The organism is Arthrobacter crystallopoietes (assembly GCF_002849715.1).
In the GTDB taxonomy this organism is placed as follows: domain Bacteria; phylum Actinomycetota; class Actinomycetes; order Actinomycetales; family Micrococcaceae; genus Crystallibacter; species Crystallibacter crystallopoietes.
Window position 1 is genome coordinate 1,472,503 of sequence record NZ_CP018863.1, and the last position, 454,692, is coordinate 1,927,194.

At 64.3% G+C, this 454,692-nt stretch carries 412 protein-coding genes, 8 tRNA genes, 1 other RNA gene, 7 pseudogenes and 5 riboswitches (1 of these 433 only partly in view); of the genes and pseudogenes, 254 read left to right on the forward strand and 174 right to left on the reverse strand.

The annotated features are described in order from the left end of the window. Positions 1-198 precede the first annotated feature (198 nt). A complete protein-coding gene (locus AC20117_RS07040; protein ID WP_074700333.1) occupies positions 199-4,425 on the reverse strand; it encodes a Pls/PosA family non-ribosomal peptide synthetase in 4,227 nt (1,408 codons plus the stop codon). Between the two features lie 571 nt (positions 4,426-4,996). Between AC20117_RS07040 and AC20117_RS07045 the strand changes: the two genes are divergently transcribed. The 7 genes from AC20117_RS07045 to AC20117_RS07070 all read left to right on the forward strand — a co-directional run bounded on the left by AC20117_RS07045 (position 4,997) and on the right by AC20117_RS07070 (position 10,665). Further along, positions 4,997-5,500 (forward strand): matrixin family metalloprotease, encoded by a 504-nt coding sequence (locus AC20117_RS07045; protein WP_236777462.1) that lies wholly within the window; start codon positions 4,997-4,999, stop codon positions 5,498-5,500. 263 nt (positions 5,501-5,763) lie between these two features. Continuing rightward, on the forward strand, positions 5,764-5,916 hold the full coding sequence (locus AC20117_RS23245) for a hypothetical protein (RefSeq protein WP_158300440.1): 153 nt from the start codon (positions 5,764-5,766) through the stop codon (positions 5,914-5,916). A gap of 167 nt (positions 5,917-6,083) precedes the next feature. Beyond that, a complete protein-coding gene (locus AC20117_RS07050) occupies positions 6,084-7,304 on the forward strand; it encodes a heparan-alpha-glucosaminide N-acetyltransferase domain-containing protein (RefSeq protein WP_083339686.1) in 1,221 nt (406 codons plus the stop codon). Positions 7,305-7,563: 259 nt separating this feature from the next. Then, positions 7,564-8,802 (forward strand): MFS transporter, encoded by a 1,239-nt coding sequence (locus AC20117_RS07055; protein WP_074700331.1) that lies wholly within the window; start codon positions 7,564-7,566, stop codon positions 8,800-8,802. Next, a complete protein-coding gene (locus tag AC20117_RS07060; RefSeq protein WP_074700330.1) occupies positions 8,799-9,152 on the forward strand; it encodes an ArsR/SmtB family transcription factor in 354 nt (117 codons plus the stop codon). The genes AC20117_RS07055 and AC20117_RS07060 overlap by 4 nt, the downstream gene beginning before the upstream one ends. Positions 9,153-9,296: 144 nt before the next feature. Then, positions 9,297-9,926, forward strand: a complete 630-nt coding sequence (locus tag AC20117_RS07065; protein ID WP_083339685.1) for a hypothetical protein — start codon at positions 9,297-9,299, stop codon at positions 9,924-9,926. Between the two features lie 97 nt (positions 9,927-10,023). Then, the gene (locus AC20117_RS07070; RefSeq protein ID WP_074700329.1) at positions 10,024-10,665 is read left to right on the forward strand and encodes a copper resistance CopC family protein; all 642 of its coding nucleotides are present in this window, start codon (positions 10,024-10,026) and stop codon (positions 10,663-10,665) included. Between the two features lie 128 nt (positions 10,666-10,793). On the opposite strand, the gene AC20117_RS07075 is transcribed toward AC20117_RS07070, so the two are convergent. Then, positions 10,794-11,783, reverse strand: coding sequence for a metal ABC transporter solute-binding protein, Zn/Mn family (locus AC20117_RS07075; RefSeq protein WP_074700328.1), 990 nt, complete (start codon positions 11,781-11,783; stop codon positions 10,794-10,796). A 345-nt stretch (positions 11,784-12,128) separates the two neighbouring features. On the opposite strand from AC20117_RS07075, the gene AC20117_RS07080 reads away from it, so the two are divergent. From AC20117_RS07080 to AC20117_RS07090, 3 genes are all read left to right on the forward strand, one after another. Further along, on the forward strand, positions 12,129-12,581 hold the full coding sequence (locus tag AC20117_RS07080) for a peptidase (protein WP_083339946.1): 453 nt from the start codon (positions 12,129-12,131) through the stop codon (positions 12,579-12,581). 298 nt (positions 12,582-12,879) lie between these two features. Continuing rightward, positions 12,880-13,266 carry a hypothetical protein gene (locus AC20117_RS07085; RefSeq protein ID WP_074700326.1) on the forward strand — a complete coding sequence of 129 codons (387 nt, stop codon included), beginning with the start codon at positions 12,880-12,882 and terminating at the stop codon, positions 13,264-13,266. Then, the gene (locus tag AC20117_RS07090; RefSeq protein ID WP_074700325.1) at positions 13,263-13,985 is read left to right on the forward strand and encodes an RES domain-containing protein; all 723 of its coding nucleotides are present in this window, start codon (positions 13,263-13,265) and stop codon (positions 13,983-13,985) included. The genes AC20117_RS07085 and AC20117_RS07090 overlap by 4 nt, the downstream gene beginning before the upstream one ends. Positions 13,986-14,117: 132 nt before the next feature. Here AC20117_RS07090 and AC20117_RS07095 read toward each other — a convergent pair whose 3' ends face one another. Beyond that, positions 14,118-15,293, reverse strand: a complete 1,176-nt coding sequence (locus tag AC20117_RS07095) for an ATP-binding protein (RefSeq protein WP_074700324.1) — start codon at positions 15,291-15,293, stop codon at positions 14,118-14,120. 278 nt (positions 15,294-15,571) lie between these two features. Here AC20117_RS07095 and AC20117_RS07100 point away from each other — a divergent pair, with 278 nt between their 5' ends. Together AC20117_RS07100 and AC20117_RS07105 are read left to right on the forward strand one after the other, a co-directional pair. Continuing rightward, positions 15,572-15,949 (forward strand): ArsR/SmtB family transcription factor, encoded by a 378-nt coding sequence (locus AC20117_RS07100; RefSeq protein WP_074700323.1) that lies wholly within the window; start codon positions 15,572-15,574, stop codon positions 15,947-15,949. Beyond that, positions 15,946-17,613, forward strand: a complete 1,668-nt coding sequence (locus tag AC20117_RS07105) for a SulP family inorganic anion transporter (RefSeq protein ID WP_074700322.1) — start codon at positions 15,946-15,948, stop codon at positions 17,611-17,613. The genes AC20117_RS07100 and AC20117_RS07105 overlap by 4 nt, the downstream gene beginning before the upstream one ends. 95 nt (positions 17,614-17,708) lie before the next feature. Here the strand turns inward: AC20117_RS07105 and AC20117_RS07110 are convergent, their stop codons facing one another. Then, positions 17,709-20,381, reverse strand: coding sequence for a multicopper oxidase domain-containing protein (locus AC20117_RS07110; protein WP_074700321.1), 2,673 nt, complete (start codon positions 20,379-20,381; stop codon positions 17,709-17,711). Positions 20,382-20,734: 353 nt separating this feature from the next. Here AC20117_RS07110 and AC20117_RS07115 point away from each other — a divergent pair, with 353 nt between their 5' ends. Next, entirely contained in the window at positions 20,735-21,907 is a 1,173-nt protein-coding gene (locus AC20117_RS07115) for a globin domain-containing protein (protein WP_074700320.1), read from the forward strand. Positions 21,908-22,058: 151 nt separating this feature from the next. On the opposite strand, the gene AC20117_RS07120 is transcribed toward AC20117_RS07115, so the two are convergent. From AC20117_RS07120 to AC20117_RS07140, 5 genes are all read right to left on the reverse strand, one after another. Further along, positions 22,059-23,210 (reverse strand): MFS transporter, encoded by a 1,152-nt coding sequence (locus tag AC20117_RS07120; RefSeq protein WP_083339945.1) that lies wholly within the window; start codon positions 23,208-23,210, stop codon positions 22,059-22,061. Between the two features lie 72 nt (positions 23,211-23,282). Continuing rightward, complete coding sequence (gene narI, locus AC20117_RS07125; protein WP_083339684.1) at positions 23,283-24,035, reverse strand: respiratory nitrate reductase subunit gamma; 753 nt, start codon at positions 24,033-24,035, stop codon at positions 23,283-23,285. After that, entirely contained in the window at positions 24,032-24,655 is a 624-nt protein-coding gene (gene narJ, locus AC20117_RS07130; protein WP_074700317.1) for a nitrate reductase molybdenum cofactor assembly chaperone, read from the reverse strand. The genes narI and narJ overlap by 4 nt, the downstream gene beginning before the upstream one ends. Beyond that, complete coding sequence (gene narH, locus AC20117_RS07135) at positions 24,652-26,442, reverse strand: nitrate reductase subunit beta (protein WP_083339683.1); 1,791 nt, start codon at positions 26,440-26,442, stop codon at positions 24,652-24,654. The genes narJ and narH overlap by 4 nt, the downstream gene beginning before the upstream one ends. Continuing rightward, complete coding sequence (locus tag AC20117_RS07140) at positions 26,442-30,161, reverse strand: nitrate reductase subunit alpha (RefSeq protein WP_074700316.1); 3,720 nt, start codon at positions 30,159-30,161, stop codon at positions 26,442-26,444. The genes narH and AC20117_RS07140 overlap by 1 nt, the downstream gene beginning before the upstream one ends. 389 nt (positions 30,162-30,550) lie before the next feature. Here AC20117_RS07140 and AC20117_RS07145 point away from each other — a divergent pair, with 389 nt between their 5' ends. After that, positions 30,551-30,976, forward strand: a complete 426-nt coding sequence (locus AC20117_RS07145) for a pyridoxamine 5'-phosphate oxidase family protein (protein WP_074700315.1) — start codon at positions 30,551-30,553, stop codon at positions 30,974-30,976. Positions 30,977-31,288: 312 nt separating this feature from the next. On the opposite strand, the gene AC20117_RS07150 is transcribed toward AC20117_RS07145, so the two are convergent. Continuing rightward, on the reverse strand, positions 31,289-31,702 hold the full coding sequence (locus tag AC20117_RS07150) for a VOC family protein (RefSeq protein ID WP_074700314.1): 414 nt from the start codon (positions 31,700-31,702) through the stop codon (positions 31,289-31,291). 53 nt (positions 31,703-31,755) lie between these two features. Next, complete coding sequence (locus AC20117_RS07155; RefSeq protein WP_074700313.1) at positions 31,756-31,986, reverse strand: hypothetical protein; 231 nt, start codon at positions 31,984-31,986, stop codon at positions 31,756-31,758. 806 nt (positions 31,987-32,792) lie between these two features. On the opposite strand from AC20117_RS07155, the gene AC20117_RS24110 reads away from it, so the two are divergent. Continuing rightward, positions 32,793-32,927, forward strand: a complete 135-nt coding sequence (locus tag AC20117_RS24110) for a hypothetical protein (protein ID WP_257790784.1) — start codon at positions 32,793-32,795, stop codon at positions 32,925-32,927. Between the two features lie 262 nt (positions 32,928-33,189). Next, positions 33,190-33,498 (forward strand): DUF3040 domain-containing protein, encoded by a 309-nt coding sequence (locus AC20117_RS07165; protein WP_074700311.1) that lies wholly within the window; start codon positions 33,190-33,192, stop codon positions 33,496-33,498. On the opposite strand, the gene AC20117_RS07170 is transcribed toward AC20117_RS07165, so the two are convergent. Further along, positions 33,495-33,689, reverse strand: coding sequence for a hypothetical protein (locus tag AC20117_RS07170; protein WP_074700310.1), 195 nt, complete (start codon positions 33,687-33,689; stop codon positions 33,495-33,497). The genes AC20117_RS07165 and AC20117_RS07170 overlap by 4 nt on opposite strands. A gap of 130 nt (positions 33,690-33,819) precedes the next feature. Between AC20117_RS07170 and AC20117_RS24290 the strand changes: the two are divergent. From AC20117_RS24290 to AC20117_RS07185, 5 genes and pseudogenes are all read left to right on the forward strand, one after another. Further along, a pseudogene (locus tag AC20117_RS24290) lies at positions 33,820-33,912 on the forward strand (hypothetical protein); the annotation flags it as partial. 69 nt (positions 33,913-33,981) lie between these two features. Then, positions 33,982-34,308, forward strand: coding sequence for a helix-turn-helix domain-containing protein (locus tag AC20117_RS23680; protein WP_236777348.1), 327 nt, complete (start codon positions 33,982-33,984; stop codon positions 34,306-34,308). Next, positions 34,305-35,159 (forward strand): IS3 family transposase, encoded by an 855-nt coding sequence (locus tag AC20117_RS07175; protein ID WP_074700308.1) that lies wholly within the window; start codon positions 34,305-34,307, stop codon positions 35,157-35,159. Before AC20117_RS23680 ends, AC20117_RS07175 begins: the two co-directional genes overlap by 4 nt. A gap of 486 nt (positions 35,160-35,645) precedes the next feature. Continuing rightward, positions 35,646-35,855: a hypothetical protein gene (locus AC20117_RS07180; RefSeq protein ID WP_074700307.1), complete on the forward strand. Its 210-nt coding sequence runs from the start codon at positions 35,646-35,648 to the stop codon at positions 35,853-35,855. Between the two features lie 213 nt (positions 35,856-36,068). Continuing rightward, positions 36,069-36,824, forward strand: a complete 756-nt coding sequence (locus AC20117_RS07185; RefSeq protein WP_074703159.1) for a ZIP family metal transporter — start codon at positions 36,069-36,071, stop codon at positions 36,822-36,824. Positions 36,825-36,916: 92 nt separating this feature from the next. Here AC20117_RS07185 and AC20117_RS07190 read toward each other — a convergent pair whose 3' ends face one another. Then, complete coding sequence (locus tag AC20117_RS07190) at positions 36,917-37,213, reverse strand: hypothetical protein (protein WP_074700306.1); 297 nt, start codon at positions 37,211-37,213, stop codon at positions 36,917-36,919. Positions 37,214-37,669: 456 nt separating this feature from the next. Between AC20117_RS07190 and AC20117_RS07195 the strand changes: the two genes are divergently transcribed. From AC20117_RS07195 to AC20117_RS07215, 5 genes are all read left to right on the forward strand, one after another. Then, on the forward strand, positions 37,670-38,209 hold the full coding sequence (locus AC20117_RS07195; protein ID WP_074700305.1) for a hypothetical protein: 540 nt from the start codon (positions 37,670-37,672) through the stop codon (positions 38,207-38,209). A gap of 229 nt (positions 38,210-38,438) precedes the next feature. Further along, entirely contained in the window at positions 38,439-39,902 is a 1,464-nt protein-coding gene (locus AC20117_RS07200) for a multicopper oxidase family protein (protein ID WP_236777463.1), read from the forward strand. Positions 39,903-39,910: 8 nt separating this feature from the next. Beyond that, complete coding sequence (lepB, locus tag AC20117_RS07205; RefSeq protein WP_083339682.1) at positions 39,911-40,432, forward strand: signal peptidase I; 522 nt, start codon at positions 39,911-39,913, stop codon at positions 40,430-40,432. 387 nt (positions 40,433-40,819) lie between these two features. Beyond that, complete coding sequence (locus tag AC20117_RS07210) at positions 40,820-41,122, forward strand: DUF4193 domain-containing protein (RefSeq protein WP_074700303.1); 303 nt, start codon at positions 40,820-40,822, stop codon at positions 41,120-41,122. A 392-nt stretch (positions 41,123-41,514) separates the two neighbouring features. Beyond that, on the forward strand, positions 41,515-42,447 hold the full coding sequence (locus AC20117_RS07215; RefSeq protein WP_074700302.1) for a LysR family transcriptional regulator: 933 nt from the start codon (positions 41,515-41,517) through the stop codon (positions 42,445-42,447). Between the two features lie 109 nt (positions 42,448-42,556). Here AC20117_RS07215 and AC20117_RS07220 read toward each other — a convergent pair whose 3' ends face one another. Continuing rightward, complete coding sequence (locus AC20117_RS07220; RefSeq protein ID WP_074700301.1) at positions 42,557-42,976, reverse strand: CBU_0592 family membrane protein; 420 nt, start codon at positions 42,974-42,976, stop codon at positions 42,557-42,559. A gap of 258 nt (positions 42,977-43,234) precedes the next feature. On the opposite strand from AC20117_RS07220, the gene AC20117_RS07225 reads away from it, so the two are divergent. Genes AC20117_RS07225 through AC20117_RS07235 form a run of 3 tightly spaced genes read left to right on the forward strand, consistent with a single transcriptional unit; the run spans position 43,235 to position 45,285 of the window. After that, positions 43,235-43,927, forward strand: coding sequence for an Rv2135c family putative phosphatase (locus AC20117_RS07225; RefSeq protein ID WP_074700300.1), 693 nt, complete (start codon positions 43,235-43,237; stop codon positions 43,925-43,927). 24 nt (positions 43,928-43,951) lie between these two features. Beyond that, the gene (locus tag AC20117_RS07230; RefSeq protein ID WP_074700299.1) at positions 43,952-44,518 is read left to right on the forward strand and encodes an Rv2134c family protein; all 567 of its coding nucleotides are present in this window, start codon (positions 43,952-43,954) and stop codon (positions 44,516-44,518) included. Then, entirely contained in the window at positions 44,518-45,285 is a 768-nt protein-coding gene (locus tag AC20117_RS07235; protein WP_074700298.1) for an Rv2133c family protein, read from the forward strand. Before AC20117_RS07230 ends, AC20117_RS07235 begins: the two co-directional genes overlap by 1 nt. A 489-nt stretch (positions 45,286-45,774) precedes the next feature. On the opposite strand, the gene AC20117_RS07240 is transcribed toward AC20117_RS07235, so the two are convergent. Both AC20117_RS07240 and AC20117_RS24115 read right to left on the reverse strand, forming a co-directional pair. Next, complete coding sequence (locus AC20117_RS07240) at positions 45,775-46,812, reverse strand: LLM class flavin-dependent oxidoreductase (protein WP_236777464.1); 1,038 nt, start codon at positions 46,810-46,812, stop codon at positions 45,775-45,777. A gap of 321 nt (positions 46,813-47,133) precedes the next feature. Continuing rightward, entirely contained in the window at positions 47,134-47,268 is a 135-nt protein-coding gene (locus AC20117_RS24115; protein WP_257790785.1) for a hypothetical protein, read from the reverse strand. Positions 47,269-47,550: 282 nt separating this feature from the next. On the opposite strand from AC20117_RS24115, the gene AC20117_RS07245 reads away from it, so the two are divergent. Next, a complete protein-coding gene (locus AC20117_RS07245) occupies positions 47,551-47,850 on the forward strand; it encodes a DUF4193 domain-containing protein (RefSeq protein WP_074700297.1) in 300 nt (99 codons plus the stop codon). A gap of 116 nt (positions 47,851-47,966) precedes the next feature. Here the strand turns inward: AC20117_RS07245 and AC20117_RS23250 are convergent, their stop codons facing one another. From AC20117_RS23250 to AC20117_RS07260, 4 genes are all read right to left on the reverse strand, one after another. Further along, complete coding sequence (locus AC20117_RS23250; protein ID WP_158300441.1) at positions 47,967-48,110, reverse strand: hypothetical protein; 144 nt, start codon at positions 48,108-48,110, stop codon at positions 47,967-47,969. 608 nt (positions 48,111-48,718) lie between these two features. Then, positions 48,719-50,128 carry a ferredoxin reductase gene (locus AC20117_RS07250; RefSeq protein WP_074700296.1) on the reverse strand — a complete coding sequence of 470 codons (1,410 nt, stop codon included), beginning with the start codon at positions 50,126-50,128 and terminating at the stop codon, positions 48,719-48,721. Continuing rightward, complete coding sequence (locus AC20117_RS07255; protein WP_074700295.1) at positions 50,125-51,429, reverse strand: aromatic ring-hydroxylating oxygenase subunit alpha; 1,305 nt, start codon at positions 51,427-51,429, stop codon at positions 50,125-50,127. Before AC20117_RS07255 ends, AC20117_RS07250 begins: the two co-directional genes overlap by 4 nt. 978 nt (positions 51,430-52,407) lie before the next feature. After that, entirely contained in the window at positions 52,408-52,836 is a 429-nt protein-coding gene (locus AC20117_RS07260) for a hypothetical protein (RefSeq protein WP_074700294.1), read from the reverse strand. Between the two features lie 665 nt (positions 52,837-53,501). On the opposite strand from AC20117_RS07260, the gene AC20117_RS07265 reads away from it, so the two are divergent. Beyond that, positions 53,502-54,725, forward strand: a complete 1,224-nt coding sequence (locus tag AC20117_RS07265) for a DUF418 domain-containing protein (RefSeq protein WP_074700293.1) — start codon at positions 53,502-53,504, stop codon at positions 54,723-54,725. Here AC20117_RS07265 and AC20117_RS07270 read toward each other — a convergent pair. Together AC20117_RS07270 and AC20117_RS07275 are read right to left on the reverse strand one after the other, a co-directional pair. Continuing rightward, positions 54,706-55,341 (reverse strand): histidine phosphatase family protein, encoded by a 636-nt coding sequence (locus AC20117_RS07270; RefSeq protein ID WP_074700292.1) that lies wholly within the window; start codon positions 55,339-55,341, stop codon positions 54,706-54,708. The two genes, AC20117_RS07265 and AC20117_RS07270, sit on opposite strands and share 20 nt — an antisense overlap. Continuing rightward, the gene (locus AC20117_RS07275) at positions 55,338-56,840 is read right to left on the reverse strand and encodes a CCA tRNA nucleotidyltransferase (protein ID WP_074700291.1); all 1,503 of its coding nucleotides are present in this window, start codon (positions 56,838-56,840) and stop codon (positions 55,338-55,340) included. Before AC20117_RS07275 ends, AC20117_RS07270 begins: the two co-directional genes overlap by 4 nt. Positions 56,841-56,941: 101 nt before the next feature. Between AC20117_RS07275 and AC20117_RS07280 the strand changes: the two genes are divergently transcribed. The 6 genes from AC20117_RS07280 (at position 56,942) to AC20117_RS07305 (ending at position 63,880) form a co-directional block, all read left to right on the forward strand. Then, positions 56,942-57,466: an NUDIX hydrolase gene (locus tag AC20117_RS07280; protein WP_170837947.1), complete on the forward strand. Its 525-nt coding sequence runs from the start codon at positions 56,942-56,944 to the stop codon at positions 57,464-57,466. 301 nt (positions 57,467-57,767) lie between these two features. Continuing rightward, the gene (gene murJ / locus AC20117_RS07285; protein WP_074703155.1) at positions 57,768-59,435 is read left to right on the forward strand and encodes a murein biosynthesis integral membrane protein MurJ; all 1,668 of its coding nucleotides are present in this window, start codon (positions 57,768-57,770) and stop codon (positions 59,433-59,435) included. Positions 59,436-59,525: 90 nt separating this feature from the next. Then, positions 59,526-61,205 carry a hypothetical protein gene (locus AC20117_RS07290; protein ID WP_074700290.1) on the forward strand — a complete coding sequence of 560 codons (1,680 nt, stop codon included), beginning with the start codon at positions 59,526-59,528 and terminating at the stop codon, positions 61,203-61,205. Positions 61,206-61,350: 145 nt separating this feature from the next. After that, positions 61,351-62,334, forward strand: a complete 984-nt coding sequence (gene trxB / locus AC20117_RS07295; RefSeq protein WP_074700289.1) for a thioredoxin-disulfide reductase — start codon at positions 61,351-61,353, stop codon at positions 62,332-62,334. A 26-nt stretch (positions 62,335-62,360) separates the two neighbouring features. Beyond that, entirely contained in the window at positions 62,361-62,687 is a 327-nt protein-coding gene (gene trxA, locus AC20117_RS07300) for a thioredoxin (RefSeq protein WP_074700288.1), read from the forward strand. A 5-nt stretch (positions 62,688-62,692) separates the two neighbouring features. Beyond that, positions 62,693-63,880, forward strand: a complete 1,188-nt coding sequence (locus tag AC20117_RS07305) for an N-acetylmuramoyl-L-alanine amidase (RefSeq protein ID WP_074700287.1) — start codon at positions 62,693-62,695, stop codon at positions 63,878-63,880. Between the two features lie 5,805 nt (positions 63,881-69,685). Here the strand turns inward: AC20117_RS07305 and AC20117_RS07315 are convergent. The 8 genes from AC20117_RS07315 to rpmH all read right to left on the reverse strand — a co-directional run bounded on the left by AC20117_RS07315 (position 69,686) and on the right by rpmH (position 75,531). After that, complete coding sequence (locus AC20117_RS07315; RefSeq protein ID WP_074700285.1) at positions 69,686-71,047, reverse strand: ParB/RepB/Spo0J family partition protein; 1,362 nt, start codon at positions 71,045-71,047, stop codon at positions 69,686-69,688. 77 nt (positions 71,048-71,124) lie between these two features. After that, positions 71,125-72,105, reverse strand: coding sequence for a ParA family protein (locus AC20117_RS07320; protein ID WP_418202240.1), 981 nt, complete (start codon positions 72,103-72,105; stop codon positions 71,125-71,127). Positions 72,106-72,324: 219 nt separating this feature from the next. After that, on the reverse strand, positions 72,325-72,960 hold the full coding sequence (gene rsmG, locus AC20117_RS07325; protein WP_074700284.1) for a 16S rRNA (guanine(527)-N(7))-methyltransferase RsmG: 636 nt from the start codon (positions 72,958-72,960) through the stop codon (positions 72,325-72,327). 42 nt (positions 72,961-73,002) lie between these two features. After that, on the reverse strand, positions 73,003-73,563 hold the full coding sequence (locus tag AC20117_RS07330; protein ID WP_074700283.1) for a Jag family protein: 561 nt from the start codon (positions 73,561-73,563) through the stop codon (positions 73,003-73,005). Further along, positions 73,560-74,525 (reverse strand): membrane protein insertase YidC, encoded by a 966-nt coding sequence (gene yidC, locus AC20117_RS07335; RefSeq protein ID WP_074700282.1) that lies wholly within the window; start codon positions 74,523-74,525, stop codon positions 73,560-73,562. Before yidC ends, AC20117_RS07330 begins: the two co-directional genes overlap by 4 nt. 6 nt (positions 74,526-74,531) lie before the next feature. Continuing rightward, positions 74,532-74,939 (reverse strand): membrane protein insertion efficiency factor YidD, encoded by a 408-nt coding sequence (yidD, locus tag AC20117_RS07340; RefSeq protein WP_074700281.1) that lies wholly within the window; start codon positions 74,937-74,939, stop codon positions 74,532-74,534. Beyond that, a complete protein-coding gene (rnpA, locus tag AC20117_RS07345; RefSeq protein ID WP_074700280.1) occupies positions 74,936-75,319 on the reverse strand; it encodes a ribonuclease P protein component in 384 nt (127 codons plus the stop codon). Before rnpA ends, yidD begins: the two co-directional genes overlap by 4 nt. Positions 75,320-75,393: 74 nt before the next feature. Beyond that, on the reverse strand, positions 75,394-75,531 hold the full coding sequence (rpmH, locus tag AC20117_RS07350) for a 50S ribosomal protein L34 (RefSeq protein ID WP_003800212.1): 138 nt from the start codon (positions 75,529-75,531) through the stop codon (positions 75,394-75,396). 428 nt (positions 75,532-75,959) lie between these two features. On the opposite strand from rpmH, the gene dnaA reads away from it, so the two are divergent. The 12 genes from dnaA (at position 75,960) to AC20117_RS07405 (ending at position 89,011) form a co-directional block, all read left to right on the forward strand. After that, entirely contained in the window at positions 75,960-77,378 is a 1,419-nt protein-coding gene (dnaA, locus tag AC20117_RS07355; protein ID WP_101632705.1) for a chromosomal replication initiator protein DnaA, read from the forward strand. 556 nt (positions 77,379-77,934) lie between these two features. Continuing rightward, positions 77,935-79,059, forward strand: a complete 1,125-nt coding sequence (dnaN, locus tag AC20117_RS07360; protein WP_074700279.1) for a DNA polymerase III subunit beta — start codon at positions 77,935-77,937, stop codon at positions 79,057-79,059. Positions 79,060-79,132: 73 nt separating this feature from the next. Continuing rightward, positions 79,133-80,056 carry a phosphogluconate dehydrogenase (NAD(+)-dependent, decarboxylating) gene (gene gnd / locus AC20117_RS07365; protein ID WP_074700278.1) on the forward strand — a complete coding sequence of 308 codons (924 nt, stop codon included), beginning with the start codon at positions 79,133-79,135 and terminating at the stop codon, positions 80,054-80,056. A 10-nt stretch (positions 80,057-80,066) separates the two neighbouring features. Beyond that, positions 80,067-81,248, forward strand: coding sequence for a DNA replication/repair protein RecF (gene recF / locus AC20117_RS07370; protein WP_074700277.1), 1,182 nt, complete (start codon positions 80,067-80,069; stop codon positions 81,246-81,248). Beyond that, positions 81,248-81,853 carry a DciA family protein gene (locus AC20117_RS07375; protein ID WP_083339680.1) on the forward strand — a complete coding sequence of 202 codons (606 nt, stop codon included), beginning with the start codon at positions 81,248-81,250 and terminating at the stop codon, positions 81,851-81,853. The genes recF and AC20117_RS07375 overlap by 1 nt, the downstream gene beginning before the upstream one ends. A 263-nt stretch (positions 81,854-82,116) precedes the next feature. Further along, entirely contained in the window at positions 82,117-84,165 is a 2,049-nt protein-coding gene (gyrB, locus tag AC20117_RS07380) for a DNA topoisomerase (ATP-hydrolyzing) subunit B (RefSeq protein WP_074703151.1), read from the forward strand. 61 nt (positions 84,166-84,226) lie between these two features. Continuing rightward, positions 84,227-86,908 (forward strand): DNA gyrase subunit A, encoded by a 2,682-nt coding sequence (gene gyrA / locus AC20117_RS07385; protein WP_074700276.1) that lies wholly within the window; start codon positions 84,227-84,229, stop codon positions 86,906-86,908. Continuing rightward, entirely contained in the window at positions 86,905-87,498 is a 594-nt protein-coding gene (locus AC20117_RS07390; RefSeq protein ID WP_074700275.1) for a DUF3566 domain-containing protein, read from the forward strand. Before gyrA ends, AC20117_RS07390 begins: the two co-directional genes overlap by 4 nt. A 156-nt stretch (positions 87,499-87,654) precedes the next feature. Continuing rightward, positions 87,655-87,728: transfer RNA gene (locus tag AC20117_RS07395), tRNA-Ile, on the forward strand. Between the two features lie 31 nt (positions 87,729-87,759). Beyond that, the gene (locus tag AC20117_RS23685) at positions 87,760-87,876 is read left to right on the forward strand and encodes a DLW-39 family protein (RefSeq protein ID WP_211482295.1); all 117 of its coding nucleotides are present in this window, start codon (positions 87,760-87,762) and stop codon (positions 87,874-87,876) included. A gap of 39 nt (positions 87,877-87,915) precedes the next feature. Next, positions 87,916-87,988, forward strand: a tRNA-Ala gene (locus tag AC20117_RS07400). Positions 87,989-88,093: 105 nt separating this feature from the next. Beyond that, positions 88,094-89,011, forward strand: a complete 918-nt coding sequence (locus tag AC20117_RS07405) for a DMT family transporter (protein ID WP_083339679.1) — start codon at positions 88,094-88,096, stop codon at positions 89,009-89,011. Here the strand turns inward: AC20117_RS07405 and AC20117_RS07410 are convergent, their stop codons facing one another. Then, positions 89,012-89,851 carry a glycosyltransferase family 2 protein gene (locus tag AC20117_RS07410; protein WP_074700274.1) on the reverse strand — a complete coding sequence of 280 codons (840 nt, stop codon included), beginning with the start codon at positions 89,849-89,851 and terminating at the stop codon, positions 89,012-89,014. A gap of 99 nt (positions 89,852-89,950) precedes the next feature. Further along, complete coding sequence (locus AC20117_RS07415) at positions 89,951-90,937, reverse strand: hypothetical protein (RefSeq protein WP_074700273.1); 987 nt, start codon at positions 90,935-90,937, stop codon at positions 89,951-89,953. A gap of 153 nt (positions 90,938-91,090) precedes the next feature. On the opposite strand from AC20117_RS07415, the gene AC20117_RS07420 reads away from it, so the two are divergent. The 4 genes from AC20117_RS07420 (at position 91,091) to AC20117_RS07430 (ending at position 95,510) form a co-directional block, all read left to right on the forward strand. Further along, positions 91,091-91,633 (forward strand): peptidylprolyl isomerase, encoded by a 543-nt coding sequence (locus AC20117_RS07420; protein ID WP_074700272.1) that lies wholly within the window; start codon positions 91,091-91,093, stop codon positions 91,631-91,633. 228 nt (positions 91,634-91,861) lie between these two features. Then, positions 91,862-92,584, forward strand: coding sequence for a rhomboid family intramembrane serine protease (locus tag AC20117_RS07425; protein ID WP_418202241.1), 723 nt, complete (start codon positions 91,862-91,864; stop codon positions 92,582-92,584). Positions 92,585-93,788: 1,204 nt separating this feature from the next. Then, a complete protein-coding gene (locus AC20117_RS23255) occupies positions 93,789-93,962 on the forward strand; it encodes an alpha/beta fold hydrolase family protein (protein WP_158300442.1) in 174 nt (57 codons plus the stop codon). 366 nt (positions 93,963-94,328) lie between these two features. Continuing rightward, the gene (locus tag AC20117_RS07430; RefSeq protein WP_074703150.1) at positions 94,329-95,510 is read left to right on the forward strand and encodes an NAD(P)-dependent malic enzyme; all 1,182 of its coding nucleotides are present in this window, start codon (positions 94,329-94,331) and stop codon (positions 95,508-95,510) included. A 73-nt stretch (positions 95,511-95,583) separates the two neighbouring features. Here the strand turns inward: AC20117_RS07430 and AC20117_RS07435 are convergent, their stop codons facing one another. Further along, positions 95,584-95,835, reverse strand: coding sequence for a cell division protein CrgA (locus AC20117_RS07435; RefSeq protein ID WP_074703149.1), 252 nt, complete (start codon positions 95,833-95,835; stop codon positions 95,584-95,586). A 279-nt stretch (positions 95,836-96,114) separates the two neighbouring features. On the opposite strand from AC20117_RS07435, the gene AC20117_RS07440 reads away from it, so the two are divergent. The 3 genes from AC20117_RS07440 to AC20117_RS07445 are packed head-to-tail and all read left to right on the forward strand — an operon-like array spanning position 96,115 to position 97,684. Further along, positions 96,115-96,870: a class E sortase gene (locus tag AC20117_RS07440; protein WP_335644989.1), complete on the forward strand. Its 756-nt coding sequence runs from the start codon at positions 96,115-96,117 to the stop codon at positions 96,868-96,870. A 2-nt stretch (positions 96,871-96,872) separates the two neighbouring features. Then, positions 96,873-97,037, forward strand: coding sequence for a hypothetical protein (locus AC20117_RS23525; RefSeq protein ID WP_169992143.1), 165 nt, complete (start codon positions 96,873-96,875; stop codon positions 97,035-97,037). A 2-nt stretch (positions 97,038-97,039) separates the two neighbouring features. Further along, positions 97,040-97,684, forward strand: coding sequence for an aminodeoxychorismate/anthranilate synthase component II (locus tag AC20117_RS07445; protein WP_074700270.1), 645 nt, complete (start codon positions 97,040-97,042; stop codon positions 97,682-97,684). Between the two features lie 37 nt (positions 97,685-97,721). Here AC20117_RS07445 and pknB read toward each other — a convergent pair whose 3' ends face one another. Genes pknB through AC20117_RS07480 form a run of 7 tightly spaced genes read right to left on the reverse strand, consistent with a single transcriptional unit; the run spans position 97,722 to position 107,324 of the window. Then, complete coding sequence (pknB, locus tag AC20117_RS07450) at positions 97,722-99,764, reverse strand: Stk1 family PASTA domain-containing Ser/Thr kinase (RefSeq protein ID WP_074700269.1); 2,043 nt, start codon at positions 99,762-99,764, stop codon at positions 97,722-97,724. A gap of 27 nt (positions 99,765-99,791) precedes the next feature. Then, positions 99,792-101,585 carry a protein kinase domain-containing protein gene (locus tag AC20117_RS07455; RefSeq protein WP_074700268.1) on the reverse strand — a complete coding sequence of 598 codons (1,794 nt, stop codon included), beginning with the start codon at positions 101,583-101,585 and terminating at the stop codon, positions 99,792-99,794. Then, entirely contained in the window at positions 101,582-103,030 is a 1,449-nt protein-coding gene (locus AC20117_RS07460) for a peptidoglycan D,D-transpeptidase FtsI family protein (protein ID WP_074700267.1), read from the reverse strand. Before AC20117_RS07460 ends, AC20117_RS07455 begins: the two co-directional genes overlap by 4 nt. Continuing rightward, positions 103,027-104,466 carry an FtsW/RodA/SpoVE family cell cycle protein gene (locus tag AC20117_RS07465; RefSeq protein ID WP_074703147.1) on the reverse strand — a complete coding sequence of 480 codons (1,440 nt, stop codon included), beginning with the start codon at positions 104,464-104,466 and terminating at the stop codon, positions 103,027-103,029. Before AC20117_RS07465 ends, AC20117_RS07460 begins: the two co-directional genes overlap by 4 nt. Then, positions 104,459-106,099, reverse strand: coding sequence for a PP2C family protein-serine/threonine phosphatase (locus AC20117_RS07470; RefSeq protein ID WP_074700266.1), 1,641 nt, complete (start codon positions 106,097-106,099; stop codon positions 104,459-104,461). The genes AC20117_RS07465 and AC20117_RS07470 overlap by 8 nt, the downstream gene beginning before the upstream one ends. 2 nt (positions 106,100-106,101) lie before the next feature. Then, positions 106,102-106,584: an FHA domain-containing protein FhaB/FipA gene (locus AC20117_RS07475; RefSeq protein WP_074700265.1), complete on the reverse strand. Its 483-nt coding sequence runs from the start codon at positions 106,582-106,584 to the stop codon at positions 106,102-106,104. After that, on the reverse strand, positions 106,584-107,324 hold the full coding sequence (locus tag AC20117_RS07480) for an FHA domain-containing protein (protein WP_074700264.1): 741 nt from the start codon (positions 107,322-107,324) through the stop codon (positions 106,584-106,586). The genes AC20117_RS07475 and AC20117_RS07480 overlap by 1 nt, the downstream gene beginning before the upstream one ends. Positions 107,325-107,748: 424 nt before the next feature. Between AC20117_RS07480 and AC20117_RS07485 the strand changes: the two genes are divergently transcribed. Next, positions 107,749-107,831 (forward strand) — tRNA-Leu (locus tag AC20117_RS07485). A gap of 131 nt (positions 107,832-107,962) precedes the next feature. After that, positions 107,963-108,343, forward strand: coding sequence for a VOC family protein (locus tag AC20117_RS07490; RefSeq protein ID WP_074700263.1), 381 nt, complete (start codon positions 107,963-107,965; stop codon positions 108,341-108,343). Between the two features lie 64 nt (positions 108,344-108,407). Here the strand turns inward: AC20117_RS07490 and AC20117_RS07495 are convergent, their stop codons facing one another. Further along, entirely contained in the window at positions 108,408-108,803 is a 396-nt protein-coding gene (locus tag AC20117_RS07495) for a DUF5997 family protein (RefSeq protein ID WP_074700262.1), read from the reverse strand. 125 nt (positions 108,804-108,928) lie between these two features. On the opposite strand from AC20117_RS07495, the gene AC20117_RS07500 reads away from it, so the two are divergent. The 6 genes from AC20117_RS07500 to AC20117_RS07525 all read left to right on the forward strand — a co-directional run bounded on the left by AC20117_RS07500 (position 108,929) and on the right by AC20117_RS07525 (position 113,767). Beyond that, the gene (locus AC20117_RS07500) at positions 108,929-109,726 is read left to right on the forward strand and encodes a LysR family substrate-binding domain-containing protein (RefSeq protein ID WP_074700261.1); all 798 of its coding nucleotides are present in this window, start codon (positions 108,929-108,931) and stop codon (positions 109,724-109,726) included. Positions 109,727-109,791: 65 nt separating this feature from the next. Then, complete coding sequence (locus AC20117_RS07505) at positions 109,792-110,580, forward strand: inositol monophosphatase family protein (protein WP_074700260.1); 789 nt, start codon at positions 109,792-109,794, stop codon at positions 110,578-110,580. A gap of 27 nt (positions 110,581-110,607) precedes the next feature. After that, positions 110,608-111,405 carry an enoyl-CoA hydratase/isomerase family protein gene (locus AC20117_RS07510; protein WP_074700259.1) on the forward strand — a complete coding sequence of 266 codons (798 nt, stop codon included), beginning with the start codon at positions 110,608-110,610 and terminating at the stop codon, positions 111,403-111,405. Positions 111,406-111,538: 133 nt separating this feature from the next. Further along, positions 111,539-112,081, forward strand: a complete 543-nt coding sequence (locus AC20117_RS07515; protein ID WP_074700258.1) for a YceI family protein — start codon at positions 111,539-111,541, stop codon at positions 112,079-112,081. A gap of 215 nt (positions 112,082-112,296) precedes the next feature. After that, complete coding sequence (locus tag AC20117_RS24215) at positions 112,297-113,094, forward strand: SRPBCC family protein (protein WP_083339944.1); 798 nt, start codon at positions 112,297-112,299, stop codon at positions 113,092-113,094. A gap of 67 nt (positions 113,095-113,161) precedes the next feature. Next, the gene (locus AC20117_RS07525; RefSeq protein WP_074700257.1) at positions 113,162-113,767 is read left to right on the forward strand and encodes an SRPBCC family protein; all 606 of its coding nucleotides are present in this window, start codon (positions 113,162-113,164) and stop codon (positions 113,765-113,767) included. On the opposite strand, the gene AC20117_RS07530 is transcribed toward AC20117_RS07525, so the two are convergent. Beyond that, positions 113,764-114,870 (reverse strand): phosphate ABC transporter substrate-binding protein PstS, encoded by a 1,107-nt coding sequence (locus AC20117_RS07530; RefSeq protein WP_074700256.1) that lies wholly within the window; start codon positions 114,868-114,870, stop codon positions 113,764-113,766. The genes AC20117_RS07525 and AC20117_RS07530 overlap by 4 nt on opposite strands. A gap of 79 nt (positions 114,871-114,949) precedes the next feature. Beyond that, the gene (locus AC20117_RS07535) at positions 114,950-116,473 is read right to left on the reverse strand and encodes an FAD-dependent oxidoreductase (protein WP_074700255.1); all 1,524 of its coding nucleotides are present in this window, start codon (positions 116,471-116,473) and stop codon (positions 114,950-114,952) included. 117 nt (positions 116,474-116,590) lie between these two features. Here AC20117_RS07535 and AC20117_RS07540 point away from each other — a divergent pair, with 117 nt between their 5' ends. From AC20117_RS07540 to AC20117_RS07550, 3 genes are all read left to right on the forward strand, one after another. Continuing rightward, the gene (locus tag AC20117_RS07540; protein ID WP_074700254.1) at positions 116,591-117,154 is read left to right on the forward strand and encodes a cysteine hydrolase family protein; all 564 of its coding nucleotides are present in this window, start codon (positions 116,591-116,593) and stop codon (positions 117,152-117,154) included. Between the two features lie 80 nt (positions 117,155-117,234). Beyond that, positions 117,235-117,477 carry a DUF2630 family protein gene (locus AC20117_RS07545; RefSeq protein ID WP_074700253.1) on the forward strand — a complete coding sequence of 81 codons (243 nt, stop codon included), beginning with the start codon at positions 117,235-117,237 and terminating at the stop codon, positions 117,475-117,477. 38 nt (positions 117,478-117,515) lie between these two features. Further along, on the forward strand, positions 117,516-118,286 hold the full coding sequence (locus AC20117_RS07550) for an MBL fold metallo-hydrolase (protein ID WP_074700252.1): 771 nt from the start codon (positions 117,516-117,518) through the stop codon (positions 118,284-118,286). A 72-nt stretch (positions 118,287-118,358) separates the two neighbouring features. Here AC20117_RS07550 and ku read toward each other — a convergent pair whose 3' ends face one another. Continuing rightward, a complete protein-coding gene (gene ku, locus AC20117_RS07555) occupies positions 118,359-119,291 on the reverse strand; it encodes a non-homologous end joining protein Ku (RefSeq protein WP_074700251.1) in 933 nt (310 codons plus the stop codon). A gap of 69 nt (positions 119,292-119,360) precedes the next feature. On the opposite strand from ku, the gene AC20117_RS07560 reads away from it, so the two are divergent. The 8 genes from AC20117_RS07560 to AC20117_RS07595 all read left to right on the forward strand — a co-directional run bounded on the left by AC20117_RS07560 (position 119,361) and on the right by AC20117_RS07595 (position 130,057). Continuing rightward, positions 119,361-121,904, forward strand: coding sequence for an ATP-dependent DNA ligase (locus AC20117_RS07560; RefSeq protein ID WP_074700250.1), 2,544 nt, complete (start codon positions 119,361-119,363; stop codon positions 121,902-121,904). A gap of 62 nt (positions 121,905-121,966) precedes the next feature. Beyond that, entirely contained in the window at positions 121,967-124,372 is a 2,406-nt protein-coding gene (locus AC20117_RS07565; RefSeq protein WP_074700249.1) for a phosphoketolase family protein, read from the forward strand. 102 nt (positions 124,373-124,474) lie between these two features. Beyond that, positions 124,475-125,542 (forward strand): LacI family DNA-binding transcriptional regulator, encoded by a 1,068-nt coding sequence (locus AC20117_RS07570; RefSeq protein ID WP_074700248.1) that lies wholly within the window; start codon positions 124,475-124,477, stop codon positions 125,540-125,542. A gap of 10 nt (positions 125,543-125,552) precedes the next feature. After that, positions 125,553-126,314: an alpha/beta hydrolase family protein gene (locus AC20117_RS07575; RefSeq protein ID WP_074700247.1), complete on the forward strand. Its 762-nt coding sequence runs from the start codon at positions 125,553-125,555 to the stop codon at positions 126,312-126,314. A gap of 51 nt (positions 126,315-126,365) precedes the next feature. Then, on the forward strand, positions 126,366-127,283 hold the full coding sequence (locus tag AC20117_RS07580; protein WP_074703146.1) for a carbohydrate kinase family protein: 918 nt from the start codon (positions 126,366-126,368) through the stop codon (positions 127,281-127,283). 29 nt (positions 127,284-127,312) lie between these two features. Beyond that, positions 127,313-128,116, forward strand: coding sequence for a Cof-type HAD-IIB family hydrolase (locus AC20117_RS07585; RefSeq protein ID WP_074700246.1), 804 nt, complete (start codon positions 127,313-127,315; stop codon positions 128,114-128,116). Positions 128,117-128,129: 13 nt separating this feature from the next. Then, on the forward strand, positions 128,130-128,942 hold the full coding sequence (locus tag AC20117_RS07590; RefSeq protein WP_083339676.1) for a glycerophosphodiester phosphodiesterase family protein: 813 nt from the start codon (positions 128,130-128,132) through the stop codon (positions 128,940-128,942). After that, positions 128,939-130,057, forward strand: coding sequence for a glycerate kinase (locus AC20117_RS07595; protein ID WP_074700245.1), 1,119 nt, complete (start codon positions 128,939-128,941; stop codon positions 130,055-130,057). The genes AC20117_RS07590 and AC20117_RS07595 overlap by 4 nt, the downstream gene beginning before the upstream one ends. An 11-nt stretch (positions 130,058-130,068) precedes the next feature. Here the strand turns inward: AC20117_RS07595 and AC20117_RS07600 are convergent, their stop codons facing one another. After that, positions 130,069-130,320 carry a hypothetical protein gene (locus tag AC20117_RS07600; protein ID WP_074700244.1) on the reverse strand — a complete coding sequence of 84 codons (252 nt, stop codon included), beginning with the start codon at positions 130,318-130,320 and terminating at the stop codon, positions 130,069-130,071. Positions 130,321-130,444: 124 nt separating this feature from the next. Here AC20117_RS07600 and AC20117_RS07605 point away from each other — a divergent pair, with 124 nt between their 5' ends. After that, positions 130,445-131,113, forward strand: coding sequence for a dienelactone hydrolase family protein (locus AC20117_RS07605; protein WP_074700243.1), 669 nt, complete (start codon positions 130,445-130,447; stop codon positions 131,111-131,113). 6 nt (positions 131,114-131,119) lie between these two features. On the opposite strand, the gene AC20117_RS07610 is transcribed toward AC20117_RS07605, so the two are convergent. From AC20117_RS07610 to AC20117_RS07620, 3 genes are all read right to left on the reverse strand, one after another. Next, entirely contained in the window at positions 131,120-132,451 is a 1,332-nt protein-coding gene (locus AC20117_RS07610; protein ID WP_074700242.1) for an erythromycin esterase family protein, read from the reverse strand. A 43-nt stretch (positions 132,452-132,494) separates the two neighbouring features. Further along, positions 132,495-132,704, reverse strand: a complete 210-nt coding sequence (locus tag AC20117_RS07615; RefSeq protein WP_074700241.1) for a dodecin — start codon at positions 132,702-132,704, stop codon at positions 132,495-132,497. A 99-nt stretch (positions 132,705-132,803) separates the two neighbouring features. Beyond that, entirely contained in the window at positions 132,804-134,132 is a 1,329-nt protein-coding gene (locus tag AC20117_RS07620) for a uracil-xanthine permease family protein (RefSeq protein ID WP_074700240.1), read from the reverse strand. A gap of 212 nt (positions 134,133-134,344) precedes the next feature. Here AC20117_RS07620 and AC20117_RS07625 point away from each other — a divergent pair, with 212 nt between their 5' ends. Beyond that, positions 134,345-134,974 carry a malonic semialdehyde reductase gene (locus AC20117_RS07625; RefSeq protein ID WP_074700239.1) on the forward strand — a complete coding sequence of 210 codons (630 nt, stop codon included), beginning with the start codon at positions 134,345-134,347 and terminating at the stop codon, positions 134,972-134,974. 192 nt (positions 134,975-135,166) lie between these two features. Here AC20117_RS07625 and pgm read toward each other — a convergent pair whose 3' ends face one another. Then, a complete protein-coding gene (gene pgm / locus AC20117_RS07630) occupies positions 135,167-136,813 on the reverse strand; it encodes a phosphoglucomutase (alpha-D-glucose-1,6-bisphosphate-dependent) (protein ID WP_074700238.1) in 1,647 nt (548 codons plus the stop codon). Between the two features lie 175 nt (positions 136,814-136,988). Here pgm and AC20117_RS07635 point away from each other — a divergent pair, with 175 nt between their 5' ends. Then, complete coding sequence (locus AC20117_RS07635) at positions 136,989-137,453, forward strand: DUF4190 domain-containing protein (RefSeq protein ID WP_074700237.1); 465 nt, start codon at positions 136,989-136,991, stop codon at positions 137,451-137,453. A gap of 79 nt (positions 137,454-137,532) precedes the next feature. Here the strand turns inward: AC20117_RS07635 and AC20117_RS07640 are convergent, their stop codons facing one another. Beyond that, positions 137,533-137,907, reverse strand: coding sequence for an ArsR/SmtB family transcription factor (locus AC20117_RS07640; RefSeq protein ID WP_101632560.1), 375 nt, complete (start codon positions 137,905-137,907; stop codon positions 137,533-137,535). A gap of 125 nt (positions 137,908-138,032) precedes the next feature. Here AC20117_RS07640 and arsB point away from each other — a divergent pair, with 125 nt between their 5' ends. From arsB to AC20117_RS07655, 3 genes are all read left to right on the forward strand, one after another. Continuing rightward, complete coding sequence (arsB, locus tag AC20117_RS07645; protein ID WP_074700236.1) at positions 138,033-139,160, forward strand: ACR3 family arsenite efflux transporter; 1,128 nt, start codon at positions 138,033-138,035, stop codon at positions 139,158-139,160. Continuing rightward, positions 139,160-139,603, forward strand: coding sequence for an arsenate reductase ArsC (locus AC20117_RS07650; protein WP_074700235.1), 444 nt, complete (start codon positions 139,160-139,162; stop codon positions 139,601-139,603). Before arsB ends, AC20117_RS07650 begins: the two co-directional genes overlap by 1 nt. A 71-nt stretch (positions 139,604-139,674) precedes the next feature. Further along, entirely contained in the window at positions 139,675-141,099 is a 1,425-nt protein-coding gene (locus AC20117_RS07655; protein WP_074700234.1) for an FAD-dependent oxidoreductase, read from the forward strand. Positions 141,100-141,116: 17 nt separating this feature from the next. On the opposite strand, the gene AC20117_RS07660 is transcribed toward AC20117_RS07655, so the two are convergent. Continuing rightward, positions 141,117-141,890, reverse strand: a complete 774-nt coding sequence (locus tag AC20117_RS07660; RefSeq protein WP_074700233.1) for an NAD(P)H-dependent oxidoreductase — start codon at positions 141,888-141,890, stop codon at positions 141,117-141,119. 86 nt (positions 141,891-141,976) lie between these two features. Between AC20117_RS07660 and AC20117_RS07665 the strand changes: the two genes are divergently transcribed. Next, positions 141,977-142,342 carry a winged helix-turn-helix transcriptional regulator gene (locus tag AC20117_RS07665; protein ID WP_074700232.1) on the forward strand — a complete coding sequence of 122 codons (366 nt, stop codon included), beginning with the start codon at positions 141,977-141,979 and terminating at the stop codon, positions 142,340-142,342. Positions 142,343-142,489: 147 nt separating this feature from the next. Here AC20117_RS07665 and AC20117_RS07670 read toward each other — a convergent pair whose 3' ends face one another. The 4 genes from AC20117_RS07670 to AC20117_RS07685 all read right to left on the reverse strand — a co-directional run bounded on the left by AC20117_RS07670 (position 142,490) and on the right by AC20117_RS07685 (position 148,386). After that, positions 142,490-143,965: a peptide MFS transporter gene (locus AC20117_RS07670; RefSeq protein WP_074700231.1), complete on the reverse strand. Its 1,476-nt coding sequence runs from the start codon at positions 143,963-143,965 to the stop codon at positions 142,490-142,492. A gap of 105 nt (positions 143,966-144,070) precedes the next feature. Next, a complete protein-coding gene (locus AC20117_RS07675; RefSeq protein WP_074700230.1) occupies positions 144,071-145,453 on the reverse strand; it encodes an amidase in 1,383 nt (460 codons plus the stop codon). A gap of 57 nt (positions 145,454-145,510) precedes the next feature. Continuing rightward, positions 145,511-147,568: an ABC1 kinase family protein gene (locus AC20117_RS07680; RefSeq protein ID WP_083339675.1), complete on the reverse strand. Its 2,058-nt coding sequence runs from the start codon at positions 147,566-147,568 to the stop codon at positions 145,511-145,513. A gap of 74 nt (positions 147,569-147,642) precedes the next feature. Further along, a complete protein-coding gene (locus AC20117_RS07685) occupies positions 147,643-148,386 on the reverse strand; it encodes a Type 1 glutamine amidotransferase-like domain-containing protein (protein WP_074700229.1) in 744 nt (247 codons plus the stop codon). Positions 148,387-148,496: 110 nt separating this feature from the next. Here AC20117_RS07685 and AC20117_RS07690 point away from each other — a divergent pair, with 110 nt between their 5' ends. The 3 genes from AC20117_RS07690 (at position 148,497) to AC20117_RS07700 (ending at position 150,165) form a co-directional block, all read left to right on the forward strand. After that, positions 148,497-148,823, forward strand: a complete 327-nt coding sequence (locus AC20117_RS07690) for a rhodanese-like domain-containing protein (RefSeq protein ID WP_074700228.1) — start codon at positions 148,497-148,499, stop codon at positions 148,821-148,823. Beyond that, on the forward strand, positions 148,823-149,749 hold the full coding sequence (pheA, locus tag AC20117_RS07695) for a prephenate dehydratase (RefSeq protein WP_101632561.1): 927 nt from the start codon (positions 148,823-148,825) through the stop codon (positions 149,747-149,749). The genes AC20117_RS07690 and pheA overlap by 1 nt, the downstream gene beginning before the upstream one ends. Before the next feature lie 86 nt (positions 149,750-149,835). Further along, positions 149,836-150,165, forward strand: a complete 330-nt coding sequence (locus tag AC20117_RS07700) for a hypothetical protein (RefSeq protein WP_139186764.1) — start codon at positions 149,836-149,838, stop codon at positions 150,163-150,165. Positions 150,166-150,206: 41 nt separating this feature from the next. Here AC20117_RS07700 and AC20117_RS07705 read toward each other — a convergent pair whose 3' ends face one another. Beyond that, complete coding sequence (locus tag AC20117_RS07705) at positions 150,207-151,310, reverse strand: diacylglycerol/lipid kinase family protein (RefSeq protein ID WP_074700226.1); 1,104 nt, start codon at positions 151,308-151,310, stop codon at positions 150,207-150,209. A 73-nt stretch (positions 151,311-151,383) separates the two neighbouring features. Here AC20117_RS07705 and serS point away from each other — a divergent pair, with 73 nt between their 5' ends. From serS to AC20117_RS07725, 4 genes are all read left to right on the forward strand, one after another. Next, the gene (gene serS / locus AC20117_RS07710; protein WP_074700225.1) at positions 151,384-152,667 is read left to right on the forward strand and encodes a serine--tRNA ligase; all 1,284 of its coding nucleotides are present in this window, start codon (positions 151,384-151,386) and stop codon (positions 152,665-152,667) included. A gap of 82 nt (positions 152,668-152,749) precedes the next feature. Next, positions 152,750-153,628, forward strand: coding sequence for an HAD family hydrolase (locus tag AC20117_RS07715; RefSeq protein WP_074700224.1), 879 nt, complete (start codon positions 152,750-152,752; stop codon positions 153,626-153,628). 49 nt (positions 153,629-153,677) lie between these two features. Further along, positions 153,678-153,881: a type II toxin -antitoxin system TacA 1-like antitoxin gene (locus AC20117_RS07720; RefSeq protein ID WP_074700223.1), complete on the forward strand. Its 204-nt coding sequence runs from the start codon at positions 153,678-153,680 to the stop codon at positions 153,879-153,881. Between the two features lie 3 nt (positions 153,882-153,884). Beyond that, positions 153,885-154,250 (forward strand): type II toxin-antitoxin system death-on-curing family toxin, encoded by a 366-nt coding sequence (locus tag AC20117_RS07725; RefSeq protein ID WP_074700222.1) that lies wholly within the window; start codon positions 153,885-153,887, stop codon positions 154,248-154,250. Positions 154,251-154,265: 15 nt separating this feature from the next. On the opposite strand, the gene AC20117_RS07730 is transcribed toward AC20117_RS07725, so the two are convergent. The 3 genes from AC20117_RS07730 to AC20117_RS07740 form a co-directional block, all read right to left on the reverse strand. Beyond that, positions 154,266-154,694 (reverse strand): DUF1761 domain-containing protein, encoded by a 429-nt coding sequence (locus tag AC20117_RS07730; RefSeq protein WP_074703142.1) that lies wholly within the window; start codon positions 154,692-154,694, stop codon positions 154,266-154,268. A gap of 56 nt (positions 154,695-154,750) precedes the next feature. Then, complete coding sequence (locus AC20117_RS07735; RefSeq protein WP_074700221.1) at positions 154,751-155,380, reverse strand: hypothetical protein; 630 nt, start codon at positions 155,378-155,380, stop codon at positions 154,751-154,753. A 104-nt stretch (positions 155,381-155,484) separates the two neighbouring features. Beyond that, a complete protein-coding gene (locus AC20117_RS07740) occupies positions 155,485-156,048 on the reverse strand; it encodes an inorganic diphosphatase (RefSeq protein ID WP_074700220.1) in 564 nt (187 codons plus the stop codon). A 186-nt stretch (positions 156,049-156,234) separates the two neighbouring features. Between AC20117_RS07740 and dacB the strand changes: the two genes are divergently transcribed. The 22 genes from dacB (at position 156,235) to AC20117_RS07845 (ending at position 176,934) form a co-directional block, all read left to right on the forward strand. Beyond that, the gene (gene dacB / locus AC20117_RS07745) at positions 156,235-157,659 is read left to right on the forward strand and encodes a D-alanyl-D-alanine carboxypeptidase/D-alanyl-D-alanine endopeptidase (RefSeq protein WP_074700219.1); all 1,425 of its coding nucleotides are present in this window, start codon (positions 156,235-156,237) and stop codon (positions 157,657-157,659) included. Between the two features lie 138 nt (positions 157,660-157,797). Next, positions 157,798-158,976 (forward strand): Rv3626c family coenzyme F420 biosynthesis-associated protein, encoded by a 1,179-nt coding sequence (locus tag AC20117_RS07750; RefSeq protein WP_074703141.1) that lies wholly within the window; start codon positions 157,798-157,800, stop codon positions 158,974-158,976. Continuing rightward, positions 158,973-160,151, forward strand: coding sequence for a tRNA lysidine(34) synthetase TilS (gene tilS, locus AC20117_RS07755; RefSeq protein WP_083339674.1), 1,179 nt, complete (start codon positions 158,973-158,975; stop codon positions 160,149-160,151). The genes AC20117_RS07750 and tilS overlap by 4 nt, the downstream gene beginning before the upstream one ends. 15 nt (positions 160,152-160,166) lie before the next feature. Next, entirely contained in the window at positions 160,167-160,718 is a 552-nt protein-coding gene (gene hpt / locus AC20117_RS07760; RefSeq protein ID WP_074700218.1) for a hypoxanthine phosphoribosyltransferase, read from the forward strand. Between the two features lie 161 nt (positions 160,719-160,879). Beyond that, complete coding sequence (ftsH, locus tag AC20117_RS07765) at positions 160,880-162,949, forward strand: ATP-dependent zinc metalloprotease FtsH (RefSeq protein ID WP_074700217.1); 2,070 nt, start codon at positions 160,880-160,882, stop codon at positions 162,947-162,949. Positions 162,950-162,959: 10 nt separating this feature from the next. Beyond that, positions 162,960-163,568 (forward strand): GTP cyclohydrolase I FolE, encoded by a 609-nt coding sequence (gene folE / locus AC20117_RS07770; RefSeq protein ID WP_236777465.1) that lies wholly within the window; start codon positions 162,960-162,962, stop codon positions 163,566-163,568. A 28-nt stretch (positions 163,569-163,596) separates the two neighbouring features. Next, positions 163,597-164,502 carry a dihydropteroate synthase gene (folP, locus tag AC20117_RS07775; protein ID WP_074700216.1) on the forward strand — a complete coding sequence of 302 codons (906 nt, stop codon included), beginning with the start codon at positions 163,597-163,599 and terminating at the stop codon, positions 164,500-164,502. A 35-nt stretch (positions 164,503-164,537) separates the two neighbouring features. Next, positions 164,538-164,897, forward strand: coding sequence for a dihydroneopterin aldolase (gene folB, locus AC20117_RS07780; protein ID WP_074703138.1), 360 nt, complete (start codon positions 164,538-164,540; stop codon positions 164,895-164,897). Continuing rightward, entirely contained in the window at positions 164,894-165,388 is a 495-nt protein-coding gene (gene folK / locus AC20117_RS07785) for a 2-amino-4-hydroxy-6-hydroxymethyldihydropteridine diphosphokinase (RefSeq protein ID WP_074700215.1), read from the forward strand. The genes folB and folK overlap by 4 nt, the downstream gene beginning before the upstream one ends. Positions 165,389-165,407: 19 nt before the next feature. Continuing rightward, a complete protein-coding gene (locus tag AC20117_RS07790; protein ID WP_074700214.1) occupies positions 165,408-165,905 on the forward strand; it encodes a DUF3180 domain-containing protein in 498 nt (165 codons plus the stop codon). Then, on the forward strand, positions 165,898-166,410 hold the full coding sequence (locus AC20117_RS07795) for a PH domain-containing protein (RefSeq protein ID WP_074700213.1): 513 nt from the start codon (positions 165,898-165,900) through the stop codon (positions 166,408-166,410). Before AC20117_RS07790 ends, AC20117_RS07795 begins: the two co-directional genes overlap by 8 nt. Continuing rightward, positions 166,407-167,975 (forward strand): PH domain-containing protein, encoded by a 1,569-nt coding sequence (locus AC20117_RS07800; protein ID WP_083339673.1) that lies wholly within the window; start codon positions 166,407-166,409, stop codon positions 167,973-167,975. Before AC20117_RS07795 ends, AC20117_RS07800 begins: the two co-directional genes overlap by 4 nt. Further along, positions 167,962-168,879: a Rossmann-like and DUF2520 domain-containing protein gene (locus tag AC20117_RS07805; RefSeq protein WP_074700212.1), complete on the forward strand. Its 918-nt coding sequence runs from the start codon at positions 167,962-167,964 to the stop codon at positions 168,877-168,879. The genes AC20117_RS07800 and AC20117_RS07805 overlap by 14 nt, the downstream gene beginning before the upstream one ends. Then, positions 168,876-169,781, forward strand: coding sequence for a pantoate--beta-alanine ligase (gene panC / locus AC20117_RS07810; protein WP_074700211.1), 906 nt, complete (start codon positions 168,876-168,878; stop codon positions 169,779-169,781). The genes AC20117_RS07805 and panC overlap by 4 nt, the downstream gene beginning before the upstream one ends. Before the next feature lie 117 nt (positions 169,782-169,898). Continuing rightward, a complete protein-coding gene (gene lysS, locus AC20117_RS07815; RefSeq protein ID WP_236777550.1) occupies positions 169,899-171,353 on the forward strand; it encodes a lysine--tRNA ligase in 1,455 nt (484 codons plus the stop codon). A gap of 2 nt (positions 171,354-171,355) precedes the next feature. Further along, entirely contained in the window at positions 171,356-171,508 is a 153-nt protein-coding gene (locus AC20117_RS23260; RefSeq protein WP_158300443.1) for a hypothetical protein, read from the forward strand. Positions 171,509-172,049: 541 nt separating this feature from the next. Next, positions 172,050-172,379: a histone-like nucleoid-structuring protein Lsr2 gene (locus tag AC20117_RS07820; RefSeq protein ID WP_074700209.1), complete on the forward strand. Its 330-nt coding sequence runs from the start codon at positions 172,050-172,052 to the stop codon at positions 172,377-172,379. 214 nt (positions 172,380-172,593) lie between these two features. After that, positions 172,594-175,095, forward strand: a complete 2,502-nt coding sequence (locus tag AC20117_RS07825; protein WP_074700208.1) for an ATP-dependent Clp protease ATP-binding subunit — start codon at positions 172,594-172,596, stop codon at positions 175,093-175,095. 141 nt (positions 175,096-175,236) lie between these two features. Next, the gene (gene nboR, locus AC20117_RS07830) at positions 175,237-175,842 is read left to right on the forward strand and encodes a nicotine blue oxidoreductase (RefSeq protein ID WP_074700207.1); all 606 of its coding nucleotides are present in this window, start codon (positions 175,237-175,239) and stop codon (positions 175,840-175,842) included. Between the two features lie 80 nt (positions 175,843-175,922). Then, positions 175,923-176,432 (forward strand): amino-acid N-acetyltransferase, encoded by a 510-nt coding sequence (locus tag AC20117_RS07835; RefSeq protein WP_074700206.1) that lies wholly within the window; start codon positions 175,923-175,925, stop codon positions 176,430-176,432. Positions 176,433-176,488: 56 nt separating this feature from the next. Then, a complete protein-coding gene (locus tag AC20117_RS07840) occupies positions 176,489-176,746 on the forward strand; it encodes a hypothetical protein (RefSeq protein WP_101632563.1) in 258 nt (85 codons plus the stop codon). A gap of 2 nt (positions 176,747-176,748) precedes the next feature. After that, a complete protein-coding gene (locus tag AC20117_RS07845) occupies positions 176,749-176,934 on the forward strand; it encodes a CsbD family protein (protein ID WP_074700205.1) in 186 nt (61 codons plus the stop codon). Between the two features lie 63 nt (positions 176,935-176,997). On the opposite strand, the gene AC20117_RS07850 is transcribed toward AC20117_RS07845, so the two are convergent. After that, positions 176,998-177,522 (reverse strand): hypothetical protein, encoded by a 525-nt coding sequence (locus AC20117_RS07850; protein WP_074700204.1) that lies wholly within the window; start codon positions 177,520-177,522, stop codon positions 176,998-177,000. Between the two features lie 39 nt (positions 177,523-177,561). After that, positions 177,562-178,530 carry an iron-sulfur binding domain-containing protein gene (locus tag AC20117_RS07855; RefSeq protein WP_074700203.1) on the reverse strand — a complete coding sequence of 323 codons (969 nt, stop codon included), beginning with the start codon at positions 178,528-178,530 and terminating at the stop codon, positions 177,562-177,564. Positions 178,531-178,617: 87 nt separating this feature from the next. Between AC20117_RS07855 and AC20117_RS07860 the strand changes: the two genes are divergently transcribed. Next, positions 178,618-179,280, forward strand: a complete 663-nt coding sequence (locus AC20117_RS07860; RefSeq protein ID WP_074700202.1) for a hypothetical protein — start codon at positions 178,618-178,620, stop codon at positions 179,278-179,280. A 48-nt stretch (positions 179,281-179,328) separates the two neighbouring features. On the opposite strand, the gene disA is transcribed toward AC20117_RS07860, so the two are convergent. The 3 genes from disA to AC20117_RS07875 form a co-directional block, all read right to left on the reverse strand. Continuing rightward, on the reverse strand, positions 179,329-180,402 hold the full coding sequence (gene disA / locus AC20117_RS07865; protein WP_074700201.1) for a DNA integrity scanning diadenylate cyclase DisA: 1,074 nt from the start codon (positions 180,400-180,402) through the stop codon (positions 179,329-179,331). A gap of 179 nt (positions 180,403-180,581) precedes the next feature. Then, the gene (radA, locus tag AC20117_RS07870; RefSeq protein ID WP_074700200.1) at positions 180,582-181,973 is read right to left on the reverse strand and encodes a DNA repair protein RadA; all 1,392 of its coding nucleotides are present in this window, start codon (positions 181,971-181,973) and stop codon (positions 180,582-180,584) included. Positions 181,974-182,012: 39 nt separating this feature from the next. Then, positions 182,013-183,140, reverse strand: a complete 1,128-nt coding sequence (locus tag AC20117_RS07875) for an FUSC family protein (protein WP_074700199.1) — start codon at positions 183,138-183,140, stop codon at positions 182,013-182,015. Between the two features lie 286 nt (positions 183,141-183,426). Here AC20117_RS07875 and pstS point away from each other — a divergent pair, with 286 nt between their 5' ends. The 4 genes from pstS (at position 183,427) to pstB (ending at position 187,544) form a co-directional block, all read left to right on the forward strand. Next, the gene (gene pstS, locus AC20117_RS07880) at positions 183,427-184,542 is read left to right on the forward strand and encodes a phosphate ABC transporter substrate-binding protein PstS (RefSeq protein ID WP_074700198.1); all 1,116 of its coding nucleotides are present in this window, start codon (positions 183,427-183,429) and stop codon (positions 184,540-184,542) included. Positions 184,543-184,688: 146 nt separating this feature from the next. After that, the gene (gene pstC / locus AC20117_RS07885; protein ID WP_074700197.1) at positions 184,689-185,618 is read left to right on the forward strand and encodes a phosphate ABC transporter permease subunit PstC; all 930 of its coding nucleotides are present in this window, start codon (positions 184,689-184,691) and stop codon (positions 185,616-185,618) included. Then, positions 185,618-186,733, forward strand: coding sequence for a phosphate ABC transporter permease PstA (gene pstA, locus AC20117_RS07890; RefSeq protein WP_074700196.1), 1,116 nt, complete (start codon positions 185,618-185,620; stop codon positions 186,731-186,733). The genes pstC and pstA overlap by 1 nt, the downstream gene beginning before the upstream one ends. Before the next feature lie 31 nt (positions 186,734-186,764). Then, entirely contained in the window at positions 186,765-187,544 is a 780-nt protein-coding gene (pstB, locus tag AC20117_RS07895; protein ID WP_074700195.1) for a phosphate ABC transporter ATP-binding protein PstB, read from the forward strand. A gap of 98 nt (positions 187,545-187,642) precedes the next feature. On the opposite strand, the gene AC20117_RS07900 is transcribed toward pstB, so the two are convergent. From AC20117_RS07900 to AC20117_RS07910, 3 genes are all read right to left on the reverse strand, one after another. Then, on the reverse strand, positions 187,643-188,653 hold the full coding sequence (locus AC20117_RS07900; RefSeq protein WP_074700194.1) for an inorganic phosphate transporter: 1,011 nt from the start codon (positions 188,651-188,653) through the stop codon (positions 187,643-187,645). Continuing rightward, positions 188,654-189,271, reverse strand: coding sequence for a DUF47 domain-containing protein (locus tag AC20117_RS07905; RefSeq protein ID WP_074700193.1), 618 nt, complete (start codon positions 189,269-189,271; stop codon positions 188,654-188,656). It abuts the gene before it with no gap. Positions 189,272-189,612: 341 nt separating this feature from the next. Then, positions 189,613-190,260 (reverse strand): hypothetical protein, encoded by a 648-nt coding sequence (locus tag AC20117_RS07910; RefSeq protein ID WP_074700192.1) that lies wholly within the window; start codon positions 190,258-190,260, stop codon positions 189,613-189,615. Between the two features lie 125 nt (positions 190,261-190,385). On the opposite strand from AC20117_RS07910, the gene AC20117_RS07915 reads away from it, so the two are divergent. The 5 genes from AC20117_RS07915 (at position 190,386) to thpD (ending at position 194,148) form a co-directional block, all read left to right on the forward strand. Continuing rightward, positions 190,386-190,458: transfer RNA gene (locus AC20117_RS07915), tRNA-Lys, on the forward strand. Positions 190,459-190,797: 339 nt separating this feature from the next. Further along, positions 190,798-191,307, forward strand: coding sequence for a diaminobutyrate acetyltransferase (ectA, locus tag AC20117_RS07920; protein WP_074700191.1), 510 nt, complete (start codon positions 190,798-190,800; stop codon positions 191,305-191,307). 133 nt (positions 191,308-191,440) lie between these two features. Further along, positions 191,441-192,712, forward strand: a complete 1,272-nt coding sequence (ectB, locus tag AC20117_RS07925; protein ID WP_074700190.1) for a diaminobutyrate--2-oxoglutarate transaminase — start codon at positions 191,441-191,443, stop codon at positions 192,710-192,712. Between the two features lie 46 nt (positions 192,713-192,758). After that, positions 192,759-193,157 carry an ectoine synthase gene (locus AC20117_RS07930; RefSeq protein ID WP_074700189.1) on the forward strand — a complete coding sequence of 133 codons (399 nt, stop codon included), beginning with the start codon at positions 192,759-192,761 and terminating at the stop codon, positions 193,155-193,157. A gap of 91 nt (positions 193,158-193,248) precedes the next feature. Further along, positions 193,249-194,148 (forward strand): ectoine hydroxylase, encoded by a 900-nt coding sequence (thpD, locus tag AC20117_RS07935; protein WP_074700188.1) that lies wholly within the window; start codon positions 193,249-193,251, stop codon positions 194,146-194,148. A gap of 97 nt (positions 194,149-194,245) precedes the next feature. Here the strand turns inward: thpD and AC20117_RS07940 are convergent, their stop codons facing one another. Next, entirely contained in the window at positions 194,246-195,151 is a 906-nt protein-coding gene (locus AC20117_RS07940) for a LysR family transcriptional regulator (protein ID WP_074700187.1), read from the reverse strand. A gap of 128 nt (positions 195,152-195,279) precedes the next feature. Between AC20117_RS07940 and AC20117_RS07945 the strand changes: the two genes are divergently transcribed. The 11 genes and pseudogenes from AC20117_RS07945 (at position 195,280) to AC20117_RS07995 (ending at position 208,398) form a co-directional block, all read left to right on the forward strand. After that, positions 195,280-198,768: a bifunctional proline dehydrogenase/L-glutamate gamma-semialdehyde dehydrogenase gene (locus tag AC20117_RS07945; protein WP_074700186.1), complete on the forward strand. Its 3,489-nt coding sequence runs from the start codon at positions 195,280-195,282 to the stop codon at positions 198,766-198,768. A gap of 239 nt (positions 198,769-199,007) precedes the next feature. Continuing rightward, complete coding sequence (locus AC20117_RS07950) at positions 199,008-199,310, forward strand: urease subunit gamma (protein WP_074700185.1); 303 nt, start codon at positions 199,008-199,010, stop codon at positions 199,308-199,310. Between the two features lie 14 nt (positions 199,311-199,324). Next, positions 199,325-199,753, forward strand: a pseudogene (locus AC20117_RS07955) (urease subunit beta); the annotation flags it as partial. 140 nt (positions 199,754-199,893) lie between these two features. Continuing rightward, positions 199,894-201,606 (forward strand): urease subunit alpha, encoded by a 1,713-nt coding sequence (ureC, locus tag AC20117_RS07960; RefSeq protein ID WP_074700183.1) that lies wholly within the window; start codon positions 199,894-199,896, stop codon positions 201,604-201,606. 48 nt (positions 201,607-201,654) lie between these two features. Beyond that, positions 201,655-202,128 (forward strand): urease accessory protein UreE, encoded by a 474-nt coding sequence (gene ureE / locus AC20117_RS07965; RefSeq protein WP_074700182.1) that lies wholly within the window; start codon positions 201,655-201,657, stop codon positions 202,126-202,128. A gap of 12 nt (positions 202,129-202,140) precedes the next feature. Further along, positions 202,141-202,890, forward strand: a complete 750-nt coding sequence (locus AC20117_RS07970; RefSeq protein WP_083339671.1) for an urease accessory protein UreF — start codon at positions 202,141-202,143, stop codon at positions 202,888-202,890. 83 nt (positions 202,891-202,973) lie between these two features. Then, complete coding sequence (gene ureG / locus AC20117_RS07975) at positions 202,974-203,591, forward strand: urease accessory protein UreG (protein WP_074700181.1); 618 nt, start codon at positions 202,974-202,976, stop codon at positions 203,589-203,591. Further along, positions 203,588-204,466: an urease accessory protein UreD gene (locus AC20117_RS07980; protein ID WP_074700180.1), complete on the forward strand. Its 879-nt coding sequence runs from the start codon at positions 203,588-203,590 to the stop codon at positions 204,464-204,466. The genes ureG and AC20117_RS07980 overlap by 4 nt, the downstream gene beginning before the upstream one ends. A gap of 81 nt (positions 204,467-204,547) precedes the next feature. Then, positions 204,548-205,600 (forward strand): HoxN/HupN/NixA family nickel/cobalt transporter, encoded by a 1,053-nt coding sequence (locus AC20117_RS07985; protein ID WP_170837946.1) that lies wholly within the window; start codon positions 204,548-204,550, stop codon positions 205,598-205,600. 170 nt (positions 205,601-205,770) lie between these two features. Next, on the forward strand, positions 205,771-207,222 hold the full coding sequence (locus AC20117_RS07990; protein ID WP_074700179.1) for an amino acid permease: 1,452 nt from the start codon (positions 205,771-205,773) through the stop codon (positions 207,220-207,222). Between the two features lie 51 nt (positions 207,223-207,273). Beyond that, positions 207,274-208,398, forward strand: coding sequence for an endonuclease/exonuclease/phosphatase family protein (locus AC20117_RS07995; protein ID WP_074700178.1), 1,125 nt, complete (start codon positions 207,274-207,276; stop codon positions 208,396-208,398). Positions 208,399-208,420: 22 nt separating this feature from the next. Here AC20117_RS07995 and AC20117_RS08000 read toward each other — a convergent pair whose 3' ends face one another. After that, positions 208,421-208,963, reverse strand: a complete 543-nt coding sequence (locus AC20117_RS08000) for a hypothetical protein (RefSeq protein ID WP_074700177.1) — start codon at positions 208,961-208,963, stop codon at positions 208,421-208,423. 280 nt (positions 208,964-209,243) lie between these two features. Here AC20117_RS08000 and AC20117_RS08005 point away from each other — a divergent pair, with 280 nt between their 5' ends. Beyond that, positions 209,244-209,471 carry a hypothetical protein gene (locus AC20117_RS08005; protein ID WP_074700176.1) on the forward strand — a complete coding sequence of 76 codons (228 nt, stop codon included), beginning with the start codon at positions 209,244-209,246 and terminating at the stop codon, positions 209,469-209,471. A gap of 123 nt (positions 209,472-209,594) precedes the next feature. Here the strand turns inward: AC20117_RS08005 and AC20117_RS08010 are convergent, their stop codons facing one another. Genes AC20117_RS08010 through AC20117_RS08030 form a run of 5 tightly spaced genes read right to left on the reverse strand, consistent with a single transcriptional unit; the run spans position 209,595 to position 215,546 of the window. Next, positions 209,595-209,873, reverse strand: a complete 279-nt coding sequence (locus AC20117_RS08010; protein ID WP_074700175.1) for an HPr family phosphocarrier protein — start codon at positions 209,871-209,873, stop codon at positions 209,595-209,597. A gap of 26 nt (positions 209,874-209,899) precedes the next feature. Next, positions 209,900-211,585, reverse strand: coding sequence for a phosphoenolpyruvate--protein phosphotransferase (gene ptsP / locus AC20117_RS08015; protein ID WP_074700174.1), 1,686 nt, complete (start codon positions 211,583-211,585; stop codon positions 209,900-209,902). Positions 211,586-211,642: 57 nt separating this feature from the next. After that, positions 211,643-213,736, reverse strand: coding sequence for a PTS fructose transporter subunit IIABC (locus tag AC20117_RS08020; RefSeq protein ID WP_074700173.1), 2,094 nt, complete (start codon positions 213,734-213,736; stop codon positions 211,643-211,645). Positions 213,737-213,795: 59 nt separating this feature from the next. Further along, on the reverse strand, positions 213,796-214,767 hold the full coding sequence (locus AC20117_RS08025) for a 1-phosphofructokinase family hexose kinase (protein ID WP_074700172.1): 972 nt from the start codon (positions 214,765-214,767) through the stop codon (positions 213,796-213,798). Next, positions 214,764-215,546, reverse strand: a complete 783-nt coding sequence (locus tag AC20117_RS08030) for a DeoR/GlpR family DNA-binding transcription regulator (protein ID WP_074700171.1) — start codon at positions 215,544-215,546, stop codon at positions 214,764-214,766. Before AC20117_RS08030 ends, AC20117_RS08025 begins: the two co-directional genes overlap by 4 nt. A gap of 179 nt (positions 215,547-215,725) precedes the next feature. Here AC20117_RS08030 and AC20117_RS08035 point away from each other — a divergent pair, with 179 nt between their 5' ends. After that, a complete protein-coding gene (locus AC20117_RS08035; RefSeq protein ID WP_139186763.1) occupies positions 215,726-216,127 on the forward strand; it encodes a hypothetical protein in 402 nt (133 codons plus the stop codon). 71 nt (positions 216,128-216,198) lie between these two features. Next, positions 216,199-216,819 (forward strand): alpha/beta hydrolase, encoded by a 621-nt coding sequence (locus AC20117_RS08040; protein ID WP_074700169.1) that lies wholly within the window; start codon positions 216,199-216,201, stop codon positions 216,817-216,819. On the opposite strand, the gene AC20117_RS08045 is transcribed toward AC20117_RS08040, so the two are convergent. After that, positions 216,816-217,067: a DUF6458 family protein gene (locus tag AC20117_RS08045; protein ID WP_074700168.1), complete on the reverse strand. Its 252-nt coding sequence runs from the start codon at positions 217,065-217,067 to the stop codon at positions 216,816-216,818. The two genes, AC20117_RS08040 and AC20117_RS08045, sit on opposite strands and share 4 nt — an antisense overlap. Before the next feature lie 193 nt (positions 217,068-217,260). Between AC20117_RS08045 and AC20117_RS08050 the strand changes: the two genes are divergently transcribed. After that, positions 217,261-218,289: a hypothetical protein gene (locus tag AC20117_RS08050; protein WP_236777466.1), complete on the forward strand. Its 1,029-nt coding sequence runs from the start codon at positions 217,261-217,263 to the stop codon at positions 218,287-218,289. 234 nt (positions 218,290-218,523) lie between these two features. Here the strand turns inward: AC20117_RS08050 and AC20117_RS08055 are convergent, their stop codons facing one another. Further along, positions 218,524-219,804: a DUF445 domain-containing protein gene (locus AC20117_RS08055; RefSeq protein WP_074700167.1), complete on the reverse strand. Its 1,281-nt coding sequence runs from the start codon at positions 219,802-219,804 to the stop codon at positions 218,524-218,526. Positions 219,805-219,909: 105 nt separating this feature from the next. On the opposite strand from AC20117_RS08055, the gene AC20117_RS08060 reads away from it, so the two are divergent. From AC20117_RS08060 to AC20117_RS08080, 5 genes are all read left to right on the forward strand, one after another. Further along, on the forward strand, positions 219,910-220,782 hold the full coding sequence (locus AC20117_RS08060; protein WP_074700166.1) for a glycerophosphodiester phosphodiesterase family protein: 873 nt from the start codon (positions 219,910-219,912) through the stop codon (positions 220,780-220,782). 54 nt (positions 220,783-220,836) lie between these two features. Next, positions 220,837-223,062 carry a glycoside hydrolase family 15 protein gene (locus AC20117_RS08065; protein WP_236777467.1) on the forward strand — a complete coding sequence of 742 codons (2,226 nt, stop codon included), beginning with the start codon at positions 220,837-220,839 and terminating at the stop codon, positions 223,060-223,062. Positions 223,063-223,088: 26 nt separating this feature from the next. Next, positions 223,089-223,895, forward strand: a complete 807-nt coding sequence (locus AC20117_RS08070) for an AzlC family ABC transporter permease (protein WP_074700165.1) — start codon at positions 223,089-223,091, stop codon at positions 223,893-223,895. Next, positions 223,892-224,203 carry an AzlD domain-containing protein gene (locus AC20117_RS08075; RefSeq protein WP_074700164.1) on the forward strand — a complete coding sequence of 104 codons (312 nt, stop codon included), beginning with the start codon at positions 223,892-223,894 and terminating at the stop codon, positions 224,201-224,203. The genes AC20117_RS08070 and AC20117_RS08075 overlap by 4 nt, the downstream gene beginning before the upstream one ends. A gap of 88 nt (positions 224,204-224,291) precedes the next feature. Then, entirely contained in the window at positions 224,292-224,558 is a 267-nt protein-coding gene (locus AC20117_RS08080) for a DUF1876 domain-containing protein (protein WP_074700163.1), read from the forward strand. A gap of 78 nt (positions 224,559-224,636) precedes the next feature. Here AC20117_RS08080 and AC20117_RS08085 read toward each other — a convergent pair whose 3' ends face one another. Then, positions 224,637-225,776, reverse strand: a complete 1,140-nt coding sequence (locus AC20117_RS08085; protein WP_074703134.1) for an acetate/propionate family kinase — start codon at positions 225,774-225,776, stop codon at positions 224,637-224,639. 114 nt (positions 225,777-225,890) lie between these two features. Between AC20117_RS08085 and AC20117_RS08090 the strand changes: the two genes are divergently transcribed. The 3 genes and pseudogenes from AC20117_RS08090 to AC20117_RS08100 all read left to right on the forward strand — a co-directional run bounded on the left by AC20117_RS08090 (position 225,891) and on the right by AC20117_RS08100 (position 227,847). Next, positions 225,891-226,220 (forward strand): thiamine-binding protein, encoded by a 330-nt coding sequence (locus AC20117_RS08090; RefSeq protein ID WP_074700162.1) that lies wholly within the window; start codon positions 225,891-225,893, stop codon positions 226,218-226,220. After that, positions 226,217-226,915, forward strand: a pseudogene (locus tag AC20117_RS08095) (O-methyltransferase). The gene AC20117_RS08090 and the pseudogene AC20117_RS08095 overlap by 4 nt, the downstream one beginning before the upstream one ends. Positions 226,916-226,992: 77 nt before the next feature. Next, positions 226,993-227,847, forward strand: coding sequence for a spermidine synthase (locus AC20117_RS08100; RefSeq protein WP_074700161.1), 855 nt, complete (start codon positions 226,993-226,995; stop codon positions 227,845-227,847). Between the two features lie 268 nt (positions 227,848-228,115). Here the strand turns inward: AC20117_RS08100 and AC20117_RS08105 are convergent, their stop codons facing one another. Further along, positions 228,116-229,576: an NCS2 family permease gene (locus AC20117_RS08105; RefSeq protein WP_074700160.1), complete on the reverse strand. Its 1,461-nt coding sequence runs from the start codon at positions 229,574-229,576 to the stop codon at positions 228,116-228,118. Positions 229,577-229,649: 73 nt separating this feature from the next. On the opposite strand from AC20117_RS08105, the gene AC20117_RS08110 reads away from it, so the two are divergent. Then, positions 229,650-230,273: a copper resistance CopC family protein gene (locus AC20117_RS08110; protein ID WP_236777468.1), complete on the forward strand. Its 624-nt coding sequence runs from the start codon at positions 229,650-229,652 to the stop codon at positions 230,271-230,273. A 1-nt stretch (position 230,274) separates the two neighbouring features. Here AC20117_RS08110 and AC20117_RS08115 read toward each other — a convergent pair whose 3' ends face one another. Then, entirely contained in the window at positions 230,275-230,823 is a 549-nt protein-coding gene (locus AC20117_RS08115; protein ID WP_074700159.1) for an FAD-dependent monooxygenase, read from the reverse strand. A gap of 199 nt (positions 230,824-231,022) precedes the next feature. Here AC20117_RS08115 and AC20117_RS08120 point away from each other — a divergent pair, with 199 nt between their 5' ends. Beyond that, a complete protein-coding gene (locus tag AC20117_RS08120; RefSeq protein ID WP_074700158.1) occupies positions 231,023-232,036 on the forward strand; it encodes a universal stress protein in 1,014 nt (337 codons plus the stop codon). 25 nt (positions 232,037-232,061) lie between these two features. Here the strand turns inward: AC20117_RS08120 and AC20117_RS08125 are convergent, their stop codons facing one another. The 3 genes from AC20117_RS08125 to AC20117_RS08135 form a co-directional block, all read right to left on the reverse strand. Beyond that, positions 232,062-233,669 (reverse strand): C40 family peptidase, encoded by a 1,608-nt coding sequence (locus AC20117_RS08125; RefSeq protein WP_139186762.1) that lies wholly within the window; start codon positions 233,667-233,669, stop codon positions 232,062-232,064. Between the two features lie 281 nt (positions 233,670-233,950). Further along, a complete protein-coding gene (locus AC20117_RS08130; RefSeq protein WP_074700157.1) occupies positions 233,951-234,883 on the reverse strand; it encodes a cation diffusion facilitator family transporter in 933 nt (310 codons plus the stop codon). Positions 234,884-234,885: 2 nt separating this feature from the next. Continuing rightward, the gene (locus tag AC20117_RS08135) at positions 234,886-235,251 is read right to left on the reverse strand and encodes a metallopeptidase family protein (protein ID WP_236777554.1); all 366 of its coding nucleotides are present in this window, start codon (positions 235,249-235,251) and stop codon (positions 234,886-234,888) included. Positions 235,252-235,359: 108 nt separating this feature from the next. Here AC20117_RS08135 and AC20117_RS08140 point away from each other — a divergent pair. The 15 genes from AC20117_RS08140 (at position 235,360) to AC20117_RS08210 (ending at position 245,373) form a co-directional block, all read left to right on the forward strand. Further along, positions 235,360-235,432, forward strand: a tRNA-Glu gene (locus AC20117_RS08140). 84 nt (positions 235,433-235,516) lie between these two features. Then, positions 235,517-235,590: transfer RNA gene (locus AC20117_RS08145), tRNA-Asp, on the forward strand. Positions 235,591-235,647: 57 nt separating this feature from the next. After that, positions 235,648-235,723: transfer RNA gene (locus AC20117_RS08150), tRNA-Phe, on the forward strand. 147 nt (positions 235,724-235,870) lie between these two features. Further along, positions 235,871-236,494 carry a hypothetical protein gene (locus AC20117_RS08155; protein ID WP_139186761.1) on the forward strand — a complete coding sequence of 208 codons (624 nt, stop codon included), beginning with the start codon at positions 235,871-235,873 and terminating at the stop codon, positions 236,492-236,494. A 70-nt stretch (positions 236,495-236,564) separates the two neighbouring features. Further along, positions 236,565-237,056, forward strand: coding sequence for an Asp23/Gls24 family envelope stress response protein (locus AC20117_RS08160; protein ID WP_074703131.1), 492 nt, complete (start codon positions 236,565-236,567; stop codon positions 237,054-237,056). Between the two features lie 32 nt (positions 237,057-237,088). Next, the gene (locus AC20117_RS08165; RefSeq protein ID WP_074700154.1) at positions 237,089-237,280 is read left to right on the forward strand and encodes a DUF2273 domain-containing protein; all 192 of its coding nucleotides are present in this window, start codon (positions 237,089-237,091) and stop codon (positions 237,278-237,280) included. Next, entirely contained in the window at positions 237,277-237,669 is a 393-nt protein-coding gene (locus AC20117_RS08170) for a hypothetical protein (protein WP_074700153.1), read from the forward strand. The genes AC20117_RS08165 and AC20117_RS08170 overlap by 4 nt, the downstream gene beginning before the upstream one ends. Next, positions 237,666-238,298 carry an Asp23/Gls24 family envelope stress response protein gene (locus AC20117_RS08175; RefSeq protein WP_083339668.1) on the forward strand — a complete coding sequence of 211 codons (633 nt, stop codon included), beginning with the start codon at positions 237,666-237,668 and terminating at the stop codon, positions 238,296-238,298. The genes AC20117_RS08170 and AC20117_RS08175 overlap by 4 nt, the downstream gene beginning before the upstream one ends. Then, positions 238,295-238,906 (forward strand): hypothetical protein, encoded by a 612-nt coding sequence (locus AC20117_RS08180; RefSeq protein WP_074700152.1) that lies wholly within the window; start codon positions 238,295-238,297, stop codon positions 238,904-238,906. Before AC20117_RS08175 ends, AC20117_RS08180 begins: the two co-directional genes overlap by 4 nt. A 216-nt stretch (positions 238,907-239,122) precedes the next feature. Next, on the forward strand, positions 239,123-240,481 hold the full coding sequence (locus AC20117_RS08185) for an ABC transporter substrate-binding protein (RefSeq protein WP_074700151.1): 1,359 nt from the start codon (positions 239,123-239,125) through the stop codon (positions 240,479-240,481). Positions 240,482-240,569: 88 nt separating this feature from the next. After that, entirely contained in the window at positions 240,570-241,535 is a 966-nt protein-coding gene (locus AC20117_RS08190; protein ID WP_074700150.1) for a carbohydrate ABC transporter permease, read from the forward strand. Beyond that, entirely contained in the window at positions 241,532-242,497 is a 966-nt protein-coding gene (locus tag AC20117_RS08195) for a carbohydrate ABC transporter permease (RefSeq protein ID WP_074700149.1), read from the forward strand. Before AC20117_RS08190 ends, AC20117_RS08195 begins: the two co-directional genes overlap by 4 nt. A gap of 7 nt (positions 242,498-242,504) precedes the next feature. Next, complete coding sequence (locus AC20117_RS08200) at positions 242,505-243,518, forward strand: LacI family DNA-binding transcriptional regulator (protein ID WP_074700148.1); 1,014 nt, start codon at positions 242,505-242,507, stop codon at positions 243,516-243,518. A 140-nt stretch (positions 243,519-243,658) separates the two neighbouring features. Next, positions 243,659-244,102 (forward strand): YciI family protein, encoded by a 444-nt coding sequence (locus tag AC20117_RS08205; protein ID WP_074700147.1) that lies wholly within the window; start codon positions 243,659-243,661, stop codon positions 244,100-244,102. A 26-nt stretch (positions 244,103-244,128) separates the two neighbouring features. Next, positions 244,129-245,373 carry an RNA polymerase sigma factor gene (locus AC20117_RS08210; protein ID WP_074700146.1) on the forward strand — a complete coding sequence of 415 codons (1,245 nt, stop codon included), beginning with the start codon at positions 244,129-244,131 and terminating at the stop codon, positions 245,371-245,373. Positions 245,374-245,395: 22 nt separating this feature from the next. Here the strand turns inward: AC20117_RS08210 and AC20117_RS08215 are convergent, their stop codons facing one another. From AC20117_RS08215 to AC20117_RS08260, 10 genes are all read right to left on the reverse strand, one after another. Then, the gene (locus AC20117_RS08215; RefSeq protein ID WP_074700145.1) at positions 245,396-246,223 is read right to left on the reverse strand and encodes a DUF8083 family protein; all 828 of its coding nucleotides are present in this window, start codon (positions 246,221-246,223) and stop codon (positions 245,396-245,398) included. A 2-nt stretch (positions 246,224-246,225) separates the two neighbouring features. Then, the gene (locus AC20117_RS08220; RefSeq protein ID WP_074703129.1) at positions 246,226-247,029 is read right to left on the reverse strand and encodes an exodeoxyribonuclease III; all 804 of its coding nucleotides are present in this window, start codon (positions 247,027-247,029) and stop codon (positions 246,226-246,228) included. 105 nt (positions 247,030-247,134) lie between these two features. Continuing rightward, complete coding sequence (gene nadE / locus AC20117_RS08225; RefSeq protein WP_074700144.1) at positions 247,135-247,959, reverse strand: NAD(+) synthase; 825 nt, start codon at positions 247,957-247,959, stop codon at positions 247,135-247,137. A gap of 57 nt (positions 247,960-248,016) precedes the next feature. Next, on the reverse strand, positions 248,017-249,012 hold the full coding sequence (locus tag AC20117_RS08230) for a sugar phosphate isomerase/epimerase family protein (protein WP_074700143.1): 996 nt from the start codon (positions 249,010-249,012) through the stop codon (positions 248,017-248,019). Between the two features lie 30 nt (positions 249,013-249,042). Continuing rightward, positions 249,043-250,224, reverse strand: a complete 1,182-nt coding sequence (locus AC20117_RS08235; protein WP_074700142.1) for a Gfo/Idh/MocA family protein — start codon at positions 250,222-250,224, stop codon at positions 249,043-249,045. A gap of 24 nt (positions 250,225-250,248) precedes the next feature. Beyond that, on the reverse strand, positions 250,249-251,100 hold the full coding sequence (locus AC20117_RS08240) for a sugar phosphate isomerase/epimerase family protein (RefSeq protein WP_074700141.1): 852 nt from the start codon (positions 251,098-251,100) through the stop codon (positions 250,249-250,251). A 77-nt stretch (positions 251,101-251,177) separates the two neighbouring features. Continuing rightward, the gene (locus AC20117_RS08245; protein ID WP_074700140.1) at positions 251,178-252,395 is read right to left on the reverse strand and encodes a substrate-binding domain-containing protein; all 1,218 of its coding nucleotides are present in this window, start codon (positions 252,393-252,395) and stop codon (positions 251,178-251,180) included. A gap of 30 nt (positions 252,396-252,425) precedes the next feature. Further along, complete coding sequence (locus tag AC20117_RS08250) at positions 252,426-253,583, reverse strand: ABC transporter permease (RefSeq protein WP_083339667.1); 1,158 nt, start codon at positions 253,581-253,583, stop codon at positions 252,426-252,428. Continuing rightward, a complete protein-coding gene (locus tag AC20117_RS08255) occupies positions 253,580-254,632 on the reverse strand; it encodes an ABC transporter permease (RefSeq protein ID WP_074700139.1) in 1,053 nt (350 codons plus the stop codon). Before AC20117_RS08255 ends, AC20117_RS08250 begins: the two co-directional genes overlap by 4 nt. Continuing rightward, entirely contained in the window at positions 254,629-256,287 is a 1,659-nt protein-coding gene (locus tag AC20117_RS08260; protein ID WP_074700138.1) for a sugar ABC transporter ATP-binding protein, read from the reverse strand. The genes AC20117_RS08255 and AC20117_RS08260 overlap by 4 nt, the downstream gene beginning before the upstream one ends. A 115-nt stretch (positions 256,288-256,402) precedes the next feature. On the opposite strand from AC20117_RS08260, the gene AC20117_RS08265 reads away from it, so the two are divergent. The 3 genes from AC20117_RS08265 (at position 256,403) to AC20117_RS08275 (ending at position 259,438) form a co-directional block, all read left to right on the forward strand. After that, positions 256,403-257,602 carry an ROK family transcriptional regulator gene (locus AC20117_RS08265; protein WP_236777470.1) on the forward strand — a complete coding sequence of 400 codons (1,200 nt, stop codon included), beginning with the start codon at positions 256,403-256,405 and terminating at the stop codon, positions 257,600-257,602. A 220-nt stretch (positions 257,603-257,822) separates the two neighbouring features. Beyond that, positions 257,823-258,389, forward strand: coding sequence for an orotate phosphoribosyltransferase (gene pyrE / locus AC20117_RS08270; protein WP_074700137.1), 567 nt, complete (start codon positions 257,823-257,825; stop codon positions 258,387-258,389). A 38-nt stretch (positions 258,390-258,427) separates the two neighbouring features. Further along, positions 258,428-259,438 (forward strand): alpha/beta hydrolase, encoded by a 1,011-nt coding sequence (locus AC20117_RS08275; RefSeq protein ID WP_074700136.1) that lies wholly within the window; start codon positions 258,428-258,430, stop codon positions 259,436-259,438. A 4-nt stretch (positions 259,439-259,442) separates the two neighbouring features. Here the strand turns inward: AC20117_RS08275 and AC20117_RS08280 are convergent, their stop codons facing one another. Beyond that, positions 259,443-260,237 carry an HAD-IIA family hydrolase gene (locus tag AC20117_RS08280; protein WP_074700135.1) on the reverse strand — a complete coding sequence of 265 codons (795 nt, stop codon included), beginning with the start codon at positions 260,235-260,237 and terminating at the stop codon, positions 259,443-259,445. Between the two features lie 232 nt (positions 260,238-260,469). On the opposite strand from AC20117_RS08280, the gene AC20117_RS08285 reads away from it, so the two are divergent. From AC20117_RS08285 to AC20117_RS08310, 6 genes are all read left to right on the forward strand, one after another. After that, on the forward strand, positions 260,470-261,045 hold the full coding sequence (locus AC20117_RS08285) for a TrmH family RNA methyltransferase (RefSeq protein ID WP_236777556.1): 576 nt from the start codon (positions 260,470-260,472) through the stop codon (positions 261,043-261,045). Between the two features lie 183 nt (positions 261,046-261,228). After that, entirely contained in the window at positions 261,229-262,323 is a 1,095-nt protein-coding gene (locus AC20117_RS08290) for an FUSC family protein (protein WP_074703127.1), read from the forward strand. A 94-nt stretch (positions 262,324-262,417) separates the two neighbouring features. Beyond that, entirely contained in the window at positions 262,418-263,440 is a 1,023-nt protein-coding gene (gene fbaA, locus AC20117_RS08295; RefSeq protein WP_236777472.1) for a class II fructose-bisphosphate aldolase, read from the forward strand. After that, on the forward strand, positions 263,441-263,860 hold the full coding sequence (locus AC20117_RS08300; protein ID WP_074700132.1) for a DUF3151 domain-containing protein: 420 nt from the start codon (positions 263,441-263,443) through the stop codon (positions 263,858-263,860). Positions 263,861-264,248: 388 nt separating this feature from the next. Continuing rightward, on the forward strand, positions 264,249-265,478 hold the full coding sequence (locus AC20117_RS23610; RefSeq protein ID WP_074700130.1) for an LPXTG cell wall anchor domain-containing protein: 1,230 nt from the start codon (positions 264,249-264,251) through the stop codon (positions 265,476-265,478). Positions 265,479-265,549: 71 nt separating this feature from the next. Continuing rightward, the gene (locus AC20117_RS08310) at positions 265,550-266,176 is read left to right on the forward strand and encodes a thymidine kinase (protein ID WP_074700129.1); all 627 of its coding nucleotides are present in this window, start codon (positions 265,550-265,552) and stop codon (positions 266,174-266,176) included. On the opposite strand, the gene AC20117_RS08315 is transcribed toward AC20117_RS08310, so the two are convergent. After that, positions 266,140-267,021 carry a DUF72 domain-containing protein gene (locus tag AC20117_RS08315; RefSeq protein ID WP_236777473.1) on the reverse strand — a complete coding sequence of 294 codons (882 nt, stop codon included), beginning with the start codon at positions 267,019-267,021 and terminating at the stop codon, positions 266,140-266,142. The genes AC20117_RS08310 and AC20117_RS08315 overlap by 37 nt on opposite strands. Before the next feature lie 224 nt (positions 267,022-267,245). Between AC20117_RS08315 and AC20117_RS08320 the strand changes: the two genes are divergently transcribed. The 5 genes from AC20117_RS08320 to AC20117_RS08340 all read left to right on the forward strand — a co-directional run bounded on the left by AC20117_RS08320 (position 267,246) and on the right by AC20117_RS08340 (position 272,615). After that, positions 267,246-268,535 (forward strand): adenylosuccinate synthase, encoded by a 1,290-nt coding sequence (locus tag AC20117_RS08320; protein ID WP_074700128.1) that lies wholly within the window; start codon positions 267,246-267,248, stop codon positions 268,533-268,535. A 43-nt stretch (positions 268,536-268,578) separates the two neighbouring features. Then, entirely contained in the window at positions 268,579-269,991 is a 1,413-nt protein-coding gene (locus AC20117_RS08325) for a pyridoxal phosphate-dependent decarboxylase family protein (RefSeq protein ID WP_074700127.1), read from the forward strand. Positions 269,992-270,068: 77 nt separating this feature from the next. Next, positions 270,069-270,875, forward strand: coding sequence for a carbon-nitrogen hydrolase family protein (locus AC20117_RS08330; protein ID WP_074700126.1), 807 nt, complete (start codon positions 270,069-270,071; stop codon positions 270,873-270,875). A gap of 250 nt (positions 270,876-271,125) precedes the next feature. Next, positions 271,126-271,680, forward strand: coding sequence for an RNA polymerase sigma factor (locus AC20117_RS08335; protein WP_074700125.1), 555 nt, complete (start codon positions 271,126-271,128; stop codon positions 271,678-271,680). Next, on the forward strand, positions 271,677-272,615 hold the full coding sequence (locus AC20117_RS08340; protein ID WP_074700124.1) for a hypothetical protein: 939 nt from the start codon (positions 271,677-271,679) through the stop codon (positions 272,613-272,615). Before AC20117_RS08335 ends, AC20117_RS08340 begins: the two co-directional genes overlap by 4 nt. A gap of 100 nt (positions 272,616-272,715) precedes the next feature. On the opposite strand, the gene AC20117_RS08345 is transcribed toward AC20117_RS08340, so the two are convergent. The 4 genes from AC20117_RS08345 to sfnG all read right to left on the reverse strand — a co-directional run bounded on the left by AC20117_RS08345 (position 272,716) and on the right by sfnG (position 281,960). Continuing rightward, positions 272,716-278,445, reverse strand: coding sequence for a peroxidase family protein (locus tag AC20117_RS08345; RefSeq protein WP_074700123.1), 5,730 nt, complete (start codon positions 278,443-278,445; stop codon positions 272,716-272,718). A gap of 358 nt (positions 278,446-278,803) precedes the next feature. Beyond that, positions 278,804-279,304 carry a CoA-binding protein gene (locus AC20117_RS08350; protein ID WP_074700122.1) on the reverse strand — a complete coding sequence of 167 codons (501 nt, stop codon included), beginning with the start codon at positions 279,302-279,304 and terminating at the stop codon, positions 278,804-278,806. Next, on the reverse strand, positions 279,301-280,776 hold the full coding sequence (locus AC20117_RS08355) for an O-acetylhomoserine aminocarboxypropyltransferase/cysteine synthase family protein (RefSeq protein WP_236777474.1): 1,476 nt from the start codon (positions 280,774-280,776) through the stop codon (positions 279,301-279,303). The genes AC20117_RS08350 and AC20117_RS08355 overlap by 4 nt, the downstream gene beginning before the upstream one ends. Beyond that, positions 280,776-281,960, reverse strand: coding sequence for a dimethylsulfone monooxygenase SfnG (gene sfnG, locus AC20117_RS08360; RefSeq protein ID WP_074700121.1), 1,185 nt, complete (start codon positions 281,958-281,960; stop codon positions 280,776-280,778). Before sfnG ends, AC20117_RS08355 begins: the two co-directional genes overlap by 1 nt. A gap of 119 nt (positions 281,961-282,079) precedes the next feature. Next, positions 282,080-282,174, reverse strand: a riboswitch (SAM riboswitch). A 157-nt stretch (positions 282,175-282,331) separates the two neighbouring features. Here sfnG and AC20117_RS08365 point away from each other — a divergent pair. Continuing rightward, positions 282,332-283,165, forward strand: coding sequence for a hypothetical protein (locus AC20117_RS08365; RefSeq protein ID WP_139186760.1), 834 nt, complete (start codon positions 282,332-282,334; stop codon positions 283,163-283,165). Positions 283,166-283,428: 263 nt separating this feature from the next. On the opposite strand, the gene acs is transcribed toward AC20117_RS08365, so the two are convergent. The 5 genes from acs to AC20117_RS08390 form a co-directional block, all read right to left on the reverse strand. Beyond that, positions 283,429-285,465 carry an acetate--CoA ligase gene (gene acs, locus AC20117_RS08370; RefSeq protein ID WP_074700120.1) on the reverse strand — a complete coding sequence of 679 codons (2,037 nt, stop codon included), beginning with the start codon at positions 285,463-285,465 and terminating at the stop codon, positions 283,429-283,431. After that, complete coding sequence (locus tag AC20117_RS08375) at positions 285,441-286,367, reverse strand: ABC transporter permease (protein WP_236777475.1); 927 nt, start codon at positions 286,365-286,367, stop codon at positions 285,441-285,443. The genes acs and AC20117_RS08375 overlap by 25 nt, the downstream gene beginning before the upstream one ends. Next, positions 286,367-287,413: an aliphatic sulfonate ABC transporter substrate-binding protein gene (locus tag AC20117_RS08380; RefSeq protein WP_074700119.1), complete on the reverse strand. Its 1,047-nt coding sequence runs from the start codon at positions 287,411-287,413 to the stop codon at positions 286,367-286,369. The genes AC20117_RS08375 and AC20117_RS08380 overlap by 1 nt, the downstream gene beginning before the upstream one ends. Before the next feature lie 141 nt (positions 287,414-287,554). Further along, positions 287,555-288,415, reverse strand: a complete 861-nt coding sequence (locus tag AC20117_RS08385) for an ABC transporter ATP-binding protein (protein ID WP_083339661.1) — start codon at positions 288,413-288,415, stop codon at positions 287,555-287,557. Between the two features lie 401 nt (positions 288,416-288,816). Next, positions 288,817-290,028, reverse strand: a complete 1,212-nt coding sequence (locus AC20117_RS08390) for a cobalamin-independent methionine synthase II family protein (protein WP_074700118.1) — start codon at positions 290,026-290,028, stop codon at positions 288,817-288,819. An 11-nt stretch (positions 290,029-290,039) separates the two neighbouring features. Then, a riboswitch (SAM riboswitch) is annotated at positions 290,040-290,154 on the reverse strand. Between the two features lie 92 nt (positions 290,155-290,246). On the opposite strand from AC20117_RS08390, the gene AC20117_RS08395 reads away from it, so the two are divergent. The 6 genes from AC20117_RS08395 (at position 290,247) to AC20117_RS08420 (ending at position 298,250) form a co-directional block, all read left to right on the forward strand. After that, positions 290,247-290,663 (forward strand): CoA-binding protein, encoded by a 417-nt coding sequence (locus tag AC20117_RS08395; protein WP_074700117.1) that lies wholly within the window; start codon positions 290,247-290,249, stop codon positions 290,661-290,663. A gap of 65 nt (positions 290,664-290,728) precedes the next feature. Continuing rightward, a riboswitch (SAM riboswitch) is annotated at positions 290,729-290,842 on the forward strand. Between the two features lie 85 nt (positions 290,843-290,927). After that, positions 290,928-292,142, forward strand: coding sequence for an acyl-CoA dehydrogenase family protein (locus AC20117_RS08400; protein ID WP_074700116.1), 1,215 nt, complete (start codon positions 290,928-290,930; stop codon positions 292,140-292,142). A gap of 79 nt (positions 292,143-292,221) precedes the next feature. Next, positions 292,222-292,388: riboswitch (SAM riboswitch) on the forward strand. Between the two features lie 93 nt (positions 292,389-292,481). After that, complete coding sequence (locus AC20117_RS08405) at positions 292,482-293,828, forward strand: MFS transporter (RefSeq protein WP_074700115.1); 1,347 nt, start codon at positions 292,482-292,484, stop codon at positions 293,826-293,828. 113 nt (positions 293,829-293,941) lie between these two features. Further along, complete coding sequence (locus AC20117_RS08410; protein WP_074703122.1) at positions 293,942-295,327, forward strand: LLM class flavin-dependent oxidoreductase; 1,386 nt, start codon at positions 293,942-293,944, stop codon at positions 295,325-295,327. Then, positions 295,324-296,553, forward strand: a complete 1,230-nt coding sequence (locus tag AC20117_RS08415; RefSeq protein WP_074700114.1) for an acyl-CoA dehydrogenase family protein — start codon at positions 295,324-295,326, stop codon at positions 296,551-296,553. Before AC20117_RS08410 ends, AC20117_RS08415 begins: the two co-directional genes overlap by 4 nt. 111 nt (positions 296,554-296,664) lie before the next feature. Next, a riboswitch (SAM riboswitch) is annotated at positions 296,665-296,754 on the forward strand. 89 nt (positions 296,755-296,843) lie between these two features. After that, positions 296,844-298,250, forward strand: a complete 1,407-nt coding sequence (locus AC20117_RS08420; protein ID WP_074700113.1) for an LLM class flavin-dependent oxidoreductase — start codon at positions 296,844-296,846, stop codon at positions 298,248-298,250. Positions 298,251-298,351: 101 nt separating this feature from the next. Here AC20117_RS08420 and AC20117_RS08425 read toward each other — a convergent pair whose 3' ends face one another. Continuing rightward, the gene (locus AC20117_RS08425; protein WP_074700112.1) at positions 298,352-299,191 is read right to left on the reverse strand and encodes a DUF1206 domain-containing protein; all 840 of its coding nucleotides are present in this window, start codon (positions 299,189-299,191) and stop codon (positions 298,352-298,354) included. A 181-nt stretch (positions 299,192-299,372) separates the two neighbouring features. Here AC20117_RS08425 and AC20117_RS08430 point away from each other — a divergent pair, with 181 nt between their 5' ends. The 4 genes from AC20117_RS08430 (at position 299,373) to AC20117_RS08445 (ending at position 301,245) form a co-directional block, all read left to right on the forward strand. Continuing rightward, entirely contained in the window at positions 299,373-299,765 is a 393-nt protein-coding gene (locus tag AC20117_RS08430) for an MmcQ/YjbR family DNA-binding protein (protein WP_074700111.1), read from the forward strand. Further along, the gene (locus tag AC20117_RS08435; protein WP_074700110.1) at positions 299,762-300,310 is read left to right on the forward strand and encodes a hypothetical protein; all 549 of its coding nucleotides are present in this window, start codon (positions 299,762-299,764) and stop codon (positions 300,308-300,310) included. The genes AC20117_RS08430 and AC20117_RS08435 overlap by 4 nt, the downstream gene beginning before the upstream one ends. Continuing rightward, on the forward strand, positions 300,307-300,858 hold the full coding sequence (locus tag AC20117_RS08440; RefSeq protein ID WP_074700109.1) for a DUF1990 domain-containing protein: 552 nt from the start codon (positions 300,307-300,309) through the stop codon (positions 300,856-300,858). The genes AC20117_RS08435 and AC20117_RS08440 overlap by 4 nt, the downstream gene beginning before the upstream one ends. Before the next feature lie 66 nt (positions 300,859-300,924). Further along, on the forward strand, positions 300,925-301,245 hold the full coding sequence (locus tag AC20117_RS08445; RefSeq protein ID WP_074700108.1) for a putative quinol monooxygenase: 321 nt from the start codon (positions 300,925-300,927) through the stop codon (positions 301,243-301,245). 11 nt (positions 301,246-301,256) lie between these two features. On the opposite strand, the gene AC20117_RS08450 is transcribed toward AC20117_RS08445, so the two are convergent. The 4 genes from AC20117_RS08450 to purS all read right to left on the reverse strand — a co-directional run bounded on the left by AC20117_RS08450 (position 301,257) and on the right by purS (position 306,233). After that, complete coding sequence (locus AC20117_RS08450; RefSeq protein WP_236777476.1) at positions 301,257-302,468, reverse strand: serine hydrolase domain-containing protein; 1,212 nt, start codon at positions 302,466-302,468, stop codon at positions 301,257-301,259. A gap of 329 nt (positions 302,469-302,797) precedes the next feature. Next, the gene (gene purL / locus AC20117_RS08455; protein ID WP_236777477.1) at positions 302,798-305,188 is read right to left on the reverse strand and encodes a phosphoribosylformylglycinamidine synthase subunit PurL; all 2,391 of its coding nucleotides are present in this window, start codon (positions 305,186-305,188) and stop codon (positions 302,798-302,800) included. Next, positions 305,188-305,961: a phosphoribosylformylglycinamidine synthase subunit PurQ gene (gene purQ / locus AC20117_RS08460; RefSeq protein WP_074700106.1), complete on the reverse strand. Its 774-nt coding sequence runs from the start codon at positions 305,959-305,961 to the stop codon at positions 305,188-305,190. Before purQ ends, purL begins: the two co-directional genes overlap by 1 nt. Continuing rightward, on the reverse strand, positions 305,961-306,233 hold the full coding sequence (gene purS / locus AC20117_RS08465; RefSeq protein ID WP_074700105.1) for a phosphoribosylformylglycinamidine synthase subunit PurS: 273 nt from the start codon (positions 306,231-306,233) through the stop codon (positions 305,961-305,963). The genes purQ and purS overlap by 1 nt, the downstream gene beginning before the upstream one ends. Before the next feature lie 192 nt (positions 306,234-306,425). Here purS and AC20117_RS23265 point away from each other — a divergent pair, with 192 nt between their 5' ends. Continuing rightward, the gene (locus tag AC20117_RS23265) at positions 306,426-306,596 is read left to right on the forward strand and encodes a hypothetical protein (protein WP_158300444.1); all 171 of its coding nucleotides are present in this window, start codon (positions 306,426-306,428) and stop codon (positions 306,594-306,596) included. Between the two features lie 75 nt (positions 306,597-306,671). On the opposite strand, the gene AC20117_RS08470 is transcribed toward AC20117_RS23265, so the two are convergent. Both AC20117_RS08470 and AC20117_RS08475 read right to left on the reverse strand, forming a co-directional pair. After that, complete coding sequence (locus tag AC20117_RS08470) at positions 306,672-307,016, reverse strand: hypothetical protein (protein WP_074700104.1); 345 nt, start codon at positions 307,014-307,016, stop codon at positions 306,672-306,674. 226 nt (positions 307,017-307,242) lie between these two features. Then, positions 307,243-308,202 (reverse strand): 3-methyladenine DNA glycosylase, encoded by a 960-nt coding sequence (locus tag AC20117_RS08475; protein ID WP_074700103.1) that lies wholly within the window; start codon positions 308,200-308,202, stop codon positions 307,243-307,245. Positions 308,203-308,537: 335 nt separating this feature from the next. Between AC20117_RS08475 and AC20117_RS08480 the strand changes: the two genes are divergently transcribed. Further along, the gene (locus AC20117_RS08480) at positions 308,538-311,582 is read left to right on the forward strand and encodes a S8 family serine peptidase (protein WP_074700102.1); all 3,045 of its coding nucleotides are present in this window, start codon (positions 308,538-308,540) and stop codon (positions 311,580-311,582) included. Between the two features lie 78 nt (positions 311,583-311,660). On the opposite strand, the gene AC20117_RS08485 is transcribed toward AC20117_RS08480, so the two are convergent. Next, positions 311,661-312,116, reverse strand: coding sequence for a MarR family winged helix-turn-helix transcriptional regulator (locus tag AC20117_RS08485; RefSeq protein WP_074700101.1), 456 nt, complete (start codon positions 312,114-312,116; stop codon positions 311,661-311,663). 98 nt (positions 312,117-312,214) lie between these two features. Here AC20117_RS08485 and AC20117_RS08490 point away from each other — a divergent pair, with 98 nt between their 5' ends. Continuing rightward, on the forward strand, positions 312,215-312,424 hold the full coding sequence (locus tag AC20117_RS08490; RefSeq protein WP_074700100.1) for a hypothetical protein: 210 nt from the start codon (positions 312,215-312,217) through the stop codon (positions 312,422-312,424). 51 nt (positions 312,425-312,475) lie between these two features. Next, positions 312,476-312,694, forward strand: coding sequence for a hypothetical protein (locus AC20117_RS08495; RefSeq protein WP_074700099.1), 219 nt, complete (start codon positions 312,476-312,478; stop codon positions 312,692-312,694). 94 nt (positions 312,695-312,788) lie between these two features. On the opposite strand, the gene AC20117_RS08500 is transcribed toward AC20117_RS08495, so the two are convergent. From AC20117_RS08500 to ehuB, 5 genes are all read right to left on the reverse strand, one after another. Continuing rightward, positions 312,789-314,075 (reverse strand): aspartate kinase, encoded by a 1,287-nt coding sequence (locus AC20117_RS08500; RefSeq protein ID WP_101632565.1) that lies wholly within the window; start codon positions 314,073-314,075, stop codon positions 312,789-312,791. 252 nt (positions 314,076-314,327) lie between these two features. After that, the gene (gene ehuA, locus AC20117_RS08505) at positions 314,328-315,173 is read right to left on the reverse strand and encodes an ectoine/hydroxyectoine ABC transporter ATP-binding protein EhuA (protein ID WP_083339660.1); all 846 of its coding nucleotides are present in this window, start codon (positions 315,171-315,173) and stop codon (positions 314,328-314,330) included. After that, a complete protein-coding gene (gene ehuD / locus AC20117_RS08510) occupies positions 315,157-315,810 on the reverse strand; it encodes an ectoine/hydroxyectoine ABC transporter permease subunit EhuD (protein ID WP_074700097.1) in 654 nt (217 codons plus the stop codon). The genes ehuA and ehuD overlap by 17 nt, the downstream gene beginning before the upstream one ends. After that, on the reverse strand, positions 315,807-316,538 hold the full coding sequence (gene ehuC, locus AC20117_RS08515; protein WP_074700096.1) for an ectoine/hydroxyectoine ABC transporter permease subunit EhuC: 732 nt from the start codon (positions 316,536-316,538) through the stop codon (positions 315,807-315,809). The genes ehuD and ehuC overlap by 4 nt, the downstream gene beginning before the upstream one ends. A 9-nt stretch (positions 316,539-316,547) precedes the next feature. Then, positions 316,548-317,477 (reverse strand): ectoine/hydroxyectoine ABC transporter substrate-binding protein EhuB, encoded by a 930-nt coding sequence (ehuB, locus tag AC20117_RS08520; protein WP_074700095.1) that lies wholly within the window; start codon positions 317,475-317,477, stop codon positions 316,548-316,550. Between the two features lie 330 nt (positions 317,478-317,807). Here ehuB and AC20117_RS08525 point away from each other — a divergent pair, with 330 nt between their 5' ends. Continuing rightward, a complete protein-coding gene (locus tag AC20117_RS08525) occupies positions 317,808-318,587 on the forward strand; it encodes a GntR family transcriptional regulator (protein ID WP_074700094.1) in 780 nt (259 codons plus the stop codon). A gap of 6 nt (positions 318,588-318,593) precedes the next feature. Here the strand turns inward: AC20117_RS08525 and recR are convergent, their stop codons facing one another. The 3 genes from recR to ffs form a co-directional block, all read right to left on the reverse strand. Next, the gene (gene recR / locus AC20117_RS08530) at positions 318,594-319,190 is read right to left on the reverse strand and encodes a recombination mediator RecR (protein WP_074700093.1); all 597 of its coding nucleotides are present in this window, start codon (positions 319,188-319,190) and stop codon (positions 318,594-318,596) included. A 22-nt stretch (positions 319,191-319,212) separates the two neighbouring features. Beyond that, on the reverse strand, positions 319,213-322,752 hold the full coding sequence (locus AC20117_RS08535; protein WP_101632567.1) for a DNA polymerase III subunit gamma and tau: 3,540 nt from the start codon (positions 322,750-322,752) through the stop codon (positions 319,213-319,215). Positions 322,753-322,815: 63 nt separating this feature from the next. Then, positions 322,816-322,911: signal recognition particle sRNA small type (gene ffs / locus AC20117_RS08540), an RNA gene on the reverse strand. 138 nt (positions 322,912-323,049) lie between these two features. On the opposite strand from ffs, the gene AC20117_RS08545 reads away from it, so the two are divergent. Beyond that, positions 323,050-323,134: transfer RNA gene (locus AC20117_RS08545), tRNA-Ser, on the forward strand. 150 nt (positions 323,135-323,284) lie between these two features. Further along, complete coding sequence (locus AC20117_RS08550; protein ID WP_074700091.1) at positions 323,285-324,280, forward strand: GT-D fold domain-containing glycosyltransferase; 996 nt, start codon at positions 323,285-323,287, stop codon at positions 324,278-324,280. On the opposite strand, the gene AC20117_RS08555 is transcribed toward AC20117_RS08550, so the two are convergent. Next, positions 324,268-324,831 carry a TetR/AcrR family transcriptional regulator gene (locus tag AC20117_RS08555; protein WP_074700090.1) on the reverse strand — a complete coding sequence of 188 codons (564 nt, stop codon included), beginning with the start codon at positions 324,829-324,831 and terminating at the stop codon, positions 324,268-324,270. The genes AC20117_RS08550 and AC20117_RS08555 overlap by 13 nt on opposite strands. Before the next feature lie 76 nt (positions 324,832-324,907). Between AC20117_RS08555 and AC20117_RS08560 the strand changes: the two genes are divergently transcribed. Then, positions 324,908-325,402 carry a DUF4188 domain-containing protein gene (locus AC20117_RS08560; protein WP_074700089.1) on the forward strand — a complete coding sequence of 165 codons (495 nt, stop codon included), beginning with the start codon at positions 324,908-324,910 and terminating at the stop codon, positions 325,400-325,402. A 23-nt stretch (positions 325,403-325,425) separates the two neighbouring features. Here the strand turns inward: AC20117_RS08560 and AC20117_RS08565 are convergent, their stop codons facing one another. From AC20117_RS08565 to AC20117_RS08575, 3 genes are all read right to left on the reverse strand, one after another. After that, the gene (locus AC20117_RS08565; protein ID WP_074700088.1) at positions 325,426-326,331 is read right to left on the reverse strand and encodes an oxygenase MpaB family protein; all 906 of its coding nucleotides are present in this window, start codon (positions 326,329-326,331) and stop codon (positions 325,426-325,428) included. Between the two features lie 224 nt (positions 326,332-326,555). After that, the gene (locus AC20117_RS08570) at positions 326,556-327,584 is read right to left on the reverse strand and encodes an isopenicillin N synthase family dioxygenase (RefSeq protein ID WP_074700087.1); all 1,029 of its coding nucleotides are present in this window, start codon (positions 327,582-327,584) and stop codon (positions 326,556-326,558) included. Positions 327,585-327,660: 76 nt separating this feature from the next. Then, a complete protein-coding gene (locus tag AC20117_RS08575; protein ID WP_074700086.1) occupies positions 327,661-328,572 on the reverse strand; it encodes an HAD family hydrolase in 912 nt (303 codons plus the stop codon). Positions 328,573-328,799: 227 nt separating this feature from the next. Here AC20117_RS08575 and AC20117_RS08580 point away from each other — a divergent pair, with 227 nt between their 5' ends. The 5 genes from AC20117_RS08580 (at position 328,800) to AC20117_RS08605 (ending at position 333,670) form a co-directional block, all read left to right on the forward strand. Next, positions 328,800-329,363 (forward strand): hypothetical protein, encoded by a 564-nt coding sequence (locus AC20117_RS08580; protein ID WP_236777478.1) that lies wholly within the window; start codon positions 328,800-328,802, stop codon positions 329,361-329,363. Beyond that, positions 329,356-330,939: a cupredoxin domain-containing protein gene (locus tag AC20117_RS08585; RefSeq protein ID WP_074700084.1), complete on the forward strand. Its 1,584-nt coding sequence runs from the start codon at positions 329,356-329,358 to the stop codon at positions 330,937-330,939. Before AC20117_RS08580 ends, AC20117_RS08585 begins: the two co-directional genes overlap by 8 nt. Further along, positions 330,936-332,630: a multicopper oxidase domain-containing protein gene (locus AC20117_RS23825; protein ID WP_236777479.1), complete on the forward strand. Its 1,695-nt coding sequence runs from the start codon at positions 330,936-330,938 to the stop codon at positions 332,628-332,630. The genes AC20117_RS08585 and AC20117_RS23825 overlap by 4 nt, the downstream gene beginning before the upstream one ends. 73 nt (positions 332,631-332,703) lie before the next feature. Further along, entirely contained in the window at positions 332,704-333,003 is a 300-nt protein-coding gene (locus tag AC20117_RS08600; protein WP_074700083.1) for a type II toxin-antitoxin system VapB family antitoxin, read from the forward strand. Further along, positions 332,996-333,670 carry a LytR C-terminal domain-containing protein gene (locus tag AC20117_RS08605; protein WP_083339659.1) on the forward strand — a complete coding sequence of 225 codons (675 nt, stop codon included), beginning with the start codon at positions 332,996-332,998 and terminating at the stop codon, positions 333,668-333,670. The genes AC20117_RS08600 and AC20117_RS08605 overlap by 8 nt, the downstream gene beginning before the upstream one ends. A 3-nt stretch (positions 333,671-333,673) precedes the next feature. Here the strand turns inward: AC20117_RS08605 and AC20117_RS08610 are convergent, their stop codons facing one another. From AC20117_RS08610 to AC20117_RS08620, 3 genes are all read right to left on the reverse strand, one after another. Further along, entirely contained in the window at positions 333,674-334,885 is a 1,212-nt protein-coding gene (locus tag AC20117_RS08610) for an MFS transporter (protein ID WP_074700082.1), read from the reverse strand. Positions 334,886-334,966: 81 nt separating this feature from the next. Beyond that, positions 334,967-335,668 carry a DsbA family oxidoreductase gene (locus AC20117_RS08615; protein WP_074703117.1) on the reverse strand — a complete coding sequence of 234 codons (702 nt, stop codon included), beginning with the start codon at positions 335,666-335,668 and terminating at the stop codon, positions 334,967-334,969. Positions 335,669-335,684: 16 nt separating this feature from the next. Next, positions 335,685-337,160, reverse strand: coding sequence for an amino acid permease (locus tag AC20117_RS08620; protein ID WP_236777480.1), 1,476 nt, complete (start codon positions 337,158-337,160; stop codon positions 335,685-335,687). A 147-nt stretch (positions 337,161-337,307) separates the two neighbouring features. Between AC20117_RS08620 and AC20117_RS08625 the strand changes: the two genes are divergently transcribed. The 3 genes from AC20117_RS08625 to AC20117_RS08635 all read left to right on the forward strand — a co-directional run bounded on the left by AC20117_RS08625 (position 337,308) and on the right by AC20117_RS08635 (position 338,880). Then, entirely contained in the window at positions 337,308-337,958 is a 651-nt protein-coding gene (locus tag AC20117_RS08625) for a CG0192-related protein (protein ID WP_074700081.1), read from the forward strand. 78 nt (positions 337,959-338,036) lie between these two features. Continuing rightward, positions 338,037-338,369: an ArsR/SmtB family transcription factor gene (locus AC20117_RS08630; protein WP_074700080.1), complete on the forward strand. Its 333-nt coding sequence runs from the start codon at positions 338,037-338,039 to the stop codon at positions 338,367-338,369. A gap of 13 nt (positions 338,370-338,382) precedes the next feature. Then, complete coding sequence (locus tag AC20117_RS08635; protein ID WP_074700079.1) at positions 338,383-338,880, forward strand: SRPBCC family protein; 498 nt, start codon at positions 338,383-338,385, stop codon at positions 338,878-338,880. A 209-nt stretch (positions 338,881-339,089) separates the two neighbouring features. Here AC20117_RS08635 and aceB read toward each other — a convergent pair whose 3' ends face one another. Next, positions 339,090-340,724: a malate synthase A gene (gene aceB, locus AC20117_RS08640; protein ID WP_170837945.1), complete on the reverse strand. Its 1,635-nt coding sequence runs from the start codon at positions 340,722-340,724 to the stop codon at positions 339,090-339,092. Positions 340,725-340,822: 98 nt separating this feature from the next. After that, positions 340,823-342,139, reverse strand: a complete 1,317-nt coding sequence (gene aceA / locus AC20117_RS08645; RefSeq protein WP_074700077.1) for an isocitrate lyase — start codon at positions 342,137-342,139, stop codon at positions 340,823-340,825. 131 nt (positions 342,140-342,270) lie between these two features. Here aceA and AC20117_RS08650 point away from each other — a divergent pair, with 131 nt between their 5' ends. From AC20117_RS08650 to AC20117_RS08690, 9 genes are all read left to right on the forward strand, one after another. Then, the gene (locus AC20117_RS08650) at positions 342,271-343,788 is read left to right on the forward strand and encodes a helix-turn-helix transcriptional regulator (RefSeq protein ID WP_074700076.1); all 1,518 of its coding nucleotides are present in this window, start codon (positions 342,271-342,273) and stop codon (positions 343,786-343,788) included. A 156-nt stretch (positions 343,789-343,944) separates the two neighbouring features. Further along, a complete protein-coding gene (locus AC20117_RS08655; RefSeq protein ID WP_074700075.1) occupies positions 343,945-344,838 on the forward strand; it encodes a universal stress protein in 894 nt (297 codons plus the stop codon). Then, positions 344,804-346,372, forward strand: coding sequence for a MocR-like pyridoxine biosynthesis transcription factor PdxR (gene pdxR / locus AC20117_RS08660; protein ID WP_083339938.1), 1,569 nt, complete (start codon positions 344,804-344,806; stop codon positions 346,370-346,372). The genes AC20117_RS08655 and pdxR overlap by 35 nt, the downstream gene beginning before the upstream one ends. A gap of 242 nt (positions 346,373-346,614) precedes the next feature. Beyond that, positions 346,615-347,832 (forward strand): alanine racemase, encoded by a 1,218-nt coding sequence (gene alr, locus AC20117_RS08665; RefSeq protein ID WP_074700074.1) that lies wholly within the window; start codon positions 346,615-346,617, stop codon positions 347,830-347,832. A 134-nt stretch (positions 347,833-347,966) separates the two neighbouring features. Beyond that, positions 347,967-349,337, forward strand: coding sequence for an aspartate aminotransferase family protein (locus tag AC20117_RS08670; protein WP_074700073.1), 1,371 nt, complete (start codon positions 347,967-347,969; stop codon positions 349,335-349,337). Between the two features lie 47 nt (positions 349,338-349,384). After that, the gene (gene pta / locus AC20117_RS08675; RefSeq protein WP_074703115.1) at positions 349,385-350,437 is read left to right on the forward strand and encodes a phosphate acetyltransferase; all 1,053 of its coding nucleotides are present in this window, start codon (positions 349,385-349,387) and stop codon (positions 350,435-350,437) included. A gap of 43 nt (positions 350,438-350,480) precedes the next feature. Next, positions 350,481-352,058, forward strand: a complete 1,578-nt coding sequence (locus tag AC20117_RS08680) for an APC family permease (RefSeq protein WP_083339658.1) — start codon at positions 350,481-350,483, stop codon at positions 352,056-352,058. A 75-nt stretch (positions 352,059-352,133) separates the two neighbouring features. Then, positions 352,134-353,207 (forward strand): YeiH family protein, encoded by a 1,074-nt coding sequence (locus AC20117_RS08685; protein ID WP_074700072.1) that lies wholly within the window; start codon positions 352,134-352,136, stop codon positions 353,205-353,207. A 35-nt stretch (positions 353,208-353,242) separates the two neighbouring features. Further along, positions 353,243-354,370 carry a PLP-dependent cysteine synthase family protein gene (locus tag AC20117_RS08690; RefSeq protein ID WP_074700071.1) on the forward strand — a complete coding sequence of 376 codons (1,128 nt, stop codon included), beginning with the start codon at positions 353,243-353,245 and terminating at the stop codon, positions 354,368-354,370. Positions 354,371-354,446: 76 nt separating this feature from the next. Here AC20117_RS08690 and AC20117_RS08695 read toward each other — a convergent pair whose 3' ends face one another. Continuing rightward, a complete protein-coding gene (locus AC20117_RS08695) occupies positions 354,447-355,409 on the reverse strand; it encodes an NAD(P)/FAD-dependent oxidoreductase (protein WP_236777481.1) in 963 nt (320 codons plus the stop codon). A gap of 330 nt (positions 355,410-355,739) precedes the next feature. After that, a complete protein-coding gene (locus tag AC20117_RS08700; RefSeq protein ID WP_074700070.1) occupies positions 355,740-356,609 on the reverse strand; it encodes a class I SAM-dependent methyltransferase in 870 nt (289 codons plus the stop codon). Positions 356,610-356,674: 65 nt separating this feature from the next. Here AC20117_RS08700 and AC20117_RS08705 point away from each other — a divergent pair, with 65 nt between their 5' ends. The 4 genes from AC20117_RS08705 (at position 356,675) to AC20117_RS08725 (ending at position 360,942) form a co-directional block, all read left to right on the forward strand. Then, complete coding sequence (locus AC20117_RS08705; protein WP_236777482.1) at positions 356,675-357,241, forward strand: helix-turn-helix domain-containing protein; 567 nt, start codon at positions 356,675-356,677, stop codon at positions 357,239-357,241. A 436-nt stretch (positions 357,242-357,677) separates the two neighbouring features. Beyond that, complete coding sequence (locus tag AC20117_RS08710; protein ID WP_472323096.1) at positions 357,678-358,751, forward strand: DNA polymerase IV; 1,074 nt, start codon at positions 357,678-357,680, stop codon at positions 358,749-358,751. 580 nt (positions 358,752-359,331) lie between these two features. Then, on the forward strand, positions 359,332-360,525 hold the full coding sequence (locus AC20117_RS08720) for an NAD(P)/FAD-dependent oxidoreductase (RefSeq protein ID WP_211482293.1): 1,194 nt from the start codon (positions 359,332-359,334) through the stop codon (positions 360,523-360,525). 33 nt (positions 360,526-360,558) lie between these two features. After that, entirely contained in the window at positions 360,559-360,942 is a 384-nt protein-coding gene (locus tag AC20117_RS08725) for a RidA family protein (protein ID WP_074700066.1), read from the forward strand. A gap of 21 nt (positions 360,943-360,963) precedes the next feature. On the opposite strand, the gene AC20117_RS08730 is transcribed toward AC20117_RS08725, so the two are convergent. After that, entirely contained in the window at positions 360,964-361,944 is a 981-nt protein-coding gene (locus AC20117_RS08730) for an Lrp/AsnC family transcriptional regulator (RefSeq protein WP_074700065.1), read from the reverse strand. Positions 361,945-362,060: 116 nt separating this feature from the next. Between AC20117_RS08730 and AC20117_RS08735 the strand changes: the two genes are divergently transcribed. The 3 genes from AC20117_RS08735 (at position 362,061) to AC20117_RS08745 (ending at position 365,230) form a co-directional block, all read left to right on the forward strand. Next, positions 362,061-363,389, forward strand: a complete 1,329-nt coding sequence (locus tag AC20117_RS08735; protein WP_158300445.1) for an Nramp family divalent metal transporter — start codon at positions 362,061-362,063, stop codon at positions 363,387-363,389. 40 nt (positions 363,390-363,429) lie between these two features. Next, positions 363,430-364,878 (forward strand): amidase, encoded by a 1,449-nt coding sequence (locus AC20117_RS08740; RefSeq protein ID WP_218928483.1) that lies wholly within the window; start codon positions 363,430-363,432, stop codon positions 364,876-364,878. Positions 364,879-365,005: 127 nt separating this feature from the next. After that, positions 365,006-365,230 carry a hypothetical protein gene (locus AC20117_RS08745; RefSeq protein ID WP_074700063.1) on the forward strand — a complete coding sequence of 75 codons (225 nt, stop codon included), beginning with the start codon at positions 365,006-365,008 and terminating at the stop codon, positions 365,228-365,230. A gap of 298 nt (positions 365,231-365,528) precedes the next feature. On the opposite strand, the gene AC20117_RS08750 is transcribed toward AC20117_RS08745, so the two are convergent. From AC20117_RS08750 to AC20117_RS08760, 3 genes are read right to left on the reverse strand one after another with little or no spacing between them, the layout of a single operon-like run. Further along, positions 365,529-367,274: a cobaltochelatase CobT-related protein gene (locus tag AC20117_RS08750; protein ID WP_074700062.1), complete on the reverse strand. Its 1,746-nt coding sequence runs from the start codon at positions 367,272-367,274 to the stop codon at positions 365,529-365,531. Positions 367,275-367,288: 14 nt separating this feature from the next. Beyond that, positions 367,289-368,257, reverse strand: coding sequence for an AAA family ATPase (locus AC20117_RS08755; protein ID WP_083339656.1), 969 nt, complete (start codon positions 368,255-368,257; stop codon positions 367,289-367,291). 2 nt (positions 368,258-368,259) lie between these two features. Beyond that, entirely contained in the window at positions 368,260-369,099 is an 840-nt protein-coding gene (locus AC20117_RS08760; RefSeq protein ID WP_074700060.1) for an IclR family transcriptional regulator, read from the reverse strand. A 194-nt stretch (positions 369,100-369,293) separates the two neighbouring features. Between AC20117_RS08760 and xsc the strand changes: the two genes are divergently transcribed. From xsc to AC20117_RS08785, 5 genes are all read left to right on the forward strand, one after another. Then, entirely contained in the window at positions 369,294-371,102 is a 1,809-nt protein-coding gene (gene xsc / locus AC20117_RS08765; RefSeq protein ID WP_074700059.1) for a sulfoacetaldehyde acetyltransferase, read from the forward strand. Between the two features lie 137 nt (positions 371,103-371,239). Continuing rightward, positions 371,240-372,628 carry an NAD(P)/FAD-dependent oxidoreductase gene (locus AC20117_RS08770; protein WP_074700058.1) on the forward strand — a complete coding sequence of 463 codons (1,389 nt, stop codon included), beginning with the start codon at positions 371,240-371,242 and terminating at the stop codon, positions 372,626-372,628. A 96-nt stretch (positions 372,629-372,724) separates the two neighbouring features. Continuing rightward, complete coding sequence (locus AC20117_RS08775) at positions 372,725-373,117, forward strand: RidA family protein (protein WP_074700057.1); 393 nt, start codon at positions 372,725-372,727, stop codon at positions 373,115-373,117. 137 nt (positions 373,118-373,254) lie between these two features. Next, positions 373,255-373,668 carry an excalibur calcium-binding domain-containing protein gene (locus AC20117_RS23830; RefSeq protein WP_074700056.1) on the forward strand — a complete coding sequence of 138 codons (414 nt, stop codon included), beginning with the start codon at positions 373,255-373,257 and terminating at the stop codon, positions 373,666-373,668. Between the two features lie 27 nt (positions 373,669-373,695). Beyond that, the gene (locus tag AC20117_RS08785; protein ID WP_074700055.1) at positions 373,696-374,415 is read left to right on the forward strand and encodes a class F sortase; all 720 of its coding nucleotides are present in this window, start codon (positions 373,696-373,698) and stop codon (positions 374,413-374,415) included. A 162-nt stretch (positions 374,416-374,577) separates the two neighbouring features. Here the strand turns inward: AC20117_RS08785 and AC20117_RS08790 are convergent, their stop codons facing one another. From AC20117_RS08790 to AC20117_RS08805, 4 genes are all read right to left on the reverse strand, one after another. Continuing rightward, entirely contained in the window at positions 374,578-375,876 is a 1,299-nt protein-coding gene (locus AC20117_RS08790; RefSeq protein WP_074700054.1) for a M20 family metallo-hydrolase, read from the reverse strand. A 131-nt stretch (positions 375,877-376,007) separates the two neighbouring features. After that, positions 376,008-376,985, reverse strand: coding sequence for a CobW family GTP-binding protein (locus AC20117_RS08795; RefSeq protein ID WP_074700053.1), 978 nt, complete (start codon positions 376,983-376,985; stop codon positions 376,008-376,010). Next, entirely contained in the window at positions 376,982-378,661 is a 1,680-nt protein-coding gene (locus tag AC20117_RS08800) for an amidohydrolase (RefSeq protein ID WP_211482292.1), read from the reverse strand. The genes AC20117_RS08795 and AC20117_RS08800 overlap by 4 nt, the downstream gene beginning before the upstream one ends. A gap of 121 nt (positions 378,662-378,782) precedes the next feature. Then, positions 378,783-380,237, reverse strand: coding sequence for a sodium:solute symporter family protein (locus AC20117_RS08805; RefSeq protein WP_211482291.1), 1,455 nt, complete (start codon positions 380,235-380,237; stop codon positions 378,783-378,785). Between the two features lie 273 nt (positions 380,238-380,510). Between AC20117_RS08805 and AC20117_RS08810 the strand changes: the two genes are divergently transcribed. Further along, positions 380,511-380,810, forward strand: coding sequence for a hypothetical protein (locus AC20117_RS08810; protein ID WP_074700051.1), 300 nt, complete (start codon positions 380,511-380,513; stop codon positions 380,808-380,810). A gap of 447 nt (positions 380,811-381,257) precedes the next feature. Continuing rightward, positions 381,258-382,382: a YkvI family membrane protein gene (locus AC20117_RS08815; RefSeq protein ID WP_074700050.1), complete on the forward strand. Its 1,125-nt coding sequence runs from the start codon at positions 381,258-381,260 to the stop codon at positions 382,380-382,382. 276 nt (positions 382,383-382,658) lie between these two features. Here the strand turns inward: AC20117_RS08815 and AC20117_RS08820 are convergent. Both AC20117_RS08820 and AC20117_RS08825 read right to left on the reverse strand, forming a co-directional pair. Next, positions 382,659-383,102 (reverse strand): annotated as a pseudogene (locus AC20117_RS08820) (glycogen debranching N-terminal domain-containing protein); the annotation flags it as partial. 639 nt (positions 383,103-383,741) lie between these two features. Beyond that, positions 383,742-384,359, reverse strand: a complete 618-nt coding sequence (locus AC20117_RS08825; protein ID WP_074700049.1) for a hypothetical protein — start codon at positions 384,357-384,359, stop codon at positions 383,742-383,744. A gap of 239 nt (positions 384,360-384,598) precedes the next feature. Here AC20117_RS08825 and AC20117_RS08830 point away from each other — a divergent pair, with 239 nt between their 5' ends. The 4 genes from AC20117_RS08830 (at position 384,599) to AC20117_RS23270 (ending at position 388,837) form a co-directional block, all read left to right on the forward strand. Beyond that, a complete protein-coding gene (locus AC20117_RS08830; RefSeq protein ID WP_083339654.1) occupies positions 384,599-385,867 on the forward strand; it encodes an ATP-binding protein in 1,269 nt (422 codons plus the stop codon). Then, entirely contained in the window at positions 385,864-386,463 is a 600-nt protein-coding gene (locus tag AC20117_RS08835) for an HNH endonuclease family protein (RefSeq protein WP_139186759.1), read from the forward strand. Before AC20117_RS08830 ends, AC20117_RS08835 begins: the two co-directional genes overlap by 4 nt. A 552-nt stretch (positions 386,464-387,015) precedes the next feature. Further along, positions 387,016-387,663 (forward strand): hypothetical protein, encoded by a 648-nt coding sequence (locus AC20117_RS08840; RefSeq protein ID WP_074700046.1) that lies wholly within the window; start codon positions 387,016-387,018, stop codon positions 387,661-387,663. Between the two features lie 304 nt (positions 387,664-387,967). Further along, on the forward strand, positions 387,968-388,837 hold the full coding sequence (locus tag AC20117_RS23270) for a hypothetical protein (protein ID WP_139186758.1): 870 nt from the start codon (positions 387,968-387,970) through the stop codon (positions 388,835-388,837). 432 nt (positions 388,838-389,269) lie between these two features. On the opposite strand, the gene AC20117_RS08850 is transcribed toward AC20117_RS23270, so the two are convergent. From AC20117_RS08850 to AC20117_RS08905, 12 genes are all read right to left on the reverse strand, one after another. Further along, positions 389,270-389,740: a hypothetical protein gene (locus AC20117_RS08850; RefSeq protein WP_074700044.1), complete on the reverse strand. Its 471-nt coding sequence runs from the start codon at positions 389,738-389,740 to the stop codon at positions 389,270-389,272. 559 nt (positions 389,741-390,299) lie between these two features. Beyond that, positions 390,300-390,719 (reverse strand): hypothetical protein, encoded by a 420-nt coding sequence (locus AC20117_RS08855; RefSeq protein ID WP_074700043.1) that lies wholly within the window; start codon positions 390,717-390,719, stop codon positions 390,300-390,302. 123 nt (positions 390,720-390,842) lie between these two features. Beyond that, complete coding sequence (locus tag AC20117_RS08860) at positions 390,843-391,721, reverse strand: polysaccharide deacetylase family protein (RefSeq protein ID WP_074700042.1); 879 nt, start codon at positions 391,719-391,721, stop codon at positions 390,843-390,845. A gap of 24 nt (positions 391,722-391,745) precedes the next feature. Further along, positions 391,746-392,714: an asparaginase gene (locus tag AC20117_RS08865; RefSeq protein WP_074700041.1), complete on the reverse strand. Its 969-nt coding sequence runs from the start codon at positions 392,712-392,714 to the stop codon at positions 391,746-391,748. A gap of 243 nt (positions 392,715-392,957) precedes the next feature. Continuing rightward, complete coding sequence (locus tag AC20117_RS08870) at positions 392,958-394,157, reverse strand: MFS transporter (RefSeq protein ID WP_074700040.1); 1,200 nt, start codon at positions 394,155-394,157, stop codon at positions 392,958-392,960. A gap of 179 nt (positions 394,158-394,336) precedes the next feature. Beyond that, positions 394,337-395,578, reverse strand: coding sequence for a M20 family metallo-hydrolase (locus AC20117_RS08875; protein WP_074700039.1), 1,242 nt, complete (start codon positions 395,576-395,578; stop codon positions 394,337-394,339). A 28-nt stretch (positions 395,579-395,606) separates the two neighbouring features. Further along, on the reverse strand, positions 395,607-396,371 hold the full coding sequence (locus AC20117_RS08880) for an aspartate/glutamate racemase family protein (RefSeq protein ID WP_074700038.1): 765 nt from the start codon (positions 396,369-396,371) through the stop codon (positions 395,607-395,609). Between the two features lie 95 nt (positions 396,372-396,466). Continuing rightward, a complete protein-coding gene (locus AC20117_RS08885) occupies positions 396,467-397,948 on the reverse strand; it encodes an NCS1 family nucleobase:cation symporter-1 (protein WP_074700037.1) in 1,482 nt (493 codons plus the stop codon). A gap of 75 nt (positions 397,949-398,023) precedes the next feature. Beyond that, the gene (gene hydA, locus AC20117_RS08890; RefSeq protein ID WP_074700036.1) at positions 398,024-399,397 is read right to left on the reverse strand and encodes a dihydropyrimidinase; all 1,374 of its coding nucleotides are present in this window, start codon (positions 399,395-399,397) and stop codon (positions 398,024-398,026) included. A gap of 34 nt (positions 399,398-399,431) precedes the next feature. Further along, positions 399,432-400,379, reverse strand: a complete 948-nt coding sequence (locus tag AC20117_RS08895) for an N-carbamoyl-D-amino-acid hydrolase (protein ID WP_211482290.1) — start codon at positions 400,377-400,379, stop codon at positions 399,432-399,434. A 70-nt stretch (positions 400,380-400,449) separates the two neighbouring features. Continuing rightward, a complete protein-coding gene (locus tag AC20117_RS08900; RefSeq protein ID WP_074700034.1) occupies positions 400,450-401,694 on the reverse strand; it encodes a M20 family metallo-hydrolase in 1,245 nt (414 codons plus the stop codon). Positions 401,695-402,079: 385 nt separating this feature from the next. Continuing rightward, positions 402,080-403,204, reverse strand: a complete 1,125-nt coding sequence (locus tag AC20117_RS08905) for a substrate-binding domain-containing protein (protein WP_158300446.1) — start codon at positions 403,202-403,204, stop codon at positions 402,080-402,082. A gap of 1,026 nt (positions 403,205-404,230) precedes the next feature. On the opposite strand from AC20117_RS08905, the gene AC20117_RS08910 reads away from it, so the two are divergent. The 8 genes from AC20117_RS08910 (at position 404,231) to AC20117_RS08945 (ending at position 413,380) form a co-directional block, all read left to right on the forward strand. Continuing rightward, entirely contained in the window at positions 404,231-404,791 is a 561-nt protein-coding gene (locus AC20117_RS08910; RefSeq protein WP_074700032.1) for a flavin reductase family protein, read from the forward strand. Between the two features lie 156 nt (positions 404,792-404,947). Then, positions 404,948-406,453 (forward strand): 4-hydroxyphenylacetate 3-hydroxylase N-terminal domain-containing protein, encoded by a 1,506-nt coding sequence (locus AC20117_RS08915; protein WP_074700031.1) that lies wholly within the window; start codon positions 404,948-404,950, stop codon positions 406,451-406,453. 83 nt (positions 406,454-406,536) lie between these two features. After that, entirely contained in the window at positions 406,537-407,292 is a 756-nt protein-coding gene (locus AC20117_RS08920) for a cyclase family protein (RefSeq protein WP_074700030.1), read from the forward strand. Positions 407,293-407,447: 155 nt separating this feature from the next. Continuing rightward, complete coding sequence (locus AC20117_RS08925; RefSeq protein ID WP_074700029.1) at positions 407,448-408,959, forward strand: purine-cytosine permease family protein; 1,512 nt, start codon at positions 407,448-407,450, stop codon at positions 408,957-408,959. A 193-nt stretch (positions 408,960-409,152) separates the two neighbouring features. Next, positions 409,153-410,352 (forward strand): amidohydrolase, encoded by a 1,200-nt coding sequence (locus AC20117_RS08930; RefSeq protein ID WP_236777483.1) that lies wholly within the window; start codon positions 409,153-409,155, stop codon positions 410,350-410,352. 45 nt (positions 410,353-410,397) lie between these two features. Next, on the forward strand, positions 410,398-410,829 hold the full coding sequence (locus tag AC20117_RS08935; protein WP_158300447.1) for a RidA family protein: 432 nt from the start codon (positions 410,398-410,400) through the stop codon (positions 410,827-410,829). A 30-nt stretch (positions 410,830-410,859) separates the two neighbouring features. After that, on the forward strand, positions 410,860-411,783 hold the full coding sequence (locus AC20117_RS08940; protein WP_074700027.1) for a polysaccharide deacetylase family protein: 924 nt from the start codon (positions 410,860-410,862) through the stop codon (positions 411,781-411,783). Between the two features lie 592 nt (positions 411,784-412,375). Then, positions 412,376-413,380 (forward strand): MerR family transcriptional regulator, encoded by a 1,005-nt coding sequence (locus AC20117_RS08945; RefSeq protein WP_158300448.1) that lies wholly within the window; start codon positions 412,376-412,378, stop codon positions 413,378-413,380. 770 nt (positions 413,381-414,150) lie between these two features. Here AC20117_RS08945 and AC20117_RS08950 read toward each other — a convergent pair. The 3 genes and pseudogenes from AC20117_RS08950 to AC20117_RS08960 all read right to left on the reverse strand — a co-directional run bounded on the left by AC20117_RS08950 (position 414,151) and on the right by AC20117_RS08960 (position 417,424). Then, entirely contained in the window at positions 414,151-415,104 is a 954-nt protein-coding gene (locus AC20117_RS08950; RefSeq protein WP_139186756.1) for a PDDEXK family nuclease, read from the reverse strand. Positions 415,105-415,852: 748 nt separating this feature from the next. After that, positions 415,853-416,425, reverse strand: a pseudogene (locus AC20117_RS08955) (MOSC domain-containing protein). 111 nt (positions 416,426-416,536) lie between these two features. Further along, positions 416,537-417,424, reverse strand: a complete 888-nt coding sequence (locus tag AC20117_RS08960) for an EamA family transporter (protein ID WP_074700024.1) — start codon at positions 417,422-417,424, stop codon at positions 416,537-416,539. An 84-nt stretch (positions 417,425-417,508) separates the two neighbouring features. On the opposite strand from AC20117_RS08960, the gene AC20117_RS08965 reads away from it, so the two are divergent. Further along, on the forward strand, positions 417,509-418,399 hold the full coding sequence (locus AC20117_RS08965) for a LysR family transcriptional regulator (protein ID WP_074703109.1): 891 nt from the start codon (positions 417,509-417,511) through the stop codon (positions 418,397-418,399). A 163-nt stretch (positions 418,400-418,562) separates the two neighbouring features. Continuing rightward, entirely contained in the window at positions 418,563-420,365 is a 1,803-nt protein-coding gene (locus AC20117_RS08970; protein WP_074700023.1) for an alpha/beta hydrolase family protein, read from the forward strand. A 409-nt stretch (positions 420,366-420,774) separates the two neighbouring features. Here the strand turns inward: AC20117_RS08970 and AC20117_RS08975 are convergent. Next, a pseudogene (locus tag AC20117_RS08975) lies at positions 420,775-420,966 on the reverse strand (GMC oxidoreductase); the annotation flags it as partial. A gap of 144 nt (positions 420,967-421,110) precedes the next feature. Here AC20117_RS08975 and AC20117_RS08980 point away from each other — a divergent pair. After that, positions 421,111-422,655, forward strand: a complete 1,545-nt coding sequence (locus tag AC20117_RS08980) for a M20/M25/M40 family metallo-hydrolase (RefSeq protein WP_074700021.1) — start codon at positions 421,111-421,113, stop codon at positions 422,653-422,655. Positions 422,656-422,747: 92 nt separating this feature from the next. On the opposite strand, the pseudogene AC20117_RS24120 reads toward AC20117_RS08980, so the two are convergent. Further along, a pseudogene (locus AC20117_RS24120) lies at positions 422,748-422,912 on the reverse strand (GMC oxidoreductase); the annotation flags it as partial. A gap of 12 nt (positions 422,913-422,924) precedes the next feature. On the opposite strand from AC20117_RS24120, the gene AC20117_RS08990 reads away from it, so the two are divergent. Both AC20117_RS08990 and AC20117_RS08995 read left to right on the forward strand, forming a co-directional pair. Next, positions 422,925-423,191: a LysR substrate-binding domain-containing protein gene (locus AC20117_RS08990; protein ID WP_418202242.1), complete on the forward strand. Its 267-nt coding sequence runs from the start codon at positions 422,925-422,927 to the stop codon at positions 423,189-423,191. A gap of 152 nt (positions 423,192-423,343) precedes the next feature. Beyond that, entirely contained in the window at positions 423,344-424,120 is a 777-nt protein-coding gene (locus AC20117_RS08995) for a type 1 glutamine amidotransferase domain-containing protein (RefSeq protein ID WP_074700019.1), read from the forward strand. Between the two features lie 76 nt (positions 424,121-424,196). Here AC20117_RS08995 and AC20117_RS09000 read toward each other — a convergent pair whose 3' ends face one another. The 4 genes from AC20117_RS09000 to AC20117_RS09015 form a co-directional block, all read right to left on the reverse strand. After that, on the reverse strand, positions 424,197-425,837 hold the full coding sequence (locus AC20117_RS09000; RefSeq protein WP_074700018.1) for a GMC family oxidoreductase: 1,641 nt from the start codon (positions 425,835-425,837) through the stop codon (positions 424,197-424,199). Further along, positions 425,838-427,334 carry an aldehyde dehydrogenase family protein gene (locus AC20117_RS09005; RefSeq protein ID WP_074700017.1) on the reverse strand — a complete coding sequence of 499 codons (1,497 nt, stop codon included), beginning with the start codon at positions 427,332-427,334 and terminating at the stop codon, positions 425,838-425,840. After that, the gene (gene betT, locus AC20117_RS09010; protein WP_074700016.1) at positions 427,331-429,538 is read right to left on the reverse strand and encodes a choline BCCT transporter BetT; all 2,208 of its coding nucleotides are present in this window, start codon (positions 429,536-429,538) and stop codon (positions 427,331-427,333) included. The genes AC20117_RS09005 and betT overlap by 4 nt, the downstream gene beginning before the upstream one ends. A gap of 468 nt (positions 429,539-430,006) precedes the next feature. After that, positions 430,007-430,591: a TetR/AcrR family transcriptional regulator gene (locus AC20117_RS09015; RefSeq protein ID WP_074700015.1), complete on the reverse strand. Its 585-nt coding sequence runs from the start codon at positions 430,589-430,591 to the stop codon at positions 430,007-430,009. A gap of 138 nt (positions 430,592-430,729) precedes the next feature. Here AC20117_RS09015 and AC20117_RS09020 point away from each other — a divergent pair, with 138 nt between their 5' ends. The 8 genes from AC20117_RS09020 to AC20117_RS09055 all read left to right on the forward strand — a co-directional run bounded on the left by AC20117_RS09020 (position 430,730) and on the right by AC20117_RS09055 (position 439,296). Continuing rightward, positions 430,730-430,918 (forward strand): hypothetical protein, encoded by a 189-nt coding sequence (locus AC20117_RS09020; protein WP_139186755.1) that lies wholly within the window; start codon positions 430,730-430,732, stop codon positions 430,916-430,918. Positions 430,919-431,308: 390 nt separating this feature from the next. Then, positions 431,309-431,950, forward strand: coding sequence for an ABC transporter permease (locus AC20117_RS09025; RefSeq protein WP_074700013.1), 642 nt, complete (start codon positions 431,309-431,311; stop codon positions 431,948-431,950). Between the two features lie 4 nt (positions 431,951-431,954). Then, positions 431,955-433,205 (forward strand): ATP-binding cassette domain-containing protein, encoded by a 1,251-nt coding sequence (locus tag AC20117_RS09030; protein ID WP_074703108.1) that lies wholly within the window; start codon positions 431,955-431,957, stop codon positions 433,203-433,205. Beyond that, positions 433,202-433,972, forward strand: coding sequence for an ABC transporter permease (locus tag AC20117_RS09035; RefSeq protein WP_074700012.1), 771 nt, complete (start codon positions 433,202-433,204; stop codon positions 433,970-433,972). The genes AC20117_RS09030 and AC20117_RS09035 overlap by 4 nt, the downstream gene beginning before the upstream one ends. 3 nt (positions 433,973-433,975) lie before the next feature. Beyond that, complete coding sequence (locus AC20117_RS09040; RefSeq protein WP_074700011.1) at positions 433,976-434,971, forward strand: glycine betaine ABC transporter substrate-binding protein; 996 nt, start codon at positions 433,976-433,978, stop codon at positions 434,969-434,971. A 31-nt stretch (positions 434,972-435,002) separates the two neighbouring features. After that, positions 435,003-437,357, forward strand: coding sequence for an arylsulfatase (locus tag AC20117_RS09045; protein ID WP_101632570.1), 2,355 nt, complete (start codon positions 435,003-435,005; stop codon positions 437,355-437,357). Between the two features lie 149 nt (positions 437,358-437,506). Next, a complete protein-coding gene (locus AC20117_RS09050) occupies positions 437,507-438,442 on the forward strand; it encodes a formylglycine-generating enzyme family protein (protein ID WP_074700010.1) in 936 nt (311 codons plus the stop codon). A 44-nt stretch (positions 438,443-438,486) separates the two neighbouring features. Further along, positions 438,487-439,296 (forward strand): IclR family transcriptional regulator, encoded by an 810-nt coding sequence (locus AC20117_RS09055; RefSeq protein ID WP_074700009.1) that lies wholly within the window; start codon positions 438,487-438,489, stop codon positions 439,294-439,296. 106 nt (positions 439,297-439,402) lie between these two features. On the opposite strand, the gene AC20117_RS09060 is transcribed toward AC20117_RS09055, so the two are convergent. The 8 genes from AC20117_RS09060 to AC20117_RS09095 all read right to left on the reverse strand — a co-directional run bounded on the left by AC20117_RS09060 (position 439,403) and on the right by AC20117_RS09095 (position 447,415). Further along, a complete protein-coding gene (locus AC20117_RS09060) occupies positions 439,403-439,975 on the reverse strand; it encodes an MOSC domain-containing protein (RefSeq protein ID WP_074700008.1) in 573 nt (190 codons plus the stop codon). Positions 439,976-440,113: 138 nt separating this feature from the next. Further along, a complete protein-coding gene (locus AC20117_RS09065; protein ID WP_083339644.1) occupies positions 440,114-440,866 on the reverse strand; it encodes a DUF1801 domain-containing protein in 753 nt (250 codons plus the stop codon). Positions 440,867-440,885: 19 nt separating this feature from the next. After that, complete coding sequence (locus AC20117_RS09070) at positions 440,886-441,866, reverse strand: TIGR03086 family metal-binding protein (RefSeq protein WP_074700007.1); 981 nt, start codon at positions 441,864-441,866, stop codon at positions 440,886-440,888. Then, complete coding sequence (locus tag AC20117_RS09075) at positions 441,863-442,192, reverse strand: ArsR/SmtB family transcription factor (RefSeq protein ID WP_083339937.1); 330 nt, start codon at positions 442,190-442,192, stop codon at positions 441,863-441,865. The genes AC20117_RS09070 and AC20117_RS09075 overlap by 4 nt, the downstream gene beginning before the upstream one ends. A gap of 453 nt (positions 442,193-442,645) precedes the next feature. Continuing rightward, on the reverse strand, positions 442,646-444,109 hold the full coding sequence (locus AC20117_RS09080) for an aldehyde dehydrogenase (NADP(+)) (RefSeq protein ID WP_074700004.1): 1,464 nt from the start codon (positions 444,107-444,109) through the stop codon (positions 442,646-442,648). Between the two features lie 14 nt (positions 444,110-444,123). Continuing rightward, positions 444,124-444,636, reverse strand: a complete 513-nt coding sequence (locus AC20117_RS09085) for a flavin reductase family protein (RefSeq protein ID WP_074700003.1) — start codon at positions 444,634-444,636, stop codon at positions 444,124-444,126. A 9-nt stretch (positions 444,637-444,645) separates the two neighbouring features. Then, positions 444,646-445,965: a flavin monoamine oxidase family protein gene (locus tag AC20117_RS09090; protein WP_074700002.1), complete on the reverse strand. Its 1,320-nt coding sequence runs from the start codon at positions 445,963-445,965 to the stop codon at positions 444,646-444,648. A 43-nt stretch (positions 445,966-446,008) separates the two neighbouring features. Next, a complete protein-coding gene (locus AC20117_RS09095; protein WP_074700001.1) occupies positions 446,009-447,415 on the reverse strand; it encodes an LLM class flavin-dependent oxidoreductase in 1,407 nt (468 codons plus the stop codon). 265 nt (positions 447,416-447,680) lie between these two features. Here AC20117_RS09095 and AC20117_RS09100 point away from each other — a divergent pair, with 265 nt between their 5' ends. Together AC20117_RS09100 and AC20117_RS09105 are read left to right on the forward strand one after the other, a co-directional pair. Then, positions 447,681-449,030, forward strand: a complete 1,350-nt coding sequence (locus AC20117_RS09100) for an MFS transporter (protein WP_236777484.1) — start codon at positions 447,681-447,683, stop codon at positions 449,028-449,030. 187 nt (positions 449,031-449,217) lie between these two features. Continuing rightward, a complete protein-coding gene (locus tag AC20117_RS09105) occupies positions 449,218-450,006 on the forward strand; it encodes an IclR family transcriptional regulator (protein ID WP_074703105.1) in 789 nt (262 codons plus the stop codon). An 80-nt stretch (positions 450,007-450,086) separates the two neighbouring features. Here the strand turns inward: AC20117_RS09105 and AC20117_RS09110 are convergent, their stop codons facing one another. Next, on the reverse strand, positions 450,087-451,067 hold the full coding sequence (locus AC20117_RS09110) for a hypothetical protein (protein ID WP_074700000.1): 981 nt from the start codon (positions 451,065-451,067) through the stop codon (positions 450,087-450,089). Positions 451,068-451,123: 56 nt separating this feature from the next. On the opposite strand from AC20117_RS09110, the gene AC20117_RS09115 reads away from it, so the two are divergent. Next, positions 451,124-451,744 carry a GyrI-like domain-containing protein gene (locus tag AC20117_RS09115; protein WP_074699999.1) on the forward strand — a complete coding sequence of 207 codons (621 nt, stop codon included), beginning with the start codon at positions 451,124-451,126 and terminating at the stop codon, positions 451,742-451,744. A 92-nt stretch (positions 451,745-451,836) separates the two neighbouring features. Here AC20117_RS09115 and AC20117_RS09120 read toward each other — a convergent pair whose 3' ends face one another. The 4 genes from AC20117_RS09120 to AC20117_RS09135 all read right to left on the reverse strand — a co-directional run bounded on the left by AC20117_RS09120 (position 451,837) and on the right by AC20117_RS09135 (position 453,878). After that, positions 451,837-452,109, reverse strand: a complete 273-nt coding sequence (locus AC20117_RS09120; RefSeq protein ID WP_074699998.1) for an antibiotic biosynthesis monooxygenase family protein — start codon at positions 452,107-452,109, stop codon at positions 451,837-451,839. Positions 452,110-452,149: 40 nt separating this feature from the next. Continuing rightward, positions 452,150-452,737 (reverse strand): dihydrofolate reductase family protein, encoded by a 588-nt coding sequence (locus AC20117_RS09125; RefSeq protein ID WP_236777485.1) that lies wholly within the window; start codon positions 452,735-452,737, stop codon positions 452,150-452,152. A 92-nt stretch (positions 452,738-452,829) separates the two neighbouring features. Beyond that, complete coding sequence (locus AC20117_RS09130) at positions 452,830-453,102, reverse strand: hypothetical protein (RefSeq protein WP_074699996.1); 273 nt, start codon at positions 453,100-453,102, stop codon at positions 452,830-452,832. 128 nt (positions 453,103-453,230) lie between these two features. Continuing rightward, positions 453,231-453,878: an NAD(P)-dependent oxidoreductase gene (locus tag AC20117_RS09135; RefSeq protein WP_074699995.1), complete on the reverse strand. Its 648-nt coding sequence runs from the start codon at positions 453,876-453,878 to the stop codon at positions 453,231-453,233. A 434-nt stretch (positions 453,879-454,312) separates the two neighbouring features. On the opposite strand from AC20117_RS09135, the gene AC20117_RS09140 reads away from it, so the two are divergent. Further along, positions 454,313-454,692, forward strand: the 5' end (the start) of a protein-coding gene (locus AC20117_RS09140) for a ribonuclease J (protein ID WP_074699994.1). The gene runs 1,315 nt beyond the window's last position; only the first 380 of its 1,695 coding nucleotides appear in the window; its start codon is at positions 454,313-454,315; the stop codon falls past the right edge of the window.

Genomic DNA, 454,692 nt, shown 5'->3' on the forward strand with positions numbered 1-454,692 from the left:
CGGCCTCCACGACGCCGCCGGAACGGCCATCCGTAGCCAGAACACCCGCCACGCCGCCCCAAGCCCTCGGGCGTCCAGCATTCCATCCTCGTCACGTTGTTGCACATCCTTGGCTGGAACGCTCTCGCGGTTGTTGCAGTTTCCAGCATCCTGCCTGGGTGGTTTGCGGCTGGCCTCCTGGAGTCTCCGGCACTATTTTTAGGCGGGAATGCCCGCATGTTTGCCGGGGTTTGTTCTGTGGTCCCGTGTCGGCCTCATTTGTCCGATCCAGCCGGTGTTGCGGTGGCGTGGGAGGCGCGGAAGTGTGACCGGGGGCGGCAGGTACACGCTGCGGTCCCTTATTTCGCGTGCCGGGTTGCCGCCGTACAGGGTGTTTTCGGGCACTTCTTCGCCCTTCATCAGGAAGGAGTCGGCCAGCAGCGTCGCTCCGTTGTGCATGGTTACTCCGTAGTTGACGAAGGATTCCACGCCTAGTGAGCAGCGGTCATGGAGGGTGATGTAGTCGGATTTGAAGGTGCCGTCTTCCATCGAATGGCTTTGAATGGCGGTACCTTCGTTGAGTGCGCAATCGTCGCCGATCGAGACCAGAGTCTTTTCCGGGATGTCGCAGCCGGCATCGTAGAGCCGCTTCCCGACCCTCACGCCAAGCAGTCTCCAGATCATGGATTTGAACGGCGTGCCGCTGAAAGGTGCCACGGCCAGGAGTTTCCAGAGGCGTTCGTGGTGCCAGAAGTAAGGGTCGTAGATGGAACAGTATTGCGGCTTCAGCCGGCCGAAGCCCAGCACGGAGCGCTCGGCCACCACACTGATCAGGATGCCCACGATCAGGAACGCGATGGTCGCGACTCCCACGGCCAGTGCTCCGAACTCGTCGTAGAAGGTTACTGCGATGGCCGCGAGCAGTGTCGCCTCGAAGAACAGGAACCACCGTACGAACAGGAACAGTCCCATGGTCACAATATTGTGCTTGTTCTTGGCCTTAATGAGCGGCTTTCTGATTGCTTCGTTCTTGAGTTCGTCGAATTGCCTGTCCCGATCGACGATTCGGGGAATTTCAAACGGTGGGGATCCGAGCAGGCCCACGCCTTCCCTGATGGGCCCGTTGATCGGGACCATGACCTTGGTCGCGAGCAGGCAGTTGTCTCCGGTACGCGCAGCGAGTGGGAAGGTGATGTCGTTGCCGAGGAAATTGCGTTCGCCGATGGTGACGCGTGAGACGCGGAAGGATGAGCTGGAAAAGTCGGCGTTCATGATGTTCAGGCCGTCCGAGACCATCGTGCCGGAGCCAACGGAGCTAAGGTAGGGCGTTTCGTGTGCGACTTCGGGGCCGAAATTCGACCCGGTTTGCTCGACTTTGCCCAGGTCGTATCCCAGGGCCTGCAGGAAATACACAATGTATGAGCTGTCGCCGAAGAGGTCTTTATACATTTTGGCGTTCGTCATGCGGGCGATCATCCGCTGGATCGTGAAGTGCACGCCGTAGAGCGGGTAGACGGTGTCGGGTTTCAGTGCCCGGTTCAGGATCCGGGGGACGGTGAGGACGAAGATGAGGCCGGTGATGAGTCCAAGGAAGAACAGCACCACGGTGGTGGCCAGCACGTCGAGGTAGAAGCGGGGGTTGTCCAGCCGCAGGTGTTCGCTCTCCAGGTAGTCCGGCAGCAGCGCGGCCAGGCCGATGAGGCCGGCGGGGACGACCAGGACGAAGCGGTTGAACAGCTGCAGCAGACTGTAGATGACCCTGCGGCGGGTGGTGCAGTTCGCGGGTTCGACCGTCCGGTAGTTCGCATCCGTGGGTACGGCCGGGGAACCGTACCAGGTCTGTCCGTCCGGCACTGACTGCGAGCTCTGCAGCGACGACGCGTGCCCAAGCTGGGCGTTGTCGCCCATGGAGGATCCGATGTCCAGGGTGGTCTTTTCGGATATGAGGACGTTTCGTCCCAGGGTTACCGGGCCGGTCTCGATGGCGCCGGGGCGGGCCCGGTAGCCGAGGAAGAACGAGTTCTTGTGGATGACGGTGTCCGCTCCGATGGTGATCAGGTCGGTGCAGACCGGCACGGTGCGGGAGAAGATCACCACGTTCTTCCCGATCTTCGCCCCCAGCGCGCGAAGGTAGAGGACGTAGAGGGGTGAGCCGACGAACATCACGAGGGGGTTGGCCCGGGTCAGTGTTTTGACGGCCCAGAACCGGATGTAGGCCATGCTCCAGAGCGGAATCTCGGCTGGCTTCCACCGGCCGATGAGTACCCATTTCATGATGATGGGGGCGATGGAGAGCGCCACGAACATCATTGCCCCGAAGCCGACGGACCGAACCCACATGTCGACCAGGTCGGTGCCTTCGGAAACCCAGGTGAATCCGAAGATCAGCAGGAACGCGGCGTACGTCGTGTAGCCCAGGAAAATCAGCAGCTGGATGGCACCGCACAGCACGAAACTGCCGGTACCGGGCAGCGGACGCGCAGGCACCGCTTCACGTACCGTGGACTGTTCCGGTTCAAGGGTTGCTGCGGACTGGGCAGCGTCCAGGACCACGGCCAGCTGCCGCACGGTCGGGGACTGGTAGACGTCCTGCATGGCGATCGGCGGCAGCCCGGTGTGCTTCCTGACCCTGGCGCTGAAATGCGCCAGCAGCAGCGAGTTCGCTCCCAGGTCTTCGAAGAAGTTCGCCTCGGCCGACACCCGCTCCAGGCCCAGGACTGCGCCGAGCTGCGTTGCCAGGGCTTCTTCCGTTTCGGTCGTCGGGGCAGTGTAGCTGTCGGGTCCGGTGAGGCTTCGCCTGTTCGTCGGGGCGGGCAGCTTTTTGCGGTCCGCCTTGTCGCTGGCCATCATGGGGATGGCATCGAGGCGTTCGAAGTACGCCGGCACCATGTACCCGGGCAGGAGCTTCCTCAGCATCTCGTGGATCTTTTGTTCGTCGGCGTCCCTGTCGTGGCGGACGGTGTAGTACGCCACCAGCTCCACGAAACCCGGCGCCGGCTCATAGGTGCCCACGACCGCCTGGGCGACTCCGGGGGCCTTCAGCAGCACGGACTCGATCTCCGTCAGCTCGATCCGGTAGCCGCGGATCTTGACCTGGGTATCGATCCGGCCGAAGTACTCGATCTCGCCGTCCGCGTTGATCCGGCCCAAGTCGCCGGTGCGGTAGATACGCGCCGACGGATTGTTCCCGATCCCCAGGAAATCCGGGATGAACGCCTTTTCGGTCAGGTCATCGCGGTTCACATAGCCTCGTGCCAGCCCTACACCGGCCAAGCCGATTTCGCCTGTTTCGCCCGGGCCCAGCGCCCGGTTCTCCTCCGGGTCCAGGATGACGGCGGAATAGGTCGGCAGCGGCACCCCCAGCGTGACGGGACAGTCCGGATCAACCACATTCCATGTCGCGGTGACGGTGGCTTCGGTCGGACCGTAAACGTTGAGGAAACGCAGACCGGGCCGGTGCCAGCGCACGATCAGGTCCCGGGGGCAGGCTTCCCCGGAGACCAGCAGGAACCGCAGATCCGGCAACTCATCCTCGATGGTGGCCAGCAGCGTCGGCACGCAGCACAACGCGGTGATCTGCTTCTCCATGATGAACGCCGACAGTTCGGCCCCGAGCAGGCTGGAGCCGCCGGGTTTGGGCACCAGGGTGGCCCCGGCCAGCCAGGGAACCCAGATTTCCTCCACCGAGAAGTCGAAGGCCAGGGTCATGCCCTGGTAGACACGGTCCGATGACCGGAATCCGTAAACGTCCGAGGCGACGCGGACGAAGTTGCAGATGCTCGCGTGGTCAATGGCCACACCCTTGGGCCGGCCGGTCGATCCCGACGTGTAGATGATGTACGCCAGCTCATCGGGTGTGCCCCAGTCCGACAGATCGGCCAGGCGGGAGGATTCGCAGCCGGCGATGTGCAGGTGTTCGTGGTCCAGGCACATCACGGGAGCTGCGACTTCGGGCAGCAGATCCTTCAAATGGGTGAGCGAGAGCACCATCGCGGCGTCGGCGTCCTCAACGATGTACTTCAACCGGTCGGCGGGAAACCCGGGATCCATCGGGACATACGCGGCCCCGATCTTCAGCACGGCCAGCATTGCCACGTAGGCGCGCCACGGCTGGTCGAACAACAGGGCAATCCGGTCACCGGGACGCGCTCCCAACACCAGCAGATGGCGCGCGAGCTGGTTGGCGCGCCCGTCGAGCTGCTGATAGGTCATAACGACTCCCCCGGCGTCCACCGCCGGGTGGGTGCCCTGACCCTGGACCAGGAACCGGTCGCAGCGGTCTTCGAAAAGCTGCTCCAGCCGTTCACCCGGCTGCCAGCGGATGGACTGCTCCGCGGCCGCGGAAATCAGGACCGTTCCCGCCGCCGAGCCGTTATTTGTGCTGATCCGTCCGCGAAGCTCCGCGGGCAAGGGTTCGGCCTCGATGGTCTTCGCCTTTTTCCTCATGCTGTCCCTCCCCTGAACACCAAAAGATCTGCTCCAGTCGACCGCACCGTCCGTTATTGACACGTCACGAACCCGTTATCACCGGGCTCATGGCTGACTTTCGACTGTTTGCACAGCGGCCGCTGACCAACCGGGAGTGCGGTGCCCGAAGGTAGCGTGCGAGGGCCGGTCCGCAGACCAGCGGGGAAATCCAGGCTTCTTACGGCCGTTTTCCACCCTGGCCCGGGAGAAGCTGTGGCCTAAGCAGACATAGAAAAACACAACCTCTGTTCATAGGGTTAGTTCAGGCAAGAGCCCGCCCTACGAGGGAGTCATGATGACCGGAAGCGGAAACCGCTGTGTCGGCCGACCGATGCCCCGCCTCTACCGGGACCCCGCACCGGAGCGAAGGAGATGGGTCTGCCTGGCCTTGGGGCTGGGTTTGGTCCTGACAGCCTGCACCCCCTCCCCAACTCCCGGGGACCCGAATAACGGCACTGGACAGGGGACCTCCGTTCCGGACCGCGACGAGAGCTTGCGTGAGAGCCTCAGGGACAGTCCGCCCGCATGTTCCGCTCCTGCAGATGCGGATATGGCGGACGTTGATCCGGAGGACTCCCCTGTCAAACCGTGGCAGAATGCGGCCGGGACGGAGCTGGCGGTGGAGTTTGAAACCGGCCGGCTTTCGGAGCGGTACTCCGGGCTCGTGTCCGAGGCAGCAACCATCTGGTCCAGGAGTCCTTGCCTCAATGCAGTGCCGGTTCAGACATGCTCCGGCGGCGCGAACTGTGTGGCCATGGTCGAAGACGCGAGCCGCTCTGGTGATACGGACGGAGAAATGCGCTGGGAAGGGACCGGCGCCTACTTGGAAAGCGCGACCATCACCCTGTACACGCGGCTTTTGGACCGGGCAACGGCTAACGGGGCTCTGGCCACCATCGTCCATGAAATGGGGCACGCACTCGGTCTGGCCCACCGCACTGAACGCCACGACGTCATGAATTCCGTCACCGGCGACAACACGAACCCGGTTCCGGACGCTGTCGACTTCTCAAATCTTGTCGCGATCTATGGGGCCGGCCGGTCGCGAGCGTAATTGGGTTACGGAATGCCGCCCAAGCTGCGCTGACAGTTTCCGACGCCCTGCCCCGGCTTCGCCTAGTCGAATATTTTTCTACTCTTCAGGCGTGGAACTCCGGGCAGCGGCTGGCGGTCCGTTACGCGAAGCGTATGGACCGGTGTCACTGACGGCCTTTCGGGGACTGAATAAATGTAACGGGGAGGATACCGGCAGGGAAACGGCCCCAAGTAAACTGTGGATTCCCGGCCCGGTAGCAACCGATGGAGGACTGTCCCTGCATGCGCGACAAATGGCGGTCCATGATCAGGGACCGGGAGCTGCGCCCGTGGCTGGTCCTGATTGCGGCGCTGGCCCTTGTCGCCGTCGGATGCGCTGCCCTGATCTGGTTCTCGATCGTGGTTCCTTCCGTTGAGCTGCTGCACCGTCATTGACAGGGCAGAAGTGCCGAGCCGGATGATTGGTCTGTCCCAGCGACCAGGGATCCTCTTATTGCCGCCCGGCCTCAGGCTCCTTCCAAGTTCGGTGCGGCAGGCTGGTGGGGACCGCATCACCGGTTCGGCAGCATTGGCTTTAGGTCTACTTGTCGGTAAGGAGCGTTTTGTCTAAAGCAGCTGATCCCAACCAGGGCGGGGAACCGTCACCGAGTAGGAACATTGGGAAGCTCCGGCTGCCTCGGGTGAAGGGCGTGGATGCGGCGCGCTGCGTGGCGCTGCTGGGAATGCTGGCCGTGAACGTCCTGCCTGCCGAAACGTTTAGAGAAGAACCGACCTTGACTACACTGCTGCTGGCCGGACGCGCCTCGGCCCTGTTCGCGGTCCTGGCCGGAGTTTCACTGGCCTTCATCTCCGGCGGCCGTCACCGTTTCCGTGACCGGCCGTTGCTGGTATCCAAGGCAGGCCTTGCTGTGCGGGCGGTGCTCGTACTGTGCCTGGGTCTCGGAATCGCTTACGCGGATCCGGGCGTGGCGATCATCCTGGCCTATTACGGGGTGATGTTTCTGCTGGCGGTACCGCTGCTGGGCCTGCCGCCGTGGGCGCTGGCGGCACTTGCGGTCGGTTTCGCCACGGTCGCGCCGGCTCTCCTGGTGGGTCTGCAGGGACGTCTGCCTGTCCTGGAGACCGTCAATCCAACGGTCACCGATGTCGTCGCAGATCCGATCGGCACTGCAGGCTTGCTGACCTTCACTGGCTTTTATCCGGCCCTGCCGTGGATGGCGTACCTGTGCGCGGGGCTGGCCATCGGCCGGCTGGACCTGTCGTCCCGGCGGACTGCGGCCTGGCTGCTCGCCGGAGGCATCCTGCTGGCCGCGGCAGCGTGGGCGGTTTCAGCGTTCCTGCTGGGAACGGGGGGAGGTTTCGACCGGCTTGTTGCTTCCTCACCCGGCGACAACCCTAGGGACGTCAAGGACGTCCTTATTTACGGCGCGGGCGAGGGCCTGCCCGGCCGCTCCTGGTGGTGGCTGGCGGTCACGGCCCCGTATTCGTCCATGCCGCCGGAACTGCTGCACACCATCGGTACGTCAGCGGCAGTGTTAGGGCTCATACTGCTGCTGGGCAAGACCTTCGACCCGATCATCGGCGTTCTGGCACCTGCCGGAAGCATGACACTGACCCTGTATTCAGCCCATCTGCTCTTCATGGCCTCCGGGATCCTCGGGGACCGCCCTTTCGCCTCACTCGCCGTCCAGTCCGGTGCAGCGGTCATCTTCGCTGTCATCTGGCACAGCTCCAGAGGCAAGGGGCCCTTGGAAGCGGCGCTGGGCGCCGCGTCCGGAAGAGTCAGGACCAGGGTCGGTACTGCCGGCTCCGGCCCGTCCTGATGCTGCCTGGCCGAAGCTTCAATCCAACCAACCCGGCAGGAAACTGACTTCAAGCGGTTCCTGGATCATCCAAGCGCCGAATAAATGATCCCGCGCTTCCATCCGGCCCGCGCACCCATCCCTCCCCCGGATTCCAAGGCGCGACCGTCGGCCTCACAAGTGAAGGCATTGTTCGTAACCGGCGCGCGGAAGAGCTACAATAATAGGTGCACGCTAGTGCACTTATGCACGTAATGGCGGATGTTCAGGGAGGGCTGCGATGCTGGCAGTTTTGGGAAACCGGATCTACCGGAAGTTGTTCGCGGCCCAGGTCGTGGCGCTGGCCGGGACCGGCCTGCTGACCGTTGCCCTTGGCCTGCTGGCCTACGATCTGGCAGACGGCATGGCCGGGGCCGTGCTGGGTACGGCGCTGACGATCAAGATGCTTGCCTATGTCGGGATCGCCCCGGTCGTCGCGGCACTGGTGGAGCGGCTGCCGAAGAAGGCCGTCCTGGTCGGGGCGGACGCGGTCCGCGCCGCGATGGCCTTGTGCTTGCCGTTTATCACGGAGGTCTGGCAGATTTACGTGCTGGTTTTCCTGCTGCAGGCGGCGTCGGCGACCTTCACCCCGGCGTTCCAGTCCCTGATCCCGGCGGTGCTGCCGCGGGAGCAGGACTACACGAGGGCGCTGTCCCTGTCGCGGCTGGCCTACGACCTGGAATCGTTGCTCAGCCCCGCGCTGGCGGCGCTGCTGCTGACCCTGATTTCCTATCAAAACCTGTTCGTCGGAACCGCTGCCGGCTTCGTGTTCTCGGCGCTGATGGTGGTCGGCTGCCGCCTGCCGGCGCCGGCCGCGGCACCGGTGGAGGGTTCGCTCTGGCACCGCACCACGCTGGGAGCGAGGATTTTCCGGGCGACGCCGACGTTGCGCAGTCTGCTGGCCCTGAACCTGGTCGTGGCGTGCGGCACCGCGATGGTACTGGTCAACTCGGTGGTCTACGTCCGGGACCTGTACGGACGGCCGGATACCGATCTGGCGCTGGCGCTGGCGGCGTACGGTGCCGGATCGATGCTCATAGCGCTGCTGGCCCCTCAGGTCCTGGACCGGGTCGGGGACCGCACTCTGATGCTCACCGGCGCCCTGGTCCTGCCGGCCGGGCTGCTGGTGGCAACGGGAATCACCGCCCTTGGAAATGTTGGGGGCGGCTGGTGGGTTCTGCTCGGGCTGTGGCTGGTCATGGGTGCCGGGAATTCGATGGTCCTGACCCCTTCGGCGCGGCTACTCCGCAGCGCGGCCACGGATTCGACCCGTTCCTATGTTTTTACCGCGCAGTTTTCCCTCTCCCATGCCTGCTTCATCCTCACCTACCCGCTGGCCGGATGGGCAGGCGCCGGGATCGGCTTGACCGCTGCCTGTGCCGCGCTGGCGATCCTTGCGATAATGGCAGCGGTGGCGGCGTGGAAGGCCTGGCCGGCTGACGCGGCTGCCTTTGTCCCGTCGATGAAAGCAGTTTCATGAGCGAACCCGCGCGGATGCCCAGTTTCCGGCACCCGGTCGAACCCGACCGTGCCCGCCTGGAAGCGGCCACGGACCTGCTCCGGATGCTCGCCGAACCTACCCGGCTGCACCTGCTCTGGGTCCTGACCGCCGGACCGGCCAACGTGACCGAGCTGACCGAGGCAACCGGCGCCAGCAGGACAGTGGTGAGCCAGCACCTGGCCAAACTGCGCCTCAGCGGCCTCGTCGATGACCGCAAGGACGGGCGCAAAGTCATTTATTCCATCCACGACGGGCACCTGAACCGGCTGATCCTGGAAGCCCTGAACCACGCCGACCACCGCGTCACCGGCGAACCCGTCCACGACTGACCCCTGCGCCAACGCCGCCGTCCCGGAGCCGGGCGACGGCATCCAGCCCTGCAACACCGTGGCTTGCGCAGGCTAAATACAGGCCGCCGCCGCTACCGTTGCCATCCAGAGAGCAAGTGCTCTGGAGAGAGGAAGGAGAACAGTATGCCTGTCATGGCACGCCTGCGCGTTCTCCGCTCCCTCGCCGTGGTCGCGACCGTCATGGCCCTGGCCGCGGGAGCGCATGTGGCCGGCGGCGGTCCTCTCCCGGCCCCGGTGATCATGCTCGGGCTCGGGGTCCTCTGCCTCGTCCCGGTGACCATGCTTTCCTCGCGCCGGTTTTCCTTACCCGCCCTGTCCGGCGTTGTCGGCGGCGGACAGTTCCTGCTGCACCAGGCCTTCACCGTGCTGTCTTTGTCAGCGTCCTGCCTGCCGGCGGCAGCGGAAACCCGCGGCCATCACACCCACGTGACGTCGCTGGCGTGCCGGCTTCCCGGCGCCCCTGCCGCCGGCCATGCCATTAGTGATGCGGCTGGGGTCCTGATGTTCGCCGCCCATGCCCTGGCCACCGCCGCCATAGTGCTGATGCTGGCCAGAAGCGAGGAAGCGCTCTGGCTGCTCACGGCCTGGCTGCGGCCCCTCGTTCTCCTGCTTCGCCCGGCGGCCGTGCCTGCCATCCGGCTGCGCCGGGGCATTGACGGCCCGGTTTTCCGTCCGGCCGCCGCCGTCTGCCCCCATGTCCACGGTCTTCGCGGGCCACCATCCAGGCGTGCCCCGGTGTTGAAGCCCCTCTGAACAGTTTGGACGGGGCGCCACCGGAACATTCCGTTCCCGACATCCCTCGTGCGCCCGATCGAATACGCCGGATGCAGTTCAGAAAGGCCTATCCACCATGTCCAAGAGATTCACGAAAACCACTGTCCCCGCGGCCCTGATCGCGGCCCTGTCCCTGACGCTGGCGGCGTTCATCGGGGCCGCGCCGGCCCAGGCCCACGATTCCCTGCTCTCGACCACGCCTTCCGACGGTGAGACCGTGACGGAGAATCCCGGCGAAGTGACCCTGACCCTGAGCAATCCCCCGCTGGCCAGCGAAAGCATCGAGTCCAGCCAGATCGAAGTCACCGCCCCCGACGGACACGTGGTCAGCAGCGGAGACGTCACCATCGACGGCGCCGTCCTGAGCATCCCCGCCGTGATCGACCATGAAGGCGAACACACGGTCGTCTGGCGCTCCGTCTCCGCCGACGGACACCCCATCGAGGGCACCTTCAGCTTCGTCTATACTCCGGAAAAGCCCGCGGCAGAAAACCAGGGCGCAGCCGCGCCCAGCGCAGCGGCTGAAGAAAGCACAGCAGCTGCGGCCCAGCCGCAGGAAACCACCCCGGCAGCCCAGGAAACAGGGGAAGCAGAGGCAACGACCGCGACCCAAACCGGCGACGGCCCCAACACCGGCGCCCTGATCGCCGGCGGCGCCATACTGCTGGCCCTCATCGCCGCCGCCTTCCTGGTCCGCAGGAAACTGGCCAAGAAATAAACCCCGATGCCGGGCCGGCCTCCCGCAGGCCGGCCCGGCAAAACAGCTTTTGGAGTTCAGCCGCCCTCGGCTTTGCGCCTTGCCAGTAAGAATGCACCGGCATCCCCCGGTCGCGGACTATTTTCCGGCTATCGGTTCAGTGCTGTTTCCAGCTGGTCCAGGTTGCTGCCCATCCAGTCCTGGTAGGAAACGCCTTCGGGGAGTGTTTCGCTGAAGTCCACGACAGGCACCCCTGCTTCATCGGCTGCGGCTTTCAGGCCCTGGGACTGGGGGCCTTCGACCTGGCTGTTGTAGGCCAGGAGCGCGATTTTTCCTGCGGTGACCAGGTCCTGTGCTTCCTTCAGCGCAGCGGGCGGTGCGTCGTTTCCTGCTTCTATCGCGGCCAGGAAGTCCTTTGGCGTTTCATCTACCAGGCCGGTGTCGGTGAGAAGGTGTTCGGCCAGCGGCGCTGTGGCGGCGATGGCTTTTCCTTCATGCTGTCCACGCAGTTGCGTTACCCGTTCTTCCAGCGCGTCGATGTCTTCGGTGAAGGCCGCTGCGTTGGCTTCGTACTCCGCGGCGTTGTCCGGGTCGATTCCGGACAGCTCTTTGGTGATCTCTTCAGCGACGCGGGAGATCGCCGGCAGTGAATACCAGACGTGTTCGTTGACCGCGCCGTGGGCGGCATGTTCTTCCGCCGTTTCACCGGCATGCGCATCCTCGGCCGCCTCTTCCTCTGCTGCCGTTTCCGCCTCGCCGAGGCCCGATGTTTCCACTGCGTCTATGACGGGCGCGGTGCTGTCTTCGGCTGCCAGCTGTTCCATGAAGGGATCGAAGCCGCCGCCGTTGCGGATGATGAGGTCGGCCTCGGACAGGGCGAGCCGGTCCCGCGCTGTCCCTTCATAAGAATGCGGGTCCTGGCTGGTGTTGTCGATGATCGCGGTGGCCGCGACCCTCTCACCCCCGATGGCCGCGGCGATGTCGCTGTAGGTGTTCGTGGAAGCAACGATACTGATCTTCCCGTCTGCTGCTGCCTCTGTTTCCGTCCCCGTTCCGGGTCCGTTTGCGGCACAGGATGTCAGGGCCAGGGCGAAAATCGCCGCTCCGGCCAGCGTTGCTCGGCGGATGGTGAAGCGCATGAAGTTTCTTCCTTGGTAGTGGGATAGGTCGGTCATGATGCGGGCGCCGGGCAGGATGCCGGCCGCGGGGTCTCGTCACTGGTCACCGACACCGGCCGCCGAGGCGGAACGATCCCGGCCAAGGCAAAACGCACCGGTGACCTGCACGCCCAAGGAGCATACTTGATAACGATTATCATTTGCGAGGTGGCGTCTGCCGTATTTCTTGGCCGATGGGGAAGTCCGGACCCAGGTCGGCACTGGCCCATCCCAGCGGTCCTGATACTCTGTGCCCTGTCCGCGGAGCCCCAGGGCCGAATGGTTCCGGATCCGCGTCTTCTGAGGAATGTTTTGAACGAAACCGACATGCTTGCCGAGATCCCCGGTTACGGGAGTTTTACCGTGACCGCCGAGGCCGTCACTATGATCGGCGTTTTCGGCGGAACCCTGCACTGTCACCTCGGCGCCGGCGGCTGCCGGAAACAGGGGCTGTATTTCTCCAGGACCGAGCCCCGAAAATACCTGCGCTGCATACTCACCGGTAATCTGCCCGACGGCTATGTCACGGCGTGGGATAAGGACGAAAAAATCGAGGATGACAGGACAGAAATCACTATCAGCGTCAGTCATGAGCTGGCCGGCAAGCTCGACGGCGCTGCTCTGGACTTCGGCACGTACAACAAAATGCAACGCTTTGTGTGGGCCTCACTCCCCGCAGCCAAAACACCATCCTGCACATGCCGGCGCTCCGTCGGCGCGCCCGCCGGGAAACGCTCGCCCTGCCTCGATGACCAGGGGATCGGCCTGAGCAACCTGTGAACACCCCTGACCCGGGCCCCGGACCGAATGGGCCGCATCTTGGTGGGCGCCCACGCCTACTGCGCCGACTGCGAAGCCTAAACTTCCCGCTCCCCGCAGTCGTGCAGCGCGGTTCCGATAGCAACGCCGTGAACAGCAAGGCCGGAAACACTTCATGAACCGCGGATAGGCGTGAACGCCAGAACCGGCGCGGGCAGAGCAGCAGTTTGCTGCAGAGGTTGTGTTCTTGGGTGTGATGCCATTGGTTTAAAGGCTGGGATCACTTGTCAACGTGCCGGGTTTGGGGAATGATCAAACTATGAGTCAAACTGCGTCGCCCGGAATCCGCGCATACCGCGATTCGGTAAACCTTGAGATCGCTCCGCTGGTGGCGGAACTGCGTGAAACGCTGGGGGCAAAGCTCGTCGCGTACCTGGGCGGGGTCCAGGAGACCCGCGCTGTGCGCCAGTGGGCCGAGGGAACCCGCAACATGCCGGCCGAGACCGAGGCGCGTTTGCGGTTGGCCTATCATGTGGCCGGAATCGTCGCCGAAAGCAACGGACATCGCGTCGTGCAATCCTGGTTCCAGGGCATGAACCCACAGCTCGAGGACCGCGCCCCGGCTCGGCTGATCCGGGAGATGCACCCGAACCAAATCGGCCCCGAGGTACTCGCCGCTGCGCGTGCCTTCGCCCGGCTCGGATGAAGTACGCCGAACTCGACCGGTGCGTGTGGCGCGTCGGCTTCCCGCCGCAGCCCTGGGAATGGTCGGACTGGCGGTGGGCAGGAGCAGACGGCCGGTTCAACGGCCGCTGGGATCCACTGGACCACGGGCTGTACCGCACAATCTACGCAGGGGAAAGCCTCCTGGCCTGCCTCGTGGAGCTCCTGGCACCGCACCGTCCCGACCATTATCTGCTCCAGGACATGGAGAACATCGCCGAGGACGAAGACGACCGGCAGGACCATCCCACGGTGTCCCCGGGGGAGCTGGACCTGGACCAGTGGCTCGCCCACCGCGTCGCAGCCACCGCCCACCTGACGGGACGCTTCATCGACATCACCGCTGCCGAAACAGTCCTCGCCCTTCACCCCCGGTTCAAGGCCCGGGCACTGGCCTACAACCTCCAGGACTTCGACGTCGCGGCATTGAAAAGTGCAGAGCAGCGCCTTTTGACCCAAGAAGTCTCCCAATATCTCTGGACCCTTAGGAATCCCGACGGCACGGACTTCTGCGACGGGATCCAGTTCCGCTCCCGCCATGGAGACGACTTACTGCTCTGGGCGATCTACGAACGCGACACAGACACCGAAATCAGCTCCCACATCAGCGACATACAGCTCGCCGACCTCAACTCCACGACGCCCGAACTCCTCAAAGCCATGGCACTACTGGGCTTGATAGGCCTCGACGACCGCCGATAACAGCGCATATGTCTCAGTGCTGATGCCGGCATGGAATCAGGGAAGCAGCAACAACAACCTCGAAAGTCTGTGGGAGGCCCTTCCTCTGCGGCATAGGCGAAGCTGTCCTCGCCATTTCGGCAGGATCTGGGATCAGATCTCGTGGTGCTGTCGCTTGATGAAATCCGCCATCCCTGGGACGGTGAAGGCGACTTTCCCGTACTCGGAGGAGTAGATCAGGCCCTTGGCGATCAGCTGGCCCCGTGTAGGCGCCAGGCTGGTGGCCTTGGCACTCAGGCGTTGTGCGATCTCTCCGGTTGATGACCCCTGGTCTCCGTCGAGGGCCATGGTCGCCAGGTATTCGCGTTCCCGCGGGGTTGCCCGGTCCCAGCGCGAGGGGAAGAACCCGGAGTCCAGCCGCTGCAGACCGATGGTTGCCGCCGCTTGGGCGTCCTCTTCGGTGAAGGGCGAGGCTTGGGCCACTTCCCACATGGCGCTGCCGAATTCCTGGATGAAATACGGGTAACGGCCCGTAACGTCTACCAGGATGTCCAGGGCTTTGCTGCCGTACTCGGCGCCCACTTGCTTGGCCGGAACGGTGAAAGATTCTCTGGCATCGGCCTCGGCCAAGGTCCCGATGAGGCGGAAATCAAAGAGCCTTTCGGCGTAGCTGCGGACCTCAGCCAAACGGGCGGGCAGATTCGGCAGGCCCGCTCCGACGATGTAGAAGGGCAACTCCAGCTGCCCGGCATGGTGCTGGCAGGTGACGAGAGCAGAGAGCAGGTCCTCGTCCAGATCCTGCATTTCGTCGATAAAGATGATGAACCCCTTGCGGATGCTTCGCATTGCCGCCGAAACATCCTCGATCAGGTCACGGAGGTCAATTTCGATCAAACCCGTTCCCGCCCGCGCCGGATCCCGCTCCACCCCGAGCGAAATACCTTCAACCCCGAACCCGGCAGTAAAAGACGTGACTGTTCCCAGCAGCTGACGGAATTTTTCCAGCCCGACACGGCCGATGTAGCGCCGGGAGGCCACCTGAAGCTCGCGGGCAAGGGTTTTACGCGCCTCGGCGGCACCGGCTTCCCCCGGCTGCCCTTCGATCTTGATCGTCAGCCAGTCATGATGGAGCGCCAGGCCCCGAAGCCGGTTAAGCAGCACTGTTTTGCCGACGCCCCGCAGCCCGCTCAGCACCATTCCGCGGTTGGAGAAGGACCGCTCGGTTCGGACCAAAAGTAAGTCGAAAGCGTCGATCTCGGCCTGCCGGCCGGCTAGAAAACCCGGCTGCAGGCCGGACCCGGGACTGTAAGGGTTCAGGGCAGGTTCCATGTATAGGAGTTTATGTGCACTTATTGGAATTTTACAATAAGCCGCCATAACTTCCAATCACTGCGCGCGATGCATCCCAATGGCCGATAGCGGCGCATATGACCATGCCACCTGCAGTTCTATGAATTTGATCTCCTGTCACTCCCTTCGGCTCACCCCTGTCGGTCATGTGAGGGCAGGTCGGGTGCGTGAGAACCCTTTCTTGCACCAAGGCGGCCCCCGCTATCTGAATTGCTATATGATGGAAACCTAAATTAATTGATTAGTGAAAGCTGCCTATGGTAGATCAACCCGATTTCCACGCCCCGCTTTACGAGGTCAAGGCGAACCTCTTCAAAGGCCTGGCCCATCCGGTGCGGATCCGTGTGCTCGAACTCCTGGCGGAGTCGCCGCAGGTTTCCGTGGCCGACCTCATTGGCGGTACGGGTCAGGAAGCCTCGAACCTCTCGCAGCACCTGTCCGTGCTGCGGCGCCATCATCTGGTAGTGGCCGAGCGCCGTGGCCTGCAGGTGTTTTACCGGCTGGCCTACCCGCAGGTCGCCGACCTGCTCAGGGTGGCCCGCAGCCTGCTGACCGAAGTGCTGGCCACCACGCAGAAGAATCTTGAACTCTCCATTGCGCCAGCAATGTCCGTGAGTGCGGAGGACCGGCCGTGAGCCTCCTGCGTTCGGCCCGCCAACTGCTGCCGGGCACGGCGGACTATGCCCCGCTGAAGCGCAGTTGGAAGAACGATCTGATTGCCGGCATTACGGTGGGCATCGTTGCCCTGCCGCTGGCTCTGGCGTTCGGCGTCAGTTCGGGAGCCGGCGCGGCCGCAGGATTGATCACGGCCATCGTGGCCGGGGTTGTGGCCGCTGTTTTTGGTGGCTCCAATGTCCAGGTCTCCGGCCCCACCGGTGCAATGGTGGTGGTGCTCGCACCGGTTATTGCCCTGCACGGCATGCAGTCCCTGGCCCTCGTGACGATTATGGCCGGCGTCATCGTGCTGGCCGCGGGCGCCCTGAAACTCGGCCGCGCGGTCGGCTACATTCCGTGGCCAGTGATTGAGGGTTTCACCCTCGGCATCGCCATCATCATCTTCCTGCAGCAGGTCCCCGCCGCCTTCGGTGTGCCGGCCGGTGACAGCACCAATGCCGCCGTCGCTGCGTTCCAATCGCTGCGGAACACGGACTTCTCCACCCTTTTCTGGCCCCTTGTCCTGGTCCTGATTGTCGCCGCGATCATGCTGGCCGCCCCGAAGATCCATCCGCAGCTGCCCGGGTCCATCATCGGCATCATTGTTGCCACGTTGGTTGCAGGTTTGGCCGGGCTCCCCGTTACGAGGATCGGCGACCTGCCCAGCTCGCTGCCGGCACCATCCGTTCCTTACTTCGATCCGGGTCTCGTCACGGCGCTGCTTGGCCCGGCCCTGACCATCGCGGCGCTGGCCGCCATCGAGTCACTGCTGTCGGCGCGCGTGGCCGCGTCCATCTCGGATACCGGTCCCTACGATCCGGACCGCGAGCTGGTGGGTCAGGGCTTGGCATCGGTGGCATCGGGCTTCTTCGGAGGCATGCCGGCAACCGGGGCCATCGCCCGGACCGCCGTCAACATCAGGGCCGGCGCAAAGACCCGCGCTTCCACGATCGTGCACGCGCTGGTGCTCCTCGGCGTCGTCTACCTGGCCACCGGGCCGGTGGGACAGATCCCGCTGGCAGCACTTTCCGGTGTGTTGATGGTGACCGCTTTCCGGATGATCTCCCCGGCGACCCTGCGCAGCGTCATCGGCTCCACCCGCGCCGATACCGTCACCTTCTTCGTCACCGCCGTCATTACGGTGTCCTTTGACCTGATCCAGGCGGTGGAAATCGGTATCGTCGTCGCTGCCTTCTTCGCCCTGCGCTCCCTGGTCAAGGCCAGCGGCGTGCACCGCGAGGAACTTCCCGGCCCGGCACAGGACGGGGACGAACAGATTGCCCTCTTCCGCCTTGACGGCGCCTTGTTCTTCGGGGCTTCCGAGCGCGTGCTGGAACGGGTGAGCGCCATCCGCAGTGTCCACGTGGTCATTATCCGGATGTCCCAGCTGCAGATCCTCGATGCCACCGGGGCAAGGGTTATCGCCGAGCTCGTGACCGCCCTGGAACGCCGCGGGATCACGGTCCTCATCAAAGGGATCCAGGAGCGGCACCTGAAGCTGGCAACACACGTGGGCGTACTGGAATCATTGCGCCACCACAAACACCTGTTCGCAGAGCTGGAACCGGCCGTGGAACACGCGCGCAGCCACGTCTCACGTGCCCGGCAGCAAACAACGACCGCTAGAACTCGAGGCATGTCATAGTGGCGTTGATCTGAAGGGCCAGATAAGAAGCGTCCGCCGGAGGTGTTCCCGGTAGAGAGACAGGGAGCTGGAGCAGTGCACCGCTATTCTTCCAGCTAGTCGGCTACTTCAATGACGCCCGTCGCCCCGCGTTCGGCGTCCACGAAGGCATGGTTGACGAACGTGTATCGGCCGGCCTCCGCGAACCCGAGCTCGACGAATCCGCCTTGCGCGGCCGCCAGGTCAAGGGCCTGCGCCCCGCCCCGTTCGGCGTTGTCCGGCTCCAGCAGGTAGGCGCCTTCCTTGAACACGGTGTCGAACTGCCCGCCCACTACATGGAAGCTGGTGCCGCGGGAAGGACCTGCGGCCAGCAGCCAGATACGCAGGCGCTCCCCGGCCTTCACCTTCAGTGGGTGGTGCATGTATTGCGTGGCGTGGCCGTTGAACATCACGATGTCCGGATCGTCTGCAGCAATCTTGTCCACGTTTACCGGCCCGGCCTGCTCACCGAGATAGGCCTCGGACTGGACCAGCAGGAACTCCTTGTCTACCGCCGGCAGGTCTGCCGGGTCGATGATCACCGCGCCGAACAGGCCGGAGGCTATGTGCGCAGACATCGGCATGGTGCCGCAGTGGTAGAGCCAGATGCCGGAACGCTCTGCCGTGAACTCGTACACCAGCGATTCGCCCGGCGGAATGGTCCGCATGGGCTCGTCCGGGGAAACAGCACCGGCATGGAAGTCCACCGAGTGGCCCATGGTTCCGTTGTTGACCAGCGTGATTTCGAATCTGTCGCCGACCTTGCCCCGCAGCGTCGGCCCCATGACGCGGCCGTTGAAGGTCCAGGCCTGCTGCACGATGCCGGGAGCCACCTCCTGCGCCAGTTCCTCGACGTTGAGGGTCAGCTGGTGCGTGCTGCGAGGCGCAGCCGGCGCCAGCTCTGCTGCACGCGGCTCGAAGTCCTGGCCCGGCGGGGCATGGAAATCCAGCACGTCTGCGGCAACGCCCGTGCCGTCGTCGTTGTTCATGTGGTTTGCATGGCCGTCGGCCGGAACCTGCGCCGCGATTCCAGCATCCGCCGCGCTCCCGGCCTCGGCGGAGCCGGTCACCTTGATCTGAAAGACCATGCCCTGGCTGCGGTGGCCCACCACGGTGCACCAGCCTTCTGTGTCCGTGCCGATGATGCCCGCGTCGAGGGTGGCGGATTCGCCCGGGTAGAGCCGGCCGGATTCCTGCCCCGTGGCCAGCCGCAGGTCATGCACCGTGGTGGGATCCTCGTTGGTCAGTTCGATGACCAGCCGGTTGCCCTCGGGGACATCCACGGATGCGGGTGAGAAGCGCATATTGTTGGCCGAGACCCGGACCGTAGTGGTCTCGCCGGTAGGTTCAACTGCGGAGGCTGGAGCGGTGGAACCGGACAGCGCTGCCGGGTCCAGGGCCACACCGCCGGCCGCGCCGAGCAGCACCAGGATCACCCCGGCGGCGCCCCAGGCAAGGTGGTTCTTCGGCCGGGGCGCTGCCCCGACCTGCAGCGGCAGCGGCTTGCCGCCGTTGGCCGCCAGCGCCTTCCGCCCCGCAACAGAGGCTTTCACGGCCCGGAACATCAGCGGCAGGAACGAGGCGAACGCCAACAGCACCAGCACGGATACGATGACCCGCACCCAGCTGGGCACCGGCAGCACGCAGAGCAGCAAACCAAAATTCACGACGGCGATGCGCAGCATCGCGAATTTGCTCATCTGCGCGCCGGCTGCCTTGACCGCCGCAGGGCCTCCGCCCATCACGGCAGGCATCAGGTAGCCCATCACGCCCAGCAGCACCTGGGCCACGAACCCGGCGGCGAACGGCGCGGTCAGCTCTTCCAACCGATGCGGGTCCAGCGGTCCGGAGACCAGCATCGCGAAGAGCGCGATCAGCGATCCACCCAGCCACAACAGTCCGGCGCCGACCGAAAAGCCGGGGAAATCGTCCGGCCGCTTCGCCAGGGCACAGCGGATAAAGTACACGCCGATGTAGGCCACCCCGGCCAGGTAAAGCAGGACACCGATGGCTGCGGCCGGAGCCAGCCCGGCCAGCGCCCCGAGTACCGAAACCGCCAGTCCGGCGCCCATGGCAACCAGGCTGCGCCAACCGGCCAGGTCCATCCCGGCGGGCATCCGGGTATGCAGAATGGTAGGCCAGAGCGTGATCAGGGTTCCGATCACCGTCAGTCCGACGAAGCCGAGCAGATTGGTCACCTGGTGTGCCAGCAGGAGGCGGGCATGGGCCGCGTCGTTCAATCCGTAGGCCAGTGCCGCCCCGAAAGCGGCCCCGGCCGGCAGCAGCAACGCGGCTGCTATATAGAACTTCACCGTGGTGGCGAACCGTGATGGCAGCGCGCGGCGCAGTTGCAGCATCAGATGCACGGCATGCCAGGCAACCGAACCGCCCACCACTACGGCGCCGATCAATGTCAGGAGCCAGATGCCGGACAGAATGCCGGCAATGGTCACTACGATCCCGGCGTTCAAGGTCCGGATGCGCCACAGCTGCATAGCCCGCGCCGTATCCGGCAGGCGGTTCTTCAGCAGCGCCTCGGTAAAGTGCTGGCTCCAGACCAGGATGGAGTTGGTCACCATGCCCAGCGTGAACATGTGGACCAGCAGCCACCGCGATTCGGGGACGAATGGATGCGCGAACGCCAGGACAACGAGCAGCACAAACCACACGGTGACCGGAAGGCTGGCCTTGCGGTGCCATGAGGACCGGCGCGCCGGCCGGAGGGTTTGCCCTGCCGCTTTCGTTGTCATAGGGATTTTGCTCTTCTACTGGAATTCAGTGGGGCCGGTTTCGTTAAGGCACGCCGTCGTCGTGGCCATCGACGTGGCCGCGGCTCCGAGGAGGCTTGCTGCGGCGAGGGCGGGGACCCCTCGCCACCCGCGTAACCCCTTCCGGCGAAAGCCGCAGGGCCTGCAGCCGTGATGGAACTGCCTGCATGCATTATCAAACCAGATCGATCCCTACTGTGATATCAAACACACCACGGCCGAATGGGCCGCGGAAAATCAGGCAACTTTCTACGGTGTGTAGAAATGTGGATTTAAACCAGTATATCGAATGCTACTTTTGAGGCATCAGCCACCTTCTGACCCAAGGAGTAACGATGCTCTCGGAGAAATCACGCCCCATCATTGAAGCCACCCTCCCCCTGGTGGGCGAGCGGTTGGGGAGCATTACGCCGAACTTTTACAGCCGCCTGTTCGCGGCGCATCCGGAACTCCTTGACGGGCTTTTCAGCAGCGCCAACCAGCGCAACGGGGAGCAGCAGAAGGCCCTGGCCGGCTCCATCGCGGCCTTCGCCTCCGCCCTGGTCGCCAACCCGGATCTGATTCCCGAGACCATGCTCAGCCGCATCGCCAACAAGCACACCTCGCTGGGCATCACCGAAGACCAGTACGACATCGTCTACAAGTACCTCTTCGAAGCCATCGCCGAAGAGCTGGCCGATGTCATCACCGCCGAGATCGCCGAAGCGTGGACCGAGGTCTACTGGCTGATGGCCAACGCACTGATCAAGATCGAAAAGGGCCTCTACGCCCGGCAGGCCAATGACAAGATGTGGATGCCGTGGAAGGTCGTGGAGAAGAACCCGGCCGGCACCGGCGCCATGACGTTCGTCCTCGAGCCGGCGGACGACACCCCGGTCACTCTCGCCCGCCCCGGCCAGTTCGTCAGCGTCAAGGTCCAGTTGCCCGACGGCCTGCGCCAGGTCCGCCAGTACTCGCTCTCCGCCGACGTCGACTCCACCGACCGCCGCGTCTTCACCACCAAGCTCGACGACGGCGGCGAGGTCTCCCCCGTGCTGCACCGGAACGTCCAGGTCGGCGATGTCCTCGAGCTTTCCAATCCCTACGGTGACGTCACCTTGGAGGAGGGCGACACTCCGGTGGTCTTCGCGACGGCAGGCATCGGCTGCACCCCCTCCGCATCCGCGCTGCGCTCCCTGGTCCGGCAGGGTTCCAGCCGCGAAGTCATGGTGCTGCACGCGGAAAAGAACCTGGAAGCCTGGGCCCTCCGCGACCAGATAATCAACGACATCGAAAAGCTCGACGGCGCCAACCTCAAGCTGTGGCTCGAAGAACCGGCCGAAGGCGCCAGCACGGGCTTCATGTCCCTGCAGGACGTCGAGCTTCCGGCCGATGCCTCCGTCTACGTCTGCGGCCCGCTGCCGTTCATGAAGTCCATCCGCAGCCAGGCGATCGACGCAGGCATCCCCGCCACCAAAATCCATTACGAGGTCTTCGGCCCGGACCTCTGGCTCGCCTCCGCCAGCTAGGGCCGGGCGGTTTTATTCTGCCGATACCGGACAGTCGCCAACCCTTCCAGCTGGTGGCCGGGCGGCCAGACCCTCCGTGACGGCCCGGCCCTTCGAAGGGGCCGATCCGCGCAGGTGCGCGGTCAACAACATCAGCCTTTGGGGACGCCCGTTAGATTGCCTCGGTCTCCGCGGCACGCCGGGATGGCTGCCGTTTGAGGTAGAGCCAGGTGTAGATCAGCGCTATCAGGGCCGTGGCCGCGAGCAGGAGCAGTCCGATGGCGTAGCTGTTGTCCTCGGCGTTGTAGGTGGCGCCCATGACCAGCGGCGGGAAGTAGCCGCCCAGTCCGCCGGCCGCGCTCACGATACCGGTCACGGAGCCTACCCGTTCGGGAGGGGAACTGGTTCCGACCCAGGCAAAGACACCGCCGGTGCCCAGCCCGAGGGCAGAGGCCATGCCCAGGAACGTCAGGCCGGCGGGGATTTCGCCGTCGGGCCGCAGGTTGACGACGAAGGCCAGTACCGCCACCGCTGCCAGGGACACCAGCACGACGGGTTTGGAGCCGATCTTGTCGGCCAGGATGCCGCCGACCGGCCGTGCCAGCACGGCCGCCAGCGCGAACCCGGCCGTGCGCGTGCCGGCGCCCGTCGGGTCCATCTCGTAGATGTCCCGGAGGTAGGTCGGCAGGTAGTTGCTGAACGAGACAAAGCCGCCGAAGACCACGGCGTAAAGGAAGCACATCTGCCAGGTCACTTTGAGCTTGGCGGCTGCCAGCAGCTTGGGCACAACAGGATTAGTGTTCGGTGTCCAGCCGGGGGCTTCCCGCAGGAAGAACCATACGACGGCGGCCACCGCCACCAGCAGGACCGCGACCAGCAGGTGTGTGGGAAAGTAGCCGATCCAGCCCACCAGGCGCGGGGTCAGGAATGCGGCCAGCGCCGTGCCGCCCATGCCCGCACCGAATACACCCGTAGCGAAGCCGCGTCGTGATGCCTCGAACCACGGGCTGACAAAGGGAATTCCGACGGCGAAGATGGTGCCGGCCACGCCGAGCAGGAAGGCGAAAATGACCAGCAGCAGGTAGGACTGCAGGACACCGGCCAGCGAGACCAGCAGAACTGCCGGGGTCGTAGCGAGCAGGACCGCCGTGAACATCACCCGTCCGCCAAAGCGGTCCGTCAGCGCTCCCATGACGATCCGGCCGAGCGAGCCGACGAAGACGGGCATCGCGACGACGATGGACGTCTGGGTGGAGCTGAGGTCCATTTGCTGGGTGTAGCTCGCGCTGAGCGGGGCGATGATGGTCCAGGCCCAGAACGCCATGACCGAGGCGAGCGTGGCAAGGACAAGGTTTCGGGTCTGGCCCGGGGCGCCTTTTTCCACCGGAATTCCTTTCTACTTCCGCTCGCGGTCCCGGGTGCCTACCGGCTGCCAGCCCGGCTGCCGCGCCCGGCTCCCGGGGGCCGTGCCGACGTCGCGGCTGCGGTAGACGATGTAGGGCCGGAACAGGTAGTGCAGGGGCGCCGTGAACGCATGCACCAGCCGGGTGAACGGCCAGATGCAGAACAGCAGCATCCCCACCAGGGTGTGCAGGTGGAAGGAGAACGGAGCGGCTGCCATGGAGGCGATGTCCGGTTGGAAGATGAACAGGGACCGGAACCACGGCGAGACAGTTTCGCGGTAGTTGTGGCCGTGGCCGCCCAGGAAGACGCTGGCCAGCGTTGTCCAGAGCCCGAACACTATCGCCGCTACCAGCACCACATACATCAGCTTGTCGTTCTTGGTGGTGGCCATGAAGACCGGCCCCGTCGTGCGGCGGCGGATGATCAGAAGGATGATGCCGCCCAGGGTGCCAATCCCTGCGATGCCGCCGACAAAGAGTGCATTGAAGTGGTAGAAGTCCTGGCTCATGCCGACTGCTTCGGTCCAGGACTTCGGAATGACCAGGCCGAAGAAGTGCCCGGCGATGACCGCGAGGATACCGAAATGGAAGATCGGCGAGCCGATGCGCAGCAGCTTCGATTCGTAGAGCTGCGAGGAGCGTGTGGTCCAGCCGAACTGGTCATATTTGTACCGCCAGATACTGCCGCCGACGAGGATGGCGACCATGACGTAGGGCAGCACGCCCCAGAGCAGAATGTCCATCATTGTCCTCCCTGCATCGGCAGCAAACGCGGATCGTACGGTTCCAGGCCCACGCTTTCCGTGGGCGGGCCGTAACCGGCCATCTTCATCACTTGCTGCCGGTCGGTCGGCGAGGCTCCCGGCAGGGTGTCGCAGATAGCTTGCAGGACCTGTGCGTGCGGGAGGCTGTCGTCGACCAGCGCCAGGCGCAGCATCTCGAGACTGGGCCGGTACCTGGTCAGCAGTTCCCGCCCGGCTGCCAGGTCCACCGTTGCCGCGAATTCCAGGACCATCGGCAGGTAATCGGGCAGTTCGCCGTGTGTATTGACCAGCATTCCGCTGTTCCGGTAGACCTGCTTGAAGCCGATCAGGACCTCGCCGCGGCGGCGCGTATCGCCGTCGGTCCAGTAGGAAAGGTGCAAGGCGTGCCTCTTGCTGAGGTCAAATTCCTGAACGTACCAGGCCTGCACTTCGGCAAGCGGTTTGGCGGTCAGGGCGTTCAGGACGTCGCCGAACGAGCGGTCAAGCCCGTTGAACTCGGCCAGCGCGGACCGTATCAGGGGCATTCGTTCCAGCAGTTCCTCGTCCGGGTACCCCAGGCACCAGGACGCGGCCAGGTAGGTTACCCGCTGCCGCTGCATCATGGCTCCCGGGGTGGTTGGCTCTCCAGCGGGTTTCCGCTTGGTCCGGCCTGGGAGCTGGGACCCCCGTAGTCCGGCCCGGGACCTGCTGCGCCGCCGCCGTGGGCAGGAGAGTCGGGTGACATTTGCGGATTGTCTTCGCTTTTTGGGAATAGCCCGCGCGGGACACCGCGGCCGTCCCAGTTGAGCAGGTTGACCCGTCCCCGCAATTCCCCTGGTTCCGTCTGGCCATCGGTGGTCTGCCGCTGTTTGAGTGCGTAGAAGTTCTCCACTGCCACGGGTGTGGGCTTGCCGCTGGCTTCGCCGAAGGGATCGGAGGGATACATGCCCGGTCCGTCGTCGAAATCCAGCGAGCAGCCCATCTCTTCGAGATTGTGCGCCTGTTCAACGTGGGCCTTGGGGATGACGTAGCGTTCGTTGTATTTGGCAATCGCCATCAGCCGGTACATCTCGTACATGGCCTCGGGCTCCATACCGACGGCTTCCGGTATTGAATCGTCCGGGTCGTTGCCCAGGCTGATACCGCGCATGAAGGAACGCATGGCGGCGAGCTTTCGGAGTACACCGGTGACAATCTCGGTGTCCCCGGCGGTGAAGAGCTCCGCCAGATACTCAACCGGGATGCGCAGCGATTCGATGGCGCCGAACAGGTTCCCGGCGTCCTCGGCGTCGTGGCCCTGCTCGCTGAGCAGATCGACAACCGGGGACAGCGGGGGCACGTACCAGACCATTGGCATGGTGCGGTACTCCGGGTGGAGCGGCAGTGCGACCTTGTAGACCTTGGCCATGTTGTAGACCGGTGAGCGCCGCGCGGCGTCCATCCAGTCCTCCGGGATGCCCTCGGCGCGGGCTCCGGCGACGACTTCGGGGTCGTTGGGATCCAGCATGAGGTCCAGCTGGGCCTGGTAGAGCTCCTTTTCATCTTCGATGGACGCGGCCTCGGTTACCCGGTCCGCGTCGTAGAGGAAGATGCCGATGTAGCGCAGCCGTCCCACGCAGGTTTCGGAACAGACGGTCGGGATGCCCACCTCGATGCGCGGGTAGCAGAAGGTACATTTTTCGGCTTTGCCGGTCTTGTGGTTGAAGTACATCTTCTTGTACGGGCAGCCCGTGATGCACTGCCGCCAGCCGCGGCAGCGGTCCTGATCCACCAGGACGATGCCGTCTTCTTCGCGCTTATAGATGGCGCCGGACGGGCAGGAGGCCATGCAGGACGGGTTGAGGCAGTGTTCGCAGATCCGGGGCAGATAGAACATGAACGTCTGCTCGAACTCGAACTTGATCTTCTCCTCGGACTCCTTGCGGATCTTCTCGACGATGGGATCCAGATGGCCCAGCTGCGAGGTGCCGCCCAGGTTGTCGTCCCAGTTCGCGGACCACTCGACCTTCATGTCCTTGCCGGTGATGAGCGACTTGGGCCTGGCCACCGGGAAGTCGTCGCCGAGCGGGGCATCGGTGAGCGTTTCGTAGTCGTAGGTCCAGGGCTCGTAGTAGTCGTCCAGTTCGGGCTGGACGGGGCTGGCAAAGATGCCGAACAGCTTCTTGAGCCGGCCGCCGCCCTTGAGCTTGAGGCGTCCCCACCGGTTCAGCTCCCAGCCGCCGCGCCATTTCTCCTGGTCCTCGTAGCGGCGCGGGTAACCCTGGCCCGGCCGCGTCTCGACGTTGTTGAACCAGACGTACTCGGTGCCGGCGCGGTTGGTCCACGCCTGCTTGCACGTCACCGAGCAGGTGTGGCAACCGATGCATTTGTCGAGGTTCATCACCATGCCCACTTGAGCCATGACTTTCATCAGTACCTGACCTCCTGCGAACGCTTGCGGATTGTCGTGACCATGTCCCGCTGGTTCCCGGTAGGGCCAAGGTAGTTGAAGGCATAAGCGAGCTGGCCGTACCCCCCGATCAGATGCGTGGGCTTGACCAGCAGCCGCGTGTTGGAGTTGTGGATACCGCCGCGACGTCCCGTGGCCTCCGACTTCGGCACGTCGATGGTCCGTTCCTGGGCATGGTGCACGAACACCACCCCCGCGGGCATCCGGTGGCTGACGATGGCCCGGCAGACATAGACGCCGTTGGCATTAACGCACTCGACCCAGTCGTTGTCTATGACATTGATGGCCGCGGCGTCTTCCTTGCTGATCCAGCAGGTTGGCCCGCCGCGGGAGAGCGAGAGCATGAACAGGTTGTCCTGGTACTCCGAGTGGATGGACCATTTGTTGTGCGGGGTCAGGTACCTGACGGTGATCTCGGCCGATCCGTCCTGCCCCAGGCGGGGTTCGCCGAACAGCCGGTGCATGTCCAGCGGCGGCCGGTAGATCGGCAATGCCTCGCCGAGATCCCGCAGCCAGTCGTGGTCCAGGAAGAAGTGCATCCTGCCGGTGAGCGTGTGGAAGGGCTTGAGCCGTTCGATGTTCGTGGTGAACGGCGCGTACCGGCGGCCACCGGTTTCGGAGCCGGACCACTCCGGCGAGGTAATCACGGGCACCGGCGCGGATTGCGTGTCCGTAAAGGTAATGTGTTTCTCTTCCGAACCCAGGGCCAGGTCGACCAGGTCGCGGCCCGTCTGTTTCTCCAGCTCCCGGAACCCGTGGACTGCCAGCTCGCCGTTGGTGGTTCCGGAGAAGGTCAGAATGGCTTCCGCGAGCTTGGCATCGGTCTCGATGGCCGGCCGCCCGTCGGCCGAACCACCCAGCATCACCCCGTTCTTCTTGGCGAGCCAGTCCAGGGCATGGTCCAGCTTGTAGTTGATGTTCTTGACGGTAAAGCCCAGCTTGTCGGCCAGCGGGCCGACGGCGGCCAGCTTGTCCGCGATGGCCGTGTAATCGCGTTCGACGACGGTGAAGACGGGCATGGTCTTCCCCGGCACGGCCGGGGTGGTCCCGTCCCGCCAGTCCCTGACCACTCCTCCGGGCTGGGCGATCTGTCCGGCGGTGTCATGCTGCAACGGAACACTGACCAGATCCTTGCGCACTCCGAGGTGGGTCTTTGCCTGGCGGGAGAACTCTTCCGCCAACTGGTGGAACATCTCAAAGTCGGACTTGGCCTCCCACGGTGGATCGATGGCAGGGGTGAAGGCATGGACAAACGGGTGCATGTCCGTGGAGGACAGATCATGCTTCTCGTACCAGGTGGCAGCGGGGAACACGATGTCGGACAGCAGGGTGGTCGACGTCATCCTGAAGTCGGCGGAGACGAGCAGATCCAGTTTGCCCTCGGGAGTCTCCTCGTGCCATTTGACTTCGTCGGGACGCGTCATCGAGGCCTCGGCGGCGTTGCCCATGACATTGTGGTGGGTGCCCAGCAGGTTCTTCAGAAAATACTCATTGCCCTTCGCCGATGAGCCCATCAGGTTTGAGCGCCACAGCATCAGCGTCCGCGGCCAGTTCTGCGGTGCATCCACGTCTTCAATGGCCGGATTGAGCGTTCCCTCTTTCAGCCGGTTGGCCACGTAGCCGGCGGCATTGGCGGCCTGGCCGTCTTCTACCGCCTGCTCGGCTTCGGCCGCCAGGTCCAGCGGGTTCTTGTCGAACTGGGGGTAGAACGGCATCCAGCCCAGCCGCGCGGACTTCGAGATGGTGTCCGCAGTATGCATGCCCTTGAGGTGGCCCTCGGCCAGCGGTGAACTCAGCGAGTCCGCCGAGTAGCCGTCATTGCGCCACTGCCCGGTGTGCATGTACCAGTACGAGGTTCCGGTCATCGTCCGCGGCGGGCGGGACCAGTCCAGGGCGTTGGCCAAGGAAACCCAGCCGGTAATCGGGCGGGTCTTTTCCTGCCCGACGTAATGGGCCCAGCCACCGCCGTTGCGGCCCATCGCACCGGTCAGCAGGAGCAGTGACAGGATGGACCGGTAGGTCGCGTCCCCGTGGAACCACTGGCAGATTCCGGCGCCCATGATGATCATCGACCGGCCGCCGGACTGCTCCGCGTTCCGGGCGAATTCCCGGGCGATCTTGATGCACATCCTGGCCGGAACGGAAGTAATGGCTTCCTGCCACGCCGGGGTGTAAGGCGTGGCGCCGTCGTCGTACTCTCCTGCCCATTCGCCCGGCAGGCCGTCGCGGCCGACACCGTACTGGGCCAGCATCAGATCGAAGACGGTGGTGACCAGTTTGCCGCCGATGCGGCGCACCGGCACGCCGCGGCGCAGAACCGAACCGGAGCCGTCCGGCGCTTCAAAACACGGCAGCTGGACCTCGGCGTTCTCGCCGCCGGACCCGTACAGGCTCAGCCGGGGTTTGACATCGCCGAGTTCCAGATTCCATTTGCCCTTGCCGGACTCGCTGTAGCGGAAGCCCATCGATCCGTTGGGGACGACCGGCTTATCCGTGACCTCGTCGAGCAGCACCGTCTTCCACTCGGCGTCCTCGCTGCCTGCCAGTTCCGGCAGATCGGCCGAGGTCAGGAATTTGCCCGGGACCAGCGACGAGCCGTCCGGCGAGGGCGTGAGCGTGATCAGGAACGGCAGGTCCGTGTACTGCTTGACGTAGTCCGTGAAAAAAGGCACGTGACGCTCAACGAAAAATTCCTTGAGTATCACGTGCCCCATCGCCATGGCCAGTGCTGCGTCCGTGCCGGCTTGGGCGGGCAGCCAGTCATCCGCGAACTTGGTGTTGTCCGCATAGTCCGGGCTGACCGTAACCACCTTGGTGCCCCGGTAACGGACCTCCGCCATCCAATGCGCATCCGGCGTCCTGGTGACCGGCACATTGGAGCCCCACATCATCAGGTACGTCGAATCCCACCAGTCACCGGACTCGGGCACGTCCGTCTGGTCACCGAAGACCTGCGGGCTGGCCACGGGCAGATCGGCGTACCAGTCGTAGAACGAAGTCATCACCCCGCCGATCAGCTGGATGAACCGCGTACCCACCGCATGGCTGACCATGGACATCGCCGGAATGGGCGAGAAACCCGCGACCCGGTCCGGCCCGTACGTCTTGATGGTGTGGACATGCGCGGCGGCAGCCATCTCGATGGATTCCTGCCACGACACCCGGACCAGGCCGCCCTTGCCGCGGGCCTGCTGGTACTTCTTCCGGCGCACCGGATCGCCGACGACGTCGGCCCACGCGAGGACCGGGTCCTTCAGCCGTGACTTCGCCTCACGGTACAGCTCGAGCAGCACGCCGCGGGCATACGGGTAGCGCACGCGGGTGGGCGAGTACGTGTACCAGGAGAACGCCGCGCCGCGGGGACAGCCCCGGGGCTCGTATTCCGGGCGGTCATTGCCCACGGAAGGATAATCCGTTTGCTGCGACTCCCAGGTGATGATGCCGTCCTTGACATACACCTTCCAGGAGCACGATCCGGTGCAGTTCACCCCGTGCGTGGAGCGGACTACCTTGTCGTGGCTCCAGCGGTCGCGGTAGAAAACATCACCCTTCCGCCCGCCTTCTCGGTACACGGCGCGTCCGTCATCGCTCTGTTCCCAGCGCGTGAAAAACCGCCCCACTGCCAACATTGCGTCGGAGGCGCTGCCATCGGTTCCAGGTTTGATCGGTCCGGCTGCCATGGCTTCACCCTACGAAACGAATGGGACGATGACCATAGCCTGAAGGTGCAGACAAAATTAACTTCCGATATCCGCCCCTTTACTTGCTGACCCCGAAGCGTGGCGCCAAGGACGGTGGGAACGGCAACGAACTGAACTGCGGCCGCCTGATTGAACAGCAGGCCGCTCAAACCACGTCCACCTGACGGCAGGAAATAATGCAGGCGCGTGCCGTCAACGGCCTATACCGCTCGACGGCAAGGACCCTACACCGCTAGGCCGAAATCGCAGCCAGAAACCACCGCAAGCACCACCCTCAAATCCGGTCAAGACCAGGCGTTTGCTTGACCGCCGCCGCCGGACCGTCCGCTGTCCTTCCTATTTGCCAAAAACCTTTGAAGAATGAACCCATGATGTTCGAACACGACAACCCGATCCTTGAACTCACCGATGACCAGTCCTGGAAGTTGCTGAAAAATACCAGCCATGGCCGGATCGTCCTGACAGCAGCCGGCGAGACGGATATTTTCCCAATCAACTACATGGTGCACGATGCGGTCCTGCTCATGCGCAGCGCACCCGGCACCAAGCTCGCCGAAATCACCATCAACGAGAACGTGGTGTTCGAAACGGACGGTATCACCAGTGAAGAGGCATGGAGCGTCGTCGTGAAGGGAACGGCCCGGGTCCTGCAGTCCGGAGAGGAAATCGCCGAAGCCGAGAGCTTGGGCTTGAAAACCTGGATTCCCACAATGAAGGACTTCTACATCGAGGTGAAGCCGGAACGCATCAGCGGACGCCACTTCATCCTGGGCGATCAGCCCGAGCGGTTCTAAGGCAAATCCGCAGGCAAGAATAGCTGGCCGGAGGACCCTTCGGGTTGGTCACTCTCCACCGGCCGGACTCCGGCTTAGGCTCTCGCCGTCCGTTGGTCGACGAGTGAACGAGAAAGCTCAAGGCTTAGCAGCTCTAACAGCGCAAAATGGATACATCTAACCTGATTGTCCCGAACCGTGATCGATCGCGAACGCCGATTACGGCGCATATGTTCAGCGCGTGAGGAAAGAGGCTGAGCCCGTTGATCTTCCTCCCGCAAGGCATGGCTGTTGTTTTGGTTGTGTAACCGGATGGCGCAGGCGGATGGAAAGTCAGAGGTAGAGGCGCAGGTCCAGGATGGAACGAGGCAATTGTTCGGGATCGGGGTGAGCGATGACAACTCGGATACCGTCCGGGTCTCGCGCTTCAACGAAAGTCACGCCGCCTGCTGAATGTGTGTAGGTGTGATCGCTCATTTCTTTCAGTAGCTTCTCGAAATACTCCAGCCCCTCCATGCTGTCGGTCGCCCACATCAGCAGATGGGGCCCGATGCCCGTCACGTGATGTGCGGCCCCTGTGCCTCGCTCAATCAAGTACACCTGAAATCCTCCGGAGGCCAGAAGAAGGGCTGCGCCTTCTTCCCGGATGGCCTGCTCGCAACCGAACACGTCACAGTAGAAGTTCACTGACCGCTCAAGTTGGGATACGAACAGAACTGATGAAACAACCCTCGCCGAGTACTCCATGGGGCCATTCTTGACCGCCCCCTGCAGTTTGGCCAGATCTAACCGGCCCTGTATCAGGCAGGCCTGAAGTTTCCGCTCCACCTCTCGTCATCGGGAATCGGAGAACCGAACACCTTCGTGGTGCGGCGCAGGTCGTCTGCGGCAAGGTCGCGAAGCCTGCCCAATTCGTCGAGCCGCTCTTGGGGAATCTGGTGCCGCTGGAACTGCTCCTTCGCATGCTTGAACTGCTTTTCGGCCTCTTTAAGGTTTGCCTGGGCCTGCGAAACCGGATCAAGGGTAACCATGGCTCCATGATGGCAGCCCTCGGCCCGAAGCCAGAAGGGTACGAGGTCCCCCCTTTTACAATGCCCGGGAACGGTCGAGGCCTCGAGGTGGCGGGATCGGCGGATGGGCCGGAGCGAGTTACAACGCGACGGACTGCATCCCCTCTGACCCAGACCATGGCCGCGAACGCCGATAACGCCGCATATGCTGGTTGGAGAGGGGGCTTTCCACTGAGGAAGCTTCACAGCGACGAATAGCTTCGACAGTGACACGCCCACAAGTTCGCCTTGTCCACTTGAAGGGACCGGCACTGTTCTATAGCGTTGTTTTGGGTTAAGCAGTAGCCATCGAAACGCTCATGAGGAGAATTTCGTGGATCATAAACTGCTTGTACGTGTTCGACTTGGTATGGATTGCGCTTCCGGCGTCATCAAGATCGACGGCTGCCTCACAGATCAAAGCTGCACAGCACTTTTTTCTCTCATCCGGCGCCTCCAGGGATTGTCCCGCGGCGTCGCGGTCACGGTGGACTTATCCGGTGCGAAGCACATTGAGAGCCGCGGCCTGGAGAGCCTCCAGCTGCTTAGCCGGGGAGAGCCTGTAGGCACGGCCATTTTTGACGTGCCGTTCCAGGGCACAGTGAACATCATCGTTCCCCCGGAGCTGCCCCGGTGCCCGGCGTCGATTGTCCGGGGGCCTCTTGGCCGGGTGGCGGCATGACCAATCAGAGAGTCTCCTCCCGACGAACTGCTTTTCCATGCGACTTATCGATCCTGTCCATGGACCAGCTCCTCATGTACAGCAACCGGTGCTACAGCCAGCTCGATTGGAACACCCCGATGCAGAGGCACTGATGCACTACTACGCACTCATCGAGGAACTTGCGGCCCGGGAGGCAGCAGCAGCTGGCCGAACGGGCCAAATGACGGTCGCAGGCCATGCCGGCCCCGGCGCCGGCTAAGAGATGTAATAGTCATGGCCGGCGGTCCCTGGAGGGCACCGCGGAACCGTCGGACCTGATCAGTATTGCGCCCCGACGGCGGGATTGGCTACAACCGGAATCCCCGGCATCCACCCCGAAAATTCTCCGCTGGACCAATCCGTTCTGCGGCAAGGCCCACAATGAAGAAAAAAATTTCAGGACCGCCGCCGGTACATGGGGTAGTTGCCCGCGGTTCCGGCCCATTTAGAACCCGCCGACACACCATGAAAAGAAGGCTTCCATGCCGTTATCCGAAGATGAACTCAGACGCCTGCGGGAGCTCGAAGAGAACCTCGCCGCCGAGGACCCGGACCTGGCCCGCGCGTTAGGTAAGGACGGCGCCCCGGAAAGGACCGGCGCCAAAAAAGTTTACGGCCTGCTGATTATCGTGGCCGGCTTCGCTCTGCTCCTCACGGGAATCACCACCGACGCCGTGGCACTCGGCGTCATCGGCTTCCTGACGGCAGGCACCGGCGCTTACCTCTTCTCCAACAGCCTCGGCCCTGGCCGTCGTCAGGGTCGATCAGGCCATAAGTTCCGCGCTTTTTAGTTGCCGGTGGTCAGCATTGCATAGGCGATAAGACTCTCTTCACCCATACCGGTCTCCGGCTCGCAGCCGCCGCAAGTGATGAGCCGGAGTTCTGCCTCCGGGCAGCGTGCCTGGAGCAGCGGATACATCGAAGCCACAACAAGGGACGAGACGGTGGAATAGCCCTGGAGCCAAGTAGTCGGCTTCAGCACTTTAATCTGCAGCCAACTGCAGCCCTTCCACGCCGATATTGGCGGATACCAGCAGCAGGGGCCCCGCTATCTGAACTGCTCCCCAGAAGTTGGACTGATAAATCAGATCCGATTTCTGGGGAGCAGTTTCATGTACGCAAGCAGTTCATTATCCGAGGCCCGGCGCGCAGAAGCGGTAGCGTTGTTTGATGCAGGGTATGGGTATAAAGCCGTGGCATCACAGCTGCAGGCAAGCCATAGGGCGATCAAGAATTTGTATCATCGGTGGCGGATTCGTGGGAGTGGAGCGCTGGTGACCAAGCCGACCAAGAGAACCTTTTCGTTCGAGTTCAAACGCGACATCGTGCGGCGCGTCCTGGCGGGCGAATCGAAGCTCGGGTTGGCGCAGGAGTTCGATCTGTCCTCGCCCCGGCTCATCGAGAATTGGCTGATCATCTACCGCACCGAGGGTGAAGACGGGCTCCGGCCCAAGCCCAAGGGACGCCCACGAGGGACTCCCGCGAGTCCGGAGCGTCAGGAATCCGAGCTGACTAAGCTGCGCCGGGAGAATGAGCGGTTGCGGGCGGAGAACGCCTACCTGGGAAAATTGCGGGCCTTGAGGGAGCAAGGACGACGGTGAAGGTCCAAGCCGTTGTCGCCCTCAAGGCCGCGCACCCGTTGGACGTGCTGCTCGACGTCGCCGGACTCGCCCGCTCGACCTTCTTCTACCATCAGGGCCGGCTGGCCCTGCCGGATCCGCAGGCCGGGCTGAAGACCGTGATTCGGGACGCCGTCAAGGAAGCGAAAGGCCGGTACGGCTACCGCCGTATCCATGGCGAACTGGTGAAATCCGGCTGGCAGGTCGCGAAGAAGACCGTGCTGAAGCTCATGCGCCAGCTGGGCCTTCTCAGCCATGTCCGCCGGCGCCGGCGCTACAACTCATTCAAGGGCGAAGCAGGGCAGATCGCGCCGAACCTGCTGGACCGTGACTTCGACGCGGAGGAGCCGAACGAGAAATGGGTCACCGACGTGACCGAGTTCCGCGTCGGCGAGTCCAAGGTCTACCTCTCCCCGATAATGGACCTCTTCGACCGCTCCATCGTCGCATACACATGGGGAACGTCGCCCGCACTGCAGCTGACGAACACGTCCCTGCAAGAGGCGCTGTCCACGCTCCGGCCCGGCGAGCATCCGCTGGTCCATTCAGACCAAGGATTCCAGTACCAACACGTCTCCTGGCGGAACCTGCTCGCAGGAGCCGGGGCGACGCAGTCGATGTCCCGAAAGGGAACCTGCCTGGACAACGCGGTCATCGAAGGATTCTTCGGCCACCTCAAGGAAGAGATGTTCCACCACACCCGATATACCACCATCGACGCGTTCACCGCCGAGCTGGATGACTACATTCACTGGTACAACAACGTCAGGACCCACTCACGACTCGAGGGCTTGAGCCCGGTCGAATACCGGACCCAAGCCCTCGCAGCATAAGGTTTTAGTTTACGAGTCCAACTTTCGGGGACCAGTTCAATCCGCACACGGGACCCCTGCTGCCCGGCCTGGGTCGTCCTTTGGGGGCGGCGTTCGGTCTTCACGGGAAGATGCGACGGCCGGTCATCAACGGCCGGTCGGGGGATGCGGCCGTTGGCACTCACAGTTTAGATCCGTATGCGCCAAAAAGCTCCGGTATGAGGGAACGGATGCACTATTGCAACCTAAACCCGACGCTGACGCGGTGCGCGGGACGTAGCCAGCTGCCGCGGGCTCTGGCATCGTCGGGAAGTATCCGGTTGCATCCGCTCCAATGCGGCCCGTGTGCAAGTGGTGACGGTGTCGGATGCTCCGCGCAGGCCATGCCCTGGTTTCGTCCGCAGGCTGACAAGTCGGGAGAGAACCCGAAACATGCCGGTGCCGGTTCCCTTCTGCCCCGGGCCCCCGACTGCCATCATGGAGCCATGGTTATTCAGGATCCGGGGTGTGCAGGCCCACGCAAATCTCAAAGAAGCCGAAAGGCAGTTCAAGCACGCGCAGGAGCAGTTCAAGCGGCACGAGATTCCCCAGACACGGCTCGATGAGCTCGGCAGGCTCCGTGACCTTGCCGCCGAAGACCTGCGGCGTACCACAAAGGTATTCGGCACCCCGATTCCCGATGAGGAAAGATGGAGCGGAAACTTCAGGCCAGCATGATCCGGCCGGCGGCCCGGCCGCAGGCTTCCGGACTGCTTAGCCCGGTCGGGGTTCCCGCTTGGAGCGGTTGCTCTGGGCCGGGCCGATCAGTGGAGCCGGCCGGTTCCGGGGATTGGCCGGGCGGTGCTGGGCGGGTGTATGGCCTGGGACCACTCTAATGTCAGCATCGGCACGGGAGGCAGCATTGCAGGCATTCACCGGGGAGGCACGGTGATCCCCTTATGGCTGCAGGCCTGGATCTGGGGAACAGTCGGCGGCGCAGCGCTGGTGCTCGGCTCCGCAATCTCTTGGAAATGGCGGATCCCGGATAAGGCGGTATCCACCGTGATGGCGTTCGGCGCAGGCGTCCTGATTGCCGCGCTGGCCTTTGAACTGGTCGATGAAGCAGTGGAGACAGGCGGACTCCTGGCCACCAGTGGCGGCTTCCTTGGCGGGGCGCTGCTGTTCGTCGCAGCCAATCTGCTGCTCGCCAGACAGGGTGCCAGACACCGGAAACGCTCTGGAGTCCAACAGCCCACCGAACATCAAAAACCCGGCAGCGGCGCCGCCATCGCCGTGGGCGCCCTCCTTGACGGGATCCCCGAGTCCCTGGTCCTCGGCCTTGGCCTGGTGACCGCCGGGACAGTCAGCCCGGCCATGCTCGCCGCCGTCTTCATCTCCAACGTCCCAGAAGGCCTCTCCAGCTCGGCCGGAATGAAGAAGGCCGGCCGCACTGCCGGCTACGTCTTCGGTGTCTGGGGCGGCATCGCCCTGCTCTGCGGGGTGGCTTCACTGCTCGGGTTTGCCCTGCTCCAAGGGGCACCCGAAGAGCTCGTCGCCTTCATCACGGCGCTGGCAGCCGGAGCAATCCTGGCGATGCTCGCTGACACCATGATCCCGGAAGCCTTCGAACAACACCACATTCTGACCGGCCTGACCGCGTCAATTGGCTTCGTTGCCGCCTTCACCATCCACCACGCCGGAGGGTAAGTCCCCCTGTCCCCGGACAGGGAGAAGCCCGACCCACGAAGCGGATCCCCAGCATAAGGCTCCGCACCCGGGTCCTTACAGGCACTGCGGCCTCACCTCCGGGGCGACCGGAAGCGCCGGGCCGCAGTCACATCAGCGCCCGTTCCGGTGCCGGGCCCGGGTTGGTTCCGGACGGCGGCATCGTTGGCCGCTGACCAGCCGGCGACTACCGCCAGGACCGGGCCGATGACCGGAACGAGCAGGCAACCAGCCAGCAAACCCGCCCTCGTTCCGGCAGGCAGTCCTTTGGTAGTGGCCAGCACTACCAGCGAGGCTCCACCATGGAGAACCCCTGCGGCAGCAAGAAGCGCCACCATGGTTTCACCCACCATCTCTTCCACAACGTCCATCCCCACTCCCCCATCCAAGACAACCGCCCTTCCACAGGCTTGATCTTCCCGAGGCGACCTCCAATGGTACTGCCCTGCCCTGTACACGGAGCAGGAGCTTGTAAAGCAGGCACCTCCGCTAGCCTCACTCCTGCCCTCTGCTGAGACTTTCGTCGCCGGCCACCTTCAGGCCTGGACTGCACCCTGACCCTGCCCGTTGCCGCTCGCCGGAGCACCCCTCGGTTTGGGGTGTTTTTGGGGATTGATTTTTGGGACTGAGGTTTTTCAAAGGGCGGCAGGCCAGACTTTTCCCATCTTGATTGCAGGGACGCTGACACCCTGTGGAGACGATCAAGCGCCGGTGCCCCGCCGTATTCCCCCATCGAGCGCCGGGCACCGGCCCCTTCGCCCGGGGCGTCCGGCTTTCGTTGCCTGGGGACAGGTTTTTTATAGGAAACCGGGAGGATCATCGCCTGTATGTCAGTTCTGGATGTCAAAGCGGCTCCCGGTTCCGGGCAGCGTACCCGCCGCCGGCGGTGGATTGTGCTTCCGGTGGCGCTGCTGTGCGTGCTCGGGACGTGCTTCGGCTACCTGTTCGCGACGGCGGAGGTGAAACCCAGCGCGCAGCTGGGGTTGTCCGTGGAGGTGCCCGGGGGTCTGGCCAGCATTACCGGTGTCATCCCGTTGGAAAACGATGGCTGGCAGCCGCCGGCTCCTGCAGCTGCCCTGAAGCCTGACCCGGTGGAAGGGGCCCACCGGGTCCGCGTCCAGGTGCAGTTTACGGCCCTGGACAAGGCCGGGCTTCCAGTGGACCCCGGGTCGTTTTTCATTGACGGCCTCGGATCCGGCAAGCCGCACCCGCTCTGGTCATCGTCGCCACCGATGACCCTGGACCAGGGCGAATCAGCGAATACCACAATGGTGTTCGAACTTCCGGACAAGGCGGTCGCGCTGGTCCTGGAAGACTCATCCGGTGACCGGCTTTCCCTCGGCACCGAGCACCATACCGGCGGATAACGCCATCAAAAAAACCGCCCCCGGCGCGTGTCAGCCGGTGCCGGCGGCCCCTCTGGTCATCCTTGGGAGGTGACTCGACATGTCAGTATCAAGACGACAGCTCCTCAAATGGGGCGGTCTTGGAGTTGTTGGAGCAGGATTGGTAACTGTTCCCATTTCCACCGTGTCAGCAAAATCAGCCAGCCAGCTCAGTTCACGGGATATGCCAAAGCCCTATCAAACCGCTTTTGTGCGCCCGCCGAAACTGACGCCGAAATCCGTCACGTACGATCCGGACGGCAGCCGGGTCAACCACTACGAGATCGCGATGCGCCACGCGCAGGCGCAGATCCTGCCCGGCAAAAAGACCGGCATCCTGGGCTACAACGGCACCTTTCCCGGCCCCACCATCGAACTGGACCAGGGCACGAAAGCGGTCGTGCACATGCGCAACCGGCTGCCGAAAAACCACCTGCAGTGGTCCCACCACCTGCTGGCCACCTCCACCCACCTGCACGGCTCGGCGTCGCTGCCCCAGTACGACGGGTACGCCAGCGACGTCACGCCGCCCGGGTTCTGCAAGGACTACCATTACCCGAATTTCCAGCCTGCCCGGACGCTCTGGTACCACGACCACGGCGTGCACTTTACCGCGCAGAACGTGTACTCGGGCCTGGCCGCCATGTACATCATGCACGACCCGGTGGAGAAGGATTTGCTGCCGCAGGGCGAGTTCGACGTGCCCCTGGTCGTCAGCGACGCGATGTTCGCCGCCGACGGGTCCCTCGCCTACGACGACCGGGACCACTCCGGTTTGTGGGGAGACGTCATTCTGGTCAACGGCAAGCCCTGGCCGGTGATGAAGGTCCAGCCACGGGTCTACCGGTTCCGCGTCCTCAACGCCTCCATCTCGCGGTCCTACAAGTTCGCGCTGAATACCGGCCATCCCCTGCATCTGGTCGGCACCGACGGCGGGCTGATGCCCGTCAGGCAGTCCGTGGCAAACTGGCGCCAGGGCATGGCCGAGCGGTACGAGGTCCTGATCGACTTCAGCAAGTACAAGCCCGGTACCCGGGTCGAGCTGAAAAACCTGTCCAACGCGAACAACCGGGACTACGCTTCCACCGGCAAGGTGATGGCCTTCGACGTCGTTGCCCCCGCACCCGACATGAAGTCCGATCCGAAATGGAATGTCATTCCCACCACTCTCGCGGACAACGAGGTCATGCGCCTGACCAAGGACGACGCCGAGGACAAACGCCGGTTCCGCGTCCAGCGAGGCGGGGTGACAGAACCGTGGACGATCAACGGCGTCACCTGGGAGGACGTGATTGCCAGCGGCTTCACGCTGGCCAGCGCCGACCCGAAACTGGGGTCGGCGGAGATCTGGGAGATCGAAAACAAGTCCGGCGGCTGGTTCCACCCGGTGCACATCCACCTGATCGACTTCCAGATCCTCAGCCGCAACGGCAAGGCCCCCTACCCGTGGGAGCGCGGACCGAAGGACGTCGTCTACATCGGGGAAAACGAAAAGGTCGACGTCATCATGAGGTTCGGCCCCCACCAGGGCCGCTACATGGTCCACTGCCACAACCTGCCGCACGAAGACCACTCCATGATGTTCCAGTTCCGCGTCGGCCTCGGCGAAGACGATGACGACCCGAACGACCCCATCAAGGCCGCGCCCTGCGAACTCGACACCGACCCCGACTGACCCGCAACATGCCGGCTCCGACAATCCCGGCTTCCGTCCCCGACAACAAGCGGGGACGGAAGCTGCGGCGAAGAGCCTGGATCCTGGCCGCCTTGGCGGCGGCGGTCCTGGCGTTGCGTATCTGGGTGCTTGAACCGGTGATGGTCGTATCCGACAGCATGGTCCCCACCATCGGCTCCGGCCGCATCGTCTTCATGCTCAAACCCGGACCCTGGCTCCAGAAACCAGGGCCCGGCGACATCGTGGTCTTCACCTCCCCCCTGGACGGCACGGAAGTCGTCAAGCGGGTTGTGGCCGGGCACGGCCAGAGCGTCGAAATCCAGGACGCCGTCCTGCACGTCGACGGGATCCCGCAGAACGAGCCCTATGTGGATCTGGAAAGCATGGACGGAACCTACTCCCCTCCCACCCGGGTGCCCCCTGGGCAGGTCTTCGTCATGGGAGACAACCGCGAATACTCCATCGACTCCCGCGACTACGGGCCTCTTCCCCTGGAAAACATCGACGGCATCGTCATCGGAATCCGCTGACGCCTGCCGGGACCACGCAACAAGGAAGACAGGAGCCATACCGCAGGTGGCACCCGGCCAACCAGACCCAGACTGCTCCAGATGATTCCAACTTCGTTGCCCCCGCTGCCGTCGTGCAGTCCCGGACCGTCGACGACGGCGAACGCCGATAACGGCGCATATGACGGCGATTGCTTGTCGGTTGCCGGTACTGCCTCTTGCGTAAATCCCGTCACCGGTTGTTGCGCCGCCCGCTGGCGCGCACCGTCGAAGCCGTGCCGGACCTCCAAGATGAGTCCGGCATGGACGCCCTGATCGCCAGTCGCGCTCGTTGGGTGGGGAATAACAGCGGGGTGCGGTACGTTTTACCGCGGTCATCCAACTCTGAAAGAGAAGAGAACAAGCTAAGTGGCAACCGATTACGACGAGGTCCGTCCCGACGTCAAGGAGTCCCAGGAAAAGTCCTTGGGGGCGGTGCAGTCCGCTAATGCACCCGGCGCCCGCAGTGTCACGCTGGAACTGGATGAGGCCGACGGCCTGGACGGCGCCGGCGTCCCCGGTGGCGAGTTCATCATGGAGGAGCTCAATGTTCAGGTCATCCCTCAGGCAGATGACGAATTCACCTGCTACTCATGCTTCCTGGTCAGGCACCGCTCCCAGATCGCCCGGCAGCAGGGCACCCACGCCTACTGCACCGACTGCGAAGCCTAAACCTTCCCGTTCCCCGCAGTCGCGCAGTGCGGTTCCGATAGCAGGGCGGACCAGCAATGCCGGAAACGCTTCCTGAGCCGAGGACAGGTGTGAACGCCAGAACGGCGCGGCGGATCAGCAGCTTTACTGCTTTGGGCGATCCACGAACGCGACATAGACAACGAATCAGCTCCCACATCAGCGACATACGGCTCGCTGACCTCAACTCCGCGACGCCCGAACTCCTCAAAGCCATGGCACTACTTGGCTTGATAGGCCTCGCCGAACGTCGATATCGGCGCTTACGTTTGAGGGCTATGACTGCGGATAAAACCTGTAGCTCGTGACGTAATGACACGCCCGTGCGTTTAGAAGAGTTGCAGTGGTTTGAAGTCGTGGTTTATGAATGCTGAATGGATATCGATCCGCGCCGGCTGCGCGTGCTTCTGGCGATTGCGCGGACCGGCGGTGTGCTGGCCGCCGCTGACGAGTTGCGGATTACGCCTTCGGCCGTCTCCCAGCAGCTCAACAAGTTGGAAGACGAGACGAAACACGCTTTGGTCGTACGGACGCCTAAAGGCTCGGTGCTGACGCCTGCCGGGTTGGCGGCAGCGGAGGCCGCCGAGGAGATCGAGCGCGCTCTCAACGTCGCACGTGCCCGGATGGAAGGCGGGGCAGAGCTCGCAGGAGTCGTGCGCGTGGGCGGCTTCACCAGCTTCCTCCGGACCATAGTGATCCCTCACCTGCCCCAATGGCGCGTCCAATACCCCCAGCTGCAGATCAGGATCTTTGAGGACGACCTCCCGGCGTTGATCCGAATGCTTCGTCAGCGCGAGCTCGATGCCGTAGTGGTCGAGTTGGACTCAGCGACGGCGGCGCAACGCTCGCTGCCGGCCGGAATGTCCGAGGAGCCGATGCTGGATGAGCCGTGGAAACTGGTCGTTCCCTCCGACGCCCTTATCGACACCGAGAACGTCGACCTTGCCCGGCTGCCGCTTCCGTGGATCGGCGTCGAACATTCAGCCGCCAACGCTTCAGTCATCGGCCGTCTCCACAGGTCAACGGGAGGCCAGGTGAATACAGTCCATCAGTACCAGGAGACGCTGACCGCCCTCGCATTGGTAGCCGCGGGAGAAGGAGTTGCCGTCGTCCCGGCCCTGGCGTTGAGCGGCGTCGTCCAGGACGGTGTCGACGTCCTGGACGTCCCCGGTCTCGGTACCCGACGCATCGTTCTGCGGCGGTTCGATCGGCGAAAGTCTGTCAACGGGCCAATGGACACAGTCGCCCGCCTTCTCCGGGAATCCGTTGCTGCGTTCGACGCGCACGCGGTGGCACAGAGGCCCTGATCTTCCGGCCGCGCCGACCGTCGCGTGCCGTCCTGATCGCCTGTCCCGAAGAGCCTCAGGCTACGGCCCGGTGCTGCCAAGGCAGCTCCTGACCCTCCAGACCGGGAAGTTATGTCAGCACAGCCGCGGAACCGTGCGCCCGGGCTGGCAATGAGGCGTGGCAAGAGCCCGTGACGGGCGCGGCGGCATCAAGTGGATTGCTGACAGCCACCACGTCCAGCACGGCGGTGACCGGTATGTGTCGATATGGCCCCTGCGCCGGACCGGGAGTCTCGGACGCCGTGAGGTCGGGGCGGCGCCGGAGATATGCGGCAATGCTGGCATAGAGGGCCAGGACGGCCCAGGCGAAGTTGGACGCCGCACTCGGCCACGCTCCATAGAGTACGCAAGCGCTCCCGCCCATCAGGCCGCCTGCCACATTGAGGGCCGCATACCGGCGTGACTCCGGGGTGACCGAACCCTTCCACAGCATGGCGTACGCCATAAAGGTTCCGACTGTCCCCAGCCAGCCCAGAACTGCCACCAACATCGCTTTTCCCTCTCAACCAAAGTGCCGTTACGACACCAATAATCTCCACCCTTCATCTTTAGATCAATTGCATTGTTCTGTAGTCGAGGTTTAGCAACACTGAACACGGAATCCGGCTACGCGTTGGCCGTGCCGAGTCCGCCTGGTCGGATTGATCGTGTCTGCGTGCCTGAAGGGTTCCGCCAGGGCCTTATCTGCTTGTTTGACGTGCGACCCTACGGTCCACACCGCCATCGAGCGGGTGGTTAGGCTGGGTGGATGGCGACAGTTATTCTCGTGCGGCACGGCCGCACCACAGCCAATGCCGCTGGCCTGCTGGCTGGCCGGGCCGCCGGCGTCAGCCTGGACCAGATCGGGCGCGACCAGGCGGCTCTGACCGGAGACCGGCTCGCCGCGGTGCCCGTAGTCGGGGTGGTGTCGAGCCCTCTTGAGCGTTGTCAGCAGACCGCCCGGCTCATCCTCGATCGTCAGGCTGGCACGCCGTACACGCCGGTCGATCCCGATCTCACCGAGTGCGATTACGGCCAGTGGCAGGGCCGCACGCTCAGTGATCTCGCGACCGAGGATTTGTGGCCGGTTGTGCAGTCGCAACCGTCCGCCGTGATCTTTCCCGGCGGTGAGTCCATGGCCGCGATGCAGGCCCGGTCGGTGGCAGCGATTCGACGCCACGATGCAGCCTTTGAAGCCGAGTACGGGCCAGGGGCCGTGTGGGTGGCCGTAAGTCACGGTGACATCATCAAGTCAATCCTCGCCGACGCGCTCGGCATGCACCTTGACCTGTTCCAGCGTATTAACGTGAGCCCCGCCTCCGTATCGATCGTGCGCTACGGCGCTATCCGGCCGAGCGTCTACGCCACCAACACCGACGCGGGGGATCTGTCGTGGCTCTCGAACGGCATCGGTTCCGGCGATGCGCCGGTGGGCGGCGGTGCAGGGCAAAAGGCGCCATGAAGCTCATGCGCCTAGAATACGTACATGCCTACACGTGTTCACGAGTTTGCCTGGCCTGATCGGGTCGTTGTTGGCACCATTGGCCTTCCGGGGGCGCGCACGTTCTACCTGCAGGTGCGCGCAGGGACGCAGATCGTGAGTATTGCCCTGGAGAAGCAGCAGTCGGCTCTGCTCGCGGAGAAGATCGACGAAATTCTCGACCAGCTCCTCACCGTCGAGGGCAACCCCTTCAGCGTTCCCACGAGTACTCCCATTGAACTTGTCGACAATGACCAGCTCGAGGCCGTTCAGGAACAGTTCCGCACCGGTGCGATGAGCTTAGGCTGGGATCCAACCACGGCGCAGGTCGTCATAGAGGCCCACCCCCTCACCGATATCGATGCCGATGCCGATGCCGATGACCACGCCGAACCGCTTGATCAGGACGGCGCTAACGAGCCCGAAATGCTGCTGGTGCGCATGCCGGTCGGCACCGCCCGCGCCTTCGCCAGGCGCACCCGTGAGATCGTGGGCGCCGGCCGTCCGATCTGCTCGCTCTGTGGTTACCCCATAGACGCCGACGGGCACATCTGTACCCTTCCCGAGGTCTGATGCCGGCGCCGGACCTAATGACCGCCGAGCTGACGCTCACCGGCCGCATCACGACGGCTTCAAACGCTACATTCCTGGGCCGCATCGGCGACGTGGCGGTCGTCTATAAGCCGATAGCAGGCGAAAGTCCGCTGCGCGATTTTCCCCACGGCACCCTGGCCCACCGGGAGGTGGCCGCCTACCTGGTCTCGCAGGTCTCCGGATGGGACGTCGTGCCGCACACCTGGCTGCGCGACGGTCCGCTGGGTGAAGGAATGGTCCAGCTCTGGCAGGAGCAAGACCCCGCCCAAAACGCCGTGAACCTGATCGCGACGGACCACGTGCCGCAGACGGGCTGGAAACACGTTCTCGAGGGACGGGATGAGAACGCACGGATGCTCGCCCTCGTTCACGAAGACTCGCCAGCGCTCAGACGCATGGCGGTGTTCGACATCGTCATCAACAACGCCGACCGCAAAGGCGACCACATTCTTGCCATGACGGACGGACACCGTCACGGCGTGGACCATGGGCTCACCTTTCACCGTGACCACAAGCTGCGCACGGTGCTGTGGGGGTGGCTGGGAGAGGCTCTGACCGCCGAGGAACTCGACGGCGTCGATCGTGTCAGCCAAGGACTGCACGGTGGGCTTGGCCGAAACCTGGCGGACCTGCTCAGCGCCGAAGAAATCGCATCGCTCGCCGCGCGCTGCGCACGGTTGCGCTTGGCAGGGCGGTTTCCGGCTCCGAGCGGTGAGATGCCGGCGGTGCCCTGGCCGCTGTTCTAAGGGAATTACGGCTACGCGCTTCGCAGGCCGATAACGGCGCATATGTCCCAGGCATTGGATGTCGGATGAGTATTTCCAGTGAATGGTCGAACGCAGAAGGTTTGCCGTCGGATCCGTGCACGGGGTGTGTGGATCGCCTGGGCTAAGCTAAGACCTCCAAGTTCGGGTGTCGGAGGCGGGCAGGTCTCCCCAAAGTCCTGCCCGTGCCCCGCATCCTGTAAGCCGAGACGAGCCGGCCGCTGACAGTCCGTGCGCTCCCCCAGTCGCCGGACTCCGGCTTCAGCTCCCGCCATCTGCTGGTCTAAGGGTGAGCGAGAAAGCTCAAGGCTTCCGCAGGGTTAGCTCAAATTTGCTTCAAGACGCATGCTTCGTCCTGCCGACCGGCCGATTCGGTAGTATTCGGCGCGGATTGCATGAGCAACGGCCGATATCAGTGCAAACGTCGGGCCCTGGTTGGAAAGTCTGGTCAGAGCGTCGAAGTGCGAGGGGTTAGCGCCAGCCCAGCTGCGGCGCCACATACTTCAGGATCGACTCGATGACGTGGGCGTTGTAGTCAACGCCGAGCTGGTTCGGGACCGTGAGCAGCAGTGTGTCTGCCGTGGCGATCGCCTCATCCTCGGCCAGCTTCGCGGCCAGCTCGTCCGGGGCACCGGCGTAGGAGCGGCCGAAGACCGCCCGCGTTTTTTCGTCGATATTGCCTATCTGGTCTGAGCTGTGGCGGTCGCGGGCGAAGTATTGCCAGTCCCGCTCGTCCGTCAGCGCGAAGATGCTGCGGCTGACCGAGACGCGCGGCTCCCGCTCGTGCCCGGCCTCCTTCCAGGCCTGCCGGTACAGCTCGATCTGTTCGGCCTGCTGGACGTGGAACGGCTTACCGCTCTCGTCATCCTTGAGCGTGGAGCTCTGCAGGTTCATGCCGAGCTTCGCGGCCCAGATGGCCGTGGCGTTCGAGCCGGAACCCCACCAGATGCGATCGCGCAAGCCCTCCGAGTACGGCTCCACGCGCAGCAGGCCCGGAGGGTTCGGGAACATCGGGCGGGGATTCGGTGCCGCGAAGCCCTCGCCGGTGAGCACCTCGAGCAGACGCTCGGCGTGCCTGCGGCCCATGTCCGCGTCCGACTCGCCCTCGGCGGGGACGAAGCCGAAGTGACGCCACCCGTCGATGACCTGCTCGGGTGAACCCCTGCTAATGCCCAGCTGCAGTCGGCCGCCCGAGATCAGGTCGGCCGCGCCCGCGTCCTCCGCCATGTAGAGAGGATTCTCGTAGCGCATGTCGATCACGCCGGTACCGATCTCAATGCGGTTTGTCCGCGCCCCGATGGCAGCGAGCAGCGGGAACGGGGAAGCGTATTGCTGCGCGAAGTGGTGCACGCGGAAGTAGGCGCCGTCCGCCCCCAGCTCCTCAGCCGCGACCGCGAGGTCGATCGCCTGCAACAGCGCGTCCGACGCGCTGCGCGTGCCGGACTCCGGGTGGTCGGTCCAATGGCCGAAGGACAGAAATCCGATGTTCTTCACAGCGGAAACGAACATGGTTGCGGAGGTTCTTATTCCCGGAAGCCGCGGCCTCTCTGGGCTTGTCAAGGAAAATCGTTGGTTGCTGGTTGGTACGCCCGATCCGCCAGGTGACTCCGGGATGTCCATGATGGGGGTGAATCCGGGTTATCCACGGCTGAGGATATGGGAGCCGTTGGGGTAGCTCCCCCCCGGCAGCCGTAGCGGTGGATAACCCATAAGGATTGTCCCCGGTTGTGGGCAGCGGAACCTTGCTGCCCGAAATTCGCAGGACTTGGCCTCAGGGCAGGAGCTGACGAAAAGGACCTGCCTTTGTGCAGCGTCCGCCCAGGGCAGCGCTTATCGGGCCGCGATGCCCCACAGGTCCAGGACCGCCCGGACAAGTGCGACCAGCAGGCCCGCCGCCGCGATCCACACGCCGGCCAGCTGCAGCCGGTATGACTTCTTTTCCTGGTCCTGATCAAGCTGCGGCATCGTTGGCTTTCCTCCCTATGGCGGAGAAACATCGTAGGCCTCCAAGCCTGCCTCCGGAACGACTCCTCCGGCGCGGTCCGCCGGCTGCCCACACCGCATCCACAATCCCTGCACCGAACCCCGGCACCTTGGCCGGGATGCGTGGATAACCGGTCCACAGAAACCAACCGGCGTGTCACCAAAACCGGGTGTGTCGCCGCCGGGAACAGGGTCGGCGGCGCGATATGTTGTTCGCTTCCGAAAGCAGCAACACGCCACTACAGCAGACAGGAAACAGCAGCCATGGCAACCGACTACGACGCTCCGCGGACAAAAGACGACGACCAGACCGCCCAGTCACTGGAGGCATTGCAGGCAAGCCGGGCAGGCGCGCAAACCGCTGTCCTCGACCTCGACGAAGCCGACACCGCTGAAGGCATCGACCTTCCCGGCGCCGACCTCTCCGCCGAGGAGCTGGTCGTCACCATCGTTCCGCCGCGCCAGGACGAGTTCACCTGCATGTCCTGCTTCCTGATCCGCCACCGCTCCCAGATCGCCAGGGAGAACGATGACATGAAGTACTGCCGGGACTGCGAAAGCTGACCCGCCAACCCGCAAGCGCTTGTTCCGGAACAGACCCGTGAAGGAGGTGCTCAGCATCCCACTGACGCCGGCAAACCGCGCGCATGACCCGGCAATCTAACCGGGCTTGGGCGGCGTCAGGACAGACGCCGGAATTCCCCCGGACCGAGTTGCACGTAAATCGGCAGCACCAACTGGATGGGAGCAACGCCGACCGGCTCGCCGAGCAGCTCGTTGATGGAGGTCTGCCCTTCAAGCTCGCAGGTCCGGTCCCTATCCATAACTTGGCCTTAAAGGTGCCTGGCGGGCCTAATCCCTTGGGCACGCGTAGCAGGTCGGCCTGCTACCGGTGCATAACCAGGAGCCGAAGGACGCCGCCATATAGCGCCGAAAGTCACATTCAAGAGTTTGTGCGTCATCCCGACAGCAGGTGACAAATGGTGCCCCTTGTCCCAATAAACGATCCTTTGATGCAACGGTCCTGTGAGCATTTTGGCTTGCCGCGTTCAGCTGTTCTCCTGTCGCTGTTGCTCTGGTCAGTGTAGAGCTGCATCAGCGGCGCCAAGTCTCGCAGGACGCCCAGTATCGTACTGTCGAAAGGGTGGTCGAGGCGTTCCGGCCCGTTCACACCCTGCTCAACACGCAGATATGCGGGTTCCTCACCTTCTAACGTTGGTAACGTTATGCGTGATTTGAACGGGAATGCCATCGTTGGGAGCCCACTGCCCATGGGTGCCAAACACACCTGCGTATTAGTGCCCGTCAGGCTCTTGCGAGCTGTTTCGGCTCCCCGGCGGCAGTTGCTGTAGATCCCCAGCCTAAAGCCGACCCATGCTTTCCTTCGGTAGGTACTGTTGGGACCTAGCCTGTACATACAGAGAACTTGCGGCTAGGCATCGATCACCATATCGGTGCGCGCGGTCGAGCAGCAGGGCAGGAACTTGCCAGCATCGATTTCCCGTGCCCGGATACCGCCCTGGTGGTTCATCTCAACCTCCCCGGACAGCTTGACGACCTTGCAGGAGCCGCACATGCCTTCCTTGCAGTTCGCACCGATCCTGACGCCCGCACGCTGGGCCACCCCGAGGATGTGTTCGTCGGGGTCAATCCGAACATTGATGCCGGTACGCATGAAGGACAGGGTCAGGCTTCCCGTTCCCACGGTGTCAAAACTCGAGGCATCAGAGGAACCGGGCTCCTCTCCCACACCCGAACTGGCGTCTTCAGAACCGGGTGCATCCGGGTCGACGGTTTCCAGCGGCATCCCCGTGGCCTTCAGGGTTCCCTCGGCGTCGTAGCCTGGCTCGTAGATCCCGAACTCCGTGGGCTGGCTGTCATAGTAGTCTTGGGCGGAATCTTCAATTTCCTCCGCGATTTCCTCGGCAATGTCCGCTGCAAGCGCGAGCTCTGCTTGGTATTCAAGGAGCGTCTGGCGATCTCCCGAGAAGAATTCCATGTGAATGGAGGTGTCGTCGACGCCGACCTTCTTCAGGAGTTCGGCGGCGGTGTTCAGGTATCCCTCGGGGCCGCAGGCATAGACCTGGCGGCCGTTGGCATCGGGGGCAACCTCGTCGAGCATGGCCGCCGTCAGCCTTCCGGTGAGCCATTCCCACCCCTCCGGTATGCTGCGGTCGCCCAAGGAGTAGAAGACCTTGACGCGCGAGTCCACTGAGGCGATGTAGGCGAGCTCCTGGTGGAAGGCATAGCCTCCGGCCTCCGCTCCGTGGTAGAGCACCACAACATCGGCCTGTCCGGGCAGGGAGTGGATGGTCCGCACCATCGACATGATGGGGGTGATGCCTGCGCCGGCGGCCAGCAAAAGGTACCGTGCCCGGCGGTCAGCATCAGGCAGATGGAATGCCCCGACCGGTCCGAGCATCTCCAGGACGGTGCCGGGTTTGACGTTCTCGTGCACCCACGGTGAGACCAGTCCAGTGGGGTCGCGTTTGACTGTGATGTTGAAGGTCCACGGCTGGGTGGGCGAACTGGACAGCGAGTAGCTGCGATCCACCGGATCCTGGTCCCCGCCGTTCACGGGAAAGGCGACGTTCACGTACTGGCCTGCACGGAACGCCAGGGGCGCACCGTCGCAGCGCCGGAACACGAAGGTCATCATTCCGCCCACCTCTGGAACGACCTCGACACATTCCGCCATGAACTCCTGCGGATGCCAGGGGCCCAATGCGTGGGCGGCGCGGGCGGGTCCCTCGGTGCTGCCCATCACCCTGTTCCACGGCATCTCAAGACCGCGGATGCGGTGTGGTTCCTGGATTGCCATCTCGGTGAGGAGTTCAATCATGCCAGGTGCTCCTGCACGCGCTGCACGTACCAGTTGATGAACGCCTCGACCTGGTATTCGCTCTTCATATACGGGCCGGGCTCATAGGCGGGGCTGCTGGCGCCCTTCTGGCACAGCTCCACGAACGCCTTGTCCTGCAGATTTGTCTGCTTCCAGGTGTAGGTGAGTTTCTCCAGATCGTAGTCGACGCCTTCCTCGGCGTCGTCAGCCACCAGCCAGGTGGTGCGTACCAGTGTCTGGTGTTCGTTAACGGGGAAGACGGCGAACGTGATGACGTGGTCCCCCTGGAAATGGAACCAGCTGTTGGGCTGCAGGTGCATCGAGCAGCGGCCAAGGCGGAAGTCCCGCAAGTCGCCAAGCAGCTTCTTCGAGAGCCTGCGCCCATCGGGCGAGAACGATTCCCCTTCACCATCGAGCGATTCCCGTGAGATGCGGATACCCGCGATGCGCGTGTCGAGCTCCTCGACGACCTCATAGGGAAGGCCATAGCGGCGGCAACGCTCCTCGAGCGAGGACTGTGCCTCCTTGTTGCGGTCCCACACTTCCTCGAGATGGGCCGGGATCAGGCCCTCCGTCAGGCCCCAGGTGGGAAAGAGGGAACAGGCGAGTTCCGGGTGGCCATCGCAGTGGTAGCACTCACGGTTGTTCTCCATGACGAGCTTCCAGTTGCCCTCCTCGACGATGTTCTGCTGATAGGCGATTTTCGCCTTCGACAGATCGTGGGGTGCGAGGTAAGGCTCGAAAATCTTGGAGGTTTCGTCGAAATCCGTCGGCGGTTCGTCCGCAATGCAGACGAAGATGAGTCCGGCCACCACGCGGCTGTGGGCACGTTTGAGGCCGAAGCAGCCCTTGTCGAACTTCGTTTCCCCCGGTGCCGAGGCGTGGATCAGGTTGCCCTCCGGGGAGTAGGTCCAGGAGTGGTAGCCGCATACCAGGTTTCCGGTTGACCCCGCGGGTTCGGTCAGGACGCGGGCGCCGCGGTGACGGCACACGTTATGCAGGACGTTCACGCCGCCGTCGTCGTTGCGCAGCACGATCAGCGAGTAGGGCCCGTAGTCGACGGTGACGTAGTCGCCCGGCTCTGGGAGCTCGGCGATGCTGGCGGCAAAGATCCAGTGCTGGCCAAAAATGGCCTGCATGTCGATGTTGAAAATCGTCGGATCAGTGTAGAAGGGGGCATCGAGGGAATATCCCACGCGCCGGGAATCGAACAACTCGGTGATTTCCGCCAGCTGCTCGGCAGGCAATGATGAAGCGAGTTTTCCGCGTGAGTTGAGAGCCACGTTCACTGGAGCTGACATTTTTTTCTCCCGGGAGGACTGGAAGTGTGCGATTGGTGGGGACTACGAAGTTAGTGGGGACTGCCGGTGTTGCGGAGATGTTGTAGTCACGAGATTAGGGAGGACCGATGAGCAATCGGGGCCTGTCGTAGATGGCAAACAATGAGCAGGCGGCCGGTGAAGCCTGGAGGACGGGCTGCTTAGCTACCGAAACATCACCCAAGGATGCTCCCACCACCGCAAGCGTCTCCATGTCTAGCCCTCCATGTTCATATGCGTAATACGCAACGACAACCACATCGTGCAACAGTGTGACGTATCCCACCCTTAGGTGTCAACCCCTTAAAGACGCGACCCGAGGGCACATAAATGCCTTGACGATGCAGTGCGCGTAGGTGTGACAGTGTGGGACGCTAAACGGCGCAACTTCCCTCCTTTCATCCCCGTCGGAGAGACGCCGGCAATGGCGATTTCATGAAAGCAGCGGCAGCTCGTCGCCGTCCAGACATATGGGCAACTAGGGTCAGCTTGGATGTAGTAGAACGTGCTGTTGTGACAGGGCATGCCAGCACTTATGGATCTTTGCTCGATTGGTGCGGCACATAGCCCACTCGATTCCCGGGAACCTTCTTTACCGGTCGCCGGCCGGCTGGATCGAGGGAAAGGCCCGGCACTGTGGATGCGATGAGTACCGTCGGGCGGACCCGGGCGGAACAGGCGTATCTGGAACTGCGCCAGCGGATTGCCGACATGTGCCTGCCGCAAGGGCCGTAGTGTTCCGCCCCCGTTACCCCCCTGCTGTCAAAGGTTTTTCAGGAAGAATCCCCGGCAGGCACCAAACACTGCCCCACGAGAACGCACTGAACACAAACGCACGGATGCCGACCAGAGTCACCTGATCGGCATCCGTGCATTGCCTTGTTGTTGTGGCGACACGGCCCGCCAAATCTGCTTCGAAACTTGCCGATCCGCTGGAACCGGGTCACCAGTAAGGGCCCTTCAGCGGATCAGTTGCTGATTGCTCATCATCTGATCGCGGACCTGTTCCAGCCGCTGCTCGTCGATGCGCACGCTCTGTATTCGCTTCCACAGTGAGGCACCTTGGCGTAGCTTGCGGATCATTGCGCTCACCTCCTTTTGGGCCAGGTAGTTGGGCATGATGTTTTCGGCGCGCGCAGAGTCGGTGGCGGTGACATCGTCGTCGGCAGTAGGTCCGAACGCGTTTGTTCCGTCCAGGTCCCGCAGGCTGCCGGCGGTGATCAGCTCACCGTGGCCCGCATTTTGCCCGTCGGACCTTGAATCCGCCGGTGACATTGCGATCGGTTCTGCAGACAGGACAACCTGCGGCTCTGCGGATTCCTGCTTTTGTTCAGGCGGCCGGAGTGACCTTTCCGGAGCGGGTAAAACAGCTGAATCCAGCGGTTTCATGAGTGCTTCCTCTTTCGATGGGTTATCAACCGGGACTGACCGTCAAAGGGACTCGTGATCCTGACACGAGTCCTGGACTGCCAGAACGTTTTGGCGATGCAGGGTTTTTCGGGATGCAGACAGCAGCGGGCTGTGCCCGTGCGACATTTACTGCGAAGGTGCTCATGGCGAAGGTCCTCAACGATTGACGTGAGGCCACCGCGCGAAGGAGCGGTAGAGATACGGTGGTTCTTAGGGAAAGCGGTTTAAGACAGAAACCGGCCCAAGAAGCTGAAATCTAGTGCGCAGAAATGGCGGAGGCGGGGCGGACTTTGGCGGTAAATACGCCGCCGAGCGTCTTGAAAATATTCACGGAACCCACCTCCCTTTCATCTAGTGCGCCAATAGAGACAATGCCCGACATAAGCTCGTGATTGAGAAAGATCAATCGGACTCGTTTAACATACCCACGAACGGACTGCTTTGACCAGCGTGTTTGGGAACTTTCTTGAGAAACTTCTTCTTCAGCGGCGTGTTTCCTTCAACACGCCGACGAATAACGACGGCGGGGCTCACCAGAGACGCTAATGGCCAGAAAATACGTCGCAAGATGGACTCTCACCGGTTGACCCATTAATAGACTGGCCGCAGAGGCAGGCCACGTCGCGCGATGGAGCAGAATCAGGATGAACAACGTAGTCCCCCACAACACCGCTCCCGATCCCCAACTCACCGCCTCGCGCGTCGTTGAACTGGATGCGCTGAGGGCCTTCACCCTGTTGGGAATCCTCTGCGTCAATATCTGGTTCTTTGCAGATCCCTTTGTCATGACCGGCAACTCCAATCCGGATTTTCAGTCTGCGCAGGATGTGGCCGTCAGGTTTGCCGTCAGCGTTTTCTTCGAAGCCAAGTTCTACATCCTGTTCTCGTTCCTCTTCGGCTACAGCTTTGTCCTCCAGTGGGCCTCCGCGGTTTCCGCCGGCCAGTCCGAGGTGCCCCGCACGCTGCGCCGCGCTGCAGGCCTGGTCATCATCGGCCTCTTCCACGGGCTGTTCCTGTTCCACGGCGACATCCTGCTGACGTACGGACTCGTAGGCCTCGTCCTGCTGGGCACCCGAATGATCTCCGCCCGGGCCGCCGCTGTTGCCGCCGGCATCCTCATCGGAGCCATGGGACTGATCATTCTGCTGCTGGGTTTGCTGACCGCAGCGGTGGAGCCGACACTCGGAGAGGCCGACCTCCAAACACTGCCCCCTGCGTTCGACCTCGCCGGAAGCCCGGCGGCCGTTCTTGCCCAGAACATCTCGCTGTATCCGATGACGCTGGTCAACGCCCTATTCCTGCAGGGGCCGATCGCGCTCGGTGCGTTCTACGCTGGACTGGCGTGCGCGAAGAACAGGCTCATTGAGCAAGGACTCTCGCGGCGCACGCTGATGATGGTGGTCTGCATCGCCCTCCCGATCGGGCTGGCCGCGGCCTTGCTGCAGGGTTACCTGGTCAAGTATGTTGGCGGAATCGGGCTGCAAGTCGTCGGCCTTGGGATATCGACCCTGACCGGGCCGCTGCTGACGGCTGGCTATGTGGGACTGTTGCTCCTGCTGTTCCGCACCCGGCTCGGCCGGGCGGTGCGCAACGCGCTGGCACCCGCGGGCCAGCTGGCCCTCTCCAACTACCTTGGCCAGTCGGTCCTGATGCTTCTGCTCTTTACCGGGTTCGGCCTCTCGCTGACCGATCAGGTGCCGCCGCTCGGCGTGCTCGGCATCGCCGCCCTGATCTTCCTGGCGCAGCTGCTGCTCAGTTACTGGTGGGTCAGGAAATTCCGCTACGGCCCGATGGAAGCCCTGTTGCGGGCCGCAACGTACTGGCGGAAACCGACACTGGGTTCGGCGCCTAAATATTCCAGCCAGTGACCGCTGGCGTCTTCTTATCCCAACCTAGATTGCACACTGCCGCTGTTTCGAGGACGAAGCGCCGACCCTCGATCGGCTCCAGCTGGAGCCAGCGAGCGGCGAGGACGCGCAGGAAATGCCCGTGTGCCACCAGCAGCACGTTTCTTTGCCGCAACGACGGCGAATTCTGCTGGCTCCCGGAAAACAGGGCAGCATCAGGAGTGTCCAGCACTTTGGCTATGACGTGGTCGGCCCGGTCCGACACCTGCTGCAGTGTCTCTCCGCGCACCACCCCGTGGGTCCAGATCAGGTAGGAAGGATCCTTCTTGCGGATGTCGACGCTGCGCTGGCCTTCGTAGTCACCGTAGTCCCACTCGTGGGCATAGGGGACCACTTCGGCATCGGGAAAGCCGGCCAGTTCCGCGGTTCTTCTCGCCCGCTTCAACGGGGACGTCAGTACCGACGAGAATTTGACACCTGACAGCTTACGTCCTGCCGCGACGGCCTGCTGCACGCCATCCTCAGTCAGCTCCAGGTCCGTCAGGCCCGTGTACTGATGGTTTTTTGACCACACGGTCTCACCGTGGCGCACCAGCCACAGCTTCGGGAAGTCATGGGCATCCGCCGCTTCGATCATGACAGGCCCTTTGTTGAAGCAGCATCAGTAGCATCCAAGGGTTTGGTACTGTCAGCAGCTGCCTCGGGCTGCTCCGCCCACCAGGCCCGTAGTTTCCGTTCCGCGACCTCGGCATCCTGCGGGCCGTTCTCCAGCCGCTCCTCCAGCAGGAACTTGTAGGCACGGCCGACCACCGGACCCGGCTTGATGCCCAGCAATGCCATGATCTGCTGTCCGTCCAGGTCCGGCCTGACTGCATCCATCTGCTCCTGTTCCTGCAGGTCGGCGATGCGCTGTTCCAGGTCGTCGTAGGCGAACGCGAGCCGTTCCGCCTTGCGCCGGTTCCGGGTGGTGACATCCGAGCGGGTCAAGCGGTGCAACCGTTCGAGTAGGGGGCCGGCGTCGTTGACGTAACGGCGCACGGCCGAATCGGTCCAGCCGGCCTCGCCGTAGCCGTAGAAGCGCATGTGCAGTTCCACCAGCCGGGCCACGGCCTTGATGGTGTCGTTGTCGAAGCGCAGCTTCTTCATCCGCTTGGCCACCAGCTTGGCGCCGACCACTTCATGGTGGCGGAAACTCACCGCGCCGGAAGGTTCGAACCGGCGCGTAGCCGGTTTGCCGACGTCGTGCATCAGGGCAGCAAAACGCAGGACGAAATCCGGAGCCGGCACTGCGCCGTCGTCGTCGGTTTCCAGTTCGCACGCCTGCGACAACACGGTCAGCGAGTGCTGGTAGACGTCCTTGTGCCGGTGGTGCTCGTCGATCTCCAGCTTCAGCGCCGAGACCTCGGGCAGCACGTATTCGGCCAGGCCGGTTTCCACCAGCAGATCGATGCCGGTCCGCGGGTCCTTGCCGTTGATCAGCTTGGTCAGCTCGTCCCGCACACGCTCCGCAGAAATGATCTCGATCCGCTCGGCCATGTCCGTCATCGCCGCGGCCACCTCGTCCGCCACGGTGACATTGAGCTGGGAGGCGAAGCGGGCGGCGCGCATCATGCGCAGCGGATCATCGGAGAACGACGCCGAAGGCTCACCGGGGGTGCGCACCACCCCTGCGTGCAGGTCCTTGACGCCGCCGTAGGGATCGACCAGTTCCAGCGATGGCAGGCGCAGCGCCATGGCGTTCATGGTGAAGTCGCGCCGGAAAAGATCGTCCTCGAGCGACTTGCCGAAGGCGACCACAGGCTTGCGGGAATCCGGATCGTAGGCCTCGGCGCGGTACGTGGTGATCTCGATGGTGTGCTCGCCCTTGCGCAGGCCGATGGTGCCGAAGGCGCGGCCGATTTCCCAGAAGTTGTCGCACCATTTGCGGATGACGGCGATGGTGGCATCCGGATCCGCATCGGTGGTGAAGTCCAGGTCCGGCGACACGCGGCCCAGAAAGAGATCCCGCACCGGCCCGCCGACCAGGGAAAGCTCGTGCCCGGCGTCGACAAAAAGCTGACCCAGTTCGACAACAACTTCGGGCAACGGCAGGGCGGACGTCTCGGGATTACTTGCCGAGCCAAAAAGGTGAACCATAGTGATTTAAGGGTGCCAGAAACACGCGGGCGATGTTTAACAATCTCCGCGCCATGTCCTCCGGGCACAGCACTCGATTAAAAATCGTTAGAGTGGACTGCATGGCACATCCGGTCCCGAGCGCTCCGAAGCGCACTCCACTGACAGCGTCAGTGGGCAGTGCCGCGCCCGGACACCATTCGTTGCCCACCGTGGAGGAAGTTTCGGCCGGCGGCGTTGTGGTGGACACTTCCACCAAGGAATTCCGCGTTGCCATCATTGCCCGCTTCAACCGCGGCGGCCGGCTCGAATGGTGCCTGCCCAAGGGCCACCCGGAGGGCGACGAGACCAACGCCGAAGCCGCGATCCGCGAGATCGAGGAAGAAACCGGCATCCAGGGCGACGTGCTGGCAACCCTCGGCAGCATCGATTACTGGTTTACGGTCAGCGGCCACCGCGTGCACAAGACGGTCCACCACTTCCTGCTCAAGGCCACGGGCGGCGAGCTGACCATCGAAAACGATCCGGACCACGAGGCCGTGGACGTTGCGTGGATCCCGCTGGCGGAGCTCGGCCGGAAGCTGTCCTTCCCGAACGAGCGTCGGATCGTGGACCTAGCCCGCGAAGTCCTGCCCGGGTACCTCTAAGCGATAAGCACGACGACGGCGCTGTCAGGTCCCGAAGAAGCCTCGCTATCTCACATCATCGCCCCGATGATCGCCCGGTAACTGCCCGGTGACGCTCCGATGACCGGCCCATCACACTTCGATGGTTGCCGAGTGACGATGCGATAGCTGCCCGATCACACTTCGGTTGTTCCCGTGTGACACCGGGCCAGCCGCCGGGCAGAAGCCGCAACCACCCCACATCCCGCCACAGCCGCGTTGCTGGACGTTCGCTGAACAGATCCTGCCCCGCCAAGTGAGACGATAGACAGCGATGTCTGACATGGAAACACAAAGCACAGCGCGCGCCAGCGCCGTCATGGCCGCCGGGACCCTGGTCTCGCGCGTCCTCGGGTTCGTGCGCACGTCGCTGCTCGCCGTCGCCATCGGTGCCAACACCACCATGGGCGACATCTTCGAAAAAGCGAACACCATTCCGAACATCATCTACTTGCTGCTGGCTGGCGGGGTGTTCAACGTGGTGCTGGTTCCGCAGATCATCAAGGCCAGCAAGAACAACGACGACGGCGGCGCCGACTACATCTCGCGCCTGCTGTCCCTGACGCTGCTGGTGCTGGCCGCCATCACGCTGGTCGTGACGGCGCTGGCCGGACCGATCATCCGCCTGCTGACGCGGGACTGGACGCAGGGCATGCTCGAACTGGGCACCATCTTCGCGCTCTGGTGTCTGCCGCAGATCTTCTTCTACGGGCTCTACGCCGTGGTCGGCCAGGTCCTCAACGCGAAGAGCCGCTTCGGCTGGTACATGTGGGCGCCAGTGGTGAACAATGTGGTGGCCATCGGCGTGCTGGTCCTCTACATCGTGCTGTTCGGATCCTTCTCCCGCGCCACGGACAGCCCCGAAGCGTGGACTTCGGAGCAGACCCTGCTGCTCGCAGGCGGCACAACCTTGGGAATCATCCTGCAGGCCCTGGTGCTGCTGTGGCCGCTGAGCCGGCTGGGGCTCGGCCTGAAGCTGAAGTTCGGCTGGCGCGGCATTGGACTCGGCCGCGCGGGCAAGGTGGCCGGCTGGACGCTGGGCACCATGGTGGTGGGCAACTCCGCGTACTTGCTGTACGGCACCATCGCCTCCAGCGCCACGGCCGGGCGCCAGGAAGTGGAGGGCTCCGGGGCCGGGGTTGCCGGCGAGTACGCTCTTAATACCGCGACCCTGATCGCGATGCTGCCGCACTCCGTCGTCGTACTTTCCATCGCCACGGTGCTGTTCAACCAGCTCTCGCGCTCCCAGGCCCACAGGCAGCTCGACGAAGTCAGGCAGACCGTGAACTCGGGCCTGCGGACCATCGGCGTGGCCACCATGTTCGGCGCCGCCGTGATGGTGGTGCTGGCCGGACCGCTGGCGCGGCTCTTCGCCGGCTCGGGCCCGACCGCCCCCGCTTCGGCCGCCGCGATGGGCCAACTGCTGGCCGTCCTCGGGGCCGCGATGCCGTTCATGAGCATCTACTTCTTCCTGGGCCGCGTGTTCTATGCCGAAGAGGACGCCAAGACGCCGCTGGTCATGCAGTCCATCCTGTCCGGCACCTGCGTGGTCATCGCCCTGGTCATGGCACAGCTAATGCCCGCCACCGAGATCGTGTTCGGCTTGGCGGTGCTGTTCGCCGTCTTCCATATCCTGTCGGCGCTGCTGGCGCACTTCTTCACGGTCCGTCGGGTGGGCGATTACGGCGCCGGCCAGGTCGCGGAGAGCTACATTCGGATCGGCTACGCCGCCCTCGGCGCAAGTCTCGCCGGCGCAGCAGCGCTCTGGCTGTTCGGCGGGTACCAGCCCGGCGGTTTCGCCATGGTTTCGATCTTCACCGCCATCGTCACCATCGCCGTCTGCGGCATCGTCATGGCGCTGGCCTACCTGCTCCTGCTCAAGGCCCTGCGGGTGGCCGAACTCCACGATTTCCTGCAACCAATCCTCAGCCGGCTACCGGGGCGCGGTTAACAGAACCGCAAGCCAGCCGGTGCCAACCGGTAGCATGTAAACCAAACGTCCAGGGCGCCAAACGCCCAACTATTCCGCCTGGAGGAACACGTGCCGCAACCAGTAGATGTGGGGACCTTGCTCGGCGGCCGCTACAAGGTCACCGCGCAGATCCTCGCGTCCGCCGAACAGGACCTGGTGCTCAACGGCGTGGACCAGGTCCTCAACCGACCGGTCAGCATCCTCGTCGCCGCGCCGGAGAATGCCAGCCAGGCCGCCATGAGCGCCCGCGAGATCGCCACGGGCGAGCGTGCCGGCAGCGTGCAGGTCCTGGACCTGGGCATCACGGACGGCTACACGTACCTCATCACCAACCAGGCCGAGGCGGCGGACCTCCTGGACCTGGTCATCCAGCAGGACGCCGCCCCCTATGTCGAGCCCTTCTTCACTGACACCCTCGGCTCGGAGATCTTCGGCCAGGCCCGCTCGCGCGAGCCGGAGACCTATGACGAGGATGACTACTACGAGGAAGAGTACGACGACGAGCCTCGCACCAGCCTCCGCGACCGCCTGAACAAGCTGGACCTGCCCAAAATCGGCCGTTCAAACAACGACGGCAGCGCCAAGCCCTTGTTCGGCCGTCGCCCGGGTGCCGGTACAGCGGCCGGTGCCGGAGCAGCAGGCGCGGCAGCCGGCGCCGCAGCCGCAGGTTACTCGGGAACCGGTACGGCCGATGACCGTACAACCCACTTCGATCGTCCCCCGGCAGACAGCTCCGCGCGTGCAGGCAGCGTCCCCCCGCCGCCCCAGTCGCCGCCGCAGTTCTTCGACGACAACAATCATCCGGTTACCGCACCGGTGGACCAGCCGCGGACGGAACACCGGGAACAAGGCGGAGCCCCGAAGGTCAGCCTCTGGTCGGACAACGATTACTACGAGGACCGGCCGCAAACCTCCTATCAGCCTGCCGCCGAACCTGCCGCACCGGCCCCGCCGGCGCGCGATGCCCGTTCGGAGGAAGACGAGTACGTCCGCGCGGCTTCGATGTTCCCCGCCGGAGCCCGCGGCAATTCGAGGTCGCGCGAAGAAGACTACGAGTACGACGAGTACGACGACGACGAGAACAACAGCCCGAAAACCTCGCGGTTGCTGATCGGCGGCTTGCTTGCCGTTCTGCTGATTATCGCCGTCGTTATCGCGGTCAACCAGCTGAACCTGTTCCGCGGCGGCCCCGTGGCAGGCGAAAATACGGAAGAGAACAATTCCGCGCCGGCCACTCCGGGTGAGACGGGCGCCGCAGAGACTGCTCCCGCCGAAGATGCCGTAGTGGAGCCCGTAATTGCCGGCCTGGAACGGCTGGTGCCCGACATGCCCAGTCTCGACGCGGAAAACGACGGTAGCCTGCCGGAGGCCATCGACGGAAACCCCGCCACGTACTGGACCAGTTTCCAGTACCAGTCGGACCAGTTCGGCGGTTATGCCTCCAACATGGCACTGGTGGTCGAACTCGAGGAGTCCTCAAGCATCAGCACCATCGAGCTGACGCAGCTCAGCGGCAGCGGCGGCAACTTCTCGGTGATGCTCAACGACTCCCCGACGCTGGAGGGTGCCCGGCAGGTCGCCCAGGGCAGCTTCACCGCGCAGAAGACCACCATCCCCGTTCCGGAAGATGAAGGCGCCGCGCCGAAGGCAGAGTACGTCATCATCAACTTCACCCAATTGCCCAGGCTTTCCAATCCCCAGGGCGGTCCGCCCTTTGGTATTCGGATGGCGGAGATCGAAGTTTCGTGATCGCTTCCAGCCGTGCCGGGTGCCCCGCGGCGCCCGGCACGGAATAAGCTTGGCACTCCGCTCGTTGTGACAGTTGGCTAGACCCGGTCAGGACCGGCCTCTATCCGGGCATGACACCGTAAAAACAGGAAGAGGTTCACAAGCAGTGAGCACAGATACCACCACGTCCGTGCGGGACGTCATCATCGTCGGCTCCGGCCCTGCTGGTTACACGGCAGCTGTCTACACGGCACGTGCGAACCTGAAGCCCCTGCTGATCGCCAGTTCCGTACAGGCCGGCGGTGAACTCATGAACACTACCGACGTCGAAAACTACCCGGGTTTCCCCGAAGGCATCATGGGGCCGGATCTCATGGACACCTTCCAGAAGCAGGCCGAGCGCTTTGGCACGGAAATCCTGTTTGAGGACGTCACCGAATTGGAACTCGATGGCCCGATCAAGAAGGTCACCATCGGCACGGGCGAGACGTTCACCGCGAAGTCCGTCGTCATCTCCACCGGCTCTGCCTACCGCGAATTGGGCCTGGAAGATGAGAAGCGCCTGGCGGGCCGCGGCATCAGCTGGTGCGCCACCTGCGACGGCTTCTTCTTCAAGGACCAGGACATCGCCGTCGTTGGCGGTGGGGACTCCGCCATGGAGGAAGCGCTCTTCCTGACCAAATTCGCAAAGTCGGTCACGGTCGTCCACCGTCGGGACAGCCTGCGCGCCTCGAAGATCATGCAGGACCGGGCGCTGAACCACGAAAAGATCAAGTTCCAGTGGAACTCTGCAGTCACCGGTATCGATGGTACCGACAAGGTGACGGCACTCAGGCTTACGGACACCGTTGACGGGACCGAGAGCGTGCTGCCCGTGACTGGTGTCTTCGTCGCCATCGGCAATGATCCCCGGGTCGATCTCGTCAAAGGCAAACTGGACCTGACAGCCGAAGGCACCATCGCCGTCGACGGTCGGTCTTCCCGGACGTCTGTCGCAGGCGTCTTCGCGGCCGGCGACGTCATTGACCCGACCTACCGCCAGGCCATCACCGCTTCCGGCTCCGGCTGCGTTGCAGCCATCGACGTCGAACACTACCTCGCTTCCCTTGAGGATGCCGAACTTCCGGTAGCCGAACCGGCAACCGTCTAATCCAACTGTTCAGAAGGAGAATTATTATGAGCAACGCTAAAGATGTCACGGATGCCAGCTTCGACGCCGACGTTCTGAAGTCCGACAAGCCCGTCATCGTCGACTTCTGGGCCGAATGGTGCGGCCCCTGCCGTATGCTGACGCCCATCCTGGACGATATTGCCGCAGAGCATGCCGGCAAGGTCGAGGTCGTCAAGCTCAATGTGGACGACAACCCTGCTACCGCCGCTCAGTACGGCATCACGTCCATCCCCGCTGTCTACGTCTTCAAGGACGGCAAGGTGGCCGCCACCTCGATCGGCGCCAAGCCGAAGCAGGTTATCGAGAAGGAATTTGCTGAGTTCCTCGGCTAGAAATTATGGATAACGACGCTGCAGACCAGAGTCTGCGCCGTTCGGATACCAGCCGGCGCGTGGTGGCCCTGAGAGAAAGGCTGCTGCGCGCCGGCATTTCCATGGCGTATCTGGCACCGGATCAGGTTAATGACCCGACGGTTTTTGACGACCATGTTGATGCTGCCGTCCGTACGTTCCAGCAGAACCGCGGGCTCATGGTGGATGGCGTGGCAGGTCCAGAAACGCTAAGGGCACTGGGCGAAGCACAGTACAACCTGGGCGACCGGCCCATGTTCTGGCAACAGGGCATCGACCACACGCGGGGAGACGATGTATCGGAGCTGCAACGCCAGTTGTCCTATCTCGGGTTCTATTACGGCCACATAGACGGCGAGTTCGGCCAACGTACTCATCTCGCCGTACGGGAACTCCAGCAGAACCTCGGCCTTGAACCCAGCGGCGTAGCCGATGCCCCGCTCATTGGAGCGATGGCGCGCGTGAACCGCAGCATTAGTCCGAGCCAGGCCTTCTCGCTCAGGGACTATGAACGGCTGAACCAGGCTTCCGCAGCGCTCAAGGGCCGCGTTGTTTGCCTGACCGCCGGTAGCGGAACCTCTTTCCAGTCCCCCGTAGCAGACAAGGCCAGCGGCCGTCCTTTGACGGAGAAACTAGTCGCATCCGACGTGATGCGTCGCGTTGAGAGCATACTCTCCGGCCTCGGGGCAGAAGTAACTGTTGTGGCTGCCGAACCGGAGAAGGCAACAGACAACCGGGTTCAGTTGATCCGGCAGGCATCTCCTAGTTTGAGCATTTCAATCAACTGCGATTCGTTGGATCAGCCATTAGCTAATGGGGTCTCGGCCTTTTATTGGGGCAAACCAGAAACAGGAGAAATTCGTTCTCCAATCGGTCACCGCGCCGCCGAACTAATCCTTAAGGAAGTTCTTGCTCGGACAACAGCAACAGACCTGGGGATCCACGGACGCAGTTGGGACATCCTGCGCCTGACAAGCATTCCGTCGATCCAACTCGACATCGGTTATCTCAGCAATCCTGACGAAGCAGCAAGACTAGCCGACCCTGTGTTCCGCCAGATACTGGCTGATGCCATCGTTATAGCAATCCAGCGGCTCTACCTGCTGGAAGAGGATGACGAACCGACAGGTACCTTGGCACTTGATGACGTGCTGCGGTTCAACCCTGAGCTCTAGACCAGAGTTTCACGTGAAACGCTGCCTGGCAGTCACGGATGTAAAGCTCTCCCTAGGGACTTCGATTGTATTCCCAGCATCATGCCGTCCACTCGGGGCTGAGTTCGCCGTTGCCGGTACCAGCTGCCTCCGCAGCTCAGCTCCCTGAAGGGGAACCCCTCGCGTAGTCAGGGCCTATGATCCAAAGTTCAACTCCTAAGGACCGCGGGAAAGTGCTGCGGATTGTCCTGTAAATTCGGGAGTGGCGATGCGGCCGCTTTAGGAGTAGGCCGCGACAAATGCGACAAATGTATGTCCCGCAATCCTCGCGTCGGCCGGGCAGGGGAACTATAGTTGTCCGATCTGATGATCTCGTCATTCGAGGGACTATTGGAACCGGTGGTGCAGTTTAATACTGCTTGTCCATCATTGAGACTGCTTATCCATCGACACGGTACCGGTCGGGTCATGCTCTTAACCGCTCCCGATCGAGATCACCTAGAAGTCTTTTAGGCCCAGTAATCGCTAAACCAGTTGCCTAATGAGTATTTCCTCTTGGAGGGTCGCTGTAAGTGCGAATAAGAGCCAGTGACGTTCTTTTAACCATCACTGTTCAGCGCCATTGATAGTGCCGTTCAAAGCCATACACGTAAGGCTCCTTCCACCATGTGAGGGCACGTGGTCCAAGGAGTTCCGCATGGGATGACGTCCGGGAGGAGCCCGATCAAGAGGTCTATTCGCTCTTGTTTCCAGGCCACGAGGAGCAGTGAGAGTGTATATGTGCAGCTGACATGGAACATGTCCACCACCAGTTGGTCCGAGTCGGCGTGACCTTGAAACTGTTGCACGGCGAGTATGTCGATAACTGTGTTACCAAGGATGGAGCCGCGACACAATCTGCAATGAAACCGGCACCTACAACATGCGCGAACAGGCCGCTACACAAACGAGATAAATCGATGGGCTGCGTTGAGAGCCAGTGGCTCCTCGCCTGGAGACTACTGGCTCTCATTATCACCGGTTATGAAACCGGTAGTGCCCTGCCCAACTACGCGCGAAAAGCGATCCGCTCCACAATGCTGCTACGGAGTAGCTCGTTGCTGATAGTTGTTAGCGGGTTGTTGATCAAGGTTGGTCAGGACTGCGAAGAGGTCACTGCTGGCATTTAGTCGATGCTGCAGGTGAGGAAGCCTCCGACAGGCCGAGCCGACGTCGCCTAACTGCCAAGAATGTCGATATCCGTTCACGGCCTGACGTCTTGTTCTTCGGAAGAAGACCCTGCAGAGATAAAGCCGCGCTATCACTTCCGGAGATTATCGGTGCCGTATAGATGCTTCCGTTTCCAACAAGCCCTTTCGCCCAGGATAGTCAGACTCATATTCGGGGAAACGGCGTTAGGTCACCGATGGCCCCGATCATGTGCATCCAACAGTTGTGCTTCCGGGCATCTACTTGTCGTGCCGCAACACCACAAGGAGGACTGAGAGTATCGGATGTCCGCCGCTCGCGGAGGTTCCACGTGAAACAGATCCACCACGATTCCGTGTCGTCGACGGCAGGGCAGGCATGTCGAGATTTCTTTGTATTGGTCCGTAGGGCAGCCCGACGCGGTCGCCAACTTCTTCGATCGTCCAAGCAACCGCCGGGGTTTTACGGGGAGGCGCCGCGATGATCGGTGAGGGGCCAGCAATGCGCAGTACTGGTGGCCGCCGACTCGCGCCCGCCCGCTTGGGACGCTCCGCTAGAAGCAGTGTGATAAGACCCTACGGCAGACTGGCTCGCTGCAGAAGACAAAGCCCCCTGGACCGTCGGCGGAATCAATTTGAACTGCCAGTACCCACGGCTCACGGTTGTTGATACCTACGGTCGTTCCTCGTGATCGCTGTTTCATCAAAGATCCAGCAGCTAGGCACCGTCTGATGCCTTCTTCAAACGGTTGTCCTCGCAGCCGCCCTTAGATGGAGGGGTGAATGATTCCACTACCGGATCGAATGCTCGACTTGCCGTCGTCGTTTCACGTGGAACAGCTTCCCCGAACGGGACAACATTCCCGGGGTCCATGGACCCGACTCCGCCATCAGCCAAAGGGGGCCCGGCTCGCTGCGGTGCCGCCCAAGCCAAGGAGGAAATAGGGCTCCTGGTGATGAAGCACAGACGGAATACCGTGAACGCGACATCATATATGCACATAACTGCGGCTGGTATCAGTTATCGATCGTGACTGTCCCACAAGACAACCGCGCACACGTTAGTCGGAGGTCCAAAATACACCCGCCCCGGACCTGCAATTGCAGAAATGATGTCCGGACATCGCTTGCCCATTGGGCGGTTGTGCCCACAAAACGTGCGTTGCTTTCGGGATAGCCTCGTGGGCGGAGACCGAAGCTTGCCACGAAATGGCATTCACGAGAAGTTCCGCTCAGTGTTCCGGCATACGTCTCTACAGATGCCGGCAAAATTGCATAACAGTCGTTCAAATATGAGGACACTTCACCGAAAGCTAAGTGGCAATGACACCTGCGATTGACCTAGGAATTCACCACGACCGCCTCTTTGTCTAGCGGGGGTATCTCCTCCTTCCGCCACCCGACGTGGAAATTCGGCCGTGGCCTCCGCGCATGCGACCGATTCGCTCCCACAAGTATGGTGCTTGTTCCACGTGAAACTCTAGCTTGCGCCAAACTGGCATTCCTTCGCCACTACAATCAGGCGGATCCGAACGACCTGCGGGCTGCCATGAACCGGTAAACGGGACGGGGCTCTAGTGCGCGGCGCTAGAGTGCGAGATCCAAGCTGAATTGTCGTTCCAGAGCAGAAAGCTGCTCTCGAACAGGCAACACCATACCTGTCCTATACTGCATAACGAAGTTCCACGTGAAACTGAGGCAGAGATGTCCTCCTGATACTTGTGGGGAGCTCATCCCGATTCACGTGGTTCCTATATATACAGCCGTACACCGTCGTTGCAACTACTGCTACGTTTCGAAGAACCTACCCTACAAGATGGCGTCCGCATTCACTGGGCCGGAGGTCGAATCGGTGGCATTCCGAATAGGACCAGGGTGTGTGTGTCTCCAGAGCCTGCCCCTATACTTGCTCGCTGGCACCATACTGGGGACGACAAACATTCAATGCCTGGGCCAACGAGAATCTCTGGTATCGCCATCACAATGACAGGAGACGAGGAGGCCAAAGCATTGACGATCGGGACTTGGGGTACCACGTCCTGGCAGGGTTGGATACTCGGATACTGCCGCTCATCTTTGACCATATGCCAAGGCGCTATAGCCGCGACAGCTCTCAGCTGTGCTCCAAGCCCAACTGGTGAGCCTGGATAGCTCTGCGATCTCATGCCATGCTGTGAGATCGGATGAGCATAGGCAGCAGTACGTCTCTTTAAATGTTCAATCGCTTGCGCTTAGCCGCTGGGTGCTTGTTCCACGTGAAACCGTTCGTGACATGAGGTCTTACATCCGTGCGCCCTCTTGGCCGTAGAGGCTACAACGTGGCCGAGACACAGACGCAGAGCGATGTGCCTGCTGCATGCGGACGCATTTCAAAGCCTCGCCGGCCCACGGACCCTCAGCCCAGACGATGGGATCGCAGCTAATCTGTGTGGTTATAGTGCGGCGTCCCTCCAGATTTCGGCGTGTAGGCGCCTATGTTCGCCTGAAGATGCAGCGCAAGCCATACTCACCACACGTTTCACGTGAATCAGCATCGATAGGCGGTTCCGCAAATAGTTCATCGTGGCCGTGTTGAACTGTACGAAGCCCGAAGCGAAACGGTCAGCGACGCTACATGAAATACCAGTAGAGCCCTGAGGCCGCCGGCCTAGACTCGGATTCCCTTAGGTGGTGAGGAGAACCACCACCGCAGCCCGCGAACTAGATGATCATCAGGATCTGGCTAACAGTGAGCACGCCAACCTGAAGCATCGCCGGTTCCGATACTGCCGCCAGATAGTGAGGAAGACCTGCACCTACTCGTATACAGTGGGGATCAACATCCCTTCAAACTCCACAGGCGAGGCGGAGCCCCGGCCGGCGACTATTAGGTCTTACCCATACTCCAGACCGCCAGTCCTGCCCGATCGATGCAGGACCGATTGAACGGGCGAGCGTCCAGCGCTGTCGCCTCAGGACACTGACGAGTGCGGCAAGGAACCAGGTCATTGCAGGATCCGCGAGGCCACGGCAGTTTCGACCGACCGTCAGTGGCAGCCTAAGTCTCCAGAGCAGAAACTGAAAGAATACTGTTGCCGTCAATGCACAATGTTCTATCGGCCCTCGACGGAATCCGTGGCCTCTCGCGCCTAACGGCATTCTTCGCATGTCAGCTACACGGTAACGGACCCACGGGTTTCACGTGAAACGCAGGTCCTGCTTGAGGGGAATGCGTTCATCTAACGTGGCCCCATCTGCTGACGGAACAACGTAAGGCAAATTCTCTAACCTCTCAGGCTCCCATGCAGCGTAAGTACCAGAGTGTCACTCTTTAAAGCCGATGTGCCAACACATTTTGTGTAGCGCGAGCCACTGAACCCAACCGGGATAACACTCCATGAGAATTTCTCTGCTGGATTCTGCGCGGAGATGGATGAGTGGTCACACTGCGAGATACGTCCCTATCGGGGACCGTCATCTCGAGGACGTGAAGCCATTCCTGAACCGATACTGTGTCGGCGACGACGTCAAACTGCCTTCTCGGTTTCACGTGGAACACGCTAGTACATGCGGCAGAAGAGTTGGCCACCTGATTTCGACAACCACTCCTCAATAGTGGCCGCCGCCAATGCACTTATTGACAATGGAGTCGATGCGATCCTTGGTATGTACCACGTCGACCTGCCGCAGTCCTTCGATCACCACGTTGGCTTTCGACCCCGGCACAGCGGGGCATTCGTTAGTACACAGACATTCTCCGCGACCGACTTCGTAAAACCAATGATTGCGGTCCTCGCGATGCCAACTTCTGAAAGGTCTCGTAGTGTCCGCAAACGCCTCGATATAGACGTCGCTCCACCAGTCCCCGCACTCTGCACGACCACGACAAGGCAGTCGATGAGACCCCGGCCGGCTGTTTCTCGTGGGTACCGCTTTCTCCGGAGTTGCTACTAGCAGAAAGTTGCCGGCGGCTTTTTCCGGCCAGTCTGCAGCTCAGGGGTGTTTACTGCCAGAAGTGCTTTCGGCTTTGGTCCAATGACTTCGTAGCCGGCGCGTGTCTACCTCTTCGACATTGATCGTCCGCGAATGGTTAGCCAGGCGGTTGACGGTGGAGTCCGCGGCGATCCTGTCAGAGATCGTTGACGATCTGATCGTAGTTACGCTCCTCAAGGGCAAACTGCATGATCACTCTATGGTTCCCCATCAAGGCTTCCCAAACAGAACCCGACAACACCCGATACGTTGCGGCTCCGTCAGACGAGCAGCTAGAAATGACGGCAGTTCCAACTATGTGGAAGAGCTGTACCAATAACGTGGACTAGCGGTACCGACCAGGGCTATCCGCCAGCAAGCACGACATTGGTAGTTGTGCGCTTTCCGGCCATCTTCATGGCGTCGGGGATTCAGTGCTCGGTTCATCAGCTTCCTCCTGCATAGCGGCTAACCTTCAACAGCGCCGCTTGGATGATGAGCAAACAATGAAGGAGTCTTTTCCATCAGGGATTCCGCGTTCCACGTGAAACTACACCTAAGCCGAGACTGCCCGGTTCGGCTTCACCGAAACCTTGTGACTTAGCCGAATACAAAGGCACATACGCCAAAAGGGTAGGAACCGCTTGACTGCGGAACCTACCCTCCCAGACGTCTATTGGGTACTGGACTATCCGTCGTTGTTTGGACTCAGGACAGTCATGATTCTGTTCAAGTCATCCACACTGGCGAACTCAATACTGACCCGGCCCTTCTTTGCGCCAAGGGTAATCTTTACGCTTGTATCTAGCCGATCAGATAGGGATGTGGCGAGATAGTCTAAACGCTCATGACGTGCGCCAGCTCGAGGCTTTGATTCCCGCTTTGGCCTACGAAGTCCATCGCTTAGTGAGACGATCTCCTCAGTTGCTCGAACGGACAATCCTTCAGCAACAATCCGTTGAGCGAGCTTCTCCATCTCAGCGGGATCTGCAAGCCCGAGCAGGGCGCGCGCGTGCCCGGCAGATAAGACACCTGCTGCTACACGACGTTGCACCAGCGGGGGCAGCTTCATGAGTCGGATCATGTTGCTGACTTGGGGCCGGGAACGACCAATACGATCAGCCAGCTCGTCATGCGTACATCCGAAATCTTCCAGCAACTGTTGATATGCAGCCGCTTCTTCAAGCGGGTTCAGTTGACTCCGGTGCAGGTTTTCCAGGAGCGCATCCCGGAGTAGATCGTCATCGGTTGTCGAACGGATAATAGCCGGAATGGTCTCCATTCCGGCTTCCTGCGAGGCACGCCAGCGCCTCTCGCCCATGACCAGTTCATACCTATATTCGCCACTCTCGCTCGATGGTCGGACGACAATGGGCTGCAGGATGCCGATCTCACGGACCGAGTGCACCAATTCCGCCATGTCTTCTTCATCGAAGACCGTGCGCGGCTGCTTCCGGTTAGGGTGGATGGACAGGATGGGGACTTCAGCGAACGTCGTCCCTGGCACCTCTACAAGCGTTTCACGGGAAACATCATCATCGACTTCCGGGTCAGCCGGCTGTTCGACAGCTTCAACCGTCTCCAGTGTGGTTGCGTCAGACTCATCGGCTGCCACTGCTGGGGCAGAAGACCCATCCGGAGCTACTGCCGTTGCCTCAGGTTCCGCGGGAGCAACCACTGGCTTTTCATTCTTATTAGCTGAGGAGTCCGGCCCCGTCTCAGTCTTTGCGTCCGCACTATCCGTGTCCGGAGACGGATTTGCCAAAGTTTTCTTCATGGGTTTGCGCGCAGACGGGGAGTTTTTTCGGGGTCCCCGAAGCACCTCAGCAACCTGCGCTGCTGAAGAGGCACCGCTTCTTTCCGATTGGGTATTCAGGAATGGCGAGTTGTCTTCGTCGCGACGGGAAGCTGCCGGGAAAAAAACGTCAACCGGGCGGCCACGTCGTGCAGCTGCCGGACTGGGCTCGGAATTCTTCTCTTCTGTGGCTACAGGTGAATTCGGAATCAACGCACCCAGGCCCCTACCCAAACCGCGGCGTTTCTCACTCATCAAGGGATCCTTCCTGAATGCACGCGAATGCGAGCATTTTTATGACTAGGAGCTAAGTCTACCGTTGAGAGTTGGAGTTACTTGGATTGCCGCCCGCGCTCGGCAATTTCTGCTGCTGCTTCCTGATAAGACAGAGCACCGCTGGAGGATGCATCATAAGTAATGACTGTCTGCTGGTAACTTGGCGCCTCGGAGATACGCACGGACCGAGGAATCACAGCACCCAGAACCTGATCCGGGAAGTGCTGGCGTACCTCCGCGGCAACCTGCGCAGCCAGGTTTGTTCGGCCGTCGTACATGGTCAGGAGAATCGTTGAAACAACCAGGTCGCCATTGAGGTGCTTCTGAATCATCTCGATGTTGCTGAGGAGTTGGCTGAGCCCCTCCAATGCGTAGTATTCACATTGGATAGGAATCAAAACTTCTTGCGCCGCGACAAAAGCGTTGACGGTGAGCAGCCCCAGGCTCGGCGGGCAGTCGACGAAGACGTAGTCCAACCGTTCCTGACCCGCGGCTTCCCGCTCCTTCGCGTACACGTCTATGGCGCGACGCAGTCGCTGTTCCCGGGCGACCAGCGAAACGAGTTCAATCTCCGCGCCAGCCAAATGAATAGTAGCCGGGGCTACGATGAGGTTTTTGATGTCCGGGCAAGGAGCCAGTACGTCAGCCAGCGGCAGGTCATTGATGAGGACATCGTAGATGCTGTCCACGTCCGCGTGATGCTCGACGCCGAGAGCGGTCGAGGCGTTACCCTGCGGATCAATATCCACGACCAGAACGTTCAGCCCAGCGGCAGCCAGGGCAGCGGCGATGTTCACCGTCGTCGTTGTCTTACCGACGCCACCTTTTTGGTTGCTTACTGTAAGAATCCGGGTTTCGCTAGGTTTCGGCAACTCGCGTCCCTGCAGCCTTTCGCGCCGCCGGTTCTCGCTGGCAAGCTCACGTGCCAACGGTGTGCTTTCATCGATCGAATCCATAACGCTGGGAACCGTCGACTCGACCTTCATTTCCGTGCCACCGATAGCCGATGTTTCACGTGAAACCTCGATGTTAGTCATTAATTATCGACCTTTATGAGTTGAGTGAACGAAGAAAACCAGCCTCGGAGCCGGTCCCGTGATGAAGTGAAGCTGCGTCCCGCAGAGCGCTCGTCTCCCAAACCCACCAGAACTCGCTCACTTCCCTTATCTCCGGCTTTAGTGACTCTAGACTATCTGCTGGCACTCCAGAATGACGACGACCCCACGCAGGGTGTGGGTTATTCGTCAGCGGAGGAGTCAGCGGCCAACCACAATGCGGACGACGGTCGTGGGTTCCTCCAGGAGATCTTCCCCAACCGTCACAACAGAGGTGTCCGTGCCGCCCAGCTTGCGGATCACCTTAGCCGCCTTCTCGATCTCTTCTGTCGCGCTTCTCCCCTTGATGGCTAGGACTTGCCCGTGGCCTTCCAAGAGCGGAATCGTCAGGGGTGCCAGTTTGTTCAGCGCAGATACGGCTCGCGCCGTTACAACATCTGCTTTGACCTGCCCTACGGCTAGTTCTGCGCGGCTGCGTAGGACCTCGACGTTGTCTAGGCCTAGGTCGTCGATAACTTCGTTCAGCCAAGTCACCCTGCGCTCCAGGGGTTCGATCAGTGTGAGCCGCAGGTCGGGCCGAGCCAGGGCGAATGTGAGTCCGGGCAGGCCAGCCCCGCTTCCGACATCCGCGACGTAAGCGTCGGAGGGGATCAGTTCCGCTACGACCGCACAGTTCAGCACGTGTCGGCTCCAAAGACGCGGCACTTCACGGGGACCCAGCAAGCCACGTTCCATGCCCGATGTTGCCAAATGCTGCACGTAACGTTCTGCTAGCGCTGTTCGGTCTCCAAATACCGACAACGCCGCTGCCTTCTCTTTCGGCGTTATTTCAACCACGTATATACCTCGATATGTCGGTCAGGCCAGCGGCCGGCAGGATTAGGAAGCCAGTGAGACGACGATGTGGCGGTTGGCTCCTTCGCCTTCCGACTCGCTGGCCAGCCCGAGGTCGGCCACCGCATCATGGACGATCTTCCGCTCATAAGCACTCATCGGTGCCAATGCCACCTCTTCGCCGGTTTCTTTTGCCTTGGCGACGGCGTCCTGGGCGATCTTGTGCAGTTCGACGCTACGTTCTTCCCGGTAGCCGGTGATATCAAGGACAAGTCGAGATCGGTTCTCGGTGGACGTCAGGACGGCCAGCCTTGCGAGTTCCTGCAGTGCCTCCAGGACTTCGCCATCACGGCCGACCAATGCTTCAAGAGCATCATTGTCGTCCTCTTCGGAAACGATCGAAATGTAGGTGCGTCCGTTGCGGACTTCGATGTCAATGTCGCCATCAATGTCGGCGATGTCGAGCAGCTCTTCCAAGTAGTCCGCAGCTACGTCGCCTTCTTCTTCCAAACGGCTCGCGTTGTTGGACTGTGTGGCCGACTCTTCCGACTCGGCTTCCAGAGCTGACTGGTCGGCAGATGTATCGGAGACGCTCTCGGTGCTCATTTTCTCTTCCTGTTCTTACGCTGGGGCTGCGGGCGCTGCACCTTGGTGGCAGCCGGGGCCTCGACGGCCGGTTCCTCGGACTTCTTCTCACCCAGAAGGGGGAGCATGGGCAGCCCCTTCTTTGCACGGCGTTCAGCCAAGGCCTTGGCAGCGGGCGAACCGGGGGTGGGCATCCGCCTGATCACAAGGAACTGCTGGCCCATTGTCCAAAGGTTGGTGGTCGTCCAGTAGATGAGAACACCAATGGGGAAGTTGATTCCGCCGATGCCGAACACCAGGGGCAGGATGTACAGCATCATCTGCTGCTGGCGCATGAACGGGCTGGCGAGTGCTTCCTCGGACATGTTCTTCGACATGATCTGCTTCTGCGTGATGAACTGCGAGGCAGTCATCGCCAGAATCATGATGATCGACAGCACGATGACGGCAACCTGGTTCTCGCCACCGCCGCCGTGAAGAAGGGAGGCGGATAGGGGTGCGCCGAAGATGGTGGAGGCATCAAACTGCTGAATGTCCTGGGCGGACAAAGCACCGATACCGCGGCCTTCGTCGCTAGCCCCGGATGCCTGGCTCAATACCTGGAACAAGGCAAAGAAGAAGGGCATCTGGATCAGCATCGGCAAGCAGGCCGAGAATGGGTTGGTGCCGTGCTTCTTGTACAGGGCCATTTGTTCCTGCGTCATCGCCTGGCGCGAGAGCTGGTCCGTCTTACCCTTGTACTTCTGCTGAAGCTTACGGAGATCCGGTTGGAGCGCCTGCATTCCGCGCTGTGCCTTGATCTGCTTGACGAATACCGGGATGAGAGCAGCCCGGATGACGAGCACCAGAGCAACGATGGACAGCGTCCAGGTCCAGCCGTTCGCCGCATCCATTCCCAAGGTGGTGAACAGATCGTGGAACGCCCGCATGATCCATGAGACCACCCACATGAATGGGAAAAGTATGGTGTTCAGGAAGTCCATTACTCGTTAGCTCCTCGGGCCGCTTGGACGGCCTTCATCGTCGGCCGGAATCTCCGGGTGATTCAGCACAATAATCCGTGGCGTTCCAGCGGGATTCTCCCGAAGCAGACGCTCATAGTAAGGGGACAACGGCACGTGATCGACGCCGCCGTCGTTCCAGGGGTGGCAACGCGAAAGCCGGCGCACCGCAAGCCAGGTTCCCTTTACGGCTCCATGGATGGTCACCGCTTCCAGCGCGTAGGCCGAACAAGAGGGGAAAAACCGGCACACTTGTCCATATACAGGAGAAACTACTTTTCGGTATGCCTTTAGCAATCCGATCAGCGACTTCTGCGGCAAGGCCCAGAGAAAGCGCGCCGCGGAGGAAGAGGCAGCAGCAGGAGGCTGCACCGGCGAATGGCTTGTTGCGCTCATTCGGCGGGTCCTCTCTGCTCGGCCGCGGGCGGTGCCGCGCGGAACTTTGACGTCGCTGCTGCAAATGTCTTGCGGTAGTCATTGCTCAGAGCGCAGAAATCTGCGTTCGCTGCCGGGGGCAATGCCCTGACGACAACAGAAAGCCCCTGTGGATAAGCCCTGAGACTGTGCACCGCGATCTCCCGCAGTCTCCGTTTAACGAGATTACGGGTTACAGCGTTCCCCACGGCCTTGGAAACGATAAAGCCGAAAGTGCTCGGCTGGTCCAAGGCAGTGGGAACCGCGTATAACACTAAGTTCCGACGCCCAGAGCGGGCGCCGGAACGTACAGTTGTTGAGAAATCTGCCGAAAGGCGCATCCGGTTTTTACTGGACAGCATGATAGTGAAAGCTGCCTATCCCGCTGCGCGGCTGCTGAAAGACAAAGCAGCCGGATTCGACAAACGGCAGCTGGTTAGGCCGACAGTTCGGTACGGCCCTTGCCGCGGCGCGCTGCCAGGATGGCACGGCCGGCGCGGGTACGCATGCGAAGGCGGAAGCCGTGCTTCTTGGCACGACGGCGGTTATTCGGCTGAAAAGTCCGCTTGCTCACGGTGGTTACTCCAAGACGATCGACAGATGCGCCTCAGCCCGTTGCAACAAGGGGAAGTAACAGGCGGACGCTCTATTGGGCATCTGCTCTGGCAACCTCACAAAAGGCATGGGGGTATGCACAAAGCAGACACGAAGGACTACATAACGGTAGGGGTTAGAACGGTGTTCCGTCAAACCAGCACCCTGCCGTTGATATCCACCGGTGTGGATAAGCACCTGTGGACAACCTCCTGTCAGCAGCTTTCCACGGCGGCCGCCGCATTAGTTCACCCAGGCCACTTTCCGGCTATCTTCTACCAGAATCATCATCTACTCTTGGCAAGAGCACTTTATCCACGTCTGTGTATAACTCTGTGGATGAAGGTCCTGGATCCGGTAAAACGGGAAGTGGAGGAATTTGCATTACTGCTATTTGAGGGGTTTTCGGTGGATACGGACCAGATAAACGACGTCGGAAGCTCCTGGCGTAAGGTGGTTCGCACCTTGGAACGGGACGACAGAGTCAGTCCCCGGCAGCGAGGTTTCGTAGTCCTCGCCCAAGCCAAGGGCTTGATCGGAACGACGCTGTTGGTAGCTGTTCCCAATGAACTCACTAGGGAAGTCTTCCAATCCCAGCAGCTCAAGGAGCCGTTGCAGGATGCCCTCCGCGATGTCTTCCAGGACGAGATTCTCTGTGCATTCTCTGTGGATACCGACATGGTCACGGAGTCGGAACCGGAACCCGAACCGGAAGCTGCCCCGTTGCCGGCCAGCAGCGCGGGTGACGAAGTACGCGCACAACCCACTCCGCCGAGCACTTCGCATGAATTCGGCCGGCTCAATCCGAAGTACATTTTCGACACCTTTGTCATCGGTTCATCGAACCGTTTTGCACACGCCGCTGCCGTGGCCGTGGCCGAAGCTCCCGCAAAGGCCTACAACCCGCTCTTCATCTACGGTGACTCAGGGCTGGGTAAAACCCACCTGCTCCACGCGATCGGGCACTATGCCCGGCATCTCTACAATGGGATCCGCGTCCGTTATGTAAATTCCGAAGAGTTCACGAACGACTTCATCAACTCCATTCGGGACGATGAAGGCGCAAGCTTCAAGCAGTTGTACCGCAACGTGGACATTCTCCTCATCGATGACATCCAGTTCCTGGCTAACAAGGATGCGACGCAGGAAGAGTTCTTCCACACTTTCAACGCGCTGCACAACCACAACAAACAGGTGGTCATCACCTCGGATCTCCCGCCAAAGCAGCTTTCCGGGTTCGAGGAACGGATGCGCTCACGTTTCGAGTGGGGTCTGCTGACCGACATCCAGCCTCCAGAGTTGGAAACCCGAATCGCGATTCTGCGCAAGAAAGCCATCAGCGAGGGACTATCGGTCCCTGATGAGGTGCTTGAGTACATCGCATCCAAAATCTCTACCAACATCCGCGAACTCGAAGGCGCCCTGATCCGTGTCACTGCCTTCGCAAGTTTGAACCGTCAGGCCGTGGACATGGGCTTGGCAGAAATCGTCCTCAAGGATCTAATTACCGACGACGGCGCACAAGAGATCACGTCGACCACGATCCTGGGTCAGACTGCGGCCTACTTCAAACTCAGTCTGGAGGAGTTGTGCAGTAAGTCGAGGACCCGCACGCTCGTGACCGCCCGGCAGATCGCTATGTACTTGTGCCGGGAGCTGACGGATATGTCACTGCCGAAGATCGGCCAGGAACTTGGTGGCCGAGATCATACGACCGTCATCCATGCCGATCGGAAGATCCGGGAGCTCATGGCTGAACGACGTGCCATCTACAACCAGGTGACCGAGCTGACCAACCTCATCAAGCAGCAACAGCGCGAGAGCTAACAGCTAAAAGACCACTCCCCAACCACCTTCAAACCCCTAGCCGATTTCTGAAGCTTCTCTTTCAGGTCTACGGAGTCTTTCGAAATTAACAGGTGTGGATAAAGCTGTGGATCATTAAGTGGAGAACCACACTCCATCGAGGGATAACTACAGGGTCGCCTGTGGATGCCAATAATCACAAGGATTTTTGTCCACACGAGCCCACAGACCCCAACGGAAGAACTACACATCTTGTGAACAGGCAAATTTCGCCAGCACCCGGGGCGAGAGGCAGTTATCCACAGTATCCACAGACGTTATTAACACTACGAATCCCCTTCAAACAGGCTTTTCCAAATAACATCTGACACTCCTGGTCCAAGCTCGCCGATCCCAGATCCTCTGATCCACTGAAATCACCCTCCGGTGTGAGAATGCCTGTCTGGCGGCTAAGCTTGCACAGAGAATTGTTGTCATTGGACGACAGCAGCCGCCGGTTCTTTCTGCCGGGAAGAGCGGCACAGCTGTAACCACTGGCATTCCCCGGCATGTACGTTGTGAAAGGCGGCACACTTCAGTGAAGTTCAGAGTTGATCGGGATGTCCTGGCCGAGGCCGTAACCTGGACAGCCCGCTCGCTGTCGCCGAGGCCTCCTGTACCCGTGCTGTCAGGCCTGCTCATCAAAGCCGAAGCCGGCATGGTCAGCATCGCCAGCTTCGATTACGAGATATCCGCCCGTCTTCAGATTCCTGCGGACGTGAGTGAAGAAGGCACTATCCTCGTTTCCGGCCGGCTCCTCGCGGACATCTCCCGGAGCCTGCCCTCGGCCCCCGTTGATGTCGCCACCGATGGAACGAAGGTAACCCTGACCTGCCGCAGTAGCCGGTTCAACCTGGCAACCATGCCGGTGGGCGACTACCCCGAACTGCCTGCACTGCCCGATATCAGCGGTGTTGTTGACGGAGAAGCTTTTGCGGAAGCCGTTAGCCAGGTGATCATCGCGGCGAGCCGGGACGACACTCTGCCGATCCTGACCGGTGTCCGCATGGAGATCGAAGACGACCTCATCACCTTGCTCTCCACAGACCGGTACCGTCTGGCGCTGCGCGAGGTAGCCTGGCGGCCGGCCACACCCGGTATCTCCACCAGCGCACTGGTCAAGGCAAAAACCTTGAACGAAGTTGCCAAGACTCTTGGTGGTTCCGGCGATCTGAGCATTGCGCTTTCGGACAATAGTGAACTGATCGGCTTCGAAAGCGGCGGTCGCCGAACCACTTCGCTGCTCGTCGACGGTGATTACCCCAAGATCCGTTCATTGTTCCCGGAGAACACACCCATCCACGCCACGGTCGAAACCTCGGTGCTGGTTGAGGCAGTACGCCGCGTATCCTTGGTGGCCGAGCGCAACACGCCCGTGCGCTTGGCCTTCACCGACGGGCAGCTCTCGCTGGACGCTGGCACCGGCGAAGACGCCCAGGCTTCCGAAGCAATCGAAGCAGCCTTGTCCGGAGATGAAATTACGGTCGCTTTCAACCCGCATTACCTGTCGGAAGGCCTCAACGCCTTCAGCAGCAAGTACGTGCGGTTCTCCTTCACGACTCCGCCGAAGCCGGCAGTTATGTCAGCGCAGGACGACCTCGAAGGTGAAGACAAAGAAGACTACCGCTACCTGCTGATGCCGGTACGGTTGCCCAACCAATAAGCCGAAAGTAGCAAGAACCTCAGTTCAGACCCGCGCCACTAGTCTCAACCACAACCGGGAAAGAGTGATCGTTATGCACATCGGCCTCATTGGACTTGGGAAAATGGGCTTCAACATGCGCCAACGCCTCCGTGACGCGGAAATCGAGGTTACCGGTTACGACCGCAATCCCGAGCGGACGGATGTTGAATCGGTCGATGCGCTGGTGGCAAAGGTTCCGGCTCCGCGGATTATCTGGGTGATGGTCCCCGCAGGGGAAATCACGGATTCGGTTATCACCGATCTGGCCGGAAAGCTTGAACCCGGAGACCTTGTGATCGATGGCGGGAACTCCAAGTTCACGGAGGACCAGAAACATGAGGCACTGCTGGCCGAGAAGGGCATCGGTTTTGTTGACGTCGGTGTCTCCGGCGGTGTGTGGGGGCTGGCCAACGGTTATGGACTGATGGCCGGCGGAGATCCGGACCGCGTCCAGGCAGCCATGCCGCTGTTTGATGCACTGCGACCCGAGGGACCGCGGGAAGAAAGCTTCGTTCACGTAGGCGATGTCGGTGCCGGCCACTACGCAAAAATGGTGCACAACGGCGTCGAATACGGACTCATGCAGGCCTACGCCGAAGGGTACGAACTGCTCGAAGCCAAGGACATCATCAAGGATGTGCATGGAACATTCCGCGCTTGGCAAAAAGGCACGGTCGTCCGCTCGTGGCTGCTGGATCTCATGGTCAAGGCGCTCGAAGAAGATCCGGGCCTGAGCAAGATCGCCGGCTACGTCGAGGATTCGGGCGAAGGCCGCTGGACGGTGGAAGAAGCCATAGCCCACGCCGTCCCCGCACCCGCCATTACCGCCGCACTCTTCGCCCGGTTCGCTTCCCGGCAAGACGATGCCCCGGCCATGAAAATGGTCGCGGCCCTGCGCAACCAGTTCGGCGGACATGCCGTCCGCGCACCCGGCGCCCGCGACGCCGGAGAACAGCCCAATGACAACCAGAAGTAGCCGCTGCTAGGTGTTTGTAGAGTATTTATCCCTGACTGATTTCCGGACCTATACGCAACTGGATATCCCCTTTACGCCCGGAACCACTGTATTTGTAGGCTCAAACGGCGTCGGCAAAACCAATATTGTGGAGGCGATCGGCTACCTGGCGTCCCTGTCCTCGCACCGCGTCAGCACCGACGGCCCGCTTATCCGCTTCGGCGCAGAGCGGGCTCTTGTACGTGCCCGGATTGTCCGCGGCGGTCAGTCCACTTCCCTGGAACTGGAGATCAACCCCGGCAAGGCCAACCGCGTCCGGATCAACCGCGCGAACCCGGTCCGTGCCCGCGACGTCCTGGGCATCCTTCGGACAGTTCTTTTCGCCCCGGAAGACTTGGCACTGGTCAAGGGCGATCCGTCCAATCGGCGTCGTTTCCTCGATGAACTCCTCGCGAGCCTGGTTCCGCACCATGCCGCCACCCGCAGCGACTACGACCGCGTATTGAAGCAGCGCAACGCGTTGTTGAAATCGGCACGTGCCAGCGGCCGGTTCACGTCTACTCATGAATCAACCCTTGATGTCTGGGACCAGCACATGGCGCAGGCCGGCGCCGCTCTGCTCAAGGCGCGGCTCGAACTGGTCGAACTGCTGCAGCCACATGTAGCCGCCGCGTATGCATCCTTGACCGATGGGTCGAAAAAAGCCGCCGCCATTTACCGTTCCACTATCGACCTGCAGCTTTCGGACGAGGGGGAAATAGAGAACGACGGCGGGGCGCAGGATCTCCCGTTGAGTTCCTTGAGCGTTCAGGAACTGGCGGCCAAGTACCTGGAGGCTTTCCGGGCGCAGCGCAAAAAGGAAGTGGAGCGCGGTATTTCCCTGGTCGGTCCGCACCGCGACGAACTGGAACTCGTGCTCGGCCCGACGCCGGCCAAGGGCTACGCATCCCACGGCGAAACCTGGTCGCTTGCTTTGTCGCTGCGGCTGGCTTCCTACTACGTGCTTCGCGAAGATGACCAGACTCCGGGGGCTACCCCGATACTGATCCTTGACGATGTTTTCGCCGAACTCGATACCCAGCGCCGCGATAAACTGGCCGGGATCGTGGCGGGAGCAGAGCAAGTCATCGTCACGGCGGCAGTAGTGGAAGATATCCCTGCTGCCCTCAGCGGCGAGAAACTGACGGTCATTCCGGGAGGGGTGGATCAGTGATGGCAACTGGAAAACGTCCCGCTTCCGCACCCCGGGACAACCAAGGGGAACAAGCCGGTCTGCCGGCACCCCGGACCGGCCCCGCCCAGCCGGAGACAACACATCACGACGAAATTGATGCCGCCAAAGCAATGCTTAGCCGGGTTCGTCAAGCGGCCGCAGGCCGTGGCGAGATCCGCACCCGGTCAGCCACACGCCGTCGTACGCCGTCGCCGCATCCTGTCAGCGCAACGTCGAAACAGGATACCGGCCGGGATCCGAGGGGCCTCGGATCGGTCTTCGGCCGGCTGGTTCAGGACCGCGGATGGTCTTCGCCCGTGGCGGTCGGATCAGTCATTTCCCGCTGGGACGAACTGGTGGGTGCAGAGATTGCGGCCCATTGCCGGCCGGAGAGCTTCCAAGACACAACGGTCCAGGTGCGCTGCGATTCCACCGCGTGGGCGACGCAGTTGCGGTTGATGAGCCACGCGTTGCTCAAACGCTTCGATGAAGCGCTCGGTGCAGGCGTGGTCACCAAAATCCAGGTCCTCGCTCCGTCCGCGCCGAATTGGCGCAAGGGCTATCGGACCGTCAGCGGGCGTGGCCCGCGCGATACCTACGGATAATCTCCACAGCATCGAAGCGGGCTCTTGCGAAATGCGCAGGAGCCGAGTAGAGCACTCAGGGGGCCGCCGCCTATACACCGACCCATAACAGGCCCCCTCAATGCGGGAAAAGGCAGTTTCTTGCCCGTCCAGGGCCTGTTCATGCATAATTCGACGCCGCGACACGCTAGAATTAGGTGGCGGCGCCTTTCCCTGCTGGGAGGGCGCCCAAACATGAGACGGAACTTGAGGAGTCGACGGCAACTGTGGCGCAGGAGAATGAGCTGGAAAATACCGGCGCAGAACCCCAGGAGACAGCGGGCGTAACACCCAAAGACTACGGTGCCAGCGACATCACCGTTCTTGAAGGTCTCGAAGCGGTCCGCAAACGCCCCGGTATGTACATCGGCTCCACGGGTCCGCGCGGTCTGCACCACCTGGTCTATGAGGTAGTCGACAACTCCGTCGATGAGGCCCTGGCCGGCTATTGCGACACGATTGACGTGACGCTGCTGGCCGACGGCGGGGTGCGCGTGATCGATAACGGGCGCGGTATCCCGGTGGATATGCACCCGACGGAGGGCCGGCCCACCGTGCAGGTGGTGATGACCATCCTGCACGCCGGCGGCAAGTTCGGCGGCGGCGGATATGCGGTTTCCGGCGGCCTTCACGGCGTCGGTATTTCCGTGGTTAACGCTCTTTCCTCCCGCGTGGAGACTGAGGTTCGCCGGCAGGGATTCGTCTGGCACCAGTCCTTCGCGGACGGCGGCAAGCCGGTGGGAGACCTGCGCAAGGGTGAAGCCACCGAAGAAACGGGAACCCAGCAGACATTCTGGCCGGACGCGGGGATCTTCGAATCCACCGAGTTCGATTTTGAGACCCTGCGTGCCCGTTTCCAGCAGATGGCGTTCCTGAACAAGGGGCTGAAGATCACGCTCACGGATGAGCGGCACCCCGAGGACAACGTCTCCAACAGCGAAGACGTGGATCTGGACCACCCGGCCACCGAGGTTGAAACCACCCCGGAACACCGCAAGGTTGTCTACAAGTACGACAATGGCCTGCTGGACTACGTCACGCACCTGAACTCTTCGAAGAAGGTGGACATCATCCACCCGGAGGTCATCGCCTTCGAAACCGAGGACACTGAGCGCAAGATGTCCGCCGAGGTGGCCATGCAGTGGACCACTTCGTACTCGGAGAGTGTCCACACGTACGCCAACACGATCAACACGCATGAGGGCGGCACCCACGAAGAGGGTTTCCGTGCGGCCATGACCTCGCTGATCAACCGGTATGCGCGGGAAAAGAACATCATTAAGGAAAAGGACGACAACCTAACCGGTGATGACATCCGCGAGGGCCTGACCGCCGTCATTTCCGTCAAGCTGGGCGAGCCCCAGTTCGAAGGCCAGACCAAGACGAAGCTCGGCAACTCGGAGGCAAAGGGCTTTGTCCAGCGTGTTGTCACCGATGAACTAGGCGACTGGCTGGAGCGCAACCCCGGTCCCGCACGGGATGTCATCCGCAAGTCGATCCAGGCGTCCCAGGCCCGCTTGGCCGCCCGCAAAGCGCGCGAGTCCACCAGGCGCAAGGGGCTGCTGGAGTCCGGCGGGATGCCCGGCAAGCTCAAGGACTGCCAGTCGAAGGACCCGTCGAAGTCGGAAATCTACATTGTGGAGGGTGACTCGGCAGGCGGTTCCGCCGTGCGCGGCCGCAACCCCGAAACCCAGGCCATCCTGCCGCTGCGCGGAAAGATCCTCAACGTGGAACGGGCACGTCTGGACCGCGCCTTGGGCAATGCCGAAGTCCAGGCCATGATCACCGCCTTCGGCGCCGGCATTGGCGAGGATTTCGACGTCGAGAAGGCCCGGTACCACAAGATCGTACTGATGGCGGATGCCGACGTCGACGGCCAGCACATCACCACCTTGCTGCTGACCTTGTTGTTCCGCTACATGCGCCCGCTGATTGAAAACGGTTATGTCTACCTGGCGCAGCCGCCGTTGTACCGCATTAAGTGGTCCAACCACGCGCACGACTACGTCTTCAGCGACCGGGAACGCGACGACGTAATCCGCAAGGGGCTGGCCAGCAACCAGCGCCTGCCCAAGGAGAACGGCATCCAGCGCTACAAGGGTCTGGGCGAGATGGACTATACGGAACTGTGGGACACCACCATGGATCCGGACAACCGCACGCTGCTGCAGGTGACCATGGATGACGCAGCGGCCGCGGACCAGATCTTCTCCGTGCTGATGGGCGAGGATGTCGAATCCCGCCGCACATTTATTCAGCAGAACGCCAAGGACGTGAGGTTCCTGGACATCTAGCGGTGTCCGGCCGGCAACCCTTTCCTGGTAACACGATGACTTTGACAGAAGGAACGCAACGATGAGCGACGAAGAGAATCCGGACCTCCCCGAGGGTGTTGCCGGGGACATTCCGTTGGAAGGCGATATTCTGACGGACCGGGTCGAGCAGGTCGACCTGCAGACCGAGATGCAGCGGTCGTACCTGGATTACGCCATGGCGGTCATTGTCGGGCGTGCTCTGCCGGACGTCCGGGACGGGCTCAAGCCGGTCCACCGCCGCGTGCTGTATGCGATGTTCGACGGCGGCTACCGCCCGGACCGCTCCTTCAACAAGTGTGCGCGCGTGGTCGGCGAGGTCATGGGCCAGTACCACCCGCACGGCGACTCCGCGATCTACGATGCGTTGGTGCGCCTGATCCAGGATTGGACCATGCGTTACCCCCTCGCACTGGGGCAGGGGAACTTCGGATCCCCGGGTAACGACGGCGCGGCGGCCCCGCGGTACACCGAGACCAAAATGGCCCCGCTCGCCATGGAGATGGTGCGCGACATCGACGAGGAAACCGTCGATTTCCAGGACAACTACGACGGCAAGAACCAGGAACCAACCATCCTGCCGTCGCGTTTCCCCAACCTGCTGGTGAACGGCTCGTCCGGCATCGCCGTCGGTATGGCAACCAACATCCCGCCGCACAACCTGCGTGAAGTCGCCGACGGCGTGCAGTGGTACCTGCAGAACCCTACGGCTTCCCGCGAGGAATTGCTGGAAGCACTCATGCAGCGCATCAAGGGACCGGATTTCCCGACCGGCGCACAGATCCTGGGCCACAAGGGCATTGAAGATGCCTACCGGACCGGCCGCGGATCCATTCCGATGCGGGCAGTGGTCAATGTGGAAGAAATCCAGAACCGCACCTGCCTGGTGGTGACGGAACTTCCCTATCAGGCCAATCCGGACAACCTTGCGATCAAAATCGCCGACCTGGTCAAGGACGGCAAGATCAGCGGCATTGCGGACATGCGCGATGAGACCTCCGGCCGTACCGGCCAGCGCCTGGTGATTGTGCTCAAGCGCGATGCCGTTGCCAAGGTGGTGCTGAACAACCTTTACAAGCACACCGAACTGCAGAGCAATTTCGCTGCGAACATGCTCGCGATCGTCGACGGCGTCCCGCGCACGCTGACGCTCGATGCATTTATCCGGCATTGGGTCGCCCACCAGTTGGAAGTCATTGTCCGGCGGACACGCTACCGGCTGCGCAAGGCGGAGGAAGAAGCCCACATCCTGCGTGGCCTGCTCAAGGCGCTCGACGCACTGGACGAGGTAATCGCGCTCATCCGCGCCTCTGCCACCACGGAAGAAGCGCGCGATGGCCTCATGGGCTTGCTGGAGATCGACGAGCTCCAGGCCAGGGCCATCCTCGATATGCAGCTGCGCCGGCTTGCCGCTTTGGAACGCCAGAAGATCCAGGACCGCCATGCTGAACTTGAGCGGATGATCACCGAGTTCAACCGGATCCTCGCGTCCGAGGAAGTCCAGCGCGGGATCGTCAGCGAAGAGCTGCAGGAACTCACCGACAAGTACGGCGATGACCGCCGCACTCAGATCGCTATGGGTTACGACGGCGACATGAGTATGGAAGACCTCATTCCTGAAGAGGAGATGGTGGTCACCATCACCCGCGGCGGCTACGTCAAGCGGACCCGCATCGACAACTACCGTTCGCAGCAGCGCGGCGGCAAGGGCATCAAGGGCGCACAGCTGCGCGGTGACGACGTTGTCGAACACTTCTTTGTCACCACGACGCACCACTGGCTGTTGTTCTTCACCAACCTTGGCCGTGTCTACCGGGCGAAGACCTACGAACTCGCAGAAGCCGGACGGGACGCGAAGGGCCAGCATGTGGCCAACCTGATGGCCTTCCAGCCGGACGAGCACATTGCCCAGGTCCTGGAGCTGCGCGATTATGAGCAGTCCCCCTATCTGGTGCTGGCAACTAAGCGCGGCCTGATCAAGAAAACCCGGCTTGAGGACTATGACACGAACCGCTCGGCCGGCGTCATCGCCATCAACCTGCGCGACGAAGACGAACTGGTTTCCGCACAGCTTGTTTCCGAGACCGATGACCTGATGCTTGTGTCCCGAAAGGGCCAGTCCTTGCGCTTCACGGCTACGGACGAGGCCCTGCGGCCGATGGGCCGCGCAACGTCCGGTGTGACTGGAATGAAGTTCCGCGAGGAAGACGAACTGCTGACGGCCGACGTCGTCACGGATAACTCCTTTGTCTTCATCGTCACCGAGGGCGGCTACGCCAAGCGGACGAGCGTTGAGGAATATCGGGTTCAGGGACGCGGTGGCCTGGGCATTAAGGTCGGCAAGTATGCCGAGGACCGCGGAAACCTGGTTGGCGCGTTTGTCGTCCAGGAAGAGGACGAGGTCCTGGTTGTCATGGCCAGTGGAAAGGTAGTCCGTTCCTCGGTCACCGGCGTGCCTGCCAAGGGACGGGACACCATGGGCGTTATCTTTGCCAAACCGGACAAGAAGGACCGCATCATCGCCGTCGCCAAGAACTCCGAACGGGGTCTGGGCGCGGGTCCGGAGGAAGACGCCGGGAATGATGAGGCTGAAGTTCCAGGTGAGGCTGTCGAAGCAGCGGAATCTGCGCAGCAGCCTGCTGATGAAGTACCGTTGAATGCAGACCAAATGCCATCAGTTGCCGACGAGGCAGCAGAGGCGCCGGAAAACGGAGGTAACGAGTGAGCACACCCAATACGCCCCGGCCGGGTACCCGGCCGGCTAATGCACCGCGCGTAGGGGCTCCTCGCAACCCGCCGGCGAAGCCATCGCAGCGTCCGTCGGGCGGGACAGGGCAAAAGCCGGCGGCGGGAGCCCGCTCAAGCGGAAATTCCGGCGCACGTCCTGCCGGCACGCGTCCGGCGGGCCAGGCGGCACGCCCCGGGTTGGTGCGTCCTGCTCCCAAGGCCAAGGCCCGCCGCGCCCGCCTGCTTGTCAGCAAGGTGGATCCCTGGTCGGTACTGAAGATGGCATTCCTGCTCTCCGTGGCACTGGGGATCGTGACCGTTGTCGCGTCCATCGTTTTGTGGACCACGCTGGACATCACCGGGATCTTCGACCGCGTCAATGACCTGCTGACGGAAATCGCCGGCAGCGGGGGCGGAGCCTTCGACCTGCGGGCCTATGCCTCGCTGGGCCAGGTGGCGTCATTCGCGACCATCATCGCGGTAGTCAACGTGGTCCTCCTAACGGCGCTGGCCATGCTTTCGGCCGTGCTCTACAACATCTCTGCGACTCTGGTCGGCGGCATCGGCGTTACCCTCACCGACGACTGAGACCTGTACGGGACAGCCCTCCTCGACCACGGATATCCGTCGGTAGAGGAGGGTTTTTCCGTACCGGCAGACGCGTTCCGCAGGCACCGTGTGGGCCGATTTGGAGTTGCGTCGGGATGTGCTGTAAAGTCATATCTCGGCCCGACGGGGCAAAGGGGGCGTATAGCTCAGGCGGTTAGAGCGCTTCGCTGATAACGAAGAGGTCCCAGGTTCAAGTCCTGGTACGCCCACGGAAAACTGTTCCGACTTATGGAGGACACTGTGAAGAAGTTGCTGGTTCTGGCAGCTGCAGTCGCAGGTGCGGTCGTCTACAAGAAGTGGCAGGAATCCGAAGCGGAGAAATCCGCGTGGAGCAAGTCGACTGACAAGGTTGATTAGCTCCGAAGCCCACTAGGTTATACTGGTGAGGTTCCTTTCGGGGGCATGGCGCAATTGGTAGCGCACCTGCTTTGCAAGCAGGGGGTTAGGGGTTCGAGTCCCCTTGCCTCCACCGAATAGAAAGATCCCGGTCCGTCAGGACCGGGATCTTTTGTATCTACGCCCTTGCCTCAAGAACAACTGGGAGTTTTCCGCCCGCACACCTTACGGTGAGGACGTGACTTTCTTCCTCGCAGCGCTGGGTGTCCTGGGCGTCGCCGCTTCGGGCCCCATCATGGCCGCCACGGCCGCGCCTGCGCTGGCCATCGCGTTTTGGCGCAACTTCCTCGGCGGCGTAGTCATGGGTGTGCCCGCTGGCCTTACGCGGCGGCAGGAATTCCGCCGGCTAACGACGTCGGACGTGAAGTGGTGTGCCATTGCCGGCCTTGCGCTGGCCCTCCATTTCGCCTGTTTCATCACGGCACTGCAGCTGACCTCCGTTGCTGCTGCTACTGCCTTGGTATGTCTCCAGTCGGCTTGGATCGCGGTTTTCAACCTGTTGCGGGGCATCCGCAGCGCTCCGCAGGTACTGGTAGGCCTGGGGTTGGCCCTGAGCGGCGTCGTCGTGATTTCGGGATTCGATCTCCAGCTTTCCGCGGAGGCGATCACGGGAGACGTGCTTGCGGTCATTGGCGGGGCCACGGCGGCCATCTACACGCTCGCCGGAGGCAAAGTGCGCCGAACACTCTCGACGGGAACCTACACCACGCTGTGCTACGGGATCTGTTCGGGCGTTCTGCTGGTGATGTGCCTCGTGTCCGGGCAGTCCCTCGTGGCGTTCCCTCCGGAAGCGTGGATTGGCATTGTGGCGGTGACAGCCGTCGCGCAGTTGATGGGCCACACCGTCTTCAATTACCTGCTCGCCACATTGAGTCCACTGGTGGTCTCCATGATCATCCTGCTGGAGATTCCCGGCGCAGCCATTTTGGCAGCTGTGTTCCTCAGTGAGGCTCTGCCCTGGGGTACATACCTAGGCCTTGCCCTCATTATGGCCGGACTTGCCGTCGTCGTTCTGTTCCAGAACCGCTCCGCTCACGGCCGCATGAAACGAGGAGCGGCCTCTTCCCTCCGACCTTCGGCACCGCCGCAGGAGTGATCAGATTCCGCCGCGTGCGACGATCTGTTTCGTTCGGGCCTGATGGACCCGGCGCAGGATTTTCGCAGGGTAGTAGACGCTCATGAAGATCAGCGTGGGCACCCTCAGCACACGGCGTTTGATCTTGTGGTTCTTGTAGGTCCGATCGAACCGCGTCACGTAATACCGGTAGTCCTTGGGCGAATCCTCCAGCCGGCGGGCTGACATCCCGCTGATCATTTCGGGAACGTACAGGATGCGCAACGCATGCTCGGCGAGGTGGACGGAGATATCGATATCCTCATGCATCTCGTCGTCTTCATCGAGGCACACTTCATTGCGGATGATCTCCCAGGCTCCTCTGCGGATGGCCATGTTGGATCCGAAGAGAAAGTGATACTGCTTCTTCGCCAGCTTCAGCACGAACCTGCGCATCCGGTCATCGGCTTGGAGGCCGAAGCGGCGCAGCGGCATGTCGTAGTAGAGTACCGGGCCGGTGGAGGCCATGACTTCGGGATCCAGAAACGCATTCTGGAGATGCTCCACCCAGTCCGGCTCCAGGATGGAATCGGCATCGATCCGCCCCAGCACTTCGCCGGTGGCATGATCCAGGCCGAAGTTACGGGTCGGGATAAGACCTTGGGCCTGGTCCTGGGAGAGCAGCACGAGAGGCGCGTCCGGATATTCGTCCTGCATCTGCCGTACGAGTTCGACTGTCCGATCGGTGGATTTGTTGTCCACAACGATGATTTCGGCAGGAGGCTCCGACTGGGATATGGCCGCGAAAAGACATTGTCGAATCACTGACTCTTCATTGAAAGCGGGAATTATAATCGAAACGCTTGGCTTCGCTGTCTGCATGGGACTGAATCTATCAGCACCAGGGGGCGGAAATATCAGGAGTGAAAAATGAGGCCCCCGCCGAAGCAGGGGCCTCATTCACCATCTGTGGAAGATGCGTTACTTGTTGCTGTCCTTAGCCGCGTCCTGGGCCGCTGAATTGGCGACGCGTGCTGCTCCCTCCGCGGCGGAGGTGGTCTTGGCTGCGGAAGCATCCGCAGCGTTCTTGGCGGCCGCAGCGGACTGATCTACTGAATCCTTGGCAGCTTCGGCGGCTTTGTCCGTGTCTGCCTTTGACGCTGTGGCAGCGTGCTTAGCGGTACCGGAAACGCTTGCTGCGGCGTCGGCAGTTTTGTCAGCCAACGTTGCTGAAGCGGCTGCGGCAGCTTGCTTTCCTGTGTCTGCTGCTTCGGCTGTCGATGCAGTCGGAGCGGCCGAAGTGTTGGGAACCGGCGTAGGGGTCGGAGTGACCGGAGTCTTCCACGGATCTTCCACCGGCCGGGAGGCACGCCACGCGGCGACACCGGCAGCCGCAGCGGCACCGATAACACCGGCAATGAGCCAGCCCTTGCCCTTGCCGGACTTCTGCTGCTTCTTCAGTTCCTTGGCTGCTTCCTTGGCGGATGCAGCAGCCGCCTTCTGGGCCTTGCGGATCATTTTCTTCGACCCCACGACCTTTACCGCAGCCGACTTGTCGAGGGAACGTGAAAGGTTCTCCCCCGCACTGCCGACCCGCTCGGACAGAGTCGGTATGTACTCGCCGACGACCTTGTCCCGGGCGTGGATGATGGCCGGGGATGCCTTGTCCAAGGTGCCTTGGATACGCGGAGTGGCGTCATCGACAATCTGGGCAATTTTTGGGGCAACCTTTTCGAGCTCTGCCTGAATCTTGGGTGTCACTGTTGAGACGCCCTGCGACAGGTCATGAGCGGCCCGCTGGAGGCCTTCCTGGATTCTGGGAGAAGCTGTTCCGATGCCTTTTTCGATACGCGGCACCGCCCAGTTCAACGCAGCCTCTACCCGAGGAGTGGCCCAATCACGGGCATTTTCCACACCGACGGTGACAGTGCCCTCTAGATCACGGGCTAAACGTTCGGTTTTCTTCACTACTACCTCCCGGAGATGGTGACGGTCCACACTCAGACTACTTCGTGCTTGCGACAAGGTGCTATGCCGGTCCTTGAATAACAGGTATTTTCACTGAACGCGGAACCCGGCGCAGCTGGCAATTTCCTTGCAACCGCATGGAAGAATGACTCTATGACTGCTATTCCTACAGCTAAAGCAACCATTCACACCAACCATGGCGACATCGTGGTCAACCTCTTCGGCAACCATGCCCCGAAGACGGTCAAGAACTTCATCGGCCTCGCCACGGGCGAAATCACGTGGAAGCATCCGGCGACCGGCGAGGAAACGAACGCCCCCCTTTACGACGGCGTCATCTTCCACCGCATCATTAAGGACTTCATGCTGCAGGGCGGAGATCCGCTCGGACAGGGCGTAGGCGGCCCGGGCTACCAGTTCGATGACGAGATCAACCCCGATCTGGACTTCACCGAGCCGTACAAGCTCGCGATGGCCAATGCCGGCATCCAGGGCGGCCGCGGAACGAACGGCTCGCAATTCTTCATCACGACGACCCCCACCACTTGGCTGCAAGGCAAGCACACCATCTTCGGTGACGTGACCGATGAGTCCTCGCGCGCGGTTGTGGACAAGCTGAACACTGTGGCTACGGACATGCGGGACAAACCGCTGGAAGACGTTGTCATCAACAACATCACGGTCGAGCAACTCTAAGACCCTAACCGTCCCCGTCCGGCCGAGCCCGGGCGGGGACGTTTTTCTTAACCAGCTTTCTCCAGGAGACGCCCCCTCATGTCCTATGGGATGCCAGCGGAACAGCCGCAATCCGAAGTTCCTGTCTGTCCGCGCCATCCGGACCGCATTTCCTATGTCCGGTGCCAGCGTTGCGGGCGACCGACTTGCCCCGAGTGCCAGCGGACGGCCGCCGTCGGTGTCCAGTGTGTGGACTGCGTCAAGGAACAGGCGCGCAATCTCCCGACCCATCGCACGGCCTACGGAGGTGCGGTGACAACCGGCAGGCCGGTGGTGACGCTCACCATCATCGCGCTCTGTGTTGCCATCTATATTCTGCAGTGGGTGTTGCCCGGCGTTGTCCAGGCGAACCTTGTTTATGCTCCTCTTTACACTGCCCAGATCCCAGGACTGCCCTTCGAACCATGGCGGATGATCACTGCAGGCTTCCTGCATTCAACGGGTCTCCTCCTGCACATCGCTTTTAACATGTATGCGCTCTGGATCTTCGGGCAACACCTTGAACCGTTGCTGGGACGTCTGAAATTCGTGGCGCTGTACCTCCTATCAATCTGGGGCGGTTCGGTCGCCGTGCTCCTTCTCGGGGAAATAAACCAAGGCGTCGTGGGTGCCTCCGGCGGCGTCTTCGGGCTTTTCACAACCCTGTTGATCGTCCAGTTGCAGCGCAAACAGGACGTCCGTGGCATTCTGGTTCTGATCGGCATCAATATCGTCATCAGCTTCTTCCCGGGCATCTCGTGGCAAGCGCATATCGGTGGAATGGTCACCGGGGCGCTGGCTGCTGCTGCCATTGCCTTCGTTCCCCGAGGCGAGAACCAGCAGCGGTTGCAATGGGCAGGTCTTGCGGGCATTGCCGTGCTGCTGGTCGTCCTGACATGGCTTGGGTCATCACTGGTGACGTTGCCCCAATAATTCATAGGCCAGACGGCCGGTACTGCTGCAACCGCGGCGGTGCCGGCCGTTCCTGTTTAAACACATTCTGGCCGTCAGAAGCTTCGTCCACACCTGTGGAAAGATCCGGCCGGATGACTTGGCAGAAGGCAGCAGATCGTCTCTGAGTATTGCCCGCAAGTTGTTCACAGTTGTGCACAGAGTTTTCCACAGGCGTGCATAACTCTTTGTCGTGGTCCGGCTTAAACTTTACGATCACTGTCAGGGCAGTATCCACAGCTGTGGAATTACATGTGTGTAAGTTATCCCCGTTGTGTATAACCTCTGTGGATAACTCCACAAGGATCATCGAATAGACAGTAGAACATATATTTGAACGTGTATCCCCACAAAAAGTACGACCTGTGGATAACTAACCGGGGAGACTGTCTTCCGTCCATACTCCACATCGATGTGTTCAGAGGAGTCCTGGCAAGCGGGCTGAAACTGCGAACCGGCTAGGTGCTGACGGGAATGTTGCAGTTTCCGCGCTGCCCGTCGACCTGACCTGAAGTCAACGCTCAGACCGCTTCGCCAATCTTGGGCGCTGCCGAATGCCGGGCATAGCTGGCAGGCGAACAACATTCCCTCCGGCCAGCTGCTAATTCCCGATCGGGACGACCAGCTCGTACCTTATTTTCACATCTGATCGGCGGTTATCCACAGGAGTTATGCACAGCGTGGATAACTTACACATCTGTGATTAAGAGGAAACGGCATGTTCGCGGTGGCTCAACGGCGGCAACTATTGGGATACCAAGGCAAAGTTTCCCCCAAAGTTATACACGCCTGTGGATAACTCCGTGCACAACTTGTGCAAACTACAAATTTTGGTACTTTCGAAACACGATTTACAGCAATTGAGCGCTCCCGACGTGCGAGACTCATCGAATGGCAGGCAGCGCATGTGCTGACTCCACCGATCCCACACTCGCAGGCGGCGCGGTACAGCACACTGCTGTCGGCAAGCCGTGGGCGCCGCTGCATGCTGCTGCACGGCGCAAAGCAGGACAGTGCTGAGATGTCCTGCCGTTCGGGTCGCTTCCCGCCTCCCTCACGGCGGGTGCCGACACCTCAAGCTTCAACGCCATCCTCCTGCTGGCCGACGAGGAAGTCATTGCAAAGTGCCGGCACAGGGAGAGCGTCCTCGCCGGCTGTAGCTCAGCGCTTACGGTCCATTGAGGATGTGTCTGATTTCTTGCCCCGCTTGGGAGACCTGGACGTTCCAACGCTGTGGCTGCTCGGCCAGAACGACGAGCTGTTGGGCGCTGGAGAAATGCAGGCTGCGGCTGCGGTATCCATACCCGACCAACCGCAATACTTTGCCGCCCTGGCAGGGAAATTCCTCCATGGTCCGTGAGCCCGTAGGGCGGGCAGGCACGGAAAGCACACACTTGGCCGGCTCGCCCGGGATGGCGCGTAACACTAACGGCAGGGCCGCAGATTGCGAAATATTGGGAAATTTTGGGGAAACATGCCCGCTCCAGCGGTGCCCTATCCGGTAACGTAATGAAACCAGTGTCGGCTCGACCAGCCGAAACTAAGACTGTCGCCGACAGGCCCGGCGACGTTGAGCAAGATTTGCCGTGTAATACCGCCCACCGGCGTCGCCGCGCACAGCCCGACGGCCCGCCGGTAGAGGATCCGCCTCCTGTATGCATGTGCTGTGATGCCCGACCACCATGCGTTCTTCCGGACCGCCGGATGCTCAGAAAAGGACATACAAGTGACTGCTGAAACCGTGAACTCGACGCCGATCGAACTGACTACCGAAGAGATTTTCGCTGCCCATGAGGGCGGCAAGCTCTCGGTCGGACTGACCGCACCGCTCAATGACAAGCGCGATCTCTCCATCGCCTACACGCCGGGTGTGGCACAGGTCAGCCGTGCCATCCACGCGGAGCCGGCGCTGGCCCAAAAGTACACCTGGGCTTCCCGTCTCGTCGCAGTGGTCAGCGACGGCACGGCCGTCCTCGGGCTCGGCAACATCGGTGCCAGCGCGTCCCTGCCGGTAATGGAGGGCAAGGCGGCGCTGTTCCAGAAGTTCGCGGGCCTGGATTCCATTCCGCTGGTCATCGAGTCCACCGATGTGGACGAGATCGTCGAAACCGTTGTCCGGCTGCGTTCGAGCTTCGGCGCCGTCAACCTCGAGGACATTTCCGCGCCCCGCTGCTTCGAGATCGAAGAGCGCCTCATCGAAGCCCTGGACATGCCGGTGATGCACGATGACCAGCACGGCACCGCCGTCGTCGTTCTGGCGGCCCTGACCAACGCCGCCAAGTTCGTCCAGCGCGAGCTCTCTTCCCTGAAGGTTGTCGTTTCCGGAGCCGGCGCGGCGGGCATCGCCGTGGCCGAGATCCTGATGACCGCCGGCATCGCGGATGTGACCATTCTGGATTCCAAGGGCATCATCCATTCCGGCCGCGAGGACCTCTCCGGAATCAAGGCCGCGTACGCCGAGCGCACCAATCCGCGCGGCACCACCGGCGGCAGCGCCGAGGCGCTTAATGGCGCGGACGTGTTCGTCGGTGTTTCGGCCGGAACGATTCCGGAAGAGCAGCTCGCCGGCATGTCCGAGGACGCCATCGTTTTCGCACTGTCCAACCCGGACCCGGAGGTGCACCCAGAGATCGCCAGCCGGTACGCCAAGGTAGTGGCCACCGGGCGCAGCGATTTCCCGAACCAGATCAATAACGTGCTGGCCTTCCCCGGCATCTTCCGCGGCGCGCTGGACTCCGGCGCCAAGAAGATCACCCCGGAAATGAAGGTAGCCGCCGCCCAGGCCATCGCCGACATTGCCGCCAGCGACCTCAGCGCCGACTACATCGTCCCCAGCCCGCTGGACCCGCGGGTAGCACCCGCCGTCACGGCTGCGGTGAGCGCCGTCGCCGAGGCGAGCAAGGCGTAACAAAACCAAAAAGAGCGGCCGCCGGAAAATTTCTCCGGCGGCCGCTCTTATCATCTCGCGGTCTGGAATGGCTCTACGAACGCCACTTCGTGGTCATCAGGAAGCCTGCGATCGCGATGCCGAATCCGATCATGATGTTCCAGGAGCCGGCCGCGGCGATCGGCCACTGTGCCTCGGTGATGTAGAAGACGATGATCCACAGCAGGCCGATGATCATCAGGCCGAACATCACCGGCTTGAACCACACCGGGTTCGGCTTGTATTCGGGCGCCGCCGTCGTCTGCGGCCTGCGTTCGCTTCTTTTGCGGGGCTTCGACTCTGGCATGGGTCCTCCTTCACCGGCCTGGAGCATCAGCAGAAACCGGCGGTTGTCATCAGTAGCGGACATTCTCTGCCGACTATAGAAGGTATTCTGCTTGAGAGACCTTTAATCAGCATGTTCTAGCTGTTTAGTCTACTAATACTGTTCTGCGGTTGTGACCACGCCGCTCCTACTGGGAGTGCGCGGCCGCAACACCAACCTGGAGGTGCCGTGGCGGACGCTGTGGATTCTGCTGTGCCGGGCCGCCGGCGACGGCGAAAGGCCAGCGGGCGCAGGTCCCCGGTGCAGGTTGTCGTTCAGGTGATCGGCGAGCTGCTGATCACCTTGGGCCTGGTGGCTCTGCTGTTTGTGGGCTGGGAATTGTGGTGGACCAATATCGAGTCCAACCAGAAGCAGGAAGAGGCCCTCACCTCGCTCTTCGAGGAGTTCGAGGTGCCCGCCGCTGCTGCCCCGTCCGCCAGTCCGGAAGCGACGAGCGCGGAAGAAAACAACGACGACGCCGAGCCGCCGGTGCTGGACAAGCCCGAATACGGCGAGACTTTCGCCGTCGTCTACGTGCCGCGCTTCGGCAAGGACCATGCCCGGCCGGTAACCAGCGGCGTCGGGGTCGACGTGCTGGACTCACTGGGCCTCGGCCATTACCCGGGCACCCAGATGCCGGGCGAGGTGGGCAACTTCGCGGTTGCCGGACACCGGCAGACCCACGGGCAGGTACTGGACCTGATCCACACCCTGGTTCCCGGCGACAAGATCTATGTGCAGACCAAGGACGGCTACTACACATACACCTTCCGCAACAACCATATTGTGATGCCGGACCGCGTAGACGTCATTGCGCCGGTGCCTACCAAGCCCGAGGCCGAACCGACGGAACGGTATCTGACTATGACTGCATGTAACCCACGCTTCGGTGCCACGGAACGCATCATTGCCTACGCCGTGATGGAGAGCTGGCAGCCCATGTCCGAGGGACCGCCGGCTGAGATCGCCGAGCGCGTGGCCGAGTATGCCGCCGCTCCGGCAGGAAGCGGGAGCTGATTATGTACGGCTGGATTTTCCGCCATTTGCCCGGGCCGCTCTGGGTGCGGATCATTGTATCCATCCTGTTGATTGCCGGGGCAGTCCTGCTGCTTCTGCAGTTCGTCTTCCCCTGGCTTTCGCAATTCAACCCGCTCACCGATTCCACGATTGGCACGATCGAATAATCATGACCACCACTCCCCGCATCCTGGTTGTCGATAACTACGACAGCTTTGTCTACACTCTCGTGGGCTACCTGCAGCAGCTTGGAGCCGAGACGACCGTTGTCCGGAACGACGACGTGACGCTGGCCGAAGCAATCGAGCTGGCCGGAGCACGGGACGGCGTGCTGGTCTCCCCCGGGCCCGGGAACCCTGCTGAGGCGGGTGTGTGCGTGGAGCTGATCCGCTGGTGCGGCGAGAACCGCAAACCGATGCTCGGCGTCTGCCTAGGCCATCAGGCGCTGGCCGAGGCCTACGGCGGCGTGGTGACCCATGCGGCGGAGCTGATGCACGGGAAGACGTCCCAAGTGCTGCACCGCGGCCAGAATGTCTTTGCAGGCGTCCCAAGCCCTTTCACCGCCACGCGCTACCACTCGCTGGCCGCGGTCCGGGAGACCATCCCCGCGCAGCTTGAGATCACTGCCGAAACCGAGGGCGGCGTCATCATGGGACTGGCGCACCGCGAGGCCCCGCTGTGGGGGGTCCAGTTCCACCCGGAGTCCGTTCTGACCGAGGGCGGCTACCTTATGCTGGGCAACTGGCTGGAATCGTTGGGCATGGAAGGCGCAGCGGAGCGTGCAGCGACCCTGAGCCCGCTGATCACCAAATAGCCGCTACCCGGCTCCTCTAGACCGACGTAACTTCGGCCTAGAGTAACGGGAGGTCTGAGTCGTCGTAGGCGCGGCTATCGCTGTCGTCGCGACCGTCGTTGCCGCTGTCGTCCCGGCCACTGTCGTCATTTCCCCGGCCACGGTCATCGCTGTTGTTGCCGTTGTTTTCGTCCGGCCCAGTAGGCGGAGCCGTGGGCTCCGGTTCCGTCGGTTCGGGAGCCGGCTCCGGCGCGACTGCGACCGTAATGACAATCTCGGTGCCTTGCGGGACGTTGCTGCCGGCGTCGTGGCTCTGCGCTGTTACGGTGCCGGGATCGACAACCTCGTTCTCTACCTGCTCCACCCGGTAGGGCAGCGCGACGGCGGGGTCATCCTGGAGCAGGCTGATGGCCTCTTCCTCTGTCTTGCCGAGGAGCGCGGGGACGGTCACCATGCCATTAGAAATCACCAAGTCCACGGTGGAACCTGTGCGGACCTTTTCGCCGGCCTTGGGGTCGGTGGCGATGACATTCCCGCTGGGGATTACGGCGCTGTTGGCCGAGACGTTCTCCCCCGGTTCCAAACCGAGTTGGCGGAGTTTGTCCCGGACTTCGCCTTCTGTTCGCCCGCTGAAGTCATCCGGAATAGTGGCGAACTCTTTGCCCTGCGAGACATAGACGATGACTTCGCTGTCCGGCAGGGCCGCCGTGCCGCCCTCCGGATCGGTGCTAATGACTTCGCCCTCAGCCACTTCATCACTGAACTTGGACTCGATCCGCGGCACGAAGCCGTGGTTGAAAATGGTGTTAGAGGCCTCGGTCTGTTCCATGCCGGCCACCTGAGGTACGGCGACCATGTCGGGTTCGGCGTTGCGCAGATAGTTAAAGAGGTAGAAACCGCCGCCGGCCAGCAGGAGTACCAGCGCGATCACCAGCACGGTTGTCCAGGCGCGGCGTCGCTTACGGCGGCTCGGATCGACTTCTTCGGATTCGTTGCCGACCTGCAGCGCCATCGGGATGGCGGCTGTGTGGGGCGACGCGTTAATGGGACCGGTCTGGTCCAGCCCGTCGGTGTCGTACTGCTCGTCGGGAGATTCCCCGGCTTCGGGGGTAGTGGGGCCGTTACTGCCCGGTGTTCCTACCGGGACAGGGAAAGGAGCGGCTGTGAAGGCAGCGGTAGGAGCGTTCTGCGCGGGCATCGCTTCGGTCCGAGCCTCGTCGGAAGCGACCACGATGCCGTCGCGGGCACCTTGGAGGGCCGCGCTGAAGGAGGCGGCGTCCTGGAAACGGTCTGCTTTGTCTTTCTGTAGCGCGCGCGCCAACACCGAATCCAGTGCAGGTGTGACGTCCCGGTTGAAGCTGCTGGGTGGTTCCGGGAGTTCCCTGACATGCTGGTAGGCCACCGAAACCGGGCTGTCCCCGATGAACGGAGGGCGGCTGGCCAACATTTCATAGAGCAGGCAGGCGGCAGAGTACAGATCGCTCCGGGCGTCTACCGTTTCACCGCGTGCCTGCTCCGGAGAGAGGTACTGCGCGGTACCGAGGACGGCCTGGGTCTGCGTCATTGTGGCGGCGGAATCCGCGAGGGCACGCGCGATGCCGAAGTCCATGACCTTCACGTGGTCGTCCGGTGTCACCATGACGTTGGCGGGCTTGATGTCCCGGTGCACTATGCCGGAGCGGTGGCTGTACTGCAGAGCTGCCAGCACACCGAGGGCATAATCGACCGACTTTTCGATGGTCAGTTCGCCCGACCGGATCAGGTCCCTCAGGGTTCGGCCGCGTACGTACTCCATGACGATGAAGGGTGCTTTGACATCATGGGCTGCCGAACCGGGGAGCTCCTGCTCGCCCGTGTCGTACACCGCGACGATCGCCGGATGGTTCAGCCCGGCGACGGCCTGCGCTTCACGGCGGAAACGCGACTGGAACGAGGGGTCGCGGGCCAGATCAGGACGCAACTGTTTGATCGCCACAGTGCGCCCCAGACGGACGTCACGACCGAGGTGCACATCGGCCATGCCTCCACGGCCAATGAGCTCACCTACCTCGTAACGTCCGTTCAGGACCTGGGACGCTTCCACTGGGTACTTACCTTCCATGTTCCAGTCCGCAACTGTTCACAACGCTTATCCCTCGCCGTCCGGGACGGTTGTCGGCAGGGTGAGCGTTTCTTCCGGCTCCTGGGTTTGTTCGGGACCGGAAGAAACGATGTAGGTGACGGTGGAGCCTTCCGGCACGGCAGTGCCCGGCGGCGGGTCCATGCTGATGACGGTTCCTGCGGGAGCGTCGTTCGCCTCCTCGCCTCCGTTCTGCGGGCTGAGGCCGAGCTGCAGCAGGGACTCGCGCACCTGCTGCTCCGGCTGCCCTGAGAGTCCGCCCGGGATATCGACGGTGCCGGGTCCCTCGGAGTACGTGACCTGGATGGATTCACCTTCGGCCACAGAACCGGACGGGCTGATGTCCAGGACCAGACCTTCCGCGGCGTCGTTCTCCACGGGATCGGGGACGACCTGGAAGCCCATGGATTCGAGTTCGGATCGGACCTGGTCGAAGGGGCGGCCCTGGAAACTCGACGCAACAAGCTGGACCGTGTCCGGCGTCGTGGGTTCATCCGGCGTGTTTGTCGGTGCGTCTTGGGTCTGGGCGGGTGTAGTCTCGGTGGCTTCCGTAGTGGTGGCGGTAGCCGACCGGCTGGTTGTCGACGACGTCGCGGCCGGAGGCGGCGTGGACTCGTCATCCGTTGTGGTAAGCAGCGGGACCAGCCAGGCGCCGAGGACTGCGAAGAGGATCAGCGCGATCAAGCCGATCAGCGGCCAGGTCCAGGGACTGCGTCGCTTACGGGTCTCCTGTGGCGGCACTCCGCCGTCGTCGTCAATATCGGTTTCGGTCCAGGCACGCTCGGCGCCCACGCCGCCGGCCGCGGCAGCACCTGCTACCCCGCCTGCAGCACCGCCGACGGCAGGCAGCTGGGACGTGCCGGCGTCGACGGCCCGGGTGGGAGCCGTGCCTGCAGACGGGACCGGGGCGGTAACGGCGCTGGTGGCCGCGTCGCCGCCGTCGAAAAGGAGCATGCCGGGAACGGCAGCCTCGGCCGCGCGGATGTTGCCGGCGCGGATGGCCTCGGCTGCCTCGGCCAGCTTCTCGGCCGTGGCGGGACGGTCGGCGGGATCCTTGGCCAGCATGGACATCAGCAGCGCGCGGATCGGGCGCGGCAGGTTCTCCTGCAGCGGCGGCGGCGTGTCGTTGACCTGTGCCAGGGCAATGGCGATCTGCGACTCCCCGGAGAACGGGCGGGCGCCGGACAGGCATTCGTAGCCGATCACGCCCAGCGAATAGATATCGCTCTGGCCGGTGGCGGTCTGGCCCGTGGCTTGCTCCGGAGCAAGATACTGTGCCGTACCCATGACCTGGCCTGTGGCGGTCAGCGGAACCTGGTCGGCGAGGCGGGCGATGCCGAAGTCGGTGATCTTGACCCGGCGGTCCGGCGTGATCAGCAGGTTTCCGGGCTTGATGTCGCGGTGTACGAGGCCCTGGGCGTGTGCGACGGCGAGGGCACGCGCGGTCTGCGCGATCAGGGACAGGGTACGGTCCGGCGAGAGCACGCGTTCGCGCTCGATGATGGTGGACAGCGGCTGGCCGGGAACCAGCTCCATGACCAGATACGCGGAGCCCTCCTCTTCGCCGTAGTCGAACACGTTGGCGATGCCCACGTGGTTCAGCAGTGCTGTGTGGCGTGCTTCGGCCCGAAAACGGTTCAGGAAGCCCGGGTCACCGGTGTACTCCTCTTTGAGGATTTTGATGGCGACAATGCGGCCAAGGACCTTGTCCTGTGCCTTCCAGACTTCACCCATGCCGCCAATGGCGATACGTTCGGTGAGCTGGTATCTGCCGCCTAAGGTGATACCCGATGTAGGCCTCACTTATTTAACACCGCCTCTAGGAGTTTCTGAGCGTTCGGACTAGTCAGTTGGGAGCCGGTGGCCAGGTTCACGTCTTCAATAACGATGCTGACCACTGCTTCCGGATCATCGGCGGGAGCGAATCCGGTGAACCAGGAGTTATTGCCCTCGCTGCCGGCCATCAGCTCGGCGGTTCCGGTTTTACCGGCAACCTCGACGCCGGGAATGGCGGCACCGTTGGCAATGCCGCGGTCCACGGCGTTGACCATCCACTGCTGGATGAGCTCCGCGTTCTCCGCGGACAGGGAACGCTGCAGCTCCTCGGGCTCGGGGCTGTCGAGCACCCGCAGGTCCGGAGCGCGGACTGTGCGCACAAGATTCGGCTTCATCAGGACGCCGTCGTTGGCAATCGCAGCGCTCATCATCGCTACCTGAAGCGGTGTCACACGCACGTCATACTGGCCGATCGCGGCCTGCGCCAGCAGATCGTCGCTCATGCCCGTGGGGAACTGGCTGGCGGTGACGGGAATCGGAATTTTGTAGGCTTCGCCGAAGCCGAACTTCTGAGCCTGTTCTGCAATCGCGTCCTCGCCGAGGTCCATGGCGATTTGTGCAAAGGGAGTGTTGCAGGATTGCTCGAGGGCGAAGGAGAAATCAACGGTGGTGCGGGCCGCGCAGCCGCCGTTGACAAAGTTCGGCAGGGAGATGTTGGTTCCGGGCAGGGGCAGTTCGGCCGGGTTGTCCAGTTCGCTGTCCGCGTCGTATTCGCCGGACTCGAGGGCGGCCGCGGTGTCCACCAGCTTGAAGACCGAACCGGGTGCCAGGAGGCTCTGCGTGGCCGGATTGGTGAACGGCGAGAGGCCGGCGACTTCCTCCAGCTCGGCCATGTTGGAAGTGACCTCGTCGGTGTTGTGACCTGCCAGCACGTTGGGGTCGAAGCTGGGCTTGGAGGCCATGGCCAGGATATTTCCCGTATCCGGCTCCATCACCACAATGGAACCCTTCATTCCGTCAGGGATCATGTCGAAGGCCATCTGCTGAAGCTCCGGATCCAGCGTTAGTTCCACCGAAGCACCTTCGACCTGGGACCCCGAGAACAGTTGCAGAATCCGGTCATAGAAGAAGTCGTTGCTGTTGCCCGACAGCTCCTCGTTCATGGCCGCTTCCATTTGTGTCGCGCTGTAGACCAGGGAATAGAACCCGGTGATGGGTGCATACAGCTCGGGCTCGTTGTAGACGCGCTGGTACTCGAACTCGTCGTCGGACGGAACCGACTCCACAATGGGATCTCCGCCGACCAGAATGGCGCCGCGGTTCTTATCGAAGTTCTTGTACAGCGTGCGGCTGTTCCAGTCATTGGCATTGAGATCATCCGCCTCAAAGAACTGCACGACGGTCAAGGAGCCGAAGAGCAGCGCGAACATGGCTATCGCGACTACCCACGTATTTCTGATGGCCTGGTTCATGGCTTCTTCACCTCCACGGTGCGGTGCGGATCCTGGTTCTTAGCGGGCTTGCTGCCCAGGGCTTTAATACGCGATGTCAGGCCCCGCTGCGGTTGCCGGCCGCTGCTGATCGGACCGGTCATAGCGGGGCGCCGGGCGGCGTCGGAAATCAGCAGCAGTAGCGCGATGATCAACCAGTTGGCGAGCAGCGAGGAGCCGCCGGCCGCCATAAAGGGGGTGGTCAAGCCGGTCAGCGGGATCAAGCGGGTGACACCGCCGATGACGACAAAGCACTGCAGCGCCAGTGTGAAGGACAGGCCTGTGGCGAGCAGTTTGCCGAAGGAATCACGGGTGCCGAGGGCGGCGCGGATGCCGCGGCTGACCAGCAGCACGTAAAGCATGACAATGGCCGACAAACCAATGAGGCCGAGTTCTTCACCCATCGCGGCGATGATCATGTCGCTGTTGGCGAAGGTAACGAGGTCCGGCCGTCCCTGGCCCAGCCCGGTGCCGGTCAAACCGCCGCTGGCCAGACCGAACAGGCCTTGGACAATCTGGTGGCTGCCGCCGATACGGTTGTAGACCTCCGGGTCAAAGGCGTTGAGCCAACCGTCGATCCGGGCAGTCACATGCGGGAAGAGCTTGAAGGCGACAAACCCGCCGAACGCGATCATGGCCAGGCCGATCAGGATCCAGCTGACCCTGCTGGTGGCAATGTAGATCATCGCCATAAACAGGCCGAAGAAAAGAATGGAAGAGCCGAGATCCCGCTGGAAAATCAAGACGCCGATGCTGACCAGCCAGGCGACCACCATGGGACCCATGTCTTTCCAGCGCGGCAGCTGCAGGGGACCCAGCTTCTTGCCGGCCAGCAGGATCAGATCACGGTTTGTGGATAGATACCCCGCGAAGAATATAGCCAGGGTGATCTTCGCAATTTCGCCTGGCTGGAAGGTGGCGAACCCGAGATTGATCCAGATCCGCGCGCCGTTGAGTTCCATGCCGATGCCGGGCAGGAGCGGAAGCATCAGCAGGACGGCGCTGACAATCAGGGAAATGTACGTGAAACGGCGCAGGACGCGGTGGTCCCGGAGCAGCCAGATCAGAGCGATCAGGACACCGATGGCCATGCCGGTCCACAGCAACTGACGATTGGCTGCCTGGTCTCCGGTCGCGATGTCGATGCGGTGGATCATGGCGAGACCGAGGCCGTTCATTGCGGTCACGACGGGAAGTATGATCGGGTCGGCATGTTTCGCGCGGATGCGCAGCACTATATGCACGGCGAAGACTAGGAAGATGAGCGTGGAGCCCTGAACGAAGAAATCCGAGTCAAGGGCCTGATCCTGATCCAGCCCGACCAGGAAGTTCGCACCTACGCCGACGGCAAGGGCAAGAATCAGCAGCAGCAACTCGACGTTGCGGCGGGGCTTGGGGACGGTCGTGATGTCACTCAACTGGACCACCTAGGCATTCGGGCGGAATGGTCGGCGTCGGCTGGGGCGTTGGGGTCCCGCCGGCGGCGGAAGCGGTTGGCCTGGCCGTCGACTCTGCTGCCTCCGGCGATGGGGATGCCGTTGGGGATGCGGACTCGGTGGGCGAGGAAGTCGACCTTTCGCCGCCAGGCGACGGCGTGGGCGTGGGCGCGGGATCAGGACAGTTCCGGCGGCTGGTAACCCGCAGGCTTTCCACGATTTCTTCGGCATGTTCCAGATCCCGTGCCGGAATGCTGGAGTTCAGCCGCTGCTGCTGGTACACGGGCAGACTCTCCAGCCGGATGTTGTAGGCGGTGTCCAGATGGGACAACTCGATGGGACCGATGTTCTGCGAGACCCCATTATAGATCGCGACCCGGCCCTCGTACTGGCTGACGAAATACTGGGTCTGGGTCCAGAGGTAGCCGAACCACAGGACGGCTATCAGGAGTATGGACATCACGGCGAGGAAAGCAGGAACGATCCAGCCGCGGCGCACGGGCTCCTCCGGCTCATCGTCAGCCGGGCTTTCGGCCGAAGGAGCCTTGTGGGTGAGCAGAGCTGCGGCACGGCGTTGGGTGGAGTGCTGGGTAACGATCGGGATCTGGCCGGTCTCCGTGGCTAGGGCAGCGGCACCAACCAGTACGTGCGGCCGGGTGGAGAGCTCGCGGCGGATCAAGTCGGCCCGCACCGCGCCGATCGGATTGCCCGAGAGGTCTACGGCGTCTTCCGCATTATCGGCGACGGACGCGGCGGCGGCGGTGCCGTCGTCGTTATTTTGCCGCCCGGTGGAAGCGGTGGCAGCGGGAACGGCAGCAGCATCATCGATCAGGGCGTCGTCGGGCTCCGGCTGCGTATTCAACCGGACGGCTGCGGCGGCAAGATCCGCTTCGGTCGCTTCCGCTACTTCGATCATGACAACGGTGACATTGTCCGGTGCCCCGCCTTCGAGCGTGAGCTCCACGAGCCGGTCCACCGTGTCCTGAAGGGAATCCGAATAACGGACTGCGTCTTCGATCACGTGGTCAGGCACGACGGCGTCAAGGCCGTCCGAGGACAGGAGCCACTTCTCGCCGGCCTCGGCCGGGTGTGAAGCCAGATCGAGTTCCGGGCTGGCGTCCACATCGCCGAGAACACGCATCAGCACATTGCGGTGCGGATGCACCTCCGCCTCTTCGGGGCGCAGCCGGCCCTCATCGATCAACCGCTGGACGAAGGTGTGGTCGATGCTGATCTGTTCGAAGGTGCCGTTCTTCAGCCGATAGGCGCGCGAGTCACCGATGTGCGCGAACTCGAGCTGGTCATCGTGGAGCAGCAGCGCCGTGACCGTGGTGCCCATGCCGGCCAGCTTTGGGCTGGTCTGCACCAGCTCCGAGAGGATGGAGTTGGCCGTCTGGATTTCGTCGGCGAGGACGTTCGCTGGATCCTCGTGGTCGCTGCGGTCCAGATGGACCAGGTCCAGGACCGTGGAAGCGGAGGCGACGTCGCCGCCCGCGTGTCCGCCCATGCCATCTGCCACAACAGCCAGATAGTGCCCGGCGTAGGCCGAATCGTCATTCTTGGAACGGGACTTGCCTACATCCGACCGCGCCGCGTAGCGCAGGATCAACGCCATGGCTATGGCCTCAATTCAATGACCGTCTTACCGATCCGGATGGGTGCGCCGGGCTCAACCGGCAGGGCGCGTGTCAGCTGCGTTTCCCCCAAGTAGGTTCCGTTGGTGGAACCAAGATCCTCGATGAACCAGCGGCTGCCCTGCGGGAACAGCCTGGCGTGGCGGCCGGACGCGTAATCGTCTTCGAGCACGAGCGTTGCTTCCTGCGCCCTGCCCAGCAGGATCGGGCTGGCGGCGAGGTCAAGCGTCTTGCCCGCCAACGGGCCTTCGACGACGATCAGTTTGCGCGCCTGAACGCGCGGCGGTGCGGCGTGCTGCTCGGCCAGGTCCGGATTCTTGCGGACCTGTCGTGCCGTCGGGGCGCCGGTCTTGTCCTTTTTGCCGATCATCAGATCCCGGCGCAGTGCGGAGATGATGCTGATGATCAGGAGCCAGAGCAAGATCAGGAACCCGAAGCGCAGGGCGGTTACTACCAGATCGTCCATCAGGCCCCGCCGCCCCGTGCCGGCAGCAGACGGAAGGTAATGCGGGTGCGGCCCATCGTAATCACGGTCCCGTCAGTCAGGTCCTCCTGGCCATGGATGCGCTGGCCGTTGACGAAGCTGCCGTTGGTGGAGCCGAGATCCACGGCAGTGGCGGATCCACCTTCAGTGCGGATTTCAAGATGCTTGCGTGAGACTCCCGTGTCATCGATGAGGATGTCCGCTTCGGATGACCGGCCGAGAACGATGGAGGGCGCGTTCAGTGAATAGCGCTGGCCTTCGATCTCCAGGACAGGCTGGAGCCTAGTGGGTTGGCGGGCAGGCGCCGCCGGTGTGGCCGGTCTGCGTGGCTGTGAGGCCGGCGCAGCCCCGGACTTCTCCGCAGAGGAGTCGATTTCAAAATCCCCGGGCTTGAGTTCGTCGTCCTGATTGAAGGAAACGCGTACCGCACCCTGCAGTGTGTACTTTTGGCTGTTCACGTGGTTGATCACCACATCACACAGCTCTTCCGCCAGGGTGGAGCCCCACTGCTGAGCCATGGCGTAGTCCGAACCGCTGAGGCGGATCTCGAACACGTTGGGGGCAAGCGTGCGTCCCTGGGCCAGGGTGATGGAGCGGTTGTCGAGCTCGCGGCGCAGTCGGCTCGCGATTTCCACCGGCTGCACCTGGCCTTTTCCGCCCACCGAGAAGGCACCGCGGACCATCTTTTCGATGCCGCGTTCAACGTTATCCAGTAAGCCCACTGGCTGCCTCCTCTCCTTGGTATAGCGGTCCGCGCATGCCACAAGGGCACGCCCGTAGGACGATTATCCACTTCGATACTACTTGCGACTGGTCCAAAAGGCTTTAACGCTAACGTTTCCCCGCCACCGAAAGTTGCCGTGCAGTGGCGAAGGTCACCTTGCGTACTTGTGCTCCTTTTTCCGTCTTCGGCAGTGTTCCAGAGCGAGCGGCCGCGTTCAACTTGAGGCATGTTCCGCTGCCGTCCCGGCCCGAACCCTTGTGTTTCTGCGGTTGTTTGGGGGCGCATGCTGTTTCTGCGGGCAGGGAAGCGCGCCTCGGAACCCCCGCATTTGGCGGGTGAAACCGCCGATTGGGAATTTCGGCAGGTTTCAGGCTAGTATTGATCTCGCTGTTCTTGCAGGAAATGATCTGCAAGGAAGTTGCGCGCGAGTGGCGGAACGGCAGACGCGCTGGCTTCAGGTGCCAGTGTCCGAAAGGGCGTGGGGGTTCAAATCCCCCCTCGCGCACGCAAAACATCAGCCCCGGTCTTCGGATCGGGGCTGATGTGTTTAACACGTGCCCGCGGGTTATAGGGGTTATAGGCGTTGACCCTCCCACGCCTTCCGCGTGACGCTGCGGCCGGGGTAGTCTTCACGGCATGCGTATCAAAATGTGCAGCATCCATGTCCAAAACCCCGCCGAGGCGTTCAAGTTCTACACCGAAACACTGGGTTTCGAGGAACTCATGGCAATGCCCGAACACCAGTTATTCATCGTCAAGTCGCCGGACGAGGGGCAGGGCACCGGCCTCCTCTTGGAACCGAGCGACAACCCTATTGGCGAGGCCTATATGAAAGGCGTTTACGACGCCGGCATGGCCGCCATTGTTTTCGGCGTTCCTGATGTGCGGGCGGAATACGAGCGGCTCACTGCAAGGGGTGTGAAGTTCACCGGGGAACCGGAGGTGGATCCCAGCGGCGCGATGTCCGCGGTCTTCGACGACAGCTGCGGAAACCTGATCCAGCTCCACCAGGACTGAGCCGTCCGCCGCACCCTCCGTCCGCCGCGTGCATGCGGGCCGGACGGAGGGGAAGCGGTAAGGACTACTGGGCTTTCTTGGCCTCTTCCTTCTTGGCTTCGTCCCTGAGGCGCAGCTCCTCGGCACGGACGGCGGCGAAGGAAGCACGTTCGGCGACCAGCCACTGCGGCGGGTTCTGCAGCAGCTCGGTGATTTCCGCCGTCGTCAGCGGTTCGGTGACCCCGCCGCGGGCGAGGCCGCTGATGGACACGTTGAGTTTCCGGGCCACCTCGGGGCGGGGATGCGGACCGTTGCGGCGCAGCTCTTCGAGCCACTGCGGCGGATTGGACTGCAGTTCGCTGAACTGCTCGCGCGTTACCGGGTTGTCCTGGAACTCCTGCGGGGCGGCCGGGAGGTAAATGCCCAGCTTTTTGGCTGCCGTGGCAGGTTTCATGGACTGGGAGGATTTCGCGCTTGTCATGGCTCAAGCGTAACGGTCTTGGGCTAAGGTGTTGAAGAGCTTGGTGCGGGCCCTCGCGGTGACTGCCTGCGCGGCCGGCGCCGGAAGAGACGAAACGTCGGGACAGGCCGGCCAGAAGGAGCCGCATGGATGCACAAGAACCGCCGCTGCCGGCCTTGAGGATCGCGATCGTGCCCGGCGTGACGCCGGGCAAATGGGTCCGGCGCTGGGAAGAACGCGTCCCGGACGTACCGCTCACCGTATCCGCCTGTGAAGAAGCCGAGCAGGCCGCCGTCCTGTGGGATGGCCGGGCCGATCTGAGCTTTGTGCGCCTCCCCGTGGACCGTGAGGGCCTGAGCGTCATCCCCTTATATACAGAGGTGCCGGTGGTGGTCGCCCCGAAAGACCACGACATAGAGCTTTACGACAACGACGTGCCGCTGGCCGAGCTGGACGGCCAGAACTTTCTGGACCCGGTGGAAATGGGCGGAGCCAAGTCCGGCGTGGAAGTGGTGGCCTCCGGAGCCGGACTGATGATCCTGCCGATGTCCGTGGCGAGGCTGCACAACCGCAAAGACGTGGTCTACAAGCCCCTGTCCGGCGCCCCCGAAACGCAGATCGGGGTGGCATGGATTACCGATAAGACCAACGAAACCATCGAGGAATTCATCGGGATTGTCCGCGGCCGCACCGCCAACAGTTCCCGACAGCCGTCGGCCCAGCAGGAGGCCGGGCAGAAGGACGCCAAAGCCGGACGCAAGCCTGCAGGCGGAAGCGCCGGCAAAGCCGGGCAGGGAACCCAGGCCAAGGGAGGCCAAACTGCGGGCAAGGCCAAGGGCGGCTCCGGAAAAGGCGGCGCCGGCAAGAGCGGCTTTACCAAGGGCCGCCAGACAAAGGGCGGGCCGGCGAAGGGCGGCAAGCCTCGGGGCAAGGGCGGCCGCTGACCCGCCGATGCCCGGGCGCAGTGCCAGGGCACGGAGGCTGGCCGGCTTCGCATTAGGGTGGAGCTATGACTTCACCCGAGATCCCCGAACACCTTGACGACGCCGAGCTCGCCGCCTGGCTGGTGCGCTCCGCGGGTACGCTGGCGGCAGGAATGCGCGCCGCCGTGGTGACCTTCGAGGAAAAGACGAGCATTTCCGACGTCGTCACCGCAGCGGATCATGCGGCCGAGCAGCTGGTGGTGGAAACCCTGCGCCGGGTCCGTCCCGACGACAGCATCCTCGGTGAGGAAGGCTCCAGCCACACGGGCACTTCCGGCCGCACCTGGGTCATCGACCCGGTGGACGGGACCTACAACTTCTTCACCGGCGGCACCTACTGGTGTGCGGCCATCGCCCTCAAGAACGACGACGGCGGACTGCTCGGTGCCATCTACCACCCCGCCGAGGATGCGCTGTGGATCGGCGGGGACGGTCTGCCGACCACCCGCAACGGCGTTCGGACCGGGGAGGCCACGAGCGCACCGTTGGACCAAAGCTGTGCCTCCGCGTACCTCCACCACACGTACCTTCGGGATGCTGCCGCGGCGGAGCCGTATATGGCCGCCGTGCTGGGAGCGGCTACGTACCGTACCTGGGGGTCGGCGTCCTGCGAACTGGCGGCGACTTCGGCCGGCATCTTCGGCGTCTGGTTCCAGCAGGGCCTGCCGGAATGGGACTGGCTCCCGGGCAAGGCCCTGGTGGAAGCGGCAGGCGGGGACACCGCCGTCGTGCATCTAAATGGTTACCGCTGGTATGTAGCCGGCGGAAAAGCGCAGGTGGCGGACGCCGTCGCGTTGTTGCAGAGCCGGGCTTAGCCCGAAAAGATCCGGAAGGGAATGCCCATGGAAAAGACGTACGAAACCATCCAGCTGGAGTGCCTCGGCGAGCTGGCCACCGTGGTGATCAACCGGCCCGAGGCGCTCAATGCGCTGAGCACGCAGGTGGTGGCCGACCTGACCCAGTTCGTGGCGGATGTCCAGTCGCCCGAAGGCGCGGAGGTGCGCAGCATCCTGATCACCGGATCGGGCGAGAAAGCCTTCGCGGCGGGCGCGGATATCAGGCAGATGGCTGACATGACCCCGGCCCAGGCCCGGGATTACAGCGCCGGCATGCAGGAACTGACACGCTCGCTTGAACAACTGGCCATCCCCGTGATGGCGTGCGTGAACGGTTTCGCGCTTGGCGGCGGACTGGAGCTGGCCATGGGTTGCGACTTCATTTACGCCACGGCCAACGCCAAGTTCGGCCAACCCGAAGTGAACCTGGGCCTGATCCCCGGCTTCGGCGCCACGGTGCGCCTGCCGCATCTGGTGGGGCTGGCCCGCGCCAAGGAACTGATCTACACCGGGCGGACCATCGGGGCCGAGGAGGCCTACCGGATCGGGTTGGTCAACGCGGTGTTCGACAGCAAAGACGACATGCTCGACGCCGCCGCGGCCACCTGCCGCGAGATCGCCGGAAAGTCTCCGGCCGCCGTCGCCAATGCCAAGCGCACTGTGGATGCTGCCGCCGGCCTGCCGACCGCCGAGGGGCTGTTGGTGGAGCGGAAAGCTTTCGGGGCGGCGTTCGGCACCGAGGATGCCCGGATCGGAACCAAGGCTTTCTTGGCCAAGGAAAAGCCCGAATTCACGGGGAAGTAGGCCGTCCGGCTCCCGGCATTCCGAGGTTCGTGCCTAGATAAGTTGACACATCAACTAAACCGGGTCATAGTAGATGCAAATGCATGATTATCTCTGGGAGGCATCCCAGCATCTACGCCTAGGAGGCACCGTTATGGCTTTTGAACTCACCCCCGGAACCTGGAACCTGGATACTTCCCACACTGAGATCGGCTTTGTGGTCCGCCACGCCGGCATCAGCAAGGTGCGCGGCCAGTTCACCGAGGCCGACGCCACCCTGGTGGTCGGCGAATCCCTGGCTACGTCTTCGGTGGAGGCCACGGTCAAGACTGCGTCCTTCGACTCGAATGACGACAACCGCGACGGCCATGTCAAGAGCGCCGATTTCTTCGACGTGGAGCAGTTCCCGCACATGACCTTCAAGGCCAACCAGGTCCAGGGCAGCCCGGAGGAGTTCAAGCTGGGCGGCGAGCTGACCATCAAGGACACCACTAAGCCGGTGACGTTCGACGTCGAGTCCGGCGGCATGGCCGTGGATCCGTTCGGCTCCACCCGCGCCGGCTTCTCCGCCACTACGCAGATTTCCCGCAAGGAATTCGGCATCACCTGGAACGCAGCCCTCGAAGCGGGCGGCGTCCTGGTGGGCGACAAGGTCACCATCACGGTCGACGCCGCGTTCGTACTGCCGGCCAACTGATTAGACAGCACCCGCCGGCGATGCCGGCCCATTGAGGCGAACGCCCGCTCCCAGTCCGGGGGCGGGCGTTCGCTTTTGCCGTTTACGGGAGCGGACTCTCAGTAGTCTTACTACTTCATTGCCGGTACTGGTCATGTTATGTACCGTTGGAAATAGGCGGCCACTCCCTGAAGCCCAACGGTTTCAAGTCAGTTTCCAACTGGAAGAGGATGATCATGGCAAGTGTCAATGAAACGATCGATGTAGCCGTCCCGGTGTCCATGGCCTATAACCAGTGGACCCAGTTCGAGTCCTTCCCGCAGTTCATGCATGGGATCCAGTCGGTCCGGCAGCTCAGCGACACCACAAACCACTGGACAATGAAGGTCGCCGGCGTCGAGCGTGAATTCGACACCGAAATCACCGAGCAGCATCCGGACCAAAGGATCGCGTGGAAGAGCACCGACGGTACCAGCCACGCGGGGGCGGTTGATTTCCACCGGCTCGACGACGGACACACGCGGGTCACCGTCCAGCTGGACTGGGATCCGCACACATTTGTCGAAAAGGTCGGAGCGGCTGCCGGAGCCGACAAGATCCAGGTGAAATCCGACCTGAAGCGGTTCAAGGAGTTCATCGAAACCCAGGGCTCCGAGACCGGAGCCTGGCGTGGCAATGTGGACCGACCCGGTGATGCATCGACAGGACCTGCCGGACCATCCGAAAGTGCGGGGGCCGCTGCGGCAGCGGGTGCGTCCACGGGCGGGACCGGGGAGAAAGACAACAGCCTGGGAAGCCGGAATTACTACGGCGGCACCGGGGCCGGCGGGTTTCCGCCGGGAGGCACCAACAAGGACGACCTGCCGATCGAAGATCCCGCCGCCAGGTCGGACAAACCGCTGCTGGACGATCCGGCCCTGGGCGAAACCTCGAAGGTGCCGCTCCAGGATGTCCCCGGCGGAACGCTGAATGACCCGGACAACGAGCCCGATCCGGACACCGATGAGACGGGGCGGAACGCAGCAGGGCGCTGATCTGCCCCGCGGCGGCGACCACCTAAAGGCGACCACCTAAAAGGGGCCACTGGAAGAAGAAGGTTGAATGATGGCCAAGATCGAGCAGACAGTCGACATTGCGGCCCCGGCTGCCGAAGCCTACCGCGAGTGGACAAGGTTCGAAGCGTTCGGGATCTTCATGCACGGCGTGGTACGGGTCATCCGCGAGGATGACGTGACACACCACTGGACCACCAAGGTCGGTGGCGTCCGGCGGGAGTTCGAGACGAAGATTACCGAGGAGCTACCGGGCAAACGCATGGCCTGGGAAACCGCGGAAGGGGTGCCGCATCAGGGCTCGGTGGAGTTCCTTGAACTCGATCCGGGTCGAACACGGATGGTCGTGCGGATCGACTGGCACCCCGGGTCGGTCGTGGAAAAGGCCGGAGCCACTTTAGGGTCGGACCACCGCGAGGTACGCAACGAACTCTGGCGGTTCAAGCAGTATGTGGAAACCGGCGGCTCGGAGACCCATCATCCTGCCTCCGAGCACGGCCTGGGCAGCCGGGATTACTATGGCGGCACCGCTGGCGGCGGATTCCCACCGGGATACACAGAGCAGCACGACATACCGGTGCAGGACCCTGCCGCGGGCAAAGACCAGCCGGCAGGCGGCAGTCCGGAGACGGGAGAGTACGGAAGCAGAATCTAGCGGGCGCTGATTCTTTCTACCGACTCGATAGCCCGCTCCGAGAGCCGCTCCGAGATCGGGGCGCTCTTGGCCGATTCCGCTGCAGCGGCCTGGCCTTCCGGACTGAGGACATACTCGGCGAAGGTCTTGATCAGTTCGATCTTTTCCGGATCATCGTAGGTTGTGCACCAGACGTGGTAGGACACCAGCAGCAGCGGGTAGGCGCCGTCGGCCGTGGTGGTCCGGTCAAGTTCCAGTGCGAGGTCGTACTCCGGGCGCCCCTCCGCCGGTTCGGCCTCGTCGAGGGCGATGGCCGCGCCCTCGGAGCTGACCGGCACGTAATCGTCGCCGACTTTGAGGTTCACTTTGCCCAGTGGAGGTCCGACCGCAGAGTCATCTGCATAGGTCAGGGCGCCTTCGGTGCGGGCGACCATGCTGACCACTCCGGTGTTACCTTGGGCGTTTTCCGCAACGAAGTCCGACGGGAAGGCATCGCTGGGTTCGGCCGTCCAGACATCCGGAGCCACGGCATGCAGGTACTCGGTGAAGTTTTCGGTGGTCCCGGAGTCATCGCCGCGGCTCACCCGCGTGATGCGCAGATCAGGCAGTTCCACACCGGGATTCTGTTCGACGATGGCCCGGTCGTTCCAGTTCGTGATCTCGCCCTTGAAGATCCCCGCTATCGTGGCGGCATCCATGTTCAGTTCAGTGATGCCGGGCAGGTTGAAGCCGACGGCGATGGGGGAGACGTAGGCGGGCACGTTGAATGCGCCCCCGGGGCCGCAAACTTCCTTGGCGCGTTCCATTTCCTCGGCGTCAAGGTACGCGTCCGATCCGGCAAATTCCACGGCACCGGCCAGGAATGCGGTCCGGCCGGCACCGGAACCATCCGGGGAGTACTGGACCTGCGCCTTGGGATGAAGCAGGTTAAAGCCCGCGCGCCAAGCATCCATCGCCGCGTTCTGGGCGGACGAACCGGCACCCGAAAGGGTTCCGGTCAGATCGGATCCGTGCTGGGCCGCTGCTTCCTGCTCCGGCCCCAGGGGGTAGTCGGAGCCGCAGGCCGTCAGGGCCAGCAGGGCAGCAGAGGTCAGGGCCAAGGTGGGGAAAAGTCGGGGAGCCATCCTCTTTAGGGTAACCGGGAACGAATCGCGCACAAAGATGGCTCCCTCCGACGTCGGATAAGGCAGGTGGGTTTCTTGCTCACTTCCTGTCCAGATCGCGAGTGGCTGGGCCTTCCAGCACGGCGCCGTCGGCGCTGAAACGTGAGCCGTGCAACGGACAGTCCCAGGTGCATTCGGCATCGTTCCAGGACAGCACGCCGCCCAGATGTGTGCAGACGGCGCTCACCCGCCGGGTAGTTCCGTCCACGGTACTCACACCCACCGGCCGGGCGTTGTCCCGGACCACCGTGCCCTGGCCTTCCGGCGGCGCCGTTTCCGAGGTGCGGACCAGTCCGCTGAGCCAGCCGCTCACCAGCTCCACCCCGACGGACGCGTTGGTCTGCACTGTGGAGAAGGCATCCTGCGGGGCCACCCGCGTCTTGTACAGCTCTCTGGCCCAGGGCTTGGCCCCCTCAAGGATCAGTGAGGTCAGCGACAGCGCGGCCGCCACCGAATTGGTCATGCCCCACTTGTTGTAGCCGGTGGCCACATAGATGCGGTCCTCCGCGAAGGACAGCTTGCCCACATAGGGCACGGCACCGGCCGGTTCATAGTCCTGCGCGGACCAGCTGTGCGTCAGTTCGGCGCCGGGGAAGGTGTTCTGTGTCCAGCGGACCAGATCTTCCAGCTGTCCTTTGGTGTGGTGCTGCCGGCCGACACTGTGTCCGTTGCCGCCCACAATCAGGACCTGCCGGCCGGCATTTTCGGCAGTGCGCAGGGACCTGGCGGGGGAATCGATCGACAGGTACATGCCCTCGGGAATCTGCCCGGGCACTGTGAACGCCGTGGCATAGGACCGTTGAGGCTTGAGCAAACCGAAATGGCCGCCTCGGTTCAGGATGGGCGTGCCCGTGGCCAGGACGACGTGGTCCGCGGTGACCTGGCCGGCCTCCGCATGGACGGTCAGTTTGCGGCCCGCGCTGCCGCCGGCACCTTGCTTGGATCCGGACGTTCCCCGGGTGCCGGTGACGTTGGTGACGCGTACCCGTTCTACCAGAACGCCGCCCCGTTCGCGCAGTTCCATGGCGAGCCCGGCGAGCACCTGAAGCGGGTGGATCTGGGCCTGGTCCGGCAGCCGGATGGCACCGGCGATCGGAAAGGGCAGCTCCGCGACGGTGTCCACGAACTCGACTCCGAGGCCGGCCTCGGCGCTGGCCTCCAGCTCCTTTTTGAGGTCTTCGATGCCTTTTCCCGTGTTGGCGTAGGTGTAGGCATCACGGCGCTGGTAGTCGATTCCGTGCTCCTCGCAGAAGCGCAGGAGCCAGGACTGACCTTCGCGCTGGGCGTCCACATAGGCGCGCGCCGTCTCGGCGCCGTGGTGGGAAGTAATGCCGGACATCTGGCGGCCCTGCAACAGGGAGACCTTCGCCGTGGTGTTGCCGGTGGTGACGGCCCCGGTGCTGCGGGCCTCCAGTACGGCTACCCGGTGCCCGGCCCGCGCCAGCAGGACCGCCGTGGTCAAACCGGTAATGCCGGCACCGACAATCACACTGTCATATTCGGCGCCGGGCTCGTAGGAATCCGAGGCGATGTCCGGCGCCGTGTCTAGCCAAAGGGATTTCATGGTGATCCTTTCCGCTGCTAACTCCACCCCACCTTGTTGCATGGCTTCCGTCAAGAGATCAGTAAGCTTACTTTCAATACTGACCGCAAAAGAGGTTTCGGGAGGCCGGGCTACGTTATGAATACTGCTGTACTGATCATCGATATGCAGAACGCCTACTTCGAGGATCCCGCCCTCGGAGAACGGCGGGGGCAGTTGGTCGATGCCTGCAACCAGCTCATCGGACAGGCGGAAAAGGCTTCGGTTCCCGTGTTGATGGTGTGCACCGAACACGAGCGGGATAAATCCACCTGGACCCTGAGCATGCTCGAGGACGACCAAGGCTTCATCTTCTCCGGCAGTGAGCAGGCCGGATTCCTCCCGGGATTGCGGTACGAGAACCTGCCGCGGATGGTCAAGACACGGGACAGCGCCTTCCAGGGCACCGACCTGCTGCTGCGGCTGCGCAATTTCGGAGCCACGCAGTTGGTGCTGGCCGGCGTTTCCATCCACAACTGCGTGGCCCAGACCGCGGCTGATGCCTTTGCAAACAACTTCAAGGTGGCCTTCGCCGCCGATGCCATGGCCTCGAACAAGGACGACTACGGACACATGGTGCGCAAGGTGCTCAGCGAGGAGTACCGCCAGCCCATCCTCGATGCGGCAGGAGTGGACCGGCTGCTGGCCGGCGGGGAAGCGTAGGTCCGCACCAGACTATGGTCTGCGGCCCAAATGCTCAGTAGCCTGAGACTCGACGCCAACTACTGCAGGAGGTAACGGACATGGACCAGGAAATCCACCGACGGATCGAAGAGCTGATCGAAGAGGAGCAGCTGCTCCGCGAGGGCGGCACCGTGGACAACGAGCAGGCAGAGGCCCGGGCCAGGGAGCTGGCGCGGCTGGAAGAACAGCTGGACCAGTGCTGGGATCTGCTGCGCCAGCGCAGGGCCAAGCGCCGTGCCGGCGAAGACCCTGATGAGGCCCAGGCTCGCCCGGTTGAGGAAGTGGAGGGTTACCGCCAGTAGCACTGGCCAGGGAACTCACGGGGCGGCATGGTGGAGGCATGGCTAAATTTGCGCTCACCCACATCGGCGGTCCCACGGCCTTTTTCAAGCTCGGCGGCTGGACCTTCCTGACTGACCCGACCTTCGACCCGCCCCGGGAGTATCCCAGCCCGGCCGGAACCTTGGTGAAGACGACCGGCCCCGCCGTCGAACTCGCTGACCTGCCCGGCGTGGATGTCGTCCTGCTGTCCCATGATGAGCACGCCGACAACCTCGACAATTCCGGCCGCCAATTGGTCGAATCCGGCCCATACCCCGTTTTCGGTACGCCTGAGGCCGCCGGACGCATACCAACCATCACGGGCTTGTCGCCCTGGCAGGAGACCACCCTGCAGGCCGCCGGCAAGCAGGACCTCACCATTACGGCCGTTCCAGCCCGTCACGGTCCGGAAGGCTGCGAACCCGTCACGGGCACGGTGACCGGATTCGTGCTCTCCGGAGCCGACCTGCCCACCGTTTACGTCAGTGGCGACAATGCTTCGGTGGGCGTGGTGGGCGCCATCGCCGACCGCTTCGCTCCGGTGGACGTGGCCGTGCTCTTCACCGGCGCGGCGCGGGCCGGGATTTTCGACAACGCTCCGCTGACCCTCACAGCCGAGGCCGCGGCCGAGGCGGCGGCGAAGCTCCGCACGCCGGCGGTCGTGCCGGTCCACGCCGAGGGATGGATGCACTTCAGCGAAGGCCATGGCGAGCTCCGCAAGGAGTTCGAGGTCAAGGGTCTCGGGGACCAGTTGCGCATCCCGATCCCGGGACAGGAACTCGTTCTCTAAGCAAGAAAGTACGACGCCGGCACCTGGGTTCCGCAATAACGGAACCCAGGTGCCGGCGTCGTTAGCTTCTCGCTAGGCGCCCTTTTTCGCCTTGGTTTTCGACGAGGACGCCTTGGAAGCGGACTTCGTGGCCGGTTTTTCCTTGGCCTCCTCCGACTTCGCGGAAGACTTGGAGGTGGATTTGGCGGCGGCTTTGGGCTTGGATTCCGCCGGTTTCTTGCCTTCGCGGTTCTTCTCGACGCTGCGGCGCAGGGCCTCCATCAGGTCCAGGACCTTGCCGCCTTCCGCCTCGCCCTCTTCGCCGAAGGTCGCCTCGGTGTCCAGGGTTTCGCCCTGCTCGAGCTTGGCCTCGATGAGCGTGCGCAGCTGCTCCTGGTACTCGTCCGTGAAGTCCTCGGGCTTGAAGTCGCTGGAGAAGGATTCCACCAGGGCCGCGGACATTTCGCGTTCCTTCGCGGAAACGCGCACGTCTTCCTCGAGCGCGGGGAACGCGGCCTCGCGGACCTCGTCTTCCCAGAGCAGCGTCTGCAGCATCAGCACGTCGCCGCGGACGCGCAGCGCGGCCAGCCGGGTCTTCTGCCGCAGCGCGAACTTCACCACCGCGGTCCGGTCCGTGTCCTCCAGCGTCCGGCGCAGCAGCACATAGGCCTTGGTCGACTTGGAATCCGGCTCCAGGTAATAGCTGCGGTCGAACATGATCGGATCGATCTGGTCGCTGGGGACAAACTCCACCACGTCGATCTCGCGGTTCTTCTCCACCGGCAGCGAGTCCAGGTCCTCGTCCGTGAGTACCACGGTCTGCTCGCCGTCGTCGTACGCCTTGTCGATGTCCTTGTACTCGACAATTTCCCCGCACACCTCGCAGCGGCGCTGGTACCGGATCCGCCCGCCGTCCTTCTCGTGGACCTGGTGCAGCTTGATGTCATGGTCTTCCGTGGCGCTGTAAAGCTTGACCGGGACGTTGACCAGGCCGAAAGCGACAGCCCCTTTCCAGATGGCTCTCATGGATCAATACAACACCAAGCATGCTGGCAATTACTAGCCATCGGCCACAATATTGGCGAGACTAACCCTATGGCCCAGACAAGCTCCAGCCAGCGCCAGCTGGTCACGGTGGACGGACACCGGCTGAAGCTGACGAGCCTGGACAAGGTGATTTACCCCGAAACCGGGACCATCAAGGCCGAAGTGCTGGACTATTACTCGCGGATCGCCGAGTACCTCATTCCGCATGCCGCGCACCGGCCGGTCACCCGCAAGCGCTGGGTCAACGGGGTGGGCACGGCGGACAAACCCGGGGAGGTGTTCTTCCAGAAGAACCTGGAGGAACACGCCCCGTCCTGGGTCAAGAGCCACGCGATCGAGCACAAGAGCGGGACCAATGTGTACCCGATGGTCAACGATCTGGCCACGCTCACCTGGCTGGCGCAGATCTCGGCGCTGGAGATCCACGTGCCGCAGTGGAAGTTCGGGCCGCGGGGCAAGATGAACAATCCGGACCGGCTGGTACTGGACCTGGACCCGGGGGAGGGCGCCGGCCTGGCCGAATGCGCCGAGGTGGCACGGCTGGTCCGGGCCGTGCTGACCGGGATGGGGCTGGATCCGCGGCCGGTCACCAGCGGCTCCAAGGGCATCCATCTGTACGCCGCGCTGGACGGAAAGCAGACCTCGGAGGAGGTGTCCGCCGTCGCGCACGAACTGGCGCGCGTGCTGGAGGCGGACCACAAGGATCTGGTGGTCAGCGACATGAAAAAGACGCTGCGCCGGGGCAAGGTCCTGCTGGACTGGAGCCAGAACCACTGGAACAAGACCACCATCACCCCCTATTCGCTGCGCGGCCGCGCCCATCCGATGGTGGCCGCGCCGCGCACCTGGGAGGAACTCGACGACCCGGACCTGGCGCACCTGGACTTTCTGCAGGTGCTGGAGCGCGTCGGCGAGCTCGGGGACCTGCTCGAGGGCATGGGTTCCGGGACCGCGGACGAGGAATCGCTGGCCGAGGCCATGGAGGAAGCCGGGGAGCAGGCAGGGGAGGACCAGACAAACAACGACGGCGGTGCGCGCCGCGGCGGGCCGGCGCACGGTTCCGACCGGTTCACCAAGTACCGGTCCATGCGCGACCCGGCCAAAACGGCCGAGCCCGTCCCCGAGGCTCCGCCGGTGGACCGCGGCGGCAACACGTTTGTGATCCAGGAGCACCACGCCCGGCGGCTGCACTACGATTTCCGGCTGGAGCGCGAAGGGGTGCTGGTGTCGTGGGCCGTGCCGAAGGGGCCGCCCACCAGCCCGGGCAAGAACCATCTGGCCGTCCAGACCGAGGACCACCCGCTGGAATACGGCAGCTTCGAAGGCACCATCGCCAAGGGCGAGTACGGCGCGGGCGAGGTCTACATCTGGGACTCGGGCACCTATGACCTGGAGAAGTGGCGGGACGGCAAAGAGGTCATCGTCACCCTGCACGGCAAGGAGGGCGGCGGGCTCAGCAAGGACGGCGGACCCGAGGCGCCGCGGCGCTACGCCCTGATCCACACCGGCGGGGAAAAGGGCGAGAACAACTGGCTGATGCACCTGATGAAGGACCAGAAGCCGGGGACCTACCGGAAGGGCACGCCGCACGAGCGCCAAGGCGATGACCTGGCCAAGGAGGTGGAGCCGGCGTTCATCAAGCCCATGCTGGCAACGCAGGGCTCCGCCGCGGACATCACCGCTGAACACCAGTGGGCGTTCGAGATGAAGTGGGACGGCATCCGCGCCATCGCCATCATCGAGGACCGTGGCGTGCGGCTGATCAGCCGCAACGGCAACGACCTTACCGCCGGCTACCCGGAACTGGCGGACCTGCCGGACCGGGTGCACGCGGAAACGGCCGTGCTGGACGGGGAAATCGTGGCCCTTAACAAGGCCGGCCGCCCGGACTTCGGTCTCCTGCAAACCCGGATGAAGCTGACCAAGAAGCGCGAGATCGACCAGGCCGCAGCGCGGACCCCGGTCCACCTGATGCTCTTCGACCTGCTGCAGCTCGACGGCAAATCGCTGCTGGCGCTGGAATACTGCCAGCGCCGCGAGATACTGGCACAGGCCGTGGATGCCGGCGGCGACGGCCACGTCCAGGTGCCGCCGGACCTTGACACCTCGCTGCAGGAAGCCGTGGACACCAGCAAGGAACTCGGCCTTGAAGGTGTGATGGCCAAACGGGTAGACAGTACATACGCGGACGGACAGCGCTCAAGGAGTTGGATCAAGATCAAGAACCAGTTGACGCAGGAAGTGGTCATCGTGGGCTGGCGTCCCGGCAAGGGCAGCCGGGAACGCAAGATCGGCTCGCTGCTGGTGGCCATTCCGGACGGCGCGGACCTGCGTTACCTGGGCCGCGTCGGCTCCGGCCTGACCGAGCGGGACCTGGCGGCCGTGGGCGCGCGCCTGAAGAAGATGGCCCGCAAGACCCCGCCGCTGGACGACGTTCCCGCCGCGGACGCCTCGGACGCGCATTGGGTCCGGCCGGCCCTGGTAGGCGAGGTGCAGTTCAGCGAACGGACCGAGGCCGGCAAGCTCCGCCACCCCGTCTGGCGCGGCTTCCGGCCGGATAAGAAACCGTCCGACGTCGTGGTCGAGGTCTGAATCCGACGCCCCGCACCACCGCGTGACGACACCGCCCCGCACCACCGCACCAAGGAGGCTCCATGACTGAGAACAATGCAGTGCTGACCACCAACCCGGGCGCGGACCAGCGGAGCCTGGACGGCGTAGACCTGTGGTGGCGCGCGGCCAACTACCTCTCCGCCGGGCAGATCTACCTGCGCGACAATCCGCTGCTGCGCCGGCCGCTGGAACCGGAGGACGTGAAGGCGCGGCTGCTCGGGCACTGGGGCACGACGCCGGGGCTCAACTTTATCTACGCCCATCTGAACCGGGTGATCGCCGAACAGGACCAGGACGTCCTTTTCGTCACCGGGCCCGGCCATGGCGGCCCGGCCAACGTGGCCAACGCCTGGCTGGAGGGGACCTACTCGGAGATCTACACCCACGTGGGGCAGGACGAGGACGGACTGCGGGAACTGTTCAAGCAGTTCTCCTACCCCGGAGGCATCCCCAGCCATGCGGCACCGGAAACCCCCGGCTCCATCAATGAAGGCGGGGAGCTCGGCTACTCCCTGGCCCACGCCTTCGGCGCCGTGTTCGACAATCCGCAGCTGATCGCGGCCTGCGTCATCGGCGACGGCGAAGCGGAAACCGGGACGCTGGCCGCCAGCTGGCACTCGAGCTCGTTCCTCGACCCGGTGCAGGACGGCGCGGTGCTGCCCATCCTGCACCTGAACGGGTACAAGATCGCCAATCCCACCGTGCTGGCGCGGATGCCCGAGGAGCAGCTGGCCGCACTGCTGACCGGCTACGGGTACGAGCCCATCTTCGTCACCGTGCAGGATGCGCGGGACACGGTGCGCGCCCACGAGGAATTCGCCCATGCCCTTGAGCGGGCCCTAAGCGGAATCCGGCAGATCCAGGAGAAATCCCGGTCGGATCAGGCAGCGCCGTCGGAATACGCCCCGCGCTGGCCGATGATCGTGCTGCGGTCGCCCAAGGGCTGGACCGGGCCCGAAGAGGTGGACGGCAAGCCGGTGGAGGGAACGTGGCGGGCGCATCAGGTGCCGCTGTCCGAGGTCCGGACCAACCCCGATCACCTGGCCCAGCTGCAGAGCTGGCTGCAGTCCTACCGGCCGGACGAGCTTTTCGACGGCGAGGGCAGGCTGCGCGCGGAAATCGCCGGCCTCGCCCCGCAGGGCGACAAGCGGATGAGTGCCACGGCCTACGCCAACGGAGGCCGGCTCCTGCAGGACCTGAAGCTGCCCGCCTACGGTGGGCACGCCGTCGTCGTTAATCAGCCGGGCACCGAGCGCGTGAGCCCGATGAAGAATCTGGGGTCGTGGCTGCGCGAAGTGGTGCGGCTGAACCCGGAGAACTTCCGGATCTTCGGCCCGGACGAGACCGCGTCGAACCGGCTGCAAGACGTCTACGAGGCCACGGACAAGGTCTGGCAGCAGCGGCTCGACGAGGTGGACGAGCATCTGGCCCGGGCCGGCCGGGTGATGGAAGTGCTCAGCGAAAACCTCTGCCAGGGCTGGCTCGAGGGCTACCTGCTGACCGGGCGGCACGGCGTTTTCAACTGCTACGAAGCGTTCGTGCACATTGTCGATTCCATGTTCAACCAGCACTCCAAGTGGCTGCAGGTGCACCGGGAACTGCCCTGGCGGCAGCCGGTCGCGTCGCTGAACTACCTGCTGTCCTCGCACGTCTGGCAGCAGGACCACAACGGCTTTTCGCACCAGGACCCGGGCTTCATCGACCACGTCATGAACAAGAAGCCCGAGGTGGTCCGGGTCTACCTGCCGCCGGATGCCAACACGCTGCTCGCCGTCACCGAGCACTGCCTGCGCTCCCGCGACTACGTCAACGTCATTGTCTGCGGGAAGCAGCCGTCGCTGACCTGGCTGGGCCCGGAGGATGCCCGGAACCACTGCGAACGCGGGATTGGGGTCTGGGACTTCGCGGGCAGCGAGCGTCCCGGCGAGGAACCGGATGTGGTCCTCGGCTGCGCCGGCGACGTGCCCACCGTGGAGGCCGTGGCGGCGGCCGCACTGCTGCGCGAACAGATACCCGAGCTGAAGGTGCGGCTGGTCAACGTGGTGGACCTGATGCGCCTGCAGGACGCCAAGGAACATCCCCACGGCCTGGAGCACCGGGATTTCGACCGGCTGTTCACTACCGACAAGCCCATCATCTTCGCGTACCACGGCTACCCCTGGCTGCTCCACCGGCTGACGTACCGGCGAACCAACCATGACAATCTGCACGTCCGCGGCTACGTCGAGGAAGGAACCACCACCACTCCGTTCGACATGGCCATGATGAACCGCATCGACCGCTACCAGCTGGCCATCGACGTCATCGACCGCGTGCCTTCCCTGGGTGCCTCGCGCACCGGACTCCGCCAACAGCTGCAGGATCTGCGCCTGCAGTCGCTGCGCCACACACGCGAATTCGGCGAGGACCCGGATGCTATCACCGAGTGGACGCTGCCGGCCCAATAATTGTTAAAGGTTTCCGTAGCCTTACCCCTGTCAAATGAACCATGAATGGCTACGCTGTTAGCCAGGGGATTAAATTCTGTTGGGGGAGAAGGCAGACGGACCATGGGGAGTCTATTTAAGCCGACCATCCGCGATGTCGCGGAAAAGGCCGGCGTATCACTGGCGACAGTGTCATATGTGCTGTCCGGCCGCAGCGGCGGATCAACCCGGATCAGCGAACCCACCAAGGAGCGTGTCCTCGAGGCGGCCAAGGAACTGGGCTATGTGGCCAACAGCGCGGCACGCGGTATGCGCCGCGGACGCACGGACACGGTTGCCGTGGTCATCGAGAACATGGAGTCGCCGTGGGACCGTGCCCTGGCGGAGACTGCCAACCGGATCCTGCCGGCCCACGGCTACCGGGTGGTGATCCTGCTGGGGCAGGAGGCCTGGCGGAACTTCATGCTCTCCGGCGGAGCCGACGGCGTCATTCTCGGTTTCAGCACTGAAACCGAGGATGAAACCCGGACCATCCTGGACCTCGCCAAACGCGGGGTGGCCCAGGTGATAGTGTCCCAGTTCCTCGAGCCGCAGGGCTTCGATGTGCTCTCGGTGGACGCCGCCGGCGGGATTGCCGAGGCGGCCGAGTACCTGGGCGGCCGGCATGAACGGATCGGCGTGATCCACCGGGGAACCTCGGCCCCGGGTCCGCGCGGCACGCGGCTGGAACTGTTCCGGGCCGCCCTGGCACGGAACGGCGTGCAGCTCGATGGCTCGCTGGTCCGTGCCTCGGGCGGGTCCTGGCGCACGGCCTTCCAAAGCGCGCTGGAACTGCTCTCGCTGCCCGAACCGCCCACCGCATTCTTCACCACGGCAGACCTTGAGGCGCTGTGCGTCTCGGGGGCGGCTACCTGGAAGGGGCTGGAAATCCCGGACCAGCTGGAGATTATCGGCGTGGAGAATTCGCAGCTGGGAAAGACCTCGGACCCCGCCCTGAGCACGGTGGGCCCGGATCCCTCCGAGCACCTGGCGGTGGATCTGCTGCTGGCCCGGCTGAAGGGCGAAGCCGGCGAACAAGGCCGCAAGGTTCCGGTGCCATGGAAGATGCGCTTCCGCGGGACCACGCAGCGCCAGGACGCCGAGTCCGGCAACGGAGACAACGGAGTTGTGAGCACCACGGCCGCCACTTAGAGTCCTGCCTATGGACTGCACCAGCTACCGCTACGGACCGGATCCCAGCCAGTACGGCCAGCTGTACCTGCCCGCGCAACGCACACATGACGCCGTCGTGGTTATTATCCACGGGGGCTATTGGCGCTCCCGCTACGGCCTGGACCTGGGCGAGCCGGCGGCCCGCGACTTTGCCTCGCGCGGCTACGTGTGCTGGAACCTCGAATACCGCCGCGCCGGCAACGGCGGCGGCTGGCCTGCGACGTTCGACGACGTGGCGGCCGGCATCGATCTGCTTGCCGAACTGGGCGCCCGGCTGGAGCTGGCGGTGGAGAACGTGGTGGCGTTGGGACATTCGGCCGGGGGACACTTGGCCGCCTGGGCCGGCGGCCGCGCCTCGCTGCCCGCCGGGGTGCCCGGAGCGGATCCGGCGGTCGGAATTTCCGCGGTGCTGAGCCAGGCCGGTGTGCTGGACCTGCGGCGGGCGTGGGAACTGGGCCTGAGCGACCAGGCAGTGGAAAACTTCCTGGGCTGCGGCCCGGACGATGATCCGCACCGGTTCCGCTGGGCCGATCCCCTCCAGCAGGCCCCGCTGGCCGTCCCGGTCTACGCGTTCCACTCGGAGGCGGACGACGCGGTGCCGGCGGCCCTGTCCGAAAACTATGTGGCCGCGGCCCGGGCAGCGGGCGGCCGCGCGGAACTTGTCAGGGTGCCCGGGAACCACTTCGACATCATCGACCCGGCTTCGGCGGCCTTCGAGCAGATCCGCACCGTGCTTCGGACCTTGGGGTAATGGCTGCCCCTACCCCTGCCGCAGATGAGCATGCTCTGCTACGTTGACACTGTGCTGACAGTTATCGGTGAAGCTTTGGTCGACGTCGTCTCGAGCGATACCTCTGCCGAGCGTGTGCACGTAGGCGGCAGCCCGATGAACGTCGCGGTGGGCCTCGCGCGGCTGGGCCAGCCGGTGCAGTTCGTCGGACGGTACGGCCGCGATGACCATGGCGCCCGCATCCTCCACCACCTGCGCGCCAACTCGGTGCTCACGCCGCTGGCCGCCGATGGCCAGCCGACCAGCGTTGCCAAGGCGACCCTGGACCGGACCGGCGCCGCGCACTACACCTTCGACCTGCTGTGGGAACTGCCGCCGCTTGAGACAGCGTTGCCCCGACTGCTCGAGGAGACGCTCTGGCTGCACACCGGCTCGATTGCCGCCATGCTCGAGCCCGGGGCACACACCGTGCTGGCCACGGTGCAGCGGGCGCATCCGCGGGCCCTGATCAGTTATGACCCGAACTGCCGGCCCACGCTGATCACGGACCGGGACTTCGCCCGCCGGCAGGCCGAGAAGTTCGTGGCGCTGGCCGATCTGGTCAAGGCCTCCGAGGAAGACCTCCGGTGGCTCTACCCGGGCCGTCCGGTGGAGGAATCCGCGCTTGAATGGCTGTCCCGCGGGCCGGGGGTTGTCGTGGTGACCAAGGGAGCCCGGGGACCGTGGGGCGTGGTGCGCGACGGCGCGGCCGAAGCCCCGGTGCCCGAGGTCGAGGTGGTGGATTCGGTCGGCGCGGGGGACTCCTTCATGGCGGCGCTGCTGGCGGCCCTGATGGAGCGCGGGCTGGCCGGTTCCCGGAGCCGCGAGCACTTGCAGAACCTGTCTGCCGATGCCCTGCGGGAAATCCTGGACTTCGCGGCCAGCGCTGCCGCCGTCACCGTTTCCCGTGCCGGTGCCAATCCTCCCAACCGGAACGAACTTGCCCGCTGAAACTTCCGGTGACGCATAGACTGGGCTGTATGCGCTTGATTGCCAGTGATCTGGACGGGACCATCATTGGCCGGGACGGGAAAATCAGCGCCCGCACAGTCCGGGCGTTCAAGGACGCGGCTGCTGCCGGCGTCGAAATTGTCTTTGTCACCGGCCGGCCGCCGCGCTGGCTGGACCCGCTGCGCGAGCAGATCGGCCATGAAGGCACGGTGATCTGCTCCAACGGCGCGGTGGTCTACGACCTGGTGCGCAGCGAGGTCATCTCGGCCAAAACCCTGCCGCACACCAACATCTTCCAGGCCCGCGAGATCATTCTGCGGCTGCATCCGCGCGCTACCTTCGCGGCCGAAACCACCTTCGGGTTCCAGCTGGAACCCGGCTTCGTGGAGCAGGGGTCGGTGGAGCTGCTGGACGGGATCGAGCCGATGCTGTTGGAGCAGTCCCTGACGGAGCGGGACGCGGTGGTGAAGTTCCTGGCGCGCGGCCGGGACCTGGATCCGGATACTTTCCTGGCCGAGGTGCAGGACGCGGTGTCCCACCTCGTGGCGGTCACCCACTCCGCGCCGACCGTGGCTCTGCTGGAGATGGCGCAGCCGGGCATCAACAAAGCCGTGACGCTGGCCGGGTACGCCTCGTCACTGAACATCGACCCGCAGGACGTGGTTGCCTTCGGCGATATGCCCAATGACATCGAGATGCTCGAGTGGGCCGGGCACGGGTACGCGATGGCATCGGGCCACCCGGAGGCGATCGGAGCCGCGCGCTACCAGGCCCCGGCTTTCGCGGACGACGGTGTGGCCCAGATTCTCGAAGCCCGGCTCGCCGAGCTGTAGGCGGAGCCGGAAGGTGAGCAGGGACTACCCCTATCTGCATAACCCGTTCGGGACTGCAGCCGGTGCCGAACCTTGGCCGGTAGCCTTCGCACACCGCGGCTTCTCGCCGGCCGGCCATGAGAACTCGCTGGCCGCCTTCCGCGCCGCCGTCGAGCTGGGCTACGGCTATGTGGAAACCGACGTGCGTACCACCGCCGACGGCGAACTGATGGTCTTCCACGATGAGAGCCTGGACCGGGTCACGGACGGCTCGGGGCCGATCGCCGAGCACACCCTTTCCCAGCTGCGGCGGGTCCGGATCGGCGGTGCGGAACCGATCCCCACCATGGAGGAACTCCTGCGCGAGTGGCCGGACCTGAAGATCAACGTGGACGTGAAGGACCGCGCCGGCGGCCCGCTGCTGGCCCGGCTGATCGAGCAGTACAAGGCCCACGACCGCATCCTCGTCACGTCCTTCTCGGACCGGCGGCGCCTCGGTGTATTCCGCGGCTTGACGCTGCCCGCGGCCAGTTCCGGCGGCATCGTGGCCCTGAGCGCACTGGTGGGTTTGGGCCGGGTGGGGCTGACCCGGGCGGTGGGCCGCGCGGCGCGGATGCATGCCGTGCAGGTCCCGGTGGCCTACGGGCGGGTCCGCGTGGTCACCCCGGCCCTCGTGCGGCGCTGCCATGCGGCCGGGCTGCACGTGCACGTGTGGACCATTAATGAGCGTGATGAGATGAACCGGCTGCTGGATCTCGGCGTGGACGGAATCATGACGGACCGGGCCGATGTACTGGCACAGGTGATGGACGAACGCGGTTTCTGGCCGCAGAGGGAGCAGGCATGAAGGTTTTGGTGGCACCGGATAAGTTCAAGGGCACGCTGTCCGCGGCGGAGGCAGCCCAGGCGATGGCGGAGGGCGTGCTGCGCGTCTACCCGGACGCCGAGGTACGGACGCTGCCGGTGGCGGACGGCGGCGAGGGGACGCTGGAAGCCGCCTTGGCCGCCGGCGCCCAGGAGCACACCACTCGGGTCCGCGGGCCATTGGACCGCGAGGTGACCGCCTCCTGGGCGATGCTGGACCGTGCCGGCATCAAAACCGCGGTGATCGAGACCGCCCGGGCCTCCGGGCTGCTGCTCACCGAGCCCTCCGTGCAGACCGCGCTGGCGGCACATTCCTACGGCAGCGGGCAGCTGATCGCCGCGGCCCTCGACGCGGGCGCCCAGGAAATTGTGCTCGGGATCGGCGGCTCCGCAATGACCGACGGCGGCTCCGGTGCCTTGTGCGCGCTGGGCCTGAAGATTTACGACGGCGGGGCGCAGGTTCCGCTCGGCGGTGCCGGCCTGGCCACGGCGCACCGGATCGATGCCTCCGGCCTGGACGCGCGGCTGGCCTCGGTGACTGTGCGGATTGCCGCGGATGTGGACAACCCGCTGCACGGCCCGGAAGGAGCCGCGCATGTCTTCGGCCGGCAGAAGGGCGCGGACGCCACCGGCCGGCAGCTCCTGGATGAAGGCCTGCAGCGGTGGGCGGAACTGCTGCGGCAGGAGACCGGCGCCGAGGTCAACGTTCCCGGAGCCGGTGCCGCGGGCGGTTTCCCGGCAGGCTTCCTCGGCCTGACCAAGGCACGGCTGGAGCGCGGCTTTGACCTGGTGGCCGAACTGACCGGTCTCGATGCTGCCCTGGAGGGCACGGACCTGGTGATCACCGGCGAGGGATCCATGGACGAGCAGTCGGAATATGGCAAGGCGCCCATGGGCATCGCCGACCGTGCGCACGAGAGGGGAATTCCCGCCGTCGTTGTTGCCGGGAAAATCACCCTGACGCCGGAGCAGCTGGCCGCGCACGGCGTGGAGGCGGCGGTGAGCCTGCTGGACCTTGCCCGCACGCCGGAAGACGCCTTCGCCCAGGCGGCCAAGTACGTCACGTGGGGTACGCAGCAGGCGCTAGAGGGAGCGTAAACGGCAGGGCGTCAGTCCTCGGGGACGGGTTCCGGCGGGAGGAAGCCGTCCTGGCCCGGGTCGTCCTCACGCTCCGGATCCTGCCGGGCCTCGTACTCGCCGTCCGGACTCAGGCCGGGCACCCGCTGGCCGGCGTTGGTCAGGCCGGAGGTGAAGGTGTCGCCGTCGAACTCGGCAGCGGATTCGCGTTCGGGCTCCGCGGCGTTGATGTCCTGACGCAGGTGCTCGTCCTCGGGGAGGTTCTCTTCTGGTATCTGGGTCATGATTCCAGCCAACCATCGCTGCCGAGAGGGCACAATGGCTTCGGCGTTCCCCGCCGGTGCTTGGGGTAAAAAATTCTGCGGGTGGACCAGTGTGTCGCAGTCACCGCTTTGGCATGCTGGAGACATGGACGAACAGATCGTCGTGCTGCCCGGGGGACCGGGGCTGGATGCGGATCTGCACCTGCCCGCCGGCGCCCGGGGGATGGTGGTTTTCGCGCACGGCAGCGGCAGCAGCCGCCGCAGCGGGCGCAACATCCTGGTGGCCAGGGAGCTGCAGCAGGCGGGACTGGGTACGCTCCTTTTCGACCTGCTGACTGCGCAGGAGGAGCGGCGCGATGCCGTGGATGCCTCCCTGCGCTTCGACATTGGGTTCCTGACGGAGCGGCTGACCGCGGTGGTGGACGAGGTGGCAGCCCGTCCCCAATTTGCAGGCCTGCCAGTGGGATTGTTCGGCGCCAGCACCGGCGCTGCAGCTGCCCTCGGCACGGCGGCGGCGCGCCCCGGCGTCGTGCGTGCGGTGGTGTCCCGCGGCGGACGGCCGGACCTGGCCGCTTCCGCGCTGCCCGGGGTGCGGGCCCCGACGCTGCTGCTGGTCGGATCGCTCGATGAGCAGGTCATCGCCTACAACGAACAGGCAGCCGCGCGGCTGCCGGCGGAGCACAAGCTGTCCATCGTCCCGGGCGCAACGCACCTCTTCTCCGAACCGGGGACGCTGGAGGAAGTCGCCCGCCAGGCCGCTGCCTGGTTCAGCCGGACGCTGCAGACCGGCCCGGCACAGGCAGCTCCGGCCTAAGGCGTTTCAGGTATTGGCCGGCCACGTCTCCATTTCGCCGCCGTGCGCGTGGACGCCATGCAACGGGTCAAGCGCCGTCGTTTCATCGAGGAACAGAAACGCGTCGTAACGCCGTCCCATCACGGAGGGCACGTAGTTGCCCCACTGCTCCGCCTTCGGGTCGTACACCACGCCGATGGCACGGTGTTCGAGGGACTGTCCCGCCCAATCGGGGCCGCCGGCGGTGCCGGAATCCGCGGCTTTGGATCCATCGTTGAAGACAAACAAGGCGGAAGGAGTTCCGTCGAGGGCCGAATGCATCAGGTCTTCGACACTGCCGCGGCGCGCGGGCGGGGTTTGCATCACCTGCGTCGAACCGCCCCAGCGGTCGGAGGCGATAACGCCGCCGCGGTAACTGCCGAACCCCACCGCCACCACGCCCTCCTCCGAATGCGCTTCGCGCACAAGCTGGCCGACGTTGACCATCCCGGCCGAAGCCATGTCGGTCCAGCGCGCATCCCCGATGTGCGTGTTGTGCTCCCACACCACGGCCTTCGCGCCATCGCCGTGGTGCGCCATCAGCCGGTCCAGTGTCGAAACCATGTGTTCGTCGCGCACGTTCCACGATTCGGATCCGCCACGCACCATCGCGCGGTAGTAGGCCTCGGCGCCTGCCGCACTCAGGGCGTTCTGTTCCGCATTGAAGCGGGCGTCCCGGGGCGCGCCGGTGTCGCTGACTGCAGAGGTGCGCAGCTTGCCGAGCAGTTCGACCACTTCGGGCTCGCAGCCGGAGGGCACCAGACGGGTGGAAAGCGCGTAGGACTGCGGATCCTCCGCATACGGCTCGAAGCAGCGGACCGCCTCCAGCGCGGAATCGACGTGCTCCGGATAATACTCCTCAAGGAATCCAAGGGTGGCCCGGAGCGAATCCCACAGGCTGTAGACATCCAGCCCATAGAAACCGACCCGCCCATCCTCCGGCCTGGACTCATTGAAGGACCGGAGCCAGCGGGCAAAGTCCGACACATCGCGGTTGGCCCACATCCAGGTGGGCCAGCGGTCGAAACCGTGCAGCACCTCCTCGGGGTCTTCCGGCGCACCGGGTGCGAGGGTCACCGCGTTGTTGACGGCGTAGCAGTCCGGCCAGTCGCCCTCGACCCCGACAAAGGAAAAGCCCCGCTCCTGGATCAGGCGGCGGGTCAGCGAAGCACGCCAGGCGTAGTACTCATGGGTGCCGTGTGAGGCTTCGCCGATGAGCACGTAGCGTGCGTCGCCGATCCGCTCCAGCAACGGATCCAGGTCTGCTTCCGAACTCAGCGGCAGCGCCTGGTTCTGGATCTGTGCGGAATGGTCCGTCATATCGAATCCCTAGGGTCCGCCGGTGCTGCCGGCGGATATGGTCTCAGCCTTCGTGCCGGAAGCCCAGTTTGATGGTGACCTGCCAGTCCGCAATGGCGCCGTCCTTCAGGTGGCCGCGTGTTTCCTTGACCTCGAACCAGTCCAGATTGCGCAGCGTTTTGGACGCCTCCGCGACGGCATTGGCGACTGCCTTTTCCATGCTGTCCGGGGACGTGCCGACGATTTCGGTGACGTTGTAGACGTGGTTGGCCATGCTTCCTCCTTGAAGATGGCCCCAGGACCGGACCCTGAGGCGCGATGTCTGCAACGCTAGTCGTCTTGCCGGAATCGGTCTAGGGTACCGGCAGCATCGTCAGCCGAGCTTGGACGGTTTGACCCCGGAATCCTCTGCCGAGTCCAGCGGTTCGGTGCCGCGCCACCGGGCTATCGCGCTCATGCCGTGGAAGATCAGCAGCGCGGCGCCCGTGCCCAGGGCAATGCCCTCGAAAGTCAGTTCGCCGATGCTCCAGGTGAAGTTGGCGATGCCGACCACCAGCGAGACTCCGGCGACGGAAAGGTTGATGGGGTTGGCGAAGTTCACCCGGTTCTGCACCCAGATGCGCACGCCCAGAATGCCGATCATGCCGTAGAGCACGACGCCGGCCCCGCCCAACACTCCCGGCGGGACGGTGGCGATGGCTGCGCCGAACTTGGGGAACAGGCTCAGCAGCACCGCGATGACGCCGGCCACCCAGTAGGCAGCGGTGGAGTAGACCTTCGAGGCGGCCATGACGCCGATGTTTTCCGCATACGTGGTGGTTCCGGAACCGCCGCCGGAACCGGCGAGGACCGTGGCCAGGCCGTCGGCCATCAGCGCCCGCCCGGTGTACGGGTCCAGATCCTGCCCGGTCATCGCGGCCACCGACTTCACATGGCCGATGTTCTCGGCAACCAGCACCAGCACCACGGGGATGAAGAGCCCGACGACGGAAAGGTGGAACTCGGGTGCGTGGAAGGGCGGCAGGCCGAACCACGCGGCGTCGTTAATCGAGGAGAAGTCCACCTCGCCGCGGAAGATCGCCGTGACATAGCCCGCCAGGACGCCCATCAGGATGGACAGCCGTCCCAGCAGGCCGCGGAAGAGGACCGTGGTGAGCAGGATGGCGGCCACCGTGACCAGCCCGGTAACGGCGCCCTGCTCGAAGTTCAGCTTCGCGGTGGGCGCCAGGTTGAGGCCGATGAGCGCCACGATCGAACCGGTGACCACCGGCGGCATGACCATCTGGATCCAGTGCGTGCCGGCTTTGTGCACAATCAGGCCGACGACGAAGAGCACGGCGCCGGCCATGACGAGACCGCCCAGCGCGCCGCCCATGCCGTGCTGGTTCATCGCCGCGCCGATCGGGGCGATGAAGGCGAAGCTTGAGCCGAGGTAGCTCGGGACGCGGCCGGCGGTGATGAGCAGGAAAAGGATGGTGCCGACGCCGGAGAACAGCAGGGTGGTCGACGGCGGAAAACCGGTGAGCAGCGGAACCAGGAACGTCGCGCCGAACATCGCCACCACATGCTGGGCGCCGATGCCGATGGTCCGCGGCCAGCTCAACCGCTCCTGCGGAGAGACCACAGACCCCGGTCCGATGCGCTTGCCATCGCCGTGCGTCGTCCAGCCGAGGCCGAGTTTGGTGGAACCGAGCGTACCCATGGCGAGTCTCCTGCAGATAAGGGGATTTTCTGAGCAAACTTTACCGCCAGCGGTGGTGCCGGGGCTTCCGCGGCGCAGCTGCTCAAGCGGGTTTGCTGACGCCTCGGCGGCAGTATGGCGGCGATCGTGACGCAGATCATGCTCTGTGGCGGACGGTTTGGCGCCGAAAAAGCGTTGGCACCTTTGAACGCCGTAGCTACCGAAAGGTCCCCATGACAGCCCAGAGCACCGCTGAAATCAACCTCCAGGACGAACTGGTCCTCGATGCCGCAGCCGCCGACACACTGTTCCTCGAGGGGCGCTCGGCCAACACCTTCACCGACGAACCGGTCACCGAAGAGCAGCTGCGCGCCATCTATGAGCTGGCGAAAATGGGCCCCACGTCCATGAACATCCAGCCGCTGCGCATCACCTGGGTCCGCTCCGCCGAAGCCCGCGAGCGGTTGGTTGGGCACATGGCGGAAGGCAACCGGGCCAAGACGGCCGCGGCTCCGCTGGTGGCCGTGCTGAGCTTCGACACCGAGTGGCACGAGCAGTTCCCCACCTTCTTCCCGCACGCCGCCGAGCGCAAGGCCATGTTCGACGGCAACGAAGAACTCCGTGCGGTGATGGGCAACAACAACGGCCACATACAGGCCGCCTACTTCATCATGGCCGTCCGCGCCGTCGGTCTGGCCGCCGGTCCCATGGGCGCCTTCGATGCCGCCGGTATCGACGCCGAATTCCACGAAGGCCTGAACCGCAAGACCTTCATGGTGGTCAACGTCGGCAAGCCCGGCGAGGACGCCTGGTTCCCGCGGCTGCCCCGCCTGGACTACGACTTCGCTACCACCACGGTTTAAACGTCCGCCTGAGGCCGCCCCCTATCCACCGGGGAAGGGCCCGAGAGGACCCTTACTCATCGACGACGGGCCCCGCCTGCAATAACGGTGCTGCCCAGCACCGTTATTGCAGACGAGGCCCGTTTCGGTTCCCCGGAAGACCGTCGGCGCCACGGGTAATCGGGTTCGAGGTTTGTCTTCCCGGGCCCCGGGCTAGGAGATGACGCCGTCGACAATCGCCTTCGCCTCGGCCTGGACCTGCTTCAGGTGGTCTTCGCCCTTGAAGGACTCCGCGTAGATCTTGTAGACGTCTTCCGTGCCGGAGGGGCGCGCGGCAAACCAGGCGTTCTCGGTGGTGACCTTGAGCCCGCCGATCGGCGCCCCGTTGCCGGGCGCCTCGGTCAGCTTGGCGGTGATCGTCTCGCCCGCGAGCTCCGTGGCCGAGACGTCGGTGGCGGAGAGTTTGCCCAGCGCCGCCTTCTGCTCCCGGCTCGCGGCGGCGTCAATGCGGGCGTACGACGGCGAGCCGAACTTCGCGGTCAGCTCACCATAGATTTCGGACGGCGACTTGCCCGTGACGGCCTTGATCTCCGAGGCCAGCAGCGCCAGCAGGATGCCGTCCTTGTCCGTTGACCAGGGCTTGCCGTTGAACCGAACAAAGGACGCGCCCGCGGACTCCTCGCCGCCGAAGACACCCTCGCCCGAGAGCAGGCCCGGGACAAACCACTTGAAGCCGACCGGAACCTCCACCAGCTTGCGCCCCAGGTCCGCCGCCACCCGGTCGATGATCGAGGAGGAGACCAGAGTCTTGCCCACCGAGGCTTCCGCCGGCCACTGCGGCCGGTGCGTGTAGAGGTACTGGATGGCCACGGCCAGGTAGTGGTTGGGGTTCATCAGTCCCGCATCCGGGGTGACAATTCCGTGCCGGTCCGCATCGGCGTCGTTGCCGGTGGCAATATCAAAGGAGGCACCGCCGTCGCGCACCTTCGCGATCAGCGAGGCCATGGCGGACGGCGAGGAACAGTCCATCCGGATCTTTTCGTCCCAGTCCAGCGTCATGAACGCCCACTGCGGATCCACCGTGGGGTTGACCACGGTGAGTTCCAGGTTGTGCCGGTCCGCGATCGCGCCCCAGTAGTCCACGGACGCGCCGCCCATCGGGTCCGCCCCGATCCGCACGCCCGCCTCGCGGATGGCATCCAGGTCCAGCACCTGCGGCAGGTCTTCCACATAGTTGCTCATGAAGTCGTAGCTGCCCACGGCGCCGGAGAGCTGCGCCTGGCCGATGGGAATCCGCTTCACGCCGCGCAGGCCGGCTTCGAGCAGCTCGTTGGCCCGGTTCGCGATCCAGCCGGTGGCATCCGAATCGGCGGGACCGCCGTGCGGCGGGTTGTACTTGAAGCCGCCGTCCTGCGGGGGATTGTGGGATGGGGTGATGACAATGCCGTCGCCCTGCGCGTCAGGATGCGCCGCATTGTGCTTCAGGATGGCATGGCTGACGGCCGGCGTCGGGGTCCAGCCGGTCCGTGCGTCCACCCAGACGGTGACGCCGTTGCCGGCGAGGACCTCGAGGGCGGTGTTCTGCGCCGGATCGGAGAGCGCGTGCGTGTCCTTGCCGACAAACAGCGGCCCGGTGATGCCCTGGCCGGCGCGGTATTCCACGATGGCCTGCGTGATGGCGGCGATGTGCTCTTCGTTGAAGGAGCCCTTGAGACTGGTGCCGCGGTGCCCCGAGGTGCCGAACGCCACGCGCTGCACCGGATCGCGCGGATCCGGCTTGATGTCGAAATACGCGTCGAGCAGCGCGGTGAGGTCAACAAGGTCGCTGGGTTGGGCCAAGGTGCCCGCACGGTTTGCCATGGCACCAGCATGCCAAACATCGGGCCGGCCTAGTGACTTGGGTTACCGGAAATTCATCAGATTACGACGGCGGCAGCTCACCTCCGCGTTATCCACAACAAAATTCTAAACTAGTAGCGGCAGGCGGCCCGCAGGTAGGCTGTTCTGAGCGGAGCGGATCAAGGGGAGCAGCACCATGTCAGGTACGGACCACGGGCAGCAGCCACCGTTCAACGATCCCAAACACCCGAGCTGGTACACGGAGCCGGGCGCCGCAGGCAACAAGCCGGTTCCGCCGCCGTCGCCTGAGGTCGCCCCGAATCCCTACGCTTTCCAGCCCGGCCCGGGTGCCCAGCCCACACCGCAGTACAACCCGTACGGCGGTCCCGGCTACAACCAGCAGATGTACTACCAGCCGCAGCCTCAACCCAAGGGTCTGAGCATCGGCGCCCTGGTCTGCGGGATCGTCGGCGTGGTGACCTTTGGCTTCCTTTTCCTGCCCCAGATTGCCGCCATCGTGCTGGGCCACATCGGCCTGTCCAAAGAGCCGGCCGGGCGGGGACTGGCCATCGGCGGCCTGGTGATGGGTTATCTGGTGGCCGGACTCTGGGCCATCCTGCTGTTCTTCGGGTTCATCGGCGCGGCCAGCAGCGGTTTCTGACGCGTCCCGCACCGGCCTTCAGGGCGTCCGCCCGTGACTGCTCACTCCTGCTGCGGCCATCTCCTGCTGCCGGCCGTTGCTACTTGGGTTCGGCCAGCACTCCGGCCAGGTTGTCCAACGCTCCCGGCACTAGCGAGAAGTAGGCCCAGACGCCGCGCTTCTCCCGGCGCAGGATGCCCGCGTCGACCAGGACCTTCAGGTGGTGGGACACCGTGGGCTGGCCAAGGTCCAGCGGCTCGATCAGGTCGCAGACGCAGGCTTCCGCCCCTTCGCTGGCCGAGATGATGGAGATCAGGCGCAGCCGGTTGGGATCCGCCACTGCTTTGAACTGCGCGGCCAGCGCGGCGGCGCGCTCGGCACTCATGACCGGCGCTCCGGTCGGGGTGCAGCAGGTAGCCTCTGGCTCGACCGGGCCGCTTGCCGGAGCGGCCGGCAGTTCGGTAATGGACGTCATGCCATCCATTATGCACAGAGATTGACACTCGTCGATATGTCCCGCCATACTCGGAATCGATAAACATCGATTTCCTTCGATGTCTGCGTGCCCGCAAGGCTGGCGCGCCGCAGTCATCCGCAGCCATGCCGAGGAGCTACGTGAGCACCCCCGTCGCAACACCCGAAACCGGTCAGGTCAGCGCCCGGCTCTCCACGCTGGACCGCTTCCTGCCCGTGTGGATCATCGCGGCCATGGCGGCCGGCCTGCTGCTGGGCCGCTTCATCCCCGGTCTGGCCGGCGCGCTGGATTCGGTCCAGGTAGCGGATGTCTCGCTCCCGATCGCTATCGGACTGCTGGTGATGATGTATCCGGTGCTGGCCAAGGTCCGCTACGACGAAACCCACCGTGTGATGGCCGACAAGAAGCTCATGATCAGTTCGCTGGTGATCAACTGGCTCGCGGCCCCGGCCTTCATGTTCGCCCTGGCCTGGACCTTCCTGCCGGACCTGCCCGAGTACCGGACGGGCCTGATCATCGTGGGGCTCGCCCGCTGCATCGCCATGGTCATGATCTGGAACGACCTGGCCTGCGGCGATCGCGAAGCTGCGGCAGTGCTGGTAGCGATCAACTCGGTCTTCCAGGTCATCGCGTTCGGCGCGCTGGGCTGGTTCTACCTGCAGCTGCTGCCCTCCTGGTTGGGGCTGCCCACCACCAGCGCGGAATTCTCATTCTGGGCGATCACCGCCAGCGTCCTGGTCTTCCTCGGGATCCCGCTGCTCGCCGGATTCCTGACCCGCACCATCGGTGAAAAGGCCAAGGGCCGCGACTGGTACGAGAACAAGTTCCTGCCCAAGCTCGGCCCCTGGGCCCTCTACGGACTGCTGTTCACGATCGTGCTGCTGTTCGCCCTGCAGGGGGATGAAATCACCTCCAACCCGCTGGACGTCGCCCGGATCGCGCTGCCGCTGCTGGTCTACTTCTCCGTGGTCTTCGGGGCCGGCATGGTGATCGGCAAACTCCTGAACATGGGCTATGCCCGGACCACCACGCTGGCGTTCACCGCAGCCGGGAACAACTTCGAGCTGGCCATTGCCGTGGCGATCGGCACCTACGGCGTCACCTCCGGGCAGGCGCTGGCTGGCGTGGTCGGTCCGCTGATCGAGGTCCCGGTCCTGGTGGCCCTGGTCTACGTAGCGCTCTGGGCCCAGAAGAAATACTGGCCCGCCGCCACCCCCGTACTGTCCATACCTACCGAGGGAAAGACGAAGTAATGAGCGCAGCCACCGGAAGCACCGCTGGGAAACCGTCCGTCCTGTTCGTCTGCGTCCACAACGCGGGACGTTCGCAGATGGCCGCGGCCTACCTGACCCATCTGGCTCAGGGCGCCATCGAGGTCCGGTCTGCCGGCTCCCAGCCCGCGGACCAGGTGAACCCCGCAGCGGTCGAGGCGATGCGTGAAGAGGGCATCGACATCTCGGCTGAGCTGCCCAAGATCCTCACCACCGAGGCCGTCAAGGATTCCGACGTCGTTGTCACCATGGGCTGCGGCGACGAGTGCCCCTACTTCCCGGGCAAGCGCTACGAGGACTGGGTGCTGGAGGATCCGGCCGGCAAGGGCGTGGACTCCGTCCGCCCCATCCGGGACGACATCAAGGGCCGCATCGAAAAACTGATTTCCGAGCTGCTGCCCGCCGCTCATCCGGACGCCAGCTAGCCCAATACGCCAACCACCCGCAAGCCGTGCGGAGGAAACCGCACCATGGTCCGCTCGAGGAAGAGGAAGCCATGCCTGACAATGCCGTTCCCGCCGACACCGCGGAACTTCCCGTCGTCGTCATCGGGGCCGGGCCGGTAGGCCTGGCCGCCGCGGCCCACCTGCTGGAACGCGGACTGCGGCCGGTCATCTTCGAAGCCGGGCCCGCGCCGGGTGCAGCCATCCGTGCCTGGGGCCATATCCGGCTCTTCTCGCCGTGGCGGTTCAACATTGACGCCGCCTCCCGCCGGCTGCTCGAGGGGACCGGCTGGGAGGAACCGCGGCTGACCTCGCTGCCTTACGGCACGGACCTTCTCGAGCGGTACATCGAGCCGCTGGCAGCGGTCCCGGCCATCCGGGACGCCCTGCAAACGTCCTCCCGTGTGGTCGCCGTCAGCCGGGCAGGCCTGGACAAAACCCATTCCCGCCGCAGGGACGAGACTCCGTTCCTGGTCCGGGTCCAGGATGCTTCCGGCACGGTGGCAGACCATTACGCCCGCGCGGTGATCGATGCCTCCGGCACCTGGGACCGGCCCAATCCGCTCGGCCAGGCCGGGCTCCCCGCACGGGGCGAAGCGGAGGCCATCGCTACCGGACACATCACGGAACCGCTGCCCGACGTGACCGGCCGCGGCAGTGCCAGGTTCGCCGGCAAACATGTCCTCGTGGTCGGGGCCGGACATTCGGCCGCCAACACCCTGCTCAACCTCGGACAGCTGGCCAGGAACGAACCCGGCACCCGGATCAGCTGGGCCGTCCGCGGCGCGGACGTAACCGGGCTCTACGGCGGCGGCGATCTGGACGGCCTCCCCGCCCGCGGCCAGCTCGGCACCAGGCTGCGCAAGCTGGTGGAAGACGGCCGGATCGAGCTGCAGACCTCCTTCAGCATTACGGGCTTCAAGACCGCGGACACCCTCGCTGTTTTCGGGACGACACCCGACGGTGATGTGCAGCTGGACGTGGACCTGCTGATCCCGGCCACGGGCTTCCGCCCCGACCTGGACATGCTGCGCGAACTCCGACTCGAGCTGGATCCCGCCGTGGAGGCGCCCCGTCAGCTGGGCCCGCTGATCGATCCGGAATTCCACAGCTGCGGTACGGTGCCGCCGCACGGGGCCAAGCTGCTGGCCCATCCCGACAAGGACTTTTACCTTGCCGGAATGAAGTCCTACGGCCGCGCCCCAACCTTCCTGCTGGCCACCGGCTACGAACAGGTCCGATCCATCGCGGCCGCCATCGCCGGGGACCACGAAGCTGCCGACAAGCTGCAGCTGGAACTGCCCGAAACCGGTGTCTGCTCCACCGACCTCGCCGGCAGCTGCGACGCACCCGCGGCCGGTACCACTGCAGACCTGGAACAAGCGGAAGAAGCGGCCTGCTGCGCGGCTCCGGAACCGGCCTTCCTCGGAATTCCTACCGGCCTGGCCCACGGGCGGTCCGGAGTGTCCGCGCGCTGACGTACCCGGCCTTCGGGTTATAGGGAGTGGATGGACAGTCCGGTTTCCCCCGGGCAGATGCTCGGTGCCAATTCCCATTGCTCCGTGTAGTCGCCCTGGAACTGTGGCCGGTAGGGGATCGGCGGCTCCGAGAACAAGCCGTCAAGCCGGTCCAGCAGGCTCCGGAGATGACCGCAGTACGTTGAAGGATCCGTGAAATCCGCACTGGGCAGGGCGAACGGTGCCAGGACACCCATCCCGGTGTAGGCCAGCGTCCCGTGCAGGAGTCCGAAGAGGAGTTCCGTGATTTCGCCGCTCTTGCCCCGCGGGCCGATGGAAGCCTCCCGGTCCCCGAGCGTTGTGACGACCATGGCGCGCTTGCCCACAAAGGGGCCGTTTTCGAAACGCAGCCGCCTTCCGCTGGCAGGATCCTTGCCAAAGGCGAACCCGCTGACGAACACGCGATCGAACCATCCCTTGAGAATGGCGGGCATGCCGTACCACCACAGCGGAAACTGGATCACGAGAGCGTCGGCGTCCCGGATTTTTTGCTGTTCCCGTACGACGTCGGCCGGTTGCGTGCCGTCGAGATAGGCCCGCCTGGTGTCGTCGGTGACCCGGAATGGCTCCGCGGCGGAAGCCATGCTCTCGCCTGCAAGGACGGGGTTCCAACCCATCTTGTAGAGATCGGATTCGATCACTGTGTGTCCATTTTTTCGGAGCTGTTCCAGCCCCGCCCTCCGGAACGAGCCGTTCAGCGATTCCGGTTCAGGATGGGCACTGACCCATAAAACAGTTGAATGTCCAGCCATGCCAGCTAGCCTAGGTTCTAAGGGCCGATCGCAACAGTACGGTCTTTAACCGCTGATACAGACAAAATTGTCACTAAGGGGCTCCAATGAGAAAAGCAGTGGAAACGGCGGCGCAGGTTTGCCCGGTGGAGGTTGCGGTCGCGGTCTTGGGCGGCACCTGGAAGCTCACCATCGTCAAATACCTGCTGGAGGGCACCCTGCGCTTCGGTGAACTCGGCCGGCTGCTCCCGCTGGCAGGTGCGCGTACCCTCACCCGGCAGCTTCGGGAGTTGGAGGAGGACGGCGTTGTCGACCGGAAGGTTTTCGCCCAGGTCCCGCCCAAGGTGGAGTATTCCCTGACAGCATTGGGGCGGAGCCTGGAAAATATTGTTGCGGATCTCGACCGCTGGGGAACGAACTACGCTTCGGCCGCGGCGCAGCTGGGGGAACGGGCCCAGCAAAAATCCGGCTAACCGGCCTGTCACTCGGGCCGGCCACCGGAAGCGCTTGAACCAACGACGGCGCCGCCCGAGGTGAGTTGGAAAACCCACCTTGAGCGGCGCCGTCGTTAGTTGGTTGCAGTTACAGAACCGGCGCGAGACCGGCGGATCAGGTCCGGGTCAGCGCACGCCGCCCATGATTTTCTTCAGGGACGGTGCCGCGATGGCCAGGGCGATGCCCAGGATGATCGCCGTGATGCCGATGAAGCCGAAGTACGGGGCCTCGTTCGCCGGATCGTAGTAGCCGGCAAGGATGCCGGCCAGCGTGGTGCCCAGCGAGATGGAGAGCAGGAACAGCGCCACCATCTGGGTCTGGAACGCCTTCGGGGCCAGCTTGGTGGAGATGGAGCTGCCGGTGGGGGAGAGGAAGAGCTCCGCCATGGTGAACAGGAACAGGATGCCCGCCATCGCCAGCAGCGGGGTGCTGTTGGCGCCGGCGCCGGAGAGCGGGATGAAGGCCAGGAAGGCCAGTCCCATTACGGCGAGGCCGATGGCGAACTTCAGCGGGGAACCGGGCTGCTTGGGGCCGAGCTTGGTCCAGACAGTGGCGAAGATGCCGGCGAAGATGATGATGAACACCGGGTTGATGGACTGCACCCAGCTCGCCGGCATTTCCCAGCCGAAGAGGTTTCGGTCCAGCTGCTTGTCCGCGTAGAGCGCCACCACGGTGAACTGCTGCTGGAACAGGGCCCAGAATGCCGCGGACCCGATGAACAGCGGGATGAAGGCGTATACGCGGCCGCGCTCCAGCGGCGTGACCTTCTTGCTGGAGAGAATCACCGCGAAGTAGGCCACGGCGGCGAGGATCGCCAGCCAGGCCATGATCGGGGCCAGGTTCTCCGCGGTGACCAGGCCCAGCGCCACGGCCAGCACCACAACCACCAGGCCGGCAATCCCGATTCCGGCGACCTTGCCGAACTGGGTGCGCGGCAGCGGGTTGGCCACGTGGTGGGATTCCTCGGGCAGGTTCTTGCGGGTCAGGGCGTACTGCGTGAGGCCGATGGCCATGCCGATGGCGGCCAGGCCGAAGCCATAGTGGAAGCCGAGCTGGACGTGGGCCAGGCCGGTCAGCAGCGGGCCCACCAGGCCGCCGATGTTCACGCCCATGTAGAAGATGGAGAAGCCGGCGTCGCGGCGCTCGTCCTTCTCGCCGTAGAGCGAGCCGACCAGCGAGGTGGCGGTGGCTTTCAGCCCGCCGGAACCGACGGCCACCAGGATCAGGCCGATAGCCAGGCCAATCGTGCCCGGGATCACGGCCAGCGCGATGTGGCCGAACATGATCATGATGCCGGAGTAGAAGAGGACCTTTTCGGAACCGAGGAGGCGGTCCGAAATCCAGGCCCCGAGGATGCTGGAGAGGTAGACACCGCCGCCGTAGGCGCCCACCAGTCCGGTGGCAACGCCTTCGTCGATGCCCAGGCCGCCCTCGGCGACCGAGAAGTACATGTAGTAGAGGAGGATGCCCTGCATGCCGTAGAAGGAGAAGCGCTCCCACAGTTCTACGGAAAAGAGGTTGGCGAGCATTCGGGGGTGCCCGAAAAATGTCTTACCGCCGGTAGCTTGTGGCCGAGTAGCCGATTGTGAGGTTTGGCTCATTTACTCCATTTTGCCACCGGACTTTATGCATTGTCATATTCTTGGTTGCCCACCGCAACCGATGGTATTGCGACATGTCCGGATTTGCGGGGGAGTTTTCCCCGGTCAGCGCACGTTTTCGAGCTGCGCGGCGGCCGCCAGCAGGACTGCTTCCGAGCCGGGTTTGCCCACCAGCTGGATGCCCATCGAATGCCCGCGTGCAGTGGTCAGTACGGGCACGGCGATGGCCGGCAGCCCGCAGACATTGATCATGGAGGTGTAGGGCGAGTACTGGCACTGGCGCATATAGTCCACCTCGGCGCTGGTGGCGGTGTACCAGCCGACCGGGCGCGGCGTCATGGCCAGCGCCGGTGTGAGCACCAAATCGTACTGGCCGAACTGCGCGATGGTGTCTTCCTGGAACCGCGCCAGAATCCGCAGCGCAGCGAGCAGCTCGGCCGGGGATTTTTTCAAAGCACGACGGCGGAAGGCCCGGGTGAGCGGCATCAGCTGCGGTTCGCGGCTGGCCGGCATCCGCAGCTGGGCCAGCGAGGAGGTCCACACGGTGGTGAACGCGTCCGGATAGCGGTTGTCGTACCGGAAGTCCGCGTCCAGCACATCGTGGTTAAGGCCGCCGAGCAGCCGGATGCCTTGGTCGAAGGCGGTCTGGGCCTCTGGCTCGAGCCAGAGCGGGTAGCTGGCGGCAAACGGCGAGAGCGTGCTGGCACCGATCCGGAACCTGCCCTCGGCCCGCAACGCGGCACCGAGGAAATCGGGCTCCGTCCCGAAGGCCGCGCGGGCGAGCGGCTCGTCCACCATCGCGTCCAGCAGCAAACCGGCGTCCGCCGCGGTCCGGGCCAGCGGCCCGGCCACCACCAGCCGCCCGGCATCCTCGCCGGAGGTACCGGCCGGCACCCGGGCCCGTCCCGGTTTCAGCCCGATGAGTCCGGTGGCCGCGGCGGGGATCCGGACGGAGCCGCCGCCGTCGGAACCCGGCGCGAACGGCAGCATGCCGGCCGCCACTGCCGCCGCGCTTCCGCCCGAGGAGCCGCCTGGGCTGGTGGCCGGATCCAGCGGATTGCGCGCTGGCCGGGCGATCCGGTTTTCGCTGTAGGCGGTCAGCCCGAACTCGGGGACCTGCGTCTTGCCCAGGCTGATGGCACCGGCGGCCTGCAGGACGTCCACTAGCGTGTGGTTGGCCGGTGCCGGGACATGGTCAACGGCGGAACTGCCGTGGGTGGTGTGCACGCCGGCCACATCGGTCAGGTCCTTGAAGGCCAGCGGCAGCCCGTGCAGCCGCGGCAGCTCCTGGCCGTGGGCCTGCCGCTCGTCTGCCTCGCGGGCGGCGGCAAGGGCCTGCTCCGCGGTGACGGTGATGAACGCGCCCAGCTCGGGGTTCAGCGCCTCGATCCGGGTCAGATAGTGCTCGGTGAGCTCCCGCGAGCCGACCTCCCCGCGGCGGACGGCGTCCCGCTGCTGCAGTGCCGAGAGTTCGTGCAGATCGCTCATAAAATCCAGTTGCCCTTTGGTAGCCCGAACCACCATGCTACGACGGGGGCCACCGGCTCAGATGTCCCGGTTGGTGCTTTCGGGGTGCCGGCGGAAGACCAGAGCCACGGCCCGCAGCGAGAGGACAAACCCGGCAAAGAGCAGCGTGTAGCCGAAGAACGCGTGCATCCGGACGTTCTCCGTGAGCATCGGGCCGGTGTCGCTGGCAATGAGCACAATCGCGCCCAGCGTCGCCGCACTGGCCAGCAGCGCCACCACTACCTGCTGGACCAGCGTGTCCAGGAAGTGCCGGTCGCGGTTATCGGCCAGCATCCGCACGTTCATGGAGAAGCGGCCCTGCTCCAGGTCCTCGGTCAGCTTGTTGATGCGGCGCGGCATGCGGTCCAGCAGCGGCAGCAGCTGCAGCATCCGGCTTTCCAGCTGGTCCTTGAGGTTGCCCGGTTTGAACTGCCGGCCCATGATGCGCTTGCCTTCGGCGCGGGCCGCCGCAACGACGTCGAAATCCGGACTGATCTGCCCCAGCGTCCCTTCGAGCGCGGCCAAGGCGCGGAAGGCCGCTGCAATCTGCGGCGGCACGGCGAAACCGTGCTGCACCAGGAGATTGAGCAGGACCGAGAACATGCTGCGGCTGCCGTGCGCGCCGAACCCGGTGCGGTAGCGGGTGAGCAGTTGGCCGACGCCGCGCTCCAGCGCCCGTTCATCGAGTTCATCCGGGCGGTCCAGCAGTTCGATCAGGGCGTCCGTGGCGGAAACGCCGTCGTCCTTCTCCACGGCATACAGCAGCGTGCCCAGCGACTGGCGGGTGGCCGGATCCAGCCGCCCAACGGAACCGAAATCCAGCAGGCCGACGCCGCCGTCGTCGCGCAGGAAGATGTTGCCCGGGTGCAGGTCGGCGTGGAACACCCCGGTGTCCACGATCTGGCTCAGCGTGGCCTTGAGCAGCTTTTCGGCGACCCCATGGCGCTGGACCGGCTGCATCGTGGCCAGCAGGTGATGGGCGTGGGAGATGGGCAGGCCGTCCAGTTTGTCCATGACCAGCAGGCGGCTGCCGGAGAATTCCTCGTAGGCGTGCGGGACCAGAACGTCCTCGATGCCGGACTCGGCCAGCGCGGCCGCCACGCTGCGCATGTTCTCCAGCTCCACGCGGTAGTTCAGTTCCTCGCGCAGGGAGTCAGCGAAGCCCTGCGCCAGGTTGTTAATGCCCAGCGAGCGGGCCCACGGCGCGGTGCGGTCCAGCCACCGGGCCATTCGCAGCACAATGTCCATGTCCCGGCGCACCTGCCGCAGCGCCGAGGGCCGCTGCACCTTCAGCACCACCACCTGCCCGGAGAGCAGCGTGCCCTCGTGAACCTGGGCCACGGACGCCGACGCGAGCGGTTCCGGATTGATCCAGGAGAAGACCTCGTCCAGGTCCCGGCCGAGGTATTTGCCGATGGCCGGCCGGATCGCCGACCACGGTTCGGGCTCGGCGTGGGTCTGCAGTTTGGAGAGCTCGCGGATGTAGGGCTCGGACAGGACGTCGCGGCGGGTCGAGAGCATCTGGCCCAGCTTCACGAACGTCACGCCCGCCTCGTTCAGGGCCAGCCGCAGGTGCAGCGCCGTTTCTTCCTCATCCGCGCTCCGGGCGTTGCGCGTCAGCCCGCGCAGCTGCGAACCGAGCCCGTGCTTGAAGGCAATCCGCACCACGTCGGTGTAGCGCTTGGCGCGCTGCCGCCGGGCACGCCAGCCGGAGAAGAAGCTGGTGAGCTTCGGCAGCGAACCGGTGGGAAAGGCCACCTCCAGCCCCACCAGCACGGCGACGCCGATTGCGAAGACCCACGCCACGGCGAGCACCAAAAACATCAGTACGACGGCGGCCGGAACGTTCAGTTGGCTGCCGTCCACGCTGCCAAGGTCCGCAGCGTCGTAGAGGTATCTGGACATGGCGGAGAAGGACAGGATCATGAACACGCCCACCACCATGGAGCGCGGCCAGCCAACCGGTACGCCGAGGACCCGGCGGGCAATGGTGGCAGCCAGCCAGGCCAGCAGAAGCAGTATCAGGGCGGCGGCAATGAGCGCGACGGCCGTCCCGAACCCGGAGACAAAACCATCGCGTAGCAGCTGCAGATCCATACATCCCCCGTCAGTTCCGCGGCTGGCGTCCTCCGCCTCTCCTCCGGCCGGCAGCCGGCGCCGCGGTGTGTGCGTCAGCCCAGGTAGCGCGGCTCGATCGGTTCCTCTTCCGCCACGGCTTCCGGGCCGTCCCCGGCTCGCGCCGTAACCCGGTAGGCCAGCTTGCCCTTGACCTCGGTGACCGCCTCCGAAAGTTCGGTGCCGCGGTAAACCAGCCCCACGCCGTCGTCGGTGCAGTGGGTTTCACCGAGGGTGCCGTTGCTGACCAGTTGGTGGACCAGGGGCCGGCGTTCGGCTTCGGAGTCGTAATGGACGCCGTTGTCATAGGGCAGCAGCGCCAGGCCGTTGGTGACGGCCCGCAGTTCCGGCCCGAACGAATCCGTGGTGCCGCCGCGGAACCAGCAGATGGAACCGGCGGACACGCCTGCCAGCACCACGCCCGCTTCCCAGACCCGGCGGAAGATCGTGTCCAGGCCATGGACGCGCCACACGGCTAGGAGGTTGGCCACGGACCCGCCGTTTACCCAGACCACGTCCTGGCCCAGCAGGTGCTCCTCGATGTTGCCGATGTTGGGCATGCTGAACAGGTTCAAGTGCGACAGTTCAAAGCCGGCGACCCGCGCGGCTTCATCCAGTTCGGCCGCGTACCAGCGTTGGTCGCCGCCGGCCGTTCCCAGGTGCGTGATCTTCGGTGTCCGTCCGCTGGCGCCGGAGAGCTCGACGGCGTGGTGGACCAGGTGGTTGAACTCCAACCGGGTGCGGGATCCTGCTTTGTAGCCACCGGAAGTGGCCAGAATGGTGGGCTGCTCAGCGGCCATCAGTACCTCTGTCTGGAAGTCTTGTTAAGGTGCACAGCGTGATCCCACTATAGGCTGGAGAGGACGGCAAACAGTCCGTCTTACGACTGATTTCTGCGGAGGATTTCCCGATGAGCGACTTCGAGAACGTGGATGTGGACAGCATCGGCGCCGACGCCAAAGTGCTGGACGTGCGCGAGGATTACGAGTGGGAGGCCGGCCATATCGACGGCGCCCTGCACATCCCGCTGGATCAGCTGCCCGAACGGCTCGACGAACTGGATCCGGACGAGGACCTGCACGTGATCTGCCGGACAGGCGGGCGCTCCTACCGCGCCGCTGCCTGGCTGGTGGGCAACGGCTACTCGGCCGTTAACGTCGACGGTGGCATGGGTGCCTGGCTTGAGGCCGGCAAGCCGATGGTTTCCGATAACGGGCAGGAGCCGACGGTCAAGTAATGAGCGGCACCTATACCTTCCTGGGTCCCGAGGGCACCTTCACCGAAGCCGCCCTGTTACAGGTCCCGGGGGCCGCCGCGGCGCACCGCATACCGGCGGCCAATGTCAGCGGTGCCCTCGAACTGATCCGCAACGGCACGGCAGAGGCTGCAATGGTGCCTATCGAAAATTCCGTCGAGGGCGGCGTCAGCGCCACACTGGATGCCATTGCCACGGGGGATCCACTGCAGATCCTGCGCGAAGAGCTGGTTCCCATCCGCTTCGTCTTGGTGGCACGTCCGGGTCTGGCGCTAGCCGATATCGAGGCTGTTTCCACCCATACCCATGCCTGGGCCCAGTGCCGTAGGTGGAGCGAAGCCAATATTCCCCAAGCTGCATATCTGCCGGGGTCCTCTACCGCCGCCGCTGCGGTGGGGCTGCTGGACGATAATTGCCCGTACGACGCGGCCATCTGCTCGCCGCTGGTGGCAGAACAGCGCGGCCTGCACGTGCTGGCCGAGGATATCGGCGACATTTCCGATGCTGTCACGCGCTTCATCCTGGTCAGCCGGCCCAACAGGCTGCCTGAGCCCACGGGGTCCGATAAGACCACGCTGGTGGTCCCGCTGCCCGAGGACCGACCGGGTGCCCTGATGGAAATCCTGGAACAGTTCGGCACCCGGGGAGTGAACCTGAGCCGCATCGAGTCACGGCCTACCGGCCAGTTCCTGGGCGACTACTTCTTCAGCTTCGACGTTGACGGACACCTGGCCGAGCAGCGCGTGGCGGACGCCGTCCGGGGACTGCACCGGATCAGTCCGGATACCCGCTTCCTAGGGTCGTATCCCCGCGCCGACGGCCGCGCCTCCACGGTGCCCCGGCACAATCAGGACAAAGCATTCCGTGAGGCGCATGAATGGGTCCAGCGGCTGCTGCAGCCTGCCTGAGACGCCATTGAGCTTTCGCTGGCACCACTTGCTAAGTAAGCTGATCGAAGTTGGAGCCGAGCAATACTGAACGGAAGGTGCCTATGATGACCGAAAGCAACGAGGAACTGCACAGCGAGACCGGCGCCGACGGCGGCCATTATGACGAGCAGCTGCAGCAGACTAACAGCGAGTTCCGTTCCGGCGATGCCGGTGACCTTGGCAATGACCTGCGCCTGGCCGAAGAGCAGGAAATGATCAAGCACCAGGCCAAGGGCGAATTTCCGAATCCGGAAGACGAGGGCGAAAACCTCGAGGACGTGCCGCCGCTGGACGCAGAGCGCGAAGCTATTGATGTTCCGGGCGAGGATCTGCACAATACGGACGAGGCGGACTCCAGCGACGATCCGTACAACCTCGGCGGCCAGGACACCTAGGACTGTCCGCCCGCACCGGTGGAACGGTGCCGCAGTAAGGTTTAGGCCGTCCGGCGGTCCTGACCGGCTGCGGCGCCAACCTCCGCCAAGGTCTGCGGATCCACCCGCACGCTGAGCGCCGAGGGCCGGACCTGGACGGTCAGTGAGGTCACGTCGCCCGAGAGATCCCCGTCGAGCTGGGTGCCCATCGGTTCATGGGCCGTCACTGTGACCTTGCGCCCTCGGTAATAGTCGATGACCGGAATCCGGGCATTGTGCCGTAGCAGTGTCTTGGCGGCGATCCGGATCCAGCCCAAGGCATTGCGCGGGCTCATCACCACGATGTCCAATTCGCCGTCGTCCACCGTGGCGGACGGGATGAAATCGATGCCCGCCGGCAGTTTGCCGCAGTTGGCAAACAGGATGCTGCGGATGCTGCGGGTTTGGGCCGGACCGTCGTCGATGCTGATGGTGACTTTTTTGCGTTTGCCCGGTAGGTTCCGCACGCCCGCTTCGGAGTAGGCCAGCCAGCCGTACTTGCGTTTGAGATCGTCCTTGGTGTCCGCGAGGACCTGGGCGTCCAGCCCGATGCCGGCGATCACGAGGAAGCTCTCCGTGATGCTGCTGCCAGTCACCGAATTCTCCAGCGTGATGGTCGCGGTGTCGATCCGGCGGTCCGCACCGTGCAGGGCCGTGAGGATGTTCGCGTCCAGTTGTCCGGGGTTGATGCCGAGGTTGCGGGCCAGCAGGTTTCCGGTGCCCAGCGGCACCAGGCCGAAGGGCGTGGTCGTGCCGGCCAGCTCGCCGGTGACCACGCGGACCGTTCCGTCGCCGCCGCCGGCCAGGACAACGTCGGCGCCGGCTTCCAGCGCCCGTCGTGTCTGCGTGTGCCCCGGGTCTTCGATTGTCGTCTCGAAGACCATCGGCTCCGGCCAACCGGCAGCCGTGCAGGCCAGCCGGATCTTCTCCCGGGCCGCGTCGGCGTCGTTCTTCACGGGGTTGAGGATCACGGCCACTCGCTGCGCCCTGGCATCCAGGACTTCCACCGGCACGCCGGGAAGCGCGGCTGCCCGCCGGGCCGGCAGATGGCGCACGCTGAGCCAGCTCACGAGAAAAACCACCGCGGCGATAACAACGACGAGGCCAACCATCCACTGAGTCTCCATGATGCTCTTAGAATAGCCGCACCACTCGGGCGCGGGATCGAGGTGGCAGCCGGTTGTTCGGTACCCTTAGCAGGTGATCGATGTAAATGAACTCCGCGCCAATCCTGAGATTTTCCGAGCCTCGCAGCGTGCCCGGGGAGCCGATGATTCCCTGATTGATGCAGTCATTTCCGCAGACTCCGCCCGCCGCGAAGCCATTACCCGCTACGAGTCCTTGCGCGCCGAGCAGAACGCTTTCGGCAAAAAGGTGGCCCAGGCCAAGGGCGAGGAAAAGCAGGCCCTGCTGGCCGAGGTGAAGGAACTCGCCGCATCCGTCAAGGCGGCGCAGGCCGAATCGGACGCCGCCCAAACGGAGCAGGAGTCGCTGCTGCGGCGCATTCCAAACCTCATTGAGGACGGCGTTCCCGCCGGCGGCGAGGACGATTTCGAGGTCATCAAGACCGTCGGCAAGCCGCGTGATTTCGGCCCGGACGGGTTCGAGCCCAGGGACCACCTGGAGATCGGCGAGCTGCTCGGCGCCATCGACATGGAGCGCGGCGCGAAGGTCTCCGGCGCGCGGTTCTACTTCCTCAAGGGCGTCGGCGCCCGGCTGGAGCTGGCGCTGCTGAACATGGCTATGGACCAGGCCATCGCGGCAGGCTTCACCCCGATGATTACCCCCACGCTGGTCCGGCCGGAGACCATGCAGGGCACCGGGTTCGATGTGGCGCACGACGACGAAATCTACCGTCTGGCCGAAGACGACCTGTACCTGGTGGGCACCTCCGAGGTGCCGCTGGCGGGCTACCACGGCGACGAAATCCTGGACCTGGCCGGCGGCCCGCTGCGCTACGCGGGCTGGTCCTCATGCTACCGCCGTGAAGCAGGATCGCACGGCAAGGATACGCGCGGGATTATCCGCGTCCACCAGTTCAACAAGGTGGAAATGTTCATCTACACCACGGTCGAGAACGCCGCCGAAGAGCACGCCCGGCTGCTGGCCTGGGAAGAGGAGATGCTCGCCAAGGTGGAACTGCCCTACCGGGTGATCGACACCGCCGCCGGCGACCTCGGCATGAGCGCCGCGCGCAAGTTCGACTGTGAAGCCTGGGTTCCTACGCAGAACGCCTACCGCGAACTGACCTCGACCTCCAACTGCACGACTTTCCAGGCCCGCCGCCTGAATGTGCGTGAACGCATTACCGGCGAGGAAAAGAAGGGCACCCGTGCCGTGGCCACCCTGAACGGCACGCTCGCCACCACCCGTTGGATTGTGGCCATTCTCGAGCACCACCAGAACGCCGACGGATCCGTTACCGTGCCCGCGGCGCTGCGTCCCTACCTGGGCGGCCTCGAGGTCCTGCCCGTACTCAGCTAGTTGGGCGGTGTTCATCGGCCGTTAATTCCCAATGTGAGCGCCGCCCTACCGTTCCGGGGCTTGCCTCTGATTCACTGGAACAATGACAACTACAGCTGATAATGCGATTGCTGGCATCGAAGACCAGCAAAAGAACACGGGCCGGAACTCCACGCAGAGGCACAACCAGGTACGGAAAATGGTCTGCCTGGATGTGGACGGCACACTGGTTAACCATGACGGCCACATGAGCGACGCCGTCCGCGAGGCCGCGCAGGCAGTGGTGGATTCCGGCCATGAAGTGGTGGTCTCCACCGGCCGCTCGCTGAATGCCACGCTGCCGATCATCGAACTCATCGGCCTGACCAAGGGGTACGCCGTCTGCTCCAACGGCGGTGTGACCTTGCGGATCGACACCGGTCTGGAGAACGGCTACGAGGTCATCGACCGCGTCACCTTCGAACCCGGTCCGGCACTGCGTGCCCTGCGCACAAAACTGCCCACCGCCAAATTCGCCCTTGAGGACGATGAGGGCAAATTCCTCTCGACCGAGCGCTTCCAGGATGCGAGCTTCGGGGTGGAGGCCATCGGTGTGGACTTCGAAACCATGCTGGAAGCTTCGGCAGTGCGCGTGGTGGTGTTCAGCACCGAGAACACGCCGGAAGAGTTTAAGGAAGCCATCGACAATGCGGGCCTGCACGGCGTGACGTACTCGGTGGGCTGGACCGCCTGGCTGGATATCGCGGCCAACGGCGTCACCAAGGCCAGCGCGCTGGAGACCCTGCGCCGCAAGCTCAAGGTGGACCCGGCCCAGACCGTCGCCATGGGAGACGGCCGCAACGACATCGAAATGCTCGACTGGGCCGCCCGCGGTGTTGCCATGGGCCAGGCGCCGGAGGAAGTTATCGCCGTCGCCCATGAAGTGACCGGAACCGTGGACGAAGACGGCGCCGCCCCGATCCTGCACAGCCTGCTGGCCTAGATCAAGGCGCCTATTCCCGTCGCTGGTATCAGATTGGTATCATGGGTGCATGCCCATGACTCTGCGACTGACCCCAGAACAAGACGAACTGCTGGAGCGCCTTGCTGCTGCCGAAGGCGTTAGCAAGAACGAGGCTGCTGTTCGTGCCATCGTCGATTCGGCTGCACGCCTCGACAAGGATTCCCAAGTAAGGGAGATGGCCCGGGCAGCCATCCAAAAATACCGCCCTTTGCTGGACCGTTTGGCTCAGTAATCCATGACCGTCTATCTGGATTTGGAATCTTTGCTGGCCCTCGCGGATGAATTGGGAGTGCAGCAGGTGCGCGACGTTGGCCTGCTGTCTGCCGCTGCAAATCGGCCGCAGACTACGCTCTATGGCGACGAGGCGTACCCCTCAATCCACGAAAAAGCTGCCGTGCTGCTTGAATCCATCGTGCGGAATCATCCACTTGTAGACGGAAACAAGCGGCTGGGCTGGCTTGCCGTGGTTGTGTTTTACGGCTTGAACTCGCTCTCGCTGGATGCGCCTGAAGATCCCGCCTATGACCTGGTGATAGGTGTGGCAACGGGCCAGATGGACTATCGGTCCGTAGCTGACATCCTGTCGGCTTGGGTTGGTTGAGCGACTGCCTGAGAATTAAGCCGCGCTGATGCCGAACAGGCCGATGATCAACGCCATGATCAAATAGGTCACCAGTTCGTGGGCGCAGTTCAGGACGGTCAGCCCGGCGGGCCGGCCTTCGAAGGCGTCGTGGGTAATGAACCGTGCGGCAGTGAAACCGGCCCACAGGATCACCGCGGTAAGAATAGTGTTCCAGAGGAAGCTGCCGCCGTAGAACTCCTGCGCGATGGCCGCCGCCCCCGCGAGCACCCAGGCGCTGATGAAGCTGACCACCAGCGTGATCAGAATCGGTTTGACCGCGTCCTTCGCTTCACCGCTGGGGCTGACCTTGGCCACGCGCATCCAGTAGTTGCCGAACACCTTGGGCGTGTACCAGATGGATCCGACCACCATGGTGGACAACGTCGCCACCAGCACGGCCCAGAAATTGATCTCCGGAATCATCGTCAGCTCCTCTTGGTTAGGCATACTCCTTCTCGGAGTCTAGGCCCAGCCGCAGGTCAGCGGTACGGAAGGCTCGCCTCGGGCAGCGATTTGGGTCCGTAAACCAGGTCGAGCAGGCGCGCCGCGGCCGGCCGGCACGCCCATTCTTCCACCCAGTGCGAGCGGACCACGGCCTTGCTGACTGCCTGCGTGGTGATGCCGAGTTCCTCGGCGATGAATTTCTGCTGTCCGCGGGCGCCGGGCGTCATCAGGTCCAGCACCTTCCACTCGGCATCGGTCCGGGTGGACACGATCTGCCCGATCAGCCGGAGCACGGCTTCGGCTTCGGCCGCGATATCGGCGTCGGGACCCGAGACCGCCAGCGGGACCCGTTCACCGGTCTTCTGGGCCCGCTCCACGGCGCGCCGTGCATAGACCAGCCCGAATCCCTGGGCCTCGTTAACATCCTCGGGCAGCGGCACCAGCAGTTCCCCCACGCCGATCCCGACATGCCAGCGCCGGCTCCGCAGGGCGATCATGGCGGCGTCGATGGCCGTCTTCGGGTCTTCCAGCACGCCGATGGCTTCGTCCCCGACCGATCGCCGGAAGGCGATGGCAGCGGGCAGGTGCCGCAGCGATTTGATCAGCTCCGGCACCAGATCGCCTACCTCGCGGGAGTCGCGCTGATTGATGGTGAGCACGTACATGCCCTAAGTATTACGGACAAAAAGCGAGAATCAACTGATTTCGGTTGCCAAAAGGGCGGCCCGGACTGAAAACAGTCCGGACCGCCCTCGAAGCAGCGTCAGATTTAGCGGCCCTGTGCTTCGGAACCGCTGGTGGTGCCTTCTTCGACGTCGCGGCCCTGGGGCTCGTCCGGGGCGGACTCCTCGCCCAGTGCGGCAAAGCGCTTGATGGAAGCTTCCAGCTCGGCCTCGGCGGCGGCACGGTCGGACCAGCCCTCGGCCTTGACCCACTTGCCCGGCTCAAGATCCTTGTAACGCGTGAAGAAGTGCTCGATCTCCTTGACCAGGAACTCCGGAACGTCGGACAGCTCCTGGATGTGGTCGAAGCGCTTGTCGGAGGGTACGCACAGCACCTTGGCGTCCCCGCCGCCGTCGTCGGTCATGTTGAACACGGCGATGGGGCGGGACTCAACCAGCACGCCCGGCAGCAGATCGAAGTCCTGCAGCATGACCAGCGCGTCCAGCGGATCGCCGTCTTCACCCAGGGTGTCCTCGAAGTAGCCGTAGTGCGTGGGGTACTGCATGGAGGTGAAGAGGACGCGGTCCAGGCGGAGGCGGTGCGTCTCGTGGTCGATCTCGTACTTGACGCGCGATCCCTTGGGGATCTCGATGGTCACATCGTGCTGCATGGAAGTCTCCTTGGTGTTTTGTCTCACTGGCGCGGTGGACAGGGCAGGGCCCGGCGCCGGTCTACGCTTAACGATATAGGTCTTGGCTGCCCGGCCGGACATCAACCGGAGCAGCCGATTCACAAACCGCGTTCCGCCCCGCTGCCGGGTGCGGGGCGCGCACGTGCAAACAGGGGGAGGGGCTGGATGAACCGTGGCTTCCGGCTGCTGACATCCTGGCTGCTGGCCGCGGCCTTCGCCGTGCTCGCGATTCCCGCCGCCTGGCATCTTGCCCCCGCCCTGGAGTGGAATCCCGGGGCCGCCAAGCCGGTGGTCACCACTCCGGAGGCCCAGCTTCCGCCGACGAAACTGGCCGCCGCCGAACTCCTGACGGACGCGCCGGAGGCCGCGCCGGTGCCGGATCCGAAAATGCTAGGCGAGGCGCTGGATAAAGCTTTGAAGTACGACGGCGCCGGGGACTTCGCGGCGCTGGTCACCGATGCGCAGACCGGCGACGTGCTGTATGAGCGCAACGGCTCGGAGCCACGCATTCCGGCCTCCAACATGAAGCTGCTGACCGGCGCGGCGGCCCTGCTGACCCTCGGCGCGGACACGCGGTTTTCCACGGAGGTCATCCAGGGCAATGTGCCCGGAACGCTGGTGCTGCGCGGCGGGGGAGATGCCCTGCTCGGGGCCGGCGAGTCGGAGCGGGAGGACGTCCTCGGACGCGCGGGGCTGGCCACGCTGGCGCAGGCCGCCGCGGAACGGCTGGCCACCGTGAAGTTCACCGGCGAACTGCGCGTGCTGCTGGACGACACCGCCTACGCCGGCCCAACGTTAAGCGCCGCGTGGGACCCGGCCGATATCCAGGCGGGCGAGATCGCGCCGATCTATCCTCTGGCGCTCTCGGGCGGCCGGGAAAACGCGGACGGCAGCGGTGACCTGGTCGATGATGCTGCCCTGACCGTGGCACGGGCCTTCCGCGCGGCACTGGCGGAGGAAATGTCAGAGCGCGGCGCCAAGGTGGCGCCCGATGTGGTCCGCGCTGCCGCGCCCAAGGACGGCATCGTGCTCGCCTCCGTCGAATCCGCCACCGTGGCCGAGCACGTCAACTACATGCTGCAGGAATCCGATAACTACGTCGCCGAGGTCATGGCCCGCAACACGGCCCTCGCCAGCGGCAAACCCGGGTCCTTCGGCGGCGGCACCGAGGCGATCAAGGAGGCCATGGAGATGCTCGGGATTCCCACCTCCGGCCTGCTGATCAGCGATGCCAGCGGGCTGGCGCTGGGCAACAAGGTTTCGGCGGAACAGATTGCGGCCGTGCTGCGGGAGATCACCAGCGGTTCCAACCAGGACCTGCGGGCGGGCCTTGACGGACTTCCCGTGGCGGGACTGACCGGGACCCTGCAGGAGCGCTTCGCGGGCAAGACGGCCGGCGGCGCCGGGCTGGTGCGGGCCAAGACCGGCACACTGCACACGGTCACCTCGCTCAGCGGCTACGCGGTGACGGCGGACGGGCGGACGCTGGTCTTTGCCTTCGTGGCCAACGGCCTGCAGAACTCCACGCCGCAGGCCCGCGAGGCGGCGGACCGTGCGGCCACGGTCCTGGCCGGCTGCGGCTGCCGCTGATACCCGGCGCCGCTCCGGCACCTGACCGCCATCTGGCCTGCGCCCTGACCCGGTCCGCTGGTCCGCCGTCGAAATTTCCTTCACCGTTGGGCGAACGGCCGGTGACCTGCCGGGCTCCGGTGTGATCTGATGGTCAGCATGGACAGCACCGCAAGCACCGGCAGCGCCGGAATCACCCCGTCCGCTCCGGAAACCCCGCCGCGTCTGATCAACTGGGACCTGGCGGCGACCACCGCGGCCAAACTCACTCCGGCCGGCCCCAAGATGCCGCAGGCGCAGATCCGTGCGGCCGTGGCCAATCTGCGCGAACTCTCGGAAGTGTCCGTGGACCACGTGCACCGGATTACCGGGCTGGAGGCGGCAAGGGACCTGCGGGATTCGCAGGTGCTGATTGTGGACCGGGCCGAGTGGTCCAAGGCCAACGCCCGCAGTTTCGAAGCGCTCCTGCAACCGGCCCTGACCGAGCTCGCACGGAAAAAGCCGGAGCAGGTCAAGAGCGCGGCCACGGGCCTGAGCAGTTCGCTCACGGGAACCCAGATGGGCGCCATCCTCTCCTTCCTCTCCAGCAAGGTGCTGGGCCAGTACGATCCATTCTGCTCGCTGCTGCCCGGCGGTCCGGCGGGCGGCCGGCTGATGCTGGTGGCGCCGAACATCATCGCCGTCGAGCAGGAACTCAACGTCGAGCCCGCGGACTTCCGGCTATGGGTCTGCCTGCACGAGCAGACGCACCGGGTGCAGTTCGCGGCCGCGCCCTGGCTGCGCGACCACATGATGGAACAGATCGGCAAGCTCTCTTCCGGCCTGGTGGCCAAGGCCGACACCTTCGGCGAGCGGCTGCAGCAGGCGGCCAAGGCGCTGATGTCCGGCAAGGACAAGAACGACGACGGCGCCGGCACCGGCGGCGGGAAAGTCGCGGTCGGCGCCACCGGCACCATCATGGACCTGTTCCAGGACCCGGAGGAAAAGGCGATCTTCTCGCACGTCACCGCGATCATGAGCCTGCTCGAGGGCCACGCCAACGTGGTAATGGACGAGGTGGACGCCAGCGTTGTGCCCACGGTGAAGACCATCCGCCAGCGCTTCAACGCCCGGGCCAAGACCCGCGGCGCGCTGGAGAACTGGATCCGCAAGATCATGGGTCTGGACGCCAAGGCACGCCAGTACACCGACGGGGCGAAGTTTGTCCGCGCCGTGGTGAAGCAGGTGGGCATGGAAGGCTTCAACCAGGTCTGGCTCCGGGCGGAAAACCTGCCCACCGAGGAAGAGATCCACAACGCCGACCTCTGGATCAGCCGCATGGATCTCAGCCGTCCATGACCGAACCGACCACCGCGGCCACCGAACCGGCGGTTGGCGTGCCGCGGCGCAAGCAACGGCTGCATCCGCTGGTCGGCACGGCCCGGAACCACATCAAGGCAGCGCTGGAGTTGCTGGATGCGCCGGAGAACAAAGCTGGCGTCACAACAGATCCAGCATCGGACCGGGAACCGCCCTTGCTGCTGGTGGCCTGCAGCGGCGGGCCGGATTCACTGGCCCTGGCCGCCGTGGCAACCTACTTTGCCCGGCCGCTGCGGGACGGTTCGCAGCGGTACCGGGTGGGCGCCGTCGTCGTCGATCATGCCCTCCAGCCGGGCAGCGCCGACGTGGCGGAACGGGCCCGCGTGCAGCTCGAGGGTCTGGGACTGGCGCCAGTGGAAGTCCGCCGGGTCAGTGTGGGCCAGCCAGGCATGGGGCCCGAAGCAGCGGCACGGGTGGCGCGGTACGCCGCCCTGGATGCTGCCGCTGCCGAACATGGGGCAGCCGCCGTGCTGCTGGGCCACACCCTCGATGACCAGGCCGAACAGGTGCTGCTTGGCCTCGGCCGGGGCTCCGGAACGCGTTCGCTTGCCGGCATGGCCCCGCGCCGCGGGAACTATCTGCGGCCGTTCCTGGAACTGCGCCGGAAGCATACCGAAGAGCTGTGCGCCCTCGCCGGGCTTGAACCGTGGCACGATCCGACCAACGCCGATCCTAAATTCCTGCGCTCGCGTGTGCGGTCGGAAGTTCTGCCCTTCCTGGAGCAGCAGCTGGGCCCGGGCGTCGCCGAGGCGTTGTGGCGTTCGGCGCAGATTCTGCGGGCGGATGCCGATTACCTGGATGCCCAGGCACGCAGCGAATACCTTCGCCTCAGGATAGATACCCCGGAAGGCATAGAACTGGAGCGGAGTGGGATCGAGGTGCTGCCGGCAGCGATGAAACACCGGGTCATCGCGCTGGCGGCGGCCGAAATGGGCGGCGAGAACCCCAGCTACGAGCGGCTCATCGCGGCGGAATCGCTGCTGGCGAGGCAGGGGTCCGCCGGCCCGGTCCAGCTGGCCGGAATGGTCAGCGTGTACCGCCGGGTACGGCGGGAGCCGGACGGACAATCAAGCCCGGTTGCGCAAGAGCGCGGCGGCTATGGCAATCTTGTCTTTAGAACAACTGGCTCGCGCCCAGTGACGCCACATCATTAATTACGGGAGTATCTGGTGGATTCCAACGACGTTCAGGCGGACCTCAAGCACGTTCTGTATACCAAGGAGCAGATCCAGCAGCGCGTGCAGGAACTGGCTGCCGAGATCGACAAGGACTACGAGGGCCGCGACCTGCTGATCGTCGGAGTCCTCAAGGGCGCCGTCATGGTCATGGCGGATCTGGCCCGCGCACTGCACAGCCACGTGAAGATGGACTGGATGGCGGTATCTTCCTACGGGTCGGGCACGCAGTCTTCCGGCGTCGTGCGGATCCTCAAGGACCTGGAAACCGACCTGATGGGCAAGCACGTGCTCATCGTCGAGGACATCATCGACTCCGGCCTGACGCTGTCCTGGCTGAAGACCAACCTGCTCTCCCGCGGCCCGGCCTCGGTGGAGATCTGCACGCTGCTGCGCAAGCCGGATGCGGCCAAGGTGGAAATCGACGTCAAGTACGTCGGCTACGAAATCCCCAACGAATTCGTCGTCGGGTACGGCCTGGACTTCGCCGAGCGGTACCGCAACCTGGACTTTATCGGCACGCTGGCACCGCACGTCTACGAGTAAAACCAAGATCCCTGTCTCCAGCTTGAGCCAAAGGCTTGCTTGTACGCCGAGAGGGAACTAATCTTTGCCGCCGTGCGTGAATTATTGCGGACGGTGTATAGCTATATGGGTGACACCACGGCTGATCAGCAGGAGGGACGGGGCATTGTGCCCTTAGACGCATGAAATTGAAGAACATTTTCAAGGGACCGATCATCTGGATTGTGCTGGTCCTGGCAATCCTGCTTATCGTGGTGCCCAATCTTGCCGGCCCGCAGGCCTCCCGTGTGGACACCAGCGTCGGGCTGCAGCTGCTCACCGATGACAAGGTTGAGCAGGCCCGGATCAATGACGGCAACCAGAGCGTTGAGCTGACCCTGCGTGAAGACTTCATCCAGGACGGTGCCAATGAAGGCAAGAGCATCACCTTCTTCTACAGCACCGCCCGTGCCGAAGATGTGGTCGATGCCATCAGCGCCTCCAATGTGGACGTGTTCACGGACCAGCCGGTGGAAAACAACTGGTTCACGGGCTTCATCAGCCTGATCCTGCCGATCCTGATCATCGGCATCATCTTCTGGTTCCTGCTCTCGCGCATGCAGGGCGGCGGCTCCAAGGTCATGCAGTTCGGCAAGTCCAAGGCCAAGCTGATCACCAAGGACATGCCCCAGGTCACCTTCGCCGACGTCGCCGGCGCGGACGAGGCCGTGGAAGAACTCCATGAAATCAAGGAGTTCCTGCAGGAACCGGGCAAGTTCCAGGCGCTCGGCGCCAAGATCCCCAAGGGCGTGCTGCTCTACGGCCCTCCCGGAACGGGCAAGACCCTGCTGGCCCGCGCGGTTGCCGGTGAAGCCGGCGTGCCCTTCTACTCCATCTCCGGCTCGGACTTCGTCGAAATGTTCGTCGGTGTGGGCGCCTCCCGTGTCCGCGACCTGTTCGAGCAGGCGAAGAACAACGCGCCGGCGATCATCTTCGTCGACGAGATCGACGCCGTTGGCCGCCACCGCGGCGCCGGCGTGGGCGGCGGCAACGACGAGCGTGAGCAGACGCTGAACCAGCTCCTGGTCGAAATGGACGGGTTCGACGTCAAGACCAACGTCATCCTGATCGCCGCCACCAACCGTCCGGACGTCCTGGACCCCGCGCTGCTGCGGCCCGGACGTTTCGACCGCCAGATCGCGGTGGAGGCACCGGACCTGGAAGGCCGCCACCACATCTTGCAGGTGCACGCCGCCGGCAAGCCGATGGCTCCGGACGTGGACCTGCGTGCGCTGGCCAAGCGTGCCCCGGGCTTCACCGGTGCGGACCTGGCCAACGTGCTCAACGAAGCCGCGTTGCTGACTGCCCGCTCCAATGCGCAGCTGATCGACGACCGTGCCCTGGACGAGGCGATCGACCGCGTCATGGCCGGCCCGCAGAAGCGTTCGCGCGTCATGAAGGAACACGAGCGCAAGATCACCGCCTACCACGAAGGCGGCCACGCCCTGGTGGCGGCGGCCCTGCGCTACACAGCGCCGGTCACCAAGGTCACCATCCTGCCCCGCGGGCGTGCCCTCGGCTACACGATGGTGGTGCCGGAGGACGACAAGTACTCGGTCACCCGCAACGAACTGCTGGACCAGCTGGCCTACGCCATGGGCGGCCGCGTGGCCGAAGAAATCGTCTTCCACGACCCATCCACCGGCGCCTCGAACGACATCGAGAAGGCCACCAGCACGGCGCGCCAGATGGTGACGCAGTACGGCATGAGCGAACGTGTCGGTGCCGTGAAACTGGGCCAGGGCGGCGGCGAACCGTTCCTGGGCCGCGACATGTCGCACGAACGCAACTACTCCGACCACGTGGCTTTCGTGGTCGATGAGGAAGTCCGCCGCCTGATCGACACCGCGCACGACGAGGCCTATGCCGTCTTGACCGAAAACCGCGACGTGCTGGACCGGCTGGCCCTGGCCCTGCTGGAGCGCGAGACGCTGAACCAGCGCGAGATCGCCGAGGTCTTCGAGGATATCCGCAAGCGCGAATACCGCGACGTCTGGCTGTCCAAGGAATCGCGTCCGGTCCACCAGATTCCGCCGGTCATGAGCGCGAAGGAACGGGCCGAGGCCGCCTCGGCCCAGAGCCCGGACGAGGAAGAGGGCCATTCGGCCGTCATCGTTGATCCGGATCCGGCCCTGCCCGAACTGCCCGTCGAAAACCCTCCCGGCAGCACCCCCGGAACCAATCCGGGCGGGACCACCGGCGGCAACGGCTAGGATTTCAGACGTGACCGAATACGACGATGTAATCGCCGAGCTGGAAATCGACAGCTCGATAGACCTGCCCCGGATCGAGCGCGCAGTGCGCGAAATCCTGATTGCGGTGGGCGAAGACCCTGACCGCGAGGGGCTGGTGGAGACCCCGCGGCGGGTGGCCAAGTCCTACGCCGAAGTCTTCGCCGGCCTGCATCAGGACCCGGCGGAACTGCTGGCCACCACCTTCGACATTGATCATGAAGAAATGGTGCTGGTCAAGGACATTCCGTTCTACTCCACCTGCGAACACCATCTGGTGCCGTTCCATGGCACCGCCCATATTGGCTACATTCCTTCCCATGAAGGTAAGGTGACGGGGCTGAGCAAACTGGCCCGGCTGGTGGAGGTCTTCGCCCGCCGCCCGCAGGTCCAGGAACGGCTCACCACGCAGATTGTTGATGCCCTCATGGAGCATCTTGAGCCCAAGGGTGCCATCGTCGTCGTCGAGTGCGAGCACATGTGCATGTCCATGCGCGGTGTCCGCAAACCGGGCGCCAAGACGGTAACGTCCGCAGTCCGCGGTCAGCTCAGGGAAACTGCCACCAGGGCAGAGGCCATGAGCCTGATCATCGGGCGCTAAGCGAAACAAGCAGAAACGGTAGACATTTATGGATTCACTCGCAGCAGTGCCCGGAACCGGGCCCGCAACTTCCCCGCTGCCCGTTGTACGCAAGGTGCGCGCACCCCGGAAGTTCTCGGACCTGCCCACCGACCGCGGCGTGGTGATGGCGATCCTGAACGTCACTCCGGATTCCTTCAGCGACGGCGGCAAGTTCGTCTCTCCGGACAAGGCCATTGCCCAGGGGCTGAAACTGTTCTACGGCGGCGCGGACATCATCGATGTCGGCGGTGAATCCACCCGTCCCGGTGCCGAATCCATCACCCCCGAGGAGGAGCAGGCCCGCATCCTGCCCGTGATCGAGGCGCTGGCGAAGGCCGGTGCCCTGATCAGCGTGGACACCATGCACGTGGATACCGCGTCCAAGGCGATCGACGCCGGCGCCGGCATCATCAATGACGTCTCCGGCATGACCTTCAGCCCGGAAATGCCGGCCCTGATTGCCGAACGCAAGGTGCCCTACGTGCTGATGCACCGCCGCGGCGACGCGCGCAATGTGGATCCCGCCGCCAAGTACGACGACGTGGTGGCCGAGGTCGTGGCCGAACTCGCCGAACTGCGGGACAAGTTTGTGGCCGCCGGCGTGGCCGAAGACCAGATCATCCTCGATCCGGGACTGGGCTTCTCCAAGAACGCCGAGCACAACTGGGCGCTGCTGCGCGGGCTGCCGGAGTTCACCAAGCTCGGCCACAAGGTACTCGTCGGGGCATCCCGCAAGCGCTTCCTCGGCACCCTGCTGTCTTCCGCCGGCAAGGTAGCCGCGCCCGCAGAGCGCGACCACGCCACGCTGGCCATCAGTGCCCTGGCCGTAGCCAACGGTGCCTGGGGCGTGCGCGTGCACGATTCCGGTGCAAGCCTGGACGCGGTCAAGGTCGCCGCAGCCTGGGCCGGGTAGTTCCGGTGCAGACGGGCACAGCCGGGTCCGGCCGCATGGACGTCATCAAGCTCTCCGGCATCACCGCCGTCGGTTACCACGGAGTGTTCGACCATGAACGCCGGGACGGCCAGCCCTTCACCATCGATGTGGCCCTGCACACGGACATCCGTGCCGCAGCCGCCGCCGATGACCTGACCCTGACCGCGCACTACGGCGAACTGGCAGAGGGCGTCAAAGAGATCATCACGGGCGAGCCAGTGAACCTGATCGAGACCCTTGCGGAGCGGATCGCGGGTTACGTTCTGGCCACCTTCAGCATTGCCGCCGTGGAAGTGACGGTCCACAAGCCCCAGGCGCCCATCGAAGTGCCGTTCGGCGACGTCACCATCACTATCTACCGGGAGAATTCATGAGTGTACGCGCGGTTTTGGCCCTTGGCAGCAATCTCGGCGAACGCAGCGACACGCTCTCCCACGCCGTCGCGGATCTGGTGGACACCCCCAACGTCCGCCTCTGCGCGGTGTCGCCGGTTGTGCAGACCAAGTCGGTAGGCGGTCCCGAGAACCAGCCGGATTACCTGAACATGGTGATCGAGGTGGAGACCGATCTGGAACCCTACAAGTTGCTGGAACACTGCCAGAGCGTGGAGAACAAGCACCACCGGACCCGCGAGGTGCGCTGGGGGCCGCGGACCCTGGACGTGGACATCATTACCTACGGCGACCTCAAGCTCGACGACGAGGCCTTGACCGTCCCGCATCCGCGCGCCCATGAGCGGGCCTTTGTGCTGCAGCCATGGGCCTGGATGGACTCGCACGCAACCCTCAACGGCGTCCCGGTCGGCGAACTCGCCGAAGCCGCGGGGGACCTGGACGGCCTGGCGCCTTTCGAACCAGGGCACTGAGCCGGATGGGCGCGGCATCGTGAGGACCATCAAGTACAGCTGGCTGGCGGCCATCGCCGTCGTCGTTGGTGTGCTGGGCTGGCTGGCCAACCTCCTGACCGCGCGCGGCGGCCTGCCGGTGCCCGTCCTGCACCTGAGCTCGCTGGCCACCATGGGCGCCATCATGGTGTTCACGCTGGTCCTCGGCCTGCGGGTGCGCAACTGGCGCAACGGCAAGCGCGAGAAACCGCTGGATCCCGTTCTTGCCGCCCGCACGCTGGTGCTCGCCCAGGCTTGCGCCTACGCCGGTGCCCTGCTGCTCGGCTGGCATGCCGGGATTCTGGTTGACCAGCTGGTGCTGCTGACCTACCGGCCGGCCGGGCCCATCCTGCTGCAGGTGCTGGCTATGATGGGCGGTGGCCTGGTCATGGTCATTATTGGTCTGATGGTGGAACGGTTCTGCAAACTCCCGCCGGAGGATCCGGAATCGGCCGAACGCGAAGACGGTTCGGCCGAGGGCGAGGGGGAGTATGCGTAGCGAGCCGATCGATCCGCCGGAGATCAGCTGGATCCGGGTGGCGCCGAAATACATTACCGTGCGGCTGATCGGCTGGGCCGTGTCCGCGTTGATCAGCCTGGCCATCCTCAGCGTCCCGCTGATCCTGCTGCTTACCGGCGTCTGGCCCGGCTTTCCGGCCTGGCTCGCTTGGCTGCTGGCCGGCGGCACGCTGGTCATCCAGGTCTGGATCGGCCTGCTGATTCCGCGCCAAGTCAAGGCGATCGGCTACGCGGAGCGGGACGAGGACCTGCTGATCCGGCAGGGCATCTTCTTCCAGCGCCTCATGGTGGTTCCCTACGGCCGCATGCAGTACGTCGACGTCGCGGTCGGCCCGCTGGAGCGCGCCTTCAAGCTGGCCTCGGTCAAACTGCACACCGCCTCCCCGCAGACCAACGCCTCCATTCCCGGACTCCCCGCAGAGGAAGCCGCACGGCTGCGCGAACAGCTTTCCGCGCGCGGGCAGGCAAGGCTGGCCGGGCTGTGACCACTCCGGAGGGCACCGGCCCGGTTTCCCCCTCGCGCGAGGTGCCGCTGACTCCGGACCGCGCGGAAAACTGGCACCGCGTCCACCCCGTTTCCCCGTTTGTCCGGGGCTGGATCGCCCTGGCCGCCATCGCCTACTTCTTCGGCCGCGACTGGTTCGAAGCGATGTTCCGCGGCGAACCCCTGTGGTTCCTGACCGAGGGCCGGGGCATCTGGGCCGTCGTCGTACTGCTGGTGGTGATGCTGCTGCTGGTGGGCGCCTTCGTGCTGTCCTGGTGGTTCACCCGCTACCAGGTCACCGAGGAACACGTCCGGGTCAATTCCGGCATTCTGTTCCGCCAGCACCGCCAGGCCAGGCTGGACCGGGTGCAGGCGATCGACGTCATCCAGCCGCTGCTGGGGCGGATCTTCGGGCTGGCCGAGCTGAAGTTCGAGGTGGCCGACGCCGGCGAGTCCGCGGTGCGCTTGGCCTACCTCCCATTGGCTTCCGCCCAGCAACTGCGGGCAACCATTCTGGCCCGGGCCTCAGGTGCTGAGCTGGACCCCGAGCACCCGGACGAGGCGCCCGAGGCCCCGGAACACCCCATCGTCCAGCTCACCCCGCAACGGGTCGTCGGCGCCACGGTGCTTTCGGGTGCAACGGTGGCGCTGGTCGTCGTCGTCGTTGTTATTGGCGTGGCCGCAGCGGTGGGTTACGTGGCGGACTGGGGCGGACTGCCGGTCCTGCTGTCGGCGCTGGTGCCCGGCATGATCGCCGTCGCGGCCGGCTATTGGAGCGTGTTCAGCACCGCCTACAACTTCCGCGCGGCCGTGTCCCCGGACGGCATCCGGCTGCGCTACGGGCTGCTCGAGACGCGGGCCCAGACCGTGCCGCCCGGACGCGTGCAGGCCGTGGCGGTGTCCCAGCCGCTGCTCTGGCGGACCAAGGACTGGTACCGGATCAAGATCAACGTGGCCGGCTACGGCGTGAGCGCGGAGAACTCCGGCGCGCGCACCACCCTGCTCCCGGTAGGCACGCGGGACGAGGTCATGCAGATGCTCGCCCTGGTGCTGCCCGACCCCGGTACCGAGGACCCGTTCGGCGTTTTCACGGCCGGGTTGGTGGGGCAGAACAACGACGGCGGCTTCGTCACCTCCCCGGCGCGGGTGCGGTTTCTGTCCTTCCTCACCTGGCGGCGCAACGGCTTCGCCGTGACGGAGACGGCCTTGCTGGCCCGGTCCGGGCGGTTCGTGCGGCACCTGGCCGTGGTCCCGCACGAGCGCACCCAGTCGATGGCGCTGCATCAGGGACCAGTGGCCCGGAAGCTGCGGGTGGCGGATCTGCAGCTGCAGACCACGGTGGGGCCGGTCAGCCCGGTGGTCTACCAGATGGATATCGAGGTGGCCCGCCGGCTGTTCAACGAACAGTCCGCCCGTGCCGCGGCGGCCCGGCGGCACAGTGTGCCGGAGCGCTGGCTGGAACGCCGGCAGGAAAGCGTGCCGGAGCAGGAAGAGGCCGGCATGCCCGCGCCTGCCGCGGGAGCAGCCGGCGCAGAGAATGGAAAGGCCGAGGATGAACAGCGTTAGACCGGGCAGGCTAGGCATCGGCGTGATCGGCGCCGGCAAGGTGGGCGCCGTGCTGGGAGCGGCCCTGCGCGCGGCCCAGCACGCCGTCGTCGGTGTCTCCGCCGTGTCGGAGGCCAGCCGGGAGCGGGCCGAATTGCTGCTGCCCGGTGTGCCGGTGCTGGAGATCCCCGAGATCATCGAGCGGGCCGAACTGGTGCTGCTGGCGGTGCCCGACGATGCCCTGCCGGAACTGGTGGCCGGCCTGGCCGAGACCGGCGCCTGGCAACCCGGCCAGCTGGTGGCCCATACGTCCGGCCGGCACGGCGTGAGCGTGCTCGCGCCCGCCCAGGCCAAGGGGGCCATCGGCCTGGCCATCCATCCGGCCATGACCTTTACCGGCATGAGCCTGGACCTGACCCGGCTCACGGACTGCGCCTTCGGTGTGACGGCGCCGCGCACTGTGCTCCCCATTGCCCAGGCCCTGGTGGTCGAGATGGGCGCCGAACCCATCGTGATCGAGGAGCAGGACCGGCCGCTGTACCACGCGGCCCTGGCGCACGCCTCGAACCACCTGGTCACCATTGCCGCGCAGGCCGCGCAAATGCTCAGCTCCGCCGGGGCGGACCAGCCGGAGCGGCTGCTGGGTCCGCTGATGCGGGCCTCGCTGGAAAACGCGCTGGCATCCGGCGAGGGTGCACTGACCGGACCGGTGGCCCGCGGCGACGCCGGCACCGTGCGGGTCCACCGCGAGGCGCTGCTGGGCTACGAACTCGAGCACGGCAGCACCGACATCCGGCAGGCGTATGAGGAACTGGCCCGCGCCACGGCCAAGCGTGCGTTCGAACGCGGCCTGCTGAAAGACGCCCAAGCCACCGAAATCCTCGATATTCTCAGCACCCGTTCCACTCCGGAGGACCCCCAGTGAGCAACCGCCCCCAGCTGGCCACCACGTACGCCGAGCTCAATGCCGCCAGCGCCGAACTGCTGCGCGAGGCAGCCGGCAAGCACCATGCCGGCCACACGAGCCAGGGCCTGGTCCCGACCATGGGCGGCCTGCATGCCGGCCATGCCGCCCTGGCCACCGCCGCACGCCAGGCGAACGACGTCGTTATTGCCACCATCTTCGTCAACCCGCTGCAGTTCGGCGACGCGGCCGACCTGGAGCGGTACCCGCGCACGCTGGACGCGGACCTGGACCTGCTGGGTTCCTGCGGGGTGGACATCGTTTTCGCGCCCGCCGTGGAAGAGGTCTATCCCGGCGGCGAACCGATGGTGCGGGTGGCATCGGGTCCGTTGGGCGGGAAACTCGAAGGCGCTTCACGGCCCGGGCATTTCGACGGCGCCCTGACTGTGGTTGCGAAACTGCTGCACTACGGCATGCCTCCCATCCCGGCCGACTACCGCGCCTACTTCGGCAAGAAGGACGCCCAGCAGCTGGCTCTGGTCAAGCGGATGGCGGCGGACCTGAATTTCCCCGTCGAAATCATCGGGGTGCCGATCGTGCGGGACGAGGACGGGCTGGCGCTGTCCAGCCGGAACCGCTTCCTCTCCGCCGAGGAACGCGAGGCCGCCCTGGTCCTGTCGCGCAGCCTGCGCTACCTGAAGGAACAGGCGGACCGGCACGAGCCGCTGGACATCGAGGGTGCCCTGGCCATGGTCAAGTCCGCACGGCTGGTCGAGCTGGACTACCTCGAGGTGGTCGATCCGGTCACGCTGGAGCCGCTGGCTTTCAACTGTCAGGACACCCCGTTCACCGGCGAAGCGCTGGCGCTGATCGCCGCCAAAGTAGGCCCGGTGCGGCTGATCGACAACGTCGACCTGGGCTAGCCGGAGTGCCGGGAAGACCGAATAGGAGCCACCGGAGCACAACCGGTAATCTTAACTACCGTGACCACACATAAAACCCCCACCCCTTCCCCGGAACCTTCGGACGTCTCCGAGCAGATGCGCGTGCGCATGGACAAGCGCGCCAAACTGCTCGAGAGCGGTGTGGAGCCGTATCCGGTGGGTGTTGACCGGACCCACACTCTCAGTGAGGTCCGCGAGAAGTACGGTCACCTTGCGGCCGATGAGACCACCGGGGAAACCGTCGGCGTCTCCGGCCGTGTGGTCTTCGTCCGCAACACGGGCAAGCTGTGCTTCGCCACCCTGCAGGAGGGCAACGGTACCCGGCTGCAGGCCATGCTGAGCCTGGCCAACGTCGGCGAGGAAGCGCTGGCCGGCTGGAAGTCCCTGGTGGATCTGGGCGACCACGTGTTTGTGCGCGGCGAGGTCATCTCCTCCAAGCGGGGCGAACTCTCGGTCATGGCCGATTCCTGGTCAATGGTCTCCAAGGCCCTGCGCCCGCTGCCCGTGCTGCATGCCGGCCTGAACGAAGAGACCCGGGTGCGCCAGCGTTACGTCGACCTGATGGTCCGCGACGAGGCGCGCCAGATGGTCTACACCCGCGCAGCGATCATCCGGTCCATCCGGGAAACGCTGCACAACCGCGACTACGTGGAGGTGGAGACCCCGATGCTCCAGCTCATCCACGGCGGTGCTGCCGCCCGGCCGTTCCAGACCCACCTGAACGCCTTCGACCAGGACATGACGCTACGCATCGCCACCGAGCTCTTCCTGAAGCGCGCCGTCGTCGGCGGTATCGACCGGGTGTTCGAGATCGGGCGCATCTTCCGCAATGAAGGTGTGGATTCGACGCATAGCCCCGAATTCACGACGCTGGAAAGTTACGAGGCCTATGCCGACCAGTTTGTGATGGCCGACCGCATGAAGGAAATGATCCTGAACGCAGCGGACACCGTTGGCAGCCGCATCATCGAGACGGACGCCGGCACGATCGACCTCAACGGTGAATGGCGCTGGCTGGGCGTTTACCCGGGGCTTTCTGAAGCCGTGGGCGAGGAGATCACGCCCGAAACCCATGGCAGTACCTTGCGGGCCATCGCCGACAAGCATGGCGTCAAGGTGGAACCCCAGTGGGACACGGAAAAGATCGTGATTGAACTTTTTGGCGAAATCGTGGAACCGACGCTGCTTCAGCCGACCTTCGTCTACGACTACCCGCCGGCAGCACAGCCTTTGGCTCGTGCGCACCGGAGTAAGCCCGGGCTCATTGAAGCCTGGGACCTGATCATCGGCGGTATGGAGCGCGGCACCGCCTTTTCCGAGCTCATCGACCCTGTTGTCCAGCGTGAACGGCTCACCGAGCAGTCGCGGAAGGCGGCCTCGGGGGACCATGAAGCGATGCAACTGGATGAAGACTTCCTCCGTGCACTGGAATACGGTGCGCCGCCAATGGGCGGCATTGGCCTGGGTATTGACCGCCTGGTCATGCTCTTCACCCAGACGGGAATCCGGGAGACCATTCTCTTCCCGCTCTTGAAACCAGAATTGGGATAATCATGTTGGAATATTTGTGGGTATTGGCTCCGTCAACCGGTGTCGGCCTGATTTTTTACTTCGCTATGAAAGCCGTGTTCAACGCTGACCGCCGGGAGCGCGAAGCCTTGGCTCAAGCCGAGTACGAGGCCGACCAGCAGGGACACATTAATTAACTTCACCCTCTAGTTGGCAGCCATGGCCAGGCCCGCGGTTCACCGCAGGCCTGGCCATAATTCTTCTCCCGGTGGTTGCCGTCAGGCGTGAGCGGCAGGACCGATATTCAACCGTGCCGCGGCTGATTTTCTTCGCCCGCCGGGCTAATCATTTAGCAGCGAGTAATGAGCTTCCCCGCCGACTGCATGCGCGGCCTCTTCCGCTCCGTCATCACCGATGCGGCCGCTGTGTCCAATTGCGCAACTCGATCATGCTACGCAGTTCAACATTGTCGGCTGCACGCCGGTTCGTAAATGAACATCGATAATACTAATTATCCGAGCTATGCCGCGTCGGGTTTCGAATACCTGTGAAAAGAGGATTAGCGGCATTCAGTGAATGGCCGCAGCTTCCCATTTGGCTTCGCTTCGCATAATCGCGAGAGGCTTTAGTGGACAGCGGAAACATGTCGTGTTGCCAGCTATTCATTGATAGGCAATAATCAAATTGGTTTTGGGGAAGCCAATGGGATTACTAAAACTTCAATATAGAGGAGCTCCTGTGGCACAGGAAGTGAAAATCATTCTGGTAGATGACCTGGATGGTGGCAGTGCCGATGAAACGGTGCGTTTTGCGCTGGATGCAATCAATTACGAGATTGATCTTTCATCGAAGAATGCTGAGGCGCTGCGAGACGCGTTGAAGACTTATGTCGAGAAAGCCAGAAAGGTTCCCACCCGCACCGGAAAGGTCAAGCCGGCATCTGCAGGCCGCAGCCAGGACGCTTCTGCCGTGCGGGCCTGGGCGCGCGAGAACGGTTACACCGTCAGTGAGCGCGGCCGCGTGCAGTCCGAGATCCTCGAGGCTTACCGCCGGGCCCACGGCGGCTAGCAGTACTGCCCGCCGGCATCACGAGGGCCGGCGCAAGTAGACTTTGATAACTCTTCCATAAAGGGCGGACCCCGAGGTCCGCCCTTTATCCATACGGTGGGCGGTCTACCCCGCATCTGCGTTACGGCCGGCCATTATCCCTAGGGCGAACAGACCCCAAAATCGTCTTTCGGCCACGTAGCATCAAAGTACGCAGTAGCTAGGAGTGTGCGAGATGTTTGAGAGATTTACCGACCGTGCCCGTCGCGTTGTCGTGCTGGCTCAAGAAGAAGCCCGCATGCTCAACCACAATTACATTGGTACCGAACATATCCTTCTTGGATTGATCCATGAGGGCGAAGGTGTTGCCGCGAAGGCGCTGGAATTCCTCGGTGTCTCCCTCAACGGGGTGCGCGAGCAGGTGCAGGAGATTATCGGCCAGGGCCAGCAGGCTCCCAGCGGCCACATTCCCTTCACCCCGCGTGCCAAGAAAGTGCTGGAGCTCTCCCTCCGTGAAGCTCTGCAGCTGGGCCACAACTACATCGGCACCGAGCACATCCTGCTCGGCCTCATCCGCGAGGGTGAAGGTGTCGCCACCCAGGTTCTGGTCAAGCTCGGCGCGGACCTGAACCGCGTGCGCCAGCAGGTCATCCAGCTGCTCTCCGGCTACCAGGGCAAAGAGCCCGTCTCCGCCAGCGGCCAGCAGCAGGAAGGCACTCCGGCCGGTTCCGTAGTGCTGGACCAGTTCGGCCGCAACCTGACCCAGGCTGCCCGCGAGTCCAAACTTGACCCTGTTATTGGGCGCGAGCATGAGATGGAACGCGTCATGCAGGTCCTCTCCCGCCGCACCAAGAACAACCCTGTCCTGATCGGTGAACCCGGTGTCGGCAAGACCGCCGTCGTCGAAGGTCTGGCCCAGGCCATTGTCCGCGGCGACGTTCCGGAAACCATCAAGGACAAGCAGCTGTACACGCTTGACCTTGGTTCACTCGTCGCAGGATCCCGCTACCGTGGCGATTTCGAAGAACGCCTGAAGAAGGTACTGAAGGAAATCCGCACCCGCGGGGACATCATCCTGTTCATCGATGAGATCCACACTCTGGTCGGTGCAGGTGCCGCCGAAGGCGCGATCGACGCAGCCTCGATCCTCAAGCCCATGCTGGCCCGTGGCGAACTGCAAACCATCGGCGCCACGACTCTCGATGAGTACCGCAAGCACATCGAAAAGGATGCTGCACTGGAACGCCGCTTCCAGCCCATCCAGGTCAATGAGCCCTCGGTTGAGCATTCGATCCAGATCCTGAAGGGTCTGCGCGACCGCTATGAGGCACACCACCGCGTGTCCATCACGGACGGCGCCCTGGATGCTGCTGCCCACTTGTCGCACCGCTACGTTTCGGACCGCTTCCTCCCGGACAAGGCCATCGACCTGATCGATGAAGCCGGCGCACGCCTGCGGATCCGCCGCATGACGGCACCGCCGGAGCTGAAGGAAATCGATGAGCGGATTTCTGCGCTAAAGAAGCAGAAGGAATCTGCCATCGATGCGCAGGACTTCGAAGGTGCCGCCTCGCTGCGCGACAAGGAAAGCAAGCTCCAGGACGAGCGTGCCGACAAGGAGCGCGCCTGGAAGTCCGGCGACCTGGACGAGATCGCCGAGGTGGACGAGGACCTGATTGCCGAGGTTCTGGCCAACTCCACAGGCATCCCGGTCTTCAAGCTCACCGAAGAAGAGTCCAGCCGGCTCATGCACATGGAAGATGAGCTGCACAAGCGGGTCATCGGCCAGGATGAAGCCATTAAGTCGATCTCGCAGGCTATCCGCCGTACCCGCGCCGGCCTGAAGGACCCCAACCGTCCCAGCGGCTCGTTCATCTTCGCCGGTCCCACCGGTGTTGGTAAGACGGAGCTGGCCAAGGCGCTGGCGGAGTTCCTCTTCGGCGAAGAGGACGCCCTGATCACGCTGGACATGTCCGAATACTCGGAGAAGCACACTGTGTCCAGGCTCTTCGGTGCCCCTCCCGGTTATGTCGGCTATGAAGAAGGCGGCCAGCTGACCGAAAAGGTCCGCCGCCGTCCGTTCTCGGTGGTGCTTTTCGACGAGGTGGAGAAGGCCCACGCGGACTTGTTCAACTCGCTGCTGCAGATCCTGGAAGACGGCCGTCTGACCGACAGCCAGGGACGTGTGGTGGACTTCAAGAACACCGTCATCATCATGACCACCAACCTCGGTACCCGTGACATCTCCAAGGGCGTCATGACCGGTTTCCAGTCGGGTACGGACACCAAGACCGGTTATGAGCGGATGCGGGCCCGGGTCCAGGATGAGCTCAAGCAGCACTTCCGTCCGGAGTTCCTCAACCGTGTCGACGACACCGTGGTCTTCCCGCAGCTGACGCAGGAAGAGATCGTCCAGATCGTGGACCTGTTCATCACGCGGCTGGAGAAGCGTCTGGCCGAGAAGAACATGACCATCGAGCTAACGCCGGCGGCCAAGGTTCTGCTGGCAACGCGCGGCTACGATCCGACCATGGGTGCGCGGCCGCTGCGCCGCACCATCCAGCGCGAGGTCGAGGACCAGCTCTCCGAGAAGATCCTCTTCGGCGAGATCCTGCCGGGCGAACTCATCCGTGTGGACGTCGAAGGCGAAGGCGAGGACGCAAAGTTCGTCTTCTCCAGCGCCGGTGCCCCCAAGGCGATCGAGGAAGTGCCGGACACCCCGGCACTCTCCCAGTAGGACCGCCCGCACGGGCTCCTAAGCAACTAACGCGTCGAACCGGCGGGTCCTGGACATCCCAGGGCCCGCCGGTCGCGTTAACCCCTGAATCGGCAAGCGGTGCGACTGCGGGGGGTGCGGACGGGTGCCTATAGTGAGGGCATGACATCTCGTCCGGAGCCCACCGCCGCCGTGCTGCTCGCCGCTGGAGCAGGCACCCGGCTGGGCCGCGGGCCGAAGGCGCTGCTCGAATTCCGGCAGGAACCGCTCGTCTCCTACGTGGCATCCGTGCTGCGGAACGGCGGATGCGCCGAAATTGTGGTGGTCCTCGGAGCAGGTGCCGATCAGATCCGGGGAAAGGCCGATTTGTCCGGCTGCCTTGTTTTGGACAATCCCGACTGGTCCGGCGGCATGGGCAGCTCCTTCCGGCTGGGCGCAGCCGCGGTGTCACCCGGGTTCCACATGCTGGCGGTATTGGTGGACCAGCCCGGCTTGACGTCCGCCATCGTCAGGAGGCTGCTGGATAGCCATAAGCCAGGCCGCGTCACAGCCGCCGCCTACCGCGGAGCGGACGGCGAATTGCAACGCGGACATCCGGTGCTGTTCGATGCGGCGCTCGTGGCGCAGGCTGCGGAAGCAGCCAACGGCGACAGCGGTGCCCGAGGCTTTCTGCAGGACCACGCGTACCTGATTGATCTCGTGGACTGCTCTGATGAGTCCGACGGCGGCGACGTCGACACCGCCGCCGACCTTTACCGCCTGGAGTGACGCCCGCCTTCGAAAGCAGTGCGCGGCCGCCTGAAGCTCCGGCGGCACGTTCGGCCGGAAACGGGCCCTAAACTTGCACCATGACTGCATCCTTCACGATCCGGCCGGCGCGTACCTCCGATGTTGCCGAGATCCGCCGTCTGGTGAAGCCGCTGGCCGACAAGCGTGTGCTGCTGGAGAAGGAAGCCGTAGCCTATTTCGAGAGCATCCAGGAGTTCAAGATCGCGGAAGCTTCCAACGGCGAAGTAATTGGTTGCGGTGCACTCCACGTGATGTGGGAAGACATTGCGGAAGTGCGCACTCTGGCCACGTCTTCCGAATGGCGGGGCCACGGGGTGGGCCGGACGCTGCTCGATGCCCTGCTGGCCGAAGCAGTCAGCCTGGGCGTCAACCGGGTCTTCTGCCTGACCTTCGAAGTGGACTTTTTTACCCGGCACGGCTTCGAGGTCATGGCCGACCAGTCCGCGGTCGACCCCGAGGTTTATTCGGAACTGCTGCGTTCGCACGATGAGGGCGTTGCCGAGTTCCTGGACCTGGCCCGGGTCAAGCCGAACACTTTGGGAAATACCCGGATGATCCGGGCGCTCTAATCGCGACGAGGGCTGGACAGCCCAAAGCTGCCTGTGCCACGGTGAAGATGTTGGGAATGACCAGCAAGCTGTCGATCGAAAGTGAGAACGCTATGGGTATTGACGACATCACTAACGCAGCCAAGGGTGCCTTCGGAAATGACGAGGGCGGCGACGAACAGGGCGGTGGCCTCGCGGGCCGCGCCAACGACGCAGTGGACAACGCGCAGGAGCAGCACGGCGAAAAGCTCGGCGGCTTCGGCGACCAGGCAAACGAAGCTGTCGACGGTGCCCAGGAGCGCTTCGGCGGCGGCCAACAGGAAGAAGGGCAGTAGCCATGGGTTTGGGCGACAGGATCGAGAACAAGGCACAGGAAGCCAGCGGCAAGATCAAGGAAAAGGCCGGCGATGCCACGGATAACCGCGATCTGGAGGCCGAAGGCCAGCTTGATCAGGCCGAAGCCAAAATCAAGGATGTCGGTGAAGACGTGAAGGACCGCCTGGACGGCGATCCGAACCGTTAGACCTGGAGATCACCCACACGGGGAAAGGGAGGGACGCCCCTCCCTTTTTCAGGCCGTTTAGAGCTACTGCGGACGCAGTCCCGATGCACCAAGGACCAACGCCAGCTGCTGCGCTTCGCCCGGGCACTCTTCGCCGTTGGGAAAGACTGTTTCCGTCGCGACGGATAGCGGCTCCGTTTCGACCTGCGTGCCATCCTGCCGGGTCGTGTAGGCGCGGACCTGAACCTCGCCCGCAGGCAGCGAGTCGAGCTGAGCGAAGCCGGTCAGCGTGCCGTCCGGGGTGGAGGTAGCCGAGCAAACAGCGTCGGGTTGATCCGACTCGCACCCCAGGTCGACCGTGCGCTGGCCCGGACGCAGGTCAAGCGGGATTCTTTCGCAGGTCTCGTCCCAGCAAACCTGTAGCTCCGCCTCGCGGACGTCGCCGGCAAGCTCCCGTGCAACCGTGAGGCCAACGCCGGAAACTGCACCGATTTCCGTACACGCGCGGCCGCCGGAGCCGGTGGAGGCGCCGCAACCGGTAACCAGTACGAGCAAGGCGGCCACCGCCGTCGTTGTTAGGGAGCTTCCCTCCCGGCGGTTCAGCCGCATACTGCGAAGCTTAGGAGCGGCAGCTGCTGCTGCCAAGCCTCAATTCGGTAACCGCACGCCGCTGCCGGCCGTTTCGGCGAGTCCGTCCGCGAGCAGTCCATCCAGGGAACGGGCCAGCTGCTCGTCGCTGGCCCCGAGCGATCGCAGCTTGGTGAGGTGGACAGCATGCCCGGTGCCGTGGTCCACGACGTCCACCGTGCCCAGCAGCACCTCGCGCAGGACGGGCGTTTCCGCCTCGCGCAGCACGGCCATCATGGCGCCGCGAACCTGCCGGTCCGTACCGGCCCAGGCCTGTCCCTTGGGCACGTAATGCGGCTCGGGTTGCCCGGCGGCCACCCAGGCGCACTGCTCCTGTACCGGGCAGGAGCCGCATTTGGGGGAGCGGGCGGTGCAGACCAAGGCTCCGAGTTCCATCACCGCGGCATTCCAGGCCTTGGTCTCCCGGCCGGGCATGAGCGCGGCCGCCAGTTTCATCTCCGCCGAAGTCAGGGACGGCGCGGGCAGGGCGTTGCCGGTGGCGGCGCGGGCGTGGACCCGGCGGATGTTGGTATCCACCACGGTTTCCGGGCGTTCGAAGGCAAAGGAGGCGATCGCGGCGGCGGTATAGGTGCCCACGCCCGGCAGCTGCAGCAGTTCCTCCCGGGTGTCGGGAACCTGCCCGCCGTGCCGGTCCACAATGGTTGCGGCGGCAGCGTGCAGCCGCAGCGCCCGGCGGGGATATCCCAGCCGGCCCCAAGCGCGGAGCGCTTCCCCGCTGGGTTCGGCCGCCAGCGCGGCAGGGGTCGGCCACCGCTGCATCCACTGCTCCCAGACCGGGAGAACGCGGACCACGGGAGTCTGCTGGAGCATGAACTCGCTGACCATTATGCCCCACGGACTGCACTGCGGCGCCCGCCAAGGCAGCTCGCGCGCATTGTCGGCGAACCAGGATGTGATCTGTTCATGCAGATACCGCGTCTGACCGGGCGCCGGAGTCGGTTTTGCGTGAGTGATCGTGCTGTTGGGCATTGCTTTCCTTGTCTGTGACCACCAATACCTTACTGCCTCGGCGTGGTGTTACCGCTTCGGCTGCGGAACTGTCTCTAGCCTTAAGGTATGGCAGGTACAGGCACGGGATCATCGCGAGGTAACGGTGCCTCGGCGACCCGCAATACCCCACGTTCCGGCCGCAAGCCGAGCCCGGCCGTCTACCGCAGGCGAAGGCTGGCGCTGCTGATCGCAGTCTTGGTGGTGGTGGGTCTGCTCGTTGCCATCGGGTTCTGGATCGCCAGCCTCTTCGGCGGCGGGAGCCAGCCCGTAGCGGATAACGACGACGGCGGCAGCGTTCCGGTGATTTCCTCGCCGGCTGCTTCACCCAGCCCGATGGCCAGCGCAGCCTGCGACGAGTCCAAGATTTCAGTAACCGCATCCACGGATGCCCCGGCCTACGCGGCCGGTGAGAATCCGACCCTGGTCCTCGAAGTGGCGAACAAAGGCGACTCCGCTTGCGAGGTCAACGTGGGAACGGACGCCATGGAGTTTCTGGTCACCAGTGGTGAAGACCGCATCTTCTCGTCCAAGGACTGCGCCGTGGACACCAGTGAACTGATGCGGACCATCGAGCCGGGGGAAAGCGAGCGGGCGCAGTTCACCTGGGAACGCAACCGGAGCGCACCGGGCTGTAAAGCGGTCAACGCCAATCCGCAGCCCGGAACCTATGTCCTGACGGCAAAACTGGGGCCATGGACCAGCGACAAGATCAGGTTCGACCTGCAATGAGTCAAGCCAAGCCGTTTCGCCCCAGAGGCGAAGCGAACGGCTTCGGCTCTACATAAAGCGGTCGAGGAGGCTGGTCTCGGCGATTCTGGAAAGTCCTTCACGGATAACGCGGGCGCGCTGCTCGCCGATTCCGTCCACGGCCATCAGATCATCGATGTTTGCCGCCATCAGGTTCTGCAGGCCGCCGAAGTGGTCCACCAAGCGGTCCGCCACAGCCCGCGGAACGGACTTCACTGCCGAGAGCAGCCGGTAGCCACGCGGCTGGACAACCGCTTCGAGTGAGTCAACGCCGGGCTGGAAGCCCAGGACGCTGGCAATCCGCCCCAGATCGATCAGGTCGGTGGAGCTGAACGTGCGCAGGGATTCCAAGGCAGGCTCGACCTCGATGCCGCCCTTGACCTCGGCGTAGTCGCGCAGAATCATTTCGCTGTCGGGGCCGAGCCCGGACGTGAGCTCATCGAGTTGCAGGGACAGCAGCCGTCCGTCGACGCCGAGTTCCAGTACATACTGGGAGATTTCCTCCGAGATGCGCCGGACCATTTCCTGGCGCTGCAGGGTGACGGCAACGTCCCGCAGCGTGACCATGGCTTCGATCTCCAGGGCCGAAAGCGAGCTGGTCACCTGGTCCAGGCGTGCGCGGTAGCGTTCCAGTGTGGCCAGGGCCTGGTTGGCCCGGGCCAGTACCGGCTCCGAACCCTCGAGCACATGCCGGATTCCGTCGACATACAAGGCAATGATTTGCATGGACTGGCTGACCGAAATCACCGGCAGGCCGGTCTGGATTGCCACCCGTTCGGCCGTGCGGTGCCGGGTGCCTGATTCCTGCGTGGGGATGGACGGGTCCGGAACCAGCTGGACGGCAGCTTTGATGATGTTCGTGGCATCCTGGTCGCAGACAATCGCCCCGTCCATTTTGGCCAGCTCCCGCAGCCCTGTGGGCGAGAAGCCGATGCCGATGTCGAACCCGCCGCTGCTGATTGACTCCACCTGTTTGTCATAGCCGAGGACGATCAGGGCACCCGTACGACCGCGGAGAATCCGTTCCAGTCCGTCGCGCAGCAGAGTGCCCGGAGCGACACGTGCCAAGGTAGCCTTCAAGGCGTCCTCGGGGCTCTTAGCCATGAAGTTTCCTTTGATCAGTCGGTCGCAGTGCGGTCGGCCGGGAGCCCGCAGCCTCCGGTTCCGGAAACGCTGCGGGAAACAGCCATTAGGCACCATAATATGCCGCCGAGGCGCGCGTCGCCGCCGCGGTTGCGCAGGACTACTGCTATGGCGGGAGCCGCGCGCCAGGTACAGACCCCTTAACTCGGGCTGGCAGTGCCCGCGCCGAAGAGCAGATCCAGGGCCTCGGCCACGGTGCCGACCTCCTTGACGCGGAAGCCTTTGGGTATCTGTCCGGGGCCGCCGTGGGAAGAAGGGACAACGGCATGGGTGAAGCCCAGCCGTTCTGCTTCCTGGATGCGCCGGCCGATTCCGGGCACGGGCCGGACCTCACCGGCAAGTCCCACCTCGCCGAAGGCGATCAGGCCCTTGGGCAGCGGCTTGTTGCTCTTGGCCGAGGCGATGGCCAGCGCCGTGGCCAGATCAGTGGCCGGTTCCGTCAGCTTCACGCCGCCGACGGTGGCCACGTAACTGTCATCCTTGTGCAGCGACATGGCTGCGCGGCGCTGCAGCACGGCCATCATCATGGCCACCCGGGAGGAATCAAGGCCGCTGGTGGCCCGGCGCGGCTGTGCATTGGAGGTCTCCGCGAGCAGGGCCTGGACTTCCGCCAGCAGCGGCCTGCGGCCCTCCAGCGTCACCGTGATGCAGGTACCGGAAACCGGCTCCGCCGCCGTCGACATGAAGAGTCCGCTCGGATCAGCCAGTCCTTCGATCCCCTCTTCGGTCAGATCGAAGCAGCCCACTTCGTCGGTGGGGCCGTAGCGGTTCTTGATGGCACGAAGCAGCCGCAGCCTGGAGTGCCGGTCTCCCTCGAACTGGCAGACCACATCCACGAGGTGCTCCAGCAGCCGAGGCCCGGCAATGGAGCCGTCCTTGGTGACATGGCCAACCAGGATGGTGGTCATGTTCCTGGATTTCGCGGCATTGATCAGCGAGGCAGCCACTTCGCGGACCTGGGTGACGCCGCCGGCGCTTCCCTCCACTGCGGAGCTGCTCAAGGTCTGGACCGAATCCACGATGAGCAGCGAAGGGTCCGTCTTTTCGATCTGGCCCAGCGCGATGCCCAAGTCAGATTCGGCGGTCAGGTACAGGGAATCCGCGACGGCGGAAATGCGTTCGGCGCGCAGTTTGACCTGCGCGGCCGATTCCTCGCCGGTGATGTACAGGACGTCCCTGGCCAGTCCGGCGACCCGCGCGGCCACGTCCAGCAGCAGGGTGGACTTGCCCACGCCCGGTTCGCCCGCCAGCAGGATGACGGCGCCGGGCACCAGCCCGCCGCCCAGCACCCGGTCCAGTTCACCGATGCCGGTGGCTTGGAAAGCCGCCGTCGAGGCATCCACGTCCGCGATCCGCTGCGCCGGTTTCGCGACGGCGGCGGCCGGCGTCGTTCTTGAAACGACGGCTCCGGCCTCCTCCACGCTGCCCCAGGCCTGGCACTCGCCGCAACGGCCTACCCACTTGACGGTGCTCCAGCCGCATTCGGCACATCGGTAGGCGGGCGCTTTGGCGCGTGCGGTCTTCGAACTCATGGAATCAGGCTAACGGAACGGTGTGACAATCCCGGCCAGTCACAGTTTGGGCAGGTACGCGGCCGCTTCGTCATGGGTCAGCCCGGTTGCTTCGAGCAGGTCGACCATGAGCGGACGGAAGACGAGGACCAGGCCTTCACCTTCCAGCTTCTGGATGCCCAGGGTCTTCGGATGCAGGCGGGTGGCCACGGCGGCCAGTTCGTTCCTGGCACTGCTGAGCCGGCGTTCGCGCGCCCCGCCGTCCGGGTCCGACAGGCCCGCGGAGAGGACCTCGACGGCGTCGGCGGCTTCCAGCAGCACCTCGGCGAAGGATTCGATGGCGTCGTCGGTCATAGCCGCATGGTTGATGGCCGAGGTCAGCCGCCGGGAGAAGACCCGGCTGTTGCGCATCGCCAGGTCGATCATCTCCGCCGATTTCTGCAGGTCGCCCACCTCTTCGCGGTGGCGGCGGTACGCGGGGGAGATCCGGGCCACTTCCTGCGCGCCCGAGAAGGACGTTCGCACTTCGTCAATGAGCTTTTGCGAGGCGCGTGCCCGGACCAGGGCGTGCCAGGCCAGCGTGGAGTCGCTGCGGCTGAGCGCATTGGAGCATTCACGCAGCACGGACGCCAGCTCGCTGAGCAGCTTCTGCAGGTTGGTTTTCGGGGCGGACCGCGGGTCGCCCGGGATCAGCATGGTCACGACCAGCGCCAGGACGCCGCCGACCACCGCGTCCAGGCTCCGGGTGAACGGCCCGCCGTCGGGGGCCGGCAGCAGCACCACCAGCACTGACTGGATGCCCATCTGGGTAGAGAAGATGGACCCGCTGTCGAGGAAACGCGCCAGCAGGATGGAGATCAACAGGACGGCGGCGGCCTGCCAGATCCCGGAGCCGAGGAAATGCAGGAGCAGATCACCGACGGCGATGCCCAGGGTGCAGCCGATGGCCACTTCCATGACCTTGCGGAACCGCGGACCAGTGGCGAAGCCCAGTGCCACCAGCGACGCCGTTGCGGCGAACAGGGGACCCTCATGGCCCAGGAGTTGCTCGGCGATCACGTAGGCGGCTACGGCACAGAGTGTCATCCGTGCAGCCGGAAACAGGGAAGCCTTGCTCCGGCTGAAACCGACGCGGGTGCGGTTGCGCAGGAAAGTACGGGCTCGGGAGAGAGGGCCGCCGGTACTCATGGGTTCAGTCTAGGCGGGAAGCCGCGGCCCTTCGGAACTGTGCCGCTGTGCGTCGCCGGAGCGCCGGGATGGGCATCGGCGGGCCTGTCCCCTAATACGATTTCCATCACAAAAGCAACAGCACCGGCAGCGGTGTTAGCGAATGGCCCACATCTGTTCACTTTCCGTTCATTTTCACCCGCCAATCTCGTTACCTGACACGCATAGCTTCGTAGAAGTACGAAACCGCCCGGCCATCACCGCGCATTTCGTCCATCTCGTTTGCTAACCCTGAAAGGGAACCAAAGTGAAGGCATTCCGCTTCGGCCGCGCGGCCGCAGTACTCTCCGTAGCAGCCCTGGCCCTGACCGCCTGCGGCTCCGACAACGCCACCGGTGGCGGCCAGGAAGCGGCCGGCAGCGGCGCGGCAGCCGAAGCCGTTTCCGGCACCCTGTCCGGCGCCGGCGCCTCTTCCCAGGACGCCGCAATGCAGGCTTGGATGGCCGGTTTCCAGGGGCAGAACCCGGAAGCCACCGTGCAGTACTCCGCGGACGGCTCGGGTGCGGGCCGCGACAACTTCCTGGCCGGCGGCGTGCAGTTTGCCGGTTCGGATGCCTACATGGACGAGGAAGAGCTGGAGAAGTCCAAGGAGGTCTGCGGCCCCGAGGGCGCCTTCCACATTCCGGGGTACGTTTCCCCGATCGCTGTCGCCTTCAACCTTGAAGGTGTCGAGGAACTGAATCTCGACGCCGAGACCATCGCCAAGATTTTCCGCGGCGAGATCAAGAACTGGAATGACGAGGCCATCGCCGCCCTGAATGAGGGTGTGGAACTGCCGGATACCCCCATTACCGTTGTCCACCGCGCTGACGACTCCGGGACCACCGAGAACTTCGTGGAGTACCTCTCCGCTGCCGCACCCGACGTCTGGACCGATGAACCCTCCGACGCCTGGCCTGCAGACATTGTGGCCGAGAACGCCCAGGGCACCTCCGGCGTCGTTTCCGCCGCCAGCGCCACCGATGGCGCCATCACCTACGCCGACGCTTCCGCCGTCGGGGATCTGGGTACCGTCAAGGTCAAGGTCGGCGAAGAGTTCGTGGGCTACAGCCCGGAAGCCGCAGCCAAGGCCGTTGAGGTTGCCACGCCTGTTGAGGGCCGCAGCGACGTAGACATGTCCCTGGACCTCAAGCGCGATACCAGCGAATCCGGGGCCTACCCGATCGTGCTCGTGTCGTACCACATCTACTGCACCGCCTACGATAGCCAGGAGACCGTTGACCTGGTGAAGGCCTTCGGCAACTATGTGGTCAGCGAAGAAGGCCAGCAGGTCGCTGCCGACTCCGCCGGTAGTGCGCCGCTTTCCGAAACCCTGCGTGAGCAGGCCCAGACTGCTATCGAATCCATCACGGTGGCTTCGTAGCACCACGTACCCAGGGGGCCCCGCCGTCGGATTAATGACGAGCGGGGCGCACCCGTGTCAGGGAGCTGACGTTGCTCCCGTGGACAAAACAGTGAAAACTGACAAAAGCCAGACCGCTAGAAAACAGGAGCCCGAAGGGTTGTGAAGTGTCCAACACATTGACAGAAAGCGGCAGCAGAGGCCGTGCCGGAGACAAGGTTTTCTCCGGCATTGCATTGTTCGCCGGCTGCCTGATTCTCTTCGTCCTCTTCTGCGTGGCGGTATTCCTGCTGTGGCAGGCCCTTCCGACGTTTACCGCGGATCCGGCCGAGATCACCGGCGGCAGCGGCTTCTGGACGTATATCTGGCCCATCGTGATCGGCACGCTCATCGCCGCCGCGATCGCGCTGCTGATTGCTACCCCGATCTCCATTGGAGTGGCGCTGTTCATCTCGCACTATGCCCCGCGGAGGCTGTCCCAGGGACTCGGCTACGTCGTCGACCTGCTGGCCGCCATCCCCTCGGTGGTTTATGGCGCGTGGGGCATGACCGTGCTGGCACCCGCCCTGGTGGGGCCGTACGTCTGGCTGGCGGAGAACGCCGGCTGGATCCCGATCTTTGCGGGCCCGGCGAGCCAGACCGGTAAAACCATGCTGACCGCCGGCATCGTGCTCTCCGTTATGGTGCTGCCGATCATCACCTCCCTCAGCCGGGAGATCTTCCTGCAGACGCCCAAGCTGCACGAGGAAGCCGCGCTGGCGATGGGTGCCACCCGCTGGGAAATGATCCGGATGACCGTCTTTCCCTTCGCCCGCGCCGGCATCATCAGTGCCGTCATGCTCGGCCTGGGCCGCGCCTTGGGCGAAACGATGGCTGTTGCCATGGTGCTCTCCGGCGGCGGCCTGATCGCCAGCCTGATCAAGAGCGGCAACCAGACCATCGCTGCCGAAATCGCGCTGAACTTCCCGGAGGCTTTCGGGCTGCGCCTGGCGGAGCTGATTGCCGCCGGCCTGGTCCTGTTCGTCATCACCCTGGCCGTGAACATGATCGCCCGCTGGATCGTTAGCCGTCACAAAGAATTCTCGGGGGCAAACTAATGTCACAGACCGCTACGCGCACGCCTTCGCCGCTGCGCAAGAACACGCTGACCAAGAACCAGTTGCCGAAGTGGGCCATCTGGGCCGTGCTGGCCGGCTCGCTGGTGCTCGGCGCTGCCATCTCCTCGCTGATCGGCTTCCACGTGGTCGGCTGGGCGCTGTTCTCCGCCGTCATCTTCGTGATCGCCGGGTTCCTGGTCACGCTGTCCGTTGAGGGTGAGCGCAAGGCCAAGGACCGCTTCGCGTCCAACCTGATCTACGCGGCGTTCATCGTGGCGCTGGTGCCGCTGGTCTCCGTCATCTGGACGGTCCTCGAAAAGGGACTCCCCGGCATGACCTCCAACTTCCTGTTCACCTCCATGAACGGCATGACCGGCGTGGTGGACAACGAGACCGTCGAGAACGGCACCCCGGTGCTCGGCGGCGCGTACCACGGCATTGTCGGCACGGTCCTGATCACCTTCTGGGCGACCGTCATTTCGGTGCCGGTGGGCCTGCTGACCGCCGTCTACCTCGTTGAGTACAGCAAGGGCGGCTCGCTTTCCCGCGGCATCACGTTCTTCGTCGACGTCATGACCGGCATCCCGTCCATTGTGGCCGGCCTGTTCGCGGCGGCGCTCTTCGGCCTGATCTTCGGCCCGTCCACACGTACCGGCTTCGTCGCCGCCGTGGCGTTGTCGGTGCTGATGATCCCCGTGGTGGTGCGTTCCACTGAGGAGATGCTGAAGATCGTGCCCAACGAGCTGCGCGAAGCGTCCTATGCCCTGGGTGTGCGCAAGTGGCGCACGATCGTCAAGGTCGTGGTGCCGACGGCGATTTCTGGTATTGCCTCCGGTGTCACCCTGGCCATTGCCCGGGTCATCGGCGAAACCGCTCCGCTGCTGGTCACCGCCGGCTTCGTCAACAGCATCAACTTCAACGCGTTTGCGGGCTGGATGACCACTCTGCCGACGTTCATCTACCGGCAGCTGATGAACCCCACCTCGCCGACGAACATCGATCCGAGTGCCCAGCGTGCCTGGGCGGCGGCGCTGCTGCTGATCCTGATCGTCATGCTGCTCAACCTGATCGCCCGGGTCATTGCCCGCCTCTTCGCCCCCAAGACCGGCCGCTAAGCCTCCACCTGCGTCCAAGAGAAGGAACACTATGTCCAAGCGTATCGACGTCAATGATCTGAACGTCTATTACGGAAATTTCCGGGCCGTTGAAGGCGTGAACATCAACATTGAAGCTCGGTCCGTCACCGCGTTCATCGGGCCCTCCGGCTGCGGCAAATCCACCTTCCTGCGGACCCTGAACCGCATGCACGAGGTGCTGCCGGGCGCCCGGGTCGAGGGCGAAGTCCTCCTGGATGGGGAAAACCTCTACGGGCCCGGCGTCGACCCGGTCACCGTGCGCAGCCAGATCGGCATGGTCTTCCAGCGCCCGAATCCCTTCCCCACCATGTCCATCCGGGACAACGTCCTGGCCGGCGTGAAGCTGAACAACAAGCGCATCAGCAAGTCCGATGCGGACGCGTTGGTGGAGAAGTCGCTGACCGGCGCCAATCTGTGGAACGAGGTCAAGGACCGTCTGGACAAGCCGGGCTCCGGTCTTTCCGGCGGCCAGCAGCAGCGTCTGTGCATCGCCCGCGCCATTGCGGTCTCCCCGCAGGTGATCCTGATGGACGAGCCGTGCTCGGCCCTGGACCCGATCTCGACGCTTGCCATCGAGGACCTGATCGAGGAACTGAAGACCGAATACACCGTGGTGATCGTGACCCACAATATGCAGCAGGCCGCCCGCGTCTCGGACAAGACGGCGTTCTTCAACATCGCCGGCACCGGCAAGCCCGGCAAGCTGATCGAATACAACGACACGCCCACCATCTTCAACAACCCGAGCGAGAAATCCACCGAAGACTACGTCTCCGGCCGCTTCGGCTAACCAGCAGCATCCCGGTTCAACCGGGTCTGCACAGCTGCCCACGGCGGCACCCGGCGGCTACACGCCAGCCGGGTGCCGCCGTCGTGCTTTGGCAGGAGTTACAGCAGTGGGTCCAGCGCGAGGTAGAAGACCGCGCCCATGGTTGCCGTCGCGACGGCGGTCAGGACCCAGGTGAGGAAAACGCGGTTGGCCACCCGCCAGCGGACGGCGTCGAAGCGCTGGTTGGCGCCGGCGCCCAGGATGGACGAGGTCATGGTGTGCGTGCTGGAAAGCGGAATGTGCAGGGCCATTCCGCCGAAAAACAGCATCGCCGAACTCACGCCCTGCGCCACGGCGCCACGCAGCGGATCCATCCGCACCAGCCGGTAGCCCAGCGTGTGCGAGAGGCGCCAGCCGCCGAACAGGCTGCCGGCGGCCAGCAGGGTCGCCGCGAACAGCTGCACCCACAGCGGCATCCGGTCTCCGGTATCCAGCCCCGCAGCGACCAGCGCCAGCAGCAGCACGGCCATGGTCCGCTGTCCGTCCTGGAGCCCGTGCCCCAAGGCAAACGCCCCCGCGAGGATGGATTGGAGCATGCGGTTGTTCTCGTTGGCCCGTTTCGGCGCCGTGTAGCGCGAAATCCAGGTCAGGGGAAACACCACAGCATAGGAAATGGCGAAGGCGATGACGGGGGAGAGCAGTAGCGGCAGGACTATCTGCGTGCCGATGAAGTTCTCCCCGGCGATGATGTTGTGGCCGCCGAGGAAGGCGGAGGCCGCGCCGGAGCCCACCAGACCGCCTACCAGCGCGTGTGTGGACGAGGAAGGCATCCGCCGCCACCAGGTGTAGACTCCCCAGCCGCAGGCGCTCAGCAGGCCCGCTATGAGGATGCCCAGGCCCTCAGGCCCTTCCGGCAGGCCGATCCAGGCCTCGCTGACCAGCAGGGCCAGGCCGGTGGAGATCATGGCGCCGGCAAAGTTGAAAAAAGCCACGAGAACGACGGCGATGCTCGGCGTGAGTGCGCGGGTGCGGACAGCGGTGGCGACGGCATTGGAGACGTCATGGAAACCGTTGATGAAGGCGAAGGACCCGGCGAAGACGACGACAGCTGCGAAAAGGAACAGCTCCACCTACGATTCCTTGATCAGGATCTGGCCCACGTGGTTCGAAACGCGCCGCAAGTCCTTGGTGACTTCCACGAGTTGGTTGGCGACGTCCCGGTGGCGCAGGTAGTTGGGGGTCTTCAGCTCCTTCTGCGCCTCCGCGGTCCAGTTCCGGTGGGTCCGCTCCGCGCGCTTGGCCAGCCGCAGCATTTCCACGTAGTACTCATCCAGGTCCAGCAGGGAACTCAGCCGCCCCATCGCGTCCCGGGTCAGCTCCGACATGCGGGCGATGACCTCCAGTTGCTCCGACGCCCTGGTGGAAAGCCGTTTGACCCGGTTCAGGGCGATCAGCTCGGCGGCGCCGTCGAGTTTTTCGTAGGCCTCCACGATGTACCGGGAGATCTGGAACAGGTCCTCGCGGGGCAGCGGGGTGATGAAGCTGGTGCGCACGTGTGTCATCAGCGCGAAGTGAAGTTCGAAAACCTTGGCGTCATGCTGGTGCAGCTCTTCGGCCAGCCGATCGTAGTCATCTGCCGACGCGCCGAGGATTTCGGAAAGCGTGGTGACGCCGTGGGGGATTTGACCCGCCATCTCGGTCAGCAGATCCAGGCTCTTGTTCTCCTGGGGGAAAAGGCTTAGCTTCACTGTTTCACCGAAGGTCTCTAGCTGTGGAAGAAAACTGCGGAGCTGAGGGCGTCCGCAAGGCTAAGAGTATCGCCTGAAAGTGAACAAAAATAATGGTGCCGAACTGGGAGCGCCTCTCGGCGGATGGCCGCTCGAAGCGGCTAAAAGTTGGAGCCCGGGGCTGCCACAGTTCGACACCACCTTCAGTTTTCTACGCCTGAGCAGCGATGTCAACCACCGCGGAATAACGGGGAAAAAACGCTAAATCTGCTGGAAAATCAGGCCGGACAGGGCTAACATGCCCCGCGTTCAACGGCCTTGCGGGGCCGATGCTGCGGGGCTGTGAGGGGCTCTCTGGAGACCTAGTCCAGCTCGCCGCGGCGCCAGGCAACCGCCGCCGCTTCAAGGTCCTCCGCCGTCTTGATCAGGCGGTGGGAGCTCTGTGTGAGTTTTGCCGCATGGTTCTCATTGGCGGGTTCGGCGGCGTCCGCATGGTGCGTCTGGCCGAGGGCGACAACCCGGCAGAACGCAGCCGAGCGGTCCAGCGCGACGTCGAAATCGCCGTCGAACGCTCCGGACAGAATAGTGTCCGCCATCCTGGTGACTTCGTCCGCCCCGGGAGGCTCGGCGACGCCGGCCACTACCTTGGATACTTCGGCGACGTCCTTGCCGGCCTTGAAGAAGGCGGACATGCGCTCGGGGTTTTGCTGGGTGGCAGTGCGCAGGGCATAGAGCCGCCAGAGCGCCCCGGGCAGCGACCGTGCGGGGCTCTCGGCCCACATCTCCGCGATGGCTTCGAGGCCCTGCTGGTCCGCCAGCTTGACCAGCCGCTTAGTGATCTCGGGGTCATCCGATTCCCGGCCATGGTGGACCAGTGCCTGTGCTGCCAGGTGGGCCGCTTCGGAAACCCGTGCCGGGTCCGCCCCGCCGGTGAATCCTTCGAAGTCCAACGGAGCAAATGGCTTTGGCTTATGCGGCCGCGGTGCGTCGATTCCGTTGTTTCCGTCCATGCCATGACGATACTCCTACGGCTCATATCGGTCGAGGACCGGCGATTCATCTGTAGGGGCGTGCGTGCGATAAAGTAAGTAGCGGTCGATTTGGTCCGGGTCTTGTATCCGGCCGGATGGCTGGCGGGCCTTTAGCTCAGTTGGTAGAGCATCGGACTTTTAATCCGCGGGTCGCGGGTTCGATCCCCGCAGGGCCCACCGCTGCAGTACCCCTGCCGGACGATTTGTCTTGGCAGGGGTACTGGCGTTTAACCGAAGCCTCCGGGGTGCCTGAAACGGGGCTTTCGCATGCCTGGCGCTTCCCGGCAACCGGCCTTTTGCTCCGACATGTAGACTTTGTCACACCCCAAATGTCACAGAATGGTAACGATAATTATCGCGGTGATCTCCGCCGTCGTCATTTCGCCGATTGCCAATCAAAATAAGGCCAAACCCGGAATGCGCCGAAGCGGCTGCGGAGAGCCCTGAGCGCCCAAAACGTGTCAAATCCGCCCATCCCGGGTTGATTATCATTCAGATCTCGTTACGGTCGAATAGATGGTTCAAGAACTCGCAGAAACCCAGACACGTCCGAGGCTAGAAGCAAAATTCCGTAAACCAACCCTGAATGACGGCGCTGCATTGTGGCGCATGGCGAAGGACTCCCAGGTCCTTGATTTGAATTCGTCCTATTCCTATTTGCTGTGGTGCCGCGACTTTGCGGAGACGTCAGTCGTCGCCACCATTGATGATGAACCGGCCGGTTTTGTTACCGGCTACGTACGCCCCGATGAGCCCGGCACCTTGATGGTGTGGCAGGTTGCGGTGAACTCAGCGTTCCGAGGTCAGAAACTCGCCGCCACCATGCTCGACGAGCTGGCCGCACGGCTGGATTCCGACTTCGTCGAAACGACGATCACCGACGACAACGCTGCATCAATGCGGCTGTTCTCCAGCTTTGCCGAGCGCCGGAATGTTCCGCTGGAGCGCGACCCCCTGTTTACCCGGAGCATGTACCCCGACGGCCATGACACGGAATTCCTATTCCGGATCGGCCCGCTGAACTAGGTATTTATTGCCTGCTTGTCCTGCTATTTCTCCGCAGTTTTGCTCCAGCACTAATTTTGTTAACCCGCGGCTGCATTTCGCATACCTCCCAAGAGGTCGCAGCGGCCGCACCACATGAAGGAAGTTCTTTCTCATGACAGATATTTTTGAAACGCTTGAATCAGAGGTCCGTGGATATTGCCGCAGCTGGCCCGCCGTTTTCGAACGCTCGCAGGGCAGCACCATGTACGCCGAAGACGGGAAGGAATACCTTGACTTCTTCTCCGGCGCCGGCGCGCTGAACTACGGCCACAACAACCCGCTGCTGCTCGAGCCGCTGCTGGACTACCTGCGCAGCGGTGCCGTGGTGCACTCGCTGGACATGAAGACCCCGGCCAAGCGCCGTTTCCTGGAAACCTTCCAGGAGGTCATCCTCAAGCCGCGCGGCATGGACCACAAGGTCATGTTCCCCGGTCCCACGGGCACCAACTCGGTTGAGGCCGCCCTGAAGCTGGCCCGTAAGGTGACCGGCCGCCAGCACATCCTCAGCTTCACGAACGCGTTCCACGGCATGACGCTGGGTTCGCTGTCTGTCACGGGCAACTCGATGAAGCGCAAGGGCGCCGGCATCCCGCTGACCAACAGCTCCAAGATTCCCTACGACGATTACTTCGACGGCGAGACCGCGGACTTCCTGTGGCTGGAGCGCGTGCTCGAAGACAGCGGTTCCGGTGTGGATAAGCCTGCCGCCGTCATCGTGGAGACCGTCCAGGGCGAAGGTGGCCTCAACGCCGCGCGCCTGACCTGGCTCAAGGGCCTGTCCGACCTGTGCAAGAAGCACGACATCCTGCTGATCGTCGACGACGTCCAGGCCGGCTGCGGCCGCACCGGCACGTTCTTCAGCTTCGAGGACGCCGGCTTCACCCCGGACATCATCTGCCTGTCCAAGTCCATCTCCGGCTTCGGCCTGCCGATGGCCCTGACCTTGTTCCGTCCGGAACTCGACGTCTGGGAGCCGGGCGAGCACAACGGAACGTTCCGCGGCCACAATCCGGCCTTCGTGACCGGCACCGCTGCGCTGAACACGTACTGGCGCGACGACGCCTTCCAGCAGCAGGTCGCTGCCCGCATCGCCCAGCTGCACGACGGCCTGGAGCGCCTCGCCGCTACGGTTGAGGGCGCCAGCGTCCGCGGCCGCGGCCTGCTGGCAGGTGTGTTCTTCCCGGACACCGAAACCGCCGGCAAGATCGCAGCCGCTGCCTACGAGCAGGGCCTGCTGGTGGAAACCTCCGGCCCCGAGAGCGAAGTTGTCAAGCTCATGCCGGCGCTGACCATCACCGCCGAGGAGCTGGAGCGCGGCCTGGGGATTCTGATCGAGGCTGCCAGCACCGTCACCGGTGCACGCGAACTGGTCGGCGCGCTCTAACCAGCGCCGCTGCCCGAAGATTTACCCCAAGACTTAAGGAGCATCCATGCTTGTTGTGAACCTGAACGACCTGAACGACACCGACCGCGACGTAAAGTCCGAAACCTGGCGCAGCCGCCGCATGGTGCTGGCCAAGGAAGGCGTGGGCTTCTCGTTCCACGACACCGTGATTTACGCCGGTACGACGTCGACGTTTCACTACGCGAACCACATCGAGGCCGTCTACTGCGTGCAGGGTGAAGGCACGCTGACCAACGAGGTCACCGGTGAAGTCCACGACCTGCGGGACGGCACCATGTACCTGCTGGACGGCAACGAGAAGCACACCGTGCGCGCCACCACCGAGCTGCGCATGGCCTGCGTGTTCAACCCGCCGGTCACCGGACGCGAAGTCCACGACGAAAACGGCGTCTACCCGCTGGTGGTTGAAGAACCAGCCCACTAAGACCCCCGGTCAGGTAAAAAGTCCGATCAGCCCAAAGCTGGCCGGGCTTTTTCCTTATCGGTAGCAAAAAAGGAAAACGAGGAGGATAGGAATGACTGCAACAGCAGAACCACGCATTGATGTTTATCCGACACGTGTGGCAGGAAAGCCCAGCGTCCAGGCCCGTGAAGACAAGGTTGTCTGGGGAACTGCGGCCGAGGGACCCATGGATGAGGCCACGCTCGCCGGTTACGAGGCAAAGGGCTACCTCACCATCGAGCAGCTCATCACGCCGGAGGAACTCGAGACCTTCCGGGCGGAACTGAAGCGGCTTTCCGAAGATCCGGTGGTCCGCGCGGACGAGCGCACCATCGTGGAGGCCAAGTCGCAGGAAGTCCGCTCGATCTTCGAGGTGCACAAGACCAGCGAGGTCTTCAAGCGGATCGCCAACGACCCGCGGGTGGTCGGCCGGGCCAAGCAGCTGCTCGGCTCCGACGTGTACATCCACCAGTCCCGTGTGAACTTCAAGCCCGGCTTCGAGGGCAAGGATTTCATGTGGCACTCCGACTTCGAGACCTGGCACGCCGAGGACGGCATGCCGCGGATGCGTGCCGTGAGCATCTCGATTTCACTGACGGACAACTACTCCTTCAACGGGCCGCTGATGATCATGCCCGGCTCCCACAAGGAGTACATCTCCTGCGACGGCAACACGCCGGAGGATAACTACAAGAAGTCCCTGGTGATGCAGGGCGCGGGCGTCCCGGACAAGGCCATTCTGACCGAGTTCGCAGACCGCTTCGGCATCGACGTACTCGAAGGCAAGGCCGGCGGCGCGATCATGTTCGACTGCAACTGCATGCACGCCTCGAACGGAAACGTCACGCCGTTCTCGCGCTCCAACGTGTTCATCGTCTTCAATAGCGTGGAGAACACCTGCGAAGAACCGTACTCCGCCGGCGCACCGCGTCCGGAATTCGTCGGTGCAACGGACTTCACGCCGGCAGGCTGATAGTCCATAGCCCGTCACCAACAGCTGCGGCCCGCCTGGCAAAGGCGGGCCGCAGCTGTTTAAAACCTGGATCTGGCGCGGAATGGTCCCGTCCCTGTCAGGTGCCCGCGACCTGTTCGGCGGTCTGCTCAAGCACCCGGCGGAATGCCAGGATGGCCGGGCGGTGCGCACTGGCGTGGCGGACGGAGGTGAAGACCGTGCGCCGCGGCTGGCCGGGAAGTTCCAGCAGCTCGCAGCTGGTGCTCCGGCCGGTCCAGACCAGGTCGGGCATGAAGGCCACGGCGTTGCCGGATTCGATCAGGCGGATCTGGGCCTGCAGGTCCGCCGTCTCGTAGCGCACGTCCGGCTCGAAGCCGGCGGTACGGCAGGCCTGTTCCGCCCAGTGCCGTGAGGCTGCGCCGCGAGGCTCCATCACCCACGGCAGGTTCCGGGCATCGTCCACCGAGGAAACGGGGCGGCGGCTGCTCTCCTTCGGCGGGGCGGCCAGCCGGATGGCATCCGTGGTGAGGCGGGTGCGGTCCAATTCCGGGTGGTGCGGGGCCGCATGCCCGGGGTATTGCTCCGCGACCACCAGGTCGAAGTCCCGGGCCCAGGTTTCATACAGTGCGGTTTCCGGTTCCCGCTGCACCATCTCGATCCGCACCTCCGGATAACCGGCGTGCATGGCGCTCAGGGCATCGGGCATCAGCGCCAGCGCCGCGGACTGGAACACGGCCACGCGGACGGTGCCGGTCACGGTGGTCAGCGACGCGGCCAGATCCGTCTCGGCCCGCTCCAGCGTCTGGAGCAGCTCGGCGGTATGGGCCACGAGGACTTCGGCCTGCGGGGTCAGCTGTACCTTGCGCCCGGTCTTGCGCAGCAGCTCCACCCCGGCCTCCTTCTCCAGCAGCGCGAGCTGCTGGGACACCGAAGACGGGCTGAAGTTCAGTGCCGCGGCGACTTCGGCCAGGGTGCCGCGGATCTTCAGTTCGCGTAAGAGGCGCAACCGGCGCACATCTAGCATAAGGCTCCTATTATTCGTATTAACCAACGGATAATGATCGGAAAACATCACTTTATCTAATCGAACGGCGGACGCATACTGGGGGAAGAAGGTACTAACTGCCCCGTTCGACAAGGAGCCGAAACGCCATGACCGATGTTTTGAAAGAGCCCGCCGCACAGCCCCAGGCGCTCGCCGACGAGCAGGTCCACGACCTGGCCGAGGACGCCATCAAGCTGGTCCGCCACTGGCTGACCGAGGCGTCCAAGATCCCGGTTGATGCCTCCGCCCAGCAGTTGGCCGGCGTCCTGAAGGATCCAAACGGACTGGACTTCACGGTTGGCTTCGTCGACGGCGTGATCCGCCCCGAGGACCTTCATGTCGCGGCCCGCAATCTCGCGGCGCTGGCACCCAAGGTCCCGTCCTTCCTGCCCTGGTACATGCGCAGCGCGGTCCGCCTCGGCGGCGCCATGGCGCCGGCCCTGCCGCAGGTGGTCATCCCGATTGCCCGCCGGGTACTGCGCGAAATGGTGGGCCACCTGATTGTGGACGCTACCGACGCCAAGCTCGGTCCGGCAATCGCCAAGATCAAGAAGCACGACGTCGGCCTGAACGTTAATCTGCTCGGCGAGGCAGTGCTGGGCCGGCATGAGGCATCCCGCCGGCTCGAGGGCACGCACAAACTGCTGGCGCGCGACGACGTCGACTATGTCTCCATCAAGGTGTCCTCCACCGTGGCGCCGCACTCGCCGTGGGCGTTCGACGAGGCGGTCGAGGAGGTCGTCGAAAGCCTCACGCCGCTGTACCGCCAGGCCGCGGAGGCCGCCACGCCGAAGTTCATCAATCTGGACATGGAGGAGTACAAGGACCTGGAGATGACCATGGCGGTCTTCACCCGGATCTTGGACAAGCCCGAGTTCAAGGACCTCTCCGGCGGCATCGTCCTGCAGGCCTACCTGCCGGACGCGCTGTCCGCGATGATGCGCCTGACCCAGTGGGCGCAGGCCCGCCGCGCCGCCGGCGGCGCCCCGATCAAGGTCCGCGTGGTCAAGGGCGCCAACCTGCCGATGGAGCACGTGGAGGCCTCGCTGCACGACTGGCCGCTGGCTACGTGGGGCACCAAGCAGGATTCTGACACGAACTACAAGCGGATCATCAACTACTCGCTGCAGCCGGATCGGGTGGACGCCGTCCGCATCGGCGTGGCCGGCCACAACCTGTTCGACGTCGCCTTCGCCTGGCTCCTGGCCAAGCAGCGCGGCATTCCCGCCGATCAGAAGGCAATCGAGTTCGAGATGCTGCTCGGCATGGCGCAGGGGCAGGCAGAAGCGGTCAAGCGCGACGTCGGCTCGCTGCTGCTCTACACCCCGGTGGTGCAGCCGCAGGAATTCGACGTCGCCATCGCCTACCTGATCCGCCGCCTCGAGGAGGGTGCGAGCCAGGAAAACTTCATGTCCGCCGTTTTCGAACTGAGCGAAAACGAGGCGCTCTTCGAACGCGAGAAGCAGCGCTTCCTCGCCTCGCTGGCCAACCTGGACAACGCCGTTCCGCTGTCCAACCGGCAGCAGGACCGCAATGTGGCGGCAGCCCCGGCTCCCCGGGACAGCTTCCGCAACACCCCGGACACCGATCCGTCCCTGCCGGCCAACCTGACCTGGGGCCGCGCGATCCTGGCCCGCGTGCCCGGATCCACCCTGGGCATCGACGCCGTGGAAGCCGCCACCCTGCGGACTCCGGACCAGCTCGAAAAGGTGGTCGCGGCCGCCGTCGAGCGTTCGAAGGCCTGGGGCGAGATGAGCGGGGCCGAGCGCGCGGAGGTCCTCCACCTCGCGGGTGACAAGCTCGCCGCCAACCGGTCGCGGCTGATGGAAGTTGCCGCAGCCGAAGCCGGCAAGACGCTGGACCAGTCCGACCCGGAAGTCTCCGAGGCGATCGACTTCGCGCACTACTACGCCGAGCTGGCGCGCAAGCTGGACTCGGTGGACGGGGCAAGCTTTGTCCCCTCGCGGCTGACCGTGGTGACGCCGCCGTGGAACTTCCCGGTGGCCATCCCCGCAGGGTCCACGCTGGCAGCGCTGGCCGCGGGCTCCGCCGTCGTTATTAAGCCGGCCAAGCAGGCCCGCCGTACCGGTGCGGTCATGGTCGAAGCGATCTGGGAGGCGTTCGATGAGGCCGGCATCCCGCGCGACGTGCTGCAGCTGGTGCAGCTGGAGGAACGGGATCTGGGCCGGCAGCTGATTTCGCATCCGGCCGTGGACCGCGTCATCCTCACCGGCGGTTACGAGACCGCCGAGCTGTTCCGCTCCTTCCGCCCGGACCTGCCGCTGCTGGCGGAGACCTCCGGCAAGAACGCCATCATTGTCACCCCCAGTGCGGACTTCGATCTGGCCGCCAAAGACGTGGTGCAGTCCGCCTTCGGCCACGCCGGCCAGAAGTGCTCGGCGGCCTCGCTGGTGATCCTGGTGGGCTCGGTGGCGCAGTCGCCTCGGTTCCGCAACCAGCTGGTGGACGCCGTCACCTCGCTCAAGGTGGGCTATCCGGTGGATCCGTCCACCCAGATGGGCCCGATGATCGAACCGGCCAACGGCAAGCTGCTGGACGGGCTGACCAACCTGGGTGAGGGCGAAACCTGGCTGCTCAAGCCGGAGAAGCTGGATGAATCCGGCAAGCTCTGGAGTCCGGGCGTGCGCACCGGCGTAGAGCGGGGCTCGCACTACCACCTGACCGAGTTCTTCGGCCCGATCCTCGGCGTCATGACCGCCGAAACGCTGGAGGAGGCCGTGGCCATCCAGAACGAGATCGAGTACGGACTGACCGCCGGGCTGCACTCGCTGGACCCGGCCGAACTGGACTACTGGCTGGACAACATCCAGGCCGGCAACCTCTACGTCAACCGCGGCATCACCGGCGCGATTGTGCAGCGGCAGCCGTTCGGCGGTTGGAAGAAGTCCTCGGTCGGTGCGGGCACCAAGGCCGGCGGCCCCAACTACCTGGCCGGCCTGGGCGACTGGGAACCTGCCCGCAGCCACGCCGCCGCGGCCGTCACCCACGACGGCGCCCGCCACCTGCTCGACGCGGCTAGGCTTTCCCACTCTGCGGTTTCCGCCGAGGAAGCGGCGTTCCTGGAGCGTTCGCTTTCCTCCGACGCCGAAGCCTGGGCCACCGAGTTCGGCGCGGCCAAGGACGTCACCGGGCTGAGCGCCGAGCGCAACGTCTTCCGCTACCTGCCGCTGCCGGTGACCGTCCGCCTGGCCGAGGGTGAGCCGCTGGCCAAGCTGGTCCGCGTGCTGGCCGCCGGAGTGTTGGCCGGTTCCGAGGTCAAGGTGTCCACCGCCGTCGAACTTCCGGCCGCGCTGCGCGCCGTGGCGATCGATCGGAACATCGAGGTAACCACAGAGAACGACGCCGAGTGGCTGGCCCGTGCGGGCCGGTTCACCGCCGGACGCATCCGGCTGATCGGCGGGAACGCCAAGGCGCTCGCCGAAGCAACCGGGGGACGGGTGGACCTGGCGGTCTACGCGCACCCCGTCACCGAGGCCGGGCGGGTGGAAATGCTGCCCTTCCTGCACGAGCAGGCCGTGAGCATCACCGCCCACCGCTTCGGCACCCCGAACCACCTCTCGGACGAACTGATCTAGGTAGCACCCAAGCGGGAGCCCACGCTCCGGCTCCCAACCGGTAAACGACCGGCGGAAACCTTACGGATTCCGCCGGTCGTTTTTGTGCCCGCACAAATATGGTGAGGTCCCTCACCAGCGGTCATCGGGGTGTGCCGGCTCTGCTACTCTTGCCTTATCCACGGACCTCCCGGCCTATTCTCTGGCCGGTTGTAGATAACGGGTGGACACCTATTTGTTTGATGAACTAGGAGTTCTCTATGCATTTGTCGCCCCGTGAGCACGAAAAACTCATGATTGTTGTTGCCGGTGACCTTGCCCGCCGCCGCCAGGCACGAGGCTTGAAACTTAACCATCCCGAGTCGGTCGCGCTTATTACCGCCGAACTTCTCGAGGGAGCCCGCGACGGGAAAACCGTTGCTGCGCTGATGAGCTACGGGACAACGGTCCTGGCCAGGGAAGACGTCATGGACGGTGTCGCGGACATGATCGCGGACGTCCAGGTCGAGGCAACCTTCCCGGACGGCACCAAGCTCGTCACCGTCCACAATCCGATCCGCTGAGAGGAGAAGAGCCGATGAAACCCGGTGAATACATCCTCCGCTCCGAGCAGATCACGTGCAATGAGGGCACCGAAATCCGGATCGTGAACGTCACTAACCGCGGGGACCGGCCCGTCCAGGTCGGATCCCACTACCACTTTGCCGAGGTCAATAACGCCCTGGAATTCGACCGCGAGGCCGGATGGGGGTTCCGGCTCGATATCCCCGCCGGAACGGCAGTGCGTTTCGAACCCGGCGACGCACGCAGCGTGCACCTGGTTGAACTGGCCGGCAGCCGCGAGGTCTACGGCCTGCAGGACCGGGTGAACGGATCGCTGGGCAAGATCGCACCGATGCTGGAGACCGAGGCGATCGGCGGCACGGCCGGCATTGATGCAGCGGCCGATCCCGAGATCGCGGCCGAGTACGACATCGACCTGCCCAACAGCGGCGAGCCGGCCAAGGGGTTCCACACCGACTTCGGCCTCGATCCCGTCGACGAATCTGTGAACCCCAAGGAAAAGGTGCTGGCCAAGGAAGCGGTCCGGTCAGCCGAAAAGGCAGAGCATGTCTCCGGCGACGGCGCCAGTGAGGAAGGTACCCGATGAGCTTCAAGATGACCCGCAAGCATTATGCGGAAATGTACGGGCCGACCACCGGCGACGCCATCCGGCTGGCAGATACCGAACTGCTGCTGGAAATCGAAAAGGACCACACCCGCTACGGCGAAGAGGTGGTGTTCGGCGGAGGCAAGGTGATCCGCGACGGCATGGGCCAGAACGGCCGGCTGGTCCGGGACGAGGATATCCCGGACACGGTCATCACCAACGTGGTGGTGCTGGACTACACCGGTATCTACAAGGCCGACGTCGCCCTGCGCGACGGGCATATCTTCAAGATCGGCAAGGCCGGCAACCCGCAGATCTCCGATGGCGTGAACATTGTCATCGGCGCGGCGACGGACATTATTGCCGGCGAGCACAAGATCCTCACCGCCGGCGGCATCGACACCCACGTGCATTTCGTCAGCCCGGACCAGGTTCCGGTGGCGCTGGCCTCTGGCGTGACCACGTTGATTGGCGGCGGCGCCGGACCGTCGGACGCTTCCAAGGCAACCACCGTGACTCCTGGTCCCTGGCATATTTCCCGCATGCTGCAGGCGGTGGAAAACCTCCCGATCAACATCGGGCTGCTGGGCAAGGGGCACGCCAGCGCTCTTGAGCCGCTGGCCGAACAGATCCGTGCCGGCGCCATCGGATTGAAGGTGCACGAGGACTGGGGCGCGACGACGTCGTCAATCGACATGTCGCTGAAGGTCGCCGACGAGTACGACGTGCAGGTCGCCATCCATGCGGACACGCTGAACGAATGCGGCTTCGTGGAAGACACCATCAGGGCCATCGGCGGCCGCGTCATCCACACCTTCCACACCGAGGGGGCGGGCGGCGGCCATGCCCCGGACATCATCAGGATGGCCGGACAGCCAAACGTGCTTCCGGCCTCTACCAATCCGACCCTGCCGTACACCGTTAATACCGTGGACGAGCATCTGGACATGATGATGGTCTGCCACCATCTGAACCCGGACATTCCGGAGGACGTGGCGTTCGCTGACTCCCGGATCCGCAAGGAAACGATTGCCGCCGAAGACGTCCTGCACGACCTGGGCATTTTCTCCATCACCAGTTCGGACTCCCAGGCCATGGGCCGCGTGGGCGAAATGGTGCTGCGGACCTGGCAGGTTGCGGACGCCATGAAACGCCAGCGCGGACGGATGGCTCAGGACCCGGAGGTCGGGGACAACTTCCGGATCAAGCGGTATGTCGCCAAGTACACCATCAATCCGGCCATCGCCCAGGGCATCGCAGACTCCGTCGGCAGTGTGGAAGAGGGTAAGTTCGCCGACCTGGTGCTCTGGGACCCCGCGTTCTTCGGCGTCAAACCTGACATGGTCATCAAGGGCGGCCTGATCGTCCAGTCCATCATGGGTGATTCGAATGGCTCAATCCCGACGCCGCAGCCACGCACGCTGCGGGGGAACTTCGGCGCCCTGGGCACTGCGGTCCATTCCTCCTCCATCACCTTCCTGTCCAAGGCAGCGATTGAGGACGGCGTTCCGGAGCGGCTCGGTCTGCGCCGGGTGATCCGGCCGGTGAGTGGCATTCGCGACCTGACCAAGGCGGATCTGAAGCACAACGGTGAAACGCCGGACATCCAGGTGGACCCCGAAACCTACACCGTCACGGTGGACGGCGTGGAAGCGACCTGCGAGCCCTCGGATGTACTGCCGATGGCGCAGCGCTATTTCCTCTTCTAGGAAGTACCGATCCTCGACAAACTTGAATCGATTTGAAAGGACGCATCCATGATTGTTGACCGCGTCATCGGTAACAAACACGAACTTCTGGCCGCCGAACTGGCCGGCCTGCACGAAGAAAAAGTAGTCCTGCCCAGCAGCGAGCTGGTAAAACGCATCCAGCGTGTCAGCACTGACCACGGCAGGGACGTCGGCATCCGGCTCAGCACGCCCGGTGACCTGCGCGACGGGGACATCCTGCACCGGGATGAGCAGAACGTCATTGTCATCTCCGTGCTTCCCACCGACGTGCTGGTCATCGCGCCACGGAGCATCCAGGAGATGGGAACGGTGGCGCACAACCTGGGCAACCGGCATATGCAGGCCCAGTTCTTCGACGCCGAAAGCGACTACCGGGCCGAGGTCATGGTGGTGCAGTACGACCACACCATCGAAGACTTCCTCCGGCATGCGCAGGTTCCCTACACCCGCCAGGAACGCGTGATGCCGGTGCCTTTCCGGCATGCCGAACACACCCACTGAAGCGGCGGCGGAATGACTAACACGACCGCCGGCTCCGCCGTCCCGGCCACAGCGGCAGGGGAGGCAGATGCCTTAGCCGGGCGTCCGCCGTCGTTCTTGCTGCCGTTGCTCCAGCTCTCGGATTCCGCACTGCCTACCGGCGCCTTCAGCCATTCATTCGGGTTGGAAAGCTATCTGGACCGGGGACTGGTCCATGATGAAGCGAGCTTCGGCCAATGGCTGGGGCAGTTCATCCACATCCAGCTGACCTACAGCGACGGAATGGCCATCCGGCTGGTGATGGAGGCCGGCTCGCGAACGGATATCCGGCGAGTGGACCGTATGCTCGCGGCACAGGCGCTGCCCCGGCAGATCCGACTGGCCGGCATCAAAATGGGCGCACGGATGCTGCAGATCGCGGCCGAAACATTCGGCAGCCAGGCCCTTGACGAGTACCGCGAGGACGTCGGCCAGGGAGTGTGCAGCGGTCACCCGGCCGTGGCTTTCGCGCTGGCCGGACGCAACCTCGGCGCCCCGCTGCCGGAACTGCTGGCTACCTACCTGTTTTCCACCGTCACCTCGCTGACCCAGAACGCCATCCGCGCCATCCCGATCGGCCAGAACGCAGGGCAGCGGGTGCTGCGCCGGGCGCACGGCGACGTGCTGGCGGCCGTCGCGCGGATTCCGCACCTGGACACGGAGGACTTCGGCGCCGCGGCGCCGGGGCTGGAAATCGCGCAGATGCGGCACGAGCGTCAACGTGCACGCATGTTCATGTCCTGACCCGGACATCCCTCAACTGACATCCATCCGATCCCGGAGCCTGGTACACCACGGGCGGCCGGGACGCAGAACGCAAGGAGATCATTATGGAACCCATCAAGATCGGTATCGGCGGCCCCGTAGGCGCCGGCAAAACGCAGCTGGTGGAGCGCCTCACCCGGCACCTCAGCACTGAGATATCGATGGCGGCCATCACCAACGATATCTACACCATTGAAGACGCGAAGATCCTCGCGGCCAACGGCATCCTGCCGCTGGACAGGATCGTCGGGATCGAAACCGGCGGTTGCCCGCACACGGCCATCCGCGAGGACACCTCGATGAATTCCGCCGCCGTGGAAGAACTCAAACAGCGCCATCCGGACCTGCAGGTGGTCTTCATCGAGAGCGGGGGCGACAACCTCTCCGCCACGTTCAGCCCGGAGCTGGTGGATTTCTCCATCTACATCATCGACGTGGCCCAGGGCGAGAAGATCCCGCGCAAGGCCGGGCAGGGCATGATCAAATCCGACCTGTTCATCATCAACAAGACCGATCTCGCCCCGCACGTTGGTGCCGATCTGTCCGTCATGGCAGCGGACTCGAAGGAATTCCGCGGCGAACGGCCCTTCTGCTTCACGAACCTGAAGACGGACGAGGGCCTGGATCAGGTCATCGGCTGGCTGAAGCACGATGTCCTGATGCTCGATCTGATCCGATGAGCACCGAGGCTGAACTGCATACCGCCGGGTCCCTGGCTGCAGCCTCCGCCAGACCGACCGGCGAACTGCGGCTCGAAATCGGACTGCGCGGCGGTCGCGGAATTGCGACCAGCCAGTTCCATCAAGGGGCCCTTCGCGTGATCCGGCCGCACTATCTGGATGAGTCCGGGCAGGTCTGCTATGTCGTCGTCAATCCCGGCGGCGGCTATCTGGGCGGGGATGTCTATGAACTCGACGTCGACGTCGCTGCCGGCGCCCGGCTGCTGCTGACCACCCAGTCGGCAACGAAGGTCTACCGCACGCCTGGCAGCCACGCCTTCCAGCAGACCCGCATCCGGTTGGGGCCGGGCGCCAGCCTGGAGTACCTCCCGGACCAGCTGATCGCCTACCGGGAGGCGTCCTACCGTCAGCACACCGTGGTGGAACTCGACGCCCAGGCCTCCCTGGTGATGGCCGAGATCGTCACGCCCGGCTGGTCCCCGGACGGCACCCTGTTCCGGTACGACGAGGTGCGGCTCCGCAGCGACGTCTACGTAGACGGCGAGTTGCTGGCGCTGGACAACCTGCTCATCCGACCGGCGCAGGCCGGCTCCCCGGTGACGGGCATGGTGTTCCTGGAGGATTACACTCACCTCGGTTCGCTGATGGTGGTGGACCGGCGGGTCAACGCTGCCCTCGTCGACGAACTTTACGAGGTGCTCGGCCCGCTGGACCCCGAGGGACAGCTGGGCATCTCCCTTCTGGACGGACCCGGCCTGGTGCTGCGGGCGCTTTCGGGCTCCACCGACACGCTGAACGCCCTGCTGCTGGCCGCCGTCGATCTGCTGCGCGGCCGCTGGTTCGGCCAGACAGGGCTTGACCTGCGCAAATACTGACACTGAAAAACTGCTGACCCTGGCGCCTGACCGCGCCCCCACTTACGCCCGGCCCTCTGACATGGCCGGAAAGGAGAGACGATGAACGTCCGCTTGACGGCAATGGCCGGTTCACATTACCTGGAGCGGGAGAAGCTGCCGCAGGCCCTCCGGATCGGAGCGACCTTTGCTGCCGTCGGGGCTCTGCACCTGGCGACCGCCGGGCTGCTGGCCTACTCGCTGCTGGCGGATGCCCACCCACTGGCCCTGGGTTTGTTGCTCACCGCCTACCTGGCCGGCATCAAGCACAGCTACGACTGGGACCATATCGCCGCCATCGACAATTCCAGCCGGAAGTTCGCAGCTCAGGGCAGAGCGCCGGTCAGCGTCGGTTTCGCGTTCAGTTTCGGCCACAGCAGCGTTGTGCTGCTGGCGGGCATCCTGGTGGTCAGCGGCGCCAGCGTGATGGCGGCCGCGCTGGAGGAAGGTTCCACGGCGAACACGATGCTGGGGCTGATCGGGGCGGGTGTCTCAGCCCTGTTCCTGCTGGCCATCGGTATCTTCAACGGCACCGCCTTCCGGCGCACCGTGCAGCTGTACCGGCGGGCGCGGGCCGGTGACCCCGTCTCCGGACAGGACCTGCAGCCGCAGGGCCTCGTCGCACGGTTGCTGGACAAGCCGCTCTCCCGGGTGAAACGCCCCCGCGACATCTACGTTCTGGGTTTCCTCTTCGGCCTGGGCTTCGACACAGCGACGACGATTGCCTTCCTGCTGCTGACCGCCTCCGCGGCGCTCGCAGGCATCTCGCCGCTGGCGCTGATGGCGCTGCCGCTGGGCTTCACAGCGGCGATGACGCTCTGCGATACGGTCAACGGCCTGGCCATGATGAAGATGTACCGGACCGCAGTGCAGGATCCGGCGCGGCGGATTGGCTTCAACATGGTGGTCACCGGGCTGTCAGCGCTGTCCGCCTTGTTCGTCGCCGTCATTACCGTCGCCGGTATCCTGCGTGAGGTCGTCGGACTGCAGGATCCACTGACCACATTATTGGGCAGCATGGATCTCGGGCATGCCGGACTGCTGCTGGTCGCGGTCTTCCTGACGATTTGGGGTGCCGCTTCCCTGAACTGGCGGCGCCGGCCCGCTGCGGCATGACTGAAGTCAGCCGCGGCCGTCTTTGGGCATTTCGGCGGAGGGAGCGGATCCGAACGGGCAGGAGACTAGTCCTGCGGCTTGTGGAGGACTAGGATCAGTTCACATTAGAGCTGTCTGTGGGCACTGGGGGGAAGCCTCGGGCACGATCCGCCTGCGACCCAAGGTGTGCCATGAGCAACCCAGATAGTAGCCGGTCAGTCCTCCGGCGTAAGCCGATCGACCTGGTTGAAGACGAAAACATCGACAGCGGGCTGTTCAAGAGCCTGGGTCTGTGGCAGCTGACCGCCATCGGCGTCGGCGGCATCATTGGTATCGGAATTTTCACCCTGGCCGGATTGGTGGCCAACGGCGGCGAAGACGCGGACGCGGTCGGCCCGGCGGTCATGATCGCGTTCCTGATCGCCGGCCTGGCCAGCGCCGCCGCGGCCCTGTCCTACGCCGAGTTCGCCGGCATGATTCCGCGCGCCGGCTCCGCCTACACCTACGGCTACGTTGCCCTCGGCGAAATCATCGGCTGGTTCATCGGCTGGGATTTGCTGCTGGAATACACAGCTATCGTGGCGGTGGTCGCCATCGGGATCTCGGGATACTTCTCCGAGTTCATGTCCGGAATCGGCGTCGACGTTCCCATCTGGATGCAGGGCACCGCGGACACGATCGAGGGCGGCGTAATCAATCTGCCGGCCATCGTGGTCTGCCTGTTCATCACCTGGATCCTGAGCCGTGGCACCAAGACTTTCGGCCGGTTCGAGCTCGTTGCAGTGGGACTGAAGGTCCTGCTCATCCTGTTCATCATCGGGCTGGGATTCTTCTTTGTCGACGTCGACAACTACACGCCGTTCATGCCCTCGGGCTTCGGCGCGGTGTTCGCCGGTGCGGCCACGGTGTTCTTCGCGGTCTTCGGTTACGACGCCATGAGCACGGCCGCGGAGGAGGCGACGGACGGCAAGAAACACATGCCCAAGGCCATCCTGCTCTCGCTGGTGATCGCCATGACGCTTTACGTGCTGGCGACGCTGGTGCTGACGGGCATGCAGAACTATACCGACATCAGCCCAACCGCCGGCTTCGCGTCCGCCTTCCAGAACGTCGGCCTGCCGGTTATCGCCACCATCATCTCGGCGTTCGCGGTGATTTCCATCCTGACCGTGATGCTGACCTTCCTGCTTGGCGTCACGCGCGTGTGGTTCTCGATGAGCCGCGACGGCCTGCTGCCCACGTGGTTCGCGGCAACGGACAAGCACGGAACCCCGCAGCGGGTCACCTGGATCGCCGGCATCGCCTCGGCACTGCTGGCCGGCGTGTTCCCCATCCGCGCCGTGGCGGACCTGACCAACATCGGCATTCTCGCCGCCTTCGTGGTGGTCTGCGTGGCCGTGATCGTGCTGCGCCGCACCCGGCCCGACGTGCACCGCACGTTCAGGCTGCCGTGGATGCCGGTGGTGCCCGCGTTCGGCGTGCTCGCCTCCGGCTTCCTGATGCTGCAGCTGCACTGGGAGACCTGGATGAGGTTCGGCATCTGGCTGGTAATCGGCCTGGCCATCTACTTCTTCTACAGCCGCCGGCACTCGCTGATGAACCCGGAAAGCCCGCGCCACGGCCGCCACAAGACCCATACCTGACACAAGCGTTCGCCTGCCGTTCTTACGGCAGGCGAACCGCATACTGGAAAGATGCCGCAGGACACTGTCAGGATCGCCACCTACAACGCCAGCCTCAACCGGGCGGCCAAGGGCAAGCTGGCGGCGGATCTGGCGACGCCGGGCAATGCGCAGGCGCGGAACATTGCCGAGGTGATCCAGCGGAACAATCCGGACATCCTGCTGCTCAATGAGTTCGACTACGACCAGGACCATACGGCGGTGGACCTGTTCCGGGCGAACTATCTGGAGGTTGGCCATCATGGCCAGGCGCCCGTGAGCTACCCGTACGCCTACACCGCCCCGTCCAACACCGGCGTCGACTCGGGGCTTGATCTGAATAACGACGGCGATCTGGGCACCGCCGATGATGCGTTCGGCTTCGGCGAATTCGAGGGACAGTACGGCATGGTGCTGCTGTCCAAATTCCCGATCGAAACGCCGGGCATCCGCACCTTCCGGACCTTCCGCTGGCGGGACATGCCGGGGAACCTGATGCCCGCGGACTACTACTCCGCCGAGGCGCAGGAAGCGCTCCGGCTTTCCAGCAAGTCCCACTGGGATGTGCCGGTGCGGGTGGACGGCGAGACGGTCCACGTGCTCGCCAGCCATCCGACGCCGCCGTCCTTCGACGGGGACGAAGACCGCAACGGGCGGCGGAACAATGACGAGATCCGCTTCTGGACGGACTACGTCTCCGGCGGCCAGCAGGCCGACTATATTTACGACGACGCCGGGCAGCGCGGCGGCCTGAAGCCCGGGGAACGGTTCGTCATCCTGGGCGACCTGAACTCGGACCCGCGGGACGGCGGCTCCTGGCCGGGGTCGATCGCCCAGCTGCTGAAGCACCCGCGGGTCCAGGATCCGGAGCCGGCTTCGCGGGGAGCGGTGGAGGCCGCCAGGCGCCAGGGCGCCAGCAACATCAGCCATCTGGGTGACCCGCGGCTGGACACGGCCGACTTCCAGGACCACCCGGCGCCCGGAAACCTCCGGGTCGACTACGTGCTGCCCTCCAAGAACCTGAACGTCTGCGGCGCCGGGGTCTTCTGGCCCGAGCCGGGCGAGCCGGGGGCGGACCTGACCGGGGAATTCCCGTTTCCGACCAGCGACCACCGGCTAGTCTGGGTGGACCTGAAGCTTCCGAAAGGTCCAGCTTGAACCGGGCAGCCAGGCGGGTGCCCTAACCCCTGCGGCGCTGCCAGGCCAGGCTGTGCAGGAGGAGTGCGGCGACGAGGGCCGTCAGCCCGCCGCCAATGAGCCCCGGCGAGAGCATGCTGAGGAGGTATATCCACTCTGGCGGGCCAAAGCCCGAGTTGACGCCGAACGGATCGTTCATGGTCATTACCGGTCCTAGCGCGGCCCAGAATCCCAGGGCAATGGCGCCCGCTCCCAGCAGCCAGAGGGCCAGCAGGAACGGATTGAACTTCGACCGCGGGGCCGGAGCGGCATCCTGCTCCTCTGACCGCCCGGCCAGCTCGGGCGGGACGACCTCGGACATGCCCGCCGCGCCGGTCAGGTCGGTGGAAGCGGGATGGGCCGCCGGGGCGGGACGGGGCGCCGCTGCGGCCGCGAATCCGGCCTCACTGCGCTCGTTGGCCGCCCTGGAACCGTTACCCGCTATCCGGCCTGCGGGTTCCGCAGAAAGGTCCTGCGGCCTGCCGTCGGCCGGGACCCGGTGCCCGCGCTGGTAGATCGGGTCATACCGGTCATCGAACTGCGTCATGGCGTCCCCCTAAATCTGTTGGGGAAAAATCTACCCGAACTTAGGCCGCGCTGTTAGGCTTGCACGCATGGGAACACTGATTTTCGAGTAGAGACGGTCTCCGCTGTACCGGCCGGCTCCAAAGCTGCCCAATAGAAAATCCTGCTTGTTGAGGCTGTGCCTCCGAGTTCTTTTCCCGTACCTCTTGATGAAAAGACCCGTTTTGCCGGGCTCTGTTCCGGCTTCTGGCGCACCCTCTCAGGCATACATCTCAGGCATACATCGCTCAAACGGAGGAACCATGACCACCATCGACAACAACCCTGACTCGGCCAAGGCCGAACTCAACGTCCATCTTGCCCCCGCTGCCGCCGAGAAATTGAGCAAAGAGCAGCAGAAGCGGCTCGCGGACGCCAAGGGCGCCAAGAGCCCGGGTGACCTGCCGGGCTGGCACAGCATCGGCAACAGCCACAAGCCCACGCATGCCAGCAACAGGCGCGGGCCGGCGGAGAAGAAGGTCCGCTGGTAGCAGCGGGTCCCGCCACTGGCCGCTAACACCGCAGGCTCCGGTTCAGTCGCAGGACTGGACCGGAGCCTGTGCCGTTGCCGGAACCGGTGGGACCGGCCGCGGCGACGCTGCCAGCGGTAGCTGCTATTCGGCGTCGTGGTCTGTTTCGAGCACCTGCACCAGGGTGTCGAGGGCCGCATCGGCGCCGTCGCCCTCGGCCCGCAGCACTACCTTGGAGCCGTGCTCGGCGCCCAAACTCATCAGGGACAGGATGCTGGAGGCGTCCATGGCCTCATCGGCGGGGGCGCCTTCCAGCGCGATGGTGACTTCCACCGGCTGGTCGCCGGCGGCCTCGGCGAAAATGGCGGCGGGGCGGGCGTGCAGGCCAACGCGGCTGGCGACGGTTGCGATACGTTCGGGCATGATTTCTCCTTTGTGACGGGACGTGCTTAGAGTCCGAGGGTTTCGAGCAGGGGCAGTTCGGCGCGCACGGCGGCGCGGGCTTCGGCAGCGGTGTCGGATCCCAGCGCCAGCGCGGCCAGCTGCTGGGCCCGCTCCAGCGGAACGGATTTGAGCACCGCGGCCACGGCGGCCAGCGAGCGGGCGCTCATGGACAGCGAGTTGATGCCCAGGCCAACAAGGACGACGGCGAGGGCCGGGTCCGCGGCTGCCTCGCCGCAGACTCCCACCGGTTTGGGTGCTTCCTGCCGGCTTGCCGCGCCGTCCACAGTGGCCTTGACCAGGTGCAGGACGGCGGGCTGCCAGGGGTCGTTCAGCGCCGCCAGCGGGCCGAGCTGCCGGTCCGCCGCCATGGTGTACTGGGTCAGGTCGTTGGTGCCGATGGAGGCGAAGTCCACGCGCTTGAGGACCGAGCCGGCTGTCACCGCGGCGGAGGGAACCTCCACCATGACGCCCGGCGTCTCCAGCCCCGCGGCTTGGCACAGTTCGGCGAACCGGCCGGCCTCCTCGGCGGTGGCGATCATTGGCGCCATCACCCAGACCTCGGCTTCGCTCTGGGCGGCTGCCGTGGCGATGGCCTGCAACTGGCGCTCCAGCACGCCGGGCGTGGCCAGGTCCGTGCGGTAGCCGCGCACGCCGAGCGCGGGGTTGGGCTCGGTGCTGTCGGTCAGGAACGGCAGCGGCTTGTCGGCACCGGCATCCAGCGTCCGGACCACCACCTTCTTGGCCGGGAAGGCGTCGAAGACGGCCTTGTAGGCGGCCACCTGTTCGTCGATGGTGGGTTCGGAATCGCGGTTGAGGAAGCAGAATTCGGTGCGCAGCAGGCCCACGCCCTCGGCCCCTAACCCTGCGGCCTTGAGCGCATCGTGGCCGCCACCCACGTTGGAGAGCAGCGGGACCAGGTGGCCATCCGCCGTCGTACCCGTGCCGTCGAAAGGCTGCAACGGCTCGCGGGAGGCATAGGCTGCAGCGAGGCTGCGCTCCGTCTCCCCGGGGGACGGTGTGACAGTGCCCGCGGCGCCGTCCACGAAGACTTCCGTTCCCGGCGCCAGTTCCGTGGCGCCGATGGCGGCGACGACGGCGGGCAGCCCGAGCGAGCGGGCGATGATGGCGGTGTGGGACTGCGGTCCGCCGCCGGAGGTGACCAGCGCCAGCACCATCGCCGGGTCCAGCGTGGCGGTGTCCGCCGGTGCCAGGTCCTCCGCGGCCAGCACGAACGGCACCTCCGAGGCGGGGATGCCCGGGGCCGGTACGCCGCGCAGCTCGGCCACGATGCGGGCGCGGACATCGAGCACGTCGGTGGCGCGTTCGGCCATGTAGCCGCCGAGGGACTTGAGCTGTTCGGCGACCTGCTCCGCGGCCTCCCAGATGGCGCGTTCGGTGCCGCGGCCGGCCTCCAGCAGCTTGACCGCGGACTTGAGCAGCATCGGATCCGCGGCCATCAGCGCGGTGGCCTGGAGGACCTCGGCCGCCTCCTTGCGTGCCCCGGCGGCCCGGTCCTTCAGCGCAGCCTGGACCGTCTTCGCCGCGGCACGCAGCCGGTCCGCCTCTGCTTCGGCGGTGGCGCCGGCCGGCAGGCCCGCACCGGGTGCAGGCTCGGCCACGGCCGGCGGCATCTGCAGTACCGGCCCGATCACGCGGCCCGGGCTGACGCCTACTCCGGTAATGCTGGTCATTGCGTACCCCTTGCTCAACTACTCGATGGCTTGTCTGTCAGCGTAGGCTGTTGCGGCCTAGGCCGCGACAGTTTCCGCCGGAGCGGTCTTCTTCGTTGCGTAGCGTTTCAGGGCCAGGACGGCCAGGGCCGAGACGATAGCTCCCACCACCACGGCTACCACAAACATAACCACATTGCCCATCGCAAAGAAGACGAAGATGCCTCCGTGCGGCGCCTGCGAGGTCACACCGGTGGCCATGGTCAGGGCGCCGGTCACCGCGCCGCCGAGCATGCTGGCGGGGATGACACGCAGCGGATCGGCCGCGGCGAACGGAATGGCGCCCTCGGAGATGAATGCCGCGCCCAGCAGCCAGGCGGCCTTGCCGTTTTCACGTTCGGCCAGCGAGAAGCGCTTGCGGTCCAGCACCGTGGCCAGGGCCATCGCCAGCGGCGGCACCATGCCGGCCGCCATCACGGTGGCCATGATCATCCACGGGGCCTGGTTGTCGGCGCTGCCAGCACCGAGACCGGCGACGGCGAAGGCGTAGGCCACCTTGTTGACCGGTCCGCCGAGGTCGAAGCACATCATCAGGCCCAGGATGATGCCCAGGGCCGCCGCGGAAACACCGGTCAGGCCGGAGAGCCAGCCGTTCAGCGCGGTGGTGAGACCGGCGATCGGGCCACCGAGCACCAGGAACATCAGGCCCGAGGCCACAATGGAGGCCAGCAGCGGGATGATCACCACCGGCATCAGGCCGCGCAGCCAGCGGGGGACGGACCATTGCCCGATCAGGTGCGCGATCCACCCGGCCAGCAGGCCGCCGACCAGGCCGCCCAGGAAGCCGGCGCCCATGAAGCCGGCAACCGCGCCGGCGGTGAAGCCCGGAGCGATGCCCGGCCGGTCCGCAATGGCGTAGGCAATGTAGCCGGCCAGCGCGGGGACCAGGAACGCCATGGAGAGCGCGCCGATCTTGAAGGCGACGGCGCCCAGGTAGGTGAGCAGTCCGCCGTCGGGCAGGTTGCCGAAGTTGTTCTCCAGCACCACGGTGTCCGCCACATCGGTGATCGCGTAGCCGCCGAGCAGGAAGCCCAGCGCTATCAGCAGGCCGCCGCCGGCGACAAACGGGATCATGTAGCTGACGCCGGTCAGCAGGGCGCGCTTGAGCTTGGCGCCGATGCTTTCGCCCGCCTGGCCGGTCTGGTGCGAGGCCACGTCGGCGGTGCCGCTGACGCGCCGGGCGTTCGGGTCGTCCGCGGCAGCGAGTGCCTCGCGCAGCATCACGTCGGGTTCGTCGATGGCCCGCTTGACTGGGGACTGGATGACCGGCTTGCCCGCGAAGCGCTCCTTCTCGCGCACGTCGACGTCGACGGCGAAAATCACGGCGTCGGCCTTGTCGATGACGGCAGGATCCAGCGGGGTCGCGCCGGCCGAGCCCTGGGTCTCGACCTGCACCTCGATGCCGGCTTCCTTGCCCGCGGCGACCAGGGAATCGGCCGCCATGTAGGTGTGGGCGATGCCGGTGGGGCAGGCCGTCACGGCAACCAGGGACTTGGGGCGGTTGGGATCGGCCGCGGCAGCAGCGGCGTGCCGGCCGTGCTGCTCGGTCACGGTGGCGGTGCCGGCGGCCACTCCGGAGGCACCTGCAGCAGAACCCGCAGCGGTGGCAGGAGCAGTGCCTGCCCCGGCCGGAGCGCCCGCGGCAGCAGGGGCGGTTTCGTCCGGGAAGAGCGCGCCGTTGACCAGCGCCACGATGTCCGCGGGCGACTCCGCGGCCCGCAGGCTGGCGGTGAAGTCCTTCTTGATCAGGGAGCGGGCGAGCTTGGAGAGCAGCTTCAGGTGTTCCTTGTCGGCTCCCTCGGGCGCGGCGATGAAAAAGACCAGGTCGGCCGGGCCGTCCTTCGCGCCGAAGTCCACGGCGGGAGCCAGCCGCGCCATCGCGAGCGTGGGTTCGAGCACCGCGGAGGAGCGGCAGTGCGGGATGGCGATGCCGCCGGGCACGCCGGTGGCGGTCTTCTGCTCGCGGGCGACGGCGTCGGCATAGAGGCCGTCGAATCCGCTGGCGCGCCCGCTGGCGAGCACCACTTGGGTCAATTGCCGGATCACATCCTGGCTGGTGGCGCCGAGATTCTTATCCAGGGTGACAAGTTCTTCGGTGATGAGGTGGGACATGGCGTCTTCCTTGTGGGCGTGGAACTGACGGGAAATTGGGCTTGCGGGAAGGTGTGAAGTCACGGTGCGGGAACGGAAAGCGAACTAACGACGACGGCGTCCGGCGTCGTCTGCGAAAGGGCGGGCAGGGTGGTGCCGGGCAGTGCTGCCGCAGCGGCACCGTGGGCTACCGCCTGGCGGAGGCAGTCCGCGGCGGCCGCGCCCGAACTGTGCGCCAGCAGGTAGCCGGCCAGGGAGGAATCCCCGGCGCCCACGGTGCTGCGCGCGCTGACCGGCGGATGCGTGGCGTACCAGGCGCCCTCCCGGGTGACGAGGACGGCGCCCTTGGAACCCAACGTGGCGAGCACCGCCTCGGCGCCCTTGTCCAGCAGGAGCGCGGCGGTCTGTGCGGTGAGTTCCGGGTCTGCCTCCAGCGCAGCCTCGCTGTGGACGCCGGCCAGTTCGGCCAGCTCCTCCGCGTTGGGCTTGACCAGATCCGGCACGGCGGCCGGGCCGGCGGCGAAGGCCTGGCGCAGCGGTTCGCCGGACGAATCCACCGCGATCCGCGGCGCGGCCGAGCCGAGTTCTTCGCGGACGCGGACGGTGAGCCGGGCGTAGAAATCGGCTGGTACGCCCGGCGGCAGGGAACCGGCGAGCACGAGCCAGGCGGCGCCGTCGCACTTTGCCAGCACAGCCGCCGCGAGCTCTTCCTGCCGGCTCCTGTCCAGGTGCGGGCCGGGTTCGTTGATCTTGGTGGTGGTGCCGTCCGGCTCGGTCAGCGTGATGTTGCTGCGCAGGGCCTGGCCGATGGGCAGCCCCACGTAGGCGAGGCCGTCCTGCCGCAACCCGGTGATCACGGGATCCTCGGGGTCGCCGGGGAGGATGGCCAGATTGGCGACGCCGGAAGCGGCCAGGGCGCGGGACACATTGACGCCCTTGCCGGCCGCCTGCTGCGAGGCGGCCACCGCGCGCTGCACGCCGCCGCGGATCAGGGAGCCGGGCAGCTCTACCGTGCGGTCCAGGCTGGGGTTGGCCGTGAGGGTGATGATCATGCCACCACCACCTCGACATCCGCGGCCTCCAGCGCCTCGGCCAGCGCGGCCGGCGGTGCGGTGTCGGTAATCAGGGTGTCGATCTCTTCAAGGCCGGCGAAGCGGACCAAGGTTTCCTCCTCGAGTTTGGACGAATCCACCAGCGCGACAACGCGGCGGGCACAGCGGACTATTGCCGTTTTCACGGCGGCTTCCAGCGCGTCCGGGGTGCTCAGTCCGAAGCCGGCGTCGATACCGTTGGCTCCGATGAACGCGATGTCTGGGCGTAGGGCGGCGAACTGTTCCAGCGTGCGTGCGCCGATGCCGGCGCTGGTCAGGCCGCGGACCCGCCCGCCGATCATTTCCAGCTGCAGCTTCGAGCCGGTGGAGATCCGGAAGGCGATGGGGACCGCGTGCGTGATGACCAGCAGGTCTTCGTGCCGGCCGTTGGATTCGGAGGCCAGCAGCTCGGCCAGCTGCTCCGTGGTGGTGCCGGCGTCGATCACCAGCGAGGCCGGGCCGGCGGGGATGAGTTCGAGTGCCTTGCGCACAATCCGCTGCTTCTCCTCGTGCCGCTGGAGCTGGCGGCTGCCCAGGCTCTGTTCGCTGGTGCTGGCGCGGCCGGCTGCGACGGCGCCGCCGTGGACCCGGCGCAGCACGCCCTGCTGTTCGAGGGTGGCAAGATCGCGCCGGACGGTTTCCTTGGTGATGTCGAAGCGGTCGGCCAGTTCGCCCACGGTGGCCCGGTTTTTGGCGGCCACAAGCTCACCGATCTTGCGGTGGCGTTCGGCGGCAAACATGTTTTCTCCTTCGAGAAGTCGGACCGGGAGGGGAGGTGATTGGCATCACGTCGATCTTTGTTTTGATGACTTTATCTGTGTTTGTTTCTGCTTGTCAACGAAAACCAACATAAAAACAGAAAAGCGGGCGCCCGGGGGGTTCGGAGAGCCGTTGGGTTAGCCCTTATACAGTGGGTGCCATGAGGGCGGATGTGCGCAGGTTGATGCTCCTCCAGGCCAGCAACGTGCTGCTCCTGGCGGCCGGCCTGGCCGTGGTGGTGATCGGGGTTGACGCCCTGACCGCGCTGCTCGTGGGATCATCCGGGAGCCCCGGGCTGGGCGGGTTCGGTGCCGTTGTGATGATCGGGGGCGGCCTGCTGTCCCTGGTTTTGGGCGTCTTCGCCTACCGCTGGACGGCTCGCGGAGAACGCTATGCGCCGCTGTTCGGCGTGCTGGGCTGGGCGGTGCTGTGGCTGCCGTTGTCCCTCGCCGCAGCCGAACTCACCGGCGGGCATCCGGCGTCGTCGTTCATCGCTACCGGGATCAGCGGAGCGGGAATTGTGTTCTCATTGGTCGCGCTGGGCAGCAAGAAGCCGCGCTGAGCCGGCCTGCACGCACGTGCCATCGTCCGGCAGGCGCAGTGCCCTCGGCCGGCGGGTGGTAGAAGTAGTCCATGACGACTGCCGTATGGTCCCGCCCCGAGGACGAGCGCGCCGGGACCGAGCTGCTGGTGATGATCCACGGCTACGGGTCCTCCGAGGAGCGGGTGCTGCCGCTGTTCGAGGCGCTGCCGGCGAACGTGACCGGGGTGGCGCTGCGCGGCCATTTCGACGTCGGGGCCAACTATGGCTGGTTCCTGCTGGACGCGTTCCTCGCCTCGGACTTCGCCGACGTCGTCAGCTCGGCCAACAAGGTCTTCGCCTGGCTGGACCCGGTGCTTGCGTCCGGCAAGTTCACCGGGGCCAGCCTGCTGGGCTTCTCGCAGGGCATGGCCATGGCGACCACGCTGATCCGGCTGCGGCCCACGGCCTTTCGTGCCGCCGTCGGGCTTTCAGGTTTTGTGCTGGAGAACGAACTGCTGACCCTGACGGACGACCTGGACGGCACGCTGCCGTTCTTCTGGGGACGGGACGCCGCCGACGTGGTGATCCATCAGGATGCGGTGGACTACGCGGCGGACTGGCTGGAGGCCCACACCCGGCTCACGGCGCGCACCTATCCCGGGATGGGGCACAACATCGGGCCGGACGAGATCCGCGACGTCGGGATTTTCCTGAAGACCTACCTGGGCTAGAGGCCGTTGTCCCGCGTGTCGTCGCGGCGGACGGTCTCCCCGGTGTGCGGGTCGTGCAGCTGGCGGCTCTCGGTCACGCGGCGCCTGCTGGTGCCGGCCATGACTACCGAGATGATCAGGCCCAGCGCACCCACGCCCATCAGGATCCAGCCGACCAGGGTCAGGTCGATAAAGTCGACGACGTCGGCCACCGCGAACGCGAGGATGGCGCCGATGGCGATCAGGGCAATTGAAGATCCAATTCTCATAACCAACTACTCCTTGTTCCTGACGCCAGCCTGCCGGTGGCCACGGGCGTCGATAGAGGAATACTGCGGTACTTTCCTCAGCATACTGATGTTGTTGCCGCGCCGGGGAAAATTGCCGGTTCCCGGCGTGCTGCGGAGCCGGTGATCTAGTGTTAAGGCGAACGGCCATGTCCGCTACCTCAAGGAGGACTTCGTGGCGAAGAACAGGAAATTCAACCCGGCGGTCAAGATGGCTGCCGGTGCGGCTTTTGACGAGAAGGGCAATCCCAAACCGGCTGTTGCCAACGGAATCATGAAGGCCCTGGACGTCCAGCGCCCGCTGGTCCTGGCCAACCTGAACCGGCTGCGGAGCAAGTACCCGGAGGCCTCGCCGGCCGAGCTGTCCGCGAAGCTGGAGAAGTACTACCTTTCCGCCATCACCGGCGGCGGTGCCGCCGTTGGCGGATCCGCGCTGATCCCGGGCGTGGGCACTATCGCCGCCCTGGGGCTTTCCGCCGCTGCGACCGTAGGGTTCCTGGAGGCGACCGCGCTCTATGCCCAGTCCATTGCCGAGCTGCACGGTATCCACACCGACAACCCGGAACGGTCCCGCACCATGGTCATGGCCATCCTGATGGGCGAGGAAGGCAGCGCCCTGATCCGCGAACTTGCCGGCCAAACCAATGGGCGGAACAAGCCGGGCCAGGCATGGGGCAACGTCATCGGGACCATCATGCCCGCGGGCATGATGGGCACCATCATGGACAGCATGCGACGGCGCTTCCTGAAGAAGTTCCTGGCCAAGCAGGGCACGGCCCTGCTCGGCCGTGCTGTGCCGTTCGGCATTGGGGCCGTGGTGGGCGGTGCCGGCAACCACATGATGGGCCGCCGCGTCATCGAGTCCACCCGCGAGGCCTTCGGCGAGCCGCCGCTGACCCTGCCGATGTCCCTGGTGGAGGAGCTGGCCCAGCGCAAGCACCTGATTCCGCGAAGGAACCTGATGCCGGGCAGGCGCAGGGAGCTGGCTGCCGGTGCTGCAGGCGCGGGCGCTGCAGGCGCGTCCGGCGGCGCAGCTGCACGGACGGCGGTGGGTGCCACGCCGTTGTCCACGGCGCATGGCGGACCTGAGTCCTCCCAGTCGCCTCGGCCCGAGGATCTGGCGGCGTCACCGGGGCCGGACCTGCCGGCCGAGACGGACCCGCAGACCGGGCAGCACCGCGGAGCCGAGCCGGACGACGTCTGAGTAGGCCGCGCGCTCCGGCGCCGGCGTCCAGTCCTCTCTACCGGTTTCGCTTCGGATCGGGAACCTGCCGTGTCCGCGTATCGGCGGCAGATTCCCGAATCGCAGCGGATCCCCCGAATTGTAGCGAAACCGCGCCCGCTGGGGCTCCCCGAAGGGCGCGTGCTCCGCGACGCTCCGGAGCCTGGGCTCATTCCGCAGCCCGCGCCCGTTCCGGAGCGCATGCCCAATGCGGAGCTAACCGAAGATGGCGTGGGCGATGGCGAAGATCACCAGGCCGGCCAGGGAACCGACTACCGTGCCGTTGATCCGGATGAACTGCAGGTCCCTGCCGACCTGCAGTTCGATCTTGCGGGAGGTTTCCTCGGCATCCCACCGCTCCACCGTTTCGGTGATGACGGACGCGATCTGGGTCCGGTAGGTCCGGACCAGGTAGCCAGCGGCCTCCTCGATCCAGCCGTCCACCTTGGCGGCGAGTTCCTTGTCCGTGGCCAGCCGGTTGCCGAAGTCGCGGACGGCTGTGGTGAACTTGCGGCTGAGCTCGCTCTGCGGATCCTCGACGGCCTCCAGCAGGGCGCGCTTGAGGGTGTCCCATGTCCGGACTGCCAGCTGGCGTACCTCCGGATCGCCCAGCGCGTTCTTCTTGAGGTTCTCCACCCGGGCGATCATGTCCGGATCGGTCTGCAGATCCTGGGCCAGCGACTGGAGGTAGACGTCCAGCTGCTGCCGGACCTGGTGCTCCGGGTCCGCCTGCACGGCCGCAATGAACTTGTACAGCTCGAGGTGGACTTTGTCGCCCATCAGCGAGTCCACAAAGGAGGGAACCCAGGTGGGGGAGCGGTCCGCCACCAGCCGGGCCACCGTTTCCTGGTTGTCCAACACCCAGTCCGCCGCGCGGTCCAGCAGCAGGTCCACCAGTTTGAGGTGGTGGCCGTCGTCGAGCAGCCGTTTGGCCAGCTTGCCCAGCGGAGGGCCCCATTCCGGATCCAGCAGGTGCCGCCGCGCCATCGACTCGATGACGTCCTGGACGTCCTCGTCGTTGAGGACCAGCATGGCGGCGCGGATGGCGGTCGCACCTTCCCGGGCCACCCGGTCCGCATTTTCGGGCCGCGCCAGCCAGGCGCCGGTTTTCGCGGAGACGCCCAGCGAGGCGATCTTGGTTTTGACCACCTCCTCGGAGAGGAAGTTCTCCTCCACAAAGGAGCCCAGGCTGGCGCCGATCTGGTCCTTCTTGCGCGGGATGATCGCCGTATGCGGGATTTTCAGGCCCATCGGGTGCTTGAACAGCGCCGTGACCGCGAACCAGTCCGCGAGTGCGCCCACCATGCCGCCTTCGGCAGCGGCACGGACGTACTGCAGCCAGGGATACTGCTCCTGCAGGGCGAACGCCACGATGAAAATCACCGCCATGAGCACCAGCATCCCGGTGGCCAGGCGTTTCATTTTCGTGAGCCCGGCGGCGCGTTCGGCATCCCCGATAACGCTGCGGCCGTCGTCGTACATCAGCTGTGTGCTCATCTGGCCTCCGCGGCAAAAAAAGTTCTGGGACCGGTCAAGCTAAGTTAACCAGTCAGTCGTGGTGAAAGCGGGTTCCGGCCGGCAAATTCACGTACGGTGAAAACCATGAAGCACAAGATCTTCGCCCATCGCGGTTCCAGCGAACAGTACGCGGAAAACACAAGGGCCGCCTACCTGCAGGCGATTGCCGACGGCGCCGATGGGCTTGAGTGCGACATCCACCTGACGGCGGACCTGAAACTGATCTGCTTCCACGACTTTGACCTGGACCGCACGTCCACCGGAACCGGCCACGTTGCCGACCATACGCTGGAAGAGCTGCTGCGGCTGGACTTCTCGTCCTGGCGCGGCGTGACGATTCCACCCGAGTACGGCGGGGTGGCCGACCAGTTGCTCACGCTGGACGCGCTGATCGACCTCATGCGCGAGGCCGGCCGTCCGCTCGACCTGGCGATCGAGCTCAAGCATCCCAGCCCGTTCGGCCAGACCCTCGAGGATGAACTGCTGAAGTACCTGATGGCGGAGGGATGGGACCCGGAGACGTCGACGCTTGGCAACCTCAAGCTCTCGTTCATGAGCTTCCACCCCGACGCGGTCAAACACCTGGAAGACCATGTGCCCACGGACCATCTGTGCCAGCTGCTGGACAACATCGAGGCCGAAGAGATCAAGAGTTCGCTCTTCATGGGTTCCCTGACGGTGGGCGCCGTGGTGGCACTGTTGCGCAGGGCACTGTCCGAAGGCGAGGCGCTGATCGAACAGCGGGCCGTGGGGATGGCCGGGCCGGGCATTGACTACATCAGGTCGCACCGTCCGCTGATCGAGCGCTGGCTCGCGGCGGGTCTGCGCTTCAGGGTCTGGACCGTCAATGATCCGGACGACGTCAGGCTTTGCCACGAGCTGGGGATCCACGAAATCACTACCAACCGGCCCGTGCAGGTGCGGCAACAGCTGGAACAGTTGGCGGCCGGTTCCTGAGCTGCGCGAACCAGACCGTAGCACCCCTGCTCCTGCCTGTGGTTGAGTGGAGAAATGGCATCTCCAATTGAGGACTACGCGCTCATATCGGATCTGCACACGGGGGCGCTGGTCTCCCGGGCCGGCAGCATGGACTGGCTGTGCTTCCCCCGCTTTGATTCAGACTCCACCTTCGGGGCACTGCTGGGCACGCCGGAACACGGCCGCTGGCTGCTGGCGCCGGATGGCAGCCACGAGCAAACCGGCGTGCCGTTGGGCACGGGGCCGGCAGGGGAAACGGCCGGTCAAGGTGCCGGGCACGCCGAGGTGACCGGAGGCGCCGGCAAGGAGATCGCCCCCGATACCGCCGCGAGCGGAGCCGACGCGAAAGCCCGGGACCGGGACGGATCCACTGAGGGCCAGGCCGCTGCTGGCGGCACAGCCACGGCAAAAGTCGCTGGCCAGGTCTATGACCGGGACCTGAACCAGGACCCGGAGCTGAAGCCGGCCGGAGGCGGCACCACCACGGAGGCCGCGCACTACGGCGGCGAGGTCCGCGGGCAAGCCAAAGACCCGCGCGGAGAGCATGCCCTGCGGGAAGAATCCGTCCATGCCGAGGCAGGCAAGCCCACCGGGGCAGACGAGCAAGCGGAAGCCGAACGCAAGAAGCGCGCCGGGGCCCCCGTCGTCGTCGAACGCAGTTACATAGACTCCAGCTTTGTGCTCCGCACGCATTGGAAGACGGATACCGGCGAAGCAACCATCACTGAATTCATGCCGGTGGGAGACCGCCGCGCTTCGCTGGTCCGCCGGGTGGAGGGTATCTCCGGCACCGTGACGATCAGCCAGGAGATTGTGGTGCGGTTCGGCTACGGCGTTGTGGTGCCATGGGTCAACCGGGTCAGGAATGCGGACACGGACGAGGAGTCCATTGTCGGCATCGCCGGCCCGGATGCCGTAGTGCTGCACGGATCCAACCTCCCGCATCCCCGGAATCGCCGGCATCTGGGCCAGTTCGAAGTCAAGGCAGGCGAATCGGTGGATTTCGAGCTGTGCTGGTTTCAATCGCACCGCGAGGTGCCGCCCATGATCGATGTGGACAAGGCGCTGGAGGAGACCCTGAAGTACTGGCAGGACTGGTGTTCGCGCTTCCCGCCGCAGGGCGAATACCACGAGATGGTCAAGCGCTCGCTGCTGGTCCTGCGCGCGCTGACGCATGAGACGACCGGCGGGATCGTGGCCGCTCCCACGACGTCGCTGCCCGAGCATTTCGGCGGGGAACGCAACTGGGACTACCGGTACGTCTGGCTGCGGGATGCCGCCCTGACGCTGGAATCCATGATGACTCACGGCTATGAAAAAGAGGCGCTGGAATGGCGCAACTGGCTGCTGCGTGCCGTCGCCGGCGACCCGGAGGACCTACAGATCATGTACGGCCTGGCCGGTGAGCGCCATCTGCTCGAGCGGGAGCTGGACCAGTTCCCCGGCTACGCGAACTCGAAGCCGGTGCGGATCGGCAACGGCGCCGTCGGGCAGTACCAGGCGGACGTGATCGGCGAGGTCATGGTGGTGCTCGAGAAACTGCGCAATATGGGCGGTACGGAGGACCACTTCTCCTGGCCCCTGCAGAAGGCGCTGCTGCACTACATCGAGAAGCACTTCGACAACAAGGACCACGGCATTTGGGAGATGCGCGGCAAGCAAAGGTATTTCACCCACTCGCGCGTAATGATGTGGGCTGCCTTCGACCGCGGCGTGCGCGCCGTGCGCGACCACGGGCTGGACGGCGAGGCGGAGCACTGGGCGGAGCTGCGTGACGAACTCCGTGAGGAGATTATGGAGCAGGGGTTCAACAGGGAGATCAACTCCTTCGTCCAGACCTACGGCAGCATCGAGGTGGACGCCTCCCTGCTGGTGATCCCCCAGGTGGGCTTCGTAAAGTACGACGACGACCTGATGCTGGGTACTGTGGCGCGCCTCGAGCAGGAGCTCGTTGATGAGTTCGGCTTGATCCTGCGCTACCGGACGGAAGCCGGCATGGATGGCCTGGAGCCGGGCGAGCACCCATTCCTGGCCTGTTCCTTCTGGCTGGTGGAGCAGTACGCCCGGTCCGGCCGGATCGAAGACGCCCGCGAGCTGATGGACCAGCTGGTGGGCTACGCCAACGAGCTCGGGCTGATGGCCGAAGAATATGACCCGGTGAACAAGCGCATGGCGGGCAACTATCCGCAGGCCTTCTCGCACCTGGCCCTCATCCGGGCCGCTGACGCCATCAACGGCCACGCGCAGGAGGCTCTGTAGCGCCTGTGGAGGACTAGTCTGGTGGGGTGAAGTTTTTGCAGTCCCCCGCGGTGAAGGTGGGGCTTTCCATCGCCATCGCCACCGGGCTCTACGGGATCTCGTTCGGCGCCCTGTCCGTGGCGTCAGGCCTGGATTTCTGGCAGACCATGGCCCTGAGTTTCCTGCTCTTCAGCGGCGGCTCGCAGTTCGCCTTCATCGGCGTCATCAGCGGCGGCGGCACCGGCATTGCGGCCATGAGTGCCTCGGCCCTGCTCGGCATCCGCAACGGGATCTACGGCATGCAGATGAACGCCCTGCTGTCGCCGCGGCACTGGCGGAAACTGCTGGCCGCCCAGGTCACCATCGACGAATCCACCGCCACTGCCTCTGGGCAGACCGACCCGGGCGAGCAGCGCCGCGGCTTCTGGACCGCCGGGGTGGGCATCTTCCTCCTGTGGAACCTCTTCACCGCCGTGGGCGCGCTCGCCGGCAACGCCTTGGGCGATCCGAAGCAGTGGGGACTGGACGGGGCGGCCGTGGCGGCGTTCCTGGCACTGCTGTGGCCCCGGCTCAAGGGGAAGGAACCGGCCGCGATCGCCGTCGTCTGCGGTTTGGCCACGCTGCTGGCCGTCCCCTTCCTGCCCAGCGGCGTGCCCATTCTGGTGGCCGCAGGCGTCGCCGGGGTCATCGGCTGGTTCGCGCACAACCGCGTTCCCGCCGGCATGGCCCCGGACATCGAACCCTACGACGAGCCGTACTCCGAGCACGACTGCCACCACATGGTGCTGCCAGAAGACGCTACGGCCAGCCGCGGCCGGGGCAAGAACGGCCCGGACCAAAGGAGGCCCGAATGAGCCTGTGGTTCTGGATTCTCGTCGCGTGTGTGGTCAGCTACGCCACCAAGCTCGTGGGCTATCTGGTGCCGGCGAAATGGATGAAGAACGAACGGATGTCCCGCGTTGCCGCCACGCTGACCATCGGCCTGCTGGCCTCGCTGACGGTGGTCAACGCCTTCTCCTCCGGCCAGCAGCTGACCTTCGATGCGCGCGTGGGCGCACTGCTGGCGGCCGCGGTTGCCCTGGCGCTGCGCGCGCCGTTCCTCGTCGTCGTCATCGCCGGCGCCGCTGCGGCGGCCCTGCTCCGCCTCGCCGGCTGGGGTTAGACAGCACCGGCAAACTCTGTGCCCGCAGACCCTTGACGCAGTTCTCATGGCGTCGGAAAGTGGGGGGTGTTAAGAGGAGGCGGTGACCATGGAGGAAAAACGCTGGTCGGTGGAGATCGTCATCGACGAGTACGAAGGGAAAACGCGGGCCGAAGCCAAGTTGAAGGCGGACGGCGGAGGAGATCACCGGGGCATCGGGTTGGCCCGGCTCAATCCAATCGACTCCGACGTCCCCAAGATCGGCGATGAGCTGGCCGCTGCACGGGCCCTGTCGGACCTGGCGCATCAGCTGATCGAAGCCACGGCGTCGGATATCGAAAACTCGACCAAGGAGCGGGCGCACCTCAAGGGCTGACAGGGAGCGCAGCCCGCGAGGCATGCGCTGCGCTGATTCAGGACCGTGCTGATTCGGAACGGCCCTGGCTAATCATGGCTAATTGCCCTGAATAACGACGGCGGCCGCCTCGGCGATAACCTTTTCTTCGTCCGTGGGCACCACCAGGACAGGAATGGCGGATCCGGCGTCGCTGATAACGCACGCCTCCTGCGGATCGTCGGCCGCCGCGTTGGCCTCACTGTCCAGGGTGATGCCCAGTGCACCGAGGCGGTCGACGGCGAGGGCGCGGAACGCGGCGGAATGCTCACCGACGCCGGCCGTGAAGACCAGAGCCTGGGCGCCGCCGCAGGCAACATGGTAGGCGCCGACGTACTTGGCCAGTCGGTAGCTCGCCACCTCGAGCGCCAGGACCGCCTTGGCGTCGTCGTTGTTTGCTGCTTCGACGATCCTGCGCATGTCGCTCTCCCCGGCCAGAGCCTTTAGGCCGGATTCATGGTTGAACAGGTCCTGCAGGTCGTCCGGGGTCCGGCCGGTCTGCTGCAGGAAGAGCACCAGCCCGGGGTCCAGATCGCCCGGCCGGGTGCCCATGACCAGGCCCTCCAGCGGGGTCAGCCCCATGGAGGTGTCCACGCTTTGCCCGCCGGCGATGGCTGTGGCCGAGGCGCCGTTGCCCACATGCGCAATCACGGCGTTGAAGGAACCGAGCGGGATGCCGAGCAGCCTGGCCGCCTCCCCGGTGACGTACTCGAAGCTGCTGCCGTGGAAGCCGTACCGCCGGATGCTGTGTTCGCGGTACAGCTCATCGGGCAGCGCATAGCGCCAGGCGTGTTCGGGCAACGTGCGGTGGAAGGCAGTGTCGAAGACGGCAACCTGCGGAATGTCCGGCCACTTCCTGCCGATCGCCCGGATGCCTTCGGCGTTTGCCGTGTTGTGCAGCGGGGCCAGCGGGCTGAGGCGCTCGATCGTCTCCAGCACCTCGGGCGAAATCAGCACGGGCCGGTCATAGTCCTCGCCGCCGTGCACCACCCGGTGGCCCACTGCGTCAATCTTGCGGGAGCCAAGCTGCCGGTCCAGCTCCTTGGCCATGGCCTCAAGGGCGTCGGTGTGGTCGCGGACTTCGCCGTCGCCGATCTGCCCGATGCTGCCGTCGGCCAGGACGGCACTGTCCTCCGAAGGGAACTCGCGCACCTGGTACTTCAGCGACGAGGAGCCGGAGTTGATGACGAGGATCAGCATAAAACGTGCCTCCCGGGAAGAGTGGTCCATCCCCATCCTGCCAAAGCCCGCCGCCACGGACTACCGCCACGGCAAAGCCTGTTGCACCGCAGGTGGCTGTGTAAGACTGGGCTCATGCTTGTAGCCTTCTCAGTTTCTCCATCCGGGGCGCCTGCCACAGGGCCCGCACCGCACGACGCTTCGGTCCACGGGGCCGTTGCCGCCGCCGTGAAAATCGTCCGCGAATCGGGCCTGCCCAATAAGACGGATGCCATGTTCACCACCATCGAAGGTGAGTGGGACGAGGTCTTCGACGTTATCAAGCGGGCCACGGAAGCCGTCGGACAGTTCGGCGAGCGGGTCTCGCTGGTCCTGAAAGCGGACATCCGGCCCGGCTACTACGGGGAACTGACCGGCAAGGTGGAACGGCTGGAAGCAGCCATCACCGAACAGGACAGCGCATGAACGCCGGGCCGGAAGAGCGCTGGGTGGAGGTGGAGGAGTACCTCACCGCCACGCTGGTCGGCGAAGACGAGGCGCTCGCCGCGGCCCGCGACGCCACCGCGGCCGCCGGAATGCCGCACATCGAAGTGGCCGCGCCGCAGGGAAAACTGCTGATGCTGTTGGCCCGGTTGACCGGGGCCCGGAAGGTGCTGGAAATCGGCACCCTGGGCGGCTACAGCACCACGTGGTTGGCGCGCGGCTTGCCGGACGACGGCGAAGTGGTCACCTGCGAGTACGAGGCGCGCCATGCCGAGGTGGCGCGGGGGAATCTGGATCGGGCCGGCGTCGGCGGCTAGGTCAGCATCCGGGTGGGCGCCGCGCTGGACACGTTGCCGCAGCTCGAGGCTGAAGGCGCGGGCCCCTTTGACCTGGTCTTCATTGACGCCGACAAGGAAAACAACGCCAATTACGTCAACTGGGCGCTGAAGCTGACCCGCTCCGGCAGCCTGATCGTGGTGGACAACGTGGTCCGTGGCGGCAGCGTGCTGGATGCGGACCAGGCCGGCGCGGGCGGGGACGATGCGGAGGCGGCGGCCATCCGTGGCACGCGCGATGCGTTGGCGTTGCTGGGCAGCGATGACCGGCTGGATGCCACGGCGCTGCAGACCATCGGTTCCAAGGGCTGGGACGGCTTCGCCTTCGCGGTTGTGAAGTAGACGGTTTCCGGCAGGAGCGGCGGACGTCTTACGATCAACGGTATGACTGCGCCTGATTTCGCCGACCGGAACGGCTGATGGGACGGCGCAACCGCGGCCGGAATCCCGAGCCGGCCGCTGCTGCTGCCGGGCCCGCCGAAGGCCGGTACGAGATTTCCTCCGGCGTGGCCGAACTGGTCCGGGACGCCGACGGAACGGACGCCTGGCTGCTAAAGATCAACGGCGTGCAGTCCTCGCATGTGGTGATCGGCGAGCCCGAGCGGCTGGACTTCGAGTACATGCGCTGGATGGCGGCGCTGATCGAGTCGCACTGGCCGGCAACGGGTTCCCTGCGCGCCCTCCACCTTGGCGGCGGCGCCTGCTCGATGGCCCGTTACCTCGCGTCGCGCTACCCGGACGCGCGGCAGGTCGTCGTCGAAATCGATGCGAAACTGGCCGAGCTGGTTCGGCAGTGGTTCGATATCCCCAAGGCTCCGCTGGTGCGCATCCGTGTCGGCGAAGCCCGGGAGGTCACCGAATCGCTGTCCGAAAACAGCCGGGACCTGATCATCCGGGACGTCTTCGCCGGCAGCCAGACCCCGGACAGCCTGGTCACGTTGGAGTTCACCCAGGCCGCCCGCCGGGTGCTCGCACCGGGCGGAATCTATCTGGTCAACTGTGGGGACACGCCGCAGCTGCTGCGCGCCCGCGCTGAGGCCGCGACCATCTCAAGCGTCTTCGAACATACCCTGATCATCGCGGACCCGCCTATGCTTAAAGGACGGCGCTATGGCAACGTCATTATCGCCGGCAGCGACATTCCGTTCGGCGACGACCCGCAGCTCGTGCGGGCCCTGCTGGGCGGCGCAGTCCCGGCCCAGCTCTGGGGCCGTGAGGAAGTGGCAAAGTTTTCCAGAGGCGTTGCCGTTCTGCAAGACCCGGCAAAGAATTAGGATCGTTTCACCGATAGTTGTGACTTGTCAGCAGGTTCTGTATTACATTAGGAAACGAACGGTCATGGGAGACCGTAAAGGCCCGGGAGGGAGCCGCTTGCGGTGAACTCTTCGGAGGCAGACCGGGGACAAAAATCGGCTTCGACACTATGGATGGTGGCTGGAGCACCCTGTCTGCTCAACCGGACCTGATCCGGTGCCGGATGCCGGGAGCTGAAGCCTAATCCCCCCAAGTTAGGCCCAGCCCCGGCATCTCGGTTTTAATCCGTCAGGCCATGCCCAGGAGCTGCTCGATCGGCCCGATCCCGAAGAAGATCACGAATGCCGCGGCAACCGCCCACATGAGCGGATGCACGTCCTTGGTGCGGCCCTGCACGGCCCGGATGATGACGTAAGCGATGAAGCCGGCGCCCAGGCCGTTGGCAATCGAGTAGGTGAACGGCATCAGGGTGAAGGTCAGGAAGGCCGGCAGTGCCACGCCCCAGTCCGACCAGTCGATCCGGCCCACCTGCGACACCATCATGAAACCAACGACGACGAGCGCCGGAGCCACCGCCTCGAACGGCACCAGATAGATCAGCGGTGTGAAGAACATCGCCACGACGAAGAGCAGGCCGGTGACGATGCTGGCCAGCCCGGTCCGGGCGCCTTCCCCGATCCCGGCGCCGGATTCAACGTAGATCTGGTTGGAGGAAACCGAGGCTCCACCGCCGGCGATGGCGCCGGCCGCATCGACCAGCAGCACCCGGTCCACGTGCGGGATGTTGCCTTCCTTGTCGGTCAGGCCGGCCTCGTTGGCCAGGCCCACCATGGTGCCCATCGCATCGAAGAAGATACTGAGCAGGATGGCGAAGGCCAGGAGGCTGGCGGCCGTGACACCGAGTTCGCTGAACGCGCCGAAGACGTTGACCTGGCCGATCAAGCTCAGGTCCGGGGCGCTCCAGTCCGGCAGGCTCGGCGTGACAAGCGACCAACCGGTGGGTACCCCGGCGCCCTGGGAACCGGGATGGGCAACGGCCTCCACGATCAGGGCGAAGACGGTGGCGGCCACGATGCCGATCAGGATGGCGCCTCTGACCTTGCGCACCACCAGGGCCATGGTGAGGACCAGACCGAAAATGAAGACCAGAGTGGGCCAGCCCATGAGCTTGCCGTCGAAGCCCAGCCCCACGGGTACGGTCGTGCCGGCAACGTCGGGCACGCGGCGGACGAAGCCGGCGTTGACCAGGCCGATCAGCGCGATGAACATGCCGATGCCGACCACGATGGCTGTTTTCAGGCTCGCCGGAACAGCCCGGAAGACGGCCGTTCTGAAGCCGGTCAGCACCAGGATCAGCATGGTGACACCGGAGAGCACCACCAGACCCATGACATCGGGCCAGGTGAGGCCGGGGTTGCTGGCCACGGTGACCGCAATGAACGCGTTGACACCTAGGCCGGTCGCGAGGGCAAACGGATACTTCGCCCAGGCTCCCATGACGATGGTCAGCACACCGGCCACCAAGGCGGTGACGGCAGCCACGCGCGCACCACCGAGTTCATCTCCGTTGGAGTCTGCGCCGCTGAGAATCAGCGGATTGAGCACCACAATGTAGCTCATGGCAAAAAAGGTAGCCAGACCACCACGGATTTCACGCGAGAAGTCGGAGCCTCTTTTGGTGATCTCAAAATAGTTGTCTACCTTGGCCAGGAAGCCCTGTTTGGTCTGTACATTTCCCTGTCGGGGCATGGAGAGGTCCTCCGCAGATGTGTTGGGATGGCGCGTTTCCCATGAATCCTAACCCTCGACGTAGGCTGGAGGAGTGAAAAAGCTTCTCCTGAGTGCCTCCGCAGCCGTTAGGTTAGTCACGGCTGTGCTGGTGGCCGCCGCCTTCGTACTCTTTCCCGCCGCCGGGGCGCAAGCCCACGATGAACTTCTCTCGCACACTCCGGAAGACGGTGCGACGGTGGAGACCATGCCCGAGGAGCTGACGCTGACCTTCAGCAACGTCCCCGTGGCGCTGGGTTCCGTAGTGCAGATCCAGGATTCGTCGGGAACCAACTGGGCCGACGGCGAGGTGCAGATCACGGACACCGAAGTCAGCCAGCCGATCAGGGCGGATGCGCCCGCGGGCGAATACTCTGTGGTGTGGCGTGTGGTGTCATCCGACGCCCATCCGATCGAAGGGAACTTCACCTTCACCGTGGAATCCGGCGCAGCGGGCACAGAAGGTGCCAGTGCCAGTGCCGGCGCGGGCACGGATGCCGGTGCGGGAACCCCGGAGCCTATCGAGACGCAGGAAAATCCGGCTGACGCGCCGGCGGGCGTAACGGTAGCCGGCCAGACGGTACCGTGGAGCGTCCTCGGCATGGTCGCCGCGCTCGTGGTGCTTGGCGTCGTCATCGGGGTGACAGCGAAGCGCCGTCTCGGCAAGGGCGGCGAGTAGCTCAGGCGGTAAGCATGCGGCCGCCGGCAATGGCGTCGCCGACCAGTTTGGCCTGCCGGACAATCTCCCTGGTGCTGGGCGTGAGCAGATCGGCCACGCCCACCAGGTAGAGGCCCAGGGACTTCAACGATGTCCGCAGGTCCTTGCCGAGGCTGAGACCAAGGCCGCGCAGGAACCGGCGGACCTGGTTCTGCGGGCAGTCCGTGAGCACCACCGACTCCGCCTGCAGGATGCCCTGCTCCGTGTGGATGACCCACTTCTGCTGCGGATCCCGGCTCAGTTTGCTGGCCATGGTGCTTGGGCGGACGTCCAGGCAGTGGCTGTTGGCATAGCCGCGGAGCAGCCGCAGCAATTCCGAGCGTTCCGTCAGCGAGACCGAGTCCGTCATGACACTCCTGCGCTTGCCGGCGGTGCCCATGCCCTCCAGCACAATGGAGGCAACGCCGTGCCTGCTCAGTTCACTGGCCACGGCGAGGCCGGGCAGGCCGGCACCGATGACGACGGTGGTGGTGGACTCGATCGGTACGTCTGCGGGGCACACAGCACTCACCGTACAGCCTCCTTGAACGGGTAGGAGAGTGCCACGGCGGCGGGATCCGCATCGGGCACAGGTCACAGGCCGAGGGAGAGCTCGACAGCGATTTCTCGAAGCCTATCCAAATTTGCCCTCCCTGAGAAGAGGCTTCTCTGGGAGTAAGCTGAGAGTAGATGGCAACGGAGCAGTTGCCCCTTCGAGGGAGGCGGGAGCAATGACAAACGCAACACCCGGTAATGCCAGCCACGGCGGAACGCCCCGCGGAATCGTGGTTGGTGTGGACGGTTCGGACCAGAGCCACTGTGCGCTGGTGTGGGCAGCCCAGGAGGCACAGAAACGCCGGACCCCGCTGCATGTCATCACCGCCTATACCGTTCCCGTTTTCGCCGCTTCGAGCATGGATGCCGGCTACGCCACCTTGGATGATGCGGTGATCCGCGAGGGCGCGGAAGCCGTGCTTGAGCAGGCTGTGGAGAAGGTTGACGGTTACGGCGTCGAGGTCCACGCCACAGTGGAAACCGGGGACGCCGCCGGGGTGCTGCTGGAACTGTCCGAAGAGGCGGAGCTGGTAGTTGTGGGTACGCGTGGGCGCGGCGGCTTCATGGGCCGGCTGCTGGGCTCGGTCAGCAGTGCCGTCCCGGCGCACGCCCATTGCCCCTCGGTGACCATTCCGCTGGCCTGCGCTCCGCGGCTCGAAGGCGTGGATTTCGAACTGCCCAAGACCAAGGACATTCCGGTCAAGCCCGACGACGTGGAAAAGGTTGTCCTGGTCGGCGTCGACGGCTCGGAGCAGGCGCGCATGGCCACGCTCGTTGCTGCCGAGCAGGCCGCGCGCTGGGGCCGGCCGCTGCGTGTCATCTGCGCACTGCCGCCCTTCACCGGTTCGCTGGCCTGGGTGCCTGCGCCGCTGGACCGGGAAGCGCTGTACGCGGATCTCCGGTCACAGCTGGATGCCGGCGTCGCTTGGCTGCGCAGCCACTTCCCCGGCCTGCAGATCAGCGGCGAGGTCCAGGACGGCTCTCCCGTGGAGTTGCTCATCGAAGCCACGCGGACGGCAGAACTGCTGGTCATGGGTACGCGCGGACGCGGCGGGTTTGCCGGTATGCTCCTCGGTTCTACCAGCCAGGGAGTCCTGCATCATGCCAAGGGCCCCGTCATGGTGGTGCCGGATGCCCACGATCCGCGGCTCGACGACCGCAAGAAATTCGGTCCGATGCCGGAGGAATGATCCTGCCCTGTCCGTAGCCCCGGCTTTAGGTCCAGCGGGCTCCATATCCATGCAGTTTGCCGTACATGTAGCCAATGGGCGTGACGCGCAGGCCGTCGTTCGGGTTCATGGCGTGGACCACCTGGCCGCCGCCGATGTAGAGCGCCACATGCCAGAAGTTTCCTTCGGTGCCCCAGAACACCAGGTCTCCGGGCTGCAGATTGCCCAGCGAAACCTTGTGCGGTGCCAGGTCATATTGTGCCGTGGCCGTGCGCGGAATCCACTTGCCCGCCGTGCCGAAGGCCTGCTGGGTCAGGCCGGAGCAGTCGAATCCCCACGGCCCGTTTCCGGCCCATTCGTAGAAGGACTTCTTGTTTGAGGCCTTGGCGGTCGCGTAGTTGATCGCGGTCTGCGCCATGGAGTAATTCGGTGCGGGTGCGGGAGCCGGCTCCTGCTTCGGCGGAGCCGGTTTCGGCGAAGGCTTGGGCGCCGGTGCGGGCGCCGGTGGCGGCGGCGCGGGGGCCGGCGCCGGTGCAGGTTCGGGCTCGGGCGCAGGCTGCGGTGCGCGGTCCGGGGCAGGTGCCGGCGCGGCAGCAGGAGGAGCCGGGGGAGCCACCGGTGCGGAAGGCGCCGACGGGGTGCTGGGGGCGGCCGGAGCCGGAGGAGCCGGGGCCGGAGTGATGCCGTCCGCAGCCGGAACTACCGTCACAGGTATCTGGGCCGGGCTTCCGGTATTGCCGGACGCTGGTTGGTTGGCGGCTGCTGCTGGCTGCGCGGCTGCCTGGCGTTCGGACTCGGCCACCAGAGCCTCGAACTGGCGTTGCTGCTCCGTTTCTTCCAGTGCGGCGATCCGCTGGTTCTCCTCGGCCACGCTGGTGTCGCGGAGTTCGGCCAGATGGTCCAGCAGGATCTGGCGCTGTTCCTCCTGTTTGCTGACGAGCTGTTCATGGGCCGCGCTGGCAGCCTTGGCGTTCGACTCCGCGGCCTTGGCCGCGGCAGCCGCGTCCTGGGCGGCTTCTTCGGCTTCCGAGACGTGCAGCTCCCAGGCTGTCCACAGCTGGGCCGCCTGCTGGGCGGCGGTCAGGGTCTGGAACCGGTTATCGGACAGCGCATCCAGAGTGGACGCCTTATAGAGCACTTCATCCGCATCGGCGCTGGCCAGCAGGGAGCTCAAGCCAGGGTTGACGCCGCCATTGCGGTACAGCTCGCCCGCGAGCTGACCCACCTGGTCCTGTACGGCTTCGAAATATTCACCGGCCTGCTTCGCCTTGCCGCGTGCGTCCTCCAGTTCGGACGTGCGGTCCTGCTGGATGAGCAGGGCGGTGCTGTAGTTGTTCTGCGACTGCATCGTCTCGTAGCGGGCGCTTTCCAGCTCCCCGCTGGCCGTGCGCAGCTGCTCTTCGATCCGTTCGACGAGTGCCTTCGTCGCCTCGGCGTCCCCCTTGGCGGCGTCAATGTCTTTGTCGGTCAGGACGGGTTTGGCGGGAACCTGCAGTGCGGACACCGAGACCTGCGGCAGCTCGCCCGTGGGTGCCGCGACGGCCGGAGGCAGGCCGGCTGTGGCGAGCAAAGCGACAGTGGCAGCCGCCAGCGAAATGGTGTGCACCGGCGTCGTGCGTTTTGAACGGGCAGAGCGCCCCTCAGACATCCCCATGTGTACGGTCCCCCAGCTGCAAATGAGCAATGAATGCACGCGTTCAGGAACGGCCGATCACGGGATCGAGGCGGTCTCGGGCTTCGAAAGAAGGCCGAACGGGAGACCGGTCTGCATTCACAACTCCTTGAGAATATGCATCCCTAGTCACTTTGGCAACATTTGTCCCAGTAGAAACAGTAGTAACAACAGTGTAGTTCTACCTCATTTATGCAGGGCGTGTCGCAGAAAGGGACGTGCCTTTGCCGGGGAAATCCGCAGGAGCGGCACCGGCAGGAACGTTAGTCGTGGTGGCGGGTTTCGTGGTCAGCGTGGGAAACCGGCTCGATCTGGAACGTGCAGTGTTCAGTATCGAAATGGCTGCCCAGGCACCCGGAAAGCCGGTCCAGCACGCGGTCGATCCCCTCGGCGTGAAGGGTCTCGTCGGCCACCACCACGTGTGCCGAAAACACCGGAACGCCGGACGTGATGGTCCAGATGTGGATGTCGTGGACGTCCACCACGCCGTCGGCGCTCATGATGTGCTCGCGGATGCTGGCCACATCCACGTTCTTTGGCGTCGCCTCAAGCAGCACATTGACGACGTCGCGCAGCAGGCTCCAGGCTCGCGGCAGGATCATCACGGCGATCAGGATGGAAGCGAACGTGTCCGCCTGGACGAAGCCGGTCAGGGCAACAACGACGGCGGCGACAATCACCGCGACCGAGCCCAGCAGGTCCCCGAGCACTTCAAGATAGGCGCCGCGCACGTTGAGGCTTTCCTTGTGTCCGCCCTGGAGGATCAGCAGGCAGACGAGATTTGCGACGGCGCCGAGTACGGCCGTCAGGAGCATCGCGCCGGTATGGATCTCCGGCGTCTGCCCGAACCTGCGCAACGCCTCCAGGAAAATGATGACCGCAATGACGATCAGCACCACGGCATTGGCCAGTGCCGCCAGGACTTCGGCGCGCTGGTAGCCGTAGGTGCGTTTGTCCGAGGGCGGACGCGTGGCAATCCACGCGGCCATCAGGGCGATCGAGACACCTGCCGCGTCGGACAGCATGTGGCCGGCGTCGGCCAGCAGGGCCAGGGAGCCGGAGATCAAGGCGCCGATAACCTGGATGACCACCACGGCAAGGGTGATGGCGACTACCCAGATGAGCTTCTTGCGGTGTTTGGCGGTCGCGGTGCCGGAAGCGGGCAGACGGTGACTGTGTCCATGGCCGTGACCCATGCTCAGCCCCAACCCAATTCGTGCAGCCGCTCGTCGGCGATGCCGAAATGGTGGGCCACCTCGTGGATCACGGTGACCAGGACCTCGTGGATGACCTCGTCGCGGCTCTCGCACATCCGCAGGATCGGTCCGCGGAACACGGTGATCCGGTCCGGAAGCGAGCCGGCGTCCCACCAGTGGTCCCGCTCCGTCAGGGGTGTCCCTTCGTAGAGGCCGAGCAGTTCCATCTCGGGATCCTCCCACGGCTGCGGGGTGTATTCCTCCTCGACAAAGATGCCCACGTTGCTCATCTCGCGGGCGATCTTGTCCGGTATCTGATCGATCGCGTCGTTGACCGCGTCCTCGAAATCCGGCAGGGACATTTCCATCGGCACGTATCGACTCTACCCGTGCCAAAAACCCGTTTTGGAAAATCCGGATCTAGGCTCTATAGTTTTATGAGTCCACAGCGGGTAACAATCCGAAGTGGTCCTAAGGCCCCCATCGTCTAGCGGCCTAGGACACCGCCCTTTCACGGCGGCGGCACGGGTTCGAATCCCGTTGGGGGTACTCAGTAAGCTGATTTCCAGTCAAGCGGACGTGGTCAAAACCGCTCCAAAAGACTGGTAAGATGAATGCTGGCAAAAAAAGCAAGGCCCTGTAGCGCAGTTGGTTAGCGCGCCGCCCTGTCACGGCGGAGGTCGCGGGTTCGAGTCCCGTCAGGGTCGCTCTGGTTTTCTAGAGTGATTTAGAAAGTCAACGGTGATCATCGTCAGATGTTCCCAGGCTCTGTAGCTCAGTTGGTAGAGCGTTCGACTGAAAATCGAAAGGTCACCGGATCGACGCCGGTCGGAGCCACCACTTAGATCCCCGCCTTCACGGAAGCGCGGGGTTCTTTCATTTAACACCGCCCTCGCCGCATCCGGCCCGCAAATTATCGGGGATATCCGCCCAGCACGGCTGAAACGTTCCCATGGTCTTCACAGAGTGGCCCGGTACCCTATTTGCGTGGGTACGGCACTATTTTCATTTGGCAGGACAGGACTGTTCCTGGCGAAGGCCGCGGTCATTTTCATGGCCGCCGTCGTAGGACTGACTTCCTGCACCGCCTTCCCGCAGTCCCCATCCGAGGCCTCGGCGAGACTAACGTCGCCCGGGGTGGGCGAACCGGACCCATCGCTTGAAGCGGAAGCCGGACAGCCGCCGTCGTCCGCTTCCGGCTCCGGAACATTCGGCGATGGGGGAGCCGGGCTGCCGGCCGATGAAATGCGCTCGGAGAGCCCGGACGGTTCCAGCAGCAATCCTGATGATTCCGCCCTGTCCGAGGACACCGGCAAATGGGGAAGTTACGGCACCAGGACCGAAGCCTGCACGGCCGTGGCGGCCAAAGTCGCCGTCCTGATGCTGGCACCGCTGAGCTTTATTGCGGGCGTGGACGAGGCACGGCTGGACGAACTGCAGGCCGAGGTCGAGGATCTGCGGGACAAGGCGCCGGCCGAGCTACACGACGAGCTGGACGAGGTTGAAGCGGAGCTGGCCAAGCACGAGGACCTGACCGATTTCGACGACGAATCATTCCGGGAAGCGGTAGAGCCCATCCAGGAGTGGCTGAAGTCCAACTGCACCTTTTAACCGGGCGCTCCCGCCGTCGGCCATACGCGTTAGGCTAGCTTCAAGAGAAAGCATGGCGATGGGAGAACAGGTGGAGAACCAGAATCCGGCAGGTCAACCGCCGGCGTACCAGCCCGCCATCCCCGACCCTGCCCTCCAGGAGCCGGCCTTGCACAAGGCAGGTCCGGAGGCACCCGGCCGGACAACCATCTCGGACACTGCTGTAGCCAAGGTCGCCGCGGTGGCGGCACGCAGCGTCAGCGGTGTCTACGCACTGGGTTCGGGCACGGCCCGCGCACTGAGCGCGCTGCGCGACGCCGTGGGCGGCAGCGATATCGGCCAGGGCGTCCGCGTGGAGGTGGGGCAGACCCAGGTGGCCGTGGACATCAATCTGGTGGCCCAGTACGGGGTGCCGTTGCAGCAACTCGCGCAGAAAGTCCGTGCGGCGGTCTACAGTGCCGTGGAGCAGTTCGTCGGGCTGGATGTCATCGAAGTCAACGTGGAAATCAACGACGTTCATGTGCCCGGCCTCAATGACCCGAAAACGACGGCGGAGAAATCCGCCAGGCAGCCGGCCCCGTGAGGGCCGTTGGAGAACCTGGAGGCAGGCCAAAAATGAGCAACACCGTAGTCGGCATGGCCGTGGGCGCGGCCCTGGCCTGGGCGGCACTGGTATTCGAATTCTGGGGCTTCCTGCTGATGGCCGTATTCCTCGCCGTCGGCGCCCTGATCGGCCGTGCCGCGGACGGCAAGCTCGATCTGCGCGGTGTCCGCGACGCGCTGACCGGACGCCGCTCCTCTTCATGACTGCCGCTGATGCCGCGGTTCCGGCCCGCGGAGCAGAGCGCAGGCTCGCCGGACACAACCGCGTCAGCACGCAGGCCCTGACCAGCACCGCCCAAGGCGTGGCCGGGGAAGTCCTTGGCGTTGCCCCCACGCTCATCCGGGCCAGCTGGCGGGACGACCAGGGCTATCTAGCGCTCTCGCTGGCCCTGCCGATCGGCATTCCCTCGCTGACTCGCGTCCTGCAGGACCCGCAGCTGGTGGCTGGCTTCGGCGGCTCGATCTGGGAGCGGGTGCACGCCGCCAAAGGGGAAATCCTGGACCGGGTCACGCGCATCAGCGGATCTACGCTGAGCCGGGTGGATATCCGCGTGACCGGAATCCGGATCCAGGGCGGAGGCCGCGTCCGATGAGCGGCACCGACTACCAGGAACACTATGACGGCCCGGCCACTGCCTACGAGGCGGGGGACCGCTTCAACGACCGGCTGGCTCTGCGCGAAACCCGCAGTTCCCGTGCTCCGGCGGCGATCATCGCCGCGGTCCTGGTTTCGCTGATCTGTCTCTACGTCCTGCTCGAAGCCGCGCTGAAAGCCATCGGGCAACCCGCCTGGCTGCTGGAGCCCCGGGACTTCGCGGCCTGGCTGAACCGGCTGCCGGAGAACGTGCCCACGCTGATCCTGGGCACCAGCGGCGTGCTGATCCTCTTCGCCGGCCTGTTCTTCTTCCTGCAGGGTGTCCTGCCCGGCCATCTGCACCGCCACGTCCTTCCCAGCCGGCGCGGCATCGCCGTCGTAGACGACGAAGTTCTGGCCTCGTCGCTGGCGCGGCGCGCGCGGACCCGGGCGAATGTGACCGAGGAACAGGTACTCGTGACGGTTTCACGCACACTGGTGGAGGTCCAGCTGCGTCCCACTTCCGGCATTCCCGTGGAGGCATCCGCCATCCAGTCGGCGGTGGAGGACGAGTTGCAGCGTTCCCACATCGATCCCATGCCCGAGGTCCGGGTCAGAGTTTCGACGTCGGGAGTGGTGGGCCAATGAATGAGACTCCGCGGGTGCTCAACCGCGTGCTGCTGGTCCTGATCGGACTGCTGCTGATCGGTGTGGGCGCCACCACCGTGGCGCTGGCCGCGGTTCCGGCCCTGGCCGGCAGTTGGCATGCGCTGACGCGCCGGGCCGGCGCGGGCATCGAAAACTTGCTGGCCGCGACCACTTTGCCGGGCCAGCGGGACAGCTGGCTGTGGATTGTGCTGGCACTGCTGATGCTGGTGCTGATCGTCCTGATGGTCGCCTGGGTGGCGCAGCAAGGCAAGGGCCGCGCGAGCACCCTGGCCGCGGATTACAACGACGACGGCGGCCCCGGCACCGTTGAGCTTGGCGCTGCGGTGGCGGAGCAGGCGCTGAAGAGTGCCCTGCTGGAGCGCGAGGAAATCCTGCATGCCAGCGTCGCCACCTACGAGTTCCGGGGCACACCGGGCCTGCGTATCAGGGTGCTGCCGCGCAAGGGTGTGTCGCCATACCTGGTGGCCGAGCAGGTCTCGCACCTGGTGGAAGCGCTGGACCTGGTGATCGGCCGGGAGACTCCTGTGGTCATCAGCATCGGTACCAGTGCGCGTGCCCGGTTGGGGCGCACCGAGCGCGTCCACTGATCCTCCGCTGGTAGTTCTGCCGGGGTCCTGCCGAGGCCCGGCGCCGGCAGCCCCGGGTGGCTTGGGTCACAATTCGGCATCAAAGCCTACCGGCCGGTAAAACGTTCTTGTCTTGCGTAGCGTAAGCGTTTACGTTTCAGATACCCGATCCACACTTGGTGGCTTACTGCTGCTTTGTCCAGTTCACTCGCGGCCACCTGACAAAGGAGTCACATCATGGGATTTGTCCGCTCGAAAAAGGCAGTTCTGCCGTTGGCAACACTCAGTGCGCTGGCCCTCACCCTCTCCGCCTGCGGCCCAGGCGGCGGTTCAGAAGAGGGAGGAGGCGGCTCGGAGGCAGCCGCGGACTGCAATACCTACGAGACCTACGGAACGTTCGACGGCGCCGAGGTCAGCGTGTACTCAACGATCACCGATCTCGAAGGGGAGCGCCTCGAGAACTCCTGGGTGGACTTCGAAGAGTGCACAGGGATCGACGTCGTGTATGAAGGCTCCAACGAATTCGAGACCCAGATCGGTGTGCGCGCCCAGGCCGGAAATCCGCCGGACGTTGCCATCATTCCGCAGCCTGGCCTGCTGGCAGCCCATGCCAAGGCAGGCTACCTGAAGCCGGCTCCAGCGGAAGTCGAAGCACTCGTGGATGAAAACTGGTCCGAGGACTGGAAGGGCTACGGAACCGTGGAAGGCACCTTCTACGCGGCTCCAATGCTGGCCAGCGTCAAGGGGTACGTCTGGTACGTACCGTCCACCTTCGAAGAGAAGGGCTGGGAAGTCCCGCAGACCTGGGACGAAATGATGACCCTGTCCCAGACCATCGCGGACGAGGGCACCATGAAGCCCTGGTGCGCCGGTTTTGAAGCCGGCGAGGCCACCGGCTGGCCGGGCACGGACTGGGTAGAGGACGCGGTGCTGCGCCAGGCCGGCCCGGAGGTCTACGACCAGTGGATCAGCCACGAGATTCCGTTCAACGACCCGCAGATCGCCGACGCGTTCAACGCCGTGGGAGACATCGTCAAGAACCCGGACTACGTCAACGGCGGCTTCGGCGACGTCCGCTCCATCCTCTCCACCACAGTCGAAGAGGGCGGCCAGCCGGTGCTCGACGGCAACTGCGCCATGCACCACCAGGCCACCTTCCAGGCAGCCAACTGGCCGGAGGGCACCACCGTGGCCGAGGACGGCGACGTCTGGGCCTTCATCACTCCCGGTGAGGAAGCCGGCGCCGGCGCGATCACCGGTGGCGGCGAATTCGTTGCTGCCTACGCGGACCGCGAAGAAGTATCAGCGTTCCAGCAGTACATGGCCTCGGCGGAATTCGCCAACAACCGCGTGCAGCAGGGAGCGGCCATCAGCGCCAACAAGGGCCTGGACCCGTCGCTGGCGCAGAACCCGCTGGACCGGCAGTCCATCGAGCTGCTGCAGGATGAAAACACGGTGTTCCGCTTCGATGCCTCGGACCTGATGCCCGGAGCGGTCGGAGCCAACTCCTTCTGGAGCGGCATCGTCGAGTGGATCAACGGCAAGTCCACCGAGGAAGTACTGGATTCCATCGAATCCAGCTGGCCCAGTGAGTAACTGAGTCCACAGGCCCGGCTGGCCCGCCTGAAGAGTCGAGCCGGCCGGGCCCCATTCGCTTCAATCCCCGCATGAAGGAGGCTGCGCCATGGAGGATCTTGGCGAGAAGTTTTTCCAGGTGGTGGTTGCCCTTGCCATCTTCGTCGCGATCATCGGCCTGATCATGTTGCTGGTCGACAGGGCGCCGAAGTCGTTCCGGGACAAGGCCACGATCATCGGGTTCCTTGCCCCTGCGGCCGTTCTGCTGGCTATCGGACTGGTCGGCCCGGCCGTGCTGACGGCCCTGCTGGCCTTCACGGACCGCAACGGCGATCCCAACGGGCTGGACAACTTCGTCTGGATGTTCACCCAACCCGAGGCCCTGGTCACGCTGCGCAACACGGTGCTCTGGGTCATCCTGGTGCCGCTGCTCTCGACCGGTATCGGGCTCGCCTATGCGGTCTTTATCGACAGGGCCCGGGGCGAAAAGGGCCTGAAGGCGCTGGTCTTCATGCCGATGGCCATCTCGATGGTCGGTGCGGGCGTGATCTGGCGGTTCATGTACGCCTACCGCGGCGCCGAACAGGAACAGATCGGCCTGCTCAACCAGATCCTGGTGTGGTTCGGCAGCGAGCCCAAACAGTTCCTTCTCGACGCACCGGAAAACACCTTCTTCCTGATCGCGGTGATGATCTGGATCCAGACCGGCTTTGCCATGGTCATCCTGTCCGCTGCGATCAAGGGCATCCCGAACGAGATTGTCGAGGCAGCACGGCTGGACGGCGCCAGCGCCTGGCAGCAGTTCCGCAACATCACCATCCCGTCCATCCGCGGCGCGTTGATCGTCGTGATCACCACCATCACGATCGGCACGCTGAAAGTTTTCGATATTGTCCGGACCATGACCGCCGGCAACTTCGAAACCTCGGTCATCGCCAACGAGATGTACACCCAGGCGTTCCGCGCCAACGAGCCCGGCCGCGGTGCCGCGCTCGCGCTCGTGCTGTTCCTGATGGTCCTGCCCATCGTCGTCTACAACGCACGGCAGCTGAAGATGCAGAGGGAGATCCGATGAGCGCCATACCAGCAGATGCGTCCGCGGCGACGGCGGTGGCGACCGAAGACACCATCGAGTCCGGCCGGCCGGAGCCCATGGCCCGGCGGGTCCGGCAGCGGCTGACTTCCCGCGGCGCTACGGCGGCCGCGATCATCATCGCGACCATCTGGACCATCCCGACCTTCGGGCTGTTCATCTCCTCCTTCAGGCCCGAAGACAGCATCCAGAACAGCGGCTGGTGGAACTTCCTCGGGGACTTCCAGTTCACGCTGGAGAACTATGGCGACGTGCTGGCCTCGGGCAGAAGCTCTTCGCCCAACCTGGGCCAGTATTTCCTGAACTCGCTGGCCATCGTCATCCCGGGAACCATCTTCCCGCTGGTGCTCGCGTCCATGGCGGCCTACATCTTCGCCTGGGGCAGGTTCCGGGGCAAAGATACGCTGTTCATCTTCGTCTTCGCCCTGCAGATCGTTCCGCTGCAGATGGCCCTCATTCCGCTGCTGTCCCTGTTCATCAACCTGAAAATCGGCGAATTCCAGCTGCTGCCCGCGGGCACCTACGCGCAGCTGTGGATAGCGCACACCATCTTCGCCCTGCCGCTGGCCATCTTCCTGCTGCACAACTTCATCTCCGAAATTCCGGGCGAGGTGATCGAAGCGGCGCGCGTGGACGGCGCGGGCCACGCGACCATCTTCTGGCGGATCATTCTGCCGCTTTCGGTGCCGGCGATTGCCTCCTTCGGCATCTTCCAGTTCCTGTGGGTGTGGAACGATCTTCTGGTGGCGCTGGTCTTCTCCGGCGGCACCGCGGATGTCGCCCCGATTACGCAGCGGCTGGCCGAGCTGACCGGCACGCGGGGCAACGAATGGCACCGGCTCACCGCGGGCGCTTTCGTTTCCATGATCATTCCGCTGGCGGTGTTCTTCGGCTTGCAGCGCTACTTTGTCCGCGGCCTGCTCGCAGGTGGCCTCAAGGGGTGAGGCTGCCATGACCGGGATCGACGACGTTGCCCGGGCACTGGGTGTTTCGACGGCCACGGTCTCCCGTGCGCTGCGCGGCTTGCCCGGGGTCTCGGCAGCCACCCGCGGCAAGGTGCTGGCGAAGGCGGAGGAGCTGGGCTACGTGGCCTCGTCGTCGGCCGCGCACCTGGCCTCCGGCCGGACCATGGCCATGGGGGTGCTGCTTCCGCTGATTGACCGCTGGTATTTTTCCTCCGCGCTGGAGGGCGTTGACCGGGCCTTACGGGCCGCCGGCTATGACATGGTGGTCTTCAGCCTCGGCGGCACCGGCCTGAACCGGGACCGGGTCTTCCACCGCTCCATGCTGCGCAAGCGCATCGATGCGCTGCTGGTCATGTGCATGGAGCTCACCCCCGAGGAGTTGGCGGCGCTGCAGCAGCTGGACTATCCCAATGTCACCATCGGCGGCTTTGTGGACGGGCTGCGCAATGTCAGCATCGACGACGGCGGGGCGGCCACGGATGCGATGGAGTACTTGATCGGCCTGGGCCACACCCGGATCGCCCATGTGCGCGGAGGCGGTGAGTACGGCATCGAGTTCGCCGTCCCGCAGCAACGCGAGGAAGCCTACCGGGCAGCGCTGGAACGCCACGGGCTGGATGCCAGGCCCCAGTGGCTGATCACCGGAGAATTCAGGTTCCTGGAGTCCAAGCTGGCAGCCGCCCGGCTCTTCGACCAGCCGGGGGAGCGCCCCACCGCGGTCTTCGCGTCCTCGGACGAGATGGCCTTCGGCGTGCTGCTGGCCGCACAGGAGCGCGGCATCCGCGTCCCCGATGAACTGTCCGTGATCGGAATCGACGACCACGAGTTCGCCGAGCCCATGGGCCTTACCACGGTGCGCCAAAGCCCCGAGGACCAGGGCAGCTACGCGGCGGAACTCCTGCTAGGCGAACTGCAGGGGGCGCCGCGGCTGGCCACGCCGCCCTTCCAGCCGCACGAGCTGATCATCCGCCGCTCCACGGCACCGCCGCCGTCGTCGTAATCATTGTCCGGCGTGGGCAAAGAGGCGGCGATGCCAAGAGGTAAAAGAAATTTTCGGCACCGTGTCGATTCCCCCGTGCCCGGTTCGACGCAATAGTAGAAGGACGCGCACGGCGCCTTCATCCAGATAAGGAGAGAACCATGAAATACATGTTCATCATGCGCAGCACCGCCGAAGCTCTAGAGGCCGCCAAGGAGATGCCCTTCGAGGAGATGATCAACAAGATGGGCGCCTACAACGAATCGCTCATCAAGGCCGGAGTCATGCTGGGCGGGGACGGTCTGGCCGACGTGTCCGAGGACGCGAACTTCGTGGTCGACTTCTCGGGTGAACCGCCCGTCGTCACGGACGGTCCCTACGGCGAGACCCATGAGCTGTTCAACGGGTTCTGGATCATCCAGGTCTCGTCCAAGGAAGAGGCAGTCGAATGGGCGAGCCGCTGCCCGCTGGGTCCCGGTTCCAAACTCGAAGTCCGCCGGATCACCGAGGAAGCGGATTTCGCCGACTTTTCGGACAACGAATACATCCAGAAGGAATCCGAATGGCGCAAGCAGGAAGCGGACCTGAACAGCGAGAACGGCTAGGACAAGCCCCGGGTCGGGAGCCCGCGATGACTGGTGCGGAGCCGGCGGACAAGGTCAGGCGCCGGATGGATGCGCTGTGGCGGATCGAAGGCGCACGGATCGTCGCGGTCCTGGCACGGGTGACTGGGGACGTGGGGTTGGCGGAGGATCTGGCCCAGGAGGCCGTGGCCGATGCCCTGACCCAGTGGCCGGAATCCGGCATTCCGCGCAATCCCGGCGCCTGGCTCACCACGGTGGCCAAACGCAAGGCCATCGACGGGTGGCGCCGGGCCGCGCGGCTCGACGAGCGCTACCGCGACATCGCCCGCGGGTTGCAGGACGAGGACGCGGTGGCGTGGGAACCGCTGGACGACGACGTGCTGCGGCTGGTGTTCGCCGCCTGCCACCCCGTCCTCTCCCGCGAGGCACAGGTGGCCCTGACGCTGCGGATCGTCGGAAGCCTCACCACGGAGGAGATCGCGCGGCTGTTCCTGGTGCCAGTCGCCACTGTCCAGCAGCGGATCGTGCGCGCCAAGAAGACCCTCGCGGCCGCCCGGGTTCCCTTCGAGGTCCCGGAACCGAACGAGTGGGGCGAGCGGCTCGGCGCGGTCCTCGGCGTCGTGTACCTCATGTTTACCGAGGGGTATGCGGCGACGTCGGGCGACCGCTGGATCCGGCCGGACCTCGCCAACGAGGCACTGCGGATCGGCCGCATCCTCGCCGGGCTGGTTCCGCGTGAGCCCGAGGCCCATGCGCTCGTGGCACTCATGGAATTCCAGGCCTCCCGTTTCGCCGCCCGCACCCGGCCGGACGGGACTCCGGTCCTGCTGGCAGACCAAGACCGGAGCCGGTGGGACCGGGCCCAGATCAGGCGGGGCGAAGCCGCCCTGGTACGGGCCGATGCGTTGGGCCGGGGGAGGCGCAGTTATGCCCTGCAGGCCGCGATAGCCCAATGCCACGCCGTTGCGGCGAGCGTTGATGACACCGATTGGCCCGCTATCGTGCTGCTGTACGAGGCGCTGGGCCGGATCGCGCCGAGCCCGGTGGTGGAACTCAACCGGGCCGTCGCCATGTCCATGGCTACCGGGCCGGCAACGGCGCTCGCCATGGTGGACAGGCTCGGCTCCGACGGCGCGCTGCGCGGATCGCACCTGCTGCCCAGCGTCCGCGGCGAGCTGCTGGCCCGGCTCGGCCGGCGGGAGGAGGCCCGCGCGGAGTTTTCCGTGGCCGCGGCCTTGGCCCGGAACGACCGTGAACGGGCGGTCCTTGAAGGCAAGGCGGCCGAGGTCTGAAGGCCCCGAAGGCCCCGAAGGCTCAGGAGGCGCGCGCCAGCTGCCGGATCTTGATCCAACGCGTGGCCAGGCGCCGGTAGGCGGCAGCGGCCCCGGTCATGTCGCCCTCGGCCAGCGATTCAATGCCGGCCTGGACATCGGACGGCGAATCATCCGGGTAGACCATGTCCGCCACGCGGCCGTAGTCCAGTTCCAGCATGCCCGAGAGCGTGAACGTCTCCATCCACTCGGTGATCTCGGTGAGTTCGTCGAGCAGGTCAAGTCCCGGCGCCGCCACCGCGAGGCTGGCCGCGGCATACCGGGCGCGATCGATGCACTGCATCAGCGGCGCGCTCAACCGCACCGTCTCCACGCCGTGGCGGCCTTCGATCACCTCGGCGTGGTCGTCTTCACGGAAGAGGACAAACCAGCCGAACGGGATGCCCCAGGTGGAGCTTCTGGTGTGCAGCTTGGCCAGCGAATCCGCAAATGTGTCCGGATCCAGCCGCTGCTGCTGGGCATCGCGCGCCGCTTCCGGCAGCAGCAAGCCCAGCAGCGGGTTATGCAGGCTGTGCGAAATGGACTCCGCCGCCAACGTGCTGCGCACGGCCAGCTGGTTGGGGCAGTAGTACGGAGTGGTCAGGCCCTCCGGCGACGGGTAGTGCAGCACCCGCACCAGATCCTCGCTGTCGTGCGGGAACGGGTCGGAGACCGTCCGGGTGATGCGGCGCAGCGACTCCCCGCGGTCCAGCTCCTCGGTGGCACGGCGGTCCCGGCTGCGCTGTTCCATGATGAGCAACTGCTCGTCATCGGAGAACGCATCCAAGGGCTCGAAGACCCGAAGGTAGGAAACGTACGGGAAGCTGGTCATCACTAGTCCAGTTCCACAATCACGGGCGCGTGGTCGGAGGCGCCCTTGCCCTTGCGTTCCTCGCGGTCGATGATCGCGTCGGTCACGCGCGAGGCCAAGGCCGGCGAGGCCAGGATAAAGTCGATCCGCATGCCTTCCTTCTTCGGGAAGCGCAGCTGGGTGTAGTCCCAGTACGTGTAGGTGCCCGGGCCGGGGTGGATCGGGCGAACGACGTCGATATAGCCGGCCTCCTCGAACGCGCGGAAGGCGGCGCGCTCGGGTTCGCTGACGTGGGTCAGTTCCTCGCGCTGGAACTTTTCGATGTCCCAGACGTCCTCGTCCCGCGGGGCGATGTTCCAGTCCCCGGTCAGGGCGATCTGTGCCTGCGGGTCCGCCTGCAGCCAGTCCGCGGCGTGTTTCTTGAGCACGTCGAGCCACTGCAGTTTGTACGCCATGTGCGGGTCATTCCGCGACCGGCCGTTCGGAACATAAAGGCTCCAGACCCGCACGCCGGCGCAGGTCGCTGCGATGGCACGAGCTTCGGCGTGGACGGCGTCATCGGTCTTGCCGAAGTGCGGCTGGTCCATGAAGGTGCGCTCCACGTCGTCGAGCCCCACGCGGGAGGCGATGGCGACGCCGTTCCACTGGTTCAGCCCGAAGTGGGCCACCTCGTAGCCGTTGTTTTCGAACAGCTCCCACGGAAAGTTCTCATCGGTGGCTTTGGTTTCCTGGATGGCCACCACATCCACATCGGAGCGTAGCAACCATGCCTCGATACGGTCGGCGCGGGCACGGATCGAGTTAACATTCCACGTAGCAATCTTCACGCTCACTACGTTACCGAACTGGCAGCCCTGTTGTTTATCGGGTGTCGGGACCGGCGGCGTGGGACGATTCGGCAAGCAGAGCGCGGTGGCCGGCCGGCCCGGAGCTTAGTTCCGCCACCAGTCGTCCGCGATGGTCACCGGGACCGTGCGCTTGTGCCGGGTGACCAGGTACCGGTGCTCAATTGCCTCGGCGACTTCTTCCGGAACCTCGCGGCCCTCGAGGTAGTCGTCGATGTGGTCGTAGGAGAGGCCGAGCTCGTCCTCGTCCGTGCGGCCGGGCTGGTCATCGAGCAGGTCCGCCGTCGGTTCTTTCTTGTACAGCCGTTCCTCGGCGCCGAGGTGTTCCAGCAGCTGGCGGTTTTGCCGCTTGTTCAGCCCGAACAGCGGCAGGATGTCCGCGCCGCCATCGCCGAATTTGGTGAAGAACCCGGTGACCGATTCCGCGCCGTGGTCGGTGCCGATGACCAGGTAGTTGTGCTGTCCGGCCAGGGCGTACTGGGCGATCATCCGGGTCCGCGCCTTGATGTTGCCCTTGTTGAAGTCGGTGATCTTTTCGCCGGTGGTGGTAGTGAATTCGGTTTCGAATCCGTCCACCGCCGGCGCCACGTCGAAGGTCCACGATGTTTTCGGGTCGATGAACTTCAGCGCCGCCTGCGCGTCGTCCTCGTCATGCTGCACCTTGTAGGGCAGGCGGACCGCCACGAAGTTGGCCTCCACGCCTTCGGCTTCGAGCTCGTCGACGGCCAGTTGGGCCAGCTTGCCGGCCACGGTGGAATCCAGTCCGCCGCTGATGCCCAGGACAAAGCCCTTGGTGCGGCTGGCCTTCAGATAGTCCTTCAGGAAAGTGACCCGCCGGCGGGTTTCCTCAGCGGGATCAATGGTGGGCCGGACGCCCATTTCTGCAATGATTTTCACCTGGAGTTCACGCATGGAGCCAGCCTACCTGCACTCTGTTTCCGGCGTGTTGCCCGCCCCGACATTCATCCGTCACTGCTTGAAGGCGGAGTCGAAGGAAGCCTCGGGCCGGGTGAAGTCGAACTGCTTCAGGAACGCCAGCGCTTCCGGCGCGCCGCGCAGCCGGTCCATCCCGGCGTCCTCCCATTCCACGCTGATCGGACCGTCGTAGCCGATGGCGTTCAGCGCGCGGAAACTCGCTTCCCACGGCACGTCGCCACGTCCGGCCGAGACGAAGTCCCAGCCGCGGCGCGGATCGCCCCAGGGCAGGTGCGAGCCCAGCCGGGTGTTGCGGCCGGTGATCCGCAGCTTCGTGTCCTTGCAGTCCACATGGTAGATCCGGTCCTTGAAGTCCCAGATCAGCGAGACCGGGTCGATGTCCTGCCACATCATGTGGCTGGGGTCCCAGTTGATCCCGAACGCCTCGCGGTGGCCGATCGCCTCCAACGCCTGCACCGTGGACCAGTAGTCGTACGCGATTTCGGACGGGTGGATTTCGTGCGCAAACCTGACCCCGCACTCATCGAACACATCCAGAATGGGGTTCCAGCGGTCCGCGAAGTCCCGGTAACCGGCCTCGATCACCTCGGCGGGCACCGGCGGGAACATCGCCACGTACTGCCAGATGGATGAACCGGTGAACCCCACCACGGTCTTCACACCGAGCCGCTGCGCCAGCCGGGCGGTGAGCTTCATTTCCTCCGCGGCGCGCTCGCGGACGCCCTGCGGGTCGCCGTCGCCCCACACCCGCGGGCCCACGATGTCGCGGTGCCGGAAGTCGATCGGGTCATCGCACACCGCCTGGCCCTTCAGGTGGTTGGAGATCGCCCAGACCTTCAGCCCGTTGCGCGCCAGGATGTCCAGCCGGTCCTGGATGTAGGCGTCATCGTCCCAACGCCATGCGTCCAGATGGTCCCCGGACACGGCGATCTCCAGGCCGTCGTACCCCCAGCCGGCGGCCAGCTCGGCCACCTTTTCGAAGGGCAGGTCCGCCCACTGGCCGGTGAAGAGCGTGTAGTTGCGTGCCATGGCTGCTCGCTTTCTCTCTGGACTCAAGGATCAAATAACGACGGCGGTGCTCGCCTGGGCGGCGCTGCGTTCCATTGCGTCGAGCACCCGCTGTACGGCCAGGCCGTCTTCAAAGGACGCCGCCGGCGGGGTGCCGGTCCGGATGGCGGTCAGGAAGTCCGCCGCCTGCGAGGTGAAGGCGTGGTCCCAGCCGAGGATGTGCCCGGGCGGCCACCACGCATCCAGGTAGGGGTGCTCCGCGTCGGTGACCAGAATTCTGGCGGAACCCTGCAGCGCTGCCGGCGCCCCGGCGTCGTAATAATGCAGTTCGTTCAGGTTCTCCAGGTCGAAGCGCAGGTGCCCGCCTGAGCCATAGACCTCAATCTCAAGTGCGTTGCGTCGGCCGGTGGCGAACCTGCTGACCTCCACGCTGGCCACGGCGCCGGAGGGCAGCCGCAGCGTGGCCCAGGCGGCATCGTCCACCGTCACCGGCTCCAGGCCGGCGGGGCCGGTGCGCTGCGGAACGAAGGTATTGATGGTGGCCGAGACGCTGGCCACGCGCTCGCCGAGCAGGAACTGCACCTGGTCCACCGCGTGCGAGGCAAGGTCTCCCATGGCACCGGAGCCCGCGGTTTCCTTCCGCAGCCGCCACGTCATCGGCGCGGCCTCGTCCGCGAGCCAGTCCTGCAGGTAGGACACGCGCACCTGCCGGACCTGCCCCAGCTTCCCGTCCGCGATCAGCTGCCGCGCCAGCACCAGGGCCGGAATCCGCCGGTACGTGAACCCGGTCATCGCGATGACGCCCCGGGTGGCGGCCTCCCGGGCGGCGGCGGCCATCTTTTCGGCCTCGGCCACCGAGTTGGCCAGCGGCTTTTCCACCAGCACATGCTTGCCCGCCTCCAGCGCCGCGATGGCCTGCTCCGCGTGCAGGTGGCCGGGTGTACAGATGTCCACAATCTGCACGTCGTCCCGCGTCAGCACTTCGCGCCAGTCGGTGGCCGTTTCGGCCCAGCCGTAGCGTTGCGCGGCCGCACTCAGCTGGTCCTGGTCCCGCCCCACCAGCACCTGACGCGCCACCGGGGGAGTGTCGTAGAACGCGCCCACATTGCGCCAGGCGTTCGAGTGCGCCTTGCCCATAAACGAATACCCCAGTACGGCTACCCCCAACGGAGCCGCCGGGGTGGCCGCGTCAGGGGAGCGCGCCGGAGCGGGATCCGGAACGGTTGCGGTCATCTTTTTCCTCTTCTCACGTGCGCGTCACAGCCCGCGCAGAAAGGCCAGGCCATCCGAGGCCAGGCGGTCCTGGCTCGGCGCCAGCGGCCGCCAGATGGACGCGGCGGCGGCGATGCTGGCGTTGTCCGCGGTAAAACTCTCGATGTTCAGCGGGCCGGTGTAGCCGACGTCGTCCAGCGCCTTCACCAGCTCCGGCCAGTTGGTCTGGTCCCCGCCCGGCGCCCCGCGGTCATTGCCGCAGACCTGCAGGTGCACCAGATGCCGCCCGGCCGCGCGGATGGCGGCGGCGCTGGACCGTTCCTCGATGTTCAGGTGGTAGCTGTCCAGCGCCAGCCCCACGCCGTTGCCCAGCAGCGGTGCCAGGGCGTCGAGCGCCTGCTCCACGGTATTGACCAGTGAGGTCTCGTACCGGTTGAGCGGTTCAATACCAAGAACGACGCCGGCCTCCGCCGCCCGGGCGGCGAGCGGCGCCAGATTGCGGCGCAGCTCGCGGTACGCCTCGGCCCGTTCGGCCTCCGTCAGCCGCCAAACCCTCCCCGTGGCGGAGTAGAACGGTCCGCACACAGCGGGGGCCCCGACGTCGTACGCCATCTGGATGCAGGCGGCGAGGTAATCCTGGGTGGCGGCAACGGTGGCGGCATCGGCCGCGACGAGATCCCGCCCCGGCGCCATCGCCCCCACGATGAAGGGCTTCAGGCCCGTGGCCGCAAGCGCCTGCCGGGCGATTGCGGCGGTGAAGTCGCCCGCGTTTTCCAGCGGCAGCTCCACCGCGTTGAAGCCCAGCGCAGCGATCTTCGCCAGCAAAGGAGGCAGGTTGGCGTCGGTCAGCGGGGAGTCCCACACCCAGGTGTTCACTCCGATGAGCCGGTCCGCCATGTCCTGCCTCCTTTGCTGTCATGGATGGTGCTGGTTCAGTGCGGCGCCTGTGGCGGCGCTGTGCCTGGCCGGAGCGGTCAGGGCATCTGGCGTTCCTGCCAGACCTCGGGGTAGCCGGGCAGGTCCTCGCCGCCGAACTTGGCGTAGTGGCCGTCCGGCATGCCCTCGTTGAGCTCCAGCCACTGGTCGAGTTCATCCGCGGGGATGGGCTCCTGCGGCAGCACCCACTCGGCGGGGACTTCCTCGCCCTTGAAGATCTTCTCCAGCGCCAGCAGCGGGGTGCGCCACTGGAAGTTGGAGTAGACCGGGGCCAGCGCGTCGATGCCCGTTTCCTGCCACTTGCGCAGGAAGCTCATCTCGTCCTCGCCGGTCATCACCGGCAGGTCCTTGCCCGCGTCCTCGAAGGCCTCGATCGCGGCCACGGCGCCGTCGCCGGCGTCCATCCAGACACCCTGGACGTCCCCGGTGGCCAGCTCGTCGGAGATGATCTTCTTGATTTCGGTCGGGTCGGCGCCGGTGAAGTAGTCCGTGGCCTCGATCCCGTTCTCGGTGAAGATCTTCTCGGCCGCGGCCCAGCGGTGTTCCAGCACGTCCACGCCGGGCAGGATGCGCAGGGCCACTACCTTGTCGCCCTCCTGCAGCCGCTCGGACAGGAACGTGGCGGTGTCGATGCCCCAGGCGAAGCCGCCGATCGGATGGATGAAGGTGGTGGCGCAGTCCGTTTCCACGCCGCGGTCGAAGACCACTACGGGCTTGCCCGTGTCGCAAGCGCGCTCCACGGCCGGCGTCAGGGCCGCCGTGGAGTTGGGCGAGATGATGAACGCGTCGCAGTTGCCCTCGTTGATGAAGTAGTCGATGTCGGCGATCTGCGTGTTGTCGTTGTCCTTCGCGTCGCGCGTCTCCATCTCGGAGATCACGCCCGAGTCCTGCAGCACCTTGAGCTGCTGGTTCATGGTGATCCAGCCGGTCTGCCGCCACGGGTTGGAGATGGAGGCGTTGGCGAAGCAGACCTTCTGCTCGCCCTCGACGGCGAGGTCCGAGGTGTCCTTCATCTCGCCGGCGATGTACTGCAGGTACGGCTGCTCCGGATCCCCCTCGAATTCCGCCGTACGCTGCTCGAACTGTTCGTCGTAGAGCGCCTGGTCGAACCACTCCTGCTCGGTGGCCTCCGGCGACGCCGCCGCACTGCCGCCCGGGTCCTCCGTCACGGATGGATCGGTGGTGCAGGCGGTCAGCGCCAGCAACGATGTTGCCGCTGCGAGCGTTACCGCGGTACGGATACTTTGATTGCGCATCAGTATCTGTTTCCTCCCTGTTCGGTGCCCTCAGCGGGCGGTGGTGCCGTTGTGATGTTCGGATTGTTCGATGGCTGTGGAGTCCGGGGCCGCGGTGGCAGTCTGCGCCGGTTGCGGCGGCTCGACCTGTTGAGGCGGCGCTTCGTGGGCGGGCGCTGCCGTGCCCTTGCGTTTGCGCTGCCAGGTCTTGGCGGCGGCGGCCACGGCGACGATGATGATGGCGCCCTGCACGCTGTCCCGCCAGGTCGACTGCACGCCGACGAAATTCAGCAGCGTGAACAGCGATTCCAGCGCAAACGCACCGGCCGCGGCGGAAAGCACCCAGCCGCGTCCGCCGCCGAGGACAACCCCGCCAAGTACGACGGCGGTGATCGCCGTGAACTCATAACCTCGCCCGACGGACGGGTGGACACCGGCATAGCCGACCAGCAGGATGCCCGCAACGGTGGCGGCCAGCGAGGAGAGCATGAAGGCGCGGGTCTTGATCCACCACACCGGGGCTCCCGTCAGCGCCGCCGCCGTCGGGTTGTCGCCGGCCGCTATCAGCGTGCGGCCGTAGGGCCGGCGCATCAGCCAGAAGGCCAGTGCGGCCACCGCGGCCAGAATGATCACCGGATACGGGATGACCTCCAGCACCGGCACACCCTCGATGCCGCCGCGGCCGATCTGCCGGAAGCTGTCCGCCGGATTGCCCTGCGCGGCGCCGCCGGTCCAGAACAGCACCAGCCCCAGCAGGGCCAGCATCATGCCCAGTGTCACGATGAAGCTCGGCACCCGCAGCAGCGTGGTGACCAGGCCGTTGACCAGCCCGATGAAGGCTCCCAGCACGAACATGAGCAGTAGCACCGGGATGACCTTGGCGTCGTCGTCGCCAATGAGGTTGCCGGCGGTGATCACCTGCATGGTGACCACGGAGCCCATGGACAGATCGAACTCGCCGGAAACGATGACGAAGTACTGCCCGATCGCGGCGATGGCGATGGGCGCGGTGCGGCCAATGAAGCGGATGAAGGAATCGGGTTCCCCGAAGGACGGGTTGACCGCGATGATGGCCGCCAGCAGGGCGACCAGCAGGACGAAGACGGCGCCGCCGGGGGTGCGCAGCGCCCGAAGGAAGCGTTCGCCGCGGCCGGCCCGGTTCTGCTGCAGCACGGCACCGCGGTCGCTGGGAGTCAGGGTCCGGCTCATGCCCGCACCTCCTGGGGTTCCTCGGTGCCGGGCATTTCCTGCCGGCTGTGTCCGTCGTGCCCGAAGCGCGGCGGCCGGTTCACGATTCTGCGACGGGCGTAAACCGCCACGGCCACCACGATCACGATCCCGCGGACCACGTCCTTGAGGAACGGATTGACCTGCATGACCGACATGATGTTGTCCATCATGGCGAAGATCAGGACGCCGCCGAGGGTGCCGGTGATGGTGCCCTTGCCGCCGGCCAGCAGGGTGCCGCCGAGTACCACCGCGGCGATGGACAGCAGGTCGTAACCGCCCTGGGAGCCAACCGTGGGGCTGCCGACGCCGAGCCTGCTGGCCAGCAGCAGCCCCGCCATGCCGGCCATGAGCGAGCAGATGACGTGGGCGGTGATGACCGGCGTCTGGATGCGGATGCCGGACATCCGCGCGACGTTGGGATTGCCGCCGACGGCATAGATCTGGTGGCCTACCCGCGTGCGGTGGAGCAGCAGCATGGCCAGGCCCGCGCAGGCCAGCATGATCAGCGTGGAGATCGGCACCGGGCCCAGTCCGGTGGCACCGACCAGCCGGAACGAAAACGGCGTCTGGCCGAAGCTGCCCTTGAAGTTGGTGGCCAGGTAGCCGCTGATGATCAGCCCCATGCCGAGGGTGGCGATGAAGCCGTGCACCTTCAGGCCGGACACGATGAGCCCGTTGAACAGGCCGATCAGGGCCGAAACGCCCAGCGCCAGCAGCACGCCGGCGAGCACGTTGGCGCTGTTGTTCGCCATCACTCCCGCGGCGATCAGGCTGGCGAGGCTGGTGACGTACGGGACGGAAAGGTCCAGGCTGCCGACCAGGATGACCAGCGTCTGCCCGATCGCGATGAAGCCCAGCACGCTGGTGCCGGTCAGGATGCTGGAGATGTTGCCCGGGCTGAAGAAGCTGCGTCCGGCGGTGGCCACCAGGATGGATCCGACGGCGAGGGTCAGCAGGGCGACCAGGTAGACGATGTGGGTGGAGGACAGCCGGCTGAAAATGCTGCCGCCGCCGCTGGCCTTGTTCATGCGCGCTCCCCGGTTCCGTTGCTTGCCTCGGGCTGGATACTTCCGGCGGCGCCCGCGCCGTCGTCGTTGGTTGTGCTGTTGGCTGCCGGCCTCGCGCCCGTACCGAGCTGGAGGATCTGCTCTTCGGTGGCGCCGGCGGGCAGTTCGCCGGCGATGCGGCCGTCCCGCATGACGATGATGCGGTCCGACATGCCGATGACTTCGGGCAGTTCGCTGGAGACCATCAGGACGGCTTTGTCCTCGGCCGCGAGCTGGCGCATCAGGCGGTAGACCGCGATCTTGGCGCCGACGTCGATGCCGCGGGTGGGCTCGTCCAGCAGGACCACGCGCGGGCTAATGGCGAGCCACTTGGCCAGCACTACCTTCTGCTGGTTGCCGCCGGAGAGGTACTGCACCTCCTGGTCCAGGTCCCGGGCGATGACTTCGAGCGCCGAGAACACGCCGGGAATGTCCTGTTTGACCGCGCCGGTGCTGCGCGGGAAGACGGAGCGGATGACGCCCAGTGCGTTGTCCAGGATGGACTGGTTCAGGCTCAGGCCCTCCGCCTTGCGGTCCTCGGTGATCAGCGCGATCCGGGCCCTGATGGCCTGCCGCGGCGACTTGGGCAGCAGCTCCGTGCCGTCCAGTCGCATGGTGCCCCGGGTGAAGGGGGCCGCGCCGAAAATGCCTTGAACCAGCTCGGTCCGGCCCGAGCCCTGGAGTCCGGCGACGCCGACGATTTCGCCGGGGGCGATGCTCAGGCTGATACCGTCCAGCTGGTCGTTGCCGGCGTTGTCCAGTGCCAGCAGCGGGGTTTCGGTCAGGGGCTCGTCGGCGTCGTCGCGCGGGAGTTTGTCCGGGAAGTAGGCGGAGATCGGGCGTCCGACCATGAGACGGACGAGGGAGGCGTCGTCGAGCTCCGCGGCGGGCCGCGTGTCCACAATGCGCCCGTCCTTGAGCACCGTGATGGTGTCGCACAGATCGAAGATCTCGCGCAGCCGGTGGGAGACGTAGAGGATGGCCGTGCCGCGTTCCTGCAGCCGGCGCACGATCTGGTAGAGCAGTTCCACCTCCGGTCCGGCCAGCGCGGCGGTCGGCTCGTCCATGGAGATGATGCGCGCGTCGTAGCTGATGGCCTTGGCGATTTCCACGATCTGCTGCTCGGCGACGGAAAGGGAACGCACCGCCGTCGTCGGCTTGATGCTGGTGATGCCCAGGGATTCGAGCAGCTCGGCTGTGGTGGCGTTCATCCTGGCCTTGTTGACCAGCATGCCCTTGCGCGGTTCGCGGCCGAGGTAGATGTTTTCGGCCACGGTGCGGTCCGGCAGCAGGTTGAACTCCTGGAAGACCGTGGAGAGGCCGGCCTCGTGGGCCTGGGTGGGGTGGCTGAAGTGGACCTCTTTGCCGTCCAGCAGGATGGTGCCGGCATCGCGCTGGTAGACGCCGGCCAGGACTTTCATCAGGGTGGACTTGCCGGCGCCGTTTTCGCCGACGAGCCCGTGTACCTCGCCGGCATGGAGCTTCAGCGCAGCGTCCTCAAGCACGGGAATGCCGAAGAAGCTCTTGGTTAGTCCGCGGACTTCCAGGACAGGGCCGGCTTCCGGCCTGACGGAACCGGTTCCTGCCGGCGAAGACAGGGCGCCGGGTCCGGCATGTTTGCTGATGATTTCACCCACGCTCCAAGAGTGGCATGGCTCACACACTTCTGTCGAGAGTTTGGCAAAAGTTGTGCGGAAAACATTTATTAGTCGAGTAGAGACGAACGCAAGTGCTGCATGCTTTACTGAAAGTGTGTCGAACTCCCAGGTGGCTTCCCCGCCGCGAAACGCAGCCCTTCCGGCTCCCGGCGCCAGCGACGTTTTCCAGTTGCTGCGTGACGGTCAGCCGCGGACCCGGGCCGAGCTGGCGCAGCTGACCGGCCTGGCCAGATCGACCGTGGCCCTGCGGGTGGACACCCTGATGAAGCTTGGTTTCATCGCCCCGTACGGCGGGGCGGTCTCCACCGGCGGCAGGCCGCCGTCGTTGTTTGCCTTGAATTCCGGCGCGCGGGTGGTGGTAGGGGCGGACCTTGGTGCCACGCACGCGCTGGTCATCCTCACCGATCTGGCCGGCACGGTCTTGGCTGAGGAGCGGGCGGCCCTGAACATCGCTGCCGGACCCGACGAGGTGCTCGGATGGCTTGCCGCGGCGGTGGGGCGCTTGCTTGACGCGGCCGGACGCGAGGCGCGGGAACTGGGCGCCATCGGCATCGGGCTGCCCGGGCCGGTGGAACATGACACCGGCAGGCCCATCAACCCGCCGATCATGCCCGGCTGGGACCGCGTGGACGTGCCGGGGCTGGTGCAGCGGCATTTTGACGTGCCGGTGCTGGTGGACAACGACGTGAACATCATGGCGCTGGGCGAGCAGGCGACAGCCTGGGCGGAGGTGCCGGAGCTGATGTTCATCAAGGTGGCCACGGGTATCGGTGCCGGGATCATCTCCAACGGGCAGCTGCAGCGCGGCGCGCAGGGCACGGCGGGGGACCTCGGGCACGTCAGGGTGCCGCGGGGCGAAGCTGTGCAGTGCCGCTGCGGGAATACCGGCTGCCTTGAAGCGCTCGCCGGCGGCCCGGCGCTCGCGGCCGTGCTCGCGGGGGAAGGCCGGGCGGCGTCGACGAGCCAGGACGTGATCGACCTGGTCCGGGCCGGGGAACTGCAGGCGGTCCAGGTGGTGCGGCAGGCCGGGCGGGACATCGGTGACGTGCTGGCGACCTGCGTGAACCTGATCAACCCGTCCGTGATCGTGATCGGCGGCAGCCTGGCCCAGGCCGGGGAGCACCTGCTGGCGGGTATCCGCGAGGTGGTCTACCGGCGCTCGCTGCCGCTGGCGACCGAGCATCTGCGCATCGCGCCCTCCGTTGCCGGCCAGCGGGCCGGGGTGGTGGGGGCCGCCTCGCTGGCGATCAACCACGTGCTTTCGCCGGAGGCCATCGAAGCCGCCGCGCGCTGAGCGTTCACGCCGCGGGGGCTTCCCGGGGCGCCTGAGCCCACTCCGGCCGGGGTGATTCCCGGCTTCGAGCCCATGTTCAGGCGTATCGGTCCATGTTTTGCTGCCAAAATCCGCGGAACCATGCGGGTGGGGAAAATGAAACATGGGCTCGAACGCCGGCCGGCCGTGGCCTGCGTCTCTCGAATCTGCTGCCGCACCCCCGCCTACTACACTGGTGCCCATGACCCAGACTTCCGCGGATGACCGCGCCCGCCTGCTCGAACTGATCAAAGAACTCGCCGTCGTCCGTGGAAAGGTGACCCTCTCCAGCGGTGCCGAGGCGGACTACTACATTGATCTGCGCCGCGTCACGCTGCACCACGAAGCGTCCCGGCTGGTCGGCAGGGTCATGCTCGGCATGCTGGATGAAGCCGGCATCGAGTTCGAAACCGCAGGCGGACTGACCATGGGCGCCGATCCCGTTGGTACCGCGGTCATGCATGCCGCAGCGGACGCAGGCCGCGCCATCGACGCGTTCGTGGTGCGCAAGGCACAGAAGTCCTACGGCATGGGCCGCCAGGTCGAGGGGCCGGGAGTTTCCGGCCGCAGCGTCGTCGTGCTGGAAGATACCTCGACCACGGGCGGTTCCGCGCTGGCCGCGGTGGAAGGCGTGCGCAAGGCCGACGGCGATGTCAGGGCCGTTGCCGTCATCGTGGACCGGGACACCGGCGCCAAGGAACGGATTGAAAAGGAAGCAGGCGTTCCCTACCTGTTCGTCTTCGGCAAGGACGAGCTGGGCCTGGACTAGGCCCGGGAGGCCCGGCCAACGGCCGGGCCGGCGGCAGGATGAACATTCACGACAGCGAGCACGCCCACCAGCTGAGACTGGCCGCCGGAATGCATCGTGTCTCCCGTCGGTCCTTCCTGGTCAGTGCCGCGTTCGGCCTGGCCACTGCGGCCGATCTGACGGTCACGCGGGCCATCCAGGAGCAGCGTGAATTGCCGCAGATCCTCACGCTCCCGGACGAATACGCCGAAACGCGCTTCCCGAAGACCAGCTGGGTGCTGTTCCCCGGGTACAAGACCAGCTGGGAGGAAGGCCTGTTCATCCTGAACTCGCTGCGCCCGGCCTTGACCCAGCGCGGCCAGATGGCGATGGCGGGGTATTCGAATCGCGGGCTGGATCTGCAGCATCTGGCCGAGGTGCTGGAGCAGCACGTCGCGGAGCACGGGCTGGAGAAGCTCTACTTCTACGGCCACAGCTTCGGGGGCATGGTGGCGGTGGAGATGACGGCACGCATGCTGGCCAAGGGCATTCCGGTCGAGCTGATCATGATGGACTGCAGCCCGTACAGCCGGTTCGACGTGCTGGACCGGGCCATGTTCGAGAGCGTGGTGTTTTTCTACGAGGCGGGTTACCGGGTGCCCAGCTACCTGCGCGGCACCTACGAACTGGGCGAACGGATTGTGCACAAGGACGAGCGCAGCTGGCGCCAGATCATGGACCAGACTCTGGAACAGCTCTCCCCGCTGGCCGTCTCCAGCACGCTGATCCAGTCCCAGTCCTCGTACATCTACCACTTCGATGCTAAGCGCTTCCAGAACAGTATCGGGGACACCATGATTTCCTGGATGGGCAACCCGAACGATGGCACCGTGGACTACACCACCGCCCGCCGCAGCTGGAGCGTGAACTACGCTTCGTGCATGCTTACCGCCGACCTGGTGACCGCAGGTGCCGTGCCGGCCCATGCCTCGCCGCAGTGGAACCCCGGCGTCTACCAGCCGCTGATCCTGCAGGTGGAGGAAGAGCACTTCCCGCTGCCGACGGGCGGCGGACGGCGAATGGTCTTCTGAGTTCCTACAGCTGGGGGAGCAGGTCCGCCACGGACTTCAGCGTCTGGTTGGGCCGGAACGGGAACGCGGAGACGTCCTCGGGCCGGGTAATCCCCGTATAAACCAGCACCGTGTGCAGGCCCGCCTCCATGCCGGCGATGATGTCCGTGTCCATCCGGTCTCCGATCATGGCGGTGGTCTCCGAGTGGGCCTCGATCTGGTTCATCGCGGAGCGGAACATCATGGGGTTCGGCTTGCCCACCACGTACGGCGCGCGGCCGGTGGCCTTGCTGATCAGGGCCGCGACGGCGCCGGTGGCCGGCAGCACGCCATCCCTCGACGGACCGGTAGCGTCCGGGTTGGTGGCGATGAACCGGGCCCCTTCGCCGATCAGCCGGATGGCTCGGGTGATGGCCTCGAACGAGTAGGTCCGGGTTTCGCCCAGCAGCACGTAGTCGGGGTCCTGGTCGGTGAGGATGAAGCCCGCGGCGTGCAGCGCCGTCGTTAATCCCGCCTCGCCGATGACATAGACGCGCGCGCCGGGCATCTGGTCCTTGACGAACTCCGCGGTGGCCAGCGCCGACGTCCAGATGTTCTCCTCGGGCACCTCCAGGCCGGACTGGCGCAGCCGCGCCGCCAGATCCCGGGGTGTGTAGATGGAGTTATTGGTCAGCACGAGGAACCGCCGCGAGGTGTCTACCCAGCGCTGGATCAGCTCGGCGGCTCCCGGAATGGCCGAATTCTCGTGCACCAGCACGCCGTCCATGTCCGTGAGCCAGCATTCGATATCGGTGGGCTTCCGGCTCTCCGCTTTGGCCATAGGTGCAGGACTCCTTGGTGCTCGGGGCGGTGTGGCCCGCTTGGCGCGGTCCGCGCTTTGCGGCTGGCCTCAGTCTGTCACCTACCCTTGAGAGGTGGAAGAGACGAACAACCAGCTCACCGTGGCCGCGCCGGCCGCGGACCCCGGGAATGACCCCGGGAATACCGCCGCCGCGACCGTTGAGACCGGACCGGCTGCCCCGGCGGTTGGCGTCGGCCCCTGGGAAGGCCCGCTGCCGGAAGGCGACCACTGGGATCCGGAGCTGCTGGCCCACGGAGACACCCGCAATGTGGTGGACGAGTACCGCTACTGGAAGCACGAGGCGATCGTGGCGGAGCTGGATTCGCGCCGGCACAACTTCCACGTGGCCATCGAGAACTGGCAGCACGACCTGAACATCGGCTCCGTGGTGCGCTGCGCCAACGCCTTCCTGGCCAAGGAAGTGCACATCATCGGACGACGGCGGTGGAACCGGCGGGGTGCCATGGTCACCGACCGCTACCAGCACGTCCGCCACCACCCCACGGTGGAAGACTTCGTCACCTGGGCGCAGGAGGAGGGGCTGCGGGTGATCGGGATCGACAACTTCCCCGACTCGGTGCCGCTGGAAACCTACGACCTGCCGGAAAACTGCGTGCTGGTGTTCGGTCAGGAAGGCCCCGGGCTGACGCCCGAGGTCCACGAGGTTGCCGATGCCACGCTGTCCATTGCGCAGTTCGGCTCCACCCGGTCCATCAACGCCTCCGCCGCGGCGGCCATCGCCATGCATGCCTGGGTGCGCCGCCACGTCTTCGCCCAGCACGTCTAAGCAGCACATCTAAGGGGTAGGCCCCGGGCACGCCAGGCAGACCTGGGATACCCCGGTACCGCGGCGCGGTAGGCATTTGGCCGGGCGCTTTGTGTCGCTTTGGGACCTTCTATGACGAGCGGATAGGGGCCCGCCGCGCGCTCTGCTAACTTCCGATAGTTGGCTAAGAGAGGGGGTGTGCGGGTGAAGCTGGTCAAGCACCACGTCCGCACGCTGCATTCCCTCGGCCCGGCCAGCAACGATCATTTGGCCGCACTCCGCGTGGCGGTCAGCGTGGCCGTGCCATCGCTCGCCCTGCTGTTCCTGGGGCGGCCGGACCTGATCATCTACGCCGTTTTCGGCGCCCTGACGGGGATGTACGGCAGGAATGAGCCGCACCAGCTCCGGCTCATGCACCAAACGCAGGCGGCCTTGTTCCTCCTGTCCGGCGTGACCGTCGGGGTCCTGCTGTCGGTCGCCCACATCCACTCGTGGGGGCTGGTCCTCGTCGAGGCGCTGCTCGCCGGCGTCGGATCCGTGGTGGCGGACAGGCTGCGGCTCCGGCCGAACGGACCCTTCTTCGGAATCCTTGCCCTGGGCGCCTGCGCCTCGGTTCCCACCACCATTCCGATGCTCGCCGCCGTACTGATCTGCGCGGGATCGGCCGCGTTCTCCATTGCTATCGGGTTCGGCGGCTGGATCAGGCAGCGCGCCTGGAACCCTGCAGCCGTGCGCGCGGCCGTGCCCCTGGGCCGGCAGAAGACCGTGGTGCACGCCGCACGTTACGTACTGGCCGTCGGTGCCGCGGGCGCCATCGGCGTCCTCAGCGGCAGCGGGCATCCGCACTGGGCGATGGCCGCGGCTGCCGTCCCCCTGGCCGGGGCGGATCTGCCCAGCAGCGTCCATCGCGGACTGCACCGGATTGTCGGCACCTTCCTCGGGCTGGCGATTGTCGCCATCGTACTTTTTCCTGGTCCGGCCTCGCCGCTGCAGCTCTTCCCCGGCCGGGAAGCCCCGGTGCTGGCCGTGTTGGTGATCATTTTCCAATTCACCACCGAACTGTTCATGACCCGGCATTACGGGCTGGCCATGGTGTCCTTCACCCCGGTCATTCTGCTGATGACGCAGCTGGCGTATCCGGAGGACCCACTGCTGCTGGTCACGGAGCGCGGGGTGGAGACGCTGGTGGGAGCGGCGATCGGCATCCTGGTGGTGGTCACCGTCCGCGCGCGGCGGGTAGCCGCGGCGCCCGGCCGGGTGGAAACAGGCGACCGGCAGGACTTCACGGCGGCTTCATAGACCCCTCCGTTTGGCCCGCTGCCGGGGCCGACTGGATAGGATGGAGACAGAGGCCACCTCCCTCGAGAACTCACTTATCTATCAAGGAGTCCGCATGCCTATTGCAACCCCTGAGATCTATACCGAGATGATTGACCGCGCCAAGAGCGGCGGCTTCGCCTACCCCGCCATCAACGTCACCTCTTCCCAGACGCTGAACGCGGCACTGCAGGGCTTCGCCGACGCGGGCTCGGACGGCATCATCCAGGTGTCCACCGGCGGCGCCGCCTACTGGTCCGGCGCAGGGGTCAAGGACATGGTTGCCGGTTCCCTGGGCTTTGCGGCGTTTGCCCGCGAGGTTGCCAAGAAGTACCCGATCAACGTTGCGCTGCACACGGACCACTGCCCCAAGGACAAGTTGGACAGCTTTGTGCTGCCGCTGCTCGCGGAATCCGAGGCCGCCGTCAAGCGCGGCGAGGACCCCATCTTCAACTCCCACATGTGGGACGGCTCGGCCGAGACCCTGGAAGACAACCTGCGCATCGCCGAGGAACTGCTGGCCCGCACCGCCGCGGCCAAGATGATCCTTGAGGTCGAGATCGGCACCGTCGGCGGCGAGGAAGACGGCGTCGAAAACGAGATCAACGAGAAGCTCTACACCACGGTCGACGACGGCCTGAAGACCATCGAGGCGCTCGGCGCCGGCGAGAAAGGCCGCTACATCACCGCCCTGACCTTCGGCAATGTGCACGGCGTCTACAAGCCGGGCGGCGTGAAGCTGCGCCCTGAATTGCTCAAGCAGATCCAGGACGAGGTCGGCGGGAAGATCGGCAAGGAGAAGCCGTTCGACCTGGTCTTCCACGGCGGCTCCGGCTCCTCCGAGCAGGAAATCGCGGACGCCGTTTCCTACGGCGTGATCAAGATGAACGTGGACACCGACACCCAGTACGCGTTCACCCGCCCGGTGGCCGGCCACATGTTCGCTAATTACGACGGCGTCCTCAAGGTGGACGGTGACGTCGGCAACAAGAAGACCTATGACCCGCGCGTCTGGGGTGCCGCCGCCGAGAAGGGCATGGCTGCCCGCGTGGTCGAGGCCGCCCAGCGGCTGGGTTCGGCCGGAAAGTCCGTGAAGTAGATGGCCGAGTTCCGCAGGAACCTGCTGGGCCCGGACGCCACCAAGCTGCCGGAGGAAACCGAAGTCCTGGCGCGGCTGGACGCCGGCGACGAGGCCCTTGACCTCGCAGCCAAGCACCCGACGTCGTCGTTGGTTTGGGCCATCCTGGCCGACGAGGCGTACGGCGAGGGCCGGACCATCGAGTCCTACGCCTTCGCCCGCGTGGGCTACCACCGCGGCTTGGACGCACTGCGCCGGGCCGGCTGGAAGGGCGCCGGACCCATCCCCTGGGAGCACGAGCCGAACCGCGGCTTCCTGCGCTCCCTGTACGCGCTGGGCCGCGCGGCCGCAGCCATCGGCGAGGACGAGGAAGTAGTCAGGATCGACAAGTTCCTCAACGAATCGGACCCCGAGGCGAAGCCAGCCATCGAGGCCTCCTAAGTCCTCGCGGCGACCTGCCTGGAGGCTTCCTGAGCTTCTGGTGCGGGAGCCTGCTGCAACAAGTGGAGAGAAGGCGGGAGCAGCGGCGCACGTAGCGCCCCTGTTCCCGCCACTTGTTTAATCGGACACCTGCCGGCAGTCGGACACCTGCCGGCAGTCGGACACCTGCCGGCAGTCGGACACCTGCCGGCAGTCGGACACCTGCCGGCAGTCGGGCACCTGCCGGAAGGGGAAAGCCGTGGGAAAAACGTTCCGACTGGCGCATATGTCCGGGATCACTTATATTTCTGCTTAGGTCCGGATGAAGCCGGCCGCAGGGCGCGGGTTTCATCGGATTGGCGCGAGGGCTGCCCTGCCTGCACAGCCAAGTTGGGGACAGGACATTCACGTGACATCACGACTGCGCTCTGCGCTGCTCACCGGCGCCGTTGCCGCCACACTCGCCCTCGGTGCCGCACCGGCCCAGGCCGACAACCAGCAGGATCCGTCAGGCCTTCCCGCCACGGAACAAACCACCCCTGCACCCGCCGCGGACCTGGGTTCCCTTGCGGGAATTGTCCAGGAAGCTGCGCCTGTCACCGAGGCCGCACCGGCTACCGAAATTGTGCCGGCCGAACCCATCGACGCTCTCGTGCCGGTGGCTGTGCCGGTGCCTGTTCCGGGGGAGGCGGAAGAGGTCCTGGCCGACGCGCTGATTCCCGTGCTCGTGGAGGAAACCGAGACCAACGACGACGGCGGGACGCCCGGCGGGGAAGTCGAGGAATCGGCTGATGGTGTTGACGGTGTCGATGGCGAAGTCGCCGACGCGCCGGAAGATGGCGTGGATGACGCGCCGGACAGCGGTTCAGAGGAGGAGCAGGCTCCGGCCGACCTTGATTCCGACGTGGCGCCCGGTACCGAAACTGACCCGGCGCCCGGTACCGAAACTGACCCGGCGCCCGGCGCCGAAGCTGAGCCTGCTCCGGGGACACCTGTGGTCCAGCCCGGCACCCCGGCTGCTCCCACGCCCTCCGCTCCTCAGGCCCCGGTTCTGGCCGGCTTCGAACCGATCGTAGTGGGTGGTCGCACCCTGACCCACGCGGACTTCAACATCCCGGATGACATCGCCGCCAGCGACGAGGAGACCATCGCCCTCTGGATGGAGGAGAACATCGACCTGGTGCTCGAGTCCGAAGGCATGATCTACATCGTTGACCTCATGGTCGGATATCTCGAAACGGGAGACCGGGAAGGTCTGGAAGCCCTGATCCGAGAACTGGGCGCCTCGGATCCTGCAGCCGCGGAAGACCTGATTCGCGAGCTGGACGGATGGTTCCTGTGGCTTGAAGAATGGCCGGCTGAGTTTGGTGAATGGCCTGAGAACTTCGGGGAATGGCCGATGGATGTGCCCTTCCCCGCTGCGCCCGCAACCGAACCTGCACCGGCCGTCCAGCCGGCCAGCGTCGAGGTGGCGCCGGCCGCAGTGGTGCCGGCTCCGAAGCCGGCGGAACAGGTGGCCGCTCCGGCAGGCGAGCTGGCCGAGACCGGCGCCGCTGGCACCGTCTGGCTGGCCACGGGCGGAGCAGGCTTGCTGCTGCTCGGTGCCGCCCTGGTGGCATTGCGCCGCCGGATGGTCTGAGCGACGCCTGCACCGGACCGTCATGGCGGATCAGTAGAATCGACTGCTGGACCGCTTTGAAAGGTACGACTTTGGCCAAACTCTATTTTCGGTACGGCGCGATGAATTCCGGAAAGTCCACCGGGCTGCTCCAGGTTGCCTTCAACTACGAGGAGCGCGGGCAGCGCGTGCTGCTGGCCAAACCCCAGCTCGACACCAAGGGCGACACCGCGATCGTCTCCCGCCTCGGCATGACCCGGGACGTGGACTTCCTGATCCACCCTGGTGATAACGTCCGGGAGCTGTTCGCGAAAGTCGCCTCCGGGGACGATCCAGACGCCCTGCTGGAGCATGTGGAGGTCAAGCCGGTGGCCTGCCTGCTGGTGGACGAGGCGCAGTTCCTGACACCTGGCCAGGTGGATGATCTGTTCCGCATCGCGGTGCTGGACGGCGTGCCGGTGATCGCCTACGGCATCCGCACCGATTTCCGCACGGCAGCCTTCCCCGGCGCCGGCAGGCTGCTCGAACTGGCCCACTCGCTCGAGGAGCTGAAGACCATCTGCCGCTGCGGGCGGAAGGCAGTCTTCAACACCCGGCGGATCGGCAACGAGATTGTTTTCGACGGCGAGCAGGTAGCCATCGACGGCCAGGACATTGCGTACGAATCGCTGTGCGGGAACTGCTACCTTGAAGCGTCCGGCGGCCGGCTCGGCAGCTGAGAAGCCAGCCGCTTCGCCAGGCCCATTGCGTCGTACGGCGCACGGACCTTCACATCGTTGTCGAAGTAGAGGTAGGCGTCCCGGCCCACGCCGTCGGGGCAGCCGCTGCCGTCCAGCCAGCCGCGGACCGTGTCCGCCCAGTGATCCAGGTCGGCATCGCCGTAGCCGCTGACATAAAGTTCGTCCTTGCCGTGCAGCCGGACATAGGCGAAGTCGGCCGTGATCTCGTGCAGCATTGGCCAGGTTCCGGCGCTGTCCGCCATGACCAGGGCAATGTTGTGCCGGCGCAGCTGCGCATAGAAGTCCTCGGTGACGAAGGTGGAACTGCGCACCTCCATGGCATGGCGCAGCGGCCGGTCCTCGGTGACGTCGAACCAGGTCCTGTCCCGCATCAAATCCGTATGCTCGGACGCAAGGCGGGCCGCCGCCGTCGTTGTTCGGGGGAGCAGCGCCAGGAACTCCTCGACGACGTTCGGGTCGTATTTGAGGTTCTCCGGCAGTTGCCACAGGAACGGGCCGAGCTTGCCGCCGAGCGCCAGCACGCCTGAGGCGAAGAAGTTCGCCAGCGCCCCGCGGGCCTCGCGGAGGCGGCGCATGTGGGTGATGAAGCGGCCGCCCTTGACCGCGAAGACGAAGTGCTCCGGGGTGGCATCGCGCCACTGCAGCCAGCTGGACGGGCGCTGCAGGGAGTAGAAGGAGCCGTTGATTTCCAGCGAGTCCAGGTGGGTCGCGGCGTATTCGAGTTCCTGGCGCTGGGGGAGGCCCTTGGGATAGAACGTTCCGCGCCACGGAGCGTAACGCCATCCGGAGATGCCGACCCGCGCAACTGGCTTCAAAGTCCCCACGCTCAGCACGCTACTCCGGCCAGCCGCGTCCGGCCAGAGCCAGCCTTGCAAGCATTGCGACGTCCCGCGGCCGCAGGAATCCGCGGTTAATCGGCGCATCGGCTAAACTTGGCAGGTAAGAGCCCCAGAACTCCACCCGGAGTCGGGGCGTTCTCATGCGCGGCAGATGCTTCCTGCCTCTCCCCTTGGCAGGGTTTCCGCCGCATCGAATGGGGGAGGATCCCATGCCAGCAATTGTGATCGTCGGAGCCCAGTGGGGCGACGAAGGTAAAGGCAAAGCAACGGACTTGCTTGGCGGCCGCGTGGACTACGTGGTTAAGCCGAACGGCGGCAACAACGCCGGCCATACCGTCGTCGTCGGTGGTGAGAAGTATGAGCTCAAGCTCCTTCCCGCCGGCATTCTCAGCCCGAACGCTATTCCGATCATCGGCAACGGCTGCGTGGTGAACCTGGAAGCCCTGTTCGAGGAGATCGACGGACTGGAGGCGCGCGGCGCCGACACGTCCAAGCTCCGCGTTTCCGCCAACGCCCACCTGGTGGCGCCGTTCCACCAGACCATGGACAAGGTGACGGAGCGCTTCCTGGGCAAGCGGGCCATCGGCACCACCGGGCGCGGCATCGGCCCCGCCTACATGGACAAGGTGGCCCGGCTGGGCATCCGCGTACAGGACGTGTTCGACGAGTCCATCCTGCGCCAGAAGGTACAGGGCTCGCTGCACCAGAAGAACGAGCTGCTGGTCAAGGTCTACAACCGACGCGACGTCGACGTCGAAGAGATCGTCGAGTACTTCCTGTCCTTCGCCGACCGGCTGCGCCCGATGATGATCGACTCCACCTTCGTGCTGAACGAGGCGCTCGACGACGGCAAGGTGGTGCTGATGGAGGGCGGCCAGGCCACCTTCCTGGACGTGGACCACGGCACCTACCCGTTTGTCACCTCCTCCAACCCGACGGCGGGCGGCGCGTCCGTGGGCTCGGGCATCGGCCCCACCCGGATCAACCGTGCCGTGGGCATCATCAAGGCCTACACCACCCGCGTGGGTGCGGGCCCGTTCCCCACCGAGCTTTTCGACGAGATGGGCGAGTACCTGCAGAAGACCGGCGGCGAGTTCGGCGTGAACACCGGCCGCCCGCGCCGCTGCGGCTGGTACGACGCCGTACTGGCGCGCCACGCTTCGCGCGTCAACGGCTTCACGGACTACTTCGTGACCAAGCTGGACGTGCTGACCGGGATCGAGCGGATTCCGGTGTGCGTCGCATACGACGTCGACGGCGTCCGGCATGACGAGATGCCGATGACCCAGACGGAGTTCCACCACGCCAAGCCGATCTTCGAGTACTTCGACGGCTGGACCGAGGACATCACCGGGGCACGGAGCATCGCGGATCTGCCGCCGAACGCCCAGCTCTACGTGAAGGCGCTCGAGGACATCTCCGGTACCCGGATCTCCGCCATCGGGGTGGGACCGGACCGGGACCAGACCATCGTGGTGCGGGACCTTATCGCCGAATAGCGGTAGCCTGTCCGGCCACCGGGTTTCGGCGTAGCATGCAGGAATGGCGGATGACTACGGCATCCTGCGGCGCACTGCCGAGCTTGCCACCGAGTACCTGCGCTCGCTGCCCGAGCGGCCGGTCAAGAGCGGCATGGCTGCGGCGGAGCTGCGCCGCGAGCTGATCACCGCGCTGCCCGCGGCCGGCGAGGAACCGCAGGCCGTGATCGAGCATCTGGCCGAGGTGGGCGGGCGTGCCGCGGTGGCCATGGCCGGGCCGCGCTACTTCGGGTTCGTCATCGGCGGGGCCCTGCCGCCGGCCCTGGCCGCAGACTGGCTGACCTCCTCCTGGGACCAGAACGCCGGACTCTACGCCGGCGGACCGGCGGCGTCCGTGGTGGAGGAAGCCGTGGGCGCCTGGCTGCTGGAGCTGTTCGGCCTGCCGCCGGCCAGCGGGTTTGGCCTGGTCACCGGGTGCCAGATGGCGCACTTCACCTGCCTGGCCGCCGCCCGCACCGCAGTGCTGGAGCGGGCGGGCTGGGACGTCACGGGGCGCGGGCTTTTCGGTGCGCCGGAGGTGGAAGTGGTGGTCGGCGACGAGGCGCACAGCACGGTCCTGTCGGCCCTGCAGTACCTGGGGCTCGGCCGCGACCGGGTGCACACCGTCGCCACGGACAGCCAGGGCCGGATCCGGCTGCGGGAGCTCGAGAAAGTCCTCGCGCGGATTCCGCACCGGGATCCGTTGATCGTGAACCTGCAGGCCGGCAACGTGAATACCGGCTCCTTCGACCCGATCTGCGCCGCCATTGACCTGGTCCGCCGCCGCGAAGGAGCGTGGGTCCACGTGGACGGGGCCTTCGGGCTCTGGGCCGCCGTGAGCCCGCAACTGCGGCCGCTGCTCGACGGGGTGGAATTGGCAGATTCCTGGGCCACGGACGCGCATAAGTGGCTCAATGTTCCCTACGATTCCGGCCTGGCGTTTGTCGCCGATGCCGACGCGCACGTCAAGGCCATGGCTCCGCCGCACGCCTCCTACCTTGAGTACGGGCAGGAACGCGACGAAGTCTCCTGGGTGCCGGAGTTCTCCCGCCGTGCCAGGGGCTTCCCGATCTACGCCGCGCTGCGCACCCTCGGCCGCGACGGCGTGCGGGAGATGGTTGAGCATTGCTGCGCGCTGGCCCGGCACATGGCGGCCCAGCTTGGCCAGGTGGACGGCGTCGAGATCCTCAATGACGTGGTGCTCAACCAGGTGCTGGTCCGTTTTATCCCCCGCGGTGATGGGAACATTAGCGGCGCCCGCGGGGATGACTTTACCCACGACGTCGTACGCCGCGTGCAGGAGGACGGCACGCTCTGGCTCTCCGGCACCACCTGGCATGCCATGGCCGCGATGCGGATCAGCGTGAGCAACTGGTCCACCACCCTGGAGGATGCGGACCGCTCCGTGGAGGCGATCCTGCGTTGCGCCGGACGCTGAAAAGCCCTTAAAGATTCCGCGCCGCGGGTTCTGTAGTCTGGAATGGACACACGCCGCCAGCGAGACGGGAGCGCATCATGAAGGTCAGTGTTGGGCAATTCGATCCTTCCGGGGACGTCAACGAAAACCTCAGCGTCATGCGTGCGCAGGCCGAAGAGGCCAAGGCCGCGGGCGCCGAGCTGATCCTGTTCCCCGAAGAGTCCATGTTCACCGTCGGCAAGGTCGAAGGGAATCTGATCTCCGCCGTCAACGAGCATTGGAGCGCCTTCGTCCAGAAGCTCTCGTTCATCGCCGCGGAGACCGGCATCGCCCTGATCGCCGGAGGTTATGAGGCCAGCGGGGAAGAGCGCCCCTACAACACGCTGGTGATCGTGGACGCGACCGGCCGGATTGTGGATACCTACCGGAAGCTGCATCTGTACGATGCGTTCTCCTACCAGGAGTCCACCAAGATCAAGCCGGGCGACGGCGGGCTGAAGCTCGTGGAGATCGGCGGGCTGCGGGTGGGCGTAATGACCTGCTACGACGTTCGCTTCCCGGAGATGGCCCGCGGCCTGGCGGACCAGGGCGCGGACTTGATCTGCGTGGCGGCCGCCTGGTTCAAGGGGGACCACAAGATCGAGCATTGGGAGACGCTGCTCAAGGCCCGCGCCATCGAGAACACCTGCTGGGTGGCCGCGGCCGGCACCTCCAGCAGCCACACCGTGGGGCACTCGGCCATCCTGGATCCGATGGGCATTGTGCAGGACTACCTCAACGACGAACCGCGTGGCGTTGTCACCGTGGACGTGACCCGCCGCCGCATCGACGAGGTCCGGGAATTCCTCCCGGTGCTGCGGAACCGGCGCCTGGCCAGCACCGTGGACGTGGTTGAGGCCCACTAAAGCCAGGCACCGGGACGGTTCGGAAAAAGTTTTTAGAAAGATTTTTGAAACTGCGTAACTTTTCCTCAAGCCGGTTCGATTACTTATATGTAGAGGCCGCGCCAGAGCTTCCCCCCCCAACGAGCTGTGGCGCGGCTTTCACATCTTCTGGATGGGCCCGGTCGAATGCGCCGGTGCTGCATCCAGCGCGGAGCGAGTGGCGCGGCTATGATAAGGGACGCCGGGCCAGTCGCTACTTAAAGGAAAAACCGTGGATGGATTGCTGACAGATGAGGATCTGTTGGCAGCTGTTTCCGGAGACGGGCGTTCCGCCGAGAAGATCTACCGCTCGTTGTCGCCCAAAGTGATGGGGTACCTGCAGGCCAGGGGCGTTGAGGACACCGAAGCCGCCGCCCAGGAAGTCTTCCTGACGGTATTCCAGAAACTCGACAAGGTCACCGGGGGTGTTGCAGGTTTGAAAACGTTCACGTTCTCGGTAGCCCACGCCAGAGTGGTGGACGCCGCCCGCGCCCGTGCGCGTCATCCCCACCTCGCCGAGTACGACCCGGACTTCGACACCCGGACCGTTTCCTCGGCCGAACAAGTTGTGGTGGACCGCTCCGGCGGCGACGTCGTTCAACTGTTGCAGACCCTGAACCCCGACCAGCGTGAAGTCCTTTCGCTGCGCATCGTGGCGGACCTGCCCATCGACCAGGTAGCCAGTGTCATGGGCAAATCGGAGGGCTCGGTCAAGCAGCTCCAGCGCAGGGCACTCGCGAAACTCAAGGACATGGTCATCGGCAGCAAGGTAGGAGGGGCATCATGAACCAGCAACGTCCCGGCAGCGCGCCGGATGCGGATCTGCTCGCCGACATGGGCGACTACCCGGAACTGCACACCCTGCTGGCAGAGCTCCGCGACCTCGGCCAGGGCCCCGCTCCCGAACCGTCCCCGGAGCTCGCCGCCTTCTTCAAGCCCAAGGTCGTCCCGCTGCGCCGCAAGCGCCGGGGCGCCGTCATCGGCGTCGTCGTCGCCGCCTCCATGAGCCTGGGCGTGGGTGCCGTGGCGGCCAACGAGGAGGTCCGCGAGAATCTCTACGCCGCCGTGGATACCGCGGTGGAGCTGGTGCAGCCGGATGAGTTGGAGGCTAGCAACCAAGCTAACGACGGCGGCGCCTCCGACAATGCTCTGCCTGCGCTGCCGCCCGTGGTCGCCATGCCGGGTGGGGCGGATATCCCCGCCGGAGCCGGGCAACGCGTAGAACGTCCCGGCGGCCCGGTGAAGGCCGCCGTCAAGGAGCACGGCAGCCAGGGCGATAAGGAGCCGGGCACCCAGCGAGGCAAGAGTTCCAGTGCCGCCGCACCCGCGCAGGATCCGGCAGGACCGACCGCGGCCGGCCAGGGCCAGGCCAGCGAAAAGGCCAAGGCGAATGACAAGGCCCACGGCGCTCCCAAGGCGAACAAGCCCGACTCCAAGCCCCACCTGCCCGCCGACGAGGTGGTCCGGAACGCCGCGCCGAAAGCGGCGCCGCACGCCGGGAAGGCGCAGCAGCCCGCGAAGCGGCTCGTGCGGCGCGCCGTCGAGGGTGCCCCGCTCGTTAACAAGGGCCAGGACAACCGGGCGCCGGGACAGGCCGAGGACAAGGGCAGCGGAGCAGCGGAAAAGCAATCCGGTCCGGTCGAAAAGATCGTGGAGAAGGGCGTGGACCCAGCCGTGGAGCGGCTGGGCAGAACCTTGGGCAACGTAGTAGACAGAGACTGAGCCGCAGCACGTACCAAGCCGCAGAACGGGGCCCCGAGAACGCAGGCAAAAAGCCAGGCCCCGGTTTCCCGGAGCCTGGCTTTTTAGGTGGCCGGGCGGCTCAGAACAGGATGCTCATCGCATTCCAGCCGCTGTTGCCGATAACCTGCGGGCTGAGCAGCCTGCCGGCCCCGTTACCGGGGTAGAGCAGCAACCGGCCCCCGCTATCCCGGGACACGACGTCGGCCTTGCCGTCGCCCGTGAGGTCGCCTGGGCTGAAGATGGCGCTCATGGAGTTCCATCCGGTGCCGATCTGAACCCGCGGCGAGAGCCCGGCTCGTCCGTTGCCCGGATACATCCACAGCAAGCCGTCGCTGGTCCGCGCGATCACATCAGCGTTGGTGTCGCCGTTGAAATCGCCCGAGCTATGCAGGCTGGTGATGCTGTTCCATCCGCTGCTGCCCATCAGCTGGCGAGTTTCTAAGCGGCCAGCCCCGTTGCCCGGGTACAGCCACAGCCTGCCGGACGTGTCACGGGTGATGAGGTCCGCGTCGCCGTCCTTATTCACGTCGCCTGCGCCGAAGACGGTGTTCATCGCGTTCCAGCCGCTGCTGCCGATGAGCACCCGGGCTCCGAGGTTGCCTGCACCGTCGCCGGGGTAGAACCAGAGCCGGCCCGAGCCGACGCTGTCCTTCGCGATGATGTCCGCCTTGCCATCCCGGTTGAAGTCACCGGGGCTGGCGATGGCATTCATGACGTTCCAGCCACTGGAGCCTAGGACGATCCGGGTCTGCAGCGCGCCCGCGCCGTTGCTGGGGTACAGCCACAGCCTGCCGTTGCCGTCCCGTGACACCACGTCGGCGTTGCCGTCGTTGGTGAAGTCGACGTTCTTCACGGTGAGGGCCGCAGCGGCCTCCGTGGTGAAGCTCCAGGTGGCGGATGCCACCGGATTGTCGAACGCGTCCCGGATGGCCGTTGCGCCGCCCGTCACCGTTACCTCGAACCGCGTGTTGGCGGCCAGGTCGGCAACCGGATCGAGTACCGCCGTCATGTTCCCTTCGTTGTAGGTCACGGTGGCGTCAACGGTTGCGTTGGTAGCGGCGTTGCGCAGCACCATGGTGGTGTTGCTGACACCGGTCACCGGTTCGCTGAAGGTCACCGTGGGATTGGCGCCGCGTAGGATTCCCGTCGCCGCATCCGCCGGGGTCTGGGCGGTGACCGTCGGGGCTACCGTCTCCACCGGCTCGACGGGGTTCGATGCCTCCGAGAAGGCTCCCGTGCCCACCGCGTTCACCGCGGCAACCTGGAACCGCAATTGGTTGCCGGCTGGCAGATCGGTGACCACCATGCTCGTGGCGGTGGCTCCGGCGTTCCGTAGGGCACCCACCTGGGCATTTGCTGCGTCGATCACCTTGATGGTGTAGCCCGTGATTGCCGAGCCGCCATTGGTTGCCGGAGCGCTCCAGCGGACCGTGGCCTGCTGGTCGCCGGCGGTGGCGGTGCCGATGGCCGGGGCAGCGGCCGCAACCGCAGCCGGGGTCACCGTTACACTCGGAGCGGAGTACGCACCGGCGCCTGCTTCGTTGACCGCGCGGACCTGGAACCGGTAAGCCGATCCGTTGGTCAGGCCGTCTACCAGCAGCGACGTCGTTGTGGCGTCGACCCGCTGGAGCGCGCCGACCTGGGCGCCGCTGGCGTTCAGGATCCTGACGTCGAAACCGGTGATCGAGGAACCTGCCGGTGCAAACCAGCCGACGTTCGCCGAAGCGTTGCCGCCCGTGGCGGTGACACCGGTCGGTGCCGCCGGTACCTGCGTGTCGGCAAACACCAGGCGCTCGATGTTGCGCAGGGTGTCCGTGCCGTCGCCGGTCAGGGCATCGGCATCGCCGTCCGCCGCGTTGTGCGTGACGGTGGTGATACTGCCCGCCGCGCCCGGCTGGGCGCCAGCCGGAGTGGTGGTGACGGTGTAGTTGCTGCTGATATCGCTGAACACCGCGACGTCCGCGTTGCCCGGGCTGGCGCTCTCAACGATTTCACGAACGACGACGATGTTGCCCGGATCCACCTTGCCGGCAAAGACTGCCTGCTGCAGTGTCTCCGTGCTGCCGGCCAGGTAAGGCTTGGCCAGTGCTGTTGCCGATCCGATCTCGGTGGCCGCGTCGGCTGCGTTGGTCCGGACGCTCAGCCGGACCCGCAGTTCCTTGTCGCCGTCGAGAATATCGTCGGCGCCGCGTCCCTCGATGGTGTCGTTGCCGCCGCCGCCGAGGATGATGTTGCCTTCGCCCCAGACCGCTGTGCCGGAGGTTGCGCCGGCGGGCAGCAGGGCCTGCAGACCGCGGATGCGTGCCACGCCCTCGGCGTCCAGCCAGTTGCCTCCGGAGAAGCCCTCGGCCACGGCGGTTCGGGGTACCACGCTGTCGCCGCGCAGGATGTCGTTCCTGCTGCCGCCCGAAAGCCCTTCGACTTCCGCATGGCGGTCTCGCAGGACGTCCACCGGAAGCGGGACACCCAGCAGCCTCAGCTCCAGGTCCGCATCCGCCGCCAACTCATCGAACTCGTAGCTGGACCAGTCGAAGCCGGCCGCTCCCGCGTTGCGTTCGATGCCGGGACCGGCGAGCATAATGTCGTCCCCGCCTTCGGCGTCGTAATCGTCGTCGCCGTTCTGGCCGTTGATGACGTCATGGCCCGGCTTGTTGGGGTCGTCGAAGAAGGGAGCGCCGGAATCGCCCTGCAGCAGGTCGGCTCCGTCACCGCCTTCGATCCAGTCGTCGCCGGAGTCCGCGAACACCGTGTCCGCGCCGCCGCCGGCAATGATGAAGTCATCGCCCGGTCCGCCGAAGTGCTCGTTGGTGTTGGCCCCGCCGTTGAGCAGGTCCTTGCCGTCGCCGCCCAGAATGATGTCCAGGCCGGGTCCGGCGTCGATGGCGTCATTGCCCGGACCGCCCTTGGGGACGTCGTCCCCGGCCGCGTCGGTAATGATGTCGTTGCCCTCGCCGCCCAAGGCGGTGTCGGCGCCGTCGTTGCCTTCGATGCGGTCATTGCCCGGGCCGCCCCAGAACGTGTCGTTGTCGACGCCGCCCCAGACCAGGTCCCTGCCGTCGGTACCGTTGAAGACGCTCTGGCCGTTGATACCGGGAGGGTCGATCGAGTTCATCGTCCGGTAGCGGATGGTGCCATCCGGCATCCGGATCAGCAGCTCGGTCTCGTTGCATTCCGACCCCGGATCATCCGCGATGTTCGTGCCGCTGCCGCCCAGGTTGGCCAGCTGGAACTTGCAGTCGGCGGTGGAGAAGACGTCCGCGGTGATGGAGTGCGCGTTGGTGTTGCGCATGATCATTTCACCGAAGGAGTTGCCTTCCAGCTGAGAGAACAGGTTCATGCCCGGCGTGCGCACCAGGTAGTAGAACCGGTCGCCGTTCTGCAGGTCGAGCATCTGCTTCTCGAAAACATAGTTGAAGGTTGAGCCCAACAGGCCGCCGAACAGGTTGGTGCGCTCGGCGAGGCCGCCCATCCAGAGGTCCACGGTGTCCAGGCCGGTTGGCTTGTCCGCCCAGGTCCCCGTGGCGCCCATGAAGTCCCCGGCATCGGCCGGAATGGCTTCCGGCGCGGTGTCGAACGGCGGATCCACGATCAGCCGGGCGGCCTCCCGCTTCTCCACCAGAGTGGTCTTGGAGGTGATGGTTTCGTGCGTGCCGTAGGCGGCAACGAAGTTCACCAGCGACTCGGGATGCTTGATGTTCAGCCCGAAATCGATCCAGTTCTTGTACGGCATCAGCTGGCTGTCGTTGGTCTTGGCGTGCAGCTCCTTGCGCAGGTCGTTCAGCGAAGGCAGGCCGGTCTCCCGGGCCCGGGCCATGTTGATGGCGGCGAGGTCCAGCGGCAGGCCCAGCAGGTTGCTGCGCAGCGTGTCGGTCACGAACTCGTCGAGCTCGTTGCCCACCTGGTTGGACATGCCCATGGCGATGCTGCCGGCCGCGGACTTGGAGTCCAGGACGCCGGCCGAACCGCCGTCGGTGTAGGCCACCGGGTTGAGGAACCCGTTCAACAGCGGCGTGTCGTTCGACGAGCCGTCCTCGTTGGTACGCGCGATGGTGTCGGTGAGCATCGAGTGGCCGAACCGGTACACGGCGTGGGCGAACTCGGCGCTGATCGCGGAGTTCACGTCGTCGTGGTAGCCGGAGAACGGTTCGATCAGCGGCTGGACCTTGCGGGCGAACTCCTCGAAGGCCAGGTGCTGGTATTCCATCTCGGTGATGAACCGTGCGGCCTGGAAGAGGCGCTCCCCGTTCCAGCCTTCCGCACCGGCGGCGAGCTGCCATTCCTTCAGGGCTGCATCGCCCCGGGCACTGCCGGTGTCTTCGGTGAGGACCTTCTGGATGTCATCCACCAGTCGGTTGTGCTCGGAGTGGAAGATCTGGTGGATCGAGGTCAGGCCGATGTTCTCGTTGACGCGGCCGTCACCGGCGACGAAGTGCCGGTCAAGCATCTCGTTGTCATACGTGCCCGCGGTCTGGCGTGCGGTGGCCGGGGTGATGGCGGTGTCTGTGTCTGCGATCAGTCCCGGAGCGGGAACCGCGTTGTGCGCGATGTCCTCGATGAAGGCCTCGCTGACCCGCTGAACGTTGGCAGGCGCGGGTACGGGAGCGGCAAGGTTGCCCTCCACGGTTCCCGTCGGCGTCACATACTGCGGGAGGCCGTTGGGGCCCGGAACGAACTTGCCGTACGGATCGGTGAGGATCACCGGGATGTTCAGTGCGTCGGCGTCGACCAGCTTCAGGCCGAGCAGCTCTGCAGCCTGCTTCTTCAGCAGCTGCCAGGTGCCCATGCCGCCGTCGGCCGATGTCAGCAGCTCGCCGGAGGAAACCGGTTTACCGGCGGCGTTCTTCGCATAGGTGCGGAGGAAGACCTGGTGTGCCGGGTGGGAAGCGTAAGTCTGGGACTGGTCCACGTAGGGATTGGTACGGTTGGTGGCTTCCTGGATGTCGTCATCGGTACCCATCTGGCCGTCGGGGCCGGGCTGGTTGGTTGCCCGGGTCACCGCCATGAAGCGCAGGTGCGGCGGCACGTCATCGGCCGTGTTCAGCTTCCCGTCGCGTCCGGGGATCAGCGGATCGTCTTCCTTCAGCGGGACATAGACCGTGCCACCGGACTTGCTGACCAGGTCGAGGCCGTGGTCGAAGAACTGCCCGAAGAGGGTGAACAGGCCGTTATAGGGCGGCGAGAGTCCGACGTCGGTGGTGACATTCGGGATGAACAGTGTTTCCCCTGACGGAACACAGCCCTCGGGAATGCCCGCCGTCGTCGGTGTTGGATCCGTGGTGCAGGGGGCAACGCCGTCGGTGGTCTGGCTGCGCAAGGGAAAGCCCGCCGCCTTGACGGCTGCGGGGTTGGTGGATGTCTGGTCCACAATTAGGTTGCTGATGACGCGCGGCTGCGAGTCCCAGACGTCCTTCTTGGACGCGTACCCGGGATCGCCAGCGGCGGTAACGAACGGCGACGTGCTGTCTTCGGCCGGCCGGAAGTCCGGCGTGGTGAGCCGCGGGAACTTCTCCTGCGCGGCGCCGAATTTTTCGCGGTCTTCCTGCAGGTTGTTGCAGGAACCGTCTACCGTGCGCAGGCCATAGGAGACCAGCGGTCCCGGCACCTGGTTGGGGCCGTCGCCGAGCAGCGCTCCGCAGGGACCCGTGGCGGACGTCGTGTTGGCCACATGGGCCTCGGAAATCTTGATCTGCTTGAGAATAAACGCCAGATCCGCTGGCGTAACGGTAAATCCCTGGCCCACCACCCCAGCGTGGGCCGGACCTGCAAGGGCCGGAAGGCCCAGCGACGTGGTTAGTACAAGTGCGAGCATGCCGGCGACGCCGCGGCGCCGGTACCCAGTTTGTTTCGTGGCCGGTTGTCCGGCTCCAGCTTGTCGGGAGGATGCTTTGCGCCCCCGCGCATCCTCCCGCTTATTCCCCATAACCCTGTGAGTGAACATCTAAGACCCCTCGGTCTCGATTAGCGGCTCATCAGTCGACGCTGACTTCATCGATTGTTAATGGGCCGGAGTTAATCGTCGAGGCAGGACCTTGGTAAAAACCTAGAGATGGGGGGTCTGCGGCATCCCCTAAATAAGGGGATGAGTGCCTTTAGGGTTGGATTGTAGGGAAAAGCAGAGGGGGCAAACGGTTGCCATAGGCACCGCTTGCCCCCTCCAGATGGGTTAATCAGGCTGTCAGCTGGCGTTTCGAGGAGATGACTCCGGTATCGAAACCTGCCAGGTGCAGGCCGCCATGGAAGCGTGCGTGCTCAATCTTGACGCAGCGGTCCATGACCACATTGAGCCCGGCAGCCTCGGCTTTGGCCGCGACTTCCTCGTGCCAGGAGCCGAGCTGGAGCCAGATGGTCTTTGCGCCCACGGCGATGGACTCATCCAGCACGCCGGGGAGGTCATCGTGTTTGCGGAAAACCTCCACCAGGTCCGGGACCTCGGGCAGATCCGCCAGCGAGGCGTAAACCGGCTGGCCCAGGATCTCCTTGGCTACCGGGTTCACAAAGTAGACCTTGTACTTGCTCGAGGAGAGCAGGTACGTGGCCACGAAGTAGCTGGCCCGGCTCGGCTTGTCCGAAGCACCGACAATGGCGATGGTCTTGGTGTTGCGCAGGATGTTCAGGCGCTCCGGTGCGGACGGCCCGACCCACTTGCGCTCTGGCGCGGATACGCTCACTTGGCAGCTCCTTCTTCGGCTTCGACGAGATCCTCGACCGACTCGACCACGCGCGTGCCCGGTTCGGTGTGCGCGCTGCGGGCCGCCGGAACGGTGCAGGACTCTCCGGCGTAGGACGGTGACGCGAACTCGGAGGTGTCGAACACGTCGTCTTCATGGTCGCGGCTGGGGCCGTGCTCGGCGCCGGCATGCTGGGACTCGGCCAGGGCCTGGTCCAGGTCCCACAGGATGTCCTCGACGTCTTCGAGACCCACGGAAATGCGGATCAGGTCCTCGGGCACACCGGCGGCCAGCAGCTGTTCACCGGTCAGCTGCTGGTGCGTGGTCGAGCCCGGGTGCAGGACCAGGGTCCGCGCGTCGCCGATATTGGCAAGGTGGGAGGCCAGCTGCAGGGACTCGATGAACTTCTGTCCGGCAACGCGGCCGCCCTTGACCCCGAAGGAGAATACCGATCCGACGCCCTGCGGGAGGTACTTCCGGCCGCGCTCGTGGTGCGGGTGCGAGGGCAGGCCCGCATAGTTGACCCAGGAGACGCGCTCGTCCGCCTCGAGCCATTCGGCAACCCGGCGGGCGTTCTTCAGGTGCTCGTCCATCCGCTGCGGCAGGGTCTCCACGCCCTGCAGCAGCTGGAACGCGGACTGCGCCGACAGCGACGGCCCGATGTCGCGCAGCTGCTCCGAGCGGAGCTTGGTCAGGAAGCCGTACTCGCCGAAGTTGCCCCACCAGGAGACATTGCCGTACGAGGGTACCGGCTCCGTCATCTGCGGGAACTTGCCGTTGCCCCAGTTGAAAAGACCGCTTTCGACAACGACGCCGCCCAGCGTAGTGCCGTGGCCGCCCAGGAACTTGGTGGCCGAGTGGATGACGATGTCCGCGCCGTGCTCGATCGGACGGATCAGGTACGGCGTGCTCAAGGTGGCGTCGACGATCAGGGGGATCCCGGCGTCGTGCGCTACCGTGGCCAGGCCCTCGAGATCGGCAATGTCGCCGGACGGGTTGGCGACGATCTCCGTGTAGACGGCCTTCGTGTTCTCCTGCACTGCTGCGGCGAAATCGGCCGGATCATTGCTGTCGATGAACGTGGTCTCTACACCGAAGCGGCGCAGGGTGACATCGAGCTGCGTGATCGTCCCGCCGTAGAGCTTGGAAGAGGCCACAATGTGGTCCCCGGCTCCGGTCAGCGCGGCGAAGGTGATGAATTCCGCCGCCATGCCGGAGGACGTGGCGACGGCGCCGATGCCGCCTTCGAGCGAGGCGATCCGCTCCTCGAACGCGGCCACCGTGGGGTTGCCGATCCGCGAGTAGATGTTGCCGTACTTCTGCAGCGCGAAGAGGTTGGCGGCGTCGTCGGTGTCCTTGAAGACGAAGGACGTGGACTGGTAGATCGGTACGGCGCGGGCACCGTGCTCGGCGTCGGGAGTTCCACCCGCATGCAGGGCACGGGTGCGGAAGCCGAATGTGCGTTCAGCCATTAAAGCGTGGCTCCTTCAAAGTTGGTTTCGGGCAGCAGGTCCGTGTTCAGCTCAGTACCGTTCTTGCGGGCCAGGTCTGCCTCGAGTTCGCGGACGATCGGCAGGACGTTGCGGCCAAAGGCCTCGACCTCTTCCTGGAAATGCAGGTAGCAGGTCAGCATCAGGTTCACGCCGATCTTCTTGAAGTCCACGATACGTTGGGCAATCTGCTCCGGCGTACCTATAAGTCCTGTCTTGAAGCCATCGTTGTACTGGACCAGGTCCTCGTAGCTCGAATCGGCCCACATGCCCTTGCCGTCCTTGGTGGAGGCGCCGGCTTCCTGGACCGCGGCGCGGAAACCTTCGACGGCGGGGCGGTGCGCCTTGGCCACGATCTCGCGCAGCGTGTCCTTCGCCTCGGCTTCGGTGTCGCGGGCGATGACGAAGCCGTTCAGGCCGAACTTCGGGGTGCGGCCGACGGCGGCTGCGGCGGCCGTGACGCCGGAGATGTTGTCCTCGAAGCCCGCCAGGTCCTTGCCGTTGGAGAAGTACCAGTCGGCGGTGCGGCCGGCGGCGGCCTGGGCGGCGGTGGAGTTGCCGCCGAAGAAGATCTCCGGGTGCGCCCGGCCCGGGACGTCCAGCGGCGCCGGGTTCAGGGTGAAGTTGTTGATGTTGTAGTACTTGCCGGACTGCGAGTACTCCTGCTCGGTCCACAGGCCGCGCAGCACCCGGATGAACTCCTCGGTGCGGACGTAGCGCTCGTCATGCTCGAGCCACTCCAGTCCGAAGTTCACGAACTCGTCCTTGAGCCAGCCGGACACAACGTTGACGGCCGCGCGGCCGCCGGAAATGTGGTCCGCCGTAATGATGAACTTGGCCAGCACGCCGGGATGCCACATGCCCGGGTGGACGGCGGAGATAACCTTGAGCTTTTCGGTGGCGCCGAGCAGGGCCAGCGAGAAGCTGGTGGCCTCGTGCTGCTTGTCCGCGCCGTAGCTGGCGGCGTAGCGGGTCTGCGTCAGGGCATATTCGAAGCCGGAGTTCTCGGCGATCCGGGCCAGCTTCTTGTTGTAGTCGAAGTCCCAGCTGGTGCGCTGTTCAATGGTGGAGACCACCAGGCCGCCGGAAACGTTCGGGACCCAGTAGGCGAATTTCAGCGGGGTTTCGAGATCAGCTACCTGGCTGACCGAGGTGTTGGTGCTCATGGCGAATTCCTTCAAAGTCTGCGCCGCGGCGCGATGTGCGGGAATCCCGGGCAATGACGATCCGTCGGGCGCCAGGCCGGACAGCCTTGCGCCATCCGGATCAAAGATTGCTTGCGCTCTCTCCATCGCTTCTGGCGGTAGCACCTCTCCGGTGGAGTCCGGATGGTTGCTGCGGCGTCAAAGAGCCAGATCTCTCGGCCGCTCGGGATGGTCCCGACTATTCTCGCAACTGTTACGGGCGGCGGCCAAGAATATTTAGCCGCATTGCGTTCTCCCGGGAGTTTGCCGAGTGTGCTGGATATCAACAATGTTTTCCACAGCTTCGAAGAGGCTCTGGCCGTGGAACTGCATGTTTGGACATCCTCTTGACTATGCAGAACTTGGATCCCATCGCAGAGTATGTGGCACGGTACGGGGGTACGCTCCAGGTCGCGGACTTGGTCAAGGCAGGCTTCGGGTCTTACCGCATCAGGGCAGCCATCGCCCAGGGGGACATTGTTGCGCTGAGGAGGGGCCTCGTCGGAACGCCAAATGCCGACCCGGTTCTACGGTCTGCGCTGATGCCGGGCGGGTTGCTCACCTGTGTCTCAGCCGCCAAGGAGCTCGGCTTGTGGACCATTAAGAATCCGAGCCAAGTGCATGTGTGGACACACAACGGCCGGCACCCCGGCCCCTTCGTCAAACACCGTGGCCAGTTGTTGGGCGAGCGAGGCCCGGGCAATTACGTCGCAGTCCTTGACTGCGTCCTCCACGCCATTCGTTGCCGTCCCCGGCTGGAAGCACTGGTGATTGCGGAGTCGGCAGTGCGCCGGCAAGCAGTAACCCGGGAACAGCTGTTGGAACTCTTACCGGGTAAACGGAACGGTGTCCGCCGGGCAGTGGTCAAGGGCATCGGGGACGATGCCGATTCACCGCTTGAAGTCATTGCCCGGGATCTGTTCCGTACGGCAGGACTTCATGTAGAAACGCAGGTGCGGATCCGAGGGCTTGGACGCGTTGACATGATTGTCGAGCGATGCCTCATCGTCGAGTTGGACGGCTTCGACTTTCACTGGGACCGGGCATCCTTTCGAAACGACCGGAAGCGGAACAACGCCGGCGTCCTGAGCGGCTATCCTACTTTGCGCTATCTGTACGAGGACCTGGTATTTACGCCGGAGAAAGTCGTGGCAGAGGTAAAAACGGCAGTTCGTCGAGTGGCCTGAGGCGAGTTATGCGCGATCGATGGATGCTCGAGCCCAAGTTCAGGCCTAACGGTCCATGTTCTGGAACCTGCCGACGCTGTGACTGGGCATGATGCAGATGCCCCCTTCAAAACATGGGCTCGAGCAGGGCGCGGGAAGGGCAGCAGGGCGCGGGCAGGACAGCGGGGCGTGGGGCCGGTACAGGGCAGCGCAGGGCGGGGGCATGGCAGCGGGGGCAGGGCAGGGCCGAGGGGTCCGGCTGCGGTGCCGGCCCCCGGGCCGGGCTACCGCGCCTCGCAGATCTCCTTGATGTCCGCGATGCAGGGCTCATTCTGCAGGCTCGTGGTGTCGCCCAACGTGCTGCCCTCGAACAGCTGGGTCAGCAGGCGCCGCATGATCTTGCCGGACCGGGTCTTGGGCACGTCCGGGACAAACACGATCTCGCGCGGCTTGGCGATCGGCCCGATCTGGGTCGCAACATGCGCGCGCAACTCGGCAGCGGCCGCAGCCTGCTCAGCCGTCGGCTCGGCGGCCGTGGATGCAGCGATCAGCGACTTGTCCGCCGGCACCACGAACGCGGTGGCCGCGTGGCCGGTCTTCGCGTCAAACGTGGGGCACACGCCGGCCTCCACCACCGCCGGGTGCGAGACCAAGGCGGACTCGATCTCGATGGTGGACAAACGGTGGCCGGAAATGTTGATCACGTCATCGGTGCGGCCGAGGATCCAGGTGTCGCCGTCGTCGTCGAACCGCGCGCCGTCGCCGGCCAGGAACCAGCCCTGGTCCGCGTACTTCTCCCAGTAGGAGGTGAAGTAGCGCTCGGGATTGCCCCACACGGTTCGCGCCATCGAGGGGCCCGTCTTGGTGACCACGATGTTGCCCTGCACGTTCGCGCCTACGCGCTTACCGGCGTCGTCGACAATGTCGGTGGCCACGCCGGGCAGCGCGCGGGTGGCGCACCCCGGCTTGAAGGACGCGTCCGTCTGGCGCGGGGAGAGGATGGTCGCGCCGGTTTCGGACTGCCACCAGGTGTCCACCATGGGAACGCCCGAGGCCGGATCTCCGGTCAGCGAGTCGCGGCCGACCTGGGTGCGCAGCCAGCGCCAGGCCTCGGGGTTCACGGCCTCGCCCACCGTGCCGCACAGGCGGATGGAGCTGAGGTCGTAGTCGGCGGGGATGCCGTCCGGGAACCAGCCCATCAGGGAGCGCACCAGCGTGGGCGCCGTGTAGTAGCTGGTCACGCCGTAGCGCTGGATGATCTCGAAGTGGCGGCCCGGGTGCGGGGTGTTGGGCGTGCCCTCGAAGATGACCTGGGTGACGCCGTTGGAGAGCGGGCCGTAGATCTCGTAGGTGTGCGCGGTGACCCAGGCCAGGTCCGCCGTGCACCAGTGGACGTCGCCGTCGCGCTGGGCCGGATCCGGGTTGCTGAACAGGTACTCGTGGCTGAAGGAGGCCTGCGTCAGGTAGCCGCCGGTGGTGTGGACCAGGCCCTTCGGCTGGCCGGTGGTGCCGGAGGTGTACATGATGAACAGCGGCGTCTCGGCGTCGAATGCCTCCGGCTCATGGACCTCGGAGGCGGTGTCGACGACGTCGTGCCACCAGACGTCGCGGCCCTCCACCCAGTTGATGTCGGTGTGGCCGGTCCGGTTGATCACCAGCACGTGCTCGATCGCGTTGTCGCCGGCAACGGCTTCATCCGCGTTGGCCTTGACCGGGACGGCCTGGCCGCGGCGGAACTGGCCGTCCGTGGTGACCAGCAGTTTGGCGCGGGTGTCCTCGACGCGGAACTTCAGTGCCTCGGAGGAGAAGCCGCCGAAGACCAGCGAGTGCACGGCGCCGATTCGGGCGCAGGCCAGCGTGATGACCACCGTCTCGACGATCACCGGCAGGTAGATGACCACGCGGTCGCCCTTGGTGATGCCCAGGGCCAGCAGCGCGTTGGCCGCCTTGGAAACCTCGCGCTGCAGGTCCGCGTAGGTGACGGTGCGGCGGTCGCCGGGCTCGCCCTCGAAATGCAGGGCCACCTTGTCGCCGCGGCCGGCCTCCACATGGCGGTCCGCGCAGTTGTAGGCGGCGTTGAGCTTGCCGCCGTCGAACCAGCGCAGCTCCGGTCCACGGCGCGACTCGGTATCCACCGGGGTGGAAGAGTGCGCGGTGTGCCAAGGCTCGGCCCAGTCCAGGCGCCGGGCGGCCGCCTCCCAGAAGGCGAGGCGCTCGGCCTCGGTCTGCGGCTCGGCCCAGTCGGTGGCCGGAAGCTCCGGTGCGGAGGTCTGTGCGGCGGCGGTTTCGGCTACGTTTATGCCCATCGTTTTACTGCCCATTTCTCTGCGACTCCGAGGAGCGCGTCGGTTATCTTTCCAATCACGGCCAGCAGGACGATCGCCAGCAGCAACCGGTCCGTGCGGCCATTATTCTGTGAGTCCGTCAGCAGGAAGCCCAGTCCCATCGAGGACGCGATCAGTTCCGCCGCCACCAGGAACAGCCACGCCTGCGCCAGCGCGAGCCGAAGTCCGGAAAAGACCGAAGGAACGACGGCGGGAAGCTGCACCGTGGTCAGCAGTTTCAGACCCTTGAGCCCGAAGGCGCGGCCCGCTTCCACCAGGTTGCGGTCCACGTGGCGCAGCGCCAGCGACACCGTGGTGAAGACGGGGAAGAAGGCGCCGATCAGGATCAGCGTGACCTTGGAGTCCTCGCCGATCTTCATCCACAGGATCAGCAGCGGGACCCACGCCAGGGACGGGACCGCACGCAGGGCACCGATCAGCGGCGCCAGCAGGACGTCGGCCCAGCGGGAGAGGCCCACAAGCGCGCCGAAGGCCAGGCCCAGGGCGGCGCCGAAGGCGAAGCCGATCAGCACGCGCTGCGTCGAGATCGCAATATGCGTTGCGAGTTCGCCGCGCTGGATCAGGTCGGCCGCGGCCTCGAAGACCATGGCCGGCGGCGGCAGCTGCACCACGCTGAAGAGGCCAGCGGACGTGCTCCACTGCCAGGCCGCGATGAGCGCGCCGGGAATGAGCAGTCCAAGGAACAGGCGCGCCCAGCCATTGTCCAGTACCCCGGCCGGGGACCATCCGTTTGCCGGGGAACGGTCCGATGAAGGACCGGCCGGACCCGGCTGAGCTGCGCCTGCGGTTGTTATCGTCACGCCAGTAGCCTCGAGGCCTTCTTTACTGGTGGCGATAACGCTGTTGCCGGTGGCTCCCGGATTCCCGATGTGTGTCATCAGGATTCCTTGATGGCTGACGGATCAGCCTTGAGCACCAGCGAGTCTACGAGCAGCGTGTCGACGGCGTCGTCGATCTGCTTCTGGCTGGCCACGTCGCCGGTTTCGACGAAGGCCGGGCCAATCTTCTCCAGCACCGCGCGCTGCACTTCACCCGGCGCCGGATCGACGTCGAGGTTGCTGCGCTCGGTGATCACCGTGGTGGCTACCTCAAGGTCCAGTCCGGCCACGTCGGCGAGGATCTGCGCGGTCTCTTCCGGGTTCTCGGCGGCCCAGACGCGCGCCTTCTCATACGCGTTGACCACGGTCTGCGCCAGCTCCGGCTCTTCTTCGAGGAAGGACTCGGTGGCGTTCAAGAAGCCGTAGGTGTTGAAGTCGAGGTTCCGGTAGAACAGCTCCGCGCCCTCCTGCTCGGCGCCGGCCATGATCGGATCCAGACCGGACCAGGCGTCCACAGAGCCGTTGTTCAGTGCGCTCCAGCCGTCGGCGTGCTGCAGGTTCTGCACGGTCACGTCCTCCGGGGTCAGCCCGGCCTCCTCGAGGGACTGCAACAGGAAGAAGTACGGATCCGTGCCCTTGGTGGCGGCCACGGACTTGCCCTTGAGGTCTTCGACCTTCTCGATGCCGGACTCCGGCAGCGCCACCAAGGCGGACCACTCCGGCTGCGAGTAAAGGTCGATGGTCTTGATCGGCGAACCGTTGGCGCGGGCCAGCAGCGCGGCGGAACCGGCGGTGGACCCAACGTCGACGGCGCCCGAACGCAGCGCCTCGTTGGCCTTGTTGGAACCGGCGGACTGGATCCAGTTGACCTCAACGCCGTCCTCGGCCAGCGTCGCTTCGAGCCAGCCCTTTTCCTTGATGATCAGGCTCAGCGGGTTGTAGGTGGCGAAATCGATGTTCAGGACACCGTCGCCGGCGGCTCCCGCAGCGGCAGTGGCTTCGGAATCCTCGCCGGCCACGCAGCCGGTCAGGGCCAGGGAGGCGGAGGCGGCGACGGCGGCCGCTCCGAAGAGGGAACGGCGGGAAAAGCGGCTGGCAAGCGACATGATTGATCCTTCAAAAGTAGTGCGGAACAGGAGACGATCCGCGGAACACGGGGGTAAACGGGCCGCAACGGACCCGGCATAGCTCAGGGGAAAACAGGGGAGTACGACGGCGCAACCGGCCGCCGCACCAGCCGGACGGCGTTAGTGGCCGTCGACGCCGAGGCTGGCCAGCAGGGAGCTGCGCATTCGGGCCAGCTCCACGGAACCACGGTCACGCGGGCGGTCGCCGGGGACATCGACGGTACGCACGATGGTGGCGCCGTCGTGCTCTTTGCCGGTTTCCTTGCCCAGCACGATGATCCGGTCGGCCAGCTGCAGGGCTTCGTCGACGTCGTGCGTGACCAGCAGGACGGTGGTCGGTTCGGCGGCGTGGACGTCCAGCAGCAGGTCCTGCATCTTGATCCGGGTCAGCGCATCCAAGGCGCCGAAGGGCTCATCGAGCAGCAGCACGCCGGGGTTACGGGCGAGGGCTCGGGCCAGCGAGGCGCGCTGGGCCATGCCGCCGGAGACCTCGCGCGGCCGGTGCTTGGCGAACTTGTCCAGCCCCACCAGCTCCAGCAGGCGGGCGACCTTGGACTTGCCCTGCTTCGCGCTGGTGCCGGTGGGCAGGCCGATGGCCACGTTGGCCTGCAGCGTGTGCCAGGGCAGCAGCCGCGGTTCCTGAAAGGCGAAGGCGCAGCGCGCATCGATGCCCTGGACCGGCGTGCCGTCGATGTCCACGGAGCCGGCGCTGGGGGCGTCGAGGCCGGCTGCGGCGCGCAGCAGGGTTGACTTGCCACAGCCGCTTGGACCGAGGATGGCGAGGACTTCACCACGCCGGACGTCAAAGTTGATGTCGCGGAGCACGGTGTGGGCAGCGTTCCCGGTGCCGAAGGTGCGGCGCAGCCCGCGGAAGGAAACAGGCAAGGCCGAGGCATCGTAAGCCGGGTCAACGGCCGTGCTGCTGGAAGAGTCCGGGCTGGAAGGGGCCGTCGGCCGCGCGGACGGGATTACTGCAGTCATGAAAGATCACTCCATCGATCCTGGCAGTAGCACCCTACGGATCAAGCCTTGCGGCGCAGCTTTCGCTTAGCCGTTCCCGTGGCTTGTCACCTCGTTATCGCCGGGAACCAGGGGAGGTTTCCAACGACCAGGGTTGCTGCGGCTTCATCGATCCAGGTCTCTCGGCCGCTCGGGATGGTCAAGGCCAACTAAACTGCACGCAGGACCCATTCGGCAAGGCGGCTGTAACAATCCCGCGTAACAAAAGCTGCGCCCCGGGCCCTAACCGCCGTCCACCCTTGGCCCTAACCGCCGTCTACTGTGCAGATAATGCCCTTTCCCCGTGGGCAAAAGGGCATTATCTGCACAGTCAATGAGAGACAGCAGCCAGCGGGAGGCAGCCGCGCAGATTGCCGGGGAGACTACTTCCAGAGGCGCTTGGTGGCGAGCTCCGCGCCCTGGCCCAGCGCCTCGAGCTTGGCGATCGCGATCTGCGGGTGCACGCGTCCGCCCAGGCCGCAGTCGGTGGAGGCGATGACGTTTTCGCGGCCCACCAGGCGGGCGAAGCGCTCAATCCGGTCCGCCACCAGTTCGGGATGCTCGACGACGTTGGTCGCATGGGAGACCACGCCGGGAATGATGGACTTGCCCTCGGGCAGCTTGGTGTCTTCCCAGATGCGCCACTCGTGCTCGTGCCGGACATTGGCGGCCTCGAAGGAATACGCGCCGGCGTTGATCTGCAGCACGGAATCGATGATGTCCGCGAACGGGATGTCGGTCGTGTGCGGGCCGTGCCAGGAGCCCCAGCAGACGTGCAGCCGGATCTGCTCCTGCGGCAGGTCGCGCAGCGCCCATTTGGTGGCCTCGACGCGCAGTTGGATGAACTTCAGGTAGTCCTCCAGACTGGGCTCCGGGTTGATCTGGTCCCAGCTCTCCGCCAGGGACGGGTCATCGAGCTGGACCGTCAGGCCGGCGTCGATAATCGCTTTGTATTCCTCACGCATGGCATCGGCGCAGGCGTACAGCAGCTCTTCGTCCGTCTTGTAGTACTCATTGGCCACGCGGGCGCAGGAGCCCGGGGACAGCGCGGCCACGAAACCCTCGGACAGCCCGGCGGCGTCGAGGCCCTTCTTCAGGTTGGTTGCATCCGACTGCACCAGGTCATGCCCGGTGTAGGTCAGCGGCCCGGCGATCTTCGGCTGCGTGACGGACTTGCGGTGCGCCAGAATGCCCGACGACGGATCGTTGTAGGCGTCATTGAACTTCTGCCGGTCGCGCCGGTCCGGGAAGGATGTGAGCACAATGTTGCCGGGGGAGGAGCGGCGCACTTCGGCATCGGCCCAGCGGTCCACATTGGTCGGCTCCAGTCCGCCCAGGCGCGCGAAGGAGTAGTTCCACCAGGCGCCGTAATCAACGGAGCTCGCCATGGCGTGCCCGTACTCGCCGTCGTTCGGTATATCGATGCCCAGGTTCCGCTGGCGGGCGACGACGTCGATCACCGAAGTTTCGAGCAGGTCCAGGAATTCCGGGGTAATTCCGTTGGCATCCTTGGACTCGTTGGCGGCCAGCAGCTCCGGCGTCCGCGGCAACGAACCGGCGTGGGTGACGCGGATGTGGTCGGTGTTTGAGGACATGGTGGAGTTCCTTTCCATCGGTCCTGGCAGTAGCACCGTTGCCCGTGGTCAGCCTGACGGCTTGTGCAAGGGGGCGGGTTGCTGCGGCTTCATCGATCCAGGTCTCTCGGCCGCTCGGGATGGGTCCTCCCACTAAATGGCATTTGGAGTTGCCGGCGCAAGTCCGCCTACCGCGGCCTGGCATTCCCGAGTGAATGTGACGCAGGTAGGCTGGCGGCATGGCGCATCAGAATGATCCCGAAGTCATCAAGCGGCTCCTGAGCACCCCGGCGCGCTGGGCCGTGGTAGGCCTCTCCAACAACCCGCGTCGCGTGGCGCTGAGTGTGTCCCGCTACATGATGGACCGGTTGGGCATGGAGATCATTCCGGTCAGCCTCAAGGGCGACGACGTCCACGGGCAGAAGGGGTACAAGAAGCTGGCGGAGATTCCCGGCGAGATCGACGTGGTGAACTGCTTTGTGAACTCGCACAAGGTCGGGCCTGTGGTGGACCAGGCGATTGAGGTCGGGGCGAAGGCCGTGTGGCTGCAGCTCGGCGTGATCGACGAAGCCGCGGCGGAACGGGCCAAGGCCGCCGGGCTCGACGTCGTGATGGATACCTGCCCGAAAATCGAGGCGCCGTACCTCGGTTTGTAGCCCCGCATTCACATAACTTCATCTTTGTTTCGGGGAGCCCGGCTCCTCGGCATACTGAACTCCAAGATCAAGAGTCCCAACGACAAGCTCTGGCTGGTTGGGCGGCAACCCTCTCCCGTAGTGGGGTGCCCCAGATGAGGATCTGGCCGCGCACAAACCGTGTCCGGCAAGTACGGCCCCCTCCCGGCTGCGTCCCCTTACCTCGAATCTACGTGGTTGTTGCGCGCCGCAGGCAGGCGGGAGCCTCTGCCCCAGGAGCACATCATGTCCGATAACGTATTCGCAACGGCCGCCGCCAAGTACCGGCCGATCTTCGCCCGCATCGCCGCCGGTGCACTGGACCGTGAACAGGCCAGGGAACTGCCGTTCGAGCAAATCGGCTGGCTGAAGGAAGCCGGCTTCGGCGCCGCCCGCATCCCCGCGGAATTCGGCGGGGACGGCCTGAACTGGGAAGAATTCACCCAGCTGCTCATCGAGCTTGCCGCGGCCGACAGCAACATCCCGCAGGCCCTGCGCGCGCACATCGCCCTGACGGAAGAACACCTCTACCACCACCACCGCGAAGACCGCAGCGTCTGGCTGCAGCGCTTCGCCAACGGCCAGCTGGCCGGCAACGCGTGGACCGAGCCGGGCGTCGGCGGCACCGGCACTGTGCTGGACGAGGCCGGCGGCAAGCTCGTGCTGAACGGGCGCAAGTTCTACACCACCGGCACCATCTTCGCCGACTGGATCGACGTGACGGCCAAACGCCCTGACGGCACCGACGTCTCCGTCATCATTTCCACCAAGACCGCCGGCGTGGAGACCTTCGACGACTGGGACGGCTTCGGCCAGCGGCTCACGGGCAGCGGGACCACGGTGTTCACCGACGCCGAAGTGGGCCCCGCCAACGTCTCCGCCTTCGCCGACCGCTTCCCCTACCAGACCGCCCTCTACCAGCACATCCTGCTGGTCAGCCTGGCCGGCATCGCCAAGGCCGTGGTCACCGACGTCGCGGCGAACGTGCGCGAGCGGAAGCGCGTCTTCGGCCATGGCAACGCCCCGCTGGTGCGCAACGACGCCCAGATTCTGCAGGTTGTCGGCGAAATCAGCGCCAAGGCCTACGCCGCGGAAGCCACCACCCTGCGCGTAGCTCAGACCCTCGACCGGGTCTTCGCTTCAAGATTGCAGAACGACGACGCCGAAAAGGCGGCCAACATCGCCATCGAACTTGAATCCGGCCAGGCGCAGATTGTGCTGAGCGCTCTGGTGCCCGACGCGGCGGGAGCCCTGTTCAATGTGCTGGGTGCCTCGTCGACCAGCACGGGGAAAGCGCTGGACCGGCACTGGCGCAACGCCCGGACCGTGGCCACGCACAACCCGTTCATCTACAAGTCGCGGATCGTCGGCGACTGGGAGGTCAACGCCACGGAACCGCCCTATGTCTGGACCATCGGTGTTGCCGGCGCCGATGCGGAACGCCGAACCGCGGCAGTCTAGCCTTTCCACTGTGAGGCGGGTTACGGCATGTGACGGACCGCTTTTTCGTGGACCGGTGACTGGCCCCACACTGAACGTGTAACCATCCCGAGCGGCTGAGAGACCTGGCTCTATGACGCCGCAGCAACCCTGGTCACGACGAATCTCCCTGGATTCGCGCTGATAACAAGGAACTTGTCGAGGGCTGCGCCGAACAAGCGCAGTAAGACCTGTTCCGTAGGGTGCTACTGCCAGGACCGATGGAGTAAGCGCCTCAACCGGTCCTTCCCACTGCCTTCCGCCGTGGTCCGATCGGATGTGCGCTGCATCTTCTCGGCTGACGCCACAGGAGAGACAGTAATGAGCACCACCACAAACCCTTCCCCGCCGAAGAAAATGACCACGAAGGTCGCCGTAGCCAGCTTCATCGGCACGACGATCGAAGGCTATGACTTTGTCCTGTACGGGCTCGCGGCGGCCACCGTTTTCGGGCCATTGTTCTTCGCCCCGGCCGAACCGCTGGTCGGCACCATCGCCGCCTTCGCCACCTATGCCGTCGGCTTCGTCGCCCGTCCGGTCGGCGGCATTCTCGGCGGCCACTTCGGTGACCGGATCGGTCGCAAGACCGTGCTTGTTGCCTCGCTGCTGCTGACCGGTCTGGCCACTACCGCCATCGGCCTGCTGCCGATCTACGCACAGATCGGCTGGGTCGCCCCCGTACTGTTGCTGCTGCTGCGTGTTCTCCAGGGCATCGGCTACGGGGCCGAATGGGCCGGTGCGGCCCTGATGACGGTGGAGCACGCCAAGCCGAAGCGCCGCGGACTGACCAGCAGCGCCACACAGCTCGGGCCCACTTCCGGCATGCTGCTGGCCACGGGCGTGCTGCTGGTGTTGGAGAACTCCATGACCAACGAACAGTTCCTGGCCTGGGGCTGGCGGATCCCATTCGTGGCCAGCTTGCTGCTGGTCGCCGTCGGACTGGTGATCCGGTTGTCTGTCGAAGACAGCGCAGAGTTCAAGCGTGTGCAGCAGGTAGAGAAGGTCGCTGACCGCCCGGTGCTGGAAAGCATCAAGACCCACCCGCGGCAGGTTGCGCTCACTACCGGCCTCCGCATTGCGCAGAACGCCTTCTACTACGTCTACACCGTCTTTATCCTGACGTACCTGACCCAAGTCTCCGGTACGGACCGCAACACCGGCCTGGCCGCCGTGCTGATCGCGTCCGCGCTGGGCCTGGTCACCGTCCCGCTGTGGGGCTGGCTGTCAGATGTCATCGGCCGGCGCAGGGTCTACCTCTTCGGGGCAATCAGCAGCGCCGTGGCCGTCATCCCGTTCTTCTGGCTGCTCGACAGCGGGGTGTTCTTCCTGATCGTCCTCGGCGTGGTGTTCGGCCTGAACGTCGGACATGACGCCATGTACGGTCCGCAGGCTGCGTTCTTCTCCGAGCTGTTCAGCACCCGGGTCCGGTTCAGCGGGGTCTCCCTCGGCTACCAGCTCGGCTCGGTACTCGGCGGCGGCCTGGCACCCTTGGTGGCTACGGCCCTGCTGGCGGCCGGCGGCGGGAATCCGGTCTGGGTCATCGTGTACTTCCTCGGCGTCTCGGCCATCACGATCATCGCCACGCTCAAGGCTCCCGAGACCAAGGACCGTCCGTTGTCCGGAAACGCGCAGGCAGATGCGCAGCCGGAGCTCGTCTCCGCGCCTTGACCCGAGCCGGCGACCCGGCAACCGCATGGCTTCAAAGAAAGGGACCCGTTTTGGCCACCGAGAGTACGCGCTACCCGCAGGGGCGTCCCCGTCTGCTGCTGAGCGCCTTCGTCATGAACACCAACAGCCACATCATGGGCGGACAGTGGCGCCATCCGCAGGCGCAGCAGCACCGCTTCAATGACCTGCAGCTATGGACAGACCTGGCCCGGCAGCTTGAAGAAGCGAAGTTCGACGCCCTCTTCTTCGCCGACGTCGTTGGCCTTTATGGGGACGACGACGGCGGATGGGCCTCGCACATCCGCCGCGGCCTGCAGGTGCCGGCCAACGATCCGCTCATCCTGCTGGGCGCCCTGGCCGGGGCGACCCGGGAGATCGGGCTGGCGGCGACCTCATCGGTGATCCAGAGCCATCCGTTCCAGTTCGCGCGGCAAATGTCCACCCTGGACCACATCTCCAACGGGCGCGCGGCCTGGAACATCGTGACGAGCGCCTTGGAGAACGCGCACCGCAACTTCGGCGGCGGCGGTTTGGCCGCGCACGAAGACCGGTACGCCTGGGCCGAAGAGTACGTCTCCGCGGTCTACAAACTGTGGGAAGGCTCCTGGGACGACGGCGCGCTGGTCCAGGACAAGGCGGCCGGAGTCCACGCGGATCCGGAGAAGGTCCACAAGATTTACCACCGCGGCGAACGGTATTCGATCGATGGTCCGCACCTGTCTTCGCCGTCGCCCCAGCGGACCCCGGTGCTGTTCCAGGCCGGGAGCTCGGGCCGCGGCCAGCAGTTCTGCGCCGCGAACGCCGAGGCGACCTTCATGCTAGCGGCGCATCCCGACGCCGCCGCCACATACACCGCCGCCGTGCGCAGCCAGACGGTTGCTGCCGGGCGCAGGGCCGAGGACCTGAAGTTCTTCCAGGGGCTGCACTTCATCGTCGGCGGCACGGAGTCGGAGGCGGACCGCAAAGAGGCCGAATTGGACGAATACCTGGACTCCGGAGCGATGATCGCCCACATCGCCGGCGGCCTCGGTGTAGATCTGGGCGGACTGGATCCGGATACGCCGCTGGGCGATTTCCAGACGGAAGGCACGCAGGGACACCTGGAGAGCCTGCGCAAATCTGTTCCCGGAGGCAACCCGACCTTGCGTGATGTCGCGAACTTCCGCGGGCGGGCCCACCGGGTCAAGGGAACCCCGGAACAGATCGCCGACCGGCTGGAGCAGTGGCAGGACGCCGGCGTGGATGGCATCAACATCATCAACCAGATCCTGCCCGGTTCCTACACGGACTTCATTGACGGAGTGCTGCCGGAACTACGCAGCAGGGGACTGGCGCAGACGGAGTACGCGCCGGGAAGCTTCCGGGAAAAGCTGTTCGGCCGCGGCGAGGGCTACAACGGACCGCAGCTCAACGAACGGCACCCGGCACGCCAGTACCGCGGCGCCTTCGACGAATTCTCAGCGGCAGCACAGAACAAGGTTTTGGAAGGAAGACGATGACGGAGACTATCGCGAACGAGCGCACCGAGACCGCGGAAGCAACCTATGAGCGGTTGGCCGGCCGCTTCCGGCCGGTCTTCGAGCGGATTGCGCAGGGAGCGCTGGACCGGGAGCTGAACAGGATCCTGCCGTTCGAACAAGTTGCGTGGCTGAACGCCGCCGGCTTCGGGAAACTGCGGGTGCCGGTGGAACATGGCGGCGACGGCGTCTCCTTCGAGCACTTCTTCCGCCTCCTGATCGAACTTGCGGCGGCGGACTCCAGCGTCGCCCACCTGTACCGCTCGCACTTCGCCTTCGTCGAGACGGTTGGTCTGGAAGGCGAGGCGTTTGCCCGCCGCTGGTATCCGCGCATTGTGGCCGGCGAGATCTTCGGCAACGCGGCCACGGAGAAGGCCGGAAACGCGCTGGGCACCACGAACACCAAGCTGGTCAGGGACGGCGGGAGGTGGCTGCTCAACGGTGAAAAGTACTACACCACCGGCAGCATCTTCGCGGAGTGGATCGCGGTCATGGCCAGTACCGACGGTATCGAGGGCCGGCAGTACGCCGTCGTCAATACCAAGCAGGCGGGTGTGGAGATCGTTGACGACTGGGACGGCTTCGGCCAGCAGCTGACCGGAACGGGGACAACCTACTTCCGCGATGCCGCGGTGGAGCCGGCCGACGTTATCGAACGCAAGCCGTCGAGCACGCACGAACCGGCATTCTTCCAGTTGGTGCTGCTCGCCGTACTGGCCGGAATTGGCAACGCGGCGCTCGCGGACGCGAAGATCCTGGTGCGGAACCGCAAGCGGACCTTTAACACCGGAACCGGCGAACTGTTCCGCAATGACCCGCTGATCCTTCAACTCGTCGGCCAGCTGTCGGCCAAGGTATTCGCTGCGGAATCGGTGGTTCTGACCGCGGCACGGGAACTGGATGCCGCGGCAGACAAGTCCCTCCCGCTCGACGACGTTCAGCGTTACGTCCGCGGGGAAGCCGCTGTGGAAAAGGCGCAGATTGTTGTTCCGGAGCTGGTTCTTGAGGCCACCGGGCAGCTGTTTGACGTCACAGGAGCAAGCGCGACGTCCAAGGGCAAGGCGCTGGACCGCCATTGGCGCAACGCCCGGACCGTCGCGACGCACAATCCCACCGTCTTCAAGGCGCGGACCATTGGCGACTATGAGGTCAACGGCACCACGCCCGAGGGGCTGCACAGCATCGGTGACGCGCCGTCCAAGTCCTGAACGGGGGCTCCGACGGCAGTCGCGGTCGGCGGGCGCGAAAGCCGCCGGGGGATTACCCGGTATGACGTAGGGATTTCGCGCCCGCCGCCGGACTGCGGTGGAATGGAGCTGTAACCATCCAGAGCGGCTGAGAGACCTGGCTCGTTGACGCCGCAGCAACCCCCTCTTTGAGGAAGGTGCTACCGCCAGGACCGATGGAGATCCAAAATTCTTTCGGTAGCCGCCGCGGTTTTCCGCTTCGACCGCAGCTACCGGTGTAGGGGCTCTTCACGGTCATGAAGGAGTCTGAAATGACATTGGTACCCGCCGCCAGGCAAATCCGCTTCAACGCATTCGACATGAACTGCGTTGGACACCAGTCACCCGGTCTGTGGCGCCATCCCCAGGACAAGTCCGCCGACTACAAGACGATCGGCTACTGGACGCATTTGGCGAAGGTGCTGGAAGAGGGCCTCTTCGACGGCCTCTTCATCGCCGACGTGCTGGGCACTTACGACGTGTTCGGCGGCTCCAACGAAGTCACGCTCCGTGCGGGTACCCAGGTCCCGGTCAATGATCCGTTCATGCTGGTTTCGGCCATGGCCGCGGTGACCGAGAACCTCGGCTTCGGCCTCACCGCCGGCACCGCCTACGAGCATCCGTATCCCTTCGCCCGCCGGTTGGCCACGCTGGACCACCTGACGAACGGCCGCGTTGGCTGGAACGTGGTCACCGGCTATCTGCCGTCCGCGGCGCGCAACATGGGCCAGACGGACCAGATGGAGCACGACGAGCGGTACGCCCACGCCGACGAGTACCTTGAAGTGGTATACAAGCTGCTCGAAGGTTCCTGGGAAGAAGACGCCGTGGTCAAGGACCGGGAAGCCGGTATCTTTGTGGATCCGGCCAAGGTGCACGAGATCGGCCACGAGGGCAAGTACTTCAAGGTCCCCGGCATCGCCATCACCGAGCCGAGTCCGCAGCGCACTCCAGTTATCTTCCAGGCCGGCGCCTCCAAGCGCGGGACCGAGTTCGCCGCAGAGAACGCCGAAGCTGTCTTCGTTACGTGCCCGACCAAGGAAATGCTGGCCGCCTCGGTCAAGAAGATCCGCGATGCGGTGGAGGCCGCCGGCCGCGGCCGCTACGACGTGCGCATCTACGCCATGCAGACCGTGGTCACCGGTCCGGACAGCGCCACCGCGCAGGCCAAGTTCGAGGACTACAAGTCCTACGCCGACGTCAACGGTGCGCTGGCCCTGATTTCGGGCTGGATGGGTGTGGACCTGTCCAGCTACGGCCCGGACGATGTGATCGGCGAGAACGTGAAGTCCAACGCCATCCAGTCCTCGGTGGAGACGTTCCAGAAGGCCTCCGGCGAAGACGGCAAGCCGTGGACCATCCGTCAGCTGGCCGAATGGGTCGGTGTCGGCGGTTTTGGGCCTATCACCGTTGGTTCCGGCGAAGAAGTTGCCAAGAAGCTCATAGACTGGGTGGACGAGACCGACGTGGACGGCTTTAACCTGGCCTATGCCATCACCCCGGGCACCTTTGAGGACATCGTTGAATTCGTCGTTCCGGAACTGCAGAAGCGCGGTGCCTACCCGACCAAGTACGCCGAAGGCACCCTGCGCAACAAGCTGTTTGGCAAGGGCGACCGGCTGCCTGAGCAGCACCGGGGTGCCGGCTACCGCCTCGGCGCAGCCGTTTCCGCGTCCTGACCCAGCCGGGAAGGCTTTCCTGACCCAGCCGGGAAGGCTTTCCTGACTCAGGCCGGGGCGGCGTCAGGAGGCCCGGCCACACGTAGGCCGTGCCGTGCCCGCTACATTTTGCCGTAGCGGGCACGCGCGCCCAGGTACAGTCCGTAGCAAATGAGGCCGAGGGCCACCACAATCAGCGCGGCGTCGCCGAAGGGCTGTTCCTTTAGGGCCTTCAGTGCGCCGTCGAGGCCCTTGGCTTCCTCGGGATCCTGCTGGAACGCTGCAACCGAGAACAGGATGCCGAGCACCAGCAGTGCCGCACCCTTGCCCACGTAGCCGAAAGAGCCGGCCCAGCTGATGCCGATCCTCGCGCCGCCCGGTGGCAGGGACTCCAGATCCTTCAGGAACTTCTGCGTAATGCCCTTGTAGATGTAGAAGACTCCGGCGATGGCGATGCCTGCGCCAATCAGGAACAGCACCAGCGTTCCGCCGGGAAAAGCCATCAATTGCGCGCTGGCGTCCTGTGAGGATTGACTGCTGTCGCTCTTGCCGCCAAGGGCATAGATGCCGAACGTGAAACCGATGGCCGCGAAGACGATAGCCAGACCGGCTGCCTTGATCCGTTTGCCCCACTTCTTTTTGGTTTCCAACCCGCGGTAGCCGAATGCGGCGTCGGCTAGTTGCCACAGTGCCAAGGCGGCGCAGGCGATGAGCCCGGCCCACAGCAGGAAGACCCCTCCAGGTGTGCTGGCCAGCTGGGAGATCGCCCCGGCCTGGTCTGCTTCCCCCGATGCCCCGAGGCTCAGCCGCAAGGCAATATAGCCAATCAGCAGATGCATCAACCCATTGGCGGCCCAGCCAAAGCGCGCCACCACTTCCAACGTTTTCGATTCCGAGGCTTGCTCGGCGCCGTCTTTCGCCCTTTTCGCCTGGTGCTTCGCCTTCTCCACTTCGCCGCTCATGCGCCGCACCTCCGCCTGCCTCATATCGCCAAAGGGAACGCGCCCCCACAGGGGAGCGCCGCCGTCGTACTCCTGGAACCATCCTCCCACCAAAGACTTGGACGGGACTTGGAAAGCCGGACTTCTCCACAGACGGACCGTCGACCTTCCTGACCCCGGCCGCCGGCGGTAGGCTCGATGGGTGGACGGATCAACGTTGCGCGGCATGTGCCTGGACCTGCCGGGCGCTTTCGAGGACTTTCCCTTCGGGCCTGACTTTTCGGTGTTCAAGGTGCGCGCCCGCAGCGGCACCGCGAAGATGTTCGCGCTCTCGGACCTGGGCGCGGATCCGCTGAGCATCAGCCTCAAGTGCGAGCCGGCGCTGGCCGAGCAGCTGCGCGCCGCCCATCCGGAGATCACCGGCGCGTACCACATGAACAAAACACACTGGAACGGCGTCCGCTGCGACGGCGAGCTTCCGGACGACATGATCCGCGACATGGTCGAGGACTCCTATGATCTGGTGGTGGCCGGCATGACCCGCCGCGACCGCGAATCCCTGGGCTGGACCAGGCTCGCGCGGGAGGAAGCGTGATTTCCCAGGACCTGCTCGATGAACTGTGGGATTTCTCAGATCCTAAGGGGTCGGAACAGCGGCTGCGGGCGGCGGACACCAACAGATTTGCGCTGCGTACCGACCGCAATGAGCTCGCCACCCAGATCGCCCGGGCGCTTGGGATGCAGTCCCGGTTCGTGGAAGCGCTAAACCTGCTGGAGCGGATTGACGACGGCGAACCGGTGGTCCTGGCCCGGATCCTGCTGGAGCGCGGAAGGGTCCTGAACGCGAGCGGGCATCGGGCGGAGGCTGTGGGCCTGTTCGAGGATGCAGCGCACTTGGCCGCCGAGATCGGGCAGAACTTCATCGCCGTGGATGCCATGCGGATGGTGGGGCAGGCGGACCCCTCGCTCGCCGAGGAATGGGCGGAAAGCGGGCTGGCAGTGATCGCGCGCAGCCAGGATCCGCGGCTGGAACGCTGGGCGAGGGACTTCCACACGGACCTGGGCGATGCAATGTACGACGGCGGTGCTGGCCAGGGTGCGTCCGGCCAGTCCCAGCAGAGTATGGACAGCGGACAATGACGATGAAGGGCGACAGTTTCGACGTGGATGCAGAGCTGACCTACCTGGAGCACGGCTGGACTCAGAGCAGCCGCGAACCAGGGGGCTACCGGATTGCCCGGCATCGTGTGGTCGTGGGTGCGGGACAGGACGCGTTCAGCCGGCTGACCGAGGGCATTCTGGGGTGGGAGCTGCACCGGCTGGCCGGGCTCAGCGTCAGGGCCCAGGCTCCCCGGGCAGCGGAGGGCGTGCATGTTGTACCTGGCTTCGGCTTCGGGAGATTGCGGCTGGCGGCGCCGTGCAGGGTTGTGTGGGTCGAGGAAGGCACCACACGTGCCGGGTTCGGCTATGGCACATTGCCCGGCCATCCGGAAACGGGAGAAGAGAGTTTCGTGGCGGTGCTCGAGCCGGATGGCCAGGTGTATTTCGAGTTGTTCGCCTTCAGCCGGCACTCCAACTGGTTCTACAAGCTCGGCGGATCGGTTGCCTCGGCCTGCCAGCGACTGGTCACCCGCCGGTACCTAGCAGCGGCGCGAAAGCTGGCATCCGGCATCCCAAAGGATGCGTGAAAGGATGAAAGGACAGTTCTGATCGGAGCCGTGGACCGGCTTCGCCCAACAGGAAGGCAACAATCCGTGATCTTTATCGTGGTCAAGTTCAAGGTCAAGCCCGAGTTCGCAGACCAGTGGCCGGAGCTCGTCCGGGAGTTCACTGAAGCTACGCGCGCGGAGCCGGGCAACCTGTGGTTCGATTGGTCCCGCAGCGTTGACGATGCGAACGAGTACGTCCTGGTGGAAGCCTTCCAGGATGATGCGGCCGGAACGCACGTCAACAGCGAGCACTTCAAGAAGGCGATGGCCGAACAGCCGCAGTACCTGCAGGAAACCCCGCGGATCATCAGCCGCCAGATCGACGGCGAAGACTGGGACCAGATGGGCGAAATGACCGTCGCCTGATCCAGGCTGAACTACGGGGCAGGGGCTTCGGCCGGGGCGTACAGCTCGCCGATCAGTTCGCGGGCAATGGCCGCGGCCGGGTCCCGCCCATCCGCTGCGGGTGCCAGGTTCGTCCACACCACCAGGGTCAGGTCATTACCCGGATCATGCCCCGCGAATGAGTTGAAGCCGGGCAGCTCACCGGTGTGGCCGTACAGCTCGCCGAACTTCGCAATGGCCAGCCCGTACAGCAGCGAATTCGGATCGTCCGGATTCACGGGCTGAAGGCTGTCCAACCGGATCTTCTGCATTTCCTCATCCAGGACCGCGCCGCCGACGAGGGCCTCGGCCCAATCGGCCAGGTCGCCCGCCGTCGACGTTCCCTGGCCCGCCGCCCAGGTCCACGAAGCGTTCGCGTCCGTCACATCGTTCGGTTCCAGCGTTCCCTCCTGCGCCTGCGCGATCAGGTCCGCCGGCAGCTTGGTGCTCGCGATGGTCATCACGTTGTTCATGTACACGTAGCCGCGCGGGTGCGGCGAAGGGATGGGCGTGGAGTCCGACGGCGGGAAGGTCGATTCCGTCAGCTCAAGCGGTTCGAGGATACGGTCCTGGAAGACCTCTGCCAGCGGTTTGCCATCCAGCTCTTCGGCGATCAGCCCGAGCAGCACGGTATTGGTATTCGAGTAGTGGTAGCCCCCGCCCGGCGGGAAATACACGGGCAGCGGCAGCGCGATCCCGAGCAGTTCTTCCGGCGTCCAGACCCGTTCCGGGGTTTCGTCGAGGGCCAGATTGAGCTCGTAGGACTCCGAGTAGTTGTAGAGGCCGCTGCGCATGTTGAGCAACTGCTCGATGGTGATGTTCTCGCCGTTCGGCACGTCATCCCGGTACTTCGAGACCGGGTCGTCCAGCTTGAGCTTGCCCTCCTGCACCAGCTGCAGGATGACCGTTCCGGTCCAGGTCTTGGTGATGGAGCCGATCCTGACGTGGTCCTCCAGCGAGACGGGTTCACTGCCGTCCAATGCGTCCGTGCCGTAGGTGAAAGTGAACTCGTCCTCCGGCGTCCGCAGCAGTATTACCGCGCCGGGAACCAGCAGTTCACCGGCCGTGCTCTCAAAGATTTCGCGGAGTCTCTCCTCGTCCACCGGCCGCAGGCTCGAAGAGGCCGCTTCCGTCGGTGCTGCCTCCCGCGTAGCCCCTCCAGATGATTCCGCCGTCGTCACCGGCTCAGCCTCGACCGTTTCCATTGATTGCGGCGGGCCTCCCGAGGTGCAGCCAGTGGCTCCAAGGAGGGCGGCCGCTGCCAGGCAAACAGCGGCAAACCAACCGCCGCGGGATCGGTTTCTGGGGCTGGACGTTTCGGGCATGACAGACTCCGGGTTGAAGTATTTCCGCCCCCGCCATCGGCTGACCGCAAAGCGCGCCAATCGCTACCGCCAAGATACTCCCTTTGGCCGCCCGGCAGAATAGCTGGGAGCCCGGCCCGGCCGAAAAGACCATAGAAGCAGCTGATGCCCTTCCCAAATCTGGGAAGGGCATCAGCTGCTTAGCGGATCTCGAAAGTGGAGCGGGGGACCTACGCGAAGTACTTCGGCAGGGTGCCCTCGTGGGCTTCCTTCAGCTCGGCCAGCGGCAGCGAGAACTGGTCCTGGAAGTCCAGCGCCTGGTTCTCGGTGTCCACCACGCCGATGCGGATGTGGGCGAAACCGCGGGCGCTGCACATGTCCTTGAAGCGCACCTCTTCGCTCCGGGCCACGCTAACGACGGCGCGTGCCTGGCTTTCGGAGAACAGTGCGGTAAACAGGTCCACGCCATCGCGCTCGCAGACCTCGCCCAGGCCGATGCGGGCGCCGACGCCGAAGCGCAAGGCCATATCGGACAGGGCAGCGGCGAGGCCGCCCTCGGAGAGGTCGTGCGCGGCGTCGATCATGCCGTCACGCGAAGCATTGATCAGCAGTTCGGCCAGCAGCTTCTCGGCCGCCAGATCCAGGGCCGGCGGCTTGCCGCCAAGGTGGCCGCGCAGGTTGGCCCATTCGGAACCGTCCAGCTCGTCCTTGGTGACGCCCATCAGGTAGATGGCCTGTCCGTCTTCACGCCAGCCGGAGGGAGTGCGCCGGGCGACGTCGTCGAAACGGCCCAGCACGCCTACTACCGGGGTGGGGTGGATGGCCACGCCGCCGGTCTGGTTGTACAGCGAGACGTTGCCGCCGGTCACCGGGATGCCCAGTTCCTGGCAGCCGTCGGCCAGGCCGCGGACGGCCTCGGCGAACTGCCACATGACCTCGGGGTCCTCCGGGGAGCCGAAGTTCAGGCAGTCCGAGACGGCCATCGGCACGGCGCCGGTGGTGGCGACATTGCGGTAGGACTCGGCCAGGGCCAGTTGCGCGCCCTGGTACGGATCCAGATAGGTGTAGCGGCCGTTGGCATCGGTGGAGACGGCGACGCCCAGGCCGGTCTCTTCGTCCACGCGGATCACGCCTGCGTCGTCCGGCATGGCCAGCGCGGTGTTGCCCTGGACGTAACGGTCGTACTGGTTCGTGACCCAGTCCTTTGAGCACATGTTCGGCGAAGCCATCAGCTCCAGCACGGCGGCCTTGAGGTCCTGACCGGAGGCGGGACGCTCGGCTGTGCTGCTGTTGAACGTGTCTGCCTGCACGCCGTCCAGCCACTCGGGGCGGTGGTACGGGCGATCGTAGACCGGGCCTTCGTGCGCCACGGTGCGGGGATCGACGTCGACAATCTTTTCGCCGTCCCACTCGATGATCAGGCGGCCGGTGTCGGTGACCTCGCCCAACCAGGAGTACTCGACGTTCCACTTGTCCATTATTGCCTCGAACGCGGCGACGTTCTCCGGCGTCACCACGGCCATCATGCGTTCCTGCGACTCGGACATGAGGATCTCGCCCGGGGTCAGGGACGGGTCGCGCAGCAGCACCGAGGTCAGCTCAACATGCATGCCGCCATCGCCGTTGGAAGCCAGTTCCGAGGTGGCGCAGGAGATGCCCGCGGCGCCGAGATCCTGGATACCCTCCACCACGGAGGACTTGAACAGCTCGAGGCAGCACTCGATGAGCACCTTCTCCGCGAACGGATCGCCCACCTGCACGGCAGGGCGCTTGGCCGGCTTGCCGTCGTCCTCGAAGGACTCGGAGGCCAGCACGGAGGCGCCGCCAATGCCGTCGCCGCCGGTGCGCGCGCCGAAGAGCACCACCTTGTTGCCGACGCCGGACGCGTTGGCCAGGCGGATGTCCTCGTGGCGCATGACGCCCACGGCCAGCGCGTTGACTAGCGGGTTGCCCTGGTAAACGGAGTCGAAGACCACTTCGCCACCGATGTTCGGCAGGCCCAGCGAGTTGCCGTAGCCGCCGATGCCGGCCACAATCCCGTGGACCAGGCGCGCGGTGTCCGGGTGGTCGATCGCGCCGAAACGCAGCGGATCCATCACGGCCACCGGGCGGGCGCCCATGGAGATGATGTCGCGGACAATGCCGCCCACGCCGGTCGCGGCGCCCTGGTAGGGCTCCACGAAGGACGGGTGGTTGTGCGACTCGATCTTGTAGGTCACGGCCCAGCCGTCACCAATATCGACGACGCCGGCGTTCTCGCCGATGCCCACCATCAGGTGCTTCTTCATGTCCTCGGTGACCTTCTCGCCGAACTGGCGCAGGTGGACCTTGGAGGACTTGTAGGAGCAGTGCTCGCTCCACATCACCGAGTACATGGCGAGCTCGGCCGCGGTGGGGCGGCGGCCCAGGATCTCGACAACCCGGTTGTACTCGTCTTCCTTCAGGCCGAGTTCGGCCCAGGGCAGCGGAGTCTCAGGGGTCTCCTCCGCGTGCTTGACGGTGTCGATGTTGAACTTGCGTCCTTCAATATTTTCGACGGCGTGCGCGATGTCGCCGAATTCCGCGTGCTCGTTCTTCGCCTCGTCTGCGGTTTCCAAGCGGGCGTCCACTCGTTCACTCATTACTTGGCACCTGCCACAATCTTCTTCAGTACAGAGGTGAAAATTCCCAGTCCGTCCGTGCCGCCGCCGAGCTCAACCTCGCCGAAGGCGGAGGAGTCCGGGCCGAAGCCGGCTTCCACGGCGTGCTCGGGGTGCGGCATGAGGCCCACAACGTTCCCCGCCGCGTTGGAGATGCCGGCGATGTCGCGGCGCGAACCGTTCGGGTTCACGTCGACGTAGCGGAAGACCACGCGGCCTTCGCCCTCGAGCTCGTCCAGCGTCTTTTCGTCCGCGACGTACTGGCCGTCCTGGTTCTTCAGCGGCACCACAATCTCGGAGCCAGCGGCGTACTGGGAGGTCCACGCGGTGTTGCTGTTTTCCACGCGCAGCTTCTGGTCGCGGCACAGGAAGTGCAGGTGGTTGTTCTTGATCATGGAACCGGGCAGCAGGTGCGCCTCGGTCAGGACCTGGAAACCGTTGCAGATGCCCAGAACCGGCAGTCCGCCCTTGGAAGCATCGACAACCTGCTCCATCAGCGGCGCGAACCGGGAAATAGCTCCGGCGCGCAGGTAGTCGCCGTAGGAGAAACCGCCGGGAATTACGACGGCGTCAACGCCCTTCAGGTCATGGTCGCCGTGCCAGAGGCTGACGGCCGTGCCGCCGGCGATGCGGACCGCGCGGGAAGCGTCCCGGTCATCCAGCGTGCCGGGGAAAGTGATGACGCCAATGCGGGCACCGGACAGGCCGCTGTCGGGCACGGGCGAGAAGTCGCCGATCAGGGGAGTTTCAGTCATTACTCGCCGGCTCCGATGGTGGCCTCGACGATGACCTCAACGCGGGTGACGTCTTCAATCACAGGGTTGGACAGCAGGGTGGTGGCCGCGTGGCGGGCCTGCTCCAGGATCTCTGCGGTCACTTCGCCGTCGACGGTGAGCTCAAAGCGCTTGCCCTGGCGGACCTCGCTGAAGCCGGTCTGGCCCAGTCGGTTCAGTGCGCCGGCAATGGCTTTGCCCTGCGGATCAAGAATTTCGGGCTTGGGCATGACATCAACAACGATCCGGGGCATCCGGTAACTCCTGTGCTTGGAATCTGGGCTCTTCAACGAAGCGAGGCGCGCGGAAACCGTGCCGTCTCACGCTGATCCAGCGCTCCGCGAGCTTGCATCCTCCATTCTACCGGCTCTGGCAAACCGCAAATTCTACGTGACCGCGGCCCCAAACCGGTGCCAAAAACGCGCACGCCCCCGTACGATTGCGCCATGCCCGAGAAACCCAAGTCCCTGCTCCTGCCCATCATGGCGGCGGCCATTGCCGGCGGCCTTGCCCGCATGGTGGTCCAAAAGTACCGCGCGGACAAGCAGGCCGAGCGTGCCGCCCACGAGGATCTTGCCCGCAGGGTCAGCGAAGCCGTCCGCAACCCCCGCCGCTAGCCAGCCCCGCACAGCCAAACAACGACGCCGGAACCGGGCTGCCGCCGTCGTCCTCCTTGCCCTTCGGCTGGCAGCCTAGACCGCTCCGCCAATGCCGCCGAGCAGCGCCTTCATGGCGTTCCATTCGGAAATCTTGCAGCCGTCGGTGAGGGAGAAGTGCTTGTCCACCGGCTGCCCGTTGAGCGTTCCCGTGACGTGCGCCTGCTGGGGCCCGCCGTACTCCTGGGTACAGATCAGGTTCGGATCCGGCAGCCCGAAGAACACTTTCTCGCCGGCATTCGCCAGGGCTTCGCACGCGGCTTCCGGCTCCCGCACCGTGGAACTTTCAAGCGGCTGCGAGTCTGCGCACTCCAGGATGCGTTCCTGCACGGCATCGGATCCGGCGGAGGTCAGCTCGATCCTCAGGCTGGCATCGACCATGGCGGTTCCTTCCTCTGGGGTACTCGGCGGGGCGCTGCCCGGCTCCGACGGGGACGGCGAAGCTGGCTCCGAAGGCGAGGTGGGCGCCGTCGTTTGGGGCGGGGACGTAGTCGGAGGTGGCTCCTCTTCCGGCGGTGTGCACCCGCCCAGCAGCAGAGCCAGTGCCACCGGCACGGCCAGCAGAGCCCGCGTTGCCCTTGTTGCAGCGCAATTGCCGTTCATGATCTCACCCGTCCATACGGTCCAGACTGTCCAAGTTGTCCAGCGCAGCCAGTAGCCGGCCGCGCAGTTTTTGGGATTCCTCCGAGAAGCCGCGCTGGGCCGCGGCGTACTGGGCCCGGCCCTCGGCCGTTTCGATCCGGATCGGCTCGTAACCCCAGGCGGCCAGGTCGTACGGCGAGGCCTGCATGTCCATTTCGCGGATCCGCCAGGACAGCTCGAAGCAGTCCATCACCAGTTCGCTCGGCAGCGCGGGGCTGAGTTTGTAGGCCCACTTGTACAGATCCATGTTGGCGTGCAGGCAGCCGGGCTGTTCCATATCCCGCTGGTTCTCGCGGGTGGGCCGCAGCGTGTTCAGCGGCGCGGCCTGGGGCGTGTAGAAGCGGTAGGCATCGAAGTGCGAGCAGCCGATCCGGCTTTCCTCCACCACGGTGTCCGTCCCCTCGGCCCCGAGCCGCAGGTCCAGGTATTCGTGCCGCACGCCGTTGAGCCGGGACTTGTAGACCATGGCCCATTCGTGCAGCCCGAAGCAGGCGAACCGCGCCGGACGGGCGGCAGTGCCGGCCAGGATGACCCGCGCGAAGGCGATGATCTCGGCCCGCTCCCGGCGGAACTTTTCGTGATCAAAGGTGACCGCGCCGCCGTCGTTAGCCAGGTCCCGGGCCGGCAGCTCCAGCGCCCGGTGTTCCGGCGCGGAAAGCGGGCGGTAGTACTTCCAGTCCTGCCGCTCGATTGCGGCTTCGCCGTTCAGGACGACGCCGGCGCCGGGGTGCCAGCGCAGCAGCTGCCCGGGTTTGTGGCTGTAGTAGGTGAAGAGAAAGTCCTCCACGGGATGCTTGCGCCCGGCCGAACGCCGCTGAAGATAGGGCTCCGTAAAGCGGGCAGCCCTGCGCTGGTGCTCCTGCGCCCGGAGCAACCACTCCTCGGGCGCGAGGACCTCCGGCCGGATCAACTGCCTTTGCCACATGTATCCATTCTCGCAGGTGTGCGCCGTCTGGATCACTACGCCTATATCACTATCCCGGGCGCGGCGCTACACTCAGATCACGGATTGGTGGCGCCGTGAAGGAAGTAATTCGGAAATACCTGAAAGGCTTCTTTGAGAAAAATTTCTGCTGTATTTTGAGCTCACGGGCCCGCCAAAAGTGACTCCGGTCACGCCGTTGGGGGAAGGGGGCCGGCTTCAGAGCCGGATCGCACGCCGTTCGGTGAATCGTTTCTGCACCGAGGGGCGGGCAGCCTGGCGGGCCTGCGGAGCGGATCAAGTTGGTTCGGTCCACAGGATGAAAGGCATTCCTTCTCATGACCATGCAAAGCAACAGCTTTGTGCGGCGGCCCAGCATCCGCGCCGCCACCGCACTCGCACTGGGGCTGCCGCTGCTCCTTTCCGGCCTGGCCGGACCGGCCGCAGCGGCACCTCCCGCCATCTCCGCCACGATTCAAAACTCCCCGCTGGCGGAGGTGCCCGAGCTTTACCAGGACGGGCACTACATCGTCATGCTCGAAGCGCAGCCAGTAGCAACGTACGACGGCGGGGTGGCGGGTATCGCTGCCACCAAGCCAGAGAAGGGCAAAAAGCTGGACGTTGGCAACGCCAACGCGAAGAAATACCAGCAGCACCTGAAGAAGAGGCAGCAGGCGGTAGCGGCCGAGGAGGGCGTGGAAATCCGCAAGAGCTTCACCACCGCGGTGAACGGATTCGCCGCGGACCTGACCGGCGTCCAGGCGGCCGCACTCGCCAAGACGCCGGGCGTGCTGGCCGTCACCGAGGACGAGCAGCACCATCCGGTCTACTCCAGCGTGGATTACCTGGGGCTGCCCGGAAAGAAGGGCGTCTGGAACCAGCAGTACGGCTCGGAGAAGAACGCGGGCAAGGGCACCGTGGTCGGCGTGATCGATACCGGGTACCACCCGCAGAATGAATTCCTTGCCGGCGGGGAGGTCGCCCCGCTCAAGGGCAAGCCGAAGGTCGGCGTGCCCTACCTGAACGGCGAGGGCAAGATCGCCATGCTCAAGTCTGACGGCGCCACCTTCATCGGCGAATGCCAGACGGGTGCGGCAGGCTCGGGGTTCACCGGCACCGAATGCAACAGCAAGGTCCTGAGCGCGCGCTACTACGCCGATGATTTCCTCAAGTTCGTGCCGCCGGAAAACCGGCATCCGAAGGAGAGCATTTCACCCCTGGACCTTAACAGCCACGGCACCCACACCGCCTCAACGGCCGCCGGCAACAGCGGTGTGGAAACCAATGTGGACGGCCGGGACTTCGGCACCGGCTCCGGGGTGGCGCCGGCAGCGAAGGTCGCCGTCTACAAAATCTGCTGGCAGGACAACAATGCAGCGTCCGGCGGCTGCTACTCCTCGGCGGCCATTGCGGCCATCGAGCAGGCCATCAAAGACGGCGTGGATGTGCTGAACTACTCCATTTCCGGCAACAACAACTCGGTGATCGATCCGGTGTCCATGGCCTTCCTGAGCGCGGCCGAAGTCGGCATCTTCGTCTCCGCTGCCGCAGGCAACGCCGGCCCGGCCGACACCACCGTGAACCACAGCGCCCCCTGGCTGATCACCGTCGCCGCCAGCACGTTCTCCAACGAACTGCAGGGCACGGTTGAACTCTCCGACGGCACCAAGTACCGCGGCACGTCGATCATGAGTTCCGAACTGGGGCAGACCGCGCTGGTCTTGTCCAAGGACGCCGGCACGGCCGCGGCCAAACCGGAGGACGCGGCCTTGTGCACCCCCGGTTCACTGGATCCGGCCAAGGTACGCGGCAAGATCGTCATCTGCGACCGCGGCGTCATTGCACGTGCCGAGAAGTCGGTGGCCGTGAAGCAGGCCGAGGGCGTGGGCATGGTCCTGGTCAACACGGTGCCCGGCTCCCTGGATCTCGATCTCCATGCCGTGCCGACCGTCCATATCGGAGACCCGGGCATCAAGGACAAGGTCGCCCAGGATCCTTCACTCACCGCGGCTCTGGTTGATTCGGATACCACCGGCCTGCCCGACAGTCCGGTGCCGCAGGTGGCGGCCTTCTCCTCGCGCGGCCCGTCCATGGCTGTCGGATCGGATCTGCTCAAGCCGGACGTTGCGGCGCCGGGCGTCAACGTGCTCGCCGGCGTCTCGCCCGTTGAGGGCGAGGAGAACTTCGGCTTCATGTCCGGAACCTCGATGGCCGCACCGCATGTTGCCGGTTTCGGCGCCCTGCTGCTGGGCAAGAATCCGCTGTGGTCGCCCTCGACAATCAAGTCCGCGTTGATGACCACGGCTGACGAGCTTGTGAACGAGGACGGCACCACGAATACCGACAACTTCGCCACCGGCGCCGGCCAGGTGGACGTCCGGCGGATGGCGGATCCGGGGCTGGTCTATGACGCGGGCGTCGAAGACTGGTACGGCTTCCTGCAGGGCGCGGTGGGCGACATCGGACTCGATGAGGACCTCGCCATCGAGGCCAAGGACCTGAATGTCCCCTCGATTGCGCTGGGGGCGCTGACCGGTGAAGTTTCCGTGACCCGCTCGGTGACGGCGCTGAAATCCGGGACCTACCGGGCCAGCGTGGAGCTGCCGGGCATCGAGGCCACGGTGGAGCCCTCGGTGCTGAGGCTGCGGAAGGGCCAGGAGGCCTCCTTCACTGTGACCTTTAAGAACGACGGCGCAGCGTACGGCAAGTTCGCAATGGGCGAGCTGGCGTGGCAGGACGGCAGGCGTTCGGTGGCGTCGCCGATCGCCATCCGGCCGATGGAGGTGCTGTCGCCGGAGACCGTGGTGGTTGACTCGGCCGCGAGTGAAGGCTCGGCGGCCATCGAGGTCAGCTCCGGAACGGACCAGCCCATCGACGTCGCGGTGGAGGGCATGGCGAAGGCCGATGCAATCACCGCTGAGCGGACGGCCGATCCGAATGGAATCACCGCCAAGAGCGCGGTTGTCGCCAGTCTGGTGGTCCCCGAGGGTGCCACCATGGCCCAGATGTCCATCAATGCCGCAGTTCCCACCGCGGACTGGGACCTCTACGTGATCACGCCCGCCGGCGAACAGCTGACGCAGGCCACGGCCAACTCCAGCGAGACCTTGGTGCTGGACAAGCCGAAACCCGGCACGTACCAGGTGATCGGGCATCTTTGGGGCACCTCCGATGGTGCCACTACCAGTACCGGAACAGTCAACACGGTGGCTTTGGCCGGCGACGCGGGCAACCTGACGGTAAGCCCGGACCCGCTGGAACTGCCCAACGGGGAAGCCGGTTCCGTTGAGGCCAACTGGGCCGGCCTGGAATCAGGCAGCTGGGTTGGGCTGGTGCGGTTCGGCGACAGTGCCAGTACGGCCCTGACCGTCAACGTCCCCTAGGGGAGCGGTACCAATAAAGCGGTACCAACAAGAAGTCGGTGAAGGCCGGCGGGAAACTGCCGGCCTTCATCCACGGGGTTAGTGCGCGCTGTCCTGCGCGGCGGCAATCAGATCCCGCATGGACTCGTTGAGCGCCACCAGTTGCTCGCGGTCCAGCCCGAGCCGCTGCAACATGGTGCCCGGCACAGCCAGGGCGTCTTCCCGCAGGGCTTTACCCTTCACCGTCAGTCCGATGGCCAGGGCGCGTTCGTTCCCCGGTACCCGGTCGCGGGTGATCAGTCCGGCTGCTTCGAGCCGCTTGAGCATCGGCGAGAGTGTGGCGGGTTCCTGGGCCAGGGCTTCGCCCAGATCCTTGACCATCCGGGGGCTCTCTTCCCACAGCGCCAGCATCACCAGGTACTGCGGATGGGTGATGCCGAGTTTTTCGAGGACCGGCTTGTAAGCGCCGATCACGCTGCGCGAGGCTACCGACAAAGCGAAGCAGAGCTGGTGTTCGAGCAGCAGGTCCTCGTCCCGCTGTACAGCCGCGGTCATACGGATCACACTCCTTCAGATAGTTAGTGCCCTAAGTGTTAGCCTATGCTGGAAGAAGGAATCGTTCCAATCCGCAGTGCAGACGTAAGGGGGCCCACATGGCCGGCAAGAAGAACTCGGTGCAGAGATTCATGAACATCACCGGCAAACTTCGCGTGATCTTCGGCCCCGCGCAAAAGAGCGGCGTGGACCATCCCATGACCGAGGACAACCGGCGCCTGCTCCAGGAACGCGAAGCGGACGCAGCGCAGTGGGAAACCGTGCGTCGGGCGGACGGCAGTACCTACATCGTGCCCAAAAAGCAGTAGAAGTCGTACACTGGTCATACGGATAACAGCCTCGTCAAGAAGGTGATTCAGATGGCTGAGAATTCGCGCTTCCTCCGCACATTCATGCGTATAACCGCGGAGGCCGCCAAAGTGTGGGGTCCAGCAGACCGGATCGATTCTGATACCCCAGTGGTCCACAAGCACGACGACGCCGAGAAGGCCTCGGAAGAGCAGCTTGCGGAGATCGAAGTGGAGCGGGATGCCGAAGGCCATGCCTATGCAATCCGCAAACGCCACGACGTGGCCTGAGGCCAAATCTGCCAATTAGCCAAAAGAAAGACCGACGGCGGTTCCCGCGTAATGCGGGACCGCCGTCGGTCTTCGTTTTTGGGTCAGTGTCGGATCAGCGTCCGGTGCCGCCGTAGACGGTGGCTTCGTCCTCGGAGTCCAGGCCGAAGGCCGCATGGACGGCGCGGACGGCCGTGTCCAGCAGGTCGGCGTGGGTGACGATCGAGATGCGGATCTCGGAGGTGGAGATCATGTCCACGTTCACGCCCGCTTTGTGCAGGGCATCGAAGAACTTGTAGGAAACTCCGGGGTTGGAGCGCATGCCCGCACCGATGAGGGACAGCTTGCCCACCTGGTCGTTGTAGTCGATGCTGTCGAACCCAACCGCGTCCTGAGAAGCCCGCAGCGCTTCCAGGGCTTCCTTGCCTTCCACCATGGGAAGGGTGAACGAGATGTCCGTCTTGCCGGTCCCCTTGGTGGAAACGTTCTGCACGATCATGTCGATGTTGGAGTGGGCGCCGGCAACAATGCCGAACAGCTCTGCCGCCTTGCCGGGGATGTCGGGCACGCCGATGATGGTGACCTTGGCTTCGGAACGGTCATGGGCCACTCCGGAAATGATGGGCTGTTCCATGGGTTCTCCCTCTTGGATCTTGATCTTGTCGTCGGGGTTGGGCAGCACCCAGGTCCCTTCGTTGGTGCTGAACGACGAGCGAACGTGCAGCGGGACACCGAAGCGGCGGGCGTATTCCACGCAGCGCAGGTGCAGGATCTTGGACCCGGAGGCCGCCATTTCCAGCATTTCCTCGCTGGAGATCTCGTCGATCTTCTGCGCATTGGTGACCACGCGGGGATCCGCGGTGTAGATGCCGTCGACGTCGGTGTAGATCTCGCAGGAATCGGCGTTCAGCGCTGCGGCCAGTGCCACTGCGGTGGTGTCGGAACCGCCGCGGCCCAGCGTGGTGATGTCCTGGCTTTCGCGGCTCATGCCCTGGAAGCCGGCAACGATCGCGATGTCGCCCTTCTCCAGCGCCGTCTTCACCCGGTGCGGGGAGACATCGATGATGCGGGCTTTGCCGTGGATGGCGTCGGTAATCATGCCGGCCTGGCTGCCGGTGAAGGACTGCGCCGTGGCACCCTGTTCCTGGATGGCCATCGCCAGCAGGGACATGGAAATTCGTTCGCCGGCGCTCAGCAGCATATCCATCTCGCGCGCGCTGGGGGCGGAGGTAATCTGGTCAGCAAGATCAAGCAGCTCGTCGGTGGTGTCGCCCATCGCGGACACAACAACCACAACTTCGTTGCCGGCAGCCTGCGTGTCGACCACGCGCTGGGCAACCCGCTTGATGCCTTCGGCGTCCGATACTGAGGAACCACCAAACTTCTGCACTATCAAGCTCATGCGCTCTCTAAACAACTCCTGGATTGGGGCCTACCGGCAGCCTGGCACGATAGGGAATTGGGAAATCTGCCGATGGCTACACGTCGGCTGCAGACGCACTCGGCAAGGAAAGTCTAGCGCCGCGGAGCTATCCGCGGTGAATAGTTTTGAACAAACAGGCCAGTGTGACCTTCGGAAAATCAGGAACAACGACGGCGGCGAGCCGGCTTGTGCGCGGCAGTTGCCGCCGTCGTCAGTTGGGTTTTATCGGTGTCAGTGCGTGCCGATCTGGCCGTCACTGCTGCCGAGCACCGCGTGCAGGAATGCCTGCGTGCGCTCGTGCTGCGGGTTCGTGAACATGACGTCCGGCGTTGCCTCCTCGACAACGCGGCCGCCGTCGAACATCATGACCCGGTTGGAAACATCGCGGGCAAACTGCATCTCGTGCGTGACGATCAGCATGGTGATGTCGGTGGTTTCGGCAATATGGCGCAGAATGCCCAGCACTTCGCCCACAATCTCCGGATCCAGCGCCGAGGTGACCTCGTCCAACAGCAGGATGTCCGGATCCATGGCCAGGGCGCGGGCAATCGCAACGCGCTGCTGCTGTCCGCCGGAAAGCTGCAGCGGGTGGGCATTGGCCTTGCCCGGCAGCCCCACGCTTTCGAGCAGTTCCATGGCACGCTTGGTGGCCTCCGCCTTGGACTGGCCGAGCACGTGGACCGGCGCCTCGATGATGTTTTCCAGCACGGTCATGTTCGGAAACAGGTTGAACTGCTGGAAAACCATGCCGATGCGTTTGCGGATCTGCTTCTGGGCCTTCTCGCTGCGAGCAACGCGCTTGCCGTCGCGCAGTTCGTGCGTGAGCGGTTCGCCGTCGATGTAGATGTAGCCGTCGCTGAGGCTTTCCAGCGTCATGACCAGCCGGAGAATGGTGGTCTTGCCGGAGCCGCTGGGTCCGATCAGGGTGACGCGGTCGCCCTTGGCCACCTCGAAATTGAGGTCCTTGAGGACCACGTTGTCGCCGAACCGCTTCTCCACATTCTCGAACCTGATGGCCGGAACGGCGGCCGCGGTGCCGTTGCCGGCCGCGGTGTGGGGATCAGTAGTTGTAGGCAAGGCGCTTTTCCAATCTGGAGATGAGCAGGGAGGTCGGGTAGCTGGCCAGCAGGAAAATCACGCCGGCCAGGGTGATGGCCTCCATATATCTGAAGTTGTTGCCGCCGAACGTGAGCCCGGCCCGGACCATTTCCACGACGCCGATGGTCAGCAGGAACGGGGTGTCCTTGAACATCGAGATGGCGTAGTTGCCCAGCGCCGGAACCGTTGCCCGCAGGGCCTGCGGAACGATCACTGCCGTCCAGGCCCGCCGCTTCGACATGGACAACGCGGTGGTTGCCTCCCACTGGCCCTTGGGCACGGAGTCGATGCCGGCGCGGTAGACCTCGGCCATGTAGGTGGAGTAGTGGATACCGAAGACTACGATGCCGATGGTCAGCGGCTCGACGGTCAGGAAGGTCCAATACGCGAACAGCAGCTGCACCACAATCGGCGTCATCCGGATGAAGTCGCCGATGAAAGTGATGACGGCGGCAATCGGTTTCGGCACCGACATGCGCAGGATCGCGATGAAGAGTCCGAGCACGGCCGCGATGGCGGTGCTCAGGACGGTGACAATCAAGGTCACCTGGACGAAGGCCAGGAGCAGTTCGGGCAGTACCGCCCAGGCGGCGTCCCAATCCCATAAGCCGTTCATACTTTCCGGCCTCCTTCCACTGCGGCGGTCTCCGGGGTCTTCGGAGTCAGCGCCTCGCGCAGCGATTCGCCGCGGCCGAGGCGGTGCTTGGCCCGTACCTCAAGAGCATTCATGACCAGCGTCAGGATGTACGCGATGACGAAGTAAATCACCAGGCTCACGCCGTAGGCGAAGAAGGTGTCCGTCTGTTCGCGCAGCTGCTCGGTGTGGTAGGTCAGATCGGCAAGGGTGATGAAGCTGACGATTGCCGTGCCCTTGAGCATGTGGATGAGGTAGTTCGTCAGCGAGGGAATCATTAGCGCCCAGGCCTGCGGGAAGATGACACGGATCATCTGCTGCGACTTGGACATGCTCAACGCCGTGGTGGCTTCCCATTGCCCGGTCGGAACCGAATTGATGGATCCGCGCACTACCTCGGCCGCGTAGGCGCCGTAGTTCAGCCCCAGGCCGAGGATGCCGCAGACCATTGCCGGCAGCTCCAAGCCCAGCTGCGGCAGAACGAAGAAGAAGAAGAACAGCTGGACTACCAGCGAAGTGCCGCGGAAAAATTCCATGATCGCCCGGCACAGGCCGCGCAGCACAATGTTGCGCAGCCGCGAGCCCAGGCCGAGGATCACGGCGATAACCATCGCCAGCAGGGCGCCGCCGAGAGTCAGCTGGAGGGTAATCCACAACCCGTCCAGGATCCTCGGCCACGCCTCTGCCAGCGCTTCGAAATTGCTTTCCATAAAAGTGGACTAGCCCAGTTCTCCGGAGCAGAGCTGCTCGGTGGTCAGATCCTTGGGCGGCAGGTTCTCGGCGGTGAAGCCGAATTCGCCCACTACGTCCACGTAGGTCGCTTCGGACTCGGTGATCTTGGCCAGCTCGGCGTTGTAGGCCTCCAGCAGTTCCGTGTCGCCCTGGCGGAAGACGGTGGCACCGGCGCCGATCTGCTCTACACCATCGATAACCTGGACAAACGGCTGCGTCACTTCAATGCCGGCATCCGGGTTCTTGTCGGCCAGCCAGTTCAGCGAGATTGCCGTCATAGCGAAAGCGTCAGCGCGGCCCGCCGCGACGGTGTCCATGCCGTCCTGGGCATTGCCAACGGACTGGACATCCAGGCCCAGCTTATCGGCGTAACCGGCTTCGATGCCGCCGGAGAGCACGGCCAGCTTGATGTCCTCGCCGCCTTCTTCAGCCGCCACAACCGAATCCAGGTCTGTCAGGTTCTTCGGGTTGCCCTCCTGGACCATCAGTGCCGTGGTGTACATGATTTCCGGGTCGCTGAAAGCGGCCTGCTCGCAGCGCTCCGGCAAGATGGACATGCCGGCACTGACAACGTCGAACCGGCCTGCATTCAGGCCCGGAATCAGTGCGTCCCAGTCCACCAGAAGTGCTTCAACGTTCTCGACGCCGAGCTCGCTGAAGATCTTCTCGTGCATGGCAATGGTCGCGCCGGTGGGCTCCCCGCCTTCCTGGAAGGAGTACGGGGCCTCGCCCGCGATGCCAACGGTGACGGTGCCCGATTCCTGGATTTCCGCCAGCGTGTTGCCTGCAGCGGGGCTCTCCCCGCCGCCTTCGCCGCCCTGCTCGATCTGTCCGTCGCCGCAGCCGGCCATCAGCACCAGCGCCAGCACGCTCCCCGCGGCCATTGCCGCCCGGGACTTAGTAGTACGAGCGTTCATCATGTTCCTCTTTCGGTCGTGAAATGGGCGAAGCCACCCGGTCTGCGCGCATGCGCACCCCAGCCGACCCGACCCGAATTTGGGATGACTGAGGTCAACGCTAGTAATTTTCGTCACCACATACAATCTGCAAGTCTGCATGTATGATTGTCGACAGTAGTGCGACCCGGAGTATTTCGCCCCGGTTAAGGGCCAAAATCCGCGTACTTCCGCGGATGTCGGCCCTCACACTTATACTGATTACGATTTGGCCACGATGCGGATTCGTCCCCAACCTGTGCACTGTGCAGGAGTAGTCCGGCGCCAAACGCAAGACACGTAAGGACCCAGATGCCCCAATCTTCTGCCCACCGCAACGCGCCGGCCGTCCTGAGAGTGCATCGTCCCTCGACCGTGGACCTGATCGCCACGGAACTGCGCAACGCCATCTATTCCGGTGCGCTGGCCGTGCGTTCGCCGCTGCGCGAAGTAGAGATTGCCCGGCAGCTTGGCGTAAGCCGCAGCCCTTTGCGTGAAGCCGCCCAGCGTTTGGTCCAGGAAGGGCTGCTGACGGCCAAGCCGGGGCAGGGGATGCGCGTGGCGGTGGTCGGCGAAGACCGGCTGGATGACCTGTTCGAGGCCCGGGTCGCGGTGGAGAGCCACGCGGCCAGGATGATCATCGATAAGCACGACGACGCCGCCGTCGCCAAGGTTCAGCGCGCTTTCGACCATCTGCTGCGGGCGGCCGAAGGCAACGATGCCCGTGCCATCGGCGACGCAGACCTGGATTTCCACTTTGCCCTGGTCGATGCCGCGGACAATGCGCATTTGAGCCGCTACATGTCAACGTTGGTGGTGGAGACCCGTCTCGCGGCCTTCAGCAGCAAGCGCGGCTATGTCGTGCGTAAGGACATTACCCAATCGCACCATGGCATCATGGCCGCCTTGCAGGACTGGGACGCCGAGGCCGCGGCCGATGCCATCAGGGAACACATGGTGGAAGCAGTGGACCGGCTGACAGGCAAGCTGGAAGAGCGGGGCGTTCACGTGGAAACGGTCACCGAGGAACCCGCTCCCGCAGGCGCCTACGCGCTGGGGCCGATCACGCAGCCGCTGACGGAGCTTTCCTGAACTTGGCTAACTAAGCTGGCGCCGGCCTTCGAAGGCGCGGCCCAGCGTCACTTCGTCGGCGTATTCCAGATCTCCGCCGACGGGAAGGCCTGAGGCCAGCCGGGTTACCTTGATGTCGAAGTCTTTGAGCAGCCGCGCGACGTAGGTCGCCGTCGCCTCGCCCTCCAGATTCGGATCCGTGGCGATGATGATTTCCTGGACCTGGCTATCGGTGAGCCGGGTCAGCAGTTCCCTCATCCGCAGCTGATTAGGACCGACGCCGCCGATCGGATTGATGGCACCGCCGAGCACATGGTAGCGGCCCCGGAAGGACCGGGTGCGCTCAATGGCGACGACGTCCTTCGACTCTTCCACCACACAGATTTCGGTGGGATCCCGTCGGGGATCACGGCAGATGTTGCACGTCTCCTCCTCGGAGACGTTGCCGCAGATCGAACAGAACTTCACTCGCTCCTTGACGTTGGTGATGGCCTGCACCAGTTGCTGCATATCGGCCGGATCGGCTTCCAGGATGTGGAAAGCAATGCGCTGGGCCGACTTCGGTCCAATACCGGGGAGCCGGCCAAGCTCGTCGATTAGCTCCTGGACGGCACCTTCGTACACTGAACCTCAATCTCCAAACAGTCTAGGAACCGTCGAGGCTCTGCTCCTCAATCAGCCGCCCGCCCAGTATCCGTTCAATGGCGGCGCGGCCTACCAAGCCCGAGTCTTCGATGGCTAAGTCATCTTCACTGGGAATGTCCTCGACGTGACTCAAGTTTAGGCCACTGCCGCCCCTGCTGCCGAAGGCAGGACCGGAGGGAGCGCCGGCGGGCCTGCCTTGAGCTTCGGCAGCCCTGGCCTGGTTCAGCAGCCGCTGGTACCGGCTCATGGGTTTGTTGGGGTCCAATGCAGCAGCCGTGTCAGGCGTCTCGGCCGACGTTGGAGCAGCAGCGGGGGCCGGTGCCGGGGCTTGGGATGCTGCCGGGGCCTGGGCTGGCGCGGATGCCTGGACCGGCGCTTGCGGGGAGGCTTGGGCAGGGGTCGGTGATGCCTGTGCCGGGAACTGTGGCCGCCTTGGTTCGAAGTCCGGGCTGGCCTCCCAATCATCCGACGGCGGTTCCTCATCCGAGAAGGGAATGTCGTCGTAAGGAGACTGCGGCACATCCGGCACACTCGGGGCAACGGGCTCTTCTGGCTGCGGCCGGTTGATTGCGGGGCGCTGTCCATTTTGGGCGGGGGCTTGCGGCGCAGAGGCTGCACCGGATGCCTGGGGCGGTTCCCATACCGTTGGCCTAGTGGCGGCGGGCTGCCCTTGGGCGAGGTGGCCGAATACCGGCTGTTCCCCTGGCGTCGGCGGCGGTACGGTGACTGGTTCCGCTGCTGCCACTGGGCGGGGTGATGATGCGGCAGACGGCGCGCTTGCTGCGGACGGGGCGCTCTGCGCGGAGGAGCTGCTGGGGGCCGACGGACTGCTCTGGACGGACGGTGCGCTTTGTGCGGATGCGGCACTGGTGCCCGACGGACTGCTGGCGGGTGACGGTGCGCTTTGGGCGGACGCTGCACTGACACCCGATGGAACGCTGCCCGCTGATGGCGCACTGTGCCCCGATGCCATGCTGCTGGTGGAGGCCGCGCTCTGGGCAGAGGGTTCGCTGAGCGCCGATGGAGTCCTGGCGGGGAGCGTGGTGGTCGCAGTAGCCGCAGTTGCTGGCTGAATACCCGCAGAGGCGGGGTTCGCGTTCGGAATGGGAGCCACGGGTCCCCACACATTGCCAACGTTCTGCGCAGGAACTGCCTGACGGTTCTGGGCAGGGCCGGTGGCAGGGACAGGCCAGTTCCGGTCGGCATTCAGCGCCGGGGCAGGCCCGGCCGCAGGCGCGGCAGGGGAGCCGGCGGCCGGCATGGCCGGTGCGGGCGCGTTCATAGTCCGAGGTGCCGCGCCGTCTGCCGGCGGCTGCCAGCTAGTAGGTACTTTTGGGGCGGGTTCACCCGCTGCCCGGGCTGAGCCTCCGGCCGTAACGTCGATTGCACAGTCGACGCCGAGCACCTTGAAGATGCATTGTCTGAGGATTCCGGCGTTCTCCTGCTTGCTGCTGAACGCATTCATCGCACCGGAGTTCGAGAAGGCCACTGTCAGCGTCCGGCCATCGAAACCGGCAAGCGAGGTGTGAGGTTCGACTGTCATCCAGAGGAACTTCTTCTCGGTTTTCAGGACATCCATGATTTCCGGCCAGGCACGGCGGAACATCTCCACTGATCCGGTGGCGCCAGAAGCAGCAGGGCGCTGTTGGGCTGCCGCGGCCGGGGGGCCCGATTGCGCCGGGGCCGGAGCTTGGTGGCCTGTCGGTGTGCCCGGATGCGTTGCGGGTCGCGGGCCTGACTGTGCGGGGGAAGAAGGGCCTGCTTCTGCTGCTGCAGGTGCCGTCGGCTGGCCTTGTGTGGGCTGTTGTGCCGGTGCCGGTGCTGGAGCTTGCTGGCCAGATGCTGCCTGCTCCATAGGAACTGCAGGCGCGGGAGTGGCGGGCTTTGCCGGTTCGGGCTCGGGAACCGCGCCCCAAGTGCCGCCCCAATCACGCGAGGCAGGCTGCTCTTCCGGCTGCGGTGCGGCAGGAGCCGGGGAAGCGGTGGGTGCCGGCTGAGAACCAGTCGGCGCAGTCTCCTCGGCAGCCGGCTGCGTCTGCTGCCGCGGTTCTTGCCGGGGCTGGATGGGAGCGGGGGCGTTCTGGGCCGCGGGCTGAGCGGGTGCGTTTTGGGTCGCGGGCTGGACGGGGGCCGGGGCAGACTGGGCGGGAGCCGGAGCGTTCTGCGGCGATGGCTGCGTTTCTGCTGCTGGCGCTGGCGCTGCTGGTCCCGGTGCTGCTACCGGTGCGGGTTGGGTGCGGGCGGCGCGGAGCGCTTCCCGGACCTGGGCTGCCCCGCTGGCGCCTTCCGCGCTTGGTACGGAAGGTGCGGATCCGGCGTCGTAATTGGTTTCTGCGGCGGGCGGAGCATGATTCGGCGCTCCGGCGGGGAGTTCCCCGGCGTACGCGAGGCGGCGTTCGATCCGGTCCACGCGGGCCGCGACGCCTCGTTCGGCCTGGTCGGCGACCGGCAGCAGGATGCGGGCGCAGAGAAGTTCCAGGTGCAGGCGGGGCGAGGTGGCGCCGGTCATCTCGGTGAGCGCCTGGTTGGTGATGTCCGCGGCGCGGGAGAGTTCGGAGGAGCCAAGCTGGTTGGCCTGGGTCTGCATCCGTGCGATCTGGTCTTCGGGCACACCGCGGAGGATCGCGTTGGCGCTCTCCGGCATGGCCTTGACGATGATCAGGTCGCGGAAGCGCTCGAGCAGGTCCTCGACGAAACGGCGCGGATCATGGCCGGTCTGCACCACGCGGTCCACGGCGCTGAACACGGTGGAGGCGTCCTGGGCAGCGAAGGCATCGACGACGTCGTCCAGCAGCGAGGCGTGGGTGTAGCCGAGCAGGGAGACGGCCAGTTCGTAGTCCAGCCCCTCGGGGCCGGCGCCGGCCATGAGCTGGTCCAGCACGGAGAGCGAATCGCGCACGGAGCCGCCGCCGGCGCGGACGACGAGCGAGAGCACGCCGGGGGCTACCGGCACGTTTTCCTGGTTGCAGAGCAGTTCCAGGTACTGCATCAGCGGCTCCGGCGGCACCAGCCGGAACGGGTAGTGGTGCGTGCGCGAGCGGATGGTGCCGATGACCTTGTCCGGCTCGGTAGTGGCGAAGATGAACTTGATGTGTTCCGGCGGCTCTTCCACGATCTTCAGCAGGGCGTTGAAGCCGGCCGAGGTGACCATGTGGGCCTCGTCGATGATGAAGATCTTGTAGCGGTCCCGGACCGGGGCGAAGGTGGCGCGTTCGCGCAGATCGCGGGCGTCGTCCACGCCGCCGTGGCTGGCGGCGTCGATCTCGATGACGTCCAGGCTGCCCGGGCCGCCGCGGCCGAGCTCGACGCAGGAATCGCATTGTCCGCAAGGGGTCGGCGTCGGGCCTTGGGCGCAGTTGAGGCAACGGGCCAGGATCCTGGCGGAGGTGGTCTTGCCGCAGCCACGCGGGCCGGAGAACAGGTAGGCGTGGTTGACGCGGTTCTTCTGCAGAGCCGCCATCAGCGGATTGGTGACGTGCTCCTGCCCAATAACGTCCGCGAAGGAATCGGGGCGGTAACGACGGTAGAGGGCTGTACTCACGATAAGAACCCTATCGGTTGCGGCTCGTACTTTGCATCAGGCATCCCGGCGCTGGGGATAGACGTAAAAGACCCCTCATGCACCTGCCAGAGCCCGCTTACCCTTGCTACCTTCCGGTCCTGGGGGAGTTCACAGGATGACACCACATGAGGGGCCGTCCAATAGTCTACCCGAGATGGCCGGGTGGCTGAAAATCGGTCCGGCGCGGAGGGGGCGGCAGTGACGTGCATCGCGCGATTCGCCACTTTCGGAAGCCGTCAGGTAGTCTTGTACCTGCTCTTGTTGAGCAAAACATCTGGAGGATTCGCCTAGCGGCCTATGGCGCACGCCTGGAACGCGTGTTGGGTTCACGCCCTCGGGGGTTCAAATCCCCCATCCTCCGCGGATAGGAAAAAGTCCCGCCCCTGTGGCGGGACTTTTTTCTTTAATTGAGTGACTGTCCGCCGAGGCTCACCGGTTTCGGGTACGGCCGGCGCTAATATCTGGTGATACGTATTATCGGCCCCTGGTGGCCGCACAGGCAGGGGGCGTCATGTCGAAAGTTGATGTACTGCGACGGATCGTGGCAGGCACGCTGCAGCATCGAAAGAAGACGCTCGACGCCGCCAACAAGCAGATCAAGCTCCTTGAAGAGCAGAACAAGCTGCTGAAATCGCTGGTGAAGACCCAGGATTCGCTCGTCCAGACCGAGAAGAAGCGTGACGCGGTCATCGCGAAACTGCACTGGGAGGCGCAGCGCACGCGCACGATCGCGGAGAACATCCGCGGGGCGGTCATGGCACCCATTCGCCATGACATTGCCGAGGTTATGCAGTCCAAGCAGCTGGACCACCTGGAGACGCTGGCGGTGATCCGCGATGAGCGGAAGAGTTTCGCGCGGTTCGGCGACGGGGAATTCCGTCTGATGTACCGCCGCGAGCACCAGCTGAAGTTCCAGAAGAACTCGCCGGAGCTGATGGCCGCGCTGAAGAGCGTCCTGGTGTCGCCCCATCCGGACACCTTGCTTGGGATGCCGCAGGTGTTCCTCGGACTGCACTGGTCGATCGTGTTTGCGGAGACCTGGCATTTCGTCGGGCCGCTGGTGGCAACCCAGGAGCGTTTTGGCAACAGCCATGTGACCCGCCCTGCCATGTTCACTGAATACGGTGAGGACGCCGTTGAGGCCTGGCGGTCCGTCTGGGCCGGCCGGGATGCTGCCGTGATTACCGGTGCAGGTTCCCGCTTCGACCTGATCGACCCGCTGTTTGGGTCGCTGAACAGTTCGCGGGAGTTCTTCTCGAAGCCCACGGACGCCTTTGATGATCTGGCGCGGCTCGTGGAGGAGGTGGTGGCCTCCGGCCTGGACCTGGCGTTGCTGTCACTGGGGCCTGCCGCCACGGTCGCCGCCGACATGCTCGCCGCGCGCGGAGTGCAGGCCCTGGACGTGGGGCATTTGTCCGCAAGCTACCTGAACGTCCTTGAGGGCGCCGCCCTGCCGGAGGAAATGCCCACCGCGCGACAGGTCGAGGCCAAGGTTCAAACCGGGTAGGTCCGCTCAATGGCGCGCAGGGCTGTTTCGTAGGCGGCGGCCCAGTCAGTGCCGGGCACGTCCGCGAGTTCGAGGCTGACGAGTCCATGAACCTGGCCCCAAATAGTTGCCGCAACCAGCGGCACGGACTCCTCGGAGCCAGCTGCGGCGAGTGCTTTGGCCACCGCCTCGTACAGGGGTTGGATGGCGTTCGAGGATGCGTCCGGACTTGGTTCGCAAGGGATCTGCGCGGCGGTGGAGCCGAACATCAGCGTGTAGAACGCCGGGTGCTCCAGCGCCCACTGACGGTAAGCCTTGCCAAGCGCCGCCAGGCCGCCGGGGGAGGCGGCCCGCTGGGAATCCCCGAAGGAGCGGAAGGCATCGTCGACCACCGCCGTCAGTAACTGCGACTTGCCACCGAAAAGCGAGTAGACCGCCGTCGTCGATGTGTTGGCCGCGGCCGCCACATCGCGCAACGCCACCCGGCTGGGGCCCTGCTCGGCCATGAGGTTTGCCGTCGTTTCGATTAACCGTTGCCGCAGTTCGGAATCGTAAACAGTAGGTCTTGCCATAGCTCTCATTGTTCCATAACATTGTTTTATAACGTCGTTACGAAATGAATCGGCACCAAGAACGTAGGAGAAGGCCATGGGCCAGAGCGTCATTCCCGGCAGGTTTACCGCGGTGCCGGAGACAGAAACCGTGACCGTTTTCCTGATCGGCATGCGAGCCAACCGCTGGTGGAAATTCGGCAAACTGCTGCCCATGTCCACGGCCATGGCTCGCATGCTCAAGCATCTGGCGGCTACCCCGGAGGCGGGTCTGCTGGGCTTCCATTCCTGGTTCGGCAGGACCACCCTCATGCTTAGCTACTGGGAAAGCCCCGAGCACCTTCAGCGCTTCGCCGCGGACCGGACCGCGCCGCATCTTGAACCCTGGCGCAAATTCATGCGGGAATCGGCCGGCAGCGGAGACATCGGCGTGTGGCACGAGACTTACCAGGTTGCCGTGCGCGACCAGGAGTCCGTCTACAGTGACATGCCGCCGTTCGGGCTCGGCGCCGCGACCAAGAGCGCACCTATCGGGCGCGGTGCCAACACCGCGCGGCAGCGGCTGGGCCGGCAGAAGCCCGCGAAGGTCTGAGGTTTTGCGACCCGGCGTGAGAGTCAGGCATTCTGCTGGGAGACCCGGGCGATACGCCGGCGGGCAGATATTTCGCTCGGTGGTTTCCGCCCGAGGCCCAGGCGCACAAATGCCAGTACTAGCCGGGTAGCCGAACGTACCGGGAGCGGGAACGGGCCAAGCGACGGTTTCTTCAGGCCCAGCAGATCCAGATAATGGGGTTCCAGCGTGTTGACCGCGCCAGCGAAAAGGATCTGGTAGCCGAGCCGCTGGGAGCGGGGGAGCGGCGGGTGGCGGATGAACTCCACAGCCTCTGACACCTTGGCATCATGCAGCAATTCCGGGCGGAAGGCGGCCAGCTGCTCATCCAGTTCTGCGCGGGTCCGGGGCGGATGGGGAACCTGCATCAGCTCTCCGGCCTTGGCCCACTCGGCGACGTACTGGTCCTGGCCGCCCGGTATCGGTTTTCCGTATGCGGTATGCGCGGCCAGGAAGGCCTCCACGAAGGCCAGATGTACCCAGCTGAGCAGGTCGGGATCATTGGCATAGTAGCTGCGGGTTGCTCCCCGGGCATCCGTGTAAGTGCCGCGGACCCTTTCGTGCAGTTTCAGGATGCGTTCGCAGGCGGTGTGCGCCGCAGCCGTATCGCCATAGGTGACCGTCATGATCCACCGGCTGGTGGACGCCAGCCGGACCAGCGGCCGTTCCCGATACATGGAGAAATCGTCCACGCCCGCCAACGCACCCGGATGCAGTGATTGCACCAGCAGCGCCCTGATCCCTCCGACCAGCGTGTTCACGGAGCCGTGAACAGCCCAGACGGCCGAGCCCGGGGCGAAGAAACCTTCGTCCTTTCCCTCGGCGAGATCCAGAGCCCACTGCGGCACTTCCCCGTTGGTGGCCGACAACGTCCTCCGAAGCTCGCGCCGCAGCACTTTGAGTGCGCCCATGCCTTCATTATTGAACGGGCGGCAGCAACTGTCATCGCCGCCGGGCGGATTGCCGCCGCGACTGAATCAACTGGAGAGAACAGGGGCGGTAGGCCTCCGTTGGACCCCAGTTCTCTCCACTCAAGCGGAAACCAAAGTACGACGCCGGGTGACCGGCGAATCCAAGCCGGGCACCCGACGTCGTACGCGGGTTATTGAAGCGCCAGCGAAGATGGCGCGGGAAGCTACTTGGCGAGCAGCTCGGGGTAGTACTTTTCGGTCACATCGGGGTGGGCGCGCGCGCGTCCCTTGAGCATGTTGGCGCCGAACTGGGCCAGCATCGGGTTGTTCGGATCGTCCGAGAGGCCGCGGGATTCGGACTTCAGCTCGTCCGGGAGCGGGATCGGGTCGATCTTGGCATCCAGTCGCGGCGACCAGAAGAACGGTACCGAGTAGCGGTCCACGCCGGGCGGCGGGGCTTGCACGCGGTGAATGGTTGCGGTGATGTAGCCTTCCGTGGCCACCTCCAGCATCTCGCCCAGGTTCACCACCAGCGCGCCTTCGATCGGCTCGACCGGCAGCCATTCGGTGGTGCCGGGAGGCTGCACTTCAAGGCCGCCAACCTGGTCCTGCAGCAGCAGCGTGATGAAGCCGTAGTCGGCGTGGATGCCCACGCCCTGGTCCCCGGCATCCTCGACGACGCCGCCAACGTAGTGCACCAGCTTGCCCATCCAGTGCGGGCTGCCGGCATACGCTGCGTCGAAGTAGTCCTCGGGCAGGCCGAGGCCCACGCCGATGCCGGAGAGCAGTTCCCGGCCCACGGTGGACATCAGGTCCGCCCAGGCCATGGCCTTCTCGCGCAGATCCGGCTGGGCCTGGTCCGGCCACTGGTTCGGGCCGCGCAGCAGCAGGTACTTCTGGTCCTCGGTGTAATCGGCAACCGGTTCTGACTCCGGCGAGTAGTCCAGCTGCTCGCGGGCATCCGCTTTGCCCTGGGTGCGCTCGGTGCCCATCCGGGTGTAGCCGCGGAAGTGCGGCGAGTTGCGGTTGTCCAGCTTCAACCGTTCCTCGAGCGGCAGGTTGAAGAAGCGCTTCATGGCGTCGAAGAGCTCTGCCACCTGGTGCTCGCCGGCGCCGTAGCCGGTGATCTGGAAGAAGCCGACCCGGTGAGCGGCGTCGCGCAGCTGGTCGACGAAGACGGGGTTGAAAGAGCCGTCTTCGTGGCGTGCAGTTCGGAGGTCTAGAACAGGTATGGTCCCCTGGTTGTTTGACATGCTCGCAGACTAGCACTCGTCATACTTGACATCCGCGCGTCGGTTACGAAATGTGTTTTTCTGCCCCAGGCGTGCTTTAGAGCGTCTTGGCGATGGCCGCCCAGGTACGCAGGAAAGCGCCACCCGAGTACTCGTGGATGGAGTCCGGGAAGCCCAGGTGCGCGGCGGTCAGCACCGGGTACGGCTTCTCCGGGATGCCGTCCGCGGGACGCACGTCCACGTGGACCACCGCATGCCCGTTGTAGTGCAGGGTGTCCGCCATCGCGTAGTCGGTGCGGGAATCGCCCATGGTCCGCCAGGCGTGCGGAATGACCCCCTCTGCCGCGAGCAATTCCAGGGCCCGCTGGGCGCCGAGGTCCTTGCCCAGCCGGATCGATTCGATATCGGTGGAGATGATGGTCGGATCCAGCCGGTAGTCCACCTGGTCATCGCTGTCCGGCTCATGGTGGTCCAGCCGGCTGGCACCCAAGTTGAACTTGCCCATCAAAGCCAGCGCCTCGGCGTCGAACTCTTCCTGCAGCCGCCGGTATTCGAGGTTGTCCGCCTCGACAACCTGTTCCACGGAGACCATCGCGTGCTTGGTCTCGTCGAAGAACATGTGGCTGGAGTAGCGGGTCGCCACCAGCTGCCGGATCTCCGCGGCGTAGTCCTGCGGGACGGACAGCGAGCGGTCAACGTGGATGGTGCCCGGGCCCTCGGCGCCGAAGCTGAACCAGACCGCGCCCTTCTCGCACACCGCATGGAAGCGGACGCCGCTGGGGATGCCGGCGGCCAGCATCGGCTCCATGACCTGCTCGCGGATGAAGGCATCCGAGCGGCCGGTATTGAAGACCACCGGCCAGCCTTTTGAAGCCATGGTCAGGAGTGCCTCGAGAATGCTCGCCGGCACGGTGCGGCTGACCGGGCTGGCAATCGGACCGTCCACATCAAGCAGGAGACCGATGGGTGGCTGGGCAGGGCGGTGCGGTGTGCCGGCGGTGAGAGTCATGTCCTCATTATCCCAATCCGCCGCGCTGCGTCGAAGGCAGCCGGGTGACCCTACGTTTTCTCCAAGGTTTTGGTTGCAAGCTGAAGGGACCACACCATCCAGACGTAGTTGGGGATACGGAAATGATGACAGTAGTTGGGGAACATACTGTCGCGCCTGAGTCCGAAGGAACCGAGGTTCCAACGGGCTTGACGCGCAGAGTATTTGGAGTCCTAGTAGGCGCCGGCGTGGCCGGCATTATTGGCGGAGGCAGCCTTCTCTCAGCCTCGAAGAACGCCGCGGATACCGGAGGGATCTCCCGCGGATCCGGTGTCTGGACAACCTTCGGGAGCGTCCGCATCGTAGCCGCGGAAAGACAGTCGCGGATGCCGCAGGCCCCGGGCGCGGGGGGTTCTACCGCGGCCGCTACCGGTGCAGCATCATCCGGCCACGACCATGGCGGCGCAGCTGTGTCCGGCACCCAGCCGGCCAACTTCACCTGGGGCGACCATGTGGTGCTGCAGCTCGAAGTCCACAACGGACTGGACCGACCCGTCCTCTTCTCGCCCGGCCAGCTGAGGCTGAAGGTGGGATCCGATGGGCCCACTGTCACCAACAGGTCATCCGGCGCCGGCAAGGGCGCTTTGGAACCAGGCGCTACCAACAACTTCTGGATCAGCTTCCTGGTGCCCTCCGACAATGAGCAGCTGTCCGCCGAATTCACGGATCCGTGGTCGGACGGCGCGCCGCTGGCCCTGGAACTGCCCACGGTCCTCCGCCGGCCCGGATGGCTGGAGAACAATCATGGGTGAGTTCGAAAACAACGTTCAGCACAACGACGACGGCGGGGCCCTCCCTGGCGAGGACGCACCGGTGAGCCGCTGGAGCTTCGTGAAATACGGGGCTGCCGCGGGGCTCGGCGCGCTGGCACTGGCCGGTGCGCAGCCGGCCCACGCGCGAACCGCGACGCCGACGGAGGAGGCGGAGGCCCCGGAGGCCACCGATCTAGCGACGGGTGTTGCTACCGGTGTGGCTACCGAAGAGGCTGAGGAGCTGGAGCCGGCTGACGAGGCAACCGACGAAGCTCTGGACGAGGAGCCCACCGACAAGGCGACCGACGAAGCGGAAGCTCCGGACGCAGAGCTGCTGGAATCGGACCGGGAAGTGCTGGATGTCTACATTAACGAGGGCTACCTCAAGATGGTGGATGACTCGCTGGTCTACTTCCGCGGGTTCGGCGACCGCCCCACCGAGAAGAACGACGCCAACCCCAGCCTCACCCTAAAGCCCAAGGTCTTCCTGAAGGACGACACCTGGGTGGACAGCCGGATCTACCCAGTAGGCGCGCCGGAACCGCCCCGCGGTACACCGACGCCGCTGGGGCCGGACCCTGAAAATCCCGGCCAGTACTTCGTCCGCAGAGCCCACTGGGGCAGCTTCATGCCGGAGCGGGTGATTGTGGCCGAAACCGGCAGCACGATCACGCTGCGCGTGCACAACCGGCTGGCCAAGGACCACGAGTTTGCCATCCACAAGGCCGGCGACGACGGCGAAGACGTCAGCACTGGCAAAATCGCTCCCGGCAAGGTCGGCACGCTGGAACTGAAGGCGCCGGAACCCGGAGTCTACATTTACAGCGATCCGGGCAACCAGCCGGTGGAACGGACCCTGGGCCTGTACGGGGCACTGGTGGTCATGGACCCGTCGGACGCTTGGTGCATCTCGACGGACGCGGCCGAATTTGAACGCCAGTGGGTCTGGCTCTGCCATGCCGTGGATCCGGTGTGGGCCAACATCGAGGCCAAGGGCGGCACCGTGGACCCGGCCAAGCAGAAGGCTGTGCCGCGTTACTTCACGCTCAATGGCCGCAGCGGCTACGAGTCCATGGGCATGACCCGCAACGACGCGTTGAACCGCGCCTCCGATGAGGAGACCACGATCTCGGGGTACCCGCGGCAGTTCGACGCCCGGGAGTTCGCCGAGGGCTCGGCCATCGGCTCGCTGCGCGGCGGGCAGCTGGTCCGCATCGTCAACTGCGGGATTGTCTACCACCAGATGCACTTCCACGGCAACCACCTGTGGACCGTGCGCTGCGATAACGAGGACTGGAGCCGCGACGAAGGGCATGTGGATGAGAACGGCTACGTCTGCATCCAGCAGTGGGAAGACGTCATCAAGGTCAGAGGGATGGAATCCAAGGATGCCATCATCCCGATCAAGCGGCCGCCGGACGCGGTTGACCAGGTCTGGGCCAATCGGAAAACCGATTGGGCGTACCCCATGCACTGCCACTCCGAATCTTCCCAGACCGCCGCTGGCGGCATGTACCCGGGCGGTCTGACCTCACACTGGATCATTAAAGCGCCTCTCGAAGGAGCGAAATCATGATGGAAACATTGCTCCCGGGCAGAAGGCTGAGCTTCCAGGAGCGGAAGGCCGCCGAGAAGAAGCGCAAGGAAGCCGCAGCGAAGAAGAAGCGGGAACAGGAGGCCCGGCGCAAGCGCGAGGCCGAGGCGAAGAAGCGGGCCGCGGAAGCGCGGAAAAAGCGCGAAGCCGAAGCAAAGAAGCGTGCCGCCGAAGCCAAGCGCAAGGCCGATGAGGCGAAAAAGCGGCGCGAGGCGGAAGCAAAGAAGCGCGCCGAGGAGGCCAAGCGCCGGCGCGAGGAAGACGCGCGCCGGAAGCAGGCGGCCGAGGAAAAGCGCCGCCGCGAGGAGGAAGAGGCCAGCAAGCCCAAGCCGCCGCCGACTTCGACCACGCCGCCTCCAACGGACCCTAACAAGCCCACGGAGCCCGACGAAAACACCGATCCCTCGGACCCGGAGGACAACACCGGGACCGAGCCGGAAGACAGCACTGATCCTACCGAACCGGACGGCAACACTGATCCGACCGAACCGGATGACAACAGCGGGTCCACCGATCCGGACCCCGAACCCGAGCCGGTCCCGGAGCCTCCCGTTGTGGAGGAGGAAGCCCGGCACATCTTCGACAGCCAGGTGGACTTCAGCTCGAACCAGAACGAGCAGGATATGCCGGTCACCGAATTCAAGATGACCCCGAACATCAGCTACGAACTCGACTTCTACGGCACCGACCTGAGGTTCGACGACGGCGCCGAAGTGGAGATGTGGAGCTTCGAAACCGACGATCAGCGCAAGTGCTTCCCTGGCCCACTGATCAGGCCGAAGGAAGGCCAGATTTTCCACGCCAGTTTCAGCCCGAGCAAAGGCAACCACACCATCCACTGGCACGGTATGGAACCGGACCCCCGGAACGACGGCGTGGGGCACACCTCCTTCGAGATCGCTGGGGAATACACCTACCAGTGGCAGCCGGAGAAGGGCAGGCCTGGCGTCGCCGACTACGGGACGGCCGGAACGTACTTCTACCACTGCCACGTGAACACCACGCTCCACGTACAGATGGGCATGTTCGGGCCCCTCATCATCGACCCGATCGTGCATGAGGATTTCCCCGTCACCCCGGGAGCCCGTCGGGCGTTCGTGGACGGACCGGAGTACGACATCGACACCGAAGCGCTCCTGATCCCGTACAGCCTGGATACGCGCTGGCACGGCATGAACCATGCTGCCGGCCTGTCGGGCGAAGACGCGGGCCTGAACCACTTCCAGCCGAAACATTTCTACGCGTTGGGAGGGGAGCTCGCGCGCCGTCCCAGCGGCAAGGAACAGGTTTGGTCGATGAAGTCGCTGCGCGCCAACGTGTACAAAGAGGGTGACTACCGCAAGCCCACCCTGCTGCGGTTGCTGAACGCCAACTACCTGCCCACCATGCTGCGGTTCCAGGACAAGTACGGCAATCCGGTAGCCATGGCCGAGGTCATTGCCCACGATGGCAGGCCGTACCGCGACACCCACGAGAAGGACGGGGTCTCACTGCCCTGTCGCGACGCCGGCTACCCCATGATGACCAGCGCACTGGCATCCGGGTCCGCTGAGCGGTATGATCTGCTGCTCTTCCCTCCGGCAGCGGGGGACTACCAGGTGGTGCTGGACTTCAAGGACTGGATCACCGACGAGGTGATCGGCCAGCGCATTATCCCGCTGAAGGCCTCGTAACCTTTTGGGTACAAGAAGGGCACGCGCCGGATGAAATGTTTCGTTCGGCGCGTGTCTTCTCTACGCTGGATTGGTGATCTTCAAAGCCGTAGGCGACAGCCGCCCATATCCTGACCATGGTTACGAGAGCCCCAAGGACTGGGCCAGCGTACCGCCGCGCCAGGTCCGGCTCGACGAACTCATCACCACCAAGAGCACGCTCGATCTGGAGGCGCTGCTGGCCGAAGATTCCACGTTCTTCGGCGACCTGTTCCCGCATGTGGTCCAGTGGCAGGGCAAGTTGTACCTCGAAGACGGCCTCCACCGGGCCGTCCGGACCGCCCTGCACCAGCGGGCAGTCCTGCATGCACGGGTGCTCGTGATCGATGACTAAGCCCTCGAACCTGCCGCAGAAGCCGAAGCGGAAGCCAACGGAAACGCTGCGTCTGCAGGGCCGCAATATCATCACGGAGGACGACCTGGACGAAGTCTTTCCCGACGACGGCGACGTAGAGAAGCCGGAAATCTACAGCCACCGGAAGATCCTGCATGGTTTTGTCCTGACGCTGCTGGTGGCTCTCATCATTGCCTCCGTTCTGACTGCCCTGGCGGTGGTGCGCGGCGACCTGAAGATTCCGGGCTGGTCCCACACTCCGACACCCGAGGCGACGTGCCCAGCAGCCGTGCACGAATACCCGCCGAACGATTCCATTACCGTGAACGTATATAACGGCACGCAGGAGGAAGGCCTGGCAGGCCAGACTTCCGGCCTGCTTGCCAAGCGCGGTTACGAGATCGGCGAAGTCGCTTCGAAGCGCATGAGCCGCACAGGCCTCACCGCCGTCATCATTTCCGGGCCTGCCGGGGAGGCCAACGCCTTCAACCTGCAGCGGAACATTCCGGAAACGGAATACGTGGCGGATCAACGCGAAGATGCCAGTGTGGATGTCGTACTCGGGTCCCAGTTCAAGCAGCTCGTTCCGACGGACAGCGTCGACCAAACTGCGGGAACGCTGAGCTGCCCGCGGCTCTCGCCCGAACCCACTGAAGCCGCAAAGTAGGTTCTAGGCAGCGCGCGGCGGACGATGTTTGCGGCCGTGGACAATGTAATAAAGTACGACGGTGGCAAGCACCAGGACGCACAGCGCACCGAACATTCCCGGGTAGCCTGTCAGCGGCAGGAGGGCGCCGAGGACCACTGGACCCACGCCGACTCCCAGGTCGAGCATCAGGTAGAACGTGGACGTTGCCGTGCCGAGGCGCATTTCGGGTGCCTCGGTGACCGCGATGGCCTGGATGCTGGGCGTGAGGCTACCGAAACCTAAGCCGCTGAGCACGCCGGCCGCGGCGACGGACCACACGGCCGGCTCCAGGGCGAGCAAGCCGAGGCCCGCCGCGAAGACGGCCAGAGCGGGGTAGATGATTGCGTTGTCGCCCCGGCGGTCGTGGATCCGGCCCACGAACAGGCGGGAGACCAGCACGGCCACCGCGTAGACCAGGAAGAACATGCTCGCAGCGGAGGCGATTCCCTGCTCCAGGGCATATGAAGTGAGGAAGGCCAGGAAGCCGGAGTAGGCCACGCCGCAGACCAGAATGACCGTCGAGACGGGCAGCGCGCCCGGCTCGAGCACCGCCGCCAGCGAGATTCGTCGCCGGCCGGTTCCCCGTTTCCGCCCGGACCCGGCGCGCTTGGGCAGCTCCGGCAGGCGGATGGCGAGGGCGATCAGGAACGCGGCCACCGAGCACGCCGCGCAGAAAAAGAACAGGCCCGCGTAATTTCCTCCGGCCGAAAGCAGCACAGCCAGGAACGGCCCCAACGCGATGGACAACGTGGTGGACAAGCCGAAGTAGCCCGTCCCTTCGCTCCGCCGCTCCGGCGGAATCAGCGTCTGCACCGATGCGGCGACGGCGGTGCTGCCCGCGCCGAAGGCCATGCCGTGGATGATGCGCAGCGCCAGCAGCAGGGGCAGCGAACCTGCCGGAATATAAAGCAGGGAGGCGGCCACGAAGACCAGCAGGGCCGCCAGCAGCAACCGGCGCCGGCCCACCACATCGAGCAGCCAGCCAGCGAAAATCCGGGCGAACACCGAGCCGATAATGAAGGAGCTGGAGGCCAGGCCGGCCAGCGTGTCCGAGGCCCGGAACCGCTCCACCGCGTAGAGCGCCATCGAGGTCATCAGCAGGTAGAAGACCATCGAGATGAACAGGTTGACGGCGATCGCGAGAACGAAGTCCTTGGTCCAGAGCTTTCCGGACTGCCGGCCGCTCCCGCTCATGCACTGATCCCTTCGCCCACACACTGATGGGCCGGGGAAGCTCCCGGCCCATCAGCAATTATCCCCGGTCTAGGGGTGCAGTTAGTTGCAGCCGTCCGGACCGCAGGTGGCGCCGTCGTCGTTGTTTCCGGAAAGCATAGTCAGCGGATTGCGTTCCGCCCAGGCCTGCGCCAGCGCCTGGCTGAAGCTTTCGGTGGGCTGGGCGCCCGAGATGCCGTACTTGCGGTCCAGCACGAAGAACGGCACGCCGGTCACGCCGAGCGCACGGGCCTCGGCGATGTCCGCCTGCACGTCCTCGGTGTAGCGGTCGCCCTCAAGCGCCTCGCGGATTTCCGCCTCGTCCAGACCAAGTACGACGCCGGTGCGCACCAGATACTCCACGTCGCCGATGTCTTCGCCGTGTTCGAAGTGGCCGGACAGCAGCGCTTCCTTGGCCTGCGCGTCCAGGTCGTGGGCCTTGGCCAGGTGCAGGAAACGGTGCGCGGTGAAGCTGTTGGCCACCACGATCTTGTCGAAATCGTAGGCCAGGCCTTCACCCTCGGCCTGCTCCGTGACATGCGCGAACATCTGGCGGACCTGGTCCTGCGGCATGCCCTTCATCTGGCTCAGGTACTCGGTCTCCGTGCCGTCGTAGTGCGCCGGCAGGCTGGGATCCAGCTGGTAGCTGCGCCACTGGACGTCAATCTGGTCCTTGTGCTCGAACTTCTCGAGGGCTTTCTCGAAACGGCGCTTTCCGATGAAGCACCAGGGGCAGGCAATGTCGGACCAGATTTCAATCTTCATGGACACGTCAACATTCCTAGCCGTCGATGTATTCCGGCCGGACGGCGCCGGTGCCGGTATCCCGGTCCGTCCGGCCGCGCTGCGCGGTTTCGCCATCCCGTCCGGTCTCGTCCACCAGCTCGGCCCGCACATGGCCCTTGCCCTTGATCCCGAAGTGGTACGCGACGAACAGCACCGCGATCCACGCCACCCCGACAATCAGCGCCACGCGCGTGTCCGGCATGATGCCCAGCAGCACCACCACGAACACCATGAACGCCAGCGCGGCGTAGGAGGCCACCGGCCAGAACGGCACGCCGAACTCGGAGGCAGGCAGCTTCTTCCGCGCAATCTCGCGCTTCATCGCGATGTGCGAGAGCAGGATCATCAGCCACACCCACACGGTGGCGAACGTAGCGATCGAGGCGATGATCAGGAACAGGGATTCGGGCAGCAGCACATTGAGGACGACGCCGACCAGCAACACCGCTGTCATCGTCGCCACCGTCATCCACGGGACGCCGTGACGGGAGATCCGCGCGAAGGACGCCGGCGCGTGGCCCTGCTGTGCCAATCCATACATCATCCGGCCAGCCCCAAAGGTATCCGAGTTAATGGCCGAAATCGCGGCCGTGATCACTACGGCATTGAGGATGTGCGCCGCGGCCGGAATGCCCAGCGTGTCGAAGATCTGCACAAACGGGCTGGTCTCGCCGTCGATCTGGTTCCACGGGAAGATCATCATCAGCACTCCGAGCGTGCAGACGTAGAAGAGCAGGATTCGCACCGGCACGGTGTTGATCGCCGCCGGAATCGCCTTTTTCGGGTTTTCCGCCTCGCCCGCCGTGATGCCGATGGTTTCGATGCCGCCGAACGCAAACATCACAATCGAGAAGGAGGCCAGCAGGCCCCAGAACCCGTTGGCGAAGAAACCGCCCGAAGCGAGCATCGTTCCCAGTCCCGGGTTGGCCGCGTCCGGCAGACCGAAGCCGAACACCACAATCGCGGCCCCGCCGGCGATCATCGCAATAATGGCGGCCACCTTGATGATCGAGAGCCAGAACTCGGTCTCGCCGAACACCTTGACCCGCATCAGGTTCAGCGCCGCGATGAGACAGACCACGGCGAGGATCCAGATCCAGCGCGGCACGTCCGGGAACCAGAAGCCCATGTAGATGCCGAACGCCGTCACATCGGCAATGGCCACAATCGCCATCTCGAAGGCGAAGGTCCAGCCGGTGATGAATCCGGCGAACGGACCGAGGTAACGGCTCGCGTACTGCCCGAAGGAGCCGGACACCGGATGCCGCACGGCCATCTCGCCCAACGCCCGCATCACCAGGAAGACTGCGGCGCCGCCGATCGCGTAGGCCAGCAGGACGGCCGGACCGGCAGCCTGGATGGCGGCCGCCGAGCCGTAGAACAGCCCGGTGCCAATGGCCGAGCCGAGGGCCATGAACCGGATGTGGCGGACAGTCAGACCGCGCGCGAGTGCCTGGGCAAATTGTGCCATGGGAAACGTACCTAGTTTCACGAAGGGGGAGGGCCGGAAAGAAAAAGCGGCCGGTTAATCTTACGCCCGCGCCGATGGGCCAATCTCACACACGGCGGTTCCAGTGGCCAACCCCACAGCGCAAGCGAAGTCTCGTACGCTTCTGGAATGGCCATAATTTACGACGCAGTCCTGAATCCCTCCAAAATCGATCTCCTGGCATCGTGGCTGCCGGACCAGCCGTGGTTCCCGCAGATAGGGGAGCAGCGTTCGGAGCCAGGAGAGCAGCCAGCGCTGGAGCCCATCGGTGCATTCCGCTTCGACGACCCCACCGGCGACGTCGGCATGGAAGTCCACCTGTTGCGCCTTGAGGACGGCACTGTCCTGCAGGTTCCGCTGAGCTACCGCGGCGCGCCGCTGGACGGCGCCGAACCGTGGCTCGCCGGCACCATGGAGCACTCCGTGCTCGGCAAGCGCTGGGTCTACGACGCCTGCGGCGACCCGGTCTTCGCGGCAGCACTGGCCACGGCAATCCTGCAGGGCGGCACCGAGGCCGAGCAGTTCCTCGACAAAGACGGCACGCTCGAACCCCTAAAGCGTTCGGTCAGCGTCCGCGGCAGCGGCACCCCTGGCACCGAAGTCCCGCAAATTACGACGGCGGTGCCCGCCACCGTAGGTGCGGTCACCACCATCACCGCCGGGTTGCTGGCCCTTTCCCTGTACCGCATCCCGGTTGCGAATGAACCCGGTACGCATGGCAACACGCTCACCGGTACCTGGGGCGGTAATGCTCCGGTGGTTCTGGCCTCCATTCCGTAACTCCCGAATTTCACTCCCCAATTTTCGGCGGACACTACCTATTGACCCCGCCGTCATGGAGGACTAATCTACAACCAAATGGTTGTAGATCAAGTTTCCGATGCCGAGTTGGACCGCCTGTTCCAGGCGCTCGCCGACGCCACCCGCCGCGATATTGTCGCCCGGGTCCTCACCGGCGAGTATTCCGTCTCAGGTTTGGCTGCCGAATACGCCATGAGTTTTGCCGCCGTCCAGAAACATGTGGCGGTGCTGGAACGGGCTTCCCTTGTCACCAAGGAGAAGCGCGGAAGAGAGCAGATGGTGCGGATTCATCTCGAAGGGTTGAGAAGGGCGCGGCGGCTGCTCGATGACTATGAGGAGATCTGGCAACAGCGTGTTGCCCGGATCGACGACATTCTCGCTGAAGGATAGAAAGGGCATCATCATGCCGGTTATCAGTTCGGAAAAGGACGTCGAAGCGCTGCGCTTCACCATCGTCGCTGAATTCGACGCAAGTGTTGAGCGCGTCTGGCAGATCTGGGAGGATCCGCGCCAGCTCGAGCGCTGGTGGGGCCCGCCCACCTGGCCCGCCACTTTCGAAAAGCACGAGTTCGAGCCCGGCGGCAAGGCAAACTACTACATGACCGGACCGGAGGGAGAGAAGGCCCGCGGGTGGTGGAAATTCACCGCCATCGAAGCGCCGAACCGGCTGGAGTTCGACGACGGGTTCGCCGACGAGAACTGGGCCCCTGTCGAGGACATGGGCATTACCCACGCAGCCGTGACGCTGGAGAATATCGACGGCAAGACCCGAATGACCACGGTGTCTGGCTTCGAGTCTGCCGAGCAGCTGCAGAAGATGCTGGCCATGGGCATGGAAGAGGGAATGAAGGAGGCCATGGGCCAGATCGACGCCGTCATCGCCGCGCCCGCCCCTGCCTGACCTCAAGAGTGCAGAAAACGATGCCCCGGACCACATTGGCCCGGGGCATCGCTCCTATTCATTTAGTTGCTGCTTCCGCACAGCCATCCGGCCCGCCCGGCTTTCGGGCAAACTGTGGCGAATGAGGGGCCGGACGGCTCTGCGGAAAGTTCAGGCCGGCGGCGGGGAGGGCAGTTGCTGGCCGATGATCCTCCCCGGCCGCCGGACGGTTAGGCGGCGACGAGCTCTTCGCGCTTTTCGTGCAGGTAGCGCTCGTAGGCCGGGACGGTGAGGAAGGCCGGGAACTCTTCGCCCAGGGCCACTTCCTCGAAGATCTCACGTGCGTCGTCGAAGAGGTCGTCCTCGAAGCGCGGCAGCTTGGCGAACTCTTCGTCCAGCAGCCGCTGCACCCAGTCCAGGCTGACGATCTCGCCCTCGTCGGTGATCGCGGACTGGCGGATCCACTGCCAGATCTGCGAGCGGGAGATCTCCGCGGTAGCGGCGTCTTCCATCAGGTTATGGATGGCGACAGCGCCGTTGCCCCGCAGCCAGGACTCGATGTAGCGGATGCCTACCTCGATGTTGGTGCGGATGCCGCGCTCGGTGATCTTTCCCTCCGTACCGGCGATGTTCAGCAGGCCGCGGTCATCGGGCGTGACGTCCTCGCGCTGGCGCTCGATCTGGTTGGGCCGTCCGCCGAGCACGGAGTCGAACACGTCGCGGGCCACCGGCACCAGGTCCGGGTGCGCTACCCAGGAGCCGTCGAATCCGTCGTTGGCCTCGCGGGTCTTGTCCGCACGGACCTTCTCCATCGCGATGGAGTTGGCCTCCGGATCGCGGCGGTTCGGGATGAAGGCGGCCATGCCGCCGATGGCCATGGCCCCGCGGCGGTGGCAGGCGCGCACCAGCTGCTCGGTGTAGGAGCGCATGAACGGGGCGGTCATGGTCACCTGGGTGCGGTCCGGCATCACGTAGCGGGCGCCGCGGGTGCGGAAGTTCTTGATCACCGAGAAGATGTAGTCCCAGCGGCCGGCGTTCAGGCCCGACGCGTGCTCGCGCAGTTCGTAGAGGATCTCCTCCATCTCGAACGCGGCGGTGATGGTCTCGATCAGCACGGTGGCCCGGATGGTGCCCTGCGGGATGTTCAGCATGTCCTGGGCCAGGATGAAGATGTCGTTCCACAGCCGTGCCTCGAGGTGGTTCTCGATCTTCGGCAGGTAGAAGTAGGGTCCGCGGCCCTGGGCGATCAGCCGCTGGGCGTTGTGGAAGAAGTAGAGGCCGAAGTCCACGATCCCGCCGGCCACCGGCTCGCCGCCGACCAGCATGTGCTTCTCCGGCAGGTGCCAGCCGCGCGGCCGCACCACAATGGTGGGCAGGTCAGTCAGCTGCGTGCCATGGACCTTGTACTCCTTGCCCTCGGGCGAGGTGAAGTCGATCTTCTTATCCAGCACGTCGGTCAGGTTCAGCTGTCCGTTGATGACGTTGGACCAGGACGGGGTAGAGGAGTCTTCCATGTCCGCGAGCCAGACCTTCGCGCCGGAGTTGAGCGCGTTGATGGTCATCTTCTTCTCCACCGGCCCGGTGATTTCCACCCGGCGGTCCTCGAGCCCCGGTGCGGGCGGGGCAACCTGCCAGGTCTCGTCCTCGCGGATGCTGCGGGTTCCGGGCAGGAACTTCGGGTCGTGGCCCTTGGCGATGCAGCGGCGGCGGTCCTTGCGCAGCTGCAGCAGTTCCTCGCGGCGGCCGGCGGTGGCCTTGTGCAGGCGGGCGACGAAGTCCAGTGCCTGCGGGGTCAGGATTTCCTCCTGGCGCCGCACGGGCGTAGCGGTCAGCGTGATGCCGTTCAGGGTGATCGGATCGTTCATGGCACTTACTCCTAAGGAAAGGTCCATCGAGTGGGCAGCTGATGCCCCTATTCGTCCCTCGAAAGGGGCATCAGCTGCTTTGTCGATGGGAAAACTGTTTAGTGGAACTGGCCTTCTTCGGTGGAACCCACCAAAGCCAGGGTGCTGCCATTGGGGTTGAGGGCAGTTGCGATCTGGTCGAAGTAGCCGGTGCCTACTTCGCGCTGGTGCTTGGTTGCGGTGTAGCCGCGGTCTTCTGCGCCGAATTCCTTTTCCTGCAGCTCGACGTAGGCGCTCATGCCGTCACGGGCGTAACCGTGGGCCAGATCGAACATCGAGTAGTTCAGGGCGTGGAAGCCGGCAAGCGTGATGAACTGGAAGGTGAAGCCCATGGCGCCGAGTTCGCGCTGGAACTTCGCGATGGTGGCGTCGTCCAGGTGCTTCTTCCAGTTGAAGGACGGGGAGCAGTTGTAGGAAAGCATCTGGTCCGGGAACTCCGCCTTGACGGACTCGGCGAACTTGCGGGCCAGCTCCAGGTCCGGCGTTCCGGTCTCCATCCAGATGAGGTCGGAGTACGGGGCGTAGGCCTTGGCCCGGGCAATGCAGGGCTCAATGCCGTTGCGGACCTTGTAGAAGCCCTCCGGGGTGCGCTCGCCGGTGATGAACTCGCGGTCCCGCTCGTCCACGTCCGAGGTAATCAGCGTGGCGGCTTCGGCGTCGGTCCGGGCGATGATGACGCTCGGGGTGCCGGCGACGTCGGCGGCCAGGCGGGCCGCGTTCAGCGTGCGGATGTGCTGCGCGGTGGGGATGAGGACCTTGCCGCCCAGATGCCCGCACTTCTTCTCGGAGGCGAGCTGGTCTTCCCAGTGAACACCGGAGGCGCCGGAGGAAATCATGGACTTCATCAGCTCGTAGGCGTTCAGCGGGCCACCGAAACCGGCTTCCGCGTCGGCCACGATCGGGACCAGCCAGTCCTCAACACTCTGGATGCCCTCGGAGTACTCGATCTGGTCGGCACGCAGCAGCGCGTTGTTGATCCGGCGGACCACCTGCGGCACCGAGTTCGCCGGGTACAGCGACTGGTCCGGGTAGGTGTGGCCGGAAAGGTTGGCGTCGGCGGCGACCTGCCAGCCGGAAAGGTAGATGGCGCGCAGCCCGGCCTTGACCTGCTGCACAGCCTGATTGCCGGTCAGGGCGCCCAGAGCGTTCGTGTACTGGCCGGTCTTGGCTTCCTCGGTCAGCTGGTTCCACAGCTTCTCGGAACCGCGCTTGGCCAGCGTGTGCTCTTCCTGCACACGGCCACGGAGGCGGACGACATCCGCTGCGGAATAGTCACGAGTGATGCCCTCCCAGCGGGGATTGGCGGCCCACTCGAGCTCCAGTGCCTTGGCTGCTTCTTCAGCGGTCTGGGGTGCCGGCTCAAATGATGCTGTCATTGCGCTTCTCCTTGGTTTCCCCGACGTCCCTGCCGGGTGACTTCAGTTGCGGCTTGGATGCCGAACTTCTTCGTGAAAACGACTATTCCGTACCTTGCAAGGGGTTATCTAGACCAAAATGCTGGAAAGATTTGCGTTTCTTCGCGTATCCTCAAGAAATGACTTCTACCAGCTGGCACCGCCCCGCGAAGGCCTCTGTTGAGCCAACCAACGACGGCGACATCGACCTGATCAGCCTCGGTCGCCGCGTGCGCCACTTGCGTAAGTCGCAAGGCAAGACCCTCGACGACCTGGGCGCCGCCGTCGGCACCGCGCCGTCGCAGCTGTCGCTGATCGAGAACGGCAAGCGCGAGCCCAAACTCGGCATGCTGCAGTCGCTCGCCAAGGCCCTCGAAGTCAGCATGGACCAGCTGCTCGGCACCGAACCGCCCAGTCGCCGCGCTGCCCTGGAAATCGAACTGGAACGTGCCCAGCGCGGGCCGCTCTACCAGTCGCTCGGCCTGCCCAAAGTCCGCATCAGCTCGAGGCTGCCCATGGACGTGCTCGAGTCGCTCCTGGGCTTGCAGGGCGAGCTGGAGCGCAGGCTCAACGAACAGCTCGCCACGCCGGAGGAAGCCCGCCGCGCCAATGCGGAGCTGCGGAAGAAAATGCGCGAGCAGAACAACTACTTCCCGGAGATCGAGCAGGAAGCCGAGCGGGTGCTCAAGGCCGTCGGCCACACCACCGGCCCGCTGTCCCACCACCTCGTCGCGGACATCGCGGCCCACCTGGGCTTCAGCCTGCACGACGTGTCCGACCTACCGCATTCCACGCGGTCGGTGACGGATCTGAAGAACATGCGGATCTACCTCACGCAGTCGCAGCGCTCCGAGCACAGCACCCGTTCCATCCTTTTGCAGGCCCTGGGGCACTATGTGCTCGGCCACGATACGCCGGAAAGTTATGCGGAATTTCTCCGGCAGCGCGTGGCGACCAACTATTTTGCTGCGTCGCTGATGATGCCGGAGAAGGCCACGGTGGACTTTCTGCAGCAGGCCAAGAACGCCAAGGAACTGGCTGTGGAGGACATCCGCGACGCCTTCGCCGTTTCCTATGAAACCGCCGCCCACCGCTTCACCAACCTCGCCACCGAGCACCTGGGCATTTCGGTGCACTTCCAGAAGGTCCATGAAAGCGGGATTATCCACAAGGCTTATGAGAACGACGGCGTGAACTTCCCGTCGGATCACATCGGCGCGATCGAGGGGCAGAGCATCTGCCGCTACTGGACCTCGCGCGCGGTATTCGAGGTGCCGGACCAGTTCAGCGCTTACAACCAATACACAGACACGTCGGTGGGAACATTCTGGTGCACGGCCCGCACCGAGCGCTCCGCCGCCGGCAAGTTCTCGCTGAGCATCGGGGTGCCCTACGTCCACGTGAAGTGGTTCCGCGGGCGGGACACCACGGAGCGCTCCACCTCCACCTGCCCGGACGAGCAGTGCTGCCGCCGCCCACCGAAGTCGCTGCTGGACCAGTGGTCGGGCCACGCATGGCCCAGCGCCCGCGCCCAGACCCACCTGCTCGCCGCCATGCCCCAGGGCGCGTTCCCCGGCGTGGACGAGACGGAAGTGTATTCCTTCCTCGCCCAGCACTCGCCGGAGGACTGACTCCCGCCGTCGTCGTTCATGGCTTGACCGGCGGGGCGGTGACGTACGTCATAATGGGTGCTGGTGTTTCCAACCCGCACCCTCGGCTGGTAGTGATGGGCGGACACGAAGCAACGGTGCCGTCGCGCGCGGCCTGAGCCAATGGAGGCTGGATAGATGCGATACGTGGTCGGCTGCACCGAGGACGAACGCGGCCGCGAAGCCATTGCCTTGGCGCGCGCCCTGGCCCGGGCGCCTGGCGCGGAGCTCGATCTGGTGCATGTCCTCCCGGGACCGGGGGACCAGCTCCGGCTGGCGCAGGAGCGCGAATACCAGCAGTATCTCGCCGGACGGGCCGACGCTTGGCTGGATAAGGCGCTGGCGCTCGTGCCGGCGGACGTCACCGCGCGCAAGCACATCCGGACCGCGGATTCCTTCGCGGAGGGCCTGATCGAGGCGGCGGAGGAATTCGGGGCGAGGCTGATCGTGGTCGGCGCAGCCAGCAAAGGCTTGTTCAAGCGGTTCACGGTCGGCTCGGTGGCCAACGCGCTGCTGCATGCCTCCCACGTTCCGGTAGCGCTGGCCCCCTCCGGCTACCGGCCGCCCCGCGACATCACCAGGCTCACGTGCGCGCTCGGGACCCGGCCGGGCGCCGAGACCCTGCTCGATGTGGCGGTGGATGCGGCGGCGATGCGCCATGTCCCGCTGCGGGTGATTTCCCTGGTGACGCTCGACGCCGGACCTGGCAGTTCGGCAGCCGAGGTGGAAAGTTGGGCGAAGAGCCATGCGGAGATCGCGTTGGCCAAGGCCGTGGAGGGCGTGGCCAAGCGGACGCTGGTGACGGCGGCGGTGGCGAGCGGCGATTCCATCGAGGATGCCATCGAGCGGTTGGACTGGGACGAGAGCGAAGTGGTGGTGATCGGCTCCAGCCGGCTCGCGGCGCGCAGCAGGATCTTCCTGGGCACGACGGCGAACAAGATGCTGCGTGCTCTGCCGGTGCCGATGGTAGTGGTGCCCCGCGACCATGTCCGGCTGGATGAGCAGCCCGAGCTGCCGGCAGACAGTGATTAGCGCCGGGAGCAGGGAGCCGGACCGGCAGACGCAGGCGCAGGCGCAGGTTGCCGCCGTCGCGTCCGCCGTCGTACGGACGCCGATCTCCATCAACGAAGACAGCACCGCGCCGCTCTACCGGCAGCTGCGCGAGGCGCTGGAACACCAGATCGTCAGCGGCGGCCTGAACCCGGAGCTGCCGCTGCCTTCCTCGCGGGAGCTGGCGCGCGAACTGGGGCTTTCGCGCAATACCGTCAACGCGGCGTACCAGGAACTGCAGGCGCAGGGCATCATCGAGCCGCACGCCCGGCGCGGGTTTTTCGTCAACCTGCAGATGCTGCAGGGCACGGCTCCGGCCGATGGCAGCACGGCTGCCCGAGCCGAGAAGGTGGACTGGTCCCGGCACCTGGGCCGCCGGCTGGATGCCGGGATGCCCGAGATCACGAAGGTGCGCGACTGGGCCTCCTACCCGTATCCGTTTGTGGCCGGGCAGGTGGACGAGAAGGACTTTCCGCGGCTCGGCTGGGCCAAGGCGCTGCGCGACGCGCTGGACCCGCCGCACCTGCACTACAGCCTGCGCGACGGCGTCGACGAGGACGATCCGCTGCTGGTCCGGATGCTCTGCCAGCAGGTTCTGCCAGCGCGGGGCATCGAGGCAGCCCCGGAAAATGTGCTGATCACGTCGGGCTCACAGCAGGGGCTGGACCTGCTGGCGCACACCATCATGGAGCCCGGGTCCGTCGTCGGCGTTGAGGATCCGGGCTACACGGATGCGCGGCACACCTTTGTCCGCGCCGGCGCCGAGCTGCGGCCGCTGCCGGTGGACGACGCCGGCCTGGTACCGCCGGAGCGGCTGGACGGCATCGGGCTGTTGTACCTGACGCCCAGCCACCACAGCCCCACCAACGTGACGCTCTCCGGCGCGCGCCGGCACCAGATCCTCGCCGACGCCCGCGCGGCCGATGCCCTGATCATCGAGGACGACTACGACAGCGAGTTCCGTTACCGCGGAAAACCGACACCGGCACTGAAGGCGCTGCCGAACAGCGAACGCGTCATCTACCTTGGATCCTTCACGAAGTTCCTCGCCCCGGGACTGCGGCTGGGCTACCTGGTGGCCGACGCGGAGCTGGTGGCCGAACTGCGGAACCAGCGCCGCTACCGGCTGCGGCATATCTCCGGACACCTGCAGCGCGCGATGGCCCTGCTCATCGAATCCGGCCAGTACCGCCGAACCATTCGACGACGGCGAACGCAGCTGCAGCGCAAATGGGCCGTCCTCACCGAGGCACTCGACGAAGTGCTGCCGTGGAACGTGAATGCACCGCCGGGCGGCGTGAGCATTTGGCTCCGCGGACCGGAGGGGCTCGACTGCGTCCAGCTCGCCGAAAAGGCCCTCGAGGCCGGCGTGGTGATCGAGCGTGGCGACGTGTTCTTCGCCGATCCGCTGGCCAACCGCGAGTGCTTTCGGCTTGGCTTTGCCGCCATCGACATCGCCGACATCCGGCCGGGCGTCGAGCGGCTTGGCAAAGTGATCGCCGAACTGACGGAGTGAAGCCGGCGGGCTGAACCAGCGGACTGGGGACTCGTGGAGGGTTGCCCGACGGCGGCCTACTGAGGATCGGCGTCGACCGTCCGCTGGTACCTGAACAATGGGGCCGGACTGGCCCTGTCCGTGGCCGATCCCCGTGACCCACAGTGTTGATACCGGCTGTGCTCCCGCGCGCCCGGCCCACCTGAGCCAGACCCACCAAGGCACCCGTAATTCCATCCGCACCCCACCCAAAAGGAGCAGTCATGACGGAAACACTCGCCGGTCGGCCCGCTGCGCAAGCCTCTTCGCAGCCACACCCACACCCGCACCCGCACCCGCACCCGAAGCAGCACCCGCAGCGCGTCGCCATCATCGACCTGGACGCCATCAGCCAGAACGTCGCCACGCTGCGTTCGGTCGCCCGGTCCGGCGAGCTGATGACCGTGGTGAAGGCGGACGGGTATGCCCACGGCCTCGTGCCCGTGGCCCAGGCCGCGCTCGCCGGCGGCGCCACCCGTCTGGGAACGGCCGTGCTCGAAGAGGCCTTCGCCCTGCGCGACGCCGGCGTCACCGCGCCGATCTTTTCGTGGCTCGCCTCGCCGGGAACGGACTACGCCGCGGCCATCAAGCGGGACATCGAACTGGCGGCCTACGGCACGGACCAGCTGGCCGAAATCGTCCAGGCGGCCGAAGCGGCAGGCAGCCCCGCCGTCGTTCATTTGAAGGCGGATACCGGGATGTGGCGCGGCGGGGCAGCCCCGGCCGACTGGCCGGAACTGGTGGCGGCGGCCCGGAGAGCGGAGGCGGACGGACTGATCCGGGTGGTGGGGCTCTGGTCCCATCTGGCCTGCGCCGACGAGCCGGGGCATCCGTCCCTCGCGGCCCAGCTGCGCGTCTTCGAGGAGGCCAGCGACCTGGCCCGGGCCGCCGGCCTGCGCCCGACACTGCGGCATATCGCCAATTCCGCGGCGACACTGTCCCTGCCCGAGAGCCATTTCGACATGGTCCGCCCCGGCATCGCGACCTACGGCATCAATCCGATTCCCGTGGAACATCGCACGGGCATGCCGCGCCTGCGCCCGGCGATGACCCTGGCCGGAGCCATCGTCCAGACCAAACGCGCCCCGGCCGGCTCCGGCGTCTCCTACGGCCACACCGAGATCCTGCCGCAGGAAACTACCCTCGCCGTCGTGCCCCTGGGCTACGCCGACGGCGTTTTCCGCAGTGCCAGCGGGATCGGCCAGGTGCAGGTGGGCGGCGGGCGGTACCGCGTCACCGGACGCGTCTGCATGGACCAGTTCATCATCGACGTCGGTGATGACGCGGTGGCGGCGGGGGACCGGGTGGTCCTGTTTGGCCCGGGCGACGACGGCGAGCCGAGCGCGGATGACTGGGCTGACGCGGCCGGAACCATTCCGTACGAGGTGCTGACCCGCATCGCGGCGAGGGTGCCGCGGGTCTACCGGGGATCTGGTACCTAAAAAGTCATCCCATTCTGGGTCTTTGGTGGGTCCTGGCAATAGTCCAGAGTGATACACACCACACCATGATCCGGTCATGGTGGTCCGATCAGCCCAGTGCTGATGCATCGTAAAGAATTCGACTGGAGGGTCCCGTGACTAACTCAGAGAACCGCACGCTTGCCCAGCGGCACCTGTTTCCGCACTTCACCACCGGTAAGGCTTGGCGGGACCCTAACCTGCCCATCATCGTCAGCGGCGAGGGTTGCTACCTCATCGACGAGGACGGCAACCGCTTCCTGGACGGCCTGGCCGGGCTGTTCTGCGTGAACATGGGCCACGGCCGCACCGACATCCCCGCCGCCGCCACCAAGCAGATGTCCAAGCTGGCCTATTGGACCAACTGGGGCTCCGCCCACCCGGCCGCCGTCGAGGCCGCCACCACGATCGCCAGCCTGGCCCCGGGCGATCTGGACGTGACGTTCTTCGTCAACTCCGGCTCGGAGGCCGTGGAGTCCGCGATCAAGTTTGCCCGCCAGTACCACCGCAGCCAGGGCCAGCCCGAGCGGACCAAGATCATCGCCCGCAACATGGCCTATCACGGCACCACCCTGGGCGCGCTCGCCGTCACCGGCATCCCCGCCTACAAGGAAGCCTTCGGCGAACTGATGCCCGGCGTGCGGCACGTGCCCAACACGCTCGGCGAGACCATCCCCGAGGGCGGCACGGCGGCGGACCTGCCCAGCATCCAGGCCATCCTGCAGGTCATCGAGGAAGAGGGCGCGCACACCATCGCCGCCCTGTTCGCAGAGCCGGTGCAGAACTCGCGCGGCGCGCTGGTCCCGCCGCCGGGCTACTGGCAGGAACTGCGCGCCATCTGCGACCGCTTCGGCATCCTGCTGGTCGCGGACGAGGTCATCTGCGGCTTCGGCCGTCTGGGCGAGTGGTTCGGCAGCACAAAGTACGACGTCGTTCCGGACCTGCTGACCTTCGCCAAGGGTTCCACCTCCGGCTACGCGCCGCTGGGCGGAGTCCTCATCCGCACCCCGCTGGCCAACGCGCTGCTGGATTCCCCGGCCGCCGGCATCTTCACCCACGGCGCCACCTGGGGCGGACACCCGGTATCGACGGCGGTGGCGGTCGCCAACCTCGGCGCCCTGCAGGAAGAGAACATCCCGGGCAACGTGCGCAGCCTCGAACCGTACTTCCAGGCCGGACTCAACCAGATCCGCGACGCCCACCGCAGCGTGCTGGAGTGGCGCGGCACCGGCTTCTTCTACGCCATCGAGCTCACCGGCGACCGTGAGAGCGGACGTACCCTGACGCCCGAGCAGTCCAAGGAGCTCCTCGGCAGCGTGATGCCCAAGGCCATGCGCGAGGTCAACCTGATCACCCGCCCGGACAACCGCGGCGCCACCATGCTGGTGCTCTCGCCGCCACTGGTCGCCGACCAGGCCGTGCTGGATGACCTGTTGACCAAGGTGGACCACGTCATGTCCGCCACGGACAAGCATTTGGGGCTCTAGGCAATGAAGCAGCTCAACACGTCCGGACCGGAGAGTCGGTGTACAGCATGACCACGCAGATTGCCGGCCGTCGGCTGGCGGAGAAGCAACCGGCGGATAACCAGTTGCAGGCCGGCTGGTGCGCCCGCCTCGCCGGGGACCGGAACCGGGTGGTGCTGGCGGACGGGCGGGACGAACGGGTCCTCGCCGCGGCCGCCGAGCTGGCCGGCCTGGGCATCGTGCCCGTGCTGGTCGACGAGCCGGCCGAAATCCGCCGCTCGGCCGCAGCCGCCGGCGTGAAGCTGCCGTCCGACGTCGTTATCCTGGCCCCGGAGCAGGTGCGCCGCTCCGGGGCGGGGGAGCTACTCGCCGAGCGCGCGGCCGGGCGCAAACCCGGAACCGCCGAGGCTTGGCTGGCCGATCCGCTGTTCCTGGCCATGGCGGCGCTGGCCGCGGACGACGCCGATGCCTGCGTGGCCGGCGCGAACCGGCCCACTGCCGACGTACTGCGCGCGGCGTTGCGCGTGGTCGGCACGGCGGAGGGTTCCGACTGCGTGAGCAGCAGCTTCCTGATGCACCTGCAGGATGGCCGGACGTTCGGCTACGGCGACTGCGCCGTGCTGCCGGAGCCCGACGCCGGCCAGCTCGCCGAGGTGGCGGTGGCCACCAGCCGCACGTTCGCGGCCCTCACCGGCGAAGAGCCGCAGGTGGCCATGCTGTCCTTCAGCACCATGGGCAGCGCCGACCATGCCAGCGTGTCCCGGGTCCGCGAGGCCACCGCCATCGTGCGGGACCGCGAGCCGGGGCTGGCCGTCGACGGCGAACTGCAGTTCGACGCCGCCCTGCTCGAATCCGTGGCCCGCAGCAAGGCGCCGGATTCCGGCGTCGCCGGGCACGCCAACGTCTTCATCTTTCCCAATCTCGCCGCGGGCAACATCGGCTACAAGATCACCCAGCGGCTCGGCGGAGCGGCGGCCTACGGGCCGATCCTGCAGGGGCTCGCCCTGCCCGTCAACGACCTCTCCCGCGGCTGCACCGCGGCCGACGTCGTCAATGTAGCGATCATCAGCGTTTTGCAATCCCAAACCAGCGTCACCAGGCTCGGTCCCTCCGGACTGTAGCCCGCACGGGCAGAGACCTCTGTCCCTGGAGAATGAGGTTTACATGAAAGCAACAACTGAGACCGGCAACGTGGCCGGCCGCGGAGCTTCGGCCGGACCGGCGGCAACCCCCGGACCCGACCAGCCCGAGCGGCTGGCGAAGACCCTCAAGCCCAGCTGGGTCTGGGCCATCGCCCTCGGCTCGGCCGTCGGCTGGGGCGCGTTCATCCTGCCCACCGACTGGATCGCCGCGGCGGGACCGGTGGGCGCGATGAGCGGCTTCCTCATCGGCGGCGGGTTGATGGTGCTGATTGCCGTCAGCTACGGCTTCCTGATCCGCAGCTTCCCCGTCTCGGGCGGCGAGCTGGCGTTCGCGCTGGTGGGCTTCGGCCGGACCCACGCCTTCTTCTGCGGCTGGTTCCTGACCCTGGGCTACACCTGCATCGTGGCGCTGAACGCCTCGGCGCTGGCGCTGCTGTTCCGGAAACTGCTGCCCGGGGTGGTCCAGCAGGGCTACCTCTACACCATTGCCGGCTACGACGTGTACATGGTGGAAGTGCTCATCTCGATCACCGCGCTGGCGGTCTTCGCCTACCTGAACATCCGCGGCACGGCACTGTCCGGCCGGGTCCAGTTCATCGCCTGCGTGATCATGTTGATCGCGGTGGGCTGCATCCTGACGGCGGTCCTGATCCATCCCGACAGCCTGGTCAGCAACGCCGCGCCCGCCTTCCCCCAGGGCGTCTCGCCGCTGACCGCAATCCTGGCGATCGTCGCCATTGCGCCGTGGGCCTACATCGGTTTCGACAACGTGCCGCAGGCCGCCGAGGAGTTCGACTTCCCGCCGAGCAAGGCCATGAAGCTGATCGTGCTGGCGCTGCTCGCCGCGGCCCTGCTGTACGCGGCCATGATCGCCGCCGTCGCTGTTGCCGAACCGTGGGAAGCGCTCGTTTCCGGCCAGTCGGCCTGGGGCACGGCGGATGCGGTGACCGGTCTGCTGGGCGGCGGCGGCATGCTGCTGCTGGCCATCGGCATCACCATGGGCGTGACCACCGGGCTGAATGGGTTCTACGTTTCCGCCAGCCGCATCCTGCTGGCCATGGGCCGGGCGCAGATGGTCCCGCAGGTCTTCGCCAAGCTGCACCCGAAGCACAAGACGCCGTACGTGGGCATCCTGTTTGTCGGCGCCTTCTGCCTGGTGACCCCTTGGTTCGGCCGGGCGGCGCTGGAATGGGTGGTCAACATGTCCGCCGTCGGCGTCACCGTGGCCTACCTGTACACCTGCCTGTGCGCCTTCAAGCTCTTCCGCAGCTCCGGCTCGGCACCCCGTCCCGGCGATCTGGAAGGCACGCGTTCGACGACGAAGAAGGTGCTCAGCATGGTCGGCGCCGTCATCTCGGTGTCCTTCATGGCGCTGCTGCTGTTGCCCGGCTCGCCTGCCATGCTCGGCCCGGAGTCCATGACGGCCCTGCTGATCTGGATTGTGGTGGGCGTGGTCTTCTTCCTGCTGCGGCGCAAGCACAACCGGACGCTGACCAACGAGCAGGTGGATCTGCTGGTGCTGGGCAAGCCCCGGCCGGAAGGATTCGCCATCAAGGACAAGAACGCGCAGCGGGCCCAGGGCGACACGACGTCGGTCTAGCCAAGACTGCACGGCCGGTGCGCCGCGGACATCCCCGCGGCGCACCGGCCGCCATGAACGGAAAGGAAAACGACTATGGTGAACACCGTGACACAGACGGTAAAGGGCGGTCCGGCCGGGAAACAATCGCGGCTGCGCTCGCTGGCAGAGTGGCTGGGGCGGAACTGGCCCGGCCTCACCGCCTGCGCCGTTGCCGTGCCGGCGGCGTTCGCCCTGCACCTGCTGATGCCGGCCGTGCCGGTGATGACCCTGGCCGTGATCATGGGCGTGCTCGCGGCAAACCTGCCCGGGATCTCGCGCCTCACCGTCGGCCCATGGCGGAAGGGCCTGGATTTCGCCGGCAAGCGGCTGATGCGTGCCGGCATCGTCCTGCTGGGCCTGAAGCTCAGTGTGGTGGACGTGCTGGAACTGGGCTGGGCCACGTTCGCGGTGATTGTCGCCGTCGTGCTTCTGGCCTTCGGCGGTACGTACCTGCTGGGCAAGGCCTTCCGGCTGCCGGGCGACCAGCCGCTGCTGATCGCCACCGGCTTCTCCATCTGCGGCGCCTCAGCCATCGGCGCGATGAGCGCGGTGCGCCGGTCCAAGCAGCAGGACACGGTGATTCCGGTGGCGCTGGTGACCCTGTGCGGCACCCTGGCCATCGCCGTGCTGCCGCTGCTTATGCAGCCGCTGGGCCTGGGGCCGCTGGCCTTCGGCCAGTGGGTGGGCGCTTCAGTGCACGACGTCGGCCAGGTGGTCGCCACCGCGCAGACCGCGGGAACCGCCGCGCTCGCCGTCGCCATCGTCATCAAGCTGACCCGTGTGCTCACGCTGGCGCCCATGGTGGCCGTCACCGGCATCATCAGCCGCCGCGGCCACAAGGGGACCGCCGGCTCCGAGCACCTGAAGCTGCCGCCGATCGTGCCGGCCTTCATCCTCGGGTTCGTCGCGCTGGTGGCCGTGCGCTCCCTGCTGCCGGTGCCTGAGGGCGTGCTGGAGGCGGCGACCATTGTCCAGGACGTGCTGCTTGCCGCCGCGCTCTTCGGGCTGGGCTCGGCCGTGCGCATGCGCGAACTGTTCAGCTCCCGCGGCAGCGCCGTGCTGATGGCACTGTGTTCCTGGGCGCTGATCGCCGGCCTGGCCTACGGCGGGATCCTGCTGCTGCAGTAAGCTTCTTTCGCCGAGCAACATTTTGGAAGGAAGCGATGACCGTCCCCACCCCAGCCACCCCGCAGGTCCACGCCGAAGAGGACGTCGACCGGTACGACGCCGGCTACCGCATTTGGCTGGCCGAGGCGCTGGCGAAGGTCCAGGCGGACGCCAACCGCTCTTCCGACACGCATCTGCTTGCCGTGCCGCTGCCGGAACAGTGGGGCGTGGACCTCTACCTGAAAGACGAGTCCACCCATCCCACCGGCTCGCTGAAGCACCGGCTGGCCAGGTCCCTGTTCCTCCACGCGCTGTGCAACGGCTGGATCCGGCCCGGCAAACCGGTCATCGAAGCCTCCAGTGGCTCCACGGCCATTTCCGAGGCGTACTTTGCGCGCCTCATCGGCGTCCCGTTCATCGCGGTCATGGCCCGGTCCACCAGCCTGCAAAAGGTCCAGCTCATCGAGTTCTACGGGGGCCAGTGCCATTTCGTGGAGAACCCGAACGAGGTCTACGAGGCCGCGGCAGCCCTCGCGCAGCAAACCGGCGGCCACTACATGGACCAGTTCACCTACGCCGAGCGGGCCACCGACTGGCGCGGCAACAACAACATCGCCGAATCGATCTTCGACCAGATGTCGCAGGAGCGGCACCCGGAGCCGGCTTGGATCGTCGCTACCGCCGGCACCGGCGGCACCTCCGCCACGCTCGCCCGCTACATCCGCTATACCGGGCGGGTCACCGGCATCTGCGTCGCCGATCCGGAAAACTCCGCCTTCTTCCCGGCCTGGCGGGAGCAGGACGCCAGCGTAACCACGGCTACCGGCTCCCGGATCGAGGGCATCGGCCGCCAACGCGTTGAAGCCAGCTTCATCGGGTCCGCCATCGACCGCATGATGCGCGTCCCTGACGCCGCGGCCATGGCCTCCATCCGCCTGCTGGCCGAACTGCTCGGCCGGCGGACAGGAGCGTCGACCGGAACAGGCCTATGGTCGGCGTTCCGGATCATCTCCGAAATGATCAATACCGGCCAGCAGGGCAGCGTCGTGTCGTTGATCTGCGACCCGGGGGACCGGTACCTCGATAAGTACTACTCGGATCAATGGCTGGCGGAGAACAAGATCGACGTCGGACCGTACTACAGCCGGTTGGAAACCTTCATGAACACAGGCACGCTGTCCTAAACGGCGGGCAAGACACTGCCGGGCAGCTCGGCGGTCAGAGGCGAAGACTCATTGTTTATTGTTACTGACCCACGCTCTAGACCGCCGCCTTTTTCATGCGCAACTCGGCCACTTTACGAGCGAACTCTTCCTGCATGAGGTCGGCATTCACCCTAAGACCCATGCCGAGTCCGTCGGCGGCGGCCATGATGACCTGAGCCATAGGGTTGGCGACATTTCCTGCAAGCCAGAGCCCCGGCACCTCGGTCTGGCCTCCATCGTCGACGGGCACGTGCCGGCCGAGGCCCGAGACGTGCTCCTGCGTCACCAGCCCAAGAGATTTCACGCAGGAGACATCGACGTCGAAGTTCGGCATAATGACCAACGCGTCGATCTCACGTTGCGTTCCGTCGCTGAGTTCAACGCCCTGCACGGAGCCCGCCTCGCCGAGCACAGCGGTAACCACCGCCTCCACGACTTCCACACCCAGCGCTTCCAGTTGTTCGAGTTCCTCGGCAGCAAGCACCTTGTTCGGGTCCTTGAACAGGGTGACATTATTGGACCACTGGGTGAACATCTGCGACTGGTGCATCGCCATGGCGCTGTCGACAACGCCGAGGCGCAGGTCCTTGACCTCCCAGCCGTGGCAGTACGGGCAGTGCAGCACGTCATTGCCCCAGTTTTCGGCTAGGCCGGCGATGTCGGGCAGTTGGTCTTTCAGTCCGGTGGCAAGAATGAGTCGGCGCGCCGAGACCTCCGTGCCGTTGCCAAGGGTGATGGTGAATCCGGCGTCGCTGTGCCGGCTGTCCAATGCGCGGGTTTTGATCACCTCGACGCCGTACTTGACGAGTTCTCCGCGCCCTTCCTTGAGCAGTTCCAGTGGGTTCATCCCGTCGCGGGAGAGGAAGTTGTGCATGGCGGCCGCCGGTGCGTTGCGTGGTTCGCCCGCGTCGATGACAACGACCGAACGCCTCGACCTTCCCAGCGCCTGTGCGGCACTGAGCCCAGCGGCCCCGCCGCCAATGATTGCCACGTCGTAGTCCTTTGTCTGCATTTCCATGTGTTTTGCTCCAAGTCGAGTTGTTCGCCGCGCATTGTGCCGACGCTAGTTTGAGATGATGATCCTGCCGCTGGGCCATGTCTCCGGAGGGGCTTCAGGCATTCGAGCTTGTGATTCCGCCGGGAGGCTATCCGAGAATGGGGATCTTCGAACCCACGAGGGCTATGGGTGGCTGTACGTACTTTCGATACCCGCACGCCGCATGGGTTCGGGTGGGCCGACGCCAGCCGGGTGGTGTTCCTCAGCCTTTTCGGGCTCCGGGGCGAGCGCATGAATGTGCGCGCCAAGCCGTCCAAGGAAGCCCGCCGGGCCCTTGCGGCGCGAGGGAGCTTAGCGCCCCGGACGTGCGGCCCACACGGTGCGGCTTCCGCGCATCGACAGGTCTGTGCGTCTGGTCAGGGACTGCGGGCCATGGGGATCAAGCAACTGGTCGATGGTGGCAAGGTCCTCCGCTGACAGGGTGTCTCCCAGGCTGGTGCGCATCCTGGAGAGGAACGTCTGGGCGTTGTGCGCAATCAGTTCCCGGTTTTCATCCGTGCCGTAAGTAAAGGTGCGCTGTTCGGCGATCTCCATTCCAGCTTCCCGGATGGCCGGGGCCCAATTCGGGTGCGCGTTCCAGCCAGCAATTGCCACAGCATCGTGGAGGCGCTGTTCGAGCCCCGGGGCACCGAATCCAAGGTCATCGGGCAGGTGGCGCGGCAAAGTATCCATTTCCACGACCACCAGCAGGCCCCCCGGTGCCAGCGTTTTGCCGATCTGGCTCAAGATGTTGGCCGGGTCGCTCATGTGGTGCATTGAGGATGCCGCCCAAATCAGGTCGATGTCGGCAAGTTCGGGCCATGTGGCATCGAGGTCCACTTGCAGGGTGGAAACCCGGTCCGACAGCTGGTTTTTCTCAACCGCCGAGGCCAGGTGAGCGAGCATGAACTCGGACTGATCGACTGCCACGACGCTGGCCTGGGGAAAGGTTCGCGTCAGGCCGAGGGTTCCGGTGCCCGTTCCCGCGCCCAGGTCCACAATGGTGCCCGGAGCCGGCTGGTGTTTGGCGGTCCAATCGAAGATCTCCTGCAGATGCTCGTGTAGCAGGAGGGCATCGAGGTCCAGCGTTTCGGCCAGGCCCGGTTCGTGCGACTGCTGGTCCTCGTTGTGCCGGCCCTGCTGGTGACCGTGGTGGTGTCCGCGTGAATGCTCAGTTCTCATGGATCAAGCGTAACCAGGTAATGCTTCAGTGGCATACACTCTTGCGTATGACGCAAGAACTTTCTATGGATACTGTAATTCGCCAACGCATCAAGGGCTTGCGACTGGCCAAGGGCTGGTCTCTGGACGCACTTGCCGCACGCTGCTTCCTAAGTCCATCCACACTGAGCCGTATTGAAACAGGACACCGCAGGATTGCCCTGGACCAGCTGGTACCTCTGGCCAAGGCGCTTGGCACCACACTTGACCAGCTGGTCGAGCCCACATCGGACGAGGACGTCGTCATCCGCCCCGAGCCCGAACACCAACAAGGGTTGACCAGCTGGCTGCTCTCACGCGAGCACTCGGCGAACGGGACCACCGTGGCCAAGATGCGCATCACATCCGAACGCTCCATGGCCGACGTCGACCGTAGCGTGCATCCAGGCCGCGAGTGGTTCACCGTTTTGTCGGGAACCGTTAGCCTGCTGCTCGGGGACCGCACCATTCTCGTGCACGAGGGGCAGGCCGCGGAGTTCTCCACCATGGTCCCGCACCTTGTTGCTGCCCACGACGGGCCGGTGGAGATCCTGAGCATCTTCGACCACGGCGGAGAACGCGCACATCTTCACCCTCCGGAGCGATTGAGCTAAGAATGCCTATCGACTCCCGCGAGACGAATGGTTTGGGAGGGACATGATTTGAGGGAATCGACATCGAGACAGCAGCGAAGACTTCTGCCACCGTCTGCCGGGATCTTCCCCGGCCGGACACGGAAGAGCAGCGAAGGCGACTTTGGACATCTAATGCAGTCGCCTTCGGAAAACGACATCATGAAAGTTCGTCCACGTCCGGCGATTCTCGTAACTAAGTCTCGAAACCTTCTTAGTGAATCGGTGTGTTCACGGTTAGTTGCGAGACACGTCGGAGCCGTCAGGAGCTGGTTGGCGCCTAGAGTCTCGAGGTTTCCCAGAAGAAGAACGCGAGCTGTACGATTTTGGACCGGCATACTCAGGACATTGCAGGATCCGCGGCCATGCTCCGTGCAGAGTTGATGCTGGCTAGAGATGTTTAGGGCAGACTGGTGGCGTGAGCGGAATCCCCTGGGTGCTGCACGTCGATCTCGACCAGTTCATCGCGGCGGTCGAAGTGCTGCGACGCCCGGAGCTTGCAGGCAAGCCCATCATTGTGGGTGGTCGGGGCGACCCCACGGAACGAGCTGTCGTGTCGACCGCATCCTACGAAGCCAGGGCGTTCGGTGTGGGGTCCGGAATGCCCTTACGCATTGCGGCCCGGAAAGTGCCCGACGCCGTGATCCTGCCGGTCGATCAGGAGGCTTACCTCGCGGCGTCGGAAACGGTCATGGCTACCCTGCGCGCGCAGCCCGGTGCCACGGTGCAGGTGCTGGGCTGGGATGAAGCCTTTGTCGGCACGGAGACAGAGGATCCGGAAGCCTACGCCCGGCAGGTGCAGGCCGCTGTCCTAGAGCGAACGCAGCTGCATTGCAGCGTGGGCATCGGCGACACTTTGGTCCGGGCCAAGGTCGCCACCGGTTTCGGTAAACCGGCCGGCGTCTTCCGCCTTACTGCCAAAAACTGGCTGGACGTCATGGGAAGCCGGCCCACCAAGGACCTGTGGGGCGTCGGGACCAAAGTGTCGGGCAGGCTGGCCAAACTCGGCATCAACACCGTCGCCGAGCTCGCCGGGACCGACCCCCAAGAGTTGGTCCCCGAGTTCGGCCCCAAGATGGGTCCTTGGTACGCGGAGCTCGGACGCGGGGACGGCGCCAGCGTTGTGGACGACACCCCATGGGTTGCCCGCGGCCATAGCCGCGAGACCACCTTCCAGCGCGACTTGACCGAGCCCGCGCAGGTGGACGACGCCGTAAGGGAGCTGACCGCAAGAGTCCTTGAAGATGTTGTGGCCGAAGGAAGGCCCGTAGTTGGGCTGACCCTTAAGGTCCGGTACGCGCCGTTCTTCACCAAGACCCACGCGAAGAAGATTCCCGAGACCTTCGACCGGGACGAAATCCTCGTGCGCGCCTTGGATCTTGCAATGTCAATCGAGGCTGGCCGGCCGATCAGGCTCCTGGGCCTGCGGGCCGAAATGACAATGCCCGACGACGCCCGAAAGGGACATACGCCAACGCGCGGCGGCTGGTGACGCCGTCAAGAGTCCTGAGGACGCTAGCCGGAGTGATTCGTCTGGCCTTAGACAAAGTTACGCCGTGAAGCTCTTGACACGTTTAAACGCCCAGTCAGGGGAACAAAAAGAGGGCCTCGACATGAACAACTTGTTGGGTCGCTGGGTCCAAGAGCTAGAGTTTGACGTCAACGGCATCTACTCAGCGCTCCTACAGGAGGCGCTCATCTCACTCTTGAGCAGGGTCTGGAGCCTCGGTCCTCTACGCGGTGGAGGCTGCGCGCTACCGCGTCAATCATCGACCGCTCAGTAGCGCTATTCAACGCGAATCATGGTTCTGACCTGAGCGTCTGGCAGCCTTACTGTGTGGAGACTGTGTCGAGTCCACCTCCGCAGTTTCCACTGCTTCCACTCGGAGTCACGAAACTCGCCGCCGGGCAGGTACATTCTCATCATATCCGGACATATTGATGTCTCTTTCTGCTTGTTTGCGCCGGACGCTCGCTTTCATTCGCCGCTTCTTGTCAGGCTGGCATCTGAACATTTCCATTTCGAGACAGGATCAGATGTGAAACGCGTAGTGGTCGTCGGAGGCGGCATTGTGGGCCTCTCCACCGCTTGGTTCCTGCGGCAAAAGGGTGCCGAGGTGACAGTGCTCGAACGCAAGGAAGTCGGTTCGGGGGCGTCCTGGGGCAATGCAGGGTGGGTTAGCCCTGCGTTCTCGGTTCCGTTGGCTGAGCCCGCGGCCTTGAAACTGGGTGTGTCTACTTTTTTCTCTCGCACTTCGCCGGTTTCGGTCCCTTTGCGCGCGGATGTGAACCTCCTGCAGTTTCTCGCTGGATTCGTCCGCAATTGCCGGGCTGACGTTTGGGAGGCCGGGCTTCGGGCGTTGTCACCGCTGAATGTGCAGGCGTTGGCCGCTTATCGCGAGATAGAGCGGGGAGGCGTAATGCACGGGCCGGCCCGTATGGATCCTGGCCTGATCTTTGCTCCCGATACTCAGCGTCTCGCCAGTCTGGAACATGAACTCGCCGCGGTGCGTGGCAGCGGGCAGGAGGTCGATTTCGACGTGCTGTCAGGCGACGAGGCCCGGAAACTGGCACCGATGGTCGCTGCCGGGATGAAAGCGGCCGTACGGCTCAACGACCAGTATTACCTCGACCCAAGGCCCTTCATACAATCACTTGCGGCCAGGCTTTCCGATCTGGGGGTAGTGATCGAGGAGGGCGTGTCGGTGCTCGACGTCGACTCCGAGGCAAGCCCGGTCGTTCGCACTGACGACGGGCCGCGGTCCGCGGACGCCGTGGTCATGGCCAACGGGGCCTGGTTGGCCGGGTTCCGGAAAAAGCTCGGCGTTCGACAGGTTGTCCAGGCCGGACGCGGTTACAGCTTCAGCGTCAAGCCGGCAACCATGCCTGACGGTCCGCTTTATTTCCCCTCCCACCGGGTCGTTGCCACACCGATGGACGGCAGCCTCAGGGTTTCCGGGATGATGGAGTTCCGCCACCCCGATGCCCCCTTGGACCGCAGGCGGCTGGAAGCGGTCGTCCGCACTATCCAGCCGTTACTTCCGTCGATTGATTTCAGCCAGCGGAGCGAGGAATGGGTAGGCTCCCGCCCATGCACCGCCGACGGGCTTCCCCTGATCGGGCAAAGCAAGATCCCTGGCGTCTACGTTGCGGGCGGCTACGGAATGTGGGGACTAACCCTCGGCCCGGCCGGCGGCCGGCTCCTGGCCGATCAAATGACCGGCGCTCCCGATCCGGTGGCCGCACCCTTTAACCCCCTCCGCTAGAACAGCCAAACAAAACAAGCCAGGAGTCGAAGCATGTCGGTTGAAAAACGCACCATCAGCACCCCGGACGCCCTGTCCTCACCCGCACTGTCGCAGGCTGTCCAAGTCGGCAACCTGCTCTTCGTCTCGGGGCAGGTCGGCATCAAGCCTGGCAACACCACCGCACCGGAGAGCCTGGAGGACGAGATCGAATTGGCCTTCGACGGACTCGAAGCTGTGCTGAAGGCGGCCGGAGCGGGTTTGTCCTCCGTCGTGAAGACCTCGTGCTATCTGCGGGATATCAACGACATGGGTCTGTTCAACGATCTTTACGTACGCCGGTTTCCCGCCCCGTTGCCCTCACGCACCACGATCCAGGCCGGTCTGGCCATGGGGCTGCGTTTTGAGATTGACGCGGTAGCTGTCCTGGGGCAGTAGGCTCGGCCCTGCCCGGCAGCATTACTGCAGGGCATCGCTAAGCAGGCCGCCGCGCTTACCTGTGGCAACAACAATGGCAACGTCCACGGACTCCGCGTACTCGACCCACCCGGCACCGCTGAGGAACGCGTCCAGATCCTGCCTTGATGCCAAATCCACGGCAACGAGTACCTGGTAGGGCCCTGTGATTCTGCTGGCGTACCTGATCCGGGGATTGGATTCGATGGCTGTTGAAAGAGCCTCAAGCCTGGCCGGTGTCGCACGCACCCATATCAGGGCCTTGACGCCCAGCCCTAGGACAGCGGGGTCCACCACAGCACGGACGACCAGTTGTCCGTTCTGCCGCATTTGTTCTACGCGCCGGCTGGCGGTCGCCTCTGATACGCCGGCCAGCCGGGAAAGTTCCTCGTAGGTGGACCTGCCGTTTTCCATCAATGCGGCGTGTATGGTTCTGTCCGACCGGGACAGCCCCTCAATTCCGCCCGTCTCAAGCTTTTGTCCCTGCATCGATTCCGCTTCCAGCTCCGCACACTCTTCGGCGGTCAGTACCCCCGGGCGCCACTGGTGGGCGGTCCGCAGGTACCGCAGCACCGGGTAGGCTTCGCTCGCACTCAAACCCGGGACGGCGGGCAGTTCATCCAGGAGGAAGGCCTGCTCCCGCGCCTTTGGGTAGCTGACTTCCGCAACAATGTCCTGGCTCCCGGCCACCATGTGCGCCCACATCGTTTCGGCCCACCCGCTGACAGCCCGCGAACACATGCGCACCTGGCCCGGCCCGCAGTGCAACGCCAGTATGGTGCCGGTCGATTTCAACTGCATTCCGGCGACGCGGACCAACCCGCTTTCCAGCAGCCGGCTTCCTCGCCTCGCCACTGTCCGCTCATTCTCTCCGAGCACGCGGGACACACGAAGCCATGAGGCCCGACCATCAATCTGCAGTGCACCGATAATGCGCCGGTCGAGGTCATCGACCGCCACTGGAAGGCGAAAATCTGAGGTCATTAGCCGATGATATGTCCGATTTCCCCCTTTTCACTAGAATTCTTGACCGACACAAGCAACAGGATGAAGCTGAATACATCCAATACGTGTCACACCTCACACCGAAGGCAGATCCCATGGCCACCCAGCACAGCAAGTCCATGCACGGGGCAGCAGTCGAAATGCCCGCCCTAAATGTTCCCGCCCCGCCCCGGACACTGGCCTCGCGTCTGAAGGCCATGGGCCCGGGCATGGTCCTGGCTGTCACCAGCGTCGGCGCGGGCGACATGGTGACCACCCTCAACAGTTCCTCCGAGTACGGTATGGCTCTGGTTTGGACGATCGTGCTGGGAATCATCATCAAGTTCGCCCTCACCGAGGCCGTCGGACGCCTCCAGCTCAGTTCCCCACGGACAATGCTCTCCCAGATGGCGGATATTTCAGGGCCTGTCCTGCCCCTCGTCTTCCTGCTGTTCATGGTCGTGATCGGTCTCTTTTACGGTGCCGGGCTCAGTTCAGTCGCAGCGATCGCCGTCGTTGAACTCGTTCCCGCCGCACCCATGGTGCCGGTCACCATAGCCATCGCAGTTGCTGCGGGAGCCATGGTCGCCTTCGGGCGGTACTCGATATTCGAACGCATCATGGTGGGTCTCGGCGTGGCCATGTTCGTCACTGTCATCGCCAGCGCAGCCATGGTTGCCACCGACACCCAATCCCCCTCCATCACGTTCGACAAGCTGATCCCTCAACTGCCTTCCGGCTCGATACTGGCCGTCCTGGCCCTGATCGGCGGTGTCGGAGGGGCCGCCGGAATCCTGGCTTACGGTTACTGGGTACGGGAGAAGAAGTGGCAGGGGCGCGTCTGGCTGACCCATCTGCGCTCCGACACCGCGGCCAGCTACATTGGCATACTGGTGTTCGCGGTCGCCATGAGCATCCTCGGCACCGCCCTCATTTACGGCACCGGCGAAAGCATCGCCGGCAACGCCGGGCTCGCCACCATCGCAGCCCCCGTCGCCGCAGCCGCCGGAGAGATCGGTCGCATCGTCTTCCTGCTCTGCCTCTTTGCAGTCGTCTTCAGCTCCATTCTGGGCGGCTTCAGCGCCATGGGCTACTTGATCGCGGACGCCGTCCGTGTGCTGCGCCGGATCCCCGACGAGCAGGCAGACGCCCACATGGCCAGTTCCACCCCCGTCTTCCGCCTCGTCATCCTCTACTGCGTTCTCGCGGCCATCATCTTCCAGTTCGCCGGGCGGCCCGTCGGCATGGTGGTGATCTACGCCACCCTCTCTGCGTTTATCCTACCCGTCCTCTCCGGTGCCCTCCTGATACTGCTGAACCGACGCTCCTTGCCCCGGGAATTCCGCAACAGGACCGCCAGCAACTGTGCCATCGGAATCGGTCTCGCGTTGTTCAGTGCCCTGTGCGTCGCGCAAGTCATCGAAACCATCTCAGGCCTGAGCTAACCCGAAACGACGAAAGACCCACATGACCTCCATCCCGTTCATGACCGCAACAGAGCTCACTGCTTCCATGCGAGACGGCACGCTCTCGGCCCGCGAGGTTCTCGCCGCACACATCGAACGCATTGAACACATCAACCCCATCATCAATGCGCTGGTCGCCCTCGACCTTGACAAAGCCATGGATCAGGCGATCCTGCTTGACAAACAGTGGAACAAAAATACTCCCAAGGGGCCTCTGTACGGACTGCCCACCGCGCATAAAGACATCCTGCCCACCAAAGGGATCCGCACCACCCGCGGTTCAACAATCTTCGCCAACGACATCCCGACAACCGACCATATCGTCGTCGAACGAATGAAGAACGCCGGCGCAATCACCATCGGCAAGACCAACGTCCCCGAACTCGGCCTTGGATCCCATACCTTCAACGACGTCTACGGGTTGACCCGCAACCCCTACAACCCGACCAGGAGCGCCGGCGGCAGCAGCGGAGGAGCAGCCGCCGCCCTCGCCGCGCGGCTGGTCCCCATCGCCGACGGCAGCGACACCGGCGGCTCCCTGCGAAACCCTGCCTCTTTCTGCAACGTCGTCGGCCTTCGGCCCACCCCCGGCCGCGTACCCTCCTGGCCGGAGACAGCAGCCTGGGGACGCTTGTCCGTCAAAGGCCCCATGGCCCGCACCGTGGACGATGCTGGACTCCTGCTCTCGGTGCTTGCCGGACCGGATCCCAGAAGCCCGATGGCCCTGGACACCCCAGGCCACTCGTTCCAGGGACCTTACATCGCGAAACTGCCGGGCAGCCGCATCGCTTGGTCGCCTGACCTTAACGGGACCGTCCCCGTCGAGTCTGACGTCATCGCGGCTCTGGCCCCCACCCTTGATGCCTTCACCAACTTAGGATGCACCTTGGCCGAGGCAGCTCCCGACCTGGAAGGAGCGGCCAGAACGTTCGAGACCCTGCGGGCGTGGCAACTCGAGAACGCGCTCGGCGGACTGCTCGACCAGCACCGCGACCAGCTGAAGCCAGACGCCGTGTGGAATATAGAACAGGGCCGCGATCTCACGGGCAAAGACATCGGGCAGGCCGAAATCATGCAAACCCGGATTCACCACCGGATGCGCGAGTTCTTCGAGCGCTACGACTTCCTCATCACGCCCGTCAGCCAAGTGGTACCGTTCGATGCCGAAATCACCTACCCCACCGAAGTCAATGGGCAAGCGATGGACAACTACCTGGAATGGATGCGGCTGCCCTCAATCATTTCGGTCACCGGGTGCCCTGCCATCTCCATACCTGCCGCATTTACGCCCTCCGGCTTGCCCGTCGGACTTCAGATCATCGCCCCGCCACGTGCAGAAAAGGAGCTACTGCAGGTAGCTCACGCCTTCGAACAAGCCAACAGAGCCGGCACACTGCTCCCAAGAGAAATCGGACTCGGACCAGAACTCACAAAGGTTGGCGCCCTAGGTCTGCGATACGACATTTAGCTGCCCAAAAGCCGGCAACGACGCTTATGTAGGGGTGAGCCGGCCACATAGTGTCCTCAAGACACTCATGCACCGAAACTTCGCCACCGGTTCAGGAAAGTACAGACATTTGCGACAGGAGAACTGAATGGAATGCAGCACTGATGACCACCGGTTCCGACAGCTTGTTGAAGCCTCGATGCTCAAACAAGACGACAGGGTAGCCGCACAAAGCCTGTCAGGTGTTCTCTGTGCAGGACGGATAGACGAACTTGCTCTCCACCTCGATGTCCTCTGGATTCGCGAGGACGGCACAAACGACCGCAGACTTTTGCATTTGGCGGAATACAATGTCGCCCGTTCCGGTGCTTGAGGATGCAGGTGAGGTATGACGAACCAACGCAGCCTTCCCATGGGGGCGCCAGCGTCGGCTCATTGGTCCCTCTCGGCCACCATAGTCACGTGAGCTTTGCTGCAAGAATGCCAGGGATGAGCAAAGGTCGCCCGAACCAGTTTCGATCGGGCGCTGGGCAACGGTCCCGCATTCCGGAACCCTATGAATTCCCATCGCCGCGATCAGTAACGCTGCCTAGTCGTGGCAAGACTCCGGTGCTGGTCGTGTCTTGGCCCAGTCCGAGATTCTCGGCATTAGCGCGCTGATCGCCAGTACCTTACCTCGGCGGCGGCAGCGACCGCTCCAGCAGTCCGGTCAGTTCGCGCACGCCTTCGGGCTGGCCCAGCCGCTCGGTGTCGAGGATCAACGAGCGGGAGAAGTACGGGCTCATGTCCAGGCCAAGCCCGACGCCGAAGACGTTGACCGCGCCGGAGTCCTCCAGCCCGCGGACCACGGTGGCCAGGTGCTGCTGCAGGTAATGCTCGTCGTTGGCCAGCGCGGTGGCGCCGTCGGCCGGGCTGCCATCGGAGAGGACAATCAGGATCCGGTGCTCTTCGGTCCGGTCGGCCAGCCGGCGAGCCGCCCATTGGACAGCCTCGCCGTCGATCCCTTCGCGGTACAGCGTGGTCTTCAGCAGCGCCGCGATGCCGGGCCGGGCCTTGCGCCAGTTGGTGTCCGCGTCCTTAAAGATGAGGTGGTTGACCTCGTTGAGCCGGCCCGGGCGGCGCGGGGAGCGGGCACGTTTCCAGTCGCGCGCGGCCTTGCCGCCGTTCCACGCCCCGGTGGTGAAGCCCAGGACCTCGGTGGCCACGCCGATCCGCTCCAGCGCGCGCAGGAAAACGTCCACGTAGGCCGCGATGCCCTCGCCGTGCTGCTTCATGGAGCCGGAGCAGTCGATGAGGAAGCTGACCGCGGTGGCGGGCCTGGCCTCGTGCCGCTCGGTCTGGAAGAGGCGGCGTTCGGCGGGGGAGCAGACCAGCTGGCTGAGCCGCGCGCCGTCGATCATTCCTTCCTCCTGCCCGCTGTTCCAGCCTGAGGTCACCGGCACGCACAGCAGCGGCTCGAGCCGCCGCGCCAGCAGGGCCACGTTCACGCCGCTGTCCGCGATCCGCTTATCCAGCCGGCGCCGGTAGTCGTGCAGCAGCTCGGGCCGCACCAGCGAGGCGGCGCGCTGGACCCGGTCATAAGCGGTGGTGAAGGCGCGGTAGGCCCCGCCGTCGTCCGCCAGCGTGGGGCTGGCGCCCGAGGCCGCGGTCTCCGGCAGCCAGGCGTCGTCTTCCGCGTCCACCAGCAGGCTGAACTGCTCGCGGGTCTTGCGCGCGGAACGCTCGGCGCCGCCGTCGTTGTCCGCCTGCGCGGTATCGGCAAGGGATTCAATAACGACGGCGATCGCCAGCGCCGGCTCGGCGTAGTTCGTCTGGCGGGTGCGCGTCCGCCGCAGCAGGGCCAGGTCCGGGCCGAGCAGGGCCGAAAGCCTGCCGCGGGTCTGCTCGATCAAGTCCTCGGTCTCGGCGACCACCGGCTCGGCGGTCACGCGGGACCGGCAGACCTGGGCCACCGTATAGAGCAGCAGGCCCAGGGACGTCTCGGTCAGGCCGGAGCGGTGGAACTGCGTGGACCAGGCCTCGTGGCGCACCCGCAGGTTGCGCACCACCCCGGGCTGGCCGGCGAGGGACTCCGCCCGGAACTGCTCGAGCAGCTCGAACACCAGCCGCGCGGTCTGGCCAGCAGGCCGCAGCCGGGCGTGGAGCGCGGCGTCGGAGTGCAGCAGCCGCAGCGCCATCCCGTCCGCCGCGCCGCGGAAGGAACCGAAGCCGTCGGCCGCCTGGTCCGGGTAGAGGTGCGGCGCGTTCAGCGGGAGCACGCTGCGGCCCCGGTAAAGATGGTCGCCGCGGAAGTCCAGGGCCGGGTCCGCGGCCAGCGCGCGGATACTGGCAGCGCACAGCTGCCGGATCTGCTGCTGCCGGCGCCGGGCAGCGGTATCTGCCGTCCCCGTGCGATCTGCCGTCGCCGTGCTATCCATCGTCACGATGACGCTCAGGCGTACGCGGGGGCGAGCTCGAAGGATTCCTCGAGCTCGGCGTCGAAGCAGCGCTGGAAGTATTCGGCCACCACGGTGCGCTCCGACTCGTCGCACTTGTTGACGAAGGAGAGCCGGAAGGCCAGCGCCGGGTCGCGGAAGACCGCCACGTTTTCGGCCCAGCTGATCACGGTTCGCGGGGACATCAGTGTGGACACGTCGCCGGCCAGGAAGCCCTGCCGGGTTAGATTGGCCACCTCCACCATCGACGCCACCAACGCCGTGCCCGCCCCGTCCGCCAGTGACGGAACCCGGGACTGGACAATGGCGATCTCCTCCGCGGCGGGCAGGTAGTTCAGCGAGGCCACGATGTTCCAGCGGTCCATCTGCGCATGGTTGAGCCGCTGCACCCCGTGGTACATCCCGTTCAGGTTGCCCAGCCCCACTGTGTTGGAGGTAGCGAAGAGCCGGAAGCCGGGGTGCGGGCGCAGCACGCGGTTCTGGTCCGTCAGTGTGAAGGAGCCGTCCCGCTCGAGCAGTCGCTGGATGACGAACATGACGTCCGGCCGTCCGGCGTCGTACTCATCGAAGATCAGGGCCATGGGCTGTTGCAGTGCCCACGGCACCACGCCCTCCTGGAAGCGGGTGACCTGCTGGCCGTTCTCAATCACCACGGTGTCCTTGCCCACCAGGTCCAGCCGGCTGATGTGGCCGTCCAGGTTCACCCGGATGCACGGCCAGTTCAGCCGCGCGGCCACCTGCTCGATGTGCGTGGACTTGCCGGTGCCGTGCAGCCCCTGCAGCAGCACGCGGCGGTTGTGCGCGAAGCCGGCCAGCAGAGCCAGCGTCACGTCGTGGTTGAAGCGGTAGGCCGGATCGATCTCCGGCACGTGCTCGTTGGGCTCGGGGAACATCGGCACCATCAGGCCGCTGTCGATGCCGAAGGCGTCGCGGGCCGAGACCATCAGGCCGGGGCGGAAGTCCATGCTCATCCTCCTGCCAGTGAGAGGGCCAGGGAGGGCCCATCGGACATTTGCTGCTCTTCGATCCGGCCCAGGGTTTCCGCCGCGGCGCGCAGCGAGGGGAGCAGGCGGACCAGGTCCTCCGAGGACATCCGGACAATGGGCGCCTGCACCGCGACGCACATGTTGGAACGCGTGGTCGCGTTGGGCACGAGAACGGCTATGCAGACCAGCCCGTCGAGGAATTCCTCGCGGTCCAGCGCGTAGCCATCCAGCCGGATCTGCCGCAGCTCCTCCTCCAGCAGCGCCGGATCGGTCTGCGTGTGGCGGGTGAAGACCTTCAGCGGCTGCATCGCGATCACGCGCTCGCGCTGGGCGGGGCCGAACTGGGAGAGGATCATCTTGCCGCTGGCCGAGCAGTGCACGGGCACGCGGGAGCCCGGGCCCAGATGGATGCGCAGCGGCTCGGTGGTTTCCACCCGGTCCAGGTAGATCACCTCGTTGCCGGACAGCGCGGTGATGTTGCAGCTTTCACCGATCTCGTCCACCAGGCTCTTCAGTACCGCGTGACGGGAGCCGTGTCGGGTGTCGTTGAGCAGCACGTCCTCGGCCATCCGCCGCATCCGCGCGCCGGTGCCGTAATGCTTGCCGTCGCTCTGGCGCATCAGCAGGTCCGCGCCCTCCAGCTGCTGCAGCATCCGGTGCAGCGTGGGTTTCGGGATCCCGGTCTGGTCCACCAGGGACTGCAGGGTGAAGAGCTGGTCGCGCGTGGTGATGAACTCCAGCAGGGCGAACAGCCGCAGTGCCGGCGTCTCGCCCTGGACGCTGCCTACCGGACCGAGGTCCGGCTCCGTCAAGCCTTCCATGATGCCTCCTTGCCGAGAAAATGTTCCGCTGTTTCAAAAAATAGTATCACCGGGAAGAAAAAACGGAATATGTGTTGACCAATGTGATCCAGACCGCATATGTTGATCTCAGTCCCGTTTTCGGGAGCAATCCGAACCAATTTTTGGAACTTCCTATCGCCCACCGCGGCGGCACGATTCAAAGGAGAGTTGTTATGAGCGAGCAGAACACGGGCCGGGAGGTCGTACAGGGCGTCCAGAAGATGACCCCGTCGGAGGCCTTCGTCGAGACCATGGTCGCCAATGACGTCACGGACATTTTCGGCATCATGGGCTCGGCCTTCATGGACGCCATGGACATCTTCGCCCCCGCCGGCATCCGGCTGGTCCCCGTGGTCCACGAGCAGGGCGCCGCGCACATGGCGGACGGCTACGCCCGGGCCAGCGGCCGCCACGGCGTGGTGATCGGCCAGAACGGCCCCGGCATCAGCAACTGCGTGACCGGCATCGCCGCCGCCTACTGGGCGCACAGTCCGGTGGTCATCGTGACCCCCGAGGCCGGCACCAACGGCATCGGCCTGGGCGGCTTCCAGGAGGCCAACCAGCTGCCCATGTTCCAGGAGTTCACCAAGTACCAGGGCCACGTGGTCAACCCCGCCCGCATGGCAGAGTTCACTGCCCGCTGCTTCGACCGCGCCATGAGCGAGAACGGCCCCACCCAGCTGAACATCCCGCGCGACTACTTCTACGGCGAGATCACCACCGAAATCCCCAAGCCCCGCCGGGTGGACCGCGGCGCGGGCGGCAAGGAAAGCCTGGAGGCGGCGGCGGAGTTGATCGCCACGGCCAAGGCCCCGGTCATCGTCTCCGGCGGCGGCGTGGTCATGGCCGATGGTGTTGAGGAGTGCAAGGCGCTCGCTGAACGCCTCGGCGCCCCGGTGGTCAACAGCTACCAGCACAACGATTCCTTCCCCGCCAGCCACCCGCTGTGGTGCGGTCCGCTGGGCTACCAGGGATCAAAGGCGGGCATGAAGCTTATCTCGGAGGCCGACGTCGTTATTGCCCTCGGCACCCGGCTGGGCCCGTTCGGCACGCTGCCGCAGTACGGCCAGGCCTACTGGCCCGAGAACGCCAAGATCATCCAGGTGGACGCAGACCACACCATGCTCGGCCTGGTCAAGAAGATCGACGTCGGCATCTGCGGCGACGCGAAGGCCGTCGCCACCGAACTCACCCAGCTCCTCGCCGACCGCACGCTGACCAGCGACGCCACCAAGGAAGAGCGCGCCGCGCGGATCAAGGCCGAGAAGGACGCCTGGGAGCAGGAGCTCAGCGCCTGGACCCACGAGCAGGACGAGTACAGCCTGGACGTCATCGAGGAGGCCAAGCACGAGGAAGGCAACTGGCTGCACCCGCGCCAGGTCCTGCGCGAGCTGGAGCTGGCCATGCCGGAAAACGTCATGATCTCCACCGACATCGGCAACATCAACTCGGTGGCGCACAGCTACCTGCGCTTCGAGAAGCCGCGCAGCTTCTTCGCCCCGATGAGCTTCGGCAACTGCGGTTACGCGCTGCCCACCATCATCGGTGCCAAGGCCGCCGCTCCCGAGCGTCCCGCCGTGGCCTACGCCGGCGATGGTGCCTGGGCCATGAGTATGGGCGAGGTCCTCACCGCCGTCCGGCACAACATCCCGGTCACCGCCATCGTCTTCCGCAACCGCCAGTGGGGTGCGGAGAAGAAGAACCAGGTGGAGTTCTACAACCGCCGCTTCGTCGCCGGCGAGCTGGATAACGACGGCGAAAGCTTCGCCGAGATGGCCCGCTCCATGGGTGCCGAGGGCATCGTGGTGGACCAGCTGGAGAACGTCGGCGCCGCGCTGAAGGACGCCCTGAACGCCCAAATGAACGACGGCGTCACCACGGTCATCGAGGTCATGTGCACCCGCGAACTCGGCGACCCGTTCCGCCGCGACGCCCTGAAGAAGCCGGTTCGGATGCTCGAGAAGTACAAAGACTACGTCTAAACCGGGCAACGGTCCGAAGCAGCCGGACCGAAGCTCCACCTAGCAGGACAGGCAGGCCGGTGCCCCATGGGGGTGGCACCGGCCTGCCGCACACAACACAGGAATGGCACCAACTGAAGCACTGATCGGAGAACACAATGGGCAATTCGAAGGCGCCTGAGCAAGTAGTGGTGGTAGGCGCAGGCATGGTGGGACTCTCCACCGCCTGGTACCTGCAGGAACGCGGCGTGCAGGTCACCGTGGTCGACAAGGAAGGCGTCGCCGCCGGATCCTCCTGGGGCAACGCCGGCTGGCTGACCCCCGCGCTGACCCTGCCGCTGAGCGAACCGGCCGTCCTGAGCTACGGCCTCAAGGCCATGCTCGATCCGTCCTCCCCGCTCTACATCCCGCTCTCCGCCAACCCGCAGCTGCTGCGCTTCCTGATCGGCTTCGCCCGCCACTGCACCCCGGGCAAATGGCGCGAGGCCATGGAGGTCTTCACCGAGGTCAACCGCATCGGCATGGACGCCTACGACGAACTCGCCGAAGGCGGCAACCTCCTCAACACTTCACACCAAACAACGACGACGGCGGCGGGCACCGCTCGTGGCAGCGCAGCCTCGGCCGCCACCGGGACCACCTTCGCCGGCACCACCACCCTGACCACGGCGGCCACTGCCGATGGCGCGGTCGGTGAGCCCACCAAGGTCGCCGATCCGTTCCTCGCGGGTTTCGTCTCGGACAAGCACCGCGACGCCCTGGTCCACGAGTTCGACGCGGTGCGCCGCGCCGGCGGCACGGTGGACTACAACCTGGTGGACGGCGACGAGCTCCGCGCCCTGGAACCGACACTGGGCTCCGGTGTCCGGGCCGGTGTGCAGATCCGCGACCAGCGCTTCATCAATCCGCCGAAGTTCATGGAGTCGCTAGCCGAGTCGGTCAAGGCCCGCGGCGGCGAGATCGTCAGCGGCTTCGACGTGGTGGACATCCGGGACGACGGGACCGGCGTCCGTGTCATCGCCGCCGACAGCCGGCTGCTCCAGGCCGACAACGTGGTCATCGCCAGCGGTGCCTGGATGGGCAAGCTCGCCCGCCGCTTCGGCGTCAAGCGCGTGGTGCAGGCCGGCCGCGGTTACAGCTTCACGGTGGTGCCCGAGGTCATGCCTACGCACCCGATCTACTTCCCGGCGCAGCGCGTGGCCTGCACCCCGCTGGGGGACCGCTTCCGCGTGGCGGGCATGATGGAGTTCCGCGACGCCGATGCGCCGCTGGACCCGCGGCGCATCAAGGCCATCATCGACGCGGCGACCCCGATGTTCAAGGGTATCGACTGGCAGGACCGCAAGGAGGAATGGGTCGGCTCCCGCCCGTGCACCACGGACGGCCTGCCGCTCATCGGCGCCACCAAATCCAGCCGCGTCCACGTCGCCGGCGGCCACGGCATGTGGGGCGTCGCCCTCGGCCCGCTCACCGGCAAAATGCTCGCCGCCTCCATCACCGGCGACAGCACCCCTGCCATCATGCGCCGCTTCGACCCGCTGCGCTGACCAACCCCGTACTACCCCCGACGCTGGCGACTGAGCCCCCATTCCCGGGCCTCGGTCGCCAGCGTCGCCCTATGCCAATTTCCAGGAGGCAAGAGAATGAACGTCCAAGATACCGATCTCGTCCATGTCCCGCCGGCGAACCCCGCTGCTCCAGGCGCCCTCGCATCGCGTGCCGTGGTTGCCGGCGGCCTCGTGTACGCCACCGTCATTCCCCGCCGCGAGGACGGCAGCATCGAGACCGGCAATGCCAACGACCAGACAGAGCAAATCTTCGCCAACCTGGAGGCTGTCCTGAGCCAAGCCGGGTCTTCACTGAGCCGGCTCGTCCATCTGACCATCTATCTGACTGATATTGCGGACCGCGAAGCATTCAACCAAGTCTATGAACGCACTGTCCCACGCCCTTTTCCCTCACGATGTGCCGTGGAGGTGTCCGCCCTAGCGGTCGAAGGAATGAAAGTGGAAGTGACAGCCGTCGCCGCTGTATGAGTCTCCGCGCTGACATTTTTTCGTCCAAAGTGAGCATTGCTCTTGTAGCTGATCGATAAATCAATAGATTAATTTCAGCAGCACCACTTTTGTCGGTTAGCTGCATGACAATGTCTCTTTGCAATTGAGGGGTAAGCATGAAGAAGAAGACCGCAGTTCTTTCACTCGCCACCGTTGTCGGGTTTTCTGTCCTGTCCGCGACACCTGCCATGGCCGTGGGCACCGCCTTCGACAGCTGCGCCGACGCAGCCGCCTCCGGCATGTCCAATATCCCCGCGGGGGCACCGGGATACGGCGCCCACTTGGACCGCGACCTCGACGGCATCGCCTGCGAAGAGGGCAGCCCCGGTAGCGAAGCGGTTACACCAGTGCCGGACCATGCTGATTCCGGGCAGCAGGTCACCCAGATGCCCGTCGGCGGCGTCGACACCGGTGTGCCAGCCGAAAACCCCGCCGACATCAGTGCAATCGCCCTGACTGGCGGCCTCGTCCTGGCAGCGGCAGGCGGCGGAACCTACCTGCTGCGCCGCCGCGCGGCAGTACGGGCCTAGCGCCACCTCAGTCGTAACCACCAAGGCATGACTGATTCACTACTCGGCCGCCGCGGAAGCCGCCTGGCTACCGCGGCGGCCGCTTTAATTCTCTTGGCCGGCTGCGCCGCTCCCGCAACGGAACCAGCCGTCCAAGCCGCCCCGACCGCCCCAGCCTCGACGTCAACTGCCCGAACAGAACACCCGGCCCCAGAACCAACACCAACGACAAGCTCCGCCGCAGCTGCAACAGAACGGCCGGAATCAGCACTTTCTGCTGCGCCCAAGCAGGAGAAGGTTCAAGAGCCGATCCTGCCGGAATCCCCGCCGGTCACCGTGACCATCCCGTCGCTCGGCGTGCAGTCCCAGCTGCTCAGACTTGGTCTGCAGAACAATGGCACCCTTGAGGTGCCGCCGGGAGATCCAGGCTCGCCCGCCGGCTGGTACATCCATTCCCCCACACCTGGGGAACGCGGGCCGGCAGTGATCCTGGGCCACGTCAACGCCTACGGCAACGGACCCGGCGTCTTCGCCGGCCTGCGCGAGCTGAAAGCCGGAGACACCATCGAAGTGGACCGTGAAGACGGCACCACTGCCGTGTTCACGGTCGACCGCGCTGAGGCCTATTCCAAGGACACTTTCCCCACCGAGACGGTGTACGGGAACACTGCCGGCTCCGAACTCCGCCTGATAACCTGCGACGGATACGACTCCGACACGGGCCGATTCGACGACAACTACGTCGTCTACGCCAAACTTGTCACTTGATATCCCAGCAGAGCCATCACGATTTGGCTGGAAGGATTATGAGCACGCCCTAGTCTTCGATATCCAACCTGCCGGGAGTGCGGCGCATCTACCGGCTGATGCGGCGGCAGCGGATGGTTTCAGAGTGTTGGCAGTTCGGTCAGGGAAGCCAACTTGTGGAGGCTAAGACGCCGAAGGGCCTACGGCAGCTCGTTCAGGAGAGGGAAACGAAGCATCTTTGTCATTGCCTTCAGTCAGTTTTCCATGGACAAGTTGCTGGGCTACTTCGGTGAGCATATGCAGGCCCTTAACCATGTCAGCGTCCGTCGTGAATTCCCGTTCGCAATGAGAGACGCCGTCGACGCTCGGGATGAACAGCATGACCGTGGGGACGATGGAGTTCATGGCGACGGAGTCGTGGCCGGCCATGGTTGCAAGGCGCCGGGTGGAGAGACCGAGATTGCCGGCGGTTTTGGCCGTCAGCTCCAGCCCGGACTCGGGGTAGTATCGGATCTGGCGGACGTCGAAGTCGTTGACCCGGATTTCGATGTCGTGCTCGCGGGCCAGTGCTTCGATGTCGCGCAGCAATTTTTCCCTGGCTGATCGGACAATTGCTGGGTCGCCGGATCGCAGGTCAGCGACGAGATGGACGCGGCGCGCGACGACGATGGGTGAGTTGGGTTCTACGGAGAGCCGGCCGATGGAGGAGACCAGGGCCTCCTCCTCATAGTCCTTAGTTACGTCGTGGACCATCAAGACGATCTTGGACGCGGCAATAAGTGCGTCGTGGCGGTCGGCCATGGCCGTGGCGCCGGTGTGGGACTGCTCGCCCAGTACCTCGATATCGAGTTTCTGGGTATACCAGCTGTGTTCGACCAATCCGATGTCGATGCCTTCACGCTCAAGGATCCGTCCCTGCTCGATGTGGATCTCGGCGTACGCCGCGGGCACTGGACGCGGGTCCGTCCCGAGGAACCCGATTTCGGACAGGGCCTGCCGGACGCTGATGTTGTCCGGGTCGACAATAGCAAGCGTCTCGTCCTGGTCGAAGAGTCCCGCGAAGACCGAGCTTCCCATGAGTGAAGGGGCGAATCGGCTGCCTTCCTCATTGAACCAATTGACGACGGCGAGGTTGAATTTTGGCGCCTGTCCCGTGCTTTTGATGCGGCGGCTAATCTCCTGGGCAGCATGCATCGCCGCGACTACGCCGTAGGCCCCGTCGAACCGTCCGGCCAACGGCTGGCTGTCGAGGTGAGAACCGATGAGGACATAGGGGGCACCCGGGGTCCATTCAACGAGTCCAAACATGTTGCCGATCCCGTCCACGCGTAGCTCGAATCCTGTGTCCTGGATCCACTGGGCGAACCAGGTTCGGGTGGCCGCGTCGTTGGCCGTCGCAGCCTGCCTGTCCACTCCATTGTTGGAGGTCGCGCCGATGGTCGCTACGTGATGGAAGTCTTGCAGGAAGGAGTGATCGTTCATGGGGGTGTAAACCTTTCCTCGTTATCCAATTAGGTTTATGGAAGCCGATACCAGGGCGCCCTTTCGAGAGCGGTCCTGGAGTTCTAAAGCCTGTGAGGCCGTCTCCTCCTCAGACGTCCGGACTGCTGAGGCTAGGGGGCCGTCCGTAAGCGATGCGGTGCGTCCCGCGGCACCTGCTCTAGCACTGCTGCAGCTTCACTAAGGAGCCGGTAAGCGTCAGGTCCCGCTGCGATGAGCACCAGCGCAGGTCGTACGGGGGGCAGCCGGTCATCGGACCGCGGGCGCACGTCTACTCGTCCGCCCGCTAGCTGGATTTCGTGCCAGGTCCAGTCGTTGTCCTGGACAACCCCTTTGGCCCGGACCAGCAGGTTCGCTTGTGCGCCCAGCGCGCGGGTGAGGGCGTCCACGTCCACCGGTTCCGGGCACTCAAGCGCGGTGGACACATGAGTCTCCGCGTGGTCCGTCCCGCCGTGACGGTCAGTCTTCCCACCGAAGCTGACCACGTCGTCGTCCGCCTCCGGCACCGGTGCGGCGAGGGCCTCAGCCGCCGTCGTCCCCGGGTCAGCGGGATCCTGCAGGATCAGCCGCGCCCGCGGCGCCGCTGCATGGCACGCCTCCGCGGCGTCCTCGATTTCGGCGGTCAGAGCCAGGTCGGTCTTCGTCACCAGCACCACCTCCGCCGCGGCGAGTTGCCGTGCAACCGTGTCGCCGACGTACTCATCTTTCAGCAGCCGCCGGACGGCGGTCGCGTCCGCGCACACCAGCACCGGCCCGGGAGAGAAGCCCGGGAAGTCCCGCCACATGGCGAGCTGGCCGGGATCGCCGACGCCGCTGACCTCGCAAAGCACGTGGTCAAGGTCCCCGCGCGCGGCCAGCGCGGACATGGTGCGGGACGCGTCGTCGCTGATCTGGCAGCAGATGCACCCGTTCGTCAGCTCGATCGTGTCCCCGGATGCCGAGGCAATGAGGTCCGCGTCGATGTTGACGCTTCCGAAATCGTTGACGACGACGGCGGTGCGCCCCGGCAGCACGCCCGCCAGCAACCGGTTCACCAACGTGGACTTGCCGGAGCCCAGGTAGCCACCGATGATTCCAAGCCGGGCGGTCACAGCGCGGACACCTCCGAGAGGGGCGCGACCTTCGTAGCGTGGTGCCGGCCGCCGACCATGGTGCCGAGGACATGGATCTCGCCGATGTGCTCTGGCTCGACGGCGAGCGGGTCCTCGGCCAGGACGGCCATGTCCGCGAGCTTCCCCGCTTCGAGCGAGCCGACCTGGTGGTCCACCTTCAGCATGTACGCTCCGCCGATCGTCACGGCCTCCAGTGCTTCCTGCACGCCGATCCGCTCGTGCTCGCCCATGACCCGTCCGGAGACCGTCAGCCGCGTTGCGGCATGCTTCACGGCGTGCAGCGGGCCCAAGGGTGTGACCGGGGTGTCCGAGTGCAGGGAGATCGGTACCTTGAGGCGCAGCGCCGTCGCGGCCGCGTTCATGCGCGCGGCCCGGTCAGGACCCACCGTGATATCGATGTGCTGGTCGCCCCAGGCCCAGATGTGGTTTGCGAAGATGTTGGCGCACACGCCCAGGGCCGCCATGCGCCGGTACTGCGCTGCGGTGCTCATTTGCGAGTGCGTGCAGGTGTGGCGGTGGTCCGGACGCGGGTGCGCGGTGAGGATGGCCTCGAGCGTGTCCAGGAACAGCTGGGTGGCCTGGTCGCCGTTGCAGTGGACGTGCGCCAGCAGCCCGGCCCGGTGGAAGGTCTCGAACGCCTCGCGGAACTCTTCCGGGCTGACGTTCCAGATCCCGTTCGGCTGCCCGCCGAGGTAGCCCGGCTCCAGCAGGCGCGCGGTGAAGCCCTGGATGGAGCCGTCAAGCATGAGCTTGACGTTGCCGAAGCGGAGCTTGTCGGTGGAGAGCTGGCGCAACCGCACCAGCCGCTCCGCGGCCTCCTGCAGAGACAGCGCAACTGGGCCGATGCCGGCGCCGAAGTGGAAGACGTTTAGACGGGCGGGGAATTCCTCGTCGACGGTCGAGCGGTAAAGGGCGACGCCGTCGTCGTCCATCAGCAGGCTTGAGCCCAGGTCTGTCAGCGTGGTGGTGCCCGTGTTCACGCCTTCTTGCGCGAACTGGCGCAGGGCGGCGGGACTGATGTTCAGCAGGCCCGAGCCTTCGACGAGCTCACCGACGAGCCCCATCGCCGCGAACTCCTGCAGTTCCCCGGTGGGTTCGCCGGCGCCGTCCTTGACGACGCCGCTAACGCGCATGGACGCGTCGATTCCGAACCGGCGAAGCACCGCCGAATTCACGGCGCATACGTGCCCGTTGGTGTGTGCGATGTGGATGGGGCGCGTGGCCGAGACCCGGTCCAGCTCCGCGGCGGCCAGCGGCTGGCCCGGGAAGTAGATCGGGTCAAGGCCCCACGCCATCAGCACCGCGTCCGGGTCTTGCAGCTCGGCCTCAGCCGCGCGCAGCCGGTCCAAAACCTCGTCGATGGTGCGGCAGCCAGGCCAGCGCCGGCCGTCCGGGCCGGTCCGGTCCACAAGGCCCACGTACGTATTGGCCCAAACATTGCCCGAGCCCGCGTGACTGTGCGCCTCCACGAAGCCGGGCAGCAGGACGGCGTCGGCGTAGCGCTCGTCCAGGACCGCGCCGGGGTAGGCCATGAGTTCGGCAACGGTGCCGACGGCTCGAATCCGATCGCCGCGCACGGCGACGGCCTCCGCCGTCGGGCGGGCAGGGTCCATGGTGCGGACGATGCGGGCAGGGTAGACGGTGGTGGGTTCCAAGATAGTCCTATCGGTTGGTTTCCAGATGAACAGCACGAAGAGTTCGCGTTGGATGAATTTGAGGGAAAGAACAGGGCTCTTTCAAGGGCGGTCCGGGTGCTCTGAAACTGGTGTCGCTGTCTCATCCCCGGGGCTTGGAATCGAATGTTGTTGATGCGGAATCGCGCGGAGCCGCCGCATCCGGAGCGGAGTCGGCCTCTGCAAGGAGGGCTTCGGCGGCTGACGCGACTTGGCCTTCCGCCGGAACCTTGTCGCTGGTAAGGCGGCCACGCCGGAATGCGTGGTAGTACGCGATGACGGTTTCGTCGTCGGAGTGCTTCGTGGCGAGACTGACCACGACGAGCAACACGGCGGAGGCCACGAGCCCCGGAGCGATCTCATGGATCCCGAACGGCGTCCCGGCGAGGCGCCAGGCCAAGGAGGCGACCAGGGCGCCGATGGTGCTGACGATGACGCCGGCCTTGGTGGCGCGTTCCCAGAACATGGCGGCCAGCACTGGTGCTACCAGTGCGGATGCCGTGAAGGCGAGGGCTATCTGGTAGATGGCGATGATGTCCTTGACCAACAGCGCGACCACGAGGCCGAGGACGGCCATGAAGCCGACTGACAGGCGGGAGACCTTGAGGATCTGGGCGTCTTTGGCCTGGGGATTGATCCACCCCTCGTAGATGTCCTTCGAGATGTTGATGGCGCCGCTGAGCAGGAACGAGGTGGCGCCGGTGAGGAGCGCCGCCAGCAGCGAGACCATGAGCAGACCGCCGATGGAGCCCGGGAAGATCTCCGCGATAAACGAGGTGTAGATGGCATCCGGCGCGGTGCCGGCTGGGAACGCCTGGACCGCGGTGATGCCGATGACGATCGCCAGGAGGCCGATCACTCCCGAGATGATAAAGCCGATGACGACCGCGGAGACGCCCACTTTGGTGGACTTCGCGGCAGTGAGGCGCTGCCAAGTTGTTTGCCAGACGAGGTAGAAGGGGCCGAAGATCAGGAACCAGTTAAGCAGCTCCGTGAAGCCGATGCTGCCGAAGCTGACCAGATGCTGCGGAGTCGCAGCGGCGACGACGCCGGGACCACCCACGTACGCGATACCCATGACGAGCGTGAGCACCACGCCGGCCAGGATGACTATGGTCTGGATGGCGTCCGTCCACGCCACTGAGGGCATCCCGCCGATGAGGGTGAAGACGAGGGTCACAGCGAAGCCGAGGACAATGCCCCAGAAGAACGGCAGATCGGTGATGGAGGAGAGGATCGAGCTCATGCCCACCAACTGCATGCCGAAGGTAGGGGTCATGTAGAGGAAACCGATGATCAGCGCCGGGATCAGGGCGGAGAGCTTGCCGAACCTGCGGGCAAACAGCTCCGGGACGGTGAATAGGCGCAGTTTCCGGATCACCGGCCCCAGGACCAACATCCCAACGATCGTGAACAGCACGAAGCTGATGACAGTGACGAAGTACGAGATCCCCATTTCGAAGCCCTTGCCGGCCCCGCCGATAAGCGCAGCAGAGCCTGTCACTGTCGCGATGATGGACCCGCAGATCGGGAAGAAACCGAGCTTGAAGTCAGCCATCGCATAGTCGTCTGCCGTCTTGACCGTCTTTGACGACCTCAAGCTAACGGCAAACAGAAGGAGCAGAAATCCAACAATCCATATCAGATACCAGTTCACGGGCAGTACCGCCGTTCCAATCGGAGCTCGAACTTACTAAATTCGCACACTTGATGCGGAGTCTCTTGATGAGGGTTACGGAGTCCCTGTGGGTGCCGCGGCTCACCACCAAGTCGGTCCACTATGTGTTGTAAATCACCTTCGCTGTGTTTCTGGGTGGGGAAAAGGTCCAGATTGCCTCGCTTTAATGGGGACCAGCACCTTTGTGCCGCCGTTTTCAGGTCCGCGAATTCATCGATCGGGATAGCACGCGCCAACCCGCAGCTGCTGCGCTTCCTGATCGGCTTCGCCCGCCACGGCACCCCGGGCAAATGGCGCGAGGCCATGGAAGTCTTCACCGAGGTCAACAGCATCGGCATGAACGCCTACGACGAACTCGCCAAGGCGGCAACATCCTCAGCACTTCACATCAGACAACGACGACGGCGGCCGGCGGCGCCGGGGATAGCGCAGCTTCCGGCACCACCGCCCTGACCGCCGCTGCCACTAGCGACGGCGCGGTCCGCGAGCCCACCAAGGTCGCCGATCCCCTCCTGGCCGGCCGGCCTTGCTTTGGTCTAGTGTCCTACGCGCCGTTATTGGCCGGTGGCCGTCGGGGCGTCGGTGTGTCCAGCGGCCGGCTGGGGGGAACTCTTCGTCCGAGCGGGATCCACCTCAGCCTCCCCGTGCGCAAGAGAATGCTCAGGAGAAGAAGCTGCTGTTGGAGGTAAGGCCGCCTCCTCAAGCGCTAAATCCTACTTGTAGTAAATGGCGTCCTAAATATTACGGCCGAGCCAAGCGTGTAATTCAACGTTTAATGCCCGGATATCGGGGAGTAGCCCGGTAAATGGGTAAACGTTTATTCTCCCGATGTTGACTGGATCACACTCCTGCCATAGCGTTCCTGTAAAACTGATATATCACCTTTCGCAAGAAGTAGACATGGCACACCCATCTCCCACCAAAGCACATCTGGCCACCGTCGAGAAGACAAGCTTCCTGCGCGTCCTCACGTACGCCGGCGCGATTATTGCGTTCCTCATCGGCTCCGGATTCGCCACCGGCCAGGAAATCCTCCAGTACTTCACGTCATACGGCTACTGGGGCATCTTCGGCACAGGCCTCCTGGTCCTGGTCCTGATGACGTATGTGGCCGTCGAGTTCTTCACCGTCGGCCAGGCGAAGAAGTTCGAACGACCGTCACTGATCTTCCACTACTACTGCGGCAAGCACCTGGGGACGTTCTTCGATTTCTTCTCGATCCTCTTCGTCTTCCTGAGCTTCACCGTGATGGTCGCCGGCGCAGGCGCTGTTTTCGAAGAGCACTACGGCATGTCGAAGTACATCGGCGGCGTCGGGCTGGCCGTGGCGGTCGGCATCAGCGTGTGGTTCGGCCTGAAAAGTCTGGTTGACGTCATCGGCAAGATCGGGCCCCTGATCGTCGTCATTGCGATCGCACTTGGCATCGTCGGCATCATCCAAAACCCGGCCGGGATTGCCGAGGGCAACGCACTGCTGCCCGAACTGCAGCTGACCCAGGCGTCCACGAACTGGTTCATGTCCGCCCTGTCGTACGTCGGCTTCTGCATGCTGTGGCTGGCAGCCTTCCTTACCGCGCTGGGCAAGACGGCGCGCAGCCGCAGGGAAGCGGCATCCGGCGGCCTGGTCGGGGCGATCGCCTTCTCGGTAGCCTGCATCATCGTCGGCCTTGGCCTGCTCGCGAACATTACCCGGGTCGGCGGCACCGAGATCCCGATGCTCGTTCTGGCGTTCGACGTTAGCCCGCTGCTCGCCTCCGGGATCTCGGTCATGATCCTCGCCGGCATCTACACGACGGCGGTCCCGCTGCTGTGGACCGTCTCGTCACGCTTTTCCGCCGACAAGACGCCCCGCTTCAAATACCTGACCATCGCCCTCGCCGCAGCCGGCACCGTGATCGGCCTGATCCTGCCGTTCTCCCAAATGGTCAATCTCGTGTATGTGATCAACGGCTACGTCGGCATCCTGCTGCTGGTCCTGATGCTGGCAAAGACCGGTACGCGGCTGGCCCGGCGCCAAGCCCTCTGACTGGCCCAGTCCGCGGCACGCCCGTCCGATCGACGACGGCGCGTGCGGCGGACTGCGCATACAGCCGAATCCTCCGAACATTGCGAATTCGGACGGAAGGACTATTGCCAGCCCTTGGGCGCGCGTATGCGCTTTATCAGCCTGAAATGGCCGGAGTTTCTCAGCAGAATGAGCGCTGAAGCCGCTGCTCGACCTGCCGTCAGGGCCGAGCGCTCTCACTCTTTTTCCGGTGCAGTTTGGCCTGCTCCACGAGTTCGGTCATCCAAGGTCGGTGCCCTGGGTAGAGGACCATGCCCTCGGGAAGCCCTTCACTTCGAACAGGTCCGCGAAATCCGATTCAACGGCCAGGGCGATCATGCACTCGGCGGGGTCTGCCGAATAGTTCCGGATGGTGATCTCCTCCAGAATTCCAGACCCAACTTCGCGCAGCCGTTCCACGATGAGCGGGGTATCCGCGTAGCCGTCCGAGCGGGGAACGCGGCCCGCGAACAGCGCCCGATAAGGCTCCTTCATCGTCGCCGCAAGGGACTCCAGCGGCTGGCCGTTGATTGTCATGCTCCAGCGGGAGAGGATACGCGTGTCCTGGAAGAAAACCCCGTGCGGGTATTCGGGATACATGTCCCCGTTCGCCGAGGATATGCAGAAGGACGTGCCCTCCACCAACGTGACAGTACCGGACCCGAGGGGCCCGGCGGCCGTGTCGGCATTCCATCCAGTCATTCCCCGCTCCTTCTCAAGGATGCGCGTCTGCAAGCCGCGGCAAGATCCGTCCGGTCTAACTACCTGCAGCGCCTTCGTGGATGCAACCGACGCTACGCCGGTCTGTTCCGTGAAGCCAGTGCCTGCGTCGACTCATCTAATAACTCCGGAAATCCAGAGATATTGCTTCATTTGAGAACCTCCGCCCGAGTAGTGATTTCACGGCATTGGGTACGCCTGACGGATGGAGCTTTCGATGAGTGAGCGCAGCTGGGATGAAGAAGTTGGTTAACGAGTATGCGTCTGCAGGTTGGGCAAGTTTTCCGTATCAGGTTGTGCCGGGGCCTCAGTCTTCTTGCCCGACCCCTTGAACGACCTGTTCCTTCGCCTCCGAGTAGTGCCCTCGAAGCGCTCCTCTGGCTGGGAATATGTGTAGCCGTTGTCGTAGTCGGTCCAGCCCGTGCTGCGCCAAATTGGCGTGCCCGTCATCGTGGAATGTGCTGCCGTTCAACCAGCGGAGAGACTTCCACACCCGGTCCTGTCATATGCGCCGTTATCGGCGTTTTTCAGGGAACTGAACAGCAAAATGTGCTGAAGGGTGGCGTCGGTTGAACTGCCGACCCCACTCCGCGCTACCTCTACCTGACGCCGATCCAGAGCTTATTTAGAAGGGTAGTTCCAAATCCATCCCGGCTCCCCATACGGATCGAAGGCTACGGAACCCTTCTTTGTTGCCACGTCCAGAATGACCACTCCTTCTACCTTCTCCCCCTTCCCGAGGTAGTCGGGGAGCTTGCGTGTTTCATCGGCAAGGCAGTTGTGAGTGATGTCAGACTCTACGGTGTTCATGCGGGTTCCGTTGGCCGCATAACCCTTCCAGTAGTAAGGGGTAAAGCTGATCATCCCGGGTTGTCCATTGACTTCTAGGGCGCCCTGGAATTCTGGGGAGGTTTCGATTTCCATAGTCACAGCAAGCGGGATGCCGTTTGGCTTCCCGGCATATGGGGCATCGCATTCAATCGGTTTGATGGATGTGACCTTGAGCTTGAGGTCCTTGGTGCCATCAGGCAGCTCAGTCCAAGCTGTTTCTCCGACGTCTTTAATAACCTGGCCCCGTGAATTGGCGTTCCGAGTTGGTGTCGGCGTCGGGGTGGGTGTTGCTTTGGCGCTGGCGGCCGGCGCGACGGATATGGTCGGCGCTGGTTCCGTTTCAGGTGCTCCGCACCCTGCCAACAGGACGCCTCCGACGATGCTGAGAAGCAGCGGCTTCATGTTCATGTATTCCCCCAGAAGTACGATTGATAGCCCCCAGTTTAGTTACTAGGTATGACGTTTAGCCCCCTTGCTTGCCCAGAAAGTTGGAGCTTCAACGCCTGAGACCTTTTCGCGATGTGGTAGGCACTCGACCCCCTTAGACCAAGGAACTATTACGGGGACGAAGATGTAGCGGGTGGCGCTGTTTGAACTGCCCACGCGCCTCACTTCTGGCGGGCTTTCAGTTGGATATCGTAGAGCTCATGACATACCGTCTTCGGCACCACAGCAGCCGAAACTTTTCAGTTTATTTCCCGGTAGATATTGGTGGCAATGATCGTGGAAACCTCTTTACGATAATTATTGGTCCAAACGGCTCAGGCAAGAGCCGTCTCTTGGCGGATATTGCTGAAAACACTCTTACGACTCAGGCTTCGATTCACCTGTTCGAGGAATTTCGGCGTCCGGAGGCCGTCTTAGCGATATCGAACATGGTGCATGATCGATTTCCGATGTCTTCATCGAAGGACTCTGGGTATATCTACTTGGGGGTTCGTCAGGCATCGAACATGGTAACGAGTGGGGTGTGGGGGGACGAAATCCACGCTGGGCTGGCCCGCTTGGCACTCAATCCGGAACGCGCACTCGACATCAGGCCTGCGCTCAATCTGCTTGGTTTAACGACTGATGGCGAAGTGCAGATAGCCCGGGCTCCGCGAGCACGTGATCAGTGGCGCCTCAAGCGGGGACGTTTGGAGCGGGAGTGGGATCAAAATGTTGCTGGTCATTTCGAGATGGTTGTGGATAATCTTCTCATGCTATTGCCCACGGCAAAGAGGAAAGACAAGGGGTACCTCGAAGATTTGCCCTCTTGGGCACCACTTGGAGTTCTTGAGAATTTCGCACACCATAGCGAAATTGATCCACTCGTTTTGCTTGAAATCTGCCTCCAATCGAAACTGCTCTATCTGCGTCAAGTCTTTCTGAAAGGTGACAAGCCTGTATTGCCTTGGGATCTCAGTTCGGGTGAACAATTAGTACTGTCGAACGTCATGCGTATACTGGGCAATGTTCAGCCCGAATCACTGGTTCTTATCGACGAGCCTGAAACCGGCTTACATCCGGCTTGGCAGAGCCGGTTTATTCCGCTCCTCGAGTCCATGATCCCCCAGGACTATGGGTGCCATTTTATTATGGCTACTCACTCCCCACATATTGTCGTAGAAGGCGCACAGCTAGTGGTGCCGGGCGAATATCAAGGTGAGTTTGAAACATTTCAGGGTGAGATTGAAGGGCGGTCAGTCGAGGAGGTACTCTACCAAGCGTTTGAGGCCCGCACTCCCCGGAATCACCAAGTTGAGCGAGATCTTGCTCTGATTATTAGATCTATCAAATCCCCTTCTCTGCGGAGGAATAGGGTGAAAGAAATCCGCGCGGCACGGGTTAGGTTAGAGGGAATTGCTGGTTTTGACACTCCAGAAGTTAACAGTATTCTCGCCCAGGTGCGAGAGATCGCAACAGGGGAACAATGAGAAACCTTTCGGCGTTACGACCGGAAATTCTTGGTATCTCGGTCGAACGACTATCCCAGCTGTCTAATGCGAGTTGGACTTCTGGTGCGGATTTTAAGCGTGCGTTTTATAGAGCGGCTCTTACATCACAAGTGGGGCTCTGTGCCTATTGCATGAATCAGGTCGGGGAGGAGTTTCGAAACAGGCCAGACATTGAACATTTTGCCGACAAGTCGAAGTACGGCCAATGGACTTTCGAGATTCTCAATCTATCGCTTGCCTGCAAATACTGCAATCAGACTCGTAAGGGCAAGTATGATGTCGTGGTCACACTTGCTCGGAACTATGGCCAATGTTCCTTCGCGCTGATTCATCCCTACTTGGATGACGTCGAAAAGCACCTTAAGGGCGGCTATCCCGCTTTGCAAACAAAGCCAACCATTCCGCAACCACTGACTTTAAAGGGAGCTCGGACGATCCGACTGTTTAAGTTGGATAGTATCTTTGCGTTGTCGATCTGGACACGTGTTTATGATGACTTAGAGGCCAAGCGCAACATGGACGAGAGTGAACGTCTTCAGTATGAGAAGGCGAAAGATGAGCTCGGAGGCTATTGATGCCTGCTCGATTCCGGGGTGTGCTAGTGCATAGAGAGCTTGCCGCTAGTACTGAGAAGTGCCTTGGCGCGGCCTAATCCGCCCCTTCCCCCGACTAGGGGTGGCCAGAGTCTCTTTTTCAGTCTACAGGCTGGGTAACTGACGTATGCGATCTTCTCGATGTTGGAGGGTTCAGGCCGGAGGCCGGCGCTAGTGGGTTAATAGATCCGATCGGCCATTAGTCGTTCCCTGATCTGTTCAGGTAGGAGCCGATGCTCCCACAGAATCTCAGCGACTCTTGCCGGCGCATCCGTACCTGTCAGGGATACCGTCTCCAGATCCTGCCATGTCCGTTTCACTTCAAGCCCGATCCCCAAGAGAGTGCGGGGCTCTGCGAGATAGAGATGTTCTTCAGCAATGGGCACAGCGTCAGGGTCGACAACTTGGCGTGGCGACGTCGTCTTTCACTATGCGAGTCCAGAGCTGCGTGCTATCAGCCGGGTGGCCACAGCGCCGCGGCCGGCCTACCCGCCACGGGGCTACGATGTGCCTGAAACGGCCGAGGGTACGCTGGTGCTCATTGAACCGGTATGCGAGATCGAGGTTCCGCGGGAGACGGTCCTTCAAGTGCTTGAGGACGGACATGGTCCGGTCAATGCGGACGGGACGTTGAGGCGGGGCTACTTTTTCCCGGTAGATAGCAGTCAGGCGCTGGAACTGCTCGGGTGCGCGGGTCTGGAGGCGGTTGAGGAATCAGGCGTTGAGGACGTGATCCTAGACGAGGCTTCGGACGGATTTCTCGGAGGCGCAAGTGACCGGCTGGCGATCAGGGCAGTCCGGGCTGAACAACGCTTCCTCCGAGACCAGCAGATGCGGCGATGGGATAGTTCGTGCTGCCTCTGTGGTCGGTCTCTTCCGGAAGAGCTGCTCATTGCAGCCCATATCAAGCCGCGCTGGGCATGTACGGAAGTAGAGCGCATGGATACCTTGAACGTCTCCATGCTGGCGTGCCTGTTCGGCTGCGATGCGCTCTACGAACTCGGTTACGTCGTCGTCGGCGAGGACGGAACGATCGAGTACGGCCCCCGCCGCTCCATTCACGTTGAGGAAGGGCTACGGCACATCGTCGGCCTTCAGTGTCCGGCCTACAGAGATGATTCGCGCCTCTACTTTGCCTGGCACCGGAAACACCACTTCAACACCCAGGGAGAACACAGGTAAAGGAACGCCTTGCATAGTGCCGTCACAAAGGAGAGCCCAGAGGATATCGGTCTAAGCGTTGGCAGTGCAGTGAGCGCGATAACTGCAGACGGCAGGCCGCTGGGGCTGTGCGCGCCGGGCATGAGCGTGCGTCCGTGGACGAGCGTCTCCTGGACGTGGTTGTCCGCTTTGACTGTGTGGCCGCCGTCGGAATGAACAGGGCTATGGCAACGCAGACCACGGCAGCCAAGGCGGCTTCCGCGCGCAATAACAGGTTCGGTGTCACAAACTAAATGCTTGGCATCGCTCCACTATTCTCGATCATATGGCTAAAAACGGGGGGAAATGGGCAAAATCTCAGCTCATTATGATCACGCTGCTCGCTGCTGCCGTTATCGCGCTCGGTGTGGCACTCGTGGTGTCAACTGGCAGCCAGGTAGCTCCGCCCGAGGCCGATGTCGCATCGGTGGCACAGGCATTGCCTACTCCATCGGCTAGTGAGCCGACCACAGCCGTTACTCCTGATTCCGAGCAGAAGCAGAACTCTCGGGAGGATTCGACAGAGCCGGAGTGGACGCCGCCGGCCGATGAGCCCGCAACTGAGTCTGAAGATTCCGCGCCGGAGTGGACGTCACCTGCTGATGTACCCGCAACTGAATCTGAAGATCTCGCGCCGGAGTGGACGTCACCTGCTGATGAACCCGCAACCGAGCCTGTATATTCCGGGCCGGTCTGTCCAGGGATTCACCTCACTTCCCATATAAGCTCGATCGCGTACGAACAGGCAGATTATGAGCACGAGTACTACGTACACGTGGCAGGGACCTTGGTCAATGAAACGCCCTACCCCGTCGAAATGTATTTGGATCTTGTCCCAAGTGTGGAGGGCTTGATACCTGACGGAACCTCTGCTGTCTCCGTCGACGTGGGTGACTACGAATGGAAACCTGCTCCCGGAAAACCTCGCCCCAGCCAAGTCATCATCGAGCCTGGCCAAGAGTTCCCCTTCAACTCCAGAAGCAACTTCCCGAGTGATGTCGAAAGCCTTCAAAAAATAACACAGTGGTACACGGGCACCGAGTCGGTGTACTACTCGTACTATGTCAGCCAGGATGCCCCGGATTGCTCGCCCACAAACGACATAGGAGAGGGTAAATCCATTCCTGTTTCAGCGTTCCCACCGCCGATAAAATAACCGGCGGTTCCCCTCCCCTTATGGGATCGATTTGCAGAAGCGTTGTCGCATGCGGCCTAGGGTGAGTGCGCAAGCCTCTGTTGGTCGGAGCGGCCGGCTACTCAGCTGTGGTTAAGCCAAGTGAGGTTGCGTGCGCCGATTCTGCGGATCGTCGCGCAGAATGCGACCCACGTAAGTGGATTGCCAAACCGCCATCGTTAGATTTGGCCGGTGAACTCATGACGCTGAGCAATGTGACGCCGACTATTCGAGGGAATTTGTCTACAAACGGCCGTCCGGGCTTGGACTCGCCGTAGCGGACCGGACTTCCTTCGGCAGGGATCGGTCAAAGAAGCGCTTGTGAGGGCGGGCATTGATTCCCGCCAGATTGGCATGTGAAGAGGATGTGGCCGGCGGCCATGCCGTAAGTCCTGATCGGAAGGTTCGTTGCTGTCAGTTGCGTGCGGCCGTGCGCAAGAGCCGAGCGACCTCCGGGGTCATGGAGTAGCGCTCACCGTCCCAACCCCAGATGTAGTGCCAAGAGGTGCCCCTAGGGGTGGTGTACATCGGAAGGCCGGCGCGACGGATTGCTTTCCCCACGCCACCGAGAATGCCTGCGATGCCCGACGTGCCTTTCGGGTGCGACATCGCCTTGGCGATCTCGTCTGGAAGGAAGTGCACGGTCTCATCGCCAGTCGCTCGTATCATGTGAAGGAGAACTGAGTGTCCCGGCAGTGAGATCTCATCCCATAAGGTCGCGGCGATTGCTGGAGCTTCGTCGGTCTGAACCCAAGAGGGGACGGTCCCCGACGGCAGCACGGTGGGTGCATCGGGATTAGGTACGTTAGCCACGAATTCTCCAAAACGGATGTAAAAGTCCTCAACCCGGTGGTCGGGGACGTGGACGGTAATAGGAATAATCACGCGAACTCCAAGATAGGTTGCAACACAGGTTGGTGCTCCCAGTCTGGGTTATGGAAACTCCAACGTCAAGAGGGGTTGCAACCGGGCTTGGAGTAGGCCGCGTTTACAGAAACGCCATAGGGCGAATCTCAACAAAGGATCGTTTATCAGGATGCGGCGGACCACTAGCCAGCTGACGGGCTCATCTTGAAATCGAAGATTTTGTCGGTCTCATCAACATGTCTTACATCTATTTTCTTGGAAACCACAGATCGGAACCTTTGATGGGATGACTATGACCGCGAGTTGGCCACATTTCCCAGGTAGCCGACCAGTGGATGCAGCTCCGGTGAAACCGACATGGCCAAACAGGTCTGCCAGGTGATGGCGTGTACGGCCACACTGTAGCCATGGAACACCGAACAGTAGGCGTTCGCGCAGCAGGAGGCATCGGGAAAAACTATTTGGTCCTAACGTCCGTCGCACGATTCGAAGAGCGGGACGAGGCGTCTGTGAAGTGCTCGCGTTCCCGGCGGGCGTGGTTGTCCTGCCGATGTCATGGGTTCCGGTACGTAAGCAGTTAGGCCGTCCTCGCGTTGTGTACGTGGACAAGCAGCGCGACCGCGAACTGCCGGGCATCCAATGTCTTCGCCGCCCGCTTGGCGGGTGTCTCCAGAATCTGTTTTAGTTCGGCATCATAGGGAGAGATAAGCAGGAGCCCTGTGGTAGCGGGCTTCGTGGTTATCTCTGCGGCTTGGAGTTGTTCCCAGTTGACGTCCCCGGTTTCAACAACGCGCTCGGCTACTTCTTCAAGTTTCCGGGCGATAATCTGCTGGCCGGTGCGTTTTCGCAGCAGCCATTGGCCTCCGAACCTCGACAGGATGATGCGTTTGCCGGCGGCCCGTTGCAGCAGGTCGGTTACCTCGGCGGTGAGGCCGTTCAGATTCGCATAGGCGGTTAGGCGGGAGACGACTGTTCCGCCTGGGCACGCTCCGCACATGGTTTTCTCCTGCTCCGCGAGCTGAATGTCGATACTGCCCGGACAGTGAGACTGGCCGGGGTGAAGCACCTTAGCCGCGGAGGTTGCAAGCGGCAGGGACGGGTCTCCGGCCAGCGTCCAGTTTTAGCGGGGGTTGCGCTTGAGGAAGTCGCGTGCGATGTCTTCCATGGAGGTGAACCGGACGCCGTCGTGGCCCTGAATGTGGTCGAAGAGCCGCTCGAGCATGAGCAGGTTCTGTGGTCGTCCGCTGACGTCCGGGTGGATGGTGATGGGGAAGACGGCGTAGTCCATTTCGCGGTAGACCCAGTCGAACTGGTCTTTCCAAAGCTGTTCGATATCGCGCGGGCTGACGAAGCCGTGGCTGTTCGGGCTGCCCTTGATAAACATCATCGGAGGCAGATCATCCAGGTACCAGTTGGCAGGGATCTCGACGAGTTCTGTTTCCTGGCCGCGGATGAGCGGTTTCATCCATTCCTGCGCTGACTCGGCCTCGTAGTTGATTTTGGTCCAGTTGTCGCCGACGCGCACGTAGTAGGGCGTGAAATCGTTGTGCATCAGGGAGTGGTCATAGAGGAATCCGCGTTCGAGCAGGATCTCATTGGTTACCGGGGAGAATTCCCACCATGGCGCAACGTAACCGACCGGTTTCTTGCCCGTGCGGGAGACGAACAGGTCGATGCAGTGGTCCAAAACCTCCGTTTCCTGCTTGCGGGTCATCGCGATCGGGTTCTCATGACTGTATCCATGGACGCCGACTTCGTGGCCGGCAGCGACGGTGGCCTCAAACTGCTGGGGGAACGTCTCGATGGAATGTCCCGGCCAGAACCACGTGACGGGAATTTGCCGGTCGGTGGCGAGTTTCAGCAGGCGGGGAACACCGACTTCGCCGGCGAACAGGCCGCGGGAGATATCGCCCGGGGAATCCTCACCCCCGTAGGAGCCCAGCCAGCCGCCGACAGCGTCGACGTCGATACCGACCGATACGTAAATCTCCTTGGACACAGTTCCTCCTGTAGGGATGACGGGTTAGCAGTAGCGGGAAAAAGCATGGGGAAAGTCGTTCATGGGCGTTCCGTGGGACAGCAGCAGGGCCGCCAGCATGCGGGACTGGAACGGGTTCAGGTCACCGGAGGGGACCGCACCGGCTGCGACCAGATCGGTGCCCCCGCCGTTGCCGTAGGTGGGTACCACCGGGCCCCACGGAGTGCGGGTGCTCAGCACGACCGGACAGCCGGTGCGCACGGCGGATCCGATGGCGTCGGCGAAGCCGGGTCCGGCGTTTCCGACCCCGGACCCGGCCAGGACGATGGCATGGGCCCCGGAGGCGACGGCAAAGTCGAACAGGTCCGTTGTTGCCCCGGGATAGACGGTAATGATCTCCACCCGGGTCGTATCAAACGCCGTGGTAGGCAGCGGTAGGGCCGGGTGCCTGACCGGCAGGCCGGTCACGACGAGTTCCTTCCCGACCATATGCGCTACCTTGCAGCCGCCGGAGAACGGGTTCGCCGCAGTGGTGTGGGCCTTGCGTGCGCCGCGGGCCGAGCGGACGGAACCGCTGAAGGAGATCAGCGCCCCCGATCCGCGCAGCTGCCGGCACCCGGCCGCCAGTACGGCTTCTTCCAGGTTGCGAGGCCCGTCCGGATTCAAGCTGTCGGCGGTGTTTTGGGCCCCGGTCATCACCACGGTCTTGGGTGAACCGTGAACCAGTTCGAGGAGGAAGGCGGTCTCTTCCATCGTGTCCGTGCCATGGGTGATGACCACGCCGTCAACCTGCTCATCGTCCGAGGCCTTATGGACGAACTCGGCGATCGTGCGCAGATCACCCAGTCCCAGCCGGTAACTGCCGGTCGTCAGGATGTCCTGGGAGTCGACGGTGTGCTCGCCGGATAATCCCCGGAGCAGATCCTCGGCACTGTCGGAGGCAACAGCACCGGTACCGCTGCCCTTCCTGGAAGCGATCGTGCCGCCTGTCCCAAAAATCCGAATGTGAGCCAAACGCCTGCAACTCCCTAACGTCTTTGTATGAAAAGTCGGCCAACAGTTGGACAAACGCAGCCTGCAATCGTTTGCGTAGCCTTCTTGAAAGATAGTATGGCGCACGGATGTGAGGCGCAACACTTTTTTGAAGAAGGCTGATACCGCTGGAAAGAGTCACACCGGAAATAATTTCCGCTGGGTTTCCACAAAATAAGCGGTTGTTGCTGGAGATGACGCCGAGAGCCCGCAAGGACTTGGAGCTCAGCCGATTAGTCTGTTCCGTGCTGACAGAACCGCGACGATGCATAGGACAAGCATGGATCCCGCGGTCGCTGCCAGAGGCAGTGTCCAGCCTCCACTGAGGTCGTGAAGGGCACCGAAGGCAACGGGACCGGCTGCTGCGATGGCATAACCGATGGATTGTGCCATTCCGGAAAGCGCCGCGGCCTGTGTATGGTGCACCGTGCGCAGGCTGAATAGCGACAAGGCGATAACGATGAGGCTGCCGCAGCCAAGCGCAGCCACGACGCACCAGAGCAAGGACACTTCAGGGGCCACCGCCAGCCCAACATACGCGCCGACCGCGAACACACTGGTGATCAGGGCAAGTGGCCGCTGGTCGGTGAATCGGTGCAGCAGTGCGCCGGCGCCAAGACTGGCCAGCGTCCCCGTGGAGAGGAACACCGAAATATGCATGCCGGAAGCAACCTGTGAAATGCCATGGTCCTGTTCAATGCTGGGCAGCCAGGCCATGAGGATGAAGAACGCCATGGACTGCAGGCCCATGAAGACGGTGACCTGCCAGCCCAACGCCGACTTCCAGGGTGAACGGTAGGTCGGGGACGGGCCGTCGGCAGCCGGTCCTGCACTGGAGACGTGGCGGCGGATCCGGGGCAAAAGGACGGCCAGGGCAACCAACGCCAAGCCGGCCCAAATCCCCAGGGCCAGTCTCCAGCCCGAGTTTGTGGCGTGCGCGATTGGCACGACGAGTGCAGCGCCCCCAGCCGAGACGGCGCCCTGGGCTGCGGTATAGATTCCCGTCACCTGGCTGACCCGCGTGGGGACGTCCCGTTTGACCAGGGAAGGCAGCAGGACATTCAGGAACGCGATCGCAGCCCCCAGGAGAGCGGTTCCGACCCAGATGGCGCCTTCCACCGGGGCTGACCTGGCAAGAACGCCAAGCATGAGCAGCAACAGTGAGACCCACAGAGCACGGTCCAGACCCAGCCGAAACGCCAATCCCGGGGCTACGGGAGAGAAGACAGCAAAGGCGATAAGCGGCAGCCCGGTCAACAGTCCGGCGGTGCTGTTGGACCAGCCCTGGTCGCTGCTGATCTCCACCAGCAAAGGACCGACGCTGACAAAAGCTACACGCAGGTTCACCGCTATGACCATGATGCCCACGAACGCGAGCCCGAAGCGCACAGTACGTTCTGTCTTCACTCCGTCAACAACCGACATTTAGTCCTGATCCTCAAAGCGACGCAAACCCACCGTATAGCCTTGCCGGCCCCTTGGCATGCGGAAAAGCACCAACCACGCCAGTGTTGCATCCGCGAGACGGGAATGGGTCTGTATGACAAGCCTCATGTTAATTGCCGGGGGCTTGTGCTCGACCCGCTCAGGGCCCGGCTATTCCCCTAACCGTCGGCGACGAGGGCTCCCTGAACCAGCTCCCAGGAGAGTTCTGTCAGCAAATCGACTCCTGCTGTCATATCTTCATCGGTGGTGAATTCACGTTCGCAGTGGGAAACTCCGTCGACTGACGGGATGAAAACCATTACTGACGGCACGATACGGTTCAGGGCGACCGAATCGTGGCCGGCCATGGTCTGCATGCGCCGAACACCCAGGCCCAGGTTCGCCGCCAGTTTTTCGGTGAGCTCGACACCGGATTCCGGGTAGTACTGGTTCTCGCGGATATCGAAGTCGCGGACGTTGATCTCTACTTGGTGTTCGTCCGAGAGGTCGTTGAGCTGCTTGAGCAGGGACGACCGTGCGGCTTTTACTATTTCCGGTGAATTGGAGCGAAGGTCAGCTACCAGCTGCACTCTCCTCGGGACAACTATGGGCGAGTTGGGTTCCAGGGTCATCCGGCCAACCGAGGAGACTATGGCCTCGGGCTCAAAATCGTCCACCACGTCGTGCACCATCAGTATGACTCTGGACGCGGTGACGAGCGCGTCGCGTCGATCGGCCATCGCTGTAGCACCGGTGTGTGACTGTTCACCGAGGATTTCGATATCGAGTTTCTGGGTATACCAGGAAGAATCGACCGCCCCGATTTGCAGTCCTTCCCGCTCCAGGATGCGGCCCTGTTCGATGTGGATTTCGGCATAGCTTGCTGCTTCCGGCGCGGTGTCGCTGCCCAGATAGCCGATGCTGCCGAGGGCTTCTGCGACGGTCGTTCCCCCAAGGTCCCGTACCTGCAGCATCTCCCCGCGGTCCATGATTCCGGCGTAGACGCTGCTTCCCATGATGGAAGGGGCGAACCGGCCGCCTTCTTCGTTGAACCAGTTGACGACGGCCAGGTTGAACATCGGCAGTTCCCCGCCGTTGTCCACGCGTTTCACCAGCCGTTCTGCCGCGTGCAACGCCGCGAGGACGCCGTAGGCTCCGTCGAAGCGGCCGCCGAGCGGCTGGCTGTCGAGGTGGGAACCGACGACGACGTACTTGGCGTCCTTGCGCCAGGTTATGAGCGCGAATTGATTGCCGATGGCATCGACCCGGGTTTCCCACCCCCGCTCGGTGGCGAACGTACGAAACCAATCCCTGGTGCGGCGGTCCTCAGGCGTGGCTGCCTGCCGGTCTACTCCATGATTGAGGGTGGCGCCGATGCTGGCGACATGGTGAAAATCTTTGAGGAAATTTTCGGCGTTCACGTTGATTCTCTCCTGTGATGGACCGTAGCTAGGCGTTAACTTTTAGTTCCGTGGCGGGCACGTAGATCTGCTCGAGCAGTGGGTCAAGACCTGGCGATTTTTTGGCGGGAGGCCGGTCGTAGCTGTTGATTTTGCTGGTCGTGATCCCGTATTTGACGCATGATTCGGCGAGGGGCACAGCGCATGCCACCCCGTCAAGAACAGGAACTCCCAGCTCCTCCTGCAACCGTTTGTCGAGTGGGCCCATGCCGGCGCAGCCCAGGGCGATGGCTTCGGCTCCGTCTTCGCTGATGGCCTTTAACGCCTCAGCAGCGATGAGTGTTGCGGCCCGTTCGAGGTCGGCATCGATGTCCAGTACACCCAGATCCACGCCGCGGACCGAAGCGCATCGCGATGACAGTCCTGCGGCGTCGATGACGTTTTCGACGTGGCGGACGCCGCGGCGAAGCACGGTCACGACGGAAAATTTCGGGGCGACCAGGCTGGCCATGTGGGCGGAGGCTTCTGCGATGCCGATAACAGGAACGTCCAGGACTTCCCGGAGCGCCTCGAGTGCCGGGTCGTAGTAGCAGGCGATGACCAGGGCATCATAGGGTTCCGGATATGTCGTTGCGGCTTCTATGAGCCTGTAGCCGGCGACGATGTCCTCCGCGTGGCTTTCAATTGAGGCAGGAGCCATCTCCGGGGAGATGGTTGAGATTATTGTGTCTGGACCGGCCATGCTCTTGGCCATGCGGTCGATGTTCTGCGTCATGGCTTGGTTCGAGTTGGGGTTGATGACAAGAATTCGCATCGTGGGTATCCTTCGCCTGATGAGGCCGGTTCGGGCGGCAGGTGTCGAGTTGGACCGTCCTCGACACCTGCCCGCTTGACGTAGGGAACAGAGGTTTAGTCGAGCGTTTGTACAGCTTCAGCCGAAACGCTTTCGCTGGAGCGGGAGTAGTCCGGACCGGACTTCACAATGTCTTTGCGGGAGATGAAGTAGTACAAACCGGCACCGACCAGGACACCTACCGGCCAGGCCAGGGGCGCCCAGCTTGCGAAAGCCGGAATAACCGACATGACGATCGTGAACAGGCCCGCCACCGCCAGGGCCCCTACAGCTTTGGGGTTGTATCCCTTCTTGTAGTAGTAAAGCCCTGACGGTTCGGCATTGAAAAGTTCATCGGTCTGGATCCGGCACTTCTTGACCAGGTAGTAATCGGTCATGATCACACCGAAGAGCGGTCCCATCAAAGCGCCCACTCCACCAACGAACTGGTTGACGATCACCGGGTTCGCGAACAGGTTCCACGGGGTTATAACGACGGCCAGCACCGCGACGAGCACGCCGGCGCTGCGGAACGTGAACACCTTGGGCCACACGTTGATGAGGTCGTAAACGGGGGAGACGAAGTTCAAAATGATGTTGATGCCCGCGGTCGCCAGGCCCACGGCAATGATCGCGATGAGAAGCAGCGTGATGCTGTCGATGTCAGCCAGCAGCGCGATGGGATCATGGATCGCCTCTCCGTAGACTTTCACGGATGCAAGCGCAATGACGACGGAGATGATGCCGAAGGCGATGGCATTAATCAGGAGGCCGAGCGCGTTCCCCTTCCTCACGGATGCTTCAGACGGGGCGTTGCGGGTGAAGTCGGCGAAGTTCAGCGACGGGCCGGCGAAGTATGCCACGATGATGAAGATGGCCGAGGCGAAGCTGATGGTTTGCGCGCCTGCGCTTCCCAACTGCGCCATTGAATAGGTGAAGTCGATGCTCCAGTCAGCCCTGGACAGCACCCAGATCGCCAGGGCGAGCATTGCGACCCAGATCGTGGGCCCGGCGAAGTCGGAGAGCCGGCGTACTGCTTCCATACCGCCCAAAAGCACAAGGAGCTGGATGAGCGAGAGCCCCAGGAAGCAAATCCAGCCCAGTGCAGACAGGCCCAGGAAGCTGACTGCCTCAAGACCGGCCGCTCCTGGCACTATCTTGATGGCCAGGAGCATGACGACTGCCGACGCAAGGTAGGTCTGGATTCCGTACCAGGCGATGGCGACCACGGCCCGGAGCAGTGCCGGGATGTTTGCCCCGTAGACTCCGAAGGAGGCACGGGCGAAAACGGGGAACGGCACCTTGACGCGCTGGCCCGCGACGCCGCTGAGGTTGTTGACGAAGTACAGGATGACGATGCCGATGGAGAAGGCCAGGATAACCTGCCAGCCCATCAGCCCCAGGGCGAAGAGCCCGATGGCTACGGTGTAGCCGCCCAGGCTGTGCCAGGCGGACATCCACCAGTTGAACAGGTTGACGGTTTTCCATGTCCCGGAGGCGGATTCGGGGGACAGTTCTTTGTTATAGAGCGGAGAGGCTTTTTGCTGTGAAACAGACATTTAGCGTTCCTTTAGTGAGCGGTCTCCATTGACCGGTAAATAGTTGTTGAGGTTGCGATACCTGCAGCGCAGTATCTATCGCTTGATGAATTCGCCGCGTCCGCTTGCACCGACATAGTCGCCTTTGACGCTGATCAAATCGCCGCGCGAGAAGACCTGGTCGATGGAGCAACGGATTTTGAAGCCTTCGAACAGGGTGTAGTCCATGTTCTGCTTTTGGGTGTCGGCGCTGATGAGGGTTGTTCCGTTGGGGTCGACCACGATAATGTCTGCATCGGAGCCCGGCGCTATTGTTCCCTTTTTGGGGTACATGTCGAATTGCTTGGCCGGGTTCTCGGCGGTCACCTCGACGAATTTCTCGATCGTCATTTTTCCTTCCGCGACACCGGTCTCGTACATTACGAGCATCCGGTGCTCCACGCCGGGTCCGCCGTTGGGGATCTGCCGGAAGTCGTCCGCCCCCATCCGCTGCTTTTCCTCAAAGCAGAACGGGCAGTGGTCCGAACTGACGACACTGAGCGCACCGGTGTTAATGCCTCTCCACAACGCGTCCTGGTGTTCCTGGGTACGCAGCGGTGGCGTGAGGACGGCTTTGGCCGGCTCGAAACCGGGCTGGTCGTAGATGTCCCGGCTCAGCGACAGGTAGTGCGTGCAGGTTTCGGCGCTGATGGGCCATCCTGTCATCTGCGCGGCAGCTACTTCCTCGACGGCCCCCTGGGTGGAAAGATGCACGAAATACAGCGGTACCTCGGCCATCCGGGAGATCTTGATGGCCCGGCTGACTGCTTCGACTTCCGATGCCGGCGGGCGTGCGATCTCGTGGGTCCCGGGGCCGGTTTTTCCCTGGGCGTAGAGGTCGGCGGCGATCCTGTCGATGACGTCGCCGTTCTCCGCGTGGACGCACAGTTTCGCACCGCTGGAACCGACTCCCTTCAGGATGTCGAACAGTTCGCCGTCATTGATCATCAGACTGCCGCGGTAGGCCATGAAGACTTTGAAACTGGAGATCCCGTCCTGGGTCAGTTCTGCCATATGTGAATCGAAATTCTCATAAAGGTCCGTGACGCACATATGGAAGCCGTAATCGATGACGGATTTGCCCTGTGCCTTTTTGTGGTGCGCGTCGGCGGATTCCAGCAGGTTCTTGCCGGCGAGCTGTTGTCCGAAGTCGACGATGGTCGTGGTTCCGCCGGTCGCTGCTGCAATCGTTCCGCTGACAAAGTCATCGGCGGTGGTGGTCCCCATCAGGGGGGAATCGATATGGGTGTGGACGTCGATGCCGCCGGGCATGACGTATTTTCCGTCGCAGTCGACCCGTTCGACAGCGTCCGGTGTCGCGGCGTCCAGCATGCCGACCGCGGCAACTTTACCGTTTTCGATGAGCACGTCGGCACGGACTTTGCCGGTCGAGGAAACAATGGTGCCGCCAACAAGGAGTTTCGCATCCATTTTTGGTTACCGTCTTTCTTGTTTGATTGGTCTCTTAGTCATTCACGTTGAACGCGACGGGCAGCGGGGCGCCCCGCCCTTTTCTTTCGGCGATGATGCCGTACGCGTCGGGGCGCCGGTGGGCGGCGAAGTCGAAGACGCTTTCCTTATAGGGCCTGCCCATGTCGATATCTGCTTTCACAACGACGACTTCATCGCCCTCACCGGCCGCTTTGGCCAGGATTTCGCCGCTGGGCGCGACGACCGCTGATCCACCGATCATGTGGTGCCCGTCCTCGAAGCCCGACTTGCCCGCGGCAGCGACAAATACCGAGTTCTGGTATGCGCCCGCCTGAAGCGAGAGAAGGTGCGTGAACATCTTTGCGTGCGGCTCTTCCTGCCAGCCCGGAACGAAATCGGGGGTGTTATAGCCCAGGACAACGAGTTCTGCTCCCTGCAGGGAAAGCGAACGGTAGACCTCGGGCCAGCGCCGGTCATTGCAGAGACACATGCCGACCTGCACGCCATGGAAGTCGAAGACACCGAACCCGAGGTCTCCTTCGAGGAAGTACTTCTTTTCGAGATGCTGGTTGGGAAGTCCTTCCCGGTTATCGGCATGGCCCGGCAGATGCATCTTGCGGTACTTGCCCACGATGTCCCCGTGCTTGTTCACCAGGATCGATGTGTTGTACCGCTTCTGATCACTGGTCAGTTCCGCGTACCCGAGATAGAAACCAACACCAAGGTCTTTGGCCCGTTCGAAGAGGGGCCGGACATCGTCATTGGGCATGGATTTTTCGAAGTATCCCTCGAAGTCCCCTTCTTCGAACCAGGTCCGCGGGAAGAACGTGGTCAGCGTGAGTTCGGGAAAGACCACCAGTTCCGCGCCCTGGGACGCTGCTTCTTCCAGCAGGGCAATCAGGCGTGCGACGACTTCGGGTTTTGATTCCGAACTATCGATACCGCCGACTTGAGCAACCGCGAGCATCAAGTTTTTCGCCAATTTGTTTTCCTTCTTTCCGTTTTTTCCTAGATTTGTTTCCCTTTGAAAAGCGCCGGTTCAAGGCCGTGATTCATCGACCAGACGGACGCTTTTTTCGAGTACCGCAATGCCGTTGAGTATGTCTTTTTTTGGGCGTGAACTCTTCCGGGCAGTGGCTTCGGCCGTCGATCGACGGAATGAAGATCATGCCCATGGGGGCTATCCCCGTCATATGTACCGAGTCGTGGGTGGCCCCGCTCGGAACCGCGGTCCAGGTCAGTCCCAGACTGGTTGATGCAGCGGCAATGGTTTCCTGGAGCGTGGCATCGGTGTGCGTGATTTCGTTATCGAGAAACCATTCGACGTCCAGCTCGCAGCCGAACTCTGCCGCGCGCATGGACAGCCGCAGCGCGAGGTCTTTCTCGATGGCTCCGAACCAGGCGGAATCTGTTGAGCGTAGTTCCGCCCGAAGTTCCGATCGGCCGGGTACAACGTTCTGCGCCAGCTGCAGGGAGTCGATATGCGTTGTGGTTGCCACTGCATATTCCGGACTTCCACAGGCGAACTCATGAAGCGCCAGAGCGGAAGAAGCAGCGGCAAGCAGCGCGTCTTTTCTGGTCTTCATCCGGGCACCGCCCGCATGGTCGTATTGGCCCATGTAGCGACCTACCAGTCGCTTGATTCCGGCGATGGCCGAGACGACGCCGATATTGCACCCCGTCTGATCCAAGGTTGAACTTTGTTCAATGTGCAGTTCGAGGTAGGCATGCCAGCTGCCCTGCGCCGGATGCTTGCCGCTGACGGCACGTGAGGGGTCCAGGCCGAAGGACTGCATCGCATCGCCCAGGCGCTTGCCTTCCGGGCTCACACGCTCCAGATCCGTCACCGTCAGACTGCCCGCAAGCGCCCTGCTGCCGAGGCAGGTAAGCCCGAACGGGTTAGCCTCTTCGCCGAAGAAGTCAATGACCATCAGCGGCCGGTTCAGGACACTTCCGGATTCCTTGATCCGCTGCGCAACCTCGAGTGCGCCCAGGACGCCAACGATTCCATCGAACCGGCCGCCGCGCTCGACAGTGTCCGTATGTGAGCCGATCACGATGGGCTTGGCGTCACTGTAGCGTCCGGGCAATATCCCGACGATGTTTCCAAAGTCATCGACACGCACACCCTCGAGTCCCGCGAGTATGAATTCCTCGGTCATCCAGGAACGTTCCGCCCGATAAGAAGGGCTAAAGACAGTCCTCGTCCAACCGTCAAATGCGGGATCGACAAAAGCTTCAATACCTGCAAACAGCCGATCGATCCGGCCCGTAGAAATGCCGTCAAGTGTTTCCATAGAGAGTGCCTTTGAGAGAGCGAATACCGGCATCAGGCCCCGGAGCGGAAGTGATCCCCATCACTTTTGATGCCTCTGGGCAACAACTTTAGCGAGGGCAAGAGGACATTGCAATCGATTGCAGAAATTTTTTTGAGATTGCTTAGCGGGCCCCGCGACCTGAAGGATATGCAGTCGTGCTGAGGATCCCGCCTGGAACGGGATGCCCGGCAAGGACATGGCTTGATGGCGGGGAGGCAGAAAGAGCGGCCAAGTCGCGACCGCGAACTAACGGTGTTCCAGCCCAGGCGGGAACAGACGGGGTCACACGGAGCAGGCCAACATCTTCACGGTCATGATGAGAGCAAACGCTTGGAGCAGGACGGCGGAAGCTGTTCGGAAAAGATCAGGCGTTCACCGGAGCGAATGCAAGTGTTGATTCCCTGGCGAGCAGCTGCGGCGTGAGTTTCAAGGAGCGTGGCGTGCGGCCTTCGATGGCCTCGACCAGGGTGTCGAGGCTTCTGGCTCCCACCTCATGCAGAGGGGAAGCAATGGTGGTCAGAGGCACCGGCAGATGCTTGGAAATTTCTATGTCGTTGTAGCCGACCAGGGCGACGTCGCGCCCTATCGTTATCCCTGCCTCCCGGAGCCTGAACATGATGCCGGCGGCAGTCAGGTCGTTGCTGGCAAAGATGGCTGTGGGAAGTTTAGGCCAGTCAAGCAGCGTTTCGGCGGCGCGCTGGCCGGAGGCAATATCGAATCCCGCAGGGACTATCCGTGAATCGTCAATCCTTGTGCCCAATTCCAGCATGCGGCGCCGAAAGCCTTCGACTCTGTCCCTGCCCGTGCTCACTGAACTATCAGGCGAAATGATCGCTATCTCCGTATGTCCCGCTGCCGCCAGATGTTCAGCAGCCAACCGTCCACCCAGCAGATCGTCGACGGCGACTGAAACCTCGTCGTCGTTCTTCCTCAGGCACATCACATACGGTATGTGCCGCTTCCGCAAAGTCGCCGGGAGGAGATCGCCCTCAAAGGTGTCTTGGATGATGATTCCTTCGACACGGCTGCGGATAAGGCTGTTGGCGCGGCTGGGAGAGCGATCATCAAGATTGGCCGACATGCTCAACATGGTCGAGTAGCCTCTGCGCAAGGCCTGCTTGTCGATGCCTTCATAGGTGGTGGCGTGAACCGGATCGGTCAGGCTCGGGACCGTGACGCCGATGAGCCGGCTGCGGCGGGTCCGTAACCGTGAAGCTGTGGCATCCGGCTGAAAATCGAGTTGGTCGGCCAGCTCCCTGATTATCAGGGTGGTCTTGTTGGTCGTATGTTGCCGCGGTTCCTGCAACGCCCGCGAAACCGTCGAGATGTGCACTCCGACCCGCTTGGCAAGGGTTGCCATAGTAACGGGTGAAGTATCCCGCGTATCTTCCATGGGACTCTCCCCGTCATCGGTGATTTCCCGTATCAGTTTACCGCTATCGCTTTGCGCGCGATTAGGGCTAGACGGCGCTTCAGAGTGCTCAATCATGACCAGTCCCTGTTGAATCAAATTTTGTGGGGTATCTCCCCCCCCCTGAGACATGAGGGGTCTAACGAGCATAGAACCGGATGATACTCATGGTGGTACTCGTGAGAACCGCCGCTATGCGTGTCGCTGTGCAGAGAAGAGCGACAGACAGCGGCAAGCCGCCAAGCGAAGACATCGAAAGAACGGCCCGATTCTTACTGCTTGTGCAGCACCATGTTCTTCGAAGAAGAATATGTGTCTCATCTACAACGTGTCCCCTGGAAGAAAATTCTTACGATTTTCGTTCCTCCGTTCCTCGGGACAAATCGTGGTCCTTTTCAGCGCGCCGATACTTCCCCTGCTGAAATCGTGTGGCAATCAAGGGTCGCGGTAAAGGACCGGCTTGTGCGACTGCGGGGACGCTTGGAGTGAGCCGGAGTTTCAATAAGGGGTTTCTTAGGCCGGTGGTAACCGGCGGAACGGAACGGACGCGCGGGGAGTCCTGGTAGGGGAAATTGCCGGCGTTGCCCTGAGGGAGGCATCCGTCTCAGTGGGCGCGGGGCGTGGAGCATTCCATAGGGTTCTAGCATCCTGGCGGACGGACGCTTTGCCTTCGGCGAGCAGCTAGCCCATATGGAGATGCTGTCCTCCGTTGCTTACCCCGTGACCGTCGAGCTTGCCGGATGGATGGAGATTACCCGGAACGCTCCAAGGCCTTCGTGACCGACGAGCCTTTGGCTTGTCAGCACGACGCAATGGACGGGTTCTTCGTCAAGACGCGTGCCTCACTAGCTCGATGTGCGGAATTCCTAAATTTTTTAAATTTCTAGTGCAAACTCTGCAGCACATGTGTAAGGTAGTCGCATAAGCAATGAAGTGATGAAGGTCACCTTGGGGGAGGCGCCGCGATAGTTCCCGCGGCTCGCAACTAATGGCCTTCCGCTATCGCGGTGCACACCTCGCAGTCTGGGCGGGTGTGCCTAAGTCTTCGACGGCAAGTAGTTCAAGGGCGTGCGACGCCGCTGCAACATGAAAAAGGAGAACCTCATGATTACTGCACCCTCTCGTTTGGAGACTCTGGTGCCTCCTGCGCAACTGCGCGATTCCATCGACGTCGACACCTTCAAGTCCGCGTTCCGCATGCATCCGGCCGGAGTCTCCGTTATTGCGGCAGACGCCGGCAACGGCCCAGCCGCGATGACGATCAGTTCGCTCACCTCGGTCAGCACCGAACCGCCACTGGTGACTTTCTCGCTATCAGCGCTCTCGTGGAGCACCCCGGTCTTCCTGGAAGCGGACACCGTAGTCGTTCACCTGCTTGGTTCCGAGCACCTGCGGCTAGCGCAGCTGGGTGCCACCGGTCGTGTCGACCGGTTTGCGGATAAGTCGGCCTGGACGCGTCTGCCAACGGGGGAGCCCGTCTTTAAAGAGACGTACGCGTGGCTGCGCGGGCACATCGTGAACCGCCTGGAAGCAGGAAACTCGGTAATCTGCGTTGCGCACATCGTGCAGGCCTCGGTTCCTGATGCGGCCGCGGCGGAGACGTCCGTCCCGCTTGTTTACCACGGGCGCACCTGGCATCAGCTGGGTACGCATTCCGCTATCTGATTTGTTTGCGTGCGCTCCGGGCCGCATAGCTGCAGCGCCGTGAGCCCTGCCAGACCCGGTACAGGGGGCCCGGTGATGCGCGGGCACCGGCCGTTGCCACCGGAGTTTAGACCATCTCTACCCGTTCCATCCTCACCACGACCCATGAAGGAAATCATGAGCATAGAAAACGTAGAAGCGTTCGCGTCCGTCAACGCCATGCGCAACGTCCAGGAAATCCTCAATCAAGGCACCGAACCACATCTGCTCTCCGGTGCCCAGTACCTGGAGTCACTTCGCGACGGCCGTCGGGTAATTGACAGCCAGGGCAAGGAAATTCCGGACGTCACCGAACATCCGACGACCGGGCCTTCAGCCCACACGTTCGCAAGCGTCATGGATATGCAGTTCGACGAAAAATACCGCAACACCCTGACTTACCTGGACGACGCAGGTGACCGCCGAGCCCGCGGGTGGCACATCCCGCGCAACAAGGAGGACCTTTTCCTCAAGCGGGAGCAGATTGGCGCGACCGGTGAGCGTACTCTCGGCATGTTCGGGCGTCCCCCGGAGTACGGCCCGGCGATGTCGCTCGGCTTCCTTGCGATCATCGACCGGATCGAGAAGGAAAACCCCGTCTTCGCAGAGAACATCCGCCGGTTTGTGGACCAATCCAGCAGGCTGAATCTGCTGAGCACCGACCTCATCGCCGACCCGCAATCCGACCGCCGCGTGCCGCGAAACGAACGTCCCGGCACCCTGCGCGTCGTCGGCGAGACCGACGAGGGCATTATGCTCCGGGGAAGCAAAATCGCAGGGAGTTCCGGCTCCATCTCGCACTTCTTCACACTGTCGACGACCCTCGGCGAAGGCCTGGGTCCGGACGCTGCCATCTGGGCAGCGATCCCGGTCAACCTGCCGGGAGTAACACTCGTGACCCGTGAGCCCGCCCTGCACAAAAAGCAAAACCCCGTTGACAATCCCATCGGGGTGCTCGGCGAGGAGGTCGACCAGATCATCCTCTTCGACGACGCGGTGCTTCCAAAGGACCTCGTGTTCAGCCTGGGCAATACGGAGCTGCTCACGGCATACTTCGACAGCTGCGTGTTCGTGTTCTGGCACATCCTCACCCGCCTCGCCTATCGTGCCGAACTCTTCGCCGGCACCGCCCAGGTGATCGCCGAGACCCTGGGCACCGACAAGATCCCGGGCGTGCGCCGGACGATCGCGGACATCACAACCTACGCCCAGGTCCTCAAAGGCTTCTCGATCTCAGCGATCGCGGAAAGCGAGAACTGGAACGGGGTGGAGGTCCCCAATCCGGGCCTGGTTTCCGCCGGCCGCTACTACTCGATTTCCGAGTACGACAACGTCATCTCGAAGCTGAAAGACCTCTGCGGCCAGGGGCTCATCTCCCGGTGGCCGACCGAGATCTGGGAGCACCCGGAGTTCGGCCCGAAGCTGAAATCGTTCCTTCCCGGGCACGACATCGACGCGTTCGGAAAGAACCAGCTCTTCAACTTCGCCTGGGACCTCACCGCCAGTGCGAACGCCGGCCGCCTCGGTCTGTTCGAGAAGGTCAACGCGACTCCTCCGGCGTTTGTCGCCGAGATCGTGTACCAGCACGTCGGCCGCGATAAGAGCGCACAGTTCGTCCGCGACTTTCTCGCCCGCAGCCGGTAGCAGGGGTGAGCGGGGCCGCGGCCGCTGACCGCGGCCCCGCTCACCCCCACCAATCCCCGAAACGACCAACCTAAGGAAAAACCATGAGCATTGAAACGACCAATCGAACGTTTCCGAAGCTGGGCACCGATCTGCTGGACCGCTCCCTTGACGTGATTGACCTGACCCGTCCGATTTACGAGGGCATGCCTCAGTGGTTCGGTCATCAGAAGACCTTCATCATGGTCAACCAGACGCACGACCAGTTTATGGAGAAGTGGAAGACGACGTGCGGGTTCGAAGCCCACAACCTGCTCATCAGCGAACACGTCGGCACGCATACGGACGCCATCTTCGAGTACGCGAAGGACGGTCCCAAACTCGACGAGTCGCCGTTGGCCTTCTATTACGGTCCGGCCGTGTGCATCGATGTCGAACCCTTCGTGGAATCGGACGTGGAGCTGCTCTCCCAGAAGAAGCTCGTCCAGGCCGTCGCCGCCAGCGGGCAGGAGATCCGCCGCGGGGACGTTCTGCTGCTGCACTTCGGCTACGGTGACCGCGTCTGGCCGGAACTCGCGTACGCGGAACGGAACCCGGGCCTGTCACATGAGGCGGCCCTGTGGATCGCCGAGCAGGGTGTCGTGAACATTGGCGTGGACCAGATGAGCATCGACAGCAGCGAGGACGCGGAGTTCTCCGCCCACGTCGTCTGCGCCGAGTACGGCATCGTCAATACCGAAAGCCTCACCAACCTCTCGCGAATCAAGAACGAGCGCGTGCTCTACCTCGGTCTGCCCCTTAACATCCGGGGCGGCACGGGCTCTCCGATCCGCGCTGTCGCCATCCGCCAGGCCGGCTAACCGTGTCCGCGGATCCAAGACAGGCAGCATCTGCGGCCGCCGCCGGTGGCATGGAGGTACACGGCGTCGAACTCAGAGGCCTGCCACTTAATATCTGCGGTGGGAGCGGCTTTCCCCTCCGCGCCGACGCAATCCTAAATAGAGGGTGATCGAATATGGCTGAACCGATCCGGCCCGAGCCGGGGACCGCTGGCAAGACTGTCAATTTCGAACTTCGGGGCATTGATTACGTGCCGGATGATATGAGGGACTCGACACCCTCTAATCTCTTCCGGGTATTTGTCGGTGCACAACTGACCTTCGGCATCATGATCCTGGGATGGCTGCCGGTTGTCTTTGGGCTCGATTTCTGGAGCGCTGTAACTGCGACAACACTCGGCACGATCGTTGGTGCAGTGATGTTCGGCTTGTTCTCTCTCCTGGGACCCAGAACCGGCACCAACAGCGCTGTCAGCACGGGTTTCTGCTACGGGGTAAAAGGCCGCCTACTGGGTTCCTTTAAGGCTCTCTTTATCGGCGTAGGCTACCTCGCCCTGACCGTGTGGGTCTGCGGAGATATGGTTGCCGCGGGGGTGGCCAGGATGACCGGGAGCGGGACATCGGATGCCTTGCGGGCGATATCGTATCTGGTGATCATGGCAGCGCTTATCATTATCGCGCTGGTTGGTCATGATTTGCTCGTCAAGCTTCAAAAATACGTCATCCCACTAGTGCTGTTGGGTCTTGCAGTGATGGTGGCGACGACGTTCTCCGCCTTCGGGAGCACGCTCGAGACTCAGGCAAGCACTTTGAGTCCTTCCGAATACTGGGTGGCCTGGGTTGCGACATTCGTAATTGCAATGCAGCTGCCGGTCTCTTACATGCCTTTCGCTAACGGGTTTACCCGGTATATCAGCCGAAAGAGATGGAATGACCGGTCCGTTTTCCTCGGCATGTCCCTCGGGGTTAGTCTAGGCGTCCTCATTGCCCTGATCGTCGGCATCTATATTTCCACTTTGTTCGCGGCTGACCAGATGTCCTTTGGTGACGGTGTGGTTAGTGTCGTTCCTTCGTGGTTCGTGCTTCCACTGGTTCTAATAGCGCTCATCGGCGCCTTTGACCAGGGCGGGTTTGCGCTCTACGGGTCAGGACTCGACGCTTCTTCGGTTATCCCGGCCTTGCGTCGGCTGCCGGCGACAGTTGTTCTAAGTGTCATATCTTTGCTCCTGGTATTTCTGGGATCTTTCGTATGGGACGCCGCCGTTATCGTTTCGGGCTTTGTGACCATCATTGCCGTCTTCGTGCTGCCATGGGCTGCCGTGGGCTTTACTAGTTTCCTGTTCCAGAAGGGCCGGCTATGGCCGCTGGACCTTCAGGTCTTTGAGAAGGGGATTCGCGGCGGAGCGTATTGGTATAACCGGGGATGGAACTGGCGGTCTACGGCAGCGTATGCGGCCGGCGTGCTTGTGGCGCTCCTGTTCGTCAAGAGCGACGTCTACAACGGCGTTTTGGCTGACGCTTTCGGCGGAGCCGACCTGAGCATGTTTGTCAGTACGATCGTCGCGGTCGCGCTGTATACAGTCTTCCGACTCATCTCCCCCGAGCAGCTGGAACTGCCGGCAAAAGGGGAAACCTCTACGGCATCACCTGCCTTGAAAAATCCGGCGTCCGCCTCCGTACCGGAGTGACCGGAGGGTGTTGCCCCGGCCGCGGCGGTCACACTACCGGGGCAACACCCGTAAACCTGCTGCAGTCCTGCTACGACTCCAGGAGGAAGCGTGTTTCTGGCAATCGCGAGATCAACACGAATGAAATTTGAAATGTTTTACTGCACATCATCTATTGACGGAAGGGGCGGTTATGCGGCTAGAGGAGAGTGTTTTGGCTGTTGACGATGAACTTCTGAAAATTTACAAGCAGCTACATGCGAACCCTGAATTATCAATGGCAGAATTTCAAACATCTGCGTTTATCCGACGCGAGTTGGAACAACTGGGTTTTGAGGTTCGCAGCTGTGGGGGAACCGGACTTGTCGGGACCTTGAAAAACGGTGCCGGCCCCTCCGTGGCATTTCGCGCGGACATGGACGGCCTGCCTGTGCGTGAGGAGACCGGGGCATCTCACGCCAGCGCAGTCAAAGCCCGTGATCGTTCAGGTTCCGAAGTACCCGTGATGCACGCCTGCGGACACGATATTCACATGACGGTAGCCCTCGGTCTGGCGCGGCAAATGAAAGCTGACGTAGGCAGGTGGTCCGGCACTCTAATCCTCATATTTCAACCTGGAGAAGAGACCGGTGAGGGAGCACGCGCAATGCTCGACGACGGTCTGTGGGACATCGCGCAATTACCTGACTGCGTCTTTGGGCTGCACGTCTGGCCTCTGGCTGCCGGCTCCGTCGAGCTCGTTGTGGGCGACACCATGGCCATGGGCGATTCACTCCGCGTCACGGTCAAAGGCATCGGCGGACACGGGTCACAGCCGCAAGACTCCGTCGACCCCGTCGTGATCGCCGCCAATATGGTTGTCGCGCTGCAGTCTGCCGTGTCCCGTAATCTTGATCCACTAAGTGCCGGGGTTGTGACCGTTGGCACCTTCCACGCGGGCACCAAGGAAAACATCATCCCCGCTGAGGCCGAATTTACCATCAACATCCGCTCTATTGACCTGGACGCCAGAAAGGTGTTGATGGGGGCGGTCGAGCGAATTATCGGTGGTGTTGCTTCAGCCTTCGGTGCTCCCGAACCGTCGATCAGTGTGATTAACAGCTTCCCGCATCTTTATAGTGACCCTGTCCTCATCTCGGACATCAAGTCGCGTTTCGATGTCGCGCTGGGCGAGACGAATGTGCGATACGGAAAGCCCCGCCTCGCAAGCGAAGACTTCGGACTGCTGGGGGAAGCTATCGGCGCGCCGAGTGCGTACTGGTTTATCGGCGGTCTTCCTGAAGGCGTTATGGGGAATGAGCAGATCCCGAGGAATCATTCCCCGTTCTTTTATCCGGATCCGGTCCCCACGCTCGAGGTGGGCATTCGCACTGCCTACGAAGCCTGCCTCTCGGTGTTGGATACAAATGCGTAGCGTCGCGTATTCCTCGCGACGCGCTAAATGAAAGGAAATACGATAATGAACAAAACCCGCATCATGCCCGCTGACCTCTGGGACTGGCCGGTCCCGACTCCCTTCACCCAGGGCTGGAAAGTAAGCGGCGACTACGAGACCATCTTTGTCGGCGGCCAGATTTCTGTTGACCACAATAACAACGTGATCGGCAAGGGCGATATCGAAGTGCAGACCAGAAACGTCTTCGAGAACATCCAAAAGGTTCTCAAAGAGGCCGGGGCCGAGATGACCGACATTGTGAAGTTCAACACCTTCTACACATTTGAAGGGTCCGGGGAGGACGTGCAGCATTTTTGGGAAAAGATGAATCGCGTGCGTTTGGAATTCCTTAAGGAGCCGGGCCCCGCCGGGACCGCGGTCCGATGCTCAGGATTTATGCTGGACGACATTCTCATTGAGGTGGAGGCAATAGCTGTCATTCCGCGGAGAGACTAAAAGACTTCGATCATTTAGGAGAGTCACCGCATGATCGCCAACCCTATTCAGTGGCCTAACGGTGCGAAGGTAGCCGTGGCGCTAAGCTTCGATATGGACTCGGACAGTACGCTGCTTCTGGACCATCCGGACCGTGCCCACCGCCTGGTGTCACCAAACTCCTGGCTTCGGTACGATGAAGTTGCGATTCCGCGCATCCTTGAAATGTTCAGGCGCCACGGTATCAAGCAGACCTTTTATGTGCCGTCATGGTGCATCGAGCGCTATCCCCACTTGGTCGAGTCAATACTGGATGGCGGACATGAGCTGGCGCATCACGGCTACCTGCACGAGAACCCGAATTCACTTTCTGCCGAGGATCAGGCTTATTGGCTGGAGAGGGGGATCGGCGTCTTCGAGAAGTTTACAGGTTCCCGACCCCGAGGATTCAGGTCACCGATGTATAACTTCTCCGAAGTTACCGCCAAGCTACTCGGAGAAAACGGCTTCCTCTACGATTCATCGTTGATGGGAGACGACGTCCCCTATTTGATAGATGGAGGTGCCGGAAAGCTCGTTGAGCTGCCGACTCACTGGGCACTGGATGATTGGCCCCATTACACGCACATGCCGGATTTCGGCTATACGATGCCGATTAGCTCCCCGGGGCGCGCGATGGAGGTGTTCCTTAGCGAATTTGATGCTGCCTGGGAGTTTGGCGGTATGTGGGTTTCGGTTTGGCATCCGTTTGTAAGCGGGCGCCTGGCTCGTTGCCGGGAAGTGGATAAGATGATCACCTACATGCAAGACAAGGGCGATGTATGGTTCGCCACGCTTGAGGAGATTGCCCGGCACGTGGTTGAGTCCGTTGATCAAGGATCCTATGTTCCCCGCGAAGTCCGCTTGCCATACTACGATGGGGCCGCCATGGGCGTGGGAACGCGCGATTTTGCACCTGGAACCCCTGATAAATGAACCGCTGGATGCCAAGCTTGCATCTTGTCGCTCTTGCCCAAGGATAGGTTAGCTGCCGGCGTCGGCGCGAACGCGCAGGAGCCGCCTTTCGGCGCGTGGGCGCAGGCCCTCTCGGAGGCTGCGCCCACGCTCGGAACCGTGTAACTAACAGACGTCTGCATATCAGCGTCCTCCGCGGGGTCGAGATTGAAAACAAGCTTATGTCCGTGAACGTAGGGGCCCCGTCGTCATACTCGTAAGACGACATGGTGGCCATGCTTATACCGGCGCAGTCAGTTCCGAAATTCCAAAGGCGTGGCCTATGAACAGGAACACCGGGCCATTCCAAAAGCAATACCCATCCTGCCTCCACACGCCTCGAGACCCGGCGGGACCGGGAACGGTGCCGTCGGCAACGGATGCCTCCGCCAAGGGCAACAGCAGCCACCCGGTGCCGCGGCATTCGTTCCGTCGGCACTGCAGGCAGCTGTGCCGAGTTCGGAACTCTTCCCCCAACGAGGTCCGGACCGACAAGTTCCCATCAACACGCCCTGTGCGGCACGGGCATGCTGGCGCTGCCTGCTTCTTCATGTTCGCCGCCTGCAACGGCCGCATGTCAGAGGACGGCGTCGCACCGTTTGTGCGGCTTCCTTCAGTGCTTGTGCGGCTTCTTTCATGTCTGGTGCAGCGAACACTATATGATCGATTGAAACACTCATCTTTCAGGAGAACTTTTCTGGCAGCGGGGCAGGAGGAGAGAACCATCACGACCGGCATCGACCAGGACCAGGCCGGGAATGAAGAACAGGCCGCTGAAGCGCCCATTCTCAAGATCGGGCATGTCGCAAGCATCCTCGGGGTGCCGACGGCACGCATCCGCTTGTGGGAACACGAGCGGCTCATTAACCCTTTGCGCACAGACAGTGGCCAGCGGCGATACTCGCCGCGGGATCTCGAGCGCCTTCAGACGATCCGGGACCTTCTCGACACCAAGGCTATGACCCTCACCGGCGTGCGAGAGGCACTCAGCGAAGAGGTCGTACCGCCAAGCTCCATGGAACCGTCTCCGGCTCCCGCCGATCCGGTCGGCGCCCGGGCGAAGGCCTTGCGCCTCCAGCAGGGCATGAGCCTTCGGGACCTTGCCAAATTGAGTGGAATCAGTCCTTCAGCTCTGGGAGCATTCGAGCGCGGACTGAACAAACCGAACACCGGTCGGATCTCGAAAATCGCCCATGCGCTCGGAACAACGGTTCCGGAACTTCTCGGCACCGCGCCACCGGAAAGCGGGACAGTCGTCCGGGCCGCGGAACGTCCATCATTACCGCTAAACGACGAGGGCGTCACCATCGAGTTGCTGTACCGATCTGCGACCGCCCTGCAGCCGCAGTCGATCGTGGTCCAACCCGGATGCGGAATACGTGAAGCGATCACTCACACGGGAGAAGATTTCCTAGTGGTCATGACCGGGGAAATCAATCTCGTTCTCGACACGATCGAGGTGCACCACCTTGGACCGGGGGACTCCGCGACATTCCCGAGCACGCGGCCGCACAGTTTTCACAACCCGGGAACAGTACCTGCCCACCTCATCTGGGTGAACACGCCAGCGACATTCTGATTTAGCAATGTCGGCGTGTACGGTCAGCGCCGGACGAAGGGCGTTAACCATGCCGGACGGTGATGGCCCCGACATCGATGAGGTAACCGTCCGATATGAAACCGGATATGCGGATTCGCTAGGAATTCCATACCGACGCGAGTAATTCATCCGGCTCTCCACGTCTCCTGGTGCTTGGTCCTGTGTGCCCTGGAAACCGCGGTTCTTCATCGCTGATAACCGTGAATATGTCGAAGGTGCCATGGAGATCAGTGCTGAGGCCAAACCGCTGTCGAAGGCCGGCAAACGGAAGTTCGCGTCCTGTCAGAGTGAACTCTAAGACCCGAGTCGCAGAACGTCAGAAATTGGGGAAATGGGAGTCTATCCTGACGGGGTTCCGGCCGCTCACCTGACGTCAGGTTGAGGTGTACTTCAAGCTGCGCTTGAGATCATATTCCTTGCGTATGCCTGGGTCGCATTTGGCCCCGCTCACCGGGCCTTTTTGGAGGGGCTGCGCGAATCGGAGCAGCCGGGGTTTACAGGTGTAATTCTCACAAAGCCCTGGCCGAAACAGGCCTGAGACAAAATGCATTGAGACGAGTTGCTGAGATGTGAGAAGGACTGAAAAGACCGGGAAGCTGATCGCGGCCGTCAGCATCGGTCGCTGTCTTGAAAACCTGTTGTTTTCCAAGACGCTACTCCGCCATGGCGAGCGGCAGGTGATAGAAACAACCGGCCCTCGAATAGGAGGGTCTATTGGGAGCAGCGGAACCCCCAGAAGTAAGCATCGGTCATTCCGTACCGAGGAACGCTTCCGACGTCTTCTTCTCTGCCAGCGCCGCTGCATATGCGTCGGCGACTTCAACTGCGAACTGTATGATTTGGTCCACCTGTTCGTGACCGACCCAACCAGGCGGGGTGCGACCTGTCCACCTTGTCCCGGCGGACCCGAAGAGCGACTCGGCCCGCCTGCGGAAGTCGTCAGTCGTAAGTGCCGAGATCGGGATACCAGTATTTTGGCCTGCAAAAGCCCCGTACGGCACGGCAACCTGCCCATTTGGAAAGAGGGCAAGTACACCGCGCTCCCCACTCTTGGCCGGCCCCCTCGCCGCAAGGCTGACGTATCCCGAGTACCGCCATACGAGGTGGCCCAGTGCTCGCCACCGCTTGACGAGCACGCTCATCGCCTCCCTGATCTCAAGGGTCTCGCACAGCGCGAGGAACTCGTCGAGACTCAGCGACTTCTCGGACCGCTTGGCCTGCTCGACTTGAGCCGTGAAAGAGTTCGGCGAGATAACGGCGCTGAATAGAGGGGCCCAGGGACTCCCCGAAATACGAACCGCCTTGGCTTCTACCAGCCACACCGCAATTCCCTGCTCTGCATCGTGCTCGGCAAGTTCGTTTAGGTATTGCGCTACTGCCCGGAACTCATCTCGGTGCTCCTCCGCCACGACAATAAGACCCCGAGCACCGCGCGCGATAGCGTACGCAAGGCCTCGGGTTAGATGGTCATGGTCGGCACGCCCGTACTGGTTCTCAATAACAAACTCGGGGCCGTCGGACGCTTGGGCTACGATGTCGATGCTCCGACCACCAGCCGTCGCAACCTCAGTCTGGCCGACAGCCAGAAGGTTTACGCCAATTTCGTCGCCAATGGCATCCAACTGCTCCGCCAGCAACGGTGTGAAGTCCGCTGCCTCGCCCTTCCAAGCTTCGCGGAGCGACCCAAATTCGAGCTTTGCCATCACCGGCTTCACTGATACGTCACTCGTCTTCACAGTTGGGGCATGCACCATTCAGGGGCCGTTCCATAAAGCACGACTCACAGACAGCACCCCTTCGGCCAGCTGAATCACGCTCGACGGCGCCGGAGCCGGGGGACATTTCGGCACAGGTCTGGCAAGGGGGGAGAGTGCGCATCTGCTCCTCCGACGCGCGGTACGGCGCCGCGCCGATCATCGAACCGTCGCTGGCACGATAAAAGTGCGAGCAGTCTTCGTGGTGCCTTCGTCGCGGAGCTGCGCCGGTCGGCTGGCCATCAAGGTTAATCGGATCCTTGACCCAAACGAGACCCGGATACTCAATGCTTTCGTTCACATCACCACCTTAGTCCCGCGATCTGATACTTTGCCTCTGAGATGCCGGGGTTCCGGGGTTAAAGCGCACCGCCGCATTTTGTGACCGGTGAACGAGATGGCCTATCAGATGCAGCACTTGAGCTACCTGTACGGGCTTTTTTACGGGCGGGGTAACCGCCCATCGGTAAACCACGGAAACGCGGCAAACTTCTACGCCTTATTTCTTATGGGGAGTGGTGCGTTGGAGGACCGGCTTTCGCAGCTGTTTCCCTCAGTTACCATTCACGGGAGCAGCGGTAGCTGAAGCCACTGACCACTGTAACGAGGCTGCTTCCGATACGTGGGCCGTGGACGTGGTTCACGAGACGAACATCCGATATTGCGACCGGTCTTTCTGCTGTCTCGCGACTGCGCATTACGGAAGCCGCCCAGGTCTCGGCCGCGCGGCTGCGCCAGCTTGATCTGGATGGAGTGGCACCGGACTGAGGCGTGATGCCGGTCCGCGGTGGAGGATGCCGCTTTATAGTGGTTGGCAGCGCAGGCCTCCTCTTCCGCGCATAGCGGCGTGGGCACCGGGAGCGAGCATCCGGTCCATCCGGACACAGGGATGGGCATGCCGTCGGCCGCGCAGCTGCACGATGTCGCCACCTGATTCCAGCGCGAATTCCTTGCCGATCAGCGGAGCCAAGTGGGCGCCCCGCAGGACTACGTTGCGGCGAGCCAAAAGTGGGTCAAACGGCGGGACGTCGAGCTCGGCGGCGATGGCCTCGAGAGATTCGACTGCCATCAACGTGACGGCCGCATCCATGTGGGCTGCTTTGCCGAAGAACCTGTCACCGAGGATGCCTTTGCCCGCCACCACCTCGACCCGGTCGAGATCTGCGGTGGGGACGCTTGCTGCGCCGTCGTTAGCTCTGCCGAAGTAGGCGTGGCCCGATGATACCAGCAGGTGCAGGATCTCCACTGGGTACCTGTACGTCGTCGTCATTTCACCGGGCTCTCCCGGACTGCTCCGTGCGCCTGTAGGGCGATCCTATCGGTCGGGAGTGTGTCGTGTGTGCGGCGGCGTGCTGCGAGCGGATTCGGTAGTTGTAGGCGGCTAGGCGACGGGCAGGGTTTCGGGGCTGGTGGTAACCGGAGGGCGGTTTCCGGTGCGGGTGGCGCCGATGCCGGCGGCGATGACCAGGGCGATCCCGAGGATCGCGAAGGGGCTGGGCACCTGGCCGAGGAAGGCGAGCCCGACGATCATGCCGATGGCCGGTTCCAGGCACATCAGCGTGCCGAAGGCTGCGGCGGTGAGCCGGCGCAGGGCCAGCAGTTCGAGGCTGAACGGCACTACCGGCAGCAGCAGGGCAAGCCCGACGCCGGCCAGCAGCAGGCGCCAGTCGAGGTGGGTGAACGCTTCCGGTCCCACCGTGAACGTTGCGACGAGCGCCGCGACCGGCATGGATACAGCCAGGGCGCCCAGTCCTTCGGCGGCGTCGCCCGCCCGCTGGGTCAGCAGGATGTAGGCGGCCCAGCAGAGGGCCGCGCCGAGCGCGAAGAGCACGCCCACGCCGTCGGTCTGGCCATGCCAGGGCTCGGTCAGCGCGACGACGCCTGCGCCGGCTACCAGTGCCCACAGCCGCGACACCCCTCGACCGCGCACCAAGGCCACGCCCAGCGGGCCGAGGAACTCCAGTGCGACGGCGGTGCCCAGAGGCAGTCGCTCGGCCGCGGCCATGAACAGGATGGTCATGCCGGCCGTGGCGACGCCCAGCAGGACGCAGGTGCGCAACGCGGCCGGGCTGAAGCGGATCCGCCAAGGCCGCGCGATGGCAACCAGGATCACGGCGGCCCATGCAAGGCGAAGCCACGCGACACCTCCTGCACCGAGTCGATCCACGAGTCCCACGGAAACGGCCAGACCCATTTGCACGCAGCACATGGCGGCGAACGCCATGGCGGTGCCGGAGGTCGTGCCGGAGATGCGGAGCGCAGTTGTCATCCCACCAGTAGAACCGGAATCCTCTATTCACGTCCACGTGATGGTCACGTGCATACCGTTCACGAAACGTGGACAATGAGGAAGGTGGATATTCGACGGCTTCGAACGCTGCTTGAGCTCTCGCGCAGTGGGTCGATGCGCGAAGTGGCCGATCTGCTCGGCACCACCACCTCGACGGTCTCGCAACAGATCGCGCTGCTCGCCCGCGAGACTGGTACGGTCCTGCTGGAACCCGAGGGCAGGGGAGTCCGGCTCACGCCGGCTGGGAGGCGCCTGTCGGAGCACGCGGCCACTATCCTCGCCGCAGTCGAGGCCGCGCGGGCGGACCTTGATCCGGAAGCCGCGCCTTCGGGCACCCTCCGGGTGGCTGGCTTCGCCACGGCGATCCGCAGAAACATCATGCCCGCCGTCAAAGAGGCTGCGGTCAGTCATCCGGCACTGCGGATCGCCGTGCAGGAACACGAGCCGGCCGAGGCGCTCGAAATGCTTTTAGCGGATAGGACGGACCTCGCACTGACCTACGACTACAACCTCGCTCCGGAGCTGGAGGATCCTCGGTTGGACAGGCTTCCTCTCTGGTCAACAGCCTGGGGCCTCGGCGTCCCCATGGACGACCAGCGATCCGTCAAAGGCAGCGCCTCGGAGGTTTTCAAAGCGTTCCGCGACCGGGACTGGGTCGGTAACTCGCGCAACCGGGCCGACGAGGTTGTGGTGCGGTCCATCGGTGCCCTCGCCGGCTTCGAACCCCGCCTGCGCCACGAAGCCGACAGCCTCGATCTCGTCGAAGACCTCATCCTCGCAGGTATGGGAGTCGGACTGCTGCCCGCGGACAGGAAGCCGCCATCCGGCGTCGCGGTCATCCCGCTCGCCGAGCCTGAAGTCCGGCTGCGCGCCTATGCCCACACGAGGAAAGGACGCACCACGTGGCCGCCCTTGCGTTATGTGTTAGCCCGCCTCTCCTCAGAACAGAGTTAGGTCGACATTTGCCACCTGTCGAGACGAACGGGTACTTCTGCGTCGACTCGCCGACACATCGGAAGTCCACCGCAGGTAGTTCCAAGTTGAATCGCTAAGCTTGCCAGGAATCCTCGGGCATTTAGCCCTGCATGCCCACGGGGCAATGACGAATGGAGTTTTTGTGTCGAACGAGCCGATCTTGCTGTTTTTGCATGGCGTTGGAGACGGCGACCGAGATGATGACTGGAAAGTCGGGCTCACAGACAGCCTGCTCCGCCTTGGTTACCCTAATCTGGACGGGGTGCGAGTTATCGCGCCCAAGTACGCGCACGCATTAAAGGGTTCGGATGACAACGAGCCAGTGCCAGGCTTGACGATCAAACAGCCACTCCGCGATGCGGCCAAGAAGAACCGCCGAGACTTCGAGCGTCGCATTGGATCCGTGGAGTTCAGATTGGGACGTCATGATCAAGGCAATGGACGCCTCGGCGGAGATGCCGTCATCAATTTTGCCGTCGGGCTGCCTCTCTTCATCCAAGCGCGCAACTACATGAAAAATCCTCAAATTCGCGCCCAAGTCCTAAACCGCATCCTTAAGATGCTGCCCGAGTCAGGGAGGCTTGTGATCGTCGGTCATAGCCTTGGCTCCGTAATCGCTGCCGACCTCGTGCGCCGCTTGCCGGTTGGCCTCGACGTTGCCGGCATGTTGACCATCGGGAGCCCCCTGGCGAACGGAAACTTCGACGTCGACAAACTCCGGGAGACGCTGAAGGAGCCGCCGGCGAACCTGGCGTGGTGGGTAAATTTTTGGAACATCCACGACCCTGTGGCCGCCCACCGGGGTGTGTCATCTGTCTTCCCTTGGATGATCGATTTTCGTATCCAGACGAAAGTAAGCCCCCGGGTCCACGACGCGGCCGAGTATCTAACCAACGAGGCGGTGGCCGCGGCCATCGGTTTTGCACTGTTTGGGTCCAGATCGACGGAGCTCGCGGATATCAATAGGGGCCTCGACATCCCCTTGGACGCCCCAGAACACTTCGCTCTTTTGGCGCTGAGGTACGCGTACCTTTTGAAGATGAGTCTGGAAGGAGACCAACTGGATCGTTTCGCTGGCGCACTTCGACAAGTGCAAGCGGCGGTCGTCGACGACATAAGGAGGAGGAATGCCAGCGAGGGGAGAGCGATGCCGTCAGCGGTTGCACGCCTCGCATTCGACCTCTCCGATCCACACGGGACTGTGCCCGAGCCACTTCCGAGCAGCCATATCGCGAAGGACGAGGCCGTCGTCCTGTTAACGATCCTCGCGGCTGAGAACGTCATTCGACCCTTCGAGATCTCGATCTCGAAGGACAAGTGGCAGGATGCCATGAAAAATCTCACCGCCGAGATGGGATTGGGAAGCCAGTATGGCGCCGATGTATTCATCGCAGCCAAACTTGCGCAGGAGACATTGAGCGGTGGCCGCGGAGTGAACTGGATGAAGTGGGGCGCATTAGGTGCCGGAACGGCGGCGATTGTCGTGGCGACCGGTGGGCTTGCGCTTGCTGCTGGCGCCGGTCTTGCCGGAGCCGCAGTGATCACCAGCGCACTGGCGAGCTTTGGGCCTGGCGGAATGATTGGGGGACTGATAACTGCGGGCACCCTCGTCACTGCGGGTGGCGGCGGCATCGCATTTAGCCTAGCCAGTCCTGGAACGACCGCGGAAACTCTCGAAGCCGTTGTTGAGCGAAGGCTGGCTGCGGCAATTCTGCGGCAACGGCAACACCTGGAGCCAGATACAGCCCTTTGGAGAACGCTGGCTGAGACCGAGATCGAGGTGCGGCGCGAACACGAGCGGCTCGATGAGTTTTCTGATGAAGCAGCGCCGGCTCTCAAAGAGCTGAAGCGGAAGATTGATGCCATCGAACGTGCGCTGAAATATCTGAGAGACAACGGCCTAGAGCCGGGCGTCCCTCTTAGTACTACTGGCGAGACGGATTGAAGTTGCAAGCAGCGGCTGCATCACCGTCAGGAGTTCCTTCGGCCGATCGGATGAGACAAAATCGCATGCTCAACCTGGCAGCTCTGTCCCGCTACACGATCCGCTTTCCGGACAATGCAAGACGACTCAAAGCTCACAGCTTGAGGTTGCGACACCGAGCCGCTACAAAGGGCGCCACTAAGAGTTGAAATACACACCTCGCTCGAGTAGATGCAGGTCGCGGCGCAGACACGCCTCGCTTCCGTCAGACTGTGCCGCCGAATCCAATATCGCTGCCATCTGGGCTTCGAAAAGTCGCTCTGCCGTGCTGTTGTCGTAGGTTGCACACGGTTGGTGACGGAAGCTGGATTGCTTCCGCCACCAACGATTAGACGACGGACGCGCTGAGGTTCGCGTCCGCCGTCGTTATTTAAATGGATTGGTTGGAGCGGATGAGGTCGGAGCAGCGCTCGCCGATCATCATGACGGTGAGGTTGGGGCTGAGCCTCATGTGCTCGGGCATGACCGAGGCGTCGGCGACGTGCAGGCCGTTGACGCCCTTGACGCGCAGTTCGGGGTCGAGCGGCGGGATTCCGTCGCCGAGCGGGCCCATGTGCACTGTGCAGATGAGACAGTGCAAAGAGCCGTTCGCCGCAGATTGATGACCTTTCATCTACTGTGGCCCACCTCACTCATTGATCTTCCGAAGAGGCCGGGACACCGTGAAAGCGGAGGTTGGGCGTTTAACCACTCAATGAGGAGAACCATGAACGATTCACTTGATGCGACTGCGGTGACAAGCTCGCCGCTCGGACGACGCACCTTTCTCGGGGTCGCAGCACTCGGGGCTACTGGCCTCGCGAGCACCAGCCTGCTCAGCGGCGCCACGACAGCGAAACCGGCGGCAGCTGCAACTTTAGTGCCGGAGGCGGATAAGGATCCGCTCAATCTGCTTCAGCGCATGCTGTCCTTCGACACCCAGAATTCTGGTTCAGGGGCGAACACTCGCCCCCATGCCGAGATGCTCAAGGCAATTTGGGACAACGCCGGCGTTCCCGCCGAGATCATCGATACTCCGCAACCGAACAACGTGCATCTGATCGCCCGTATCCCCGGAACCGGTTCTGCTAAGCCGCTGCTGATACTCGGCCACTCCGACGTGGTGCCGGTCGAACGCGAGAATTGGTCCGTGGATCCGTTTTCCGGCGAGGTACGCAACGGGGAGGTGTACGGGCGTGGCGCCCTCGACATGAAGGGCGCGAACTCGGCAACGATCAGTGCCCTGCTGCGGCACGTCTCCGAAGGTGCTCGCTTCGACCGCGACATCATCGTGCTCACGGATTGCGACGAAGAGGCCGGTTCCTTCGGATCCCGCTGGTTGGCTGCCAACCATTGGGACAAGCTGGACGCAGGCATGGTGCTCACCGAGGGCGGCTGGTTCTTGGCACAGAAGGATCAGACCAGTCCCATGCTGATCACCGCCACCCGCCAGGACAAGGTCTACTTCAACCTTGACCTGACCGCCAGCGGCATCGCCACCCACTCTTCCAAGCCCAATCCTGAAGCGGCTATCGTCACCCTGTCCCGCGCAGTGGCCGAGCTGGGCGACTGGCTCGCACCGGTGCACCTGACTCCGGTGACGCGCGACTACTTCGCCGCGCTGGCAAAGGCAACCGACGACGCCGGATTCACCCGCGCCATCGAGTTGATGCTCTCCGCTAATAGCCAGCAAGCACGTGAACGGGCCGCGCGCGTGGTGGTTTCCAAGTCGTCCTACCCGTGGCTGCATCAGGCCCTGCTCCGGACCACGCATGCGTTTGTTATCGAGGATGCCGGCTACAAGGAGAACGTCATCCCGTCCTCGGCGCATGTGCGGGTCAACTGCCGTGCCGTCCCGGGCGGGCAGAAGCCCCGGGAGTTCCTTGAGCAGGTCCGCGAGCTAATGGCTGACCGGGGAATCGAGGTTGCCCTTGCTGCACCGGAGGGCACATCCGAGGAGCAGTACCTCAACGAGCTCGACGAAACTTGGGCAACCCCGCCTGCGGACATCGACACGCCGTTGTATGGTGCCATTTCCGAAGCCGCCACCGAGACGTATCCAGATGCTGTCTTCGCGCCGGCCCTGTTTGAGGCGGGCACCAGCCTGGCACCATGGCGTCAGCGCGGCATCCCTGGCTACGGGGTCTACCCGTACGTGCTCAACAACGAGCAGCTCATTGCGATGCACGGCAACGACGAGCGAATCTACGTTGAGGCGCTCCAGCAAGGGACCGACTTCATGTACCGGATGTTCGCCCGCTTCCTCAGCTGACTAGTCGTGGCAGCACGCCGCGGCCCTGCCTGCTCGTTCTGAAAACCATCCGTTGTTGGTGGCGGAAGCACGAACGCTTCCGCCACTAATGGTTAGACGAGGGACGCGCTGAGATTCGCGTCCGCCGTCGTTGTTTGGATGGGTTGGCTGGCGCGGATGAGGTCGGCACAGCGCTCGCCGATCATCATGACGGTGAGGTCGGGGTTGACCGTGACGTGTTCGGGCATGACCGAGGCGTCGGCGACGCGCAGGTCGGTGCTGACGAGGTTGTGTTGCGGTCCATCGGCTCCCTCGCCGGCTTCGAACCCCGCCTCCGCCATGAAGCAGACAGCCTCGATCTCGTCGAGGACCTCATCCTTGCCGGCCTGGGCGTCGGGCTGCTGCCCGCGGACAGGAAGACGCCGCCCGGCGTCGTAATCATCAGGCTCGCCGAACCCGAAGTCCGGCTACGCGCCTACGCCCACACGAGGAAAGGGCGAACGACGTGGCCGCCGTTGCGCTATGTGCTTGCGCGGCTCGAACCGGGAACGAGCTAGACGCCCTCTCCGCAGTAGCGAGGAACGGGGGACCAGTTACCAGCCGTGGGCTTCCAGTCATCGCGCGCGGACGAATTCGTACGGTTCTACGACATAGGGAGGACCTGAATCTGGGCAGGCGTAGGGTGGAATTTAGACGATAGGAGCACTTCATGAAGAAAATCCTCATGGTACTGACCAGCGTTTCCGAGATCGGCGATACGGGCGAGAAGACCGGCTACAACGTGGCCGAGGCTGCACATCCCTGGAAGGTCTTCAAGGATTCCGGGCATTTCGTCGACTTCGCGTCCATCCAGGGTGGCCAGCCCCCGAGCGATGAGGTGGACTCGGAAGATCCTATCCAGGTTGCCTTCACGAAGGACGAGGTCACGCGCGCTGGGCTTTACAACACTGCCCGGGTTGACGTTGTTGATCCCGGTCAATACGACGCCGTTTACCTCGTGGGAGGTCACGGCACCATGTGGGATTTCCCGGATAGCGAAGGCTTGCGGAATCTGGTGGCCAGCGTCTACGACGCCGGCGGCGTGGTGGGAGCTGTCTGCCACGGCCCGGCCGGCCTGCTGAACGTGGAATTGGAGAACGGGCTTCGCCTCGTCGAGGGCCGGAGGGTGGCGGCCTTCACCAACGAGGAGGAGGTCGCCGCAGGGAAGGACAAGGTCATCCCGTTCTTTTTGGCAGACCGACTTGAGGAACAGGGGGCGACCCACGTCTCCGCTGATGTCTTTGAGGAGAAGGTCGTGGTCGACGACCGGCTGGTGACCGGCCAGAACCCGGCTTCAGCCGCCGGCGTGGCAAAGGAGATGGAGAAGCTCCTTGCGGAGGTCATCCACCAGGAAAAAGCCGAGGAACAGCACGAGACGGAGACTCTGCGCGCCGAGAAGAACGCCGAGAAAAACGCCAAGAAGGCTGCCGCAGAAGCGGAGCACTAACCCCAACAGCGCACTGAAACTGGCGGCCACCCCGACGACGGGGCGGCCGCCAGTTGGCGTACGTGCCGGGAACTTTCTAGACGAGGGACGCGCTGAGGTTCGCGTCCGCCGTCGTTGTTTGGATGGTTTGGCTGGTGCGGATGAGGTCGGCGCAGCGCTCGCCGATCATCATGACGGTGAGGTTGGGGTTGACCGTGACGTGTTCGGGCATGACCGAGGCGTCGGCGACGCGCAGGCCGGTGACGCCCTTGACGCACAGCTCGGGGTCGAGCGGCGACATTGCGTCCTCGGACGGGCCCATGCGCACGGTGCCGACGGGGTGGTAGACGGTGTTGTGCGTCTTGCGGATGTAGTCCTGGAGTTCCTCGTCGGTCTGTGCCTCGATCCCGGGGGACAGCTCGCGGCCGGCCCATTCGGCCATGGCGGGCTGGGCGGCGATTTCGCGGGCCTTGCGGATGCCGGCGACCATGACGCGCATGTCGTGGCCTTCGGGGTCGGTGAAGTAGCGCGGGTCCACCATGGGCTTGTCGCGGAAGTCGCGGCTGCGCAGCCGGACGGTGCCGCGGGAGCGGGCGTGCGTGACGTTCGGGGTGAGGCTGAAGCCGTTCTCCGTGGTGGGGTAGCCATGGCGCAGAGTGTTCATGTCGAAGGGCACGGCGCCGTAGTGCATCATCAGGTCCGGGCGGTCCAGGCCCTCCTCCGTGGGCGTGAAGATGCCGATCTCCCACCACTGGGTGGAGGTTTGGACCATGGGCTGCTTGGCCTCGAACTGGACGACGCCTTCGGGGTGGTCCTGCAGGTGTTCGCCGACGCCGGGGGAGTCGACCAGGACGTCGATGCCGTGTTCGGCGAGGTGGGCGGCGGGGCCGATGCCGGAGAGCATCAGCAGTTTCGGCGTATCGATGGCGCCGGTGGAGACGATGACTTCCTGCCGGGCTGTGAGCCGGTGCGTCCGCCCGAAGGCTGAATCCACAACATCGACGCCGGTGCAGCGCTTCTCGGCGTCGAACACCAGTTGGCGGGCGCGCAGGCCGGTCAGCAGGGTGAAGTTGTCGCGTTCCATGATCGGGTGGATGTAGGAGACGGAGCTGGAGGAGCGCGTGCCGTCCGCGCGGCGGTTGATCTGGAAGAAGTTGGCGCCGTTGACCACGGTGGTGCCGTTGTTGAACTTGGCCCGCGGGATGCCGGACTGCTCGCAGGCGTCCAGCAGGGCGACGCCGGCCGGGTCAGCCGGCGGGACGTTCATGACGTGGACGGGGCCAGAGTCGCCGTGGTGCGGGGCATCCGGTCCGGCGTCCTCATTGGTTTCCAGCCGCTGGTACAGGGACCAGGCGTTCGCCGCGTTCCAGCCGGTGGCGCCGTACTTGGCTTCCCATTCGTCCAGGTCCTCGCGCGGGGCCCAGAAGGCGATGCAGGAGTTGTGGCTGGAGCAGCCGCCCATGACCTTCGCGCGGGAGTGCCGCATGAAGGAGTTGCCGTTCTCCTGCGGCTCGATGGGGTAGTCCCAGTCGTAGCCGGATTCGAGCAGTTCCATCCAGCGGTCCAGCTGCAGGACCTCGGGGATGCTGCGGTCGTCGGGGCCGGCCTCGACCAGCGCCACGGTCACTTCGGGGTCTTCGCTAAGCCGGGCGGCGACGGCGGCGCCGGCGGATCCGCCGCCGATCACGATGTAGTCAAACTCCCGGTCCATCAGGTTGTCGATGTTGTCGAGGTGCATTTAGTTCTCCTTGCCGTGGTCAGCGAACCAGCCGGTTACCTGCGGGCTGGTGTTCTGGTAAATGTGCTTGGCTTCCTGGTACTCGGCCAGGCCGGTGGGGCCCAGCTCGCGGCCGACGCCGGACTGGCCGAAGCCGCCCCATTCGGCCTGCGGCAGGTAGGGGTGGAAGTCGTTGATCCAGACGGTGCCGTGGCGCAGCCGGCCGGCCACGCGCTGCGCCTTGCCGGCGTCCTGCGTCCAGACCGCGCCGGCCAGGCCGTAGATCGTGTCGTTGGCGGTGGCCACGGCCTCGTCCTCGGTGCGGAAGGTCTCGACCGTCACCACCGGGCCGAAGGCTTCATCGACGACAACGGACATTCCCCTTCCCACGCGGTCCAGGACGGTCGGCTGGTAGTAGAACCCGCCGTCGTACTTCTCGCCCGCGGGGGCAGCACCGCCGCAGCGCAGCCGCGCGCCCTCCTGCACTCCGCGCTGGACGTACGCGTCCACCTTCTCGCGGTGTGCCGCGGAAATCAGCGGCCCGGTCTCCGCGGCCTCGTCGAAGGGGCCGCCGAGGCGAATGCCCTCGGCGCGGCGGACCAGCTCGTCGACGAAGCGCTCGGCGATCGATTCCTCGACCACCAGCCGGGCCCCCGCAGAGCAGACCTGCCCGGAGTGCACAAAGGCGCCGTTCAGCGCATTATCGACGGCGGCATCGAAGTCCGCGTCGGCGAACACCACGTTGGGGTTCTTGCCGCCGAGCTCCAGGGCCACCTTCTTGACGGTGCCGGCCGCGGCGGCGGCGATGCGCTTGCCCGTCTCCAGGCCGCCGGTGAAGGAGACAAGGTCGACGTCGGGATGTTCCGATAGCGGTGCGCCCGCCTCCGCGCCGGGGCCGGTGACGAGGTTGGCGACGCCGTCCGGCAGGCCGAGGTCCTGGAGCAGCTGCATGGTCAGGATGGCCGTGGACGGGGTGAGCTCGGAGGGCTTGAGCACAAATGTGCAGCCGGCGGCCAGCGCGGGCGCGATCTTCCACGCGGCCTGCAGCAGCGGATAGTTCCACGGCGTGATCAGGCCGCAAACGCCCACCGGCTCGTGGACAATACGGCTAACGACGGCGGGGTCTCCGGCATCGACCACGCGGCCCGCGTCCTGCCCGGCGAGCCTGCCGAAATACTCGAAGCAGGCGGCAATGTCGTCCATGTCGATTCGGCTCTCGACCATGCGCTTGCCGGTGTCCAGCGACTCGGCGCGGGCGAACTTCTCGCGGCTTTCGCGCAGGCCGGCTGCGACCTTGAGCAGGAAGGCGCCGCGCTCAGGTGCCGGGATGGAGGCCCAGACGCCGGAATCGAAAGCGGCACGGGCCGCGGCGATGGCGCGTTCGGCGTCTTCCCGGCCGGCCTCGGACACCGTGGCGACCAGTTCGCCGTCGGCCGGGTTGCGGATCTCCCGCACCGCGCCGGACGCGGCCGGCTCCCAGGCGCCGTTGATGAGCAGGGTGGAGGCGGTATCGGTCATGTTGTCTCCTTTGTAGGTGCGGCGACGGATTCGTCGACCGTGGTGTAGTCGGTTTCCCAGTCCGCCTTGGGCGGGACATTTTCGGCGACGGTGCTGTAGTGCAAGGTGTCGCAGTGCTGTTGCAGGAACTCGAGGTGCACTTCGTAGTGGTCCAGGACGTCCGCGATAACCTCGTCCTTGCTGTAGCCCATGAGGTCGTAGCCGTGGCTGCCCTCAAGCGAGAACACCTCGATCCGGTAGTACCTCCCGCCGGCGGCACTGGACAGGGCGTGGGACGGGACGTTCCGCTGGACCGGGTAGATCTGGTACTTGAAGGTGCGCTCGCCGTCGAGCTCCACGCACAGGTCCGCGGTATCGATTCCGAAAGCCTCCACCGTGCTGGTTTCTAGCGTCGCCTTCAGCCCGCGGGCACGCAGATCCTCGCACACCTCGTTCAGCGCGGGAACCGCGACCGTGGAGACGAAGTTCTGGACCTGAGGGTGCCGGGGATAGTTCATGGCCCGGGCCAGACGCTGGCGCCAACCCCGGCGGCTGTCCGCGCCTCCCGGGACGTTCGTGCGCGAATTGAGCACGGAGTGCAGGCTTGTCTGGTAGCTGTCCACCAGTGCAGTTTCCAGCCGCAGCGCCTTGTAGAGGCCCAGCATGATGAAGACCAGCACCACGGAGAACGGCAGCCCCATGATCACGGTGGCGCTCTGCAGCGTGGGGACCCCGCCCACCAGGAGCATGCCCAACGTCAGGAGGCCGGTGGCCACGGCCCAGAAGACACGCAGCCACTTGGGGCTGTCCGAGTCCGCATCCTTCAGGTGCGAGCTGAAGTTGGCCATCACGAGGGCGCCGGAATCTGCACTCGTGACGTAGAACAGCAGTCCGGTGAAGGTGGCCACGGCCGCGCTGAGCGGAGCCATCGGATACTGCTCGAGCAGTCCGTAGAAGGCGCGCTCCGGGTTGCTCATCGCCATTTCGCCGAACTCGGCGTTGCCGCCCATCACGATCTCGAGGGCGCTGTTGCCGAAGATCGAGATCCACAGCAGGATGAAGCCGAACGGCACCACCAGCACTCCGAAGACGAACTCGCGCAGCGTGCGGCCGCGGGAAATGCGCGCCAGGAACAGTCCCACGAAGGGAGCCCAGGCGATCCACCAGGCCCAGAAGAACAGCGTCCAGCCGTTGAGCCACTCATCTGGCCGGTCGTAGGCGAAGGTATTCAGCGCCATCGACGGGAACCGGGACAGGGTGTCGCCGATGTTGGTCACGATGCCGTCGAAGAGGAAACGCGTGGACCCGGTGACGAGGATGAAGATCATCAGCGCGATGGCCAGAATGATGTTGAGCTCCGACAGCCGGCGGATGCCCTTTTCGACGCCGGTGAGCACAGAGACGGTCGCCATCACCACAGCGACGGCGATCAGGGCGATCTGCACGAGGGTGTTCTCGGGGATTCCGAACTGGAAGCTCAGTCCGTAGTTGAGCTGTGCGACGCCGATGCCCAGGCTGGTAGCGATGCCGAAGATCGCACCGAGCAAGGCGGCAATATCGACGGCGTGCCCCAGCGGTCCGTGGATCCGCTTGCCCAGGATGGGGTAGAGCGCGGAGCGGATGCTGAGCGGCAGGTTGTGCCGGTAAGCGAAGTAGCCGAGCGCCAGGCCCATCAGGGCATAGAGGCCCCAGCCCAGGATGCCGTAGTGGAACAACGTCCAGACCATGGCCTGCCGGGCTGCCTCAACAGTGGAAGCTTCGCCTCCCGGCGGAGCCAGGAACTGTGTCACGGGCTCCGACACCGAGAAGAACATCAGGTCGATCCCGATGCCGGCGGCGAAGAGCATCGCCGTCCACGTGAACATGTTGAACGTCGGGCGCGAGTGGTCCGGCCCGAGGCGGGTTCTTCCGACTCTGGATACAGCCACAAAGAGGACGAACGCGAGCACTGCGACGACGATCAGGGAGTACCACCAGCCGAACGTCTCGCCCACCCACGTCACGGCCGTACCGATCACGGCATCTGTCGATGCGCGGTCCAGGATGGCCCACAGCGCGATGCCGAGGACACCGGCCGCCGAGCCGATAAAGACGGTCTTGTTCACCCGTGTCCGCGGTGTGGGATCAGGCGGGGTTTTGCTCGAAGGCGGGACGGTGTCTGGTGCTGGGCGCTTGTTGTTTCCGTCGTCGAGCTTGGGCTCGACGATTTCGGGAGGCGTGCTCATGTCGGTCTCGTACCTCGCATCAATAGTTTGTGCTGGTCGCGGTCTCAGTGATAGTCAGGCCCCATCAGGGGCGGAATCTGACGCTAGCAACAGCCGGAAACAGTCCGTCTGCGCGCGCTTAGCACATCCAAAAGGTGGTCAGAATCACTGGTCTAATAGAGCAACATCACTCAAGGCATGGCTCCCGAACAGGGTCCGGGTTGAGCTTTCCCCAGGTTGGAGAAAGGGACCAGCCAAGCCGCCGCTTCAATGAGGCGGACTCCAGTTGATGTGATGCGGATCATATCGTGCACAGTAGTCGAGTTTGAACATCTGTTCAAGACTATCTTTGAACGAATGTTCAAGAAAATTTAGGCCGGAGGACCGGCTGCTGTAAGAAGAGGCTGATCAGAGTGCGGTGAGACCTTCTATCGCCGGGATGCAGTCGCACTACTGACGTCTCGTCCCCGAGAAGCTGCTCGAGTTTTGTTACGGGGCGAAGGCGATCTCTTCTGTGCGGCTAATGCTTCTCTCGGTGGACGCGCGGTCCAAGCCAAGGAGTGCCGTTATCCACATTCCATTTTGGATTACCACAATGTCATCTGCCCGCTTCCGGCATTCCTCAGGTGACAGTTCAGGCCTGGCGTTCCCGATCAACCCAGCGAGGCCGTCGACGTACCGCTCGAATGCTGCGTCGTTTATGACAGCGAAGTCTTCATTGGCCTGCGCTAGCGCCCATAAGTGGAGGCGCAGCGACAAGTATGGTGTGGTCAGCAGTTCCGGATCGGCTACGCGCCGAAGTGCCTCAAGGAGCCGCTCCTTTGGCGGCGATGCGGAATCGGCTTTGACCAGCGCAATGTCATGCTCGTCAACGCGTTTCAATGCAGCCCGGATCAGGCTCGTCTTGTCTTCGTAGTAGTAGTTCACAAGCCCCAGCGCGACACCTGCTTCACGCGCGACGGCACGCATGTTGACGCCCGAGATGCCATGGCGCGACAGCAGGTCCATGGCGGCCTCGAGAATGCGCGCCTGCCTGTCGACCCGTTCGCCGGGCTTCACGGTGCTTGTATCCATTCGGCCAGACTATTGCGAAAACTCCGGATGAGTGAATTGAGGTGCTCGCCTCGCCGTCCAGTGCCAATGATGATGATCCGACACTTGGCTTCCACCGCTGACCGGAGGACGATTAAGGGACCGAGATAGAGGAGGTTCGTGATGTGCTACGCCTCGAATAAGGATTTCGGTTGGGGCTTCAGAAAGGAAACCGCACGCACGCCGGAACCCCGCAGGGAGGACCAGGACGCCGGGGCCGAGACTTGGACGAAGTCCGATGACTCCGAAGTGAAGGCTTTCCTCGACAAGTCCGAAGTGGAAGAGCCGGCCAGCGACCGCGCCCCGTAGCCGAAATACTGTACAGAGCATTGAAGCCCCGCAGGATTCTGCGGGGCTTCAATTGCGCGCACCGTTTCATAGGTTTCGCGCACAGCCACCTCGAGTCTGATCATTCATCGACTGTCGGTGCGCTCGCGACGTCATATACAGGGTCTTCGGTTCGATCATGAACTGCCTCGCAGAAAAGCTTGATTATCAAGCTGGCTCGAGGTATGGGAGGACCAGCTTGCCGTGGTGGGGTGCGTCACATTCCGGTTCGTTCGATGATTTTCGCGTTCTTGGCCGATCAGGTATTGACACTGCAGGCGTCTATCCCGGAGTCTGGTCCGCATAGTGAAATGAATTGCACATGTGGCAACAGCTTCGTTTTGATCCAACCGGTTTCGGAGGACATTTAACTTGTTGAACTTTATTGCCGACCGCTGGGAACAGGTTCTTTTCTCCTCCTGGCAGCATTTCAGCCTTGTAGTGCAGTGCGTCGTTTTAGCCAGCGTCATCGCCGTCGTTCTTGCTGCGCTCGTTTATCGCAACGGGACTTTGGCTTCCGTCGCCAACGCCGTATCTGCCGTAGGCCTAACCATTCCGTCCTTCGCCTTGATAGGGATCCTTATCGTTCCGTTCGGTTTCGGCGTGGCCCCGGCCGTCATCGTCATCACATTCTTCGCCGCTTTGCCTGTCCTTAGAAACGCCGTGGTTGGGCTAAGCGGCGTAAGCCCTGCACTTGTGGAATCCGCGCGTGGAGTGGGAATGAGCCGCATCAAAACTTTGCTGCGGGTCGAATTGCCGCTGGCCTGGCCCGTTATTTTGGCCGGCGTGCGGGTATCCGCGCAGATGGTGATGGGAGTCGCGGCCATTGCTGCGTTCGCCCTCGGTCCGGGCTTGGGCGGGTTCATCTTCTCCGGGCTGGCCCGTCTTGGCGGGGCAAACTCCCTCAGCTCGGTTGTCACCGGAGTTGTGGCAGTCATTATTTTGGCGCTGATTCTTGACCTTGGATTCATCGGCCTAGGCCGTCTGACTATCTCGAGAGGTATTCGTGTCTAATACAATCTCCACCTCAAGCCAAGGGACCCATAGAGAGGGTTCCGCCAGTGACCGCGGCGCTGGAATACTTATTGATCGGGTAACCAAGCGTTACCCCGGTCAAAAAGCGCCGGCAGTTGATGGCATTACTTTGGAAATCCCCGCGGGCAAGACGGTCATGTTTGTTGGCCCGTCCGGTTGTGGCAAGACCACAACGCTAAAGATGATCAATCGCCTCATTGAGCCAAGCGAGGGACGCATCATTCTTGGTGACGACGACGTCACTGATATCGACGGAGACGAGCTGCGTCGCCGGATCGGATATGTTGTCCAAGCCGGGGGCCTATTTCCGCACATGAGCGTGGCCAAGAACATTGGGCTGGTTCCCAAGATGCTGGGCTGGGACAAGCAACGTATTTCCAATAGGGTCGATGAACTGCTGGATTTGGTTTCGCTGGATCCGGCCATCTACCGGGACCGCTACCCGAAAGAGCTGTCCGGCGGCCAACAGCAGCGCGTTGGCGTTGCGCGGGCCTTGGCCGCTGATCCGCCAGTGCTCCTAATGGACGAGCCCTTCGGCGCCGTGGATCCAATCACGCGCCAGCGGCTGCAGGATGAACTAATACACATCCAGAGCGAACTGCATAAGACCATCGTGTGCGTCACACACGACTTCGATGAGGCCGTAAAGCTCGGCGACTGGATTGTTGTCTTCTCGGAACGGGCGGAAATCGTCCAATACGACACTCCCGAACGTATCCTCGCCGAACCGGCGAATGAATTCGTCGAAGGATTCATCGGATCCTGTGCCGGGCTGAAACAACTGACACTTAGCCGCGTCGGTGACGTGGATCTGCTTCCGGGAATCACCGCCCGGTCGGGCGACCGGGCCCAGGAAGTCATCGCCCGAATGGAACGTGCAGGGGAGCACCACGTCGTCGTACTCGATGACCGCGACCGCCCTGTCCAATGGCTTTCACGCCGCCAACTCTCCCGCCTCAATGTCATAGATGGACTCACTGACCCCAAACTGCCGGTCGTCGGCAACCGTGCCACCTTGAACGATGCGTTGGACACCATGCTCGTCTGCGGCGAAGGTGCAGCAGTGGTGACCGGCCCGCGGGACAAGTTCCTAGGCATTATTGACGTCGAAACCGTGATGCGCGCGATCACCGCCATTCGTCAGCAAGTCGCCAATTCGGTGCCTGCCGACGCGCCAGTTGGCACAAATACCGGGTCTGTTCCGACAACAGCAGCCGCCGGAGCACGCCTGTGAGCGTCACAGCCGCTGCAGAGACCAGGACGGATGCACCGGGACGCTCGAAGTCCGCGCGCGGTTTGGTCATCCAGCTCGCGGCGATTCTTACGCTGTTGGGCCTATTCACCACTTGGCTGCTGACAGTCGAACTCACCCCCACGGAATCGGCCACGTTGAACCCCTCTGCTTTGTGGGGCTATACCGCAGAACACCTTTTTCTCACGTTCTCCGCCGCAGCCATCGTTCTCGTCATCGCCATTCCTCTCGGCGTCATCCTGACCAGACGCCCATTCAGGCGCTTGACCGGCCCGGTCCTTGCCCTAGTCAACGTCGGCCAGGCAGCACCGGCCATCGGGCTGATCGTTCTTCTGGCGTTCTGGCTAGGGTTCTCGCAAGCCGCGGCCACCGTTGCGCTCATCCTGTATGCGCTTCTACCAGTCCTGCGCAACACCATGGTTGGCCTCGACGGAGTGGATCCACGGCTTGTGGAGGCCGGCCGAGGCGTCGGAATGAGCGCCGCAGCGGTCTTGTTCAAAGTCGAGCTGCCTTTGGCCGTTCCCGTGATGTTGGCCGGGATCCGCACGGCCCTCGTTCTCCTAGTGGGAACTGCGGCACTGGCCGCTTTCGTCAACGGCGGCGGCCTCGGTCTGCTCATCACAACCGGAGTCAACCTCTACCTACCCAAGGTGCTTGCCGCCGGCGCCTTACTTACAGCCCTGTTGGCACTCTTTCTGGACTGGCTGGGCGGAATCGTCGAACACTTCGCGCGTCCGAAGGGAATCTGATACATGAAAAGAGAACGACGCGGACAACACGCCATCAGACTCCTGGCCGCCGTGGCGACACTGTCGGTGGCTGGTTGCGGCCTCCAGCCCGCCACGTCCTACGTCCCCGAGGTGGCGCCGGGATCAATCCAGGAGCTGGACCTGCCCAAGGGCGCATCCTTAACCATTACCGGCAAGAACTTCACCGAACAGCTCATACTGGCAAAGATCGCCGTGCTGGCTGCGCGTGCCGCTGGCTTTGAAGTTAGGGACATGAGCGGCCTTCCAGGGAGTGTTCCCGTGCGCAAACTCATGCTCTCCGGCCAGGCCCAGATCCACTGGGACTATACGGGAGCGGCCTGGTTGACCTACCTTGGCCAGGACCGAGGCCTCGCTGACCAGACAGAACAATGGGAAGCCGTCCGCGACGCTGAGCTGACGAACGGGCTGACGTGGCTGGAGCCGTCGGGATTGAACAATACGTATGCGATCGCAGTCAGCGAGGAAGTGCAAGAAGAGCTGGGGGGCATCTCCACACTGTCCGAGATCGCGGAGTTGCCTGTCGAGGAGCGCACCTTCTGCGTCGAATCGGAGTTTAATTCACGGGCAGACGGGCTAACGCCAATGCTGAAGCACTATGGCATCGAGCGAGGAACGCCGGCCGGAGTTTCCAATTCCAACATCGCCATCCTCGACACCGGCGCCATTTATGAGGCGACAGCGCGAGGGCAATGCAATTTCGGTGAAGTCTTCGGCTCGGACGGACGGATCCTGGCGCTGAACCTGAATGTGCTCGAAGATGACCGCAAGTTTTTCCCGGCCTACAACGCCTCGGCCATCATCAATACCGAAACGCTGCAGCAATACCCGCAGCTGCGGGACATCTTCGACAGCATTTCAGCCGAAATCACGACAGAGACCATGCAGGAGCTAAACCGAAAGGTGGACGTGGATGGCCAGGAACCGGCAGAAGTCGCCGCGGATTGGATGATCGAAAACGGCTTCATCCGCCCTTCCTGACCCCCTCATTCAAAAGAACGGAGCAAGACGAATGGATTCAAGAATCCGAGAGATACTTCCCATCCCGGTGAGGACGAACCCTGTCCCTACATCAATGGGCATCCAGGGACAGAATGCCGCATTCACGCCGGTTGAGGCACTGCGACCTCCCGAGAACGCCCCCAATGTAGTCCTTGTCCTCATTGACGACATGGGCTTCGGGGCTTCGAGCGCCTTCGGGGGGCCGTGTGAGATGCCTACGGCAGAGCGTCTTTCCGGTGGAGGATTGCGGTACAGCCGATTCCATGTGACAGCTCTTTGCTCCCCGACCCGGCAGGCCCTGATGACCGGCCGCAACCATCATTCCGTGGGCATGGGCGTTACAACGGAGATGACGACGTCGGCTCCTGGTTACACAGGGTTCCGGCCCCCCAGCGCCGCCACCATCGCCCAGACCCTGAGCGGTAACGGGTACAGCACAGCTGCGTTCGGTAAATGGCACCAGACTCCTCCACGGGAAGTTTGCGCTTCCGGTCCCTTCGACCGCTGGCCTACAGGCGAGGGCTTCGATAAGTTTTACGGCTTCATGGGCGCGGAGATGAATCACTGGTACCCGCAGTTGTTCGATGGAACAACACCGGTGGAACCTGCCCGCCGGCCAGAAGAGGGCTACCACCTCTCCGAAGACCTCGTCGATAACGCCATTGACTGGGTCCAAACACAGAAAACCCTCACACCCGACAAACCGTTCTTCACGTACATCGCCTTCGGCGCCACCCATGGCCCATTCCACGTGGGCAAGGATTGGAAGGCCAAATATCGGGGCCGCTTCGACCAAGGCTGGAACGTACAACGCGAAGAGACTCTGGCCAGGCAAAAGGAGTTGGGCATTGTGCCCGAGTCTGCCGATCTTTCCCCTTGGGCGGAGGTTGTCCCGGAGTGGGAGGAACTGGACGAAACCGAGCGTGCGGTTGCCTGCGGCTTCATGGAAACATACGCGGCCTTTGCCGAGCATACGGACGCGCAGGTCGGCCGCTTCGTTGATGCATTGGACGACATCGGCGAGCTGGACAACACGTTGTTCATCTATATTCTGGGCGACAACGGCGCCTCAGGAGAAGGCGGCATTGAAGGAACCACCAGGGAACATCTTGTAGGCCACGGTTTCGCCGACAGTACTGAGGTCATGGCTGCAGAAATGGAATCCCTCGGCGATGCCAGCACGTACGCTATTTATCCTGTTGGTTGGGCGCTGGCGATGAACACTCCCTACCAGTGGACCAAGCAGGTGGCTTCCCACTACGGCGGGACGCGCGACGGCATGATCATGCACTGGGGCAACGGCATCAGGGGTGGAGGCGATATCCGTCATCAGTGGCACCATGTCATCGATATCGCCCCCACGATCTTCGAAGCTGCAGGGGTGCCGCATCCGGTCATGGTCAACGGCGTCACCCAGCAGCCGATAGAAGGCACCAGCATGGTCTACACCTTCAACGATCAGGCTGCGCCGGATCGCCGCCGTACCCAATATTTCGAAATGTGCGGCAACAGGAGCATCTATCACGAGGGCTGGACCGCGGTCACTCGCCATGGCACCCCGTGGCTGATGGTGCCCGAGGGGCTGCCATCATTCGAAGACGATGTTTGGGAGCTGTACGACACCACGATCGACTGGACGCAGGCACATAATGTCGCCCACCTCTATCCCGAGAAACTCCGGGAACTCCAACAGCTTTTCCTCATTGAAGCCAGCAAATACAAGGTGTTTCCCCTGGACGACCGCGTCACTGAACGGGAGAATCCACAAGTCGCTGGTCGTATAGATGTATTCGCCGGCCGGCAGTCCGTTACCTATCGCGCCGGAATGGGACGCTTTACAGAGGAGACGGCACCGAATGTAAAAAACCGGTCACACCGGATCACCGCTCATGTAGACATTCCGGAATCCGGGGCTGAAGGGGTGATCATTGCCCAAGGAGGACGTTTCGGCGGTTGGTCGCTGTATGTCCTGAACGGTTACTTGAATTATGCCTATAACTGTTACGGCCGCCACCTCTATACGATCCGTTCACGCGAGCAGTTACAGCCTGGGAGCCAGAAGCTGCTGTTCGAATTCGACTACGACGGCGACGGCATCGGTTTGGGCGGCGAGGTTCGGCTTGGTGTTGACGGCAGAAATATCGGCCACGGACGTGTAGAAAGGACCACGGCCTACTATTTCTCCTTCGACGAAACACTCAATATCGGCATCGACAGAGGCACACCCGTGACGGATGACTACGAGCCCTTGGATAATTCCTTCACCGGCACTATTCATACTGTGCGCATCGATCTGGACAGTGATGTTCCGGATGGGCACATGGACGCAACAGATCGTCAACGGCTGCTGCTAGCGCACCAATAGCATCTGAGCCCGGCGTTCTTGGAGGTGACAGACGGCCGCTTACCTCCAAGAACGTCCGGAGCTGTTTAATGAGCAATGGGCTGGTCCTGTTCGGTTTATCCCAGCAATAACTGAACTCACCGCAGGACCGGATAGAAAGGTAGTCCACATTGAGTAACTGTTGCGGCCCATCAAGAGGGTCTGCGGAAGCGACGCCTCTGCGCCAGCCCGCAGCCCTGGGCCGCGCGCGGGGGCACGTCCGCGCTGAAGCCCACATTTCAGCAGGTACCTTCCTCATGGGAGATCATTTCGATGAAGGCTATGCCACCGACGGTGAGACACCGCTACATCGTGTGGAATTGAGTAGCTATTCGATTGATGCCACTACGGTCACCAATGCTCAGTTTGCCGAATTTGTCACCGCTACCGGCTATCGCACTGAATCAGAAATATTCGGATTCTCTGCAGTCTTCCACCTTGCCACCAAGGCGGACCCTGCCGATATTCAGGGAACGGCAACCGGTACTCCTTGGTGGCACGTAGTGCGCGGTGCCGACTGGGCGCATCCCGCCGGACCGAAAAGCACTTGGGAGGACATACCTGATCATCCCGTTGTTCAGGTTTCGTGGAACGATGCAATCTCGTACTGCCACTGGGCGGACTGCAGGTTGCCTACTGAAGCGGAATGGGAATATGCCGCCCGGGGCGGTTTGGAAGGGCGCCGTTACCCCTGGGGAAACGAGCTTCAGATCGATGGTCAGCATCTGTGCAACATCTGGCAAGGCGAATTTCCCGCACGCAACACCCAAGACGACGGTTTCCTCACCACTGCACCCGTGCGGCAATTCCCGAGTAACGGGTTCGGACTGTACGAGGTCAGTGGAAATGTTTGGGAGTGGTGCTCGGACTGGTTCCTTCCCAAGTACTATCGAAATTCACCTACTGCTGATCCGCAGGGCCCGACGATTGGCATGGGACGCGTTATGCGCGGCGGCTCATACCTCTGCCATGACTCCTATTGCAACAGATACCGCGTTGCTGCGCGGAGCTATAACACCGCAGACTCAGCAAGCGGAAACATTGGTTTTCGAACCGTCGCCTTATGAGTATTGAACTTCAGCCTCTTGCACGCCGTATAGGATTGGCCACCATGGAGCGTTCGAATACATCGCGACAGGTTCCTTTCGAACACACGGGTGCCTCTGCCGGCGGCGTGCAATCCGTGGACCGGGCCATCACAGTTCTGGATATCCTGGCCCGCGCTGGTAGTGCCGGAGTAATTGAAATTGCACGCGAAATGGGCGTCCACAAGTCCACCGCCTCTCGTTTGCTCGCCGCCTTGGACGCGCGGGGCATGGTCAACCAGAACCGAGAACGCGGTAAATATCAGCTCGGGTTCACAGTCCTTCGACTAGCCAATTCGATACCCCGCAGGTTAAGCCTCGTCAAGGAGGCCGGACCAATCCTCGAGGAACTCGCCGAGCGGTTCCAGGAAACGGTCAACCTAGCCGTGCTTCGGTCGCGGTATGCCGTCAATGTGGACCAAGCAATGGGCCCCTCGTCGCTGGCCACCACAAACTGGGTTGGAAGGCTGACCCCACTTCATGCCACCTCGAGCGGAAAAGTCTTGTTGGCTGGTTTGTCGGCCGACAGGCGAGAGGAGATCCTCAGGGAAACCGGTCTTCCAGCCAGAACAGCGAAAACCGTTACATCACGCAGCGAACTGGAAAAGTCGCTTGTGGAGATAGCTGCTGCCGGTTACTCCATCGTCCACGAAGAGTTCGAAATTGGCCTAAATGGCATTGCCGTGCCGGTTCACGACCATACCGGCTCTGTTGCGGGCGCGCTCAGCATTTCCGGTCCCTCATTCCGATTTACGCCCGAAGAAACACCTGGTTTGATCGAGGATCTTAAGCAGTCCGCGCTGCGCATCAGCGCCCGAATGGGTTATCCCGGCTGACTCGACCTGCACGCAAGTGGGGCTGTCTGCAATTTCGGCTCCTTCGACTATCGCCTCGATCTCAACATATCAGCGGGTGTATCGTGCACCAGCCAGTGCCGGGTTGCTACGGCAACCGCCCTGGCCTCAACCGTGCAGCCACACCGGCTAGTTCGGGCTGGAGCGGGACCGGGCTGAGCAGCATTGCAGGTCCACGGTTAAGGAACCCGTCCGATAGCGGCTGGCAGCGCAGGCCTCCTCGTCCGCGCATGGCAGCGTGGGCGCCCGGAGCGAGCATGCGGTCCATCCAAACGCAGGGATGAGCGTGCCGTCCGCCGCGCAGCTGCACGATTTCGCCACGGGATTCCAAAGCGAATTCCTCGCCGATCAGCGGAGCCAGGTGGGCGCCGCGCAGGACCACGTTGCGCCGGGCCAGGAGCGGGTCAAACGGCGGAACGCCGAGCTCAGCCGCGATCGCTTCGAGAGATTCGACGGCCATCAGCGTAACAGCAGCATCCATATGCGCTGCCTTGCCGAAGAACCTGTCGCCCACAATTCCTTTGCCTGCCACTACCTCGACCCGGTCGGGATCCGACGTGGGGACGCTGGCGGCGCCGTCCTTCGAACGGCCGAAGTAGGCGTGCCCCGAGGACACCAGCAGGTGCAGGATTTCCACTGGGTACCTGTACGTGGTCGTCATGCCATCACGCTCCCCGCGCTGCCTTATCCGTCCGTCCGGGCGATCGTACCCGTGCTGCGACGCCGTGCAAAGGAGCTGGACGTGGCTTCAATTGCGAGGGAGCCTCCTGGAGGCGGGCGCGAACTGGTGTCGGATCAGTCAGACTGGTGCACCACCGAACCCGATCTCGTTGCCGTCCGGGTCGCGGAAGGTCGCCTTGCGGACCCCGTTGTCGTAGGTTTCGCGCACGGCCGGCTCGAGTCCGCGTTCGGCAATCTGCGAGATGCGGGTGTCAAAGTCGCCGAGGAAGACGGTGTGCATCGCGTGCCCTGCATGCTCGGGTCGGACCTCGATGAATACATACCGGTGCTCGGCGAGCTCCCACACCGCCTCGGTATCGTTGGGCAGGAATGCTGGCGGGGCTCCCAGAAGCCGCTCATACCAAACGACGGCTTCTGCGTAGTCGCGGACGGGGATGCCGGCGAACAGGTCTATGTCCGTGGCTTCCTCCTCTGGCGAGTTGGACAACGCTACCTCTCTTTCAGCTGGCGGGCTGTTGTCGTCGTGGTCTGCACACCAGGCCTTGATGACGGCCTGCAATTCGTCTGCAGCTTCCCTGACTTCCGCACTGTCTTCGAACCGCATCACTCGTACCAGCCGTGCGTCACCGGTCAGCCGGGGGTGCTGTCCGCTGATTTCCGCGCCGCGGTGGAACATCAGGCTGACAAACTTTTTGGCCGGGCTGAAGCTGACGATGTCGCCCTTGAAAGAAAAGGTCGGTGTCTTCCACTTGATCGACTCGGTAACGCGGTCATCAGCAGTCAGGATGAGCTCGCGAGCCAGCTGCATGGTCTCTTCCAAAGGATGGGCGCGGTCTGCGAACCAGGCGTCGACCTCCGGTCGCTTATTCAACTGTGCTCCTGTCCGCCGATCATGCCGAAACGCTCCGGCCGGTGAACGCCAAGAGCCGTTCCAGGCTTCCGGCCGTCTCCGCCACTGGCTGGGCTGCCGCGAAGCTGCCGCTGGCCCGGACCTGATCGGAGATGGTCTCTTCGGCAAGGCGCGTCACGTGGTCGCTAACGACGTCGGAAACATGGATTTCCTGCGCGGTGGCCTTTGCAAAATCCCAGGCGTGCACGAGAAGTTCCAGATTTACGATGCCCGCCACGACCGTTGCGGGCAGCTCGGCGAAGCCCATGTCGATGGCGCCCTCGGCGCCCCTGCGGGTGAAGGCCTCCAGCGTTGGCTGGGCGAGACCGGCGATACGTACCTCAGGTGCGGCGTCGGTGCGGTCGGTCGGGTTGGCCCCTAACGCCCCACCGACGCTTTTCAACGATCCGGCCAGGTGATCCAGCAACTGCCCGATGTTGAAGTTCTGGCACGGGGTGGGCTTGCCGTAGTCCTCGCTACTGATGTTCCGCAGCACGCGGAGCAGCACTGCGAGCGAGGCGTCGGCTGCGTTGAAGTGATCGATGGGGTCCGGCGCGGCAGCCCAGTCGTCCGGTCCGGCTCCGGTGGCCGATGATGTCTCGGCGGTCAGCCGGTCAAGGTAGTGGTTCCAGCCTTCGGCGTGGGCCGCGGCTTGTTCATCGGTGAGTCCCTCGTGCTCAAGCCGGAGCGAGGTGCCGTTCTCGTCGGGCTCAAGTGTGATCGTCACGGTCGATGAGCCGGGTGCAAGATCCATTCCGGATTCCCAGCCCCACGTGAAGACCACCCGCTTGCCGGGCTCGATCTCCTGGAAGGTTCCGGAGGCGTGGTGGCCCGGGGTGACGGTCCAGCGGTACTCGCCGCCTACCCGCAGGTCCACTCTGGCCGCGACGGTCTGCCAACGGCGCAGCCGCTCCGGGTCGGTCACAAGGGCGAACGCCTCATCTGCGTTGACGGGCAGGTGGATGGTCTTGTCGAATTTCATGGCAATGTCTCTTTTCTGTCCAAGGGTGCTTTACCGGCCAAGGCTTCGGCGTCCGAAGCGAGCAGATCCAGTTCGCGGGTCCAGAATTGCTCCACCAGCTCCCGAAGCCGGCCCATGCCTGCTGCATCGAGCCGATAGAACCTGCTGCGTCCTTCTTTGCGCGCCGTCACCAATCCGGCCCGTTCCAAAGCCAATAGATGTTGCGAAATTGCCGAACGGCTCACCTTGAAATGGGCAGTCAGTTCTCCCACCGATTGTTCGCCGCCTGCCAAGAGGTGCAGTAGGCGGCGCCGGCTCGGCTCTGCGGCTATTTCCAACGGATCCATCATCGAATACGTTAGTCGCCGCTAACGTATCTGGCAAGAGGTAGAAAAGGCGCCTTGGAAAGCATGGTGGCGCGCCCCGTAAAAGGGACGCGCCGCCGTCGTTTATTTGGATTGTTCAAATTACATTGCATCGCCACGATGCCGAGTTGCCGCGCAGCGCGTCATCAGCGAAGGATGACAGCGGCCGACGTGGATTGCAGATGGTTTAGGCAGCGGCGTGCCAGGCCCTTGCTGAGGTCAGTGCGTCGGGCGAGGTCGATGGTGTTCGTCCTTCTACCTGCCTGTTGTTCGGTTTCGAGTGCGCCGGCGACGCGTTGGACCGCCCACCCGGGAGGAGCGGAACGGCGGTGCGCAAGGGTTCCTTCGGTGGCCGGCATGGGGCTTCCTATCGCGGGGCGGACTTGGTCGAGGAATGGCTGCCGCACCTGACCGGGGCCAGGCGCGGCAGCGGTATCAACGCTGGCCGTTGAGCGTTTGCGGCACGTCGAGCGGGTTGCCGTCCTGGAGAGCCTCGGGCAGCAGGTGCTGCGGGAAGCCTTGGAAGGCGACGGGACGCAGGAAGCGTTCGATCGCGGCCGTGCCGACCGACGTGGTGCCCGGTGCGGTGGTGGCCGGGTAGGGGCCGCCGTGCTGCTGCGCGTAGGTCACGGAGACGCCGGTGGACCACTGGTTCCACAGCACGCGTCCCGCCTTGTCGGCCAGCACCTGCACCAGCTCTGCCACGGGGCAGTCATCCTCAGCTTGGATCGTGGCCGCCAGCTGGCCCTCGAAGGACTGGGCCAGGGGAACGAGCTGGCTTTCGTCGTCGTACTCAACAACGACGGCGGTGGGCCCGAAGCACTCCGCCTCCAGTTCGCGCGGGGCGGCTAGGACATGCTCGGCGCGGGTCAGCAGCAGCGTGGGCGAGGGCGGATCGGACAGGGGATCCGGGCCCTGCGCCAGGACGCTGATGTGCTGGTGTGCGGACAGCTGCCGGAGGGATTCCAGGTAGCCGGACTGGATGCGGTCATTGAGCAACGCCGCGCCTGCGGGCAACGCGGCCGACCGGAGGTACTCGACCATCCCGGAGCCCGCGGGAACGAAGATCGTTCCGGGCTTGGTGCAGAACTGTCCGGCGCCGAGGGTGAACGAGGCGACGAACTCCTCGGCGATCCTCGGGCCCCGTGCGGCTGCCGCCTTCTCCGTCACGAAGACGGGGTTGTTGCTGCCGAGCTCCCCGTAGAACGGGATGGGGTCGGGACGGGAAACCGCAATGTCCATCAGCGCACGTCCGCCCTGGATGGAACCGGTGAAGCTTCCGGCCTTGATTCTCGGGTCCCGCAGGGCCGCACTTCCGGCCTCGGTCCCTTCGATCAGGGCGAAGACGCCCTCCGGTGCGCCGGCGGCGCGCAGGCAAGAGACCACGATCCGGGCGGTTCGGACAGAGAGCTCGGGGTGGCCGGAATGGGCCTTGAGGATGACGGGATTGCCCGCGGCCAAGGCAGAGGCGGTGTCGCCGCCGGCTACCGAGAACGCGAAGGGGAAGTTGCTCGCGGCGAAGACCAGCACCGGGCCGATGGGGCGCTGGGCCCGGCGCAGGTCCGGTCGCGGCGCGCCCATGGGCCAGTCGGGGTCGGCGTGGTCTATCCGGGCATCAAGGTATCCGCCGTCGCGCAGCACCTCGCCGAAGAGGCGCAGCTGGAAGGTGGTGCGCTTCAGTTCCCCCGTGAGGCGGCCGTTGGTGAGATTCGTTTCCCGGGCGGCCAGAGGGATGAGCTCCTCGGCCGCTGCATCCAGCGCAGCGGCCACATTGTCAAGGATGTCCGCCCGTTGCGCCGGGCGCAGGGCGCCCCACGGGCCGGCGGCCTCATGCGCGGCGGCCAGGATGTCTTCCAGCTCGGTGGCGGTCGTGACAGTGGAGGCAGTAGTTGTGGTCATGAATTCTCTCCTTCTTAGGCCGCGGCACTCTCACGGAAACCGCCGAGGCGGCCGCCGTGGAAGACGAGGGGTTCGCCGTCGGCTTCCTGCATCTCCTGGACGCTGGCGACGATCAGCAGATGGTCGCCGCCGTCGAGCTCCTGCTTGATGGTGCAGTCGATCCAGCCGAGGGCGCCGTTGATGTGCGGATTTCCGTGCCGGGATTCCTCCCAGTCGATCGCCACGAACTTGTCTTCGGCTTTGCTGGAAAGGGCCTTGCACACCGTCTGCTGGCCGTCGGCGAGCAGGCTGACGCTGAACGTTCCGGAGCGGGCGATCTTGGGCCAACTGGTGGAGGTCCGGGTGACGCTGAAGGTCACCAGCGCCGGTTCCATGGACAGCGCTTGGAACGTGCCTACGATCATGCCGCAGGGCTTGCCGGTCTCCGGGTCGATGGCGCACACGGCAGCGACGCCGGTGGGGAAATGACGCATGACGGAGCGGTAGTGGTCCGGCGCGATTGCGGGGGAGAGGGTCGCGATGCTCATGGTTCTTCCTTAGGTTGCAGGGGTGAGTTGGGCGGAAGCGGTGATGGCGGCGTAGATTTCGCGGGCGGCGTTGAAGCCGCTTTCGATGGCGCCGTCGATAAAGCAGGGCCAGACGTTGGCGTAGTCTGCGCTGGCGAAATGCAGGGCCCCGGTGTTCTGCTGCTGGGCCTCGAGGTACTGGGTGAGCTGCCGCGGCTGCTGGATCAGCCAGGTCTCCTGGGAGTATTCGTCGGCCATCCAGTCGTGGCCCGTGGTCTCCAGCACCTCCAGATCATCGCGCCATACCTTCAGGGCTTCGCGGACGGCGTCGATGTCGTTGACGTCGAGGCGCGTGGAGTCCGCGCCGAAAGCCACGAGCACGGCTTCGGTGTCGTTGATGTACTCCGTGCGCACCACGGACAGCGGGTGGTGCTGCGTGGAGTAGGCGAAGAACGGCTTGATGGGGCCGCGGACCCGGATCCAGGCCTTCACGCCGCGTGAGCCGGTCTTCTCGAGGCTGGGACGGATCTTGCCTTCGGGCAGCGCCGGGGTGATGTCGAGCTGGTGCAGCGTATTCATCGGGACCGTGATGACCACCCGGGCGGCCCGGATCGTTTCGCCGGCACCGTAAGTGATCTCGGCGGAATCGGCGTCATGCTCGATCGAGCGGACGGGGGAGCCGAGCCGGATGTCGGCCCCGGCGTCCTGCGCGATGGCGTTCACCAGGCTGCGGGTGCCGTTGGCGAGGCGGAAGATAGCGGACGCCTCGTGCATCAGGTGCCAGGATCCGGCCGCTGCGGCGGTCCAGCGCAGCGCGTTGGTGTAGGCGCACTTATCCAGAGGGCCGTTGAAGTGCCCCACCCAGGCGGCCTCGTTGGCGTTGCGCTCGTCCACGGACAGATCCAGTTCGTCGAGCATCTCCTGCAGGTTGAACTGGTCTACCTCGGCGATTTCCCGCACCTTCAGCGGCTGGTCGGGACGCGGGATCCACTTCATGGTGTCTTCCAGCAGCCGGGTCATGCCCGGGTCGATGAGCTCCATGAAGTCTTCGAGCGTGCCGTGGCGCACCTCGTCGCCGGCGAGCCAGAAGGTCTCTTCAGAGCGGGGGCCGCGGGTCACGTCCAGGCCGTAGCGGGTGACCTCGGCCCAGACATGCGGCTGCGTCCAGTGCAGCCAGGTGCCGCCGATCTCCAGGTCGTGGCCGAGCCGGTGATCCGTCCAGGTGCGGCCGCCGATCCGGTCACGTGCTTCAAGGACGACGACGTTCAGGCCTTTGCGGGTGAGCTCGCGGGCGGTGATGAGCCCGGCGACTCCGGCGCCGACGACGACGACGTCTGTGGTTTCAGTCATGAGGTGCTTCTCCTGCTTGTGTTGTTGTCTTGCCTGGATCCCGCTAGGAAGCGAGGGCGACGGCGGGGGCGTTGCGGTATTCGGTGGCTGCGTGTCCGGGCAGCGTGTACTGGTTCCCGGGGCCGTAGAGCTTCTCTCGCAGCGTTAGCTGCTGTCCGTCGGAGGCCTGGGCGGGCTCGGCGACGAGGCCTTGGCGGCGCAGTTCGGGCAGCGCGTGCTCGATAAAGCGCTTCCACCCGTCGGGCTTGGTGGTGTAGCTGAGGTTGATGCCGTCCACGTCGGCCTCGTCGCGCCAGCGCTTGATTTCGGCGGCGACCGTTTCGGGCGAGCCGACAATGGTGCTTCCGGTACCGCCGATGCCGAGGAACTCGGCGATGGCACGGGGTGTCCACACCCGGTCCGGGTCGGCCTTGGAGAACATGTCCACAATCGACTGGACACCGCGGGTTTTCACGTGCGTAAGCGGGGCGTCGAGATCGGCGGTGGACAGGTCGACCCCGGTCCAGCCGCCGAAGCGGGCCAGCGTCCCTTCAACGGTGACGTTATCTAGCGCCTGCCGGTGCAGGACTTCGGCTTCTTCGTCGGTCGGCGCGGCAATGACCGTCAGCAGGACGACGACCTTGATGTCGTACGGATTCCGACCATTCTCGACGGCGGCCTGCCGGATCTTTTCGACGCTCCGCCGGGCCTGCTGTACCGAGACGGCGTTGATGAACACGACCTCGGCGTGCCGTCCGGCGAAGGCCATGCCGCGGGGAGAGGCGCCGGCCTGGAACAGCACGGGAGTCCGCTGCGGCGAGGGCTCGCACAGATGCATGCCTGGAACAGAGAAGTACTTGCCGGAGTGCTTGATGGGGTGGACTCGGGACGGATCGATGAAGGTCGCGCCTTCCTTGTCGCGGACCACGGCGTCGGACTCCCAGGAGCGCTCCCAGAGCTTGTAGAGCACCTCCATGTATTCCTCGGCCAAGTCATAGCGCTCGTCGTGGTCGAGCTGCTGCCCCGTCCCCAGGTTCTTGGCTGCGGACTCGGAGTACGAGGTGACGATGTTCCAGCCCACTCGTCCACCGGTCAGGTGGTCGAGGGTGCTGAAGCGCCGTGCCATTAGGTACGGCTGCTCGTAGGAGACGGAAGACGTGACGCCGAAAGCGAGCTTTTCCGTCACGGCGGCCATCCCGCTGATCAGCAGCATCGGGTCGTTGACGGGGAACTGCGCAGCATCGCGCAATGCCGCGTCCGGCCGGCCCTCGTAGACGTCGTGGTAGCCGACGGTGTCGGCGAAGAAGATGCCGTCGAAGCCGGCGCCTTCGAGCATCCGGGCGACGTCCTTCCAGTAGGCCAGATCGGTGTAGCGGTGGCCTTGATCAGCCTCGTCACGCCATGAGCCCGAGGTCAGATGGGCGGGGGCGTTGACGTCAAAGGCGAAGAGGCTCAGCGGTTCATTCTTCATAGCAGCGTGACTTCCTTGACCGGTGCAAACGGGAAACTGTAGACGTTCAACTTCTGAACGTGGTGTTCAATTTAGTAGTCGCCTACGTCACTGTCAAGGGTTAAATCCGCGGATAGAAAAAACTTGACGAGCGTGTGAGCCGTGTCATATCTTCGAACGTGGCGTTCAATTACTGAACGTTTTCAGCGCGAGCAGGGGACTCCCCGAAGCTGCTCCCGGCCGTCATGTTCCTCGCGCCCCCTCAGACAAGACAAGGACATCCACCGTGACCTTTACGCGCATGCAATCGCCGCCCGGCAGGCCCACGCTCCAACCCTTGCAAGGCAAGCAACGTCGCTTCCTCGGCAAACTGAGTCTGGTCATCGCCGGAGGCATGTTTATCGACGGGTTCATCCTCGGAGGCATCGGCGTCGTCATGCCTTCCATTACGGAAGATCTGCAGCTGTCCGCCGCCTGGCAGGGGCTCATCGGTGCCTCGGCCTTGATCGGCATCTTTTTCGGCGGGCCGCTCGGCGGCTATCTGGCCGACAAGGTCGGCCGCAAGCCGATGTTCACGTTCACCCTGGCGGTCTTCCTGATCGGCTCGGTTGCCCAGTTCTTTATCGCCGACGCAGCGATGCTGTTCTTCGTCCGGCTCCTGATGGGCATGGCTATTGGTGCCGACTACGCCATCGGGTGGCCCTTGCTCGCAGAGTTTGCGCCGGCCCGGCTACGCGGGAAACTGCTCGCCATCCAGGAGGTCGCCTGGTATGTGGGCTATCTGTTCTCCTATGCCATGGGATATGCGCTGGTCAGCTCCATCACCATTGACTGGCAGATTGTCCTGGGCCTCAGCACCATCCCGTCCGTTATCGTCTTCCTGATGCGGCTCGGCACTCCCGAGTCTCCCCGCTGGCTGATGAGCAAGGGGCGGACCAAGGAAGCCGAGGCGATCGCCGCCGAGTTCATGACCGAGGAAGAGCAGCGCGATCTCAGGGAGGAAAAGGTCCGCAAGTCCAGCTTCCGCCTCCTGTTCTCGCCCGAGCACATCAAGACGACTACTTTCGTCAGCGTCTTCTGGATCTGCAACGTCACGCCGTACTTTGCAATTGCAACCTTCGCCCCCGTGGTCCTCACCCAGTTCGGTCTCAAGGACGGGCTGACCGGTGCACTCGCACTCAACGGCATAGTGGTCCTGGGATCCATGGCGTCCGTCCTGCTCATCGAGCGAGTCGGTCGTCGGAAGCTGGCCATCCCGCCGTTCTGGATTTCGGCTGCCGCGCTGCTCCTTGTGGCCCTCTTCGCGGGCGCCTCGCCCACCGTGGTGATCTTGTGCTTCCTGGTCTTCTCCTTCTTCAATGCCGTGTCCACTGCCCTCACCGGCGTCTACCCCGGAGAGGTATTTCCCACGGAAATCCGTGGAGCCGGCGTTGGATTTGCCACCGCAGCATCACGGATCGGCGCCGCCGTAGGTACCTTCGTCCTTCCAGTTTCGATGGAAGGCCTGGGCGTCGCAACGACTATGGTGTTCGCCGCTGCAGTCTCCATTATTGGCGGGGTCGTGTCCCACTTCCTGGCCCCGGAGACCAAGGGACTCGTCCTCAGTGAAGCTTCCGGCGGCAGCAATCGGAAGTAGCCCCTAAGCCGGTGGGGCAGCACAGTGGCCGGGGGACCACTGTGCTGCCCCACCTTCGGGCGTCCGTGTCCAGACGTTCGGATTCGGCCAAAGGAACACTCCGCCGTCGGGCTTGGATGACTCTTCACCGCATAAGGTGGTGTTGCTGCAATCAAAGGGTTGATGCCCCCGAGAGGAAAACGTGATCATGCCGGAAACCGAACCGACCGACGAGTCCGCCGAAGCGCCGGACCTCACCAACAAGTCGGTAGTCAAGGCCATGACTCTGCTGCGCGAGCTGGGCCGCCACCCGCGTGGAATTACGGTCACCGAACTGGCCCAGATCGTCGGCATGACGCGTCCCACTGCCTTCCGCCTCCTGTTGAGCATGGAACAGGTGGGGTTTGTTGACCGGACCGAGAACAACTACACGCTCGGCTGGGAGATGGCCCGGCTTGGACGGCTAGCCGACCCCACGGCAGGGGTAGCTGCGAAGGTCCAGCCGATCCTTGAAGGGGTCGCCCAGGAGATCAGCGAAACGGTCAGCTTCGCGCTCGTCAAGAGCCAGACGGAATACGAGATCATCGCCGAAGCCTCGGCCTCCAGGCTGTTGCAGGTATCGAACCTTTACGTACGCCGCCAGTACCCGCTGCACGCCAGCGCAACGGGGAAGATCCTGCTGGCAGATCTCGCTGATACACGGGTTTCCCAGCTCCTCTCCGGGACTCTGGCGTCCTTCACTCCGCAAACCATCACCGACAGCAAAGTGTTGGTGCGTCAGCTCAAGGAGATCCGCGAGAACGGCTACGCCGTGATCGACAACGAACTCGAAGAGGGCCTGTTCGCCGTCGCCGTTGGAGTCCGCGACGCCGACGGACTCCTGCTCGGCGTGGTCACCGCAACCGGCCCGGACCAGCGCATGAAGTCCGGACGCCTCGCCGGTACCGTCGAACAACTCCGCAGCACCGCCGAGGAAATCGGCAAGACCCTCGAGTAGCCGAGCTTACGTCGGCGGCTACGGACTGTTCGCGTGACGTGCCGATCCGGTGGCGTTGCTCGGCCATGGACAAGTAATGTTCAATGCCAAGCATGGACCCGCAGGAGGCGAGAGACCATGATGGCTTCGCCGGTCCGGCCGGAGAGCTCGAGGGCCGCGTCCAGCGCTTCGCGGTAAGACGCATAAGATCCGGCGTCCGTCGCATCCCTTTGCAACAGCAGCCGGTAGATTCGCCAGGCAGGATCATGGTGCGGCGGGACCGAGGGCGTGTCGGTTTCAGACCAGGCAGCGACCAAGGTTCCTTGATTGACCACGGCCAGCTTTTCGTGGGCCACGAGCGATTTGTAGCCCATAGGCACTCCGCCGCGGTACGCGTCGTCGTAAGCCTGGTTGTCCGCTTCAGCAGAGGCGATCCAGCCGCGGCACCAGCCGCGCGCTAGGAAGAGATGCTGGGTTTGGGGCTCGTCGATGTCGAAGGGGTCCAGGCCGTCCTGTGGACAGTCCCAGGTGATTATCGACGGCGTTGGGCTGGGCCCACCTTCAGGCGAAGGCAGGACCTCCGCGCCTGAAGGGCCGGCGTCATGGCCATCGTCGGGCTGGAAGAGGTCCGCGAGATGCTTATCGACGATCGCCGTCAGTGCTTCGGCTAGGGGGTTCCACAGGTAATCGGTGCTTGGGTCACTGAGGCTGTGGGCCGGTTGGTTCAGATCCCTGTCCAGGAAAGCCCATTCGGCGCTCAGCGTCCGGGGGTACGACGTGGCATTGGCTTCGTACAGCGCCTTGGAGATATCCCAAAGCGCGCCCCAGGTTTGCGTCGCAAAGAAATCGAAGACGTCGTTGTAGACATCAACCTGGGCCGAATTAGAGTCGAGCTCATCACGCCCTGCCTCTTGCAGCTCCTCCTGCCACCGCGGAATGCCGTCCCGGAAGGAACGTTCCACCACCGCGATGAGGCGCTGCCAGCTGGAGTTGTCCTTCAGGAACGCGAACCGGGTAGGCGGGACCAGCGGCTGCTCCAGCTGATTCCTGCAGCCGTCCTCCGGTATCTGGATATTTGCCATACTTCATCCTGACAGGACGCGAACGGCTAACGACAACCGGGACAGGGACGCACGCAGTGAAGATCGACTTCAAGAAGCAGATCGGAAGCTACTCCGCACCACGCGGCAGGTTCTCGGTCGTGACCGTCCCGGTGATGCAGTTCCTCATGATCGATGGTCACGGCGACCCGAACACCGCTCAGGCGTACGACGACGCACTAAAGACCATCTACCCCGTCGCCTACAAGTTGAAGTTCTTCAGCAAGACCGAACTGGACCGGGACTACACGGTCATGCCGCTCGAAGGCGTCTGGTGGGCGGAAGACATGGAGGCCTTCACAAATGCACGGGATAAGTCCCAGTGGGACTGGACGCTGATGATCATGGTCCCCGACTGGATTACGCCCGAACACTACGAAGCAGCGCGGGAGACGGTGGCTTCCAAGGGCGGCGCCCCGTCACTCAACGCCGTTCGCCTCGAGCGGCTCGACGAAGGCTTGAGCGTGCAGATTCTCCATGTCGGCTCCTACGACGACGAAGCAGCCGTGCTCTACGAGATGCACAACCGGTTCATCCCCGACAACGGATTGCGGATGACCGGCAGGCACCACGAGATCTATCTCAGCGATCCCCGCCGCGCAGGTCCCGACAAGCTCAAGACCATCGTGCGCCAGCCCGTAGCCCGGCTTCGCGAGTAGATCAGATGAACCGGAACCTGGCCGCAGCCGTGCCCGGTTCCTACCGCAACCGCGGCTGCCCTAATCCCTTGCAAGCGGTGTCAGATGAACCGTCAGGAGTCGTATTGAGCGACCGGGTCAGCCTTGACCGGAGGCTGTCGGAGGGCGAGCTCCTGTGCGATCGCCGGGATTTCGGGATCCAACAAGAACCTCTCGTAGTCCTCGATCTTCCAGTCGAAGAAAATCCACACCCGGTTCGGGTCATCGGGGTCTCGGAACACCTGAGAGCCCTTGCACCCGTACTCCCTCCTCTTGTCCACGCCCCTCGTCGAGAAAGTCTTCAGGAATTGATCGAAGTCGATGACATTAGCGATGGTGACGATCATGTCTCTTCTCCCAAGCAGGCAGCCTGCAGCGGATCGAGGTTTACCCGTCGGCGCGGACGAGCGTGACGTGGGCAGCGGCCGACGAGCTGGTGATGTCCGCGCGTCGGTAGTGCTGTATCTGATCGCCAAGATCAGTGAGCAACCGCTCGCCCGAACCCAGCAGGATCGGAACGATGCTGAGCTGCAACTCGTCGACGAGCCCGGCCTGCAGGTACTGCCGGATAGTCGACACTCCACCGCCGAGCTTCACGTCGAGGCCACCGGCGGCGTCGATCGCCTGCTCGCGGGCGGCATGGATGCCGCCGGTGACGAAGTGGAAGGTAGTTCCGCCGTCCATCTCGATCGGCGCGCGTTCGTGATGGGTGAGGACGAACACGGGATGGTGGAAGGGCGGATTATCGCCCCACCAGCCAGTCCACGTGTCGCTGTCCTCCCAGGAACCCCGCACCGGGCCGAACATGTTCCGGCCCATGATGGTGGCCCCGATGTTGGCGTCGGAGCGCTCAGCGACGTCGTTATCGGGGCCCGTTTCGCCGTCGTCGCCCATGCCGTGCTTGCTCCGGAACGCGCGGGTGGGCAATACCCACTCATGCAGACGTTCGCCGCCCACACCAAGCGGGTTCTCCATGCTCTGGTCCGGCCCCGCACCGTAGCCGTCGAGGGATATGCAGAAAGGAGCTACGCGCAGCTTCGCCATCATGTTTCCTTCGTTGCAGCCCGTTACTCGGTCGCTTCGGACTCCGGGGTCTCTTCCAGATAGCGCTCGCCGTGGCCGGCCTCGCGCACGGTGAATTTCTCTTCCATGTACTCCATGGCCGCCGCATCAACCGGACCCGGAGGCGTGACAGGGTCATCCGTGTTCGTGCGGTCGGCATCGCCGTAGACCTGGGCGAGGCCCTTTGCATCCGGAGTGACTTCGCCGGGCGAAAGCACTTCTTCATCCCGTGACACGCGGCCCTCGTCGTCCGAGTTCTCTTTCCGCTCCTGGCTCATGGTTCTCCTTTGTTCAAGTCAAGATTCGCCTGATCCCAGCTAACCACTCCAGCACTGGAAGGTGGAGAGAACAGGGTAAATTCCCAGCGAATTCGTCGTGGTGTTCCGGCGACCACCGAGCGGAAGGCCTAGGAACGGTCGCGGACGGTGAACCGCTGCCTGTGATGGGCCGGGTGCTCGATCTCGTCGAGGATGGCCTCGGCCATAGTGCCCGACGTCGTGTGGGAGGTTCCGTCGTCGGCGACCAGGAGCTCGTCATTGCCCAGGACAACGCCTCGTGCCTCGCCCGGTTCGAAGGTGGCCGAGGGAGAGACGCCGACCCAATCGACGTCGTCCACGGTGCGCAGGTACTCAAGCTCCTTGAGCTGGTTCTCGGGGATCGAGACCCAGGCCTCGGCTCCCGGCAGCTTGCGGATGTCCTCCACGAAGAGGTGGTTGTCCTCGCCCGTAGTCAGGCTGCCGGCGCCGAGGATGAAGACCAGGCGCAGCGACTCATTGCCGCCTGCGTGTTTCACGAGGGCCCGGGCGAGGTCGACGTGCTGCTGGGCCTGATCCGGTGCCATGCCGACCGCATTAACGACGACGTCGAACGCGCGAAGGTCCTCGGCGGTCAGGTCGAAGGCATCGCGGGCCAGGACGGGGACGCCTCCGCCGAACAGTTCGGCGGCCCTCGCAGGATTCCGGACGATGGCGGTGGTCTCGTGGTCGCGCGAGAGGGCCTCCATAACGACGGCACGCCCCGCCTTGCCCGTTGCTCCGATGATGCCGATCTTCATGAATGATCCTTCCCTGTGGTCTTCGGGCGGCGGCCCACTTTCTAAGTTGTGCCGCGCCGTCGCGTAACGTCCTTGTTCTGTCCCCAACATACTCCTGCAGGTACTGCCCGATGGTTGACACTCCACCAACCGATGACCTTGGCGAGATTCTTTGACCGGCAGGCCGGGCGCTGCGGTATCGGCTGGCGGCCGGCGTCGTTGTTTGTGCTTTTGGACTCGAAGTGAGGAAACCCGTACGTTTCGCGCAGGATGGCGGTGTTGGGCTCTGGCGTGCGGTGATAAAGTCAGAGACAAGTATGCCGTTCCGCCGTTGCTGCTGCGGGGCAGGCCGCCGATCCGTCGCAGGGCGTCTCGGCCCCAGAATTTCACTGCCGGTAAGCCGGCTTGGGGCGTTGCCGTCCCGCCATTGCAGAATCACATAGAGATCGGATCCCATGACTAGGACTTCACGCCACTCCGCGCCCGCTGGCAAGCAGACCCCGCCGAAGCTCGACAAGGGCGCCATGCGCATTGTGTCGCTGGGCGGGCTGGAGGAGATCGGCCGCAACATGACCGTGTTCGAATACGGCGGCAAGCTGCTGATTGTCGACTGCGGCGTGCTGTTCCCGGAGGAGCATCACCCGGGCGTGGACCTGATCCTGCCTGACTTTTCCTACCTGCGCGACCGGCTGAACGACATTGTCGGCGTTGTGCTCACGCACGGGCACGAGGACCACATCGGCGGAGTGCCGTACCTGCTGAAGGAACGCTCGGACATCCCCCTGATCTCCGCGAAGCTGACGCTGGCGTTCATCAAGACCAAGCTGCAGGAACA

Bases quoted from the DNA above. Each gene is read 5' to 3' on its own strand.
- thpD (WP_074700188.1), top strand. From the start codon at position 193,249: ATGACTGCAACAGCAGAACCACGCATTGATGTTTATCCGACACGTGTG.
- AC20117_RS08690 (WP_074700071.1), top strand. From the start codon at position 353,243: ATGACCGTCCCCACCCCAGCCACCCCGCAGGTCCACGCCGAAGAGGAC.
- purL (WP_236777477.1), bottom strand. From the start codon at position 305,188: ATGAGTGAACGAGTGGACGCCCGCTTGGAAACCGCAGACGAGGCGAAG.
- pgm (WP_074700238.1), bottom strand. From the start codon at position 136,813: ATGGCAAACCGTGCGGGCACCTTGGCCCAACCCAGCGACCTTGTTGAC.
- ftsH (WP_074700217.1), top strand. From the start codon at position 160,880: ATGAAATTGAAGAACATTTTCAAGGGACCGATCATCTGGATTGTGCTG.
- AC20117_RS08400 (WP_074700116.1), top strand. From the start codon at position 290,928: ATGTCCGATAACGTATTCGCAACGGCCGCCGCCAAGTACCGGCCGATC.
- AC20117_RS08950 (WP_139186756.1), bottom strand. From the start codon at position 415,104: ATGGCAAAGCTCGAATTTGGGTCGCTCCGCGAAGCTTGGAAGGGCGAG.
- AC20117_RS08210 (WP_074700146.1), top strand. From the start codon at position 244,129: ATGACTGGTGCGGAGCCGGCGGACAAGGTCAGGCGCCGGATGGATGCG.
- hydA (WP_074700036.1), bottom strand. From the start codon at position 399,397: ATGGATGCGAAACTCCTTGTTGGCGGCACCATTGTTTCCTCGACCGGC.
- AC20117_RS24115 (WP_257790785.1), bottom strand. From the start codon at position 47,268: ATGCCGCAGCTTGATCAGGACCAGGAAAAGAAGTCATACCGGCTGCAG.
- AC20117_RS08790 (WP_074700054.1), bottom strand. From the start codon at position 375,876: ATGAACGATCACTCCTTCCTGCAAGACTTCCATCACGTAGCGACCATC.
- AC20117_RS08570 (WP_074700087.1), bottom strand. From the start codon at position 327,584: ATGTCAAACAACCAGGGGACCATACCTGTTCTAGACCTCCGAACTGCA.
- AC20117_RS23830 (WP_074700056.1), top strand. From the start codon at position 373,255: ATGAAGAAGAAGACCGCAGTTCTTTCACTCGCCACCGTTGTCGGGTTT.
- AC20117_RS08330 (WP_074700126.1), top strand. From the start codon at position 270,069: ATGAAGGTCAGTGTTGGGCAATTCGATCCTTCCGGGGACGTCAACGAA.
- AC20117_RS07090 (WP_074700325.1), top strand. From the start codon at position 13,263: ATGAAGTACGCCGAACTCGACCGGTGCGTGTGGCGCGTCGGCTTCCCG.
- AC20117_RS08320 (WP_074700128.1), top strand. From the start codon at position 267,246: ATGCCAGCAATTGTGATCGTCGGAGCCCAGTGGGGCGACGAAGGTAAA.
- AC20117_RS08480 (WP_074700102.1), top strand. From the start codon at position 308,538: ATGACCATGCAAAGCAACAGCTTTGTGCGGCGGCCCAGCATCCGCGCC.
- AC20117_RS07720 (WP_074700223.1), top strand. From the start codon at position 153,678: ATGCCCATGACTCTGCGACTGACCCCAGAACAAGACGAACTGCTGGAG.
- AC20117_RS08030 (WP_074700171.1), bottom strand. From the start codon at position 215,546: ATGTTTGCCGCCGAACGCCACCGCAAGATCGGTGAGCTTGTGGCCGCC.
- AC20117_RS08805 (WP_211482291.1), bottom strand. From the start codon at position 380,237: ATGGCTGACTTCAAGCTCGGTTTCTTCCCGATCTGCGGGTCCATCATC.
- AC20117_RS08300 (WP_074700132.1), top strand. From the start codon at position 263,441: ATGGCCGAGTTCCGCAGGAACCTGCTGGGCCCGGACGCCACCAAGCTG.
- narJ (WP_074700317.1), bottom strand. From the start codon at position 24,655: ATGATGCAGCGGCAGCGGGTAACCTACCTGGCCGCGTCCTGGTGCCTG.
- AC20117_RS07725 (WP_074700222.1), top strand. From the start codon at position 153,885: ATGACCGTCTATCTGGATTTGGAATCTTTGCTGGCCCTCGCGGATGAA.
- AC20117_RS07640 (WP_101632560.1), bottom strand. From the start codon at position 137,907: ATGACGTCCATTACCGAACTGCCGGCCGCTCCGGCAAGCGGCCCGGTC.
- AC20117_RS08450 (WP_236777476.1), bottom strand. From the start codon at position 302,468: ATGGAAACGGTCGAGGCTGAGCCGGTGACGACGGCGGAATCATCTGGA.
- AC20117_RS08130 (WP_074700157.1), bottom strand. From the start codon at position 234,883: ATGGGTCACGGCCATGGACACAGTCACCGTCTGCCCGCTTCCGGCACC.
- AC20117_RS07600 (WP_074700244.1), bottom strand. From the start codon at position 130,320: ATGACCCAGATACCAGAAGAGAACCTCCCCGAGGACGAGCACCTGCGT.
- AC20117_RS08755 (WP_083339656.1), bottom strand. From the start codon at position 368,257: ATGGACTTCCGCCCCGGCCTGATGGTCTCGGCCCGCGACGCCTTCGGC.
- AC20117_RS07805 (WP_074700212.1), top strand. From the start codon at position 167,962: ATGAACAGCGTTAGACCGGGCAGGCTAGGCATCGGCGTGATCGGCGCC.
- AC20117_RS23245 (WP_158300440.1), top strand. From the start codon at position 5,764: ATGCGCGACAAATGGCGGTCCATGATCAGGGACCGGGAGCTGCGCCCG.
- lepB (WP_083339682.1), top strand. From the start codon at position 39,911: ATGCCGGCTCCGACAATCCCGGCTTCCGTCCCCGACAACAAGCGGGGA.
- AC20117_RS07245 (WP_074700297.1), top strand. From the start codon at position 47,551: ATGGCAACCGACTACGACGCTCCGCGGACAAAAGACGACGACCAGACC.
- AC20117_RS09095 (WP_074700001.1), bottom strand. From the start codon at position 447,415: ATGAAGAATGAACCGCTGAGCCTCTTCGCCTTTGACGTCAACGCCCCC.
- AC20117_RS07500 (WP_074700261.1), top strand. From the start codon at position 108,929: ATGGATGCACAAGAACCGCCGCTGCCGGCCTTGAGGATCGCGATCGTG.
- AC20117_RS08200 (WP_074700148.1), top strand. From the start codon at position 242,505: ATGACCGGGATCGACGACGTTGCCCGGGCACTGGGTGTTTCGACGGCC.
- AC20117_RS07730 (WP_074703142.1), bottom strand. From the start codon at position 154,694: ATGATTCCGGAGATCAATTTCTGGGCCGTGCTGGTGGCGACGTTGTCC.
- AC20117_RS08945 (WP_158300448.1), top strand. From the start codon at position 412,376: ATGTCAGAGGACGGCGTCGCACCGTTTGTGCGGCTTCCTTCAGTGCTT.
- betT (WP_074700016.1), bottom strand. From the start codon at position 429,538: ATGAGCACGCCTCCCGAAATCGTCGAGCCCAAGCTCGACGACGGAAAC.
- AC20117_RS07375 (WP_083339680.1), top strand. From the start codon at position 81,248: ATGGCAACTGGAAAACGTCCCGCTTCCGCACCCCGGGACAACCAAGGG.
- AC20117_RS09090 (WP_074700002.1), bottom strand. From the start codon at position 445,965: ATGACTGAAACCACAGACGTCGTCGTCGTCGGCGCCGGAGTCGCCGGG.
- AC20117_RS07070 (WP_074700329.1), top strand. From the start codon at position 10,024: ATGTCCAAGAGATTCACGAAAACCACTGTCCCCGCGGCCCTGATCGCG.
- AC20117_RS08245 (WP_074700140.1), bottom strand. From the start codon at position 252,395: ATGCGCAATCAAAGTATCCGTACCGCGGTAACGCTCGCAGCGGCAACA.
- AC20117_RS07530 (WP_074700256.1), bottom strand. From the start codon at position 114,870: ATGGCTCCCCGACTTTTCCCCACCTTGGCCCTGACCTCTGCTGCCCTG.
- AC20117_RS09055 (WP_074700009.1), top strand. From the start codon at position 438,487: ATGGAGCGTTCGAATACATCGCGACAGGTTCCTTTCGAACACACGGGT.
- purQ (WP_074700106.1), bottom strand. From the start codon at position 305,961: ATGACTGAAACTCCCCTGATCGGCGACTTCTCGCCCGTGCCCGACAGC.
- arsB (WP_074700236.1), top strand. From the start codon at position 138,033: ATGCCGAGGAGCTACGTGAGCACCCCCGTCGCAACACCCGAAACCGGT.
- AC20117_RS07080 (WP_083339946.1), top strand. From the start codon at position 12,129: ATGCTTGCCGAGATCCCCGGTTACGGGAGTTTTACCGTGACCGCCGAG.
- AC20117_RS07990 (WP_074700179.1), top strand. From the start codon at position 205,771: ATGAGCAACCCAGATAGTAGCCGGTCAGTCCTCCGGCGTAAGCCGATC.
- yidD (WP_074700281.1), bottom strand. From the start codon at position 74,939: ATGAGCGCAACAAGCCATTCGCCGGTGCAGCCTCCTGCTGCTGCCTCT.
- AC20117_RS07620 (WP_074700240.1), bottom strand. From the start codon at position 134,132: ATGGGTACGCTCGGTTCCACCAAACTCGGCCTCGGCTGGACGACGCAC.
- AC20117_RS08065 (WP_236777467.1), top strand. From the start codon at position 220,837: ATGGCATCTCCAATTGAGGACTACGCGCTCATATCGGATCTGCACACG.
- trxA (WP_074700288.1), top strand. From the start codon at position 62,361: ATGAGCAACGCTAAAGATGTCACGGATGCCAGCTTCGACGCCGACGTT.
- AC20117_RS08045 (WP_074700168.1), bottom strand. From the start codon at position 217,067: ATGAGAATTGGATCTTCAATTGCCCTGATCGCCATCGGCGCCATCCTC.
- AC20117_RS07850 (WP_074700204.1), bottom strand. From the start codon at position 177,522: ATGCGGCTGAACCGCCGGGAGGGAAGCTCCCTAACAACGACGGCGGTG.
- AC20117_RS08440 (WP_074700109.1), top strand. From the start codon at position 300,307: ATGACGATGAAGGGCGACAGTTTCGACGTGGATGCAGAGCTGACCTAC.
- fbaA (WP_236777472.1), top strand. From the start codon at position 262,418: ATGCCTATTGCAACCCCTGAGATCTATACCGAGATGATTGACCGCGCC.
- AC20117_RS07690 (WP_074700228.1), top strand. From the start codon at position 148,497: ATGAGCGACTTCGAGAACGTGGATGTGGACAGCATCGGCGCCGACGCC.
- AC20117_RS08475 (WP_074700103.1), bottom strand. From the start codon at position 308,202: ATGTGGCAAAGGCAGTTGATCCGGCCGGAGGTCCTCGCGCCCGAGGAG.
- AC20117_RS08920 (WP_074700030.1), top strand. From the start codon at position 406,537: ATGAGCATTGAAACGACCAATCGAACGTTTCCGAAGCTGGGCACCGAT.
- AC20117_RS08365 (WP_139186760.1), top strand. From the start codon at position 282,332: ATGCAGAACTTGGATCCCATCGCAGAGTATGTGGCACGGTACGGGGGT.
- AC20117_RS08585 (WP_074700084.1), top strand. From the start codon at position 329,356: ATGGGTGAGTTCGAAAACAACGTTCAGCACAACGACGACGGCGGGGCC.
- AC20117_RS07655 (WP_074700234.1), top strand. From the start codon at position 139,675: ATGCCTGACAATGCCGTTCCCGCCGACACCGCGGAACTTCCCGTCGTC.
- AC20117_RS08750 (WP_074700062.1), bottom strand. From the start codon at position 367,274: ATGGATAGCACGGCGACGGCAGATCGCACGGGGACGGCAGATACCGCT.
- AC20117_RS07665 (WP_074700232.1), top strand. From the start codon at position 141,977: ATGAGAAAAGCAGTGGAAACGGCGGCGCAGGTTTGCCCGGTGGAGGTT.
- AC20117_RS09040 (WP_074700011.1), top strand. From the start codon at position 433,976: ATGAAAAGAGAACGACGCGGACAACACGCCATCAGACTCCTGGCCGCC.
- AC20117_RS08425 (WP_074700112.1), bottom strand. From the start codon at position 299,191: ATGAGCGGCGAAGTGGAGAAGGCGAAGCACCAGGCGAAAAGGGCGAAA.
- AC20117_RS08395 (WP_074700117.1), top strand. From the start codon at position 290,247: ATGGCGCATCAGAATGATCCCGAAGTCATCAAGCGGCTCCTGAGCACC.
- AC20117_RS23265 (WP_158300444.1), top strand. From the start codon at position 306,426: ATGCCCGAGAAACCCAAGTCCCTGCTCCTGCCCATCATGGCGGCGGCC.
- AC20117_RS08390 (WP_074700118.1), bottom strand. From the start codon at position 290,028: ATGTCCTCAAACACCGACCACATCCGCGTCACCCACGCCGGTTCGTTG.
- ectA (WP_074700191.1), top strand. From the start codon at position 190,798: ATGGTTCAAGAACTCGCAGAAACCCAGACACGTCCGAGGCTAGAAGCA.
- AC20117_RS08705 (WP_236777482.1), top strand. From the start codon at position 356,675: ATGGATACTGTAATTCGCCAACGCATCAAGGGCTTGCGACTGGCCAAG.
- AC20117_RS09075 (WP_083339937.1), bottom strand. From the start codon at position 442,192: ATGGATCCGTTGGAAATAGCCGCAGAGCCGAGCCGGCGCCGCCTACTG.
- AC20117_RS07540 (WP_074700254.1), top strand. From the start codon at position 116,591: ATGAATACTGCTGTACTGATCATCGATATGCAGAACGCCTACTTCGAG.
- AC20117_RS08615 (WP_074703117.1), bottom strand. From the start codon at position 335,668: ATGAAGATTGAAATCTGGTCCGACATTGCCTGCCCCTGGTGCTTCATC.
- AC20117_RS08610 (WP_074700082.1), bottom strand. From the start codon at position 334,885: ATGAGCGGGAGCGGCCGGCAGTCCGGAAAGCTCTGGACCAAGGACTTC.
- narH (WP_083339683.1), bottom strand. From the start codon at position 26,442: ATGAAAGTCATGGCTCAAGTGGGCATGGTGATGAACCTCGACAAATGC.
- AC20117_RS08575 (WP_074700086.1), bottom strand. From the start codon at position 328,572: ATGACTCTCACCGCCGGCACACCGCACCGCCCTGCCCAGCCACCCATC.
- AC20117_RS08340 (WP_074700124.1), top strand. From the start codon at position 271,677: ATGAACCAGCAACGTCCCGGCAGCGCGCCGGATGCGGATCTGCTCGCC.
- AC20117_RS07110 (WP_074700321.1), bottom strand. From the start codon at position 20,381: ATGACAACGAAAGCGGCAGGGCAAACCCTCCGGCCGGCGCGCCGGTCC.
- folK (WP_074700215.1), top strand. From the start codon at position 164,894: ATGAGTGTACGCGCGGTTTTGGCCCTTGGCAGCAATCTCGGCGAACGC.
- AC20117_RS08215 (WP_074700145.1), bottom strand. From the start codon at position 246,223: ATGACCAGCTTCCCGTACGTTTCCTACCTTCGGGTCTTCGAGCCCTTG.
- AC20117_RS08125 (WP_139186762.1), bottom strand. From the start codon at position 233,669: ATGGGGATGTCTGAGGGGCGCTCTGCCCGTTCAAAACGCACGACGCCG.
- AC20117_RS08605 (WP_083339659.1), top strand. From the start codon at position 332,996: ATGACTAAGCCCTCGAACCTGCCGCAGAAGCCGAAGCGGAAGCCAACG.
- AC20117_RS09110 (WP_074700000.1), bottom strand. From the start codon at position 451,067: ATGGCAAATATCCAGATACCGGAGGACGGCTGCAGGAATCAGCTGGAG.
- AC20117_RS09005 (WP_074700017.1), bottom strand. From the start codon at position 427,334: ATGACCGATACCGCCTCCACCCTGCTCATCAACGGCGCCTGGGAGCCG.
- AC20117_RS08375 (WP_236777475.1), bottom strand. From the start codon at position 286,367: ATGACACACATCGGGAATCCGGGAGCCACCGGCAACAGCGTTATCGCC.
- AC20117_RS07980 (WP_074700180.1), top strand. From the start codon at position 203,588: ATGAGCACCGAGGCTGAACTGCATACCGCCGGGTCCCTGGCTGCAGCC.
- AC20117_RS07675 (WP_074700230.1), bottom strand. From the start codon at position 145,453: ATGAGCGATCTGCACGAACTCTCGGCACTGCAGCAGCGGGACGCCGTC.
- AC20117_RS07505 (WP_074700260.1), top strand. From the start codon at position 109,792: ATGACTTCACCCGAGATCCCCGAACACCTTGACGACGCCGAGCTCGCC.
- AC20117_RS07120 (WP_083339945.1), bottom strand. From the start codon at position 23,210: ATGGCGTTCTGGGCCTGGACCATCATCGCCCCGCTCAGCGCGAGCTAC.
- AC20117_RS07275 (WP_074700291.1), bottom strand. From the start codon at position 56,840: ATGGTTCACCTTTTTGGCTCGGCAAGTAATCCCGAGACGTCCGCCCTG.
- AC20117_RS08420 (WP_074700113.1), top strand. From the start codon at position 296,844: ATGACATTGGTACCCGCCGCCAGGCAAATCCGCTTCAACGCATTCGAC.
- AC20117_RS08555 (WP_074700090.1), bottom strand. From the start codon at position 324,831: ATGGCAAGACCTACTGTTTACGATTCCGAACTGCGGCAACGGTTAATC.
- AC20117_RS08830 (WP_083339654.1), top strand. From the start codon at position 384,599: ATGACATACCGTCTTCGGCACCACAGCAGCCGAAACTTTTCAGTTTAT.
- ectB (WP_074700190.1), top strand. From the start codon at position 191,441: ATGACAGATATTTTTGAAACGCTTGAATCAGAGGTCCGTGGATATTGC.
- AC20117_RS08380 (WP_074700119.1), bottom strand. From the start codon at position 287,413: ATGTCGCTTGCCAGCCGCTTTTCCCGCCGTTCCCTCTTCGGAGCGGCC.
- AC20117_RS08835 (WP_139186759.1), top strand. From the start codon at position 385,864: ATGAGAAACCTTTCGGCGTTACGACCGGAAATTCTTGGTATCTCGGTC.
- AC20117_RS08735 (WP_158300445.1), top strand. From the start codon at position 362,061: ATGGCCACCCAGCACAGCAAGTCCATGCACGGGGCAGCAGTCGAAATG.
- AC20117_RS07140 (WP_074700316.1), bottom strand. From the start codon at position 30,161: ATGGCAGCCGGACCGATCAAACCTGGAACCGATGGCAGCGCCTCCGAC.
- AC20117_RS08135 (WP_236777554.1), bottom strand. From the start codon at position 235,251: ATGGAAATGTCCCTGCCGGATTTCGAGGACGCGGTCAACGACGCGATC.
- AC20117_RS07315 (WP_074700285.1), bottom strand. From the start codon at position 71,047: ATGAGTGAGAAACGCCGCGGTTTGGGTAGGGGCCTGGGTGCGTTGATT.
- AC20117_RS07240 (WP_236777464.1), bottom strand. From the start codon at position 46,812: ATGTTCGTTTCCGCTGTGAAGAACATCGGATTTCTGTCCTTCGGCCAT.
- AC20117_RS07835 (WP_074700206.1), top strand. From the start codon at position 175,923: ATGACTGCATCCTTCACGATCCGGCCGGCGCGTACCTCCGATGTTGCC.
- pheA (WP_101632561.1), top strand. From the start codon at position 148,823: ATGAGCGGCACCTATACCTTCCTGGGTCCCGAGGGCACCTTCACCGAA.
- AC20117_RS08090 (WP_074700162.1), top strand. From the start codon at position 225,891: ATGCTTGTAGCCTTCTCAGTTTCTCCATCCGGGGCGCCTGCCACAGGG.
- AC20117_RS07475 (WP_074700265.1), bottom strand. From the start codon at position 106,584: ATGGACGATCTGGTAGTAACCGCCCTGCGCTTCGGGTTCCTGATCTTG.
- rnpA (WP_074700280.1), bottom strand. From the start codon at position 75,319: ATGCTGTCCAGTAAAAACCGGATGCGCCTTTCGGCAGATTTCTCAACA.
- AC20117_RS08250 (WP_083339667.1), bottom strand. From the start codon at position 253,583: ATGAGCCGGACCCTGACTCCCAGCGACCGCGGTGCCGTGCTGCAGCAG.
- AC20117_RS08040 (WP_074700169.1), top strand. From the start codon at position 216,199: ATGACGACTGCCGTATGGTCCCGCCCCGAGGACGAGCGCGCCGGGACC.
- AC20117_RS07575 (WP_074700247.1), top strand. From the start codon at position 125,553: ATGGACTGCACCAGCTACCGCTACGGACCGGATCCCAGCCAGTACGGC.
- AC20117_RS08035 (WP_139186763.1), top strand. From the start codon at position 215,726: ATGAGGGCGGATGTGCGCAGGTTGATGCTCCTCCAGGCCAGCAACGTG.
- yidC (WP_074700282.1), bottom strand. From the start codon at position 74,525: ATGGACTTCCTGAACACCATACTTTTCCCATTCATGTGGGTGGTCTCA.
- nadE (WP_074700144.1), bottom strand. From the start codon at position 247,959: ATGCGTGAACTCCAGGTGAAAATCATTGCAGAAATGGGCGTCCGGCCC.
- AC20117_RS08740 (WP_218928483.1), top strand. From the start codon at position 363,430: ATGACCGCAACAGAGCTCACTGCTTCCATGCGAGACGGCACGCTCTCG.
- AC20117_RS08870 (WP_074700040.1), bottom strand. From the start codon at position 394,157: ATGTCGGTTGTTGACGGAGTGAAGACAGAACGTACTGTGCGCTTCGGG.
- AC20117_RS08005 (WP_074700176.1), top strand. From the start codon at position 209,244: ATGACCACCATCGACAACAACCCTGACTCGGCCAAGGCCGAACTCAAC.
- AC20117_RS07570 (WP_074700248.1), top strand. From the start codon at position 124,475: ATGGGGAGTCTATTTAAGCCGACCATCCGCGATGTCGCGGAAAAGGCC.
- AC20117_RS09045 (WP_101632570.1), top strand. From the start codon at position 435,003: ATGGATTCAAGAATCCGAGAGATACTTCCCATCCCGGTGAGGACGAAC.
- AC20117_RS07795 (WP_074700213.1), top strand. From the start codon at position 165,898: ATGCGTAGCGAGCCGATCGATCCGCCGGAGATCAGCTGGATCCGGGTG.
- AC20117_RS07495 (WP_074700262.1), bottom strand. From the start codon at position 108,803: ATGACAAGCGCGAAATCCTCCCAGTCCATGAAACCTGCCACGGCAGCC.
- AC20117_RS07470 (WP_074700266.1), bottom strand. From the start codon at position 106,099: ATGGCGTTGATCCTGCGCTACGCGGCGCGGTCGGATGTAGGCAAGTCC.
- AC20117_RS07535 (WP_074700255.1), bottom strand. From the start codon at position 116,473: ATGAAATCCCTTTGGCTAGACACGGCGCCGGACATCGCCTCGGATTCC.
- ptsP (WP_074700174.1), bottom strand. From the start codon at position 211,585: ATGACCAGCATTACCGGAGTAGGCGTCAGCCCGGGCCGCGTGATCGGG.
- AC20117_RS09085 (WP_074700003.1), bottom strand. From the start codon at position 444,636: ATGAGCATCGCGACCCTCTCCCCCGCAATCGCGCCGGACCACTACCGC.
- AC20117_RS07330 (WP_074700283.1), bottom strand. From the start codon at position 73,563: ATGAGCACCGAGAGCGTCTCCGATACATCTGCCGACCAGTCAGCTCTG.
- AC20117_RS08385 (WP_083339661.1), bottom strand. From the start codon at position 288,415: ATGACTGCAGTAATCCCGTCCGCGCGGCCGACGGCCCCTTCCAGCCCG.
- AC20117_RS07940 (WP_074700187.1), bottom strand. From the start codon at position 195,151: ATGCTAGATGTGCGCCGGTTGCGCCTCTTACGCGAACTGAAGATCCGC.
- AC20117_RS08725 (WP_074700066.1), top strand. From the start codon at position 360,559: ATGTCGGTTGAAAAACGCACCATCAGCACCCCGGACGCCCTGTCCTCA.
- AC20117_RS07305 (WP_074700287.1), top strand. From the start codon at position 62,693: ATGGATAACGACGCTGCAGACCAGAGTCTGCGCCGTTCGGATACCAGC.
- AC20117_RS08100 (WP_074700161.1), top strand. From the start codon at position 226,993: ATGGGACGGCGCAACCGCGGCCGGAATCCCGAGCCGGCCGCTGCTGCT.
- AC20117_RS08075 (WP_074700164.1), top strand. From the start codon at position 223,892: ATGAGCCTGTGGTTCTGGATTCTCGTCGCGTGTGTGGTCAGCTACGCC.
- AC20117_RS08255 (WP_074700139.1), bottom strand. From the start codon at position 254,632: ATGAACAAGGCCAGCGGCGGCGGCAGCATTTTCAGCCGGCTGTCCTCC.
- AC20117_RS07085 (WP_074700326.1), top strand. From the start codon at position 12,880: ATGAGTCAAACTGCGTCGCCCGGAATCCGCGCATACCGCGATTCGGTA.
- AC20117_RS08325 (WP_074700127.1), top strand. From the start codon at position 268,579: ATGGCGGATGACTACGGCATCCTGCGGCGCACTGCCGAGCTTGCCACC.
- AC20117_RS07560 (WP_074700250.1), top strand. From the start codon at position 119,361: ATGGCCCAGACAAGCTCCAGCCAGCGCCAGCTGGTCACGGTGGACGGA.
- AC20117_RS07660 (WP_074700233.1), bottom strand. From the start codon at position 141,890: ATGGCTGGACATTCAACTGTTTTATGGGTCAGTGCCCATCCTGAACCG.
- AC20117_RS08760 (WP_074700060.1), bottom strand. From the start codon at position 369,099: ATGGAAGGCTTGACGGAGCCGGACCTCGGTCCGGTAGGCAGCGTCCAG.
- AC20117_RS07635 (WP_074700237.1), top strand. From the start codon at position 136,989: ATGTCAGGTACGGACCACGGGCAGCAGCCACCGTTCAACGATCCCAAA.
- AC20117_RS07740 (WP_074700220.1), bottom strand. From the start codon at position 156,048: ATGCAGCACGATGTGACCATCGAGATCCCCAAGGGATCGCGCGTCAAG.
- AC20117_RS08230 (WP_074700143.1), bottom strand. From the start codon at position 249,012: ATGGCACGCAACTACACGCTCTTCACCGGCCAGTGGGCGGACCTGCCC.
- AC20117_RS08770 (WP_074700058.1), top strand. From the start codon at position 371,240: ATGGGCAATTCGAAGGCGCCTGAGCAAGTAGTGGTGGTAGGCGCAGGC.
- AC20117_RS07270 (WP_074700292.1), bottom strand. From the start codon at position 55,341: ATGATCGAAGCGGCGGATGCCCATGACTTCCCGAAGCTGTGGCTGGTG.
- AC20117_RS08175 (WP_083339668.1), top strand. From the start codon at position 237,666: ATGAGCGGCACCGACTACCAGGAACACTATGACGGCCCGGCCACTGCC.
- gyrA (WP_074700276.1), top strand. From the start codon at position 84,227: ATGAGCGACGAAGAGAATCCGGACCTCCCCGAGGGTGTTGCCGGGGAC.
- AC20117_RS09130 (WP_074699996.1), bottom strand. From the start codon at position 453,102: ATGAGCCAGGAGCGGAAAGAGAACTCGGACGACGAGGGCCGCGTGTCA.
- AC20117_RS07040 (WP_074700333.1), bottom strand. From the start codon at position 4,425: ATGAGGAAAAAGGCGAAGACCATCGAGGCCGAACCCTTGCCCGCGGAG.
- AC20117_RS07995 (WP_074700178.1), top strand. From the start codon at position 207,274: ATGCCGCAGGACACTGTCAGGATCGCCACCTACAACGCCAGCCTCAAC.
- AC20117_RS08785 (WP_074700055.1), top strand. From the start codon at position 373,696: ATGACTGATTCACTACTCGGCCGCCGCGGAAGCCGCCTGGCTACCGCG.
- AC20117_RS07565 (WP_074700249.1), top strand. From the start codon at position 121,967: ATGACTGAGAACAATGCAGTGCTGACCACCAACCCGGGCGCGGACCAG.
- AC20117_RS07595 (WP_074700245.1), top strand. From the start codon at position 128,939: ATGAAGGTTTTGGTGGCACCGGATAAGTTCAAGGGCACGCTGTCCGCG.
- AC20117_RS07680 (WP_083339675.1), bottom strand. From the start codon at position 147,568: ATGGATCTGCAGCTGCTACGCGATGGTTTTGTCTCCGGGTTCGGGACG.
- AC20117_RS07150 (WP_074700314.1), bottom strand. From the start codon at position 31,702: ATGGAGTACTCGGCGAGGGTTGTTTCATCAGTTCTGTTCGTATCCCAA.
- ureC (WP_074700183.1), top strand. From the start codon at position 199,894: ATGAGCTTCAAGATGACCCGCAAGCATTATGCGGAAATGTACGGGCCG.
- AC20117_RS08195 (WP_074700149.1), top strand. From the start codon at position 241,532: ATGAGCGCCATACCAGCAGATGCGTCCGCGGCGACGGCGGTGGCGACC.
- AC20117_RS07615 (WP_074700241.1), bottom strand. From the start codon at position 132,704: ATGGCCAACCACGTCTACAACGTCACCGAAATCGTCGGCACGTCCCCG.
- AC20117_RS08815 (WP_074700050.1), top strand. From the start codon at position 381,258: ATGGCACACCCATCTCCCACCAAAGCACATCTGGCCACCGTCGAGAAG.
- ehuD (WP_074700097.1), bottom strand. From the start codon at position 315,810: ATGAACGGCTTATGGGATTGGGACGCCGCCTGGGCGGTACTGCCCGAA.
- purS (WP_074700105.1), bottom strand. From the start codon at position 306,233: ATGCCCCGGATCGTTGTTGATGTCATGCCCAAGCCCGAAATTCTTGAT.
- AC20117_RS08085 (WP_074703134.1), bottom strand. From the start codon at position 225,776: ATGCTGATCCTCGTCATCAACTCCGGCTCCTCGTCGCTGAAGTACCAG.
- AC20117_RS07625 (WP_074700239.1), top strand. From the start codon at position 134,345: ATGACAGCCCAGAGCACCGCTGAAATCAACCTCCAGGACGAACTGGTC.
- AC20117_RS07410 (WP_074700274.1), bottom strand. From the start codon at position 89,851: ATGCAGACAGCGAAGCCAAGCGTTTCGATTATAATTCCCGCTTTCAAT.
- radA (WP_074700200.1), bottom strand. From the start codon at position 181,973: ATGAGTTCGAAGACCGCACGCGCCAAAGCGCCCGCCTACCGATGTGCC.
- AC20117_RS08565 (WP_074700088.1), bottom strand. From the start codon at position 326,331: ATGGGCGCACTCAAAGTGCTGCGGCGCGAGCTTCGGAGGACGTTGTCG.
- AC20117_RS08120 (WP_074700158.1), top strand. From the start codon at position 231,023: ATGACAAACGCAACACCCGGTAATGCCAGCCACGGCGGAACGCCCCGC.
- AC20117_RS08885 (WP_074700037.1), bottom strand. From the start codon at position 397,948: ATGTCTGTTTCACAGCAAAAAGCCTCTCCGCTCTATAACAAAGAACTG.
- ku (WP_074700251.1), bottom strand. From the start codon at position 119,291: ATGAGAGCCATCTGGAAAGGGGCTGTCGCTTTCGGCCTGGTCAACGTC.
- aceA (WP_074700077.1), bottom strand. From the start codon at position 342,139: ATGACAGCATCATTTGAGCCGGCACCCCAGACCGCTGAAGAAGCAGCC.
- AC20117_RS07055 (WP_074700331.1), top strand. From the start codon at position 7,564: ATGCTGGCAGTTTTGGGAAACCGGATCTACCGGAAGTTGTTCGCGGCC.
- AC20117_RS07930 (WP_074700189.1), top strand. From the start codon at position 192,759: ATGCTTGTTGTGAACCTGAACGACCTGAACGACACCGACCGCGACGTA.
- AC20117_RS08995 (WP_074700019.1), top strand. From the start codon at position 423,344: ATGAAGAAAATCCTCATGGTACTGACCAGCGTTTCCGAGATCGGCGAT.
- AC20117_RS07605 (WP_074700243.1), top strand. From the start codon at position 130,445: ATGGACGAACAGATCGTCGTGCTGCCCGGGGGACCGGGGCTGGATGCG.
- AC20117_RS08470 (WP_074700104.1), bottom strand. From the start codon at position 307,016: ATGGTCGATGCCAGCCTGAGGATCGAGCTGACCTCCGCCGGATCCGAT.
- xsc (WP_074700059.1), top strand. From the start codon at position 369,294: ATGAGCGAGCAGAACACGGGCCGGGAGGTCGTACAGGGCGTCCAGAAG.
- AC20117_RS07445 (WP_074700270.1), top strand. From the start codon at position 97,040: ATGACCACCACTCCCCGCATCCTGGTTGTCGATAACTACGACAGCTTT.
- AC20117_RS09135 (WP_074699995.1), bottom strand. From the start codon at position 453,878: ATGAAGATCGGCATCATCGGAGCAACGGGCAAGGCGGGGCGTGCCGTC.
- AC20117_RS08235 (WP_074700142.1), bottom strand. From the start codon at position 250,224: ATGACCGCAACCGTTCCGGATCCCGCTCCGGCGCGCTCCCCTGACGCG.
- pstA (WP_074700196.1), top strand. From the start codon at position 185,618: ATGTCACAGACCGCTACGCGCACGCCTTCGCCGCTGCGCAAGAACACG.
- murJ (WP_074703155.1), top strand. From the start codon at position 57,768: ATGGAAACACAAAGCACAGCGCGCGCCAGCGCCGTCATGGCCGCCGGG.
- AC20117_RS08055 (WP_074700167.1), bottom strand. From the start codon at position 219,804: ATGAGCACACAGCTGATGTACGACGACGGCCGCAGCGTTATCGGGGAT.
- AC20117_RS08275 (WP_074700136.1), top strand. From the start codon at position 258,428: ATGAACATTCACGACAGCGAGCACGCCCACCAGCTGAGACTGGCCGCC.
- AC20117_RS09070 (WP_074700007.1), bottom strand. From the start codon at position 441,866: ATGAAATTCGACAAGACCATCCACCTGCCCGTCAACGCAGATGAGGCG.
- ureE (WP_074700182.1), top strand. From the start codon at position 201,655: ATGATTGTTGACCGCGTCATCGGTAACAAACACGAACTTCTGGCCGCC.
- AC20117_RS08960 (WP_074700024.1), bottom strand. From the start codon at position 417,424: ATGACAACTGCGCTCCGCATCTCCGGCACGACCTCCGGCACCGCCATG.
- AC20117_RS08855 (WP_074700043.1), bottom strand. From the start codon at position 390,719: ATGTGCGGAGCGTGCCCAGGCGGAACAGTCGTCTCCCGCCTAACCGCC.
- AC20117_RS07045 (WP_236777462.1), top strand. From the start codon at position 4,997: ATGGCGGACGTTGATCCGGAGGACTCCCCTGTCAAACCGTGGCAGAAT.
- AC20117_RS07155 (WP_074700313.1), bottom strand. From the start codon at position 31,986: ATGGTTACCCTTGATCCGGTTTCGCAGGCCCAGGCAAACCTTAAAGAG.
- AC20117_RS08915 (WP_074700031.1), top strand. From the start codon at position 404,948: ATGAGCATAGAAAACGTAGAAGCGTTCGCGTCCGTCAACGCCATGCGC.
- AC20117_RS07075 (WP_074700328.1), bottom strand. From the start codon at position 11,783: ATGCGCTTCACCATCCGCCGAGCAACGCTGGCCGGAGCGGCGATTTTC.
- AC20117_RS07985 (WP_170837946.1), top strand. From the start codon at position 204,548: ATGAACGTCCGCTTGACGGCAATGGCCGGTTCACATTACCTGGAGCGG.
- AC20117_RS07610 (WP_074700242.1), bottom strand. From the start codon at position 132,451: ATGACGGACCATTCCGCACAGATCCAGAACCAGGCGCTGCCGCTGAGT.
- AC20117_RS07685 (WP_074700229.1), bottom strand. From the start codon at position 148,386: ATGGCCGCTGAGCAGCCCACCATTCTGGCCACTTCCGGTGGCTACAAA.
- AC20117_RS08280 (WP_074700135.1), bottom strand. From the start codon at position 260,237: ATGGCCAAAGCGGAGAGCCGGAAGCCCACCGATATCGAATGCTGGCTC.
- narI (WP_083339684.1), bottom strand. From the start codon at position 24,035: ATGATGGACATTCTGCTCTGGGGCGTGCTGCCCTACGTCATGGTCGCC.
- folP (WP_074700216.1), top strand. From the start codon at position 163,597: ATGGATTCACTCGCAGCAGTGCCCGGAACCGGGCCCGCAACTTCCCCG.
- AC20117_RS07875 (WP_074700199.1), bottom strand. From the start codon at position 183,140: ATGAGTACCGGCGGCCCTCTCTCCCGAGCCCGTACTTTCCTGCGCAAC.
- AC20117_RS07715 (WP_074700224.1), top strand. From the start codon at position 152,750: ATGACAACTACAGCTGATAATGCGATTGCTGGCATCGAAGACCAGCAA.
- AC20117_RS09080 (WP_074700004.1), bottom strand. From the start codon at position 444,109: ATGACCACAACTACTGCCTCCACTGTCACGACCGCCACCGAGCTGGAA.
- AC20117_RS08685 (WP_074700072.1), top strand. From the start codon at position 352,134: ATGGTGAACACCGTGACACAGACGGTAAAGGGCGGTCCGGCCGGGAAA.
- AC20117_RS08415 (WP_074700114.1), top strand. From the start codon at position 295,324: ATGACGGAGACTATCGCGAACGAGCGCACCGAGACCGCGGAAGCAACC.
- AC20117_RS08935 (WP_158300447.1), top strand. From the start codon at position 410,398: ATGAACAAAACCCGCATCATGCCCGCTGACCTCTGGGACTGGCCGGTC.
- AC20117_RS08620 (WP_236777480.1), bottom strand. From the start codon at position 337,160: ATGGCACAATTTGCCCAGGCACTCGCGCGCGGTCTGACTGTCCGCCAC.
- aceB (WP_170837945.1), bottom strand. From the start codon at position 340,724: ATGAACGATCCGATCACCCTGAACGGCATCACGCTGACCGCTACGCCC.
- AC20117_RS08625 (WP_074700081.1), top strand. From the start codon at position 337,308: ATGGCCATAATTTACGACGCAGTCCTGAATCCCTCCAAAATCGATCTC.
- AC20117_RS08695 (WP_236777481.1), bottom strand. From the start codon at position 355,409: ATGGAAATGCAGACAAAGGACTACGACGTGGCAATCATTGGCGGCGGG.
- AC20117_RS07165 (WP_074700311.1), top strand. From the start codon at position 33,190: ATGCCGTTATCCGAAGATGAACTCAGACGCCTGCGGGAGCTCGAAGAG.
- AC20117_RS08680 (WP_083339658.1), top strand. From the start codon at position 350,481: ATGAAAGCAACAACTGAGACCGGCAACGTGGCCGGCCGCGGAGCTTCG.
- AC20117_RS08105 (WP_074700160.1), bottom strand. From the start codon at position 229,576: ATGCCCCGACAGGGAAATGTACAGACCAAACAGGGCTTCCTGGCCAAG.
- AC20117_RS07420 (WP_074700272.1), top strand. From the start codon at position 91,091: ATGACTGCTATTCCTACAGCTAAAGCAACCATTCACACCAACCATGGC.
- ehuB (WP_074700095.1), bottom strand. From the start codon at position 317,477: ATGAACGCTCGTACTACTAAGTCCCGGGCGGCAATGGCCGCGGGGAGC.
- lysS (WP_236777550.1), top strand. From the start codon at position 169,899: ATGCGCGTGCGCATGGACAAGCGCGCCAAACTGCTCGAGAGCGGTGTG.
- AC20117_RS07860 (WP_074700202.1), top strand. From the start codon at position 178,618: ATGGCAGGTACAGGCACGGGATCATCGCGAGGTAACGGTGCCTCGGCG.
- AC20117_RS07585 (WP_074700246.1), top strand. From the start codon at position 127,313: ATGCGCTTGATTGCCAGTGATCTGGACGGGACCATCATTGGCCGGGAC.
- gnd (WP_074700278.1), top strand. From the start codon at position 79,133: ATGCACATCGGCCTCATTGGACTTGGGAAAATGGGCTTCAACATGCGC.
- AC20117_RS08080 (WP_074700163.1), top strand. From the start codon at position 224,292: ATGGAGGAAAAACGCTGGTCGGTGGAGATCGTCATCGACGAGTACGAA.
- AC20117_RS08355 (WP_236777474.1), bottom strand. From the start codon at position 280,776: ATGGCTGAACGCACATTCGGCTTCCGCACCCGTGCCCTGCATGCGGGT.
- AC20117_RS08925 (WP_074700029.1), top strand. From the start codon at position 407,448: ATGGCTGAACCGATCCGGCCCGAGCCGGGGACCGCTGGCAAGACTGTC.
- AC20117_RS08700 (WP_074700070.1), bottom strand. From the start codon at position 356,609: ATGAGAACTGAGCATTCACGCGGACACCACCACGGTCACCAGCAGGGC.
- AC20117_RS07190 (WP_074700306.1), bottom strand. From the start codon at position 37,213: ATGGACGTTGTGGAAGAGATGGTGGGTGAAACCATGGTGGCGCTTCTT.
- AC20117_RS07235 (WP_074700298.1), top strand. From the start codon at position 44,518: ATGCCGGCGCCGGACCTAATGACCGCCGAGCTGACGCTCACCGGCCGC.
- AC20117_RS07265 (WP_074700293.1), top strand. From the start codon at position 53,502: ATGAACAACGTAGTCCCCCACAACACCGCTCCCGATCCCCAACTCACC.
- AC20117_RS07705 (WP_074700226.1), bottom strand. From the start codon at position 151,310: ATGGAGACTCAGTGGATGGTTGGCCTCGTCGTTGTTATCGCCGCGGTG.
- AC20117_RS09125 (WP_236777485.1), bottom strand. From the start codon at position 452,737: ATGGAGAACCCGCTTGGTGTGGGCGGCGAACGTCTGCATGAGTGGGTA.
- AC20117_RS08205 (WP_074700147.1), top strand. From the start codon at position 243,659: ATGAAATACATGTTCATCATGCGCAGCACCGCCGAAGCTCTAGAGGCC.
- disA (WP_074700201.1), bottom strand. From the start codon at position 180,402: ATGGCTAAGAGCCCCGAGGACGCCTTGAAGGCTACCTTGGCACGTGTC.
- alr (WP_074700074.1), top strand. From the start codon at position 346,615: ATGACGGAAACACTCGCCGGTCGGCCCGCTGCGCAAGCCTCTTCGCAG.
- AC20117_RS08495 (WP_074700099.1), top strand. From the start codon at position 312,476: ATGGCTGAGAATTCGCGCTTCCTCCGCACATTCATGCGTATAACCGCG.
- AC20117_RS07545 (WP_074700253.1), top strand. From the start codon at position 117,235: ATGGACCAGGAAATCCACCGACGGATCGAAGAGCTGATCGAAGAGGAG.
- AC20117_RS24215 (WP_083339944.1), top strand. From the start codon at position 112,297: ATGGCAAGTGTCAATGAAACGATCGATGTAGCCGTCCCGGTGTCCATG.
- AC20117_RS07215 (WP_074700302.1), top strand. From the start codon at position 41,515: ATGGATATCGATCCGCGCCGGCTGCGCGTGCTTCTGGCGATTGCGCGG.
- AC20117_RS23250 (WP_158300441.1), bottom strand. From the start codon at position 48,110: ATGGATAGGGACCGGACCTGCGAGCTTGAAGGGCAGACCTCCATCAAC.
- AC20117_RS07435 (WP_074703149.1), bottom strand. From the start codon at position 95,835: ATGCCAGAGTCGAAGCCCCGCAAAAGAAGCGAACGCAGGCCGCAGACG.
- AC20117_RS07095 (WP_074700324.1), bottom strand. From the start codon at position 15,293: ATGGAACCTGCCCTGAACCCTTACAGTCCCGGGTCCGGCCTGCAGCCG.
- AC20117_RS09105 (WP_074703105.1), top strand. From the start codon at position 449,218: ATGCCGGAAACCGAACCGACCGACGAGTCCGCCGAAGCGCCGGACCTC.
- AC20117_RS07970 (WP_083339671.1), top strand. From the start codon at position 202,141: ATGACTAACACGACCGCCGGCTCCGCCGTCCCGGCCACAGCGGCAGGG.
- AC20117_RS07060 (WP_074700330.1), top strand. From the start codon at position 8,799: ATGAGCGAACCCGCGCGGATGCCCAGTTTCCGGCACCCGGTCGAACCC.
- tilS (WP_083339674.1), top strand. From the start codon at position 158,973: ATGACCGAACCGACCACCGCGGCCACCGAACCGGCGGTTGGCGTGCCG.
- acs (WP_074700120.1), bottom strand. From the start codon at position 285,465: ATGGGCAGTAAAACGATGGGCATAAACGTAGCCGAAACCGCCGCCGCA.
- pdxR (WP_083339938.1), top strand. From the start codon at position 344,804: ATGAGCAGCCCGAGCTGCCGGCAGACAGTGATTAGCGCCGGGAGCAGG.
- AC20117_RS08170 (WP_074700153.1), top strand. From the start codon at position 237,277: ATGACTGCCGCTGATGCCGCGGTTCCGGCCCGCGGAGCAGAGCGCAGG.
- AC20117_RS08410 (WP_074703122.1), top strand. From the start codon at position 293,942: ATGAACACCAACAGCCACATCATGGGCGGACAGTGGCGCCATCCGCAG.
- AC20117_RS07510 (WP_074700259.1), top strand. From the start codon at position 110,608: ATGGAAAAGACGTACGAAACCATCCAGCTGGAGTGCCTCGGCGAGCTG.
- AC20117_RS08825 (WP_074700049.1), bottom strand. From the start codon at position 384,359: ATGAACATGAAGCCGCTGCTTCTCAGCATCGTCGGAGGCGTCCTGTTG.
- AC20117_RS07515 (WP_074700258.1), top strand. From the start codon at position 111,539: ATGGCTTTTGAACTCACCCCCGGAACCTGGAACCTGGATACTTCCCAC.
- sfnG (WP_074700121.1), bottom strand. From the start codon at position 281,960: ATGAGCACCAACACCTCGGTCAGCCAGGTAGCTGATCTCGAAACCCCG.
- AC20117_RS07855 (WP_074700203.1), bottom strand. From the start codon at position 178,530: ATGCCCAACAGCACGATCACTCACGCAAAACCGACTCCGGCGCCCGGT.
- AC20117_RS08485 (WP_074700101.1), bottom strand. From the start codon at position 312,116: ATGACCGCGGCTGTACAGCGGGACGAGGACCTGCTGCTCGAACACCAG.
- AC20117_RS08880 (WP_074700038.1), bottom strand. From the start codon at position 396,371: ATGCGAATTCTTGTCATCAACCCCAACTCGAACCAAGCCATGACGCAG.
- pyrE (WP_074700137.1), top strand. From the start codon at position 257,823: ATGACCCAGACTTCCGCGGATGACCGCGCCCGCCTGCTCGAACTGATC.
- AC20117_RS08010 (WP_074700175.1), bottom strand. From the start codon at position 209,873: ATGCCCGAACGTATCGCAACCGTCGCCAGCCGCGTTGGCCTGCACGCC.
- AC20117_RS07845 (WP_074700205.1), top strand. From the start codon at position 176,749: ATGGGTTTGGGCGACAGGATCGAGAACAAGGCACAGGAAGCCAGCGGC.
- AC20117_RS08655 (WP_074700075.1), top strand. From the start codon at position 343,945: ATGCGATACGTGGTCGGCTGCACCGAGGACGAACGCGGCCGCGAAGCC.
- AC20117_RS23260 (WP_158300443.1), top strand. From the start codon at position 171,356: ATGTTGGAATATTTGTGGGTATTGGCTCCGTCAACCGGTGTCGGCCTG.
- AC20117_RS08905 (WP_158300446.1), bottom strand. From the start codon at position 403,204: ATGATTGAGCACTCTGAAGCGCCGTCTAGCCCTAATCGCGCGCAAAGC.
- AC20117_RS07220 (WP_074700301.1), bottom strand. From the start codon at position 42,976: ATGTTGGTGGCAGTTCTGGGCTGGCTGGGGACAGTCGGAACCTTTATG.
- AC20117_RS07255 (WP_074700295.1), bottom strand. From the start codon at position 51,429: ATGTCAGCTCCAGTGAACGTGGCTCTCAACTCACGCGGAAAACTCGCT.
- pknB (WP_074700269.1), bottom strand. From the start codon at position 99,764: ATGGAAGGTAAGTACCCAGTGGAAGCGTCCCAGGTCCTGAACGGACGT.
- AC20117_RS07250 (WP_074700296.1), bottom strand. From the start codon at position 50,128: ATGATTGAACTCCTCACCGAGATGGCAATCCAGGAACCACACCGCATC.
- AC20117_RS08550 (WP_074700091.1), top strand. From the start codon at position 323,285: ATGTCGAAAGTTGATGTACTGCGACGGATCGTGGCAGGCACGCTGCAG.
- AC20117_RS08560 (WP_074700089.1), top strand. From the start codon at position 324,908: ATGGGCCAGAGCGTCATTCCCGGCAGGTTTACCGCGGTGCCGGAGACA.
- AC20117_RS07550 (WP_074700252.1), top strand. From the start codon at position 117,516: ATGGCTAAATTTGCGCTCACCCACATCGGCGGTCCCACGGCCTTTTTC.
- AC20117_RS08025 (WP_074700172.1), bottom strand. From the start codon at position 214,767: ATGATCATCACCCTCACGGCCAACCCCAGCCTGGACCGCACGGTAGAG.
- AC20117_RS08190 (WP_074700150.1), top strand. From the start codon at position 240,570: ATGGAGGATCTTGGCGAGAAGTTTTTCCAGGTGGTGGTTGCCCTTGCC.
- AC20117_RS07225 (WP_074700300.1), top strand. From the start codon at position 43,235: ATGGCGACAGTTATTCTCGTGCGGCACGGCCGCACCACAGCCAATGCC.
- AC20117_RS08345 (WP_074700123.1), bottom strand. From the start codon at position 278,445: ATGCTCGCACTTGTACTAACCACGTCGCTGGGCCTTCCGGCCCTTGCA.
- AC20117_RS08240 (WP_074700141.1), bottom strand. From the start codon at position 251,100: ATGGCGGACCGGCTCATCGGAGTGAACACCTGGGTGTGGGACTCCCCG.
- AC20117_RS07115 (WP_074700320.1), top strand. From the start codon at position 20,735: ATGCTCTCGGAGAAATCACGCCCCATCATTGAAGCCACCCTCCCCCTG.
- AC20117_RS23270 (WP_139186758.1), top strand. From the start codon at position 387,968: ATGGCTAAAAACGGGGGGAAATGGGCAAAATCTCAGCTCATTATGATC.
- AC20117_RS08910 (WP_074700032.1), top strand. From the start codon at position 404,231: ATGATTACTGCACCCTCTCGTTTGGAGACTCTGGTGCCTCCTGCGCAA.
- AC20117_RS23825 (WP_236777479.1), top strand. From the start codon at position 330,936: ATGATGGAAACATTGCTCCCGGGCAGAAGGCTGAGCTTCCAGGAGCGG.
- AC20117_RS08525 (WP_074700094.1), top strand. From the start codon at position 317,808: ATGCCCCAATCTTCTGCCCACCGCAACGCGCCGGCCGTCCTGAGAGTG.
- AC20117_RS08635 (WP_074700079.1), top strand. From the start codon at position 338,383: ATGCCGGTTATCAGTTCGGAAAAGGACGTCGAAGCGCTGCGCTTCACC.
- ehuC (WP_074700096.1), bottom strand. From the start codon at position 316,538: ATGGAAAGCAATTTCGAAGCGCTGGCAGAGGCGTGGCCGAGGATCCTG.
- AC20117_RS07825 (WP_074700208.1), top strand. From the start codon at position 172,594: ATGTTTGAGAGATTTACCGACCGTGCCCGTCGCGTTGTCGTGCTGGCT.
- AC20117_RS07230 (WP_074700299.1), top strand. From the start codon at position 43,952: ATGCCTACACGTGTTCACGAGTTTGCCTGGCCTGATCGGGTCGTTGTT.
- AC20117_RS08060 (WP_074700166.1), top strand. From the start codon at position 219,910: ATGAAGCACAAGATCTTCGCCCATCGCGGTTCCAGCGAACAGTACGCG.
- AC20117_RS07945 (WP_074700186.1), top strand. From the start codon at position 195,280: ATGACCGATGTTTTGAAAGAGCCCGCCGCACAGCCCCAGGCGCTCGCC.
- pta (WP_074703115.1), top strand. From the start codon at position 349,385: ATGACCACGCAGATTGCCGGCCGTCGGCTGGCGGAGAAGCAACCGGCG.
- AC20117_RS07650 (WP_074700235.1), top strand. From the start codon at position 139,160: ATGAGCGCAGCCACCGGAAGCACCGCTGGGAAACCGTCCGTCCTGTTC.
- AC20117_RS07320 (WP_418202240.1), bottom strand. From the start codon at position 72,105: ATGACTAACATCGAGGTTTCACGTGAAACATCGGCTATCGGTGGCACG.
- AC20117_RS09000 (WP_074700018.1), bottom strand. From the start codon at position 425,837: ATGCACCTCGACAACATCGACAACCTGATGGACCGGGAGTTTGACTAC.
- AC20117_RS08900 (WP_074700034.1), bottom strand. From the start codon at position 401,694: ATGGAAACACTTGACGGCATTTCTACGGGCCGGATCGATCGGCTGTTT.
- AC20117_RS07735 (WP_074700221.1), bottom strand. From the start codon at position 155,380: ATGTACGTGCTCACCATCAATCAGCGCGACTCCCGCGAGGTAGGCGAT.
- folB (WP_074703138.1), top strand. From the start codon at position 164,538: ATGGACGTCATCAAGCTCTCCGGCATCACCGCCGTCGGTTACCACGGA.
- pstB (WP_074700195.1), top strand. From the start codon at position 186,765: ATGTCCAAGCGTATCGACGTCAATGATCTGAACGTCTATTACGGAAAT.
- AC20117_RS07100 (WP_074700323.1), top strand. From the start codon at position 15,572: ATGGTAGATCAACCCGATTTCCACGCCCCGCTTTACGAGGTCAAGGCG.
- AC20117_RS07525 (WP_074700257.1), top strand. From the start codon at position 113,162: ATGATGGCCAAGATCGAGCAGACAGTCGACATTGCGGCCCCGGCTGCC.
- AC20117_RS08405 (WP_074700115.1), top strand. From the start codon at position 292,482: ATGAGCACCACCACAAACCCTTCCCCGCCGAAGAAAATGACCACGAAG.
- AC20117_RS08745 (WP_074700063.1), top strand. From the start codon at position 365,006: ATGGAATGCAGCACTGATGACCACCGGTTCCGACAGCTTGTTGAAGCC.
- AC20117_RS08775 (WP_074700057.1), top strand. From the start codon at position 372,725: ATGAACGTCCAAGATACCGATCTCGTCCATGTCCCGCCGGCGAACCCC.
- AC20117_RS07195 (WP_074700305.1), top strand. From the start codon at position 37,670: ATGTCAGTTCTGGATGTCAAAGCGGCTCCCGGTTCCGGGCAGCGTACC.
- AC20117_RS08500 (WP_101632565.1), bottom strand. From the start codon at position 314,075: ATGAGCTTGATAGTGCAGAAGTTTGGTGGTTCCTCAGTATCGGACGCC.
- AC20117_RS08730 (WP_074700065.1), bottom strand. From the start codon at position 361,944: ATGACCTCAGATTTTCGCCTTCCAGTGGCGGTCGATGACCTCGACCGG.
- AC20117_RS08940 (WP_074700027.1), top strand. From the start codon at position 410,860: ATGATCGCCAACCCTATTCAGTGGCCTAACGGTGCGAAGGTAGCCGTG.
- AC20117_RS07260 (WP_074700294.1), bottom strand. From the start codon at position 52,836: ATGAAACCGCTGGATTCAGCTGTTTTACCCGCTCCGGAAAGGTCACTC.
- AC20117_RS09015 (WP_074700015.1), bottom strand. From the start codon at position 430,591: ATGGATACAAGCACCGTGAAGCCCGGCGAACGGGTCGACAGGCAGGCG.
- AC20117_RS07460 (WP_074700267.1), bottom strand. From the start codon at position 103,030: ATGAACCAGGCCATCAGAAATACGTGGGTAGTCGCGATAGCCATGTTC.
- AC20117_RS07910 (WP_074700192.1), bottom strand. From the start codon at position 190,260: ATGGACGGAAACAACGGAATCGACGCACCGCGGCCGCATAAGCCAAAG.
- AC20117_RS08490 (WP_074700100.1), top strand. From the start codon at position 312,215: ATGGCCGGCAAGAAGAACTCGGTGCAGAGATTCATGAACATCACCGGC.
- AC20117_RS07700 (WP_139186764.1), top strand. From the start codon at position 149,836: ATGACCGAAAGCAACGAGGAACTGCACAGCGAGACCGGCGCCGACGGC.
- AC20117_RS07750 (WP_074703141.1), top strand. From the start codon at position 157,798: ATGGACAGCACCGCAAGCACCGGCAGCGCCGGAATCACCCCGTCCGCT.
- AC20117_RS07950 (WP_074700185.1), top strand. From the start codon at position 199,008: ATGCATTTGTCGCCCCGTGAGCACGAAAAACTCATGATTGTTGTTGCC.
- dacB (WP_074700219.1), top strand. From the start codon at position 156,235: ATGAACCGTGGCTTCCGGCTGCTGACATCCTGGCTGCTGGCCGCGGCC.
- AC20117_RS07840 (WP_101632563.1), top strand. From the start codon at position 176,489: ATGACCAGCAAGCTGTCGATCGAAAGTGAGAACGCTATGGGTATTGAC.
- AC20117_RS07490 (WP_074700263.1), top strand. From the start codon at position 107,963: ATGCGTATCAAAATGTGCAGCATCCATGTCCAAAACCCCGCCGAGGCG.
- AC20117_RS07065 (WP_083339685.1), top strand. From the start codon at position 9,297: ATGCCTGTCATGGCACGCCTGCGCGTTCTCCGCTCCCTCGCCGTGGTC.
- AC20117_RS07670 (WP_074700231.1), bottom strand. From the start codon at position 143,965: ATGAGCCAAACCTCACAATCGGCTACTCGGCCACAAGCTACCGGCGGT.
- nboR (WP_074700207.1), top strand. From the start codon at position 175,237: ATGACATCTCGTCCGGAGCCCACCGCCGCCGTGCTGCTCGCCGCTGGA.
- AC20117_RS09060 (WP_074700008.1), bottom strand. From the start codon at position 439,975: ATGACGACCACGTACAGGTACCCAGTGGAAATCCTGCACCTGCTGGTG.
- AC20117_RS08185 (WP_074700151.1), top strand. From the start codon at position 239,123: ATGGGATTTGTCCGCTCGAAAAAGGCAGTTCTGCCGTTGGCAACACTC.
- AC20117_RS23525 (WP_169992143.1), top strand. From the start codon at position 96,873: ATGTACGGCTGGATTTTCCGCCATTTGCCCGGGCCGCTCTGGGTGCGG.
- AC20117_RS08180 (WP_074700152.1), top strand. From the start codon at position 238,295: ATGAATGAGACTCCGCGGGTGCTCAACCGCGTGCTGCTGGTCCTGATC.
- AC20117_RS09120 (WP_074699998.1), bottom strand. From the start codon at position 452,109: ATGATCGTCACCATCGCTAATGTCATCGACTTCGATCAATTCCTGAAG.
- AC20117_RS07145 (WP_074700315.1), top strand. From the start codon at position 30,551: ATGATGTTCGAACACGACAACCCGATCCTTGAACTCACCGATGACCAG.
- AC20117_RS08000 (WP_074700177.1), bottom strand. From the start codon at position 208,963: ATGACGCAGTTCGATGACCGGTATGACCCGATCTACCAGCGCGGGCAC.
- AC20117_RS08165 (WP_074700154.1), top strand. From the start codon at position 237,089: ATGAGCAACACCGTAGTCGGCATGGCCGTGGGCGCGGCCCTGGCCTGG.
- AC20117_RS08020 (WP_074700173.1), bottom strand. From the start codon at position 213,736: ATGTCCCACCTCATCACCGAAGAACTTGTCACCCTGGATAAGAATCTC.
- AC20117_RS08980 (WP_074700021.1), top strand. From the start codon at position 421,111: ATGAACGATTCACTTGATGCGACTGCGGTGACAAGCTCGCCGCTCGGA.
- AC20117_RS08630 (WP_074700080.1), top strand. From the start codon at position 338,037: ATGGTTGTAGATCAAGTTTCCGATGCCGAGTTGGACCGCCTGTTCCAG.
- AC20117_RS07280 (WP_170837947.1), top strand. From the start codon at position 56,942: ATGGCACATCCGGTCCCGAGCGCTCCGAAGCGCACTCCACTGACAGCG.